Genomic DNA, 461,373 nt, shown 5'->3' on the forward strand with positions numbered 1-461,373 from the left:
CCGGGAGGCGCGTGCTCTGGAAGCGCTCGGAGTTCGAAATCCGTTCGATTTGATACGGATCGACGCGCGCGCATTGTTGACGACGCCGATTCACGTGGCCGCCAACAGGGCCCGTGAGGATGCTCGCGGCGGTAACCGACACGGCTCGTGTGGCAAGGGGATCGGTGAGACCGCGGCGTACGCGCTCGAAGTTGCGAATGCGCCTACGGTGGGAGACTGCCGGCGACCTGACTCCTTGCGTCGTAAGTTGTCGGCGTTGGTCACATTCTACGGACCGTTGATCGCGGAGAGTCGCCACGGTTTTCCGCCGATCGACGACATGGTCGACATGTACGCGGAATTCGGTGCCGTCGTGGACATCGCCGACCCGGATGCGCTGGGCGCGTTGGGTGCCGGTGGTCGTCTGGTATTCGAGGGGGCACAAGGTGTCCTTCTCGACGAGTGGCGGGGGTTTCACCCACACACCACGTGGTCGACGGTCGAGCCGTCCAACGCGCGAGCAATGATCGACGAGTTGGGCCGGGACAGTTACGTACTCGGCGTCACCCGCACCTACATGACACGACACGGAGCTGGGCCCTTCCCGACGGAGGATCCGGAGTTGGCGAAGGTGTTGCCCGAGCTGCACAACGGGACGGGTGAGTATCAAGGCGGATTCCGGACGGGCCACTTCGACGAGTTGTTGTTGCACTACGCAATCGAGGTGAGCGGTGGCGTCGACGGTTTGGCGCTTACTCATCTCGATGCGATGGATCGCGCGCGGGCTGCAGGCATCCCGATCCACGGGGTGCACGCGTACGAAGGATTGCCGTTCGTTCCCGTCGGAGAGTGGAAGGATCTCGATCACCAGCAGGCGCTGACAGATTCCCTGAAAGCCGTAGGGGTCGTGCCGAAGGAACTTCCGGCCGACCCGGAGGATTTCGCCCGGTATCTGAGCGAGGAAATGGGTGCGCCGGTAGTGCTGACCGCGAACGGTGCCGACCGGGTCGATCGTCAGGTGCGCTGTCCAGTGCCTGCATGATGGACGGTGTGGACCAGTCACTTGTCTCGATCGATGTCATCGCGCTCCGGTTCGGCAATCCGGAACCCGGGATGTTGCGATTTGCCGTCACTCCGCGGCAAGCGGAGCCGTACACCGGGCAGTTGGCGCTGCCCGGTGTACTGCTGGGCGCCGGTGAGCGGTTGCAGGACGCCGCCAGGCGAGCCGTGACCACCAAGCTCGGAATTCCCGACGAGAAGATCCTCGTCAGCGGTCAATTGACCGTGTTCGACGAACCCAATCGAGACCCCCGCGGTCCGACGCTCTCGGTGACCATGTGGGCAGTGATCTCGTCGGACGAGGTGCCGGGTTCGGCCGAATGGGTGAGCTGGGACAACCCGGGGGACCTTGCGTTCGACCACAATCGGATAGTCGCCGATACCCGCCCGATCCTTGCTGACACCCTGTTGTGGCGAGATCAGGCATTCACGCGGGCACTACTGGGTCCGTCGTTTCCGGCGTCGTACGCGCTGGCCGTGGCGGAGGAGCTTTCCGGTGTGCGTCCGGACCCGGGCAATTTGAACCGGACGCTCAAAGCGTTGCCAGGGCTGGAACGTACGGACGAACGAGTCCGGGTCAGTGCCACCGGGCGACCCGCGGTGGTCTGGGCGTGGACCGAAAACAGCTGACCTACCTCAGAAGTTGCCCCGCGCGGCCTGCTCACGCTCGATCGCTTCGAACAGGGCTTTGAAGTTTCCCAGTCCGAATCCCAGTGAGCCGTGGCGTTCGATGATCTCGAAGAACACGGTGGGACGATCTCCGATCGGCTTGGTGAAGATCTGAAGAAGATAGCCGTCCTCGTCGCGGTCGACGAGGATGCCTCGCTTCTGCAATTCCTCGATCGGAACTCGAACCTCTCCGATACGCGCGCGCAATTCGGGATCCTCGTAATACGAAGCCGGAGTAGAGAGAAACTCGATTCCTTCGTCGACCAGAGCATCGACTGCTCCGAGGATGTCGTTGGTCGCAAGCGCGAGATGCTGAGCGCCGGGACCTTGATAGAACTCGAGGTACTCGTCGATCTGTGACCGCTTCTTCGCGATGGCAGGTTCGTTGAGTGGGAACTTGACTCGGTGATTGCCGCTCGAGACGACCTTGCTCATCAGCGCGGAGTAGTCGGTGGCTATGTCGCCGCCCACGAACTCGGCCATGTTGGTGAATCCCATGACCCGGTTGTAGAAGTCGACCCACTGGTCCATCTTGCCGAGTTCGACGTTGCCGACGACGTGGTCGAGGGCCTGGAAGATGCGCTCGGGCGCGCCGTCACGCTTGCGGTACGACGACGTCCGTTCGACGTATCCGGGAAGGTAAGGGCCGGTGTAGCGGGAACGGTCGACGAGGGTGTGCCGAGTCTCGCCGTACGTCGCGATGCTGGCCAGGCGAACGGTGCCGTGCTCGTCGGTGACGTCGTGCGGTTCGCTCAACACCGTCGCACCTTGGGTGATGGCGTGCGCGATGCACTTGTCCACGTCAGGGACGCTGAGCGCGATGTCGCGGATGCCGTCGCCATGACGGCTGTGATGCGCCATCAACTCGCTTGTCGGATCCACAGCACCTTTGACGACAAAGCGCACGGCACCGCTCTTGAGTACAAACGCGTGGTGGTCGCGGTTTCCCGTCGACGGGCCTGAATAGGCCACCAATTCCATGCCGAATGCGGACTGGAAGAAATGTGAAGTCTGCGTGGCGTTTCCGACGATCCATTCGAGGCCGTCCCAACCACTCACCGGGAAGGGATCGTGATCGCTGTCGTACTCGACCAGTCCGACCAGCTGGCGTAATTGCTCCAGATCCAGGCCGGCCAACTGTTCGTCGTCGGTGAGAGTCTGTTCGACGGTCATGGTGAGTCCCCTCTGAGTGCGATGTACACAGCGCGGTGCTCGAGTTATGTTCGGCACTGCCAGTACAAACAGATAAGTCCTTCAGAGGTTGGGTAGTCAACGGAGGTAGTTGAAAGTAGACACAGCGCCGGAATGCGAAGATGGTGGCACTGTTTTGTAGGCAATTTGCATAGTTGAACGACGAGTGGAGCGGACGTGAATCTCGACGCAGTGGATCTGGCTCTGTTGGACGCGATGAACAAGCACCCGAGAGCCGGTGCGTTGGAGCTTTCGCGTCAGGTCAAGGTTGCGCGGGCGACAGTGCAGGCGAGATTGAAAAGGATGGAAGATGCGGGCGTCATCGCCGGATACGCGCCGCACATCAATTTGGCTGCAGCGGGTTTCGGAGTACAAGCATTCGTGACTTTGCAGATCGCCCAGGGGGCGCTCGACACCGTCACCGCGGAACTCGAGGCAATCCCCGGTGTGCTCGAAGCCTTTGCCACCACCGGCTCCGGCGACGTGCTGTGCCGGATTGCCGCTGCGTCGCACGAGGATTTGCAAGCGACGCTGCTCGAACTGAATCGGTCGGGGATAGCCACCCGGTCGACCAGCGTCATGGTTCTCTCGGTTGTGGTGCCGCTCCGGTCGATGCCCCTCCTGCAGACTCTGCAATCGGAGCAGACGACCAAGGCCCCGGCGTACCGACGAGGCGGTCAGTCTCGCTGACGACCCGGAGCCCAGAATCCCAGAACGATCGCGGATACCCACATGATCGCAGCGAGCGTGAGTGCTCCTTGATCCATGCCTTTGATGAAGGCTTCACGGGCGAATTCGGCCAACTGGGCACCCTGCGGCCCGGCTGCTTCGGCGACGTGGAGAGCGGCGGCCAGAGAACCGGATACCGGCTCCTTGGCCGGTTCGGGTAGCAAGTCGACCGCGGGCTGGACGTGATTTCCGTAGCCGGCGGCGAGGATACTTCCCGCCAGTGCAACGCCGATGGCGGAGCCGATCTCACGGGTTGCGTCGTTGACTGCTGATGCAACACCCTGTTTGGAGTCCGGTGCGTTGGAGACGATGGCAGCAGTGGCGGGGGTTGTCGACAAACCCAATCCAATAGCGGCCACTACCAAGGGAACACAGACTTCGGCATAGGTCGAACTGGCGTCCAAGCGCGTCAAGAGCGCAATTCCGGTTCCGAGGAAGGCAACCCCGGTGGCGGTGAGGGCGCGAAGGCCGATACGCGGAATCAGCAGGGGAGCAACCACGGACAGCGCCATCACCGGCACGGCGATCGGCATGAGGGCGAGCGCCGATTGCAGGGGGGAGTAGTCGAGCACCAGTTGGAGATACTGCACGATCAGGAAGAACAAGCCGAAAGTCGCCAGGAATTGCAGGGTCAGTGACGCTGCGCCGCTGCCGAATGCACGATTGGCAAACAGTCTGACGTCCAGAAGTGGGTGGCGAGTGCGTAATTCGACCCAGCTGAAGATTGCTGTCATGGCAATTCCGCCGACCAGCAACGCGAGAACTACCGGATCGAGCCAACCACGGGCCGGCGCCTCGATCATCCCCAGGACGAACAGTCCGATCGAGCCGGCGATCAGCGCTGTACCAGGTAGATCGAGTGGAGTTGCCTCCGTGTCCTTCGACGTCACGATCGTGAACGACACCACGAGGATGAGGACCGAGACGACGGCCAGGCTGACGAAAATCGAATGCCAGGACCATTTTTCGAGGAGTAGACCGGAGACGACGAGTCCGGCGATTGCACCGGACCCTGCGACGCCGGACCAGACTCCGACGGCGCGGGCACGCTGCGCCGGCGGGAAACCTGCAGTGAGTAGAGACAGCGTCGCCGGCATGACAAATGCGGCGCCGACGCCGGATATCACGCGGGAGACGATGACCCACGACGGTTCGTCCGCGAAGACCGGAATCGACGAGCCGGCAGCAAAAACGAGTAGTCCGAACATGAGCAGTTCTCGTCGACCGTATCGATCGCCGAGTGCGCCCGCCGGCAACAAGAGACAAGCCAGCGTGAGCGTGTACCCGTCCACGATCCACGTGAGCTGGCTCTGTGTTGCACCGGTATCGCGGGCCAAGTCGGGAAGGGCCGTGTTGAGAGCGGCCATCGCTGCGACGACCAGCGCGACGGCGCAGCACGCGACCGTCAGCATCCAGATCTGTCGGATGGTCCACGTGGACTGTTCGAGCGTCGTATCGCTACTCACGAAACCTCCCGATAGAAACAAGACCATCAGTATCGTTACAAGAACAGCAGTTCCACAACCCCCAAGTGGGTATAACTGAAGTTGTGACGGTGGGAATCGACAAGCAGGGAATCGAACAGCAGGGAAACGACGAGGACCCGCGCAAACAGCGTTCCAGGTCCAGGTTGCTCGACGCAGCGACCACGCTGCTGGCAGAAGGCGGCGTCGACGCCGTGACGATCGATGCCGTCACCAAGTTGGCCAACGTCGCGCGTGCGACGCTGTACCGCCATTTCGACAGCGGCACGGAGTTACTCGCCGCGGCATTTGCACGTCTACTGCCGCCGGTGCCGGAGATGTCCGGTGAAGGCGATCTCCGCGCGCAGTTGCTCGAGTTGTTGACCAGTCAGGCCAAGGCCATCGAAAGCGCACCGATCCAGGTGACGGCGATGTGCTGGCTCGGCTTGGGGCCGGAACTGAAGGGTTATTCGAGCGTCGATGCCCTGTCCACGGACAAGCCCGAATTGCGATCGCTGCGCCAGACGGTTTTCGAGCAGTACCGACACGCGTTCGATCGGATCCTGCGCTCGCCGGACGCGATCGACGCGTTGGGGGAGTACGACTACGACGTCGCACTTGCTCAGTTGGTCGGACCTTTGGTGCTCACCAAGCTGGCCACGCTGACGCCTCTCGGGGAGGCTGCGTGTGAGCAGATCGTGGACGACTTTCTGGCTGCACGCGGAGTGTCGAGCTGAGAGCTCACGGCTCCAGATTGCGGCGTAGCACGTACTGCTCGAGCCTGTCGATGCCGCGCACTCGTCGCGGACGAAGGTGTCGCAGTTTGAAATTGGCGTCCGAGCCGAGCTGGGTGGCCAGCTCGGAGTCGATCAGCACAGTGCCGGGACGAGCAGAGCTGGTGAGACGCGCGGCCTTGTTGACCACCGAACCGTAGAGATCTCCGAAGCGAACCAACGTCGGCCCCATGGCCAGACCCACCCGAAGCTGCGGATCGTCGTGATCGGAGAGGACCGCCTGCTGGATCTGCAAAGCGATCTCGGCGGCGTGATGAGGACTCTCGGCGGCAAACATGACCTCGTCACCGACGGTCTTGACCACCCAGCCGTAGTTGCGACCGATGATTTCGGTGGACGCGGACTCGAACCGCTCGAGCAGATCGTTGAGTTCGGCGGAGTCGAGGCCGCGGGTCAGCGAGGTGTACCCGACGATGTCGGCGAAACCCACGACCAGAACACGACTCGCTACTTCTTCGCCCGGGTTTCCGACGTTGCGGCCCGTCGACGACGCGACGTGGCGCTTCCACACGTACGTCTGCAGAGATTCGACAGCGGGAATGATCTCGGCGCCGAGGCGCAGAACGATCTTCCGGATCGCTTCGGGCTCGTGATCTGCCGAGTCGGCGAGCTGGTCGATGATGTGTGTGCTGATCAGCGAGACCTGCCACTCAGCCAACCTCGACATCGACTGCCCCAGTGAACGGGCGGCAGCCACCTCACTGCTCTGCGAGATGACTCCTCGATTGACCATGTCGATGATCGTCTTGAGGGCGTTGGCGTCTTGCTGGGTGAACATGACGGCGTCGGGATCCTCGTCGACGGCAAAGCCCATCGCGACCCACAAACGATCGGCACGCTCGCGTGTCACACCGGCGAATTCCGCGATCTGCGATTGCGTGAAGCAGCGCGGTCCGCCGAGGAGGGACTCCTCGATGTCGGCTTGAATCCGGCTGAGCAGATGAGCATCGACGTCGACCGGATCAGCGGTGTGAGGTTCAGCAGCGTGAGATTCAGCAGGGGCGGGTTCGGTGACCTCGTCGATCCACTCTGACTCCGAACTGCTCACCGTGCTCCTTCTTGCCGCAACGAATTTCTGTCCACCATCTTCCACGCGGTGCCCCGAGAACAGTACTGAATTGGCCGAACCGTCTACGGATCCTCGGGCTCAGGCGGGCGGTGAGAGTCAACACGTCGGTGGCTTGTGCAAGAGTTGCCCCGAGAAAAGCACTGTCGATACCGAAATGCACGAGATACTTCTGAAAGGACCTGCGCATGCCACCCCGTAGACGTTCCGGCGCTGCCGCATCAACGCCGGATCACCTCACTGCGGACAATCTGGCAGCGCTCGCCACGGCTGTCGCCGAAGGCAAGCGTGCCACCGTCTATCTGCGCGAGGCGACTCCCAGCCTGGGGATCGAAGCCGGTACCTCGGCGAAAGTCGTGTCGGTGGACGGCAACACCGTGATGATCCGCCCCAAAGGCGTCAACGACGAATTGCCTTTCGAGGCAGAGGAATTGCGCATAAACCGCGTCTCCGCGGCACCGGCCAAACCGGCGCCACGGCCCAAACCAGTTGTGGAGTCCGAGCCCCTGATGGAGCCACTCGTAGAGCCTGTTCGACCGAAGCCGCGTGCGCAGCCTGCACCCGCTCCGGTACCGACTACCACTGCTGCCCCTGCCGCGACACCTCGTCCGGCCGTCAAGCGTGCGAAGAAACTGCCGGCCGGCATCAGCGTCACCATCCATGCGGGCGCGGACAACGACTGGAGCGTGACGGTCACACAGGGCGCCAAGCGTCCGGGCAAAGCAGTTCCGGTCGCACCCGATGCGGTCGAGCGAGCTGTCCGCGAGTTGGGTGAGCCCACCGCAATCGAGGCTGTCGAGTCCATCATCGTCGCTGCACGGGACATGGCTGCAGCGCGAGTCGACGAGTTGAGCCGTCAGCTCGAGGAGGCACGCAAGATGCTCGAGGCGCTCGGAGCTACCGACTAGACACGCTGCGTAGGTCCGCACTTTCCGGGGTATGCGTTTTTTGCAGCGGGGAGATTACCGGCGGAGAGATTGTGATGTTGCAGCGAATTGTTTCGGCTCTGGCAGCGTTGGTCTTGGCACTCGGACTCGGGTTCATCGTCAGCAGCAACGCTGTTGCTGCACCCACGCCCATGGGTGGTGGTTCGGGCATCATCATCGACAATCAGCTGGTCTGTACGTTGACCACTATCGGTCACGACAACGGCGGCAGACTCGTGGGTATCACCGCAGGTCACTGCGGTGGTCCTGGATCGTTCGTGATCCCGGAAAGCAACGAGGAGGCAGGCGTGGTCGGCACGTTCGTCGAGTCGAACCCGGACCTGGACTACGGGGTCATCCAGTTCGATCCGGGCAAGGTCACACCAGTTCGAACGGTGGGCGCGGCAACCATCACCTCGATCGGCGCTCCGGCCAGCTTCCCGGCCACAGCCTGCAAGGAAGGCCGTACGACGGGCACGACCTGCGGCGTCGTCTGGGGAGACCTGAGCGCCGACGCATCCACCTGGACTCAGATCTGCGTCGACCACGGTGATTCGGGAGCCCCGGTCACGGTCGGGACGACGCTGGTCGCGATGGTCAACGCCTACCTCTGGGTGCCGTGCCTGGGGCCGGAACTCGGCACCAACATGACCTCCATCGTGGACACGATCAATGCCCACGGAGGCGTCGGCGCCGGGTACCGGCCCATCTAGCGGCGAGCTGGGATCAGCCGCAGACCGCTCCACCCGAGGCTGATCCCACGAGCTTGGAGTACTTGGCCAACACACCACGTGTGTAGCGAGGCGGCAACGGCTCCCAGCCCTTCTTGCGGGCTTCCAATTCGGAGTCGTCGACCAACAATTCGAGTTGTCCGGTACCCACGTCGAGTCGGATCTGATCGCCGTCGCGAACGAACGCGATGGGACCGCCGTCAACCGCCTCGGGCGCAACGTGTCCGACGCACAAGCCAGTAGTGCCACCAGAGAATCGTCCGTCCGTCAGCAGCAGGACGTCCTTGCCGAGACCCGCGCCCTTGATCGCGCCCGTGATGGCCAGCATCTCGCGCATGCCGGGACCACCCTTCGGGCCTTCGTAGCGGATGACGACAACGTCACCGCCGGTGATGGTGCCGTCCTCGAGAGCATCCATCGCGGCGCGCTCGCGTTCGAAAACCCGTGCAGTGCCGACGAATACATCAGACTCGAATCCTGCCGACTTGACCACCGCGCCGCCGGGCGCGAGTGACCCCTTCAAGATCGTGATGCCTCCGGTGGGGTGAATGGGCTTGTTCATCGCCCGCAGGACCTTGCCGTCCGGATCGGGCGGGGTGATGTGCGCGAGATTCTCCGCCACGGTCTTACCGGTGACGGTCAGGCAATCTCCGTGCATGAGTCCCGCGTCGAGCAATGCCTTCATGATCACGGGGACGCCGCCGATACGGTCGACGTCCGTCATGACGTGCTTTCCGAAAGGCTTGACGTCGGCGAGGTGCGGGACCTTCGCACCGACGCGAGCGAAGTCGTCGAGCGTCAGCGGGACGTACGCTTCGTGCGCGATCGCGAGGAGATGGAGCACCGCATTGGTGGATCCGCCGAATGCCATGACTACTGCAATGGCGTTCTCGAACGCTTCCTTGGTGAGGATGTCCCTCGCAGTGATACCTCGACGCAGGAGTTCGACAACGGCTTTGCCGCTCTCGCGGGCGAAGCCGTCGCGGCGACGATCCGGTGCGGGCGGTGAAGCGCTGCCGGGCAGCGACATTCCCATGGCCTCGGCGGCGCTGGCCATCGTGTTTGCCGTGTACATGCCGCCGCACGCGCCTTCGCCCGGGCAGATCGCCCGTTCGATGGTGTCGACGTCGGCGCGGCTCATCAGCCCACGCGAGCAGGCGCCAACCGCCTCGAACGCGTCGATGACGGTGACTTCACGCTCACTGCCGTCGGAAAGTTTGGCGACGCCGGGGAGGGTGGAGCCGGCGTAGAGGAACACGCTGGCGAGGTCGAGGCGGGCCGCCGCCATCATCATGCCGGGCAACGACTTGTCGCAGCCGGCGAGAAGGACCGATCCGTCGAGACGCTCGGCCTGCATGACGGTCTCGACGCTGTCCGCGATCACTTCACGGGAGACGAGGGAGAAGTGCATGCCCTCGTGCCCCATCGAAATGCCGTCGGAGACGGAGATAGTGCCGAATTCGAGAGGGAACCCGCCGGCTTCCCGTACGCCCTCCTTGACGGCCTTGGCCAGGCGATCGAGGGACAGGTTGCATGGCGTGATTTCGTTCCAGGACGAGGCGACGCCGATCTGCGACTTGACCCAGTCGTCGTCGCCCATTCCTACTGCACGCAACATGCCGCGCGCTGCGGTCTTTTCGAGTCCGTCGGTGACGTCACGACTTCTGGGCTTGATGTCGGGTTCGGTCATTTTCCAAGCATAGGCGTCAGCGGGGTGTGTTTCCGGCAGACGAGCGACTCGACTTGCCGACAAACGCCGTCCGTCGTGAATAGACTCGTCGCATCGGGTGTGGGTGACTTTCTTTGCCGCTCTGCTGATACTGCCCATCCTCTTCGGCGCGTTGATCGCCGGCTATTCCGCGTTCTCCGAGGTCGACGGGTCCGAGGCTCTGCTTCCGCCGGCGTTCTGGATCCTGATCGCGGCCGGGGGTGCACTCGGCGGTTACATCGGAGTCAAGGTCGGTGTGGTTCGAGGCTCGGCCCTCGATTACCGGTTGTAATCGGGATCGACTCGATCAAACTTCCAGAGAAGCGCAGGCGAAGCCTGGGTGAACATCCCGAAGCTCTCTTGAACGCCCGTTCAGGTGCGGGTTCACTCCTAGCGTGCACACGAATGCCTTCGATCGAATATCCAGACGTGGCCTGCTGCAGGGATCGGCGGCCCTCGCCGGCGCAGTAGGTCTCGGTGTCGCTTCGGCGAGCCACGCCGGTGCCGGGGTTCCGGGTGGCAGCCCGGGCTTCGCGCACGGCGTGGCATCCGGTGACCCGTTGCCGGATGCGGTGATCATCTGGACCCGCATCAGCCCGACGGCAGACGCGACGCCCGGTTCCGGCGTCGGGCCGGCGGTGACTCTCAACTGGCAGGTCGCGACCGATGAGGGGTTCGCGAGCGTCGTTGCGTCCGGAAGTGTTGCTGCTTCGGCGGATTCCGATCACACCGCGAAGGTCGACGTCACCGGACTCGATTCGTCGACGACGTACTGGTACCGATTCACTGCGGGTTCGGCTGTTTCTCCGGTGGGCCGCACCCGCACGGCTCCGTCGAACTCGGCAGATCTCGATCGTCTCCGCTTCGGCGTGGTGTCCTGCTCCAATTGGGAGGCGGGGTATTTCGGTGCCTATCGTCACCTCGCATTCCGCGAAGACCTCGACGCGATCATCCACCTCGGTGACTACATCTACGAGTACGGGCAGGGGGAGTACGGCGCGAGAAACGGATCCGTTCGCCTTCACGAGCCGGCCCACGAGATCATTTCGCTGGCCGACTACCGAATTCGGCACGCGCAGTACAAGACAGACCCGGATCTGGCAGCTCTGCACCTGAAGCTCCCGTTCATCACCACGTGGGACGATCATGAATCGGCCGACAACGCGTACCGGGACGGCGCCGAAAACCACACTCCCGGTGTCGAAGGTGACTGGGCAGATCGAAAGGCCAACTCGGCCAAGGCATATTTCGAGTGGATGCCCGTCCGCCCGTCGGGTAGTGGTTCGAGCGTTCAGCTGTATCGTCGGTTCCGCTTCGGGAATCTGGCCGAGATCTCGATGCTCGATCTGCGTACCTACCGCGACGAGCAACCGACCATGAAGCAGGTCGACGATCCGTCGCGCACCATTACCGGACGCGCACAGATGGATTGGTTGACCAACGGAATCGTCACCTCCCCGACGCAGTGGAAGGTCGTCGGCAATCCGGTCATGATCACGCCCTGCGTGTTCCCGCCGCTGGAACCGGCGACCACCGCGGCGTTGACCGAACTGGTGGGTGTGCCGCAGGCCGGTGTCCCGTACAACACGGATCAGTGGGACGGGTACACCGCCGACCGCACCAGGCTTTTCGACGCGATCACCTCGAACGGTGTGGACAACACCGTCTTCATCACCGGTGACATCCACACGTCGTGGGCCTGCGACCTACCGACCAACGCCGCCAACTATCCGGGTGGGCCGACCGTCGGCGCCGAGTTCGTCGTCCCGTCGGTGACGTCGCCCAATATCGACGACATGCTGAAAGTGCCGCCGCGCACGGTAACCGTTGCGGCAGAAGAAGCATTCAAGGCCGTGAACCGACACGTGCGGTACGTCGAACTGGATTCGCACGGCTACGGCGTATTCGAAATCGCCCGCGAAGGTACTCAGATGGACTGGTACTACGTCGACGATCTCACCAATCCGCAGAGCAATGCGCACTACGCCGTGAGCTACCGTCTTCCGGCAGGCGCGGGCAGTAGAGTCTCACCCACCTCGGCCGCCCTCGATCAGGCCTCGTACCGACCAGGAGTCGACCAGTGAGTATCGAAGTTTCGCGTCGTAGCGTTCTGATCGGTGGAAGTGTTGTCGCCGGAACGGCATTGCTCGGAACGCCCGCTCGCGCGAGTGTTCCCACCAGCGCCGGAATCCCAGACCTGGACGTGCATGTCATAGTCGTAGACGGCATGCGGCCGGACGAGCTGCGATCGGAGCTCACCCCGACGCTGACCGGGCTTGCGGCCGGCGGTATCCACTACCCGGACGCCAGTGCCATCACGATCGCAGAGACGCTGCCGAACCACACGGCGATGATGACGGGAGTGCTGCCGGCGCGTTCGGGTGTACCCGCCAACTCCGTCTACGATCCGGCCATCGACAAGAAGCGTGACCTCGATCGGCCTTCCGACCTGCAGGCATCGACGGTTCTGGATCGGGTACGCACCGAACTCGGATTGACCACTGCGAGTGTGCTGTCGAAGCGCTACCTTCACGGGCTGTTCGGTGACCGCGCCTCATTGGTGTGGGATCCGCAGCCGCTCGTTCCCGGTACCGAGCATGCGCCGGACAACTTCACGATCGACGCCTTGATCCGTATCGTCGGCGGGAACTCGCCGCGGCTCTCGTTCACCAACCTCGGTGACGTCGATCGGGTCGGGCACCTGGATCTGTCCGGTCCGTCCATCCGGATCGCTCGCACGGCTGCACTTCAGAACACCGACAACCAGGTTCGCCGCTTCGTCGACTTCCTTCATGACACGGGTCGCTGGAATCGGAGCATTCTGATCGTGTTGGCCGACCACTCGATGGACTGGTCGGAGCCCGCGCGGCTCATCGGCTTGGATCGACCGCTGAACGCGGACCCGTTGCTGGCAGGCAAGATTCGAATCGCCCAGAACGGTGGCGCAGACCTGATCTACTTCGTCGGACCCGATGGCGAACGGGCGGAAGCCGTCAGCCGGATTCAGCAGATCGTGGATGGTGTGGACGGCGTCGAATCCAGCCACCTCCCCGCCGAATTCGATCTCGGCACCAATGCCGGTGACGTCGTTGCGTTTTGCGCTCAGGGCTGGCGGTTCAGTGATCCGACTCCACTGTCCAACCCGATTCCCGGCAACCACGGCCACTTCGTGACACTGCCCATTCCGTTCTTCCTCAGCGGCGGACATCCCGCTCTGGACGGTGGACGGAAGATCGACACGCAGGCTCGCACGATCGACGTCGCGCCGACGGTTGCGGCTCTGCTCGGCCTCGGTGCACCTGCCGGCGGCTGGGACGGCGTCGCTCGCACGACGGGTGTGTCGCTGAACGTCTAACGAGGATCGCGACCGGTCAGGGCAATCAGCTTGTCCTGCAACGACGCATCGTCAGGAAGATCGACGGGAGCGGAGAACAGACCGCTCTCGGCGAGCATGTCGCGCTGCCCGTCGAGGTCGGACCAGACGGCCTCGACGAGGTCTGGATCGAGCCGCTCGTCTGCTCCGACCGCTCGCGCAAGGTCCCAGGTGTGGATCGTGACGTCCGAGGTCTGCTGGCGCAGATAGGGTTCCACCTTCACCGTGCCGTACGAGAGGTGAACGTGGGCACTGAGGTCCGTCGATTTCCACGCTTTGATTGCGGCATCGGAGTACTTCTGCCATTCGGTCCACAGGTCGTCCCCGACGGGAACGATGTCCGGTGTCGCCTCGCCGACCGTCAGTCCGGCCAGGAGCGGCGGTACCCACTGCTGCTCCTCGATGACGTGGCGGACGAGGTGTTCGACGTGCCAGTCGGAGTCGGGCGTGGGTGCGTTCCAGTCCTCGACCGCAGCGAGTCGTGAACCGAATTCGCGGTGGGCGGTGAGTACGAGTTCGAGCCAATCGAATGCCATCACTCGAGGGTAACCCGATCAGCGTGACGTTAATCGGTGCGTGAGGCTTCGATTCGGTGAAGACTGTCGGGGTTGTCGCTCAGTCGAATCGAGGAGTTTTCATGACCGTCCCCACCGTCACTCTGGCCGAAGGTCTCACTGTCAGCGCCCAGGGATACGGCGCGATGTCCGTCGCCCCGGTCTACGGCCCGGTGGATCCGGCCGAGGCGCTCGCCACGCTGCACCATGCGGTGGACATCGGGATCACATTCATCGACACCGCGAACGTGTACGGCGAGGGCTCGAGTGAGCGTGCGGTGGGAGAGCTTCTCAAAGACCGCCGGGACGAAGTGCAGTTGGCGACCAAGTTCGGTCTGGTCGGCAACATCGCCAACGGTCAGCGCGGGATCAACGGAGACCCGGCTTACGTGCCGCGGGCACTCGACGAGTCTCTGGGACGACTCGGCGTCGATCATGTCGACCTCTACTACTTGCACCGGGTCGACCCGAACGTGCCGATCGAAGACACCGTCGGCGCGATCGCGGAGCAGGTGAAGGCGGGCAAGGTCCGCAACATCGGACTGTCCGAGGCGACCGGTGACGAACTGCGTCGTGCGTACGGGGTACATCCGATCGCGGCGATCCAGTCGGAATGGAGCATCTGGAGCCGTGACGTCGAGAACAAGGTAGTACCCACCGCGGCGGAACTCGGAGTCGGGTTCGTGCCCTTTTCACCTGTGGGCCGAGGCTTCTTGGCGGGATCGTTCGATGCGGCGACGCTCGGTGACAACGACCTACGCCGACGCTTCCCCCGCTTCTCGGACTCCGCACTTCCCGCCAATCAGAAGGTTCTCGACGTGGTCCGCGCCGTCGGTGAGGAGCTCGGCGCGACGCCTGCACAGGTTTCCCTGGCATGGCTCGATGCCAAGGGCCGCCAGTACGGGTTGCCTTCCGTTTCGATTCCCGGCACTCGGTTCGCTGCACGAGTCACCGAAAACGCCGGAGCGTTGGACATCGTTCTGAGCGAAGACCAGATCGCTCGCCTCGACTCCCTCGCCGCGATCACCGAAGGCTTCCGTTCGGCCGATCTGAATTGGGTGTCTCAGGGCCGCGAATAATCATGTCCTGAGCCTTGCGAAAGACAGGAGTAACATACAGACCCGATGAAAAAAGTGTGGTTGGTCTGGGGTGTCGGTGTTTTTGCCTACGTGATCGCCGTGCTTCACCGCACTTCGTTCGGCGTCTCGGGTCTGTCTGCTGCTGATCGGTTCTCGATCTCGCCCAGCGTTCTGTCGAGCTTCGTCGTGCTGCAGATCGTCGTGTACTCCGGCATGCAGATTCCGGCGGGAGTCCTCCTCGACCGCTACGGTTCGCGGATCATGATCGCAGTCGGTGCGTTCATCATGATGTCCGCGCAGTTGGCTCTCGCCTTCACCGAATCGCTGCCCGTCGCGATCGGTGCACGTATTGCCGTCGGTGCCGGGGATGCACTCACCTTCATCTCGGTGTTGCGGTTGGTACCGCAGTGGTTCCCGCCCCGGCAGGTGCCGTTGGTCTCGCAGTTCACGGGCATCCTCGGTCAGCTGGGCCAGGTGATGTCTGCGCTTCCGTTCATGTTGCTGTTGTCCGGACCGGGCTGGACTTTTGCCTACGGCAGCGCTGCCGCTGTCGGACTGTTGGCGTTTGCACTAGCGTTGAGTGTCATCCGCGACGCGCCTCCCGGTGCCGACGTGGTGGCCGTGCCGGCCGGCGCCAAGGAGATCGGGCGACAGATCAAGACGGTGTGGATGAGACCCGGCACCCGCCTCGGGTTCTTCAGTCACATGGGGACGCAGTTCTCGATAACGACGTTCGCGCTGCTGTGGGGTGTGCCGTATCTGAAATCGGCTCAAGGCCTCGACTCCGCCACCGTCGGCTCGCTGCTGACGCTGTCGGTCATCTCGGCAATCGTGGCCGGTCCGATACTCGGCATCCTCACCGGCCGCTATCCCATGCGTCGATCGTGGTTGGTTCTCACCATCATGGTCGCCAGCGCGCTCATGTGGACGATCGTGCTTTCGCGTAGTGAACCGTCTCCGCTCTGGTTGTTGACGATCCTGGTGGTCGTCATCTCGGTGGGTGGACCGGGTTCGGTGATCGGCTTCGACTACGCGCGTACGTCGAACCCGAGTTCGGCGATGGGCACCGCGCAAGGCATGGTCAACATCGGGGGATTCCTCGCTTCCCTCATCGTGATTCAAGTGATGGGCGTCATCCTCGGACACATGGGCGGGTACACGTTCGACGGATTCCGTGTCGCCTGGATGGTGCAATATCCGGTTTGGATTCTCGGTATCGTCGGTGTGCTCGTCACCCGAGGCAAAGCCCGGCGAGCCCTCGCAGCAGAAGGCGTACACGTACGGCCGATTCGCGAAGTCATTCGTCGCAACAAATAACTCGATCGCATCGGGTAATTCATCCCCTGCGGGTGAGGTTCCCAAGCGTCCGAGCCACCAGGCTTGATGGATGAACGACGCAATGAACATCGGACCGGTCGAGCTCGTGGTGCTGGCATTCCCAGGTTCAACTGTGGATCCTGAAGCTGTCGCCGCGCTGCAGAACGTGGTGGAACGAGGTTTTGTCACTCTGCTCGACCTCGTGTACATCGCCAAGGACGCGGACGGACAGGTGTCGCAGATCGATGTCGACGAAGATCTCACCGACATCGGACTGGCGATTCTGTCCATCGAAGCCAAGGCATTGATCAGTGACGAGGACCTGGACGTGGTCCGTGAGTCACTCGAACCAGGAACGTCCGCCGCAGTCATCGTCTACGAGCAGACGTGGGCGCGTGAGCTCGCGTCGACGGTTCGCGGTGGCGGCGGCGACGTAGTCCTTCACGTTCAGATACCGCGCGAGGTAGTCGTCGCAGCGGTCGAAGCAGCATTTCAGTAGCGACAATTACCCAAGGAGTTCGGCATGGTTTTTCGAGGTGGACGCAGAGGGCGGCCGGGGTTGCTCGGCACGGTGGCGCGCACGGCGGTAGTGGCTGGAACCGCAAAGGCGACGTCCAACGCCATGGATCGACGGAGTCAACGAAAGGCCAGCGAGCAGCAGCAGGAATATCAGCAGGAGTACCAGCAGCAACAGCCGCCGCCGCAGCAGCAGGTCGCCCCCGTGCAGTCCGTTCCCCCTTCAGGCGCGGACGATCTGGTCTCCAAGCTGCAGGAGTTGGGACAGCTTCATCAGTCCGGCGTGTTGACCGATGCCGAGTTCGCGGCGGCAAAGGCGCAGTTGCTGAGCTAGCCCTGCTGTTCTCCTCAATTGCGGCAATGCGCATTGCCGCAATTCGGCGTGAAAGGCTGACTTATGATCGACCCACGTGCGGCATCGGCCGCAATCGAAGCCGCGAACGCCCGAGTCGCCGAGACTCTACCGTTCTCCGACGACGCCGACTTCACCGAGGCGAAGCGGGGTTTCGTCGCCGCGCTCGAACCGGGGCTGGTTGCCGATTCGGACGGGAAAGTCCTGTGGAACAACGATTCCTACGCGTTCCTTGACGAGGACTGCCCGCCAACGGTCAATCCGAGCTTGTGGCGTCAGTCGAAGTTGGTCGCCAAGCAGGGACTCTTTGCGGTGACGGATTCGATCTATCAGATTCGCGGACTTGATCTGTCGAACATGACGTTGATCGAGGGAGACACCGGAATCATCGTCATCGATCCACTGATCTCCCGGGAAACCGCTGCCGCCGGGCTCGCGCTGTACCGGGAACACCGTGGTGATCGACCAGTAGTCGCGGTGATCTACACGCATTCGCACATCGACCACTTCGGCGGGGTCAAAGGTGTGACCACCGACGACGACGTCGCCGCCGGGCGATGCGTGATCGTCGCACCCACCGGGCTCGTGGAGCACGCGGTCGAGGAAAACGTCTATGCGGGAACGGCAATGGCTCGACGTGCGGCCTACATGTACGGAGCGGCCTTACCCCGAGGTCCCCGAGGTAGCGTCGGAGCCGGGTTGGGGCAGACCACCTCAACCGGCACACCGACGCTCATTTCGCCGACGGTGTCGATCTCGAAGACAGGTCACACGGAGACGATCGACGGCGTTCGGATCGAATTCCAGATGACGCCCGGAACCGAGGCCCCGTCCGAGATGAACTTCTACTTCCCGGATTTGCGCGCACTGTGTATGGCGGAGAACGCAACTCATACTCTCCACAACCTGCTCACGCTTCGCGGTGCCCTGGTACGAGATCCTCACGTCTGGTCTGCGTACCTGACGGAATCGATCAATCGTTACGCCTCACGATCCGACGTTCTGTTTGCGTCCCACCACTGGCCGACGTGGGGGACCGAACGGCTCACCGAGTTCCTGTCATTGCAGCGCGACCTCTACGGGTACCTTCACGATCAGACACTTCGTCGAATCAATCAGGGGTGGACCGGTCTCGAGATCGCCGAATCGATCGAGCTGCCAACTGCATTGGCGCAAGCGTGGCACACGCACGGGTACTACGGTTCCGTCAGTCACAACGTCAAAGCCATCTACCAGCGATACATGGGTTGGTTCGACGGTAACCCTGCGCATCTGTGGGAGCATCCACCCGTCGAATCGGCCAAGCGTCACGTGGAGTTCATGGGCGGATCAGCAGAAGTGTTACGGAAAGCTCGGGAATCGTACGAGCGCGGCGACTTTCGCTGGGTTGCGCAGGTGGTGAACTACGTGGTCTTCGCTGAACCGGACAACGTCGAGGCCAAGAATCTGCAGGCCGATACCTTCGAGCAACTCGGGTACGGCGCCGAGAACGGCACCTGGCGGAACTTCTACCTCACCGGTGCATACGAACTGCGCAACGGCTCAGTGGGGACGCCCACGGTTGCCGCGGCGCCCGACATCACCGCAGCGCTGTCGGTAAGTCAAGTCTTCGATGCAGTATCGCTGCGCGTGGATGGAGTGCGCGCAGCGGGCTCGCACATCGTCGTCGATTGGAACATCACTGACGAAAACATCGTTCACCGAACGGAACTCAGCAACGGAGTTCTGATCCATTTCGACGTGGAAGGTGGGTCTGCAGATGCTGGGTCTGTGGATGCGATGTTCAGTTTGAGTCGGCGCGACTTACTCGGTGTGCTGCTCGGTGGTGTGGACTTGGGTGCCGAGATTGCGAATGGAACCATCTCGGTTTCCGGCGACCCGGCGAAGCTCGCAGAACTTGCCGGATACCTCGACGAGCCGGATCCGAACTTTGCGATAGTCACTCCGACCTAGCGCTGTATCAGTCGTGAACGAGCCTGTAATTCAACAGGTCTCGAGTCACGCACCTTTTTGAAGTTGTCCGTTTTGTCTCTGGTTCTCGAAAGTATGTTCGATTAAACTTTCGGCATGGATAGTCGGGGAGCGTGGCAGCTGGATGGTGAGGACCTCAAGGGTGAGGTTCTGTATCTGGTGCGTGTCCGGCACGAGTTGCAGTCGCGGTTGGTGTTGTTGATCGTGGAGATGTTTTCCCGTGAGGTTCTCGGTGGGAGGGATTTTCGGGCGATCGCGCTGTGGTTGCATGGTTCGACGAATCTGGAGATCGGTGAGTGCAGTCTGCTGGTCGGGTTGGCGCGGTTGTTGATGCTCGAACCTGTTGTGGGCGATGCGTTTCATCGCGGTGAGGTTGACGCGTTGAAGGCCCGTCAGGTGGCGTCGTTTTGTCAGCATCCACCCAAGAACATGACGCCGGCGGATGTGGACAAGGCTCGCGGGATCCTGTTGGGGTTGGCGTCGAAGAACATCGCGGATTGTGATGCGGTGCGGGCGGCGATCCGGCGGATCGAGAAGCAGTACGGCAAGCGTGAGGACGGCGTTCCGGTGGGTGAGGATTCGGAGCGTAATGAGTTCTACGCCTCGAAAGGCTTGTACGGGCGGGTGTCGGTGAAGGGTGATCTGGATGCGGTGAACGGGGCCCGGTTGATCACGTTGTTGTCGAGTTTGTCGGCTCCGACGCCGGAGAAGGACGGCGTGAAGGACACGCGTACTCCGGCGCTACGACGGGCGGACGGGTTCTGCGAATTGTTGCGCCGGTACGAGTGGGCGGGGTTGGGTCCGATCGAGGGCGGGGTGAAACCGCACATCACTGTGACTGCGTCCGCGAAAGACATGACAGACCTCAAGGCGCTGAAAGACCTCTTGCCGTCGACTGAAGAACTGGGTTTCGCGTGGACGGATTGGGTGGGTCCGATCAGTATCGACACGGCCCGGATGTTGGCGTGCGACTGCACGGTCACCCGGATCTTGTTGGACGAGAGTGGTGTTCCGCTCGACTGCGGTAAGGAAGCGCGAACGGCGACGGTTCCGCAGCGGCGGGCTCTTGCGGTTCGTGATGGTGGGTGTGCGTTTCCGGGGTGCGGGACTCCGTCGGGGTGGTGCGATGCCCATCATATTGTTCACTGGGGTGATGGTGGCCCAACGGATCTCGATAATCTGATTCTGTTGTGCGGTCATCATCATCGGACGCTGCATCACACCGAGTGGCGGGTCGAGATCGGACCGGATCGGAAATCGGTGTTCTATCCACCGATGTCGGTTGATCCGTATCAGCATCCGATCGGCGGGAACAGTCCGCCCACCGCGGCGTGAATCGCGACAACTGAAGACGTGAGCACCGGGGCACAACCATGCCCTGGTGCTTGCTCAATCCAGTATTTACTCAAGACAACGTGATGTCGGCAATCAGGCCGTGGTGATCGGATCCCTCGATCTCGATCCGTTCCAAGGATGTCGCCACGGCGCCTTTCGTGATGATGTGGTCGATACCGACCACCGCCGGATACCGCTTGTCGGTCGGATAGGTCGGGATCAGGCCGGAACCCAATTGGTCGGCGGCGCTGGTGTATCCGTTCGTGAGAAGATTCCGGAACTGTTTGTTCGAGTACGACGCGTTGAAGTCGCCGCTCACTATCACGTTGTCCCGCCCGGCGACTTTGTCCATGTAAGACCCGAGCCTTCGCTGCTCGTCCGCCCACACCGAGGCCGGTGAGATGTACGCCGGTGCCGGATGCACGGCGAACAATGTGACTGGCTGCGCCAAGCCGACATTCAGTTCTGCGGACAGCGTTTCGGGTGAGAATCCGTCGAGGCTACGCGGATTGGAGAGTGGAAAGCGACTGTAGATTCCTGCCCCGCCACCACCGTCGGTGTACGGGACGAGGAATTGGTGGCTCAGAACCTCGTCAAGCCCGGCGGCTTCGAGCGCGTCGGCTTCCTGGTACGTCAACTCCTGGACCGTCACCACGTCGACCTCGCGTTCGCGGACCATCGCCACAAGCGACTCCGGATCCGCTGCACCGACCATCAAGTTGGCCTGCATGATTCGAATCGATGGACCGTTCGCAGACGTCGACTCCCCAGTTCCGCCGATGTACAGCGGGCTCACAGACCATCCGAACAACCCAAGGACGAGGATCGAGGCGGCGCACACGATCCACTGACGCCCGATACCCGAGACGACGGCACCGATCAGCGGAGCAATCATCAACAAGGGCGCCACTGACGCCAGAACGATCACGATGTTGTGATCGACGTCCAACTGAGTTGCGATCAAGGCAACCAAACCAGTCACGATGCCGGCCACACCGGCCACGGCCGAAAGGCGGCGAAGAACCAGTCGACGAGGGGTCACGGCATCGGGTTGCATGACGTCCATGGAAGCAGAAGAGCGTCATAGCTCCGGGAAACTGCAGGTGGAGTCGGTGCGCCCTATTGTTTGCGCCCTATTGTTGCGGATACGGAAGGTGGCTGCTGCTGTTCTCACTGACGGAGATCGAGCGGCCGAGTTGGGGGAAGGCGCGTTGAGAGCACGCTGGCCTGTCACAGACTTTGCACCCCGCGCCGATCGGCACGATGGTCGCGGGGTCGTCCGTCTGAATTCCGTGTGAGTAGACCATGCGATCGGCGTAGCCGATGTCGCAACCGAGTCCGACGGCGAAGTTGCGCTCGGGTGCGAGGTACCCGAGTCCGCCGCTGTGGGTAGTGCGCGCCACCCAGAGGTATGTCCGGCCGTCGGGCATCTTCGCGACCTGAGTGAGGATGCGACCTGGGCTCGCGAATGCCTCGTGGATGACCCACAGCGGGCAGCTGCCTCCGACTCTGGAGAAGTGAAAGGCGGTAGCAGACTGACGCTTCGAGATGTTTCCGGCGCGATCGGTTCGGACGAAGAAGAAAGGGATGCCGCGTTGGCCGTGTCGTTGGAGAGTGGACAACCGGTGGCAGACTGTCTCGAAGCCGACCTCGAACTTGAGGCTGAGCAGGTCGATGTCGTACCGCAAGGCCTCAGCGGATTGCAGGAATTGGGTGTACGGGAGTAGCAGTGCGCCGGCAAAGTAGTGTGCGAGTCCGACGCGAGCCAGCGCTGCGGACTCGGCGCTCAATGATTCATCCTCGGCGACAAGGGAATCGATCACGTCGGCCTGCGTGAAGAAGGCCAACTGCATTGCGATCTGGAACGCGCGTTGTCCTGCCGACAGACGACGGGCGAGTGTGAGGACCGACTTGTTCGGATCGTAGTAACGCTTGGGGCCGAGCTTGTCGGGTTCGTCGTTACGGATCGTCACGGTGACGCCGTGCTGATCGCGAAGTAGTCGTGCCAGTTGCAAATCCACTGCGCCCACGGACAATCCGTTGTCCAGAAACATCTGCTCGGCAGCGTCGTCCAGAACGGCGATGTGATTCTTTCGGTCGTAGAAGAAGTCCCGAACTTCCTCGTAGGGCATCGGTACGAGTGACACATCGGACGCTGGTTCGCCGGACAACTGCGTCGAGAACTGGTCCAACTGCTCTGTCGCGGCGTGAAGGCGGCGGTGCAACATCACGAGGGTGCGTCCGACCGCCGGCATGCGGGCCACCAATTCGTCCACCTCGGCCAGAGATACGTCTCCAGATTCCGAAGTTTCGGCCAAGGCGTGATGAACGTCCGCAACCAGGCGTGCGTCGGAATCGGAGGCGAAGAATTGCACGTCGAGATCGAACTCGGCGTTGAGCTTGAGAAGGACGGGCACCGTCAGCGGTCGTTGATCGTTCTCCAGTTGATTGACATAGCTGGGGGAGAGTTCGAGTGCCTTCGCCAGTGCGGACTGTGACAGGTTTCGTTCCTCCCGCAGCCGTCGCAGCCGCGCTCCCGCGTACATCTTCTTCATCGAATCTCCTCGGTGCCGATCGCGTTCACCCTACCGAGAAGCTATTCGCAACATTCGCAACATTGCAGCATTGTCATTGCACAAATAGGCAATTGCGAGGGCCTATCCCGAGGTGAATGAGCTGCGTAGCGTGCAAATAGATACCGAAGAACGTGAGAAGAGGACCGATGAAGACGCATCTCGTACGCACTCACCGCTCTGCCGAAGAGTTCCCCAAGGAAGACCACCTCGCGTGGAAGATCGCGGAAGTTGCGACGGATTCCGTCGACGTCACCGACGCCACATCCGACATGATCGTCAACCGGATCATCGACAACGCGGCAGTTGCCGCAGCTTCCCTGGTGCGCCGTCCCGTGGTGAATGCGCGGGCGCAAGCACAGTCGCATCCGTATACGCCGGGCTCCACCGTGTTCGGTATCCCCGGTACGTTCTCTCCTGAATGGGCCGCCTGGGCCAACGGTGTCGCGGTTCGTGAACTCGATTTCCACGACACGTTCCTCGCCGCCGAGTACTCGCACCCCGGTGACAACATCCCGCCGATCCTCGCCGTCGCTCAGCACACCGGCCGCGACGGTCGAGACCTGATTCGTGGTCTGGCGACCGGCTACGAGATCCAGATCGACCTGGTTCGGGCTATCTGCCTGCACGAGCACAAGATCGACCACGTCGCACACCTCGGCCCCTCGGCTGCGGCAGGTATCGGAACTTTGCTGGGCCTGGGCACCGAGACGGTCTACCAGGCAATCGGCCAGGCGCTTCACCTCACGACGGCGACACGTCAGTCCCGCAAGGGCGAGATCTCCAGTTGGAAGGCGTACGCGCCTGCGCTGGCAGGCAAGGTTGCCGTAGAGGCGGTCGACCGCGCGATGCGCGGTGAGGGCGCACCGTCACCGATCTGGGAAGGCGAAGACGGCGTCATCGCCTGGCTACTCGGTGGCCCGGACAAGGAGTACCACGTTCCGCTACCCGGTTCGGGTGAGGCGAAGCGCGCCATCCTCGACTCGTACACCAAAGAACACTCCGCGGAGTACCAGAGCCAGGCGCCGATCGACCTCGCTCGCCGAATGCGTTCTCGTGTCGGTGATCTCGACCAGATCGCGTCGATCGTCCTGCATACCAGTCACCACACCCACGTCGTCATCGGCACCGGTTCCGGCGATCCGCAGAAGTTCGACCCGACCGCCTCGCGTGAAACCCTCGACCACTCGGTGATGTACATCTTTGCCGTTGCGCTACAGGACGGTACGTGGCACCACGAACATTCCTACGCGTCCGAGCGTGCACAGCGCGCGGACACGATCGAGCTGTGGAACAAGATCTCCACGCGCGAAGATCCCGAATGGACACGCCGTTACCACTCGACGGATCCGGACGAGAAGGCTTTCGGTGCGCGCGCCGAGATCACCTTGAAGAGCGGCGAAGTCATCGTCGACGAGCTTGCGGTGGCCGATGCGCACCCGCTCGGCGCACGTCCGTTCGCTCGCGATCAGTACGTCGCGAAATTCCGCACCCTCGCCGAGGGCGTCATCGAGCCGAGCGAACAGGACCGCTTCCTCGATGCGGCTCAGCGCACCGCCGAATTGAAGGCAGGCGAACTCGATCAGCTGACCTTCACCGTTTCCGAAGACGTTCTCGCTCGAGCTCCCAAGGTCGCCAAGGGACTTTTCTGATGTCGGGCCTCATCGCAGCAGCGACGTCTGCAGCCGACAAGCGGATTGCCTTCCGGGCGGGGCTGACGTCCGGAAAGATTCAACGACTCCCGGGTGCGATCAATCCGCTGACAGCCAGACTGATTCAGGAAATCGGGTTCGAGGGTGTCTACGTTTCAGGTGGTGCGTACTCCGCCGGATTGGCGCTTCCCGACATCGGACTGACCACCTTGACCGAGGTCGCCGGCCACAGCAAGCAGATCGCGCGCGTCACGGACCTCCCGACGCTCGTCGACGCCGACACCGGTTTCGGTGAACCTATGAGCGCGGCCCGCACGGTCACGATCTTCGAGGACGACGGAATAGCCGGTCTGCACCTCGAGGATCAGATCAACCCCAAACGCTGCGGGCACCTCGACGGCAAAGCAATTGTGCCCACCGAAGACATGGTTCGCCGTGTTCGTGCTGCAGTGTCGGCGCGTCGTGACCCGAACTTCGTCATCTGCGCGCGCACCGATGCTGCCGGAATCGACGGTATCGACGCGGCGATCGAGCGAGCAAAGGCCTATGTGGATGCCGGTGCCGATCTGATCTTCACCGAAGCTCTTGCCACCGAGGCCGACTTCGAGAAGTTCCGCGCAGCGGTCGACACTCCGCTCCTCGCCAACATGACCGAGTTCGGGAAGTCGAGTCTCATTTCGGCGAAGACGTTGGAAGAGATCGGTTTCAACGCCGTCATCTACCCCGTGACCACCCTTCGGCTGGCGATGTTCGCTATCGAAAAGGGTCTGCGCGAGATTTTTGCGGAGGGCACGCAAGAAGGACTGCTCGGCGAAATGCAGCATCGCAGCAGGTTGTACGAGATTCTCGAGTACGAGCGCTACAACGAATTCGACAGTGGCATTTTCAATTTCAGCTTGGAGGGGAGTAGGACATGACCGAACAGATTCCGACGATCTACAAGGGCTTGGCCGGAGTTGTCGTCGATACGACGGCTATCTCCAAGGTAGTGCCCGAGACGAATTCTTTGACGTATCGCGGTTACGCAGTGCAGGACCTTGCCGCGAACTGCAGCTTCGAAGAAGTTGCGCACCTGCTCTGGTACGGCGAACTGCCGACTCCCGAGCAGCTCGAATTACTCTGCCTGCGTGAGCGTGCGGCCCGTCGTGCCGACCGCTCACTGCTCTCGCTTCTGACCAAGATGCCGGACAACTGCCACCCCATGGATGTTGTCCGCACGGCGATCAGTTACCTCGGCGCCGAGGATCCGGCGGAGGACGACAACTCGGAGAAGGCCAATCTGGCCAAGGCGCTGCGGATGACGGCTGTGCTGCCGACCATCGTCGCAGCCGATTTCCGCCGCCGGCGCGGTCAGGATCCCATCGCGCCGCAGTCGGACCTGGGTTTCGCCGAGAACTTCTTGAACATGTGCTTCGGTGCTGTTCCGGAGTCGGCGATCGTGAAGGCCTTCGAGGTCTCGCTGATCCTGTACGCGGAGCACTCCTTCAACGCCTCGACGTTCGCCGCTCGTGTTGTGACGTCCACACTTTCGGACATCTACAGCGCAGTGACCGCTGCTATCGGCACGCTCAAGGGCCCGTTGCACGGCGGTGCAAACGAAGCTGTCATGCACGACATGCTCGAGATCGACGACCCCGACCGCGCCGAAGCCTGGATGTCGGAGAAGTTGGCTGCCAAGGAGAAGGTCATGGGCTTCGGGCACCGCGTCTACAAGAACGGTGATTCGCGTGTTCCGACCATGAAGCAGGCCCTCCTCGACGTCGCGGCAGCGACCGACGGCGAGAAGTGGGTGCAGATGTACGAGATCCTCGAGAAGACCATGGTCAGTGCCACCGGAATCAAGCCGAATCTCGATTTCCCCACGGGCCCTGCATATTTCCTCATGGGCTTCGACGTCGAGATGTTCACGCCGATCTTCGTGATGAGCCGCATCACCGGATGGACGGCGCACATCATCGAGCAGGGGCAGTCGAATGCACTGATCAGGCCGCTGAGCCAGTATTCGGGCGTGCCACAGCGCACAGTCGTGGCATGACACTTTTTGCTGTCGTGGCATGACGCCCCTTTGAAACTGCGTCGGCGAGGTTCGGTTCTGGCATCACCGTCTCCTGGCCTCGTCGACGCTTCTCCGTTCGCACTATCTGCAACTTTGCATCGAGAATTCGCAAAGATATTCAAGTGCAATGTGTTTCGACTCTTCTCTACCGGAAATAACGTGAGTGTCATGACTGAAACGCACGAAGAAATCTTGATCATCCGTCGTGGCGAGACCCTCGACGTCGTGTTCAACCGGCCGGAAAAGCGCAACGCATTGACCCCGCAGATGTACGACGCCATTGCCGGAGCCTGCCGGCGCGCCGACTCCGACCGCGAGATTCGGTTACTCACTCTCCGAGGTGCTGGGGGAGAGGCGTTCTCGGCGGGCTCCGACATTGGCCACTTTCAAACCTTCTCGAGCTTTCAGGACGGGCTCGACTACGAAAGCCGGTTCGTCGGCGTACTGACCGAACTCGAGAAAGTGAGGGTTCCCACCCTCGCGGTCATCGACGGTGTGTGCGCGGGAGCAGGGCTGTTGCTGTCGGCAGCGTGCGATGTGCGGATCGCGACGCAGGGGTCACGCTTCTGCCTACCGATCGCGCGCACACTCGGAAACTCGTTGTCGATCCATTCCGTGGCGTTGCTGGCGGACAGGATCGGCAGTTCGCGTCTGATGTCGTTGATCGCTCGGGCTGGGGTGATGTCGAGTGGCGAGGCTCTGCGGAGCGGCTTCCTCAGCGACTGTGCAACAGAGTCCGAGTTCGCGACCCTGACTGCCCAGGTATCTCGCGATCTACTTGCCGCCGCCCCGATGACCGTCTGGACTATTCGGGAGTCCCTGCGACGCATCAGAACCCGAGTGATTGCCGACAACGATGATCTGATGAGCATGATCTACAGCAGTGACGACTTCAAAGCCGGCGTCGACGGTTTCCTTCGCGGGGAACGACCGGTGTGGGCCGGCGTGTAGTTCGGCGGTAGAACCACAGGCTTGCGTTGGAGCGCGCTCTAACCCCTAGCGTTGCCGACCATGACAACAAAGACCTGGATCATCACTGGAGTTTCTCAGGGTTTCGGCCGTGAACTCGCACTGTCTGCACTTCGATCGGGGGACGCGGTAGTCGCTGCAGTTCGTCGTCCCGAGTCCGTTGCAGATATCGCGTCGGAGCATCCGGATCGGTTCTCGGCGGTGACGTTCGACGTCCGCGACACCGCGGCGGCACCCAGCATCGTCGAATATGCGCTCGAGCGTTTCGGTCGCATCGACGTGCTGGTCAACAATGCCGGTCGTGGGATGGTCGGCGCGGCGGAGATGGTGGACGATTCGACCTTGCGGGATCTCATGGAACTGCACCTGATCGGACCCGCCGCGTTGGTGCGCGCCGTCCTCCCGTCGATGCGAGTGCAGGGCAGCGGGACGATCGTGCAGATGAGCAGTCAAGGCGGCCGTATGTCGTTTCCCGGTGTCGGGGCGTACTCGGCGTCGAAGTTCGCTCTCGAGGGTTGGTCGGAGGCTCTCGCCGGTGAGGCCGCGCAGTTCGGCGTTCGGGTGATGATCGTCGAGCCCAGCCGATTCCGTACAGCATTCAACACGCCTGGCGTTCTGAGCTTCGCCGAATCATCATCGGAATACCGTGATTTGCTGGATCCCGTTCTGCGGGACATGGCGGCCGCAGACGGTGTTCAGGAGGGTGATCCGGAGAAAGCAGCAGAGATCATCACCTCGCTTGTGCACAGCGAGAATGTGCCACTTCGTCTGCCACTCGGAAAGGAAGCCGTGGAGCGTGTCTCCGCGTCGTATCGGAAGAATCTCGCCGAGGTATGCGTCTGGGCCGACCTGGCTCGCAGTGCAGACTTCGCGGATGCTGCCGGCCCTGTCCGCCCGTTCTAGGCTGAGAGTCATGGCTACGGAAGACTTGATGCGTAAGGCACTCGAGGCACTTGGGGAAGTGGACGGGCCAATGTCGATCGAGGTGATTCACCGACTCGTCGATGCAGGGGACGTTCAGGAGCCGATGTCGATCGCCGAAGTCTCGGACCTGCTGGATGTCTCGGCACATACGCTGCGCTACTACGAGAAGATCGGTCTGGTCGAGGTCGATCGTGACTCGAGCGGACATCGTGTGTACGGTCCGGAATCTGTTCGCAGGCTGGTGTTTCTGACCCGCATGCGTATTTCAGGTATGGCGATTCGCGACCTGCAGCACTACGTCGAACTGGTCGACGCCGGTGAAGGGACAATTCCGGAGAGGCTCGACATGCTGCTCGAGCACCGGGACACCGTTCGTCGGCAGATCAAGGAGCTCACGTTGTCTTTGGCTGCGACGGAGTACAAGATTGCGACGTACGGCGGGCGGACCGGAGAGCAGGATATTTAGCCGAGTGAAACCGGAAGCAACCCTCGCGGGGTCTCTTGAGCGATCTGGTTCAGCGCAGACTCCAACGTCGGAAATTGATACTGGAAGCCGCTGTCCGCGAGCACCCCTGGTGAAACCCAGCGACTCTTCGTTACCAGTTCAGCCTCGGTGCGGATGATTCGTGCGCCGAACTCGAGCATCCAGCCCGGCGTCGGAAACCCATATTGTCGGCCAAGTTTCGCTCGTACCATCCGCATCATGTCGGTGTTGGTTACCGGATACGGGGATGCGATATTGACCGGGCCTGAGATCTCCGGATTCTCGTAGATGTGGATGATCGCGCGAATGACGTCGGCGATGTGAATCCAGCTGAACATCTGTCGGCCGTCGCCCATTCGTCCGCCGAAGCCCATTCGGGCGAGGTTGACGAACGGATTGATCGCCCCACCGCCGGCTCCGAGGACGATCGACATCCGAAGTGCCACTTTGCGAACAGGCGTTGGGGCTGAGAACAATTCGTGTTCCCACGCTCGCGCGACCGCTACGGAGAATCCCTTACCCAGCTCTCCGTTCTTCTCGTCCATCGGTCGATCTCGTGCGTCTCGGTAGATCGTGCCGGTACTGGCATTCGCCCAGAGTGAGGGTGGCTGCGGCGTGCGGGTCAGCGCACGACCCAACAGTGCAGTCGTTTCCACTCGGGAGGAGAAGATGTCGTCGGTATTGCGCTTGTTGTAGCGGCAGCTCACGGAGCGGCCGGCGAGGTTGACGAGCAGATCCGTGCCGCTGAGTACATCGGCGACGCCGTGCTCGTCGGACCACGTGGCATCGCTCGTTCCTCCCCGGCCGATCGTCCGAACGTCGACCCCGTTGGATTCGAGCGTTCGAAGAAGGTGTTGGCCTACGTAACCCGACGCACCACAGACAACAACGGTCTTCATGGTTTTGTGTTCCCCTCTGCAGAAACGACTTTTGTCATCAGGGCGGCGACATCGCCGACCAGACCTCGTGCCACTGGCAGCCGGGCGAGGGTGAGCGCTTTCGCGATGATCGGTACCAGGCCGTCGACGAGGGATCGGGTACGAGTTTGCCCCGGAGACGCGTCGGTGACCCAGTGCAGCGTCACGCCCAGATAGCTGAGCCACAAGAGCGTGGGGAGCTGGGTCTCCAATGACGCCGGCGTCTTCTGCTTCGACGCCGCCAGTGCTTCACGCATCAGATCGACGGCCATCGATCTCGCATCGGTCGACTCGGCCGAGAACGGGCTGGACTGTGATGTGGTGGGCAGGGCAACGTGCAGAAACGTGCTGCCGAAGCCGTGATAGGGCCCCATGACATCGAGTCCGGTGTGCAGAACAATCCTGAGATTTTCTGTCAGTGAACCACCTTCGCGAAGGAGTGGAAGCGCCCGCGCGCGGTGATCGCGTTGGATGACGAGATACAGCTCGTGAACCAGTTCGTCTTTACTGGCGAAGTAGTAGTAGGCGTTCCCGAGCGAGACCTCTGCCTCATTTGCGATCTTGCGCATGGTCGTCGCTGCGAAGCCTTCGTCGCGGAAGAGCCGCAATGCTGTTTCCACCAGCTTTTCCCTGGTCTCGATCCCGCGACTACTCATCGACACTCCTTCTTTGAACATGTTCAAGTGCAGCGTACGCCCTGGAGTTGAACACGTTCAAGAGTGGATCTGTTGCGTGAAAGATAATAAGCGCGCATACTAAATGTATGAATGAATGTGCTTTCGGTTCGCCAGGGGGCCGGCGATGAATGCCTGGTTAGGGGTTGTCTCTGCCGAACATGTGCGTCGCGCAGTGGATCTCGGTATCGCACAGATCGGGCACGGAAAGAGAGCTGGTTTGGTACGGATGAAAGCAGGTGACGTGCTTGTCTATTATTCGCCGGTCGAGTCCGTGGGCGACCGAGATCCGTTGCGCGAGTTCACAGCTCTCGGTGTGATCGAAGAGGGTGAGATCTGGCAGGCGGACGAGGGGTGTTTCAAGCCGTTTCGGCGGCGAGTTCGGTACGAACAGTTCAACCCCGTTCCTCTCGACGCAGTCCGGAGTCGATTGGCGCTGACCTCGGCACCGAATTGGGGGTATCAACTCCGGCGTGGCTTGATTCCGTTGGATGACAACGACGTCGAGATTCTGCGCTCGGCAACGAGCTGACACACTGACGCTGTGGTGAAGAAACTGGAAACCGACTTCGAGGATGCTGGCGACAGTCCGGGTCTGATGTTGTGGCGTGTCACCAATGCTTGGCAGGCTTCGATTCGCGCGGCGCTGCGGCCTTTCGACCTGACTCACGTGCAGTTCGTTCTGCTCGCCGCACTGACCTGGCTGGACGCGGAGACTTCGATAACTCAACGCGATCTTGCCGAGTACGCGCGCACCGACCCGATGATGACATCGCAGGTGGTACGGACCCTCGAATCCAAGGGGTTTGTGGAACGCCGTCCACATCCGACCGATGCTCGGGCACGCTCGGTGGTGGTGACCCAGGCGGGTGCGGCCCTGGCGGGCAAGGCAAACCGTGCGGTGGAAGCATCGGATCGGGAATTCTTTGCCGCTCTCGGGGATCGTCAGGCGGCCTTCGTTGCGATGCTCGGCGTGCTCGACCGAAAGTAGCGACCTAGAGTTTTCAGGGGATTACTCTGAAGTGCGCTGCAGCAGTGCATATTTGGCTTCCAGTCCGTCCAGCAGGGATTCCAGTGCGAGTTCGAAGCTGGCGCCGTCGATCTCGGTGGCACGCTCACGCAACAGATGTGCTCGCGTGAGGTGCGGGTAACGCTCGGCGTAGATCGCAGGATCGTCCACGAATCCGCCGGAGAACGTCGCTGTCGCAGCACCCATGACCACGTACTTGACGGAAGCGCCGATCAGTGTTGCCGTGCGCTGTGGCCATCCGGCGCGCACCAGTCCGCCATGGATGGCGTTCGCGCGATCGAGGGCGATGGGCCTGACGCTCGGACCGTAGGCCAAGTAGGGAACGATATTGGGATGCTTGCCCAGGGCGGCGTGGTAGGACCGCGCCCACGTGCGTAGCGCGCCGCGCCAATCGTCGGAGTCGAAGCCGCTCACGTCGACGGACTCCATGATGACGTTCGCGACGTCGTCGAGTAACTCGTCCTTGTTGGCGTAATGGCTGTACAGCGACGGTGCCTGTACGCCGAGAACAGTGGCGAGTTTGCGCATCGAGAAGTCGGTCAAACCGTGCTCGTCCACCAGTTTCAGGGCGGTGTCCCTGATGATCGGCTTACTCAGTAGTGGAACCCGCGGTCGCGCCATCGCCCAGAACCCTTTCGTCTGAAAGTACTGGACAACCTTACACTGTGAGTTTATTATCCAATTAACCTAACAGTGTTCGGGAACGTGGAGGATCAGATGACACGGGTGTTCGAGAACAAGTCCGATCTCCTGGGGGCGGTCGGTGAAACGCTGGGCTCGAGCGAGTGGGTCGAGGTCACCCGCGAGATGGTCCATCAATTTGCCGACGCGACCGGTGACCATCAGTGGATTCACGTCGACGACGAAAGGGCAAAGCGTGAATCACCTTTCGGTGGTCCGATTGCCCACGGGTATCTGACTCTCTCGCTCCTGCCGCTTCTGTCGAAGTCCGTGTATCGCATCGACGGCGCGAAAATGGTCGTCAACTACGGGTCCGACAAGGTTCGATTCCCGAGTCCGGTGCCAGTCGGGGCCAAGGTTCGAAATACCGCAGTGCTCTCCGCAATCGAAGAATTGCCGAACGGTTCACTACAGAGTCAGATCACCAACACCGTCGAGATCGAAGGCGTGGGCAAACCTGCCGTCGTTGCGCAGACCGTCGCGCGAATCTTGTTCTGAAATCCTGCAAGAAGAAAGCAGACTCCACATGAATCTCGAACTGACCACTGAGGAAGTTGCGTTCCGCGAGGAGATGCGAAAGTTCTTCACCACCGAATTCTCGCCCGAACTTCGAGCACGTGCAGCCGGATTCGGAAAGCTGACTCGTGAGGACATCGTTGCGGGTCAACAGATTCTGAACGCACACGGGTTGGCGGTTCCACACTGGCCGGTCGAATGGGGTGGCAAGGACTGGACTCCGGTTCAGCGCCACATCTATTCCGAGGAAATGCAGTTGGCGTCGGTACCCAACCCGTTGCCGTTCAACGTGAGCATGGTTGGGCCCGTTATCGCTGCCTTCGGTTCGCAGGAGCAGAAGGAGAAATTTCTCCCCGCTACGGCCAACGCCGATATCTGGTGGTGCCAGGGTTTTTCGGAACCCGAAGCCGGTTCGGATCTCGCTTCACTCAAGACGGCCGCTGTTCGTGACGGCGCAGACTACATCGTCAATGGTCAGAAGACGTGGACTACTCTCGCGCAGCACGCCGAGTGGATCTTCTGTCTGGTTCGTACAGATGCCAGTGCTCAGAAGCGGCAGGCCGGAATTTCGTTCTTGCTCATCGATCTGGCAACTCCCGGCATCACGGTTCGCCCCATCAAACTGATCGACGGCAGCGTCGAGGTCAACGAGGTGTTCTTCGACAACGTCCGCGTCCCTGCGGAGAATCTTGTCGGCGAAGAGAACAAAGGCTGGGACTACGCCAAGTTCCTGCTCGGCAACGAACGCACGGGCGTCACGCGGGTCGGGTTCTCCAAAACTCTTGTCGCCACGGCAAAAGAGAAGGCGCGGGAAGTTCGCGTTGGAACCGGCACCCTCCTCGATGATCCGTTGTTCGCGGCTCGGTTGGCTGAGTTGGAAAACGATTTGCTTGCGCTGGATCTGACTCAACTGCGAGTTGTGGCGAGTTCGGCAGACGGCAAGCCGAACCCGGCGTCCTCGCTGCTCAAGCTCCGCGGCTCCGAATTGCAGCAGGCAGCAACGGAATTGCTGATGGATGTTGCGGGTCCGGACTCGTTGCCGGTGAATACGGTCGAGATCGACTCGCCGGAGTGGGCGCAGCAAGCGGCGCCGCGCTACCTGAACTACCGGAAGGTTTCCATCTACAGCGGATCAAGTGAGGTGCAGCGCTCCATCATTGCCTCCTCGATTCTCGGATTGTGAGCATCTGACATGAATTTCGAACTCGACGACGAGCAGACGATGCTTCGCGACACGACGCGTGAATTGCTCAACCGCAGCTACGACGCGGAGAAGCGCAACGCCACCTCGGCTACTGACGAGGGATGGAATGCCGCGGTGTGGAAGCAGTTCGCGGAGCTCGGGCTGCTCGGCCTGCCGTTCGCGGAGGCCGACGGCGGGATGGGCGCTGGGCCGGTCGAGACCATGGTCGTGATGACCGAACTGGGCCGTGCGCTTGCACCCGAGCCGTACTTGGGTGGTGTTCTGATCCCCGGCGGTTTGATCGCGGCTGTCGGTTCGGCAGATCAGCGGGCGCGGCTCCTGCCGGCGCTCAGCGACGGGACCACTCTGTCGGCCTTCGCGCATACGGAACCCGGCACGCGCTGGCCGGTCGCCACCGTCACGACCACGGCGTCGCAGTCGGGATCGGGATCGGGGTGGACTATCACCGGCGTCAAGAACCCGGTCCTGCAGGGCGACAGCGCGCACGTCGTGATCGTCAGCGCCGCACTTCCAGACGGGGGCACCGGGCTCTTTCTGGTAGATGCGGAAAGCGCGGGTGTCTCATGGAGCAAATACGCAACTCACGACGGCCGTCGCGGTGCGCAGTTCACGTTCACCGATGCCGCGGCCGAACAGCTTGGTGAGGGCGGCGATGTCACGGAGGCGATCGTCGAAGCAGAGGTTCGGGCGCAGGCAGCTCTGTGCGCCGAGGCGATCGGGATCATGACCGAAGCTCTGCGACTGACGACGGAATACCTGAAGCAGCGCAAGCAGTTCGGTGTTCCGCTCGCGAAGTTCCAGACGCTGACTCATCGTGCGGCCGACATGTACGTGGCGCTCGAACTGGCGAGCAGCATGAGTCTGTACGCCACCATGGCCATCGCCGACGGAGTGATCGATCCGACCATCGCGTCGCGAGCGAAGCTGTCTGTCGGTCGCGCCGCGCATCAGATCGGTCAGGAAGCAATTCAGATGCACGGTGGTATCGGTATGACAGCCGAGTATCCGGTCGGGCACTACGTCTCGCGGCTGGTGGCCATCGAACACACTTTGGGCGCATCTGACGATCACCTCAGGGTGCTGGCCGCCGGCGTCTCGAACTATTCGATGGTGAACGTCACCGAGTAGATCGGTGGTGAAGATAACGGGAGGTCACGCGCAGGTCGCGTGGCCTCCCTTGTCTGTGCGGGGGCCGACCCGCGGTATTCGCGGTCAAGTAAAATTCCTGTGATCAGTCCGAGAAGAGAAAGGGATCGAAGTGACCGCGCATACCGAGCAGCTCGAGTTCCAAGCAGAAACACGTCAGCTGCTGGATCTGATGGTTCATTCAATCTATACGAACAAGGACAGCTTCCTTCGTGAGTTGATCTCCAACGCTTCGGACGCGCTGGACAAGCTCCGCCTCGAGTCTTACCAGGACAAAGACCTCAACGTCGACGTCTCCGATCTGCATATCGAGATCGACATCGACAAGGCAGCACGCACCCTGACCATCCGCGACAACGGCATCGGCATGTCGCGTGACGAGGTCGTCGACCTGATCGGCACGCTCGCCAAGTCCGGCACCGCCGAGGTCCGTCGCAAGCTCAAGGAAGCCAAGGATGCAGCGGCATCCGAAGAACTGATCGGTCAGTTCGGCATCGGCTTCTACTCCACGTTCATGGTCGCGGACAAGGTCACGCTGCTGACCCGCCGCGCCGGTGAAGATCACGCGACGCGCTGGGAATCGACCGGCGAAGGCACGTACACGCTCGAGCATGTGAACGAGGCGCCTCAGGGTAGCTCCGTGACCCTGCACCTGATGCCCGAGGATTCCGAGAACGGCCTGCACGACTACACGTCGGAATGGAAGATCAAGGAACTGGTCAAGAAGTACTCCGACTTCATCGCGTGGCCTATCCGCATGGATGTCGCTCGTACGTCGACGCCGGCCGAGGGCGAGGAGCCCGAGGTCACCATCGAGACCGAGACGATCAACTCGATGAAGGCTCTGTGGACTCGTTCCAAGGACGAGGTGTCCGAGGACGAGTACAAGGAGTTCTACAAGCACGTCAGCCACGCCTGGGACGAGCCTCTCGAGGTCATCCCGATGAAGGCCGAAGGTACTTTCGAATACCAAGCGCTGCTGTTCATTCCGTCGACGGCGCCGTTCGATCTCTTCATGCGTGAGCGCAAGGCCGGCATCCACCTCTACGTCAAGCGCGTCTTCATCATGGACGACTGTGAAGAGTTGGTGCCCGATTACCTGCGTTTCGTCAAGGGTGTCGTCGACGCACAAGACCTCTCGCTCAACGTCTCTCGTGAAATTCTGCAGCAGGACCGGCAGATCGCTGCCATCCGTCGTCGTCTGACCAAGAAGGTCCTCTCGACCATTAAGGACATGAAGGCGAACGAGCCCGAGAAGTACTCGACCTTCTGGACCGAGTTCGGACGCGCGCTCAAGGAAGGCCTGATGGCCGATGCCGACAACCGCAAGACGCTGCTCGACATCTCGTCGTTTGCCTCGACCAACAGCGAAGAGGGCGTGACCACTCTCGCCGAGTACGTGGAGCGCATGAAGGACGGTCAGGAACAGATCTACTTCATGACGGGCGAATCTCGTCACCTGATCGAAAGCTCTCCGCACATGGAGGCTTTCAAGGCCAAGGGCCTCGAGGTTCTGGTTCTCACCGACCCGGTGGACGAGATGTGGGTCGACGCTGTCTCGGACTTCGACGGCAAGACCTTCCAGTCGATCGCCAAGGGCGAGGTCGACCTCGACACCGAGGACGAGAAGAAGGCGGCCGAGGCCGAGCGCGAAGAGAAGGAGAAGGAATTCGGCGAGCTGCTGACGTGGCTGACCGAAACCCTGTCCGACGACATCAAGGAAACGCGTCTCTCGACGCGCCTGACCACGTCGGCTGCCTGCATCGTCGGCGACGCGTTCAGCATGTCTCCGACGCTCGAGAAGATGTACAAGGCTTCGGGTCAGCCTGTTCCACACAGCAAGCGCATTCTCGAGCTCAACCCGGAGCATCCGCTTGTCTCGGGTCTGCGGGAGGCGCAGGCCGCCAATGACAATGCAGAGAACCTGACGGAGACGGCTCAGTTGCTCTACGGCATGGCGTTGCTTGCCGAGGGCGGTGAACTGAGCGATCCGGCGCACTTCACGCGCCTGCTGGCCGATCGTTTGGCTCGCACAGTCTGATCTCGTCTAGCTCGCTCGAACTCCCGGCACTCACCTTCATCGGTGGGTGCCGGGAGTTTTTTCTTGATCGTTTTCTAATGAGGACCGTTTCTGTCCGCAATAACTTCTAACGTAGTTCTCACAGGGCACGAACCCACGAGCGAAGGAAAACATCATGCATGCACCGATCACCACCGTCACCGGCGAGCGCGCGGATCTCCTCCAGAGCCTGCGTCGGCATCGTGAATTCCTTCTCTTCACCGTCAAGGACCTCACCGACGAGCAGGCCGCTTCGAGGCCGACCGTGAGTGAACTGTGCCTCGGCGGATTGATCAAGCATGTGGGTCAGGCGGAAAAGGGATGGGTCGACTTCATTCTGGAAGGGCCGGCCGGACTTGGTGGGGACTTCGACCCGACCCAGTGGTCGGAAGAGATGCAACAGGAACGGGCGAACGAATTCGCCATGGTCGAGGGTGAAACCTTGGCAGGCATCGTTTCCGAGTACGAGGGGATCGCGGCCAGGACCGACGAGTTGGTGGCCTCGCTGGACAGCCTCGACATCTCGCATCCACTGCCGTCGGCGCCGTGGTTCGAAGCGGGAGCTCGCTGGTCAGCGCGGCGCGCATTGCTGCACATCATCGCCGAGACGGCCCAGCATGCGGGCCACGCGGACATGCTTCGCGAAGCCATCGACGGTTCCAAGACGATGGGTTGATGGATGGATTGATCCACCGGGATGTTTACACATCACACAAATATGTAACACTAGTGTCTATGAGCACCGAAAAGTCTGCCTTGCAACCGCCGATGCAGTGGGACGCCTGGGGCGATCCGGCCAAGAAGCGTGAACTGTCGGACGCAGTCACATCATTGTTGACCGGATTTCTCGGTGTCTCCGCACCGACTCGATCGCGTCTCGCCATCGAAGACGTCCAGGTGGCTCCGTCCGCTATGGCCCAGTCGCATGTCGAAGCGCTGTCCGGGCTGGTCGGGGCCGAGTACGTCAGTACCAAGGATTCCGATCGAATCCTTCGGGCCGGTGGCAAGAGCACCCCGGATCTGCTTCGCCGTCGTAGCGTCGAGCCGCAGGACGCACCGGACGCAGTCGTCACTCCAGGGACAGACGCAGAGGTCGAGCAGGTTCTCCGATACTGCTCTGCCAACCGGATCGCAGTGGTCCCGTTCGGTGGTGGCACCAGCGTCGTCGGCGGGCTCGATCCCATTCGTGACGGGTTCGACGCAGTTCTTTCTCTCGATCTGCGCAGGTTCGATCAGCTTGTCGGGTTGGACGAGGAATCGGGCATTGCGACGTTCGGCGGCGGAACTACCGGCCCACGGGCCGAGGAGCTTCTGCGTGAGCACGGTTTCTCGGTCGGGCACTTCCCGCAGAGCTTCCTGTTCGCCACTCTGGGCGGGTTTGCCGCCACCCGGTCTTCGGGGCAGGCGTCGGCTGGATACGGGCGCTTCGAGGACATGGTTCAGGGCCTCACCGTTGTCACCCCGAGTGGAGTGATCGAGACCGGGCGTGCGCCGGCATCCGCTGCAGGCCCCGATCTGGGTGAGCTCTTTGTCGGCTCCGAGGGCACCTTCGGCGTCATCACGCACGTGCGTGTGCGGGTTCACCGTCTGCCCGAGACCACCGTGCGCGAAGGGTGGAGCTTCCCCGACTTCGCCACCGGCGCAGCTGCATTGCGTGAGCTTGTCCAGGAAGGATCGGCTCCGACCGTGCTGCGGTTGTCCGACGAGGCCGAGAGTGGCGTGAATTTGGCGACCACCGACAAGATCGGCGAGAACGCCTTCACCGGTGGTTGCCTCGGCATCACTACCTACGAGGGCACCGCTTCGCACACCGCTGAACGGATGGCGGAGGCCCGCGCAATTCTCACCGCTCACGGCGGCACGTCGCTCGGTGAGGAGCCCGGAAACAGCTGGGAACACGGGCGATTCGATGCGCCGTATCTGCGTGACGCTCTGCTCGACGTCGGCGCACTGTGCGAAACCCTCGAGACGGCAACCACCTGGGGTAACCTCGCGAACCTGCGCTCCTCGGTCACCGAGGCGCTGACCAAGGCTCTCGTCGAGCAGGGGACTCAGCCGCTCGTGATGTGCCACATTTCGCACACCTACAAGACCGGTGCTTCGCTGTACTTCACCGTCGTCAGCGCGCAGACCGAGGATCCGATCGCTCAGTGGCACAAGGCGAAAACTGCCGCTGGCGATGCGATCATCGCCGCCGGTGGCACGATCACCCATCACCACGCTGTCGGCGCCGATCACCGCCCATGGATGAAGGACGAGATCGGTGAATTGGGCGCGAACATCCTTCGCGCAGTGAAGAATGCAGTGGACCCTGCCGGCATCCTCAATCCTGGAAAGCTGATTCCGTGACCGAAACCCGCAGTCAGATCGAGAAGGTTACCGTCCTGATCAATCCGATGGCGGGACATGGTCACGCGCCTGCGGCAGGACGCAAAGGTGTTGCGCGACTGCGCGCTCGGGGAGTTGCCGTCACCGAGATCATCGGAACCGACGCCGACGACGCCAAGAAATTGGCCCGTCGTGCGATCGAGGAGGGTACCGACGCGCTGGTGGTGGTCGGCGGTGACGGTGCCATCAGCATCGGATTGCAGGCTGCCGCGTTGATCGATACTCCTATCGGGCTCATCCCGGCGGGCACCGGTAACGATCACGCCCGTGAGTTCGGCATTCCCACAGGCGATCCCGAGGCAGCCGCCGATGTGATCGCCGACGGCCTCGTGCAGCAGTCCGACCTGGCGAAGATCACGCTGGCCGACGGTTCCGTCGTCTGGTCGGGAACGATCATCGCGAGCGGATTCGATTCGCTGGTCAGTGAACGGGCCAATCGGATGTCGTGGCCCAAGGGACCGATGCGCTACAACTTGGCGATGCTCGCCGAGTTGGCGAAGATGAAGCCGCTGCCGTACCGGATCGAACTCGACGACGAGGTCATCACGGTGGACGCGACGCTCGTGGCTGTCGGCAACGGGCGCTCGTACGGTGGCGGCATGCTCATCACGCCAGGAGCGTCGAAGTCGGACGGGTTGCTGGATCTGACCGTCGTCGGGCACGGTTCGAGGTTGCGTCTGGTGCGCCTGTTTCCGCGGGTGTACAAGGGAACTCACGTCTCCTTGGATGCGGTGCAGACGTACCGATCGAAGAAGGTTCGGTTGGTCTCCGAGGGCATCATCGCTTACGCGGACGGCGATCGGGTGGGGCCGTTGCCCATCACGATCGAGGCAGTTCCCATGGCGCTCAACATCTTGACGCACACTCGGATCTGAGTCGGTTCTGCCGGGCACTAGGTAGCGGTGGTGTCAGACTTCTCGGATGAACGAATCGACGAAGTCGGCGCACCGCCGCGCTGCGTGGACGTTGGAGAAATGGCAGCTAGCCATCGACATCCCGTTGACCGCTGCGGCCTGCCTGTTCTTGGTGGCGTACGCGTACCAAGTGCTGGCGCAACCGACGGGCCTTCCACATCGTCTGACCGAATGGACGATGTGGGCTGCGTGGGTCGTTTTTGCCGTCGACTACGCAGTTCGCCTGTGGTTGGCACCTGCCCGCGGTCGCTGGTTCGTCAGGCATCTCTTGGACTTGGCGATGGTGGTGTTGCCCATGCTGCGTCCGCTGCGCCTACTTCGGTTGGTCACACTGCTTGCGATAGTTCACCGCTCGAGCGGGCAAAGCTTGCGTGGACGGGTGGTTATTTACGCCACTGGTGCCACGGCCTTGCTGATCGGTGTCGCGGCGCTGGCCATGCTCGATGCCGAGCGTCACGCGCAGGGCGCTGCCATCACGTCGTACGGAACGGCATTGTGGTGGGCGATGGAGACGGTCACGACCGTCGGTTACGGAGACATGGCGCCCGTTACCACGACCGGGCGCATGATCGCCGGAGCATTGATGATCGGCGGAATTGCGTTGCTGGGCATCGTGACTGCCACACTCGCTTCCTGGTTGGTCGAGCGCGTGGCGGAACAGGACGAGGCATCCCAGGCCGCGACGCGTAAGCAGGTGGCGGACCTGTCGTGGCGCAGCACGCGTCTTCGGACAACTGACATGCATCGCAGCGAACAATAGAACGATGGTCTGATAATCTTGCGTGATGGTGGCGACCCACGGATTTCAGCGCGCGCGCAGGCCTGAGCAGATCGAAGCGCGTCGGTGCGCGATTCTCGATGCGGCCCGCGCGATGCTCGGGTCCAGGCCCGTCGCCGACATCAGCCTGCGTGAGCTCAGTGAGAGCGTCGGACTGGCGAAGTCGAACGTGCTTCGCTACTTCGACAGTCGCGAAGCCATCTTTCTCGAAGTGCTCGACGAGAACTGGGTTGCGTGGTTGGACGGGTTGTCCGAGTCGTTGACCCCGACCGGTGACGACTCGCCGTTCGCCACTGAAATCCATGTGGCATCGACGGTTGCGGAATCGCTTGTCGCACAGCGTTTACTGTGTGAGTTGATGAGCGTCATGGCGGGTGTCCTCGAAAGAAACATCTCCGTCGACTTCGCCCGTGACTTCAAGAAGCGGGCAACGGTCAACTCGGGAAGGTTTGCGTCGCTGATTCATTCGCAATTGCCTCACCTCTCGGAGGGCGACGCGGCTCAATTCGCCAAGGTAACCCTGGTGATTGTTGCAGGCTTGTGGCCGACTGCCGAGCCTGCCGAATCCATGGTCGTCGTACTGAACGAGATGCAGGCGCCCCCTGCTGCCGACATGTTCGCAACCGGCCTACGTGAAGGTCTGATCAATCAGCTCGTCGGGCTGTCGGCGCGAGCGGCAACCCGAACGAGCTGAGCCCGTTCAGGCGCTGTGCAGCGTCAGGACGGTGATCTCGCTCGGTGCGAACACGCGGAATGGTGGACCCCAGAACCCGGTTCCGCGGCTTGTGTACAACTGCGTGCGGTCGCCGTGACGGGTGAGCCCGTGCACCGACGGTTGATCGAGTTTGACCAGAAGGTTGAACGGCCAGATCTGTCCGCCGTGGGTATGACCGGCGAGCTGCAGATCCACTCCCGCGGAAGCGGACTGAGTTACCTGCTTCGGTTGATGGGCGAGCATCAGGATCGGCAAATCGGGGTCGGTGCCGGCAAGGGCCATATCGAAGTTCGCGCCGTGACCGTCGAGCTTCGATCCCAGAGCGGTGGCGTCGTCGACTCCGGCGATGACCAGGTTGTCGCCGCCCTTGGTGACGACGAGGTGCCGGTTGTGCAGGGCATCCCAGCCGATCGAGGTCATGTAGTCGAGCCACTCCTGAGCCTCGTGGAAGTACTCGTGATTCCCGGTGACGTAGACACGAGCGAGTCTGGCTTCCACCGACGCGAGTGGGGTGGCTTGGCCGAGGCGCTGCTCTACCGTTCCGTCGGCAATGTCGCCGACGTGGGCCACGATGTCGGCGTCGAGTTCGTTGACTGCCGCGATCACGCGCTCGGACCACTTCTCGCGATTGATCGGGCCGAAATGGGTGTCGGTAATTGCGACTACCCGAAGCTTGTCCATTCCCGCTCCGAGGCGAGGGATGGTGACGTCGACGTGCTTGATCCGTGGCAGTCTCATGGCTTCCCGATAGCCCCAGATCAGCAGAACGGCCGAGGTGATCAGTGCCGCAACGGCGACGATCCTCGATCGAAGCGGGTCATCCACGCCGCCGACGAGCAGTCCGAGCCTCAGGACTTCACCGAGCAGGGTCCACACGAACACGACCCAGATGATTCCGAGGAGGGCGTCGCCGACCAGGCGAACTGGATCGCGGTCAGTGTGTCCGTGGCTGAGCATCATGGTGGCAGGCAGGGTGATCAGGAGGGCGGCAAATAGAACGGTGCCGAAAACTGCCACCGCTGTCGGCCAGTCCGGCCGGACGAACAAGCTCCACCACGGGTACACGAACAACAGAGCCAAGATCGACGCGACAATCGCGGATATGGCAACGATCCGCAACGGTCTGCGGCGCGGAACTCGAGCGACGTCGGTCGCCTGGGGTGTAGTCACCCGGTCCAGAGTAAAGGTCCACTGGTCTATTAACAAGGGGACGGTGGTCCGCTATCGGAATGTCGGTGTTCTCGGATAGGTTTCCGAACGTTGAAACTCGGCCAGTGATCAGGTGGGTGGCGTATGGAGAAGTACGACGTCAAGAAGGCATACAAGGATCTCTATTCCCCCGGGCGCCGCGATTTTGCCCTCGTGACCGTCCCGCGCTTCGGCTACTTCGCCGTCGACGGTCACGGTGATCCCAACACTGCCACCGAGTACTCCGAGGCGCTCGAAGCGCTGTATTCGGTGTCCTACGCGACCAAATTCGCGAGCAAGAAGGAACTGGATCGCGACTTCGTCGTGGGCCCGCTGGAAGGGTTGTGGCGGGCAGATGACCCCGAGGTGTTCGTGACGCGGGACAAGTCGTCGTGGGATTGGACGATGATGATCTCGCAACCGGAGTGGATCACGGAGACCGAACTGTCTGCGTCGATTGACGCAGTCCGGGCCAAGGCAGTGCGGGCCAAGAAGGAGATTGCCGCTCTCGACAAGGTCAGGTTTCTCGAGTTGGAGGAAGGTCTGTCCGTCCAGATTCTTCACGTCGGCTCGTACGACGACGAAGCTCCCACCCTGGACCGGCTGCACAACACGTTCATCCCGTCGAACGGCCTGAGCTTCAACGGCGATCATCACGAGATCTATCTCAGCGACGCTCGCCGTACACCGCCCGAGAAACTGAAGACGGTTCTGCGTCAGCCTGTTTCGAGGTAGCAATCAGGGCTCGAGGCCGCGCAACTTCTCGAGGTCGCGTCGCTCGCGTTTGGTCGGTCTGCCGGCGCCACGATCACGTCGCGGAATGGACGCGATCAGTTCGGGCGGTGGTGGGGGCGGCGAATTGTCCTGCAGGCAATCGGCGGCCAGCACGGCGCTGACTCGCTTCGTGATCGGCTTGACCACGACGACGATGCGCTCGATGCCGGATACACGCACCCGCACCTCGTCGCCGGCTTTCACCTGCTGAGCCGCCTTTGCCGACGTTCCGTTGACCCGAACGTGTCCCGATCGGCAGGCGGTCGCCGCCTGCGAGCGTGTTTTGAACAGCCGAACCGCCCACGTCCAGCTGTCCACGCGGACACTGATCGCGTCGGAGGGGAGTTGGGCTGGCACGCACTCCAGCCTACCGACGAGTGCTCACAGACCCTGCGCGCGGATGCCCGAGTAGGCGCGCGGTGCATACCGCAGTCGTAACGGCAGCAGATGCCAGAACCGATCTGTCAATGTCAGGAAGCGGGCGAACCAGAAGTACATCCGTTCGTCGCGCGGCGTCCATTCCCATTCAAGGGTCTTGCGCGCCTTCTCCGGCATCAGTGCCTTGCCGATCCAGTTCGCCACGGCCATCGTGGGGCGAGAGCTAAGACGCCACAGCCACGTCGGAACCTTCGGAGCCGGTGCGATGTCGTGCTCGGCGATGCGCGTCGACCATTTTGTGGTGTGGGTGTTGATCAGGTGGTTGTCGAGCATGTCTTCCCAATACGTGCGGAAGCTGACGTAGTCGTCGAAAGCCGGTCGATCGGTGAGTCCGTAACAGCGCCACCAAGTTACGGCCTCACGGACAAGCTGGTCCTTCTGCTCCGCCGTGAACTTCTTGTACGCGAATCGCTCGTTGAAATCGAGTATCACCTCGAAGAACGTGACGTGTGTCCACCAGAAAGTGTCAGGAGCGAGGGCGTGGTAACGCCCGCCGGTTTCGTCGATTCCTTTGAGATCGGTGTGGAAGTTGCGAACGAGCGTGCCTGTGCCCTCTTCGGTCCGGTCGTACACGACGCCGTAGATGGGCGGCAGTGAGCGGAACAGGCGGTCGAGCGGGTTGTCGAAAAAATTCGAATGATCCTGCAGCGCTCCACTTACCGCGGGATGCATGTTCTGCAGCGTGCCTGCGCGTCCGAGATACAGCAGACCGCGAACGTCGCCGAAGTGTGTCCACGTCAGGGAACCGGGGCCGATCGGATCGGCTCGTAGTTCCCGGGGCTCTGGTCGCGCCTGGGGCTTAGGTCGACGAGTATCGGTGTCCGGATCGCTGCTCATCTGGTTGACCCTCCGCCTGCGCTCATGTGACAACGGTTGTTGTCACATGATGACTTTTGCTGCGCCGCGCGAATTTGTCAATGGATTCGGCTAGATCTGCCCGAAAACAACTCCGGCCCCTCACCTGCAACAGGTGAGGGGCCGGAAGAGTGAAGCGGTCGGACTCAGGCGTATTCGTAGAAGCCGCGACCGGTCTTCTTGCCGAGGCGACCGGCGTCGACCATGCGGCGAAGCAGCGCCGGCGGAGCGTAGTGCGGTTCTGCGAATTCCGCGTACAGCGACTCCGCTGCTGCGAGAGCGATGTCGAGACCGACGGTGTCGAGCAGCGTCAGCGGGCCCATCGGGTAGCCGCAGCCGCCCTTCATGGCCTCGTCGATGTCTTCTGCTGTGGCGTAGCCGGATTCGAGCATCCGGACAGCCTGGCACAGGTACGGGATGAGCAGAGCGTTGACGATGAAGCCCGAACGGTCGCCCGCGCGAACCGTCTTCTTACGCAAGGTGTTCTTGGCGTAGTCGGTGACGGCGAGAACGGTCTCTTCGGACGTCGTCAGGCTGACCACGATCTCCACGAGCGGCATGACCGGCACGGGGTTGAAGAAGTGAACGCCGACAACCTGGCCGGGGCGCGAGGTGGCCTTGGCGATCTTGATGACGGGGATCGACGACGTGTTGGTCGCCAGAATGCCTGCAGGCTTGACGATCTTGTCGAGCTTGCCGAAGATCTCGTACTTGAGAGCTTCGATCTCGGGAGCAGCTTCGATCACCAGATCGCGATCGGCGAACTCTTCCATGTCCAAGGTGACGCGGACGCGTGCGATCGCGGCGTCGGCGTCTTCCTGGGTGATCTTGCCCTTGGCGACGCCGCGGTTGATCGACTTGGCGATCCGTTCGCGGGCAGCGGCGGCAAATTCTTCTTTGGTTTCGAGCACCAATACCGAGCTACCGGCTTTTGCACATACCTCGGCGATGCCGGCACCCATGGTGCCGCCGCCGATTACGCCTACAAGTTCCACGATTCTCCTCAAAAATTAGGGGCAAGCCCCTGTGCGCCGTTCCGGTAGTCAGAACTACCAGAAAGGCGCACAGGGGCGCGAAGTGCCTTACTTCAACAGCGCACGCGACATCACGACGCGCTGAATCTGGTTGGTGCCTTCGTAGATCTGCGTGATCTTGGCGTCGCGCATCATGCGCTCGACCGGGAAGTCGGTGGTGTAGCCGGCGCCACCGAACAGCTGCACGGCGTCGGTGGTGACCTCCATGGCAACGTCCGAAGCGAAGCACTTCGCCGCAGCGGAGATGAAGCCGAGGTTCTTCTCGCCGCGCTCGGCGCGTGCTGCGGAGGTGTAAACCATCAGACGTGCGGCTTCGACCTTCATCGCCATGTCCGCGAGCATGAACTGAACAGCCTGGAAGTCGCTGATGGACTTGCCGAACTGCTTGCGATCCTTGGTGTATGCCAGAGCCGCGTCGAGTGCGCCCTGGGCCAGGCCGACAGCCTGAGCACCGATGGTGGGACGCGTGTGGTCGAGGGTCTCGAGTGCCGTCTTGAAGCCGGTGCCCGGTTCGCCGATGATGCGGTCGCCGGGGATGCGGCAGTTCTCGAAGTACAGCTCAGCGGTGGGGGAGCCCTTGATGCCGAGCTTCTTTTCCTTCGGTCCGACGACAAAGCCCTCGTCGTCCTTGTGGACCATGAAGGAGGAGATGCCGTTTGCGCCCTTGTCGGGATCGGTGACAGCCATGACGGTGTACCAGGTGGACTTGCCGCCGTTGGTGATCCAGCACTTGGAGCCGTTGAGGATCCAGTCGTCGCCGTCAGCCTTTGCGCGGGTACGCATCGAAGCGGCGTCGGATCCGGCTTCACGCTCGGACAGTGCGTACGACGCCATTCCGCCGTTGACGAGGTCCGGGAGCACCTTGGACTTGAGCTCTTCGGAACCCTTGAGGATCAGGCCCATGGTGCCGAGCTTGTTCACAGCGGGGATCAGCGAGGAGGAGCCACAGACGCGGGCGACTTCCTCGATGACGATGCAGGTGGCGACGGAATCGGCGCCCTGGCCGTCGTAAGCCTCGGGAACGTGGATGGCGTTGAAGCCCGACGCGTTGAGAGCAGTGAGCGCTTCCTCGGGGAAACGTGCGTTCTCGTCGACGTCCTTGGCGTACGGCGCGATTTCCTTCTCGGAGAGTCCGCGGATAGCAGCCCGCAGTTCGTCGTGCTCTTCGTTCAGTGCGAAGAGATTGAAATCCGGGTTTCCTGCCATGGGAACGCTCCTTGGTGAAGGTGGCTTGAAGGCGGTCGGTGCGGCTCCGGCGTTACCAGCGAGATTCGCGGACAGACCGGTGCCCATGACCCCAGTCAAACACGGCACTGAGTGCCAGGTCAAGGGATGGGTGTGTGAAGTTTCGGTGCACGAGCAGTGTCAGCCGAGTTGTTCGTGGATTTTTCTGCTGATCTCATCAGCGGACGTGCCCGGGGGAAAGGCTACTACCAGCACGGACTTCGATTCTGGCGTGCTGGTCTTGGACCCGGGTGCCACGCCGTACGTCCGCCGAACGTCGAGCAATGCCTGACTTAGTGCATCAGCTGTGGCGTCCTCGTCGCCTTTGATCATGCTTCGCAAGAGGTAGTTGTGGCACGCGGTGACAGCTGCGGCAAAACCGACAACCTCGAGGACAGGTTCGCGGGGCACAGCGCTGCGCAGGTAGTCGACGAAGAGGCGCTCGTAGCGGAATCCGGTGACGAGTTCGCGGTCGCGAAGAGCCGGAACATGCTGTACGACGCGGTATCGCCGCATCGACAGGTCTCGGTTCCTGCGGAAGAAATCGAACACCAGTCCCGCGGCCTCGCACACGGACGCCCAGGGGTCGGCGGAATCGGACGCGAGGAACTCTGCGACGTGTTCGAGGAGGGACTCGTGATCGGCGAAGATCACGTCTTCCTTGGAGCGGAACTGCCGGAAGAACGTCCGACGCGACACACCGGCGGCAGCGGCGATCTGCTCGACGGTGGTGGCTTCGTACCCGTTCTCCGAGAACAACTGGATCGCTTGAGACGCGACGTGTACCCGAAACTGTGCGGGGTCAGTTCCGGGTACATCGGAGCGCTCGGTCATGGATGCAAGTATCCAGGTTTCGTCGGCGTCAGTTGTCGGCGCGTAGCTGGAACTTGAGAACCTTGCCGGTGGGGGTGCGAGGAAGGTCGAGCGGGAAGACGATGTCGCGGGGAACCTTGTACCCGGCCAGCAAAGTGCGGGTGTGCTCGACGATGTCTTCGGCGGATGCCTGTAATCCCTTGCCCAGCACCACGAATGCCTTCGGGCGCTCGCCCCACTTCTCGTCCGGAACGCCGACGACTGCCACGTCGATCACCGCGGGGTGACTCATGATCGCCTGCTCGACCTCGACGGTGGAGATGTTCTCGCCGCCTGAGATGATGATGTCCTTCGCGCGGTCCTTGAGCTGGATGTATCCGTCGGGATGCATGACGCCGAGGTCGCCGGAATGGAACCAACCACCGGCAAATGCTTCGGCTGTCGCGGCCTCGTCGCGGTAGTACCCGAGCATCACGTTGTTGCCGCGGAGCACGATCTCACCCATGGTCTGGCCGTCGGCGGGGATGTCGTTCATCTCGGCATCGACAACGCGAGCATTTTCGGCCTGCACCATGCCGACTCCCTGACGCGAGAGAAGTGCGGCGCGCTCGGACTGCGGCTTGTCGTCCCAGGCTTCCTGGTATTCGCAGATCGTGTAGGGGCCGTACACCTCGGTGAGGCCGTAGACGTGAACCACGGTGACACCGATGTCTTCGAGTTTTCCGATGATCGTCGGTGACGGGGGAGCGCCGGCGGTGGTGATGCGCAAGGCGTCGACCTTGTGGGCCTGGTCTGCGTCGGCGATGGTGGAGCAGACGGTAGGAGCGCCGCACAGATGTGTCACGCCCAGATTGTCGATGGCGTCCCAGATCGCATCGGCGCGGACCGCGCGCAGGCAGATATGTGTGCCCGCGGCCTGAGTGACGGCCCACGGCGTGCACCACCCGTTGCAGTGGAACATCGGCAGTGTCCACAGATACTTCGTCGCTCCGTCGAAGCCGTTGTGGAATGTCTCGCCGAGCGAGTTCAGGTACGCCCCGCGGTGGGAGTACATGACGCCCTTGGGTTTTCCGGTGGTACCCGAGGTGTAGTTGATGGCGATACACTGCTGCTCGTCGTCGACGCCCCAGTGCAGTGGCTGATCGGAGAGAGCTTCGCCTTCGGCAATCAGATCGGCGTACTGCCCGGTGACGATTCCGGTGGGAACGTCCGGATAGGGGACGGTGGAGTCCGGGATCTCGACGATCTCACGCAGGCTCCCCACGTTTGCCTTGGACGAGGTGACCGAACCGACGAATTCGGAGTCCACGAACAGGATCGTGGTTCCCGAGTGATCGAGAATGTATTCGAGTTCGGGACCGGCGAGGCGTGAGTTCAGGGCGATCAGGACCCCGCCGGCGAGGGGAACGGCAAAATGCGCGAACAGCATCTCGGGTACGTTCGGCGCCAGGTATGCAACGCGGTCACCGGGCTGAATGCGTTCACGCAGGACGCGGGCCAGAGCCGCGACCTCGTCACCGAACTCTCGGTACGAGTAGGTCCGGTCGCCGTGAACGACGGCGGTGCGCTCGGGGAACACCGCGGCGCTGCGCTCGAGAAAACGCAGCGGACTGAGCGGGGTGTTGTTGGCTGCAACAGCTGTCGGGACAGACACGGTTCCTCCGAAGGCGACGTGGCACGGTTGGTGTCACGATAAGTGTGATCGGCACTACAAATGGCCTGGATGCACGCTATTGCCCAGCCAAAGGTGCCGCTACCCTCTGAATTGGGTACGTGGAGGTGAGAGTGAACAGGGTACTGAGACCGAGCGACGACGACGCGTTGCGCGCCGAACTGCGTCGGCTGCACCCCAAAACCGAGTTGCCGGTTCTGTTCGGCGGCTGCGTCAGCGACCGGTCGCTGACCATCACCGGTCACGTCGGCACGCGCAGCAACATCCTGCGAAACCTGCGGATCGACGCCGAATGCGGACTCGGCGGTCGGGCGATCGCAGAACAACGACCGGGCGCGGTCCAGGACTACGCGAACTCGTCGCACATCACTCACGACTACGACTACGAAGTGGGCACCGAAGCGATCGAATCCTTGATGGCAGTCCCGATCGTCGTTCGCGGGGTTACTCGCGGAGCGATCTACGGAGGACTGCGTGCCAACCTGCCGATCGGCGACGTGATCGCAGAGACGATGATGCGATCGTCGTACGCGTTGGCCCGAGAATTCGAGATTCGCGACGAAGTGGATCGTCGGGTGGCGATGCTCGATACCGCTGCGGTGGAACATGGTTCGAACCGCGATGCCCAGATATCCGAAGGGTTGACCGAGAGCGTCCTGGCGCTCGGCGAGATCGCGGCGAACCTCGAGGACATGGCTCTCAGCGCGCAGGTCCTCGCGGTCGAGGCAAAGTTGCGGTCGTTGGCGTCGCCGAAACCTTCCGCGAACACTCCAGTCGCGAACACCGTTGTCCTGTCGCCACGCGAGCGGGAGGTGATGGGGTACGTCGCTCTCGGACTGCGCAATGCCGAGATCGCCGAGAGGTTGTCCCTGAGCGTCGAAACGATCAAGACGTACATGAGGAATCTGATGGGAAAACTCGACGTCCGCAGTCGTCACGAAGCGGTCGTGGAAGCGCGGCGGCAGGGTTTGATTCTGTGAGGGCTTGATTCTCTGATCGGTCCCGCCAAGCGGAATTTCGGAACTGCGTCGCCACTCCGGTTGATATGACGGACCTCACTATCGGCAGAGTTCGACACGAGTGATGAGGGCATCGATGCAGGATTTGTTCGACAACAACGACATGACCGGCCTGGCCGAAGCGATCAAGAGCGGCGACGTCTCCGCCAAGGAAGTCCTCGAGTTCAGTCTGGACAGGCTCGACGAGCGCAACCCGGCAGTCAACGCGGTGATCAGTGAGCGCCGAGAGGAAGCGCGCAACGAGGTATCAGGCGGCCTGCCGGATGGTCCACTGCAGGGCGTCCCGTTCGTGATCAAAGACCTCGGCATGGACGTCGCAGGATTGCCGAGCACCAATGGATCTCGATTGTTCGCCGACGCTGTGGCAGAAAAAGATTCGACGCTCGTCGAGCGCTACCGCCAGGCTGGTCTGGTTGTCATCGGCAAGACGAACACCCCGGAGTTCGGCAAGAACGCGAGTACCGAACCTGCGCTGTTCGGACCCACCCGTAACCCTTACGCCCTTGATCGTTCGCCCGGCGGATCTTCGGGTGGCACGGCTGTAGCTGTTGCCGTCGGGATCGTGCCAGGCGGGCATGCCAGCGACGGTGGTGGATCGATCCGTATTCCCGCATCGGCCTGCGGCCTGGTAGGCCTCAAGCCGAGCCGAGGACGTACTCCGACGGCACCGGCGCGCACGCTCTTCTCGTCGCCGATGAGTGTTCATCACGCGCTCACCCGAAGTGTCCGCGACACTGCGCTGCTTCTCGATCTGTCCGCCGGGCCGACAGTGGGCGATCCTTACGTGATCCTGGCGCCGAAGCGGCCGTACATCGAGGAAGTGGGTGCCGATCCCGGACGGTTGCGGATCGGTCTGAGTAACGCTCTTCCTGACGGCACACCGGTGGACCCGGAGTGCTCGGCCGTCGCGACCGGTGTTGCCGGCCTGCTCGAAGAACTCGGTCACGATGTCACCGAGAGCGCCCCGAACTTTCCGCTCGATGCGCTCACTGCCGGGCTGTCGGTGTTGATGGGCATTCCGATGACGATCGAGGTCGACGAACGACTCGACGCCCTGAACCGCGCGATCCGTGACGACGACCTCGAGCCGATGGCGCGGATGATCTACGACCGCGCGAAGTCCGAAAGTGCGACGAACGTCGTCAAGGCGCTGCAGGAACTCGAGCGGGCCGCCCAGGTGATCGGTGCGTTCTTTGTCGATCACGACCTGTTGCTGACTCCGACGATGGCTCGGCCGGCAGCTCCGCTCGGTCTGCTCGATACGGCGAATCCTATGTCGATCTGGGAGCATTCGGCCGGGTACAGCGGCTTGACCAGTCCGTTCAACAGTTCAGGTCAGCCGGCGATTTCCTTGCCGATGGGTCATGACTCGGCCGGCGTTCCGATCGGCGTGCAGTTGGTCGGCGCGTTCGGCCGTGAAGATCTGCTGATTCAGGTTGCGTCGCAGCTCGAAACAGCCCGTCCGTGGTCCATTGCGCCGGTGTGGCCGCCGGTCCCGGCGTAGCGCGCGGTCGTCCGAGCCGGGGAGGACGTCAGGCGATGATGCGAATCGGCCACTGGCCGTTCACATCTGCCACGTCCCTCCCTTGGCTGAGAAGGTACTCGGCGAAATCGCGTTGCCGCTCTGCGTGCCAATCGGCTTGATCGACCATGAGATCGAGCCCCAGGATGTCGGGGAACCTCACGGCCAACTCGCGGGCCAACGCTGCCGCAGCTTTGGCATCGGCCTCGGCTTCGTGCGCCGACTCCAATGAAATTCCGTAGTGCTCGCACACGGCCGCAAGCGTTCGCTTGCCCTTGCGCAACGTATCCATCGCCCGATCGATCACGTACGGATCGATCACCAACCCCGGAACGAATGCAGGCTTGCCGATGCGCAGACCCTCGGCATGCATGACCGTCAGATCATAGGAGGCATTGAACGCCACGACGGCGTGATCGCGCGCCCAGGAATTGTGCAGAGCCTCGCGAATCTCTTCGTAGCCCTCGGAATAATCCTGGCCGTGTTGCGCCGCGAACTCGGTGCTGATGCCGTGAATATCCGAGGCGCCGGCGGGGATCTCGACGCCGGGATCGAGTAGCCACGTGCGTGTTTCGACACTCGAACCGTCGATCACCGCGACGCAGGCACTGACGATACGAGCGGTCGACGGATCCCGCCCCGTGGTCTCGAGGTCGAACGCGCAGATCGGGCGATCGGACCAGCTACTCATCGGGGGCCTTTCGGTGCAGAACGTCATGTCCGAATCACTATGCACCTCCCTACCGACACAAACGACGAACAGCCACCTCCGGGGTGACGGTGGAGGTGGCTGCTGCGTGACTGTGTGACGGACCTACAGAATCTCGGTTCCGACCGTGAAGCGATCCATGACGTCTTCACGTGGAGTCACACCGAAGCCCGGTCCCTGCGGCACAGCGATGTGGCCGTCCTCGATGACAAACGGTTCGGTGATGTCCTCCTTGTAGAAGCGATCGGAAGCCGAGATGTCGCCGGGCAGCGTGAACCCGTCCAGCGCCGCGAGGGCCGCGTTGGCGGCGCGGCCGATTCCGGTCTCGAGCATTCCGCCGCACCACACCGCAATACCGTGTGCCGAGGCGAGATCGTGGATGCGCTTGGCTTCCAGATATCCACCGACACGGCTCGGCTTGATGTTGATGACCGAAGCGGCACCGAGCGTGATGGCATCCGCCGCATCCTTGGCCGACTCGACCGACTCGTCGAGGCAGATCGGAGTCGAGAGGGACTGGGCGAGCTTGGCGTGCTGCACCAAATCGTCCTCGGCCAGCGGCTGTTCGATGAGGAGCAATGCGAATTCGTCCAGGCGGCGCAGCAACTGCGCGTCGACGAGGGTGTACGCGGCATTCGCGTCGACCTGCAGAGGAACGTCGTAGCCGAACTCCTTGCGCACCGCAGCCACGGGAGCGATGTCCCAGCCCGGCTTGATCTTCAGCTTGATTCGCACGTAACCCTGCGACAGATAGTTGCCGACGGTTTCGAGTAGCTGCGGAATGCTGTCCTGGATGCCGACGGACACTCCCGAGGGCACCCGAGTGCGAGTGGCACCGAGGTACCGAGCGAAAGACTGTCCACGAGCCCGCAATTCAGCATCGAGGATTGCCATTTCGATAGCCGACTTCGACATCTGGTGACCCACGACGTGGTGAAGTACGCTGCCGACCGTCTCGGCCGAGAGCGGTTGATCCGACTGCGACTTACGTAGCGTCGGAACAAGATACTCGCGAAGCATCGCCCGCGCACCAGCGGTGTATTCGGAGTTGTAGTACGGATCGCTGAGCGAGCCGCACTCGCCCCAGCCGACGGTCTCCACCGGACCGTTGGGGCCGTCGGTGGTGCCGCTCACTTTCAGGACGAGGGTGTTGCGCTCGAGCTGGGTGCTGAATGACGTGGTGAAGGGGGAGACGAGAGGGATGCGCAGTTCGCGCAATTCGACGGACTCAATGTGCATGGACTTGCTCTTCTCCGGTTGTCTCGCAGATTTTCGTGAACATGTAATAGCCGCTGGGGTCGAAGCCGGTCGATTGCCATTCCTTCGAGGCGATCAGTGGTTCGAGGTACTCGCGAAGCGCGTGTCGCCAGGCAAAGGCAGAGGCGCGGTCGACTGTTCTCAGATGCTCGATGTCTCTGGGTATTCCGACTGCGATATCGACGCAGTCGGGTGGGATCGGGAGCATTCGAGGCGTACCGTCTTCGGTGGGTTGAAGCACCTTGAATGTATCATTCACGGCCACAGTAGAACTCGGAGATCCATCGACGTCGAGGTCCCAACTGACGAGCATACGATCGCTGGCGTCGCCTGCGTTGATTCCGTCTGCCATCGACCCGTAGAAATCCGGGTTGTATTCGGCCGGTTCGGCTCCGAGACGCTGAATGTTGAAATAGGCATTTCGTGCGACCAGTGGATCGAAGGTCCACCGGATCGTCCTGACGCCGCGCTCGATGCACCAGTCTCGCTGATGATGCTTGAGGGCGCGGCCGATTCCCTTGCCTGCGTGTCCCGGTAGTACTCCGGCGATGTGTGAGTGCAGAACCTCGCCGAGAGGCTCGACGAAGAATCCGACGCAACCACCGATCATTTCGCCTTCGGAAAAGGCTCCCACCACGTAGTGACCACCGTGGTGAAGCGCAACCAACATCGCAGTGCCGAAATGAGCCGGTCCGGGACTGGTAGCCCAGATCTCGTCGAAAACGGCGGATAGATCGGCTATTTCGCGGGTATCGACCAGTTCTCGAAACTCAACCGCTTTGCTTTTCGACACGAGGGCCCCCTTCAGACGTGATCGAACGAATAAGGCCCGCAACCAACGCCGTCCTCGGAGCGATTGCGGACACGAGCGCATGCTCGGTCTCGGCGTGTGCACCGCCGCCGACGCCACCGAGGCCGTCGAGGGTGGGGATACCGATACCGGCAGTGAAGTTTCCGTCCGAGGCTCCGCCGACGGCGAGGCCGACGAGCGGAGTCAGATCATGCTCGAGCGCAACGCGTTCCGCCAACGCCAGCAACGGTGCGGACATCGTCGCTTCGAGAGGTGGACGGTTGACACCACCCGAGACCGTGACTACGGCTTCGGGGTGGATTGCCTGCAGGGCTCGGATATTCGCATCGACGCGCTCCTGCTCGGCGGCGCTGGTTGCGCGCACGTCCACGTCGACGAAGGCTTCTGCCGGAACGGTGTTGGTTGTGGTTCCGGCTGAAATGACAGTCGGGGTGACGGTGGTTGCCTGCGCCGGCGAGGACAAGTCGTTGATCGCGATCACGAGACGAGCCAGTTCTACTGCAGCGTTGATGCCTTTTTCCGGCTCCAGCCCGGCGTGGGCGGCGCGACCGGCAACATGGATCCGATACAGCGACACTCCCTTGCGGACAGTCTTCAGTTCGCCACCGTCACCGCCGGCCTCGAGAACCAGTACCGCGCCTGCCGCAAGTTCCTCGATGAGGGACCGCGACGTGGGTGAACCGATTTCTTCGTCACCGGTCACGAGGAGTGTGATTCCGTCGAGTGCATCGTCGCCGTGCAGCTCCCGGACGATAGCGAGGGCGTGGATTGCCTGAACGACACCAAGTTTCATGTCGAGTCCGCCCGGACCTCGGAGCGCTCCGTCGGTGACGGCTGCGGGCAGGCGTGTCAGGGTGCCGATCGGCCACACGGTGTCATGATGACCGAGCAGCATCAGCCGCGTCGGTGAGCTGCCGAAACGGGTCACCAGATGGGTACGGCCTTCCGTCACTATCGACTCCGGTGTCACGCCGAGTCGTTCGTGGACAAGATCTGACGTCCACTTCGCGCTGCGGGCAACAGCTTCGAGATCGTGTGACGGCGACTCGACTTCGATGAGCGCGATGGCGTCCTCGAGGATCTGAGGAAGTTGGCGCTCGGCCAGATCGCGGAGAATGGTCATCGGTTGTTCACTCGCGGATACGCGCGGCTTCCGACGTGTAGCAATTGTGTACTCCCGTTGTCGGAGAAAGTGATCCGGATCCAACCCGCTGATTGAGGTAGTTGGGTCGCGAATACTCCAGGGTGAACTTCGATCAGGCTGAGAGAGACGGACTCTGCGCTTTCGGCGGTGACCGAAGGGTCGATGTGATCGGTGCGGCGGGCGGTCAGGGAACCGCCGGTCCTTTCCAAGACGAAATCGGCTGCGGCATCGCGGTACAGGCCGCACAGCGCATCGAGTTCTTCAGGTGAGGACGTGACGCGGGTGTGGGGGTCACCAGGCGAGAATGCCGGTGTCACACTGACGCCGCCTATGGAACCGATTACTTCAGCCAGAAGATCGCCGGAGAGAGCGTCCATTGCTCCACCGTTGGCCATCAGGACCACGGCTAGACCGCACGACGGCACCACTCGCAAGAACGACTGCTGGCCGAGAGTTCCGCCATTGTGGCCATGAGCCAGTACCCCGCCCCAATTGTGCAGCAGCCACGTGGTTCCCATGATGTCCGCTGACGACACGTCACCGATCTGGCGGCGCTCCTCGAGCATCGCCAGATGGGTGGACCGCTGAAGCAGAATCGGATCCTCGCGCATCGAATCCTGCGCGAACAGAAGAAGGTCCTCGGCGGTGCTGTTGATGAGACCGGCGGGGCCCATCGAGCGAGGGATGAGGAATTGTGGTGTCTGCTCGAGGTCGTCGGCAGCGCCGACGTGCCCGACTGCAGCGCGGTGCAGTGCCGTCTCCTCAGGCAGGGTCGTGGTTTTGGTCAGGCCGAGCGGTTCGATGATCCGCTCGCGCAGAACCGCGTCCCAACTCTTACCTCGGAGAACCTCGATGATTCGTCCGGCGATCACGAAGCCGGTGTTGCAGTACGACCAATCGGTGCCGGGGGCGAAGAGCTGCACCGTTGATTTCAGTGCTGCGACGTATCGCTCGACGCAGTCGTCGCCGCGTCCGCCGTCGATGAAAACGTCACCGTCGATGCCACTGGTGTGAGTCAACAGGTGGCGAGTCGTGACCATTTCGGTGGCTACCGCGTCGGCAACTGCGAAGTCCGGCAGGATGTTCCGGACAGGTGAGTCGAGATCCAGCAATCCTTCTTCGACGAGCTGCATGATCAGGGTGGCCGTCCAGACCTTGCTGATCGAACCCATCTGGAACAGCGTGTCGGGCGTAGCCGCGACGCCGGTGCGGGTACTGACGACACCGGACGTGACCACGGTGCGGGAGAATCCGCTGCGGGTTGTGGTCAGAATTCCCAGTGAGGCGCCGGGCACCCCGTACTTCGCACTCAGGGTGTCGAGTCGGTACTGCCAGTAGTCGGGATCGACCGTGGTCAGTGCGGGCCTGGGGGAGAGGTGCCGTTCGATCCAGTCGACGAGACGAGTGCTGTACTCCAGTCGGTGGGACGGCCGACCCGTCAACACGAAGGCATGTGACGCGTCCGGGAAAACAACCAACTCGGTCGGGGTGCCGGCCAAACGCAGTCCACCGAACCACTGTTCGGCCTGGTTGACCGGGCAACGGACGTCGCTGCCGCCGTGAAGGATCAGCGTCGGTGTCGTCACCTGGGAAACTCGCCCCAGCGGCGAAAGTTCCCGTACCCGAGATGACTGCGGGTCGAATTCGACCGTCTGCAGCAAGATGCCCTCGTCCGAGGGGCCGGCCGTGTTCGCGATGTCGCAAACGAGACCACCGGCGACTGCGACGGCAAACCGATCGGTGACGGACGTCAGGGCGCACGTCATGAATCCGCCGTAGCTGTAGCCCGTGAGTACCAGTTGCTTCGGATCGGCCATCCCCTCGGCGACAAGGGTTTCGACCGGTTCGAGCAGGTCGGCACGATCCGCCTCACCCCAGCCGTCCCGCACACCGTCGAAGAAGTCGTTTCCGTAGCCGTCACTTCCGCGCGGATTGATCATCAAGACCGTGAATCCCAGCGCGACCAGTTCCGCGTGGTATGCGTGCATCACGGTGGGCGTTCCGGTCCAGGCATTGTGTGGTCCGCCGTGGACGTCCAGAACCAGCGGACCGGCGCCCGTGACGTTCGGGTCGCGCAGGATCCAACCCTGAACACGGGTGCCGTCGCTGATGTCGAACCAACGCTCGGAGGCGACTGGAAACGCGACGGAAGTTGTCAGTTCCGTGTTCAATTCGGTGACCGTTTCGACTGCACGAGTCTCGAGGTCGATGACGGCGACCTCGCCGAAGGATGTCGCCGTTGCCAGCGCGACGACGGCTCGCCCGGACGTCAGGGCAAGGCCTGAGACCACTGTCTGCTCGCCGGTGAGAAGTGGTGAGACGGAGCCTGATCCGAAATCGACCTTGTGCAGGTCGGTGGAGCCGTGGTTGCGGATGCAGAAGACGATGTCGCCGTCGGCGGTGAAACTCGGCGCGCCACCGGGATAACCGGTTCCGCCCGGCATGACGTTTCGGTCGAGTCCGGACGTCAGGCTGCGGTCTTCCACTCGCTGGTCGCGGTGCAGGACAAGAAGTTCGTTGTTGTGAATGATCGGTGTGTGCCAACCGACGGCTACGACCGCGTCGCCGGCAGGTGTCCATGCAAGTGGTCCTGCGATGCCGCGTGCGTGCCCCAACATCCGCGGAGTGGAGGCGAGATCAGTCAGCGATACGGTCCAGGCGGAACTCGCCCGCGTCAGATCGGCGTCGCCGTCCATCGCCGCGGTGAAAGCCAGTTCGGTGCCGTCGGGACTGTACGCGGGATGCGAAGCGTCCCAATCGCCGTCCGTCAGCTGCCGTAGTGAGCCGGCGGCCAGATCGAACTCGAACAGGTGCGCCCGAACGCTGCCCCGGACACCGGATCCGTCGACCTTGTAGTTGAGGCGCTTCGCCACCAAGAGGCATGACGATCCGGCGGCAGTGCGGTCGACGGGGGCGCTGAAGGCGATCCGAGCGCCGTCGGGAGAGAACACCGGTGCCCCCGCGCCGAGCGGGAGCTGCGCCGTGGTGGTCAGCTGTGTTGCCGGGCCCCCGGTGGCGTCGACCTTCCACAGTTGTGGTGTGCCCGAGGAATCCGGCCGAACGAAGACCAACAGCGTCGAAACGGGATGCCAAGCCGGCGAGGTGTCGGCAGGTCCCGCGGTGAGCTGTAGTTGCGGGGAAGCCAACCAGATCGAGTGCTCGTTGGTATCCGCAGCCGGATTCGCTTCGGTACGTACGTATGCAATGCGTCCCGACGCCGATACGGCGATGTCGGTCGGTGTAACCACCGACGCGTAATCCTGGATTCTCGCCGAACGACGTTCTTCGGCACGGGCTACGGCAGCGGGGGAGTCGAGAGTGGTCGGCGTTGTCATTGGAACATCGGCTCCCCGAATGTCGGGATCGCGGACAACAGCTTTGCCGTGTACGGCTCCTTGGGCGAATCGATCACGTCGAGAACCGGCCCGTGCTCGACGATCTCGCCGCCGAGCATGACTGCGACGTGGTCACAGACGTAGCGGATCACCGCCAGGTTGTGACTGACGAACAGAACCGTCAGACCAAGCTGCTTCTGCAGATCCACCAACAGATTCAGAACCGCGCCCTGCACGGACACGTCCAGAGCGGAGGTGATTTCGTCGGCAAGCAGAACTGCCGGTGCGGCTGCCAAAGCCCGCGCGAGGGCAACGCGTTGGCGCTGACCACCCGACAACGACGATGGGTATTCGTGCGCCTTCTCCACCGGCAGTTGGACGGTGGTGAGGAGTCGAGCGACCTCGGCAGCGCGGTCGCCGCGGCTGCGCCGAGCTTTGTCACGACGCTCGGTGGACCTCAGCGCCTCGGCGAGTGACTGGCCGATGGTCATTCGCGGGTCGAGGCACGAGTACGGATCTTGGAAGACCATCTGGATCCGGTGGCGCAGACGAGCCGTCGCGCCGCGGGCGTGAGCGACGTCCACACCGTCGAGAAGGATCTGGCCGGAACTGGGCTCGGCCAGGCCGACAGTTGCTCGCGCCAGTGTCGACTTTCCGGAACCCGATTCACCGACGAGACCGACCACCGATCCGGAGGGGATGTCGAGATTGATGTTCTTGACGGCGTGGAATTTTTTCGAACCGCTACCGAGGTGGACGTTGACGTCACGGAATTCGAGTCTGCTCATCGGATCTCCTCTGCAACAGCCAACAGTTCTTCCAACTCGATGTCGGCGGTGCTCTCCTCGGCGTCGAGGCTCTCCACCTGCCAGGCTTCGTCGACGGTGGCAAGCGGCTTGTCGCGATCGGTGCTCATGGTGGGGACCGCGGCGATCAGCGCGCGGGTGTACGGATGCTTTGCACGGCCGGCAATCAGATCGTCGACTGCGATGTCTTCGACGATTTCGCCGGCAAACATGACGAGGACACGGGTGCACATGCCGGTGATGACGGCCATGTCGTGCGAGATGAGAAGGATTGCGGCGCCGGTTTCTTCGCGAACCTCGTGGAGCAGCCCGAGGACCTCACGCTGAACGGTCACGTCGAGCGCAGTGGTGGGTTCGTCCGCGATGATCAGAGCGGGCTTACCCATCAGACCCATGGCGATCATCGCGCGCTGACGCATGCCGCCGGAGAACTCGTGGGGGTACTGCTTCGCACGCCTGGGCGCGTCGGGGATCTTGACGGCGTTCAGTCGCTCGACTGCCGCCTTCTTCGCGTCGGCCTTGCTCATACCTTCGTGGAGCCAACCGATCTCGGCGACCTGGTATCCGACCTTGAGAGACGGATTCATGGACGACATCGGATCCTGGAACACCATCGCCATACGTGTGCCGAGTTGGCGGGCAACCTTGCGCGAAGCCGCGTCGTCCGGCCGCTTGCCGTCCTTCATCAGCACGGTGCCGTCGAACTCGATGAGCCCGGCGTCGACCACGGTGGGGTGGTCGGTCAGCTGCGCGATTGCCATGCAACTCAGTGACTTTCCGGACCCGGATTCACCGACGATGCCCACGGTTTCGCCGCGGTGAACTGTAAAACTGATGTTGTCGACGGGGCGACGCCAGTCGTCACCCGCGGGGACTGCGACGGACATGTTGCGGACGGTCAGTACCGCGTCTTCGTCGGTGGGCGCCGAATCGGCCTGGGCAGTTTTCCGGTTGATCGGCTTCCACTTCGGCAGGCGACTGCTGATCGGGCTGCGAACTCCCGCGCCGCGAGCAATGGCCTCGCCGAGCAGCGTGAAGGTCAAGCCGGCGAGCACGACGGCGATGCCGGGGGCGAGTGCGGTGGCCGGGTTGACGAAGATCTTCGACAGACCTTCGTTGAGCATCCGGCCCCAGTCGAATGCAGGCGGCTGAATGCCCAAGCCGAGGAACGAGAGTCCGGCGAAGACCACGAGGCCGCTGCCGACAGCGATGCTGGCATTGACGATGAGTGGTTCACGGATATTGGGGAGAATGTGGCGGAACAGCAGCCCCGGCTTGGTGACCCCGAGGATGCGTGCTGCGTCGATGAAGTCGCGTCCGTTGACCGACGAAGCCAGTGCGTACGTCAACCTCGCGAACGGCGAGGCCAGGGCGAGACCGATGGCGATCACCGCGCTGCCAGCACCCTGTCCGAGAACGACCAACAGGAAGATCGCGAGGAGCAGTCCGGGGAATGCGATGGCGAAGTTGAGGAATGCCACGACCATTCGTCCGACCCAGCGGGGAGCGAGCGTCGGGAGCGTACCGAGTATCAGGCCAATTGTGACACCGAGTGCGACGGCTCCGAGAGCCATGAGCACCGACAGTCTCGCGGCGGTCATCGTGCGGGCGAAGACGTCACGCCCGCCGGCGTCGGTGCCGAAGATGTGCTCGGAACTCGGTCCCTGAGAGAGTGCCTTCGGGTTGGCTGCGACAGCGGCGTCACCCCAGATCATCGGTCCGAAGATGACGAGGGCGATCAGAGCGGTCAGGAAGGTGAGGGCCAGGATTCCCAATGGGGTGCGGAACGTTCCGACGATCCAGTGTCGTCGCGGGGGCGTCTTGGGGGCCGCAGCGGGGGCCGTAGGTGAGGTGCTCAACTCAGTTCTCCCGAATTGTGGATCGTGGGTCGATGAGAGCGAGCACCACGTCGACGATGAAATTGATGAGAAGGACGATGGCGCCGTAGATCACGACCAGTGTCTGGGCGAGCGGGTAGTCCTTCTCGGTGATGGACTTGACCAGCGCCATGCCCATGCCGGGCCAGGCGAAGATGCTCTCGATGAGCACGGTGCCGGCAATCAGACCACCCAGGAGGAGTCCGGCGAGCGTCAGCGTCGACGTCATGAGGTTGGGCATTGCATGACGGAAGTAGATTCGTGCCACGGGCATTCGCTTGGCGCGCGCCGTACGGATGTAGTCCATGTCCAACACGCCGAGCGCCTCTGCACGGACGATGCGCGACATCGAGGCGATGGCACCGATCGACATGGCCGCGACCGGGAGGATGTAGCTTTCCGGTCCACCTCGGCCGGCGACGGGCAGAACAGGGAACGTGACGGCAAAGAGGTAGACCAGCGCCGTACCGAACATGAACTCGGGGATCACGGCGATGGTGCCCGACGTTGCGGTGTAACCGATCTCGACTCCGCGTCGTCGACCGTTGCGGGTCAGTGCAGCGAAGATGAGGCCGATCGGAATGCCCACTAGCAGCACCGTGACGACTGTGAGTACAGCCAGTTCGAGTGTTGCCGGTAGGCGGGACGCGATCACCTCGAAGACCGGAGTCCTCAAGGTGATCGAGTCACCGGGATTCCCGCTCAGCAACCCGCCGACGAATCGGAAGTACTGCTGCCACAAGGGAAGGTCGTAACCGAGCTGAGACCTCGTTGTCTCGACCAGTTCGACCGGTGCGTTCATTCCCAGTGCCAACCGAACCGGGTCTCCCGGAATCAGTTGGAGCATCAGGAACGCCGCAGTCACCAGCGCCCAGAGTGAAATCACGAAGGTGCCGAAACGACGCAGAAGATATGCGGGCCAGCTGTCGGACTCGAGCCACTTTGCTCGAGCCTGAGGCGCCGCTTCTGGTTTCGCGGCTTCAATAGTTTGACTCATGGGCTGTCTTTCCGGAGGGCGGGATGCTGGGGCGGGAAGATATTTCAGAGTGGGCGGACGGCCTACTGGTAGAGACGCAGCGCAGAACCGTTGAGCGACTTGCCGAATGAGAGTCCGGCCTTGTTGAAGTACACGTTCATGACGGAGTCTGCGAAGGGCACGGCCGCGATCGTCTTGGTGAGCTCCGACTCGGCGTCGGCCCAGGCGTCACAAGCGTCGCTACCGGTCAGACCGGAAGCCTTGGTGGCTGCTGCTTCGTAGGCGGGGTTGCTGACCGATCCGAAGTTCTTGCCTGCTGCGGGAACCGGCCCGGCAAAGTACGCAGTGAAGGTGCTGGGCAGCGAGGAGTTGACCTGGACCCAGGCGATGTCCCAGGCAGAGTTGTCCTTGCCGCTCAGAATGACGTCGATGATCTTGTTCGAGTCGCCCCCGGTCACCTCGACGTTTGCGCCGAGTTCGGACCACGCCGACTGAGCAAGTTCGGCCGCCGCGTTGCGCGGATCGTCGGTGCCGTCGTACACGAGACGGAGATTGAGCGGCTTGCCATCCTTGCTTCGCTTGCCGTCAGCGCCGGCGGTCCAACCAGCGCCGTCCAGTGTTGCCTTGGCGGCAGTGAGGTCGAAGTCCGGAATGTTGCCTGCGACAGAGTCGTAAACGCAGGCGCGCGGTTCGACGGCGACGAGGCTGGTTGCCCGGACCCCGTGTCCGGCGGTGATGACCTGAGTGAGGTCGTCGAGATCGACCGCTTGGATCAGGGCCTTGCGCACTGCGGGATCGCTGGTGGGATTACTCGCGATCTGGTTGAAGTACATCTGGCCTGCCGGCAGTGGCCGACCGACGGAGTCCAGATTGGCTGCCGCGACGCGGTCCTTGTCCGGACCGGCGATCGGAGCTGCGTTGAGTTCACCCGAGAGCAGCTGATTTGCGGCGGTGCTCACATTCGGCGACATGGCGGCGACGACCGTCTTGGGGACGCCCGGGGTGTCGGAGGTCGTGCCGTCGGGGCCCCAGTTGTAGCCCTCGCGACGCTGGAACGTGTAGTGGTCGTTGGCGGCAACTTCGGTGACTTCGAACATGCCGGTGCCGAGCGACTTCTTGTTCGACGCTGTCGGATCTTTCAATCCGGCCTCGCACAGGATCGGCAGGCGACCGACGTTGAGAAGAAGGAACGGGCTCGGCGCCGGAGTGGTCACCGTGACAGTGCGCGTTGCAGGATCGGCAGTCGCAGTGGCGCCGGTCGGCACGGAGGACCCGCGCAACTGTGAACCGTTGTCCGGGTTGGCCACGAAGTTGATGTTGTCCGCGACGGTCTGCGGTGTCAGCGTCGATCCGTCGGTACAGGTCACCCCGTCACGGATGGTGAAGGACGCCGAGGTCGGGGTCTCCTCCCACTTCTCCGCCAACCACGGTCCGACTTCACTGGTATCGGGATCCTGGTAGATCAGGTAGTCGTACGCCAAACGCGACAACTCGGCGGTCGCCGAGGCGGCCGACATGATCGGGTTGAGAGCACCCGGATCGGCCTGCAGGGCGAAACGGAAGGTCCCGTCGGTGGCCGGTTCACCGCCACTGGCGCCCGAGGACGTGCCTCCCGAGCCACAAGCAGACAACACAAGCGTGAGCCCTGCGGCTGCCGCAAGTGTTGGATAGAAGCGGTGTTTCATGGTGCCTCCGTGATGGAGCAGGGGCCCGAGCGAAAAACGTGAGGGCGCGGTTGAGTGTTGACTGCTAAATCTTGGCGCATGACGTGACGCGCATCTCTGTCGATCCTCACGAAAATCGTGTCGATTTTCGTCCGCTCCCACGAAAACCGTCAGGATCAGTGAATACCTGTCCGTATACCGACAGCGACCGGCGAAACACGACGATTTCCCCGGTCGCTACCGGCGGTCTACTGGTACAGGCGCAGGGCCGAACCGGTGAAATTACGGCCGAATGCCAGACCCGCATTGTTGAAGTAGAGGGTCGTGATCTTGTCGGCAAAAGGTACCGCTGAGTTTGCTTTGATGATCTCCGATTCGGCGTCTGCCCAAGCGGCACAAGCATCCTCGCCTGTCAGTCCGGAAGCCTTGGCGACGGCTGCGTCGTAGGCCGGGTTGGAGATCGACGAGAAATTGAGTCCCGCAGCTGGCACCGGACCGGAGAGGAAGGGTACGAGCATGCTGGGCAGCGCGACGTTGATCGGCTCCCACGCAACATCCCACGCGGTGTTGTCCTTGCCGCTGAGTGCTACATCGAGGATCTTGTTCGAGTCTCCGCTGGTGAGTTCGACAGTTGCGCCCAGATTGTTCCACGCGTTGAGTGCGACGTCGGCGGCAGCATCGGTCGAGTCACCGAACGTTTCGTAGACCATCCGAAGTCGGAGCGGTGTGCCGTCCTTGCTGCGCTTACCGTCGGCACCGATTTTCCAGCCCGCTGATTCGAGAGTTTCTGCGGCTGCGCTGGGATCGAAGGCCGGCAGGTTTCCGGCGACAGAGTCGTAGATGCAGGCCCTCGGTTCGATGGACACCATCGTGGTAGACCGGGTTCCGCGGCCGGCGGTGAAGATCTCGGCGAGGTCGTCGAGATTGAGCGCCTGGACAAGGGCTTTGCGCACGGCCGGATCGCTGGTCGGATTACCCGGGCTGTGATTGAAGAACATCTCGCCTGCCGGAGCCGGCTGCTTGACCGTGTTCAGGTTCGCGGCATTCAATCGGTCCTGATCGGCGCCGGAGACGGCGGCGGCATTCAGATCACCGGACAACAGCTGATTCGCAGACGTACTCGTATTGGTCACGATGGACGCGACGACATTCTTGGGCACTCCGGCAGTGTCGGAGGTGGTGTCGTCAGGTCCCCAGTTGTATCCGTCGCGCCGAACGTAGGAGTAATGATCGTTGGCGACTGCCTCGGTCATCTGGAACATGCCCGATCCGAAGGTCGTCTTGTTTGCCGCCGTCGGATCCTTCAACCCTGCCTCGCACATGATCGGAATCCGCGCCAGATTGAGGAGCAGGAAGGGCGAGGGCTCCGGAGTCGTAACAGTCACTGTCCGTGTTGCCAGGTCGGCGTTGGCAGTTGCAGTTGCCGGTGCGTACACCCCGCGGAGAGCGGATTTGTTTGCGGCGTTCGTGATGAAGTTGACGGTGTCTGCGACAGTCTGAGCAGTCAGGGCGGATCCGTCGGTACAGGTGACGCCGTCGCGAATGGTGAACGACGCGGAAGTAGTTGTCTCTTCCCATTTTTCGGCGAGCCACGGCCTGGTGACGCCGGTATCGGGATCTGGGTTGAGCAGATAGTCGTAGCTCAGACGTGCCAGTGCGTGTGCCGGTGAAGCGGCAGTCATCAGCGGATTCAGAGCGCCGGGGTCGGCCACGAGTGCAAACTTGAAGGTGCCGTCGGTGAGCGGCTCACCCCCACCCGAACCTGATGATCCACCCGACGAGCATGCGGTCAGGGCAAGGACAGTGCCGGTTGCCGCGGCCAGTAGTGCGTAGGACCGTTGTTTCATGGTGCCTCCGGAAGGTGTGGTCCCGCCCGAGTGACGCGAGGTCTGTCGGGTCAGGAGCAAAAGACGATTGCTTGAATCTTCACCCAACAAAAGAACGAGAACATCGTCCGGATTTACGAATGTTTCGTGAGACTTGGTAGATCGCTACAACATTGTCGGATGGAAGAGACGAAGCTGGAGCATCAGGCTGAATCGAGTTTCCGGATCATCGAGATCGATGCCGGCAATCCCGGCAAGCTTCTTGAGGCGGTACCGGAACGTGTTGACGTGGATGTGAACCAAGGACGCAGCAGCCGGAATGTCGCCGAACGTGTCGAGCCAGGCGCGGAGAGTGTCGACAAGGTTGATGTCGTGACTGCGGTCGTACTCGCGCAGTACCGCGAGCGGACCCGATGCGGTCTCGTTCTCGTCCGCCAGGGCGTCGGAGAGGCGCAGAAGTAGGGAATTGATCTGCACGTCGTCGGCGCGCGCGACGGTCCGGCCCGAAGAATTCCACGTCGACCTCAGAACGCGAAGTGCTCGGTCGGCTTCGTCGCGTGACTTCTCCAGCGTCATCACGTCGGCCACTGTCGCACCGATTCCGATGACCACCGACTTTTCCGAACGGGAACGGTCTGCAAACTCCGACGCGATCCGACGCACGTAGTCGTCGTCGGTCTGGTGCCGGGTGTGTGGGATGACGGCGTAGACGGTGCCGCCGATCGCTGCCGCCACCGACAGCGGAAATACATGGTCGAGATAGGTATTGAGTGTCAGGGCCAGTTGATCGACATCGGCTTCGGCCTCCAACGATGCACCGGCGCCGCTACGGAAGCCGGCCGCAAGTACGTTTGCCTTCGAGCGGCCGTAGCCCAGTCGCTCGGCCGCTTCCTTGGCTGAAGTGCCGCCACTCAGTAACGTGATCACCTCGCCCAACCTCAGCCGTCGTGCCGAATCCGCGGCCAGCTTGGCGCGAAGCAAACTCATCGCGGCCACGCCCGCCGCCTCGACGAGCGTTTTGACCTGCAATTCGTTCGGCTCCTCGTCCAAGATCACCCAGATCGAACCGAGGATCTGCGATGCCGCATGTATTCGCATGCCGACGCGGGGCCTGATGCCCGGCCCGATACCCGGTAGAAATACCGGCAGGGTAGAGCCGTAGATCTTGTTGAAATACCCCATTGACCTGAGCCGATCGGAATAGTGCTGCGGCACTTGATGTCCGAGGACACTCTGCTTACGTGCCTCGTCGCCGAAGGCTTGATCCGCCGAGAACGCGAGGATCCGGCTCGACTGATTCTCGATGGTGACCGGGCCGTTCAATACCTGAGCGATCGAGTTGGCAAGATCGAACAGGTCGGCGTCGGCGGCCGACGTGCGGTCCCCGTTGTTGCCGGATTCGAGGATCTCGTTGATCAACGACGCGCTTTGCAGCCAGCTTGCATCCTTGACCATTCCGAGGAGTGCGACGTCGGTGTCGGCCACCGCCTTCTCGACGAGGCCGTCGAAGTCCAGGGGCTCTTTGACGATCAGCGCTACCGCACCTGCCGAGCCGTATTCTCTTACCGCCGTTGCGATATCGGCCGAACCTGCGAGACCTGCGCCGAGTACGACGGCGCCCGCACTGTCCTGGGTAGCTTCGGACCCTTCGTGCAGGGTCACGCGGCTGACAGTGCGGGCGCCGTCGACGGTGTCGCCACCGCTGAGGAACGTCATTCCCAGTCTGTCGACGATGTCGACGATCGATACTCCCGTAGGTGTGGTCACCACCACACCTTAGGGGGAGCGGGGTCGATCAGTTGTCTGGTTGCCCTGCTCAGTTGCTGGGCTGCTCCGCCACGGCCTTCTCGACGAACCGGCGGGTCTGATCGAACGCCGCGGGCACCTGGACGGAATCGGTCATGTCACTGATCTCGGACCACCGTTCGGCGACGACCTCGGGCGAGAGTGCGCCTTCGGGGATGTAGACGCCCTGCGACTCTTCCATGCGAGCGATCGCGAAGACGCCGGCGCCGGCGCTGAGGATGGTCTTCGTCGGTGCGTCATCGGAGACCATGAACAGTGCGCCGGGTGAAATCGATTCGGGTGCAAGCAGAGCGAGAGTCTTCTCGTCGAGGAGGTCTTCGGTCATGCGGGTCGCGGCGGTCGGGGCCAGCGAGTTGACGCGGATGCCCTTGCGTTCGCCCTCGATGGCGAGAACGTTCATGAGGCCGACGACGCCGGACTTCGCGGCGCCGTAGTTCGCCTGGCCGAAGTTGCCGTAAATTCCCGATGCCGACGTAGTCATGAGGATGCGTCCGTAGTTCTGTTCGACCATGTGCGGCCAGACTGCCTTGGAACAGATGACGGAACCCATCAGATGCACGTCGATGACTTTGCGGAAGTCGTCGAGCTCGGCCTTGATGAACGACTTGTCGCGCAGGATTCCGGCGTTGTTGATCAGGATGTCCACGCGGCCCCACTTGTCCACGGCCGTCGCGACCATGGCGGCAACGGCGTCGACGTCAGTGATGTCGCAGTGGTCCGCGATGGCCTCGCCGCCCAGCTCGACGATTTCCGCCACTACCTTGGCTGCTGCGGTATCAGCGCCGCCACTGCCGTTGACCGAGCCACCCATGTCGTTGACGACGACGCGTGCGCCGCGTGCGGCGAGGGCCAATGCGTGTGAACGGCCGAGTCCGCCGCCTGCGCCCGTGATGATCGCTACCTTGCCGGAAAAATCCAACGACATTGGAAAACCTCTCTGATCTGGGATACTACTCAGTATTACTATGCGATGGCGTGGAAACAGTCAAGGGCCGGCAGGCAGTGTGAATGGGAGTGGAAGTCGAATGAGTAGTGATCTTCCGGACGTGCGATCCGCGATCATCACCAGCGCCGCCGACGCCTTTGCCGAAGACGGTTACGCAGCCACGACTGTAGATTTACTGGCCGATCGAATCGGCGCCACCAAAGGTCTTGTCTACTACCACTTTCGTTCCAAGTTCGACATCTACCTGGCAATCTACGAGCGCGGGATGAGCCTGCTCCGCGCTGAGGTCGAGTCTCGGATGGGCGGGGCAGAAAGCGGCCTCGCGCGTCTCGAAGCGATGTCGCACGCCCACCTGGTCAATCTCATGACGCATCTCGGGTACCACCACACGATCCACCAAGGTGTCCGGGGCCAGATGAACTCCGCGCTCAAGCCGAGGCAACAGCAAGTCCTCGTGGAGCTGAATTCGCTGCGACTCGACTACGAGAATCTGTTCGTCGACGTGATGACGGAAGGCGTCGCGGATGGTTCCATTCGAGTGGGCTCACCACGGATGGCGGCAAAAGTACTCCTCAGCAGTCTCAACGGCATCGACCTCTGGTACCGAAGGCGTGAAGGGCAGACGTTGGCGGAGACGGAGTTGTTGGCGGACCAGATCGTCGAACTGTTGATCGGCGGATTGCGCGCTGCGAACTGACTGAAAGCTGCATTCGTCGAGCGGGTTTCCTCCGACCGGTTCGTGCTGTCCTGCGGCTTGTCGTTCGGTTTGTCGTGCTCTGACAGTCGGGGTAGCATGTTGGCGTCGTGCGCGGACTTGCGTAGGAATTCAGGGAAGAGGAGGTGTGGCTGTAATGCGTGGCCAACCTCCGAGTACCAACTGAAGCTGTAGCCGCCCGGGTTGATCCGGTATTTTGCTGCAGCTTCATCGTGTGTTCATCGGCTTCGGCTTTGCTGTGAAGCAAGCGTCGTCGTTCACTCTTCCCTCGAAAGCTGTTCAGCATGCGCGAATTTCGTCGTTCACGTTCGGTACTGCCACGTCGTTCCGCGGGGCTCGGTGACTCACATCCCGGACACTCGCGTGCCGCTCGCACCGTCGTCAAGGCTGCCCCGCCCGAGGCGGTGGCGCCCGTCGAATCGACCGTCGTCAACAGCGGCGTGTACCGCGACGGCGAGCGGATAGCGTCGCCGTCCACGCTGGCGGAAGCACTGTCATGCCTTCCGGATTCGCAGTCGATGGCGTGGATCGGCATGTACCGGCCCGACGACGCCCAGTTGTATGCCGCTGCACAACATTTCGACCTCCACGAACTGGCGGTCGAGGATGCGATCGTCGCGCACCAGCGCCCCAAGCTCGAGCGCTACGGTAAGACGCTGTTCGTGGTGCTGCGTGCTGCGCGGTACCGCGACGAGACCGAGCGGGTCGAATTCGGCGAGTTGCACATCTTCTGTGGTCCGAACTTCATTCTGACCGTCCGTCACAGTGAATCGCCGGATCTGTCGGCGGTGCGGACTCGCATGGAGAACGATCCTGACCTGTTGCGGTTGGGTACCGAGGCCGTTCTCTATGCCATTCTCGACGCAGTCGTCGACGGGTACGCCCCGGTGGTGGCCGGACTGCAGAACGACATCGACGAGATCGAAACCGAAGTATTCAGTGGCGATCCCGGAGTTTCGCGTCGCATCTACGAACTGACCCGTGAGGTGATCGAATTCCAGCGGGCGACGCGTCCGCTGCTGGGAATGCTGCGTGGGTTGTCGGCAGGGTTCGACAAGTACCACACGGACGAGGAACTCCAGCGATACCTGCGCGACGTCACCGACCATGCGACGACTGTGGTGGAGCGGGCCGACGGCTTTCGTCAGTTGCTCGGAAACATCCTCACGGTAAACGCAACTCTGGTGTCGCAGAACCAGAACGAGGAGATGCGCAATCTGACGCAGGCGAGCTACGCGCAGAACGAGGAGATCAAGAAGGTCTCGGCGTGGGCGGCAATTCTCTTCGCGCCGACGCTCATCGGAACCGTGTACGGAATGAACTTCGACGACATGCCGGAGCTGCACTGGCACTTGGGCTATCCGTTTGCACTCTCGATGATGTTCCTGACCTGTGGAAGTCTCTACACGATCTTCAAGCGTCGGGGCTGGCTGTAGAAAGCGCCGGCTGTAGAAAGCGCTGTGCGCCTTGCCAACCGAGATCGGTTGTCAAGGCGCACAGGTGTTTTTCGGGAGGGCGCTCGAATCAGAGCGTTGCGACGCAGACCGTGAACTTACGTTCCGGGTGCTCGAATCCCGAGTCTGCCCCCGAACCGCATTCGTCGATCGACGTGGAGTTCTGCAGGATTTCGACGACCTCGACTACATTGGTGCCGCTGGTATCCGAGCATTCGATGCGGGCGGGCTCGTCCATTCCGCTGCCGAGGTCCATGCATCCGCCGACTACCCAGTCGACGTCGAGACAGACAGCGCCCTGCTCGTCACCCGCGAGGGTCTCGTAGTAGTACGAGTCGACGTCGGAGGCACACAGATCAGAGGTGGGAACCTTGGCGACCACCTTGTAGTTGGAATCCTTGCTACCGCAGTCCGCGTTGTCGATTTCTGCGGCCGTCGTGGTGCCTCCGAGCTTGACGCAATCACCGATCGACACGTCGATGTCGACGTCGCCGCCATCGTCCGAACCCTCCTGGCCGGTGATCTTCGAGGTGGTCGGGGCCGCGGAGGTAGTGGTCGAATCGGCAACCGAGGAAGATGATTCCGCAATGGCTTTCGGCTCGATGTCGGAACCGCAACCGACGGTGAAGGCGGCGATTGCAGAAGTTGCGATCACCGCAGTGCAAAGTCGCCGGACGATTCCGGACATAAGGACCCCTTTGTTGATTCTTGGATAATTCTGTTGGTTCGTGGATTGTTCGGGACCTATTCCAATACATCGGTAGTCGAATTGCCAACCGGACTGTCAGTATGGGTAGGTGGAGCTACCCCTGATGCCGCCGCTTGCCCCGATGCTCGCGAAGGCTGCGGCCACTGTGCCGCCTCAGCCCGAGTCCGGTGACCCGACGTGGTCGTACGAGCCGAAATGGGACGGATTTCGAGCAATCATCTTTCGTGACGGTGACGAAGTGGTGCTCGGGTCGCGAGGAGGAAAGGACCTGGCGCGGTACTTTCCCGAAGCGGTGGAAGCTGTCAAGTCTGAATTGCCCGAAAAATGTGTCGTGGACGGAGAACTGGTGGTTCCCCGTGAGATCGACGGTGTGACGCGTCTGAGTTGGGAAGCGCTCTCCGAGCGGATTCATCCCGCCGCGAGCCGCGTCGCATTGTTGTCGGAACAGACGCCAGCGCAATTTGTCGGGTTCGATTTACTGGCGCTCGGCGATCGCGACGTCTCGATCGAGGACTTCGGGGTCCGACGTGCGCTGCTCCTCGATTGCATCGGTGGCGGGCCGAGTTGCCACGTCACGGCAGCGACGGCCGACAGCGCCGAAGCAATGGCCTGGTTCGAAACCTTCGAAGGCGCGGGTCTCGACGGGGTTGTCGCCAAGAAGCTGGCGGGACCGTACCTGCCGAACAAGCGCGAGATGATCAAGGTGAAACACGCCAGGACCGCGGATGTCGTACTGCTGGGCTACCGTCCCCACAAGAGTCAGCCAGGTATCGGGTCGATGCTTCTTGGTCTGTACGACGGTTCCGAATTGAAGATGGTCGGTGGCGCTTCTGCTTTCACCGCGGCGCGGCGGATCGAGTTGTTGGCCGAACTCGAACCTTTGCGCCTCGGGGACGACGTTGTAGCCGAGGGAGAGGCCAGCCGGTGGAGATCGGCCGCAGACCGCTCCTGGATTCCGCTTCGTCCTGAGCGGGTGCTCGAAGTGGCGTACGACCAGATGGAAGGGGAACGCTTTCGGCACGCTGCACGATTCCTGCGCTGGCGTCCGGACAGGGTGCCCGACGAATGCACATTCGATCAGTTGGAGGTTCCGGTGCGATACGACTTCGCGGATGTTCTTGCAGGCGGTAAGTGATGGCGAGCCCGGCAGAGGAACTGGACGTCGACGGGATCGCGGTCCGATTGTCGAGCCCGGACAAGATCTACTATCCGCAGTTGGGTGAGGACGGCGGAACCAAACGGCATCTTGTCGAGTACTACCGAACGGTGGCGCTGCAGGGTGCAGCGTTGCGGGCGCTCCAAGATCGGCCCACGCATCTTCAGCGATTCCCCGACGGCATCGAGGGCGAAGAGGTTTACCAGAAGCGGCTGCCGGCAAAACGGCCCGAGCACGTCGAATCCTGCGAGGTCACGTTCCCGTCGGGTCGCAAGGCCGACGTCCTTCGAGTGCGAAGTGCTGCGAACATCGTGTGGGCCGCCAATCTCGGGACTGTCACGTTTCATCCCTGGGCCGTGCGGTGCCCGGACACCGACCACCCGGACGAACTGCGCATCGATCTCGATCCGCAACCGGGGACCGGGTTCGACGAGGCCGTTGCCATCGCGGACGAGGTCCTTCGCCCTCTGCTCGCTGAGTTGGGATTGGAAGGATTTCCCAAGACGTCCGGTGGCCGAGGCCTTCACGTCTACATCCCGCTCGAGGCGCGCTGGGATTTTGTCGAGGTCCGTCACGCGGGTATCGCCCTTGCTCGTGAAGTCGAGCGTCGTAGTGCCGATCGCGCCACAACCGCGTGGTGGAAGGAAGAGCGGGGTGAACGGATCTTCATCGACTTCAATCAGAATGCCCGTGACCGGACGATCGCGGCGGCGTATTCCGCTCGTAAGACGCCGATCGCAACTGTGTCGACGCCGGTGACCTGGGACGAACTGCGCGACGTGCATCCAGACGACTGCACCATCGCCACGGTTCCCGGCTTGCTCGCCGATCGTGGTGATCCGATGGAAGCCATGCACGACAAGGCCTTTGCCCTCGATGTTCTGTTGGAGATGTGGGAGAAGGATCTGGCGGCAGGACTGGGCGATCTGCCGTACCCGCCGAACTATCCCAAAATGCCCGGTGAACCCAAACGTGTTCAACCGAGCAAGGACCGCGATCGGAAGAACAAAGACGGGTAGCGTCAGAGGCGGACATATCGGGTAATTCGATCAGACGTCGAATGTACGGTCACGTCGAATGCACTGTGGGGGTTGGATATGGATCGCCGGAAAATGCGAGCAGCAAGCTTAGCGGCGGGCGGTGTGATTCTTGCCGCCTTCGGATTGTCACTCGGTAGCGGAACAGCGTCAGCCGCGACGTTGGATTGTTCGGCGCGCGGGCAAGATCAGACGATCGTCGACGGGTCATCCGCATGCCGAGCGGTGGCAGATCCCTCCAGTTACGCGATTTCACACGTCGAGGGCGACGGCGTCGGCGTCGCGGATTCTCGAGACGGCGGCAGGTCGGCAGGCCTCGGCCTCTTCGGCGGCGTTGCTGCGGCGGAGTCGCGCGGTGGGTTACTTGCCGCCGTCGCGTACGGCCCGGGTTCGCTCGCACTCGGTCGCACCGACTCCTCACCATTTGCCGTCGTGCTCAGCGGACCTGGCGGCAGAGCGGCAGTGGGTGACGCGGACGTCGGGGCGATCTGCTCAGGTGGCCCCACCCTTGTTTTCAATATCGCCACAGGTCAGGGATGTTTCAGCGACGGCACTTCGACGTGGGTCACCCCGTGAGGGCACCCCGGCCCTGAGCCTCTTGCGTGACAGTGGTCACAATGGTGTCAAGCTCCTGCCACCGATCGGGTGACCGGGCAACTTGATCAGCGGGGATCGGAGGACGCGATGACTCCCAGTGCACGACGGGGTTCACTCGCCCGGGTGGAGGTGCCTTCGCGCACCGAGCTGTACGTGGACCGGCGATTCCTTCCCTTGGCCGACCGCTTCTTCGCGATGTATCGCCAACCGCAACAAGGTGGCGGCGCTCTCGTCGTGTACCTGGGCGGTGAGAAAGTGCTCGACATCTGGGCCGGCAATGCCGATCGTGATCGGCGCTGGGACCACGACACGGTGTCGCTGTCGTTCTCGACCGGCAAAGGCGTCGCCAGCACCGTCGTTCACCGACTCGCCGAACGTGGGTTGATCGACTACGACGCCCCGGTTGCTCGGTACTGGCCTGAATTCGCGGCGGCCGGCAAGGACAAGATCACCGTCCGTGAACTGATGTCACATCGCGCGGGCCTTCACCGAGTTCGCGGCTTGATGCCGCATCCTCTCGACCTGATGGACTACGACGCGGTCGTTGCCGCCCTGGCTGCCGAGAAACCGGATCCGCGTCGGCTTCGAGGCCCCGGCTATCACGCTGTGACCTACGGCTGGTTGGTAGCCGAACTTGTGGCCAGGGTGTCCGGTCAGCCGTTCATCGACGTCGTACAAGCGGAGATAGCGAAGCCCCTCGGCGTCGACGAATTCTGGTACCGCGTACCCGAAACCGAGCGTCCACGGATCGCGAAGCTGTTCCCACATATCAACCCTGCCGGCTTGAACTGGGCCTTCGCGTCGACCGTGCTCTCACACGTCGGTCCGACTCGCGGACTCGCGGAGGCCGCGATGCCGGACGGTTTCGACGTCATGGTGCGCAACCCGGCTGTCCACGACGCCGTCATGCCGGGCTGGAACGGAGTGTTCAGCGCGCGTGCTCTCGCGAAGATGTACGGCGCCATCGCGAACGGCGGCGTGATCGACGGGAAGCGGTTCCTGAAGGAATCGACCATCGACCAGATGTCGACCATCCAGACTCGCGATCGGGATTACGTGCTGGCGGTGCGGCCCAACTGGACTCTCGGTTACCACCCGCCGATCATTGCCGCGCGGCGGCAGCCGCGGAATGCGATAGGCCACTACGGAGTCGGCGGTTCAGGCGCGTATGCGGACCTGTCCAGCGGACTCTCGCTCGGTTTCACCACCAACAGGTTGGGTAGTGCTGTGACAGCTCTCGGTGATCTTCGCCTTGCGAGGCTCGGCGCCGAGGCGCAGGAGTTGGTTCGTCGAATCTGACACGAAGGGAATGCCATGAGCAGCAACGTGTACCGGGTGACCGAGATCGTCGGCTCGTCCACCGAGAGCAGTGACGCGGCAATTCGCACCGCCATCGCCCGTGCGAACGAGACGGTGCGCAACCTCGAATGGTTCGAGGTGGTGGAAACTCGCGGTCACATCGAGAACGGCGCCGTGGCGCATTTCCAGGTCACGTTGAAGGTCGGCTTCCGGCTCGACGGCGACGAATCTTGAGTCGTCGTTCATGAGTGTTGATCTCAGGGCGGCCGTCGGGTTCATGGCGGGACATGCCAGAACTCTCGATCGGCATCGACTGAAATTGATTCTCGGACAGGGGGACCGGACCGCGGCATTGGCGGCTGTGGACAGTTATCGCAACCCGGACGGTGGGTACGGCTGGGGACTCGAACCGGATCTTCGCTCGGCATCGAGCCAACCTGGCGGCGCGCTGCACGCCTTCGAAGCCTTTGCCGACATCGGAACGCCGACGCCCAGAGCGGTCGAACTGTGCGACTGGTTGCAGACCAAGTCGCTGGCAGGCGGCGGTTTACCCTTCGCCTTCCCGATTGCCGACCCAGCCGGATGTGCGCCCTTCTGGGTGAGCGCGGATCCGTTGGCGCCGTCGTTGCAGATCACCAGCATCGTGTGTGCTGCAGCGGCTCGCGTTGCCGAATTCGACGAGGCCGTCGCCGAACATCCGTGGTTCGCCTCTGCCGTTCGATATTGCCTCGACGCGATCGACGGGGCCGATTCTCTGCATGCCCTCGAGCTCGCCTTTGCCTTGCAGTTTCTCGACGCGGTTCACCGGAACAGTCCCGAAGCGTCGTCGTTGGTGAGCACTCTTGGTTCGCGTATCCCGGCTGACGGCTTGGTTCACGTGGACGGGGGAGCCGAGGGCGAATTCATGCGGCCCCTCGATTTCTCACCGCTTCCCGGCGGCCCGACCCGCGCGTTGTTCGACGCATCAGTGATCGAGTCCGAACTGTCTGCGCTCGCTGCGCGACAACATGGCGACGGCGGTTGGGCGGTGGATTTCGACAGCTATTCACCCGCCGCGGCGTTGGAATGGCGAGGTCACGCCACCGTGCAGGCGGTGTGGCTGCTGAAGCGCAATGGGGTGATCTGAAAACGATTCTCGCGCCAAATTGGAACACGTTATAGTCTGGGAACCAGTTCGAGCTTCGTGTTTCAGGGATAGGGGAATGTCATGGCGTATGTGATCACGCAGCCGTGCTGCAACGACGCCTCGTGTGTTGACGTGTGTCCGGTCAATTGCATTCACCCGACACCGGACGAAGCCCCGTTCGCGACCACCGAAATGCTCTACATCGATCCCGACACCTGCATCGATTGTGGTGCGTGTGTGGACGAATGCCCGGTCGAGGCGATCTTCCCGGACAACGAACTCGACGAGGACGACGCGCCGTACCTGCAGATGAACGCGTCGTACTTCGAGAAGCATCCGATGGGCCCGGATTGGCCCGAGCCGATCACGATGGCCAAGATCGATCCCGAACTGGGAACGCTGAAAGTAGCGATCGTCGGCTCCGGCCCGGCCGCCTGCTACGCGGCGATGGAACTGACCGGCAAGCCTCGCGTCGAGGTCGACATGTTCGATCGACTTCCCACTCCATACGGTTTGGTGCGCGCCGGCGTGGCGCCGGATCATCCCGGAACCAAAGGCGTCACCGATCAGTTCCGCGCCGTGGTCGCGAAGAAGACTGTGCGCTGCCACTTCAACGTCGAGGTGGGCACTCACATCTCGCATTCGGAACTCTTGGACCATCACCACGCAGTGATCTACGCGGTGGGCGCTGCCGGGGATCGCAAGCTCGAGATCCCGGGCGAGGATCTGCCGGGAAGTCACGCCGCCACCGAGTTCGTCGCCTGGTACAACGGCCACCCGGGATATGCCGATCGGACTTTCGATCTGTCCGGCGAGCGAGCGGTGATCGTCGGAAACGGCAACGTCGCACTCGACGTCGCACGCATCCTGGTGACCGACCCTGACCAGCTTGCGAAGACGGACCTCGCCGAGCATGCATTGGAAGCGCTGCGGAACAGCAAGATTCGTGAGGTGGTCATTCTCGGGCGTCGTGGGCCGGCGCAGGCCGCGTACACCAATCCCGAACTGTTGGCGCTCGGACAGATGGCGAACGTGGACGTAGTCGTCGACCCGATCGAAGCCGAACTCGACGAGGCCAGTCAGGCGTTCGTGGAAAGCGATGCCGCCGAGCCGTCCGTCCTGCTCAAGGTCAAGCAGGCGCAGGAATTTGCTTCGCGTACCGCAGATCCTTCTCGCAAGCGGATCGTTCTCCGGTTCCTCACCTCTCCCGTCGAGGTCCTCGGCGACGGTGCAGTCTCACAGGTGAGGATCGTGAAAAACGAATTGGTGGCAACGCCGACCGGTCAGCTCTCCGCCCGGCCTACCGAGACCGAGGAGACGATCGACACTTCACTGGTGCTTCGGTCGGTCGGATACCGCGGCACACCGATGGCCGACTTGCCCTTCGACGACGCTCGCGGCGTGATCCCCAACGAGAACGGCAGAGTAATCGACACCGAGACCGGCACGCCGATCCCGGGTGTCTACGTCGCGGGTTGGATCAAGCGCGGACCGACTGGCGTGATCGGCACCAACAAGTACTGCTCCGCCGAGACCGTGTCGATGATCTTCGACGACTTCGCTGGTGGGCGCCTCGCCACCCCGACCGAGGATGCCGACAAGTTGCAGGTTTTGTTGGCAGACCGGTCGCCGGATCAGGTGGACTATCAAGGTTGGCAGCGTATCGACAAGGCAGAACGCGCATCCGGTGCCGCAACCGGACGACCGCGAACCAAACTCATCTCCATCGAATCCATGTTGGCGGCTGCCCGCAGCGACGGATAGCAACGTTTGGGCGAACATCCGAATTGCTCGATTGCCGCTTTTGTGTGTTAATGACTATGGAAATGTGCGGTTTGCTCTCTTCGGCGTGCTCGGGTGTGTAGGTGTGCTCCGAGCGGGTGCGTCCGAATGGTGCATCGGCATCGGTACCAGGCGGGTATCGATGCCGGCCGCGCACGATCCACGTGAGTACGTGGTCAGTCGAGCGAAGGTAGTGACATGGGCAGCAAAAAGGGTCGTCGGACGTCACGGGTTGCCGTGGCAATCGTCGGAGCAGTGGCCGCCGGCCTCGCTCTGGCCGGACCCTCCGCGGCTGTTCCGCTCTTTCCCGGTGGACCCGACATTCCGTTGCCCGTCATTCCCGGCGTTCCGTACCTCGATCCGGCAATTCCGGTTCCGGGCATCCCGGGTACGCCGATCCAGGCGCCCATCGGCGTCCCCAACTTCTCCGCGCCGTCGCTCAACCCGTCCGCGGGTGAGACCGTCGGTATCGCGCAGCCGATCATCATTCGTTTCAACGAGGCAGTCGGCGACCGTGCCACGGCCGAGCGCGCGATTCGCGTGACCACCGATCCTCCGGTCGAGGGCAGCTTCTACTGGATCAACGACAGTCAGGTCCGTTGGAAGCCGGCACAGTTCTGGCCGGCGAACATCTCCGTGACCGTCGACGCCGGTGATTCGCACTCCACGTTCAACATCGGTGACGCACTCGTCACCGTCGCGGACGACAACACCAAGCAGGTCACGGTCACCCGCAACGGCGAGGTCGTGCGCACCATGCCGACGTCGTTCGGCAAGCCGGGCCACGAAACACCGAACGGCACGTACATCGTCGGCGAGCAGCTGCGCGACATGTACATGGATTCGTCCACGTACGGCGTTCCGATCGATTCTCCCGAGGGGTACCGCACCTACGTCGAGTACGCGACGCGAATTTCCTACAGTGGCATCTTCGTCCATGCAGCTCCGTGGTCGGTTGCGCAACAGGGTTTCACCAACGTCAGCCACGGCTGCCTCAATGTCAGCACCGAGGATGCCAAGTGGTTCTTCGAGAACGCTGGCAAGGGCGACCCGGTGATCGTGCAGAACACCGCAGGTGGAGTCCTCAGCGGCGCCGACGGATTGGGTGACTGGAACCGCTAGACATCGACGAGGAAGGCCCTGCGCGAGAAGTATTCGCGCAGGGCCTTTTTCGTGTCGCGTTCAGCTCGAGTGTCTTGTACGTTCACCATTCATTCGTTGCGGGCGGTCAGACTGCCTCAGTGAGATCGAGTCCGGAAAGAACGCTGCCCACTTCAGGCAAGCCAGGTCTGTGGGGCAGACCATGGCGTGATTACGCGCTGTTCGCGCTCTTGGTAGGTCCCAATCTCGCGTTGCTGATCTTGTTCACCTATCGCCCGCTGGTGGACAACATCCGACTTTCGTTCTTCGACTGGAACATTGCGGACCCGAAGGCGACGTTCATCGGGCTGAGCAATTACCGCGAGTGGTTCGGACGAAGCGACACCTGGCAGATCGTCACCAACACAGTGGTATTCACATTGGTCACAGTGGTGGGTTCGATGGTCATCGGTTTGGCGTTGGCCATGCTGCTCGATCGCAAGCTCGTCGGGCGAAACCTGGTCCGGTCGGCCATCTTCGCTCCGTTCGTCATCTCCGGTGCAGCGATCGGTGTCGCGTTTCAGTTCGTCTTCGACCCCAACTTCGGTCTGATCCAGGATCTCCTGCACCGCGTCGGACTCCAATCGCCCGACTTCTATCAGGACCCCCACTGGGCGCTGTTCATGGTGACGGTGACATACATGTGGAAGAACCTCGGCTACACGTTTGTCATCTATCTCGCTGCGCTGCAAGGAGTTCGGCAAGAGTTGAACGAAGCCGCCGAAATCGACGGTGCCAAGCCGTGGACCAAGTTCCGCCGGGTTCTCCTACCTCAGTTGCGCCCGACGACGTTCTTCCTCTCCATCACCGTCATGCTCAACTCGCTCCAGGTCTTCGACATCATCAACGTCATGACCCGTGGTGGCCCGCTGGGTACGGGGACGACGACGATGGTCTACCAGGTGTACAACGAGACGTTCCGAAACTTCCGGGCGGGCTACGGCGCGACGGTTGCCACCATCATGTTCCTGATCCTGCTGATCATCACCGTCTACCAGGTTCGTGCCATGGATCGGGGAGAAGAGAAATGACAGCGGTAGAGGAAAAGAAAAGCGCTGCTCCGACTTCCGTCGTTCGGCCCGGCCCGGACCGCAAGAACGTGGACCGGCGTGAGGTCGGCGTGAAGATCCTCGGCTATGCGGCAATGGTGATCGCGTTGGTCATCATCGTCCTGCCGCTCTACTGGATCGTGATGACCTCGTTCAAGGAGCGCCCGGAGATCTACACGCAACCGGCAACGTGGTGGCCGTCGTCGCTGCATCCCGAAAACTATTCGGAAGCAACCACATCGGTCCCGTTCTGGATGTTCTTGCGGAACTCGATAGTGATCACGACGATTCTGTCGGCGGCGAAGTTCGTTCTGGGGACTCTCAGCGCCTATGGGTTGGTGTTCCTGCGCTTCCCGGGGAAGAACTTCGTCTTTCTCGGCATCATCGCCGCATTGATGGTTCCGAACCAGATCACCGTGATCTCGAACTACGCACTCGTGGCAGAGTGGGGCTGGCGTAACACGTTCCAGGGCATCATAGTTCCGCTCGCGGGTGTAGCCTTCGGTACGTTCCTCATGCGCAACCACTTCCTCTCGATCCCTTCGGAGATCGTCGAGGCGGCGCGGATGGACGGAGCCGGCCACTGGCGGTTGCTCTGGCGCGTGGTGCTCCCCGTTTCCGGACCCACGATGGTGGCGTTCGGCATCATCACGGTGGTCAACGAATGGAACGAGTACCTGTGGCCGTTCCTCATGTCCGACGATTCCTCGGTAGCGCCGCTGCCGATCGGATTGACCCAACTGCAGAACAACGACGGACTTACCAACTGGGGTCCGGTCATGGCAGGAACGGTGCTGACGATGCTACCGATCCTGGTGATTTTCCTTCTGCTGCAACGACACATGATCAAGGGCCTCACCTCCGGTGCGGTCAAGGGCTGACAGCTTTCCCGTCACATTTCTTTCTCGAGGAGCAGTAATGGCAAACATGAACAGGCGCGGATTCTTGAGCCTCGGCGGTGCAATCGCCGCCGGAGCCGCACTGACCGCGTGCGCGGGATCCGGCGGGTCGAGCGCTGATGCTGCGGGAACATCCGGTGCGTCGGGTGATTCCAACACCATCACCTTCTGGTCGAACCACCCGGGTAAGTCCACCGACGTGGAGAAGGAACTGATCAACCGCTTCCAGACCAAGTACCCGGACCTGAAGGTCAACTTGGTGGACGGCGGCAAGAACTACGAAGAGGTGGCACAGAAGTTCAACGCTGCCCTATCCGGTGGAGATGTGCCCGATGTGGTTGTGCTGTCGGACGTCTGGTGGTTCAACTATGCACTGGCCGGGGCAATCGAGCCGCTTGACGGACTCTTCTCCGAGGTGGGCGTCGACTCGGCCGACTACGTCGATTCACTGCTCGCCGACTACCTGTTCCAGGGCAAGCACTATGCGCTTCCCTACGCGCGGTCGACGCCGTTGTTCTACTACAACAAGGCGGTCTGGTCGCAGGCAGGTCTTCCCGACCGTGGGCCGGCCACATGGCAGGAGTTCGACGAGTGGGGACCCGAGCTGCAGAAGGTCGTGGGCAACGGCAAGTTGGCACACGGGTGGGGCAACGCGAAGGATTACCTCGGCTGGACCTACGAAGGCCCAATCTGGACGTTCGGCGGCTCGTACTCCGACCAGTGGAATCTGCAGCTCGACAACGAGAAGACAATTGCCGCAGGGCAGTTCCTCTCCAGCATGATTCACGACAAGAAGTACGCCGCGGTCTCCACTGACATCGCGAACGAATTCGGTACCGGCATTCTGGCGTCGACCATCGCGTCGACGGGCGATCTGTCCGGCATCAAGAAGACTGCCAACTTCGACTTCGGCACCGCTTTCCTCCCGGCAGTGGACGGAACTCCCGGTTGCCCCACCGGCGGTGCCGGGCTTGCCATCCCGTCCAAGATCTCCGATCAGCGTAAGAAGAACGCGCTCAAGTTCATCGACTTCATCACCAATGGTGAGAACACGGCGTACTTCTCGCAGAACGTCGGCTACATGCCGGTCCGCAAGTCGGCAACCTCGGAGCCGAGCATGAAGGCGTTCCTCGACGCGAACCCCAACTCCCGTACCGCTGTGGATCAGCTCTCGCGTACGCGCTCGCAGGACTACGCACGCGTGTTCGTCCCGGGTGGGGATCAGATCATCGGCACCGGACTCGAGCAGATCGCTCTCCAGAAGGCCGACGTCGCATCGACATTCGCCGGCGTTGCCACGCAGTTGCAGCAGATCATCGACCGGCAGATCACCCCCAAGCTGCCGAAGTAGTAGGAGAGAACACTCATGGCCAACGTGCAATTCGCGGGAGTCACGCACCGCTACGAAGGAACTGATCGACCGGCAGTCGACCGTCTCGACCTCGACATCGCCGACGGTGAGTTCCTGGTACTCGTAGGACCTTCCGGTTGCGGTAAGTCCACCAGCCTGCGAATGCTCGCCGGTCTCGAGTCTGCGTCGGACGGCCGGATCGAGATCGGCGGCACGGACGTCACGCACCTCGCTCCGCGAGCACGTGACGTCGCCATGGTGTTTCAGAGTTACGCGCTGTACCCGAACATGACCGTCGAGCAGAACATGGGCTTCGCGCTGCAGAATGCCGGAGTAGGAAAGGCCGAGCGACGGGAGCGGGTACTCGAGGCAGCGCGGATGCTCGAGCTCGAACCGCTGCTCGGACGTAAACCGGCCAAGCTGTCGGGTGGGCAACGCCAGCGAGTCGCCATGGGTAGAGCCATCGTTCGCCATCCCAAGGTGTTCTGCATGGATGAGCCGCTCAGCAATCTGGATGCCAAACTACGCGTCAGCACACGGTCGCAGATCGCCGCCTTACAGCGTCGACTCGGCACCACGACGGTCTACGTCACCCACGATCAGGTCGAGGCGATGACGATGGGAGACCGGGTGGCGGTCATGCTGGACGGTCGCTTGCAGCAGGTGGCGAAGCCGCGCGAACTCTACGACAACCCCGTCAACACCTTTGTGGCCGCCTTCATCGGATCGCCCGGCATGAACCTGATCGAAGCGCCGGTCGAGGGTACCGTCGCAGTGCTCGGTGATCTGCGGATTCCGCTGCCCACCGGGGCGTCCGAGCGGGAGCGGGTCGTCGTGGGAGTGCGCCCGGAGTCGTGGGATCTGGTGGGAGCGTGGCGAAAGGGCTCGCTGGCCGTGGATGCCGATCTGCTCGAAGAGTTGGGAGCCGAATCGTTCGTCTATGCAAAGGGTGCCCCGGATTCGCAGTGGCAGAGCCGATCCGGTCGAATCGTCATTCGCGTCGACCGGAAGATGTCGGTGGCACCGGGGGAGTCGCTTCATCTGCTGCCCAAGGCCGGCGAGGTGTACTTCTTTTCCGCGGAGACCGGAGTACGTCTGTAGCGATACTGTGTGCGGCATGACCGTCGCACGTTCGCTCTTGCTGTTCGTACTCGCCGCGCTGCTCGAAATCGGGGGCGCGTGGTTGGTGTGGCAGGGAATTCGCGAGCACAAGGGATGGATCTGGGTGGGGCTCGGCGTCATCTCGCTCGGCCTCTACGGTCTGGTCGCCACCATGCAACCCGATGCGAACTTCGGGCGCATCCTCGCCGCGTACGGCGGGATCTTCGTCGCAGGTTCACTGCTGTGGGCGGTGGTGATGGACGGATTCCGCCCGGATCGTTTCGACATCGCCGGTGCGCTGATCTGTCTGGTCGGCGTCGGGGTGATCATGTACGCCCGGTAGGCCTTCGGCCCCGTGCGCGCTCAGGGAGTCCAGGGGGTCCCTAAGCGCGCACAGGGGCCTGCCCCTGCTACCAGATCTTCACACGCTTCTCCGGCTCCAAATACAGTGCGTCACCGGGCTTGACGTCGAACTCCTCGTGGAACGTGTCGAGGTTTCGGACGACGCCGTTGCACCGGAACTCCGGCGGCGAGTGCGGGTCGACGGCCAGACGGCGAAGCGCTTCGGCCTCACGGGCCTTCGTGCGCCATACCTGCGCCCACCCGAAGAACACGCGCTGCAAGCCGGTGAGTCCGTCGATGACCGGAGGTTCGGTACCTTCGGTCGCGATCTTGTACGCCGCGATCGCGATCGACAGCCCGCCGAGGTCGCCGATGTTCTCGCCGATCGTGAACTCGCCGTTGACGTGGTGGCCCGGAAGTTCCTTGGGCTCGAACTCGTTGTACTGCTCGATGAGAGCCTTTGTGCGCTTGCCGAATTCGCTGCGGTCCTCGTCGGTCCACCAGTCGACCATGTTGCCGTCGCCGTCGTACTTGGCGCCCTGATCGTCGAATCCGTGACCGATCTCGTGGCCGATGACGGCGCCGATGCCGCCGTAGTTGGCAGCGTCGTCGGCTGCCGCGTCGAAGAACGGCGGCTGGAGAATGGCTGCGGGGAAGACGATTTCGTTCATGCCCGGGTTGTAGTAGGCGTTGACGGTCTGCGGTGTCATGAACCACTCGTCACGGTCGACGGGGCCGCCCAGCTTGGCCAGGTCACGGTCGTACTCGGCGGCGTATCCGCGACGGTAGTTGCCCACCAGGTCGGTTGCCGAGATCTCGAGTCCGGCGTAGTCGCGCCACTTGTCGGGGTAACCGATCTTCGGGGTGAACTTCTCGAGCTTGGCCAATGCAGCCTCACGAGTCTGCGGGCTCATCCACTCGAGGTCGGAGATGTTGCGGCGGTACGCCTCCTGCAGGTTTGCGACCAGTTCCAGCATGCGGGTCTTCGCCTCTGCGGGGAAGTGTCGATCGACGTAGAGCTTGCCGACGGCCTCGCCGAGCAGATCCTGGACCAGGCTTACCCCGCGCTTCCAGCGCTCACGGTTCTCTTCGGTCCCGGACAGTGTGGTGCCGTAGAAAGCGAAAGTCTCGTCGACCAGGGCCGAATGCAGGTAAGGGGAGCGGGCATGAAGCACCTTCCACGCCGCCCATGCCTTCCAGTCGTCCAGTGACTCCGACGCCCAGAGTGCGGTGAAGGTGTGCAGGAATTCGGGCTGGCGGACCACGATCTCGGCGAACTTCTCCGAATCGGCGCCGAGACCGGACAGCCATGCCGCCCAGTCCAAACCGGGGTTCTGCTCGGTCAGTTCCTCGAAGCCCACCAGGTTGTAACTCAGATCTGCGTCACGACGCTTGACGACGTCCCAATGCCCGGCCGCGATCTTCTTCTCGAGCTCGAACACACGCTGGGCGTCGTAGCCGACGCCGGCGAGGGTGAACATCTTGTCGATGTGCGCGACGTACTTCTCGCGGATCTCCGCGTAGTTGTCCTCGCGGTAGTACGACTCGTCGGGGAGGCTGATTCCCGACTGGCTGAAGTGGATCAGGTACCGCTCGGAGTTCTTGGCATCGGTGTCGACGTAATGCGAGATGGCACCGCCGACGCCGACGCGCTGGTGGCGTCCGATCACGGTGGCCAGCGACGACCGGTCCGGCGCATCGGCGACGGCGTCGAGCTCGTCGTCGATGGGGCCGAGGCCTGCGGCCTCCACGGCGTCGGCGTCCATGAAGCTCGAGTACAGGTCGCCGATGCGCTGTGCATCGGTACCGGCGGCCGAGTTGGACTCCGCGGCTTCGGTGATGATGGTCTGTACGTCTTCTTCGGCCTTGTCGTAGAGCGTCCGGAAGGCCCCGTCGACTGCGCGGTCTGCCGGAATCTCGTATTCGGCGAGCCATTTTCCGTTGACGTGGACGAACAGATCGTCCTGCGCCCGTGTGTCGCCGTCGAGGTGGGTGAGGTCGATGCCTGAGCGATGAGCCGTGGTCATTTCTCCATCCTTACACGATCATGACGAACTGCTCGGTGTGTGCGCGATCGCTCCACGCCGAGTTCATCTCTTGTGCTGGGCAACGTCGGTATGGCATGGCACGATCGAATACGTGACCAGCAGACCTGCCGCAGATCCGCACCTGCAGGACCTCGCGCGACTACGACGTGTGCGAGACCGTATCGACCGGGAGTACGCGCGGCCTCTGGACGTGGAGGCGCTCGCGCGGGGAGTGAACATGTCTGCGGGGCATCTCAGTCGCCAATTCCGTCAGGCATACGGAGAACCGCCGTACGCCTACCTGATGACCAGGCGAATCGAGCGAGCGATGGCGTTACTGCGGCGCGGAGACCTCAGTGTCACGGACGTCTGCTTCGAGGTCGGTTGCAGCTCTCTCGGCACTTTCAGCAGCAAGTTCACCGAATTGGTGGGGGTTCCGCCCAGTGTCTATCGGCGCGAGGCCGAGCAGTCGACGGCAGGAATGCCGTCCTGCGTGTCCAAACAAGTCACCAGACCGATCAGGAATCGAGAAGCGCAGACCGCGCAGCCGCAATTAACGTGATCGCCATGGACATCACCATTCACTCGAGTTTCCTTCCGCAGGACGACCCTGAAGCCGCCCTGAACTTCTATCGCGACACGCTCGGCTTCGAGGTTCGCAACGACGTCGGCTACGACGGGATGCGTTGGATCACGGTGGGGCCGCCCGGCCAGCCCGGCACCTCCATCGTGCTGCATCCGCCGGCCGTCGATCCCGGAATCACCGACGAGGAGCGCCGCACCATCATCGAGATGATGGCCAAGGGCACCTACGGCGGACTTCTCCTGGCCACCAAAGATCTGGACGACACGTTCGAGCGGCTTCAGGCCGGCGACATCGACGTCGTCCAGGAACCGACCGAGCAGCCGTACGGCGTTCGCGATTGCGCCGTCCGGGACCCAGCGGGAAACCTGATCCGTATTCAAGAACTGCGCTGAGCCCGTCAACTGCGCTGAGACCGTCGGCGATCGACTGACAGATGGAGACACGATGACTGCCTTGCACACCGCAGACAGCCACGATTTGATCCGCGTGCAAGGCGCGCGGGTGAACAACCTCGAAGACATCAGTGTCGAGATCCCGAAGCGGAGGCTGACGGTATTCACCGGCGTCTCCGGTTCGGGGAAGAGTTCGCTGGTGTTCAGTACGATCGCCGCGGAATCGCAGCGGATGATCAACGAGACCTACAGCGCTTTCGTTCAAGGATTCATGCCGACGCTCGCGCGGCCGGACGTCGATGTTCTCGACGGCCTGACCACCGCGATCATCGTCGATCAGCAGCGGATGGGAGTCGACCCGCGCTCGACCGTCGGAACCGCCACCGACGCCAACGCGATGCTCCGCATCCTGTTCAGCCGTCTCGGAAAGCCTCACATCGGTTCGCCTCAGGCGTTTTCGTTCAACGTGGCCTCGATCTCCGGAGCAGGCGCGGTCACGATGGAACGCGGCGGACGTCAGACGAAAGAGCGTCGCAGCTTCAAGATCACCGGCGGCATGTGTCCGCGGTGTGAGGGACGAGGGGCGGTCAACGATTTCGATCTGACCGCGTTGTACGACGACACCAAGTCGCTCAACGAGAGTGCGATCACGGTGCCCGGTTACAGCATGGAGGGTTGGTACGGCCGGATCTATCGCGGCTGCGGCTTCTTCGATCCCGACAAGCCGATCAAGAAGTACACCAAGAAGGAACTGAACGATCTGCTCTACAAAGAGCCGACCAAGATCAAGGTCGAAGGCATCAACCTGACGTACACGGGTCTGATTCCGCAGATTCAGAAGTCGTTCCTGGCCAAGGACGTCGACGCGATGCAGCCCCACATCCGGGCTTTCGTCGAGCGGGCGATCACGTTCACCACCTGCACCGAATGCGACGGGACGCGACTGAGCGAGGGGGCGCGGTCGTCGAAGATCAAGGGCGTCAACATCGCCGACGCCTGCTCGATGCAGATCAGCGATCTCGCGGAATGGGTCAGCGGACTGAAGGAGCCTTCGGTCGCGCCGTTGCTCACGACGCTCGGTGAAACGCTCGACTCGTTCGTGGAGATCGGACTCGGCTACCTCAGTCTCGATCGGCCGTCGGGAACCCTCTCCGGCGGTGAAGCTCAGCGCACCAAGATGATTCGTCACCTGGGTTCCTCGCTCACCGACATCACGTATGTATTCGACGAGCCCACCACCGGCCTGCATCCGCACGACATCGCGAGGATGAACGACCTACTGCTGCGCCTGCGCGACAAAGGCAACACCGTGCTCGTGGTCGAGCACAAGCCGGAGACGATCGTGATCGCCGACCACATCGTCGACCTCGGTCCGGGTGCGGGTAGCGCCGGCGGAAACGTCTGCTTCGAGGGCACCGTCGAGGGCCTTCGTGCCAGCGACACCGTAACCGGCCGTCACTTCGACGACCGGGCCGCAATCAAAGAGACCGTGCGGGAGTCCACCGGAGCAATCGAGATTCGTGGAGCGAACTCACACAACCTCCAAGATGTAGACGTCGACGTACCGCTCGGCGTACTGGTCGTGGTGACCGGCGTCGCCGGGTCGGGCAAGAGTTCGCTGATCCACGGCTCACTCGCGAAACGCGAAGACGTGGTGTCGGTCGATCAGAGTGCGATCCGCGGCTCGCGTCGGAGCAACCCGGCGACTTACACGGGGCTGCTCGACCCGATCCGCAAGGCATTCGCGAAGGCCAACGGCGTGAAGCCGGCGCTGTTCAGTGCCAACTCCGAGGGCGCCTGCCCGACGTGCAACGGCAACGGCGTCATCTACAGCGACCTGGCGATGATGGCCGGCGTTGCCACTCTCTGCGAGGAGTGCGAGGGCAAGCGCTTCCAAGCCGAGGTACTCGAATACAAATTCGGTGGCAAGGACATCAACGAGGTTCTCACGATGTCGGTGGCCGAGGCCGAGGAGTTCTTCGGCGACGGTGAGGCCAAGACCCTCGCTGCGCACAAGATCCTCGTCCGACTGGTCGACGTGGGGCTCGGATACCTCACGATCGGCCAGCCGTTGACGACGCTGTCGGGCGGTGAGCGTCAGCGCATCAAGCTGGCAACCCACCTGGGTGAGAAGGGCGGCGTGTACGTCCTCGACGAGCCGACCACCGGACTGCACCTGGCCGACGTCGAGCAGTTGCTCGGCCTGCTCGATCGACTCGTCGATTCCGGTAAGTCCGTTATCGTCATCGAGCACCACCAGGCCGTGATGGCGCACGCCGACTGGATCATCGACCTCGGCCCTGGAGCCGGTCACGACGGCGGTCGGATCGTCTTCGAAGGCACTCCCGAGGAGCTCGTCGCCGACGGCTCCACACTCACCGGAAAGCACCTCGCGGCATACGTCGGCAGCTGACCGGGCTCCTACCTCAGGCGTCGATACCCAGGTTGATGACGGCGAGGTAGGGCCCGTCCGATTGCTTTTCGACGGTCATGAGGCCGGTGTCGTCGTAGATGCCGTCACTGGCGTTGTTCGTGTTGTTCTCACGACCGGTGTGCTCGCTGTACGGGGACTGCGAGTACACCTCGTCGAGAAGGGTCTCGTCGAAGAAGGTCTGCGACGTGAGGACCGTCTTCTTGTCGATGTGAACCTTGACGTGGATGTGGGTGGTGCGGCCCATGTACCAGCCGGGGAAGATCGTGGTGAACTGTGCGATGCCGTTTGCATCGGTGGTCTGCGCCCCGCGCAGATAGGTGCCGTCGTCGGTGGTGGTGGCTTCGGTGTCGCCGACGCTGTACGAACCGTCGGAGGTCTCACCGGACCCTCCCATACCACCGCCCATTCCGCCTCCGGGTGCACCTGACGGAGGTTCACCCATCCCGCCGGCCGGGGGAGTTCCGCCGCCACCGCCGCCGCCGCCGTTGGCGCTCAGCGAACCGGATTCGAAGCCGGAGTACACGCCGCCGGCGTCGCAGTGCCAGATCTCGACGACGGCGTTACTGACCGCGCCGATGCTGCCGTCGACGTTGCACTGGCTGTTGTCCTGCACGCGCATCGCAACCTGCAGCGTGGTGCCCGGACGGTCCTCGCGGATGTCGCCGCGAATGGAGTCGACGTCGAACCAGTAGGGACCCTGCGTCTCTTCCTTGCTCATGACGCACTGCGGTGCTTTGGCCAGAAGTGCGGTGACGGCATCGCCGGACGTGGCCGCTGCGGAAGCGCCGGAAGTGGTTGTCGTCGATGCAGCCGCGGCCGAAGTCGTCGTCGCGGTGCCACTGTTACCGGAACAGGCTGCGATGAGCCCGCCGAGACTGATGGTTCCGCCGAGAGCGAGGGCCCGTCGACGGCTCACGCGTAGCCTGCTCGCTTCGATGTCTTTGTTCACGCCGCTGTACCTCCATTGTGTGGGCTGTTGTCTCAATGGTGGACGGGCGACCTGGTGCGGAACTGGTTATCCGCTGTGAACTTGCTGGGAGAGCATCTGGATGCTCGAGGTGGCCCGTACGTAGACCTGTCCGCCGGCGTCGACGATGCGCGTTTCGATCAGCGCGAGCCTGCGCCCGGCACGAATCACGGAGGCCTCGGCGCGTAAGACCGGCCCGCCGATGTCGGGTGAGCGCAGGAAGTCGATCTTGTGGTCGAGGACGCGATAGTCCTGGTCGACGCTGGTCAGGGTCTGGGCAGACAGGCCAGTGATGGCGTCGACTGCCGAGATGAGGACACCGCCCTGAACGGCGCCCAACGGGTTGGCCATCCAGGCCACGGGTGCGAACTCACCGACGACGGAACCCGGGGTCACGTCGACGACAGCAAGATCGAGGAGACCGGCGAGTGGACCGCGTTCGAGTTTGCCGTCGCGGATTCCTTCGACGACGTCGGACCCGGACAACCCGCTCAGGTTGCTTGTCTTCTCCGGCGTCGGGACGGGCAGCGGCTCGCCCTCCACGTAGTCGTCGATTCCCACGACGGGGGGACGCGAGACCACCATGGCGCGACCGGCCATCACTGCCAGAAGGGTGCCGTTCTCGTCGCGAAGTTGCCCGGATGCGAGTCCGACGCCGTCGTCGAGATGCACGAGTGTTCCGGTGGCACCGACGTCCGCGACGTCGGGGATGTCGGCGCCCGCACTGACCGTGACCTGCGCGAGGACGGACTGATGGCCCGAGGTCAGTCCCGAGTACACCGCGCCGCCCATGGCACCGTCGATCATGACTCCGATGGAACCGAGCACGGTTTTGCCACGGTGATCGTGGAATCGCTCGCCGACGGCCTGCGCGAAGGCCAGGTCCCCGGGCTCGACCGAAACGGCGCGCACACCCATCAATGTGTTGAGTGGGTCAAGCTTCTTGACGGACGCGGCGGAGTTGTCGATGCTCATCCGTCGAGTATCTCCAGCGCGCCGAGTCCTGCCGAGACCGGGTCTCAACCACCGATACGTGAATGCATCTCCCAGACGAGGACTTCGGCCCCGGCGTCGGAGGTCAGCTGCTGGCCACCCGAATCGCTCAACCGGACAGCATCGCCCTCGTACAGTGTGCCGACGCCCTCCATCTCGGCAGTGCCCTGCGCGACGAAGACGTGCAGGAACCGTGCGCCCGGAAGATTCACGGAGGTGCCCGGCAGAATGCGTGCGACATGCATGGCGGCGTTCTTGTTGTTGATGCGAATCGCCGAATGATCCTTGTAGCGCTCCATCCCGGAGGCAACCGGGATCAGACCGCCGCGCAGCAGTTCGTCGTCGATCTCGAGCTGTTCGTAACCGGGGGTCAGTCCACCTTCGTCCGGTACCACCCACATCTGAATGAAATGCACGGGGTCGGAATGCTGTTCGCCGCCGATACGCCACGAATCGTTCTTCTCACTGTGCATGATTCCGGTACCGGCGCTCATGCGCTGGGCGAGTCCCGGATAGATGACGCCGGTGTGGCCGATGGAATCCTGGTGCACGAGCGAACCGCGAAGCACCCAGGTCACGATTTCCATGTCCTTGTGCGGATGGGTGTCGAAACCGGTTCCCGCCAGTACGGTGTCGTCGTTGTTGACGAGCAGCAATCCGTGATGAGTGTTGTCCGGATCGTAGTGCTGTCCGAACGAGAACGAATGTTTCGAATCCAGCCAGGAGACGCGGGATTTCAAGCGATCGCCGGAGCGGTGCACATCGATGTGCGGTGTCGTCCGTGGGGCCTGTGCTCGACCAGATGCCATGGCTCCTCCTTCTGTACCACCGGGATCCACCACAATCGGGATCCGCCACGACCGGCATCCACCCTACGACGAACCTGCTGTGTAGTCCGAACATTGGGCGTACTCGGTGGTGTCGTCAGTTCGTCGACGCGTGCATCTCCCACACGAGTATCTCCGCATCGCCGATTCCCTCGACTCGTTGACCGCCAGTATCCTTGAGTCGCAACGAATCTCCCGGACCGAGCAATCCGACTCCCTCGACGTCGACAGTGCCACCGGCGATGAAGCCGTGCACGTACGGCGCATCCGGGAGAGATACCGACCCACCGGTCTCGAGGCGAGCAACATGCAGTGCCGCATGTTTGTTGTGCAAGCTGATCGCGCTGTGGTCGCGATGCGCGGGCATCCCCGACGCCAGGGTGATCAGGCCACCGCCGTCGAGTTCGGAGTTGATGTCGAGTTCCTGATAGCTCGGAGTCACTCCGGATTCGTCCGGGGGTATCCACATCTGGACGAGGTGAACGGGCTCGGTGACACGTGAGCCGTCGGCCCGGAAGCGATCGTTGCGCTCGGAGTGCAGGATTCCGGTACCGGCGCTCATTCTCTGCGCGAGTCCGCGATGGATGACTCCGGAGTGCCCAGCGGAATCCTGGTGAACCAGAGATCCGCTGAGCACCCACGTCACGATCTCGGTGTCGCGGTGCTGATGAGTGTCGAAACCGTAGTCGGCTTCGATGATGTCGTCGTTGTTCACCAACAGAAGTCCGTGCGCGTACGCGGCGTGATCGAAGTTTCCGGCGAAGGGGAAACTGTGACGCGCCGTGAGCCAGCCGTAGTTGAGACGCGCACGTTCGTCAGCTCGCTGGACGACTACCGACGACATGTCAGCTCAGCGTCTCGTGTGCCGCCGGGATGGATCCCAGGCGTCCGGCCTGGAAGTCCTCGAAGGCCTGCATGACCTCGGACTTGGTGTTCATGACGAACGGCCCGGCCATCGCGATGGGCTCACGAATCGGTTTGCCGCCGAGGATGAATACCTCGAGAGATTCGGTCCGTGAATCCTGGCGATCGGAAGCGGCGACGGTGATGGAGTCACCGCGTCCGAAGACAGCTGTCTGTCCGACACGAATGGGCCGACGCTCGGCCCCGACCGTGCCTTCGCCGGCGAGGACGTAGACGATCGCGTTGAACTCGGGGTTCCACGGAAGCGTCAGGCTCGCACCCGGGGCCACAGTCGTGTGGGAGAGCGCGATGGGTGTGTACGTCGATCCGGGTCCGGCGTGGCCGGCGATGTCTCCGGCGATGACGCGTACCAAGGCTCCGCCGTCCGGCGAGGAAAGCAGGGCCACCTTGTTACCGGTGATGTCCTGGTACCGCGGAGATGCCATCTTGTTGTCGCGAGGCAGGTTGACCCACAGTTGGACGCCGTGGAAAAGGCCGCCGCTGAGGACGAGGTGCTCCGGCGGAGTTTCGATGTGGAGGATGCCGCCACCCGCGGTCATCCACTGGGTGTCGCCGCCGCCGATAATGCCACCGCCACCGTTGGAGTCCTGGTGCTCCATGATGCCGTCGATCATGTAGGTCACGGTTTCGAAGCCGCGGTGCGGGTGCCACGGTGTGCCCTTGGGTTCTCCGGGTGCGTAGTTGACCTCGCCCATCTGGTCCATGTGGATGAAGGGATCGAGGGCGGAGAGGTCGATGCCGGCGAAGGCGCGGTGAACGGGAAAGCCTTCACCTTCGTATCCGACCGGTGCGGTGGTGATGCTCTTGACGGGGCGGTCGACTGCTGACTCTGCCGGCTCGTCGAGACGGGGCAGGGCCAAGATGTTCTCGACTGTCACAGCAGGCATGTCGTACTCCTTGTATCCGTGAAGCTGATGTCAGGTAGTTGATTGTTCAACTATCTCATTCGGAGTCAACAAAGTCGAGCCCCGGGTATTCCCGGGGCTCGACTGGTGTTCGGATCAGCGCAACATGCTGCCGAGGGTTTTTGCCGCTGCCATGACCTCGGCGCCCAGCGCTGCTTGGTCCTCGGAGTCGAAGACGGAAATTCCGAGGCTGGAGATGGCGTCGCGGCGTCGGCCGGGGATCACCGCTGAGATTCCCAGGACGGACGGGATGACCTCGCCGACGGTCACTGCGTAGCCGCGTGCGCGTGCCGCCGTCACTTCCTCTCGTTCCCCGCTCGTCGGCGGGAGTGAGGCAAGGATGGAAAGCCCGGCGGAGCCGCGGTCGATCGGATCGACCTGCCCTGGATGAAACGCGACGTGAACCTTGGCGCTGCGCGGTTCGACCACCATCAGCGCGCGCACTTCGGTATCGCTCTCGCGGACCACCAGGTGCGCTGTCGCCTCGGTGGCCTCGGCAAGTTCTTGAAGTATCGGGCGAGCGAGAGTGCGCAAATCCTGTTCCACCGGTTCGGCGAGGGTGACCAGGCCGGCGCCGAGAGTGACGCGCTTGAAGGAGTCCTTGCGGCACAGGTGATGAGCCTCGAGCGTGCGGATCAACCGATGTGCGACAGTCCGGTGGACTCCCACTCCGTCGGCAATGTCCGTGACTGACAAACCGTGCGGATAGGACGTCAGGAGTTCCAAGATCTCGAGTCCGTGGTGCAGCGTTTTCGACATGCTCGAGTCCACTTGAACTGCGCTTTTGCGCGGTCGGTGTTCCTCGCTCAGCTCTGACATCAAATCCCTTTCTTGACGTTTGTGAGGTATGCCACCTACGCTTTGAACATATCGCACAGTGTGTGCGATTATCGCACACTTTACGGAGCTGCACAACCTTCGGGTGGATGCAGCACAGCGTGTTCGGAGAGAACCTTCATGAGCAACTACAGCGTCGTGGCAACGGAGGATGTTGCCGCAATTCACCAGCTGTACGGCCACCAGAGTCATTGCATAGACTCTGGGCGCCAGCAGGATTGGGCGCAGACATTCACCGATGGCGGTGAGTTTCATTCCCCCAGTTATCCGGAACCTGTGGTCGGTTTCGACGACCTTGCGGCTTTTGCTGCTCGCTTCTTCGCTGCGGCGGAAGCTGCCGACGAGGTGCATCGCCACGTTCTGACCAATCTCGTCGTCGAGGCGGTGGACGAGAGTGCTCTCACAGTGCACGGGTACCTGCAGATCGTTGCCACCGCTCGCGGCGGAGACTCGCGACTGGTGCGGATGACAACTGTCACAGATCACGTGGTGCGGGTCGGTGAGGGGTGGAAGATCGCCCGCCGCACCGTCTCCCGCGACGACGCGCCCCGAGCGTCCGAACAAGCTTGAAGTACCGAAATGTTTCTTGCACAACAATATTCAGTAGGAGAAGTACATCATGACCGAAAGCTCTGACCAGACGAACCCGGGCCGTACCGTTGTGACGCAGATGTCGGCGGTGTACCCGGAGTTGGCAGGCAAGGTCGCAGTGGTGACCGGCGCGGCTCAGGGTATGGGTGCGACGTTCGCCGAAGGACTGGCAACGCGCGGCGTACATGTCGTCGGCGCCGACATCAACGAAGAGCAGATGCTCGCCACGGCCGCACGAATCAACACGGACCTCGAATCGAATGCACTGGCGGACAAGCCGGGTCGCGTCGTCGGAGCTCGGGTCGACGTCACCAAGCCCGACGAGCATGAATTGCTTGCGCAGTTGGCGTTGAAGGAGTTCGGCCGGGTCGATTTCTGGATCAACAATGCGGGTATCTTCCCGTTTGCGCTGGCCGAGGAGATCACCCCGGAGCAGATCGGCGCAACGCTGAGTGTCAATGTCGAGGGAGTGCTCTACGGTGCTCAGGCGGCGGCACGTCACCTCGGTCCCGGCGGCGCCATCGTCAACATGTCTTCGGTGTCTGCGCTGCGTGTGCGGAAGGGGAGAGGCGCATACTGCACGTCGAAAGCTGCCGTTGCGCACCTCACGGAGTCTCTCGCAGTGGAGTTCGGCGACAAGGGTATTCGGGTCAACTCCATTGCACCCGGCTACATCGACACGGCGATGACGAAGTGGGTCCAGGAAGATCCGATCGCGCTCGCGAACGCACTCGACGCGGTACCACTGCATCGTCTGGGCTCGCCCGAAGAGGTCTTCGGCCCGCTGCTGTTCCTGCTCTCGGACAGCGCGCGTTACGTCACCGGGCACAGCATTGCGGTGGACGGTGGTTCGCGGCATGTCTGAGTCCACGACATATCCCGGCGTCGTTCTCGTTACCGGCGGTGCTGCCGGGATGGGGGCGCATCACGCGCGCACTCTCGCCGCGCGCGGTTCGCATGTCTGCATTGCCGATGTTTCGGATTCATCCGGCGTGGTCGACGACATCGTCGCCGCAGGCGGATCGGCATCCGCTCATCTTCTCGACGTCACCGATGCCGATGCCTGGGACCGGGTTGTCGACGAAATTCGCACCACCCGTGGGGAACTCGGCGGACTGGTCAACAATGCCGGTATCTCGCGTCGGCTCGAATTCATGGACACCCCGAACGACATCTGGGAGCTGACCATGAAGATCAACCTCTTCGGCCCGTTCTACGGTATGAAGGCGGTGGCGCCGCTGATGCGCGAGAGTGGTGGCGGATCGATCGTCAACATCTCGTCCATCGCCGGTCAGATCGGATACTTCTCTCCGGCTTACTCGTCGAGCAAGTGGGGTCTGACCGGTCTGTCGAAGTCGGCCGCAGGCAACTTCGCGCAGTGGGGGATTCGCGTCAACTCGGTGCACCCGGGACTGGTCGGTACGGCGCTGCTCGGCGGCGCGAACGACTTCGTCGCCGCGTCACTGAAGTCGGTTCCCTTCGGACGCATGGGAACTCTCGACGAGATCACCGAAGCAGTGCTGTTCCTGCTCTCGAACAGTTCGACCTACACCACCGGTACGGAACTCACTGTCGACGGCGGGTTGGTGTCGAACGGTCTTTACCACCGCATCATCGCGGAGACTGGAGAACTTTCATGACCGAACACTGGGACGTCGTTGTCATCGGTGGCGGCGGAGCAGGTCTCGCCGCTGCGGTGTCGGCAGCTGAAGAAGGCGCATCCGTTCTGCTGTTCGAATCCGAAACCGAACTCGGTGGATCCACCGCGCTGTCGGCCGGTATCTTCACGGCCGCCGGAACGAGCGTGCAGGCCGGCCTCGGAGTCGACGACTCGGCAGAGAAGTTCTTCCAGCACTACATGGACCTCAACCAGTGGATGCTCTCACCCGGATTGATTCGTGCATTCTGCGAAAACGCCGGTCCGACACTGGAATGGCTCATCGGACTCGGCGTCGAGATTCCCGCGGCGATCTCAGGTAACGCTCACCAGCCGGGACTCGCCCAAGCCGGCGTCGAGGACGTCTGGCGCGGCCACGTGCCCAAGGATCAGGGATACGGACTGATTCAGGTGCTGGACAAGGCTCGTCGTAAGCACGGGATCGAGGTCATCTTCGGAACACGGGTGCAGAAGCTGATCGAGGAAGACGGTCGGGTTGTCGGTGTTGTCGCCGACGACATCGAGGTGCCTGCGGGCGCCGTCGTTGTTGCCTCCGGTGGATTCGCGCAAGATCCGGGTTTGGTGGAACGCCACTTCCCGGACGCGAACAAGGCCGGAGAGGCCTTGTTCGTCGTCGCAGCCGAGGGGAGCCGCGGAGACCATCTTCGTTTTGCCGAAGACCTCGGTGCTTCCCTGGCGGGCGACGGCTGGGGTCTGATGCTGCCCACCGTCTACTTCCAGCGATTCCACCACTGGCAGGCCGGCTTTCCGCCGAAGTCGCGGATCTACGTCAACCAGGACGGCCGTCGTTTCATGGACGAGGACAGCTCGTACGCGGTCTCGACCGGCATCATCGACCATCAGGGTGGATACGGTTGGATGATCTTCGACGAGAACGCTCGCGTGAATCTGGCTCCAGGATATGCGGATTGGAATCCCGAACGCATCGAGGAAGAAGTTGCCGCCGGTGGCACGATTCGTGCGGACACGATCGAAGACCTCGCAGTGGCTACGGGTGTTCCGGTTGCGACGTTGGCGCAAACCCTGCGTCGATGGAACGACCAACTGCCCAGCGGTCACGACGACGACTTCCTCCGCCATCGCACGTTGCGGAACAAGGGTGCCGTCGGCAATCCGGATCCTATTGCGACAGCTCCGTTCTATGCCGCGAAAATCCTTCCGGCAGAGCTCGTCTGTACGCATGCGGGAATGGAGATCAACACCGATGCGGCCGTGCTCGGCAGCACCGGAGTACCTATCGAGGGTCTGTACGCCGCAGGTGAGGCCGGCGCCGGAATCCTCGGACTGAGATACGTGGGCGGCGGCAATGCGGTTGCCAACGCTTTGACCATGGGCCGCGTAGCGGGACGTAATGCGGCGAATTACACCAGGACCAGCGCTGAGAGCGCACCGGTCCATTCCATCGCGCACTCCTGACGTCCGACGTCTGCGCGGCACCGAATCCAGTCAGTATCCAATCCAGGCAGGGAACAACATGTCAGAGAATGAGACCATGGCGAGAGCCGAATCCACCGAGGGCAGCAGCGTGGCAACCGAACGACAGTCGACGACGAAGGTAATTCGCGCGGCCATCGTCGGTACCGTCGTCGAGTACTACGACTTCGGTATCTACGGATACATGGCCACGACGATCGCCGCGCTGTTCTTCGTTTCCCATGACCCGAACGCAGCACTGCTCGGTACCTTTGCAGCATTCGCCGTGGCCTTCTTCCTACGCGTGCCCGGCGGCATCTTCTTCGGCCACATCGGCGACAAGTACGGCCGCAAGAACGCGCTGTCCTGGACCATCCTCCTGATGGTTCTCGCGACAGCCGGAATGGGCCTGCTGCCGACTTACGCCACGTTGGGTGTGTGGGCGACGTCCATCCTGGTTCTGGCTCGTTGCCTGCAGGGCTTCGCGGCTGGCGGTGAACTCGGCGGCGCCAACGCGTTCGTCTCCGAGTCCGCTCCCAAACGGTGGCGTGCGACGCAGACCTCGATGGTCAATACCGGCACCTACCTGGGTTCGCTGGCAGCTTCGCTCATGGCCCTCGGCCTGACGTCGGTGTTCTCGCAAGAGCAGATCCTCGAATGGGCTTGGCGTATCCCGTTCCTGCTCAGCCTGCTGATCGGTGGCATCGGTATCTGGATCCGCAGCCAGATGGAAGACACTCCTCAGTTCGAAGAACTGCAGGACAAGGGTGAGACCAAGAAGCTTCCCATCCGTGAGTTGCTCAGCACCTCCGGTGGCAGCGTCGTCAAGATCATCCTGCTGGGCGCACTCATCACCGGCGGTTACTACATCGCCTCGGTGTATGCCGCGACGTACCTGCAGACCACCGGCGGTCATTCGTCGCGCGTTGCTTTCCTTTCCACCTCTCTTGCACTGGTTCTCGGCGTCATCACGTTGCCGATCTCGGGATACATGGCAGACAAGTACGGGCGTCGGCCGGTGCTGTTCGCCGGTAGTGCCGCCGCAGTGGTTCTCGGAATCCCGATGTTCATGATGATGGCCGGTTCTGGCATCTGGCAGGCGGTTGTCGGTCAGTCAGTGCTCTTCATCTGCGTTTCCGTTGTCAACGGTGCTTCGTACGTGACCTATGTCGAAATGCTGAAAGCATCTGTGCGGTACAGCGGTCTGGCATTGGGTAACAACGTCACCAACATGTTCCTCGGTGGCACCGCGCCTTTCATCGCCACCTATCTCATCAGCTTGACCGGTAACTCTCTCGCTCCGGCTGGATACTTCGTCTTCTGTGCGGTGATCACCCTCGTCACGGTCTTCTTCATCAAGGAGACCAAGGGTGTTGAACTGCAGGTTGATTGATCATCGGGTAGAACAGGAGCCTGACCGTGTCCCTCGCTGACAAGCAAGAAATCACCGAAGTTCTGTATCGCTACGCTCGGGCCGTCGATCGGAAGGATTTCGACAGCGTGGCCCTCTGCTACTTCGACGACGCGATAGACAACCACGGTGGTTACATCGGAACCGTCGACGGGCTGATCGAAGACATGAAGCTCAGACACAAGACGATCGACTCGTCGATTCACTGCATTTCCAACATACTGATCGACGTCAACGGCGATGTCGCTCATTGCGAGTCGTACTGTTTGTGCTTTCTGCGGCAAGAGCGTTCCGGTACGGATACGGTGCAGACGCTTGCGACGATCAAATGCCGTTACGTCGACAGGTTCGAAAGGCGCCATGGTGAATGGCGAATCGCCGATCGGATTGTCGTGTTCGACGAATCCCGTGAAGACGTGATCGAGAACATCCTGTCCACGGACTGGGTGACGCAACGTCGATCCTTCGACGATCCGGTGTACACCAGGAAGCCTTGACCAGTAGTGCAGACGAAGGCCTTCACACACATCGTGTGTGAAGGCCTTTCGCCTGTTCACTTCTCGTGTCAGCCCACTGCGCCTGGTGCGGCGACCTCGGTCAAACGGCCGTCCGAGAGCCTGAGCCAGCGTTCGACCTTGACCTCGGCCAGGAATCTCTCGTCGTGGCTGACCACCACGAACGCCCCCTGATATGCATTCAGGGCACTTTCGAGTTGAGCAACGCTCACCAAGTCGAGGTTGTTGGTCGGCTCGTCGAGAAGAAGCAGCTGCGGGGCCGGATCGGCGAAGAGAACGCACGCCAATGTAGCCCGCAGTCGTTCACCGCCTGAGAGTGCAGCGACGGGAAGATGAGCACCCGCACCCCGAAAGAGGAAGCGCGCCAGGATGTTCATGCGTTCCGGTGCCGGTAGGCCTGGAGCAGACAAGGCAAAGTTCTCTGCGACGGTGCGTGCGGGGTCGAGTAGGTCGAGCCTCTGCGACAGGTATGCCACTCGACCGTCGGCTCGCGTGATCTCACCGGAAGTCGGCGCCACATCCCCGTTGACGATGCGTAGCAACGTCGACTTTCCGACGCCGTTCGGCCCGGTCAACGCGATACGCTCCGGTCCTCGAATGGCCAGGTCGATTCCGGAGTCGGCGAAGATCGCATGATCACCGAACGCGAATTGCATTCGCTCACCGAGGAACACCGTCCGGCCGGCGGGTACATGTGTGCCAGGCAATTCGAGTGAAATCGTCTGGTCGTCTCGAAGAGCGCGGCCCGCTTTGTCGAGTCGGTCCTTCGCCGCGTCGACCCGGGCGAGGTGTGTCTCGTTGGCCTTGCCTGCCGACTCCTGAGCATTGCGCTTCATGGTCCCCGCAAAGATCTTGGGCAAGCCCGCGTTCCCGAGATTGCGGGCAGCGTTACTTGCGCGTCGCGAAGCACGTTCTCGGGCCTGCTGCAGTTCGCGCTTCTCGCGCTTGACCTCTTGCTCGGCGTTGCGGATGTTCTTCTCCGCCACTTCGCGAGCCGAGCGTGCCGCGGCTTCGTAGTCGGTGAAATTGCCACCGTAGAAGCTGATCTCGCCGCTGTGAAGTTCGGCGATGCGGTCCATGCGGTCGAGTAGTCCTCGATCGTGACTGACCACCAACAGACAACCACTCCAGTCGTCGAGAACGTCGTAAAGCCTGCGGCGCGCGTCCAGGTCGAGGTTGTTGGTGGGTTCGTCGAGGAGAAGGACATCGGGGCGTCGCAGGAGTTGCGCCGCCAGTCCGAGCGAGACGACCTGCCCGCCGCTCAGAGTGTCGAGGCGACGATCGAACGTCATGTCGGCCAAACCGAGTCGACCGAGTTGGGCTCGCGTTCGTTCCTCGATATCCCAGTCGGACCCGATTGTCGTGAAGTGTTCTTCTCGTGTGTCCCCGGATTCGACTGCGTCCAACGCAGCGAGCGTCGGGGCGATGCCCAAGACCTCGGCAATGGTCAGATCGCCCGTCAGTGGCAGGTCCTGCGGAAGGTATCCGAGAACGCCGTCGACGGACACACTGCCGGCGCGCGGCCGCAACTGGCCGGCGATCAATCTGAGCAGAGTGCTTTTCCCGACGCCGTTCTGGGCCACCAGCCCGGTTCGGCCGCCGGGCACGGTGAATGACAATTCGTCGAAGACCGGAGTGTCGTCCGGCCAGGCAAAAGACAGATTCGAGCAAACGATGTAGGTATCGGACATGAATAGACCTCAGGTGTTGTGCGGGCGCGGCAACGCTGCTCCGCGAAGAGTCGGGTAAGTGAACGACAACATGGCCACGACGGCAGCGCTCCGAGGCGTCTGCCGGTGGCCGTCATGCCCGGTTTTATCCGGAGATGTCGAGTTCACCAACCATGTCTGATCCTTTTTGGTCTGTGTTGTTTCATCCGACGATAACAGGAGCCGGTATCTACATACGAGCAATACCGGCGCAGAGAAGTTCGACCAGTCGTCGATACACCCGATCCGGGTCGGTGCCGGCCGGTTGTCCCTCTACCGATTCGAGGATGCAGAAGCCGTGCAGCGCACTGCGAAGAGACCACGCCGCCTGCTCCGAATCATCCGGGCTCAGACCGTATCCCGCGATCACCTTGTTGATGACGTCGACCACCTCGCCGACGGCGGAGACCAGATCGGGATGCGGAGCAGTGGGGTAGCGGTCGGTGATGGCGTAGAGCCCGGGGTGTGCTCGGACGAACGCACGCCATGCGTCCGCGAGCGCCATGACGGCGTCGTCGCGCGAGAGACCGACCGCGGCGGCACGCAGTTGTTCGGCGAGAAGGCTGCGTGCGAGGAGGCTGAGTTGATGGTGGACGTCGTCGACCCCGTCGACGTGTTTGTACAGCGCTGACTGCCGGACGTCGAGGGTCTCGGCGAGTTGACTCAGTACCAGAGCGTCGGCGCCTTTGCTGTCGACCAGATCGGCTGCGGCAGCGATCACGCGTTCACGGGTAACCGGAGTTCTCATGCACGCATCTTCCCTGTATGACAGGCTTCGCGTCGGTGATACATTATCACTATGAGTGATGAAGTATCGCCACGCGAGCTGTCCGGCGATCAACTACGCCGTCGTGACCTGCGCGTAGTCGTCACCGGTGCATGCATCCTCGGGTTGACCTCGGTGCTCTACGAACTCTCAGGAGTGTCTCCGTCGACGGGTGCATTCTTTCGGTGTCTCTATGCGCTCATCCCTCTCGGCATGCTCGTGCTCGTTCAGCGTCGTCGGTCACCCCGGCCTTCGGTCTCGGCGCCCTGGATCGTGAAGTCTCTACTTGCCGGCGCGTTCCTCGGAATCGATCTGGTGCTCTGGCACGAGTCGATTCATTCGATCGGGGCAGGTCTTTCGACTGTGATCCTGAATTTGCAGGTGCTGTTCGTCGCAATCCTCGGCTACGTTGTCCTGCGCCAACGGATCGGCCGGGAACTGGTCGCCAGCCTTCCGTTGCTCTTTGTCGGAGTTGCTCTGGTAGCCGGGACGAGCACAACGCTCACCGGGTCGAATCCTGCTGTCGGAGTGTCGTTTGCCGTGATCGCCGCAGGCGCGTACGCGGTCTACATCTTCCTCATGGGTCTGGCTACTCGGGCGGCGGGCAGAACGGCGTTGCCGATGTTCGTCTCGACGGGAGCCACTGCCCTCACGGCAGGTGCATACGGCCTCGTGAGTGGAACTTTGGATCTGACCCCTTCGCTCGTAGCTCAAGGCTGGCTTGTGCTGCTCGCGTTGGTATCTCAGGTGATCGGGTGGCTGCTGGTAGCCAGCGCCAGTCAGCGTCTGCCTGCAAGTGCAGTCGCCGCCAGCCTCGTGTTGCAATCGGCGTCAGCACTGTTGTTCGGCGCAGTGCTGCTTGCACAGACCCCAACTCTCGTCCAACTTGCGGGTGCCGGAATGATTTTGGCCGGAGTGGTTGTGGCGACGCGGATACCCGCGAAGAAATCCTCGACGACTGTTGTCGGAAAACGAATGGAGACAAGCGTATGACCACTGCGGCTGACCACATCTACATCAACGGCGACATCAGGGCCATGGACGGTGCGGTCGGCGACAACGCGACCGCTGTGGCAGTCAAGGACGGCAGATTTGTCGCCCTCGGAACTGACGCCGAGATCGCGGCGCTGACCGATTCCGAAACCTCCGTTGTCGATCTCGCCGGAGCGGTGGTTGTGCCGGGGTTCATCGAGACGCACCTTCATCCGATGATGTGGGGTTTGATGCTCAGTGGGGTCGACGCAACGACGAGTACGTGCCCGACCATCGAGAAGTTGATCACGGCGTTGGCCGCGCGGGCCGCGATCACACCAGTTGGCGAGCCCATCGAAGCGTGGGGCTTCGACGACAGCCTCGTGGCGGAAGATCGAGGCCTGACCGTAGCTGATCTGGACAAAGCCTCCACCGAGCATCCGATCCTGGTGCGGCACTTGTCTGCTCACGGGATCTATGTCAACTCGGTCGCACTGGAGAAGGCCGGAATCGATGCCACCACGGTCGATCCGGAGGGTGGTGTCATCGTTCGGGACAGCGACGGTGTACCCACCGGTGAACTGTGCGAGGTTCCGGCAATGTCTCTGGTGCACGGACTTGTTCCGGATATGAACCCGGATGCGTCCAAGATCGCGATGCTGCGGGCGCAGGAAGTCATGGCGTCGGTGGGCGTGACGAGTTTCCACGACATGTACGTCACGGCCGAGATGTACGAGGCGTACCGGCAACTCGACGCCGATGGTGACTTGAGGCTGCGTGCGCGCCTCTATCTCGGCCACGGGGTTCACGATCAGTTGGGTGAACTCGCCGATCCGACCGAGCGAGTTCGTGTGGGCGGCGTCAAACTCATTTCGGACGGGTCGATTCAGTTGCACACCGCTGCGCTGACCGCGCCGTACCACGATCTGGGCGGATGCCACTGCGGCGGAATGGCAATCCCGGCAGGCGCGCTCGGGGCACTCGTCGAGGAACATCACGCTGTCGGCCGACAGGTTGCGATTCATACCAACGGTGATCAGGCCATCGATTTTGTATTGGACGCAATTGCAGCGGCACGGACGGCGCACCCGGACATCGAAGTTTCGCATCGACTCGAGCACGTTCAGACGTTGCGGGAAGATCAGATCGCGCGGATGGTCGAACTCGGGGTGGTGGCGTCGATCTTCGTGAACCACGTCTACTACTGGGGTGACCGGCACCGCGATCGTTTTCTCGGACCGGGTCGCGGCGAGCGGATCAGCCCCGTGGCGTCGGTCGTGGCGGCGGGGCTTGCCTACGCGCTGCATTGCGACTGCCCTGTCACTCCAGTGAACCCGCTCTTCACGATGAACACCGCCGTACATCGTGTGACGCGAGAAGGTCGCGTTCTGGGTGCGGAGCAACGGGTTTCCGCGTCCGAGGCGCTGGCCGGCTACACAAGCGCAGCCGCTCGTCTCACCGGTGAGTCATCGGACAAAGGTCGGATAGCGGTGGGACTTTTGGCGGATTTTGTTGTGCTCGACGGAGATCCGCTGCGCAGCGATTCGACAGACTTGAATGAACTGTCGGTCCTGCGCACGGTTGTCGGAGGTGAGACCGTCTTCGGGGCGTAGATGCTCGTCGTTTTACCTTGGGATTGGGTGCCGGTAGTCAACTCCTTACCGGCTTCGCAACTGTAGATGCACGTGGGCCGGGGAGCGAATTTGCTTCCCGGCCCACAGCTTTGGATGCAGAACGGGCAGTCGCGATTCGATGGTCGGACAAAGTTATTGGTGGAGTGCTGGTTTCGGAGCGCGCGAGAGTTTGTCCTGGCCGGCCGATCCGGCGGGGCGCAGCGATCGATGGCGCCCGTGTCCGTGGCGCTAGTGGACGAAATGCGGGGGTCTCGAAACGGCTCGATCCTTCTGTTTGCTCGAGGGTCGCTGTTCTCGGCGAGTTCGTTCGTGGATTCCCGGACATACCAAGAGTATCTAGAACTTGTTCTTGTTTGGATCGGAATGAATCGCCCGTTCGATCGCAGAACACTTTTCGGTAAATAGTTGTGATGCACAGCTAACTATTTCTAACGGTACTGGTCAGGGTGCAGAATTAGCCCTTGAGGGGTGTCGAAATTCCTTCTGAACGTTTGACCAGTAAAACCGCCACAAAAGCTGATACGTGTGATAAAAATTGATCCGAAGCGGAGCGGTTGCTATGTATGAGCGAGGGCATGCACAGCGTCACGGTTCGGCTCGCAAGCTTTCTGCAACATGTTTGGCACCGATGGCGGATGTACCTCGTTCCGCCATCTCTTCACCCAATGCCCGGCAACGGGACAGACGAAATGAGTCTTCACATGCCTCGATTTTTCCCGGTCGGGGACGGACGAGAATCCCGTCTCCCCCGGCGCGCCACTGCTGTGTTGGCGGCTCTGCCGGCTGCACTGCTCCTCGCGACCTCGGGTGCGCTGCTTGCACCTGGTAGCGCCGCGGCCGCCCCGGGCGACGACATCACCGACCAGTGCCTGGAGATGTCCCAGAACGGTGGACCCTGGGTGAAGCCGGCGGCCTTCGATCCCAGTGGAACCGACTACATCCCGATCCCCGGTGACGAGGGCACGCAGTTGGCCTTCAATGTTCGTAATGTCTGCGACCTTCCTGCCACGCTCACTCTTTTCAGTGAGAGCTGGTCCGTCTCGGGCGGCGGCACTGCGACAGTGCGGGGCAAGCTCGACGGTCAGGTCGGCCAGCAGTTCGTGATCGGGCCGAATGCGAATTCGTCGACGCGGATCGAGCTGGTGAAAACGCCTCTCGCACAGAACGCCAACGTGATGGCTGGTTTCATGATCGGCATCCCTGCCGGCGAAGTTTTGCAGGGATACGAGATCAACCCCGGCTGGGGTCTCGTCCTGGTGGAGGGCGAGCCCGTCGTTGTTGCTCCCAGTGCGCCGACCGGTTTGACTCTGGGTTCGGCCGAAGTAGAGGCGGGCACACCCGTCAAGGTCTCCGGCAAGGCAGAGCCGAACAGTACCGTCACCGTGACCGGAGGCGGCGCCACCTGCACCGCCACCGCGGATACGAGTGGGAACTTCAGCTGCAACCTGACGATCACCACGCCCGGCAGTCATCCGATCACCGCCACTGCGACAAATGAGGGTGGGACCAGCCCGGCCTCTACCGCGGTGACGGTGAAGGTCACGGCGAAAACCACCGATCCGGGTGGCAGCAGCAGCGGTTCGCTCGGAAGTAGCACCGGTTCGCTCGGAAGTCTCGACCTGTTCGGCAGCCTCGGCGGATAACCACTCCGGCCCAACCGGCCACTTAGACCTCGCGATGCGCGGGGCGATCTCGACCATCTCCGCGCATCGCCAACCTTCTCGGTCACCGAATTCAATTCGGCGGCTTCATTTCCCATGCCCCTTCCTGGGGCTGTTTCACCGGAGTGCACATCCGCACGGCCCGGGCTCAACCAAGCGCGTCGGATGTCCCGCCGCGAACTGCACAGGAGGAATACCAGATGAACAAGACCACAAAGGGTGCCATCGCCGCAGGTGCGGCTGCTGTTCTGCTCGCAGGTGGTGCCGGAACCATGGCTGCGTGGAACGCGTCGACCGGCGCTGGCGGAAGCCAGACCGTCAATGCCGGCTCGATGACGATCAGCGAAGCGGCCGGCTCCGGCGTATGGAAGCTCGGCGCGAACACGTTCAACCCGGCCAGCGACAAAATTGTCCCCGGTGACGTACTCACCTACACCGCCACGTACAACTACACCCTCGTCGGCACCAACCTGAAGGCGACGCTGACACCTACCGTCGGCGGAATCTCCGGGGCTCTCGCGAGCAAGCTGGAGGTCGCGACTGCCGGTGGTCAGAACGCGAGCGTCTCCGCGGGCACTGGCACGCGCGATATCACCACGACGATCACGTTCAAGCCGGACACCACCAACACGGACGGCGCTGGCCAGGCAGCCACGCTGTCGGGAGCCTCGGTCACCCTCGAGCAGACGCTCACCCCGTAGTTAATCCGTAACCAGAAGAAGGTCACGTGAAGACCCAATACAAATGGGCGATCGCAGCGTCGTCGGTTCTGCTCATCGGGTTCGTCTCGGTGCAGCAGACCGGCGCGCTGTGGCGCGATACCGCAGAATCGACCGGCGGCACTATCCAGGCAGGCATGCTCGATATCTCTGCCGGCGGTGAAGGGGTCAAGCAGTTCAACCTCGATGGGTTCAAGTTGGACAACAAGGGCCCGGGCGACAGCATTCAGATGCCTCTGCCGGTGATCAACTCCGGCAACGTGCAAATGAACTACGTGCTTTCCGATGTTGTACTCAACGGCGCGACCCCACCGCCGCTGAGCCTGCGCGTGGCCAAGGTAGCCAACGAGGCGGCCTGCACCGCCACTGGCGACGTGGGCACTGAGCTCTACAACGGTGCCATGGACGGCGCGGCCTTTTCCGAACAGCTGGTTCCGGCCGGGCAGATGCAGGTGTTGTGCCTGCGGGCCACGTTGGGCCAGGGCGCGGCAGCGAGCCAGCAGTCCAACGCGACGTTCACTTTCGACGCAAGCTCAGTGAGCCAGTCATGACCGTCACCGCGAGAAGCCGGCGTGCAGGCGAACGTGCCGAGTATCGACCCCGGCACAGCGCACACGTGGAAACATCTGAGCGGCAACATGATCCCGAACAAGGCGGAGACGACAAGACCACCCTATGGTGGTGGACTCGCACCATCGTCTCGTGGGTACTGCTGCTGCTGATGGTCGGCATTCTCGCGGTGATGGTCGTTATCCCTCGACTCACCGGCTCCACCGCGTACACGGTTCTCACCGGTTCGATGGAACCGACCATGCCCCCTGGCACGCTCATCGTGGTCAAGCCGACCCCCAACGAGGATCTGACCACCGGGGACGTGATCACGTTCCAGCCCGTCTCCGGCGATCCAGCGGTGGTCACCCACCGCATCGAAGGCATCTATTACACGGGGGAAGGGGAGCGTCGCATCCACACTCGCGGCGACAACAACCCCGTCGCCGACTCGTGGTCGCTGGTGCCCGAGCAGATCCGTGGTCGGGTCATCTACTCGGCGCCGTATCTGGGCCGGGTGAACTCGGTGATCAAAGGGCAATCGCGTTCGATTCTCACCACAGGCGTAGCTGCGGGCCTGGCTGTATATGCCGTGTGGATGGTCGTCAGTGGCATCCGCGACAAGCGGGGCAAGGCCGGTGACGACGAAAGTGGCACAGACCCGACTCTTTCCGGTCCTGAACTCGGCGCGCCGGTATTGCCCGCCGATCCATCGGCACCAACCTCCGAATCGAAATAGGACAGCAGAATGTCTACAGAACAGAAATCGGGCGGCGACGCGCGTCTCGGGGCGCGGATGCGAAGCCGTCTGGGCGAGACCGGTTGGATACGGACCCGGGCCGTGCTCTCACTGGGCATGGTCCTGGGCCTCGGAGCGGTCGGCACGATGGCGGCGTGGTCCGACAGCGCTACTGCGACCACCGGCATGTTCAGCACTTCGTCGGTCCAGCTGAAAGTCGACAACCAGCGGCCCGCACACCAATTCACCGAACTCAAGCGCAACAGCATGCTGCCAGGCCAGAGTGAGGCCGGGGCATTGACGGTTCAGAACACCGGAACTGCCAACTTCCAGTGGGCGGTATCGGCAACGGCCACGGGTTCGTCCGCGCTGATCGGGAAGCTCAAGGTTTCCCTACATCAGACCGGCGCCAACGACGGCAGTACCTGTTCAGGACCGATCATCGGGACGCAGCAAGCGTTCTCCGGGAACCCGACACTCGTCTCTGGCCGATCACTCGCTGCCGGTGTTTCGGAGCAGGTGTGCATCAAGGTGACCGTCGATTCGACCGCGGGTCAGACGGAGCAGTTCAAGATCGCCGATCTGGGCTTCAACTTCACCGCAACGGGGCAGTGATCATCGCGATGGACAGCACCGATGAGGAGGTGAGCGTGGGACGCAGTCGTGGCAAGGAAATTGCCTTGAATGTGGCTGCGGTCGCCGGGCTCATCTGCATAATCGCCACTCTCGCGTCCCTGATATTCGGGATCAAACCACTGGTGTTTCGCTCGGGTTCGATGGAACCTGCAATTTCCACCGGTGCGCTGGCGCTGGCGAAGACCGTGCCTGCAACTGAATTGGCTGTCGGCGACGTGATCAGCGTCGACAACGACCAAGGCGTGCGCATCACCCACCGCGTGGTCGAACTCGAATCGGCAGGAGCGGACACCGTGCTCGCCACGCTCAAGGGCGATGCCAACAATGTGGCTGATCGACTGCCCTACACCATCACCGAGGCCGACCGAGTGTTCATCAGCGTCGGCGGGCTCGGCTATGTCGTTGCTTGGCTTTCCAGCCCGCTCGCAACCTTCCTTGGCGGCGGATTGGTAGGCGCGGTGCTGGTCATCGCATTTGGACGAACTAAAGACCGGCGTCTGGAGAATGCCCGCGCCGCCACTACAAATGACGCCCGCGTCGATGCTGACGAAACCTGCGGGGAGCTTCAGGAGGCTCATAATGATTGAAATGCGACGGGCTAGCACCCGCATGAAGTCGCTGCGGTCGTTGATCGCTGTCGGCGGCGCTGCTGCAATGGCTTTCGGTCTGGCTCAGACCACTGGGACGTTGGCAAATCCAACTGACGTGGTCAATTCGACTGGCGCACAGGTGGCGACGGGCAACTTCTATCCGACGCCGCTGACCGCAAGTATCGGGTGCTCGACCTCAGGTTCTGTCACGAGCCAGCGTGGAAACCCCTATTGGAGCGCTGTACCCGGGGCAACGGGTTACAAGGTCGAACTGATGAACAGAAGTAACAACACCGTCAAGGACACAAGGACCTTCACCGCTACGCAACTTCAGTGGTCGAGCGTATCTGACTCGGATCGCTCGGGACTTTACATCAGGGTCTACACCATAAATGGCCCGATGACCTCGTCGGGATATACAACCGGCGCCGGCATGTCTTTCAAAGACTGGGTTAGTGGTCGCACCGCGTGCGAGGGTAGTTCGAGCACAAGCAAGCCAAACCAGGCTTGGGAGAACGTCTCCACCTGGGATCCGAGCACCCCGGCGCCGAACGGCGCGAACCCTCTGAGCAGGATGCAGGCCGAAGCGATGGTTGCGACCGAGCCGGAAGCTGTCGAGTCGGAATCGACCACCTCACAAGCTCCGTCGACGAGCGAGACCGCCTCTCCGACAACGCCTACCGAGCCGACGAGCACAACCGAGGCCCCGACCACCACGACGACACCGAACACGACGACACCGAACACGACAACCTCGGCACCGACTACGCCGGGAACCACGTCGCCGGAGACTTCTCCGACAGCGGACCCGAAGCCGGTGCTTACTGACACAGTCGAGAATGGTGGTCTCACCGGAGGCTGGACCGCGGGTGGAAACAAGGTTGCGGTCGTCGACGCCGACGGCAACGAACTCGCAAGCGGCCGTGTCGAATCGGGTTCCACTCTGCACTGGTACAACGGCCAGTTGTGGATTGTGGGGGCAACCGAGGTCTACCGCATCATGGAGTCGCCGCAGGACGGCACGTGGAAGTTCTACAAGGACAGCGGGCAGAACATGCCTGACTTCGGGTAGCGGCTCATCACTCGACCTCTCGACTGTGCCCCCGGGTCTCCGGACCCGGGGGCACGGCCAACAGTTTGTTGATCGGTGCGAGATCGAAATAGTCACGCCATGCCACAATTTTCGAGTCCATGATCTCGAAGATTCCCATGACCGGCAGGACTACGTGTTTGTCGCCGAGGTCGAATCGGTCGGTCCGTTCGTTGAGTACAGTCGCACCGTTGGCGGACTGGTGATGAATCGTGAATTCGATCCCACCGAAGGCCGAAATGAAGCCTTCCAGGAAATTCAGGATCTCGGTGCGTCCGACGATCGGGGCCATCGGAATATTATGGTAGACAGCATCTTCACTGAAGTACGACGCGATTGTCTCGGCGCTACCCATCTTCCACTCGGCGCAGAAAGCAGTGACCAGTTCTTCGGGACTCATGGTGTGACCTCTCGGTGTGGTGAGACGTTCAGGTGCAAACGCTGATGGCGGCGTACGAACATGCTGGGGACCCAACGAGGCGGGAATTCGGGGTCGACTGTGACATGCGCACTGTTTTCGAGAAGTACGGCGATGGCGGTCTTTGCTTCCAGGCGAGCCAGCGCGGCCCCGACACAAAAATGGGCTCCTTTGCCGAATGCGAAATGCGCTCGGGGATTGACTCTGTCGAGGTTCATCACCTGTGGTTCGACGAACGACTCGGGGTCGCGGTTCGCCGAACCCCACAGCAGTATGAGATGACTGCCGGCGGGCAGTGTCATGCCACCGAGTGTCGTGTCCGCGTTGACATGTCGGTGATGTCCGCGAAAGGGTGACTCGAGCCTGAGCGTTTCTTCCAGGAACGCGCCCACGAGTAGAGGGTCCTCGCGCAGCTGCGTCTGAATCTCAGGGCGCTCGGCGAGCAACCGTGCAGAGTTGGCGATCAGTCCGGCGGTCGATTCGCCACCCGCACCGACGAGTTGCACCAACATCAGCACGGCCACGTCTTCGCTGAGTTCGCCTGCGTCACAGCAACGGACGAGGTCTCCGAGTAGATCATCCACCGGGTGAGCCCGTGCCTCACGAAACTTGCTGTAGAGGTACCCGGTGAGTTCGGCCGCCGAGGTGACGACGCCTGTCAACCGTTCTGCGGTCACGATGCCGCTGAGAAGTTCGGTGCTGTCGTACGACCACGCCAGCAATTGGGGGACGTCGTGTGCCGGCAGGCCGATCAGCGTGGCAACCATCTGCAGCGGCAGCGTGTCCGCTACCGACGTGACCCATTCGATCCGTCGACCGTCGAAGCCGTTGTCCCACAACTGCTGCGTGTACTCGGTCATCACCGGCTCGAGTGCTCGTATACGTTTGGCGACCAGTGTCGGCAAGACAAGTTTGCGCTGGTGTTGATGGTCGGGCTCGTCGGCAGTCGCGAGAACGTGAACAGCTTGGCCGCCGCCGTTCATGTCGAAGGTCACGGCCGAACCGTCCGGTGTACGAACCAGCACGCCGGTGAGGTTGTTAGAGAAGTCGTCGGTACGGGAAACGGCTTCGGTGACCAATTCCCACGTGGACACCAGATAGAAGTCGGTATCAGGAATGCGGTACGCGGGGTGCTCGCGCCGGAGTACGTCGTATAGCGGGTACGGGTCGTCGATGTTCGACGGCAGGAAAGGGTTGATGTCGAGCGTCGATGGTGTCACGAAGGGAAGATTTCACGGCCGTCGAGGAGAAGTCAACAGGTGGAAAATGCCTCTGAACTGGCATTTTGAGAAAATCTCACGCACTTCAACCCCCTCGTACTTCTTCCAGGTCAGAGGCTCGCGGCCTTCCGTAGCCTTGAGATTTCTGATTGAATCTGTCTCAGAGTGAGACGAGGTGACGGAGAGTGACCGGTGCAAACGAGCGCCGCGCCGCCGACTGGTTGGCCGGCGGTAACCGCCGTGAACTCGCAACCGAGCGCATCTTCGCGGCTGCGGCAGAGCTGATTCGAGAACAGGGATTCGATCGGTTCAACGCCGACGACGTCGCTGCCCGCGCAGGCTGTTCGAGGGCAACGCTCTACCGCTACGTAGGTGGCAAGTCCGCGATCCGCGAGGGGTTGTTGTCACGAGGCGCGGCATCCGTGGCGAGCCAGGTCGCGACTGCCGTCGAATCACTGCACGGCGACGAGCGCATCGTGGAGTCGATCCTCGTCGCCGTCGACGCGATCAGATCCGACGCTGCCATGAGCCACGGCCTTGCGGCAGCGCGGGCCAACGGAATCGACGAGTATCTCGTGTCCTCGCCGTTGCTCCCGCGTACTGCACTGGAACTTGCAGGATTGGATCCTGAAGGTCAAGAGTCGCAGTGGGTGGTTCGGATCGTGTTGATGCTGTTGGCGTGGCCTCTCGCAGACAGGGCCGCCGAACGACGGATGGTCGAGTCGTTCGTCAGCTCCTGAGGCTCCCGCGTCAGCGAGTGCCCACGGGCCTGTCGCCGACGATCGAGATTCGATCCATCACTCTGCGAGCGGGAAAGTAGTCGCTGGCCGCATAGTGCTGACAAGTTCGGTTGTCCCAGAACGCAATCGTATCCGTCCGCCATTTGAGTCGTACTTGGAATTCGGGGCGATGCACGTGTCGGTAGAGCAGGGTGAGTAGCTCGTTGGACTCGGCTTCGGGCACCCCGACGATCCTCTGAGTGAAGCTGAGATTGACGAAGAGTACCTTCCGCCCGGTCTCGGGGATCACCCGCACCACCGGATGTCGAACGGCAGGGAACTGTGGGCGTAACTTCGCCACTGTTGACGGATCCATGTGCTTGCCGAACGAATTGATCCAATCGTGCTCGGCAACAAGGTTATCGATACGTTCTTTGATGCCCTCCGGGAGTAGTTCGTATGCCGCTCCGGTATCGGCCCACAAGGTATCGCCGCCGACTGACGGAACCTCGACTGCACGCAAGACCGCTGCGAACGAGGGGAATTCGTGCCAGCTGACGTCGTTGTGCCAGTTGTTCTCCACACCGCCGGTCATCGCGTCTTTGGCGAGAGTGACAATGTCGGCTTCACTCTGGCCTGGTTGGGTGTACTTGAAAAACGGATGTTGCTCCAGTGAGCCCCATCGGCTCGCGAAATCTCGGTGTTCGCTGCGTTCGATAGTTTGATCGCGGAAGAAGAGTACTTTCCATTCGAGTAGTGCTCGGCGAAGTTCCGACATCGTCTCGTCCGAGAGTTGTCCGCTCAGGCTGATTCCCGAGATCTCCGCACCGATGGTGGGCGTCGTCGGAGTGAGTGTGAAACGCGTGTACGGCAATACGTCGAATCCCTCGGCGGTGCGTGAGGCCACGAGTGGCCCGTAAGCAGCGAGTGGATCGGTTGCTACCGGGTAGATCTGTCCGCTCACGAATGCCGTCATGTCCGTCATCCTTACTCGTTCGGGTGGGGGTCTTCCGCTACGGTAAGGCTCAATCCTTAACTGTGTCAAGGGTTGGCAAGACGCGTGGTTGCGTTATTGCAAATTAACTTTATGATCTGAATCAGATGGTCGAAGGAAGATTCACGTGATCAGGGTCCTGATCGGTTGAACACTAAACCTGAGGAGTGGGCGAGCATGGAAGCACGTGTCGAGTACACGGAACTATTCATCGGCGGAGAATGGGTGACACCGTCCGGTAGCGGCGTCATCGAGGTGATATCGCCGCATACGGAGAGCGTGATCGGTTCGGTTCCAGCCGCGTCGACGGCAGATGTCGACCGCGCAGTGGAGATCGCGAGGGCGGCATTCGATTCCGGAGTGTGGGCGCAGACGCCCCTCACTGACCGCATTGCGGTGGTCACCCGCATCAAGGACGCGATCCTCGCCAGGAGTGAGGAATTCGCAGCGCTGATCTCGCGGCAGAACGGTGCTCCGGCCAGTTCGGCGATGCGCACGCAGGTATTGGGAGCCGTTGCGGCATACGGCACGGCGTGTGCCGTTGCGGCGCAGTTTCCGTTCGAAGAGTCGCGTGCGGGCGTCGGCGGCCCGATGTTGATCCGTCACGAACCGGTGGGTGTCGTCGCAGCAATCGTTCCGTGGAATGTGCCGCAGTTAGTGATCGCTGCGAAACTTGCTCCGGCACTTCTGAGCGGATGTGCGGTGATCTTGAAACCGGCTCCGGAGACGCCGCTCGATTCGAACTTGCTGGCCGAAATATGTTCACAGGCAGGACTTCCGAAGGGAGTGCTCAGCGTCTTGCCTGCCGACCGGGACGTGAGCGCTCATCTCGTGTCCCACCCCGGAATCGACAAGGTGGCCTTCACCGGGTCGGTGGTAGCAGGTAAGGCGATCATGGCTGCTGCAGCCACGAATCTCACACGAGTGACACTCGAACTCGGTGGCAAGTCGGCTGCGATAGTTCTCGAAGACGCAGATATCGATCAGGCGCTGCCCAACATCCTGGCGGGATCCTTTGCCAACAGTGGTCAAGCTTGCGTCGCGTTGACGCGTATTCTGTTGCCGGTCAGTAGGTATGACGAGATTGCGGAGAAGTTTGCGGCTGCGGTCGCGGTGATGAAAGTTGGTGATCCGACCGATCCGGCGACTGTGATCGGCCCGATGACCAGTGCGGCGCAGCAGCAACGAGTGCTTGACTACATCGGAATCGGTGAGGCAGAGGGTGCGAAGATCTTGACGGGAGGGTCTGTGCCGGAGGGGCTTTCGACAGGCTGGTACGTCGAACCCACGGTCTTCGGCAACGTCGACAACTCCATGCGGATTGCTCGCGAGGAAATCTTCGGGCCGGTCGTCTGCCTGATTGCGTTCGAGGACGAAGCTCACGCGATCGCGATTGCCAACGATTCCGACCTCGGACTCTCGGGAGCGGTCTGGACTGCGGACACTGCGCGCGGCATCGAGGTGGCACGGCAGATCCGGACCGGTACCTTCTCGGTGAACTGCCAACGATTCGACGTCGTTGGTCCCTTCGGCGGTTACAAGAATTCCGGTGTGGGGCGCGAATTCGGCCCTGAAGGTCTGGCGGCGTACCTCGAAGCCAAGAGCATCTTCCTCCCCGCCTGACCCGGCGAAGTCGCAAAAGATTCAGCCCCACTTCGATTGTCGAGGTGGGGCCGAATCAGCTCGTGTCAAATGCCGATGTCCTTAGCGATGATCGTCTTCATCACTTCACTCGAGCCCGCATAGATTCGGTTGACCCGTGTGTCCGCATACAGGCGAGAGATCGGGTACTCACGCATGTAGCCGTATCCACCGTGTAGTTGCAGACATTTGTCGATGACGCGGCCGGCCATCTCGGTGCAGAAGAGCTTGATCCTCGCGGCGTCCGCGACGGTCAACTCACGGATCTCGTCCAGATCGAGTGCGCGGTCGACCGCAGCTTGCGCGGCCGCGACTTCTGCCGAGCATTCGGCCAATACGAATTTCGTGTTCTGGAACTGAGCCACGGGGGCACCGAAGACCTCGCGCTCTTTGACATATTCGGTCGTGAACTCGATTGCTGCGCTGGCATTCGCGTAGGACCCCACGGCGGCGCCGAGTCGTTCCCGGACGAGATTTCGGGTGAGGTAGCCGAAACCAGCACCCTCCTCGCCGAGGAGGTTCTCGATAGGCACGCGGACGTCGGTGAACGAGAGTTCGGCGGTGTCCTGCGCTCTCAGTCCCAACTTCTCGAGCTTGCGACCGACGCCGAAGCCGTCCGACGTGGTGTCGACACAGAGAATCGACAGACCGGCGCGGCGGTTCACTTCGCTCGGCGGACTGGTGCGAGCGACCACGAGAATCAGGTCAGCCTGTACTCCGCCGGTAATGAACGTCTTGGATCCGTTGAGGACGTAGTGGCTGCCGTCGCCGGACAGTCGCGCCGTTGTTTTGATCCCGGCAAGGTCTGAACCGGCGCCAGGCTCGGTCATCGCGATGGCGGTCATCAGTTCGCCGGAGAGGAAACCGGGAAGCCATCGCGCTTTCTGTTCGTCGTTGCCGTACTCCACCAGATAAGGCAGGACCAGGCACGTATGGACGACGTCGGCGCCGAACGTGACCCCTGCCCGTGCGGTCTCCTCGCGGATCACGGCCTGATACTTGAAGCTCGCCTCGCCGCCGCCGCCGTACTCCTCGGGCAGTTCGATTCCGAATATTCCGAGGTCACCCAACTGTCTATACAGTGATCGAGGAACCATGCCGGCTTCCTCCCATTCTGGAAAGTGTGGGACGACCTCACGGGCGATGAACGTCCGAATCATGTGACGGAACGTATCGTGATCGCTGTTGTAGACGGTTCGTTGCACGCGATTCTCCTTGGGCTCGGTACCCTGAAGTCAGGTATCCGGTTCTGCGGTGAGGTAAGGTTCTCTAACCAGATGTTGAGAGAAAATTGCGGAATGAGCTGTTGTTTTACAGCAATAAGTGAATAATAACTCATAGGTACGCGTTTGACGATGCAACCCAGGTTGTTCGAGTTCCGGTTGTCGCGAAGGAGAGAGTCACGATGGTCGTACGTAGGCCCCACGACCGTAAGCAGCAAATTCTTGCTGCTGCAGGCGAACTTTTCCGTGAGCACGGGTATCACAATGTGTCCGTTGCGCAGGTCGCTGCGGCAGTCGGAATCACGGCCCCGGCCCTCTATCGGCACTTCAAGAACAAGCCGGATCTGCTTTACGCAGCGGTCAACGCAGGTATCGAATCTCTCTACGATCGAGTCGCCGGGTCCGAGGATCTGAAATCGCTGATCGCGGAGCTTGCGGCGTCGGTGTCTCGTCGTCGAGGGCTCTCTCTCCTGTGGCAACGCGAAGCTCGCTACCTACCCGACGAGCAACGGGAGGAAATGCGCGCGACGCTCAAGAGCGCTGCCGCACGCGATGCTGCGCTGATCAGAACGGAACGTCCCGAGCTCGACGAAGAAGACAGCTATCTGCTCGCCTGGGCTCTCATTGCCGTCTTCAACAGCGTGTCCTCGCATCGGGTGTCACTACCGAGACGTCAGATGGAACTGCTGCTGGCAGAGTTGGCGGAGCGGGCGGTGCATACGGAACTCGGTCACTCCGAGGTGAAGATGGAGACGCCGACCGGTCACGTTCCGGTGGCGATGCCGAGACGTGAACTCTTGTTGATCGAAGCCATTCGTCTGTTCGATGAGCGTGGGTATCAGGCGGTCAACACCGAGGACATCGGTGAGGCTGCCGGAACCACGGGCCCCAATGTGTACAACCACTTCGATGCCAAGATCGACCTACTGATCGCGGCGGTCTCGAGAGGCGGCGAGCGGCGCCGGATCGGTGTCGCGCAGGCGCTCGCTGCGGCAACCGGGCCGGAGGACGCGTTGTCCGGATTGCTTGCGGCACATATTGATTTCGCGATCAACGAGCGTCATCTGATCGGGTTGTTGATCAGTGAACTCGACCAATTGCCGGACAAGTTCCGCCGCACGTGTGAACAGAATCAGCGTGAGTACGTCGCGTTGTGGGTCAAGATGCTCGACGACGTTCGTCCGGGACTGGAACCCGCGACGGCCAGAATCACCGTCAATGCTGCTCTGACGGTTGTGGAGAACGCCGTGCGTATCGGCCGACTACGTCGTCGTGACGACCTGCCTGAGCGCCTGTTCGAGATCGGCTCCGCCGTCTTGCTGGCCAGTTAGCCGCGCAATCAGCCGGGTACTGTTGGCAGACAGCCATATTCAAGATGGTATACATTTTTGCATACGTTCCTCAAGAACCTAGTCGATGAATTCAACTGATCGGAGACGTCCATGCGTTTCGACGCAACAGAGCTGACGATCGAGGAACTCGAACTTCAGGCAGAAGTACGGGAATACCTCGACAAGCGGCTCACCCCCGGTAGCTATCCACTTGGACTCGGGATGTCGGGGGCGGTGGATCCGGTGTTCTCGCGAGATCTCGGTAGCCGTGGGTGGCTCGGCATGTCGCTGCCGAAGGAATACGGTGGGGGCGGACGGTCAGCAGTGGATCGATTGGTCGTCGTGGAAGAACTTCTCGCGCGGGGAGCACCGGTCGGGTATCACTGGATCGGGGACAGACAGTCGGGTCCGAGCATCGCCGCCAACGGCACGGAAGAACAGAAGCGGTACTTCCTTCCCGGTATCGCGAGCGGTGAGTTCTCGTTCTCGATCGGGATGAGTGAGCCCGACTCGGGGTCGGACCTGGCATCAGTGCGCACTCGCGCCGAACGTGTCGATGGTGGCTGGAAAGTCAACGGCACCAAGATCTGGACCACCGGCGCCTTCCACGCCACACACATACTCGCCCTGCTTCGAACCTCGGCAGACAAGCACAACGGACTCACTCAGCTGATCGTCGATCGCGACAGCGAGGGCCTGACCGTCTCACCCATTCCGTTCATCGACGGTAGTGAGGACTTCTGCGAGGTGTCGTTCCAGGATGTTTTCGTGCCGGATTCGCGTCGCCTCGGAGACGTCGGAGCGGGCTGGGGACAAAACACCGGCGAACTCGCACTCGAGCGAGGTGGCGTCGACCGTTGGATGTCGCTGATGCCGGTCCTCGAGAACTGGGCGGCCAACCAAGCAGCGCAAGGAGGTCCAGCTGCCCTCGTCGATCTGGGCTCGATTACCGCACGCTGCTGGGCTTTTCGCGGGATGTCGCTGTCCATCGCACGGATGGTCGACGCCGGTCGCTCGCCGGTCACAGAGGCCGCGCTGATCAAGGAGATGGCTACACGCTTCGAACAGGACTGTGTTGCGACCGTCGCGCGGCACCTCGGCCGGGCGCCAGACCTTGCATCCGACGATCCGTACGAATCACTGCTTGCCCGGGCCGTGCTGGTGGCGCCGTCGTGGTCGATTCGCGGCGGCACCAACGAAATTCTCCGCACCGTGATCATGAAAGGGTTGAACCGATGAATTCGGGGTCAGAGATCAACGCGCACACATTCGACGCCGACCTCGAAGCGATGGTCGAGCAATTTTTCGCCGAGAAGTCCGGCACCGAGGTGGTAGCGGAGGCCGAGAGCGACGGTCTGCCAACCGGATTATGGTACGCGGCAGTGGAACTGGGGCTGCCGCTGGTCGGTCTTCCCGAATCTGCAGGTGGTTCCGGTGGCTCGCTCCTCGACGCCGTTACTGTGCAGCGCGCTGCCGCGAGGCACGCTGCGCCGTTGCCCCTCGCCGAGACGTACCTTGCCGGCAGACTGGCAGCAGCGGCTGGGCTACCGGTGCCCTCCGGAATCGCAACCGTCGCGCCGAGATCGCAGCGCGACGATGCGCGTCGGACCAGCAACGGCCTGGTATCGGGAACCTTTCACGATGTGCCGTGGGGGAGCGCCGCGTCAGTGCTGGCGGCAGTTCTCGGTAATCGAGTTGTACTCCTGAACATCTCTGACGCCGAGATCGGTTCCGGGACGGACTTTGCGGGGCAACCGCGTCAGAGCCTGACGTTCTCCGAAGCGCGGACCGTCGACGGTGGCAACCCGGTCGATCCCCGGATCCTCGGTAGACTCGGCGCCTTCCTGCGATCGGTGCAGATGGCGGGAGCCATGGAGGCGGTGTCGACGCTGACCCGGCGCTACGTGTCGGAGCGGGTGCAGTTCGGCAGGCCCATCGCGCAATTCCAAGCCGTCCAGCAGCACATCGTCACCCTCGCTCAGATGGCATCGATGTCCACGCTGGCCGTGGATCGCACTGCGTATGCGCTCACCAGTCGCGACGCCGACTTCGAAGTGTGTGCAACCAAATTGGTGGTTTCGCAAAATGCGCTCGCGAGCGTGCGCGCCGCCCACCAGGCGCACGGTGCGATCGGCATGACCCGCGAATACCGCTTGCAACAACTCACGCGTTGACTGCATGCCTGGAGATCGGAGTTCGGGGACGAGATCGCGCTTGCGAAGCAACTCGGAACGGCCGTCGCGGCAATGCCTTCCCTGCCCCGCTTGATCACCGACCCTCAACCGACCTTGGAGCTGAAATCATGACCGACGCCGTGTACCTGGAAATCGACGGACACGTAGGAACCATCGAGTTCTCACGTCCGCCCGCCAATTACTTCGATCAGGCACTCCTGCAGCAGATCGCCGATGCGGCAGACGATCTCGTCAACGGTGGAGATATTCGAGCGATCGTTCTCGCATCGGCAGGCAAACACTTCTGCGCCGGCGCGAACTTCGGTGAGGGCGGACTGGGGCCCGATCGTGCCGACACGGTACGCACGATCTACACAGAGGCATTGCGGTTGTTCGAGATTCCGGTTCCCGTGATTGCGGCAGTGCAGGGATCCGCGGTGGGTGGTGGGCTCGGCCTCGCCTGCGCGGCGGACTTTCGCGTTGCCGGGCCCTCGACGCGTTTGCACGCGAACTTCGCTGCGTTGGGGTTTCATCAGGGATTCGGGCTCAGCGTCACCTTGCCCCGAATCGTCTCGGCACAATGCGCAGCCGATCTGCTGTACACGGCGCGGCGGCTGACCGGCACACAGGCGCACGAACTCGGCTTGGTGGACCGTCTGGCCGAGGATGCGAACATTCGGCAGGAGGCGCTCGCGTACGCACACGAAATTGCCTCGAGCGCACCGTTGGCCGTCCGCTCCATGAAGGCGACGTTGCGCGCAGGGCTGCGGGACGAGGTCGCCACTGTGCTCGAGCGAGAGTTGGCGGAGCAGGTTGTTCTGTGGGGGACCGAAGACTGCGTCGCCGGCATCGAGGCCAACCTCGCACGAGTGCAACCGCAGTTCAAAGCGAGGTGAGGTCGACGCGACCACTATCGTGTCCACCGTGAAGGAACCAACCGGTGCACAACGCTGCCTGCAACAGATCCGGCAGATGATCGTCTCGGGCGAGCTGTTGCCTGGACAGAAGGTTCACCAAAGCGAGCTCGCCGAGCGGTTGAACGTGAGCAGAATTCCGGTCCGCGAGGCACTTTCGACCCTGCAGGCAGAGGGGGTCCTCGAACACAAGTCCAACACCGGGTACACCGTCGCCAGATTCAGCAGTGAAGATCTTTCAGAGCTCTACCTGATGCGACGTCTGCTCGAAACGGAGATCCTGGCGTCGATCGATCTCGGTGGCGTCGACGTCGCCGAGTTGGAAGGAATCCAGGAGCGGGTCTACCAGGCCGAACCGAGCGAGGAGGGACCCGAGTTTCAGGAAGCCAACCGTCAGTTCCACTTCCGCCTGTTCTCGTATTCGCCCCTGAAGCGCGTGCTGCAGGAAGTGGATCGGCTCTGGTATATGTCGGACTTCTACCGCGCCCTGTACATTCACGAACCGTCGTCGAGGCGGCAGGTTTCCGAGGACCACGGCAGGATTCTCCAGGCCGTCCGGGATCAGGATTCGGCCGAACTGATTCGCGCCAGCGACGAACACCGATCTGCTACCGAAGCTCTGGTAGTGAGAAGGCTCGGCCGTGGCCAACCTCGCTGAACCCTGACGAAAGAGCGAACAGTTGCGCGGTATCCGTAGAACTCTCGGATACCGCGCAACTGTAGTCGTGTGAGGGACGAACGCTCAGGGCGCCAGACTGTCACGAAGTTCGTTCTTACGGATCTTCCCCGTCTGGGTCGACGGCAACTCGTCGAGTACGTATACGTCACGTATCTTCTGGTACGGAGCAACCTGCGTGGCAACGTGCTCCATGATCTCGGTGGCAATCTGCTCGACCCGATCGACTGACTCCGAGTCGACCACGACGAAGGCCACCGGAATCTCCCCGGCCAGTTGGTCGGGGGCGCCGACTACAGCCGCCTGCAATACGTCGGGGTGCGAGCACACCAACTCTTCGAGTGGCTGCGGGTAGACGTTGTACCCCTTGTAGATGATCAAGTCCTTGGAGCGCCCACCGATGAACAGGTTGCCCTGCTCGTCACGCCAACCCATGTCTCCGGTATGAAGCCAACCGCCGATGAACTGGCCGGCGCTGAGTTCCGGTTCGTTGTGATATCCGTCGGCGATCTGCGGACCTCGGGCCCAGATCTGACCGGTCTCGCCCGCTGCCAGTACAGCTTCGGTGACTTCGTCGCGGATCTGAATCTCGGTGTCGGGGAAGGGGAGGCCGACGCTCCCCAACGGGGTGGGGCGTTCTTCGCACGGTGAACCCATCGTCAGACCCATTGTTGCTTCGCTGAGCCCGTAGCCTTCGGTGACGAGTGCGTTCGGAAAGACCCCTCGCAGTGTACGGATCGCCGTCGTGTCGAGTGGGGCTGCTCCGGATCCGAGAATCCGAACCGAACCCAGATCGTGCTCACGCAGGGTTCGTGCGCGTAGCAACGCGTAGTACATGGTGGGAGACCCGCCGATGTACGTCACTCGATACCTGTCGACGTCGGCGAGAAATCGGTCCGGATCGAAGCGCGTCCCGAGTACCACCGTGCCACCGAGCAAGGTGGTGAAGTTGTGACTGACCAGACCGAGTCCGTGAAACAGCGGCGCGATCGAGATCGACGCGCCCTCACCCGGAACGATGGAGTAACGCGTCAACGCGCCGTCGATCGGCCGAACGAGAAGTGCCCCGTCGACTAGTTCGGTTCGATGACCGGAGCGCCAACAGGCGGATTGGAGCACGTTGGCCACGAGATTCCGGTGCAGCACTCGTACGGCCTTGGACTTTCCGGTTGTGCCGCCGGTCAATTGCAGGTGAGCAACAAGTTCGGGATCCACCCGGTAGTCGGCCAGCGGTTTCGACGAGGCGAGGTCTGTGATGGAGGTGAGACCTTCGCAATGGCCGGACTGCGCGCCGGCTCCCGGAACCAGTACCAGGATGCGAGGCGGTGTGGACAGTGCGTTGACCTCGATTGCCGTTGCAGCACAAGATGGATGGGTGAAGACGACCTTGGCGTCGACGTCGTCTAGTTGGCGCTTCAATTCGGCCACGGGCTGGGCCGGATTTATCGGAGCCACTGCTGCTCCGGCGCACAGTGCGCCGTAGTACGCGACAATGAACCAGATCGAGTTCGGCATGTGCAGTCCCACGGCGTCACCCGGCTGGACACCGCGCTCCCGCAGGCCCTGCGCTACGCGCAGCGCTTGATCACGCAATTGCGAGTAGGTCAGTGACGTGTCGCCGTCGACGAGCGCGAGGCGGTCCGGGTACGAGCGGGCCGCTCCGGCCAGGATCGCATCGGCACCACAGTCGGGATATTCCAAGCTGCGGGGCAGCCCGAGTGGCCAACTCGAACTCATGTCAGGGCTCTGGATCTCTGTAGCCGTCATCTCAGATCAGCTCGAGAATCGTGGCATTGGCCATTCCGCCGCCTTCGCACATGGACTGCAATCCGTAGCGGATGCCGTTCTCTCGCATGTGATGTACCAGAGTGGTCATCAGACGTGCGCCGGAACCGCCGATCGGATGACCCAGTGCCATCGCGCCACCGTTTGGGTTCATGCGTTCGTAATCGGCGCCGGTCTCACGGAGCCACGCGAGCGACACCGAGGCAAAAGCCTCGTTGATCTCGAATGCGCCGATGTCACCGATCGAGAGACCGGACTTTGCAAGAGCTTTCGCCGTAGCCGGAATCGGACCCTCGAGCATGGTGACCGGATCCGTACCGGTGACCACCGCGGTGTGAATACGCGCGATGGGTGTCCAACCCTGAGACCTCGCGAACTCGCTGGTGGTCACGAGCAGCGCGCCGGAACCGTCGGAGATCTGCGACGAATTACCAGCGGTAATCGAACCATCCTCGGAAAAAGCAGGTTTGAGCGATCCGAGTTTTTCGAGGGTGCCACCGCGGCGCACACCCTCGTCCTTCTCGAAGACACTGCTGCGGCCGTCGGCGTCGGTCACCGTCACAGCAGTGATCTGATCCTTGAAGCGACCTTCGTCGACGGCGGCGGCGGCGCGCTCGTGCGAATCCAGCGCATGCTGATCCAGTTCGGCTCGCGAGATGCCGTACTTTTCGGCAATCATCTGGGCGCCCACGCCCTGGTTGAATCGGATACCGTTGTAGCGCTCCCAGACAAGCGGCCCGTGCGGCTCACCGAAACGTGCGTCCGCACGCGCGGAGCCCATCGGTACAGCGCTCATCATCTCGACGCCGCCCGCGATCGCGACGTCGTACTGGCCGGAGATCACGCCGGCAGCCGCCTGGTGAACTGCCTGCTGAGACGACCCGCACTGGCGATCGACGGTAACCCCGGGCACATGTTCGGGCCAACCGGCCGCCAGGACCGAAGACCGGGCGATGCAACCGGACTGCATCCCGAGCGTGCCGACGCAGCCCCAGATCACGTCGTCCACGAGCGCCGGATCGAGATCTACTCGATCGGCCAAGGCCTCGAGAACATGTGCAGACAGTGAGACTGCATGCATTCGGGAAAGTGCACCGTTTCGTTTACCGACTGCGGTCCGGACGGCGTCGACGATGACTGCGTCACGCATGGGAACTCCTTCGATCGTTCGTGTGACTGGGAAGATCTGGCTCTGGTCTCTACAGACCCATGTCCTTGGCGATGATCGTCTTCATGACTTCGCTTGTACCGCCGTAGATGCGGCTCACACGAGTGTCCGCGTACAGGCGTGCGATCGGGTACTCGAGCATGTAGCCGTAGCCGCCGTGCAATTGCAGGCACTTGTCGATCACGCGCGCGGCGACCTCGGTACCGAACAGCTTGATGCGCGCCGCGTCGGCGGCAGTGAGTTCGCCTGAATCGTCGAGTTCGATGCCGCGATCGGCGAGTGCTTGCGCGGCCTCGACCTCGGCAGAGCACTCGGCGAGAACGAACTTGGTGTTCTGGAACGCTGCGACGGGCTTGCCGAACACCTGGCGTTCCTGGACGTATGCCTTCGCGAATTCGATTGCAGCACGGGCAGATGCCACGCCACGACTGCCGATCGAGAGGCGCTCACGCGGCAGGTTCTGCCCCAGGTACGAGAACCCCTTGTCCTGCTCGCCGAGGAGATCGGCAACCGGAACCTTGACGTCGGTGAATGAAAGCTCGCTGGTGTCACTGGCGCGCAGGCCGAGTTTCTCGAGTTTGCGACCGTATTCGAAGCCGGGTGCGTCGGTGGGAACCACCATCAAGCTCAGGCCGAAGCGGCGGTCGTCCTCTGCAGGCGCGGACGTGCGTGCAACCACCACGCACAGTTCGGAATTGACCGCTCCCGTGATGAATGTCTTCGCCCCGTTCAGCACGTAGTGCGTGCCGTCTTCGGAGAGCTTGGCAGTGGTACGGATGCCGGCCAGATCGGAACCGGTGCCGGGTTCGGTCATGGCGATGCACAGCGTCTTCTCGCCGGTGGCGATCGACGGGAGCCAGCGCTGCTTCTGTTCTTCGTTCGCCAGACGCAAGAGGTACGGCAGGACGATGCCTGTACTGACCGTGTAGTGGCCGAAGCTCACCGCCGCGCGCGAGGTTTCCTCGTCCATCACCGCTTGGAACTTGTAGCTGATCGTGCCGGTTCCGCCGTACTCCTCGGGGATGTCGAAACCCATGACACCGAGATCGCCGAGCTTGTTGAACAACTCTCGTGGGACGCGGTTGTCACGTTCCCAGTCTGCGTAGAACGGAGTGACCTCCTTGGCGATGAACGTGCGGATCGTTTCGCGGAAGTCCTCGTGCTCTTGGGTGAAGAGGTTGCGCTTCATCTCGTTCTGCTTTCTCGTGGAGGGTTAGTTGACCGCGACGACTGCGGAACCGCGCAGTGTCACGGTGCCGTCGGGCAGCGTCATGGTGAGATCGAGGTGACCGAGGCCGTCTTCGACCTTGACGACCGTGCCGGTGCACTGCGGCGTCGAGTTCACCGGGGTGATCGCGGAAAACCGGACAGAGAAGGAACGGATGCGCTCCTGCTCGTAGTTATCGGTGAGAAGTCGTCCGAGGTACGCCATGGACAACATGCCGTGGGCGAAGACGTCGGGAATACCAACTGCCGCACAGGCATCCATGTCGATATGGACGGGATTGTGGTCACCCGAAGCCCCGGCGTACAGAGCCAGTGTGGTGCGAGTGATCTTCGGGACCGTCAGGTCCAGGGTGTCTCCGGTATCCATCTCAGCTCACCTTTTCGTAGAGGGTGACGACTCCGGCACCGCCGAGGCCGAGGTTGTGCTGCAGAGCGAGGGTTGCACCGTCCACCTGACGTGGACCGGCGTCGCCGCGAAGCTGCCATACCAACTCCGTGCATTGGGCGAGACCGGTGGCACCGAGTGGGTGGCCCTTGGACAGAAGGCCGCCGGACGGGTTGACCACCACTCGTCCGCCGTAGGTGTTGTCGCCGCTGAGGATGAACTGCTCTGCGCCGCCCTCTTCCACGAGTCCGAGAGCCTCGTAGCAGAGCACCTCGTTCACCGTGAAGCAGTCGTGAAGCTCGACGACCTTGATATCGCGGGGGTCGACGCCCGAGGCCTCGTAGACGTTGTGAGCCGCCGAAGCGGTGACGTCGTAGCCGACGGCCTTGATCATGCTTCCTTCGTTGAAAGTGCTGGGTAGATCGGACGTCATCGACTGCGCCTTGATCGCGACGTCTGTGCGGAGTCCGTTGGCGCGGGCGAACTCTTCGGAGCAAATGATCGCTGCTGCGGCGCCACATGTGGGTGGGCACGCCTGGTATCGAGTGACCGGGCCGAAGAGTGTCGGCGCTGCCATCACTTCTTCTTCGGTGAGTTGTGTGCGGAACACCGAGTACGGGTTGTCGGCCGAGTGCTTGCGTGCCTTGACCTGGACCTTGGCGAAGGTTTCGGCCCTCATGCCGAACTTCTCCATGTATTCGATACCCGCCACACCGAAGTACTGCGCAGCCCGCGGAACTGATGTGTCGATCCCGGCGGCAGCCTCGAGGACCTCGTCGAAGCGGCCGAGCGGACGCGGGCGATCAGTCCAGGCGCCTTTGAGGGCTCCGGGCTGCATCTGCTCGAAGCCAAGCGCCAGAGCACATTCCACTGCGCCACTTTCGACTGCCTGACGGGCCAGCCAGAGTGCAGTCGAACCGGTGGCGCAGTTGTTGTTGACATTGATCACCGGGATGCCGGTCTCGCCGAGGTTGTACAGCGCTCGCTGGCCGCTCGTGGAATCGCCGTACACATACCCGACATAGGCCTGCTGAACCTTCGAGTACTCGAGGCCCGCATCCTTCAACGCCGCTGTGGCCGCTCTTGCGCCCATGACGTCGTAGTCGTCACTCTTACCTGGTTTGGTGAACGGGATCATGCCGACCCCGGCTACAAATGCTCTGCGGCTCATAGTTTCTCCGAATGATCGAGGGGAGCGGTGTCAGACTCGTCCGCCGTCGACAACCAGGCACTGGCTGTTGACGTAGTCGGACTCCGGTGTGCAGAGCAGGTAAACGGCGCCTGCGGCTTCAACCGGAGTTGCTCCACGGCCGAAGGGGATGGTGGTTGCCATGGCTGCCATGCGGTCGGGATTGACTCCGACACGGATGTCGCGGCCGTCGATCGTGATCTTGGTGTCGGAATCGGCAGTCACCTCGGTCATTCGGGTGACGACGAAGCCGAAGGCGACAGCGTTGACGTTGACCTTGTAACGGCCCCACTCCTTGGCCAGCGTTTTGGTGAGACCGACGACGGCGGCTTTTGCACTGCCGTAATTGGATTGTCCTGCATTGCCGAAGACACCCGAGGTGGACGAAACGTTGACGACCTTGCGGTGGTAGCCGGTGGGATTGGCTTTGACGAACGGCTGAGCGGCACGCAGGATCCGGAACGGTGCCTTGAGGTTGACGTCGAGGATGGTGTCCCACTGCTCGTCGGTCATCTTCTGGATCACACTGTCCCAGGTGTAACCGGCGTTGTTGACGATGACGTCGAGTCCACCGAACGATTCGACAGCAGTGTCCACGAAGCGTTCTGCAAATCCGTCCTCGGCAACGGAGCCGATGCACGAGACGGCCTGTCCGCCTGCGGCCTTGATGTCATGTTCAGTCTGAGCGGCGGGCTCGGGATCGAGGTCGTTGACCACTACCGAGGCGCCTTCGGAGGCGAGCTTGAGAGCGATTTCGCGGCCGATGCCGCGGCCCGAGCCCGAGACGATGGCAACCTTGCCGTCGAGTGTTCCCATGATGCGATCCTTTTCGGTTTCAGCGTGTGGCGGTGACTACGCCGATTTCGGCGAGCACTTCGTCGGTGTGTTGACCGATGACGGGTGCGGGACGCGGGTCATCGGCCGGTGTATCGGAGTAGCGAGGAGCTGGATTCGGTTGGATGTGCCCGTCGCCGAACTTGCCGAACGTGGCACGGAAGGCGTTGTGCGGGTGTGCCGCTGCTTCGTTGAAATTCAACACCGGGGAGACGCAGGCACCCTGCATGTCGAATGCAGAGTCCCATTCGTCGCGGGTACGGGTCGCGAACAATTCGGCGAGTCGGTCAGCCATTGCCGGCCACGCATCTCTGTTGTGCTGTTGTGCGAACAGTGGATCCTCGGTCAGACCGAGCACTCTCATGGTTGCGGCGTAGAACTGTGGCTCCACGCAACCCACAGCCATGAATCCGCCGTCGGCGCAACGATAGTTCCGGTAGAAGGGAGCGCCGCCGTCGAACATGTTCGATGCCCGCTCGTCAACCCAGCGATCACGCGCGAGTAGCCCGTGGATCAAGGCCAACTGGAGGGCGGTGCCGTCGGTCATCGCCGCGTCGACCACTTGTCCGCGGCCGTCGATTCGTGCTCGCAGCATGGCGGTCGTGATACCGAGTGCCAGCAGCATTCCGCCACCGCCCATGTCTCCGACCAGATTGAGCGGAACCGGAGGGACATCCCCGGGGGCTCCCATGGCCCCGAGTGCGCCGGTAAGAGCGATGTAGTTGAGATCGTGGCCTGGTTCATGCGCCAGCGGCCCATCCTGGCCCCACCCGGTCATCCGGCCGTACACGAGCTTCGGGTTCCTGGCCAGGCAGGTGTCCGGGCCGAGCCCCAGACGCTCGGTGACTCCCGGCCGGAAGCCCTCGATGACCGCGTCGGCGGTGTCGATGATCTTCAAGACGGTGTCGACGTCGTGCGGATCCTTGAGATCGAGGGCTACCGAACGCCGGTTGCGATGCAGCACAGGATGTCCGGACTGGTTTCCGGCCTCGGTGCTACGGTCGATCCGGATCACGTCGGCGCCTTGATCGGCAAGTAGCATTCCGCAGAACGGGCCGGGACCGATACCGCCGAGTTCGACGATGCGAAGGCCCGCGAGCGGACCGCTTGGACTGGCGTCAGTCGTCATGGAAATAGGCATCTTTCGCTGGTAGGGAGACTAGCGCGAGCCGGCATCGACGGTCAGGCACTGTCCGCTGACGTAGTCGGTGTCCTGCGTGCAGAGCACGTACACAGCGCCGGCAGCTTCTGTGGGAGTACCTGGACGGCCGAGCGGGTTGGACGTCTTGACTCGTTCCATGACAGCGGCGCTGACACCGGCCTTGATCTTGCGGCCACCGATCTCGACAAACGAATCGTCGCCGGCAACCGCTTCGGTCATGCGAGTCAGGATGAACCCGTAGGCAACCGCGTTGACGTTGACCTTGTAGCGACCCCACTCTTTGGCGAGAGTCTTTGTCAGACCGACGATTCCGGCCTTGGCAGCTGCGTAGTTGGACTGTCCGGGGTTTCCGTAGAGGCCGGCCACCGAAGAGACGTTGACGACCTTGCGGTGGTAGTCGGTAGGGTTGGCCTTGATGTAAGGCTGGGCGGCCCGAAGAATGCGGAAAGGCGCCTTCAGATGGACGTCGAGAATGGTGTCCCACTGCTCGTCGGTCATCTTCTGGATGACGGTGTCCCAGGTGTATCCGGCATTGTTGACAATGATGTCCAGTCCGTCGAATGCATCGATCGCGGTGCCGACAAAACGTTCTGCGAAATCGTCGTCCGTCACAGATCCGACGCAAGCGATTGCGTGTCCACCGGCGGCCTTGATGTCTTCGACCGTTTCGTGGGCAGGTTCGGGATCGAGGTCGTTGACCACTACGGATGCGCCTTCGGAAGCGAGGCGGAGTGCGATGTCACGGCCGATACCGCGGCCGGAACCGGATACGATGGCGACCTTGCCGTCGAGAGTGCCCATGTTCAATGTCCTTGCAGTCTAGGTTGAATGAGTGTTTCAAGCTCGGGGATCACGGATGACCGTGGTGGAGCGAAGGGTTGCTATCGCTTCTCCGTCACGTGACACCTCGGTGGTGCGAACCAGGAACTGCAGTGCACCACCCTTTTTCGCGTAGCAATCCGTGACCGCAGTGGAGAAATGGAGGGTGTCACCTGCGTAAGCGGTCTGGAGATAGGTGAACTCCTGCTCGCCGTGCAGGATCGTCCGGATGTCGATTCCGAGATCTGCGTAGAACGTGGACGGATTCGGCCGCTCCATGTCGAGGCAGAACAAGAACGTCGGCGGGACGGGGATGTCGCGGTGTCCGGCCTGCTCGGCGGCGCTCCGATCGGTGTAGATCGGGTCGTCCTGACCGGTGGCACGGGCGAAGAAGGCGAGCCGTCCGCGCTCGACCTCCACCGAGTGTTCGGGAATTCGGGTGCCGATGACTCCGGCGTCGAGGCTGGTCATGACAAACTCCTCGGAATCTGGGCGAAAGTGTCCGCCAGCTGATGAATGAGTTTCGAATCGCGGTTAGCGCATATTCACTTTGGCCGAGATAGGTGCAGTTGTCAAGGAATTTGAAAATTCCCTGCAAGTGATGGATGGTTCCCGAGCCTGACTGGGAGATTGGCTACTCCGGCGCTGCGGCCAACGCGCGCAGATCGCGTTTGAGTACCTTGCCGGCACCGTTGACCGGCAACGCGTCGACAAACTGGAAGGTGCGAGGAACTTTGTACCCGGCGATGAGGGTCTTCACATGTGCGCGCAGTGCGTCGGCGTCGACGTTCGATTCCGCTCGAAGAACTACTACGGCGTGCACGCGTTCTCCCCATCGGGAATCGGGTAATCCGATGACAGAGCACGCTGCCACGGATTCGTGCCGAGCCAAGGCGTTTTCGACCTCGGTGGAGTACACGTTCTCGCCGCCGGTGACGATCATGTCCTTGATGCGATCGACGATGAACAGGTAACCACGCTCGTCGAGGTATCCAGCATCGCCTGTATGCATCCATCCGTCGCGTAGTACCTCGGCGGTCTCGGTCGGTTTGTTCCAGTATCCGAGCATGATGTGACTGCCGAACGTGACGATTTCGCCAATCTCTCCCGGAGACAGTTCCGTTCCGGTCGGATCGACGATCCGGACTTCGCAGTGCGGGAGAATGCGACCGGCGCTTCGGAGCAACTCGCCGCCTTCGAGGTGGTCGGCGGGGCTGAGAACACTGATGTGGGCGGTTTCCGTCATCCCGTAGCCCTGCGCGAAGGCGCTGTTGGGGAACATGTGCATGACTTGCCGCAGGAGCGTCGGAGAAATGGGGGATGCACCGTATCTCAGGACCCGAACACTGGTCAGATCGTAGGAAGTCGTGTCCTCGTGCGAGATCAACATCTGGAGCATCGTCGGGACCAGGCCGACAGTCGTCGGCCGATGGCGGTCGACTGCTTCGAGGAATACGCCCGGACTGAATCGCGACAGGAAGACCTGAGTGCCGCCCATCAACGACTGGGCCAACCATCCGACTATCCCGGCGATGTGGAACAGAGGGTTGACCGCGAGGTTCACTCCGCCGCTGACGGCGACATTTCCCGCGGCGAGTGTGCCCAGAGCCGAAGTGATCAGAGATTGATGGCTGACCATCACACCCTTCGGCACGCCCGTCGTGCCGCCGGTGTAGAGAAGAAGCGCCAAGGTCTCGCCACCGACGCGTAGATCGGCAACGGGAGTCGATTCCGAGATCACCAGTTCGTAGTCGAGCATTCCTTCGGGAACCTGTCCTTCGCCGCAGTAGATCACGGTTGCCAGACTCGAGCACGATTCGCGAAGGGCGATCGCGATGGAAGCGAAGTTGTCGTCGACCAGTAGGAAGGTCGAGCCGGAATCCTCGAGCGCGTACGTGATTTCCGATGGGCTCCAACGAGTATTGACGGGACTGGCCACTGCTCCCGACCACCAACAGGCGATCAGCGCCTCGTGGTACCAGTCCGAGTTCAATGCCAGAATCGCGACGCGATCGCCGGGTTGCAAACCCATCGCCTGCATTCCGCCCGCCAGCTTCGTGATTCGTTCGACCGATTGTCGGCAGCTTCGGACTCGATCTCCGAACACTGTCATCGGGGTTTCCGGGGCTGCTCGCATGGATCGGTGAACGAATTGAGTTAGTTGCATGTGCTTCCTCCAAGGAGTCCGGGGCGCGTGGCCTGATTCAGATCAGTTCCAGGATCATGGCATTGGCCTGACCGCCAGCCTCGCACATCGACTGCAATCCGTACCGAATGCCGTTGTCGCGCATGTGGTGTACGAGGGTCGTCGTCAGACGTGCGCCCGAACCGCCGAGAGGATGACCGAGTGCCATCGCGCCGCCGAGAGGGTTGAGCTTGGCATAGTCGGCGCCGGTCGCCTGCAGCCAAGCCAGAGTGACCGAAGCGAAAGCCTCGTTGATCTCGAATGCCCCGATGTCGGACAGTGACAGTCCCGCACGCTCGAGCGCCTTGGCGGTGGCCGGGATGGGGCCGGTAGCCATGGTTATGGGATCGACGCCTGCTAATGCCACGGTGTGGACTCGGGCGATCGGCTTCCACCCTCTGCGTGCCGCCAATGCGCTACTGGTGACCAACAGCGCAGCGGCGCCGTCGGAGATCTGTGACGAGTTGGCAGCGGTGATACGTCCCTCGTCCTTGAACGGTGTGGGGAGTGCGCCCAATCGCGCGAGAGTCGACCCGCGCCGGACGCCCTCATCGGTGTCGACGACGGATACCGTGCCGTCCTCGGCCGTCGTCTTGACCGGGCTGATCTGATTCTCGAAGGCGCCCGAGTCGATGGCGGCGGCTGCTCGCTCGTGAGAGTCGAGTGCATGCTGATCCAGTTGGGTTCTGGTCAACCCGAAGTTCTCGGCGATCATTTCTGCGCCCACACCCTGGTTGAACTCCACTCCGTTGTATCGCTGGCGGACCAGCGGGCCGAACGGCTTGCCGAACTGGGTGGCGCTGCGTGCGGAGCCGATGGGGACGCGGCTCATGCTTTCGACGCCGCCGGCGACGGCGATGTCGTAGTGGCCACTGATGATTCCGGCCGCAGCGAAATGCAAGGACTGCTGCGAGGATCCGCATGCCCGATCCACCGTCACACCGGTGACCGATTCGGGCCAGCCCGCGGCCAGTACGGCGTATCGGCCGACGCCGCCGGCTTGCTCACCGACCTGGCTGACGCAGCCCCACAAGACGTCGTCGACTGTGCTCGGGTCGAGGTCGTTGCGTTCGGTGAGGGCGCGAAGGACATGTGCGGACAGGTCGACCGGGTGGACCCCGGACAGCCCTCCGTTCCGCTTTCCGACCGGTGTGCGAACTGCGTCGACGATGACGGCGTCGTTCATGGCGTGCTCCTTCGTTACCGACTTCGAGGTCGGCATCTTCGTGTGGGATGTGCGTAAGTGAATATGCGCTAACTATGGAATCGATAGCGACCAGATTTGATACTTGCCATTTCATCAAGTTATGGCAAATTCACATTATCTACCGAATTGCTTGCTGGGAAGCGATTTCAGTGGTTGAATTCTGCTCAGTTCACGATGTGATGCCCATCACCGACCCGGTCGTCTCGGGAGTCGAAGGCAAAGCCGTGGCGAATCTTCCCTTACCATTTCAAGGAGATTTAGTGGTACTCGAACAGCAGGTGAACCGGCCTCGGGCCAAGCTCGGAGAAGCAGGCGAATCCAGGACAGTGGCCTGGGGGATGACCAGCGTGCTGGTCGCCATGTATGTCATCAACTTTGCCGACAAAGCAGTCCTCGGCATCATCGCTCAGCCCTTGGCCAAGGAGTTGGGACTCTCCGCCTCCGACATCGGTCTGACCGGTAGTGCCTTTTTTCTGATGCTCTCGCTCGGTGGCTTGTTCTCGGGCGCTCTCGACAAGTGGCTCGGACTGCGCTGGGCGCTCGTCCTGCTGGTGGTCCTGTGGTCCGTGGCGATGTTGCCGCTCATTCTTTCGGCCAGCTTCGTGACCCTGCTGGTGAGTCGAATGATTCTCGGCTTCGCCGAAGGGCCGAACTCGCCCCTGCTGTTCTCCGCCGCGTACTCCTGGCATGCGCCGGCGCGGCGCGGGCTGCCAGGAGCAGTTCTGACTTGCTCGGCATCGATCGCGAAGATTGCGATCGCGCCCATTCTCGCGTACGTCGCGGTCACCTGGGGCTGGCGCTCTGCGCTGGTCGCATTGGCGATCGCGGGGGTCTTGTGGGCTGCGCTGTGGCTGGCGGTGTGGAAGGAGGGTCCGTACGGACGAACTGGCAACTCGGGTAAGGCCGATGATGCCGACTCGAGCCCTGACGGCTCGGATCGCGAAACGGCATCGGCGCCCGTGACTGACGCTGAGCCGGCTGTGCCTTGGTTGCACATCTTCCGCACCCGCACCTTCATCGGCGGTGTTCTGCTCATTGCAGCCGCCTATGCACTGGCAGCGGTAGTCCTCACCTGGTTGCCGTCGTACTTCGAACTGGGCCTCGGTTATTCGCGCCTCCAGGCTGGATCGATGTTCTCCATCCCCAGCCTCATCGGCCTTGCGATCATGTTGAGCAGCACGTGGCTCAGCGACAGGCTCATCACCAAAGGCGTCAGCATGCGGGCTGCTCGGGTGGTCTTTCCTGCGGTCGGCATGCTGATCGGCGGTACGATGTTGGTCTTCCTGCCGTTCGTCAGTACGCCTGTCATGGCTGTGTTCATGGTGTCCTTGGGCTACGCGATATGCACTCCGGTACTACCGCTTCTCAATGCCTGTGTGAGCGAATTGTGCCCGCCGAAGCAAATTTCCGGGGTACTCGGGGTGTTCTTGTCGCTCATGGCATTCGGTGGTTTCATCGCGCCGTACATGATGGGACGCATCGTCGACGCGGCCGGCGACGGTGGCGACGGCTACGCAACCGCCTTCCAGATCCTCGGTGGGGTTGCGCTCGTCGTGGCCGTTGTCGGCATCGTCATCATCGACCCTGCCCGTGACAAGAACTTGGTGCGCCCCAACGCTCCCGTTGTTGCTGCCAGATAGGCCGATCGCGATGACCTTCGTACTCGATCATCATGTATCGCCTGACTTCGAGAGCCTACTCACTTTGGAAGAATTGAGCAGCAACGAGTTTCGCGGCTACTGCCATGCCGGGCATCCGAGGAGGGCGTTCGGCGGGCAGGTGGCAGCTCAGGCGCTGACCGCCGCGGGCAGTACCGTTCCAGCAGAGAATCTTGCGCACTCGCTGCACGGTTATTTCCTCAGCGCGGGCGATCCCACCAAACCGATCGTCTACGAGGTGGAGCGACTCCGAGACGGGCGATCGTATCGCTCCCGTCGAGTCACTGCGAGACAAGATGGCGAACCGATCTTCACGTTGTCGGCCTCCTTCAAACTGCCCGAAGGCGGCGCGGATCGGCAGTTGGAGATGCCCGAAGTGCCGCCACCCGAGGAACTTCCGGATCCGTACGAGCACTGGGCGCAAGAGCGGCCTGAGGAGTACCACGCCGCGACAACAGTGCGAGTGATGTCCCTGCGCTTCGTTCCGCAGGATCGGATATCGGACCACCGTGCAGTACAGGGACTTTCAGAGCAGACGGTGTGGCTCAAACCCGCTCAGGCCTTGCCCGACAATCCGTTGCTTCACGTCTGCGCCCTCACGTACGGCTCTGACATGACATTGGCGTCGACAGCGTCATTGGACATCCAACCGCATCGCTCGATGCTCAAGGGTCAATCCAGGGCGATCGTGACTTCCCTCGATCACGCTGTGTGGTTCCATCGACCCTTCCGTGCTGACGACTGGATGCTCTTCTCTCAGAGCAGCCCATCGTCCTGTGACGGTCGGGGGCTGTCGAGTGGGCACTTCTGGAGTAGGCAAGGAGATTTGGTAGCCACTGTCGTTCAAGAGTCGCTGGTCCGCCGGATCGACTAGAAGATTCATTCCATCCATACCGAACAGCTGGAGGTTCTACTCATGACGCTCGCCTGGCCGACCGATATGCCTCGATGCCTCGACTATCCGACGGTGGGGATCGACGCAGTTCTGGCAGGAGCTGCTCGCGCCTACCCTGACCGAATTGCGCTGCAAGACGGCGATCTTGCACTAACCTTCGCCGAGTTACACGACCAAGCACGACGAGCGGCCGGGGGATTGCGTGCACTGGGAGTACAACCGGGAGACGTCGTGGCGCTCCATATGCAGAACAACCTGTGGTATGTCGTGGCGTACTACGGGGTGCTGTGCGCGGGTGCTGCTGTGGCGCCGGTCAATCCGACTCTCCCGCCCGCCGGTCTCCACGATCAGTTGGATGATGTGAAGGCGCGGATGGTCATCTCGCATCCCGAATCCGTCGGCATCGTTCTGGCGGCGGATACACAGTGTGTCGATGAAGTGGTGTGTGTATCCACGACACCCTCAGCGCCGGCGACTGAAACGGCTCTGCCGGAGCGAGTCCTTGCATTCGACGATTTACTGCAAGCGCAACCGTTGGCGTCGTACCGCGTGGATCCGGAACTCGTCGCTCATCTGCAGCTGACCGGTGGTACGACCGGACGCTCCAAAGCTGTTCGCGTACTGAATCGTAACCTCGTTTCGAATGTGATCCAGATGGCGTCCTGGCGATCCGGGCTACTCACCGAACTCGACGAACTCGGTGGGCTTCGAATGCAGTCGGCCGCGGATCGGGGTCCGCATGCGCTGGTCCCGGGCGAAGGCGTCAACATCGCAGTGGCGCCACTCTTTCACGGTCTGGGCTTGGTCGGACAGAACGTCAGCACACTGCTCGGTTCGACCGTTGTCTTCACCGGGCGCTTCGATCCGGACCGGATGTTGGCAGACATCGAGCGCCTCGGCGTCACGCACATCACCGGCTCGCCCGCGATGTACTACGCGTTGTTGGCGAGCAGCAAGATCGGAGCGCACGATTTGTCCTCCGTGCGTGCGATCAATTCCGGTGCAGCCCCGTTCGACACGACTTCGCTGCGGAGCCTGCAATCGATTTTCGGCAATGCCTGGGTCACAGAGGGCTACGGCTTGAGCGAAGCGACGATGGGCCTGACCGGTGCGCCTTTGAACAGTCTTGTCGCGACGCCGCCGGACAGCGTCGGCGTCGCGATCTTCGACACCGAACTCGAGATCCGAGACGAGAATTCGGCGGTCCTCGAGCCCGGCGAGGTCGGTGAGGTCTGGGCTCGCGGGCCGCAGATCACCGACGGGTACCAGAATCAGCCGGAACTGACTGCGGTTCAGTTCCGCGGTGGTTGGCTCGCGACCGGCGACATGGGGCGACTGGACGAGGCGGGGCACCTTTTCCTGGTGGGGCGGTCGAAGGACATGATCATCTACAAGGGCTACAACGTCTATCCGCAGCCGCTCGAAGAGATTCTGTGTTCGCACCCCGCTGTTGCGCAGGCGGCCGTCGTCGGCGAAACGGTGCCGGTGGTCGGCGAGCGTGTGACGGCCTTCGTTCAATTGAACCGCGACTTCGCGTCCGAATCTGCGTCGGACTTGCAATTGCTGGAACGGGAATTGACGGACTACGTGGCTGCGAAGGTGGCCCCGTACCAGAAGGTGCGTTCGATCAGGTTCGTCGAGCGGCTACCCGTCACCGCAACGGGAAAGATACAGAAGAACGAGCTGCGGAAAAGTCTCGCCGCCGACGCAATCTAGGACGATCGTCCAGTTAACTCTGACGATTCCATCCTGCCGCGGGGTGATTTCTGCGAGAGTGTCGAACATGCGAGCAATCCTGGTAGCCGGTATGAGTGCGTTCGTGGCGGTCGTCTCGGCGCCCTCTGCCGGCGCCGAAACGACTACGAACCAAGTGCGCTCGTTTTCCGAGACCACGTCAGTCGGGGTCCACAATTCCTACGAGAAGGCGACGTTTCCGTACTTCGCCGACGCTTTGGATTCCGGGGCGTCGTTGCTCGAGCTGGACCTGTGGACCAACGTGGGCGGTCCGGACTGGCGTGTGTCGCACATGAATCCGGTGGCGAGCGAGAGCAACTGCGTCGGCGCTCAGGACGCATCCGGGTTGCGAAGCGGTCTACGAGATCAGGGATTCCGTGGATGCCTGGCAGATATGCGGGCGTGGCACGAGGCCAATCCCGAGCACCCGCCGGTGATGATCAAGTTGGAAATCAAGGACGGGTTCACTGCCGGGTACGGACGTGGGCCCGCGGATCTCGACGCCCTGATTCTCGGGACACTCGGAGACGCGGTTTTCACGCCGGCCGATCTGATGGGGGACTCCTACTCCACCCCGGATGCCGCCGTCACCGACCGTGGATGGCCGAGCACCTCCGAAATGGCCGGGAAATTTCTGTTCGAGCTGATACCGGGAACGATCGAGGAGGGAAATCCTCTCGATACGGAGTGGACGGACCGGCAGTATGCGACGCACCTGCGAGATCTGTCCTCCGCCGGGATCGTCGAACTCGGCGCCGCCTTTCCCGCTGTTCACCGTGCATCACCGGGAGACCCACGTCTCGACCGCTATACCGACCCGGGGATCCGTCCGTGGTTCGTGATTTTCGACGGCGACGCTCTCGACTACACCGCCGGAGTCGTGGATCCGAGTTGGTACCACGATCGCGGCTACCTGCTCGTCATGACCGACGCGCACAAGGTCGCTCCGCAGATCGACGGAACCCATGCCACCGAAACCGAGGCGAGCGAGCGTCTCGACCTGTTGGCCGGGCAACACGCAAGTTACATCACCGCGGACTGGTCGAGGTTGCCGAACGTACTGTCCACCGTGGTGCCGCGTCGGTGATTTTCGAATGGCCGGATCGTGAAGAGCGAGATCTGACGGGCGGCAATTCTCAGGAACAGGGTGCAGGATGGGTTCATGCGCACTGTCACGTGGAATCCCGAAGTCTACGGCCGCTATTCGGGTGAGCGGTCACGCCCGTTCGTGGACCTGGTGTCACGGGTGGCCACCGAAGACCCGACGCGGGTAGCCGACCTCGGCTGCGGATCAGGCACCCTGACCGCGATGCTCGGGGAAAGATGGCCGGACGCCTCGGTATCCGGATTCGACTCGTCTCCCGAAATGGTCGCGCAGGCCCCTACAGACCTACCGGGAAACGTCACCGTCGAGTTGGGGGACATCATGTCCTTCGACGCCACCGGTTACGACGTGGTCGTCAGTAACGCTGCATTGCAGTGGGTTCCGAGCCATCGCGAGCTGATCGACCAGTGGGCGGACACCCTGGAATCCGGATCGTGGCTGGCGTGGCAGGTGCCGGGTAACTTCGATGCTCCGTCCCATGCGCTCATGCGAGATCTCGCGGAATCAGCGGAATGGAGTGAGCGACTGGGTGGCGTCCTACGCGGCCCGGAAGGCGTCGACAGTCCAGTTCAGTACGCGCAGCGTCTCCAAGAACACGGATTCGACGTCGACGCCTGGGAGACGACGTACGTACACGTGCTGGCAGGTGCCGACCCGGTGCTCGGATGGGTACGGGGGACGGGGTTACGGCCCGTGCTCGACGTTCTCGGCGAAGCTGACGCTCCGGAGTTCGAGCGTCAGTATTCCGATCTGCTGCGGGAGGCCTACCCCGCAACAGCCGCCGGAACGCTCTTTCCGTTCCGGCGAGTGTTCTGCGTCGGACGCAAACGGTAACTACTCGGCTGGGTTGCGGTCAGCCGATCACTGCGCCGTGACAAAGCCTTCCGAGACCAGCCAGTCGCGGGCCACGTCCGCCGGCTCCTTGCCGTCGACGTCGACCTGCCGGTTGAGCTCGGTCATCACCTCGTTGGTCAGTCGCTCCGAGATCGGTGCCATGACTTCTGCTACCTGCGGATGTGCTTCCGCGAAGTCCTTTTTCATCACCAGTGCCGGATTGTATTTCGGGAAGAACTGGAGATCGTCGTCGAGCAGAACGAGATCGAGTGCGATGATGCGACCGTCGGTGGTGAACACCTCGCCGAACTTGCACTGATCGCCATCGGCTGTCGCCTGGTAGATGATGCCGGTCTGCAGGATCTGGCGTTGGGCACGAGAGGCGTCGAAACCGTATTTCGCTGCCAGGCCGGGATATCCGTCCTGGCGGACGTTGAACTCGGTCTCGACGCACGTCACCGCAGCTCCGGGATCGGATTCGACCAACTTCGCGTAGTCGGAAACGGTCTTGACACCGGTCTTCTCAGCGGTCTCCTTGCTCATCGCCAATGCATACGTATTGTTCATCGGCGCCGGATCGGTCCACACCATGTCGTTCGCAGCAAGGTCCGCATCGCGGACGGCCTCGAACTGCGCCTGCGAATCGGGAAGCGGTGTCTCGTTGCCGAGGTAGTTGATCCAGCCGGTTCCGGTGTATTCGTACGCAAGATCGATCTGGCCGTTCAACTGTGCGTCACGGGTGCTGTTCGAGCCCTGGATGTTCGTGAGGTCTCGAACATCCGCGCCCGCAGCGGCCATCGCGAATTCGATGACGTACCCGAGCACGATCTGCTCGGTGAAGTCCTTGGAGCCGACGGTCATCTTCACACCCTCGAGCTCCGGAACCGGCTCGATGCTGCCGGGGCCGACGGCCAGGGGCAGTGCGCCACCGGACTCGAGACCACATGAAGCGACAAGTGTGAGGCCGATCGTGGCAACCGCGAGTTTCCAGCCCCACGTTCTGGTGATCGAAGTCTTGGTCATCGCAATCCCTTGGGCCCGAGATAGGTTTCGGCGAGCGCGCCGAGCCAGTCGATCAGCAAGGCCAACGACACCGCCAGTACGGCACCGACAACGAGGGTGACGTTGTCGCGGAGCTTGTATCCGGTGTCGATCAGAATGCCGAGTCCGCCGGCACTGACCAGGAAGCACAGCGTCGCGGTACCGACGGCCAGAACGAGCGAAGTACGCAGTCCTGCAAGGATGTACGGGACGGCCATCGGGAACTCGAGTTGACGTAGGACCGTGAGCGAAGACATTCCCTGCCCGCGCCCCGCATCGATCAAGGTCTTGTCCACTTGCTGGTAGCCGAGGATGGTGTTGCGCAGCACCGGAAGCAACGAATAGAACGCGATGGGAAACACGCCGATCCAGAAGCCGGTCGTTCTTGTCGCGAGATAGAACAGCACGAGCAGGCCGATGGCAGGCGCTGCGGCTCCGATGTTGGCTATTCCCACGAAGAACGGTGCCAGGCGGGTGAATTTCGGCCTGGTCAGCAGGGTTCCGAGTGGAACCGCGATGGCGACGACGATGATGACCACGGCGGCGGTGATCAGTACGTGCTGCCAGGTCAGAGTGACGATGTTGTCGAGGTTGATGCTCGCCTTCTGCGTCGCGTTGAGATCTCGGCTGAATGCCCAGATCAACACGCCCGCAACCAGGATCAGGACGATGACCGGCTGCACATACAGTCGCATCCGTTCCGCACGGCGCGTGGCGGCGTTCTCGGCCGCACCCAGATCGGGGGCGTCCGGTTCCATCTCAGGCGCGGAGACGCGCTCCTCTGTCGTGGCAGTCATGTTCAACCCTCGACGTTCTCGGTGTCTGGCTCTTCGTCGTGGTCGTGCGCATGCTCCTCGCGCATTTCGGAGAGATGGCTGACCAGTGTGTCGATGGTGATGAGACCGACGTACTCGCCACGCCGTCCGGTGACCACGGTGGACGCATTGCTCTCTGCGAGAAGAGCTTCCAACGCATCCTGCAGGGTGGACTGGATGGACACGGCTTCGCCGATCTCGTTACCGACACCTCGAAGAGTCGACGCATGGGCGAGGTGGCCGGGCGAGACCCAGCGAAGCGGCCGTCCGCGCTGATCGAGAATCAGGGCCCACTTCCACTTACGCGCTGCGAGTGCGGTTCTCAAATCATCGACCGAATCGGTTTCGCGGGCGGTGAGGCACTGCTTGAGTTTGATCTGGCGCACGCGTGTCAGGGTCAGCTGCTTGAGCGAGGCGTCCGCCCCGACAAATCCGGCGACCATGTCGTTTGCGGGATTGGCGAGAATCGCTTCCGGAGTGTCGTACTGCATGATGCTGGATTGATTGCCCAGCACGGCAATACGGTCACCGAGTTTGACTGCCTCGTTGAAATCGTGCGTGACGAAGACGATGGTCTTACCCAACTCCGACTGCAGACGCATCAGTTCGTCCTGGAGCAGGCCGCGGGTGATCGGATCGACGGCACCGAAAGGTTCGTCCATCAACAGCACCGGAGGATCGGCAGCCAGCGCCCGCGCCACGCCCACACGCTGTTGCTGCCCACCGGACAATTGGCGAGGGTAGCGGTCGCGATAGGTATCGGGATCGAGGCCTACGAGGTCGAGCATCTCGTCGGTGCGCGCTGCGATACGTTTCTTGTCCCAACCGATCAGACCCGGGACAGTCGCGACGTTCTTCGCAATCGTGAAGTGCGGGAACAAGCCTGCCTGCTGGATCGAGTACCCGATGCCACGGCGGAGCTTGTCCGGGTCGATCGACAGCGCGTCCTTGCCGTCGATGGTGATCTTGCCGGAGGTAGGTTCGATCAGGCGGTTGATCATGCGCATCGTCGTCGTCTTGCCGCAACCCGAAGGTCCGACGAAGACCACGATTTCACCGGCCGGAACAGTCAGCGAAACATTGTCCACCGCTGCAGCTTTCTGGCCCGGGTACCGCTTGGTGACGGACTCCAGGACGATCTCGACCCCGGATACCTTCTGATCTGTGGATACGTCAGACGGAATGGTTTCAGTCATTGCAGCCCCTTCGAAGTAGTGAGACGACCGATGACGACGTAGATTCCGTCGAGAATCAGAGCGAGAATGACGATCAGTACGGTGCCGACCAGCGCTTGCGGAACAGCATTCGGGCTACCGACACGCGAGAGTCCGGAGAAGATCAGGTTTCCCAGACCAGGACCTTTGGCGTACGCCGCGATGGCGAGGATGCCCATGAGCATCTGTGTACTGACCCGCATGCCGGTGAGGATCGACGGCCACGCGATCGGTAGCTCGATTCGACTCAGTACGTGCATGCGATTCATTCCGACACCGCGGGCTGCGTCCGTGATCGCCGGGTTGACTGCATCCAGACCGATGATCGTGTTCCGAATGATCGGGAGCAGGGCATACAAGATCAACGCGGTGATCGTGGGAGCGACGCCGAGACCGAGAATCGGAATGAGCAGTCCGAGGAGGGCGAATGAAGGAACCGTCAGGATCGTGCTGGCCAACGCCGTAGCGATGGAGGATCCCGCCGGGCTCCGGTAGACGAGAATGCCGATGATCACGGCGGCAATCGTCGCGATGATCACGGACTGGATAACTGCTGAAACATGTAGGTACGAGTCGGTCATCAATTGTTGTCGTCGTGCAACGACAAAATCCCATAGGGCGCCCATATTTCCGAACCCACTTTCTTCGGACTTCTGCTCGCTCGAACGTCTTCCCTCGACACCGACCGGCGCACAAGGGCTTTCCCCGCAGCCTCCGTAGGCCGAGGGGTTTCCCTCGACTGTCGTCCAAAAACTGAGATACTGCAACTAATTCCGATTGCAGCGTGTCGGATGTTGTTCTGGACGTGAGATTTTGCGAGACGCGGGTATGTACCCACTGCGGGCAGAGTTGAAACGCGCTGTAGATGGCAAAGCGGGAGAGTTCCGCAGAACTCTCCCGCATTGCTTGATTTGTCCGAATTGTCCTCAGGCCCAGCTGAGCGCATCCTCATCGGAGAGGCGCGGCAGACGATCGAACCAGGGGTTCTCACCGGGATGGCCGATGTTCACCACGAGGATCGTCTTGAAACGTCCGTCTGCGAAGAATTCGCCGTCGATGCCGTCGGCGTCGAACCCGGCCATCGGGCCGGCGACCAGACCCTGTGCGCGAATCGCGAGGATCACATAGCCGGCCTGAAGTGCGGCATTGAACCGACTCGTCGAACTGGCGGCAGCCTCGTCGGATTCGAAGTAGTCCTTCATCTCCGGGCGAATGGGGAACAGGTTGGGGATGTGCTTGTAGAACTCGGTGTCCACCGCCAGAACGGCAACTGCAGGAGCGGCCTCGGTCTTGGCTTTGTTGCCGTCTGCCATGTGCTCGACGAGGCGTGCTTTGCCTTCCTCGGTACGGACGAACAGCACACGTAGCGGATTGGTGTTGGCCGCGGTCGGTGCCCACTTCGCGAGCTCCCAGATCGCAGTCAGTTCGTCGTCGGTCACAGGTTCGTTCGAGAAGGAGTTGGCGGTGCGAGCCGCAGTGAAGAGGAGCTCGCGGCCGGCTTCGTCGAGTTGCTGGGCGGTGAATGGGGTGGCTGCGTCGAGAGACATCGGGGGTTTCCGTTCCGTGGTAGCTCGACCGAGCATCACCCGGTAAAGCTAGTTGCTAGTAAAAAAATAGTGCCTACGGATACGTTAGCACTGTGGTTAGGATGGTGGGGTGGCAAGCAAGAGCGAAGCGGGACACGAGCCCCGCGCATGTGACGGGGCTCTGGCCCGCGCGTTCGGCTTCCTGGGCAAACGGTGGAACGGCGTCATTCTCGGCACGCTGCTGAACGGGCCGGCGGGATTCTCCGAACTCAAGCGCGCGGTGGGCGGGATCAGTGATTCGGTGCTCTCGGAACGCCTGACGGAGTTGGCAGGGGCAGGCCTGGTGACGAGGAGCGTCGATGCAGGTCCGCCCATCGCCGTGGAGTACGAACTCACAGCGTCGGGGCAGGCGCTGCTCCCCGCTCTCAGTGAACTGACAACGTGGGCCGCCGAAAATCTGCCACCCGAGAGTTGCTCGAACTGAGCGCTCGCTAGGACGCCGGCGCCGCGACCGCGTGGGTCGCGCTTCTGTGGGGCGAAATCTCGTAGGAAGCGACGAAACATCTACGCAACGTAGATGCAACGTAACCAAAACTAGTGTTCTGGATCACACAGTGTTCGTGTGGTCGAGAGGCCTTTGGTCACGAATCTGTGGGCAGAACGGGTCCTGGTTCGCTACCGGTGGTGGATGAGGACAAGGTTCCGCGGGTTGAGCACACAGCTCGCGGAACCGCCCAACCACACGCCCCGACGAGGGCACCGGCCGACAGGAGTTCAGGTGTCCGTAGTTGCGGAAGTCTCGGCGATCGATTTCGCGGAGACCGAATTCGATTGGGCGCAGCGATCGACGCTGATTCGTGAAGTCGACCCACTCGTTCCGGGGCCACCATCCTTGGCGATGTGTCTGAGCGAACCGACGCGCGGACTGGTCGACATCGCTTCACTGCTTCTCGCGGCTCCGTGGTTGCTTCGATCGCCGCGTGGGGACGGGCATCCGGTCCTCGTTCTCCCCGGATTGCTGACTTCGGACGTTTCGACTCTCGCCTTGAGGACATACTTGAGCTTTCTCGGATACCGGGTTCACGGTTGGAATCTGGGTCTGAACACCGGTCCGACGGCGACGGTGGTCGACGGACTGCCTGCCGCATTGGCCGAGGTAGCAGATCGATACGAGCAGAAGGTGTCGGTGATCGGCTGGAGTCTGGGCGGTATCTACGCTCGAAAGCTGGCGAGGGACCTGCCGGATTCGGTGCGTCAGGTAGTGACACTCGGAAGTCCTTTCGGTCTCACCAGTCTGGAGCAGACGAGAGTCGGATCTCTCTACGCTCGTTTGTCCGGCAATCACGCGATACTGCCTCCGGTAGACGGCATCGAATCCGAACAGGGATCGCCTATTTCTGTTCCCGCCACGTCGGTCTACTCCAGGCACGACGGTATCGTTCCATGGCAAGCGTGCTGTGAAACCTCGGCAGGCCTGTCGGAAAGCATTGCGGTGCAAGGCAGTCACATGGGGTTGACCCACAACCCGTCGGCGTTGTGGACCGTTGCCGATCGTCTGGCGCAGGACGTCGACAACTGGCAACCTTTTGCGGCTCCGAAACGGCTTCGACGCATGTTTCCCTGCTGAGGTGCGAGGCTGAGGTCCGAGGCCGGGGTGTGGGGGAGAACCCTGAGTCCGACGCGGGGACGGACTCGTACCTGAGGACACACCGCGTCGGAAAAGATGGGTCCATGGCCTGATGCGCACAGGTGGATCGGCAGCGGATAGTGGAGGTCGACGCGGATGAACCGCGAGTTCCGTTGAAAGGAAACAACACATGACCTCCCCGATGAATACCCGCAAGCTCACCCGCGCCCGCTCGGGAGCAATGTTCGGTGGGGTGTGCGCCGGAATCGCTCGGTACTTCGGTTGGAAGTCGTCGACTGTCCGCTTGCTGTTCGTACTCTCGTGCCTGCTGCCCGGCCCGCAGTTTCTGATCTACATCGTGATGTGGATTTTCATTCCTCGTGAGCAGATCTGACCGAACCGCTCAACGGCGGCGGTCTTTCAGGCATTGCTTGGCCTCGTGCAATTCCTCCGAACTCAGTGGAGGAAGGGGCAGTGCGTCACGGTGCAAGCCCTCCGTGCGTAGGCCGTCGAGCATTACCGAGAGGTATCGACGCCACACGGTCGGGTTGACGGGCTGAGCAAATTCGGTGACTGCGCCCACCATGAAGATGAGGCCGAACAGGTCCGTCGGTACGGCGTCGGTGCGCAGCATCCCGGCCTCCTGGGCCCGGTAGAAGATCCTCTCGACCGACGGTTCGATGATGGATCGTTGGCATGCGACTTGCTCGCATCCCTCGTCGGTTCCGTTCAGGACGTCTTTGAGTCCGCGGTTGACCGACATACGGCTGCAGGCGAATTCGGCAAAGGTGACAAGTCCGTCCCACGGATCCGGATTGGCAAGTGACGCGTCCGCGGCCGCTGCCATGTCGGCGAAGTTCTGCTGGAAGACTCCGTCGATCAATTCTTCTTTGCTGGCGAACCGCCGATAGACCGTTCCGACGCCGACCCCCGCGCGCCGGGCGACGTCGTCGAGTGTGACGTCGATCCCTTCTTCGGCGAACAATTCACGTGCGGCGTCGATGATCAACTGCCGATTACGTGCAGCATCGGCGCGAAGGGGGCGCTCCATTGCGGTACTCATGTCCCCACTCTACCCGCCAAGTGGAGACAGCCTCTCCGTTTTCGTGTAGCGTTTTTGCTAACCGGAGAAGCCATCTCCGCATAGGTTGGGCGAGGGACTATGTCAGACATTGCTGAACGGACTGAATTCGAGCAGTCCTCAGCGCCTTCAGGGGACAACCACGCAAAGCGGTGGCTGGTTCTCGCGGTTCTGGGAATTGCGCAGCTGATGGTGGTCTTGGATGCCACCATCGTCAACATCGCGCTGCCTGCTGCGCAGCGCTCACTGGAGTTCGGTGATTCGGACCGCCAGTGGATCATCACGGCATACGCATTGGCGTTCGGCAGTTTGCTGCTACTCGGCGGTCGATTGAGCGACTTGTTCGGGCGCAGGCGAACTTTCATCGTCGGCCTGATCGGCTTCGCAGTCGCTTCCGCCATCGGTGGCGCAGCCGTCAACTTCGAAATGCTTGTTGCCGCTCGTGCCGGCCAAGGCGTATTCGGTGCGCTCCTTGCCCCGGCAGCCCTGTCGCTGCTGTCCGTGACATTCACGGATCCAGGTGAGCGTGCCAAGGCGTTCGGTATCTTCGGTGCCGTTGCCGGTGGTGGTGGCGCCATCGGACTGCTGCTCGGCGGCGCACTCACCGAGTGGGTCGACTGGCGCTGGTGCCTCTTCGTGAATCTCTTCTTCGCGGCGATCGCTCTGGTCGGAGCAGTCCTGTTGCTCGCGCCGCACACCAGTGACTCGCGACCCAAGCTCGACATCCCCGGAACGATCCTGGTGTCGATCAGCTTGTTCAGCATCGTCTTCGGATTCTCGAAGGCCGAGTCGGACGGGTGGAGTGCAACTCCCACTATCTCGTGGCTCGTTGCCGGCGTCGTGTTCATGGCGGCGTTCATCTACTGGCAGACCAAGTCCGAGCACCCACTTCTTCCGCTGCGGGTGGTCCTCGACCGAATCCGGGCGGGCTCGTACCTGGCGATCTTCCTTTCCGGCGCAGGCATGTTCGCAGTCTTCCTGTTCCTGACGTACTACATGCAGCTGATCCTCGGGTACAGCCCGATCATGACCGGCCTCGCATTCATGCCGATGGTGTTCGGAATCGTGACAGCGGCAACGCTTTCGACAGCGGTTTTGCTGCCGCGCGTCGGTCCGCGAGTGCTGATCGTGAGCGGAATGGTCATCGCGGCGATCGGAATGACTCTGCTGGCCCAGATCTCGGTGGACAGCACCTATGCAGTCCACATTCTGCCGGGGCTCGTCGTCACCGGACTCGGCATGGGCAGCATTTTCGCCCCGTCGATGCAGGGAGCAACTTCAGGCGTGCATCACGAAGATGCCGGCGTCGCATCTGCCACGGTCAACACGATGCAGCAGGTGGGCGGCTCGATCGGAACTGCACTGCTCAGCACGATTGCCGCCTCGGCTTCCACCAACTACCTGGTGGGCCGCGAGATGAATCCGCTGACTCAGGCGCAGGCCGCCGTCGAGAGTTACACCACGACGTTCTATTGGGCCGCAGGCATATTCGCGGTCGGTGCGGTCTTGACCGGACTGGTTCTTCGGAGTGGACTGCTTCCGGATTCGCCGGAAGGTGAACCGGTAATCGCCCACTGACAGCAATTTTCGGGGTCGACGCCGCAATGGCGTCGACCCCGAAATCGACTCAGCAGTTCTTCCCGGGCGTTGCCTGAAACCGATGAAGGACGTGATCGAGTTGCTCGGAGGACAGCGCCGGCACGGGCAGTTCCCGATGGTCGGTGCGGGACGCGCAGAGTCCGTCGATCATGAACCCGAGTGCGCGGCGGTAAGCCTGAGGGGCCTCGTCGCCACCGAACTTCTGGGCCATCTTGACGACCTGCATGAGAAGTGGAATGTCGTTGACTTCGAAGTCGCTGCGCAGGGTGCCCTGTTCCTTGGCGCGATTGACAAGTACCGCAGTGTGTCGAGCGATCCCGGCGCGCGCGCGAGCGAAGGTGTCGGACGTGAAGCGTCCGTCCATCAGGAGATCGCCGAATCCGCGGTTGTCTGCCATGCGCAGAGAGATCACGTCGAGAAAGTAGACAAGACCTTCCCAGGCGTCGGGCATCTCTCGGGCGGTGGCGGCGATCGTTTCGATCTCGGAACACCGCGTGTCGAACAGTGCCTGGATCAGTTCGTCCTTGCTGGCGAAGCGGCGATAGACGGTGCCGACGCCGACGCCGGCGTGCTTCGCGACGTCTGCCAGCGTGGCGTCGAGTCCTTGGGCAGCGAACACCTCGCGAGCGGAGTTGAGGATGCGCTCGAGGTTGGCCTTGGCGTCGGACCGAAGGCGCGGCTGTGAGCAGTCGGCCGAGGTCCCCGCATGAGAAGCGTCGGGGTGTGTTGTCGGCATCCTCACAGTCTACGGCACTAAGCGGAATGATCGATTCCGTTAGTGCTATATTACTAAGCGGAACGTGTGGTTCCGATTGTCCGTATGAGAGAAGCCGATATGAGCACGTCTGACATCTGGGTCGGGAGCAATCCGATCTCGATGGTGGGTACGCGGAGTGCAGGTTTCGCGGCAACGAGGCTTCGCGCCCTTGCCGGCGACGGTGCCTTTGCTCAGCTCGTTCGTTTTGCCCTCGTCGGCGGAGCCAGCAACATCTTGTACTTTGCCGCTTTTCTGGCGCTGCGCGGTGACGGAGCGCTGGTCGCCAACGCAGTTGGTGCGGTCTTGAGCACCATTCTGGCCAATGAGCTGCATCGCCGGCTCACCTTCCATGCCGCGGATCGCGTCAACTGGTTCACCGCGCAGTGGGAAGGTGGTGGACTCGCACTGGTCGGGTTGATCGCCAGTTCTGCCGCCATCAGTGCGCTCGGCTTCCTTCTCCCGGGCGCCGACGGGCTTCTTCAAGCCGGGCTTGTGATCGCCGTGAGCGGAATTGTCGGTGGCCTGCGATTCGTCGCCCTTCGCGGTTGGGTGTTCTGAGCGGTTCTGGAATTCGGATCGGACTCGGCTCGTAGGGAACACTGAGACCCATGAGCCTTTCGATAGCCGACTCCGGCATCCGTCTGGCTGTGCTCTGCATCGTCATGGCACTTGTCGCCACGCTCGTCTACCGATTCACCTATCTCGGTAGCGTTCGGGTGGTCCCCGGTGCCCTCGCTCGTGGCGCTCTTCAGTTGGCCGCGATTTCGTTGATCCTTGCCGCCGCCTTGGCCCACATCTGGTCGGCGCTCCTCGTGCTCGTCGGCATGTTCGTTGCAGCGTCTTTCACCGCGGCACGACGCTCGAACGCGGGGACGTCCGGAGTTTGGCTGACCATCGCGTTGGCGTCGGGAATCGGTGTGGTTCTGCCACTGATGCTGTTGTCCGGAGTGGTTCCGCTGCAAGGCGTCGCTCTAGTGCCGATCGGCGGCATTGTTCTGGGTGGCGCGATGACTGCAACATCGATGGCAGCCAAACGCGGACTCGACGCCGTCGACGACCGGTACGGGGAAGTGGAAGCAGCACTGAGCCTTGGATTTTCCCAACGCGATGCGCGGTGGGAGGTAGCCCGCACCGCTGCCTCCGATGCTCTGCTGCCTGGAGTCGACCAGACGCGCACCGTCGGCCTCGTGACATTGCCCGGAGCCTTTGTCGGTGTGTTGCTCGCGACGGGATCGGCCGTTCAGGCCGGTGCTGTGCAAATTCTTGTATTGGCAGGGTTGTTGTTGGCACAAACCTGCTCGGTGGCCGTGGCGTTGGAACTCGTCGCCCGCGGTTTCGTCTTTCGAGGTCAAGCTGTCAGGCCTGCGCGAGTTCGTTGATCTTGTCGCTGCGAAGGACGCGGCCGGGAAGATCGGGGGTGTTTGCCGCGAGGGTGATCATTGCCCTGCCGATGTTTTCACTGGTGGTCACGCTGCTGGGCCACACCCTGCGTAAGAGTGGGTGGAGAGGCGCGGAGATTTGATACGACCGTGTCGATTCGTGAATCGTCCATTTATTCGACCAGCACTCTGTTGCCGACCATCACAACGGAACGGACTGGAGATCATCCGGCCGGAATGGCCAACTGAACGCTTGACCTGCAATTATGAGTCCATTTTGATCCGACTCGCGACTAAAGTCCCTACAAACCGGCTGGACGGTTGGCTGAAAATAGTTTTATGGACGAAGGAGTTGATGAAATACACGTTCTCGGATCGGAGTCCGCCGGTCGAATGGTAGAGGCGTCGGCGATCATCGTTCTCGGTGCGCTCTGTGCAGTAGTCGCAGGTTCGGGTGTGTTCTTTGTCGTCGGATCGATTGGTGGCTTCGCCCGATTGCTCTACCTGGTTGTTCGTGGTCCGCTCAACTCTTGCTCGGTACCGGTGTCGAATGTCGAGCTGGCGCCTTCGAGAACGTCATGTGGTCGTTGATGCTCCCGAACGTCGAGTGAAGACGATCAAGGATGTAGTTCTGACGCATGTTCCACGGTGACTTCGATCCCTGCTTCGGGAACTGTTCCACAGCACGCATGACGTACCCCGACGCCAGGTCCAGGATCGGCCGCTGGTCCATCTCTTCGCTCGCGTGCGGCGCACACTTCGAATAGCCGCGCTTGTCCATCTCCGTCAGCAGTCGGCAGACGTACATCGACGTGAGATCTGCTCGCAGAGTCCACGAGGCGTTGGTGTAGCCGACGCACATCGCGAAGTTCGGTACGTCGCTGATCATCATGCCCTTGTAGACGTAACGATCACCGAGGGTGACGGGTTCGCCGTCCACTTCGATCGACATCCCGCCGCACGCTTCCATCTTCAATCCTGTTGCAGTGACGATGATGTCAGCTTCGAGTTCGCGACCTGACGCGAGACGAATTCCAGTCTCGGTGAAAGTGTCGATGCGATCGGTCTCGATCGAGGCCTTGCCCGATCGGAGGGCTTTGAACAAATCGCCGTCCGGTACGACGCACAAGCGTTGATCCCAGGGATCGTAGGTGGGTGTGAAGTGAGGATCGAGTGGGATCTCTTCCGGGAGTTGGCGACTGATCGCGAGGTTCAGCAACCGCTTTGCGCGCGCTGGACTGCGCCGGCACAGTTGATAGAAACTCAGGTTCACTACGATGCTCTTCCATCGAGCGATGCTGTGCGCGAGTTGATTCGGCAATACTGCGCGGATGGTGTCCGATAATTTGTCGCTGGACGGCAGAGCCAGAATGTATGTCGGTGATCGCTGGAGCATCGTGACGTGGCTTGCGTCGCGCGACATCGTGGGGACCAATGTGACTGCGGTGGCGCCGCTTCCGATCACAACGATCTTCTTGTCGGAGTAATCGAGATCCTCGGGCCAGAACTGCGGGTGCACTACGTCGCCGCTGAATGATTCACGTCCAGGGAAGTCGGGGGTGTATCCGCCTTCGTAGCTGTAGTAACCACTGCACAGATAGAGGAAGTTGCAGGTCAGGGTTTCATCTTCGTCACCGGTCGTGACAGTGACCCTCCACGTCGAGTCAGCTGACGACCATGATGCGGTCGTCACCTTCCGGTTGTACCGAATCTTCTTGTCGATCCCGTTCTCTCGCGCGGTGTCGCGCACGTACCGGAGGATCGAATCACCGTCGGCGATTGCTTTGGCATCTGTCCACGGCCGAAACGGGTAGCCGAGCGTGAACATGTCGGAATCCGACCGGATGCCAGGGTATTTGAAGAGGTCCCAGGTTCCGCCACTGTTCGCGCGGGCCTCGAGGATTGCGTACGACTTGCCGGGAAGCTCGGTCTGGAGTCGATACGCAGCACCGATGCCGGACAAGCCGGCGCCGACGATCAGGACATCGAGGTGTTCGGTGCTCATCAGTTCGGACTCCGTATCGATCGTGTGGGGCCACCGGGCAGGCTAAGTGTTCGATCTACACACTACTGAACGATGCTCAGTAAGGCGAGGATGACCATGTGATCGTCGGCGGTCGGATAGCCGCACACAGTGGTTTACCTGCGGCGTCGGTGAGGCCGAGGTCTCCGTGGAGCATGCCGGAAGCGTCGGCCTCCTCGGCGATGTGCTCGGGGATCGCGTCGAGCATCAGCTTTGCGCGCCGAAACATCTCGAACGTCTGGTCATCGGATACCGTCACCCAGGACAGGTAGATGAAGCGTCCGCGAGGTGGACCCTGGATGTATGGACCGAGTAAGTCCCAGGCACCGGACTTTCGCTCCAGACTCGCTGTCAGTTCCCATCGCACTGTCTCGGTATCTCCCGGTACGAGGTCGAGGATTTCGTGTGGCTTGCCTCGGCGCTGAACGCCGACGTGGATGTTGCTGCGCTCTTCGAAGGTTGCGGTTTCGGAACACTCACGTCCGGGCAGGCTGTGACCGGTGATGATGATCTGCATATCGACATCATGCTCTGCATAGGTCGGGAGGGGTTGGCGTGGTGAGTCGTTCGGGTAGAACCTCTGTTGCGGCCGTGGTGGCGAGCATTCTGTTGTCGGGTCTCGGGTGGGGGTCAGGTGTTGCAGTGGCGACGGCGGACGAACCGGAAGTCGCGGGCGCGCTGGAGTCCTATGGCGAACTCTCGGCCGCAGTGTTTCCGGTCGGCGCCGGTGAGACGCAGCGGGTCGTCTATCGAACTCTGCGTACCGCTGACAGATGGGGAGAGTCGTCAGGGTCCGTGTTTCTGCCGGAAGGCGCCCCACCGGCGGGCGGTTGGCCCGTCATCTCCTATGCCCACGGAACTTTGGGCAGTGCGGATCAGTGTGCACCCTCGTCGACCGGATTCGGTCCGGGCGAGATCGAACCGATCGAACGCTGGTTGGAGCAGGGGTACGCGGTGGTCGCTACCGACTACTCGGGAGTTGGTACCGACGGGGTGCTGGCCTATCTCGACGGACATGCCGCCGGGGCGAATGCCGTCGACATCGTGCGGGCCGCGCACGAGTTGTACGGCAATGTGCTGAGTCCGCGGTGGATGGTCGCGGGTTTGTCCGAAGGTGGTCATGCGGCGTACTTCGCGGGACACGATGCCACCACTCGTGCACCGGAATTGGATTTCCGTGGCTCGGTTGTCGTCGCAGGCCCCACACACATGGAAGGGCTGTTTCCGTTGGGCGGTCCGCTGTTTCCCGACATCGGTATCACCGGGCTGGTGGGATATGCGCTGTACGTCCTGGCTGGGATCGACGATCAACGACCCGAAGAGAACATTCGCGAGGTTCTCTCGCCGCAGGGGATCGAGTGGATGGAAAAGGCTCGGACACTGTGCGCCGGAGATCTCGGCCGACACATTCGAGCCGAACGAATCCAGTTGAGCTCGTTGTTTTCTCGGTCAGTATGGACGCCGCGCATGTACGACCTGTTCCGCGAGATGATGCAGGTGCCGGTCGACGGCTACGACCGTCCACAGCGCGTGGTGCAGAGCGTGTCGGACACAACGGTTCCTGTCGCCCTTACCTGGGCGCAACTGGTCGACATGCGTTCGCGGGGAACGCAGTTCGAGTATCAAGAACTCGCCGGAATCAGCCACGGTCAAACGACGGTCGCTTCGATGGACCAGACCATGGAGTTCATCGATCGATTGATGAGGTGATGTTCTGGTGGTGTGGTTGTCCAGGGTGGCTGTTCAGCGCATACGCCGCGGACCGTAATCGTGGCCACCGTTGGCGAACCACACGATTGCCGCAATCGCGTACAGGATGCAGACCAGGAGTAGTAGGCCGCCTGCGATCCACAGCGAGATCTGACCGAGCCGTTTCACTCGATCGGACGCATACCGCGACCCGGCCACATCGCCGTCAGCCCACAGCGGATACACGTTGAAGGCGTGCGTGAAAGCGGAGAAGGAAAGCGGCCAGAAGAACAGCAGCGAGACCACTGCCCAGCCCGCATTGACGGGTGGTCGAATCGGGTGCTGAGGAACGGATTGCTGGACAGTGGGTTGATCCGGGGTGGTCATGGGGGCTCCTGACATGAGGTGGCCCTTTCGACGCTACTGCGATGGAGCTGAAGAATCACTGAAAAACGGTGTTCGGTGATGCGATGTGGATCAGCGGCGTAAGTGTGCTGGATCAGCCGCATTGCCAGTCGTGACCGCTGGTGGTGGTTCCGGGTCATTGTTGTGCAGACGAGGGGCGTTCACGTCAGCGCAACTCGATGCCGCTCCGCGAGCATCCTCGCTACCGGCAGGACGTCCTTTGCTGCCATCTCGATACGTTCGAATACCTCGGGATTGAGGATGGTCGTTCCGTCGAAATCACCTGAGCTGAGATAGATTCCGACCGGAGCGGTCAGCGCTTGGAAGAAAGCGAACAGTGGCCGCAGGGCATGATCCAACACGAGAGCATGGCGGTCGCTACCACCTGTAGCGGCAAGAATCACCGGAGTGTTGGCAAGCGCGTACTGGTCGACGAGATCGAAAAAATGCTTGAACATTCCCGTGTACGAACCGCGGAACACCGGTGACGCCGCGATGACGATATCGGCGGACTCGACTGCTGCCAGCGCTTCGGCGGTCACTGAGTCGACGTGATCGCGATCCAGAGCAGATGCAAGACCTGGAATCAGATCCACGATCTCGAAAACTCGTGTGTCGATCTGCTCGAAGTCTCCCAAGGTTTCGACGATCAGGTCGACGAGGGCACGAGTCTTGGAGGGTTTTTGGAGATTGCCGACAACGGCAACAATTTTGAGCGGTGTGCTCATCGAAACTCCTATTCTTGGGACGACTTCAGTGATTCGATTTCCTTACGCACAATGGGGGCTACTTCGGTGCCGAGGATCTCGATCGCACGCAGCATGTCCTTCTGTGGCACGTTGCCGAACCCCATCTGGATCATGATGCGGTCATGATGGAACAGTTCGTACTGCGCCATCGTCTTGTCGATGATTTCCTGCGGGCCGCCGAGGAAGAACGCACCCGCGGTGGTTGCCTGCGCTTCATATGCCCTGCGGGGCATGGGAACTCCGTTTCCGCGCTGATGATGATTCTGCATCCACCCGGCCTGGAAGTACGGGTACGACGTGTCGAGTGCTGTTTGCTTCGAGGTATCGACAAATCCTGGCGAAGCAATCGAGACAGCCAGTTTCTTCGGATCGTGTCCGAACTCCGCTGCAGCCCTGCGGTATAGATCGACGAACGGTTCGAACTGTTGGTAGCTTCCACCGATGATGGCCAGTGAGAGGGGCAGGCCCAGTTTCGCGGCACGGACGACAGAGGCCGGAGTACCTCCGACTGCGATCCACACCGGAATCTGACGGTCCGGGCGGGGCGTCACGTCACCGTCGATCAGTGGTGGGCGAAGTTGTCCTTCCCAGTTGATCGGGTTTTCGTCGCGCAGTTTCAGTAGTAGATCAAGCTTTTCGGCGAAGAGTTCGTTGTACTGGGACAAGTCGTACCCGAAGAGCGGAAATGACTCCGTGTACGAACCTCGGCCGGCAATGATCTCGGCACGGCCTTCGGAAAGCAGGTCGACTGTCGCGAACTGTTGGAACACACGTACGGGATCGTCGGAACTGAGTACGGTTACGGCGCTGGACAGCTTGATGTTGTCGGTAGCCTGAGCCATTGCCGCGAGCACAACGGCAGGGGCTGAGACTGCGAAGTCGGTGCGATGGTGCTCGCCGACGCCGAAGACATCGAGTCCAACCTGATCGGCAACGGTTGCCTGCTCCACCAAATGACGAAGGTGGACACCGGGATTCATCATCGCGCCGGTGGTGGGATCTGGGGTGAGTTCACCGAAATGGTAGACGCCCAATTCGAAGGCCATGTTGTTTCTCGCTATCTGTTCGTGGGGGTGATGGAAAGCTGTTCTACGTGCGCATCGCATGCGCCGCCTTGTTTCGTGTGATGTGTGGCAAGTCGGGAGAAGAAGCGTTCGAGCACCGGAAGCTCCTCGGTTTCAATGAGATCGGAGAAGTATTCGGCGATCCCTCGCGTGTGTATGGCGGACGCTTTTCGAAGCGTCTTCTTGCCCGCAGGCGTCATTGACACCGTCACGACGCGTCGATCGTTTTCCGGGCGAACGCGCTCTGCCAGTCCTGCCTCGACCAATCGATCGACGACGCGCGTCACGCCACTGGTGGTGACCAGGACCAGTTCGGCCAGATCGCCCATTCGGATCGTGTTTCCCGGCGCTTCGTGCAGTCGGAGCAGAACGTCGTACTGGCCAAGGGTGAGCCCGGTGGTGGTTCGAAGGTCCGCCTCCATCTTGCCGAGGATGACGCTGTGGCTGACCACTAGGTCACGCCAGACGGAACCGCGTCGACGTTCGTCGGTAGTCATCGGTGACAGCCTCCATTTATTTGCGCTCGCAAGTATTGCTTACTCAAATAATACGCCTGGATCGATCGAACTATTCCCCGCTCTCATTTGTGCTGGTAGCAAGGTATTGACTCGAACACGTGTTCGAGTATTGTTGGGGGTGGGGATCGGGGGATTCAATGAGTGTTCTGTTGTCGGATGTGGTGTCTGGTTCTGCGGTGGGGTTGCGCGGACGCCTGTGGCAGTTGACGGCTTCTGAGTTGCGTGCTGCTGCTATCGACGCGAGTGCGGAGATTCTTCGTCTCGAGGCTGTGCGGGTGGCGGTGGTGGACGAGTTGTCGATGCGGCCGGATGATCAGGTGATTGCCAGCCGCGGGGTGGGTGCGTGGTTGGCGGGCAACACGATGCTGCAGGTTCGGGACGGGAAGAAGATCGCCGCGTTGGGTGCGGCGTTGCGGCCGTTTCCGGCGGTGGCTGCTCGGTTTGATGGCGGGGATTGCTCGTTCGATCATGCCGTGTTGATCGTGGCGTTCTGTGAGTCACCACCGAAGGGCATGCCGGAGGAAGCGCTCCCTCGCTGTATCGATTTGTTGTTGGCTGCCGCGTCCGGAGTGGAAGCGACAACCACGAAAGTGCGGAACGTGATCGCGACGTTAGAGCGCATTTTCGAATCGGATGAGATTCCGCCCGCCGAGGATGTGGATCGGAATGAGTTGCGGATCGCGTCGACGTTGAACGGTCGGGTGGTGGTGCGTGGGGATTTCGATGCCCTCACCGGTGAAATGTTGTTGTCGGCGTTGTCGAATCTGACGATGCCCACCCCGGCACCGGATGGGACGCCGGATTCTCGGTCGGCGGCGAAACGGACGGCGGACGGGTTCACGGAACTAATCCGCCGGTATCTCGATTGCGCTAAGACCGGAACCGATGGTGGTCAGCGTCCGCACGTGAATGTGCACATCAATGCTCGGGATCTCGCGGAGCATCGGGACTGCGCCGCAACACCCTCCACTGCTGATGACGGAATGGCTGTGTCGGATCTTGATGTCGGGCACATGCCCTGGCTCGGACCACTGTCCGTATCGCAGACCAGGCTTCTCGGGTGTGATTGTTTCCTGTCGACCGTTCTGCTCGACGATCACGGCGCGCCCTTGGATGCGCAACCAGGAAAACGATTGGTCACCGCCGAACAGCGAGTGGCGTTGATCGCCCGGGACAAAGGCTGCGCCTTCCCCGGCTGCACGTGCGTACCCGCCTGGACCGATGCGCACCACATTAAGCACTGGGCGAACGGTGGCCCGACGGTGATGAACAACCTGGTCCTGCTGTGCCGTTCACACCACCGGCTGATGCACCGAAAATCAGGGTTCGTCGGGAAATGGGAAATCCGGATCGGTGTCGACAACAAACCCTGGTTCATCCCGCCGCCCTCGATCGACCCCGGACAGCAACCCAGGCCGGCGAACACCACCTTCAAAACCTGAGAGGTCAAACCTCTTTGGCGACAACAGAACACGGACCGAGCACCGCATCGAAGGGATCCTCCGATGCGGTGCCAACCGGCCGTGGAGGAGTCGAATCAGTGCTTCGAGCGCTTGTGGCGGTACATCTCCGCATCGGCCGTATCCCAAGTCTCGGAAAGGCTTTGGGTCATGGAAAAGTCGGCTCGACCGATCGAACAACAGACGTCGGCATTCCGGAACGCCTTCTCCAAACACTCGAGCAGGTAGTCGACGGCGCGCGGCTGTGTATCGGGCAGAGCGATTCCGAACTCGTCTCCGCCCAACCGTGAAACCACCGCACCAGGGTGCGCGCACGCTGCCAAGATCTTGCCGGCCCTTTGAACGTATTCGTCGCCCGCGGCGTGGCCGAGTTCGTCGTTGATGGTCTTCATGCCGTCCAGATCGACGATGATGATAGCTCCCGGATCGGCGAATTGGCGGTACCGAGTTTGCTCGGCCTCGAGGATGCGATTCCACCCGCGCCGATTGAGAAGACCTGTCAACGGGTCGGTCTCGGCATCGAGTTGCGCAGTTTCGGCCAGTCGGACTGACTGCGCGCGCTGATAGTCGACATCGAGAATGGTTCCGAGAAGTCGGCACAGGAGATTGAGGAGGGCTAGGTTGTCCTCGAGTGCGGAGTCGCCCGCACTCGGGTCGGCGCCACACAGAGTGCCGAAGAGACTGCCGTCGTTGTGGAGGATTGGGATGCTGACGTATGCGCCAATGCCTTCCCACCTGCCATCACGGGACAGTGCGCGCACGAGCGCGCGATTCGATGAGACTGGCGGCGCATTTCCGAGTACCACCTCGCTGCACATGGTGTTTGGCCAAGCCCGGGTCTCGCCGACTTCGATGTGAAGTGGGTTGGGTGAGACGGTGAGAAAGATTTGATTGGACCCGTCGAACCGCGTGATCGACCACAGTGCCAGCGGAAGATATTCGTCGAGGTAGGACACGACCGAGCGACTTGCGTCGTCGAAATTCGTCAGAGGTGGCAAGAGTGGCAACATCGGGATGGTGCGCGTCTGGCCGTGCGGCATTTTGACCTCCTGATCGACCCTAGGATTCTGTCGATGTTCAGGCTCTTGGTCCCGCGTGCGACAAATCTTCCACGAACAGTCTGCCTCGAGAATCCTCGCGATTGCTGAAAGTGTGCTGTGATTCTTCCGACCGCGGGGCCGTGGATTCTTTGGTGGCCAGCTAATCTTCCGGTATGGAGCTGGCGCGTGGAGCGAACACAGTCGTTGAGGGAACTTCGCTGAAGGTGGCGGTGAACGGTAGCGCCCCGGGCACGGTAGACCTGATGGTGTTCCAGCTCGACGAACGGAACAAAGTACGGGACGACGCAGATTTTGTCTTCTTCAATCAGCCGGTCTCACCCGAAGGCGCGGTGCGCTTGGAGTCCGGCGGCGTCATCGAAATCGACATTGCGAGGTTGCCCGCTGACATCCATCAGCTGAGTGTTGCCGTGGCACTTGATGCGGCGGCAAACGGAACCCTGTCTGCTGTCGGGGGCCTTGGGGTCGTGGTGGAGCAGGTTGGTTCCACCGCCATCGTGGCTCAGGCTTTGGGGTTGACGAGTGAGAGAGCAGCGGTTCTCGTCGAGATCTATCGCCGCGGCACGGGCTGGAAGCTGCGAAACGTTTCAGCTGGCTGGGACAGCGGATTGGCGGACCTGGTAACAGCATTCGGCGTTTCGGTCGACGAGGAACCGCCGGCTCGACCCGCCGGCTCTGCTGAATCGACAGGCGGTATCCGGACCGTGCCCGACGAAGCCAAACTCTCCATGGTGAAGCGGGAGAAGCTGGACCTCCGAAAGCGCGAAGTGGCCAAGGTCCTGCTGACGAAGGGTGGCAACGGAATTCGGGCACGGGTGGTCCTGGTGATCGACAAAACCGGAAGTATGGCCAAGCAGTACCGCACCAGAGTGGTGCATCGTGTTGTCGAACGCATGATTCCCGTTGCGATCCAACTCGATGACGACGGCAAGCTGGAGCCGTACTTGTATGCAGTCAGCTTCGTCAAACTCCCCGAGATCTCTGTCCATGACGCGGAAGGGTGGTCGGATACCTACCTGCACTTGCGCGGCTCGCACGGCGGATTCAACTACGACAAGATCGGCGCCGCAAATCGTGAAGTGCCGATCATGACTGAGATTCTTTCCGGCCTGACACGTGGTTCGGCGCCGACGCTCGTCCTGTTCTTCACCGACGGTGGCTTCAGCGAGCGCAAGGAAATCACGAAATTGATGCGCGAAGCGTCTGGGCTCCCGGCCTTTTGGCAGTTCGTCGGAATCGGCAAGGCCAACTACGGAGTGCTGGAGAAGCTCGACGACCTCGACGGCAGGGTGGTCGACAATGCCGGATTCTTCGCGCTGGACGACATCGACACCGTCGACGACGCCCAGTTGTACACCCGTTTGCTGAGTGAATTCCCGGATTGGCACAAGGCAGCTGTAGCCGCGGGCATCACAACGCCGTGAATTAGCTGGTCGAAACCAACTGCGGTGCATTCTCTTTCAAGAATTCGTCGATGTGCGCCCAGGTGGAGTCTCTCGCGGTGGGGCCGGCAACGAGCCCGAGGTGACTTCCCGGCGCCTTCTCGAACCGGACCGACGGCGCGCCGGTGAGGACCGACGTGATTGCTTCCACCGAAGCGATGGGTGCAATCACGTCAGTGGTGCCGCCGATCGCGAGAACGGGAACGCTCAGAGCTGACAGTTTGATCTCGCGTCCGGCAAGCGTGACGGCGTCGTTGTAGAGATTGTTGCCGAGCATGAGTTGTTCGCAGATCTGCTGAAAAGCCTTGCCAGGGTATCCAGGCATGGCTGCCATGAACTTGTCTATCGATTCCATGCGAGCCAGTGTCTCGGTGTTGTGGAGGTTGCGCATGATGAACCATGGCTTGAGAACTTCGCGCTGCAACGCCGTCACCTTGTAACTCGCCTGAACGAGTGGAGCAGGTAGTCCGCCGACAAGATTGGTCGCGGACGTGAGTGGGGTGTCGCCCGTGTATTTGCCGATCAGCCTCAAGGGGCTGATAGCGGGAATCTTCGTGTAATCGATTGGCGTTCCGATTGCCGTGATCGATGCGATCGGCAGGTCGGAGTGAGCGGAGCCCGTGAGCAGAGACATGGTCCCGCCGAGGCTCCACCCGATCAGCGAAACCGGTGCGCCGTCATGTAGGTCCGAGATCGTACGGATCGCTTCCGGGATGATGTCGTCGACCCAGGCCTCGAAACCCATCCCGCGGTCGGAGTACCGCATGGTCCCGTAGTCGAGGAGGTAGGGCGTGTTCGCCCCATCCAGTAGGTGCGCGGCGAGGCTTTGGCCCGCACGAAGGTCGTAACAGTCGGCTGAAACCGCGAGGGGCGGTACGAGGAGAACCGGATTACCTCTTGGCCTCCACAATGCGCCGAAGCGATACAGATCGCGGTGTGGACCTTCGCTGATCAGTACGGACGGGGTGCGTTCGGTCTTCTCGACACCGTCGCCGAACGAGAGTCCCCATGCATTGCGTGCTGCGGTGTCCAGCGTGGGACGCCACGTCGCGATCAAACCACTGATATCGAGCACTGGTTCCCCTCGGAGTCGAATCGGCGGACGGCCGAGTCAGCCCGCTCGGTGTATGTTACCTGCCTTCACATACATCAACTTCGTGGGTGCAGAAACCCAGCTCGGCAACGGAGCCACCGTGCCGAGCTGGGGTGATCGGGGTGATGCGGCAGTGATCAGGTGGGGCGATCAGGCGGGGACGATCAAGCCGGTCGAGGCTGTGGCCGTCGCGTATCGCTGTGCAACGTCTTCCCAGTTGATGACGTTCCAGTAGGCCTTCACGTAGTCGGCCTTGACGTTCTTGTACTGCAGGTAGAAGGCGTGCTCCCACATGTCGAGCATGAGCAACGGAACGATACCGATGCTGATGTTGCCTTGCTGGTCGGTGAGCTGCTCGATGACCAGGCGCTGCCCGACCGTGTCGTAGGCCAGTACTGCCCAGCCGGACCCCTGCAAAGTGGTTGCTACAGCGGAGAAGTGGTTGACGAATGCGTCGAAGGTGCCGAAGTGCTCGTCGATTGCGGCTGCCAACTCGCCCTCTGGCCGCTCACCGCCGTTGGGGGAGAGGTTCTTCCAGAAGATGGAGTGATTGGTGTGGCCGCCGAGGTGGAAGGCGAGGTTCTTGCTGAGCAGCGGCGCCTTCGCGGTGATCGTGCCGTCTTCGCGCGCAGCAGCCAACTGCTCGATTGCGCTGTTGGCGCCCGCCACGTACGTTGCGTGGTGCTTGCTGTGGTGCAGTTCCATGATCTCGCCGGAGATGTGCGGTTCGAGAGCGGCGTAGTCGTAATCCAGTTCGGGGAGAACGTATTCAGTCATGTGACATGCCTTCCTTTGAGGAAATGTTGTGAGTCGAGAGATTTCGATAGGTTCGATTGTGATAGACGAGCGGCGCTGACATGTGCTGCGGATCGATGACGTCGACGACGCGTGCAGTGACGATCACTGCGGCGCCACATGTAGTGGCATTCAAGGGAACCGCACGCAGGGCGTGGCCTGTCCCATGCAGGAACGGTTCACCCGTCGAGAGAAACGACCAGGGCATATCGTCTCCGAAGCGCACAGCGCCGCGGGTTGCGAACGTGGAAGCCAGTCGTTCGTTCGCCGAATTTGCCAGGTGAACAACAAAACTGCGGGCGGAAGCGATGACGCTCGCAGAACCTCGCAACGACTGCAGTGAAAACGCCAGAACTGCAGGATCGGCGCTGATCGAGATCACCGACGACGACGTGATGCCGGCCGGGCCGTCATCGCCCGTTGCGGTGATGATCGAGACGCCGGCGGGATGGTTCCGGAACGCCTCGACGAAGGAGTTTCGGATGGACGGCTCCGCATCAACAGAGTCGTCCGAAACAGATTGGGTGCCAACCAGTTTTGTGGTCACTCCTCGCCCCTCTTCTGTCTCGGGTTTTGCTGCCGTTGCACTGTCTTGTGCAATACCGACGTTAAAACCTCGAGTGCAGTTGAGGTCAAGATGCTGTGGCGGACCTCACCGTCCGAGCTTGGCTGCCAGGCGTTCCATGTATCCGACAACCTCTTCGGGGCTCTTGTCCGGAGTGCCGAACATTGCTTCGGTGACACCGATGTCTTCCCAGTGGGCGAGCTTCTCCGAATCGGGTTTGCCTGCCAGGACGGTTATTTCAGGCTCGCCGACTCTACCTGCTTCGGCCCAGATCTTTCGGAGCAGTTCCACGTTTCTGTCGATCTCCTGCTCGATGGGTGTAGTGATCCACCCGTCGGCAGAATTTGCGATCCACTTGAAAGTCTTCTCGTTGCCGCCGCCGCCCAACAAGATGGGAGGACGGGGCTTCTGAACGGGCTTGGGCCAGGCCCAACTAGGCCCGTACTTCACGAATTGGCCGTCGTACGAAGCTTCTTCCTTCGACCACAGTTCACCCATGGCTTCGAGATACTCCCGGAGTGCGGGCCGGCGTTTGTTGGGCGGTACGCCGTGGTCGGCGAGTTCCTCTGCATTCCAGCCGAATCCGACTCCGAAAACCACGCGTCCGTCGGAAAGATGGTCCAGCGATGCGATGGTTTTCGCGAGAGTGATCGGATCGTGCTCGAGGGGGAGTGCCACCGAGGTGCCCAATCGGATGGTGCTCGTGACCGACGCGGCGGTGCCGAGGGCAACCCAGGGGTCGAGTGTGCGCATGTAACGGTCGTCGGGCAATTCTGCCGACTGGGTTCCGGGGTGATCGGAATCCCTCGATACGGGGATGTGAGTGTGCTCCGGAACGTAGAAGGCGTCGAATCCATTCGCCTCCGCAGCCTTTGCTGCATCGGCAGGGCGGATGCCGCGATCACTGGTGAACAGGCTGAGTCCGTAGCGCACTGGTTCTCCTTCGATGGTCCGTCGAAAAACTGTAACCTGTTGCATCTTCGTTCGGATAGGTTTCCAGCCCAGTAAATCGATTGCCGACGTGACCGGGGACGTGGTGAACTCGGGCGGACTTGTTGTGGGTCGAGAAGTGGATGCAGTAGAGGTGGATGCAGTAGTGATGGATGCAGCGGAGATGAATCGGTTGTCGTGGAATGCGGCGACCGTCGCTCACAACAGTCACAAAGGAGACCAGGCACAGTTCTTTCGCAACGGCGGGTCGACCTTGTATCCGGAAGAACTGGCGCTGCTCGGCGAGATCGACGGCTCCTCGATTCTTCATCTGCAGTGCAATTCCGGTCAGGATTCGTTGAGTTTGGCCGCTCTCGGCGCCGCGGTGACCGGCGTCGACATCGCGGATTCCGCGATCGACTTCGCCCGAACCTTGTCCGCGGAATCCGATATTGCCGCCGATTTCGAGCGTGCCGATGTATCTGCGTGGCTCCGCGCTGCTGCCGCTGGCCAGAGAAAGTTCGACCGAGTCTTTTCTTCGTACGGAACGGTGATCTGGTTACCCGATCTCGACGAGTGGGCCGAGGGGATTGCCGGTGTTCTGGCGCCGAACGGTCGATTCGTTCTGGTGGAGTTTCATCCGTTTGCCATGTGTTTCGACGAGAAGTGGTCGCTGACATACCCGTACGGAGGCGGGACTCCCGTGACCGAACCCCGTGGCGTGGGCGACTACGTGGCAGATTCGGCCGATCTCATCTTGCCAGGCGCTGAGGGAAACGGAGTCGAGAACTTCGAAAATCCTTTCCCCTCATGTGAATTCAACTGGTCCATTTCCGAGGTGCTAGGAGCTTTGCGGCGCGCCGGATTGACGTTCGAGTCCTTCGACGAGTACCCGTACGCCAACGGTTGGCAAGGATTCGAGGAGATGGCTGAACTCGGCGGCAAGCGTTGGGGAGTCCCGGCCGGACGACCCGAGATCCCGCTCATGTATTCGCTGTCGGTTCGCTTGGCCGACTGACGCCTATTTCCCCCGCATTTGCGGGTAATTGCAGACACAGGTAGTAATTACCCCCATGCCCTCGACGCCACTGACACGACGCATCGCCGTCGACCTGTGCCGTCTTGGTGCCAACTGCTGTTGCTGTTGATTCCTTCCGACTCTCCTGAGTGAGAATGGCGCCGCTCTGTGCGCCTTCGCCCCTGCATATGCGCCCGTTGCTGCATGTGTGCCGGAATTTTCCGTACGTCGAGGAAGAACAGCGATGTCGACTCCTGTCGAAGCAATAGAACCAACATCAGTCACGGAACCGAACCGTGAGCCGCGTCGGCCGTGGACTTCGAGTGCGACCACTGTCGGACTGCCGGTGCTTTCCGTGATCGCATTCTTGGCCCTGTGGCAGGTCGCTGCCGCGAGCGGCACCTGGAGTGAGACCTTCGTGCCGTTCCCGAGCACGGTCTGGCATGCCTTCGTCAACACGATGACCACGCACGACGGAGTGCGCGGCTACCAGGGTTACCTGCTCTGGGAGCACCTCTACATGACGCTGCGACGGGTGCTGGTCGGTGTGATCATCGGCGTCGGATTGGGCGTGATCCTCGGTTTGGCCATGGGATCGGTGACATGGCTGCGGAGCCTGCTCGAACCGTGGTTGACGTTCCTGCGCGCACTGCCGCCCCTGGCGTATTTCTTCCTGCTGGTGATCTGGCTGGGAATCGACGAGGCGCCGAAGATTACATTGCTGGCGCTCGCTGCTCTTCCGCCGGCAGCGGTGGCCACCACAGCTGCTGTGGTCGCGGCGCCGGTCGGACTGGTCGAAGCGGCCAGGGCCCTGGGAGCCTCACGGGCGCAAGTGATCCGGGACGTCGTCGTCCCGTCGGCCTTACCTGAAACTTTCACGGGCATTCGGCTGTCGGTAGGTATGGCGTACTCGTCGGTGGTCGCGGCCGAACTGTTCAACGGCGTCCCCGGAATCGGCGGAATGGTCAAGGATGCAAGCAATTACAACAACACACCGGTCGTGCTGGTGGGGATCTTTGCCATCGGATTCTCCGGCCTGATCATCGACGGACTGCTGCGGGCTGCAGAGCGCCGCGCCGTTCCCTGGAGGGGAAAAGTATGACTGACAATCAGAAACACGCCAGCAGCAATCTGAAGCGCAGCAGTAATTCGACGCCCAATGAAGGAAGGGCTGCCCGGACGGCGTTCACGGTGCTGATCGGCGTCCTTGCCCTTGTTCTCGGTGCGTGCTCGGTGGATCATTCGGGCCAGGATTCGTCCAAGGAAACAATCCGTATCGCTTACCAGTCGTTCCCGAGCGGCGACTTGATAGTCAAGAACAATCGCTGGCTCGAAGACGCACTGCCCGAGTACAACGTGAAGTGGACGAAGTTCGATTCGGGAGCCGACATCAACACCGCCTTCATCGCCGGTGAAATCGATTTCGGCGCAATCGGTTCGAGTCCGGTTGCTCGTGGACTCTCGGCACCGCTGAACATTCCGTACCAGGTCGCGTTTGTTCTCGACGTGGCCGGCGACAACGAAGCCCTGGTGGCGCGCAACGCAACCGGAATCAAGACCGTCGCAGATCTGCGCGGCAAGAAAGTGGCCACGGCATTCTCCTCGACCGCGCACTACAGTCTGCTGGCAGCGCTGAACCAGGCCGGACTCAGTGCCGACGACGTCCAGTTGGTGGATCTCCAGCCGCAAGCATCCCTCGCAGCCTGGCAGCGCGGTGACATCGATGCCGTCTACACCTGGCTGCCCACGCTCGACGAACTCCGTAAGGACGGAACACAGTTGATCGCCAGCCGTGAGCTCGCGACAGCAGGAAAGCCGACACTCGATCTTGGTGTGGTGTCGACTGCGTTTGCCAAGGATCACCCCGAGATCGTCGACACCTGGCGCCAGGTTCAGGCCCGCGCGCTCACGACGATCGCCACTGATCCGAACGCGGCAGCGGAAGCTGTTGCCGCACAATTAGGCGCCTCGAAGGACGACGCGGCAGCGCAGTTGAAACAGGGTGTGTTCCTCACTCCGGAGCAGATCTCTTCGCCGGAATGGTTGGGCACCGAGGGCGCTCCCGGGAATCTGGCAGTGAACCTGCAGAGTGCAGCGCAATTCCTGGCCGAGCAGAAGCAGATCGACAGTGTGCCTGATCTGGCGGTCTTTCAGAATGCTCTCTATGTGAAGGGGCTTCCCGATGTCCTTGACCAGTAGCGTGACCGCACAGCAGGCCTCGGGAGGATTCGCTGCCGACCGCCCGGGCGCGATCCGAATCGACACCGTCTCGCACAGGTACGGCCACGGTCGAGAGTCCGTCACGGCACTCGGGCCCGTATCGATCGACGTCACACCTGGTGAGTTTCTGGTTCTCGTCGGAGCGTCGGGTTGCGGCAAGAGCACATTGCTGCGGCTGATCGCGGGTTTCGAAAATCCCTCCAGTGGAACGGTTCAAGTCTCCGGATCCGATCCGATTCCCGGGTCGAGTGCGGGAGTGGTGTTTCAGCAGCCACGGCTCTTTCCGTGGAAATCGGTGGGCGGCAACATCGATCTGGCACTCAAATACGCCGGCGTTGCGAAGAGCGAACGCGGGCAAAGGCGTGACGAGCTTCTCGACCGCGTCGGTCTGGTCGGCACTGCGGACCGGCGTATCTGGGAAATCTCCGGCGGGCAGCAGCAGCGGGTGGCAATTGCTCGTGCCTTGGCGGCGGAAACGTCGTTGCTCCTGTTGGACGAACCCTTTGCCGCGCTGGACGCCCTCACTCGCGAGCGTCTGCAGGAGGACCTGCGCAGTGTCAGTGCCGAATCGGGGCGAACAAGTGTCTTCGTCACTCACAGTGCCGACGAGGCGGCCTTTCTCGGCTCCCGCGTCGTAGTTCTGACAAGCCGACCGGGCAAGGTCGCGCTCGACCTGAAAATCGATCTGCCACGAACCGGCGTCGATCCCGACGATCTCCGAGGCTCACCCGAATACGCGGCATTCCGAGCCGAAGTCGGCCATGCGGTCAAGGTTGCAGCTGCAGCGTAGGTACCCTGCGCGTCGACTACCAGGTGGCCGCGTCGATAATGGGAAGGAGAACGTGCAGGACACGACGAACAAGGAGTGGTCATGGCAACTGAGGTGGAGTCCGGTGACCTCGTGCAGGCAGCCGGCCATGCGGGTCCGTGGACGGTAGTCGAAGTTCGCCAGGGGATGGCGCTGCTCGAACACAGTGACGGGCACAGGTTGTCGCGTCGAACGACGACGTTGACCGTCGTCCGCAAGGGCTCGGGCAAGAAGGCAACGGCCGTCGAAGACGGGAACGACGAAAACGGATCGCCAACTCTGTTCGACTGAAACCGCAGCTCGACTGAAACCGCAGCTCGACTGATCTTCCGTCAGTTCGAGACGGCGTCAGCTGGAGAAAATGTCGTCTACGCGTTTGTCGAAGTATTCGGCGATTCGGAACGCCAGTGACAGACGCGGGTCGAAGTGTCCCTTCTCGATCGAGATGACGGTCTGGCGTGTGATGCCGAGCGCGTCGGCGCACGCTTGCTGTGACAATCCGGCTGCCGTACGAAGTTCTTGAAGGTTGTTGCGCATCAGATCTCGTCAGATCTCGATTGTGGGGTGCGGTCCCTCGACACTGCCCAGTACCGGATTCCGAAGTCGGCCAGCCCGAGGGCTGTAAACATTACGAGCGGCAGTTCGGGAGCGCCGAAGACATTGTGCGCGATCAGCGCGATCCCCATGGCAGTGATCAAGTCGGTGAACGCGCCGAAGCCGGCCTTGCGACTCCATTCTGTTTCGACGGTGTCCTCGGGGTAGGCGGGGGCCTTGTCGTTCTCCGATGGAAAAAGGGCCCACGCCGACCCGATACAAGCCGGTGCCATGACGATTGCGAAGACGATGAAGGCCAACGTCTTCCGATCATCGGCGGTCGATGCTGCAAAAAAGCTGAAGGCTAGCGTTGCTGCGACGCCGATACCGATGATCAGGCTCCACCGTGCCGTGGTGCTCATGAAGCCTCCCAGGTGTAAGAGTTCTTTGACATGCCTGAGCGTAGGTTTACGTGCGCTGGATGTCAAAGAACTCTTACATCGCGCTGAGGGTCAAGCGACCCCGAAAGGCGCTGCGTATGAAAACTTCCCCGTCTGATCGGGGCGGTGCGTGGTGAGGGTCCTGATCTGAAAGTGCTCGCCCCACTCGGCTTCCGGAGAATCGATCCCGGCGTCCGTGCTGGTGACGAACCCGAACTGCGGGTAGTACTCGGTGCTGCCCAGGAGGGCGAGCAGTGGCACGTCCAGAGCGTCGGACGCACCGATCACCGCGTGCATCAGCGCCGAACCGACGCCGCTGCGTTGGTTGTCCGGTGTGACTGCCAACGGGCCGAGGCCAACCGCCTCAACGGGACCGACCCATCCGCGTGTTCCGATCACGAAACCAACGATCTCATCACCGGCGACGGCGACAAGGGACAACTTCGGTAAGCAGTCGTTCGAGGCGAAGAGCTGACGTGTCAGTTCGATCTCGTAGGGAGACTCGCCGGGCGGCGCTTGGTCGGCAAACGCCGCCCCGAGCAGTGAATAGATTGCGTCACGGTCGGAAGAAGTTTCGCGGCGGATGTACATGGCCACGAAACTACCCGCTTCATCTCCGATCGTGCTCCTCGTTTTCGGCCTGACGTGCCACTCGCTTTTCGTAATCCGCACGCCCGTTCGGATCTACCGATGTCAGCGCGCGGCGATCGTCGATCACCCGGCGTCCGATGTTGATCATCCATTCGGGTACTACAGCGTCGATGAGGTCCCAGCCCGCAAGGTAACGCGGAACAGTAGTTTCGGCTCGCCGGTGCGCGACCGTGTCGACGACAGCTTTGGCCACGACCTCGGGTTCAACCGTCGGCATGCCCTTTCCGAGTGGCACACCGGAGGAGAGCCCGGTGCGCACCGCGCTGGGCAGGATGGCGCTGACGCTGACGCCGGAATCTGCGAATTCGACACGAGCAGAGGCGGAAAGGCCCACCGCACCGAACTTGCTTGCGTTGTACACGGCCATTCCTGGCACCGGTAGCTTGCCTGCCATGGATGCGATGTTGACGACGTGGCCGCGTCGCCGATCCACCATGCCGGGCAGCACGGTGCGCATCCCGTGAATCGGGCCCCAGACATTGACGTCGAGGGTTACTCGACTGGTGGCGTCGGACTCGTCGAGGAAGCTGCCGAGCGGCATCACGCCCGCATTGTTGACCAGAATGTCGATGTGACCGAATTCGCCGATCACTGTGGAGACGAACACATCCCAGGATTCGCGTGAGGTGACGTCCAGAGCGTACCCGCGGGCCCGTGCGCCGATGGATGCGGCGGTGTCGACGGCCGTCTCCTCGTCGAGGTCGCCGACGCAGACGAGTGCGCCGCGAGCTGCGAACAACTCCGCTGTGGCCCGGCCGATTCCGCGGCCACCTCCGGAGATGACGACGACTGCTCCGTCGAGATCGATCGGCGGGTAGGTGGTGCCGAAAAGGCTCATGTGGTGTACTCCGGTTCGGGGGTGGTGGTGGGCTCAGCGGCGGTGTCGTCTGACGCAGGGTTGTCGGACAGCGTGTGGTTGTAGGCGTATGGATCGAAGGCCCGTAGCCGTCGACGCATGGCTCCTGACGACCACGGCCAGTTGAAGCTGTTGCGGCCGTTGACGTCGAAGAAATAGCTTTCGCAACCACCGGCGTTGTAGACCGTGGTACCCAATGCCTCCTGAACTTGAGAGTTGAAGGCTGCCTGTACTTCCGGGCGCACGTCGATGGTTTTCCAGCCGTGCCGACGAGCGTGGCCGATCGCCTGTGCCACATAGTTCAGTTGGGCTTCCAGAATCATGAAGGCCGACGTGTGTCCGGTGCCGAGGCTCGGGCCCAGCAGAATGAACGCGTTGGGGAATCCGCTGACGGCGGAACCGAAGTACGCCCGCGGGCTTCCCTGCCAATGATCGTCGAGTGATCGACCTTCTCCGTCGAATACCTTTGATGCAATGGGCATGTCGAGGATGTGGAAGCCCGTTCCGAAGATGATCGCGTCCACTTCCGATTCCACTCCGTCGGCTCCGATCACGGTGTTGCCGTGGATCTCTTCGACTGCGTTGGCATGGACGGTCACGTTGGGTCTGCCGAGGGCCGGGTAGTACGAGTTCGACATGAGTAGTCGCTTGCAACCGAGGGTGTAGTCGGGAGTCAGCGCCTTGCGTAGCTTCGGATCGCGCACCTGCAAGCGCAATTGGGCCGACCCGAGTTTCTGCACGATACGCAGGATCCACGGATTGCGGAACCCCAATCCAAGCGCTTCCATGATTCCGTATTCGATGCTGCGTAGAGCCTTGTGCGCTCCCGGTACGAATCGCATGACGGACCTTTCGATCCGCGGTACGTAGTGATCGGGTTTGGGAAGGACCCATTGAGCTGTGCGTTGGTAAAGGTGAAGGGCGGACACGTCGGAGACGATGCGCGGCACGAATTGGACTGCGGAAGCGCCGGTACCTACGACGGCGACGCGCTTTCCGGTCAAGTCGTAGTCGTGATTCCACTGCGAGGAATGAAACACCTCGCCCTCGAACGTTTCCAGCCCGGGGATCGCCGGCGTCAAGGGTTCGTTCCACGGGCCGGCGGCGGCTATCACGAAACGAGCAGTGAGTTCACCGCTGGAAGTTGTTATCTTCCAAAGTGATTGCGATGCGTCCCACTGTGCGGAGAGCATTTCGACCCCGAAGCGAACGTGCTTGTCGACCCCGTGGCGGACGGCCGTGTCCTCGATGTACTCGCGGATCTCCGGCTGCTCCGCGAACAGTCGGGTCCAATCCGGATTGGCGGCAAAGGAATACGAGTACAGGCCGGACGGAACGTCGCAGGCACAACCGGGATAGGTGTTGGCGCGCCAGGTGCCGCCGAGGGAGTCCGCTTTCTCGAGCAGGACAAAATTGTCGATCCCGAGGCGCTGCAGGTGAATTGCGGCACCGATCCCGGAGATCCCGCCACCGATGATCACGACCTCGAAGTGGTCAGTTCTGTTGTTCACTGAGTCTGCGCTTTCACTGGTGGGACGGGGTGGAGTGGAACGGGCGCGCATCGAGTTCGCGTTTCACGCTCGCACGTGTTGTACGTAGGGATGATTCGAAGGTGGCGAGCCGCCGTCGGCCGTCCATGAAGTTGGCGCCCATGACGGCGAGATCGTCGTCGGTGGCGTCTATGCGCAAGACCCTGGTTCCCGCAGCGCGCACCAGTTCGATTTCCCGGTCGAGGCCCTTGGACATGGAGTTCCGCAGGGCGCCGCGTTCGATACGGGCGGCGCCGCGCGCCGGCTTCAGTGTTCGAGATGCCATGGGCGCCAGTACAACCAGCTCGTCGAGTTCGAGGGGGAGCAGGAGGTCTACCGATGCCGTGGACGCCGCGCCGCCGTCGATGTACCTGACGCCGTCGATGGTGACAGGTGGGAACCAGCCGGGAATCGCCCAAGACGCTCGAAGCGCTTCACCGACTGTCGCTTTCGGAGCCCCCTGTGCCCCGAACGCGACCCGTCGCCCGGTTCTGTAGTCCATGGATACCATGTACGCGCACGGATGTGGGAGCCACGAATCGCCAGGGGCAAGAGATTCGGCGAGCGTGGTGAGCCAGGACGGGTCGCCGCCACCACGCGGTGCGATACCGCTCATCCGGCTCAGAACGGGAAGATCTCGACGTGTCACCAGTCGTGGATTGCCGATCCCCAAACTCGGAAGTGGCGGGATTCTTCCGGGCGCCGATGCTGTGTGGGCGAGGAGTTCGGGACGTGCGGCGGGCTCTCCGAGTTGCATGGCTACCAACTCGTCGACGCCGACTCCGCTGCCGAGCATTGTCACGAACTCGGCTCCGGCGGACGTGCCGATGATGGCGGTGGCTTCGCGGGGATCCCAGTCGAGGGCGTCCCGAACCGAGGCGAGGGCAGCAACGGTCCAGGCGAAGCCGAGGGTGCCGCCGCATCCGATTGCCAATCCCCGTCTAGGCGCGCTGTGTCGTCCGGACCCGGGCGCGGTGGTGCCGGTCACTTCTGAAGTCATATTTCGGAGACTATCAGTATCTGAATAACGTGGGTACCCCAAATTTGGGTTTCGGGAGTGCGCCTGCGGTGCGCTTCCGGTATTCGGCTACCGTTGGAATCTCGATACTCAGAACCGCGAGGAGGTTCCGATGGCGCGATTGACCAGGCAGGAAGCGCAGGCGATGACCCGCGAGACCTTGTTGGCGACGGCCGTCGAACATTTCCTCGATCGCGGGTACGCCGCCGCGTCGCTCGATCAGATCGCTGAGGATGCCGGTTATTCCAAAGGTGCGGTGTACTCGAACTTCAAGAACAAGGACGAGTTGTGCGCCGAGGTGCTCGGCCGAATCAGGTTGACCAAGGTCGGCGAGATCACCTCACAGCTCGGAGCCAATTCGACGCTCGACGAGGCGGTGGCCGAGTTCGCGCGATGGGCCGAGCGAACCATCGGGGACAAGAGATGGACGTTGCTCGAAGTCGAGTTCTCGGTGCGATCGCGGCACAGCGAAGAGATCCGCGAAAAGATCGCGACGGGTGCCGATCAGGTGCGCGGATTGATTGCCGGAGTGGTGCAACATCTTGCCGAGTCCAACGGCGTGACGCCGGCACTGGACCCGAACGCCGCGGCACTGCGCATACTCAGCGTCGGAATCGGTTTGGGGCTACAGCGTGCGATCAGCCCTGAGCTGCCGGTTGATCCGCTGGTGGATACGTTGCGGGAGATTTTGCTGGGTGGGTGAGTAGAACGCGGAGCATTCCGCCGATCTCGGCGACGGCGGTGCGCGAACCCACGCTCGGTCCCAGAACGTTGACGAAGCCGTGGATGAACCCGCGATAGCGTCGATCGGTCACGTGAACACCGTTGTCGCGCAATCGAGCTGCGTAGGCTTCGCCTTCGTCCCGGAGTGGATCGAATCCCGCCGTGATCACGATGGCCGGCGGCAGTCCGGTCGCGTCGGGGGCGCGTAGCGGCGACACCATCGGATCGAGTCGATCGGCATTGCTGCCGAGGAAGCTGGACTCGTAGAAGTTCATGTTGGCCTCGGTCAGGAAGAAACCTTCACCGAACGTCGTTCGCGAGGGGGCCTTCTCGTGAAAGTCGGTCGCGGGGTAGATCAACAGCTGCGCCGCCGGTGGGGTCTTGCCGTCGTCGCGGGCACGCAGCGCGACCGTTGCGGAAAGATGCCCGCCCGCGCTGTCGCCCCCGACAGCGATGCGCGTCGGGTCTGCGCAGAACTCGTCGGCGCGGTCGACGATATCGAGGTATGCGGCGTAGGCATCGTGTACCGGTGTGGGGAAAGCGAATTCGGGTGAGAGCCGGTAGTCGACCGAGATGACCCGTGCGCCGGAGGTTTCGGCCAACAGGCGGCACGGGGCATCGTGGGATTCGATGCTGCCCTGTACCCACCCGCCGCCGTGGAAGTAGACGAGCAGAGCGCCTGTGTCGGCTGTCGGGACGTAGAGCCGGGCGCGAAGCGGGCCGTCGGCACCCGAAACGGAGATCTCCTCGGTGTGGACGGGCGTGGGCCTGCCGCCCATCATGATCGCGGTTCGGGTGAGATTGGCGCGAGCAGCGGCGAGTGACTGGGGATCGGTTGAATGCGAGGGGAGTGGCCGCGTCTTCGCGAGCGTGAGCAGAAGGTGTGCGTCGGCGTCGAGCGTGTTGCCCTCGATGACGACGGGTGGTCCGGTGATTCGACGTTTCACCGCGCTGGGCAGTGCGAATGCGGCTGCCACCAAGGATGCTTCGGCGCGATCTCGAATGCTGCGGCTGCTGGCCTGCTTCACGGATTCCGACACGTGGCGCAGACTACCAAGCATGACTACTGCGGCACTGTCGATCACGCAGATCGAGAACACACATCTGGTTCGGTGCGGTCACGCCAATTGGGTCCTGGTCGAAGAGGGGTCCGATCTGACCTTGATCGACGGCGGATATCCGGCCAACGGCACCGACGTCGAACGCTCGATCGAACAGATCGGTCACCAGCTCGGGGATGTTCGGGCAATTCTCGTCACTCACGCGCACATCGATCACATCGGTGGGATCGCGGACATCGTGACTCGGCTCGAGGTTCCGGTCCTGATGGATCCGTTGGAAGTGCCTCATGCGAAGCGGGAGTATCTGCAACAGTTGTCGCCGGCCGGAGTTCCGTTGCTGTTGTGGCGGCGAGGTGCTCCGAAATGGCTTCGCGACGTGATCGGAGTCGGCGCGTTGAAAGGTGCGGAACTGCCTCGGGCACAGTCCTTTGCGTCCGGTGGTGCGCTGGACGTTCCCGGTCGGATCGTGCCGATTCCCACTCATGGGCATACCGACGGCCACAGCGCTTACCTTGTTCCCGACGCAGGAGTGATCGCGTCGGGTGACGCTCTGGTGACCGGACACGCGACGTCGAGCGTTGCCGGACCACAATTTCTGGTGTGCCCCTTCAATCATGACCGTGAAGCGACCGACCAGGCGTTGGACAATATCGCCGCTGCACCTGCCGGCGTGCTGTTTCCCGGACACGGTCCGGTTTACGAGGGCAGCATGACTGCCGCGGTCGAACAGGCCCGAGCGGGTCGGACAAGGATGCGTCCATGACTACTGTCGAAACGGTCGACGAAGGTGCGGTGCACGGTTTCCTTCATCGACCTGCTTCTGTGTCCTTCGCGTCGCCCGTCGCCACGCTTGCACTGACTCACGGCGCAGGAAGTAACTGCGACACCGTGCTGTTGCGTGCTGTTGCCGACGGCTTTGCTGCGGCAGGAGTGCAAGTTCTGCGCTTCGATCTCGCGTTTCGGGTGCGTCGAGCTTCGGGGCCTCCGCATCCGTCGCGTGCTGCAGAGGATCGCGCGGGCATTGCCGAGGTGATTGCTGCTGTTCGCAAGGACTACGCGGTGCCCGGACCCGTTCTGCTCGGCGGACATTCGTACGGCGGTCGGCAGGCGTCGATGCTTGCGGCGGAGAACCCGGGACTTGTCGACGGCCTGGTCCTTCTCTCCTATCCACTGCATCCACCGAAGAAGCCCGAGAAGCTCAGAACCGAACACCTGCCCGACCTGAACACACCGACCGTTGTCGTCCACGGTTCGAAGGACGAGTTCGCGACAACGGAGGAGATGCGGGCAGCACTCGCCTTGATTCCCGCCGCGACGCGTCTGGTGGAGTTCGAAGGAGCTCGACACGACTTGTCCGTGGTGAAATTTCCGGTGGTGGAGGAGACAGTCGCGGCCGCATCGGCGGTGTTTGCGTTCTGAACGCCCAGCGGGCGGTTGCCCGTGTCGGTGGTTCCTGGTGAGATCGAACCATGAGTGCTCAGCCGTATCAGCCCAGTGCCCTGTCCGACGTCACGGTGAGCGTCGACGGTGACGACACAGTCGTCAGCTTTCCTCGGGTTCTGCCGTATTCCGTCGAGAAGGTGTGGGAGGCGATCACCGACCCGGAGATGTTGGCGCAATGGACGCCGTACACCGCCGATCGGAACCTGAGCCGTACCGGTGATGCGGTGATCACCATGCTCACCGAGGACGGCGCCCCCGAAATGTCGCTGCCGGTCACCGTTCACGTCGTGGAGACCACTCGGCGGCTCGAACACGAGTGGGGCCCGGACGAATTGGTGTGGGACCTGACCCCGATCGAAGGCGGTACCCGCGTCGTGCTGACGCAGAGGTCGCGCGCCGAGGGGATGGCGTCGGCGCTCGCTGCGGGGTGGCATCTGTGCTTCGACGTACTCGATGCCCTTTTGGCAGGCGAGCCCTTCGGACCGATCGTGGGTGAACGGGCGCGCGAGTACGGCTGGGACGCACTCAACTCCGGTTACGCGCGACAGTTGGGCATCGACGAATCTCAGGTCTGGTAGCTGCTCAGAGTTTGCGACTGGCAGGCTTTCTGGTGGAGGCTCGCGCGATCAGTTCGACGGGAAGCTTCACGGATTCGACGTTCTTGCCGGAGATCAGTGCGAGTAGGTGCTCGAGCCCGGTCGCTCCGATCTTTCGGGCGGGGGACCTGACCGTCGTCAGGGGCACCGGGAGTTGGGAGACAACCGGAATGTCGTTGTAGCCGACCAACGCAAGATCGTCGGGAATGCTCAACCCGAGATCACGGGCCACACCGAGTACGCCGATCGCGATGGTGTCGCTCACCGTGAAAACGGCGTCAGGGCGCGTGTTCCCGCTGAGCAGTGTGGCCGCCGCATCGACACCCCCTTGAACTTCGAACTCGGACGCCACTATTCGGTTCGGCGGCAGTTCCAGACCGGCTTCGGCCAGGGCATCGCGGAAACCCGCGACGCGTTCCCTCGACGTGCTGGCGTGATCCGGCCCCGCGATCACTCCGAGATCGCGATAGCCGCAGTCCAGTAGATGCTTCCCCGCGAGGTAGCCGCCGAGGCGGTCGTCGCCGCTGACAAAGGGAAGGCTTCGGTTGACGGATGACGTCGCCGAGTCGATGTGCCGGTTCAGCAGCAGGATCGGCAGTGAGCGCAGGGGGAGCGAGTCGACGAAATCGGTACCCGGCAGGTGAATGCTGCTCAGCATGAGACCGTCGACCTGTCGGCTCACCAGGAACTCGACCGCTTTGCGTTGCGCTTCCAGATCGTCGGGCGGGCTGGAGAGCAAGACGGAGTACCCGGCTGCGGTGGCGGCTTCCTCGATGCCTTGGAACATGGTGGCCACTACAACGTCTGTCAGTCTCGGCATCACGACGCCGATGGTGGTGGTCTTGCGGGTACGCAGGCTGGCTGCCCACAGGTTCGGTTGGTAACCGAGTTCCTCGGCAACCTGACGAACCCGGAGTGCGGAGTCGGACCAGCCGTCGGCGGGCTCGGGCTGACGGAGGACCCGCGACGCCGTCGAGATGTGGACCCCGGCCTGGTCGGCGATTTCGCGCAGCGTCGGCGGACGGCCGTTGCTGCGGTTCGACGGATCGGGCGTCATCTGCGTCGTGGCTCCTGGTGTGCGTCGGTTCTGAGTTGGTTCGGTGTCGGTCGGCTGTTCGGGGATTGACGGGTGCGCAACCGGGCTCTACTCTAGGCGATGCAAACGATTGCGCAATCGTTCTCGCAAAGGATTGCGCCCGAGAACACTGGAGGCCCCGTGACCACGCCGCAGTCCCTGTCCGAGCTTTTTGCCATCGACACCCTGCTGGACGCCGAGGAGATCGCGATCCGCGACACGGTCCGCAAGATGGTCGACGATCGCATTCGCCCGCACGTAGGTGAATGGTTCGAAGCGGCAGCACTGCCGGCTCGTGAGCTGGCCAAGGAACTGGGCGCGCTCGGCGTACTGGGCATGCACCTCGAGGGCTACGGCTGTGCCGGGATGAGCGCCACGGCGTACGGGTTGGCCTGCCAGGAACTCGAAGCTGTCGATTCGGGCATTCGCAGCCTCGTCTCGGTCCAGGGCTCGCTCGCCATGTTCGCGATCCACCACAACGGAAGTGAAGAGCAGAAGGAAGAATGGCTCCCGCGAATGGCGGCGGGTGAAGCCATCGGCTGCTTCGGTCTCACGGAACCCGATTTCGGATCCAACCCCGGCGGTATGCGAACCAACGCCAAGCGCGACGGCGACGACTGGATCCTCAACGGCACCAAGATGTGGATCACCAACGGCTCCATCGCGGACGTCGCCGTGGTCTGGGCTCGAACCGACGACGGCGTGCGCGGATTTGTCGTTCCCACCGACACTCCGGGATTCTCCGCCCCCGAGATCAAGAACAAGATGTCGCTTCGGGCGTCGGTCACCTCGGAACTGGTGCTCGAGGACGTGCGTCTGCCTGCCTCGGCGATGCTGCCCAAGGCTCGCGGACTGTCCGGCCCGCTCGGCTGCCTCAACGAGGCACGCTTCGGCATCATCTTCGGGGCAATGGGTGCAGCACGTGACTGCCTCGAGACTGCGATCTCATATGCACGTGATCGCAAGGTCTTCGACAAGTCGCTCGCCGCGTATCAGATCACCCAGGCCAAGATCGCCGACATGGCAGTCGAATTGGGCAAGGGGCAGTTGCTCGCCATCCACCTCGGGCGCCTCAAGGACGCCGGGACGGTTCGCCCCGAGCAGGTCAGCACCGGCAAGCTCAACAATGTCCGCGAGGCCATCAAGATCGCCCGTGAATGCCGAACCATTCTGGGCGCCAACGGCATCACGCTCGAGTACCCCGTGATCCGGCACGCCAACAACCTCGAATCCGTTCTCACCTACGAGGGCACGTCCGAGGTTCACCAGCTCGTGATCGGCCGCGCTCTCACCGGTGAAGAAGCTTTCCGGTGACGGCAGACGCTGTCGGAGCGCTCGACGGGTTGGTGATCGCTGATTTCGGCCGCGTCCTCGCCGGTCCGTACGCCACGATGATTCTCGCCGACCTGGGTGCCGAGGTCGTCAAGATCGAGCGGCCGGGTGTCGGTGACGACACTCGCAGCTGGGGCCCACCGTGGGTGGGGGACGAGTCGAGCTACTTTCTGTCGGTGAACCGCAACAAGAAGTCGGTCACTCTGGACCTGCGCGAGCGCGAGGATCTGGAGGGTGCACGCGAGCTGGTTCGCAATGCGGACGTCGTGGTGCAGAACTTCCTGCCGGGAACGATGGACCGTCTGGGGCTGGGCTACGACGCTGTCCGAGAAATGAATCCGCGTGCGGTCTACTGCTCGATCAGCGGCTTCGGTGGCAACAACTCTCTGCCGGGATACGACCTGTTGATTCAGGCGGTCGGCGGATTGATGAGTATCACCGGACCCGATCCCAAGACTCCCACCAAGGTCGGTGTCGCGGTGGTCGACGTCATCACCGGCCTGCATGCCAGCGTGGGAATCCTTGCAGCGCTGCGCCATCGCGATCGCACAGGCGAAGGGCAGCACGTCGAGGTCAATCTGTTGTCCTCGTTGCTGTCCGCACTGGCCAACCAGTCGTCCGGCTACGTGGCCGCGGGCGTGGTGCCGCAGGCAATGGGCAACCGGCATCCGAGCATCGCACCATACGAGGTATTCGACACCGCGGACCGTCCGCTGGTCCTCGCGGTCGGCAATGATCGGCAATTCAGTTCGTTGACAGAGGTTCTCGGAGTTTCCGAACTTGCCGCTGATGCGCGTTTCGCGTCCAACAGCGACAGGGTTGCGCATCGAGAAGAACTGTTCGACGCCGTCACTGCTGCATTGGCCAAGGGCTCTGCGGACTCGTGGTTCGAGGCACTGACCGAGCGAGGTGTTCCGTGTGGGCCTCTCAACGACATCGCCGACGCGATAGCGCTGGCGGAACGGCTGAATCTCGATCCGGTGGTGTCCATCGACGACCCGCGTCGCGATGCACCGACTCGGCAGGTAGCCAATCCGATTCGGATGAGCGGCACGCCGGCAACCTATCGGTCGGCCCCGCCGCGGTTGGGGGAGGACAGCGTTCCCACTCCGTCCGGAGTCAGTTGACCCAAGCGAATCGGCCACCGGAATACCGGTGGCCGATCTGCGTGTGTGGCCGACTCAGCTGACCTTCAAGACCAGCTTTCCGGTGTTCGCTCCGGCGAAGAGAAGATTGAGGCTGTCGCCGAACGCGTCGATACCGCCGTCGACGACGTGCTCGCGAGCAGTCAATTCGCCACTCTTGATCCACTTTCCGATCTGCTCTTGTGCTTCTGCGTAGCGATCGAGGTAGTCGAAGACCACGAAGCCGGCCATCGTGGCGCGGTTGACGAGAAGTGACAGGTAGTGAGCAGGGCCTGGCTGAGGTTCGGTGGCGTTGTAGCCCGCGATGGCGCCGCAGATGACCACCCGAGCGCCGAGGCGCAGACGGGAGAGAGCGGCGTCGAGAATTTCTCCGCCGACGTTGTCGAAGTACACGTCGATTCCGTCGGGAGCGTTGGACTTGAGCGCCTTGTATACGGATTCGTTCTTGTAGTCGATGGCGACATCGAAGCCGAGGTCCTCGGTGAGCCACGCGCACTTCTCCGGACCGCCGGCGATGCCGATGACCTTGCATCCGTGAAGCTTTGCGATCTGGCCGACCAGACTGCCGACCGCACCCGCGGCACCGGACACGACGACGGTGTCACCGTCTTTCAGCTTTCCGACGTCGAGCAATCCGAAATACGCAGTGACGCCGGGGAATCCGAGAGCGCCGAGCCAGGTCGGTAGGGGAGCGATCGATTCGTCGACCCGAGTGACGTCTGTACCGTCGGAAACGCCGTACTCGGAAGCGCCGAAGGATCCGGCCACGATGTCCCCGACCTGGTAATCGGGGTGCTGTGATTCGGTGATGCGTCCGACGCCGTGGGCGCGCATGACGGAACCGAGCTTGACCGGCGGAACGTACGACTTGACGTCGTTGAGCCAACCGCGCATCGCGGGGTCGAGGGAGAGGTATTCGACCTTGACGACAAACTCGCCCGGTCCGGCGGACGGGATCTCGGCATCGACGTATTCCCAGGTGGAAGCGTCGGGAAGTCCTGTCGGGCGGGCGGCGAGGCGTACTTGGCGGTTGGTCATCTCTCCCCTTCGGCGAAACGAATTGAACTTGAGGCCGGATTCAATATAGGTGATGGATCACGAACTGGGAAGAGTTGGATGAACCGATTGACGACTATGTATGTTCGATCGATGAGCAATGTGGTCGAAGACGCGCCTGGTTGGTTCACTCGGGCGTTGGCAGCGCCGGTCGAGACGGGGTCGGTGGAGGTCGAGGGTGCCTCGGTGCACTTTCGGGCTTGGGGGCCGGCGGGGCCGGGAATCGTGCTGATTCACGGCGGCGCCGCCCACAGTCGCTGGTGGGATCACATTGCGCCGCAGTTCGCCGAGGGGCGCCGCGTCGTCGCTCTCGACTTGACGGGCCACGGCGACAGTCACACTCGCGACGCCTACGCGATGTCCCAGTGGGCTCGCGAGGTGCTGGCGGCGGCCGAGGCAGGGGGAATCGACGGCAAGCCGATTCTGGTGGGGCACAGTATGGGTGGGATTGTTTCTTTCGTGGCCTCGCATCTGCATGGCGAACTGTTGGACGGGGTTGTCATCATCGATTCTCCGCTCAAGGCGCGTACGCCCGAAGAGGAGGCGGCTCGACGCCAGAATGCGTTCGGCCCCAAGAAGGTTTATTTCACCAGGGAAGACGCGATGGGCCGTTTCCGCTTCGTTCCGCCGCAGGATTCGGGTCTGCCTGCGGTGCGTGACCATGTGGCGGCCACGTCGATGGAGGAAGTCGAGGGCGGTTGGTCGTGGAAGTTCGATCCGAATTTCTTTCTCCGAGTAGGCGCCGAAGATGTTCTCGACAGCGAACCACGTTGCCGCGTAGCCTATTTCCGAGCTGAGAACGGCATCGTGTCCGATCGACTCATGGAGCACATGCGCGGATTGTTCGGACCGGAGGCCATCGTGGCGGAGATTCCCGAAGCCGGACATCACGTCATGATCGATCAGCCGTTGCAACTCGTGACCGGGGTGCGAACTGTGTTGAGTGCGTGGTCCGTCGCAAGTCAAGTGCCGGTAAATCAAGCGGCAGGTAACGTCGAGGGAAGGGTAGAAGCATGAGCACGGAATTGACGCTCGAACCGAAAGTCGAAGCTGCACTGAAGTTGTGGCACACCATGATCGAAACCGGCGATCTGTCGGCGCTACCGACGATCGTCGCGCCCGACGCGCAGTTCCGATCGCCCACGGGATTCAAGCCGTACCAGTCCGCGGATGCCGTTGTGCTCATTCTCAATACGGTGATCCAGGTGTTCGAGAACTTCGAGTACCACCGTCAGTTCGCCGGAGCCAACGGTCGGCAGGTCGTGCTCGAATTCAGTGCGAACATCGGCGATAAAAGTCTCAAGGGAATCGACATGGTCGAATTCGACGAGGACGGCAAGATCGTCGATTTCGAGGTCATGGTGCGTCCGGCCAGCGGGCTCGCGGCTTTGGCTGCCGAAATGGGTAAGAGGCTCGGGCAGACGCTACCGACCTACAAAGCCTGAACTGAGTCCGGCCAAGGCTCAGTTCGTACTGAATCCGCCGTTGGAGTGAAGGAGTTGTCCCGTAATCCAGCCTCCGGCGTCGGACATCAGAAACCGAACGAGGTTTGCAGTGTCGCCGGGAGTACCCAGCCGGCCGGCAGGAGTCTGGAGGGTTGTGGCCTGTCTGATCGCGGGTGTCATCCATCCTGTGTCGATAGGTCCTGGGTTGACGACGTTGGCTCGTATGCCGCGTGATCCAAGTTCGACTGCGGCGGCGATGACGATGCGGTCGAGAGCGCCCTTGCTGGCCCCGTACGGAACATTGTGGGCCGCATGGTCGCTGGTGAGTGCGATGATCCGCCCGGCCACCTGACTGACGTCGCGCTGTTCCGGAAGCCGTTCAGCGAACGCTTTGATCAGCAGCCAGGAGGCGCGAGCGTTGACGGCGAAATGTCGTTCCCAGCTCTCGACGGTGGTATCGAGGATCGAGCTGTCGACGCTTTCGCAATGTGAGAGCACCAGCCCACGGAGGTCGTTCCGCGCTGCGGCAGCGTCAACGAGCTGATCGGCCACGTCGGGCGAGGCCAGATCTCCAGGAACGAGGTCGACACGGCTTCCGAGTGCGCGACACTTCTCGGCAATGTCTTGCGGATCGTGCGCTCCGCGCCCGAACCCGACGCGTTCGTCGTAAGGCTCCCAGTAGCCGATAGCCAGATCCCAACCATCCTCGGCAAGGCCCAATGCGAGGCTCGCTCCGATCGACTTGCTCCGACCGACACCGGTGATCAATACGGTCCCGCGCTTGTCAGACACTGCTCGCCTCCCGAGATGTCCTGCAATTCAAATGGGGTGAGGTCACTTCAGATGGAAGCATCACTGTAGCGGGCGAGCTGTCGCCTGTATCGAGCGAGCTGTCGCCGTGCCTCGACCTGACCAGTGTCTTGACACGGCGCTGGTCACAGCGTTTGACTGAGATGCAAGCTCGAGTTGATTCGCCGGACTGTGTCCCGGGAGGTTGACCTATGCGCGGCAAGGGAATTGCAGGCAAGGCTTTCTCAGGCGAGGGCTGTAGACGTGGACAAGAACCTCACCGAGCAAGGTCTCATCGCGGGACCGTCTCGGTTCTGGCTTTGGTTGGGGTGTGCGTACTTTCGTGTGCCACCACTCAGATGGCCGGCGCGCAACCGGTTGCAGAGAATGTCGATACCGGGTTCGTGATCCCTTTTGCCGGGGCTCCGGTCTACGAGAGCGTCGCGCCCACGCAGATGACTACTCCGGATCAACTCAACCAGCCGCTCGGTCAGCAGACTGCGGAAGAGATTGCCGCGCAGATCGGACTCGAGCCCGCTGACGCTTTGACCGAGGAGCAGTATCGCGACCTCATGGCCGGTGGTGGGGTCGGTGGCAATCTCGAGGATGCCGAGGTGATCGACGAATGCGCCCGGATTCTCACCAATACGAACGGGCGGCCCCTCTATTCCGGCACGACGCCGTCGGTTCTGGCCAGTTACGGGTTGTACGTGAATCCCGACGGATTGCTGGAGAGTCCGGCCAACGCGGATGCGCCGACGCGACAGGTGAATACGCTGATCGCCCCTGGCGGTTTCGTGGGCACCTGGTTGCGCAACAACGGTGCGACGCACACTCTGATTGCGCTCTATCAGTCGGCATACACGGTGCAGGCAGTCTACGGATTTGCAGCGCAACAGATTTCGGGAGCAGCGCAGCTGGTGACCAACACCAAAGGCGATGTGAGTTCGGAAGTCGGCATGTCGATGGCGCCGCCGCTCTGGATAGTGAACTTCGCACTGCTCTACATCTTGAAGCCGTCACTGGCGGCAGCGATGCCTGCACACTGGGCTCCCATTCCGCCGGCCGTTGCCGACGCCGTGAAAGCGAGTCCCACCGGTCAAGTCGCTTTCAGTGACTACGCGTCCTATTTCGAGTGATCGGTCTGCCGGACAGCGCTGACGAACTTCTCGATCAAAGCGTGGTCCTTGACGCCGCGGGAGGATTCGACGCCGCTGGAGACGTCGACGCCCCAGGCTCCGGTGGCATCGAGTGCGTCGCGAACGTTGTCCGGGGACAGTCCGCCCGCCAGGATCCACTTGCCTTGCGGGCGGGATTGCTGTTGGGCCCAGTTCCACGGCACCCCTGATCCGGCGTCTGCGCCGTCGATCAGGAGTTCGTCCTCGCCGAGGTCGAGATTGTAACCGTCGCGGACGTTGCTGGAGACGACCGCGCGGATGACGGTGAGGCCGGCATCGTGCAGCCGCTGCACTTGCTCGGCGTCGACAAGATCGTGAACCTGTACGGTGCGAAGCCCGGTGATCTTCGCGATCTCGAGGATCTGATCGATCGGGTTGCCGAGAAAGACTCCGATTGCACGGATGTGATCTGGAACTCGCGCGAGCAGAGCGACTGCGAGTGTGGGGTCGACTTTGCGGACGCTCTCGGCGAAGACGAAACCGATGGCGTCGACGCCCAGGCCCACCGTGAGGTCGACCGTGTCAACGTCGCGTAGGCCACAGACCTTGATGAATGTCACCTGATACAGAGTACTAGCGTCGTCGTCTAGCCTCGTGCGTGCGACATTTCTACGCGCGAGAGGCTTGACGTGGACTGGCTCTACCGAATCAGTTTGATCTCGGGACCGCTGCCGGTGATCCTGACTGTCCTTGGGGTCCTGGGTGGTGTGTGGCTGCTCGGTTCGAACGTGCGCTGGTACTACCGCAGAGCGGTGCCGATCGCGGGGCTGATCGCGCTGGTGATCATGATCGCCGTGTGGATCACCGTCGAAAAGGTGATCGTGCCGTTCCCCGATCCCATCGAGATGTCGATCTACGTGTGGATCGGAATCGGTATCTACGCGTTGCTACTTCTCGGGCCGCGAATCAAGGCAGGCGGAACGATCGCGAAGGCGGTGGTGTCCGTCGTTGCGACCGTTCTGGTCATCGTCACCGCCGCGACGCAGATCAACCTGGTGTTCGCTGCCTACCCGACTGTGGGAATTGCGTTCGGACACGACGATTTCGACCGCATCTCACTCAGTGAAGTTCCCGGTCCGACCGATCCTGTTGTCACCGGCGATCCCACCGACACTGTGTGGAAAGCGCCGGAGGGCATGCCGATTCGCGGACGGGTCACGACTTTGCCTGTCCCCGGGACGATTTCAGGATTCTCCGCGCGCGACGCGCAGGTGTATCTGCCGCCGTCGTACTTCACCAATCCGCGTCCGCTTCTTCCCGTGCTCGTGCTCATGGCAGGTCAGCCTGGCAAGCCCGAGGACTGGCTCCAGGGCGGAAAGCTGACCGCGACAATGGACGCTTTTGCACGGGATCACGAGGGGTTGGCTCCAGTCGTCGTGATAGCCGATGGAACAGGGTCGCAGATGGCCAATCCGCTGTGCACCGACTCGTCACAGGGCAAGGTCGGCACGTATCTGGCAAAGGACTTGCCCGCTGCGGTGGCGAATGCGTTCCAGATCGACACGAATCCGCGAGCGTGGGCAATCGGCGGGCTCTCCTACGGTGGCACCTGCTCACTGCAGATGGCGACCAATTACCCCGAGGTGTACCCGACATTCCTCGATCTGTCCGGTCAATTGGAGCCTTCGCTCGGTGACCGACAGCGAACCGTCGACGAGATATTCGGCGGCGACGAAGCGGCGTTCGTGAAGGTGAATCCGATGGACCTGCTGGCGACTCGGAAGTTCCCGAACTCGGGCGGAGTGTTCGTCGTCGGAACAGATGACAACGAGTTCAAGCCGGGTCAGCAAAAGGTGTACGAAGCGGCCAAAGCGGCCGGAATGGACGCCAGGTATCTCGAGCTTCCCGGTGGTCACAGCTTTTCGGTGTGGTCGGCCGGCGTCGAGCAGGAGCTGACGTGGATCTCGCAGAGAATGGGACTGATCAGCTGAATCCTGTTCCGGTTTTGGAACGTGTTCTATATTCGGTGTGTGGCTGCCGTTCGGCAGTCTCTCGATCGTTCACCGACTGGAGTTCAGGCACATGTACGAGTGGTCCGACACCGACCTGATGTTCCGCGACGCCTTGCGGGGCTTTATCGACAAAGAGGTGCGACCTCACGTCGACGAGCTCGAAAGTGGTGCGCTGCCGCCGTTCGACATCATTCGCAAGCTGTACTCGACCTTCGGTCTGGCCGACATGGCACGCGAAGGCCTCGAGAAGTCGCTGGCACGCGAGCGCGGCGATGCGCCCTCCGGTGACGGTGAGAAGTCGAGCGCCTTCAGCGGCGCCGGCAGCATGGGCGTCGTGCTCAACAGCGAATTGGCCGGAGTCAGCCTCGGCCTGGTCGCATCGTTGGGTGTCAGCCTCGGATTGGCCGCCGGAACTATCCGCAGCCGCGGCACACTCGCGCAGAAGGAACGCTGGCTCCCCGGCCTGGTGACATTCGAGACCGTCGGCGCCTGGGCGATCACCGAACCGGACTCCGGCTCGGATGCCTTCGGCGGCATGAAGTCCTACGTACGCCGCGACGGCGACGACTACATTCTCAACGGCAACAAGACCTTCATCACCAACGGTCCGTACGCCGACGTGATGATCGTGTACGCAAAGCTCGACGAGGGCGATGCGTCGGTTGATCGTCGCGATCGCAAGGTGCTCGCCTTCATCCTCGACAAGGGCATGGAGGGTCTCACACAGAGCCCGCCGTTCAAAAAGATGGGCATGAACTCCTCACCCACAGGTGAGCTGTTCTTCGACAACGTCCGCATCACCAAGGACCGTCTGCTCGGCGAGACCGAGGACAGCGGAAAGTCGGACGGCAAATCCAGCGCCAAGGAGAGCTTTGCCGCCGAACGCATCGGCATCGCGTCCCTGTCTCTCGGCATCATCAACGAATGCCACCGTCTGAGCATCGAATACGCGAAGTCCCGCAAACTGTGGGGACGCGAGATCGGGCAGTTCCAGCTCATCCAGCTCAAGCTGGCCGAGATGGAGGTCGCTCGAATCAACGTGCAGAACATGGTCTTCAACGCGATCGAACGTACCGCGGCCGGAGACAAGGTGAGTCTCGCGGAGGCGTCGGCGATGAAGCTGTACTCCTCGCGCGCAGCGACCGAGGTCGCGATGGAAGCCGTGCAGCTGTTCGGTGGAAACGGCTACATGGCCGAGTACCGAGTCGAGCAATTGGCGCGTGATGCCAAGTCGCTCATGATCTATGCGGGCAGCAACGAAATTCAGGTCACCCATATCGCCAAGGGCCTCCTGGGCTGACACCGGTACGTTTTCGCTTGTCGGTCGATCGCAGCAGGAACCAGATAGTCTTGCTGCGGTCGGCGACACCGCGCCGACGGATCGGAGTAAGCAGTGAACGCGCCGGATCCCACAAATGTTCATCCGATGGCCGGGCAACCGCGAGTGGTGTTGCTGAGGCCGTTGATCGACAACCCGTTGATCGAGGTAGGGGAGTACACCTACTACGACGATCCGGAGTTCGCCGAAGAGTTCGAGACTCGAAACGTGTTGCATCACTACGGTCCCGACAAACTGGTGATCGGAAAGTTCTGCGCCCTGGCCACCGGTGTCACCTTCATCATGAACGGCGCGAACCATCGTATGAACGGTGTCTCCACCTACCCGTTTCCGATCATGGGCGGTGATTGGGCCAGGCACATGGATTTGGTGCAGGATTTGCCGTCGCGCGGTGACACCGTCGTGGGGAACGACGTGTGGTTCGGCGGGAACGTGACAGTCATGCCCGGTGTCCGGATCGGTCACGGGTCGATCGTGTCCACTGGCGCCGTCGTAACGCGCGACGTCCCGGACTACGCAATTGTCGGCGGCAACCCGGCAACGGAGATCAAGCGCCGCTTCAGTGCCGAAGACATCGAGAAGTTGGTGCGAATTGCTTGGTGGGACTGGCCGATCGAGAAGATCACCCGCCACGTCCGGGTGATCTCGGACGGGAGTGTCGCGGAACTCGAAGCGGTCGAGTGATCTACCGATCTGCTAGTTCGATCGAGTGAGCGAGTAGTTCCGGACATAAAGCAGGGCGGCCGCGAGAAGGCCGACGGCAAGACCTGTTGCGGTGAAGGTGATCAGGTTCGGCTCGAGGTCGAAGTGGATGATGGTCGATTCGGGGTAGGGCTTCTGCGGGTCACGAGGTTCGGGAAGGACCACCGAATAGAAGGTGGGCGGCCAGATTTTTCCGACAACGGCGACCGCAAGTCCGTAGGCCGCTCCGAAGATCGAAAGTGCAAGCGGAAGAACAAATCTTCGCCCACCTGCGTCGCGGGACAGGTGCCATCCCGTCGCGTTCAGTATCGCCGACACGGCAATGGCGACAGCCGTTCCGACAATCAGGAACCACGCAGTTGCGGGGAACCAATGAGGGGCGTCGACGTAGCTGTAGCCTTCGACAACCCACATGTATCCGGTCTTGCCGTCCTCCGCCGGCGGCGGTGGCGGAGGTTGGATGCCGATATGTTCTGTTCGCATAGATGGCGTGGCGAATCGCCAGGCGAGCACTCCGAGGTAGCTCAACAGCAAGCCGGTCGCGATGAAAACTGCGAAGAGTGGTTCTGCAACACGGTCGCGCAGCGTTGTGAGTCGCACTCGACGATCGTCTCATCTCAGCCCGAGATCGAGAGTCTTTGTCGGTGGCTTCCATTAGCGTGTGCGCATGACTCTCACACTCGGCATGATCACCTTCGACAGTCTCGATCCCGGTCCGCTCGCAACGTGGTGGGCAGCGCAGTTGGGCGGAAACATCGTCGAGGAAAACGACGGTTGGTTCTACATCGTCTCGGTCCCTGACAGCGCCACCAACTTCGCATTCCAGAAGGTCCCGGACCCCACCGCCGGTAAGAATCGCATCCATCTCGATTTGGGGAGTCCGGATCTCGACGCCGAGGTGGCGCGGCTCGTCGAGGCCGGGGCAACTGAGCACCACCGCGAGAACATGGACGGTTTCCGCTGGGTGACGCTCCTCGATCCTGATGGGAATCAGTTCTGCGTGTCGGGTCCTCACGCCTGAGCTGACAGGTTCTGAGCTCGCCCGATTCCGCCCACTGATTTCGTGCCCACTGATTTCGCGGACACCGATTCGGGCATGATGAGGGGCATGACTTCTCAGACTTCTCGGACCGGGGCCGACGCAGACGGCTTGTGCAGCTTCGTCGATTCGTCACCGTCGCCGTTCCATGTGTGCGCGACGGTGGCGACCGAGCTGACGGCCGGCGGGTTCGTCGAAGTCCACGAAACGCAGTCGTGGCCAGCCGAGCCCGGACGGTACTTCCTCGTGCGAGGCGGTTCGCTGATCGCCTGGAGCACCGAGGGCGTGGGAAACGCCGCTCCGTTCCGGATTGTCGGAGGTCATACCGACAGCCCCAACCTGCGGGTCAAACAGCATCCCGACCTCACTTCGGCCGGGTGGCAGATGGTGGGCCTCGAACCGTATGGCGGTGCGTGGCTGAACTCCTGGCTCGACCGCGATCTCGGTATCTCCGGACGATTGAGTGTCCGGGTGGGAAACACTGTGGAGCAGAAGCTGGTTCGCATCGACGACCCGATTCTTCGTGTTCCGCAGCTGGCTATCCACCTGTCCGAAGATCGCAAGGGTGTGACGCTGGATCCGCAGAGGCACGTCAACGGAATCTGGGGCGTGGGTTCGAAGCCCAAGTCGTTCATCGGCTTTGTCGCCGAGCGTGCGGGTGTAGCCGCGTCGTCGGTTCTCGGCTGGGAATTGATGACACACGACCTTGCGCCCAGCGCAGTCGTGGGGGTGGACAAGGAATTGGTCAGCGCCCCTCGGCTCGACAATCAGGGCACGTGTTATGCAGGGACACAAGCACTTTTGGCCGCGGCTGAGTCGCCCGGTCAGCAGGTCCCAGTGCTTGCTCTCTTCGATCATGAAGAGGTCGGCAGCATGTCCGATCGCGGAGCTTTCTCGGACCTGCTGAACACCGTGCTCGAGCGGATCGTGTTGGGACGCGGTGGTGGCCGCGAAGAATTCCTGCAGGCGATGGCCGGCTCGGTATGCGCGTCGGGCGACATGGCACACGCGACGCACCCCAATTACCCGGACCGCCACGAGCCCGCTCATCGGATCGAGATCAACGGTGGGCCGGTACTCAAGGTGAACCAGAACCTGCGCTACGCCACCGATGCGGCCGGTGCCGGCGAATTCGCGCTCGCGTGCGATCAGGCGGGAGTGCCGATGCAGCGCTACGTCCACCGCGCCGATTTGCCGTGCGGCTCCACCATCGGACCGATCACGGCATCACGCACCGGACTGTCCACCGTCGACGTCGGCGCGCCTCAGCTCGCGATGCACTCTGCCCGCGAGCTGATGGGCGCGGCAGATGTCCGCATGTATGCCGACGCGCTCGGTGCGTTCCTCACGCCGCGTAGTTAGAGGGTGGGTAGCTGGGAGCGGGCAGTCAAACGGCTGAGAGCCCAGCGGGTGCAGCCGGTAGATCCTCGAAGAAGTCGGCGCTCGGAGTGAAGAACATCGAGCCCGTCACGGCCGTCGAGAAATCGAGCAGACGGTCGTAATTGCCGCGAGGGTTGCCGAGAAACATGTTCTCGAGCATCCGTTCGGTGATCGCCGGCGTGCGGCAGTAGCCGATGAAAAAGGTGCCGATCTCGTCGTCGCCGAGGCGCCCGTACGGCATGTTGGCACGCAGGATCTCGAGAGCCTTGCCGTTCTCGTCCTTGATTGCGTTGAGGGCTACGTGCGAGTTGGCCGGCTTCACTTCGGACGTCATCTCGATGTCCTCGAGCTTGCTGCGTCCGATCACACGTTCCTGCTCGTCGACGGTGATTGCTTCCCAGTCCCGCATCTTGTGGACGTAGCGCTGGATATGGACGTAGCTCCCTCCGGTGAACGCAGGATCTTCGTCTCCGACAGTCACGGCGGCGACGGCGTCGCGGCCCACCGGATTTTCGGTGCCGTCGACGAAGCCGATGAGGTCTCGGTTCTCGAAGTACTGGAAGCCGTGAACCTCGTCGACCACCGTGGCTGCGCCGTGCAGTCGCTTCGTGATCTGCCGAGCCACCTCGAAACACGCATCCATGCTCATCGCGCGGATGTGGAAGAGCAGATCGCCGGGAGTCGACGGCGCCCAGTGAACGTCGCCCTGCAAAGCGGTGAACGGGTGCAGTAGCGCGGGGCGCGGACCGGCGAACAGTCGATCCCAAACCGACGAACCGATGCTTGTCACCACATCCAAACCTGATCCGGGGACGCGCAGCCCCACGGCGCGCTGTAGGCCGGCGACGTCGGCGAGTAGTTCTCGTGTGGTGTTCTCGCCACCCGGATTCACGGTCGCGACCAGGAAAATCGCAGCCGGAGTGAGGGGAGTGGTCACCGACTGGGACTGTGCCGTGAGGTCGGACTGACGAACATCCTGGGGCATGCGAGACCTTTCGAGGGAGAGAGTGGACCGGCCCTGACTTTAGGAAAACCGACCGGATCACCCAACCGGGGCGGGTGTGACCGGCGATACTTCGCAGGCCCGGAGGTGTTGCGGGTGCTGCCGTCTGCGGAAGTCGTCGGCCCACACCGATAGACTGTCCCCCGGCACGTTCTTTCGTTGGGCACATTCGTGGTGTCCCGCTCCGCGCCGGCTTGCCTCTTGACTCCCGTAGGGAAGGGACCACTCTCCAGTGTCTGCTCACCAGGTCGATACCGTCACGCACGCATCGGCTGATCCCGATGCCGCTCAGCCGTTCAAGGAGCTCGGTCTCAAGGACGACGAATACGCACGCATCAAGGAGATCCTGGGCCGCCGTCCCACGGACGCCGAACTGGCGATGTACTCGGTGATGTGGAGCGAGCACTGCTCGTACAAGTCCTCGAAGGTCCACCTCGGATACTTCGGCAAGACCACCACCGACGAGATGCGCGCCAACATGCTGGCCGGCATCGGTGAGAACGCCGGCGTCGTCGACATCGGTGACGGCTGGGCAGTCACGTTCAAGGTCGAGAGCCACAACCACCCGTCGTACGTCGAGCCTTACCAGGGTGCGGCGACCGGTGTCGGCGGCATCGTCCGCGACATCATGGCCATGGGTGCTCGTCCGATCGCCGTCATGGATCAGCTTCGGTTCGGTGCTGCTGACGCCCCCGATACCCGTCGCGTCGTCGACGGTGTCGTGCGCGGTGTCGGTGGATACGGAAACTCCCTCGGCCTGCCGAACATCGGCGGCGAGACGGTCTTCGACGAGTCCTATGCAGGTAACCCGCTGGTCAACGCCCTCGCTGCCGGCGTCATGCGCGTCGAGGATCTGCATCTGGCCTTCGCTTCGGGCGCGGGCAACAAGATCATCCTGTTCGGCGCACGCACCGGTCTCGACGGAATCGGCGGCGTCTCGGTCCTCGCGTCGGCGACGTTCGACGACGAGGGTGGAGACACCGGCGGACGTAAGAAGCTGCCCGCGGTTCAGGTCGGCGACCCGTTCACCGAGAAGGTGCTCATCGAGTGCTGTCTCGACCTTTACAAGGCCGGCCTCGTCGTCGGCATCCAGGACCTCGGCGGCGCCGGGCTGTCCTGCGCCACCTCCGAGCTGGCCGCGGCCGGCGACGGCGGCATGCACATCAACCTCGAGAAGGTTCCGATGCGCGCCACCGGCATGACCCCGGCCGAGGTGCTCTCGAGCGAATCGCAGGAGCGCATGTGCGCCGTGGTCACGCCCGAGAACGTCGATGCGTTCATGGAGGTCTGCAAGAAGTGGGACGTCCTGGCCACCGACATCGGCGAGGTCACCGACGGTGAGCACCTCACCATCTCCTGGCACGGCGAGACCGTCGTCGACGTTCCCCCGCGCACCGTCGCGCACGAGGGCCCGGTTTACCACCGCCCCGTCGAGCGTCCGGCAACGCAGGATGCCTTGATCGCGAATACGACTGCCGGACTGAAGCGTCCCGAAACCGACGCCGAGCTCGAAGCGACCCTGCTGAAGATGATCGCCTCGCCTGCCCTGTGCAGCCGCAAGTGGATCACCGAGCAGTACGACCGCTACGTCCGCGGAAACACCGTCCTGGCCGAGAACGCCGACGGCGGTGTCATCCGCATCGACGAGAAGACCGGACGCGGAATCGCACTGTCCACCGACGCTTCGGGCCGCTACACCGCGCTCGACCCGTACACCGGTGCGCAGCTCGCGTTGGCCGAGGCTTTCCGCAACGTGGCAGTCACGGGCGCAACGCCCAAGGCCGTCTCCAACTGCCTGAACTTCGGTTCTCCCGAGGACCCGGGTGTCATGTGGCAGTTCCAGCAGGCCGTTCGCGGCCTTGCCGACGGCTGCGCCACCCTCGGCATCCCCGTCACCGGCGGCAACGTCAGCTTCTTCAACCAGACCGGATCCACGGCAATCCTGCCGACGCCGGTGGTTGCCGTCCTCGGTGTGATCGACGACGTTCACCGCCGCATCCCGACGGGCCTCGGACTCGAGCCCGGCGAGACGCTGATCCTGCTCGGCGACACCCACGACGAGTTCGACGGCTCCATCTGGTCGCAGGTCGAGCACGGTCACCTCGGTGGCGTGCCGCCGAAGGTCGACCTCGCCCGTGAGCAACTGCTCGCCGACATTCTGCTCGCCTCTTCGCGTGACGGTCTCGTCACCGCAGCCCACGACCTCTCCGAGGGTGGACTGGCCCAGGCTGTCGTCGAAGCCGCGCTGGCCGGCGAAACCGGTTGCCGCATCCTGATTCCCGAGGGCGCAGATCCGTTCGTGACCTTGTTCTCGGAATCGTCGGGACGTGTCCTCGTTGCAGTTCCGCGTACCGAGGAGACTCGCTTCACCGGTATGTGCACCGCCCGCGGCTTGCCGTGGACGCGTATCGGGGTCGTCGACGAGGGCAGCGACTCCGTCGAGGTCCAGGGACACTTCTCCGTCACGATGGCCAAGCTCCGTGAGGCCTTCGAGGGAACGCTGCCCGCACTGTTCGGGTGATAGATGGTCGATTCCGGAGAACTGACTTCTTCTGACAGCCAGCCGCAGGAACACCACCTGCGGCTGGCTGTTCCCGCACCCCTCGAGAAGCTCGACAACCGCTTCACCGAGTGGGCGTGGGGGCTCCTCAAACTCGACTTCACCGGCATCGCGTTTGCCGCGTTCTTCTTCTGCTGGTCGTTGACCCCTTCGCTGTTGCCGCGCGATTGGCTTTTCCAAGGTCTGATCGGCGGAATCAACTCGGCCATCGGCTACGGCGTCGGTACTGCGATCGGTTGGGCTGTCGAGCGATACCTGCTCAGCGGTCGACGGTGGTGGCCACTGCCCGAGCCGGTGCCTTCCGCGATCAAGGTCTTCGTTCCGGTCGCGTCCATCGTCGCGGCGATCATCATGCTGGTCTACGCGGCCGGGTGGCAACGTGAAATCGCGGCACTGACCGATGCCGAAGGCACGACCACTTCCGGCTACATCCGAACCCTCGGACTGAGCCTGCTCGTCGGTGGCCTGCTCATCTCGATCTGGCGGGTCCTCCACGATCTGGTGAAACTGATTGCCCGACAGCTGATGCGGCGGTTCCACTGGTCACGGTCGGTGGCCAATGGCGTCGGTGTCCTGGTTGTCACCGTCCTGTTCTTCATGCTGGTCGACGGCGTCCTGGTCCGCGGAATCTATGCAGCGACCAACTCGATCTTCAGTCTGCAGAACTCGACCACTCGCGACGGCGTCGTCGAACCGCAGGATCCGATGAAATCGGGTAGCCCCGAATCAGCCGCTCCCTGGGACACATTGGGATTCGAGGGACGAAACTTCGTCTCGCGCGGACTCGACGCGCAGGAACTCGAAGCGGCAACCGGTAAGCCTGCGATGGATCCGATTCGCGTATATGCCGGACTTGAAAGCGCCGAAGATCCCGAAGAGCGTATGGATCTGGTCATCAAGGAGCTGGAGCGAACCGGCGCCTTCCAACGCAAGGTCCTCGTGGTCATTCCGACGACGGGTACGGGGTGGGTCAATCCCACTGCGGCACAGGCAATCGAACTTGTGCATGACGGCGACACTGCTCTTGTCGCCAGCCAGTACTCGTACCTGCCGAGTTGGATCTCGTTCCTCGCCGACCAGGAGAAGGCGCAAGCTGCCGGACGCCTGTTGATCGAGCGGGTACACGAAAGATGGCTCCAGGAACCGGAAGCCACCAGGCCGAAGTTCATGGTCTACGGCGAGAGCCTCGGCGTCATGGCCGGCGCCGGAGCCTTCGACACACTGCAGGCGGCACGCGATACCGCCGACGGAATTCTGTGGGTGGGCCCGCCGAACGCGACGCAGTTGTGGCGTTCGATCGAGAAGAGGCGCGATCCCGGCACTCCCGAAGTAGCTCCTGTCTACGCGGACGGCTTGGCCGGCGTGCGGTTCGCGGATCGCTCCGAAGACATTCCGACCGACGGGATGACGTGGCCGCAGCCGCGGGTTCTGTTTGTCCAGCACCCTTCCGATCCAGTGGTGTGGTGGTCACCCGACCTCATGTTCAATCGGCCCGAGTGGCTCAAGGAAGTGCCCGGTTTCGACCGCTCGCCGTCGATGAAATGGTTCCCGGTCGTGACGTTCTGGCAGGTGTCGGCCGACCTCGGCAACGCCGCGGGAGTTCCGGACGGCCATGGTCACAATTACGGAACCTCCGTTCTGGACGCCTGGATCAGCGTTGCCCAGCCCGAGGGGTGGACGGCCGCAGAAACCGAGCGAGTGCGGTCGGCATTGGTTGTCGCCGTGAAATCAGAGGGCCCCGAGAAGTGAGGGGAGTCGCCTCGATCGTGCTCTCCGCTACCGCGATCACCTGGAGCAACGTCGTGCTTCCGGCATTCGGTCTTTCGCCCCGAGCCCGCGCCGTGGTCAACACCGCGGCCGGTCTGTCGGCCATCGGAGTCCTACTCGCACGTGGTTACACCCGCGAGGAACTCGGCTTGGCGCACACCGGCATTCGTGGTGGTGCTCAGTTCGGCGGAGCCGCGGCGGGGGCGGTCCTTACCGGCTACAGCGTCGCTTTGGCCGTTCCGTCCTTGCGCGCGACTCTCGCTGCCGACGAGCGAGCAGACGGCCGCGAAGACTTCCTCGAATGGATCATCCTGCACATCCCGTTCGGGACGGTGCTCTCCGAGGAACTGTTGTTCCGTAGCGCGATGTCGGCCGTCTGGAGCCGCGAACTGAACAGGCCGACCGCGCAGGCTGTTCACGCACTGACCTTCGGGCTGTGGCACGTCGCTCCCGCTCGCGGTGCCGGCGACAACGTTCCCGCAGCAGTGGCGTTCACCGGCGCTTCGGCATTGCTGTTCGAGTGGCTGCACCGCCGTGGCGGCAGCGTACTTGCCCCCGCCCTGCTGCACCTGGCCACGAATGCCGGTGGCGCACTTGCCGTTCGTATCGCTACTCGCAGACAGGGAGTGAACTGATGCCGCCCCGCCGCGCCGTCGACCCCGCCGAATTTCGTGCCGCCGTCCTGGCCGTCGGCCCGTGGCTTCGAGATCCGGAACTGCCGAAGCCTTCGCGCAGTGAACTCGGTGCGGCAGTGAAGATGAGTGCGCGCACTCTCGAACAGATCGCCCCCGGATCGAGCGTCGAGGTGCGGGTCCCACCGTTTGTTGCGGTGCAATGCATCGAAGGTCCGCGTCACACGCGCGGAACCCCGCCCAACGTCGTCGAGACGGACGCTCGGACGTGGTTGCAGATGGTCACCGGATTGCTCGAGTTCTCCGAGGCCTCAGGTGACGGAAGAGTCGACGCCTCAGGTAGCCGCGCTCCCGAAATTGCGCACTGGCTCCCACTGCTGCGGTTGACCTAGCAACAGAGGGGTTGGCGCAGCAACAGAGTGGTTGACGCAGTAACAGTGAGAGACCATCCGGTTCGCTTCGGCGTGATCTGAGAGCCAAGGCAGCCCTCAGGGGAAGTGAGTCCCAAAATGGCCGTAGACTGTGGATGCCCCCCAACCCCTGCCCACAAAGGGAGCGCCCGGTGACTCGTGCCGATCTGTCGGTCAACAGTCCAAATCTCCTCGCTTCGAACCCGTCCGACGAGGACGAGAACGAGCCCCGCGAAGAATGCGGTGTATTCGGCGTCTGGGCGCCGGGAGAGGATGTGGCGAAGCTCACTTATTACGGCCTGTACGCACTTCAGCACCGTGGTCAAGAAGCTGCCGGCATTGCGGTAGCCGACGGCTCCCAGGTGTTGGTGTTCAAGGATCTCGGCCTGGTCAGCCAGGTATTCGACGAGCAGACTCTCGCAGCAATGCCAGGACATGTCGCCGTCGGACATTGCCGTTACTCCACCACCGGTTCCACGACGTGGGAGAACGCGCAGCCCATCTTCCGTACGACCACTGCCGGTACCGGCATCGCGCTCGGCCACAACGGCAACCTGGTCAACACCGCTGAACTCGCGAGCCGCACCCGTGCCGCCGGCCTGGTCAACGACAAGCGCCCCAATGCCGCGACTTCCGACTCCGACCTCATCGGTGGTCTCCTGGCACACGCTGCCGGCGACAGCACCATCGAACAGGCCGCAATGGAATTGCTTCCCACGTTGGAGGGCGCGTTCTGCCTCACCTTCATGGACGAGCACACGCTGTACGCAGCGCGCGATCCGCACGGCATCCGCCCGCTCTGCCTCGGTCGACTCGACCGCGGTTGGGTAGTCGCCAGCGAGACCGCAGCCCTCGACATCGTCGGTGCGTCGTTCGTTCGCGACATCGAACCCGGTGAGCTGCTTGCGATCGACGCCGACGGCGTTCGCTCCTCACGTTTCGCGAACCCGACTCCCAAGGGTTGTGTCTTCGAGTACGTCTACCTCGCGCGTCCCGACAGCGTCATCGGTGGCCGTTCGGTCCACTCGACCCGCGTCGAGATCGGCCGTCTGCTCGCCAGCGAGCATCCCGCCGAAGGTGACTTGGTCATCCCCGTTCCCGAGTCCGGCACCCCCGCAGCCGTCGGATACGCACAGGGCTCAGGCATCCCCTACGGCCAGGGTCTGATGAAGAACGCCTACGTGGGCCGTACCTTCATCCAGCCGTCGCAGACGATCCGTCAGCTCGGTATCAGGCTCAAGCTCAACCCGCTCAAGGAAGTCATCCGCGGCAAGCGCCTTGTGGTGGTGGACGATTCGATCGTCCGCGGTAACACTCAGCGTGCGCTCATCCGGATGCTCCGCGAAGCCGGCGCCCTTGAAATTCACGTCCGTATCGCCTCGCCGCCGGTCAAGTGGCCCTGCTTCTACGGCATCGACTTCGCCTCACCGGCCGAATTGATTGCCAACGGCGCGGGCGGACAGGATGCGACGTTCGAGGAGATGCTCGACGGTGTGCGTCGTTCCATCGGAGCGGACACCCTCGGATACATCTCCACCGAGGGCATGATCGCCGCCACCGAGCAGCCGGCCAGCCGTCTGTGCGCCGCGTGCTTCGACGGGACCTACCCGATCGCGCTTCCCAAGGAAACGTCGATCGGCAAGAACGTCCTCGAGGGGATGCTCGAGAGCACCGCAGGTTCGACGGCCACTCGCGACAACGACAATGCGAGCGCGCTCAGCCGCCCCTGAACATCAGAATCGTTGAAATTCGACAGCCGAGAATCTGCCGTCCACAGCATGTGGGCGGCAGATTTTCTGTTCACGACTTTCTGTTCCACGACACGGCATACGTCGTGAGCATCTGGCATAGTGCCCTCCGTGGCGCAACTGAGAATGGATGGGCACCGGGTCCTGGTCGCAGACCTGGTGGGGGACACCATCAAAGCGATCAACGGCTCGATGGTGGCGTACGAGGGTGCGATTACCTTCAAGAACGCCGGAATGGGCGGTGGCGGTGGGTTACGTGCCGCGCTGAAACAGAAGGCGGCAGGTGAATCACTGTCCCTGATGGAAGTCAGCGGTCAAGGCACCGTCTACTTCGCGGTCGACGCCCAGGACATCACGATTATCGAGCTCAACAACGACGCTTTGCACGTCGAAGCCTCGCAATTGCTCGCATTGGTCGGCCAACTGCGAACCGACGTGAAATTTGCCGGTCTCCGCGGCGCAGGTTCCGGACAGGGCTTGTTCACGACGGTCGTCAGCGGCACCGGTCTGGTGGCGGTGCTGTCGAAGGGCGGACCGATCATCGCGCTCGAAGTCAGCCCGCAGTATCCGCTGGTTGCCGATCCCGACGCATTCGTCGCTCACCGTGGCCAGCTGAACCAGAGCTTCGTCACCGACGTCACCTGGCGCTCCGCGATCGGCGGTGGCAGCGGTGAAGCGTTCTCGCTGCGATTCGACGGATCCGGAGTCGTCTACATCCAGCCCGAGGAGCGCTGAACCATGCCGTTGGAATTGGTGAACAGCAAGGTCGTCAAGTCGACCCTCGCGCCGGGCCAGAACGTGCTCGCCCGCACCGGGTCGATGCTCTACTACACCGGTGACGTCCGCTTCATCCCGCACAGCATGGGCGGTGGGCCCGGCGCCATGCCGAACATGGGCGGTATCGCCGGGATGGCCGGCCGCATGATGTCCGGCGAACACGCACGCATGATGGCGGCCGAGGGAAACGGTGAGGTCTTCTACGGGCATGCCGGCTTGTACGTCGAGGTCATCCACCTCGACGGTTCGTCGATGCTCACGGTCGAAGCCGACCGACTCCTCGCACACGACGGCTACCTCCAGAGTTCGATAGTCGCTCTCACGTCGCAGGGCGGTGTGCGCGGAGCGGTACGCGGGGCCATGACCGGTCAAGGGCTGTTCACGACGCAGTTGCACGGACAGGGAAGCGTCGCGGTCCTCTCGCACGGGGGCGCGATTCCGTTGCAGGTCGGTCCGAACAATCCTCAGGTCGTCGTCGACCCGCAGGCATACGTGTGCCACATCGGTCAGATCAACGTCGACATCTCCGCGAACGTCGGCTGGCGCGAGGCCGTCGGCAAGGGCTCGGGGGAGTCCATCCAGCTGAAGATGACCGGCGCCGGCACCGTCTGGGTCCAGGCGTCCGAGCAGAAGTTCTGAGAGGGCACAGAGCATGGGTATCGAAATTCACAATCCGGCAACTCTGCCCGCCAACGACAACGTCCCGGGCAACGACTACGCCTTCTGCGTCGAGATGGCCGGGCAGCCGTGGTTCACGTCCAAGGGCGCGATGATCGCGTACTACGGAAACATCAACTTCGAGCCGCTCGGGCGCACGAGTATGACGGCGATCGTCGCGGCCAGGTTCTCTTCGCCGCTCTACGCCGACGACTGGGTGCTCGCTCAGGGACAGGGCAAGTTGATCCTCGGGGACCGCGGATTCAACATCAATTCCTACGACCTCGACGACGGCAACCTCACGATTCGCGCGGCCAATCTCCTCGCCTTCGAGACGAGCCTGGACCTCAAACAGTCCATCGTCCCAGGCTTTTTGACGCTACTGGGGACAGGCAAGTTCCTGGCGTCGTCCAATGGCCCGGTCATGTTCGCGGAGCCGCCGCTGCGCATCGACCCGCAGGCGTTGGTGGGTTGGGCCGACTGCCCGTCGCCGTCCCACCACTTCGATGCCGACTGGATGCAGAGCTTCCTGGGCGCGGTTCGCGGAAGCATGTTCGGCGCGAAAACCGGTGAAGAACGCCAGTTCGATTTCACCGGAGCCGGGACGGTACTGATCCAGTCGAGCGAGAAGGTCGTCCACGACGGACACCTCCTCAAACACATCGAATCCGAGACGGTCGCACTCGGGCAGAACAGTCTGCGCGCACTGCACGCCTCGATCGGTGCCCGGCTGCAGAACTGACGTCTCGGGGTACGCGAGGTCTCACCGAGGGGGCCGGTCCGGTAGCGTATGGGCGTAATCGTCGGTATTTGTGTGCGCGCTCTGGGTCTCGAGTCGAACGATCCATCTCGCGTCACGAGGATTGCAAACACTTCACATTGCAAGACCACTTACCTGTGCACGAGCAATACGTGCTCGCGAGAAATACAAGGCTGGAGTAGTAACCCGATGACCGAGGACAGTCACCGCACCGCAGGCGCCTCCTACGCGGCAGCAGGAGTCGATATCGCCGCAGGCGACCGGGCGGTGGAACTCTTCGCCCCTCTGGCCAAGAAGGCCAGCCGCCCCGAGGTCATGGGTGGCCTCGGTGGTTTCGCCGGCTTGTTCTCCCTCAAGGGTGATTACAAGGAGCCGTTGCTCGCCGCATCGACCGACGGCGTCGGAACCAAGCTCGCTGTCGCGCAGGCGATGGACAAGCACGACACGGTCGGACTCGACCTCGTCGCCATGGTTGTCGACGACCTCGTCGTCTGTGGCGCCGAGCCGCTGTTCCTCCAGGACTACATCGCCGTCGGCCGGGTCATCCCCGAGCGCGTCGCGGAATTGGTCAGCGGAATCGCCGAGGGCTGCATCCAGGCCGGCTGCGCTCTCCTCGGCGGCGAGACCGCCGAGCACCCCGGCATCATGGCCGACGGTGACTACGACCTTTCCGCCACCGGTGTCGGCGTCGTGGAGGCAGAGAAGCTGCTCGGACCGGATCGCGTTCGCCCCGGCGACGTCGTCATCGCCATGGGTTCTTCGGGACTGCACTCCAACGGATACTCACTGGCCCGCAAGGTCCTGCTCGAGATCGACCGCATGAACCTGAGCGCACACGTCGACGAGTTCGGCCGCACGCTCGGTGAGGAACTGCTCGAGCCCACCAAGATCTACGCCAAGGACTGCCTGGCACTCGCTGCCGAGACCGACGTGCGCACGTTCTGCCACGTCACCGGTGGCGGCCTCGCCAACAACCTCGCGCGCGTCATGCCCAAGGGCTTGGTCGCCGAACTCGATCGCGGAACCTGGAGCCCCGCTCCGGTCTTCGCCATGATCGCGCAACGCGGACGCGTCGAGCGCGCCGAGATGGAGCAGACGTTCAACATGGGCGTCGGCATGGTCGCCGTCGTCGCACCCGAGGACGTCGACCGCGCACTTGCCGTCCTCACCGCACGCCACATCGACTGCTGGACGCTCGGTAGCGTCAAGAAGGCGTCGGACGCCGCTGCAGAGCGTGCGTTCCTGGCCGGAGACCACCCGCGCTTCTAGACCGCAACGTCAGCTGCCCCATCGGAGAGATCCGGTGGGGCAGTTTTGTGTGTCCGTGCAAGCAGGCGCGAGGCGGAAAATGGAACGCAAAAATGAGGAAGAGCGATCAGCTCTTCCTCATTTCACAGTCTGCGCGGTGGCAGTGCGCGGTCAACGCCGCCAGTCGTCGTAGTCGTCCTCTCGCGCATGCCCTTCCCTATCGGAAGTCTGGTCCGATCGGACACTGCTCCGATGCGAGTTGGTCGATCCACCTGCGAGCTCTCTTTGCAGGCTGTCGAAATCCGTGGTCGGTACGCTGTATTTCAATTCGCGTGCAACCTTGGTCTGCTTTGCCTTAGCCCGGCCGCGGCCCATGGCTGACCCCCTCGCGCTTTCGCGGGGCGGCCTGGGGAATTTGGCGGCCCCGTTTGAGTGTGTAAGTTTCCTGACACACACTCTAGCGTGGAAAAGTCGCTTCCGCTTCCACGAAGGCCTCACCGCCGTGTCTGATTGCTCTCACTATGGCCGCGAGCTGCCAGGATGCTGAAAGAACTCGTCAGAACTTTGTGAGAACTGCTCAGAAGTTTCCGGGAATTGCGCGAATCGTCCCCACTCGGGCGTCGCCGCCGAAGACCGGAGCGGATGCGAGAGCCGCCAACTCCTCGGTCCACTCGGTGTTCATCCGCTTGAGCAGAGCTGCCGCCAAGGGCAGGAGCGCCCGCTCGTGACCGTCGTCGATCTTGAGGGCGAAAGCGGAACCGTCGGGAAGCGCTCCGGCGTAGATGCCGTCGTATCCGGTCTTGGAGAACAGACCCGGCACGGCGGACATCAGGCGCTGATCGTTGCGGCCGGTGCCCGAGACGAGGAAGGGGTTCTCGCGGACCGCGTCGGCCACAGCTCGTTCGGGTGAGTCGGGCTCAGCCGAGGGCAGGCGTCCGAATGCCCGAGCCAGGTTCGTGAGCGAGAGCGGCACGATCGGGAGACCACAACCGTCGATGCCGAGTTCCTGCTCTTCCTCGCCGCTGAGATCGAAGATCGTCTCCTGGATCGCGAGTTGGAGGGGATGAGTCGGCTCCATGTACGTCTCGAGCGGCCAGTCGTTCACGACGCACGTGGCGAGCATCGCGGAGTGCTTGCCCGAGCAGGTCATGTAGATCGGGCTGGGAAGCTCGCCCGCTGCGATCAGTTCGGCTCGGGCCAGTTCGTTGCCCGGCAGATCGGAGGGGCACTGCAACTGGTCAACACCGAGTTGGTAGCGAGCGAGAAGCGCTGCGACCAGTTCGATGTGATCGGCCTCGCCCGCATGTGAGGACGACGCGACGGCCAGCTCTTCCGGGCTGGTGGGTGCAAAGCCGTTACGAAGCGCAGCGACGGCTTGCAGCGGCTTGTTCGCCGAGCGCGGGTAGATGGGTGTGTGAATTTCCCCGAGTCCGACAACGACCTCGCCGTCGGCGCCGAGAATGACGGCCGATCCGCGATGCACGCATTCGCGGAATCCGGAGCGGACCACTTCCACCAATTCGATACTCACGAGTGCACCTGCGCTTCTGCTTGTTCGATGAACCTCTGGACGCGCGCGGTGACGTTCGGTGCAAGGTCGGTGTGTTCTGCGAGGAGCCGTCGAAGCCGCTCAGGATCCGTTCCGGCGAAGACCTCTCGAACAGTCACTCCGTGATCCGGTACGTGGACTCGGGTGACCGAATCGCCCGCGGCGATCGTGCCGGTCCGGTTGACGCGAAGGTAGGCGCCGACGTCGGTCCGCTCGGTGAATCTTTTGACCCAGCCCTTTTCCGCGGCCCAGATGCCGAAGGTGCCGCACGGGACGCGGGGAGCAGTCACCTCGAGTTCGAGAACGTCCGACGCCTCGGCTCCGGTGATGTGCCAACGCTCGCCGATCACGGCGTCCGTGACGAGCATCCCGCTGATGTGAAGATTCTCGCCGAACCATCCGGGGCCGAGAGGTCGGCCCAATTCGTCCGACCAGCGCTGCGCTTCGTCGCGCTGATACGCGTAGACAGCTTGGAAGGCGCCGCCGTGGAACTCGGTGTCGCAGACGTAGTCGCCACCCAGACCGAGTCGGCCGACCGCGACGCGGCCGTCGACGGGACGCTTGTCGATCGCGGTACGGGGGACTCGCCTGACGCCACTGTCACGTTCGGTGTGGACGACGCAGACCGCGTCGACCGTGCCCGTCACTTTCCGCGCAATCGGTTGACAGCCTCACGTCCGGCCTGGGGTGCGTCGTCCGCCACGATCGAATCCGGATCGATGGACGCAGCGCTGGGGCCGGCCATCAGTTCGGTGTCGACCGGGATGTTGCGCTTGATCAGAGCGAGTGCGATGGGGCCGAGCTCGTGATGATTGACGACGGTCCCGACGCGTCCGACGGCCCGTCCGCCCGCCGTGATCGGGTCACCCGGTTCCGGGACGGCTTCGGCGCTGCCGTCGAGGTGCAACATGACGAGATGGCGCGGGGGCTTGCCGAGATTGTGAACTCGGGCGACGGTTTCCTGACCGCGGTAGCACCCCTTGTCGAGGTGGACGGCGCCGTGCTCGGCCGGCCCACCGATCCAGTGGACCTCGTGCGGGATGGTCCGTTCGTCGGTGTCCAGTCCGAGGCGAGGCCTCGTCGCTTCGACGCGCAGTGCCTCGAAGGCCCAACTGCCGGCGGGCTTGGCGCCGGCATCGGTCAGCCTGGTCCACCACGCTGCCAGTTGCTCACGTGGGACGAGAAGATCGAAAGAGTTCTCGGTAGGCCACGGCATGCGGCGGACAAATCCGCCGTCGGCCAAGGCGTGAGCGTCGTAGGCCTCGGTGGGTGTCTGAACCTCGAGTGCGGCGAGGACAGTTGACGCTTCGGGTCCGATCAGGCTCAGGACCGCGAGTTCGTTGCCGTCTCGAGGTTCGGCCTTGGACCAGAACACCATCTTCTTCAAGAAGGAGAGAAGGTCGGGTCCGCGGTTCGCCTCGGTGTCGATCCAGGTGACACCTGCCAGGTCCGTCTGCACGAAGTGGTGCTCGACGCGTCCGTTGACGTCCAGGCTCAAGTTCTCGGCACTCTTGCCGTCGGGGAGCGCGGCGATGTGCTGGCTCGAAATCGTGTGCAGCCACGTGAGGCGTTCGTCGCCGGGAATGGCGATCACGAATCTGTGACTGCGGTCGACCACCACTGCTGCGCGCTGCGCGGTTCGCTGTTCGCCGAGAGGATCGCCGTAGTGCCACGCGACACCGATGTCGGCCGAACCGTCCGGTGCGGTGACCGCGCCGGGGGAAGTCAGAAGTGGGCTGTTGGGCACAAGAGCGTTGTCGACCACGAGACCAGTCTAGGAGTGTGGGCGGGATCGCGGTTACAGGGCGGCCCCGGCGGCTTGGCGGATCGTTAGGGTTGATGGCATGCCTGATCGCGTATTGGTGACTCTCGACCATGAGGTGCTCGATGCTGACGCACCGTTTCTGCACGCCGACGACCTGGCGGTGGTGCGCGGCGACGGAGTCTTCGAGACGCTGTTGGTACGCGACGGCCGCGCCCGGGTGGTCGAGGGACACCTGAGTCGACTGGTTCTGAGCGCGCGGGCACTCGGTCTGCCCGCTCCCGTTCTCGATGATTGGCGTCTGGCGATCGAGATGGCTGCCGAGGAGTGGGGGACCGAGAAGGAAGGCGCTCTTCGTCTTGTTCTGACCCGCGGCCGTGAGAGCGGTGACAAGCCGACAGCCTTCGTGATGGTCGGTCCGGTGGCCGATCGGGTCAGACAGGTCCGCGAATCGGGGTTGTCGGTGATGACTCTCGAGCGAGGTTTCTCTGTCGATCTCTCTGCCCGGGCACCCTGGCAGCTACTGGGCGCGAAGACGTTGTCGTACGCAACCAACATGGCAGCGCTTCGATATGCGGCGAATTTGGGTGCTGACGATGTGATCTTCGTCAGTTCCGAGGGCAATGTGTTGGAGGGACCACGCTCGACGGTGGTGGTCGTTCGGGACAGGACTTTGATCACACCGCCTCCCGCACAGGGCATTTTGATGGGCACTACGCAGCGCGCCCTGTTCGACGTTGCCGGCAGTGCTCGCTTCGATTGCCGATACGAAACCCTCCGACCTGCGGATTTGATTGCGGCCGACGGAGTGTGGATGGTTTCGAGCGTCACGCTGGCCGCACGCGTCCATACACTCGACGGGCTCACATTGCCAGAGCCGAAGGTCTCCGGGGAATTCGCGGAATTGGTTGAACGTGCAATTGATTCGGATTCAGCAGGGCGATAGGCGAATAGGAATCGCGACAGGTCTCTACTACATTTGGTAGTAGCAAAGTCCTGCGGTCCAAACCGGACAGCAGTACCGTGTCCGCAGGGGCCGAGCGACTGCCCGCGTCTCGAACCCCGAAGCCTGTCCCAGGGCCCTACTCTCGGAGTAGCCAATGGATACTTTGGACGTCTCCAGGTGGCAGTTCGGTATCACTACCGTCTACCACTTCATCCTTGTTCCGCTGACCATCGGACTTGCGCCGATGATCGCGATCATGCAGACGATGTGGGTGGTCACCAAAAAGGACCACTGGTATCGGCTCACCAAGTTCTTCGGCAAGCTTTTCCTCATCAACTTCGCACTCGGTGTAGCCACCGGCATCGTGCAGGAGTTCCAGTTCGGCATGAACTGGAGCGAGTACTCGCGATTCGTCGGTGACGTCTTCGGAGCTCCGCTCGCATTGGAAGGCCTCGTCGCCTTCTTCATGGAGTCCGTCTTCATTGGACTCTGGATCTTCGGTTGGGGCAGGCTGCCCAAACTTGTACACCTGGCGTGCATTTGGCTCGTGGCGATCGGCGTCAACGCGTCGGCATTCTTCATCATCGCGGCCAACTCGTTCATGCAGCATCCGGTCGGTGCGACGTACAACCCTGAAACGGGTCGTGCCGAGCTCACCAGTATCTGGGAGCTGCTGACCAACAACACCGCTCTCGCTGCCTTCCCGCACGCGGTTGCCGGCGCCTTCCTGACAGCGGCGACGTTCGTCGCCGGCATCAGTGGTTGGTGGATGGTGCGGAACATGCGCCGCGCCAAGCAGGCTGAGGCCGCCGAAGCCGAGCGCCTCGAAGCCGACGCACGGACGATGTACCGCCCGGCAACACGATTCGCGTTGCTCGTCATGATCGTGGCCGGAATCGGCATCATCTATACCGGTGACGTCCAAGGCAAGCTCATGTTCCAGCAGCAACCCATGAAGATGGCGTCGGCGGAATCGCTGTGCGACACCGAGATGGATCCGGACTTCTCGATCCTCACTATCGGCACTCACAACAACTGTGACAGCGTGACGCACGTTCTGAAGGTGCCGTTCGTTCTTCCATGGTTGGCCGAGGGCAAGTTCACCGGCGTCGAACTGCAAGGCGTGAACCAACTGCAGGAGCAGGCGGAGCAGGACTTCGGACCGGGTAACTACCGACCGAATCTCTTTGTCACGTACTGGTCTTTCCGCGCCATGATCGGCCTCGCCGCCGGTTCGGCAGCACTGGCTCTCGCGGGACTGTGGGTCACTCGTAAGGGGCGGGTCCCGGACCAGAAGTGGTTCGGAATACTCAGCCTGGTCGCGATCCCCACTCCGTTCATGGCGAACAGCGCCGGTTGGATCTTCACCGAGATGGGCCGTCAGCCCTGGGTGGTGCATCCCAACCCGACCGGCGTCGACATGATCAGACTTACTGTCGACCAAGGTGTTTCGGACCACGCGTCGGCTACCGTCTGGGCTTCGCTGATCACCTTCACCCTGCTGTACGGAGCGCTGGGAGTCGTCTGGTTCAAGCTGATCGTGCGGTACGCGAAGGAAGGCCCGTTGGAGCACGACATGCATCCGCCGGGCGATACAGATCATGACGAGCCGGAAGATCCGGACAAGCCCAAACAACTGTCGTTCGCGTACTAGGAGGCGATCATGGGACTTCAAGAAGTATGGTTCGTGCTCGTCGCAGTACTGTTCATCGGTTACTTCGTCCTCGAAGGGTTCGACTTCGGTGTCGGAATGCTCATGCCGATCGTCGGCAGAGGCAGTGACCTCCCGGCCGATACGCGTCGGCGGGTGGCACTCAACACGATCGGCCCGGTGTGGGACGGCAACGAGGTGTGGCTGATCACGGCCGGAGGCGCGATGTTCGCGGCATTCCCGGAGTGGTACGCGACGTTGTTCTCCGGGTTCTATCTACCGTTGCTGATCATCCTGGTGGCCTTGATCGTTCGTATCTGTGCCATCGAATGGCGAAGCAAGATCGACGACGACAAATGGCGTCAGCGTTGCGACTGGGGCATCATCTTCGGCTCCTGGGTCCCGGCAGTTCTCTGGGGCGTGGCTTTCGCGAACATCGTTCGGGGCGTGGCGATCAACGCCGACAAGCAGGTCGAGTCGGGATTCTTCGATCTGCTCAATCCGTACGCGCTGCTCGGCGGTCTGACCACCGCGCTGGTGTTCGCTCTCCACGGCGCAGTGTTCCTGGCACTCAAGAGTGCCGACGAGGTTCGTGAAGACGCAGTGAAAATTGCCGCACGACTGGCAATTCCGGCTATTCCGGTCGCCGGCGGATTCGTCCTCTGGACGCAACTCGCCTACGGCAAGGGATGGACGTGGATTCTGGTAGCCGCCGCTGCTGCCGCACTGATCGGCGTCGTCTTCCTGACGCGGGCCGAGCGCGAAGGCTGGGCTTTCGTTCTCACTTGTGTGGCCGTCATCGCCACTGTCGTGCTGCTGTTCGCCTCGCTGTTCCCGAACGTCATGCCGTCGACGCTTGATCCGGCGTACAGCCTGACCATCGAGAACGCGTCGTCGAGTCCGTACACGCTCAAGGTGATGACGTGGGCCGCGGCATTCATGACGCCGGTGGTGATCATCTACCAGGGTTGGACGTACTGGGTGTTCCGACAGCGCATCTCCTCCAAGCAGATTCCGGCGTCGATCGGCCTGCGATTCAAGGAGAAGACGTGGTAGTGGCAAAACCGCAATCACACAAGATTCGAATCACGAAAGAACTGACGGTCGAATTCACGTGACTATCGAAGTAGGCGACGCTCCCACCACTCGGGAGCGTCGCCGGGGACCGATCGACCCGCGGCTGTGGCGACATTCCGCTTCTGCGCGCGGCTATCTGATCCTGACTGTTGCTCTGTCGATGGTGAACGTCGTGATGGTCATCGTCGCGGCGCTCATGATCGGCCGGGTGCTGGCCGGAGTGATCACCACTCGAACTGTGGATGTTTCCTCGTGGACAACCGAATTGGTTGTTCTCGCCGCAGCTGTGGCGGTCCGAGTTCTGGGGACTTGGCTGCAGACCAGGTATGCGCACCGGGCGTCGACTCGCGTCGTTGCCGAGATCAAGAACGGCGTGCTGACGTCGGCGACGGCGATGAGTCCTCGCGATCTGGATCCGCGGCGTGACGAGATCGCGACCGTGGTCACCCGAGGTGTCGACGGCCTTGGTCCGTACCTGACGGGATACCTTCCGGCCCTGGTCTTGTCGGTGACGCTGACACCCATCACCCTGATAGTCATTGCGGTGCAGGACATGACGTCTGCGGTCATCATCTTCGTGACGCTGCCGCTGATCCCCATCTTCATGATTCTGATCGGCCTGCTGACAAAGGGTAAGTCGGAGAAGACGCTGGCAGCGATGACCACGTTGTCTTCGCAACTGCTCGATCTCCTTGCCGGTTTGCCGACGCTGCGGGCGCTCGGTCGTCAGCAGGGTCCTGCCGAGCGCGTCCGTGAACTCGGTGACGCTCATCGGCGAACGACGATGTCCGCCCTCCGCGTTGCGTTCCTGTCCTCGATGGTGCTTGAACTGCTCGCAACGCTCTGCGTCGCGTTGGTGGCCGTGAGTATCGGCTTGCGACTGGTGTACGGCGACATGTCACTCGAGCCGGGGATAGTCGCGTTGATCCTCGCCCCCGAGGTGTACCTGCCACTTCGGATGGTGGGAACCCAGTTCCACGCCGCCGAGGACGGAATGGCGGCAGCCAACAAGGCATTCGAGGTTATCGAGGCGGATTCTGCCGCACCGGAGGGTGGTAGCACGACGGTGGTCGCTCGCGGTGCCGACATCGTCTTCGACGGACTCGGCGTGACCTCTCGTGGGGGAGTCGCACCGTCTCGACTTTCCGCCGTGGCATCGCCAGGGGCGATCACCGTGCTCACCGGTCCCAACGGCTGCGGCAAGTCGACGGCAGTGCACGCGCTGCTCGGGTTGATCGAACCGAGCAGTGGGCGCGTGACGGTCGCCGGCGTCGATGTCCGAGACCTGGACGAGCACGCGTGGTGGAGTCAGTTGGCCTGGCTACCGCAACATCCGGTCCTCCTGCCCGGCACCGTTCGTGAAAATCTCGATCTCACCGGGGTCGTCGATGCGCAAGCATTGGCTCGCGCCGCTGCTGCGACGGGATTCGACGCGGTACTGGCCGAGCTGCCTGCGGGCGTCGAGACCGTGATCGGCGTCGGCGGTACAGGTCTGTCTTTGGGGCAGCGGCAACGGCTGGCACTGACACGCGTGCTTGCCTCGGACCGCGCAGTTCTTGTCCTGGACGAACCCACCGCTCACCTCGACTCGGATTCGGAAGGGACAGTGTTGGCTTCTCTGAGAGCACGGGCGGAGCGTGGCGACACCGTTGTCGTGATCGGCCACCGTCCGAGTGTGCTTGCCGCAGCTGACCGGATCGTCGAGGTGCGCGCTCATGAGAAGTGACGCTCACGATCCGCTTCTGCGTGCTCTGCGGCTACTGGAACTTCGGCCACGACGCGTACTGACGGCGGTGGCGGCGGGTGTGGCAACACTCGGTAGCGCACTCGCCTTGGCGGCGCTGTCCGCATGGTTGATCACGCGGGCTTGGGAGATGCCTCCCGTTCTCGATCTCAGTGTTGCGGTAGTTGCCGTACGCGCATTGGGAATCTCACGTGGTGTCTTCCGCTATCTCGAACGATTGACGACGCACGACGTCGCGTTGCGCGGAACCACCGCGGCGCGATCGAGGATCTACCAGCAGTTGGCCGCAGGAGATCCCGCGGCAGCAGCCGGACTACGACGCGGTGACCTGCTCTCACGTACGGGCGCCGACGTGGATGCACTGGGCGACGTCGTCGTCAAAGCACTGATCCCGATTGCGGTCTCGATTGTCCTCGCGTTTGCTGCGGTGGGAATCCTGTTGTTCATCTCGGTTCCGGCCGCGCTCATCCTGGCTGTTGCGCTGGCGGTGTCCGGGATCGCGGCACCCTGGCTTTCGGCTCGTGCTGCTCGTCTCGCCGAGGCCGACAGTTCTGCTGCCGCAGCGCGATTCAGTGAGTCCGCGGTGACCGCCCTCGACCATTCCGCCGAGCTCCGGGTATCGGGTCGCTTGGATCAGGCGGTGAGCGAGGCTGTGTCCGCCGAGAACGAGGTGGTCGATGCAACCGATCGCGCGGCGGTACCGAGTGCCTTTGCCGCCGCGGCGACGCCCCTGGCAATCGGCGTGAGCGTCCTCGGTGCCCTGTTGATCGGAATTACGCTGTACGGAACCACCGACATGTCACCGATGTCCATGGGAATCCTTGTACTGCTTCCGCTGTCGGCTTTCGAGGGAACCGCGATACTGCCCAGCGCGGCAGTTGCGTTGACCAAGGCGCGGCTGGCGTCGGCACGCATCATGGCGGTACTCGATCGAGCCGACGCCGAACACGTTGAAGGAAATCGTGCGTGGCCGGAGGACGGGGTCCTGAGTGTGCACGCGTTGCGGGCGGGTTGGCCCGGGGGAAAGGTGACCGAACCGCTGTCGGTGGATCTTCCTCGCGGTGCTCGTGTTGCCGTCGTCGGCGAGAGCGGATCCGGAAAGACCACCGCGCTGATGACGATGGCGGGACTGCTGCCGCCTATCGCGGGAACAGTGCGCGTTGGCGGAGTGGATGTTTCGGAAGTCGATCCGGCCGAACTGCGCAGGCACGTGGGGTACTTCGCCGAGGACGCACACCTCTTCGAGACGTCGGTACTCGAGAACCTGCGCGTCGCACGCGGTGACCTCACCGCCGAGGACGCGGAGAAAGCACTTGCCGCAGTTGGTCTCGGCGACTGGCTGTCGGAACTGCCGGACGGGCTCGACACCTACCTGGTCGGCGGCATGCGAGCGGTTTCGGGCGGTGAGCGTCGTCGGTTGCTGTTGGCGCGCGCGATCGTCTCGCCCGCGGAGGTGCTGCTGCTCGACGAGCCGACCGAGCACATGGACGCGGAGGCCGGCGATCAGTTGCTCCGCGAGTTGCTCAGTCGCGACGCAACGCTGGTCGATTCTTCGCGAACCGTTGTTGTCGTCACCCACCAACTTCCGGACGGCGCAGCAGCTGACCAGGTGATATGCGTCGGAAAAGTTTCTGTGGAAAATACGTTGCCGTTATCGTGAAGTGGGCGTACTTTCTCCTGTACACAAGGAAGGAGGTGGTCTGAAATTGAAGTACAGACGGACGCGTGAGGTGGCTGCCAGCTAGCCGCAATCGCTGATGGAATTCACTTACCGCGTGAGCGGCCGGCGAATCCCAGGCAGCCACCCGACCCCCGAGCCCCCGATCAGTCCGACCGGGATCCGCGCGAAAGCGTGGGTGTGGCTCGGGGGTCGCTTCGTGCCGTGCGCCTTTATCAACCCCCGGCGGTTAATAAAGGCGCACAGCGTGGACAAGGATTAGGCCCCCACCATCCACCGCGCTCGAGGATCGCTCTGACCTCGGCTGCAGTTCGGCACGAGGCCCCCTCCACCTCCTCCCAACCGAAGACCAGTGTGGCGTTGCCTGACAGTTCGGATGCGTTTCCTCGCCGACGATCCCGCAGCGCAGTCGCCCGAGAAGAGTGGAAGGCAAATCCGTCGAGTCGAACGATCAGTGCGACACCGCAATTGCGGTAGTCGACGTCCTCGTAGAGAGTTCTCCCATCGACGAGGACCGGCGATTGCCGTCGTGCTTCCGGCAAACCGTGTGCTCGCTCGACCTCGATTGCGTAGCGATGCTCGAGTACCGACTGGACACCGCGATCCAACAGGTCCAATGTCGAGGACAGCGCTTTGACATATCGCCTCGGCCGTCGGCATTCCATTCGGGTGCGCAATTCCATCCGTGACACTTTGCACGCCGTGGCCGAGCGAACCAGAGAACGAGCGGCGTCGCGAGCCGACGGCTCTGCAACCGCCAGGTCAATTGCGGTGTCGGCCAGCGAAGTACGAGCAGGCTGAGTGGCAACGCCGATGTGGGCATGAGCGCGTGAACGATGAACGATCACTCCGGGATGGGCAGTGGACCACCCCAACGGAACGGGGCGCGCCGGGGAGCGTTCGGGTCTGACCGTCGGACTCTGACAGCGGGAGGATCTGCCGTATCGGACCGTGATGTGGATCGGCAGTTCGGACTCGATGTGCGTGAGTCCCCACTCTTCAGCTGCCGTCCGGTGACTCAGGTAGGTCTCTCCGCCGCCGAACAGAAGGGCGGCCTCGAGAATCATTGCTCGGTTGAGCGGGCCGTTGGTGCTGGATTGAACGCCGTGGAGGACGGTTGTCCATTGACCCGATTCGACCAGATGTTGGATGCGCCGCGGTGAATAGCCGAAAGGGCGTAGTTGTTTGTTGGTCGCGAGTCCGTGCTGGAAGTCGAAGAGTCTTCGGAGATCAGGATCGATGTAGTCGCAGCTCATGCGAATACCGTGAGATCGCGGACCGACAAGAATCGGTCGAAGATGCCGCTCCGAAGCCCGCCTGTGGAATTTGTCGGTGCCTGTGGATAAATCTGCTGTGCGCCTTTATTAACCGCCGGGGGTTAATAAAGGCGCACAGCAGAACTAGCCGATGTAGCGCGTCAGGCGGGCCGAGAGACGCGGTTCCAGGCCACCGTCAGACATGATCCGCTCTTCGACGTACGCGAGGTCGCCGCCTTCGACGATGCCGTACAGACGCTTCGCGCCGCCGTACAGTGCACCGGACTGGCTGCGGATCACCACGTCGGTGGCAAGTTCCCACGACGCTTGGGTGAGTGCGCGCCCGTAGTACATTTCGACGACACCGGAGCTGTGGCTGAGCAGGAGTTCGACCACTTCCTGGTTGACGCTGCCCGGGATGCCGTCGCCGCCCATGCGCCAGTAACCGCTCTCGCGCAGATCGGGGCTCACGTACTTGCCCTCGGCGTCGAGGCGCCAGGACCGGGACTCCCAATTGAGGTACGGGCCGCCGTCGTGCGAGATGACGATCTGCTGACCGAAGGCGTAGTCGCCGTTCTCGTCGTGTCCTTCACCTTCGCCGCGCCAAACACCGACGAGGGGGAGAAGCGCGAGGAGTTCGGGATTGATGTCCGGGCCGAGGCGCAGGTTTGCGGTGTCCTCCGGCAACGGAAGGTCCGGCAGGGTCGGAATGTTGAGCGACGCCGTCGACTTGGAGCGCTCGACGGCGATGGCGACAGCTTCGTCCCCGCTGCCGCGCCTCACGGCACCTGCAGCGGCGGAATCGTCAGCGGTCGCGTCGGACCCTGAATCCGGAGCCTGACTCACGACTCGTCGGTGACCAAGCGGTACACGACGTACACGGAGAACCAAGCGATCATGACGGATGCGAGTGCGAGGAGTACCTCGAAGAAAATGACCACGGGTACATCTTAGACCGCGGCGACCGACCGGAAAAATCGGGAGCCGGAATGCAGAAGGCCCCGCACCGGAGGGGTGCGGGGCCGCCTGACAAAGCATGAATTACTTGCTGACGGTCACGTCCACGTTGTGCACGCCCGAGCCCTCGGGAGCGACGGTGGAGGTGCCGTTGCCCGAGCTGGACAGTGCACGCACGGTCCACTCGCCCGGAGCGGCGAAGAAGCGGAAATCGCCGGTTCCCGATGCCACGACCTCGGCCGTGAACTCTCCGGAGCCGTCGAGCAGACGCACGAATGCGCCGCCGATGGGCTGGCCGTCAGCTGCGAGAACGCGGCCGGTGATGACCGTTTCCTTCTCGACGTCGACGCCGGCAGGCAGGGTCTGGCCCTGGGTAGGTGCTCCACACATGATCAGGCTCCCAATTCGATCGGTGCGCCGACGAGTGAGCCGTATTCGACCCAGCTGCCGTCGTAGTTCTTGACGTTGTTCTTGCCGAGGATCTCCTGCAGGACGAACCAGGTGTGGCTCGAACGCTCGCCGATGCGGCAGTAGGCGATCGTTTCCTTGGTGTCGTCGAAGCCCTTTTCCGCGTACAGCTTGGCGAGGTCGTCGTCCGACTTGAAGGTGCCGTCCTCGTTGGCGGTGGTGCTCCACGGGATGTTGATGGCTCCGGGGACGTGGCCACGCTGCTGCGCCTGCTCCTGCGGAAGGTGGGCGGGAGCGAGGATCTTGCCGGAGAACTCGTCAGGGCTACGAACGTCGACGAGGTTCTTGCTGCCGATGGCGTCGATGACCTCGTCGCGGAATGCGCGGATCGAGAAGTCGGGGGTCTCGGCCTTGTACTGCGTGGCTTCGCGGTTGACTGCGTCCTTGGAGAGCGGGCGTCCGTCGAGTTCCCACTTCTTGCGGCCGCCGTCGATCAGCTTGATGTCCTGGTGGCCGTACAGCTTGAAGTACCAGTACGCGTAAGCGGCGAACCAGTTGTTGTTGCCACCGTAGAGAACGACGGTGTCGTCGTTCGCAATGCCTTTGGCGGAGAGCAGATCCGAGAACTGCTCCTGGTTCAGGAAGTCGCGTCGGACGCCGTCCTGGAGGTCCTTGCGCCAGTCGAGCTTGACTGCACCCTCGATGTGGCCGCCGTCGTATGCGCTGGTGTCCTCGTCCACCTCGACAAAAACGGTCTTGGGGGTGTTGAGGTTCTGCTCAGCCCAGTCAGCGGAGACTAGGACGTCGGAGCGAGCCATGGTGTTCCTTTCGATGTGGTCTTGCATCGGTCGTTATCTAGCAGGGGTTCAGCAGGGTTGTGGGGCAAGCGTTTTCACGCGGTGGTAGCGCGGCCGGTATTTCGCAGCCTTGCGACGAGTGGATAGATCTGGCAGCCGAGGCAGATGCCGAACGCGGCGTTGAGCAGGGCCGCGAACAAGGCGAAGCCGGTGGCAACGGTGCCGACGATCGTCGACCCGGCCAGGAAACCGACCGTGCCGGCGAGTGCGAAGACGAAGCCGACGAACTGCGCGAAGCGCAGCGGCGCCACGGGTTCGCGTTCGCTGACCGGCGAGAGTCGCGGGGCGACGAGCTTGCCGAAGATCTGGCCGTACGGGCTGCGCTTGGGGCCGAGTACCGCTCCGACCGCGAAGACTATGGCCTGCAGTGCGAGAACGACGGTGGCGGCGGGCAGTGAGAAGGTCGAGAGGACGAGCGTGAGTACGAGAACGCCGGTGGTGACCCACGCGGCGAATCGAGGTCCGCGGACGTCGACCTGCTCGAGCTGGGGTGTGGTTGTGGACATCGGGAGTGCTCCTGCGCTGGATTGCATGATGCTGTGCCTGGACCGAGAAAACGGGACGTCAAAGTCCCACTCGGTGGATTGATCACGTGAGCGAAAGCTCGAAGGTCAGAGAGATCTGACGGATGTGGTGATCAGCAACAGGTACAGCAACAGCCCCCGAGGCGGCACAGGTCTACTGCGCGGCGTCGGGTGAGCATCAGCTCGTGGCGGGTTTGCACGTCGGCGAGTTTACCCCGAATTCTCGGATTTTGGCTCGTGGGGTCCGGATAGTGGTACGAGTGCAGCTTTCAGATCCGCTGCGGATGGCACTCCGGACACCCGGAACTGTTCCTCCAGGCCACCGTCGAGGATGAAGGTGGTGGGCAGCGAGAGGACACTCATCTCGCGTGCCAGAGCCGGTTCCTTGTCGATGTCGAGCTCGATCTCCACCGGCGGACGGGGAGCGTCGGCCATCGAGATCACGACCTGACCGACGACGCGGCGTACTGCCGCGCACGGTCCGCACCAGTCGGCAGAGAAATGCAGTACGACGGGTCCGCCGTTCGGCGAAGAGACTCCAGCGGCGCGGAGCAGTTCGAGGCGACTGTCCGCAGCGCCGGTCGCGGCCGGCGTGGTGACTCGGACCTTTCCGTTGCGCGACTTGAGAAAGAGCCCGACCGCGACGACGGCGACCAGCGCGACCAGTAGAATTGTGATCCCGGTCATCGGTTCTGCAGCTCTGCGAGATCGATCGTCGTGTTTTCGGCGCTGCCTTCGATCACGATTCTTCCGCCTTCCGCGTAGACCAGGCTCGGCTGAATTCCGTAGGGGAGTGCCTGCGGATCGATCGTGTAGCTGAACAGTCCGAGGACGACGGGTTCGAGTGCTGCGGGGATCGAGAAATCGGCTTTGCCCTCCGGACCGAAGTACAGATTGCTGGCGACGATCTTGACCTGCCCACCTTCCAGAACCAGGTTGGCCTGCACGCTCACTGCAGTCTCGACCGGGCCGACGGCAACCGTTCCCGTCAGCACGACGGCGCCCGCGGTGCTCGCTCCGGTTCCGCCGCTGCCCCCGGTGCCATCCGACTTGTTGGCAGGCGGCGAAGATACCTGCAGGTCAGGGATATTGAGCAGCTTTCCGAGGTCGGTGGCGTTGATTCCCATCCGGCCGTCGAGTTTGTCGACGGGGAGTTGGGTGACATTGCCGTTCACGATGTCGGAGAAGGGAACGGTGACCCCGCGCAGATCGGCCTCGACGGTCACTTCGCCCACCACGTCGCTCTGGACGCCGGTAGCTCTGACGTAGACGTCCTTGTATTTCCCGCCGAGTGCCTGGGTGAGGAAGGGGAACCCGTTGAAGGTGACCTCCGGATCCGACTCGAGTGATGCGCCGGTTCGGAGCTCGCGGGAAACCCGGTACTCGGCGTACGCGGCCGCGCCGAAATCGGCCACCAGTCCGAGGCCGAGGAGAAAGACGATGCCGATGATCAGTTTGCGCACCGCACCATTGTGACGGACTCCGGTCGGGGTTCGATGCGACGGCCCCGGTACCAGGCACGCTAATGTAGGGACCGACCAAAAGCGTCGAACTACTCGAGCGTTGCCCTCACGGGTTGCGCGGGCTACTAGATAGGAGGCCGTGTGGAACTGCTCCTCCTCACCTCCGACCCCAACCCGGAAGCTGTACTACCGGCGTTGGCGTTGCTGGCGCACTCGGTTCGGCCTGCCCCCACAGAGGTTTCCTCGCTACTCGAGGCAAGTTCCGCGGACGTGGCATTGGTGGATGCGCGCACCGATCTGGCTGCCGCACGCGGGTTGTGTCGATTGCTCGGAAGCACAGGATCCGCAGTACCTGTGGTCGCCGTCCTCACCGAAGGCGGACTCGTTGCCGTCAACGCCGACTGGGGGTTGGACGACATCCTGCTTCCCGGTACCGGTCCGGCTGAGGTGGACGCCCGATTGCGGTTGTTGGTCGCCCGCAGCGGCGGTGTGGCCAGTCCGGAAGCGTCGGGAAAGATCACGCTGGGCGAACTGGTTATCGACGAGGGGACGTACACGGCACGACTGCGTGGACGGCCCCTTGATTTGACTTACAAGGAATTCGAGCTGCTCAAGTACCTCGCGCAGCACGCCGGACGGGTATTCACCCGGGCGCAGCTGCTGCAGGAAGTGTGGGGCTACGACTTCTTCGGCGGCACCAGGACGGTCGACGTCCACGTGCGTCGTCTGCGGGCGAAACTCGGCACCGAATACGAGTCCTTGATCGGTACAGTCCGAAATGTCGGATATAAGGCAGTGCGTCCGACCAGGGCCAAGGGTGGCGCAGCTGCTCCCGTTCAGTTCGAGGACGACGAGGACGTCGACTACGACGCGGCCGACGGATCGGTGGTCTGACGTGGGTTGGACAGATTCACTGCCGGCTGGATTCGCCGAGCAGGTTTCCGCGCTTCTCGATCGCGCAACCGAGTTCGACGGCAAGGCGCCCGTGTCGGAACAGGGGCGCCATGCCGTTGCCGGGCGCGGCGCCGCGCGACACTTCCTCGAACTCGACGGCGATGCGGTCGTCGGTTATGCGCAGCTGCAAGCCGGTTCGGACGAGCATCCCGACATGGCCGAGTTGGTGGTCGACCCGCAGGCGCGGCGCCGCGGCATCGGAACCAGGCTTGCCGCAGCGGTATTCGACGAGGGCCGGCCGGGCACGCGTGTCTGGGCGCACGGAAACGTCGACGCCGCAGTCGAATTCGCCAAGAGCCTCGATCTGGTCAGCGTTCGTGAACTCCTGCAGCTGCGTCGACCACTCGATGCTCCGCAGCTTCCGGAAATCGTTGTGCCCGAAGGTGTGACGATTCGGACGTATCGTGGGCCCGAAGACGATTCCGAGATCCTTCGCGTCAACAATGCGGCCTTTTTCTGGCATCCCGAGCAGGGTGGCTGGACCCAGGCGGAGATCGACGAGAGAACGGCCGAAGGTTGGTTCGACCCTGCTGGTCTGTTCATGGCGTTCGCGGACACCGATCCCGATACTCTTCTCGGCTTTCACTGGACCAAGGTGCACGCACCCGAAGGTGGCGATCCGGAGCTGGGGGAGGTGTACGTCGTGGGGATCGATCCCGCGGCGCAGGGACGAGGTCTCGGCCGAGTGCTGACTCTCGCGGGCATGCATTACCTGCGTGATCGCGGCCTCGGAACCGTCCTTCTGTACGTCGAAGGCGACAACACGGCCGCCCTCCACACGTACGAACGACTCGGCTTCGATCGCTTCCACGTGGACATGGCTTACGCCCGCGCGCTCTGACGTCACAGTCGGACACGCAGAAATGTCCAGTCTGTTCATTCTCCGTTAACCATGTGTGGTCCAGCCGGACACCGCGCCCGCCTACTTTTCTCTGTGGGCAGCGCCGTGTTGCCTGATGCAGATTTCAATCATTCTGCGTCTCATGTCGCCGCCCGATCGTGGGCGTGGCGGTAGCGATTTCCGGAGGATCTTGGTGAATCTCAAGCGCAGTGGTGCCCTGCTCGGTGTAGTGGCCGTGGGCGCCATGACCTTGGCCGCATGTGGCAGCGACAACAACTCGTCGTCGACGGGTGTGGACGGGTCCGCATCGAACGCAACGTGCGAAGGCAAGAGCAACCTCTCTGCCGCTGGTTCCTCGGCACAGAAGAACGCCATGGACCAGTTCGTCGCCACTTACATCTCCGTGTGCCAGGAAAAGGGCAAGACGGTCAACGTCGCGTACAACCCCAGCGGTTCGGGCGACGGTCGTACACAGTTCATCGCCGGCCAGATCGACTTCGCCGGCTCCGACTCGGCCATCAAGGACGAGCAGGCCGACAAGGCCAAGGAGCGTTGCGTCGGCGGCGAAGCCTGGAACCTTCCCCTCGTCTTCGGCCCGATCGCAGTTGCATACAACCTCGACGGCGTCGACAAGCTCGTTCTCAACGCAGAGGTTCTCGCGAAGATCTTCAACGGCGGCATCACCAAGTGGAACGATCCGGCAATCGCCGCGCTCAACTCCGGTGCATCGCTTCCCGACGAGAAGATCACCACCGTGATCCGCTCCGATTCCTCGGGTACCACCGACAACTTCCAGAAGTACCTCGACGCGGCATCGAACGGTGCTTGGACGTCGGGCGCAGGGTCCGACTTCACCGGTGGCGTCGGTGAGGGCGCCAAGGGTTCGGCGGGCGTTGCACAGGCAGTTGCCACGGCACCGGGTTCGATCACCTACGTCGAGAAGTCGTTCGCCGATCAGAACAAGCTCTCGGTTGCCGAAATCAACACTGGCTCCGAGGCAGTCGCACTGACCAACGACACGGCCGCGAAGTCGATCGCAGGCGCGAAGTTCAAGTCCGACGCAACCGGCGACCTGACGCTCGACCTCGCGTCGATCTTCAAGACCAACGAAGCCGGCGCCTACCCGCTGGTTCTCGCCACGTACTCGATCGTCTGCTCCAAGGGCTACGACGCGGACACCTCCGCAGCAGTGAAGTCGTTCCTGACGAGCGCGGCCAACGAGGGTCAGGCCAACCTGGCCGAGCAGGGTTACGTCCCGCTGCCGTCCAACGTCCAGGATCGCCTCAACGCGTCCATCACGGCAATCAGCTGACCTAGAGACTCGTGCGGACAAGCTCATGGATCTACATTCAGACGTGAAGGAAGTGAGCGCGCATGAGTGACGCGCCCATCACCTCGACATCTCGTTCTCCCGGCCCCGCAACCAGCGGGGCCGGGGTGGGCGGTCCGAACGGCACCACGGAGGACACGATTACTTCCACCAAGGCTCCAGAAACCGAGCATCCTCCGAAGGGTGACGGTCCGGGTAGCGGCAACAGCAAGACGGTGACCCGTCCGGGTGACCGCATCTTCAGCTCGCTCGCCTCCGGTTCGGCAATCTTCATCACGGTTGTCATCGCGGCGATCGGCGCGTTCCTGATCTGGCGTGCTGTTCCTGCTTTGAGCCGGAACCAGGTCAACTTCCTGACCAGCCGTGAATGGGTCACGCAGAACATCAACGCGATGGCGTTCGGTGTCCTCGACCTTTTCCAGGTCACGGTGTTGGTCTCGCTGTTCGCACTGGTGCTCGCGATGCCGATCGCACTGGGCATCGCGATCTTCCTGACTTCGTACTCACCCAAGTGGCTCACGCGGCCACTGTCGTACACGATCGACCTTCTGGCAGCTGTGCCGTCCATCGTCTACGGCCTGTGGGGACTTCTCGTCTTCGCTCCGGCGATCACCCCGGTCGCGGTGTGGCTCAACGACACTCTCGGCTGGTTCCCGCTCTTCGCCGACGGCAGCGGATCGATCACCGGTGGCGGCACCATCTTCACCGCAGGCATCGTCCTCGCCGTGATGATCCTTCCGGTCATCACCGCAGTGACCCGCGAGGTGTTCATCCAGACCCCGCGATCACAGATCGAAGCCGCACTCGCCCTCGGCGCCACGCGCTGGGAAGTTGTGCGCACCACGGTCATCCCGTTCGGTAAGTCCGGCTACATCAGCGGCTCGATGCTCGGTCTCGGACGCGCACTCGGTGAGACGATGGCGCTCTACCTGATCCTGCGCACCACCTCTCAGGCCTTCGGCTGGTCGCTGTTCGACGGCGGCTCGACCATCGCCTCCAAGATCGCCCTCGGCTACGCGGAGTTCAACAACGACATCCAGGCAGGCGCGTACATCGCGGCCGGACTGGTGCTGTTCGTACTGACCTTCGTCGTCAACGCGGCTGCCCGCGCAGTGATCGCCGGAAAGAAGGACTGACCCATGACCTCCACTCTGGACCGGCCGGTCAAGGCCCCCACTTTCCAAGGCGTCGGCGCTCGTCGTCGTGCCAAGGACGTCATCGCGACCATCCTGGTGAGCCTGGCAGTCGTCATCGCGCTCATCCCGTTGGTCTGGGTGCTCTTCACGGTCATCGCCAAGGGCCTGCCCGCTCTGACGTCGCCTACCTGGTTCACCAACTCGCTGAGCGGATTGACGGCGTCGGCCGACGGCGGCGGTATCTATCACGCCTTGATCGGCACCCTGCTGCAAGGCATCGTGTGCGCGGTCTTCTCCATCCCGCTCGGTATCTTCGTCGCGATCTACCTGGTGGAGTACGCCGACCGGAAGTCGAAGCTGGGCAAGCTGACCACGTTCATGGTCGACATCCTCAGCGGTGTTCCGTCGATCGTGGCCGCGCTGTTCATCTACGCCCTGTGGATCGCGACCTTCGGCTTCCCCAAGTCCGCGTTTGCGGTGTCACTGGCTCTGGTCCTTCTGATGGTCCCGGTCGTCATCCGCTCCACCGAGGAAATGCTGCGCATCGTCCCGATGGATCTGCGAGAGGCGTCGTACGCGCTCGGTGTGCCGAAGTGGAAGACCATCTCGAAAATCGTTCTGCCGACGGCACTTCCCGGCATCATCACCGGCGTCATGCTGGCCCTGGCCCGCGTGCTCGGTGAGACCGCACCGCTGCTGATCCTCGTCGGCTACGCACCGTTCATCAACTTCGACCTGTTCAACGGCGAAATGGGCACACTGCCTTCCGTCATGGTCGCCGAGATGAACAACCCCACCGACGCCGGCACCAACCGCATCTGGGGCGCAGCACTGACCCTGATCCTGCTGATCGCGATCCTCAACATCGTCGCGAAGCTGATCGGTCACTTCTCACAGGTCAGAAGTAAGTGATGCGGCCTCGGAACATGTTCGTACTCAACAGCGTCAACAACTCAGTAGGGAGCCGGTAATGGCCAAGCGTCTGGATCTCAAGGACGTCAACATCTACTACGGCAAGTTCCACGCCGTCGCCGATGTGGGCCTGTCCGTCCCGCCCCGGAGCGTCACCGCCTTCATCGGCCCGTCCGGTTGCGGCAAGTCCACCGTTCTCCGTTCACTCAACCGCATGCACGAAGTGATTCCCGGTGCGCGCGTCGAGGGTTCGGTGCTGCTCGACGGCGAGGACATCTACGGCTCGAACGTCGATCCGGTCGGTGTTCGCAAGACCATCGGCATGGTGTTCCAGCGACCCAACCCCTTCCCGACCATGTCCATCAAGGACAACGTCGTCGCGGGCTTGAAGTTGCAGGGCGAGCGCAGCAAGAAGAAGCTCGACGAGGTGGCCGAGCGTTCGCTGCGCGGTGCCAACCTGTGGAACGAGGTCAAGGATCGCCTCGACAAGCCCGGTGGCGGCCTCTCAGGCGGTCAGCAGCAGCGTCTGTGCATCGCGCGTGCCATCGCGGTCTCGCCCGACGTCCTGCTCATGGACGAGCCGTGCTCCGCGCTCGACCCGATCTCGACTCTCGCGATCGAAGACCTGATCACCGAGCTGAAGAAGGACTTCACGATCGTCATCGTCACGCACAACATGCAGCAGGCTGCGCGTGTGAGTGACCAGACGGCATTCTTCAACCTCGAGGCAACCGGCAAGCCCGGTCAGCTCGTCGAGATCGACGACACCGAGAAGATCTTCTCGAACCCGACGCAGAAGGCCACCGAGGACTACATCTCCGGCCGCTTCGGATAGGTCCCGGGATCAACCCTGCACGATCATGTTTCACCCCCGTTTCCAACAGGAGACGGGGGTGAAACTTTTTGGTTGTGGTGATAGTTCCCACTCCGGTGCGCAGAGCTGAGCGTCGTTGGGCGCCCGAATAATTCGATGAGCAGCGCAAGTGCGCCGAGTGGGCGCTGAAGTAGCCGACGATGTGAATCTCGTGGATACTGACGACGCTTCGGACAATGCTAATCTCGGCCCGACAGCACGCTGTCGATCGATGTCGTTTCACAACCGGAAGGGCTTGTCAGTGCACCTCACCCCTTCAGATACCGAAAAGCTGCTCCTGAGCGTCGCGGGCATGGTCGCCCGTGACCGCCGCGAGCGCGGGGTACTGCTGAACTACCCCGAAGCGATGGCACTGATCTCGTGCTGGATTCTCGAGCGCGCGCGTGACGGAATGACGGTTGCGGAACTGATGAACGCCGGTCGGCAAGTGCTCACCCGCGACGACGTGATGGAAGGGGTACCCGAGATGATTGCAAACGTCCAGGTGGAGGCCACTTTCCCGGACGGTCGCAAACTGGTCACCGTGACGGAGCCCATTCGATGATTCCCGGCGAAGTACGTGTGTCCACAGAACCGCTCGAGTTCGGCACGGACGCGGAGAAGATCACGATGGTCGTCGTCAACGACGGCGATCGCCCCATTCAGATCGGTTCACATCTCCACCTTCCCGCGGCCAACCCGGCGTTGACCTTCGATCGCGAAGCGGCAGACGGCTTCCGGCTCGACATCCCCTCGGGAACGTCGGTTCGGTTCGAACCCGGGGTCAGCAGAACGGTGACACTGATCGCGCTCGGCGGACTCAAAAGGGTTCCGGGCCTGCAGATCGTGCCGGACGAAGACCTACCGACACATGCGCGCGAGCCCAAGACCGTCATGCCCTTCGGCACGCCCGGCGTCGAGGTCGAAGAACCTTTGCGAGCGTCCTCGGTGAACGTGCGTGTGAGTGATGTTCCAGTCGAGGCGGATTCACCGGACGACGCCGCGACGACAGTTGAGAGGACAGCCGAATGAGCAGGATCGATCGACGCGGCTACGCCTCCCTGTACGGCCCGACCGCAGGCGACCAGATCCGTTTGGCCGACACAGATCTGTGGATCGAGATCGAGCACGACTACACCGCGACCGGCGACGAGATGGTCTTCGGCGGCGGTAAGAGCATCCGCGAGTCGATGGGCCAGGGCCTGACCACTCGCGACCAGGGTGCTCTCGACGTCGTCATCACCAACACGGTGATTCTCGATCACTGGGGAATCGTCCGGGCAGACGTCGGAATTCGCGACGGACGCATCGTTGCGATCGGCAAGTCCGGTAACCCCGACATCATGGATGGCGTGCACCCCAAGTTGCTCATCGGGCCGAGCACAGACGTGATCGCCGGTGAGGGAAAGATCCTCACCGCGGGTGCGATCGACACTCACGTGCACTTCCTCAGTGAAGTCGAGATGATGGAAGCACTCGCCACTGGTACGACGACCGTGGCGGGCGGCGGAACGGGCCCCACCGAAGGAAGCAAGGCAACCACCGTCACGCCCGGCGCCTGGTCGCTGACGATGATGCACCGCGCCCTCGACCACATCCCGCTCAACGTCCTTCTTCTCGGCAAGGGCAGCACCGTCAGCCATGAGGCCATGCGCCAGGAAGCTCTCGCGGGCGCAGGCGGATTCAAGGTTCACGAGGACTGGGGTTCCACTCCGGCCGCGATCGACGCCGCTCTGCGAGCAGCCGACGAGTTCGGCCTCCAGGTAGCGCTGCACGCCGACAGCCTCAACGAAACCGGTTACGTACAGCACACTTTGGATGCGATCGCCGGACGCGGGATCCACGTGTTCCATGCGGAAGGCGCCGGCGGCGGGCACGCACCGGACATCATCGTGACGGCAGGTGAGCCGAACGTTCTTCCGGCATCGACCAATCCGACGTTGCCGCATACCGTCAACACGGTTGCCGAGCACCTCGACATGCTCATCGTGTGTCATGCGCTCAATCCCCGGGTTCCGGAGGATCTTGCCTTTGCCGAGTCCCGGATCCGGCCGACAACGATTGCAGCAGAAGACTTTCTGCACGACATCGGAGCCATCTCGATCACCTCGTCCGACGCCCAAGCGATGGGCCGTATCGGTGAGGTGACCCTGCGGACATGGCAGGTGGCTCACGTCATGAAGGCCCAGTACGGCAAGCTGGGCACCAGCATGCCGGCCGACAACGAGCGTGCGCGGCGTTACGTCGCCAAGTACACGATCTGCCCCGCGGTGGCGCACGGTATCGATCACGAGATCGGCTCGGTCGAGGCCGGGAAGATGGCGGACCTGGTGCTGTGGGATCCCGCGTTCTTCGGAGTCCGTCCTTCTGCCGTGATCAAGGGCGGGGCGATAGTTGCTGCGCCGCTTGGTGATCCGAATGCTGCTATCCCGACCCCGCAGCCGGTGTTCGTTCGCCCGGCCATCGCGGCGACTCCGGGATCGGCCCCGCACCTGTCCACGACGTTCGTCTCTCCGATGGCCATCGAGGACGGTCTGGCCGATCGTCTCGGTCTCACCCGCACCCTTACCGGTGTTCGTCCGACGAGACACCTCACCAAGGCGGACATGCCGAACAACACGGCGCTGCCGTCCATCGACGTCGATCCGGAGACGTTTGCCATCAAGGTCAACGGCGACCTGATCGCGCCCAACCCCGTTGACGTGGTGCCGATGGCTCAGCGCTACATGCTGTTCTGAAACCATGTCGATCGAGACGGCATCTGCCGAGATAGCATCGATGCTCTTGGCAGACGGGCGTCTGCCTACCGGCGGTCACGCGCACTCGTCGGGGTTGGAACCGGCACTGGCGGGCGGACTCCTGCAGAGTCAGGTCCCTGACTTCATTCGCGGTCGACTCGAAACAGTCGGACTTGTCGAGGCCGCTTCAACGGTGGTCACGCGCCGCTGGGCCGTAAGTGAGGGTAGTGCAGGCGAACTCGAGGACATCTCGAGGGAACTGCTCGCTCGGACTCCCAGTGCACCGCTGCGTGAGGCGTCGATTCAGCTCGGCCGTGGGCTGGCGAGACTGGCGTCGCGATTGTGGCCGCAGCACCCCGCGGTGCAGATGCTCATGGCGCTGCCTGGGCATCCGATGCGTCCGCTCGCGTTGGGCGTCTTCACGGCGGTCTCCGGGATGGACGACCTGCAGGCGGCCAGATCTTGTTTGTACGACGACGCCCAAACGGTGGCGTCGGCGGCACTGAAGCTACTGCCGGTGGATCCGGCAGAACCGGTCGAATGGTTGCTCCGAGCAGCCCCGACCATCGAAACCGTCGCCGCGGCTGCCGTAGCCGTCGAGGGCGTCGCAGATATACCCGCAACAACAGGGCCGTTGGTCGAACAATGGTCACTCGAACACCACGCTCGATCCAGGAGGATTTTCCGTGCTTGACAACCTGAACAACACCACCACTGCTGCAAGAGGTTTGAGGCTCGGCGTTGCCGGCCCCGTCGGCACCGGCAAAAGCACCCTCATCGCCACCATCTGCCGCGAACTCGCGTCGGAGTACGAGATCGCGGTGGTCACCAACGACATCTACACCGACGAGGACGCGCGACTGTTGCGCGCGGCCAACGTACTTCCGATCGAGCGCATCGTCGCAGTCGAGACCGGTGCGTGCCCGCACACGGCTATTCGTGACGACGTCACGCCGAACCTCATTGCGGTCGAAGACCTCGAGCGTCAGTTCCATCCCCTCGACATGGTGATCGTGGAAAGCGGCGGTGACAACCTGACCGCCACGTTCAGCCCGGCACTGGTCGACGCCCAGATCTTCTGCATCGACGTCGCGGGCGGCGGAGACGTCGCCCGCAAGGGCGGTCCCGGCATCGAGCGGGCAGATCTGTTGGTGGTCAACAAGATCGACCTGGCCCCGTACGTCGACGTCGACGCGGTCCAGATGGTTGCCGATGCCACGGCCGCGCGTGACGGACTTCCCGTTCTCGCGCTCAGCCAGAAGGATCACGCGACGATCGACCAACTCAGTGCGTGGCTTCGCCAGGTCATCGCAGCTCACCGTGCGGGTAGTCACACCCCGCAGGATCCGGGGCCGATGGCGCCGCACTTCCATGCCGATGAAGAAGACCACGGACACGGTCACGGGCACAGCCACTCTCACGCTCACTGATGCGCACCGGAGCTACGCGGGTCGTCGTCGAGAGAGTGGGTGACACCGCTGTTGCGCGAGAGCTGATCTCGGGCGACTTCCTGGCCCCGCGGTTCGTCGACGCTCGCGGGCTCACCGTGCGAATTGCCCTGGTAGGGCACAGCGCAACGCTGTTGGCCGGCGACGACCTACGTATCGAGTTCGTGGTCGCACCCGGTACGTGTCTCGAGGTGATCGAGCCGTCCGGGACCGTCGCGTACAACGCACGCGGTGGCCGGGCGTCGTGGTCGGCTTCGGCGAGCGTCGGTGCCGGTGCGGCGCTGATCTGGCGTGCGGCACCGTTTGTCGTCGCCGGCGGCGCGGATGTGACCAGGCGCGTGGATATTTCACTGGAATCCGATGCCGTTGTGCTGCTCGACGAGATGATCGTATTCGGCCGGACCGGCGAAACCGGCGGTGCGCTTCGCTCGGATCAGCGCATTACCGTCGACGGTGACGCGCTGCTCGTGGAAACTCTCGACCTGCGTAGCGTTCCTGGCCGTTCGCTGCCGGGAATTCTCGGTGGCCATCGCGTGCTCGGTACGACCATGCTGTTGGGGATGAAGACTACCGACGACGTCGAAGGGCACGTGACGCCGCTGGCGGGAGCAGGGATGCTGGCACGGGCCGTTGCCGACCACGCACATGAGGCGAGCGCAGCGTTGGATCCGATCTGGTCGCAGTGGCGTGGGCGAGTTTCGCAGAAGTACACCGACTGATTCGCCCGACCGTCACACTTCGGGAGGCTGCGTCGTCCAGTATGTGACCAGGCCGAAGAGAGCCGGGCGCACAGGTTTGACGGAGGCATCATGCGAATTGTTGTTCTGGGCGGAACCGGCCAGATGGGAAAGCTGGTCGTCGAGCAGGCGAAAATCGGGGGCCATGACGTCGTCGCCGCCGCTCGATCGACGGGAGTCGACATCTCCACGGGTGCGGGGTTGGACGAAGCATTTTCCGGCGCCGACGTGGTCGTCGACGTGAGTGATCATGTCACCAACAGTGCCAAGAAGGCGATCGAGTTCTTCGAGACGGCAGCGAAGAACATCGCCGCGGCCGAAGCCAGGGCCGGCGTGAAGCACCACGTGTTGCTCTCGATCGTGAACTGCGACGATCCGCGATTGAAGTCCTTCGGTTACTACCAGGGGAAGGCTGCGCAGGAACGCGCGGTGGAAGCGTCGAGTATTCCCTTCACGATCCTGCGATCCACTCAGTGGTTCGAGTTCGGCGAGAAGACGATCGCGCTGTTCGGACTGGGGCCGATCGCTATGGTTCCTCGGATGCGGTCACAACCGGTGGCAGCGAAGACCGTCGCCGAGGCGCTCGTGACGTGCGCTCAGAACGGTCCGACCGGGAGGGCTCCAGATCTCGCCGGGCCTGAGGTCCTCGAGATCCCGGCCATGACGCGCGAGATCTTGAAATACCGTGGCCGACGTAAGTGGCTGATCCCGATCTCGATGCCGGGAGCGGGTAAGGCGATGAAGGGTGGGGCGTTGCTGCCCGCGCCGGGATCCACAACTGCAGGACCCACGTTGGAAACCTGGTTGCACGAGAACTGAATAGGAAAGGCGGCCGCGCAAGTGCGCGGCCGCCTTTTACTCACGTGGACGGTTGGGTTCAGAGATCCGGGTACGAGGTGAGGTTGTCGACCTTCTCGGTGGTTTCGGGCTCTTCGGGCAGCTTGCCGGTCACCAGGAAGATGACACGTCGGCCGACCTCGACGGCGTGGTCGGCGAATCGCTCGTAGAAGCGGCCGAGCAGCGTGACGTCGACTGCGGCAGCAACGCCGTGCTTCCACTCACGGTCCATGAGGACGGTGAAGAGGTGGCGGTGGAGGTCGTCCATCGCTTCGTCTTCTTCGCGCAGACGGGCAGCGCGCTCGGGGTCGCGGGTCTCGAGGACGACCTTGGCGGCCGCACCGATGGAGACAGCGATGCGTCCCATCTCGGCGAAGTAGCCGTTGACCTCTTCAGGAAGGACGTGGTTGGGATGTCGGCGGCGCGCGATCTTGGCGACGTGCAGGGCGAGTGCGCCCATGCGGTCGATGTCGGCGACGATCTGGATTCCGCTGACCACCGAGCGCAGATCTCCGGCAACGGGAGCCTGCAAGGCGAGCAACGCAAACGCGCGCTCCTCGCAGATGGTGCTGAGTTCGGTGATCTTGTCGTGTTCGCCGATTACTTGTTCTGCCAGGGACAGGTCTGCCTGGAGCAGGGACTGGGTGGCGCGCTCCATAGCGGCACCTGCCAGTCCTGCCATCTCGCCGAGCGTGTCTGCAAGCTCGGTCATCTGTTCGTTGTAAGCCACGCGCATGAGGTCAGAGCCTACGTGCCGTGAAAGACCAAGTCACAAGCACCAGGTGAACGCAAGGTGAATGAACGCGTGTCAGTCGCAGGTGGTGTCGCCGGCGTTGACGCTGGCGATGTCGGCGGGCAGAGCCGTCGAGGTGCTGGTGTCGACCGACGTCGGATTTGCCGCCAGGATGGTTCCCGGGTCCGCGGGGGCGACGACGGTGCCGGCGAAATTGCTTCCGACGACGACCTCGATCATGTCTCCCATGCTCGGAGCGAGAACCAGAACCGCGCCGGGAATCGACGACGCGACCGTCACCGCTTCAGCCTCGTAACCTGCGGCGTAGCGCACGACGGTGGTCGACGCTTGAGCATTCGCCAGGCCGGTGGCTGCGCTGAAGTTACCGACCGTGGAGATCTGGAAACCGTAAGCCGCGAGGCTGTCGGCGATTGTCGCGGCCTGCCCGGCGATTCCCGAGGCGTTGGAGACGTCGACCGAGATGTTGTAGGCGCTCATTGCCTCGACGGAAGTGGCGGCCGGCGGCGTGCTGGACGTAGGAGCGGTTGTCGTGGAACTGGTGGACGACGGTGTGGTTTCCTCGCGCTCTTCACCCGGAAGCGGATCGTCGTCGATGATCGCCTGGAAGAGGGACTTGATCTCGTCCGTGCGAGGAATCTCGTTGCCCCAGTCGTTGGTGCCGTCCGTGGGGACCGTCAAGAACGTGACCGCGCCTGCGTCGACGTTCTGGAGCGAGCGACCGAGGGTGACCAGTGACTTGGTGTCGATGTTTTCGACGAACGTGTCGCTGGTGAAGGCGTTGATGAATCCGTTGAGCTTGCTCGGATTCAGGAGGACCTGGTTGGACAGGGCCGAGCGGAGCAGCGCCGACAGGAACTTCTGCTGACGGGTGATGCGCCCGTAGTCGCCGTTGCCCTCGGCTTCGACGTGGCGAGCACGCACGTAGTTGAGGGCGGTACGGCCGTCGAGCATCTGCGTGCCGCCGGAGGCGAGGACGGTTCCGAGGATGCCGTCTTCGATCGGTCCGGGGGAGCAGACGTTCACACCGCCGACGGTGTCGACCATGCGCTCGAAACCGGCGAAGTCCATTCCGACGAAGTGCCCGATTTTCAGGCCGGACATCTTCTGGATGACCTTGACCAGGCATTTGGGGCCACCGAGTGCGTATGTCGCATTGAGTTTGTCGCCGCTCGCTGCCGGGAAGGTTTCGCTGGTGTACTTGCCGGCGTCGTTGTCCCATCCCTGACAGATCGGACGTTCGACGTCGAGGTCACGCGGGAAGGAGACGGCGACGACGCGGCTTCGGTCGGCGGGAATGTTCACCAGCATGACCGTGTCGGCTCGGGCGCCTTCGGCGTCTTCGACGGTTCCGGCGCCGATCTCACCGCTCGCACCGGCGCGGGTATCGGTGCCGATGATCAGGTACGTCTCGTCGCCGAGTTGACCACCGGCGTCGATGATGTCGTCGGACTCGGTGTCGAGTGCCGCAATCTGATCGAATCCGCCTTCGACCGAGCGCAGATAGCCCCACACGACGCCGGTCAATGCGAGAGACATGACGGCCAGGAACGCTACTGCCGATCGGCCGATCACTCTTGCGCGATGGCGGCGGCGAATCTTGCTTTGCGCCAGACGAGTGGCGCCGGTGTCACCGACTACCCGCGGCACTGCGGAGGTGACGGGATGTTCTTCGGTGATCCAGTCCGCAGCGGCGGGCGGAACGGTCGGACGGGCGGGAATCGGCCGGGCGGGGGGCGGCGACGACGCTGCTGAAGATTGAGTCTTGGGTGGTACGGATTTGTTCGGCGCCGGCTTGGGCGGCGCAGCCGGGGCTGGTGGCGGCTTCTTGTCGCCTACCCGACGGACCAACTCGGCGACCGAAACGGAGTCGTCGGTCGGAGGCGAGTCCCGTCGCCCGGTACGTCCACTGCTGCGACGCTCCGGGGGACTGGGTGGTTGCGGTGTTGGTCGCTGGGGTGTGGCAGGGCGCTGGGGCGTTGCCGGTTGGTCCGGTCGGGCGTTGCGGAAGCGCTTGTCTGCGAGCGGACGTTCCCAGGGGGCGCGGCTCTCGGGCGGAGGTGGGCCCGAATCGTGATCATCACCCACCGATGCAACCTGTCCCGTCGTCGACTGTCAGTAACTCGTCATTCAGATGCCGGCGTCAACCGGTTGTCGACGAAGCTGGAGCCATATTACTGGTGAATCCTGAGTGCTTCACTCAGAAAGTGATGTGAGTAATCCGACGGCGTGTTTTCGCTAGCCGCCAGAGTGCATCATGTCAGCTCCCACCGGCACAAGGTCGTCTTCGGGATCGTCGAGCCAACCTTCCGGGAGTGCTACCTGACCGGGTGAGCCTTGGCGTCCGCGCGGGCCTTCGGCGTCCTTGGGGAACGGGACGTCGTGGTCGAGCTGTCCGAGCAGATCGTCCAGTTCGGACAACGTGCTGACCAGAGCCATCGAGACCCGCAGATCCGATCCGACCGGGAACCCACGCATGTACCAGGAGACGTGCTTGCGAAGTTCGCGCAGACCCTTCATTTCACCGTGATGTGCGGCGAGCAGTTGGGCGTGACGGGCGATGATCTTGGTGACTTCGCCGAGCGTCGGCGGCGTGGCGATCTGTTGTCCGTTGAGAGCTGCGCTGAGTTCCGCGAACAGCCATGGCCGTCCGAGGCAGCCGCGTCCGACGACGACGCCGTCGCAGCCGGTCTCGTTCATCATGCGGGCAGCATCCGAGGCGTCGAAGATGTCGCCGTTGCCGAGGATCGGCACGTCGGTGACGTGTTCCTTGAGGCGCGTGATCTCGTTCCAGTCAGCAGTGCCGGAGTAGCGCTGCGACGCGGTACGTGCGTGAAGTGCGACGGCAGCGGCGCCTTCAGCTGCGGCGATCCGGCCGGCGTCGAGGTGCGTGTGATGTTCGGGGTCGATGCCGACGCGCATCTTGACGGTGACCGGAATGTCGGTGCCTTCGGTGGCGCGCACGGCTGCCGCGACGATCTGACCGAACAGTCGACGCTTGTACGGTAGCGCCGATCCACCGCCCTTGCGGGTCACCTTGGGTACCGGGCAGCCGAAGTTCATGTCGATGTGATCGGCCATGTTCTCGTCGACGATCATCTTGGCCGCGGCGTAAGTCGTATCCGGGTCGACGGTGTACAGCTGCAGCGACCTGGGCGTTTCGGTCGGACCGAACGTGGTCATGTGCATCGTGGCGGGTTGGCGTTCGACGAGCGCGCGGGCGGTGACCATCTCGCAGACGTAGAGCCCGGACGTGCTGCCTGCACGTTCGAGTTCGAGTTCACGGCACAGCGTGCGGAAGGCGACGTTGGTGACGCCCGCCATGGGTGCGAGGACCACGGGGCTGTGCAGCTCGAGTGAACCGATACGAAGGGATGACATTGTCTACCTCTGAACAAATACTTGTGACAATTGGAAGTGCCCGGTACCGAATCCGGTACCGGGCACAGAATAGCTGGTGAAACTAAGAAGCCTGCTGTTCGCGCTTGGCGGCTTCGCGTGCGAGCATGCGATCGCGCTGTTCCTCGAACTTCGTCGCGTTGGCGGCGAGTGTCTCGAGGAAGGCCGCCAACTCTTCGCGCGTGTTCTCGCCTTCGGCGCTGAAATCGTTGCGCTCGAAGATGTTCCACTTGCGCAGGACAGGCCAGACGACCTCGTCGAGGTGCTGGCGAAGGTCGTAGATGCCGTGCTTGGCCATGAGGGCGCCGTTGCGGCGGAAGTTCGGCATGCCGGCACCGGGCATCTGGAAGTTCTGGACGATGTTCGCCACAGCCTTGAGCGCCTGATCGGGAGCAAGATCGAGCGCGGCGGCGCAGATGTTGCGGTAGAAGATCATGTGCAGGTTCTCGTCGGCGGCGATGCGCTGAAGCATCTTGTCGGCAATCGGCTCGTCGCAGGCCTTGCCGGTGTTGCGGTGGCTGACGCGCGTCGCGAGTTCCTGGAAGGTCACGTAGGCGACCGAGTGCAGCAGGCCGGCGTCGCCCTCGTCGATGGGTGCGCTGTAACCGTTTGTCATGTGTTCCATGCGGAAGCGCTCGAGCTCGACGGGGTCGACTGCGCGCGTGACGACGAGGTAGTCACGCATCACGATGCCGTGGCGGTTCTCCTCGGCGGTCCACCGGCCGACCCACGTTCCCCAGGCACCGTCCTGCGAAAAGTTCTCGGCGATCTCACGGTGGTACGACGGCAGGTTGTCCTCGGTGAGCAGGTTGGTGATCATTGCGGCGCGAGCTACCTCGCCGAGTTGTGACTGTTCGAGACTCCAGTCTTCGCCGCCCATGGCTGCGAAGTTACGGCCCTCGTCCCACGGAACGTAGTCGTGTGGATGCCATTCCTTGGCCATGGAGATGTGGCGGTTGACGTTCTCCTCGGCAACCGGCTGCAGCTCTTGTAGCAGCTCCAGCTGCGTCAGAATCCTCGTCATTTCTTGCCTCCATGTTGAGTGAATGCGCGACTTCGCCCCAGCCTACGGCACCGTAGGTTTGAAAAGAATGGCATGAAAATTGCTCCCCTCGAGGGATGTTACCGATCCGTAGTTATCCGGGGGCACTTTCACTACCAAGTCGTTCTTTCGACGTAGTCGCGGAAAGTCCGGGCGGGATCGGACAGCTCGCGGCTCTTCGACCAGATCAGCCCTATTTTTCGCTGTGCTCCTTCGATCGGTACGTAGACGACTCCTTCGGCCCAGATCGGTGGATCCTGAACCGGCATGACCGAGACGCCGAAGGACGCGGAGACCAGTCCGCCGACCGTTGCCAGCTCGCTGCTCTCGAAGACGAAATTCGGAGTGAATTCTGCGGCCGCGCACAGTTCATCGAGAATTCTTCGCATCCCGAAGCTCGGATGCATACCGATGAACGGTTCGTCGGCCGCGTCCGCAAGCTCGACCGAATGCAACTTCGCAAAGCGATGATCAGCCGGAACAGCCAATGCCAGTGACTGCTGGGCGATCTGCATCCACGCCACCTGCGGATCGCGCGGCTGAGGCGAGACGACGGCCAGGTCGGACGTGCCGGCGGCGATTCTGTCGACCAGGAACTGCGCGCTGTCCTGATGCAGTTCGAATCGCACTCCGGGATGCTCGACGCGGTATCCGCGCAGCATGTGCGGCACCAACCAGGTGCCGAACGAGTGGAGGAAGTCGAGCCGGACCGTGCCGCTCTCGGGGCTCGCCAGCGACTGGATTTCGGTCTGCGCGGCGTCGAGGGCGCGCAGTGCGATGCGAGCATGTCGATAGAGGATCTCGCCGTACCGGTTCAGTTCGAGTCGGCGTCCCTGACGGTCGAAGAGTGTCACGCCGATCTGTCGTTCGAGGCGTGCGAGTTTGCGCGAAAGGGTCGGCTGCGACAGGTGAGTCAGATCCGCGGTAGCGGTCACCTGTTGGGTTTCGGCGAGCACGACAAACCATTCGAGGTCTTCGGTCAGCATCACGAACCCAATCTATATACCTCTGGAGCATATAGAACATCAAGTTTATGCATTTTCTTTTGCCGAGTCTGGGCGGGAGGATTCTTGCCGGAGGTAAGTGATGCCTGGAGGTACGTGGTGACTGTCGAGAATGTGATCGAATCCGAAGTGATGCCGCTTCGCCGCGGAACATCGGGATATCGAACCGTGACCGTTGCGTTGTTCGCGGCCGGGCTGTCGACGTTCATCTCGATGTACGCGGCACAGGCGTTGCTGCCTGCGTTCGCCGAAGACTTCCACGTCTCGCCTGCGGTGTCTGCGCTGTCCGTCTCGGCGACGACGGGCATGTTGGCGTTGGCAATCATTCCGGCCAGTGCGCTCTCCGAGCGGTTCGGTCGCACACGGGTGATGATCGCGTCGGCGTCGGCGTCCTGTGTGATCGGTTTACTTCTGCCGCTGAGTCCGACGATCGAGGTTCTGCTGGTCGGACGCGCAGCACAAGGATTGGCTCTGGCCGGTGTCCCGGCGGTGGCGATGGCCTATCTGGCCGAGGAGGTCGATCGGAAGGACCTCGGTGCAGCGATGGGAAGGTACGTCGCCGGCACGACGATCGGTGGGCTGATCGGACGGCTCGTGCCGTCGGCCGTCGTCGATTTCAGTACGTGGCGTTGGGCGCTGTTGACTGCGTCCGCGCTGTCGGCATTGTTCGCGCTCAACATGATCCGGCGGCTTCCCGCGTCGAAGTTCTTTCGCCCGCAACCGATATCGGCGCGCACGATCGCGTCGAATCTACGACGCCACCTTGCGAACCCGTCGCTGCGAACACTCTTCGCTTTGGGATTCATCCTGATGGGCGGCTTCGTGTCGATCTACAACTTCCTCGGGTTTCGGCTCACGGCAGCACCTTTCGGCCTTCCTGAAGCGCTTGTGGGCCTGGTGTTCCTTTTCTACCTTGCCGGAACTTTCACCTCGGCGGTAGCCGGCGGGGCCTCTGACCGACTGGGTAGGCGCAGCGTGCTGCTCGGGTCGGTTGTCGTCATCGGTATCGGCCTGGCACTGACCGTTCCGGACAATCTGGCGTTGACGCTCGTGGGGATGCTGCTCTTCACCGGAGGATTCTTCGCCGCACATTCGGTGGCCAGCGGTTGGGTGGGGCTGATCGCTACCGATCACCGGGCCGAGGCGTCGGCGTTGTATCTGTTTGCATACTACGCGGGTTCGTCCGTGGCGGGCGCCCTCGCGGGTCTTGCATACGCGGGTGGCGGTTGGGTCGGGGTCAGTGCTTTTGTGGGCGCGCTGCTGTTGGTTGCGTTTGCCTTGTCACTGAGGATGTTTCGATCTTCGACGGTTGACTGAACCGAGCACTGCGGCGATCCCGAACGGGATCGCCGCAGTGCGAATCTGTCGAGCGTATTACTTCTTGCCGCCGCCGAGGAGGCCGCCGAGCAGGTCTCCGAGGCCGCCACCCCCGGATCCGCCCAAGATTCCGCCGAGTGCTCCGCCGATGCCGCCGCCGGAATTGCCGCCGCCGCCGAGAATTCCGCCGAGGAGATCCCCGAGTCCGCCGCCACCGGAGGCCTGGGTCTGCGCGCCGGCTCCGCCACCGGTGAACTGCTTGGCGAGGTAAGCCAGGACGATGGGAGCGAGGATCGGCAGCAACTGCTTCACCAGATCGTTTCCACCGCCGCCACCGACACCGCCGAGTGCGCTGGCGACCTGATCGGTGTTGCCGCCGAAGATGTTCGAGACGATCTTCTGACCGTCAGCGGTGTCGACTTTGCTGATGTCGACGCCGTCGTCGAGAAGGCTGGTGTCGGCGTGAGACTGCAACGCGCTTTCCAGCGAGGCTGCACCGGCGGGATCCTGCGCGTTGGCGCCGAGGCCACCGACGAGGGTCGGAAGTGCAGTCTTGACCGCCGATTCGGCAGTTGCCTGGTCGACGCCGAGTTGCTGCGCGATCTGGTCGATGGGGATCTGGGATAGAAGGTCGTCAAGCGATGCCATTGATGCCCTACCTCTTCTGGGGTACTACTCGTCAGTACCCGGCTGTTGCAGACACTAGTGAATGTCGGCGTCGACGGTAACCCTCCGGTTGCCGAGCGGTCAGGCTCGGGTCTTCTCGCGGGGGACCAGGCACGCTAGGAGAGCGAGAATCAGTCCGCCGGCCGTCAGAATGAATCCTGTCTGATTTGTCAGGATCGTGGAGTAGTTTTCCCTGATGACATTGTCGAACTGATCGTTCACGCGGTAGTAGAACGTGCCAAGAGTCCCCAATCCCACGATAATTCCGATCCATGCTGCGATGCGAGAACCGAACAATGCGGCGATCAGAATCAACACGGCGGCGGCGAGCAGAAGTATCGCCATCGACCGGTAGAAGGTCACGGACTGATCGCCGAGTTGCTCGATTGCCCACCCGGCCGGAAAGCCGTCCCGCAGGTCCTCGAGGCGAACGTTGTCGGGTTTGACCCCGGCCAGTACGTACATGAACGAGCCGACGGCAACGGCGATTCCACAAATGAGCAGAACGAGATGAACTAACGTGCGCATGCCAGTCTCCCTGTGTTCGGAGTTCGGTGACGCGGTCGTCGCCGAGCCTAGCTGTGTCGCGGGTGTCAAGCTCGGTATCGAGCGTGCAGAATCGTCTCCATGCCCGACAACATGCGTCGACTCGAAGAGATCTCGCTGTCGCTGCCGGAAGCGGAGCGCGTCGACATCGAAGCGTGGGACGGCCACCCGACGTTCCGGGTCCGCGGCAAGAACTTCGTGTTCTGCAACGTCGAAGCCACCTCCTTGACCGTCAAGCTGAGCAAGGAGGAAGCCGAAGCGGTGGTGGCCACCGAACCAGGCGCAAGTGCTGCGGGCTATGGACTCGGTCGACACGGGTGGGTTGCACTCGACATCGGCACCGACGTTTCCGAGGAGAAATGGTCGCAACTGGAGGAGTGGATCTACACCTCGTTCACCCTCGTTGCGCCGAAGCGGCTTGCCCGGATCGTTCTCGATGCGGATGAGGAACGCCCGTAACGGATAGATTCGTCAGTACAGACGCCGACTAGACGAGGAATTGTCATGACGACACCGGAAACTTCACCGGCCACCGCAAAACCGGGCATGCCGCCGTGGGCGAAGAAGGCCATCGGGATCGCAGTGATGGCGGTGGTCCTGGTCATCGCTTACTTCATCCTTGCCGCCTTCCTTCCGCGTTGGTGGGCGCAGCGCATTGCGTCGTTGGCGAACGGCAGTTTCAGCGCCGGAATCGCGTGGGGGCTGCTGTTCGGTCTCGTGTGCACCCTGGTCCCGCTCATCTTCTTCCGGGCGGTCTGGCAGGTGCGCAAGCGCAAGCATGCTCGAATCATGCAGATCACGGCTCTCGCGTTGGGTGTGATCTTCGCGCTGCCGAATCTGCTCTCTCTGACAGTTGTTCTCGGCAACAACAACGCTGCGCATGCGGGCGAGCGGATCCTCGACGTCGACGGCCCCGGATTCCGCGGAGCATCCGTTGTCGGTGCCGTCCTGGGCGTTGCGTTGTTCCTTGGACTTGTCGCGCTCGGCTACATGTACAAAAAGCGTGGAAAGGATCTCGACAAGATGCGCGGTGAGCTCAAGCAGCACGAGCCGCAGAGCAAGGGCGAGGCTCCGGCTCCGGAAATCTGAGTCAGCTCTTCGACCGAGTACTCAGGCCGACACCGACTCCGACGGTTCCCGCCGCCACCAGTCCGGCGAGCGGGACAGCCCAGTGTCCGGCAAATGTGCAGGCGAGAACCAGGATTGCACTCACCGGTAGAACGGCCTGCTCGATCCTGTCGCGCTTGAAGTGGCGTGAATGCATGAGCCACACGAAGATCAGGAACATCGCGGCCGGAATCGTGACCGCGGCAGATGCTGCGAACGTCGAAATGTGCGCTTCGCCAACTGCTTCCTCGACGGCTACTTCGATGCCGGCGCCGATGGCCGCAGCGGATCCGAATACGAAGTAGTGCCCGTATCCCCACAACAGGACGGCGCGATTGCCTTGGTCTGCGAGGTACTCGTGGATCGGGACGGCGAAGTAGATCCACAACGCGGAGAACACGATCAGAACTCCGCCGACGGCAATCGGAATCAGTAGATCGGCGGCGTCGAAATCCCGGATGCCGGATTGGACCGCGATGGTGGCGGCAGCGATGGTTTCGCCGAGCATGATGATGGTGAAGAGGCCGTAGCGTTCGGCGATGTGATGCGGGTGCCACGGCGTCTGGTGGTTGCGTTCGGCGATCGCAGGCACCGCGAGTTCGGCGATCATGAGAACGAAGAAGCCCGGAATCCACGCCGACGCCGGCATCAGGAGCAGCACGATCCAGCCGGCCTGGACGATCACGAGCCCGGCGGCATATTGCAGAGCAGTCGTTCGCGCTGCACCGGATTCACCGCTGGCGGCTCGAAGCCATTGGCAGGTGAGCGCAATTCGCATGATGAGGTAGCCGACGATGGCCGTCGTACGGTCGGTTCCGTCGAATGCGTCGGGGATTCCGGCGGCGAAGACGAGCACGCCACAAATCTGTACGAAGGTCGCGACCCGGTAGGGGACGTCGTCCGTGTCGTAGGCAGACGCGAACCAGGTGAAGTTCACCCACGCCCACCACAGCGCGAAGAAGACGAACATATAGCCGGCGATGCCGTCGGCGTAGTGGCCCTCGGCGACAGCATGCACGAGTTGAACTCCGGCCTGTGCGGCTGCAACCACGAAACACAGGTCGAAGAACAGTTCGAGCGGCGTCGATGCTCGATGGTCCTCGTCGCGGCTGCGTGCGCGCATCCGGATGATCGGCATTACGGCCCGGCCGTGGCCCGCGCCTGTACTGGTGTGTTCTGTCATCGTCCCCACCTTGCTCCGACGTGTAGTGCAGGAGCGCAGTCTAGGGCGAATTTCGTCGGGTCGACGAATGAGACATTTCGCCCCTCACCACACGAGAACGGGTTTGACGACTCGGCCCGACGCCTGATCTTCGACGGCTTTGTTGATGTCGGAGAACGCGTAGCGCGTCACCAAGCGGTCGATCGGAAACCGGCCACCGGTGAAGAGCTCGACGAGTTCGGGGATGAATGTCGAGACTTCCGACTCTCCTTCGATGCATCCTCGAATTGTCTTTCCGCTCAGCATGATGTCGGCCATGTTCACCTCGACCGTGGATGCTCCGAGTCCGACTACTGCCAGTGTTCCCCGTGCTCGAAGTGATGTGACGGCTTGATTGATCACGGAGCCGATTCCGGTGGTGTCGAGGGAATGTGTCGAACCTCCGTCGGTGGCGGCGCGTACTGCTTCGACCGCGTCCTCGGTGGTCGGATCGACAGTGACGGCGCCGAATTCCTCGGCGAGTGCGCGCCGCTGCGCAACGGGGTCCACGGCGACCAGGGTGGAAACGCCGGCAGCCCTCGCCGCCAGCAGCGCTGCGAGTCCGACGCTGCCTGCCCCGAAAACGGCAAACGTCGAGTCGGGCTCGGGGCGAAGTAGATTCAGCACTGCACCCGCGCCGGTTTGAAATCCGCAGCCGAGGGGAGCCGCGACGGTCAGGTCCACCGCAGGATCGACGACGACGGTGTTGTCGGCAGAGGCGATGACGTATTCCGCGAAGCTGGACTGGCCGAAGAAGGCGGACCGTAGCGGGGTTCCGTCTCGCCGGATCGGCGTCGAGCCGTCGGTGCGTGCGCCAGAGCTGTTGAGCGCGTGTGAGCTTTCGCAGTACGCCCGATGACCGCTGAGACATTGCCTGCACGCACCGCAACTGCGATAGCTCAACAACACGTGATCGCCGGGCACGACCTTGTCGATCGCCGAGCCGACGGCCTCGACCACCCCCGCCCCTTCGTGCCCGAACACGCAGGGGCCGAGTCGTTCCGGTAGCACCGACTTCGTGAACAGATCTGTGTGGCACAGGCCGGTCGCGACGATGCGAACCAGGATCTCGTCTGCGCGGGGTTCGTCGATCTCGACGGTGTCGAGTGTGAAGGGGGAGTGCGGGCCGTGTGAGAGCGCCGCTGTCATCTGCATGGAGGATCTCGAATTCTGTTCGGCGCGAATCACGCTCGCTCGAGCAGGAAGTAGTAGTGCTGTCCGCCGTCGAGAACCAACGCCGATTTTCCGTTCATGATGCCCATGAGCGTCGAATCGTCGACTTTCTTGAAATGGTCGAAGATCGGCGCGCCGTCGTAGACCATCGTCGCCGTGACTTCGCCACGAAACTCGATGTTCCACAGACTTGCCTCGCCATTGCCGCTCTTGACGTCGGAGTAGAGGTTGCCGTCTTCGTCTCGGCAGATCAACGGCTTGGCGTCCTCGACCGAGTTGAAGGTCTTGCCGTACCAACGGCTCGCGAACAGCTTTTCGTGAAGACGGTGACCGGTGGCGAAGTCGTCACCCTTCCACTCGCCGAGGATTTCTTCGGCGGCGACGGTTTCCAGCGCGGCCCACACTTCGTCGAGTTCTGCTGGTGATACACCACTTTCCGCACCACGGAGCCGGGCGAAAGCAGTTCGGGCTTCGTCGAGATTCATGTCTCTCCTCGAGTTGACGGTAAGTGGCACGACTTGTTCGCGAACCAAATTGTTCGTCAACTCTGCACGCTACGCCGAACCGGATGGTTCGGCAACGGCCGATTCGTTCTAGGCTGTGAACATGCGCTCAGCAGGGGAAGCTACGAGGGACCGCATTCTGGCGGCCGCAAAGGACGAATTTGCCACGTACGGGCTGGCCGGCGCGCGAATCAATCGGATCGCCGCGCAAGCGCGTGCCAGCAAAGACCGTCTCTATGCGTACTTCGCAAGCAAGGAAGAGTTGTTCGCTGCCGTGACCGAACAGTGGACGTCCGAAACAACAGCGGAGACAGCACTTCGAGGTGACGACTTGCCGGGCTATGCAGGTCGCCTCTTCGACAACTACGTTGCCCATCCCGAGAACGCCCGATTGCAGCAATGGGCGGATCTCGAAGCGCCGGACGTCATGAGCGAGGACGACATACGAAGCAAGACCTTCCGGCCTAAAGTTGCGGAAATCCGCAAGGGGCAGCTCGAGGGACACATCGACCCCGCGTGGAATCCCACGGAGTTGATCCTGCTGATCACGGATATCGCCCGGATGCTCGCGCTCAAGTCGTCTCGTTCCATCCCTCGACGTCGGGAGGCGGCAGTCGAGGCGGTTCGGCGTTTGATTGTGGCGTAGCGAGTCCAAACGCGAACGTCCACGCCCGTCGCTGTGTGGTTGCCCGGATTTACGGATTTCTCAGTAACGGTGCGTACGTTGGGCGTCGGCTCGTTGACGCCCTCGGGATGTTGACGTGCCGCCAAAACTTTTGTCGTCGACTGTTCAGATGCTGGTGAGCAAAAGGATCGCGGCCGGCCACCCTGACTGAATATCGTCGACGCCGAGCGTGTTCCTTCGGTGCGCGCACCTGTTCAGCATCTGGAGTGGACCCGTGTCGAAGTGGCCGTGCATATGAAGATCTCGAAGAAGGTAGCGCTGGTCGTTGTGGCTGCTTGCGCCCTGACGTTGGGATCGGCGCAAGTCGGAACCGCCCGCGCGGATGCGCCGGTCAAGGTCAGCGTGGCCGGTCATGTGGTGAGCGCCGGGCACTTCGAGCAGGTGCGGCGCCCCAACCGGTGTGTGAAGGCCGGGACGGGGAAGTCGAAACCGAGCGAGCAGAAGTCCACGAATCGCAGTGGGCGTCGAGGCAGCGGGGGATGCTTCTGACAGTGATTGCGAAGTTCCGCAATCAGCCGTCGCAAATCTGTAACACGTTCTAATCTTGCGGTATGGACGTGACTTACGAAGGGACCAAACGCGAAGTCGCTACCGACAGGGGGACTTTGCGCTATCACGAGGCGGGCGATGGTCCGCCGTTGATCCTGTTGCACGGCTCCGGGATCGGCGTGAGTGGATGGCGGAATTACCGGGGGAACCTCGAGGTGTTCGCAAAGCACTTCCACTGCTACCTCCTGGAGTTCCCGGGTTTCGGCGTGAGCGATGCCGTCGACGGTCATCCAGTTCTCACGGCAACCTCGGCGGTGGTTCGATTCATGGATGCGCTGGGAATCGAATCCGCTGCGATGATCGGCAATTCGATGGGCGGAGTTGTCGGGGTCAACGTCGCGATGAGGTTCCCTGACCGCGTCCGCAGATTGGTCACCATCGGAGGCGTGGGCCCGAACATCTTCAGTCAGAACCCGAGCGAAGGTACGCGTCTCCTCCAGGAATTCGCCGACGCTCCCAGCCGCGAGAAGTTGGTTCGCTGGCTCGAGTGCATGGTTTACGACAGATCCGTGATCACCGAGGAGCGGATCGAGGAACGATGGCAAACGGCCAACGATCCGGCCTCGCACCAGGCATTGACCGCGATGTACGGATCCAAAGCCTTTGCCGCTCAGCAGCAGATGATGTCCAACTCGGATGTGCCGCCGTACTGGTCGATGATGCACAAGGTGCAATGCCCGACCTTGCTGACATGGGGACTCGATGATCGGCAGTGTCCACCGGACATGCCGATGATTCCGATGCGACTGATTCCGAACGCCGAACTGCATGTATTTCCGAACTGCGGGCACTGGGTGATGATCGAAGCCAAGGAGGCATTCGAGCGCGTGACCCTCGAGTTCCTGCTTCGATGACCTGCTGTTGCATTCATGTGGCACGAATCGATGTGGCACGAATGCACAAGACCCGGCGCCTCTGAATGAGGCGCCGGGTCTGTGTTTGTGCCCCCAGTAGGACTCGAACCTACGACCTGCGGATTAAAAGTCCGTAGCTCTACCAACTGAGCTATAGGGGCGCGGCGCAGAGTCTAACGGGACCGCAGAGTCCGTGAAAACACCACCCCCACCAGAAGGGCGATTCCGATGACGGCGATGGTCCCGCCCGTGCGATGCAGACCCGCGTCGTCGATGGTTCCGCGCATGGTCAGCTCGATGACGACGGCCGCAAGGTTGGCGCCGATGTACTGGATTGTTCGGTACAGACCGATCGCAGTTCCGACGTCGGCGGAGGTGGTCACCGAGTTGATCAGGTTCTGGTTTCCCATGTTGTTGAAGCCGTTGGGGATGCCCAGGATCGCCGCTATCAGCAGGAGTGCCACTAGGGGAGTCGAACTCGATTCGACAAAGGCAATCAGAATCCCGCCGACAGCCAACGCGGCGGTGCCGATCAGGAGGGTGATCCGTGCGCCGAATTTCCCGTACACCCTGGACGCGGACATGGTCGCGAAGATCCCGACCGCAGCGACAGGCAGCATGAAGAGTCCGGCGCTGATCGGTGACATTCCGCGGGCTACCTGCAGCCACTGGGGGAGCCCGAAGAAGATGCAGTAGAACGCCGTGTACGTCAGAAGCGTCCGGCCGAGAGTCATGCTCAGTGCGCGGTTTCGAGCGACGGCACGGACGTCGATGAACGCCGAGGCCGTTCGACGTTCCCACCAGACGAACAGGAACGCGAAGAGGGCCGTCGACGGGACGAGGTACCACTTCGCGTGCTCGGCGAGAGAGAGGAGAAAGAGCATCGTCGATGTCGTCAGAGCGAGAAACAGGGTGATGCCGAGTGGGTCGAGAGATTTGAACAACGCAGCGGCGCCGGCCCGGTCGGGCAGGGCGGAGTCGCTCGGGGCGGCGAAGAAGACCCATACGGCAGTGACGACGACAAGTGGGAGGTTCACCCACATGATCGATTGCCAACCGAGTGTGCCGACCAACAACCCGCCGAGAGTGGGCCCCAGCGCGACGACCGATTGAGCGCAAATGGTGAGTGTTGCTATAGCTGAACGGGTTTGAGTCCGGTGGCGGTCAGCGTATTCGCGGATGACGGTCATTGCGTTCGGATACTGTGTCGCCGTGCCGATTCCGAGCAGGATTCGTGCGGCGATCAGCCAGCCCAGCGACGGGGCGAGCGAGCCGAGGATCGATCCGGCAGCGATCAGGCCCAATCCGGCGAGGTAGACGCGTTTGGCACCGAGGATCGATCCGAGTCGACCAGCCGCCGGCGCCGTGACCGCAGTCGCGATGTAGAGGGCCGAGATGACCCACGCTGTGCCTGAACTGGAACCGAAGTATGTGGCGATCGGGACGATTGCCACGGCAATCATCGACGAGTTCAGCGCTTGAAGAACGGTTCCGGAGCCGAGAGCAAGACTCAGTTTCAGTGGAACGGGAGTTTGGGGGGTCGGCGTTTCGACGACGGTGGTCACGAGTTCATCAGTGACTCCTCTGATATCGATGTCGATGCTGGGGACTCGCCCTGGCCTAGTCTGCGCAGGATTCGGCCGGCGATCAGAAGCAAGTCACGCTCGGCTTCGGTGCACTCGGCGTCGATGACCTCAGCCAGCCACTCTGTTCGTTTCGTTCGGTCTTCGTGAAGGGTCGATGTGCCGAGTTCGGTCATCGTGACCAAGACCGCGCGGCCGTCCGATGGATCCGCCCTTCGCGTCACCATGCCCTGTTCTTCGAGCGCCGCCACGGTCTTTGCGATTGATTGCGGTGTGACGCGCTCGAATTTTGCCAACTCTTTGGCGGTCGACGGACCTTGTCGGTCGAGGTGGCCGAGGGCCTGGATCTGGCTCGGCGTGAGCTTGTGGTCGTTGCGTTTGGTGCGTAGACGTCGGACGAAGGCACCCAGATCGTCCCAAAGTACGTCGATCTCGTCTCGAGCCTTGCTGCGACCCTCTCCAACGTTCATTTAGACAGTCTAACTGTGTTGTTTCGATGCTGCCAGTACGGTTTCGACGGAAAAGGGGGAATAAACAATTGCACTAGTTGTTTAAAACCTTGGGACTGCTGTCCATCGGTCGGCGAAGCAGTTCCGTCTGCGAGGTCGAATTGTCAGAATCTCGGGCACGAAAAAGCTCGGATGCGCACCCCCTGCGGCGCACCCGAGCGGCCAAAACCATACCACTTGGTGTCTTTTGGGCATAAAGTCGGTTCTTGTCCCCTGAACAGCCGATTGCGTCTAGTACTTTTGGCGGGTATGGCTCTAGTCCTTACGTAGGGTGTGGTGGAGGGGATATTGTGAAGTTTCGGGGGATGACAGGCGCCGATCACGGCGGCTCTGCGTACCAACTCTGCGAGAGGCACAACACCGTAAATGGCACGTCAACAAGAGCGTGCGCGGCGTACCCGCGCCGCCCTGGTCGAAGCGGCTGCAGTCGAATTCGCCAAGCGCGGCTATGCAGCTGCGTCGGTGAACACGATCCTCGAGGGCTCCCGCGCCACCAAAGGCGCCATGTATTTCCATTTCCAGTCCAAGGAAGAGTTGGCGCGAGCGGTTCTGACCTCGGCTATCGAAACCTTCACTGGAATTACTGATCGTTGGGCCAAGAGAACAGACCTCGATCCATTCGTCGCTTTGCACGGTCTCGTGCTCGACATTGCCGAGGTCTTCCGTGCCGAGGTGATCGTGCAGGCGGAATTCCGGCTGATCATCGAGCCCGAGTTCTACAAGGATGTGCAGTCCGGTGGTGGGCAGGTCTGGGGAAAGACCGCCTATGAGTTGGCATTGCGTGCCAAGGACGACGGTTTGCTCCGAGAAGACGCCGACCCGGACAAATTCACGCGTGTACTGGCAGCGAGCCTTGCCGGCCAGCGGTACATGGCAGACCTGATTGCCTCCAGTGGAGATCTGGGCGAGTGGTTCGAGGAGTCTCTCGAAGTAGTCCTCGAAGCCATGGCTACGCCGCAGTGGTTGGAGACGTTCCATCGTGACGGGTGGCCCCAAGTCGAGTTCCCTGACACTGAATAGTGCACTTTTCTGCCCGTGAACAGGCGATTTGTGATTTCCGAATGCCGTGCCATAAGCTATCCAAGCTCCCAACGGAACGCCGTTGGGGTACTAGTTCGGAGAGATCCGGCGGGCCCCCTTCGTCTAGCGGCCTAGGACGCCGCCCTTTCAAGGCGGTAGCGCGGGTTCGAATCCCGTAGGGGGTACGTTTTGCGAAAGCGAAACGATGCAGTATGGTTTGACCCGCACGACACGCTTTGAGATGCACAAATGCCAGGCCAGGACAGTGGTTTGGGAGCGGCTCGAAGATGTAGTACGGTTTCACAGCAAGGAAAAAGCAAGGCCCTGTGGCGCAGTTGGTTAGCGCGCCGCCCTGTCACGGCGGAGGTCGCGGGTTCGAGTCCCGTCAGGGTCGCAAAGCTTTGTTCTCAATCAATCGGTTGAGAACAAAGCAATGCGATAGGCATTCGGTTCGGGTGCCGTCCGGCCAGGTAGCTCAGTTGGTACGAGCGTCCGCCTGAAAAGCGGAAGGTCGCCGGTTCGATCCCGGCCCTGGCCACCATAATTCTTTTCGACAAGCTCCAATCTCATGTTCTTCGAACATAAGGTTGGAGCTTTTTCGTATTCGGATGTCAGTCGCCGTCAACCACTCGGCCCGATCATCTCAGTTATGCGCATCCTTTGTCTCCGTGAATGTTTCCGGTCACCGGGAACGTGCTGGGCGTCACTCCACAGAGGACATCACTATTAGCCGATTGCGGCCGATCCGTGGCTGCGTCTACTGAAAGTGAGGTGGAATCTCCGTGTCGCACTCGAGATCTTGGCGCATCGGGAAAGTCAGCCGGGTCGCCGTCGCATTGTTCGGCACCGGGGTTCTGTTGGTGGGCTGCGCGAGCAACGGTGACGACAGCGGGACCGATACGACGACCGCGTCGGCGGACGTCGTGACCGGCATGGTCAACGAGCAGCCCGATCCGGGAACTGCGGTGGCCGGCGGGACCATGACGTACGGCGTACAGGTGCTCGTTCCCTCACTCGACCCGACGAAGACGGCCGCGCGCGGCGGTTCCGGCGGTGAGGCCTTCGCTGCTGTGTACGACGTCCTGATGAGTTACGACACTGCGAGCGGCGAGTTCGAGCCCAAGTTGGCTGAATCGCTCGAGACAGCCGACGACGGAGCCACCTGGACGCTGAAACTTCGCGACGGTGTGAAGTTCAGTGACGGCACCACCCTCGACGCCAACGCCGTGATCGCGAGCATCGATCGGTACAACGCGGGCAAGGGCAATGGCGCCGAACTGTGGCTGGCTTCGGTGGAATCGGCGCAGGCAAGCGGTCCGACGACGGTGGAATTCAAGCTGAAGACGCCGTGGATGCGTTTTCCGTCGATGCTCGCTCTCGGGCACGGGATGATCGTCGCCCCGAGTTCGCAGCAGGGCGACAAGTTCACCGCCGTCGGAGCCGGACCCTTCACCGAAGATGTCTTCACACCGAGCGTCGAGCGAATCTTCAAGGCCAACCCGTCCTACTACGGCGGCGCCCCCAAGCTGGACAAGTTGCGGATGGTTGCGCTCAACGGCCCGCAGGCCAATCTCGAATCATTGAACAGCGGTCAGCTCGATGTCGCCTACATTCGCGGCCTCACGTCGGCGATCAATTCCGCCAAGTCCGCTGGCTACCCCGGCTACATCGACGTGCTCAATGCCGGTAGTGCCGAGATTATCAACAACCGTGAGGGCCGACCGGGCTCGGATGTTCGCGTCCGTCAGGCTATCGGCTACGCGCTCGACACCACGTTGATCGATCAGCGAGTGGAAAACGGTGAGGGACTGCCGGGCTCGGAGTTGTTCGGTCCGACGTCTCAATGGCATGTAGACACACCGGGTATTGCCTACGACCCCGAAAAGTCGAAGGAACTTCTGAATCAGGCGAAGGCAGACGGGTACGACGGCAGCCTCGACTACGTCGTTCTCAGTGAGCCGAAGGACCACGCGATCGGCCTCGCCGTGCAGTCACTGTTGCAGGCCGTCGGGTTCGAGGTGAACTTGATCTTGGCCAACAACGCCGGCGACATCGTGCAGAACGTCTACGTCAAGCACGATTTCGACCTCGCGCACGCGGGCATCGGAATGTACGAGTCGATTCTCGATCTCGGATTGTTCTCCACGACCAACAGCACCTCGATGGCGAATACTGCTGGATATGCGAACCCGGCGATGGATCAGCTGATCGCAGATCTACAACAAGCCAAGGACAATTCGTCGACCCTGGCGATCATCGGCAAGATTCAGACGCTGTGGAACGAGACGGTTCCGTCGGCGCCGATCGGCGGGCTCACGTCGTTCTGGGCTTGGCAGAAGAACGTGCACGGTGTGGTTCCGACTGCAACCGGCATCATGCTGTTCGATCAGGCATGGATGGGTGCGAAGTAGCGTTCCAGCGCACACCGAGAGCTCCGTCCGGCGCGAGTCGGGCGGAGCTCTTTCGTGTCTACGTCGGCTAGCGTTGCGCAACCCTTTCGATCAGGATGATTGTATTGAAATATGTTGTAGGTCAATATGATTCGACAAGCGTGATTTGACTTGCCCAGCGTGGCCCGCATAGATTGCATCCACCATCCAGAGTGGCTGAGAGACCTGGCTCGATGATGCCGCAGCAACCCGCTACCTAACCGCAGTGTGGGTGCTACCGCCAGGACCGATGGAGGACACATGACTGTATTTGCCGTGGGTATCGAACTGGACGGCGAGGGCACTCACCCCGCTGCCTGGCGCCGAAGCTCACACCGCCCGGACCAGCTGCTCACGGGCAAAGCCGTGCGCGATCGCGTCGCGGCTGCCGAGAATGCCGGCTTCACGTTCGCGACGTTCGACGATTCCATCCTCCCCCCGAGTGGTGACGTCGTCGGCCGCATCGATGCCGTCTCTAGGGCGTCGTACGTGGCGGCGACAACCAGCACGATCGGGCTGGTCCCCGTCGTCGGGACCACGTACGCCGAACCGTTTCATACGTCCTCGCAATTGGCGACGTTGGACTACTCCTCGCGTGGGCGTGGCGGCTGGCTTGCTGTTCCGGTCGAAGACGATGCCGCGGCGAGGGCGTGGGGGAGGGCTCCGGTAACAACGGAGTCGGCGCGTCAGCAAGAGCAGCGGGATTCGGTCACCGTTGTGACCGATCTCTGGGACTCGTGGGAGGACGACGCCGTCGTTCGTGACTATCTCAGTGGGCGTTTCCTCGAACGTGATCGTCTGCATTACGTCAATTTCGAGGGCGACACGTTCTCGGTGAAGGGGCCGGCAATCGTTCCGCGGCCGCCTCAAGGCCAGTTGGTGGTGTTCGGCCGCTACGGCGAAATCGATCCACGCCAGCCGGATGTTGTTCTCGTTTCGGGTGATTCGGTGGAGACCATTGCACAGTCGGCTGCCAAGGCGCGCGATGAGGGCGCGTCATTGGTGGTCGCCGAGGTCGATGTGGCATTCGATACGCCGAATCTGTCTGCGGCGCAGCGGAGGACCGAGCTGAACTCGTACGGGAATGCCGTCGTCACCGGCCGACTGCTCCTGGCTGCAGATCCGGGGGAAGCGGCCGTGGTTCTGAAGGAATTGGCCGGACACCTCGACGGTGTTCATTTCCATGCTCTCGTGATCGACGAGGACCTTCCGGTGCTGGCCAAATTCGTGCTTCCGACGCTGTCCAAGGCCGGGTTGACGCGACGCCCGGTTCCGGGATCGACCCTGAGGGGCAACCTCGGTCTGCAGCGGCCCGCAAATCGATTCGCCCACTCCTCCTGACTTGACTTCGCGCTAAGGATATTTCGGCCATGACTGCATCACGCTCCGCCGTACCTCGACCCGACGCTCACGTTCACTTCGGTGTCTTCTTCCAGGGGGTCAACCACACCACCATCTGGTCCGATTCCGCGAGCGGATCCCAGATCGACTTCGAGACGTTTCGGCGGTTGGTACTCACCGCCGAGCGAGGTCTGTTCGACGCCTTCTTCCTCGGTGAAGGCCTGCGGCTTCGTGAACAGAACGGCAAGATTCTCGATCTGGATATCGCCGGCCGACCCGACGCCATTGCGCAGTTGGCCGCCCTCGCCGGTATCACCGACAAGATCGGGTTGGTCGCGACACAGAACACCACGTACAACGAACCGGCCGACCTTGCGCGTCGACTCTCCGGCCTCGACCTACTTTCCGACGGACGGGCCGGCTGGAATGCGGTGACCACCGACAACGCGTGGACGGGAGAGAACTTCCGTCGCGGTGGTTTCCTCGACCACTCCCTGCGCTACGAGCGTGCCGGGCAGTTCATCGAAACCGCGCGGGCACTGTGGGATTCGTGGGCCGACGACGCGATCTCGGATTCTCGTACGTCCGAGAACTGGTCTACCCCGGGTGCCGTCGGCGACGTGCGCAGACAGACTTCACAGTTCGACATCTCCGTGACGCCGACGCTTCCCCGAAGCCGCCAGGGGCATCCGGTCATCTTCCAAGCGGGTGATTCCCCGAGTGGACGCGATTTCGCGGCGACCCATGCCGACGTCATCTTCTCGCGACACGGGACTCATTTCGACGGCGCACTCGACTTCGCCGACGACATTCGGGCTCGGTTGCGTAAAGCCGGGCGACCGGAGGACGACGTCAAGATCTTGCCCAGCACGCAGATCGTGTTGGCGGAGAACGAGCCCGAAGTCGAGGAGAAGGCACGGTGGGTCCTCGAAGGCCAGTTCACCGGTCAGACTGCCCTCTCTCTCGTCGGACTGGTGTGGGGTAAGGACCTTTCCGATCGAGACCCCGACGGTCCACTCCCCGAGGAAGATCCGGTTGCCCGCCCGGTTTCGGAGACGCGCGGTTCCGCACGGGACGGCAACGACCCCATTGCGATCGCGCGTGAATGGCGTGCCCTTGCCGAGGCAAAGAATCTGTCCCTACGTCAGGTCGCCATCGAGACCTCGCAGCGTTCGGGTTTTGCGGGCACTCCGGGGCAGGTCGCAGATCAGTTGGTCCATTGGGTGCGCAACGGAGCTTCGGACGGCTTCAACATCTCGCCGTACCTGGTGCCGACCGGGCTCGACGAGATCGTCGACTGGTTGATCCCGGAACTGCAGGAGCGTGGGGCGTACCGCACCGAGTACTCCACGTCGACGCTGCGAGAGCACTTGGGGTTGCGACCGCCGCTCACGCGTCGGACCACGTCTGAAGCTGCGGGGTAACGGGTCCTGTCCCACACAGTCACAGCGACGGCCGAATCCACCAAGCTCGGTTCGGCCGTCCGCTGGGAAATCGTCGTCTGCGTAGCTGCGGGTTTCACCACCCTTCTCGATTCGGCGGTGCTCGGAATCGGGGTTCCGTCGATCCGGGCGTCGCTGGGCGCGTCGACCTCGGAGGTGCAGTGGATCCTTGCGAGCTATTCGCTGACTTTCGGCTTGGCCCTGGTGCCGGCGGGCCGACTCGGTGACGTCGTCGGGCGTCGACGCTTGTTCTTGGCGGGCCTGAGCATTTTCGCGGTGATGGGAATCCTCGGAGCGTGTGCGTCGGATCCGTCGATGATCGTGTTGGCTCGTCTTGGGCAGGGGATCGGCGCAGGCACCATCAGTTCGCAGGTGCTCGGCATCATCACCGACCGGGTGTCCGGAAAGGCTCGGGCGAAGGCGTTGGGCGCGTACAGCACCGCGGGTGGTCTGGCCGGCGTTTCCGGACCGATCCTCGGTGGCGTTCTGCTGAAGTATTCTGACGCCGACTTCGGATGGCGGTTGCTTCTCGTTCTCAACGTGCCGTTTGCCGTGATCACTCTGATTTTGGCGTTTCGCTTTCTGCGCCGTGATCGAACTACCCGATCGGGCGCGTCGATCGATCCGGTTGGGCTGTGTCTGCTGGCGACTACGACCGGGCTCCTGTTGTGGCCCATCGTGACCCGGACCAGTGTCACTGTGGCTGCGGCTTTCCTGATCGGTGCGTTCGGCGCTGCCGTTGCCTTCTGGTTCTGGGAACGTCGGTACGCCGAGCGCGGCGGGACGCCGGTACTGCTTCCGTCGTTGATCGCCTCGCGGGGCTTCCGGTTGGGTACGACGGTTGCACTCTTCTGGTTCGGATCCATCCTCGCCGTCAACGCGGTGCTCAGCCTCTATCTGATCGAGGGTTTGGGCTTCGCCCCGCTGAGTGCGGCGTTGATCATGACCGGTAGCTCACTCGCGATGGCATTGACGTCGGCTTTCGGATGGCGGCTGGTTGCCAGGTTCGGCCGAAGTGCAGTGGTTTTTGCCATCGTCGGCGAGATCCTTGTCATCCTCGGCTACATCGCAGCGGTCAATCTGATTCCGCGGGAACATCTGATCCCGGTGCTGGTGGTCCTGGCGGTGTTGTCGGGAGTTGCCAGCGGTTTGGTCGACGCGCCCAATCGGGTACTGACTCTCGAATATGCACCGCCGGGCGCGAACGGTGTTGCGGCGGGTTTCCTTCAACTGTCTCAGCGCCTGTCAGCGACCATCTCGCTGGCCGCGGTATCGGGGTTGTATCTCGGTGTACTCGGATGCTCGCCCGACGGATACGGACGTGCGTTCGGGATCGCGCTTGCCGTCTGCGTGGTCATGTTGACGCTCTCGTTGGCGGGAGCGGTGGCAGACCGACGCCGGCGAAGGACGTGACCTGGTATTTCGTGGGTCTACATGGACCTCGGAAGGCCGAGCCCGTGTGACTCATGGGACTTGTGTTACCCATGGGTTAGGAGTCGTGGGACGATACTTGTGTGGTGACCGGTCGCAGTGAAGACAAGCCCAACGGTCGCGGGAGTGGAGAGCCAGTTAACTCACCCCGTGGAGCGTCGGACAAACGTGACCGCACATCGACACCCTTCCGCGCTCGAACGGCGATGTGGACCAATCGGCCACTGTTCGATTTCCATATGATCGTCGGTCTGGTCGTGCTGATCGTCGCGTTCGGACTGCTGATGGTGCTGTCGTCTTCGGGCGTCGAATCCTATGTGTTGTCCGGGACGTCCTATGCCAGATTCTGGCCCCAGTGCATGTTCGCGGCGATCGGCTTGGTGATGTTCGTGGCAGTCGTGCGGTTGCCGACCGAAACAATGCGTAGAGCCTCCCCGTGGCTGCTGATCCTGTGTCTTGTTCTGCTTGTCCTGGTGCTGATTCCAGGTATCGGCTCGGAACAAATGGGTGCTCGCAGCTGGTTCGTGATCGCGGGCATTTCCTTCCAGCCGTCGGAGCTGGCCAAACTTGCTCTGGCGATCTGGTCCGCAGCGACGGTTGCGTCGTTCATGAAGGCGCGGATGGACGTCAACCGCGCGCTGCCGGTGATCGGCGGTACGACGTTGCTGGTTCTGGTTCTGGTGGTGTTGGAGAAGGACCTCGGAACCACCATCACCATCGGCATCATTTTCATGTCGGTGCTGTGGTTCGGGCTGTTCCGGATGAAGACATTCATCAGCCTCACACTCGGTTCCGCAGTCGCATTTCTCGTGCTCGGGCTTACTGCTGGTTACCGCTCGGATCGCATCAAGGCTTTCCTCAATCCTGATCTCGACCCGCAGGGTTTGAACTTCCAGAGCACTCAGGCCAAGTACGCACTGGCGAACGGAGGCATCTTCGGGCGCGGTCTAGGACAGTCCGACGCCAAATGGAGCTATCTCCCGCAGGCGCACAACGACTTCATTTTTGCCGTGATCGGTGAAGAGTTGGGTCTGGTCGGCGCGCTGATCGTCGTCGCTCTCTTTGCCGCGGTTCTGATCGTCGGGCTGCGGATCGCGAAACGGTCCACTGATCCGTTCCTCAAAGTCATGACAGCGACGGCAACGACGTTGATCGTCGTGCAGGCGTTCATCAACATCGCCTACGTCGTCGGCCTGATTCCGGTGACCGGTCTGCAACTACCGCTCATCTCGGCGGGCGGAACGTCGATGATCACCACCCTGCTGATGTTCGGGCTCATCGCGCACGCAGCCTTCCGTGAGCCCGAGGCTGTCGCCTCGGCCGAGAGCAGCGGTCGCGGTTGGATACCGCTGGTCTTCGGCAAGCCTCGGTTCGGCATTGCCAAGAAGCCACAGACCGATCGACGGAGGCCGCCAGCTCGCCGCGCCCAGCCTGCTCCAACTGGGCAACGCCGACCGGAACGACGGGCACCACAACCCGACAGACGCCGGGCTCCAGCTCCGGGCCGACGCGCACCCTCTCGCGACTGGTCGGAAGATCCACGTAGACGCGGCCGATCCGATCGGCCGCGGCGCGCTTCCTGATCTGGGCCAGTTCCACTGGCGGGCAGTTTCGGAAGCGGGCAGTCATGCACCCGACAATTGCGTTGGGCGGCTACATTGGGAGTCGGCAAAACGACGTCTAAAAAGGGTTGTGGACATGGCAGGTGGCGACAAGGCAGACCAGTCGGTGGTCGAACGTAGCTCGGTGACCGGACGTCGTACGACGCCGTCGCAGCGAGCGCGTTTTCGCCGGATTGTCGACGCCGCAATGGAATCCGCCTCCGAAGGCGGCTACGACGCGGTGCAGATGCGATCGGTGGCCGATCGCGCCGGCGTCGCGATCGGCACTGTTTACCGGTATTTCCCGTCCAAGAACCACATGCTTGTCGTCGCATTGTTGTGGATGTTCGAGGGTTTGCGTGACAGATTCCAAGACTTTGTAATCCCGGGCGAGACTCCGTCGGACCGGATTCTGTTTGTGCTGCGCAAGAATACGGAGGTCCTCGAGACCGATCACCTCCGTTACGAAGCGTTGGTTCGGGCGTACATGTTCGCGGACGCGTCGGCGACCCCGGAACTCAACGCGCTCGGTGGGGTCGTGACCGAGATGTTCGCGAAGGCGATCGGTGTCGAGGAAGTCTCGCAGCAGCAGTTGGACGCGGTGAAGGTGATCGACGACGTCTGGATGTCGAGTCTCGTCTCGTGGGTTGCGGGCCGGATGACGACGGACGAGGTGATGGCGCACCTGGAACTTGCCGTGCGACTGGTCTTTCGCAAGTTGGGCGGATAGCGCTCAGACGGTGTAGCCACCGTCGACGTTGAGCTTCTGACCGCTGATGAATCCGGCCGCGTCGCTTGCGAGGAAACATACTGCTTCGGCGATGTCGGCAGCTGATCCGAAGCGCTTCAACGGGATTCGGCTCATCGTCACGTCGAGCGCGCCTTGGTCGAGTTCGGCGGAGCTGATCAGGCGCTCCGCCATTCCGTCCGTCAACATGCCTGGTCCTACAGCGTTGAACCGGACGCCGTAGCGTCCTTCCTCTGCGGCGAATCCGCGAACAAGTTGTTCGACAGCCCCTTTGGTGCCAGCGGAGAGTCCGTCGCGCACGGGAAAGCGATCCGTTGCCGCGGTTGTCACCGCCACCACCGAACCCGAGGATGCACGCAGCGCAGGCAGGGCGGTGTGGACGAGGGTGAAGAACGCCGCGGCCTCCTGGTTGAGTTGTTCGGTGAAGAACGCCGGCGTCACACGTGAGAGGTGCGTCATCGGGACGTGCGGTCCCGCAGCGTGGACCAGCGTCGTCAATGTGCCCAGATCATCGACCGCATCGTTGACGGCGGCGCTGATCGACAACTCGTCGGTCAAGTCGAGAGAGTACGAGTGGGCGCGCACGCCATGCGCTCGAATCTGCTCGCTCAGTTGCTCGGCAGCGCCCTTGTTGTTTCGGTAGGTGAAGGCGACGTCGTGTCCGCGTTCGGCAAGGGTCAGGGCTATCGCCGACCCGATTCCACCGGTTCCGCCGCTGACAAAAGCGGTGCGTACTGCGCTCACAATGCCTCCAGATGTCTGCCGATTTCAAACCTAACAAATGCTTGGTTGGGGTGCCAATCGGAATATATCAGTGCGCGAAGGACAGGCTCAGATTGCTATCGCAACCGGACTGATCGTCCTAATCTGTTGCCATGTCCGGAGACAGTGTGCAGTTGACCGACGGGGCGCCCGGTGGGGAATCGGAACCTCACGCACCGAGTTTGAACAATCGCCTCAACTGGCTGCGTGCAGGTGTTCTGGGTGCAAACGACGGAATCGTCTCGACCGCAGGTCTCGTGGTCGGTGTTGCGGCAGCCACGACCGAGCGCTCCGCGATCTTCACAGCAGGTTTTGCTGGACTGGTTGCCGGCGCTGTGTCCATGGCGTTGGGCGAGTACGTCTCGGTCAGCGCTCAGCGGGATACCGAACGCGCACTCCTGCAGAAGGAGAAGAAGGAACTCCTCGAGACCCCGGAGGCTGAACTTCAGGAACTGACCGAGATCTACGAGAACAAGGGATTGAGTCCGGAGACGGCCCGCCGCGTCGCCGAAGAATTAACCGAGCACGACGCCTTCGCGGCGCACGTAGAAGTCGAATTGGGTATCGATCCAGACGATCTCACCAATCCGTGGCACGCGGCGATTTCGTCGGCAATCTCGTTCACGATCGGCGCGGCGATCCCGTTGGTCGCAATTCTGGTGCCGCCGACAGGCATCCGCGTCCCTATCGCATTTTTCGCGGTGCTGATCGCACTTGCGCTGACCGGGACGATCAGCGCGACGCTCGGCGGAGCTCGCAAGACCAGAGCGGTGCTACGCGTGGTGATCGGCGGCGCGCTGGCGATGGCCGTGACGTACGGAGTAGGTCAGTTGGTGGGCACGGGTCTCGCCTGACCCCTGCTGTGCGCCTTTATTAACCGCGGGGGGTTAATAAAGGCGCACAGCAATTCAGGCGCGACAGATCATGACCGGCCCTGGCGCATGGTGCAGCAGATTCTGGCTGGTGGAGCCCATCACGGCGCCCGCCATCGCACTGCGGCCGTGACTTCCGACAACTATCAACTGTGCGTCGTCGGCGTATTTGAGCATGACGGGAGCAGCGGCACCGGGTTCACTGATGCGGGTGACCGGCACGTCCGGGTACTGGTCGGCCATACCGGCTAGATTTTCCGCCAGTAGCGCCGATTCCTCCTGCTCGACAGCCTCCCAGTCGATCAGGATTCCCGCTCCGCCTTCGCGGAAGGTGGACGAGCCCTGCCAGGTGTGGACCGCGATGAGCGGCGCGTCGAACTGATCGGCATAACGAAACGCGTACTCGACGGCCTTCTTGCTCAACGCGCTTCCGTCGACTCCGACGATGACGGGACGCTGATCCGGGCCGGGATTCTCCGCCGAACCACGCCACACGGTGACCGGACAGGTTGCATGATTGGCCACCTTCAGTGCGGTCGATCCGAGCAGCCGTGAGCGCAGTGCACCCGATCCGGTCGACCCCATCACGATCAGGCGTGCGGTACCCGAGGATTCGAGGATATGCGTCGACGCCGGCCCTGGCGCGATCTCGGATTCGATGGTCAGTTCGGGGAATTCGGCCGAAATCACCGTGGCGGCGGCATCGACGATCGCTTCGCCGTCTTCGCGGATCTGGCTGAGGAACTGTGACTGCAACATCACCGCAGCGGGACTGTAGATCGGGCCCTCTTGCGGCAGGGCGTGCGCCAGAATCAGTCGTGAGTTCACCGCGTTCGCGACGGAGGCCGCCCACCGGGCCGCCGCCGTCGAGGCCTCGGATCCGTCGATACCGGCGACGACATCCTGGTGTCCTGCAAGTGTGTTCATGTCTACTCCCTCTGAAATGATCGAGATCGGTCGACTGGTTACAGCGAAGTCACCAGAGTGACGATGCTGACTTCACGGCTTCCTTCCACGTCTTGCGTAGCAGGGTCGATTGCCCGTCGGCTATTTCCAGTTCTCGTCGGTAGGCCATGCCCAATCCGAAACTGGTGAGCGAGGTATGCTCCTGCTCGGCTGCCATTGCAAGTAGATGATGTTGGGCGACAACGGAATCCTGGTGCTCGCCGAGAACATCCTGGAAGTGGCTGAAATGCTTCAGTGCGCGCTTCGCTCGGCTCTTCGACACGGGTTCCATGACCTCGATCGCGTACTTCATCCGCTTGGCTCCCTTGCGGGCGCGGTGCATTCGCTCGTCACGCTCGGTGCGGCTATCGGCATCGAAGACGTGATCGACCCGCTTACCGACCTTGTGTGCCAGGTGCCGCAGGGTATGGGCCAACTCTCGTGCCGATGCCTTCTTTCCGACGCGGTGGGTGGCGGTGTCGAATTCGAGGTCGCCGACGTACTCGTCGAGGCGATCGAGCAGCGTGGTGTATCGCTCGGAATCGAGCGCCTCGAGGGCTGTTTCCTGGGCGGTTTCACCACGTGCAGAGAAGAACTCGTCGATTCGAGCTCGCACAGCTTCTCGCTCGGGCATCTCGTCGATTTCGCCGAGGCGTTCCACAAGACGCTCCCACTGGACCTCGACGTCGCGGGCGTCACCGAACTTTCCACCGATCCACCGCAGATCCGTGATGAGATCGTCGGTCTTGGGGGAGTGGCCGGCGTACGACTGCAGAGCGCTGCGGATGCGACGTGCCGCAACCCGGAAGTCGTGGACGGCTTCGTCGTCGGCCCGACGCGTGCCGAGATCCGCGGCGACCAGTGCGCGCAATTGTTCGATGAGGTAATTACGCAACAAGATCCGCGGATTCGACGCCTTGCCCGAGGTGACCTCGTGACCGGCGTACGGTGTGACCGACGTGCCCAGTGCTCGTTTGAGTTTGGACGGACTCGCAGAGCGCTCCAGCCCGGCGTCCAGTAGAACCGACTCGATTGCATCGGCCAGCTCTTGCCCGCCTGCGCCTTGTTCGACCTCGACTTCCTGCCACGTCGACTCTCCGGAACCGTCTGCCTTGCAGGCGATGACGGTGTCGGAGACCACTTCGGCAAGCAGCACACCGTTTTCGCCGTTGAGCCTGGTGCGCTCCCGATCGGTGATGATCAGGGCGACCGGCACCAGATCGTGACCGCGAATGATCGCCCGGATCAGACTCGACAGCGGCGAGGGCACATCGGTGCTCTCGTCCGGGGGAAGTTGGATTTCAGTTCGAGCGTCCTGGCCTGCGGGAAGTTTCATGTGCCACCCCGCGTCGTCGCCACCCTCACGCTTGCGCAGCGTGATCTTCTCGGCCAGCAACCGGTAGTCCGCGGTGTCGAAGTAGGTGGCAGAGAGCTGTATCGAGTCGTGGACCGGTTCGCCGACAACACCGGGAAGTCCGCCCAAGGCGGGAACTTCCTGCTCGGCCGGCGCCTCGTACTTGCGCTCGATCTCCCGTACGGCTTCGGGTACGACGGCGGTCTTGCTCATCTGGTCTCCTCTTGCGGTGCGGTCTGCGCTTCCATCCTCCCGGTATCGGAGGCGCAGTGGAAGGGTCCGGGGTCCCTACGGCGAGTCGCCACGGCCTGATTCGTCCGGCCAGGACAGGGTCCGCCGACTTTCGAACCGTTGCAGCCGGCCGGTCTTCGGATCCTCGAACTCGAGAACCTTCGACAGCAGGCGCAGCGGGTTCGAATAATCTTCTGCGGCAACGTCGTAGAAGTCGGGATAGAAGTTGTCGCCGTGGATCGGGAGCCCGAGCGAGGTCATGTGCAGCCGAAGTTGATGGGTCTTGCCGGTATGGGGAGTCAACCGGTACCGCGCGAAGCCGTCTCGCGTTTCGATCAGTTCGATCCGCGACTCGCTGTTGGGTTCGCCCTCGATCTCCGCGGCCTTGAGCACGCCGCGTTCTTTCACGATGCGACTACGCACGACCACGGGGGTGCTCACCTGAGCGTCGTGACGCGCGATGGCCTCGTACTCCTTGGCGACGCGGCGCTCGGCGAACATGGTCTGGTAGTCGCGCCGGGCCGCCTGATGCACGGTGAACAGCAGCAGTCCCGCCGTGACGCGGTCGAGGCGATGAGCTGGACTCAGCTCCGGTAGTTCGAGGTCCCGACGCAAGCGGACCAACGCCGATTCGGCGATGTATCGCCCGCGCGGGGTGCTCGCCAGGAAATGCGGTTTGTCCACGACCAGGATGTTCTCGTCCCGATAGAGGATGTCGATCTCGAACGGCACCCGCGTTTCGACGGGAGGGTCGCGGTACAGGTAGACGAACCGCCGGGGAGCAAAAGCGCTCGTCTCGGTGATTCCGACACCCTTCTCGTCGACGACCTCCCCGGCTGCGACCTTCTCCCGCAATCGGACGGCGTCCTGGGGGAACCGTTCGAGCAGGTAGTCGAGCGTCGTCGTCCACATGCCGTCGTCGGGCTGACGGATGCGACTGGGGTTCAGGCCGTCGCGGACGGGAAGCGGTGATCGTGACACATCTTCAAAGCTAGCCGTCCGGTCGGCATTCAGACCTATTGACGACATATGGGACGGAAGTTACTATCCGGTAAGTTCGTGACACCGGTCACTGTCGTGGGGGCAGGGCTGGGTCATCACAACAGAAAATTGGGGTTTTCGTGAGGACACGACTTCTACGTCGAAGGTCGACAACGATTGCGGTGGGGCTGTGCGTCGTGGGATTGACGGTGCCGAGCGCCGTCGCTTCTGCGGATCCGACGGGAGGGTCGGACGGGCAGGCCTGGCTCGCGGCAACGGAGGCGACGCCGCAGTATCCGGGGGTCTCCATCGAGTGGGACGTGCCCATCACGATGAGTGACGGCACGGTTCTGCAAGCGAATGTGTACCGACCGGCGGATGCATCCGGGCGGGCCGTGGAATCGAAGACGTCTTCGGTCCTCAACATCACGCCGTACACGAAACTGCTGGACACACTGGTGGATTCAGCTCTGTCGATCCCGCAGGTCGGTGAGACGCTGATGGACGTTGCGAACTCGCTCGACCTCGCGGCGCCGTTCGACGGCGTGTCGGAGTTGACGGGCGTCATCGCCGGCGGAGGCGCCAGGGTTCTCGGCGTCAACCGTGATCTGGTCCAGAACGGATACACGCAGGTAGTGGTCGACGCTCGTGGAACCGGCTTCTCCCAAGGTAATTGGGACGTGCTCGGTAAGCGCGAGCAACAGGATTCGGTCGAGGTCATCGACTGGATGAGCAAGCAGGGGTGGTCCGACGGGAAAGTAGGGATGGCGGGCATCTCGTACTCCGCGATCAACTCGGTGCAGGCGGCGAGCAACAATCCACCTGCACTGAAGGCGATCTTCCCGGTCGAACCTGGCAACGATCTGCTGCGCGACATCGTCGGAACCGGTGGCGGCCTCGGAGTCGGGTTCATGCCGTTGTGGTTGACCGCGGTCAACGGGCTCAAACTCATCCCGAACGTTCAGGACATCCTGCAAGGAAACTTCGATCCCCTGTGGTTGGCGAGCCGCCTCGAGGATCCGGGAACGCTGATTCCCGAACTGGTGCAAGCGATGACGGCTCAGAGAATCGAGGACGTGTCACCGTCGACTCTGCAAGTCGCGCAAGACGGGCAGTTCTATCAGGACCGAGCCGCTGACGTCGGCAACATCGCCGTTCCGACGATGGTTTACGGCGGTTGGCACGACATCTTCGCCAACAGTGAGCCGCGGATCTACAACGGAATCGATCTGCCGCCCGGGCAGAAGCAGTTGATCATGGGGAACGGCTATCACGTCACTCCCGGTGGAGGATTCGGCAAGGACGGTGCGCCGCCGCGCCTCGACGTGCTCGAACGTGCGTGGTTCGACAAGTGGCTCAAGGGCATCGACAACGGAATCGATCGTTACGGTCCGGTGACGATGTTCCAGCAAGGCGGCGGATGGATCACGGACGATCAGTTCCCGCGAGCCGGTGCGAGCTACGAACGTATGTATCTGAACTCTGCGCCCAGCGGTACTGCCGCCCACGCAGCGTACGACGGTTCGCTGACGAATGACCCGCCCAGTGCCGCAGCGCGATTGACAGTCGCACCAGGACTGCGAGGCTTCTGCTCCGGTGACGGAACTCAGGGAACTGCCGGGATCTCCGTGGTGCTCGGTGCGACGTGTTCCAAGGATTCCCGATTCCAGGAAGCGGAGGGCCTGACGTTCACCGGTGAGGCAGTGACGGAGCCGACCTCACTCTCGGGCCCGATCAACGTCCACCTCGAGACCGTCCTGGACGCGACGGACGGATTCTGGGCAGCGACGGTCAACGACGTAGCACCGGACGGAACATCGACACCGATCACGAACGGCGCTCTGACTGCGTCGCTGCGGGCAGTCGACGATTCGAAGAGCACTCGCTCGGCCAACGGTGACTACAGTGAACCGCACCACTATCTGACGATCGACACGCGTCAGCCGGTGGTTCCCGGTGAGGTCACCACCGTCGACATCAACATGCTCCCGACGGACGCAGTGCTGCAACCGGGGCACCGGCTCCGCGTCGACGTCTACGCTGCCAGCGTGCCGCGATACCTGGCGCTCGGCCCGATGCTCGCCGACAGCCAACTCAAACCGCAGCACATCGAGTTGGCTGCAGACCGGCCGAGCTTCGTCAACGTTCCGTTCGTCGGGGGCCGCTGACTCGGATTGGATCGGCGGCGTGAGAACCTGCGGGCTCGCGGACGTTCTGAGAAGATCGTCCGATGACAGAATCCCGACTCTCCGCCGCCGTCCACGATCGTCTGGACGGACTTCTGGATCCGGTGGACGAGCGGCTCGCGGCGCAGTACCCGGGAAACCGTGACGAGATCCAACCCGTGCACACGATTTACGTCAGTGCCGCGGATGCAACCGTCGACACCCCTCGACTCTGGGGTGAGCAGGCGATCGCGCTTCTCGATTCCCATGCTCATGTGTTCGCCGATCTCGACACGGAGAATGCGCTCGCTGATGTGCGAGTTCAACTCGGCCGCAAGCCGGTCCAAGACTTTCGGATCGATTTCGAGGACGGGTACGGACGCCGCAGCGACGAAGAAGAAGACGATGCAGCGACGTCGGCCGGACAGACGCTTGCCGCGCTCAGCGCTGATCCTGCCGGGCCGAACTGGAGTGGCATCAGGTTCAAGGGGTTGCCGGCCGGTGAGCGTCGGCGCTCGATCAGGACGCTCGAGCTTGTGCTCGACGCGGCCGGTGGAGTGCCGGACGGATTTGTCTTCACCGTTCCCAAACTGCGCGCGGTGGAGCAGGTCACGGCGACGGTGTTGCTCTGCGAAGAGCTGGAGAAGGCGCACGGACTCGAGCTCGGTTCGCTTCGGTTCGAGTTGCAGATCGAGAGCCCGCAGGCGGTCATCGCGGCCGACGGAACGGTGGCAGTTGCTCAGGCCATCCATCGTGGTGCCGGTCGTCTGACCGGTTTGCATTACGGTACTTACGATTACAGTGCAGCTTGCGGAATTGCATCGCGTCATCAGTCGCTCGAACATCCGGTGGCAGACCACGCAAAGGCTGTCATGTTGGCTGCTGCCGCGCAGACCGGCGTCTGGGTGTGCGACGGGTCGACTCAGGTCGCGCCCGTCGGGAGCGCCACGGCGATCCGCGACGCGATCACTCGGCACCATCGCCTCGTCACGCGGTCCCTGGAACGCGGTTACTACCAGGGGTGGGACATGCACCCCGGGCATCTGGTCACCCGCTGGCTCGCCACGTTCGGCTTCTATCGCAACGCGCTCGGCGCCGCTGCCCCGCGCATCCAGTCGTACCTGGGGCGCCAAGGTGGCGACGTGATGGACGAACCTGCAACTGCCCAGGCGCTCGCAGCGGTGGTACTGCGCGGGCTCGACGCGGGGGCTTATCCGGAATCCGAAGTTCTCCGACTCGCCCCGAGCGCCGACACCAACGCACTCCGTCACCTCGTAGGACGCACCACACCGATCACAGGAGAACACTGACCGATGAGCACCACCGAATTCACCTTGCTGCCCGATCTGGCACTGCGCACCCTCGGCGGAGCCGTCATCTGGGCGAACGACGAGGCGTTTGCCGAGCGTGAGGCCCTGATCCGCCCAGGCAAGGCCGGGTACCAGCCGGCGACGTTCGGTCACAAGGGGCAGGTGTACGACGGTTGGGAGACGCGTCGCCGCCGGGTGGCAGGCCATGACGAGGCGATCGTTCGACTCGGTGTTCCCGGAGTGGTGCGAGGCGTCGTGGTCGACACCGCGTGGTTCAAGGGCAATTACCCGCCCGAGATCTCGGTGGAAGCAATCTCGGTCGACGGGTATCCGGATCCCGCCGACCTGGCCGGATCCGGCGAGTGGACAACCATCGTCGAGCGCTCGACCGTGCACGGTGACTCGGAGAATCCGTTCTCGGTGGCGTCGGAGGAGCGGTGGACGCACGTCAAGCTGACCATTTACCCGGACGGCGGCGTGGCAAGATTCCGTGTTCACGGCGAAGCGCGGCCGGACCCGCGTTTCCTCGATGCCGGGCCGTTGGACCTCGCAGCACTCGAAAACGGTGGCCGCGTGACCGATTGCTCCAACATGTTCTACAGCTCACCGCAGAACATCCTGTTTCCCGGACGCGCTGCTTCGATGGGTGACGGGTGGGAGACCGCCAGGCGCCGCGACAACGGAAACGACTGGGTGCAAGTACGACTCGCAGGTGAAGGCGTACTGAGTTTCGTCGAGATCGACACCTCGTACTTCCTCGGAAACAGTCCAGGTGAGGGTGCTCTGACCGGGCGGACGTCGGAGGGGGAGTGGATCGAACTGTTGCCGCGCACGACGCTGCGTCCGGATACGCGCCATCGCTTTCCGATCGATTCCGAAGTCCCGGTCACCGATGTTCGTCTGGACATCTTCCCGGACGGTGGCCTGGCGCGGCTGAGAGTCTTCGGCGTACTCACCGACGCTGCTCGCGCTGTGATCTCCGGGCGCTGACGGTAAAGTTGTTGGCATGAGCGACTATCCGCGCGACGACTATCCCCGGGACATGGTGGGGTACGGCCCTCATCCGCCGCATCCGCACTGGCCCGGCGACGCGCGGATAGCGGTTCAGTTCGTGCTCAACTACGAAGAGGGAGCCGAGAACAACGTCCTGGACGGGGACGCGGCTTCGGAAACATTTCTGTCGGAAATGACTCCGGCAGAGGCATTTCCGAATCGACACATGAGCATGGAATCGCTGTACGAGTACGGCTCACGGGCCGGGTTGTGGCGTGTACTGCGAACCTTCGAGCGGCGAAACCTGCCTCTCACCGTCTTTGCGGTGGCGCGGGCGATGCAGCGGAACCCCGAAGCAGTCAGTGCTTTTCAGGAGTTGGGCCACGAGATCGCGTGCCACGGATTACGTTGGAAGTCTTACCAATCCGTGGACATCGAGCGCGAACGCGCAGACATGGCCGAGGCCGTGCAGATTCTGCGAGATCTGACGGGTTCGGCGCCCCTCGGTTGGTACACCGGGCGCGATTCACCGAACACCCGCGAATTGGTGGTCGAGCACGGCGGCTTCGTCTACGACTCCGATTCATACGCCGACGATCTGCCGTACTGGGTCGACGTTCCGCGTGGCGCAGAATCGGTGAAGCACCTGGTCGTCCCGTACACCCTTGACACCAACGACATGCGTTTCGCCTCTCCCGCAGGATTTCCCAGCGGTGATCAGTTCTTTGCGCACCTACGCGATGCCTTCGACGTGCTGTATGCGGAGGGGACGGCCGGATCGCCCAAGATGCTCTCGATCGGGTTGCACTGCCGCATAGTCGGCCGCCCTGCCCGTGCGGCCGCTCTCGAGCGATTTCTGGACCACGTGCAGTCACACGAGAAGGTCTGGATCGCGCGGCGCATCGACATCGCCGAGCACTGGAAGACCGCGCACCCCGTTTAGATCACGGTCGGTCGACAAAAGACTTCATTCGAGCAGTCCGGGTACTGGTTCGACTGCCGCGTATTCCGCCATCGAATTCTAGGCCATTGACAACTGGCACGGTTGTGGATGACTCTTTGGAGATGGAGAAACACACAGCAGTCGAAGCGTCTTCAAGGTGAGCCGACCGGTGCCGACCAAGAAACCGACCAAGAACCGCGGATCGAAGGTGTCCCACAATGCCCGCGCAGTGGTGACCGGCGCCGGCAGCGGAATCGGCCGTGCCTTTTCGTTGGAGTTGGCGCGCAGAGGCGGTGAGGTGATCTGCGCGGATATCTCGCTGGAACGGGCCAAGGAAACAGTGGCACTCATCGATGAGATCGGTGGTACCGCGCACGCCGTCAAATGCGATGTGTCAATTCGTGAGCAGGTTCAGGACCTGGCGTTGTTCGCGGAACTCGAACTTGCGGGTCCGCTTTCGTTGGTGATCAACAATGCCGGGGTGGGTATCGGTGGAAAACCGGTGGGCCAGATCGGTTTCGACGATTGGGAGTGGGCACTCGGGATCAATCTGTGGGGTGTCGTGCACGGCTGTGAGATATTTGCTCCACAACTGCGTGCGAGCGGCGCCGGGGGATTCATCAACGTGGCCTCGGCTGCTGGGGTTGCGGCTGCGCCGCTGATGGCGCCCTACAACGTCGGTAAAGCCGCCGTGATGTCGCTCTCGGAGACCTTGTCCGCTGAACTTGCCGGTACGGGAGTGCGGGTGACGGTGCTGTGTCCGACCTTCGTCAAGACAAATGTTGCTCTCGACGGCCGAATCACCGCGGAAGCAACACAATTGGCGCAAGCGTTGATGCGGCGAACCGGCTTTTCGCCGGAGCGCATCGCCGTCACCACTCTCGACGCCTACGACAAGGGTCGACTCTACGTGGTGCCGCAGTTCGATGCGAAGGTGATCTGGCGACTCAAACGGTATCTACCCGTTGCATACACGTGGGGCTGTGGAGTTCTCAATCGCTTTGCACCGAAACAGAAGTCGGGATCATCTGGAACTTCGGCGGCGCCGGAGACGAACTCGCCGAGCACGAAAGGAGCGTGACATGTCCTTCGATTTCGACGGCATGCTGCACAAGATCAAGGACCGCCAATGGGCTCTGGTGGACATCGACTGGGATGCTCCGGGCGCCGAGACGATCAGTCCAGAGCTTCATGCGAAGCTGAAACCGTTCATGTCGGACCTGATGTGGATCGAGAACGTCGGTGCCCGTGGCTTCGCTGCGATGGCTCTCAAGGCGCCGACTGAAACTCTCCGAGACATCTATCGGCATTTCCACGCCGAGGAACAGAAGCACGCCAACGCCGAACTCGCGCTGATGCGTCGTTGGGGAATGCTGGACGGCGACGAGATGCCCGAGCCCAACATCAACGTCAAGCTCGTCATCGACTGGCTGGACAAGCATTCCGACGGTTTGTCGCTCTCGATTCTCGGGACCGTCATACCGATGCTCGAGGTGGCGCTCGACGGAGCCCTGGTCAAGTTCATCATGGACGAGATCGAGGATCCGGTCTGTCAGGCTGTGTTCAAGAAGATCAATGCAGACGAGTCCAGGCATCTGGCGGTCGATTTTGCGGTGATCGAGATGCTCGGGCACTCGACGACGCGCAAGCTCGTTGTCGAAACCGTCGGCGCCTGGATGAATCCGGCGTTGATCATCGGGACACTTCGCTACATCCCGCTGCTGAACAAGATGCGCGACAACATCGTCGACATGGGAGTGAACGAGGAACGGCTCTACACCGCGATGAAGCGATTCAGGAACGTAGGCGAACGGAGTCCGGCCGCGCTCCGCGTCCCGATGTATCGGGTGGTGAAGTGGCACGGCAACATGGTCATCAATCGCAACCATCCCTACCATCTGCTTGCCGATCGGATGGTCAAGGTCACTGGCCGACTTTCCGGCAGCAGGCTCAATTCCGAGCCGACCTGGGCCAAAGAACTTACGTACGAGCCACTCGCATGAGTACTGCCGAGCCACTGTCAGTGGCGATCATCGGTGGAGGTTTCGCAGGAATCGGAGCGGCGATTCGGTTGAAGCAGAACGGTATCGAGGACTTCGTCGTTCTCGAACGCGGCACGGAGGTCGGCGGGACGTGGCGCGACAACACGTATCCGGGAGCTGCGTGCGACATTCCGTCCCGTCTGTACTCGTACAGTTTCGCCCCGAACCCGGACTGGTCGCACACCTACTCGGCCAGCGCGGAGATCCTCGGCTACATCCGAACGATGGTGAAAGAGTTCGGCCTCGAGCCGAAGATTCGGTTTCGGTGCAACGTCACGGGCGTCGAATGGGACGAGCAGACAGGTGTCTGGGCGATCGCGCTCGAGGGCCGTGAAGCGGTCATTGCCCGGACCGTCGTCATGGCGTCCGGTCCGCTGGCGAACGTCAGCTTTCCCGCTGTTCCGGGTTTGGAGAGCTACGAAGGACACAAGATTCACAGTGCTCGCTGGGACCATGACTACGACTTCACCGACAAGCGGGTCGCAGTGATCGGAACCGGGGCAAGTGGCGTCCAGATCGTCCCTGAACTCGTGAAAACTGCACGATCAGTGAAGGTTTTCCAACGAACACCGGGATGGGCATTGCCGCGAGCAAACCTACGCACCCGATCTCGCACGAAGGATCTGTACCGTCGTCATCCGGTCGTCCAGACTCTGGCGCGTCGGGCTTGGTACTGGGGACACGAATCGGTAGCTCTCGGGGTGGTGTGGGAATCCCCGTTGACGAGGGTGGTGGAAACAGTCGGGCGTCTTCATCTGCGCATGCAGGTGAAGGACCCGTGGTTGCGGCGACAACTCACTCCCGACTTTCGGGCAGGGTGCAAGCGGTTGCTGATGACCAGCGAGTATTACCCGGCTCTCCAGCAAGACAATTGCACACTCGTGACCTGGCCGATCGCGAGATTGGCGCCACATGGCATTCGCACGGTCGAAGGGATCGAGCATCAATTCGACTGCATCGTCTTCGCCACCGGCTTCGACGTTTGCAAGACCGGAACACCGGTCCCGATCATCGGCCGGGACGGACGTGTGCTCGCTCAGGAGTGGAAATCCGGGGCGCGTGCGTACAAGAGCATTGCGGTATCCGGTTATCCCAACCTGTATTTCACCTTCGGACCCAACTCGGGTCCGGGGCACAGCTCCGCCCTTGTGTACATGGAAGCGCAACTCGACTATCTCGCCCAAGCGATCAAGATCGTTCTCGAGCGCGACCTCAAGGCACTCGATGTTCGTCAAGATGTCGAAGATGCGTACAACGTCGAGTTGCAGCGTCGGCTGTCGAAGACCACGTGGAACTCGGGATGTTCGAGTTGGTATCTCACCGACGAAGGATTCAATGCCACTATGTTTCCCGGTTTCGCGACCCAGTACGTGAACCAATTGAAATCGGTGGATCTTCGGGACTACACGAGCACGGTGCGCGAGAAAGACACTGCGCAGACCTGATCCCGGGTTCTGATCGGCCTGGTGTTGCCACTAAGTTGGAATCGTGACGACCGACGCGGCAGAGGAGACGAGGCGGTGACCGAGTACCGCATCGACGATCTAGCGCGCGCTGCGGGCACCACCTCGCGGAATGTACGGGCATATCAGGAACGGGGATTGCTTCCTCCGCCGGAGAAGCGTGGGCGGGTAGGCATCTACGGCGACGCGCACCTCGAACGCCTCAAGCTGATCGACACGCTTCTTCAACGAGGTTTCACCACTGCGCATATCGACGACTTCATCACCGGGTGGGAAAGCGGGAAAGACCTGACAGAGGTGCTGGGTCTGCAGCACGCGGTCACCGAACCATGGTCCCGCAGCGACACCGTGAGTATCGAGATGGCCGTCGTACGCGAGTTTCTCGGGGGAGATGCAGATGGTCAACTGGATCGTCTCGTAGATCTCGGACTGGTACAGATCGAAGGAGAGAACTGCGTTTTCACCGATCCTGCTTTGCTCAGCGGATTTTCGAGTCTCCTCGACTACGGTTTCACTCTCGATCAACTGGTCGATGTGCACGAAAAGCTTCACAACGCTGTGGACGGGATCGCCAAAGACCTGATTCAGGCGGCGAAGGATCGCATCGTCGATCAGCACGGGGTCGGTTGGCTCCCGGAGGGCGACGAGGTTGCCGGAACAGCCGAGATGCTCCAGACGATGCGTGAACTCGGTGTGGCGTCGGTACATTCGGCACTGGCCCGGGCACTCGACGCGAACCTTCAGCGTGAACTCGGCGACTATCTTGCCGCTGCGATCGGCTCGCGGAGCGACGCCGACGAGTCCGACTAGCAGCATCGATCACGTTCGGGATGTGCGGCCCGTCGCGGTGCGCTCAGCTCTTGCGTGCCTCGATCAGGAATCGACTCGAGTGCGCGACAAAGGATCCATCGCGACGGATCTGCTGATCGAGTTCGCGGAGCCGGTCCCGATACTGCGCGACGGTGAATCCCGGAACCATCCAGATCACCTTGCGTAAGAAGTAGACAACGGCGCCGATGTCGAAGAATTCCATGCGCAGACGCTCGAAACGAAGGTCGACGACGGTGAGCCCGGCCGCAATCGCGTCGGCAGTTTCGTCCTCGTGGTGCCGTCCGCGACGAGCCTGCGGCTGAGGACCGAGAAAGTACTCGACCAGTTCGAACACGCTGGCGTGACCCACATGTTGAGCGAAGTACGTTCCTCCCGGTTCGAGTACCCGCGCGATTTCGGTCCACCACACCGTCGCTGGGTGTCGGCTGGTCACCAGGTCGAAAGCCGAATCGGCGAACGGTAGCGGCGGCTCGTCCTGATCCGCGACCACCACCACACCTCGGGGACGCAGAAAGGCGGTGGCCTTGGCGATGTTCGGTGGCCAGGATTCGGTTGCTGCCATCACCGGCGGGAGTGACGGTGCAGCGGCGAGGACTTCGCCGCCGCCGGTCTGGATGTCCAATGCGGCGCCGGCGCGGCCGAGACGTTCACCCATCAGCCTCTGGTACCCCCACGACGGACGCTGCTCCGTGGCGCGTCCGTCGAGCCACGAGAAATCCCACCCGTCGACGGAGGCGGATTCCGCTTCGGCGACAAGTTCGTCGAAACCTCGTGACATGCTCTGTGACTCGCCTTCAGGCGTTCCTTCCGACATCACATCATCATCGTCGCGGAGGGTCGACGGTGCCAGTTGTTTACGGCTACTTCGGGGTGGCGCCGAGCATCGGTGCGAGTTGAGTGGCAATCGGGTTCAGGTTGAGCTTGTCCGGGTCCACCTTGGGCTTGCCGTCCCACGGTTGCGAGGTGTTCGGGTCGGCGAACGCGATGCGGTTGGCGCTACGAACTCCCGTTTCGCTGCCCTGAGGTGCCTGGCAGTTGGCGGCAGTGTTCAACGGGAAGTTCTGCGTCGTGTCGTCGAAGTTCGGGTCCTTGCGCTTCATCTCGTCGAGGATCGCCATGGTCCCTTCGTAACCGACGGTGCACGAGAGCGGGTTGTTGGTCTCAAGTACCAAGCCCAGATGTACTGTGCCGTCTCCCGGTGCAACGGTGGGCGCCGCCCCGGCGAGCGCAGGCAGGAAGAGCAGGAAGGGCTGCAGCGAGGGCAGTGTCGGTGCGGCTGCCGCTGCAACGGCGGAGAGGTTGGAGAGGTTGGTCGTGAGCGCGGGGCCGGCTTCGGTGACGAGAGAGCCGACTTGTTCGCTGGCCGGTATGCCGTTGTCGATCACGCGTCGGATGTCGGGGTCGCTGGTGCGCAATTGCGCCGTCAGTGCGTCGAGGTCGGTGCTGAACTGCTTGATCGCCGACGATTGATCGGACTGGGTCGTGAGTACCGTCTGGCTGTCGCGGATCAGTCCGAGGGTCTGGGGAAGGGTGTCGAGGCCCGACTGGGAGATCCCTGACAGCGAGTCGGCAAGTACCTGCAGATCTTCGCCCTTGCCGTTGAATGCCGCGCCGAGTTCTTTCGCGACGGTGTGGAGTGCGTCGACCGGAACGGAGTGCACCAGACCGTTGGCGCTGGTCAAGACGTTCTCGATGGGGATCGGCGTGGTTGTGTCGCCCACGGCGATCACCGAGCCGTCTTCGAGGAACGGGCCCTGGTCGGTATCGGGCTGAAGGTCGACGTACTGCTCGCCGATGGCTGAGCGATTGGCCACCACGGCTCGCGCGGATGCGGGAATCTGCGGAGCACTGCTGTCGATCAACAGGTCGACTTCGATTCCGTCGGACGTGAGCGACATGTCACCGACGCGTCCGACGGGTACACCGCGATAGGTCACTTCGGCGTTGGTGAAGATGCCACCGGACGTCGCCAGTTCGGTTTTGACCGTGTATTGGCCGAATCCCAGAAGATTGTCCAGCCGTACGTATTTCGCTCCGACATAGATCAAGCCCAGGAGTGCAACCACGACGAGGGCGACCAGCTGCCATTTGGCGAGCTTCGACATCACCATGAGGTGACGACCCTGAACTGATGCGGTGTGTTCATGGTTCGACTCCCGAATGACAAGCCGGGTACGGCTGGTGTTGAGCGAATTGTGTTCACCCACGGACGTTCTGAGGTGAACCGAAAACTTCCGGCAATTCGTTGTTGGCGATAACTATAAACAAGTCGTCACAGATAGAAAGTCGGCGTTGAGATTTCCGCAGGTCGTCGAAACGTAAGTGTCGCAGCTCACTTCGAATGCTTCGATGTGATGCAGACGGCTTTCGGTCCGGATCGGGCTTGACTTGGCCAAACATATCCATAAAAGTAGATGCGTTCCGGTTGTCGTGCAGAGGGGTGTGGTCCATGGATGCTTTGGCGATCTTCAAGGCGCTGTCCAACCCGACTCGCCTGCAGATCATGGAGTGGCTCGCGCACCCGGCGAAGTATTTCGACGAGGACTCGTATACGCAGCAGGATCTCGGGTTTCACATCGGAGTCTGTGTGGGTGACATCCAGGGGCGATCGGGACTTGCCCAGTCGGTGATCTCGGGGTACCTGCAGGGCATGAAAGATGTGGGTCTGCTCGAGTCCGAGCGCATCGGGAAGTGGACGTATTACCGACGAAACGAATCCGTGATCGGCGAGTTCAGGGAATTCGTTCGCGAAAAGCTGTAGCGGCCGAATTGCCCTCGTCGGCCGGTTTGTTCAACCAAATATATCTACATATCTAGATATGTAACTGCCTTGTGTGACGTAGTAGTGAGGAGTGTGTCGTGAAGTCGAAATTGTTGATACCGGTTCTGGCGTTGGGTGTATTCGGAATCATCACTACGGAGATGGGCATTATCGGGGTTCTGCCTCAGATCAGCGAAAAGTTCGGTATCACCGCGTCGACTGCCGGATGGTTGGTCGGTGTGTTTGCACTCGTCGTGGCGGTGACCGGTCCGTTCACAACGCTGATCACCTCGGGAATCAACAGGAGAACCGTTCTGTTGGTGGCGATTGCAGTCTTTGCGGTCTCCAATGTGGTGTATGCGACCACATCGAGTTTCGAGGTGATGTTTGCATTTCGGATCATCCCCGCCGTGGTTCATCCGGTCTTCTTCGCTGTCGCGCTTGCAAGTGCGGTTCGTCTGGTATCGCCGGAACAGGCGACCGCCGCGGTGACCAAGGTATTTGCAGGCGTCACAGTCGGATTCGCGTTCGGCGTGCCCTTGACGTCCTATTTGGCCGAGAACTTTTCGGTGTCGACAGCATTCGTGTTCGGCGCCGTGGTCAACGTTCTCGCGTTTTTCGGGATTGTCGTACTTCTGCCCTCGGCTCCTGTGACACAACGCCTGTCGTACGGTGCACAGGTCGGGATACTTCGCCGGCCGCGCGTGTGGTTGACCATTCTTTCCGTCACCTTCGTCTTCGCAGCCATGTTCTCGGTGTACGGATACTTTGCCGAATACCTCGGCGAGGTGACCGGCATGAGCGGATCGTGGATCAGCGCGATGCTCTTGGCTTTCGGTGTCGTGATGATCTTCGGCAACTTCGTCTTCGGGGCTCTGCTCGCCAAGGGGGTGGTGCGCACGGTTGTGGCTTTTCCCTTGCTGTACATCGTCGTCTACGTGATGCTCTATCTGGCGGGCCCGTACTTCGGCGCGATGGTTGTAGCCGTGTTGGTTTGGGGTGTAGTGCATTCCGGTGGACTGGTGGTTTCGCAGAGCTGGATGGGGCGAGACGCAGTCGACGCGCCTGAATTCGGCAACAGCCTTTTCATCTCGTTCTCCAACCTGGGGATCACGCTCGGCACTGCGGTCGGTGGACTGTTTCTCGCGCATTTCGAAACCCGCCAATTAGTCTGGGCTGGAGTATTGTTCGCGATCCTGGCGCTGCTGGTGACAGGTGTTCGACTCTCGCTCAGGCACGCTCACAGCGAGAACGGTGTCAGTGTACCGGTGTAATTCTTGGGAAGTGGGCGTGCGAACTCGCCGCGCGAACTGGTCGACAGCCCGAGGGTGACCAACGACTGAACCATCGTGACCCCAGCGGCAACGCCGTCGACTACCGGGACACCCAGTTCGTCGGACAAGTCCTGGCACAGGTCCGCCATGCCGGCGCAACCCAGCACGAGGACGTCCGAGTCGTCTTGCTCCAATGCGTCGAAACAGGCTTCCAAGATCACCTTTCGCGCGTCGGGATCACGATCGAGTTCCAGAACCGGAATCTCGCAGGAGTGGATACCCCGGCACCGAGCCTGCATGCCGTACCGGTCCACCAGATCGGCTGCGCGGCCGCGGGTTCGACCGAGAGTGGTCACGATGCTGAATCCGCGACCCAGGAAACTTGCGTAGTTCATGGCCGCTTCGGCAACAGCTACGACGGGGCCCTTGGCCAACTCTCGGGCTGCATCAAGACCTGGGTCACCGAAGCAAGCGATGACGTAGCCGTCGACTTCGTTCTTTTCTCCGGCGGCGATCTCGGTCAGGATTCCGGGGACGCTGAGAGCTTCGTCGTAGTGGCTTTCGATCGACGCGGGACCCATGGCAGGGCTGACAGCCTCGACGAATGTGCCCGAGCCTGCGACGGTCCGGGCACATTCCTCGATCTTGGCGGTCATCGCCCACGTGGTGTTGGGGTTGATCACCTTGATTCTCATGACGATCAGTCGACCGTCACAGTGTCGGGAGAGGAAGCATTCCGGACAGCTGAGGAAGAGCGCGCGGCGAGTAGGTAATAGACGGTGAATCCGAGCCCACAACCGATGAACCAGCTGTACTGCGCTGCGGTGTACATCCCGGTGAGGTCCTTGCCCAGGACCGGGACCATCGCGACGACGGCTCCCACCACGGTGGCGATCACTGCAGCAGGGTTGTATCCCTTGCTGTACCAGTAGGTTCCGGTCGGCGACATGCTGAACAGTTCGTCGACGATGACCTTCTGCTTGCGCACGAGGTAGTAGTCGGCAATCAGAATTCCGAACAGCGGACCGATGAAGGCTCCGAGGGTTTCGAGTGTGTAGTGAATAACGTCCGGATTGTTGTACAAGTTCCACGGCGTGATGAGGATCGAGCCGATCGCTGCGATCATTCCGCCGGCGCGCCAGCTGATCTTCTGCGGACTCACGTTGGAGAAGTCGAAGGCCGGGGAAATGAAGTTGGCCACGATGTTGATGCCGATCGTGGCGATGGTGAAGGTGAGTGCTCCGAGAACGATGGCGAAGGTGCTGTCGATTCGTGCAACGGTCGCAACGGGATCGGTGATCAGTTCGCCGTACACCGGCAGCGTCAACGATGCAGTGACGACGACCAACACCGAGAATACGAGGAAGTTCAACGGCAAACCGAGGAAGTTGCCCTTCTTGACGGCAGCGAACGACTTTCCGTAGCGGGAGAAGTCGCCGAAGTTGAGCATCGGTCCGGAGAAGTACGAGACAACCAGAGCGATCGCACCGAGCATGACCGGCACGGCGTCGAAACCCGAGTACTTGACGTCGCCGAGCGTGAGATCGATGGCGCTCCAGCCTGCCTTGTAGATCAGGTAGCCGCACAGCATGAACATCACGACATACACAGCCGGCCCGCAGAAGTCGATGAAGCGGCGGATCGATTCCATGCCTCGCCAGAAGACACAGGCCTGAAGTACCCACAGGAGCATGAAACTTCCCCAGCCCAGTGCGGAGAGTCCGGCGAATCCGTAGTCTTCGACGACGGCATAGGGCGCGAGTGACGGAAAGAGTTTGATCAGTACGACATCGAGGGCTGCTGAAGCGAGGAAGGTTTGAATTCCATACCAAGCCACGGCAATCAGGCCACGAATGATTGCCGGGATGTTCGCGCCGAGGACGCCGAACACGCTGCGGCAGATCACCGGATACGGCACGCCGGTAACTTGGCTGGGCTTGGCGACGAGATTGCAGAAGAAGTAGACGATCGTGATACCGACCAGCAGGGCGACGAGTACTTGCCAGCTGGCCAATCCCAGTGCGAAAAGACTACCGGCAGTGACATATCCGCCGACGCTGTGTACGTCGGACATCCAGAAGGCGAAGATGTTGTACGACGACCAGGTCTGCCTGCGAAGCGGCGCCAAGTCCTCGTTGGTCAAACGAGGGTCGTAGCCCGGCTTGATCAGGCCGCTTCCGACAGGGTGACCCGCGGCTTCGACAAGGTCACCCGATCCGCTTTCCTTTGGCGCAGTGGGGGTAGTGGTCGTTCGGGACGGAAGAATGTCGGTCATGACAGCTCCTGTGCATCAGTGCAGGAAATCAGCGGACGGTGCCACGAGCTCTCAGCGTCAGTGATGAAAACTGTGTTGAGAGAAAGGTATCGATGCTGTGTTGCACGACTATTGCGCGATCGGTATATCTTTTTCGGCCAATAGACCGGTGTCTGTCGGTAGAGTCGCGATCACGGTATCGAGTCGGCGATGATGGATTTCGGAAGCGCTCAGAAGTGCGGATGCGTCCCGACGCAGGAATGCGTCCAGCATCGCGGTGTGATCCGAGTGCAGAACCCGGCGATCGACGCCGGCAACATGGACCATCGGCTGTACTGGTTCGGTGATGTTCCAGGCAGCTTCGAACATGTGCAGAAGTCGAAGCATCTGAGACGGTCGGGTCAGTGCGAGATGAAAGTTTCGGCTCTCGCAGTGATAGGACTGAGAGTCGTCGTAGCGCAATGCGATCTCCAAACGGGAGTTCACCTCGACGGCGTGTTCGTGATCCTCTTCGGTTGCCTGCTCGACGGCGACGGCCAATGCAGCTGATTCGAGAGTTTCGCGGACGATGTACATCTCTCGCAGTTCTGCCGGCGTCAGCTGAGCAACGGTGTAGCCGAATTGATGTCGATGGTCGACCAAGGACTCTCCGACCAGTGTTTTCAGTGATTCCCGCACAGGTATTCGACTGACACCGAACACATCAGCCACGTCGCCGAGAGGAATCGGGGTACCCGGAGGCGCCGAACCCGACAGAATCACTCGCCGCAGTTCGTCGAGGATCGTTTGTTGTGGACTTCCGGGAGCATCGATTACCAGTTGCGTCAGCAGTACCGATCTACGGCGCGGCGGCATGTCGCTCTCCCTTCGTCTGTCTGCCAGAGTAGGAATACGTTGTTTCGTCTGCGTGACACCGGTGTGGCCGTCGTGCATCTCGCACTCGGGGGAGAACAAGTGGGCTCCGATCACATGCTCGCGTGAGTGCTGCTCGGGAGGCCGATCGTGGGGGTAGCGTTGTTGTGTAGTGGTATGGCAGAAAGCGAGTCGGTCGATGGCATCCGCTGTGCGCTCAGAAGCCGACCAGCGAGTTGTCGGCAACCTGCCCTTGGAGCTGACGAGTTTCGTCGGTCGTCGGCGTGAGTTGGCCGACGCCAGGAGATTGTTCGAGACGTCCCGTTTGTTGACACTCACCGGGATCGGTGGCGTGGGCAAGACACGGCTCGCGATCCGACTTGCGGGCGCGTTGCAACGGGTGTTTCGAGATGGTGCCTGGTTGGTGGAACTGGGGGAGCAGACAGATTCGGATCTCCTCGAAGATCATGTCGCCGTGACCCTTGGTGTCCGGTCGGTCTCGTCGGCGGACCCGCTGCAGGCATTGATCGACTACTGCGCCGATCGGAGTCTGCTGTTGGTGCTCGACAACTGTGAACATCTGGTCGATGCCGTCGCTGTGTTCGTAGGCGCGATCCTACGGCGATGTGCCGGCGTCAAGATCCTGGCGACGAGCCGCGAATCGCTGGGCCTGGGCGGTGAGGTGACGATGCGCGTTCCCTCACTCACCACACCGCAGCAACAGCCGCCCGAATTCGAGGGAATTGCCCAGTACGAATCGGTGTCGTTGTTCACCGAGCGTGCGGCTTCCGTCGTACCTGGTTTCACCCTCACCGAGGAGAACAAGCGCGCCGTTGCGCATATCTGTCACGACTTGGATGGACTCCCACTTCCGATCGAACTGGCGGCAGCTCGCCTGCGTGGTATGTCTGCTGAGCAGATCATGAACAGGCTCTCGGATCGATACCGACTTCTTACAACGGGTGGACGCGACGTTCCGAGTCGTCAACAGACGCTGCGATTGTCGATCGATTGGAGTTACGACCTCTGCTCGCCAACCGAACAGCAGTTGTGGGGGCGGTTGTCGGTGTTCTCGGGTGGGTTCGACCTCGACGCCGCTGAGGGCGTGTGTGGGCAGGACATGAATTCGACCGAAGTGCTCGATCTCGTCACCGCGTTGGTCGAGAAGTCCATCCTGATTCGTGAGGAAACCGACGGGGATGTTCGGTACCACCTCCTCGACCTACTCCGGGAGTACGGACATGAAAAGTTGGAGTCCGCCGGTGAGTATTCCGCTTTGCGTCGAAGCCATCGTGATTGGTTCGAGGCACTGGTCGTTCATGCGGAAGCCGAGTGGATCAGTGGCCGGCAAGCTGCCTGGATCGCAAGGCTCGGTCGTGAACAGCGCAACGTCAACGATGCGTTGGAGTACTCGATTTCCACTGCCGGAGAGGCGCGATCTGCAACGCGAATGGTCGGTGCGTTGTACAGATTCTGGCTTGCAGGTGGATTACTTGTGCAGGCGCGTTATTGGACGGATCGAGCCTTGAATGCAGAGGATCGAGAACTGGATCCGTTCCGAGTGGATGTCTTGGCCATCGACGCCGTGAATCACGCGATGCAGGGGGAACTCGAACGGGCAGAAGAGTTGGTCGACGAGAGTTGGCGCCTGGCAAACGACTTGGCGGATGTGCGCTCGCGCGGCTTGGCGACGTGGGGAGACGGATACGTCGATACCTTCAGAGGTAACTTCGATACCGCTACGGCCAAGCTGGAATCCGCGTTGACGCTGTTTCGACTCGACAAGAATCTGCTGCATGTTGTGATCGGCCTGGACACCTTGGGAGTCGCGTACTTCCTGTCCGGCGCTCTTGATCGCTCTGTGGAGTGCAACGAAGAGATTCTCGCGATCACCGTGCCCGCCGACGAGATGATGTTCCAGGCATTTGCGCTGGGAACTCTCGGGCTCGTGAGCTGGCTCCGAGGTGAATTGGAGGCCGCAAGTGACTATTTGACTCGAAGTTTGAGAATTCTCGATGCCCCGATGAACTCGGCGTGGTGTATCGAGCCGTTGGCGTGGATTGCTGCAGCGCAACGTGATTGGAAGCATGCAGCGGTTCTGCTCGGCGCGGCAGCCATGTATTGGCAGAAGGTCGGGGGACGGCTGGCGGGCCTGCCGGGTTTGTCAGCTCATCACGACACTGCTGCAGAGACTGCTCGCAAAGCCATGGGTGACGATGCTTTCGACAAGTCGTTTCGCAGCGGGTTTGCGATGTCCGAGGGTGAAGCTGTCGCATATGCGCTCGACAAGCGCTCCAGTGTCACGACTGCGTCGTCGGCTGAAGGGCCTCACCTCACTCCTCGTGAGCAGCAAGTTGCGGAACTGGTTGCCCAAGGGTTGACCAATCGCGCGATTGCGGAGCACTTGGTAATCTCGCTGCGCACCGCTCAGGGACACGTGGAACACGTACTGACAAAACTGGGATTCAGTTCCAGGGCGCAGATCGCAGCGTGGTACGTCTCGACCGCGCAGGAGCGTGACTCGCGTGAGGTCAATGGCTCAGCAGGCCGGAGTTGACGTCCGATAGCAGTTCACCACGGTCGTCGCCGCACAAGCAGAACACCGGGTAGCGCTTACCTTCTTCACGCCCCTGAAACGACACTCGTAGCGGTCCAGGCGCATCCGCGCGAGGGGATTCGGTGAGGAAAGTGTACAGCCACGGCCCCTCGTCCAATTCCACGATGGCGAGAACGGTCGAGGGGTCGCCGTGAACCGTTCGCCAGGACACGACAGTGCCGTCTCCGCAACACCGCGTCACGTCCAACCGCGCCCCACGGCACCTGGCGCAGACCGCGCTCGCGGGCGAGAGGATGACATCACATTCCGCGCAATGGGGGAGTGTCAATCGTTCGGCTCGCGACGAGCGATTCGAATATCGCCGCGATACACGCTGTTTCATCGAGCTTGCGGGATTCATGTCAGTAACGTCGGGCGAGGTAGTACGGCATCGAGTCCACGGGTGCGCGTTCGACCGACTCCCCGGACGTCGGGGCGTGAACGATCTCACCGCCTCCGGCGTAGATCCCCACATGCTCCCCGCCGTAGTACAGGACCACGTCACCCGGCTGTAGATCGTCCCGGGAAACTGGAGTGCCGCCAACCGCCTGGTCGTAGCTGGTTCGCGGAATCGAAACGCCCGCTTGTGCATAGGCCCATTGAACGAGACCGGAGCAGTCGAACGAGTCCGGCCCGGTCGCGCCCCAGACGTACGGAGCGCCGATCTTGGACTCTGCGGCTGCCAATACGCGGCCTGTATCCGAGGAAGCGAAAGCTGACACCTTCGCCGGATTCGTGTCGACGGAAACTGCGGCGATGTTCCAGTCCCGAAGCACGGGGGCCTGAGCGTTCGCGGTGTCGATACTCACGGCAAGGGTTGTCAGGGAAAGAACGCCGACGACAAGCGCCGTTCCGAGTGCATGCTTCTTCGTGCGGGGGTCGGTGAATCGGTGGTGCGACATTTCGCGTGTTGCCTTTGCGTCGATGCGTCCCGAAGCAGGTGTCCAGCTGGGTGTGATCGGGCTTCGGCTTGCGACACTCAGCCTGGTTGCGCCTCGACGTGTTCGCACCGGTCAGTTGGACGGGGTGCATACCTGTTTCGAGCGGCATTGTGGGTGCAAGGCCTGTTGATCGATCGCGAGAACTTCGACGGACTTTCGTGATCCGAATCAAGGAGGGCACGGCGGCCGGCGTCCCCCGGCTCCGGTCAGGCGATTCGCAGCGGGAGCGCCGAACGCTCAACAGTGGCACGGTCGGATGGACCACGATCCTGCGCACAAATGGCTGCGCGAACAAGTACGTGAGGCAAGCGTCTGGCTGGATTCGGCAGACGTTCTGTACTCTCGCAGTCATGCAACAGCGGAGCACAGGAACGGTGACACGGTCACTGTTGCTGCTTCTGCTGCCGTTCATCGCTCTTCTCGCAGTGCCTCCGCTTGGTTCCTCGGGTAGCGCCGCGGTGCTGGGAACTGCGATTGCCGTCTTCGTGGTCGCTGCGCTCGCAACCTCCTCGAAGTACGAACTTCTGCAACTGTGCGCGGTTTCGGCCACTGGCCCGTCTGATGACGAACGCTGCCTGCGTGGTGCTTTCCGCAGGCAGAGCAGCCCGGACGCGCCCGGTCGTCCGCAACCTCGAGCTCCGGGAATCGGTCTGTAGATCGGCAGTCGGCGGGTGTGAACTCGTCGTAGGTCGGTCAGACGTCTTGCGTCCACGACCATTCCCGCGCTCTCATCTCTCTGAGCGTGCCTTTCGGTGAGGTTCATTCGTCATGCTCGATTTTGTCTACTACCCCGTGTCCGGAATCCTCTGGTTCTGGCACAAGGTCTTCTCACTGGTCTCCGGATCACCCGACAACGGCGTCGTGTGGGCGTTGTCGGTCGTATTTCTCGTCTTCACGCTCAAAGCCCTGCTGTTCAAACCCTTCGTCAAGCAGGTCCGCACTCAACTGGTGATGCAGAAGCTGCAACCTCAGATCAAGGCGTTGCAGAAGAAGTATTCGGGTGACCGGCAGAAACTCACTGTAGAGATGGCCAAGCTGCAGAAAGAACATAATTACAGTCCGTTGCTCGGCTGTCTGCCGATGCTGGTTCAGGCACCGGTGTTCATTGGTCTCTATCACGTCCTGCGATCGTTCAATCGGACCGGAGCGGCATCGCACGTCCCGTTTCTGAGCCCGACCGAACCGCTGTCGGTGGCGGACAACGCGAACACGGCCAACTACTTCTTCAGTGCCTCGGATGTGCAGTCTTTTCTCGACGCCAAACTGTTCGGCGCACCGTTGTCCGCCATGATTTCGAGCCCGGCAGCACAACTGGAAGCATTCGGCGACGTCAGCCGTATCTCCATCATTCTGGTAGCGGTACCGCTGATGATATTTGCCGCCGTCGCTACACATTTCACATCGCGGGCATCCATCGCGCGCCAAGTGGACACCGGAACCGTCAACCCTCAAACAGCGATCATGAACAAGCTCGCATTGTGGGTGTTTCCGGTGGGGGTGATCGCTTTCGGTGCGTTCGCGCCCGTGGCGATCCTGCTGTATTTCGTGAGTAACAACTGTTGGACGCTGGGACAACAGCATTTTGTGTACGGACGCATCGCTGCGGAGCAGAAGGAAGCCGAATCGTCGCCGACTCCCGGAATGACCGCGCCCCCGTCGCCCAGAGTGGCTGCACCGCCGCTGCCGGGCGCCAAGCCCATCCGCGCCAAGCGCAGGCGATGACGGAAAGCGACCCCTCCCTACCGGCGAGTAAGGCACGTACGCTGGAAAGCATGACCAAATGGACCGCAGAAGACGTAGTCGATCAGACCGGCCGCACATTTGTCGTCACGGGGGCGAACAGCGGACTGGGTGAGGTAGTCGCACGAGCGCTGGGCAAAGCCGGGGCCGACGTCGTCCTCGCCTGTCGTGACACCACGAAGGCCGACGCCGTAGCCGCCGAGATCGGGCCCAACGCGGTTGTCCGCAAATTGGACCTCTCGGATCTGTCGTCGGTACGAGCCTTCGCCGACGCAATGGAGAAGGTCGACGTCCTGGTGAACAACGCCGGCGTGATGGCGGTTCCGTTCCGCCGGACGGTCGACGGATTCGAAATGCAGATCGGCACAAACCATCTCGGACACTTCGCATTGACCGGATTGCTGAAGGACAAGCTCACCGATCGTGTCGTGACGATGTCCAGTGCCCTGCATCAGCTCGGAACTGTCGATCTGGACGATCTCAATTTCGAGCGTCGGAAGTACAACCGATGGTTGGCCTACGGGCAGTCCAAGCTTGCCAATCTGTTGTTCACGTACGAACTTCAACGCAGGTTCGCGGCGTCGGGATCTTCGCTCAAAGCGCTCGCTTCGCATCCGGGATACGCGTCGACGAACCTGCAGGGGCACACCGAGTCGATCCAGGACAAGCTGATGGGAATCGGCAATTCGATCTTCGCGCAGTCCGCGGAGATGGGCGCCCTTCCCGAACTGTGGGCGGCAACCGCGCCGGATGCCTTCGGCGGCAGTTACATCGGACCGGACGGTCCGTTCGAGCAGCGAGGGTATCCGAAGGTCGTGGGGTCGAACAAGAAGTCACACGATACGAAGACAGCCTCGGGTTTGTGGACACTGTCGGAGAAGTTGACCGGAGTCTCGTTCGGGATTTGATTCAGATATGAAGGTGGCCGCGAACTTCGAGAAGTTCGCGGCCACTTTCATATCCGTTCGAGCTAGATGTTGTTCGGGTTACAGCGTGACAACCATCTTGCCGGTGTTCGCGCCGCGCATCAGGTCGATGAACGCTTGCGGTGCATTCTCCAGGCCTTCGACGATGGTCTCGTCCCACTGAATCTTGTTGTCGGCGAGCCACCCTGCCATGTGGGTGCGGAATTCGCCACCGAGGTGACGGTAGCCGCCCACGAGGAATCCGCGCAGTGTGAGCTGCTTGCCGATCACCAGTGCCAGGTTGTGGGGAGCGGTGGGCTTCTCGGTGGTGTTGTACTGAGCGATGGCTCCGCACAGGGCAATCCGGCCACCCTGGTTCATGGCATCGATTGCGGCTTCGAGATGCTCGCCACCGACGTTGTCGAAGTACACGTCGATGCCGTCAGGGGCGGCAGCGGCGAGTAGTTCGGTGATCGGGCCATCGTGATAGTCGAATGCCGCATCGAATCCGAGTTCGAGAAGTCGGGCAACCTTCGCCGGTGAACCGGCGCTACCGATTACTCGCTTCGCTCCGAGCAACTTGGCGATCTGACCGACGAGCGATCCGACGGCACCTGCTGCGCCGGAGACGAATACGGTATCGCCTTCCTTGAACTCCGCAACCGCGGTGAGGCCGGCATACGCGGTGAGGCCAGTCATGCCGAGGGCACCCAGGTAGGCCGTCGCCGGCGCGATGGACGTGTCGGCCGGAGTCACTGCGGATCCGTCGAGGATGGCGTATTCACGCCATCCGAGGCCGTGGACGACAACGTCGCCCACGGCGCGATCAGCCGACTTGGATTCGACGACCTCGCCGACGGCACCACCGTCGAGCGGCGCACCGACCTGGAACGGCGGAAGGTAGGACTTCACGTCGTTCATTCGGCCGCGCATGTACGGGTCGACGGAGATGGCGATGTTGCGGACCAGGATCTGGCCGTCTTCGAGTTCGGGGAGTTCTACTTCGGCGGTGGCGAAGTTCTCCGACGTGGGCCAACCGTTCGGGCGTGAAGCGAGACGGATTTCCCGGCTGACAGTGGTAGTGCTCATTCGTCGTCCTTACTTACTTCGAGGGTGACCTCGATGTTGCCGCGAGTTGCATTGGAGTACGGGCACACCTGGTGTGCCTTCTCCGTCAGCTCGACGGCCTGATCATGGGGTAGATGGGGGAGTGAAACCTCCAGCGTCACAGCGAGTCCGAAGCCTCCTGCACCGTTGGGGCCGATGCCGACCCGCGCGCCGACTGCGGAATCAGCCACGTTGGCCTTCTCGGCACGGGCGACCATCTGCAGAGCGGAGTGGAAGCATGCTGCGTATCCGGCGGCAAAGAGCTGCTCGGGGTTGGTGCCTTCGCCGCTGCCACCCATTTCCTTGGGAATGGCGAGGCCGAGATCGAGGCGTCCGTCCGAGGTGCGAGCGTGACCGTTGCGGCCTTCGCCGGTGGCAAGTGCTTCTGCGGTGTAGACGATGTTCATGACTTCTTCTTTCCGTCGGAGTGGGCATTGGATGCTTGGAGCGACTCGCCGAGACGAGTGAGAACGTCTCGAAGTTCGGTGAGTTCGTCGGTGCTCAGACCAGTGGCACCTGCGAGTTTGGCCGGGATGTCCTCGGCCTTGCTGCGCAGGGTGGAACCCGCCTCGGTCAGGTGAATCTCGACGCGACGCTCGTCGGTGGTGAGGCGTCGGCGCTCGATGAATCCCAGACCCTCCAGCCTCTTGAGCAGCGGCGACAGAGTTCCGGTATCGAGATCGAGTGCCTCACAGATCTCACGCACGCCCCGGCCGTCTCGTTCCCAGAGTGTCAACAGGACGAGGTACTGGGGATACGTGATTCCCAGGTCGTCGAGCATTGCCCGGTACGCGGCCGTAGTGGCCCGCGACGCCGAATAGAGGGCGAAGCAGACCTGGCGTTCGAGAGCGAGTGGGTTGGTCACGAGAACAACTGTAGCGCACAGTTAAGTTGTGCACAACAAAAAAGTGTCAAATAGATCTACGGATAGGCGGCCGTTCGTCTACGGCGTCGACAGGATCTCGGAGACATGCGAGAGGAAGGTGTGCACTGTCCGGGCAGCGGGCGCAGGAAACCTGGTCCGCACTGCCAATCCGTCGTGAGTTCGTGAGAACCAGAACTGAACGTCGTCGGCGTTCGAGACGCGACTGAGTTGCTGCGGATTGATCGGCGCAGGCTGTGATTCGCTGGACTTTGATTTACGGGGGCGAGTTCCACCGGGCATGGTTCGGTAGTCGGCGTAGGACACCGAGAAGATGTCTCTGCGAGTGGGCGAAACCTCGGGCCCCAAGCTCCGCAACACCTGCCTCGACGACACGGACGACAGTGAAAGTGACTCGTGGAAAGCGAGATTGACTGCCCGGGCAGTGCTGTGAAGATTGTCCATGCTCGTCACGGTGATGGGCGCATTGGCTACCAGCCATCCGAAGGTGTGGTTGTGTCGCGGTTCCCGACGCGTGTGAACAGGGAACAGTAGGTGCGTGTCCCTCTTGCCGGTCAATTGTGTTGTGGCCAAACCGATCGACGCAAGAATTGCACCGAACGACGAGTGTCGATGATCGGCGCAGTTCTGGTCGAACAGCTCTGCTTCGTCGGCGTCGAGGAGCATTCGGGTGTCTGTGCCCTGGGGCGACATCGCCCCGGCGGGCAGTCCCAGATCTACGGGAAAATGGGGAGTGTCACCCCCGCATGCTCGGAGGAAGGACCGCCAACCCGCAATCCGGTGGTCGCCGGGCTCTGGATCCGCCGTTGCCGATTCCCGGAAGCAGTAGTTGAGGAAACTCCCGGGCTCCGGAAGGAGATCAGACGCGATCGGATCACGGTCCGCCCGCGTGTATTCGCGATACAGAGTGCTGATTTCGGTAATTGCGATGCTCATGGACCAGCCGTCGCAGATGGCATGGTCGAACCCGCAGACCACTGTCGACTGGTCCTCGCGGGTGATGGCACCGAGAAAGTACGCGGGAAACGCGAAAGGATTGCACCATCGATCCAAGCGCTCGCCCAAGAGTTCTCGCACCTGCTCCGGTGTTCTCGCGTCAGCCACTGTTTCCTCACGCAGGCGCAGATCGCCGACGTCGGCGACGTCGACGAACAGTGCCGAGGATTCACCCGATTCTTCGGCCTGGGAGAACGAGCACGACAGGGCGTCGTGACGGGACGTCCATTCCTCGAAGCTGGCCTTGAGTGCGTCCGTGTCGATGGGGCCGGGAACGTCGAAAGTAGCAGCGAGCCAAGTCGTATCGCCGCGGCTGCCGGCAAGATGCAGCTGCTGATTGGAGGTCGGGGGAACCGGATACGTCGTTCCGGTGGAGATTTCGCTCGGCGTCCACTGCAGAATGCGGCCCGGCCGTGCCTCGAACCTGTCGAGAAACGTGATGTGCATCAGGCGGTCTCCACTTCCTGACGTGCATCCGCCTGACGCACGACACGGTAGTCGCCGGTATCAGCGACCGTTCTCAGGACGTTGCGAAGGTGTCGTAGGTACCGATTCACCGATGTGTGCGCCTGCTCGGTGTCCGGAAAACTGACCATCACGTACGTACGGTCTTCCTTCCGGTTGATCCACATCGACAGATCACCCGTCGTTCCGGGCCCACCCAGTGCCCGCGCCTCGAGTTCGTCATGGTGCTCGGCACCTGGAATCAGGCGCATGTCGATGTACGACACCATCGGCGGGACCGAGGTTCCACCGATGTCGGATCCGGTCAACTTCGACACCTGGGCGATCACCGAGTGAATGGACACGTCCGCGAGTCCCTTCACCGCAGCGCGAGCAGCGTGGGCAAGGGGGAGTGCATCGGTAAAGTTCGTGACACCGCTCAGCGTGAACGAGACCGGGACGAGATTGATGAACCAGCCTTGGGAATAGAGGTATCTCGGATCGGAGCGAGTGCCGACTGCGTTGAGCGCGAAGTAGTTCGCTCGATCCGCAACTTCGATCTCGGTGAGGGCGAGGGCTGCGAAGATCCCCGTGGAGAAGCCGACGCCATTGGACTTGCACAGCGCTGCGAACGCGGCTGACTCGTCGCTGTCGAGAACGTCGATGTGTGTGCGGGTCGACCGGGTCTGTTCGCCCCGCGCGACGCCGAGGTCGAGAGGGAACGTCGGGAGTTGGCCGGCGTTGGCGGCGAGAATCGAAATCCACTGCTGCACAGGCGCTGCGGCCAGGTCGAGGTTCCCCGCGGATGTCCGTTCCTCGCCGCTGTACTCGACGTAGCTGCCGGGAGAGGGAAGTTGAGCGTCGATGCCGGCGCTTTCGGCGATGTACAGCGCACGAAGTTCTTCGACGCCCAGCATCAACGACAGGCCGTCGGTGTGCGAGTGATCGACGCCGTAGTAGACGGTGAAGCCGGCGCCGTGCTCGACGACGCCACTGATGAACGAGGGCCATTGCAATGGGCTGGTATCGCCGGCGAAACTTCGGCTCACATGCTCGCGAACCGCATCTGTCGTGTTCAGAGAACCGATGCTGTGCGGCGTGAGTTCGATCGTCGACGCATCCACCACGTGACGGTCGATGACCCCGCTACCGTCGGGATCTTCGGATGATCTCACCTCGAACCAACTGTGCAGTGTGTTGTGCCGCAGGACAAACGCCTGGACCGCCCGACGCAGTGCCTCCCGATCGAGATCACCGGGCAGAGTGAACGTGAATCCGATCCACGGTGACCAGTCGACGCCTTGTGCGCGCTTGTGATCGGCGGTACGAATGTGTCCTTCCTGTAGGAACGAGAGCGGTTGGTCGCTCCGCGGTGCCCCGGATGCCGCCGCCAGGGATTGTTCAGTAGGCCTGAACTCGGTGAGCGTCCCGGCTTTCGGTGCCCAGAGATCGATGGGTGTCATTTCCATGAGAGTTCTCCTCGATCGGTACAGCGGTGTTGGTCGGAGGTGCGAAAGTGTCGGTCGAGAAGGCAAAGTCCTCCATTTCGCGGCGTAGGAGTCCCGCGAACTGATGGATGTGGCGGCTCGTGCGCGCGTTGCCCGGGTGGCGTATGGCCAGATTCAGCCCTTCGGGAGTCCGCGTGAGCCAGATGTAGACGTCGGTTCCCGAATGATCTCGACTACGAAGGCCCCTGGTCTGCCAGCTCGTCCATTGCTCGGCACCAGGAACGTGACGAACGTCCATGTACGAGAGCACGAACGGCAGGTGCTGCGGGGAGTCGATCAGCTCGCACACTTTCGAATACGGCAGTGCCGCGGCGGGGCGGACGCGCCGTATCTCCGTGCCGGCAACCTTGGCCAGATCGCTCACGGTTGCGGCGGGGGCTATCGGAATCCTCACCGGCACAACACCGATGAACCATCCCAGCGACGCGGCCCATCGAAGCTCCGAACGGGTGTGTTGCGGCACGACGACGCGGAATTCGTCTGCACCGGTGAGATCGCCGGTCACCTTGGCCGCGCACGCGAGTATCGCGGCCAGGAATCCTTGGTTGCTGCGCTTGCTCGCTTCTGCCAGGCGTTCGGCTCCCCGGGCGCTCAGAAGCCAGGCGGACAGGCTCTGCTGAGGGACTCGGCGTCCGGTGACCGGTTCGGGTAGCGCTGGAAAGTACGGAGCCTCGCCTTGCGCGTAGAACTCGCGCCACGTCTGCACTGCCGGGTGAGAGCGGTCCGCGTGTCCCACGAGATCTCGTTCCTTGGTGCCGAAGTCGATGTAGCTTCCGGTCTCCGGCGGCGAGGGAGGGCTTCCCTCGCTCAACGATCGGTAGATCGTCTGCAGTTCGTGCGCGGTCAACGCCACCGAATATCCGTCCAGCAGAGCATGATCAGCGGCAAAAACCACGGTGAAGTGGTTGGGGCCTTCGATCGTCGCGAACTGATACGCAGGCCAGACAAGTGGATCGGTCGATCGGTCGAGCAGTTGCTGCAGATGCGTGAAGACAGACATCGAGGACGCAAGGTGTCCGACCTCGGTGCCCAGAATCCGGACGTCTCCAGACCCCGCGGTGCGTCGGACTATCGTTTCGCCCTCCACGGCGACGTGTGTTCGGAGCACTTCGTGGCGATCGATCCAGTGATCGAGAGCGGCCGCCCAGATCCTTCGGTCGAGTCGGTCGTGGATGCGAAACGAGGTACCCAGCCACGACGGAGTGCACACGTCGGTCTGATGGTGCACCTGCCGTTTCGCCTGCTCGGCATGTTTCAAGTGTGCCTCGTGTATGTAGCTGGCGGGACGCTGGTCGACAGGCCACAGATCGGGCGGATTCACCGCGGCGGGAGTCCACTCGGTGACGGTCCCTGGAGGTAGGGGATAGTCGGCAAGTTCCGTGAATTCCATTGGGAAACCTGATCTCTCGAGATGGCGAAAGGTGGGGATCGTGAACGGGGCGGATGTTTGTAACCGAGAGTGACAGATGATTAGTCAAGGCAAGTAGAACGCGGCCCGAGGCTCCGCGCAACTGCTTCGGTGCGGGATGTGACGAGGAACATTCCGCTCGTTTTTTCGGACAATTCGAATACTGGACATCCGGTTTACGGCCCTGGTCACCTGTCAGTTGATCGATCAATCACTCTGTGGTGAAACAAATTTCAACAGACCGTTGTGAATTCCGCCGGCGACGAAACATGTGCGCATGCGAACGTCGGAATATGTTTATGTGTAGCAAGTTTCGTATGGATTCGGCTGTATCTCTTTTAATTGCAACAGGGTTCGTGTACTGCCGTCGTGTCGTTTCGGCGCGCGGATTGTTCACCGAGTATTGACATGCTCGGCATCTGCCGGTCGTATGCAGACGGTATTTCTAAGCGATGACTGATCCGATGGAATACGACCTGGTTGTGATCGGCTCCGGCCCGGGTGGGCAGAAGGCTGCCATCGCGGCGGCCAAGCTGGGTAAACGGGTAGCGATGGTCGAGAAGGGCAACATGCTCGGGGGAGTGTGCGTCAACACCGGCACCATTCCGTCGAAGACGTTGCGTGAGGCGGTTCTCTACCTCACCGGGATGAACCAACGCGAACTGTACGGCGCGAGTTACCGCGTCAAGGAGAACATCACTCCGGCCGACCTGCTGGCGCGAACCCAGCATGTCATCACCAAAGAAATCGAAGTCGTTCGATCTCAGCTTCTGCGCAACCGCGTCGAATTGTTGATAGGGGTCGGCTCGTTCGTCGACGAGCACACCATCCTCGTCGAGGACTCCTCGCGCGGAGACAAGATGACGATCACGGCGAAGTTCGTCGTGATCGCGACCGGAACGTTGCCTGCTCGCCCGGCGGGGGTGTCCTTCGACAGTCACCGGGTGCTCGACTCCGACGGAATCCTCGATCTGACCTCCATCCCGACCACCATGGTCGTCGTGGGCGCGGGAGTGATCGGTATCGAGTACGCATCGATGTTCGCGGCACTCGGCACCAAGGTCACCGTCGTCGAGAAGAGGACGTCGATGCTGGACTTCTGCGACCCCGAGGTCATCGAATCGCTTCGATTCCATCTACGCGATCTGGCGGTCACTTTCCGATTCGGTGAAGAAGTGACGGCCGTCGACGTCGGAGCGAACGGAACGCTCACGACGCTGCGCAGCGGCAAGCAGATTCCAGCCGAGACCGTGATGTACTCGGCTGGACGGCAAGGCCTCACGGCGCCACTCGCGCTGGAGAACGCCGGGCTCGAAGCCGACGAACGTGGCCGTATCTACGTCGACGACAATTTCCGCACCAAGGTCGAACACATCTACGCCGTCGGTGACGTCATCGGATTCCCGGCGTTGGCGGCGACGTCGATGGATCAAGGTCGACTCGCGGCCTATCATGCCTTCGACGAACCAGGCGCGAAGCTGATGGATCTGCAGCCGATCGGCATCTACTCGATTCCCGAGGTGTCGTATGTGGGCGCCACCGAGGTCGATTTGACCAAGGAATCGGTGCCGTACGAGGTTGGCGTTTCCCGATACCGCGAACTCGCGCGCGGGCAGATCGCAGGCGACACCTACGGGATGCTCAAGATCTTGGTGTCGACGGATGACCTGAAACTGCTCGGTGTTCATATCTTCGGCTCGGGTGCAACGGATCTCGTGCATATCGGCCAAGCGGTGATGGGGTGCGGCGGGACCGTCGAATACCTTGTCGACGCCGTCTTCAACTATCCGACACTGTCCGAGGCGTACAAGGTGGCGGCGCTCGACGTCATGAACAAGATCAGGGCTCTCAAGCAATTCCACTAGGGGTCGGGGTGTCCCCAGGTACCGGTCAGGGTCGGTCGGTGTACTTCTCGGGTAGCACTTGTTCGAATACCTGAGGGTGATGTCAGGCCTGGGGAAATAGGGCAGGGTCTATCTCTATGACCATTGCCCAGGAACTTCGTGTGGAATTTCGATGCTGATCGGACTGATTGCCGCGATCGTGGCATGCGTCGGGTACGGCGTTGCATCCGTGCTGCAAGCCTACGGCGCGCGCAAGTCGGCAGCTGCCGCCGAGCAGCGTGGCGAGGCCGGACACGTGACGGCGTCGGGTGGCCCGACCTTGCGTTCGACGTTCGCGGCCGCGCTGACGGCGTCGTTCATCCTGGGGACCGTGCTCGATGCGGTCGGATTCGCCGGAAGTGCCATCTCCGCGCGGCTCATTCCACTGTTCTTGTCGCAGACAGTGGTCAGTGCCAATCTCGTCATCACGGCAGTGCTGGGGACCGTGGTCCTCGGCATCCAGTTGCATCGTCGCGACTGGTTCGCGATCGCTGCGGTGATCGGATCGCTCCTGCTGCTCGGATTGTCGTCAGGTCACGCGGGCGGTGGGAGTTCCAACGACGTCGTCCATTGGGGTGTCCTCGTGGGCTCGGCGTTGATCTTGCTGATCGGCATCGGTTTGATCCGATGGTTGGGCTCACGCGCAGCAGTTGTCGCCGGGTTGATCTCGGGTGTGCTGTTCGGCTGTCTGGCCATTGCCGTACGCGTGGTCTACGGAATCGATCCGTTCGAAATCGGTACGATGCTCCGCGATCCGGCCGGCTGGGCGATCCTCGTTTCGGGCCTGGGCGGTTTCTATCTGCACACGGTGGCGCTGCAACTGGGATCCGTCAACGGAGCGACAGCGGCTCTGGTTGTCGGCGAGACGGTGGTTCCGGGAATCGTCGGCGTCGTGGTGCTCGGCGACGCGTCGAGACCTGGCCTGGAATGGCTTGCCGTCGTCGGCTTCGTCGGGGCAATCGCGGGTGCCGTCGCCGTGGCCGTCTTCGGCGCGGCGAGCCACGAGGAGAAACCGGTCGAAGAAGTGACCGTCTGATGCGGTAGCGAAAAGCTGTGCTGTTCGACCGGTCAATTGGTAACGGAAACCGCGTTCTCGCAGATAGTTCCAGTGCGCCCCAACGTCCCGCATACGTTGTGCGGTCACGGGCAGCGGGACGAAGAACGGAGGAAAGTGATGAGCAGCTTGGATATTCAACGCTGGTCGAACGACTTCACCGCGCTGACCAAGGTCATATCGGAAGGCATCGAGCAGTTTGTTCTCCGGTTCATTTCCAGCTGAAGTGATCTGAGCTCGTTGCCCGTCGTGGAATTATTGATCTCCACCGCGATTCGGAGGACGAATCGTGATGAAGCAGAGGTTCTTACGAGGTCTGGGAGGCCTGGGCGGGGGCGAGCAGGTAGGAGAACACGTACGTAACTGCGGCGATGACCGCCAGTACGATCAAGGAGGTCGGGAGTCCTCCGGCATCTCGCACCGGGTCACCAGTAGCGACGACAGCCGACATGAACACTCCGATTACCAGCAATGTCACCGCCAAGGCAGAGCACGCAGCGAACCGATGCTTCCAGCAGCAGACTGTGCGCGCCGGCCATGTGTGGCTTGTTCTCAGGGCGCAGCGCCCACCTGCAACAGCGCTCGAGCCGACAATCAGCCCTGCCAGCGCTCCGATGAAGGCGGGTATGAACAGTCCTACCCAGGACCAGGCTCCATCGCCGACTATCGGGATCATCACGGCGACACCTGTGACCGCACCTGTGAGCGCAGCCAGACTCAGTTCCTTGTCGACCCAGCTCATGGATCAACTAGAACACAGGCACGCTCCCGAGGCTGTGGAGTATCTCGGATTCAGGGGCTGAAGAACTCGAGTCGGCGGTGCAGGCGTGCGATCGACGGGTCCCCGATCGTGCGTCTGCCGTGGGTTCGGGCTTGGCTCGGGGTCATCCCGTAGAAGTCCTTGAACGATCGCGCCAACTGGGATTTCGAGGTGAAGCCGCATCGCAGGGCCAACGCTTCGATCGTTTCGTTCGGCATCTCGGTTCTGGTCAATTCGCGGTAGACGAGTTCGAGACGCTTCCGCCGAATGACAAGAGCTATTCCGCCGTCGGATGCGAATGCGCGATAGAGCTGTGCCCGGGAGACGGACAATGCTGCGCACATGCTCGTCGGGCCGAGCCAGGTCTCCGAGAGATGCTCGGCGATGTAGGCGTACGCACGATCGCGGAGAGAGTGATCGGGCCGCGGCGACAGATCAGGTTCGGCGATACCCAAACTGACACGAAGGAGGGAAGCGACGACGTCCTCGTAGCCGGCCGCAGCATCGGGATCGAGATGCGGTAGCGCGAGTACGACCGATTGCATGCACTGAGCGAGCACGACGGCAGGAACTCCGCGCAGTACCGTCCCGTGTAGAGAACGACCCTTCGACTCGGCCTCGACGAGGGAACGCGGTGCGAGGAGCGTGATGGTGCGCCCTGTCGATTCTGCCTCCGCGTCGGCGGTCCAGGTACGCCCGAGGTCGAAGAATGTGACATCGCCTTGACGTGCGACGAAATCGACTCCGTCGGCGTTGCCGCTCAACTGCCCGTCGAGGACGACCTGGACCATGTATTCATCGTCGAGTCCGCTCTCGGCGATCAGCCGATTGTTTCGGGTGTACTTCTGTGCATTGAAGGTAGTTTGACCGATCAACGAGGTTCCGATGGAAAGCGCTGTGATCGAGCCTTCGAGAGATGTGTCAGGGTCAATTCGGTCGGTGACGAAGAACGGACGTGTGGCACTGCGCCAGAAGTCGTCGGCGTCCGCAGGATCGACCGATCGGGTCGACACGCGGATGCGGGCGGAATTCATCGACACGCGGGCATGATATGTCAGATCCCGCAGGTCGCAGTCACTCTCCCGCAAATAGACGCCAATAGTGACCGAGCCCACATAATGAGACAAATCGGGCGTATTTGTGAGACGGCCAGTGCTCGCGTGTCGCGGCGAAGCTGTCTATGTTGTTCGTTATGGGTGGACAGGTTGGGAGTTCGATGCTCGAACGAAATCTCGAGTTCGGCGGGGATCGACTGCTCGTTTGTCGGCCATCATGACGTCCACTTCGAATCGATCGCAGCTATCTCGAGCAAAGCGAAATCCTCGAGGAAGGGGCACGCTGCAAAGGCGGCTTGCCGGGCGTGGAGCCACGGCGATTCGTCCCCGCCTCCTCGGATTGATGGAACGCTCGGCGGGATTGACTGTCATCGATTCGCCACTTGGGTTCGGCAAGACGGAACTCGCCGCGTTGTGGCTCACGACTCTCGGGCAGGTGCCGAGCAGACCGGTAGTCTGGGTGCCGGCGCCATCGCATCGGATGACCCCCCTCGAGTACTGGAACACCGCGCTCGCAGTAATTCAGGATTCGCTGGAATCACTCGAGGCCCCGCCACGAATGCGCGAGGATCCAGTGGGCGCGATCGAATCACTCCTCGACTCGTCGCCCGCACCATTCGTGTTGGTGTTCAACCGCATCGACCTGGTTGAGGGTGACGAGGTGGGACGCCGAATCGTGGATCTGATCGTGCGGCTTCCCGGATTGAAAGTAATCGTCACGCTGCAGGATCGGTCTGCGACGGACTTGCTCGAAGACGTCCGCGTGGACGAGTACCTGTGCGCGAACGACCTCAGATACACGCTCGACGAGTCCACCGTTCTGTTCGCGGAGGCAGGGATTCACCTTCCCTCGGGCATCGTCCATTCGATCTGTGAACGCGTCGCCGGCGTTCCCGTGCTGATGAAGGTTGCTCTGAGTGCGGTTGCGGGGCTGAGTGAACCGAGCCGTGGAGGCGAACGCGTTCAGCAGCGAGTGGACCAGGCGATCCACGCGTACGTCAGTCGGACCGCTCCTCGGTCGGGCAAGTCGCTCGAGTTGTTCGACTTCGCGACTACGATCGCCGCTGCCCGCACGGTGACACCAGAGATCGCTCGTGTCTTGTCCGACGATCTTGACGTGGAGGGCAAACTGGACTTGCTCGAGTCTTTCGGTCTGATCTTCCGGAATGGTTTCGAGGGAGAACCGTCCTGGTACTTCGCGCCGTCAGTTCGACTGGCATTCATACAGATACGGGCCGAACAAGGGGATGGATTCGAAGATCCCTTCCAGGTACTCGTCGATCACGCTCTCGGGACTTCGGATATAGCCGGTGCCGTTCACTACGCCTTGGACGGACGCAAGTGGACCAGGGTGCTCGACATACTCGAGCGCCACTGGGCTGATCTTCTGGTCGATCACACCGGATTGGTCCGGACTGCGTTGCAATCCATACCCGGTGACGTACTCAGTTCGAACCCTTCGATTCTGGTGGGTCGTGACCTGCTCGAATCACGTCTGCGGCCGCAGTTGATCAACGGCGATTCATTACCGACGGAACCGGCGGAATTGCGTGCGATAGGTGGTAGTCCGCATGCGCACAGCTTGTTGAACGTCGGAACTGTCCAATCGGTGGTGCTGAGAACATCCGGTAAGTACCAACGCTCTACCGAGATCACGCGCAAATTGGCGCACGTCGTGTACGGACTCGGCGACGAGTCGTTGGGCGCGTTGGGGTCTCAACTGCCCGCCCTGCGGCTGATCTGGGGGGTCTCGCATCAATTGACCGGTGACCTCGGTGATGCCGCGGTGGAATTGCGACTCGCCTATCAAGGTGCGGTGCAACATGGTCCGGAGTTCGTCCTGCGTCACGCCGCAGGCAATGCCGCGCTCAACTCCGCGCTGATCGGGGACGTCGCGCACGCGACGGACTGGCTGCACCTGGAAAGCACACACCCGGACGTTTCGGGATGGTTGGGACCGCCCTCGCACATGGGGGGAGCGATCGCGCGGGCACTGGTGGCGTGCGACAGCGTGGACCTGCACGCCGGAGCTGCCGCGATGGACGCACTCGCCGAGGTCACACCGCCGGGCGACCTGTGGGCGTTCGCGGCCTACACTTACACCAGATTTGCACTGCTGCAATCGGACCCGTTCTCGGGGCTGATTTCCCTCCAGCGCGCAGTGGCAACGCACGGGCACGTGAATCCGTGTGAACGATCGCTCGGTGACGCGCTTCTCACCGCGGCACGTATCGATCTTCTGTTGGCGTCCGGGGAGGGTACCAAGGCGCTGGAAGAATCAGTCGCTGCGCCACATACGTTTGCAGTTGTCACGGTCTCCGTGGCGCGGGCGCATCTCCTGACCGGGTCGCCGTCCCAGGCATTGGAATTGTGCCGCGAAATCGACTGGAGCGGGCAGTATCTCACGAGGTTTCGGCTCGAATCCCTGCTGATCGAATGCGCTGCTCTGTGTGAACTGGGCAGGATCCCCGCTGCCGCGAGTACATGGGAGGAAGCTCGCGGACTGCTCGAAACCTCCGGTGTCCTGTCGGCCCTGGCGACGATACCGCGTGATCTGATCAGGCAACTCGAAGATCGGGCCGAGGGCTCGAGCAGTGCCGTCGCGACCTTTCTCGAATCCGAAGCGGCGCAGATGTATCCGGCGGCCATCGTTCGGGTCCAATTGACGAAACGGGAGATGGACGTTCTCGTGGAACTGGGTCTCGGCATTCCGATCGGTGAGATCGCGCGGCGGTTGTTCGTATCCAACAACACGCTGAAGAGTCACCTCCGAGCCTTGTATCGCAAACTCGGTGCGCATTCCCGGGAAGAGGCTGTCGCGGCAGCGCACCGACACAACCTCCTCGGCAGTGGGCAGGACTGATCGGCGTCAGTGCAGATTGCGCTCGGCGTAGACCTTCATCGCGTCACGGACCAGCGAAGCGGTGCCTTCTCCGTACTTGTCGTAGTTTGCAGTGAAGCGGGGATCGTCGACGTACATCTGGCCGAGCCCGGTGAAGGCGTCGGCGCTGGGAGTCCTTCCCTGCCAACCGATCTTTATCCACTCGAACTGTCTTCGGGTAATCGTCTGGACGTCGTCGCTTTCCGCGGACAGCCCCGCTGTCAGTGCTTTTCCGAATGCCGCTGCGATGTCGGCTTGAGCTTGCAGATGAGCTTTACGGTCCTGCTCCGACATCGACCGCCACCAGTTGTCGCCGCTGGTGTAGGCGTCCTTGCCCCAACGCTCGATGACCTCGTCCTTGTATCGGGTGTGGTCGAACCCGTCGAAAACATCTTCCGGCATGAGTGATTCACCATTCTTCGTCTTGTTCAAGGTCCTGTTGACCGATTCGATCTGTCTCGAGATCCGCGTGCGCTCTTGCTCGAGGAGTTCGAGGTGCGTACGCAGTGCGGCGGCCGTATCGCGTTCGCCGGTGAGGACTTCGGCGATGGCCGGCAATCCGAGTCCGAGTTCCCGAAGTAGAAGGATGCGTTGCAGTCGCACCAGGGCGTCTTCGTCGTAGAAGCGGTAGCCGTTGGCGCCGATGCGACTCGGTTCCAGGAGTCCCAAATCGCCGTAGTGACGCAGCGTTCTGCTGGTGGTACCTGCGGATTTGGCGAGTTCTTGGATGGACCATTCGCTCACGTGGAGTTCCTACTCTCGGATCGGTTGTGCTCATTCAGCATGCAAGTTGACGTTGCGTCAATGTCAAGAAAGTTCTCGGTGTGCATTGTCGGGAACGTTTTATGTCCGTTTCGCCGTATCGCCACGAACGGGTCTCCAACTGATTGATTCGATGACCTAGGTCACGTGATTTGGCTCACAAATTGTCAATTTGAATAGTTGAACAAGCCTCTGTTGACGCTTTCACATACCTCGACCACGATCATCTGAACAGATCGAGTTACGCGGTTGTTGAAAATGCACGGTAGTTGAAATGCACTGCAGACGGAACGGTGGTCCACGATGACTGAACTGGTGTCGGGCGTAGCCCAGGCCAAGCCCTATGACCTCGATGATCGGTACCGGTCGGGATCGGGACCGGTGTTGCTGACCGGTGTTCAGGCAATTGCACGCGGCTTCGTCGAGCAGCACGTTCGCGACATTCGGGCAGGTAAGCGTATTGCCACCTTCGTCTCCGGTTACCAGGGCAGCCCCCTCGGCGGCGTCGACAAGATGCTTCACGGCATGCCCAAGGTTCTCGCCGAGCACGACATCACCTTCATCCCTGGCTTCAACGAGGAGCTCGCCGCCACGGCGGTATGGGGAAGCCAGACGGATCTCCCCGCCGGAACCGCGACCCACGACGGCGTGACCGGCGTCTGGTACGGCAAGGGCCCCGGCGTCGACCGCGCTACCGACACCATTCGCCACGCCAACATGTACGGCGTGAACCCCAAGGGCGGCGTCGTCCTCCTGGTGGGCGACGACCCCGCGTCGAAGTCCTCCACGGTTCCGGCCGTCAGCGAGCGCTCGCTTGCCGCGATGGGCGTGCCGGTTCTCTTCCCACGCAATGCCGAAGAGATCATCACGATGGGTATGCACGCCGTTGCTCTCTCGCGTGTCTCCGGTTGCGTCGTAGCGCTGAAGATCGTCGCCGACGTCGCAGACGGTGCCTGGACGATCGACGGCAGCATCGCGGACTTCGACATCGTGGTTCCGGAAGTGCAGTTCGAGGGCAAGCCCTTCGTCTACAAGCAGCGTCAGATGGCCGCGCCGCCGGACAGTGTCATCGCCGAGGCCGATCTGTACGGCCCGCGATGGGATCTTGTGCACGCGTACGGAACTGCCAACAACCTCGATGTGATCGAGGTCAACCCCTCCGGTGCGAAGATCGGTATCGCCGCCACCGGTACAACTTTCGACTCCGTCCGACAAGCTCTGGCAGACCTCGGCGTCGATGATGCCGCGCTGCACCGCGCCGGGATCCGTCTCCTTCGCATCGGAATGTGCTACCCCGTCGTGGGCGAGAAGATCAAGGAGTTCGCCGAAGGTCTCGAGCAGATCGTCGTGGTCGAGGACAAGACCGCGTTCATCGAAGCTCAGATCCGGGAAGTCCTGTACGGCACCGACGATGCCCCTCGCATCATCGGCAAGCGTGACGGCCAGGGCCGTCTGCTCATGCCTGCCAGTGGTGAACTGACCGCAGGCCGGCTGCTCGCCCCGTTGCGCCGCGTACTGAAGCCGCACGTCGAACTCAAGCGCACCCTCCCGGCCCCGCTGTCGCTCAACGTGCTCTCCGCCAAGCGAACCGCGTACTTCTGCAGCGGGTGCCCCCACAACCGTTCCACCGCTATTCCCGAGGGTTCCATCGGCGGCGGCGGAATCGGTTGCCACACACTCGTCACCATGTCCGGCCGTGAGGACAGCGCTGTCACCGGCCTGACGCAGATGGGCGGCGAGGGCAGCCAGTGGATCGGGCAGGCACCGTTCACCGACGTGCCTCACCTGTTCCAGAACATCGGCGACGGCACCTTCTTCCACTCCGGTCAGTTGGCTGTCCAGGCATGCATCGCCGCAGGCGTGAACATCACCTACAAGTTGCTCTACAACGAAGTAGTAGCGATGACCGGTGCACAGGACGCGGAAGGTGCCCTCTCCGTTGCTCAGCTCAGCCACAAGCTGACCACCGAGGGCGTCAAGCAGATCATCATCTGCGCCGACGAGCCTTCGCGTCACAACAAGCGCGCTCTGGCCAAGGGCACCAAGCTCTGGCACCGCGATCGCCTCGACGAGGCCCAGAAGGAGCTTCGCGAGATCAAGGGCGTCACAGTGTTGATCTACGACCAGCACTGTGCGGCCGACGCTCGTCGCCAGCGCAAGCGTGGCACGCTGCCCACTCGCAACACTCGCGTCGTCATCAACGAGGCGGTGTGCGAAGGCTGCGGTGACTGCGGTGTGAAGTCGAACTGCCTCTCGGTCCAGCCCGTGGACACCGAGTACGGCCGCAAGACGAAGATCGACCAGACATCCTGCAACACCGATTACACCTGCATGGACGGCGATTGCCCGTCGTTCGTGACCGTCGAATTGGTACCGGGCAAGAAGGCTCCGAAGGCCGCACGTCCCGTCCCGCCCGTCGTCGCAGACCCCGATTTCGGACCGCTCACCAGCACGCAGAACGTGTTCCTCGCGGGCATCGGCGGCACCGGCATCGTGACCGTCAACCAGGTGCTCGCAACGGCTGCACTGCGCGCCGGCCTCGAAGTGGAGAGCCTTGACCAGATCGGACTGAGCCAGAAGGCCGGACCGGTTGTCTCGCACCTGCGTTTCAGCTCCAGCGCGCTCGAGCCGTCCAACCGCCTCACTCCGGGCAGCGCGGATTGCATCGTCGCCTTCGACCTGCTGACCGCGACGGACAACAAGAACCTCGACTACGGCAACGCCGAGAAGACGGTCTCCATCGCCTCGACGTCGCAGACGCCGACCGGAGACATGGTCTACGACAAGGCTGTTCGCTACCCCGAGGAGACGTCACTCCTCGCCCGTCTCGACAAGGTGTCGCGCACCCTGCGTTCGTTCGACGCACTCGCCGCGGCACAGGAGTTGTTCGGTAACACCGCAGCGGCCAACTTCCTGCTGATCGGTGCTGCCTACCAGAGCGGTGGACTTCGTCTGCCGGCCGAGGCCATCGAAGAAGCGATCGGCATCAACGGCGTTGCCGTGGACGCGAACATCGCGGCATTCCGTTGGGGTCGTGCAGCAATTGCCGACACCGAAGCGTTCTCGGCCGTCACCACGCCGGCCAAGTCCGTCCGCGAACCCGTTGTCGCACCGGCTCACATGTTCGCCGGAACCACCTTCACCGGTGAAACCCTGCGACTGGTGGAACTGCGTGCAGCGCAGCTCATCGAGTTCCAGTCCGTCAAGATCGCCCAGCGTTACATCGATCAGGTTCAGGCAGTCTGGACCGCCGAACGTGCCGCAACCGAGCGGACCGATTTCAGCGAGGCTGTTGCCCGCGGCCTGTTCAAGTTCACCGCGTACAAGGACGAGTACGAAGTTGCTCGTATGCTGGTCGACCCCGCATTCATCGAGGACGTCAAGTCTCAGGTGCCGGCCGGGGAGAACCTGACCTACAAGCTCCACCCGCCGATCCTTCGAGTGATGGGCCGCAAGAAGAAGATCGGTCTCGGACCCAAGTCGCATGTTGCACTGAAGGTTCTGGCCAAGGGTAAGAAGCTTCGCGGTACCAAGCTCGACCCCTTCGGCTACATGCACGTCCGCAAGGTCGAGCGTGAACTGCTCGCCGAGTACGAGGCCATGATCGCTGACCTCTCTCGTACGCTCGCAACCGACGGATACGATCGCGCCGTCGAGATCGCGGCACTGCCGGACGTGGTTCGCGGTTACGAAGACATCAAGCTCGGCAACATCGAGCTGTACAAGACTCGCCTGCGCGAACTCGGTGTCGGTGAGTAGGAGCGCCGGCGAGTAGATCGAACAAGACTGTGCCCCAGTGACCGTCGTCGCTGGGGCACAGTTGCATTCAGGGCCTTCTCGGACCCAGGCAGGTTCAGGAGGGCGGGAACTGGCCGTCGGCAACCACGGCGCTGCCGTTCCACGTGAAGTTCACTATGTTCGGTCCGCCTTGGGGACAGCAGAATGCATCGTCGTCCAGCAGCCAACGGTATTGGACGGATACCGAATCCTTGTTGCTGTCGATGACGTGTGTGTACGAGTACGGCTCACTGGTAGCCGTGCCCAGGTATGTTCCGTCGTGGAAGAACAGGACGTGTGACTGGTAAGTCGCATCGCCGACGCCGTCGCCGTCCACCGAAACCCAGAGCAGGTCAGGACAATTCCCGATCTGTTCTTCGCTCGCGGATCTCGGTATCCAATTGCCGCCGTTGATGTCGGTGCCCAGCGTGCCGATGGCGTCGGTGACGAGCGAGGAGCCGACGTCGAGACAGGGACCCGAAGCGGGGATTGCTGTCGTAGTCGCCGTCGTGGATGCATTTGTGCGGGTGTTCGATTGTGGCGGGGGAGAGCTCGCTACCGTCGTCTCGGTTTCGTTTGCCGTCGATGTCGCCGACGCCGTTGAACTGGCTGCCGTGGAACTCGCCGCCGCTTCAGGTGTTCCTTCGGTCGACCCACAACCGGCGACCGTCAGGGCAGTGGCCGTCACCAGTGCAGCGGCTGCGACGGCGGCCGAAATCGGAGCTTTCCTGCGCATGCGTCCTCCAGAGTGTATGGGTTCACGTGTTCAAGTCCCTCCTTCGTTCTGTCGCCGGGCCGCATGCGTGCGTTATCGAACAACCGGTAACGATCAGCTATCGGACTCGGTGTTCCGTGCTTCGGTGCTCTTGGCCCCGGCCGCGTCGTATCGCACGGATCCAGCAACGACGGTCATCGCAATCTCTGTGGTCAGGAGAGAATCGACCCCTTCGGTGAACGGATCTTGTTTCAGTACGACAAAATCGGCTGCTTTACCCCGAACCAGCTGGCCGGTCACATCTTCCCACCGGCACGAGTAGGCAGCGTCGCGAGTTGCGTGAGCCAGCGCGTCCGCGAGGGGGAGTGCGTACTTCGGCAGGTTGGGTGCCAGTGACGGATCGATTGCGGATCGACGGGTGGTGGCGATGAACATGTTCGGCAGCGGCGGGTGGGGAGCGGTCGGAGCGTCCGAACCCAACGCCAGAACCGCTCCGGCCTCGGTGAATTCGGGCCAGGGGTACGCGCGATTGACCCGGTAGTCGCCGAGCATCGCCTGCCAGTTCTCCTGGATTGCAGGGTCAGCGTGAACCGGTTGCATCGAGGCGATGATTCCCAGGCGGGCAAGCCTTTCGACGTTGTCCCGGGTGATGGACTCCAAGTGTTCCATTCGGTGCCTGCGGGGAATGTCTCCGTTGGCGGCGATCGCGTACTCGAGTGCCGTCAATCCGATCTCCGACGCCTCGTCGCCGATCGCGTGCATCGCGATCTGCAGGCCTGCGGCGTCAGCGGCTGTCACGACGGGGATCAAGGACTCGAGATCCCAGATGGGCTCGGCGTTGGTGCCGTCCGAGTACGGCTCTTTCATTGCGGCAGTGCAGCTGTCGATCACACCGTCGATGATGATCTTGATTCCGGCGATACGGAGCCACGGACCTTGGACGCGCTCGTGGAGTTCGATCACGTCGTGAACTTGTCCGACGTTGTCGGCCTCGTTGTCCTCGCGGGTCATCAGCCAGTGAGCCGCGACACGCAGCGGCAGTGTTCCGTCTCCTGCGTCCAATGCTCTTTCCAGCGAGGCTAATTCGTCCGCGCCGAGTGCCATGTCGACCGCACCGGTCACGCCGTCCTCGAGATAGTGGCGGAAGGCGAGAGCGAGGGCGGCGTCCCGGTCTTCGTCGGATGCGAGCTCCGCCAGTTTCGGCCAGACGTAGAGCATCATGGCGGTCTCGTACAGCATTCCGGTGGCTTCTCCGGTGTCCGGATCCCGGCCGATACGACCGCCGATCGGATCGGGAGTGTCCGCGTCGATGCCGAGTTCTCGCAGTGCTGCAGTGTTCACCCAGACCGAATGTACGTCGTTGGCGTCGAGGTACACCGGGCGATCGGGTACGACGGCGTCGATCATCTCTCGCGTCGGGTGCCCTCCATCCAGCGCGGAGAACAACCAACTGCGACCCAGCAGTCGTGGTGCGTCCGGGTTCGATTCCGCGAATTGCTTGATGCTGGACTGAATGTCGGCGAGATCGGCGGCATCACGCAGATCCAACTTCTGCAGCGCGAATCCCATCATCGCCAAATGCGTATGGGCGTCGACGAAACCGGGTAGCACGATGGCGCCTTGGAGATCGATCACCTCGGCGTCGGGTGCCAGGATATCGGCATAGACGGTTTCGCCCACGAATCTGAGCTTGTGGTCCTCGACGACCATCGACTCGGCCCATCCGTCGTCGGCAGCCGTGAAGATCTTTCCGTTGCGGTAGTGGGTGATGCTGTCATTCATGACTTCTACGTGATCCTTACGCGATGACGGTAGTAGTGATGGCGGCGCTGTGGTGACGATACGCACCTTCGGTACGTGCGGAGAGTCGGGAAACCAAGGCGAACGGGACCAGTAGAACGAAGCTGATCCCCGAGATGATGACTCCGAAGGTCGGATAACCGAGGCCGGCCGTCACCGAAGTTCCGAACAGCGGCGCGAACGCGGAGCCGATGAGGTAGGTGCCCAGTAGTGGCGCCGACCATCGGCCGGCCGCGTCGAGCGCGGCCGAGATGGCAACCAGGACGATGAACGTGGCCGCGTAGATCGTGTTCCAAGCGATGACCACTACCAGGTAGATCGTGGGATCGGTGGTGAGGCCGGCAGACAGCTTCAGAATTGCCCCGAGTATCAGTAGCACGGAGATCGATACTGTCCGACTGACCCGAGAACCCAACGCGGTCAAGGTAACAGCCGCGAGCACACCACCCGCCGTTGATGCGCTCAGTGCGAGACTCATTTGTTGATCCGAGAGCCCGGCGTGCTCGGAACCCATGATGCCGAGTACTGCCCACAACGAGTCCTCGCTGATCGCCCAGACTGCAAGCATCGCGAGAAATGCGGTTCCGGCAAAAGTGAGACGTTTCGCGCTGACCCCGGCGGGGAGAGCTGTGGTCGTATTGGCGGACTTCGCCGTCTCCGGCGACTCTTTCACCGGGGACGACGGCAACCAGGTGACCGTTGCTGCGGTAGCCAGTGCCAGGACTGCGACGATGCCGAATGCGTTGGTCATGTGTGTGCCGAGGATGGGTATGAGAGCGAGGACGGCTGTGACGACGACACGGTTCACGAGGCCGCTGATGCTTGACGCCCGGTCCGGGTTCGTGAGCGCGGCCAGTGCCGCTCCGCCAACGGATGCGGATCCACCAGCGCCGATACCGCCGACGATGATCGCGGCGCATGCGATCGTCGTGGACGGTGCGATGGCCGCAACGCCGAATGCGGCTGCCATCGCGATCAGGCTGACGCGGCCGAGGAGATGGCGATGCCGGCCCGAGGCGATTCGGGTGGTGGCGAGGCAGGTGACGGCGCAGACCAGCAGCGATGCGGTCAGAACGGCACCGGCAGCGGATTCGGTGACACCGAGGTCCTCGACCATTGCCACGATCATCAGGGGGATGAGGTTCGCGGTGATGAACCCCATGACGCCGATACTGAAGACGGCAATACCGCGGTTGGCGGTGAGTGGAACCCGGTCGGACTGCGTATTCGTCGAAGCGTTGATCGGCACTAGGGCAACCCCATGTCCTGAAGGGGGTGGCTGAACCGACCCCTGGTGGCGTGATGCGAGTCACTTAATGAATGTGATTCGTTAAGTATGGGGATGGGCTCCGCCACGGTCAAGAGATCTAACGAATTTGATTCGTTAATTGTATGTTTCCGGATACGTGCTTCCGTAAAGTGGCGTCGCCGGTCTGTTTCCTGTTGTGAGGCTTATGCTTCCGCAATGGCTGAGATTGCGGAACGCACCCGCTACTTCGAGCGCTACGTCACTTTCATCGACGCGATTGTCGCCATTGCGATCACGCTGCTCGTACTGCCGCTGGTCGAACTCACCAGTGACCACCACGGCACCACGTCGGAACTGCTGCGCGATCACGCTGCGCAGTTCTACTCGTTCGCCCTGAGCTTTCTGGTGATCTTCCGGCTCTGGTGGTCGCAGCATCGGCTGCTTCGTTTTGTGGTCGACGCGGACAAGGTGGTCGTTCGCGGACTGGGGTTGTGGGTGATGACCATCGTGTTCCTGCCCTTCCCGACAGCGCTCGTTGCGGCGCCGTCGCAGGATCTCGGAACCAGGGCTCTCTACATCGGGACAATGGCAGCCAGTGCTGCGTGCCTGGCGGTGGTCGCGTGGGGTCTGGTTCGCAACCCCTCGTTGAGCGAAGAGAATGCGAAGCCGCATTTCACCGCTGAAATCGTCACTTTCCTGATCATGGTGGTGGCGCTGCTCGTCAGTGTGCTCGTTCCGGTGACGTCGTACTTCCCGCTGTTTCTTCTCCTGCTGTCGACGCCGATCGAGAAGCTGTGGAACCGAGTGGCGGCGAAATCGACTGGCGGCGAGCGTGAGATGAGCTAGTCGGCGCGAGCGGTCATCGCGGATTTCTTGGCTTTGTTTCCGCAGATGTTCATCGAACACCAGCGTCGGTTGTTGCCGCGACTGGTGTCGACGTAGAGGCCGGTGCACCCGTCGCCCTGGCAGGCTTTGACGCGGTCCCGGTCGGCTCCACCGAGCACCGCGATCGCGTCGGCAGCCACTATCGACAAAGCGTCGCGGATCGGATTGTCTCCGGCTGATTTCCAGAGGGCCCGGCCACTCTCGAGGACGAGGTGGGCATCACCGAGTTCGGATGCGGTGTTGACGATCCCGACATCGGCGCGTGAGGCACGGCGGTTCTCGCATACGGCGGTTCCGATGCGATGAATGGCCTCACGTAAATCCTGCGCGCCGCGGAGGTCGTCTTCTGTCGCGGTTGCGGGGGCGTCCATCAGATCGTTGGCGCGTAACCATAATTCGAGTCGCTGCGGGCTCGTGAGTCGTTCGAACCTCGAGCCGTTCCGATTGGTGAGGGTGGCGGTGAAGCGGAAGGCGAGCGTGTCGTTGTCGAGTCGAAACACGTCCCGAGCGGATTGATCAGCTCCTGCTTCGTTCACTTTCATCCTCCTTCGTGGCGAACCATCTCAACCGGTTCGACAGCAACTGTACCCGTGTGAGAGTCTTGAACCGTCTTAGATGGTTCAGCACTTTCGAGAGGGAAATCCATGACTTCTGTTTCCGTGGTCGGCTTGGGCGCGATGGGTCGTCCCATCGCTCGAAATCTACTGGGCGCAGGCTTCGACGTGACGGTGTGGAATCGCAGCCCTGAAGCGGTAGCCGAACTGGTCGAGGAAGGGGCGATCGGCGCGAAAACCGTTGCCGAGGCATTCCAGTCCGGTGTTGTGCTGTCGATGTTGGCAGATGATTCGGCCGTGTCTTCGGCCATTCTGGATCCCGCCGTCCTCGCATCCGTTCCGAGTGGAACCGTGCACGTCAACATGGCCACCGTCAGCGTCGAACTTGCCAAGCGCGCCGCCGCACTGCACGCCGAGTACGGCATCGGGTACATCGCGGCGCCGGTGTTCGGACGCGTTTCTGTTGCTCAGGCTGGTCAGTTGAACATCATCGCCGCCGGCGACAGTTCCCTCCTCGAGCGAGTGCAACCCTTTCTCGACGTCATCGGTGCTCGCACGTGGCCACAAGGTGAGCGTCCGGAGCAGGCCAACATCGTCAAGATCATCGGCAATTACCTCATCCTCGCCGCGATTCAATCCTTGGGCGAGGCAATCGCATTGGGGGAGAGGTCAGGTGTGGACGGAAGCCAACTCGTAGAACTGCTGACCTCGACGATCTTCCCGGGGCCGGTCTACTCCAGCTACGGAAACCTCGTCGCGACGCGTCAGTACGAGCCTGCAGGATTCACCACAGCTCTGGGCTTCAAGGATTTGAGGCTTGCGCTCGACGCCGCCGACAGCGTCGATCTGGATTTGCCGTTCGGTGGCGTACTTCGAGGCGTGCTCGCTCAGGCTCTGGCGAACGGTCAGGGCGAGATGGACTGGGCGTCTATTGCAGAACTGGTCCGTTCCGGCCAGTCGGGTGAAGGCAGTCCCGAAACACCGACGAGGTGAGCTCGAACTCGGACCGGACGGCGACTTCGGCACTGGCGGAGACCGATTCCGTCCGGACACTACCGCTGGCCGGGTTGTCGGCACTCGCAATGGCAGGCTTCATAGCGATCACAACCGAAACCATGCCGGCCGGACTACTGGTGCAGATCGGGTCAGGGTTGTCCGTATCGGTCTCCGGCGCAGGGCAATTGGTCACCGCATACGCATTGGGTTCCGTCGTCGGGGCGGTACCACTGATCGCATTGACCCGAGGATTGCGACGGCGTGCTGTCCTGGTGTCGGCGATTCTGGGGTTCGGTGTCTTCAATCTGGTGACAGCGCTTTCGTCGAATCTTGTTCTCACCTTCGGTGTTCGGTTTCTGGCCGGTATGGCGGCAGGTGTGGTGTGGGGGTTGCTTGCCGGGTACGCACGCAGGATGTCGCCCCCTCACCTGCAGGGGCGGGCCGTTGCGGTTGCCTCCGTCGGACAGCCGATCGCGTTGGCAATCGGCGTTCCGATGGGGGCGTGGCTCGGGACCCTGGTCGATTGGCGCGTCGTCTTCGCCGTGATGTCGGTTGCTGCGCTACTTCTGGTCGCGTGGATACTCACGGTGATGCCGGACTTTCCCGGGCAACAAGCGGATCGGCAGCTGCCGGTGCGGAAAGTCTTGGTCCTGCCTGGCGTACGACCGATTCTGTTTGTCGCGTTCTTGTGGATCCTCGCGCACAACATCGTGTACACGTATCTGGCGGCGTTTCTGGATCGCATCGGTTTCGGCGATCGGTTGGGAATCGTCTTGTTCGTGTTCGGACTTTTCGCCTTCGTGGGCATCGGTGTGGTCGGGGTGTTCGTCGATCGGGCCCTTCGAAGTCTCACCGTGCTGAGCTTGGTGGTCTTTGCCGCAGCTTTGACGGCGTTGGGCGGCGGCGGTGACAGCTTCGCTGTGATCGCACTCAGCGTTGCGGCGTGGGGTGTGGCATTCGGAGGCGCTCCCACTCTCCTTCAGACGGCGCTCGCGGATACGACGGGCGACGCTGTGGACACTGCGCAATCGGTTTTCGTGACGATCTTCAATTCGGCGATCGCAGCGGGCGGCGTCGTAGGCGGGCTGATCTTGGCGGACAGGGGTGCGGGAGCGTTGCCGTTGGTTTCGCTGGTGCTGATCGTCGTCGGTGTTCTTGTGGTCAGTATCCGACAATTCGGGCATAGCTTGTGATTCACTTCACGCATGCGGAAGTCATTGTTGGTGGTTGCTCTCGTTGCTACGTGGTTTGTCGCCGGAGCGATGCCCGCGGGGGCTGCGGATGCGAATTGGTCCGGTGATTACTCGCTCAAGCGTTTCGCCGCGACCAAGACGGGCACAAGTCTGGCCGCCAGCCAGTGGGAGCCGGATTTCTCCGATACATACACGTTCGAGACGGATTGCTCGAGCGGAGTCTGTATCGCCACAGTGGTCGGCGGTCCGGCTCCCGCCAATCCGACGTTGCCGCAGCCTGCTCGATACACCTGGGACGGAACCAGTTGGGTGCACCCCTATGACTGGGAGTGGGATTGCTACCAGGGGGAAGGCGTGCCCAAGGTGTGGGCACCGGCGCACTCCGAGGCGTATTACACACCTCAGCCCGATGGCAGTCTGAAAGGTTCGTGGCGTACCGACATCGCGAGTGGTCCCTGCGAGGGATCGGTGATCATGCACCTCGAGGCGTACCCGGTCGGTCGATCTACCGGATCCTTCGGTAGTTGAGAACGATCTGTGGCCCGAAGGTGTTGAAACAAATCTGAGCCCGCGGGAATTGATCGAGCCCCATGCACGTTAATTGAGTCAGTAACGCTCAACTTTCTGCAAGGAGGCTTCGGAATGCCAGCATTCTTCGGGCCCGAGGGTCCCGGTCGCATCGATATTTCCCGGCTCATGAGCAGGGCCACCCAGCAACTCATGGCTGACGCTGCACGTGTAGCGGCTGCTCGCGGTGATTCGGATCTCGATGCACTGCACGTTCTCCGCGTCATGGCGGAGCAGGATCCGGTCCGCACGCTCATGCAGCGCGCCGGAGCCGACCCGAAATCCGTGGTCGACGCCGTCGACCTGCGGCTGCCACAAGGCCGTGAGCAGGGGGCCTACTCTGCTCCTGCGCTCAGCAGCGCCGTGAAAACCGCTCTACTCGAGGCTCATCAACTGGCTCGAGCCCTGGGATCGACGTACATCGACCCCGAACATCTCTTCATCGCCCTGGCCGGTGACCCCGATCATGTTCCGGGTCGTCTGCTCGCTTCGGCCGGCATCACGCCGGAGAAGCTGCAGGCAGCGGTTCAGAATCCCGCAGCCGGTCCAGTCGAAGACGAGTCCACCACACCGACGCTCGACAAGTACGGCATCGATCTCACCGATCGCGCCCGCAACGGCGGCGTCGATCCGGTGATCGGCCGCGCCGACGAGATCGAACAGACCATCGAGATCCTCTCCCGCCGCACCAAGAACAACCCGGTCCTGGTGGGTGAGGCCGGCGTCGGCAAGACTGCCATCGTCGAAGGTCTCGCCCAGCGCATCGTCGACGGGGATGTCCCGGAATCGTTGGTGGGCAAGAAGATCGTCCAGCTCGAACTCTCGAGCATGGTCTCGGGTACCCGTTACCGCGGAGACTTCGAGGAACGGCTGACCAAGGTGATCGACGAGATCACCGCACACAAGGACGAGCTGATCGTCTTCATCGACGAGATGCACACCATCGCCGGTGCCGGAGGCGGCGCAGACGGTGCGATGGACGCCGGAAACATCCTCAAGCCCAAGCTCGCTCGCGGTGAACTGCACATCGTCGGCGCCACCACGCTCGACGAATACCGTAAGAACATCGAGAAGGATCCCGCGCTCGAGCGGCGCTTCCAGCCCGTACAGGTCGGAGAGCCGTCGATCGAGGACGCGATCGCCATCTTGAGCGGCCTGCGCAGTCGGTACGAGGATCACCACAAGGTCCATTACACCGACGAGGCGATCACCGCTGCGGTAGAGCTGTCGGCACGTTACATCGGCGACAGGTTCTTGCCGGACAAGGCAATCGACCTGATCGACCAGGCCGGCGCCAGGCTTCGCTTGAAGACGGCCACGGTAGACACCGCTGCGCTGCAGCAGCGTCTCGAGCAGCTCGAGAGCGACAAGGAAAAAGCCGTCGCCGACGAGTTGTACGAGAAGGCGTCGACCCTGCGTGACGAGATCAACGGCGTCGCAAAGCGTCTCGAGAAGGCAGGATCCTCGGTTCCTTCCGAGGAAACGCCGGACGTGACCGCTGAACAAATCGCCGAAGTTGTCGCTCGCGCAACGGGTATTCCGGCAAGCCAGATGACTCAGGCAGAGAAAGATCGCCTGCGCCGTCTGGAAGAGGAACTGCACGGTCGTGTCATCGGGCAAGATGACGCCGTTCGCGCCATCGCGCGTGCCGTGCGTCGTAGCCGGACCGGTATGAGCGATCCGGATCGTCCCGTCGGTAGCTTCCTGTTCCTCGGACCCACTGGCGTCGGCAAGACGGAGCTCGCAAAAGCTCTGGCTGCCACACTCTTCGGAGACGAGAACAAGATGCTGCGCTTCGACATGAGTGAGTTCGGTGAGAGGCACACGGTCAGCCGATTGGTCGGTGCTCCTCCCGGATACGTCGGCTACGGCGAGGCCGGACAGCTCACGGAACAGGTGCGTCGTAACCCGTACTCGGTGATCCTGCTCGACGAGATCGAGAAGGCACACCCGGACGTGTTCAACACCTTGCTCCAGGTGCTCGACGACGGCCGTCTGACCGACGGTCAGGGTCGGACGGTGGACTTCAAGAACACCGTCGTGATCATGACCAGCAACCTCGGCTCGGACATCATCTCGAGCAAGTCCGGTGGACTCGGCTTCACCACGGGTGACGCAGAGTCGGCGGAGAAGCCACTGCGCGACCGCGTGATGGCCAGGTTGCGCGAATCGATGCGGCCGGAGTTCCTCAACCGTATCGACGAGATCGTGATCTTCCGCAAGCTCGACACCGAGCAACTGCACCGGATTACTGATCTGCTGCTCGACGACAGCCGGAAGCGGCTGCAGTCCAAGGGCATCGAGATCGAGTTCACTGCCGACGCGGTGGACTGGATCGCCGAGCACGGGCATCAACCCGAGTTCGGGGCTCGCCCGTTGCGTCGTTCGATTCAGCGTGTGGTCGACGACAAGATCGCCGACATGCTGCTCGACGATCTCCTCGAAGAGGGCGGCAGTATCACCGTCGCGGTTGACGAGGGTGAGTTGGTGTTCAGCTAGGGGCACAGCCCCCTGTGAGCGGTTAGGGAGTCCCAGGACTCCCTAACCGCTCACAGGCGCGTAGCACCCAAAATCTCCGCCGCCAGGGCATCGTTATGCCGGAAGAACCCTGCATTGGTACGGGGACGAGGGAAAGCCGCCGACCAGTTATGGCCTGCAACCCACGGCCCGGCCGCGAAGCGGCGGGGATGAGCAGTGTTGTTCTGGTCGAGAATTCGTGAAGTACCGTCGACGGCGAGCTTCGCCGAACTGTCCACGGTCGCACGAAGTTCGACTGCCTCGCCCCGACGGTGAAGCGTCCGCAGGAGCAAGTCACCGCTCGCGCTGATGGAAGCAACCGGCAAGCGTGCTTCGACGAGGGTGTTCGCGGCCACGATGTCGGTGTGCGACGCACTGCGCGCGACAAAGATCCCAGCCCCCGTTGCCGGGTCGATCTCGGTGGAGAACACCGAATCCGGCCCGAGGAACTGGACGATGCCCGCCTCGTTGAGGGCGACCAACTGTTCCAAACGCTCGGGCGGCGGACCACTGGCGATGAAGCTGAAGAACGAATGAAGCCAACCCTCGACGTCCTTGGCGACGGATTCGGCCGGGATTCTGCCGCGCCGCAACAATTCTCCGACGGTCATGTACGTCGACAGCAGCGCTGAGAAGACAGCCGCGTCGGCGCTGAAATACGGGTCCGACCTCCGCGCGACATCCGCCGAGATGTATTCGGTGATCCGGGACTGGACCTCGGCAAGCCCGTCGTAGCGCTCACCGCCGAGTGGACGGTTCAGCCGCTCGAGATCGATACGGTCTTCCGGCTTCGGGACTGCGTTCTCGACCAGTTCCTGCAATCGAGGCGATCCCCAAGCCAGCGAGGCGAATTCGGCGTCGAACTCCTCCCAGGTGCCCACTGTCCGATCCGGGTGAGATGCGAACAGCTCGTAATAGTGGGCGCCTGCCAGTTCTTTCGACGCCAAGGGCCAGATGTCGTTTCGGAAATCCAACGGTCCGTCGCCGGGAACGAGATCAGCGGTGAAGAACCGCGGTAGCGGTGGCCGCGCGTCAGCGATCGAGTACGAAATCTTGGAATGATACGGCACTCCGCGACGAGATCCGGCATACAACAGGGGTTCCCGACCCGAGGGAGCGTAAGTGAGGACGCCGTCTTCACCGCGTTCGAAGATGCCGCCACGGCTCTCGGCGAGGAGAACCATCCAGTCGATGAAAGCCAGCCCGAGTCCGGCGATCAGAACCGGTTCGCCTTCGGGAATGACATCGGCGTCGAGATCGGCAGTGTAGCCCGGACCCACATACGTCAACCCGTGATCGGACGCGAAGCTGGTCAGCGCGGTTTCGCGTGGGGCAGGCAACGCATCGGGGTGCCCCTGTGCGAGAAGGACGGTCGTCGCGTCGATGACAGCTCCGTCGTCCAGATGAACCGTCTGTGTCTCGCCGACGTTCACGATGTCGACCACGGATCGTCGATGAACTCGAACGTCGACGTGCGCTGGCGCGGAGTCGACTGCAGTCTCGAACACCCAGTTCAGGTATCGGCTCTGCAGTGACCTCGATGCAAACGACGACGGGGTGAGCGTCGGAACTTCTGCTGCGATTTCTGGGAATTCGGCAAGCTCAGCCGAGCGCTCGGCGACCCATTCCGCGAGGGTCGGACCCGGCAGCACCGGGCCGATCACGGCGGTGGTCTCGTCAGTGAACATCGTGACGTCCGCGGTTGTCGAATTCATCCACAGAAGCGGCGCCTGGCTGCCTCGCCAAATACGGCCGGCGCCTGCCGGATACGGGTCGACAACGTGAATGTCGATCGGTGTGGGATCGGCGTTCACCGATTCGTGAGCGAGGATCCGCTCGAGTACGCCGGTCCCGCGGGGTCCACCACCCACGATCACGATGACAGCTGCTGTCCCCACTGAGGTACGGGGTCGATCGCCTGGCACGAGTCCTCCATCGGACCTGGCAGAAAGCACCCGCACCTCAGCAGAGGGGGTTGCTGCGACGTCACGGAGCCAGGACTCTCGATCGCTCTGGATGGTTAGTCCAGCTTATCTTCGGAGAATCGTGAGGCAAGGAATTCCGGACATCAGATCAGCGTGAATTAAACAGTTGTCAATCACTATCTTTCGGTTTGCGTTGCAGGCAGGATCCGAGCGTGAACATCCCCGAAGCCGATTCGTGATCCGCCGACGCCGGGAGCGGTGGCTGAGATGGCGATGGTGTCGCCGTCTTCGAGAAAGGTACGGGTCTCGGAGCCCACAGCTACGGGTTCCTTGCCGCCCCACGTCAACTCGATGAAGGCGCCGCGCTGATCTTTGTCCGGTCCGGAAATGGTTCCGGACGCGAAGAGATCGCCGGTGCTCGCTGCTGCGCCGTTGATGGTGGTGTGCGCGAGCATCTGCGCAGGCGACCAGTACATCTGGGCGTAGGGCGGCCGGGAGACGACGTGACCGTTCCATTCGACGGCCAGGTCGATGTCCAGCCCCCACTTCTCTTCACCACGCAGATAGGAAAGCGGTTCGGGATCCTGCACCGGAGTGTCGATTCGGGCTGCTTCGAGAGCGAGCAAGGGTACGACCCACGGTGAGATGGAGGTCGCGAAACTCTTCCCCAGGTTCGGACCGAGGGGCACGTACTCCCACGCCTGGATGTCTCGGGCAGACCAGTCGTTCACGACGACGGCGCCGAAGACGTGCTCGGCAAATTCGTCCGGGGTGATGGAATCGCCCATCTTCGAGGGAGTTCCGACGATGAATCCCATCTCGGCTTCGATGTCGAGGCGCCGGGACGGTCCGAAGTCCGGGCTTTCCTGATCGGGTGCCTTCCGCTGTCCGCAGGGACGAACGATGTCGGTGCCGGAGACGACGACGGTGCTCGAGCGCCCGTGGTATCCGACGGGAAGATGCTTCCAGTTCGGCATCAAGGGGGCTGCGTCCGGGCGGAACAACCGCCCGAGGTTGGTTGCGTGATTCTCCGAGGCGTAGAAGTCGACGTAATCGGCCACTGCGATCGGCAAATGCATTGTCACCGAATCAACGGAAAACACTGCATTCGAGTCTATTTCGCTAGTCACGAGCTCCGTGATCCGGTTTCGCACCGATACCCACTGATCTCGTCCCTGAGCCATGAACGCGTTCAAAGTCGGTTCGGAGAAGACGGAATCACCCAGTGTCGCTGCGAGATCGACCACCGATTCGGCGACGCGCACACCGACACGCGGTAACCCTCCCGCGGGGGAGAAGACCCCGTACGGCAGATTGTCGAGACCGAACAGTGAGTCGGCGGGAATGTCGATGGTCGTGACAGTCATACGAGAGTTCCTTCGGTTTTGTCGGAGCGGACGATCAACCCGAGGCCTTCCAGCTCGGTCAGAGGGTCCGAGATGCTGCAGGTACCGAACGAGAGGAATCGGCGACGCACCTCGCCGGCCTCGTCCTCGGTGAGGTCGGCCAGGGCTTGCGCGATCGATTTTCCATCGCGCTGAGACAGTGCAGCAACAATTTCCGAACGATCGGCGCCCCGCCTCGCCGCGTCGACGGCCACCATGATGTTGAGGAAGCCGTGTTGCTCGAAGCCTGTTTCCGGATCGGTGTTGCGCACGCCGTGGTGCAGTCCCGCAGTCGCCTTGAACGGGATATTGGCTCGGACAACGGATATCACCGCATCGGCGAGCTCTTCCTCGTTCGGGTACGCCTCGGCGACAATCCCGCCGGTGCGAAACTTTGCGGAATGCCCGGCAGTTTCGAGAGCTGCCAGATAGCCCGCGCGCCGATCACCTCGAGGCACCTCGACAAAAATGTCGACGTCGGGATGAGCGGCATGGACACGAGCGATTTCCTCGAAGGCCGCATCGGCGTCCAACCCGTCTGGAATTCCCACCTCGACGGCGGCGACGTGAACACCAGGGATGGCTCGCGCGTTCGAGAGTGCGGCCGCCGTATCGGATGGGCCGGCCGGCACGGTCAGACTCAGCGTCACCGGGCTGTCCGCTGAAACGTACGCAGCCAGTTCGCTCAGTCGAGGCGCGGGAAAAACGAAAGGCCCGACCAGTGCGTCGTAGTCCGCCTGCAGGTAGGCGGCGTGGGCCGGAATTGCTTCGGCGAGAGAAGCATTGCCGGGTGGGAAAAGTGCTGCGTCGTCGCACAGGCCGAGCAGGAGTGGGGAGATGATCGTCATTGCCTAGGCCCCCGCCCTGCCCAACTCCAGGCGTACGCTTCGTCCTCGCAGGCCAGGGCTCCCTCACCCAATTCGAGGGGCCGGAACGTATCGACCATGACGGCCAGCTCGTCGAAGAACTCGGCGCCGATGCTCCGCTCGTAGGCGCCGGGTTGTGGGCCGTGGGCGTGGCCGCCGGGATGAATCGATATCGAACCCTGTCCGATGCCGGAACCCTTGCGTGCCTCGTAGTCACCGCCGCAGTAGAACATGATCTCGTCCGAGTCGACGTTTGAGTGGTAGTACGGCACCGGGATCGACAGGGGGTGGTAGTCGACCTTGCGCGGAACGAAGTTGCAGATCACGAAGTTGTTCCCCTCGAACGCCTGGTGCGCCGGCGGCGGTTGGTGAACACGGCCCGTGATCGGCTCGTAGTCGGAGATGTTGAAGGTGTACGGGTACAGGCAGCCGTCCCAGCCGACGACATCGAAAGGGTGCGTGGGATAAACCATTCGGGTGCCGACGATGCCCGCCGACGTTCGGTGCTTGACCAGTACCTCGACGTCGGTTCCTTCGGCGATCATGGGCGCGATCGGTCCGTGCAGGTCTCGTTCACAGAACGGTGCGTTCTCGAGCAGCTGGCCGAAGCGGGAAAGATAGCGCTTGGGCGGGACGATGTGACTGTTCGCCTCGATGGCGTAGGCACGAAGTGGCTTGTCACCCTTGGGGATCCATCGATGCGTTGTGGACATCGGGATCAGTACGTAGTCACCTTCACTGGCCTCGAGTGCACCGAAGACGGTCTCGACGGTCGCCTCGCCAGATTCGATGTAGACCATCTCGTCGCCGATTGCGTTGCGATACAGGGGAGATGGCGCTGCCGCAACGACGTAGGACAATCGCACGTCGGCATTTCCGAGGATGAGACGACGGCCGGTTACCACGTCGGTCTCGTTCCAGGTGCTTTCGGGAAACAGCGTGTGGAGTTTCAGATGGCGCGGTTTGAGGGGATGGTTGGGGGTTGTGCTCTGATCGCGCAGTTCCCAGACCGTTGCGTCGACGATGGCCGACGGGATCTCGCGGTGGTACAGCAACGAAGAATCCGAGGAGAAACCTTCCTCTCCCATCAGTTCTTCGTAGTAGAGGTTGCCGGACTCGTCACGGTGTTGGGTGTGACGCTTCGGTGGGATGTTGCCGAGTTGTCGATAGAACGCCATGACGGGGCTCCTTCTGTGCTGTTCTGCCTGGCTCACCTCCACCAGATAGTAAATACATTAACTAAAATGATGTGATGAGCGCAACCCTCCAAGGGGTTCGGGTCTATGTCAGTTACGTCCGCGTACGTCGAACTGGCTGCGGTTGGTGATCAGTTTGTCCAGGAGCATGACAAGAATTCGCTGTTCGGCCTCGCTCAGGACGCTTACCCAGGCGTGTTCGCGTTCGTTCTGCTCGCGAAAGGCTTCGACCATGGCTTCTCGGCCCTTGTCGGTCAGGTACAGCTGGACGGAACGGCCGTCGTTCTCGGTGGGCCGACGATCGATCAATCCGTCTGCCAGCAGCGACTTGGACAGATTGGAGACCGCTGCCCTACTCATGCCGGTGAGCTCGGCGGCAGCCTTCGGCTCGATCGGACCGGCCAGCCAGGTGACGAACAACAGCCTGAAGGAGGACCATGACCAGCCGCGAGGGCGGTGGATCGACGACTCGAGATCGTAGGTGACCACGTTGGAAGCCCGATTGAGTGTCAGTAGTACCTCGGTGGCCAGCTGGTCGCGAAAGCCGTGTTCGGTGGCCAGTCGCTTGTTGGCCAGTTCGATGAACGACCAGAAGTTCAGCACGCCGACGGTTGGCTGGTCATCGGTTGTCCGGTCAGTCATGGACTAACCCTAGCGCGATCTACAGTTGATTAATCCGTGTATTAGATTGCAGGCAGTGGGTTTCACGGTCGACATCACCTACGCAACCAGCATCAACGATCTGATTTCCATGCTGTACGCAAAGCATGACTACGACGTGTCCTACTTCGCGTTCAACGTGCTGGAAGAGTCACCGTTCGTGCGTATGTACGGCAACCTGTTCAGCGAATCGCCGTCGAACATCCTCGGTTACAAGAACGCTCGGATGGACGAGTTGCTCGGCAAGCTGCAAACGGCGTCGGGCGAGGATGAGCGGCGAGCCGTCATCGACGATATTCAGACCGTGGTCAACGAGACGGCGCCGATGGCCGTGGTCAACTCCGGCAAGGTCTTCATCCCGTGGCGCGAGAACGTCCACGGAGTGACCCCGAGTGCGGACGGGATTCTGCTCTTCGGCAACACGTGGTTGAGCTGACCCCCGTGCGCCTTTTTGGTAGTGCCCACTACCAAAAAGGCGCACCGGGGCTTTGCCCCTATAGCTCCGCTCGTGCCAACTTCGCGGCTTCGACGAGGTTACGCAGTGACGCCTCGACCTCGACGGAACCGCGGGTCTTCAAACCGCAGTCCGGGTTGACCCACAACCGCTCGACAGGAACAGCTTTGAGTGCCTCACGCAGGGATTCGGCAATCTCGTCGACGCTCGGCACCCGCGGCGAGTGGATGTCGTAGACACCCGGGCCGACGCCGAGGTCGAACCCGACCGAACTGAGATCGTCGAGGACCTCCATGTGTGAGCGCGCCGCCTCGATGGACGTGACGTCCGCGTCGAGGCCGGCGATGGCGCCGATCACCGCTCCGAACTCGGAGTAGCACAGGTGCGTGTGGATCGCGGTGGAATCCGCGACGCCCGAGGTAGCCAACCGGAAGGCGCCGACCGACCAGTCCAGGTAGGCACGCTGATCCTCGGCACGCAGTGGGAGTAGTTCTCGTAGAGCCGGTTCGTCAACCTGGATGATTCCGATTCCGGCGGCCTGCAGGTCGACGGTCTCGTCTCGAATGGCCAGTGCGACTTGATTTGCCGAGTCGGCGAGGGGTTGGTCGTCGCGGACGAACGACCAGGCCAGAATGGTGACGGGTCCGGTGAGCATGCCCTTGACCGGCTTGTCGGTCAGGGACTGCGCGTACGTGATCCAGTCGACGGTCATCTGTTTCGGGCGGGAGACGTCGCCGTACAGAATCGGCGGACGCACGCAGCGGGTGCCGTACGACTGGACCCAACCGTTGGCGGTGGCGAAGAATCCGTCCAACTGCTCCGCGAAGTACTGGACCATGTCGTTGCGTTCCGGCTCACCGTGAACAAGAACGTCCAGGTCCAGCTTTTCCTGGAGCGCAACAACTTCGGCAATTTCGGCGCGCATACGGTTGACGTACTCGGCTTCGTCGATCTCGCCCTTGCGCAGTGCTGCGCGAGCGATGCGGATCTTCGAGGTTTGCGGGTACGAACCGATAGTCGTCGTGGGCAGCGGCGGCAGAGAAAGCAGTTCGTCCTGGGCAGCGCGACGTTCGGCGGCGGGCGCGCGACCGGTCGCCGAGTTCAGCACGGCGGCCAGGCGTCCCCGAACACTCGCATCATTGAGTCTGCGATCGTCCTTGCGGGTCGACGCGGCCGCTCGTGCCAGAGCGAACTCGTCCTCCACCGACTCTCGGCCCTGTGTGAGAGCGGTTGCGAGAGTTACTACTTCCTTGACCTTCTCGGTGCCGAACGCGAGCCACGAGCGCAGGGCCTTGTCGACATCGGCCTCTGCGTCGAGAGTGTACGGAACATGCAGCAGGGAGCACGATGTGGAGACGGCAAGAGTATCCACGCTGCCCAACAGAGCACCCAACGTGCTCAGTGCCGAATCCAGATCCGACCGCCAGATGTTTCGTCCGTCGACCACACCGGCGACGACCAGTTTGCGGGCGAGTTCGGGGACGGAGCCGATCGAATCCTGACCGGCCACCAGGTCGACGGCAAATCCTTCGACGCCGGTGGACGCAAGCGCGGGCAGCGCCTCACGCAGCGAACCGAAGTACGACGCCAACAGGATCGACGGCCGCTCGGACAGCGCTGAAAGCTGTTCGTACGCAGCGCGTGCCGCTTCGATTTCCTCGTCGGTGCGATCGCCTACGAGGGCCGGTTCGTCGAGCTGAACCCAGCTCGCACCGGCCTTCGCGAGCTGACCGAGTAGATCCGCGTAGAGGGGGAGTAGTTCGTCGAGTCGCGAGAGCAGCGGCTCGTCGGTGCCGACAGCCTTCGAGAGCAGCAGGAAGGTGACCGGTCCGATGACGACCGGGCGGGCTGCAATGCCGTCGGAAAGTGCTTCTGCCAGTTCGGACAAGACCTTGGACGGGTCGAGTGCGAACGTGGTGGACGGCGAGATCTCCGGCACCAGGTAGTGGTAGTTGGTGTCGAACCACTTCGTCATTTCGAGCGGCGCGATGGTGTCCGTCCCACGGGCAGCGGCAAAGTAGCGGTCCAACGGATCGGCGACCGACGCGACGCGGTCGGGCAGCGCGCCGAGAAGAACTGCGGTGTCGAGCATCTGGTCGTAGAAGGAGAAGGTATTGACCGGGACGGAGTCGAGGCCCAGGTCACGGAGGTCGGCCAAGCCCTGCCGACGGAGGTCACGGGCGACAGCCTGCAGGGCGTCGGCGTCGATGCGCCCTGCCCAGTAGCTTTCGGTTGCCCGCTTGAGTTCTCGATGAGGACCGATGCGCGGTGAGCCCAGCACGGTCGAAGTGAATGTTGTTGTCACGGAGTTTCTCCAGATTGCCAATGCACTGATGGCCACTGCCGGCAGACGGGTATACCTCACGAGACCTCGAGTTTCAGCGGGCAGCACTGCCCGCACCGCACACGAGGTCCGATGGAGATCTACACGCCCATTCCACGAGGCGGTGGACCGTCGGGCACGGCGTGCCCGACACAGTCGGCAGGTCTTCGGACTCGCGGGCACTCGATCGAGTTGGATCGAACCTACTGGCCGTCGCTTCCCAGGCGGATGCCCAGTGCACATGAACGGCGGTCGTTCCTGCTTACCGCTGCGGGACAGTCCCGGATTTTCACCGGGTTCCCTCTCACCCCGACAGCTTGCGCTGACGGAGCTTCGACGCCGGGACCGGTCTTCGGGGCTCCTCATGACCGTGCCGGGCGAACCAGCTGCATCGACCAGCATAAGGCCAACCCTCCCTGAGCAGTCAAGGAGAGTCGGCGAAGGGCGCTATGCGCGTGACATGTAGGAATTCGAGTCCGGTGGTACGCGCGGAAGATTTTCGGAGGAACGTAGATTCTCCGCCATTTCGACAAGCAGATCCTGTGAAGACGGTGAGAGGTCGACGACACGGGAGGTGAGGTTCCGCAGGCGCACGTTGTGCAGCTGTTCGAGGAGGGAGAGGTCTGCCTCGCCACCTGAGATCGCGGGCGGAGTGTGATCGGACGGGGCGTAGAAGTAGTCCGGATGGACCTTGAAGAAGTGGGCGAGGGCGGCAACCACTTCGGGTGACGGATTGATTCGGACGCCGGTGCGCAGTTGCGACAGGTACGGCGTCGAGATACGGCAGCCGAACTCGGTCATGCCGCGAACGACCATCGCGTTGGTGACGTGAAAGTCGGCAGTCTCGAACAGCGAGTTCAAGCGATCGTTGAACTGGTTCGACATGAGACGTCCCTTCCCCCGCTACGCACAGGCTCCGTCGGTTCAATTAACTGCATCATAGCCAGTTATCGAACGATTAGCTGTTTCAGATTCTCGCGAAGTGGTCGTTTGCAGGGAAAATCCCTAGGGTAGAAGGTCCCTACTTTGAGTGATCTGGACAAATCGCCATCACGAATCGAACGGCGAACTATTTGCCGGGGAAGGCTATTCCAGACGCGCGGATCAGAGCCAGCCGTTCGACTCGGCGATTCTGACGGCTTCCGCGCGCGTCGACGCACCCGTCTTACCCATCGCGGATGACAGATGATTTCGAACTGTCCCGGCAGACAGGAAGAGCGCCCCTGCGATGGCTGCCACGGGTGCGCCGTCGTGAGCGGCGCGCAGTACTTGGGTCTCACGCTCCGTCAGGGGCGACTCGCCGCTGACGAGGCTGTCGGCTGCAAGGGTGGGATCGACGACGCGCAGTCCGGCGTGGACACGCCTGACCGCGTCGGCAAGCTGCCTGGCGGGGGTGTCCTTGACGACGAACCCGCCGGCCCCGGCGTGCAGGGCTTTACGAAGAAATCCGGGACGGCCGAACGTGGTGACGATCAGAACCCGGGTGTCGGGTGCTGCCTCGCGAAGGGCCGCCGTCGCGGCGATTCCGTCCATGCCGGGCATCTCGACGTCCAGAAGCGCGACGTCCGGGCGGTGTTCGAGAACGGCGGACACCACCTCGTCGCCGCGACCGACCTCGGCCACCACGGACAGGTCGGATTCCAGATCGAGCAGCGCGGCCAAAGCTCCTCGCACGAGCGCCTGATCGTCCGCCAAGAGCAGCCGTATGGTTGCTCGATCGCCCTGGCTGTTCACTCTGTCTCCTGTTCGACTACCTGAAGTGCAAACCCCTGCGGCTGGGGATGAGTGATGATCACTCGTGCGCCCGACGCTCCGGCGCGCTCGCGCAATCCGATCAGACCGTTTCCGGAAGACGTCGACTCGGCCCCTCGTCCGTCGTCGACGACCGACGCACTATTCTCGTCGACCGTGATCCGGCAGTGGGTCGCACCGCTGTGTCGAACGACGTTGGTGACGCCCTCACGGATCGTCCATGCAAAGAGTTCCCGAAGACGCGTGGGAACCATGTCGGTGCTGCTCGGCACGTCGTCTTCGATACCTGCCGCACGCAAAGCCTCTCGCGCTCGGGCTATCTCGACGGGTAGCGAAATCCCACGAAATCCTTCGACGGCCGAGCGCACGTCTGCCAACGCGTCACGAGAAAGTCTTTCGAGGTCGTCGAGTTCGTTGCGCGCACGTTCGATATCGACATCGAGTAGGCGATTGGCCAGTTCGGCTTTGATCGTGATGACGGTCAGCGAGTGCCCGAGGATGTCGTGCAGATCGCGCGCCATCCTCGTTCGCTCCTCCATGATTGCCCGCTGCTCCTGCTCTTCGCGTTCATGGAGTATGGCGAAGTTGCGGCTGATCAGGGACATGATTCCCCAGGTCGCGAACGCGGCCGCGCAGACTCCGAGTGAGAGTCCGGAGTAGTTCCCCCATCCGGACGAGAGGCTGACTATCTCCACGGAGGCCGCGAACACCAAGGCGAGAATGCCGCCGGCGACGGTCGGCAACAGTGTCACCGCTGTCACCGCGAGGTACGGTGCTGCTGCCAAACCTGTCGGCCCGACGCTCACGATCATCACGGCGGCCAACGCGGTCAAGGCGGACAGAGCCAGTGCAGCTTCGCGAATCGTCGGCCGAGTCATTGTCATTCGACGCCGCTGCTGCGTTGTGGCGAACGTGTAGAGATAGAGCGCACTGAAGGCGACCGTCGCGAGAATCCCTGTCCAGCCGCGCAGTTCGTCGCGCAGATTCCATCCCTCGATCAGCGGCCCGCCGAGAAATACCATCCAGACCGCCGCGAAGAGAACGCCGAAACGATTCCGCCGCGGGAGCGCGACGGAATCTTCTCGGTCAGTCGTTTGCGACAACTACACACGCTCCGTATCTCGTTGGAACCGCCAGATCGCTCCGCCGGCGAAGATGGCGAACCACACCAGGATATTGACGATCCAGGTCCAGTGAATGCTATTGCCCGTCAACGGTGCGTGGGCGAGGGCGTTGATGCCGAACATCGGGGTGAACTGTGCGATGGTCGCCCATACGGAACCGTCGGTGAGTGGTACGAAGAGTCCGCCGCCGAATGCGAGCAGAGCCAGTCCCGGTCCGAGCAACTGCATGACGTTCTCACTGGGGAGTAGGTACCCCATGAACAGGCCGAAGGCCGCGAAGATCGACGATCCCAGCCAGGCGATCAATGCCGTTGTGAACCAGAGTGATCCGTCCATCTGCGCCGAGGTGAACGCGCCGACGACGTAGACCACGAGAATCGAGACGAGACCGAGCAGCATCGCCATGATCAGTTTGACGGCGATGTAGGCGACCGGGGTCAGGGGAGTCAGCCGAAGTTGTCGGCTCCACCCGGACGCTCGTTCGATCGAGACCATCGCGCCGCCGCTGGTGGTGGCCAGCATCGCGCCGTACAGGGCCATGCTGATCATGATGTACGCGGCGACATTGCCGTGCCCGATCCCGTGGTCGTCGTCGCCTTGACCGAGACCGAAGACGAGGAAGAAGACAACCGGCATGACGAGCGTGAAGATCATCGTGCGCCGGTTGCGAGTCAGGCGACGAAATTCCAGTCGCAGTAGCGTCGTGTTGAATCCGCCGAGAGGTACGACGGTTCGCTCGGCTCCGTAGGTATTCGCTTCGGTTGCAGTGGTCATCACTTCTGTCCTTCGGAGTTGTTCGACGTGAGTGCGATGAATGCGTCTTCGAGGCCACGCGAGACGATTTCGAGATCGCGAGCCTGGGTATTGGTCAACAGGAACCGTGCAACGGCATCGGTGTCACCCGAGTGCACGAGCAGTGACTCACCGCGCACCTCGACGGCGTCGGAGTTCGGTATGGCTCGCAGGAGTTCGTCGGTGATGCCTGGAACAGTCGCGCGCAGGGTGCGTCCGGACGCCATCGCCTTGACCTCGGCGGTGGTCCCGTCTGCGACCACGGTGCCTTGCCTGACCAGGATGATGCGGTCGGCGTAGACATCGGCCTCTTCGAGGTAGTGCGTCGCAAAAAGCACAGTGCGACCGTGATCTGCGTCGGCGCGGATGGCGGACCAAAAGTCCCGACGCCCTTCGACGTCCATGCCGGTGGTGGGCTCGTCGAGAATGAGCAATTGCGGGTTCGACAGCAACGCCATCGCAAATCGCAACCGCTGTTGTTGTCCGCCTGAGCATTTGCTGACCAGGCGATCGGAGATGTCGAGGATTCCGGCTCTCCCCAGCACTTCGTCGACCGGACGGGATTGGGAGTACAGGCTGGCGGTCAGCTGCACAGTCTCGGCAACCGTCAGCTCTTTCAGTAGTCCGCCGGTCTGCATGACTGCCGAGACGAGTCCGCGGGCAATCGCCGATCGAGGTGACATTCCGAAGACGCTCACCTCGCCTGACGTCGGCCGGGACAGGCCGAGGATCATGTCGATGGTTGTCGTCTTGCCTGCGCCGTTCGGGCCGAGGAACGCGACGATCTCGCCGGGGCGGATGCTCAGGTCGATACCTTTGACGGCGTCGACGGTTCCGAAACTCTTGCGAAGTCCGGTCAACCGGACGGCGTCGTGTGCCGATCCTTCAGTGAGTGTGTGCAGTGCCTGTGGTGAATGCCGTGCCTGTGTTGAGGTCATACATAGAATCTGCTCGCTTCGAGGTCGTGATCCCTCGTCCGTCCGTCATTCTTCTGCCATGACATTTGTCATCGGGTCGGCCGGTATCTGTTTCGGTGCAACCTGACCGAGGCGCGCGAGGACCAACCCCGCGATGATTGCTGCGCCACCTACAGCTTGGAGTGCGGTGACGGATTCCCCGACCAGGATCCACGCGGCGACGACCGCGCACAGCACTTCGGTCAGCGCTACCAGAGACCCGATTGTCGGCCCCAGCAGCGTGATCGCGGCGATGCCGGTGAGATAGGCAATGACAGTGCTGACCAGGACCAGGACCACCACCGGCAGCCACACGTTCACCGAATGGTCTGCCACGACGGCGTTCGAGGCCGAGAACTGGAGGGGGAGGACGCCTACGAGTCCGAGCGCGCCGATGACCACTGCACTGACCGTGAGCCCCGATGCCGCGAGAACAACAGGATGGAGATCACCGTCCGCACGTTCGGAAATGACGAAATAGACTGCAAGGCATGCCGCGGCGGCCAGTCCCCAGGCGACTCCGACGGCACTGATCTCTGCCGATCCGAAGACGTCGATCACCACGGCGGCGCCGATCAAGGCCACCGCCGCACCGAGAAGCGTCTGCACGCTCGGACGTGCGCCCTTGGTTATCCACACCCACCCGATGACGATGATCGGTGCAAGGTACTCGAGAAGCAATGCGACGCCGACCGAAAGATGTTGCACGGCATTGAAGAAGCACAGTTGAACGCCCGAGATCGCGAACACCCCGTACAGCAGTACCGTTCGCGTGTGGGTGCTCACCTGTCGTAGGCGAGGCCATTGGGTGGCTACGGCGATCACCATCATCACCAGTGCGCCGCCGGCAACGCGCGCGAACACTGCGCCGCCGGGGGACCACCCTGATTCGATGAGAGATTTCGCGAACGGGCCCGATACGCCGAACGTTGCCGCGGACAGCAGAGCGAAGATCAAGCCGTTGCGAGAGTTCACGTCGTCACCCGTCAGGAGTAAAAGCGATTACGATGCTGACATTAGGTTGATACGGCTCAGGAGTCAAAGTGCATTTTGCTGGTGACACGGAATCGGCGCTCGTCTTCGCCGCGTCGTTGGTCAACACGGCCCGCGGCGGGGCCGAACTGCTTCCGGATCAAGAGGAGCTGACACGGTTTCTCGACGCGGATCGCTGGACCGGCAGGCGGGACGGCACACCGGAGGAATTGACGGCGGTTCGTGCGCTGCGTCCACGACTGCGAAAGTTCTGGGAAGCCGCGGGAGTGGACGACGCCGTCGAGGTGGTGAACACACTGCTACTCGAGTCGGGCGCGAGGCCGCGGCTCACCAGGCACGACGACCTCGGCTGGCACCTGCACGTCACCGCTGACGATTCGCCACTGGTGGACCGGATGGCCGCAGAAGCGGCGATGGGTGTGCTCGATCTGATCCGAACCGACGAATTCTCGAGGTTGCGATGGTGTGAGGCCCCGGACTGCGAAGCGGTCTTCGTGGATTTGTCGCGCAATCGTTCGAAGCGATACTGCGACACCGGAAACTGTGGGAACAGGGCGCACGTCGCCGCCTATCGTGCCCGTAAATCCGGGGCGTGACCAAGCGGCGTTCGGAGGGATAGAACCAGGCTGAGTGAATACCTTGTCGGGAGCCAGGATCGGTCTAGCGTTGTGAATTCGGAACAGATTTCGCGAAGCCAGGAGGATGGTCGGTGGCCGATCGTAGGCGTCCACTCAAGACGGTGACCGGTGTCAGCGGGGCGGTGAGTATCTACGACGCAGCGATCGATCCGACGACGTCGACGGTCGCGTCCGCGATCGACGTCGCAAAGACGGCCGAGGCGAACAAGATCGACGGACTGTTTGCCGCCGACCTGCTGAGTTTCGGCGCGCAGGGCGCGATCGGTGCGCAGGAGCCGTTGATCTTCCTTGCCGCGCTGAGTGCGGTCACCACCCATGTGGGGCTCATCGCCACCGTCACGACGACGTTTCATCACCCATTCAACCTGGCACGGTTGTTCGGCACCCTGGACCACGTCAGCAATGGTCGAGCCGCATGGAATGCCGTCACTTCCTCACTCGGAGAAGAGAACTACAGCGACCTGGACCTGCCGAGTCCGGAGGAGCGGTACGCCCGAGCGGCCGAATCGCTCGAGGTGGTCAACGCGCTCTTCGACAGCTGGAAGCCCGGCGCCTTGATCCGGGGAGAGGGCTCTGCGGTGCTAGATCCGTCGAGGGTGGTCCCCATCGAGCACCGAGGCAAGTACTTCACCGTACAGGGGCCGTTGAACATTCCATCCCTGCCGCAGCGTCGTCCGGTCCAATTCCAGGCAGGCCAATCTGCCGGAGGTATCGAACTGGGTGCTCGCTTCGCCGAGGTCGTATTCACTTCTCTCGCAACCTTCGAGGACGCGGTCACCTACACGAAGACGATCCGCGCCAGGGCGGCAGAGTTGGGGCGTGGGGACGAACTGCCACTGATTTTCAGCTCGTTCCACGCAACGTACGGCGCTACCGAAGCCGAAGTCGAACGATTGGTCAGAGAAGCCGAGGAATCGACGGACTTCGACGCCGGACGCACCAGGCTTGCCGACATGTTCGGCGGTGACGTGGATTTCTCGGAATTGCCGCTGGATCGGCCGATCCCGGAGTCGTTGTTGCCGGACCCGTCGTCGGTGAATCGACGACGGGGCCGGGTCGAGATCTTCGGCAAGCTCGCATCACAAGGAAAGACTCTGCGTGAGTTGATCATCGCGTCCAAGGACACCGGCCACTGGGCAGCGGCGGGCACCCCGGAACAGCTCGCGGACGCGATCGAGGAACGATACGACGCGGGCGTACTCGACGTCATCACGCTCGGTGACCTTGCCGATCCGCGTACACGCGATTTCGTCACGAACGGGCTGCTGCCGGAGCTGCGCAAGCGCGGAATCGTGGGATCCGACTACGTCGGCGGTACCTTTCGCGAAAACCTCGAGTTGCCACCGCTGCCAACGGTTTCCGGTGTCTAGTTGTTGGAAGCGAGTGAGCGCATGAAGAACATGAGGTTGGCCGGTCTTTCCGCGAGGCGACGCATGAAGTAGCCGTACCACTGGCTGCCGTAGGGAACGTAGACCCGCAGGTGATTGCCTTCGGCTACCAATCTGCGTTGTTCGCCGTCGCGGATGCCGAAGAGCATCTGGAACTCGAAATCCGCGGCTGTCCGCTCGGTCAGTGTGGCGAGTCCGAGGGCGGCGTCGATCATGGTGGGATCGTGGGAGGCCACCATCGGGTATCCGTCACCTTCCATCAAGACCTTCAGGCAACGCACGTACGACGCGTCGACTTCGGCGGCCTTTTGGAACGCGACGCCGGCCGGTTCCTTGTATGCACCCTTGCACAGCCGAATTCGTGAACCTGATCCGGAGAAGTGCCGGCAGTCGGCCTCGGTGCGGTGTAGATACGCCTGCAGGACCGTGCCGAGCGTCGGGAAGTCGCGGCGCAACTCTTCGACGATGGACAGTGTCGAGTCGGTGGTGGTGTGATCCTCCGCATCGACGGTGACCCACGCGCCCACTTCGTCTGCCGCTGTGACGATTCGGTGAGCGTTCGCCAGGGCGATCTTCTCGCCGTCACCGGGAAGTGACTGCCCCAACGCGGAGAGCTTGAGCGAAACCTCCAGGGAGTGTTGCGTCCCGGCAATCTCGGAAAGCGTTGCGTACGAGCGGAGAAGGGAGAGATAGGCATCGACGGTAGCTGTTGCCTGAGCCGGATCGGTGGTGTCCTCGCCGAGGTAGTCGACCGTCACGAACCGGCCACTGGTGAGGATGTCGCGCACCGCTGACATCGCTGCGGGTTCCGCGTCCCCGGCGACGAACCTGTCTACAAGCTTGCGGGTCAAGGTCATCCCGGAGACTGTCTTCTCCAGTCGCGACGAGCGTGCCGCCGCGAGGAGCACCGGGCGCAGTGGGTTGCTCAGCGAGACGGCACTCATCAACGGTTCTCGCTCTCGGCTGGATCGACGTCCTGGTGGGGGTAACGATGATCGGTGGGAGGAACGAAGGTTTCCTTGACGGTGCGTGTCGACGCCCAACGGAGCAGATTCTGCGGCGAACCGGCCTTGTCGTTGGTACCCGAAGCCCGCGCACCTCCGAAGGGTTGTTGTCCGACAACCGCTCCCGTCGGCTTGTCGTTGACGTAGAAGTTTCCGGCGGCGAACCGCAGGCCATGATGAGCTTGATCGACGGCCGCACGGTCGGTGGCGATCACGGCGCCGGTCAGGGCGTAAGCGGATCCGCTGTCGACGCGCGCGAGGATGTCGGCGTAGGCATTGGGTGCGGAGTCGTCGTAGACGTGAAGCGAAAGGATGGGACCGAAGTACTCGGTGCTGAAGGCTTCGTCGCTCGGGTCGTCACCGAGTAGGACCGTCGGTGAGATGAAGAATCCTTCACGGTCGTCGTAGTCGCCGCCTGCTGCGATGGTGAGGCTGCTGGTCGACTTGGCGCGGACGATCGCGGCGGCGTTTCGGTCGAACGAACGTTGGTCGATGACGGCGCCGCCGAAGTTCGTCAGGTCGGTGACGTCTCCGTACTTCAGCGTCGACACAGTGTCGATGAACGTGTCGCCCATCTTGGCCCACACCGACTTCGGGATGAACGCCCGTGATGCGGCCGAACATTTCTGGCCCTGGTAGTCGAAGGCCCCGCGAATCAATGCCGTCGTGAGTACGTCCGGGTCAGCGGAACTGTGTGCGAGTACAAAATCCTTGCCGCCGGTTTCGCCGACGAGACGCGGATACGTCCGGTAGTTCGAGATGTTGGCTCCGACCTCACGCCACAAACGCTGGAACGTTGCGGTGGATCCGGTGAAGTGGATACCCGCCAGTCGGGGGTCGGCAAGCGCGACCTCGGACACCAAGGGGCCGTCGCCGAGAACAAGATTGATCACCCCGGGCGGGAGGCCGGCAGCTTCGAGTAGTTGCATTGTCAGGTACGCCGCGACGGCCTGCGTGGGTGACGGCTTCCAGATCACGGTGTTGCCCATCAGGGCCGGTGCTGTGGGGAGATTTCCGGCGATGGCGGTGAAATTGAAGGGAGTGATCGCGTAGACGAAACCTTCGAGTGGACGATATTCGACGCGATTCCACACTCCCGGAGCGGAAACGGGTTGGTCGGCGAGTATCTGACGTGCGAACGCGACGTTGAAACGCCAGAAGTCGATCAGTTCGCAGGGCGCGTCGATCTCGGCCTGGTATGCGGTCTTCGACTGGCCGAGCATTGTTGCGGCGGCGATGGTTTCGCGCCACGGGCCGGAAAGTAGATCGGCGGCGCGGAGGAAGACCGCAGCGCGGTCGTCGAACGAGAGGTCGCGCCAGGCCGGGGCGGCGAGTGTAGCGGCGTCGATGGCATCACGAACATCCGAGTGCGTTGCGCCCGCAAACGATCCGATGACCGAGCTGTGACGGTGTGGTTGAACTACGTTCTGTCGCTTACCTTCCGCAGTTCGGTGGATGCCGCCGATGACCTGCCTGATGTCGGTCGGCGATTCGGCCAGTTCGGTCAGTTTCGTACGGAGGCGCGATCGTTCCGGGCTTCCCGGCGCGTAATTGTTCACCGGTTCGTTGGCTGGGTGGGGGACATTGGTAACGGCGTCCATGACGATCCTTCGGCAGACTCAGGAGTGGGCAGTTGTCGTGTCGTGAACCAGTCAAGTCGAAAGACGTCGGCGAGTAATCCGCTGAGCGGCCAAACATCGGTGTCCGTGTTTGTCCGATCGGCTGAACCGTTTTCGCAGGAAAATGCACTATTCTCGAAGTTGAGGCGTTGCGACGGTCCGGAGAGTGGGTGGTACGTGTCTATCCGTGGGGTCAGGCTCGACGCGGTCCTTCGGGCGCTGGGCGGAGCTTTTGTCGAGCTCGTCCTCGCGCCGTCAGGTGATGACGTCTTCGTCGACTCCGTGGTGTTCGCAGAGGTCGGGGACCTCACGCGCCCCAGAACCGCGGCCGTCGAATCCTCTGAGCTCTGGCTCGCTGTCGGTATCGGCGCAGCCGAATTGGCGGCCTGGCTGAACCGCCTCGATCAGAAGGGATCAGCGCCTCGGGCCGTCATGTCGAAGGAGGCCTCGGACACGTCGGTGCGTGCGGCGGCACAGCGCGCCGGGATCGCCTTGATAGCGGTCCATCCGGATGCTCGTTGGGATCGATTGTTCACGACCATCCGGGGCGTGCTCGATCATTCGGTGTCCCGACAGGATTCGGACGACATCGTATTCGGTAGTGACACAGACTTGTTCGAGCTGGCGCAGAACGTCGCCGCAATCACGCGGGGGATGGTCAGCATCGAGGACGAGCATTCCCACGTCTTGGCCTATTCGGCATCGGGAGATGCTGCGGACGAGCTACGTCGGCAATCAATCCTCGGCCGCGAAGGACCTCGCGAATACCTCCGAAAGCTACAGGAGTGGGGCGTCTTCGAGAGCCTGCGGCGAAGCGACGACGTAGTGGAGGTGCCCGCTCACGACGACCTTGCGATCAGGCGACGGTTGGTGGTTCCGATTCGGAGAATATCCGACAATGTCAAGGGGGAGAGCGGTTTCAGCTCTGATCTTCTCGGCACGATCTGGGTGCAGGAAGGCCCGGTTCCCATTGCCGGCGATGCCGACAGCGTGCTCCGCGGTGCCGCGGCCGTTGCTGCTCGGCTGATTTCGCGCATCCGAGACGCGCCGAGTAACGAGGCGATACAGATTCAGCGGTTGCTCGGGGTTCGCGGCGGCGGTGTCGACGTTCCTTCGCTCGCCGCCTCGTTGACCATCCCGATGTCCGGACCGGCGATGGTGGTCGGAGTGGCGAGTATCGGAAACGGTGGGCTGCCGTCTTCGGGCGAACTCGTGTCGTCTTTGCGACTGCACGCCAGCGCCTTTCAGCGTGAATCGCTGGTGAGTGCCGTCGGCACCCGGATCTATGTGCTGTTTCCGCGAACCCAATCCGTGAAATCCACAGTCTCGTGGACCCGCGAAGTTGTCGCGCGTTTGGACAAGGTGTCGCCTTCGGGGCTACGGGCCGCGGTCTCGTCGCCGGTTTCGACGCTTGCGGAGGTGGCCCAGGCTCGGGCCGAAGTGGATCGGGTCTTGGACGGAACGTCGGGGGATGTTCGTGTGACCACCCTCGCGGACTCGCGCACACCGGTGCTGCTGGGCGAAATCATGGACACCATTGCGGCCGACGAGCAACTGCACGATCCGAGAGTCGACGCCCTGGACGTCTACGACAGACGCAACGGGTCGAACATGCGCGAAAGCATCTCCGTTTACCTCGCACATTCGGGCGATGTCCGACGTGCATCCGAGCAGCTTCGGATTCACCCGAACACCCTCAGGTATCGGATCAAGAGGGTCGAGGAGATCACGGATACCGACCTCTCCGAGCCGTCGGCCAGGCTGTTGATGGAGATTCAGTTGGCGGCGTCTGCTCGGGCAGTGAGTTCGCCGAACCTGTCGGTCCCCAGCAGTACTCTTCGCGAATGATCGACTCAGCGAAGGTGCCAGGCGCAGCGCGCGCGTATTTCGACGGCGGCGACGTCCGCGGCGTTTTCACCGAAGGCGCAGTGGTTCGTGACGACGGCCGTACGTATGTCGGGATCGAAGAAATCGTGGCGTGGAAGTCCGCCGTGTCGACGGCGTTCACCTTCACCCAGAAGATCGAGTCGGTCAACACCCCAGGCTCGGCCGTTGTCGTGTCGGTGAAGGTCGAGGGTGATTTTCCCGGAAGCCCCGTCCAGTTACATCACCATTTCACTCTCGACGGTGATCGGATTTCCGCTCTCACGGTGTGCCCCTGATGCCCACCGCTGACGAACTGCTCGGGAAATCCGTCGTCGCCGATCTGGCAGGCTGTCTAGAGCGAGCCTCCGGTCACACACGCCTCGCCCTCGTTCGGGGTAGTACATCCGAATTCGACGGTATGAGTCTCGGCGAACGTACGCGCGTTGTGCGGGATGCGATGACTGCCGAACTGCCTCAGGATCTTCCGGCCTTCGCCGAGATCATCCGCCGTGCGCTTTCAGAAGAGACCTTCACCGGTTGGATGATCTGGCCGGTGACCGAAGCCGTCGCCGTCACGGCGACACGAAGTGGCTCCGAGTCGGATTTCGACGAGGGAATGGCTCTGCTTGCCGAGTTGACGTCGCGTCTGACGGCCGAATTCGCAATTCGCACATTTCTCGAAACGAACCTTGACCGTTCGCTGGCGATCGCACTCACCTGGACCGGCCATGAAGACGAACACGTCCGGCGCTTGGCGACCGAAGGCACTCGTACTCGTTTGCCCTGGGGAAGGCGAGTGAAAGAATTGACGGCGCGTCCCGAGTCGACAATCGTCATTCTCGACGAGCTGTATCGGGATGATTCGGAATATGTACGACGTTCGGTCGCAAACCATCTCAACGATCTCAGTCGTGCTGACGCTGCGCTCGCAGTATCGACTGCGAAGCGTTGGCTGCAGACACCGGATGCCAACACACTGAAAATCGTCAAACATGCATTGCGGACGTTGATCAAGGCCGGCGATCCAGATGCTCTGTCCCTCTTGGGGTTCTCGCCGCCCACCGACGTCGTGGTCGAGGGGTTCGTCATCGACCGCGAAACAGTTGATGCGGGTGGAGAACTCACCTTCGACTTCGCCGTCACGAACAACGGCAGCGAGTCCGTCACGGTCGTGATCGATTACATCGTCCACCACGTGAAGGCCAACGGGACCACGACGCCCAAGGTCTTCAAACTGACAACACGAACGCTGGAACCCGGGGTGCCGGCCCTTATCGCGAAGAGGCATTCCTTCAAACCGATCAGCACCCGGAAGTACTACGCCGGCGAACATGCCGTCGAGGTGCAGATCAACGGCGTACGCCAGGTGCGAGGTGTATTCCGTTTGGACGTGTGAGGAGATCCGGCCTAGACGCGGAGACCGGCAAATATCGGGATCGGGGCTATGCGGACCGTCGTCCAGATCAACACGAGTGTCAAGATCACAGCCGGTGACCAGCGCAACTGATGCCAGAGCACGACGGGTCTTCCACGGGTGCGGGCGGTCGTCCACGAGACGTACGTGAACGCCAGTGCAAGCAGCATCACGAGGCCAAACGCATTGAAACGCATCGCTGCACCGAAATCGCCGTGGATGAGGCTGTACACCATCCGAGTGCTACCGCAACCGGGACAATTGACGTTGAACAGCGCTTTGGTCGGACAAACGGGAATGACCCCACCAGGTGTGGTGGGGTCACTCCAGGAGATGAAGGCGCACAGCGCAATTGCCGTGAACGCAACTGCCGCTGGCGCCTTCAGTGCGGCGAGTCGTGATATGTCATCGTTCTCGGTGTCACCACAATTCGGTGTCATTGCAGTTCGGTGTTTGGCCGTCGATCAGTGTCGCCGGTCGGCGTCGGCGGTCACAGGGAACTCGATCCGGCTAGGACGACGACAAAAAGGAAGTACAGAACAGCGACGGCAACACCTGCGCCGACTGACCACAAGGCGAACTTCTTGGCATCGTCAGCTGATTTTCGCGCAGCGTCGAACTGACCTTGGGCCACAAAGTGTTGACCTGGCTTGATTTGACGATCGAGACGATGCCGAGCGGGAGGCAGCAGAACACTGTCACGAGAATCGCCCAGACCAGATTGTTGTCAGGCGGAGGGCCGACCGGTTGTTGCTGGCCGTAGTACGGGTTCTGCGTCATTGGTCACCTAGCGTTCGGAGAAACAGGGCGTTCGGAGAAACACCCTCTGACGTGCGAAGAGCACGGGCAGGTGACAACATAATCCGTTTCCGAGTGAGTCAGTATCGACTGTTCGTATGACAGAGAATCCGGTTGATTTCTGATTCGGAAGGCGATGCCGAAGACGTCAGCGCATGACCTGTACCTGCTCGGCGATGTCAGCGGCCAGGGCCATCGCAGTCAGAGCGAGGCCGTTGTTGAGGTCATATCGCAGATGCCCGACATGGCCGTCCTGGACAGCGCGGACTCGTTTCCACGTGGGCGACTCGGCTTCCACAGCGTCGGGGTTCTGTAGCAAGACGAAGTCGGCCTGGTCGAAGATCGCAAGCTCCTCGAGGCTGTAGAAAGTCGAATCCTTCCGATCAGGTGCGGCATGGGCAGCGTCGGTCAAGACGTTCAAGCCGAGGTCCTGCGCAACCGAGACGGCGAACGTGTTGTTCTGCAGCCAGATCTGACCGCTGTCTGCGCCGGCGATCGCAATCGACTTGCCTTCGAGGAGACCACCGATCTTGGCCCGCGCTTGCGCAAGTTCGGCGTTGTATCGGGCGATGACGCGTTCGGCGACTTCGCGGCGATCGAGAGCCGTGAGCTGCGCGGTCATGGCCTGCTTCCACGACGAGATCGTCGTGCCCTCGTCGACGACGAGCACCGGTGCGATGTCAGTGCCGAGCAGGCCCTTGTCCTGGTAGTAATCCCACCAGCCTTTCCCGACGACCAAAAGATCGGGGTCGTGGCTCAGTATCGATTCGGCATTCGGTTCGTTGTTCGTCCCACCGAGGCGAGCCGCGCCGGCGGGTACCTGGCGCATGAGTTGAGACTTCGGATCCCAATTGGTCGCGACGATCGGGTACTCGGCAAGTAGTGCAAAATCGAGGGCGCCTCGAGCTTCGAGCACCACGACGCGCTTGGGGTCCCGCGGGAGGCGGTAGGCCTGGTCCGCGACGACGATGTCGACCCACTCGTCGGAGGCTTCGGTGCCGCTGGATTCGCTCGAACATGCAGAGAGTGCGCCTAGTGCACCGAGCGCCGCCGCACCGGCCAGGAATCCGCGTCGTGTCAAGGAATCGATCAGACGGGTGAACTCGCCGTCCACATCTCTTGTCGACTGCAAGGGGGTATCGGTCGCAAAACGGGACACCGTCGGGTGGAAGGTTTCGGTCGATTCGATCACAGGCATGAGAAGGCGCAGCTCCATCTGATGTTCCGGGCATTGGCAGGTGCCTGACCAACGTATTCGAATTCCGTAGCCGCAGCCTTGCTCGAAAGCGCCAATCGCTCAGCGGATTTGGCCATTCGTCACGGGCTCGTGCCACGGGACTCTCCCCTCGGATTCGGCTCGTTGTGGAGGGGCGCGCCCATCTGATCCGAACTCGAGGTATCGTGGCCGACATGCAGCGCGTCTATTTCTGGTTTAGCAGGCCGGCCCCGGGTGGGCCTGCCGGCGTAACCACGCGCTGACAACCTCCACCCAAGAGCCGGACTACAGACCGGCTCGCTGGAGTTTCTCTTCATCTCTGGGGTCGGCCTGAGAACAGGAAACCGAAAACCCATGACTGTCACCATCGACACCACCGCAGCTTCGGACAGCCTCGACGATCAGCGCACTGTGAGTATCAGTCCGCTCGTGTCACCGGCGACTGTTCGCGCTCAGCACGCTCCGGACGAGGTCGCGGCCGCCACTGTGCGCACCGGTCGGGCCGACACCATCAACATCCTCAACGGTGACGACGATCGTTTGATCGTCGTAGTCGGTCCGTGCTCTGTGCACGATCCGGAAGCGGCGATGGACTACGCCCGCCGGTTGGCCGCCAAGGCCGAAGAACTGCGGGACGATCTGCACATCGTCATGCGCGTCTACTTCGAAAAGCCGCGCACCACACTCGGGTGGAAGGGCCTGCTCAACGACCCCCACCTCGACGGCACGTTCGACATCAACACCGGGCTCGGTATCGGCCGCAAGTTGCTTCTCGACGTGTCGAGCCTGGGCCTGCCTGTCGGCTGCGAGTTCCTTGATCCGATCATGCCTCAGTACATTGCCGACCTGGTCAGCTACGGTGCGATCGGCGCCCGGACCGCCGCCAGTCAGGTTCACCGTCAGCTGTGCAGCGCGCTGTCCATGCCCGTCGGTATCAAGAACTCCACCGAAGGCGACGTACAGGTAGCCGTCGACGGCACCCGCGCCGCGGCAGCGAGCCACGTGTTCCCCGGAACGGACCTCGACGGCCAGGCTGCCTTGATCCGTACCGCGGGCAACCCCGACTGCCATGTCATTCTTCGTGGTGGTAGCGACGGACCGAACTACGATGCCGAGACAGTCGCGGACACCCTTGCCCGCCTGCGTAAGTCGAACCTGCCCGAGCGCGTGGTCATCGACGCGAGCCACGGTAACAGCAGCAAGGACCATGAGCGTCAGGTCATCGTGCTCGACGACATTGCCCGACGTCTGACCGAGGGCGAGCAGGGAATCGCGGGCGTCATGTTGGAGAGTTTCATCGAGGCCGGCCGTCAGGACCTGACCTTGGGCAAGGCGGACGAGCTCACCTACGGCCAGTCGATCACCGACGCGTGCATCGACTGGTCCACCACCGCAGCGCAGTTGGACCGTCTGGCGCAGGCCGTTGCGGCTCGGAGGGGCTGACGCCCCCGTGCGCCTTTTTGGTAGCGCCAACTACCAAAAAGGCGCACAGGGCCGCTAGGCCAACACTTCTCGCGTGGCCTCGACCAGGCGTTCCAGCCAGGCATCCGTGCCGACGGCCTGACGCAGTGGCTCGTTGGGCAGTTCGATGCTGACCGGCAGTCCGGCAGGCAAAGTCGACCAGATGTCGGCCAGGGCTATGCCGCCGGTGCCGGGCACCAGACGCTCCTCGCGGGCCTGACGGATCAGCTCTGCGTCCCCAGTGGGAGCGGGGGTCGAACCGTCGCACATCTGGGCGTAGTGCAACCACTCGCGAGGGATGGACGCAAGATCCTCGAGCGTTGTCGCCGAGCGGTCGGTGTGCAATGCGTCGACGAGGACACTGCGAGCCGGACCGTCTGCCGCCGAGACGATCTCGATGGCCGCACGCGCATCGGGCACCGCAGTCCACGGCATGAATTCGAGCGAGGCGACGATGCCGTAGTTCGCGCACAGTTCAGCGAGGCGGGCATAGGAGTCCGTGAGCCGAGCGCGGTCGCGGTCGTCGCCGCCCACCAGAACGGCTTTGGCTCCGAGCTGTGCTCCGGCTTCGAGCAGCGGAGCGTAGTCGGTGGGGTCGAAGTCGGCTGCAAGACGGATGATTTCGAGGTCGAATACCTCGACCGGTGAATCGCCCAGTCGACGCACCAGTTCGTCCAACGACTGCTTGTCCTCGTGCAGAGGGTAGGCCGTCGTACCTGGTGCCGCAGGCATCAGACGGATACCGATGGTGTCGAAGCCGTGCTTTTCAGCCAAGGCGACGTGCTGCATCGGTGCGGTGTCGAGCACTGTGAGGGCTGCCAGTCCGAGTGAGAGTGTCATGCGTGCGCTCCAACTGTCTCGGCTCCGGCCAGTTCCCGGCCGGCCAGGTAACCGAATGTCATGGCCGGTCCGAGGTTGATGCCCCCGGACGGGTAGTGCCCGCCCATCACGCTCGCCTGATCGACGCCGACGGCGAGCAACCCCTCGATGGGGCGGTCGTTGTCATCGAGAACCTGCGACGACGAGTCCGTGACCAGTCCGGCGAAGGTGCCGAAACTCCCTGGCACGACTTTCACCGCGTAGTACGGACCCTTCTGCAAGGGCGCGAGCGACGGGTTCGGCCACGGATTGGAAGCATCTCCGGAACCTCGGTTGAACGGTGTTGTACCGCGACCGAACTCGGGGTCTTCACCGGCCACGGCCCCGATATTGAAAGCTGCGACGGTTTTCTCCAACTGCACGGGGTCGACGCCGATCTTCTCGGCCAAGTCCCGAAGAGTGCGCCCACGCGTGAGGTACCCCGAGCGCAGGTACGGCTGGATCGGGATCGGCAAGGGCTTCGCCATGCCCAGCGGGAGGTATCGCACATACTGTTGATCGGCAATCAACCACGAGCACACCTCTTCGCCCTCGGGAACCTGCTCGACCATCGCGAGTGTGTAGTCGTGATAGCCGAGTGCTTCGTTGACAAACCGCTTGCCGTTCGCGAGAACTCCGATGACACCGGGCTTTCCGCGATCGAGGATGTGCGGGAACACACCTTCCTTGCCGTTGCGGTAGCGAACGATGGAGACGGGGCAGTACGCAACGGGGGAGGCGAGGGTGCGGTCGAGTCGGCCGCCCACGGATTCGCCGAGGGTGATGCCGTCGCCGGTGGTTGTCTTCGGGGTGAGCGACCAGTGCTCGTTTCCGGTGGGGGTGCGCGGGAACAGTTCGCGTCGTCGGTCGATGTCCTGGGCGAATCCGCCGGTGGCGAGTACGACACCACGTCGGGCAGTTACCGAGTACGCGCCGTCCGGACCTTCGAGGCGGACGCCGACAACGCGGCCGTCGTCATCGGTCTGCAACGCGGTCGCGAACGTCTTCACCCGAAACTCGACGCCGAGATCGAGCGCTGAGCGAAGCATCATGCCGACAAGCGCAGTGCCGTTGACGAGTTGCTGACCACGACGCTTGGTGGCGAGATCGAACATGTGCTTAGTCACCCGAACACCACAGTGCACAAAGGCTTTTGGTGAGCGGGTCGAGTGCAGGAAAGCCTGCAGGTCGGGCCCGGCCATGATGCCCATACCGAGGAACGACGTTTCGTACAGCTGCCGACGCAGTAGCGCCGCGACATCTGGTCCGAGCTTTCGCAGACTCACCGGTTTCGGTCCGACGGAACGGTGACCCGTGCCGGCGCCCGGTGTGTCACCGTGAATATCGGCGATCTTGGCTCCGGGCACGAACTTCAGAGCAGTCTTGCGTTCGAAGAACTCGACCATCTCCGGGGCGCCGTCGAGGAGTGCATCAACTTTGGCGGCGTCGAAGTTGTCGCCGAGTCGGTTTTCCAGATATGTCCGCGGTGCCGAGCGATCCTCGACAACCCCGTCGGCGATGGCAAACATGTTGCGTGGGGTCCACATCCACCCGCCCGACCAGGCCGTTGCGCCGCCGCAGGTGTCGGCCTTCTCGACGACGAGGACGGACGCGCCGCCATGTGCTGCGGCAATTGCTGTGGAAAGCCCGCCTGCGCCGGAGCCCACGACAACCACGTCGTAGGTGAGGGGGGTACTGCTACTCATTTCTGCTCCTTGGCAGTTGTTGCGAGGGTCGGTGTCGATATCAGCTCGACAACCTTGCCCATTCGTGACGATTCGTAGATTGCGGCGATGATGGCAAGTGATGCGCGGGCGTCCCGGCCGGTGACGGCGGGTTCGCGCCCGGTCAGGACGGCGTCGGCGAAGTCTTGCACCTGCAGGGTGTGGAAGTCGGTCAGTGCCGCATTGACCGCGCCCACATCAAGATTCGCATCGATGTCCGCGGAGTACGGCGACCGGAACTCCACTTCGCTCGGCACCGTCCAGATTTCGTTGACACCCTCGTGCCCTTCGGGGAACTCGAGGACACTGGCGATGGCACCGGTGCGCCCGATCACCGTGACGCGGTTGCCCAGGTTGTGATTGGCACCCGTTGTCGCTGTGACGGTTGCGGTGCCGCCTGAAGCAAACGAAATCACTGCTGACGCGCTGTCTTCCGTCTCGATGTGCTCACCGTGCGTGTGAGTGCGGATGAAGCCACTGACCGAGACGGCTTCGCCCATGAACCAGGCCAGCATGTCGATCTGGTGCACGGCCTGTGTCATGAGCACGCCACCGCCGTCGGTGTCCCAGCGTCCGCGCCACGCGTCGGCCGAGTAGTAACTAGACGGGCGGTGCAGGATCACCGACGCCTCACCGAGCATGGGTAGTCCGATCCGCCCGTCGTCGATGGCGTCGCGGATCCGACGTGCTGCCGGCCAGAATCGGCGTTGGAAGAGCACCCCGAAGGTGATACCGGCGCGGTCGGTGGCCTCGATCATGCGGTCGGCGGCAGCAACATCGACTGCGATGGGCTTCTCGCACAAAACATGTACACCCGCGTCGGCAGCGGCCACGACTACCTCTTCGTGTACCGGGTGAGGTGTGCATACCGTGCAGGCGTCGAGGCCTAGAGCAAGCAGTTCGTCAACGGAACGTACGGCGGAGGGAATGCTGTGGAGCGCAGCGAACTCCTGGGCGCGTCCGAGATCGGGATCGCAGCAGCCGATTACCTCGACGCCGGGGACTTGTTGTAGAGCTCTGGCATGGTTGCCGGCGATCTTGCCGCAGCCGACGATTCCGACTTTCAATGTCATCAGAAATGTTCCTCTGCTTCGACGTCCCGCGCCGCAGATTCGCCGCGGTCGAGACTGTTCAGTGCTTCGATGTCCTCGCCGGATAGGGTGACGTCGAGTGCTGCCAGGTTCTCGGCCTGACGCGTCGGGTTCGCTGATCGCGCGACCGGAACCACACCCTGCGCGACGTGCCATGCGAGCACCACTTGAGCTGGTGTGCAACCGATTCGACCGGCGATCTCCCCGACCACGGCGTTGTCGAGCACGTCACCCCGACCGAGCGGGCTCCACGACTGAGTGAAGATTCCGAGTTCGTCGTTGGCGCGGCGCACCGGAATTCGCGCGAGCGACGGGTCCATCTGAATCTGGTTGACTGCCGGTGCCTCGCCGGTTTCGGCGACGACGCGGCGCAGGTGGTGCTCGAGGAAGTTCGACACACCCACGTACCGAACCAGTCCGGCGTCGCGGCAGGCCAGCATCGACTCGAACGACGCGACATAGCGATCGATTCGCGGGAGTGGCCAGTGGATCAGGAACAGATCCAGCTGGTCGAGTCCCAGTAGTTCCAGACTCTGCTCGAGGGCGCCCCGAATGTCGCCGGAAACCTGGTCGTTGCCACGAAGTTTGGTGGTGACGAACAGTTCTTCTCGCGGCACACCTGATTCCGCCAGCGCCACACCGACGGCGCTCTCGTTGCCGTAGATCGCGGCGGTGTCGATGAGGCGGTACCCGGCCTCGATGCCGGAGAGAACCGAGTTCGTGGCGTCGGCACCGACCAGGGGCCAGGTTCCGAGTCCAATGGGCGGCAATGCAGTTGCCACGGGTGTGGCTGCCTGTGTGGTCATGCGTGAACCTCCTGACGTGCCGCAGCGGCGGCGGTGATCGCGACGGCAACGTCGGCTGCGGTCACGAGTGCGGCATGGATGGACCCGCCGTCACCGCTCGCGTCGCCGACGGTATGTACTCCGAGTCGTGGTGCCAGTGAACGGAGTTCGGCAAGAAGTTCCGAACGCGGCTCGACGCCTTGCGAGATCAGCAGTTCGCCCGGAGCATCGACCTCGCTCAGCACACCGGCCGTCGAAATCGTGACGCGGTCAGCGGCGACTGTGGTGACGATCGAGCTGAGGTAGGTCGTGAGGTTCTCACTTGCGGCCAGGCGCGGCAGCAGCACGATCTTTCCGCGGCGTCCGACGTCGTGCGCGATGGTTTCCTGCGGGCCGATCATCACGACCTGGGTGCCCTTCTGAAGGAGATCGTCGGCGACGGCCGCAGCCTCACGGTCGGCGCCGAAGATGGTGACAGCGGCAGGAGCTGGATCGCCGGAGACGAGGAATTCGCGGACGTCGCGAACGGTACGGGTTGCTGCTCCGGGGAGATCGACCACGGGGCCGACGCCGCCGGCGGCAAGAACTATGGCGTCGAAATCGACACCGGAGAGCAAAGCAGCATCTACCCGGGTCGAGGTGTGGCAGTGGACCCCGAGTTCAGCCAGTTCCGCGGCGTACCAGTCCACGATCCGTCCATATTCGGGATACTCGTGAAGCTTCGATGCCAGAGCGAAGTCGCCACCGAGGCTGGGTCGCTCGTCGTACAGGTCGACGCGGTGACCGGCAAGTGCGAGGTCGCGGGCAGCGGCCATTCCCGACGGCCCGGCACCGATGACGGCGACCCGCACGGTGGCATCAGCCGGCTTTGTAGGCTGATCCAATTCGCGGCCGACCCACGGGTTGACGGAGCAGGGAATGGGGCCGGCGGCCAGGCTGTCGATGCAGTAGTTGCAGGCAATGCAAGGGCGGTACCGGCCACCGTCGATGGCGCGATTCGGGAAGTCCGGATCTGCGTGCAGCGTACGAGCCATGCTGACGAAGTTCGCCTGCCCGGATTCGATGATCCGCGCAGCGATCTCCGGCGACGTGATGCGTCCGGCCACTCCCACCGGGATGTCGAAGTCGCGCTGGTACTGCTCGGAGTACGGCGCGAGGAGACCGCGCGACCATTCACCGGGCTGGATGATCCACTGTCCCGCTTCGTAGTTGCCGGCCGAGACGTCGAGGAAATCGAGTCGGTCGGTGTCGATGGCGCCGATGCGAGCGCGAGTCATCTCGGCGTCGAGTCCGCCGTCGATGCCTTCGAAGGCTGAGAATCGGAGTCCCAGAGTGATTCCCGGTGCGTGCTCGTGGACGGAGGCGATGACCTTGTTGACGAACAAGGTGGGGTCGGCCCACTCGTCGTCGCGGTGATTGTAAGCAGGGGAGAGGAACTGGTGGATCAGATACCCGTGGCCACCGTGCAGGGAGATGACGTCGACGCCGGCCTGCTGGCAGCGTGCCGCGGCTTCACCGAAACATTCGATGATGTGCTCGATGTCGTCGCCGTCGAGTTGTTCTGGCATCTCGCCGCCGACAACCAAACACGGAATCGGTGTCGGGGCAACGGGAACAAACCCGCTGACAGAACCTTGCGCCGTACGTCCACCGTGGTTGAGTTCGACTCCGACGAGGGCGCCGTGAGCGTGGATCGCGTCGGTCATCTTCTTGATGCCGGGAATCCGTTCGTCGACGTCGACGCCCATCTGCCGGATGCGTCCCTTGCCGTCGGCACGCACGTAGCTCGCTTCGGTGAAGATCAGTGCAGCACCACCTTCGGCGCGGCGGGCGAGGTACGCGATGTACTCGTCCGTCATGGTGCCGTCGACTTCGCAGTAGTTGCGTTCCATCGGGGCGGACACGAACCGGTTCCGGAGGCGGACGCTGCCCATGTCGAGAGGTTCGGCGAACGGCGCAGTCACGTTCATCAGTGCTCCTGGTACTTCGCGAGAAGGTAGGTGTTCGGTTGTGCTCATGCGCATGCCGTCTCGGAGAGCAGCTCGCTCAGATGGCTGCGCATGCGATCCGTATCGGCTTCGACACCCGTCAGGAGTGTGAAGGTGTCAGAGGCTTGAGCCACCAGCATCTGGCCACCGTCGAGGACTCTACATCCGAGAGTAATTGCAGCGTCGAGTAATTCGGTGCGCATCGGCCGATAGACGATGTCCGCGACCCACAAGCCCGCGTTGAGCGCCGCGGGGTCGAACGGAGTTCCGGGATGGCCGACCATCCCGATCGGAGATGCGTTGACGACGCCGTCGCACGTAGTCAGGTTGACAGCGATCTCATCGATCGCCAAAGCCGTTGTGCGCGTTACAGGAAAGGCCGAGGCGACGCGAGAACACACATCGGCAGCGCGATCGGGATCAATATCTGCGATGCGAAGATCCGTCGTACCGGCGGCGGCGAGTGCGTACGCCACGGCGGAACCCGCCCCGCCAGCACCTGCGAGTACCACTCGGTCCAGGGCGGCGTCGGGCAAACCGCGCTGCAGTGCTGTGAGGAATCCACTGTGATCGGTGTTGTGGCCGATCAAACGGCCGTTGTCGACCACAACCGTATTGACGGCACCGAGCAACCGCGCGTTGTCGGACAGCTCGTCGAGCGCGTCCACGACAACCTGCTTGCACGGGTGGGTGATGTTCAGTCCGGTGAAATCGCCCGCGACGGCGCCACGCACCACCTCACCGGTTTTCTCGACCGAGATGTTCAGGTTCTCGAGATCTACCAGTTCGTAGCTGTAATCGTCGAGTCCCAGTGCTGCTGCTTCGTGTGCGTGCAACGCGGGCGAGAGTGAGGTGGCGATACCCGACCCGACAAGGCCGATACGGTGACGTGTGTATTCGGTGGTCATGACATTCTCCTGCATAAGTGGGGACGGCCCCTCGCGGCAATTCAGCGCGAGGGGCCGGTCCGGTCAAGCGTTGTTGCTGGTGAGCTCTGAGTCCTGCTTGATCGGCAGGCTCGGCTTCGGTTGGCCCAGTTCTGCTGTGGGCGTGCGGTACGTTTCCGGTCCGGTCATTGCCGCGATGGCGGAGACGACGGCGAAGCCCAGGCACATCCAGGCAACCGGTGTCCAGTTGCTCTTGTCTCCGGCTGAAATCGCCTGAGCGATAGCCGGTGTGAAGCCGGCAACAAGGAGTCCGAGCATGAGGCTGATGGCCATTCCGGTGTATCGGACCTTCGCGGGGAACTGCTCCGGGAAGTACGCCGGGTACGTGCCGTTGGGCATGGCGTAGAAGATGCCGATCATGACGATTCCCGAAGCGAAGACCATGGGGACGCTTTGGGTTCCGATCGAATGGAAGAAGACGAAGATCATCAGGCCGGCTCCGATCGCGCCGACGACGAAGATGGGCTTGCGTCCGTAGCGATCCGAGAGGATGCCGAACAGCGGCTGAGTCAGTACGGCAACAAAATTGGCGGTCGCGATTGCCCACAGCATCGTGGAGCGCTCGAAGCCGGATTCGACGGCGTACGCCAGGGCGAAGACGTTGACGATGGTGTTGATCATCGCGAAGGTCGAGCTCATGCTGATACGGATCACGGTGCGCCAGTGCGAGCGGAACATCTCGACGACGGGAATTCCGGCCGTCTCGTCCTGTTCCTTGAGTTCCTCGAATACCTCCGGCTCATCCAGGGCGCGACGTAGCCACAGCGCGACGACGGTCACGATGATGCTGAGCCAGAAGGGAACTCGCCAACCCCACGAGTAGAGGTCTTCGTCGGGCAGGCTCGCCACTGGGATGAATACCAGGCTGGAGACGACGATGCCGAACATGATCCCGCTCATGGTGAACGAGGTGAAGAACGAACGACGGTGATCAGGTGCGTGTTCGAGCGTCAGTGCCGAAGAGCCGGGTGATTCACCGCCGGCAGAGAGCCCTTGAAGTAGGCGAAGCAAGACGAGAATGATCGGCGCGGCGATGCCGATCTGGTCGTAGGTCGGCAGGCAACCGACGATGGCCGTCGCAACACCCATGAGGAGCAGGCAGGCGAGAAGCGCGTTCTTGCGTCCGTACCGATCGCCGAGGTGACCCCACAGCACCGCGCCGAGCGGGCGGGCGACGTAGGCGACACCTAAGGTGCTGATCGAGAGCAGGGTTGCCGTTGATCCGCCGCCGGGGAAGAAGATCTTGGGGAACACCAGCGCGGCCGCGGAGCCGTAGATGAAGAAGTCGTAGTACTCGAGGGTGCTGCCGAGGAAGCCCGAAACGGCGGCGCGGCGCGCGTTCGCATTCGGATGTTCCTCGGTCGAGTTCGTGGATCCGGTGGAGGTGATCGGAGGTGCCATGTGAAGTCCTTTCGTCCCGATGGGCCGGCCGTGGCGGCACGTTTGGAGATGCACCACGCATCGGTGACGTCCCTCACCTTTCGGCGGCTGAGACGACAGTGCCACGAAGGACTATGGCGCGTCCAACACTAAATGAGTCTCAGATAATGACGTTTTTGGTCTCAATATCCGGCGTCGGCAGAATTTCCTCGGATGTCTCCAATGCGACGGCGAGCGCATCGGTCATGTGCCGCGGTGACCAGGCAATTCCGTGATTCATGAACGTCGGCTCGCCGGTGAGTGGGACGAACACACTGCCAGGTGGGGTGATAGCAGCCATACCGGACGTCATCAGCGCTACACCGACGCCGGCGGCAACGAGCATCAGGATCATGTACGGATCGGTGATCTCCTGGACGACGCGAGGCCTGAAGTCTGCGTTCATGCAGGCGCGCATCGCGGTTTCCTGGAGGGCCGAGCCAGCCGAGAGCGGGGTGGTCACGAATCCGTCGTCGGCCAATTCGCGTAGGTCGATCGCGTCTCTCTCTGCGAGGGGATGGTCGATCGGAAGCACAGCGCCGAATGCCTCCCGTCGGATGAGCCGGGTAGACAGTGATGCGGATTCCACGGGTAGTCCGACGAACGCGAGATCGAGGGCGCCGCTCTCGAGTTGGATGACCGCGTCGCGCGTCATGATCCGGCCGAGGAGTGTCAGTTCGACTTCCGGATAACGCTGACGCAACGCGCGTGTCAGTGGCGGAAGTGCTTGATAGTTGAGCACTCCGGTGAACCCGATTGTGACTCGTCCGTAGACGCCTCCCGACGACGCGCGCGTAGCGTGTCGTGCCGTCTCCATGTTCTCGATGACGCGATAGGCGTGGGGGAGAAAGGCATGTCCGCCGGATGTGAGTGCGACGCTGCGAGTGCTTCGTTCGAACAACTTGACGCCGATGTCCTTTTCGAGCTTTCGGATCATCTGGCTGAGCGGCGACTGGGCCATCTGGAGCCGTGATGCGGCCCGCCCGAAGTGCAGTTCTTCCGCAACCGCGACAAACGCGTGCAACCAGCGGGTTTCCATCGGCAAGGCCTCCAGGTATTTGACGTTGACAACAAACGCCATATATTCAGAATTCTACACAGTGTGACGGCAATTATGCCTGTTTGCAACATAAATTGAGTGCGAAGCGCACAGAAACTCAGGAGTGAATGCGATGCAGGGTTACCCAGAGGGTGTTACCGCGCTCGTTACGGGCGGTGCGAGCGGAATCGGCGCCGCCAGTGCAAAGCTGTTGACGGAGAAGGGAGTTCGGGTGGTAACGGCAGATCTTGCCGAAGGCGCGGACGAACAACTCGACGTGAGCGATCCCACAGCAGTCGATGCGCTTCGAACCAGACTCGGCAGAGTCGACATCTTGATCAACAGTGCGGGAATCGTCGGACCATCAGCGCCACTCGTCGACGTAGATCTTGTGGCTTGGCAGCGTACGTTCCGGATCAACGTCGAAGGGACCTTCCTGATGTGCCGGGCGTTCGTGCCGGGAATGGTTGCGTCGGGGTGGGGACGGGTCGTCAATCTCGCGAGTATTGCGGCCAAGGACGGAAACCCGAATCAGAGTGCATATTCCGCATCCAAAGCGGCAGTCGTCGCGCTGACGAAATCGCTCGGCAGAGAGGTCGCCACCACCGGTGTGCTGGTCAACGCGATAGCTCCGGCGGCGGTGGAAAGTCCTATGAATGCCGGCACCGATCCGGCCATCCTCGCCCGTTCGCAGTCTTTGACGCCGATGGCACGGATGGGGAAGGCGGACGAAATCGCCGAACTGATCTCCTGGCTGTCGTCGTCGGCGGTGAGTTACTCGACCGGCGCCGTGTACGACGCCAGCGGCGGCCGCGCAACATACTGAATTACCTTCTGGGACAAATCGATCAGAACTCGAGCAGTGACTGCCACAGTTCGCGAGATGCGTCCTGGTACTCGAGCATGTGCGAGATCAGTTCACGCAGTGGCTGCGTCGGTTCGAGTTCTTCCGGAAGGAGCGGATTGCGCACGATGACCGCGATCACCGCGCTGCCCAAAGCAAGTGATTCGCGGGCCGCCTCCTCGCGACTGATTGTCGCCAGGCGTGTTTGCGCCTGTGTGAGTGCTTCACGGGCCTCGGCGATGTCGGCCAACAATGCTTCCGAGTTCCAGAGTGTGCGGATTGTCGAATCATCCTCGGGGGCAAGGTGAGCGATTTCCATGACGGCCGATTCGGAGGCGGCGCCGAGTCGGTGGAGAGTGCGGCGGGCGCTGCCCGTGCCGCCGAGGAGATTGTTCGGACGGACTGCGAGTGTGGGCTTCCACTCCTCGAAACCCGCCAGTCGCAGCGCTTGATCGTGCCGGCGGGCGGCAGTGCGGTCGCTTCGTTTGAGCCCCGAGTGCTCGACGGCGATCCAGGTGCCGTCCCAGGGGCGTATGCGATCGGTACGAGTTCGCCACCCCTCGACCTCGCTGTAGGTGGGGATGCCGTCCGGGTTGAGGACGTACGTTCCACGAGCGGTACGACGCAGTTTGTTCTCTCGGCACAGGCGGCCCGCTGCCACGCGAATGCTCGATGCGCTGACGCCGACGATCTCGCCGGCCCGGGTCAGCACAGCGGTGCTGAACTCGGTGTCCGGGCTCGCTGTTGCGAGGTCCAGCACAACTCGGGTTGCGGACATTCCTCGATCAGTTTGTAACAACTTTTGAACAACTCCTGACAAATTCTGTTACAAGTGGCATGGTGGGTACCGGGAAACCTTATCCGCGAGCAGTGAGGAAATATCGTGACCGACTCCGATCGACCAGGTGGCGATGTCTATGTGGAGCGTGACGGTGGCGTCACCGTCATCGTGATGAATCGCCCTGATCGCAAGAATGCGGTGGATGGGCCGATGGCGGCGCAGTTGCGTGATGCCTTCCTGGAGTTCGAGTCGGACGAGAGTCAGAAGGTGGCGATTCTGTGGGGTGCGGGCGGCACATTTTGTGCCGGTGCGGATTTGACCGCAGTCTCCGACCCCGCCCGCGTGCACGAGTTGCATCCGGAAGGCGGCGGCACCGGCCCGATGGGGCCGAGTCGGTTGGTGTTGTCCAAACCATTGATCGCCGCCGTCAGCGGATACGCAGTGGCCGGAGGGCTCGAGCTTTCATTGCTCGCGGACCTGAGGATCTGCGAGGAGGATTCCGTTTTCGGAGTCTTCTGCCGGCGCTGGGGGGTTCCTCTCATCGACGGCGGGACCGTGCGCCTGCCGCGAATCGTCGGGCAGGGGCGAGCGCTCGACATGATCTTGACCGGGCGTCCTGTCGATGCTCCGGAGGCGCTGGCCTTCGGACTGGCCAATCGTGTTGTTCCAGTGGGACAATCACTCCAGGTAGCCAAGGAGCTTGCGCACCAGTTGTCCGCTTTCCCGCAACTCTGCATGCTCGCGGATCGCGCATCGGCCTACCGATCTTTCGATCTACCACTTGCCGAAGCACTGCGCGCCGAGGGCGTCGCGGGAAATCCCATTGTCATCGCCGAAGGTGTGCGCGGCGCTGCTGCGTTCGCCGCGGGCGCCGGCCGGCACGGCCGATTCGAGAACAACCCGAATTCGAACGAGGAAACTGAACCATGATGCCCATAACCCGAGATCTGATCGCCCGTGGTGCGCGACAGCACGGACCGAGAACAGCCGTCGTCTTCGGCGATCGATCGATGACGTTCACGGAAGTGGACGAACTCAGCAGCCGATTGGCGCACACATTCATCGCGCTCGGTATCGGGCGTGGCGCACGGGTTGCGTTGCTGGTCAACAACTCTCTTGCCAGCGTGCCTGTCGATTTTGCGTGCGTCAAAGCCGGCATCAACAGGGTTCCGCTCAACTCGCGACTCTCGCTCGACGAGCACGCACGAATGCTCGAGGACACCGACACCTCGCACGTCGTTTTCGGTACTGACCTTGCCGGCCGAGCTGCTGAACTGTCCGCCAGGTTCCCCGAACGTACGTTCATCGGGCTGGAAACAGGTTCGGCGCGGCAGCGTTCGCTGCTCGACCAAGCACAGAGCATGCCGTCGGACACACCGGACGTCGAGTTAGCTCCCGACGATGTGATCCTGACGTTGTTCACTTCCGGGACCACGGGAACGCTGAAGGCCGCGCAGCACACTCAGCGCAGCTACGCCGGCATCTGCCGCAATGTTCTGCTCAATCTGCTTCCGGCGACTCAGGACGACACGATGTTGCACGCAGCATCACTGATTCACGCCAGCGGTGTCTTCGTGCTTCCATTCTGGCTCCGTGGCGGTAAGACCGTCATCCTCCCCGGTTTCGACCCGTCGACGTTCTTGAACTCGATAACCGAGCATCGTGCCACCGCAATCAATCTGGTGCCGACGATGATTCAGATGCTCCTCGAACGCCCTGATTTCGCCAGCGCAGACGTCTCGAGTCTGAAATCCGTGATCTACGGTGCGTCGCCGATGCCGCTGGCCACCATCGAACGTGCAATGCAGGCGTGGGGGCAACACCGTTTTCTCCAGTACTACGGGCAGACCGAGGCACCGCTGTGTATTGCAGTCTTACGGCCCGAAGATCACACGGAAGATCGCCTGCTGTCCTGTGGTCAGCCGGCCATCGACGTCGAGATCAGGCTGCTCGACGGTGAGGGAAACGAAGTGCCCCAGGGAGAACCGGGTGAAATCGTGATCCGCTCGCCATCGGCGATCGCCGGATACTTCAATGCGCCGGAACTGAATGCGGAGACCTTCACCGAAGACGGCTGGGTTCACACCCGTGACATCGGTCAGTTCGACGCCGAAGGATTCTTGTTCTTGAAGGACCGAGCTTCGGACATGATCATCAGCGGCGGATACAACGTCTACCCCCGTGAAGTCGAGGATGCACTCCTGACGCATCCGTCTGTCCGTGAGGTCGCCGTGGTGGGTACCGCCGACGCCAAGTGGGTGGAGGCGGTCACGGCTGTGGTGGTACTCGAGGACGGGACCGTCGAAAACGACGTACTGCAAGCATCATTGGTCGCGCACGTCGGCGAGCGACTGGCGTCGTACAAGAAGCCGCGTCGGGTTGTTTTTGCAGAATCCATACCGAAGACGGCCGTCGGCAAGCTCAATCGGAAGGCGCTGCGAGACGAACTTCGCGACGCTATCTAACTCCGCGAGTGCGGAATTGAACGCTGATTCTCGGCCCGAGGGCCCGCGCACTCTTCGGGACACAGTGTTCCCACGTGCGTTGGCAGGATCCGCCCATGACGAGTAGATCTCCGTGTCCGAGATTGAAGCGGATGGATTCGCCGCCCCCACGAGGGCGCAATAGGAGCGGGCGAGCCGCACCGAGAGACAGGATGGCCACCATCGTGTCCTCGGTGCGACTTCGTCCCGTATCGTCCCCGTGCCAGGCAACGCTGTCGGAACCGTCGCGATAGAAACAGAGACCCGACGTGGCGAATGGTTCACCGAGTTCGTCGAAGTAGTGACTGCTCAGCGCGTCTTTGGCTTCGGTGAGAAGTGCGTCCGGCAGTGGTTGATTCTCTGCGTAGAAACACACCAGACGAGGGACGTCGACAACGCGGTCGTACATCTGACGCCGTTCGGAACGCCACGGCACCGTGGCTTCCAGATTGTCGAACACGGCCTCCGATCCGGTGAGCCAGGCCGGGCGATGGTCGACCCATGCGCCGGCGGTGAGAATGCGTCGCTGCACCGTGCCGTCGAGATCGGCCAAAGAAACGCCGAGGTCACCGTTGTCGAACAGAGACGGTTGCATCGTGGCGGTCATAGGCTCCACCGTACACCGAAATCGAACATATGTTCCCATGAATTTTGATTGCAGTGCTGGACGGCTGTTCATCCTTGCTGGGTGATGTCCGTCGGCGTGAAGCTTTGAATACTGTTCTCACGCTATTTCGCCGAAGAAGGGGATGTCATGACTGCTCCGCACCAATCTCATGCGAACCATCCTGTCCGACAAGGCTTTGCCATCGGGACCACGGTGGCGGCAGCATGCCTGCTCTTCGTCGCGGGAATCGTCGCGTTGCTGCAGGGCATCGCGGCTCTCGCAGACAACGACCTGCTGATCGTCGGAGTCAATTACACCTTCGAATTCGATGTCACGACATGGGGTTGGATCCACATCGTGCTCGGAATCATCGGCATCGCGGTGTCGCTGGGATTGTTCGTCGGCATGGCGTGGGCCCGCGGCATGGCCTTCGTGATCGCGGCGCTCTCGATCGTGGCGAATTTCCTGTGGATGCCGTATTACCCGCTGTGGTCGATCGTGATCATCGCCCTCGACGTCGCTGTGATCTGGGCCGTCGCGACCTGGCGACCTGACGAGGTGTGATCCTCTGACCGAAGTGAGTGGTTCACCTGCGGTAGGTGAACCACTCACTTCGCTGTGTCCGGGCCTCCACGGTTGGCCTCATCCCTACGCGGCGTCAGCGCCGTTTCGGTGACTCGCGATCCTGGTTCTCGCGCGGACGCATGTCCTTCGTCGATCGGTGTGGGAAGCCATGGATCATCGAGCAAGAGATCCAGCAGATCACTACCGTTGCGATTCCGAGTCCGATCGACGCGAATGGTTCCTGCGTGGCCAGCCAGACGCTCAGTCCGATTGCCGTCCCGACGATCAGAATCAGGATGGTGTCGAGTCGTGTCGTTTGCATCGAAATCATCGCCTGGCACAGATTGTTTTCGGCGGCCCGCTGGTTTTGGCGGCCCGCCACCCGGCGAGTGACAGCCGGGGGCAGACCTTGCGCGGCTGACCCCTCGCTCTGGAAATCGCCGCCGCAAGTGATCAATACCCGCGAAATTCGTCTGCGAAACTCCTCACAGGAAGAACAGGACCTTATGCCTCAAGGCCCGACATGCCGGGCCTTGACTATGACGTAGCGTCATAGTCAATGCTGTTCGTATGCGAATCAGCGACGTGGCCAGTGCGGCAGGCACCACTCCGCGGACCGTTCGGCACTATCACCGACTGGGGTTGCTGGCCGAGCCGAGACGACTGTCCAACGGTTACAGAACTTACGAACTTCCCGATCTGGTCAGGCTGATGCGCATTCGTTGGCTCACCGCCGCCGGCATTCCACTCGGATCCATTGCCGCGATGATCGAACCGACGCCGATCGATGCACGAGAACCGGACGACTTCGCCGAAGATCTTTCCTCCTTGATCGCGGAGATAGACCGGAAACAACGAGTCCTCGCAGACCAGCGAGTGCGCCTCCAGGAAATGCTCTCGGCGCGAGGCGCCGGCCGGGTGGTCTCGCCGCTTCCGGTGGAGCTGCTGTCGGCGTTCGACGAGTTGATCGCGTCGTCCCCGACGGATTCGGTTCGGCGTCTGTTCGAGCGTGAACGCGACATGTGGGAATTGGTGGCGATCTCGGGAGCAGCGCCACACGAACTGTTCTCCACGGCTGCGCGATTGCTGTCCGACGAGGGCGACCGGAAGAGAATTGTCGATCTGTACCGTCGTTTCGCCGCTCTGGCTGGGCGCGAGGTAGCCGAGGTTGCAGACGAGATCGCGTACTTGTCGGACGAACTGGAGGAATCACTGGACGGGGTGCTCGGCGATGTGTACGCAGACGGAGACTCCGCAGGCGTGGGATTCTCGGTTGGGATCGCGGATCTGGTGCCTGATCCAGCGCAACGTGAAGTGGTCGCGCGCGTCGCAACACGTCTCATGTCAGGCGGTACGGCGTGATCCGATCACTGTGGTTGCTCTCGACGGGTCGGAGAGACGGAGGTTCCAGTGATACAGCGACTTTCGGCTACGCGAGGGGGACAATGTCGATACCGGTGGCATTTGTTGCGGCGAGTGTGATCGAGGCCGTGGCGATTCACTTCCTGGTGCCGTGGCAGTGGCTTCGCGTCGTGCTGCTCGTTGCAACGGTGTTGTCGCTGATTGCGATTGGCGGTTGGCTTGCCGGACGCGTCGTGCACCCGCATCTCGTCTCGGCTCGAACGGTGGTGTTTCGTTCCGGCACGGGCATTCGAGTCGAGGTGGACCGATCACGGATTTCGCGGGCGAGCATGGTCCGAAGGTTCGGTGAGACAGCAAATGTGATTGTCGACGATCGCTTGGTTCTGCCGGGGCCCGACGGCACTGTCGTGGACATAGACTTCGATCGGCCGCTCTCGGTCACGCTCCCGAAACGGCTGTCGAAGGGATCTAGCTCCACCATGATCGGTGGGTTGCGGTTGCATGTCGATCAACCCGGTGAATTCTGTGCAGCGTTGTCGCGGGACTGAACTCGCAAAGATCGTCTGGAGTCGGTCAGAGCGGAGACCTAGATGGAAGACCTTCCGGGAAGCGGATCGACAACCAGCCACTCCACCGTTCCACCGACATTCCATAGTGCATCGGGGTTGTCGAGCGAGGCCGCGTACGTTGCCGCAGCTTGGTCGCCGGCGATCTCACCGCTCTCGCCCGACGGCGGGTTGGGCTCGAGGAATTCGGAGGGGTGCGGCCCTGGCCATGCAGGCACGTCGAACGGGGAAATGCTGGTGTCGATGAGGCCAGGTCGATGCACGGTCACCCGGTCGGGAACTTGCTTGGTTTCCGCTGCCACGGCGATCCCTGGTCCCTCGGCAGCTTCGCCGTCGCCGCTACCGCAGCCTGCCACTGCAAGAACAAGTCCCGTGATTGCCACACCCACTACCGCATGACGTATCCGCACCGTTTTCTCCTAGCCGGGGCTGACCCCGTTCGAACTCCACTATTGCATCTCGCCAACTCCGCGGGATGCGTCTTTCGATAAATGTGGGAAACGCACTGAATGTGCGTAGAAGACTCGGATTGCCAAACTATTCAGCGGTCGATCCAGGTGCGGCGGCAACGGATTGTGCCTGCCACCGTTCTTCGATGCGGCCGTACCGCCACACGAGTAGAGCAATCAGCCAGGTGGCGACAAAGAGTCCGACGATGATGAAGCCCATCGCGCCGAGATCCAAGTTCCCGATGGCGCCGAGAAACCCGTCGTGAATGTCGAGTTTGTCGGTGAAAATCGAGATGATTTCCTGGGACCCGATCAGCAGGGCGACTGCCACCGAGAGTCCGGTGATCACCATGTTGTAGTAGATCTTTCGGACCGGCTGAGCAAATGCCCAACCGTAGGCGAAGTTCATGAACGATCCGTCGATCGAGTCGAAAAGCGACATCCCGGCGCAGAAGAGGATCGGCAGAACGAGGATCGAATACCACGGGAGCCCTGTCGCCGCCGCGCCGCCGGCGATCACCAACAGCCCGACTTCGGTGACGGTGTCGAATCCCAATCCGAACAGTAGGCCGACCGGGTACATGTGCCAGGGCTTGCGAACCATCTTCATCACCGGGCCCAGAATCTTGTTCAAGGCGCCACGGCTGTCGAGTTCCTTCTCGAGTTGTTCCTCGTCGAAGGTTCCGGCCTTGTACTTCGTGTACACCCGATGAATCCCGATGAGAGAGACAAGGTTCAAGATTCCGATCAAAATCAGGAACGTGCCGGAAATGGTGGTGCCGAACAAGCCGGTCCACTTCTCCAGATCGGAGTTGTCGTCGGAAAGGCTGGTGGCCAGTTGCCGCACACCCAAAGCCAAGAGGGCGACGAGTACGAAGACGATGGTCGAGTGTCCGAGCGAAAACCAGAACCCGACGGACATCGGTTTCTTGCCGTCCGCTACCAACTTCCGAGTGGTGTTGTCGATAGCGGCGATGTGATCGGCGTCGAAAGCATGGCGCATGCCGAGCGTGTACGCCGTGACACCGAGTCCGACGCCGAAGACACTGCCTTCGATCGTGTAGTGGCCGGGGACAACCAGGCCGAGAAGAACTGCCCACCCGACGACGTTGAGCGCTACGACGGTGACGGTCATCCCGATGATGCTTCGACGCTGGCCTCGATCCAGACTGTGCCAAGCACCGGCGATTCGGGTGCCCGTCGTTGTCATTGTCGTGGACATCGAACCTCACCGATCTTTCAGTCGCGGCCGGCGGCCACGCTACTGAAATCGTATAAGTGTTCAACTGTTCAGATAAGCGCCTGGAGGTTACAAATTGCCCATTCGGGAGTAAAGATATTTTGCTCGTCGATGGGAAATGCTCAGGCGAACACGGTATTGACCAGCGCGACGTAGATCGTCGTTCCGACGACGATGCTCAGGACGGCATTCTTTCGCCAGAGGTGCGCGGCGATCGTGGCGCACACTGCAATCAGTTCGGGTAGGCCATGAGAAGGGGCGGTGATCGACACCCCTTTGAGTGAATACATGACGAGAATCAACATGACGCCTGCCGGCATGTAGATGCCGAGGTAGCCGACCAGGGCGGAGGAGCGCAGCGGCATGAGCGCGGCGAAGGGGATTGCGCGCAGCGCGAAGGTGACCACGGCCATGACTGCGACCGCCGCAAAGATGTACGAGGTGTCAGGCATCGATCTTCGCCTTTCGTGAGTCGTAGACAAAGCGCCCGATCAGGAAGAGCACGAAGGCGCCCATCGCAATTGGCAGCATGTGGTCCGGCGCTGCGAGCCGGGCGACCAGAGCGCAGGTGACCGCGGCGACCGGCACCGCGAATCCGTTTTGTGCGCGAATCGCTTCGATCGAGAGGACGACGAACAACGCCGTCAGGGCGAAGTCGAGGCCGACGATCGAGTCCGGAATCCACTGTCCTGCCGTCGCGCCCAGGATCGCGCCACCGATCCAGTAGCCGTGCAGGTACAGCTGGGAGTAGACGATGACGCGTCCGGTGAGTGCCTTGGGATCGGCAGTTACCGACATCGCATAGGCCTCGTCGGTCAGCGCGAACATGCTGTAGAAGCGGGCGAAGGGGTTGCGAATCTTTTCCAGCGGAAAACTCAAGGCGTAGAACACATGTCGAAAGTTGACCAGCAGTGCGGTCAGAGCAACGTACGGCAGCGGTGTCATGGCCGCGACCATTCCGACCGCGAGAAACTCCAGCGATCCGGCGTAGATCAGCGAGGTGAAAGCGACTGCCCACCAAGGGCTGAGCCCTTGTTGGACCACAAGAACACCAAGTGCGATCCCGAGTGGGAGCAGGCCGAATCCAACCGGTAGCGACAGCTGGAAGGCGTGCCGCCACGCCGGGGTTCGCGGTGGGAGTTCGACGGCCGGTGCGGCCGTCGACGATGCTGGTTCGATCACGACGCAAATCTATAACAAAGATCGAGGTGATCGATTGCTCAGAATGCCCACATATTGAACAGTGCGCAATAATAGTGCGATGGATGCCATGGATGACGCAATTTTGTTTCACCTACGCCAGGACTCGAGTTTGACCAACACCGAGTTGGCGGATCTGGTGGGTCTGACACCCTCACCTTGCCTGCGTCGGGTGAAGAAGCTCGAAGCCGACGGAATCATTACCGGGTACCGCGCGATCGTCAGTCAGGAAGCGCTTGGCCGAGGATTTCAAGTGATCGTCACCGCCGAGATCGGAGTCAACGACCAGGCCACCATCGAGGACTTCGAATCCCAGGTCGCCGCCTTCGACGAAGTGATCGAATGTCGGAGATTGTTCGGAATTCCCGACTACTTCATTCGCGTCGCGGTGAAAGATCTCGCGACGTACGAGAACTTCATGGTCACCAAGCTCAGCGGGCTTCCGGCTGTCTCGCGGGTGACATCGTTGATCACCATGAAGACCATCAAGAGTGTCGACTGATGCCCGGGCTCGGCTGAACCTTCACTAGGTGTCGGTGGTCGGCGTTAACGTCGGAACATGGGATACGAATTTCAAGTCACAGTAGATTCGGCACATCCGCACGAACAGGCGCAGTGGTGGGCCGCAGCACTCGGGTGGGCAGCGGAGCCCAGCGACGAAGACTTCATCAGGGGTCTCGTCGCCGCTGGTCACGCCAAGGAATCCGACACCACGACATTCGAGGGAGTCCTCGTCTGGCGCGAAGGTGCGGCCATCAGCGATCCGGAGCATCCCGAACGTCCCCGCGTTCTGTTCCAACTGGTTCCGGAATCGAAGACGGTGAAGAACCGGCTCCATTTCGACATACGAGTGGGCGACAAGCGCGAGGATGTCGCAGCGCACCTCGAGACGGTGGGGGCGACGATCCTGCACCGAGGAGCGCAGGGGCCGAGCGTGTGGATCACGATGACCGATCCCGAAGGAAACGAGTTCTGCGTCAGCTAGCGGTACGAACTCGGAGTGTCGCCGGTCCATCGTTTGAAGGCCCGACGGAAGGCGCTGGGCTCGGAGAACCCCAATCGCGCCGAGAGTACTTCGACGGATTCTCCGCGCCGCAAACCAGCGATGGCTACGTCGCGGAGCACTTCCTCGCGTAGTTGATTGAGTGATGTTCCGTCACGCCGCAGCAGTCGACGCAGATGGGGAACGCTGATCGAGAGCATCTCCGCGATCTCCTCGGCCGTGGAGGTTCGCCCCTTCACCCCGAGTTCCAGGACCCGTCGTACCTGCGCCGACGCAGTGCTGTCGTAATCACGTTCGGACATGAGCTGAATCGGAGATTCTCGGAGGTACTCCTCCAACGTCTCCTCGGTTTGGATGATCGGTGCACGCATGGCCGAGTTGTCGAACTCCAGTGCCGCGCGCTTCGCGCCGAAGGTGACCGGCGCTCCGAAGATGTAGTCGTAGTCCTGCGCCAACCGTGCATCCGGTGCCGAGTACGGAAACTCGACCGCCCGAAGTCGGACGCGCTTTCCGATCAACCATGCGGAAAATCGGTGCAGCAAGATCAGGACGAAATCGGTTGTGACACGTTCTGCGACATCAGGTTCGGCGACGCCTTCGCGAGCTCGGACAGCGAAACTCACCCGAGTGCTTTCCTCGCCCTTCTCGATCGACAGTGGGGCCAGAGCCGGTAGCGCACGGATCACGTCGGACATTCGAGCGAAGGCCGATCCGAGATCAGGGCAATGGATCAACGTCAGGCAGATCAATCGGAAAGTGCCACGGGGGACCGGGGCGGATCCGAGGCCGAACAATTCGTCGTCGGTGATCTGCCAGGTGGATTGGATGAACGTGGTGACCTGAGTCGGGGTCAGCCGGGCGCGCGGGTCGGACAGTGTCTCGAGGTCGATCCCGGCAGCGCGCAGTGCACCCGACAAGTCGACGTCGTTGTCCGGCGAGAACGCGAGATAGCGGTGGACGAATGCGGTCGGGATGGTCCGCGCTGTCATGGGTGCGCTGCTCCTTGGAGCAGGTGGAGACGGCGTGCAGCTTCGGACAGAATGTGGTCCTGCTTGCAGAAGGCGAAGCGCACCAGGTGCTTCCAATCGTCGCGGTTGTCCGCGAACACGTCGACCGGAACGGCCGCGACGCCGATCCGCTCGGGCAGTGCGCGGCAGAAATCTCCCGCATCGGTTTCGCCCAACGGTCTGATGTCGGCAAGGAGGAAGTACGTGCCGCCACCGGAATGCACCGTGAAACCGGCCTCGGTCAGAGCTTTACCGAGCACGTCGCGTTTGCCTTGCAAGCTCTGTCGAAGTTCGACGACCCACGGCTGTTCGTTGGTGAGCGCGTAAGCAACGGCCGGTTGGAACGGTGCACCGGCAACAAATGACATGAACTGCTTGGCGGCACGGACTCCGTCGATGAGTTCGCGCGGGCCGATCGCCCAGCCGGTTTTCCAGCCGGTGACATTGAAAGTCTTTGCGGCACTGGACACCGTGACGGTGCGCTCACGCATGCCCGGGAGCGACGCCATCGGTGTGTGGGTGAGGCCGTCGAAGACCAAGTGCTCGTAGACCTCGTCGCTCAACACGATCAGGTCGCGTTCGCACGCGAGTTCGGCGATCGCTCGAAGTTCGTGATCGGTGAATACGGTGCCGGTGGGGTTGTGAGGACTGTTGACGATCAGCATCTTCGTCTTGGCGGTGATCGCGCCGCGCAATGCATCGAGATCGACCGCAAATCCGTCTCCCGCGGTTACCAACGGAACTGTGCGACGTACAGCGCCTGCCAACGCGACGGATGCAGCGTAGGAGTCGTAGTACGGCTCGATCAGCACTACTTCTTCGCCGGGTTCGACCAGTCCGAGAATCGCAGCACTGATCGCCTCGGTGGCGCCGACGGTGACCAGAACTTCGGAGTCGGGATCACTGTCGAGTCCGTAGCGGATGCGCCGATCCTCCGCGATGGCCTGACGCAAGACGGGCATGCCCGGACCGGGCGGGTATTGATTGACGCCCTCGGCGATGGCTCGGCGCGCTACCTCGAGCATGGCCGCAGGACCGTCGGTATCCGGAAAGCCCTGACCGAGGTTGACCGCGTCGTGAAGTGTGGCCAACGCTGTCATCTCGGCGAAGATCGTGGATGCGAACGGCTGCAGACGCGAGACGGTGCGGTTGCGGGGCGTCGAAGGCATCTTTGCAGCTTAGTCGGCTGACACCGCATCCTCACATCCGCTCGGACGCGGTGCTTGTCACGTTTGAATCGCCGCCATCGTCCAACTCTGTAGAGAGCATCGAATCCGGTGCCCCAGAACATACGGAGGCTTGCCATGACTCGCATTCCCGCAGTGACACCGTCAGAAGCCAGTCCGTTGATCAAAGTGGCATACAAATTCGCCGCCAGGCAGTACGACGAAGTCCCCGAGCCCTTTGCCGTCCTGGCCAACCATCGGAAATTGTTCGTAGCGGCTGCCCGCCACGAAATGGCTGTGCAGAAGGCGTCGAAGGTGCTGCCGTCGAACATTCGTGAACTGGCCGTCTATCGCGTCGCCTGGACTGTCGGCTGCTCGTGGTGTGTCGACTTCGGGACGATGCTCTCGCGCTTGGACGGTTTGGACATCGACAAGTTGAAAGAGATCGCGAACTACCGGGATTCATCGAAGTACAGCGAAGACGAGCGGGCCGCGATCGCCTACGCCGACGCCATGACCGGTGACCCCCATGGGGAGAACGGGGTGACGGACGAACAGGTCGCGGATCTCGAGCGCAGGTTCGGGCGAGCGGGCGTCGTGGAACTGACCTATCAGATCGGGCTCGAAAACATGCGCGCCCGGATGTATTCGGCGTTGGGGATTACCGAGCAGGGGTTCAGCACCGACTCCTGCCGTGTGCCCTGGGCAGAAGAATGATGCGCTGATTCGTCTACGGCAACTGTCGACAATGCTCCGCAGATACGTGATCATGATTGACTAGTTCACGCATCTGCGGAGTATTCCGGCTTGTTAGGTCCGCACTTGCGACCTACGATCACCTGGTGCCCAACATTCGAATCCGCGAAGCTGCCGGCCTGCTCGGTGTCAGTGACGACACCGTCCGGCGGTGGGTCGACGGTGGGCTTCTCACCGCGACGACGGACGACTCCGGCCGCAAGGTCATCGACGGTGGCGAGCTGGCTGGCTTCGCCCGGTCCAACGCCGGACCCGCACCGGCCGATCCGCTCACGGGTGCGAGTTCGGCCCGCAACCGGTTCGCCGGCCTCGTCACCAAGGTCGTCACCGACAAGGTGATGGCTCAGGTCGAAATGCAGTGTGGGCCCTTCACTGTCGTCTCGTTGATGAGTACCGACGCGGTTCGGGAGCTCGGACTCGAGGTCGGGAGTATCGGAGTCGCAATCGTGAAGGCCACCACGGTCATCGTGGAAACGCCGTAGTTTTTGAACATACTGGAGGAAATTCGTGAAGCGTGTAGTCGGACTTGTTGCAGCAGGTGCCTTTTCGCTTGCCCTGGTGACCGGTTGTAGTTCCTCCGACAATTCTTCGTCGGAGACGTCGTCGGCCGCTCCGACCACAACCACTTCCAGTGATAGTGCCACGGGAAGCATCACCGTCTTCGCAGCGGCGTCACTCAAGAACAGCTTCACCGAACTCGGCAAGGAATTCGAGTCCGAGAACCCCGGTTCATCGGTCACATTCAGCTTTGCCGGGTCCTCGGACCTCGTCGCTCAGATCACCCAGGGCGCACCGGCTGACGTGTTCGCCTCGGCTGACGCCGCCAACATGACCAAGGCCACCGACGCCGGCGTCGTCGCGGGGTCGCCCTCGGACTTCGCGAGCAACACCTTGACGATTGTTGTGCCGCCGGGCAATCCGAAGGGCATCGCGTCGTTCGCCGATCTGGCAAAGGAGGGGACGCAACTGGTGATCTGCGCTCCGCAGGTCCCTTGTGGCGCGGCTACGAAGAAGGTCGAGACGGCCACAGGCGAGACCCTCTCGCCCGTCAGCGAAGAATCGTCGGTGACCGACGTTCTCAACAAGGTGACGTCCGGGCAGGCCGATGCCGGCATCGTTTACGTCACCGACGCGAAGTCCGCTGGTGACAAGGTTCAGACCGTCGCGTTCCCGGAAGCCACCACGGTGGTCAACCTGTACCAGATTGCGGTGCTGAAGGATTCGAAGAATTCGGGAACGGCAACGAAGTTCGTCGATCTCGTGAAGGGCCCCAAGGGCTTGGCAGTTCTGGGTGACGCGGGATTCGCTGCTCCGTGACACGCCTACGACCGTCAGCCCGAGCCCCGCTCGGGTTGCCGGTATGGATTTACCTTCCCGCGCTGATCGGCGGGGCGTTTGTCATCGCTCCCTTGGCCGCGATGCTGGCCACCGTGCAGTGGTCGCAGTTCTGGGAACTCGTGACTTCCGAATCGTCGGTTGCCGCGTTGAAACTGAGTTTGAAGACAGCAGCGATGAGCACGCTGCTGTGCATCCTGTTCGGCGTACCGATGGCCGCGGTGTTGGCGCGCAGTCATTTTCGGGGACTGTCCGTTCTTCGATCGTTGATCCTGCTCCCGCTGGTTCTGCCGCCCGTGGTGGGCGGTATCGCGTTGCTGTACACGTTCGGGCGCAAAGGGTTGATCGGTGAGCAGCTGGAAGTGCTCGGCATCCAGATAGCATTCTCGACAACCGCGGTGGTCCTGGCGCAGACGTTTGTCGCGCTACCGTTCCTCGTCGTCAGCCTCGAAGGTGCACTACGCACTGCGGGCACACGATACGAGGCCGTAGCCTCGACGCTCGGAGCCCGCCCGACCACCGTGCTTCGCCGGGTGACTTTGCCGCTGGTGCTTCCCGGTCTGGTGTCAGGGGCAGTGCTGGCTTTCGCTCGCGCACTGGGGGAGTTCGGTGCAACGCTGACGTTCGCGGGAAGTCTGCAAGGGGTCACGCGTACCCTGCCGTTGGAAATCTATCTCCAGCGTGAGACCGATCCGGATGCAGCGGTAGCGCTTTCGCTGGTGTTGGTCGTAGTCGCGGTGGTCATCGTGGTTGCGGTGCGTGGACGCGGATCGGCGGGTTCGTTGTGAGTGGCCTCCACGTCGACATCGAGATTCCGGAGCGCGACGTCGTTGCGACGTTCGACGTCGCGGCCGGTGAGGTGACCGCTGTCCTCGGACCGAACGGCGCAGGCAAGTCGACGGTACTGGCGGCGGTTGCCGGACTACATCACCCGCGGCGTGGGTTGATCGAACTGAATTCTCGCGTTCTCACCGATACCGGTAGGGGAGTCGCGTTGGCGCCGCATCGGCGCGGCACTGTTCTACTCGCGCAAGAGGCACTTCTCTTTCCCCACCTCAGTGCGGCCGCGAACGTGGCGTTCGCGCCGCGCAGTGCGGGGCGGTCGCGTCGCGATTCCGCCGATTCCGCGCGCCACTGGCTCGACGCAGTCGACGCCGCCGAATTGGCTGACCGCAAGCCGTCACAGCTCTCCGGCGGTCAAGCGCAACGAGTCGCAGTGGCGAGGGCATTGGCTGCTGAACCCGAACTACTCCTGCTCGACGAACCGATGTCTGCGCTCGACGTCGCCTCCGCCCCGGCATTGCGGTCGTTGCTACGTAGAGTGCTCCGAACAGGAGATCGCACGGCCGTGCTCGTCACGCACGACGCTCTGGATGCGCTGGCCCTTGCCGACACCGTTGTCGTGCTGGACGGCGGCCGGGTCGTCGAACGTGGTGACGTACGAACAGTTCTGACTCGCCCGCGTAGTGCATTTGCAGCACGCATCGCAGGGATCAACTTGCGCAGCGGCACGATGGCCGGAGACGGAATGCTCAGAAGTCCGGTCGGGGTGGATATCGCGGGCCAGACGGAGACCGACCTACCGGCCGGCAGTGCCGCCGTGGCAGTCTTCGAGCCGCGAGCAGTGTCGGTCTACCTGGATCCGCCTCACGGGAGCCCACGAAACGCGTTTGCGGTCACGATCGCGGAGATCGAAAATCGAGGCGATGTCGTCCGAGTCCGAGCCGAGGACGAAGCCGGCCAGCCGGGCTTGTCTGCCGACATCACGGCGAGCGCAGCGGCCGAGCTCGATCTGGTTCCGGGATCGGCCGCTACGTTTGTGGTCAAGGCCACCGAGACGCTGATCTATGCGCAGGGCGCAGGCTCGTAGACGTCCTCTACGACCGAATCCGCATAGAGGGCTGCAATTTCGGACGCGTACTTCTCGGCTATCGGCTTGCGCCTGAGCTTCATCGTCGGTGTCAGCTCGTCGCCGCCTGCCTCCCAGAACGTGGTGAGTACGTGAAACCGCTTGATCTGCTCGGCCCTCGACAGACGCGAGTTTCCCTCGGCGACAGCAGTTGCAACGATGTCGACGATCCGAGCGTCCTTGGCGAGTACCGCGGCCTCGGCCGCAAGTCCCAGTGAGCGTGCCGCTCCGACCGCGGCGTCGGCGCTGAGAGTGATCAACGCTGTGTTGAACTTTCGGCCGTCTCCGATTGCCACGACCTCACCGATCAACGACGACGACGTCTTCACTGCGGTCTCGATGGCAGCGGGGGACATGTTCTTTCCCGACGCATTGATGATCAGCTCCTTCTTGCGATCGATCACCGTGAGGTATCCGTCTGCGTCGGCCGTGACGATGTCTCCGGTCGAAAGCCAACCGTCTGCACTGATCGCTTCGGCCGTTTTTGCCGGTTCGCCGCGGTACCCCTTCATGACCAACGGTCCTCGAACCAGTAGCTCACCGTCCGCCTCGATGCGCATTTCCATGCCTGGAAGCAACTTTCCGACCGTTCCCAGCTTGGTCGGCTCGGCCGGTGCGGTGCTCGCAATGCATGTCAGCTCGGACATTCCCCAGATCTCCGAGATCGGAACTCCCAGGGCTGCAAAGAATGCCAAGGTGTCCGGCGGAATCGGTGCAGCGCCAGAGATGGCCCACTTCAGTTCGGCAAAACCGAGTTTCGCACGCAGAGCGGAGAGGACCATTGCATCGGCTCGGGCGTAGTCCGCTTCCAGTTCGGCGGGGACTGTTTCACCGGCTCGCAAGTGTGCGAGCCGAGTGCGACCGACGTCGAGTGCCCACTGCAATGCCGCTCGCCGCGCGTCGTCCGGTTCGTTGGCGACGGCCGATTCGACTGCAACCTTCAGCTTTTCCCACACACGGGGGACACTGCCCCAGATCGTGGGGCGACAGTCCGGAAGCGCAGCCGCTACCTGGCTCGGATCCGGCACGACAGTGATCTGGGTGCCGAACACCATTTGCATGTACAGGCAGGTGAGCCGATCGGCGATGTGCGCCGACGGCATGTACGAGGTGATGCGGTCACCGAACTCGACGGGGAGTACAGCACTGACGGCGGTGGTTTCGAACAACAGACAGGCATGAGTCGTCTCGACGCCCTTGGGGTTGCCGGTCGTGCCGGAGGTGTAGATCAACGTGGCGACGTCGTTCGGTTTCACCGCACGCCAGGTGCTCTCGAAATCGAAATCGGCGGCAGCAGAGGACTTCATCTGTTCCAGCGTCAGGGTGCCGGACTGCTGGGCAGACGGTTGCGCGTCGACGACCACGATCGTGTCGAGTGTGGCACCGGATCGGCGAACGGTATCCACATACTGGGCCTCGCAGACGAGGACTCGCGCACCGGAATTGGCGAGGATGTACTGGATGGCTTCGGGTGCCGACGTGTTGTAGATGGAGAAGGATGTCGCGCCGAGGTGTTGGGCGCCGACGTCGATCGGGTAGAACTCGATGCGGTTACTCATCATCAATGCAACCGTATCGCCATGTCCCACGCCGATTCCGGCCAATCCCGCGGCAACATCGCGAACCTGTTCGCCGTACGCGCGCCACGTCAGTGTTCGCGCATCGCCGATGTCTCGCAAAGCCACCGCGTCGGGCGCTACCGCCGACACTCGCTGGAAGGCTGCACACAACGTGGTCATGATGTTCTCCTGGATGCCTTTGTCAGGGCTGATGCATTCGTCGGGGCCGCAGCGGTGGTTCTGTCTTCGAGTTCGCGGATCAGGTCGTGTGCCTGTTTGTCCCTTGCCAGGTAACCGTCGGCAAGGATATTGATGAAACCGCGTCCCCACGCCCAGGGTTCCCAGGCAGCGGGGGCAAGGGTCCGGGCGGCGCGGCGAGCGATCGCGTCGGCGATCACGGTGGCGGCACTGTCCGGGGAGATTCGATGACGGAGGGGACCGGGTAGTCGAGCGTCGAGTTTGCGGCCGATCTCGTCGTCGTCGAGTGTGGCGCGTGCAAGTTGTGTATCCACCATCCCGAAGTACGCGATGCCGGCAGTAGCGCCGTAGCCGGCAACCTCGAGACGCAGCGCCCGGCCGAGCGCTTCGACCCCAGCCTTGCTGATCATGTACGAAGCGCCGCCCAAACCGGGGGCGAACGACGCCGCCGATGACACGACGACGATGTGCCCACTGTTGCGGATCACCTCGTCGATGGTCGGATGCACGGTGTTGAAGACGCCGGTGAGATTGACGTCGAGCACACGATCGAAGGCGTCGGGATCGATCTGGCGCAATGTTGCCGGGGGAGGGGTGATTCCGGCGTTGGCCACCACGACGTCGATTCTGCCCAGCTGCTCGACGATCGTGCGCGCGGCCGCTTTCATACCGTCCCGATCTCGGACATCGGCCGTCACCGTCACGACTCGCTGTGACTCGAATGAGCGCTCGGCCGTTGCCAATGAACTCTCGTTGACGTCGACCAGTGCGACGGTGGCCCCACGCCGGTGGAGAGTGCGCGCCAGCGCTGCACCGATACCGTCGCCTCCACCGGTGATCAGTACGACCTTCCCGGCGACGTCGTAGTCGATTCGGCGTCCGGGCAGTGGAATGCCCAGATCGCGGACTGTTCCCGCAATTGCGGACAAGCGTCCCGTCATTGCTTCAGTGCCTTCCGTGTAGCGCGCGGATGAGAACCTTGACCAGCCAGTCGATTCGGGCGGTCCTTCGAAACGTCGTCAGTGGTAGGGGCGAACGGAATCGTTGCCGAGTCGTCGAACGAGCGTAGGTGAACTCCTTCAGACCATCTGGGCCGTGAACGCGTCCGAAACCAGATGCTCCGACCCCACCCAGTGGCAGGTTGGGAACCGCGGCATACATCACGTAAGAGTTCACCGACGCTCCTCCGGATCGGAGCCGATCGGCAACAGCCGCTCCGTCCTTGCCGAACACGCTTGCTCCCAATGCGTATGGCGACGCATTGACCAACTCCACCGCCTCGTCCATCGAGGCGACCTTGGTGATCGTCATCGTCGGGCCGAAAGTTTCCTCCGTGACGGCGAGGCTGTCTTCGGGGACGTCGACCATGATGGTCGGTTGCACGTACTGGCCGGAGATCGAGCCGAGCCCTCCGAGAACGACACGTCCACCCCGCGACATCGCGTCGTCGATGTGGCGCCGGATTACAGCCACTTGCGAGGGCATGGTGATCGGACCGATCTTGTCTTCGGCACCCGGACCCGCATGAACTCGGGCAGCCAAAGTGATTGTCTTGTCGATAAACTCGCCGTAGACATGTTCGTGCACGTATACACGCTCGACGCCCAGACAGGTTTGACCGGAGTTGGACAATGCTCCCCACACCGCAGCATCCGCGGCGGCACCGACATTTCCGTCGGCATCAAGGATGAGCGCGTCCTTACCACCACATTCCATCAACACCGGTGTGAGGGTCTCGGCGCACGCTGCCATGACTTTCTTGCCCGTCGCGGTCGATCCGGTGAACCCGATCTTGTCGACACCGGCCAGGCACAGTGCCGCGCCGACCGAACCATCGCCCGTGACGACCTGCAGCACAGGATGTTCAGGGACGACCTCGGCGAAGGCGCGGCCCAACCATTGCCCGACTGCCGGTGCGAACTCACTCGGCTTGTAGACCACGGCGTTGCCTGCAGCCAGCGAGAACGAGAGCGAACCGAGTGGGGTGAAGACCGGATAGTTCCACGGACCGATCACACCGATCACCCCGAGAGGTCGATACTCCACCGAGGCGGCCTGATTGACCGTCAACAAACTGGAGCGGACGCTGCGCCTGCCCAATACCTTTCGGGCATTCTTCGACGCCCACGCGAGATGTTCTAGTGCCATGGCGATTTCGAGCATCGCGTCAGGGTGCGGCTTGCCCATGTCCCGGTGCACGACGTCGGCGAGTTCGGATGCGCGACGAGCGATGATTCCTCGCCACCGATCCAGTCGACGAGCGCGTTGCTCGAATGTCAGTTCTGCCCACCATTCGGAAGCAGTACGGGCGTCGCGCACTGCCTGTGTGACTGTGTCGTCGGACGCCTGTGTGGTCGTGTCGATCTCGGTCGCCGTCATCGTGGAGTTCCTTGAAGTGTGTGGTGGACGGCGCCGTCGGCCCAGCCGCGGGTGACGCGTTGGAGGATCGGTCGGGACGGAGTCAGAATGGGGGCGAACCACGGCTGCGCTTGCACAGCGAACGTCCAGGTGAGGCGGCTGCCAGTCGAAGTCGGTTCCAACACCAGATCTTCAGCGAAGCGTTTGAACCCCGGAAGTGACGCCGACTCCACGTAGAACGACATCCGGCGCCCCTCGTCCCAGCGGAAGAATCGCTCGTTCAGTGCAGCAAAAGCGCCGGCTCGCACGGTTCGCGTAGTCCCGACGCCGAATGGTCTGTCCGAGGTCCAGTCGGCTCCGGTGATCCCGTGCGCCCACGACGTGAGCGCTCCGTCCGAGGTCAACGTCTGCCACAAGCTTTCACATGTCGCTTCGGATTCGATCCGGTGAGTGATCACCAGCGGAGCGGAGCGGATGAAGGCTGCGTCGGCCGCAGAAAGAGAGAATTTTCCCTTCACAGGTCCACCACCAAAGACCCACCGGTGGAACGTGATCGACAGGTCAACATCGAACCAGTACGTTCGGATTCGGTGAGGAGGGTGTCTCGATGCTCGACGGTCCCGGAGAGCACCCGGACCTTGCATGTACCGCAGAAGCCCTGTTGGCATGAATACGCTACTCCGGGAAGTACGCGTCGTATTGCAGCCAATGCACTTTCGGACTCGCCCACATCGACGGTGAGTCCGGTGCGCGCCAGATGCACCGTGAACTCCTTGCCGTCGACTACCGGGAGTGGGGAGAACCTCTCGCTGTGCACCGATCCGGTCGGGTTGGCGGCGAAAGTTGCCGCACGCACCGTGTTCATCAGCGGAACCGGTCCGCACGTGTACACCGCGGCACCTGGATCCGCAGCAGCGACGAGTGTTCCGATATCCGTCGGACCCAGCTCGTCGTCGGGTCGGATGGTTACCCGGCCGCTGGAATACTCCTCGATCTCGTTCAGGAATGGCATAGCTGCCCGAGTTCGTCCGAGATAGTCCAATCGCCACGGGACTCCGCGGCGGTGACAGCGTTGCACCATGGGAAGTATCGGAGTGATCCCGATTCCGCCCGCAACAAAGAGGTACGACGGAGCAGTGACAAAAGGAAATGCATTCCGCGGCCCTCGTACGTCGACAACCATTCCGGGTTTCAGCGACTCGTGTATCTCGCGGGAGCCGCCCCCGCCTTCGTCGATCCGCCGGACGGCGATCCGATACGAGGTCAAGTCGTCGGGGTCTCCGCACAACGAATACTGTCGTTGCCTTCCCGAGGGGAGAATGACGTCTAGGTGAGCGCCGGGAATCCACGACGGCAGGGTGATTCCTTCCCTCGGGGTCAAGGTGACACTCAGGACGTCTGCGCACTCGAACCGGACGGACTTCACGTCCAGCGTCATGTCGAATCCGCTGTAGCGGACCGGGTTGGGACGCGAAAGTATCTGCGCTGCAGGACTTGACGCAAAGATTCGACGGTATGCGCTCGTCGCCTGTGCGGCAATCCTCAACGACCGGGTCGGTGTGAAGTCTTGTGCGTCGTGAGGACGGTCGGCAGTCGTCTTGTTCATCCTTCACTCTTTTCGGAAGAACGATTGGCGGCAGGTGAGCGAGCGAGGTAGCGCATGGCTACGTCCATGTCCCCGATCTGGGACGGATGGAAGCTCGGCCGCAGATACGGAGGAATCTCGGTGATCAGGAATTTCATGTTCGGGACCAGGCCGCGGCGAGTGGCGCTGATCAGTTGCAGAGGCCACAGGCGGCCCTTCGCCTTCGACGGGTCCTGCCGGAAGAGGTAGTTCATCGAGGCGATGAACAACACGAACAACGTGAAGCTGGCGAGTAGCGCCGTGCGAACGCGGCGGGCGTAGCTACCGTCCACGTACATGTAGGCGTCGAAGGCCACGTTGCGGTGCTCGACTTCCTCGGCGCCGTGCCACTTGACCATGTCGAGCATCGTCGGGTGCATGCCGGCATCTTCGAGGGCGGGATCGGTGAGCAGCCATTCCCCGACCACCGCCGTGTAGTGCTCCATCGCGGCAAACAAGCCGAGACGTTCACAGAGCCAGGCGTGCTTGGCTTTTCCGGTCAATCCTTTGTCGCCCAATATCTTGTCCACGAGCCAGTCCATCCGGCGTGACATCGGTTTCATGTCCATGCCGAGGTCCGCAAGATGCTCGCGTGCACCTTTGTGCGACGACGCGTGTGTTGCTTCCTGGCCGACGAATCCCACCACCTCTTCGTGCAGGCGGGGGTCCTCGATGAGCGGGAGCGCTTCGGCGAGCGTTGCGGACATGGCCCGCTCTCCCTCGGGCAACACGAGATGCATGAAGTTGATGACGTGGGTGACCATCGGTTCGTTCGGCACGTAATGCAGTGGTACGCCGTCCCAGTCGAATTCGACGTCACGGGCGGCGATCGCATGTGCTTCGTCGGTGTAGCGGCGCGCGCCGGACGGTGCGACGACGGGTGTGCCTCGGAAGGCGTTGATGCCGAGCATTATCGGCTCCTCACGGTTTCTCGGGCAGTGGTGAGTGATTCGGACGAGACGGGTTGTACTTGCGCGTAGTGAGCGAGGTCGGCTCGTTTGGTCCTGGTGCGGAAGGATCGGTTGAATCCGGGATAGAAGGTGTAATTGCGGCCGCCGTCGACGAGGTAGTAACTACTGCACCCGCCGGCGTTCCATACGCTGGTGGCGAGTCGGCGGTCGGTCGCGCGCACGAACTCTCTCTGCACGTCTGCCCGGACGTCGATACTGCCGATGCCGCGCTCGTCCATTTGAAGAATGCAGCTCACGATGTACTCGACCTGCGCTTCGATCGTGACGACCTGCGAGGTGTAGACCACGGAATTGGGGCCGAGGATCATGAAGAAGTTCGGAAACCCGCTGATGGTGGTGCCGAGGAAGGCCTCGGCACTGCCGTTCCACGTCTGCGCGAGGCTGCGGCCGTCCTTGCCCCGGATGATGTCGAACGACGGGTTGTCTCCCATACGAAAGCCGGTTCCCATGACTATGGTGTCGGCTTCCCGGAAGGCACCGTCCGCGGTGAGGACTCCGCGCTCCTGCACCTCGACGATTCCGTCCGTCACCACCTCCACATTGGGTGACGCCAGCGCGGGATAGTAGGTGTTCGAGAACGTCGGACGCTTGCATCCGAATGCGTAGTGGGGGAGCAGCTTTGCGCGAAGCTCCGGGTCCCGCACCTGCCGGCGAAGGTGTGCTCGGCCGAGTGCGGCCAGCCCTTTGAGCAGTGACGGCTTGTACACGAATCCGGGTACCAGGGCTTCTTGGAGCAGGTCGAGTCCCTTGCGTGCCAGTCGTTGGGTGAGCGGCACCCGCTCGAAGAGAGCGCTCGGCCAGCCGGTCATCGGCTGATCCGGGTGCGGCAGGATCCACGTCGGTGTCCGCTGGAACACGGTCAACGTGTCCGCGAGCGGTTGCAGTCTGGGGATGATCTGCACCGCAGAGGCGCCGGTGCCGACCACGGCTATCCGCTCACCGCGAAGGTCGTGGTCGTGGTTCCAGTCCGCGGTGTGGAACATCTGACCACGAAACGATTCGAGCCCGGGAAGGTCGGGTGTGGCGGGGGCACTGAACGGGCCGGTGGCCGCGACCAGGAACTGTGCCTCCCACACGGTTTCCGCAGTGTGTACCCGCCAGATCTGGGCTTGCTCGTCCCACGAAGCTTCTGTCACGCCCTGATTGCAGTGGAAATGACCGGCCAGTCCGAAGCGATGGACGCAATCCCGGAGATATTCGTAGATCTCGGGCTGTAGCGGATACAGCCGCGTCCAGTTCGGATTGGGCGCAAACGAGAACGAGTACAGAATCGACGGGATGTCGCACTGTGCACCGGGGTAGGTATTGACCTGCCAGGTTCCCCCGGGCCCCGCGGCACGTTCCAGAACGACGAAGTCGTCGATCCCGGACTGCTTCAAGCGGACAGCCGTTCCGATGCCGCCGAAACCGGCTCCGATGACGACGACTCGTGTTCGGCGAGTTCGAGTTTCCTCGTCACCGGCCGATGGCCCCGAGGTTGGGTCGATGTCGACCATGTGTGACGCCTCCTGATTGGTGCGTGAACAACTGAACGAAGAGTAAGTCTGACATCAAGTGATGTCAACAGCGGTTGATGTCAGAATTCAACTGATTGACATCGGGCGATGTCAGTTCGCTTGCGGAGGTCGCCGCGATAACCTGAGGTCGAGAGCGCTGCCGGTCAGTGAGAACATGGGGACATGACGGATACCGAGGCTCGGCGCACCGGCCCGCGCAGGTGGCGTGGGCAGGAACCGGAAGATCGCCGCGCCGCGCGCCGGACACAGCTGATCGAAGCCGGGTTGCAGATCATGGGCACCGAGGGAGCGGCCGCCGCGACCATGCGTGCGACCTGCCGCGAGGCCGCGCTGACCGAACGGTACTTCTACGAGAGCTTCGCCAACCGTGACGAACTGCTGGTCGCCGTGCTCGACGAGGTCGTTCTCGGTGCGCGTGACACTATTCTGGACGCTCTCGAGGCGGCGCCTTCCGAACCGTCGGCCCTGATCCGCCACGTGGTGAAGGCCTTCACCAACTACGTATTCAAAGATCCTCGACGTGGACGCATCATGTTCGTCGAATCCCAGGCGGAACCTGCGCTGTGGGATCGAGGGCGAGAATTGATGGCGGAGTTCACGAATCCGATTTCCGCGTCGCTCGAGCTGATGTACGGCGGCGAGGCAACCGACTCCGCGAACTCCGAACTCAATTCGGTGGGGCTGTTCGGTGCCCTCGCGTTCATCTATCAGGCGCACACCCCGTCCTCCAAGATCTCTCGAAAGCGTTTGGTGGAGCACATTTCGCTCATGGTCGAGGCGCAGGCGACGGTCAACAGCACGCCCGCGAGAAAAGAATGACGTCCGCGTCGGCCACAGGCGGAAGGCGTCTCGGTCCCGAAGACCGGCGTGAGCAGATCATTGTCAGCGCGGCAAAGGTTTTCGAGGAGAAGTCTTTTGCCGACGTCTCGATGACCGAGTTGGCCAAGGCGGCTGGGGTCGGACGTCCGCTGCTCAATCATTACTTCGGCTCCAAGCGGGAGTTGTATCTCGACGTCGTGCGGCGGTTCGTCTTCATTCCCGAAGTGGCGGTGGACCGCATTCCGCGATCGGCGAGCCAGGAGAAGCGGATCGGCGCCGTGATCGATCGGTGGCTCGACGTCGCCTGGCGTCATCGCGACATGTGGATCTCGACAGTCATGTCCGACGACCTCCGCCGTGATCCCGAGATGGATCGGATCCTGCAGGATGCTGACGACGTTGCTGCGCGACGCATGATGGATGCGCTCGAGATTCGACCGAGTGAAGGCAGCGCGGCTGCTGTTCATTCGATGATCGTGGCGTACGGAGGCTTGGCGAAGGCCGCCAGTAAGCAGTGGTTGGTGACGGGAGCGCTCGACCGCGAACAGGTGCACCTTCTGCTGGTACGCAGTTTGCTCGCCATCGTGCGTGACGTTCTGCCGGCGTGCGAGGCGGATTCCTGATTGCTCAGAGTGATCTCGCCACGAGGTCCTTCATGACTTCGTTCGATCCGGCGTAGATTCGCTGAATACGAGCGTCGGCGTACATCTGAGCGATGGGATATTCGAGTATGTAGCCGTACCCGCCGTGTAGTTGCACGCAGCGGTCGATCACGGCGCACTGCTGGTCGGTGAGCCAGTACTTGGCCATCGCGGCGGTAGTCGCATCGAGCTGCCCGGCAAGGTATTTGACGATGCAGTCGTCGATGAACGTTCGTGAGATACGAGCGATGGACGCGCACTCGGCAAGTTCGAAGCGGGTGTTCTGCAGATCGAAGAGCGTTTGCCCGAACATGTTTCGGGATTTGGTGTACTCGACGGTGAGGGCGACTGCACGCTCCATTGCCGCAGTGGCTGCAACTCCGCAGATCAATCGTTCGGGCAGTAGCTGCTGCATCAGCTGGGCAAACCCTGTGCCTTCGCGGTCCCCGAGCAGGTTTGTTGCAGGCACCCGCAAGCGGTCGAAGAACAGCTCGGTGGTGTCCTGGCCCTTCTGTCCGACCTTCTCGAGTATTCGCCCGCGCTCGAAACCCGGTGTGTTGTCATCGACCTCGGCCACGATGAGCGACACTCCACGCGCTCCGAGGCTGGGATCGGTCTTGGCGGCAATGATCACCAGATCACAATTGCGACCGTTGGAGATGAAGGTCTTTGCGCCGCTGATCAGATAGTCGTCACCGTCGCGGACGGCTCGGGTGGTGATGTTCTGCAAGTCGGATCCGGTGCCGGGCTCGGTCATGGCGATTGCGCCCACCCACTCGCCACTCACCAGTTTCGGTAGCCAGCGTAGTTTGTGCTCGTGATCGGCGTAGGCATTGAGGTAGTGCGGCACGATTCCCGAGTGCACGCCGAGTTGGAGTGAATGATCACCCGCCATGACCTGCTCGTGGAACAGCACGGCGTCGTGCGCGAAAGTTCCTCCTCCGCCGCCGTACTCGGTGGGGATCGACATGCCGGCGAGCCCGAGCGCCCCGAGTTCTCGATATGCGGATTTGTCGGGAAAACCTTGGGACGCGAAGCGTTTCTGATGCGGTGTGACGTGTTTGGCGAAGAAGTTCCTTGCCAGGTCGGCCACGGCCTCCAATTCGTCGTCCATCCACGGGGACCGTCGTTCTGCGGTCCGGGTTGCGGTAGATCCTTGCGTCATCGTGATTCTCCCGATCGATGAAGTGCGACCCGCGAGCGGATCCGACTCCACCTATCATCCACACTGTTGACATAGTGTCAATAAAGGGGTGGTCGAATCGACCTCCGGACCCGCCTCGAATTCCACGTCGGCCGCCCGCAAGAATGGGACGACACAGACACGAACAGGCCGGCGCGAAGGATGGGCAGTGGACCCCGAAGAAACATCAGCGGGTCACGAGTCCAACCTCCCGGCTCCGCGGCCGGCGCGCAGCGTCCTGTTCGGATTGCCGCCGGTGGGAAACAGGTACCCCGGAGCGGTTCGCGTCGCCCTAGCCCTGGCGATTCCGGCGGCCATCGCCACACTGCTCGGATTCGGGTCTGCTTCGCTCCTGGTCGGCCTCGGTGCATTTGCATCGATCTACGGTGAGGGTCGTCCGTACCGGAGCAGGTGGAAGGCAGTCGGTATCGCTGCGACGGCGCTGACGATCCTGTCCTTCGTCGGGGCATCGGTGGGTGAGCCCGTCCACCGGGCCATCGCCGAGGGAGCGCCGACGGTGCTGCTCGTCTTTGTCGTGCTGATCATGGCCGTCGTGGTGTCGACCTGCGCCTTCACCGTCGACGCGCTTCGATTGGGTCCACCGGGCGCGTTCTTTCTGTTGCTCACCACCGAGATCAGTTCCGTGATCGCCACTCCCGGTCAGCCGCCGGTCGAGGTCGCGATGTGGACGGCAATCGGTGGGATCAGCGCGGTGGTCGTCTCGATGACGGGAATCCTGTGGGCACCGAGAGCTGTCGAACGCAGCGCTGTACAGGCAGCCGTCTCGGCCGTTGCGGAGTACACGGACGCTCAGGCGAGGTACGCCCCACCCGAACTCACGCGAGACAAACGCCACGCTGCAGCACTTCGGCTGCACGACGCGTGGCAGTGCCTTTACCGCGGCGCAATCGTCGGGAAAGACCACCCGTTGACCCGTGAACTCGAACGAGCGCAGATCTCGATGGCCAGAGCGATCTCCGACGACCACGATCCGGAGCTCATGGCGGACCCCGCGTTCGACGTCGACGAGGTCGGGGCCCACCCGCCTCTGCCCGACCCGACGATCCGATATCGGTTCCTCCGCGCCTGCAATCCGTCCAGCCGAGCGTCGGTGACGGCACTTCGGCTGTCCATTGCCTGTATGGCGGCGGGAACCCTCACCGTCCTGCTCGGCATCGATCGCCCGGACTGGGCGGTGATCGCCGCGGCGATGGTCCTTCATCAAGGACCGGATCGAATACTGGGCACCTATCGCGGAATCCACCGCATCGGCGGAACCGTCCTCGGGTTGATTCTGTTGGGTGCCATCTACGCCTGGAGTCCGACCGGTCTGTGGTTGGTGGCGGTACTTGCAGTCCTGATGGCGGGGATCGAGCTGTTCCTGGTGCGGAATTACGGGATAGCCGTCATCTTCATCACCGCCCTCGCGATTCTCCTCGGCGCGGCCGGTGGTACGCACGGGACCGTCCGACATCTGATCCTCAGCCGCATGCTCGAGACGGCAATCGGCGTCGTCGTGGCGTTGGTGGTCCTGTGGACGGTGGGGCGCGGTGCGCATCGACGCACTCTGATCTGGGTCGACGAACGGGCGAGTAGCGTGCTGTTCAAGCTACTGACCGAAATTCGCGCGAGGCACTATGCACCACAGGCGAATTGGTCGGAGCTTTCGGAGCTTCGACGGGACCTGGACTTCGAACTGCGAGGTAGCGCGATGGCCGGGATCGACGCCGCCCACAACGAACCCGAGTGGGCGTCGCAGCAGTGGAGGACGCACACCGAATTGCACCATCTGGGATCGGATGTACTGCACCGACTGTGGTTCGGCACGCAGGTGTCCAGATCACACCTCGAGGAATGGGAGTCTCGCTACTTGCGTTCGGGTTCGGTGTGATCGAGCATCGGCACAGCGCTGAACTTGGCTGGATTCGCAATGTCGTAGGCCGCGCACACGACTCCGTCGCGGACAGTGAAGCCGGCAACGCGAGCGGCGAACTGCGGGTACTGGTCGTCCCCCGGTGAGCCGGCGAATACACCGCCGAGCTGTCCGTTGACGAGAACTGGCGACATCGAGAACAACGCCGCCGGTCCGTACTTGCGGGCCAACCCCAGATAGAACCGCGCCACACGATCACTGCCGCGAACGACGTTGACGGCCGTGCGGGTAGTTCCGCCTGCGTCACCGATCAGGACGGCATCGGGATCGAGTGCATCGATCACGGCGTTCAGATCTCCACTCGCGATAGCCGTCACCAATCGCTCGACGGCGGCAGCATGCTCCTCGCTACTGACCGGGACCGGCGCCGAAGCTGCGGCTTTACGGGCCCGCGAGGCCAACTGACGGGCAGTGGCCACTTCGATGTCGAGGATGCGCGCAACCTCGGCGAAGGGCACGTCGAAGCCGTCATGCAGGACGAAGGCAACGCGTTGAGCGGGAGTAAGGGTGTCCAGGACGACGAGGGCAGCAAAACGATTCTGTTCCTGCCTCACGACGTACTCCAGCGGATCGGGTGTCGCTGAGGGTGTGCCCGCGGTGGCGTCGACGGGCGTGACGATCGGCTCCGGAAGCCACTGTCCGACATAGCTTTCTCTTCTGACCGCGGCCGATTTGAGATGATCGAGGCAGATTCGGCCGACAACTGTGGTGAGCCATCCGCGCAGTTCGCGGATCTGCAATTCGTCGCCTCGCGTGTTTTCGGCAACTTGAAGCCGTATCCACGCTTCCTGCACCGCATCCTGAGCGTCGCTGAAACTTCCGGTGAGACGGTAGGCTACCGACGTCAGGTGGCCACGGTGTTGCTCGAAGTCCTGCGCAGTCGTCGGCGAAAGCATGCCCTCATGATACTGACCTCACACATTAAATCCGGCATGAATGTAACCGTTGACCCAGGTAGTGGGTGCCGACGTATGGTTTCGGCACTGCTCACGGCTCGATCCTGTCTGCACATTCATTGGAGTCTCACGTGTTTCGGTCTTTCCCGCTCATGTCGCTCAACTGTTGTCGTTGAACTGACATTCCCACACCTGCCTGTGCCGAGTGCCGCACACGGCGCTCCGGACAGGTGTAGCCGAGAACTGAACCAATCATCTTCTACAGGAAGCAACTTCATGATTCGCCCTCGTTTCGCGCGCTCGGTAGCCGCGGTCGTCGCTCTTGTCACTCTGTCCAGTTTTGCCGTTGCCTGCTCGGGCTCCTCCGACGAAGTGGTCAAGACCGCCGACGGCAAGACCGTCCTGCGGTACGAGGGCAGCACCGGACAGGTCATCTACCCCGAACTGGCCGCTGACCTCGGCTACTTCAACGACGTGGAGCTCAACTGGATCGGCGATACGACCAGCGGCCCTCAGAGCATTCAGAACGCAGCGACCGGTCAAACCGAGTTCGGCGGAGCGTTCAACGGGGCGGTGGTGAAGTTGGCTTCCGCGGGTTCACCGATCACCTCGGTCATCGGGTACTACGGCTCCGACAAGGAGAGCTTCAACGGGTACTACGTTCTCGACGACAGTCCGATCAAATCGGCGAAGGACCTGATCGGCAAGAAGGTCGGGATGAACACCCTCGGTGCGCACCACGAGTTCGTCGTGCGTGAATGGCTTGCGCGGGAGGGGCTTACACCGGACGAGATCAAGCAGGTGGAACTGATCGTGGTTCCGCCGGTCAACACGGAACAAGCGTTGCGGCAGGGACAGATCGACGTCGCCACCCTCGGCTCGGTCTTCCGTGACTCCGCGCTCGAACGTGGTGGCCTTCGCGAGCTGTTCACCGACGAATCGCTGTTCGGCTCGTTCACCTACGGCACGTTGGTGTTCCGTGACGACTACATCGCGCAGAACAAGGAGGCGGTCGCCGATTTCGTGCAGGGAACAGCGAGGGCCATCCGCTGGACGCAGACGCACCCACGAGAAGAAGTGATCGCGAAGCTGACGTCGATCATCAACAGCCGCGGACGCAACGAGGACACCAAGCTCATCAGCTACTGGAAGAGCCCGGGGGTCGCCGGTCCCGGCGGAACGATCACCGATACCGAGATCAGCACGTGGATCGACTGGCTCACCCGTAACGGCGAACTCGAAAAAGGAAAGTTGAAGCCGTCGGACATCTACACCAACGAATTCAACCCGTACGCCAACGGAACGTATTCACCCGACAGCGGCGCTGACGGACAGGCACTGGAGGCAGCAAAATGAGCACAGAACCGAAACTACGGCTCGAGCACGTCACCAAACAGTTCGACGTTCGTGGGACCGACGAAGTTTTCACCGCGGTCGAGGACATCAACATCGACGTGGCGCCGGGGGAGTTCCTGGTCCTCGTCGGGCCGAGTGGTTGCGGAAAGTCGACTCTGCTGGACCTCCTCGGAGGACTCAGTTCGCCCACTTCCGGTCGAATCCTTCTGGACGGCAAGCAGATCACGGGCCCAGGCTTGGATCGGGGAATCGTCTTCCAGCAATACGCGCTGCTTCCATGGCGAACTGCACGTCACAACATCGAGTTCGGACTCGAAGCGAAGGGCGTGAAGAAGAGCGAGCGACGCGAGCTCGCCGAGCATTACCTCGAACTGGTCGGTCTGCAAGGTTTCGCGGATCGCTATCCGCACGAGTTGTCCGGTGGAATGAAGCAGCGAGTCGCGATCGCCCGCAGCCTGGCATTCGACCCCGAAGTGTTGCTGATGGACGAACCATTTGCAGCGCTGGACGCACAGACGCGAGAGTCGCTGCAGGACGAGCTTCTGCGCATCTGGAAGGCCACCGGCAAGACGATCCTGTTCATCACCCACGGAATCGACGAGGCCATCTACCTCGGGCAACGTGTTGCAGTACTGACGTCGAGGCCAGGGCGCGTCAAGACGATCGTCGACATCGACATCGACCGGTCCGGCGACGACGTGCGATCAGGTGAGGAGTTCCGAGTGTTCCGGCACCGGATCTGGACGCTACTGCACGGTGAAGTCGAGCGCGCTCGGGCCGGCGAACTCGATCCTGCCAAGGAGGTTGCACATGTCTAGCGCATTGGCGACGCCGGAGGTGGTCGCCACTCCGAAACCGTTGGCCGACAAAACACCTGACATTGCGCAGCGGAGCCAGGCCGGCGGCAAGGCGGCGCGCTACATTGGTTCCACCGCCTGGCGGATTGCCAAGCCGTCGATTGCGATCGCGATCTTCCTCGGGATCTGGGAAGCGGCACCTCGGCTCGGGCTGGTGGACAAGGTCTTCCTCCCGCCCTTCACCGAAGTTGTGTCCGCATTCTTCACCCTCGCCGAGAACGGACAATTGCAAGAGCATGTTTCCGCCAGTCTGACGCGTGCGCTGACCGGCTTCTTCGTGGCCATCGCGATCGCGATTCCGTTGGGAATTGCGATCGCCTGGTACCGCCCGGTCTCCGACTTCCTCAACCCGATTCTCGAATTGTTCCGCAACACAGCAGCCTTGGCGCTGCTTCCCGTCTTCGTGCTGATTCTCGGAATCGGTGAGGAATCGAAGATCGCCCTGGTGATCTACGCCTGCACCTTCCCGATCCTGCTCAACACCATTTCGGGTGTGCGCACGGTCGATCCGCTGCTGATCAAGTCCGCTGCCTCGCTGGGGTTCTCCTCGATTCGGCTGTTTCAGAAGGTGGTTCTGCCCGCCGCTGTTCCCACGATCTTCACGGGTATCCGCATGGCAGCCGCGTCGTCGATTCTCGTGCTGATCGCCGCCGAAATGGTCGGGGCCAAAGCCGGTCTCGGGTATCTGATCACCGCTTCACAACTCAACTTCCAGATCCCGAACATGTACGCGGGCATCGTCGCGATCTCGTTGTTGGGTCTGACAATCAACGCGATTCTGGTCCTGATCGAACGTCGGCTCTCGCGCTGGCGCGTCACCACCTGACCACACATTCACGGAAAGATTCTGCGAACTCATGTCCGAACGACAATTTCATCTGAACGCCTTCCTGATGGGCGTCGGCCATCATGAGGCGGCGTGGCGCCACCCACGCACAAACGCGGCCAACCTCCTGGACGTCAAGCACTTCCAGGAATTGGGGAGAATCGCCGAGCGTGGAAAGCTGGACTCGGTGTTCTTCGCCGACGGTCTAGCAGTCGGCCCGCGGGTCAAGTACAACACCCAGGCGATCTTCGAACCCGTCACCTTGCTGTCGGCGATCTCTGCGGCCACCGACAAGGTGGGACTGATCGCAACCGCGTCGACCAGTTACAGCGATCCGTACACTCTCGCAAGGAAGTTCGCTTCCCTCGATCACATCAGTGGTGGACGAGGCGGGTGGAACATCGTGACGTCGGCCGGCGCCGACGAGGCCGCGAACTTCGGCCTCGATGCGGTACCGACGCACAGCGGTCGTTACGAGCGCGCCGAGGAGTTTCTCGACGTGACGCTCGGACTCTGGGACAGCTGGGAAGAGGGGGCAGTTGTCCTGGACGAAGAGACCGGAATCTTCGCCGATCCTGATCGTGTCCATCGCATCGACCATGACGGTCAACGATTCACGGTGGCCGGCCCGCTCAATTCGCCGAGGTCTCCACAGGGACGTCCGTTGCTCGTGCAAGCCGGTTCCTCCGAGAGCGGTAAGGACTTCGCGGCGAAGTATGCCGAGGCCGTGTTCACCGCTCAACGAACACTCGAGCAGGGGCAGGATTTCTACACCGACCTCAAAGCGCGGCTGATCAAGTACGGGCGTGGTCCCGACGAGATCAAGGTGCTGCCAGGCATCGTTCCCTTCATCGCGGATACGGAAGAAGAAGCCAAGGCGCTGGAGCAGTCGTTCGCGGATCTGATCTCACCTGAGTACTCGCTGCGCCAACTCTCGAACATGGTGGGTGTCGATCTCACCGAGCATTCTCTGGATGCCCCGCTGCCACCGTTGCCGGACATCGATCGCATCCAAGGAAACAAGAGTCGATACCAGCTCGTCAAAGACCTTGCGGAGAGCGAAAACCTCACCGTCCGTGAACTGATCGGCAAACTCGGCGGTGGCCGTGGGCATCGGACATTTGCCGGGACACCGGAGCAGGTCGCGGACGAGTTGACCGAATGGTTCGACAAGGGCGCCGCGGACGGCTTCAACATCATGCCGCCCTATCTGCCCGGAGGGCTCGAGGTGTTCGTCGACCGAGTCGTGCCGATTCTGCAGGCGCGTGGGATCTTCCGGACCGAATACACGGAATCCACCCTGCGGGGTCACTACGGCCTCGATCGTCCGGCGAATCGGTTTTCGCGGGCCGCTGACGCGGCAGAAGTGAGCGCGTGACGGAAACACTGCCCAAGGAACAGCCGGCGATTGCCGGTCTCAAGCCACTCGTCACAACGGTTTTCGTACCGGCGGCCATCTTCGGGATCGGTCAGGGTGCGGCTGCCCCCATCATGGCCGTCACCGCGCGCGACCTGGGTGCATCGGTTGCCGTCGCCGGCCTGATCGTTGCACTCGGTGGTTTGGGCGCCGTACTCGGTGACCTCCCCGCCGGCAGGATCGTGTCGCGTTTCGGTGAGCGCAGGTCGATCATCGGCGGAAGTTCCTTGGGTGCAACAGGAGTGGTGATCTGTCTCCTTGCGCAGACTCCGTGGATGCTCGGTATCGGCGCACTGTTGACCGGATTGGCGAATGCGGTGTGGGGCCTTGCGCGGCAGAGCTACCTCGCCGAGACCGTGTCACTCGGTCTACGGGCCCGAGCAATGTCGTCGTTCGCCGCGATGTGGCGGTTGGGTTTCTTCCTGGGACCGCTCATCGGGGCCGGCGTGATTCTCCTGGTGGGAGCGCGCGGAGGATTCCTCGTCCAATTGGTGGGCGTCGTGCTCGCCGGGGCGCTGATGGCCCGCGTTCCCGACCCGCCACGAAAGGTGCAGGCAGGCAACAGCGATCACGGACACGTCACGCTCCCGGAGATCCTTCGCCGTCATCGTGCCGCTCTGTCGACGCTCGGGACAGGCTCCCTTCTGATGGGCGCCGCCCGCGCTTCGCGTGAGGCCGTTCTTCCATTGTGGGCATTGCACCTCGGATTGGATGCAGCCCAGGTGAGTGTGATCTTCGGTATCGGTGCGGCCGTGGACCTGCTGTGCTCGTACCCGGCCGGACACATCATGGACCGATACGGCCGCAGGCTGGTCGCGGTGCCTTCGCTGACGGTGATCGGTGTGTCGTACCTACTGTTGCCGTTCTCGACGGGTGCAGTGGGATTGACCGTGGTCGCTGTCGTGATGGGGATCGGCAACGGACTGGGCAACGGCGTGATCATGACCCTCGGTGCCGATATCGCCCCGCCCGAAGAACGCGCCGAGTTCCTCGCTGCATGGCGATTGACTCACGACACCGGCATGTTCGGTGGGCCGCTCGCGATCGGTCTACTCGCCGCGGTGCTCCCACTCGGGTGGGCATTCGCCGCCCTGGGCGCGACGTCGTTCGCCGGCGCGGCGATGATGTTCCGCTTCATTCCGGTCTACTCTCCGCGGGTGTCACCCCGGTCGCGCGTCGGGAAACTGTAGGTAGGCTCGCTACATGCGATTCGGACTGTTCGTACCTCAAGGCTGGCGTCTGGACCTGGTCGGCATCGACCCCGCGAAGCAGTGGGAGGTGATGCGAGACTTCACGCTGCGCGCGGAGGCAGGGCCGTGGGAGTCGGTGTGGGTCTACGACCACTTCCACACCGTTCCCCAGCCGACGGAAGAAGCGACTCACGAGGCGTGGACGTTGATGGCCGCACTCGGTGCATCGACGTCGCGTATCCGACTCGGCCAGATGTGTACCGCCATGAGCTACCGAAACCCGGCGTACCTCGCCAAGGTCGCCGCGACCACCGATCTCATCACGGGTGGACGCGTCGAGATGGGCATCGGCGGCGGTTGGTACGAGCAGGAGTGGCGTGCGTACGGCTACGGTTTCCCCTCTGCCGGTGAGCGTCTGGGCCGCCTCGACGAAGGAATCCAGATCATGCAGCAGGCGTGGTCGACCGGCAGTTCGACGCTCGACGGCAAGTACTACCAGGTCGACGGAGCGCTGTGCCGTCCACTTCCGTTGCAAGAGGGCGGAATTCCCATCTGGGTTGCCGGTGGCGGCGAGAAGGTCACACTCAAGATCGCGGCCAAGTACGCGCAGTACACGAACTTCGACGGCACCCCGGCCGGCTTCGCGCACAAGTCCGAGATCCTGAAGAAGCACTGCGACACCGTCGGTACCGATTTCGACGCCATCGTCCGTTCGGCCAACTACAACGTGGCCATCGGCGCGACGGAATCCGAGGTGGCTCAGCGGTTGGAGACACTGAAGGCCCGACTGACGCCGTTGGTCGGCGAAGCTGCCGCCAATGCGTCGCTCGATGCGTTCCGCGGAATGCCTGCCGTGGGTACGCCCGAGCAGATCATCGAGAACCTGTCGGCGCTCGAGGCGCAGGGACTCGAGTACGGAATCTTCTACTTCCCCGAGGCCGCGTACGACACGTCGGGAATCGAGATGTTCGAGAAGGAAGTGCTGCCCGCGCTCGCGTAACCGTTGGGGCTAGCGCAGCGAGTCAGGAAGATCGGCCGGGTTGATCAGAACCCGGCGATCGGGGTGGGTGCGAACTTCTTCGGAATCGGGAATCCGGCTCTGCAGGAAGTTCCACTCGCTCGCACTGACAGCAGCGATCGCGCGTGCCAGCACTGCCGAGTCCTTGGTCCCCCACTCGATCGGCATGGGACTGACCATCTGCCACGTGTCAGCCTTGCTGCGGGTGGAACGATCCGAACGCAGTGCGACCGACGGAATGCGGTCGCCGACTCGCCACTTCGGATTGAGTCGAACGTTGCGGCTGACGAGCGCGTACTTCGGTGCTCCGGCCGCAGGCTTCGCGATGTCGATCAATGCCGTCAAGGTCGCCGCTCGAGGGTGAACCTCGGTGACGATCGCGGGAACCAGTGGGTTGTCCGCATACAGAGATTCGACGCTTCCCACCTTGCGAGGTGCCCACACGGCAACCCACAGGGAACTGGCCGCACCGATGGCGAGGACCGCGCCGATGATGATGGACCACACCTCGCCCATGCTGATCAACCAGGCCCCGACCGCGGCGAGGACGATCGCGAAGATCACCGCAGAAATCTGCAGGCGGCGTACATCGGCCAGTGTGTCGTTGACCGACTTGGCGTGAGCCTTGTCGACGGTGAACTGGAAGTCAGCCACGAAAAATTCCTTCGGGTGGTGCCGGACGATCTAGGACCGGCCCCCGATCGCCCGGGGACCGTCCACCAGCGTAGCTAGTTTCGCGCGCGCTCCCACATCTGCAGGTAAGCCTCGGCGCCGCGGCTCATGTCCTCGATGATGGTGTCGCCGTCGGCTCCCGCGGCGATTCGCATGTCCGCGATCCAGTCGGGAATCATCCCGTACTGCGCCACGCCGTCGGTGTTCACGTCGAAAACCCGGGTGCCGGCGCGCTGCTGGTCCATGACCGTGCCGTCGAAGGCGGTGTACGGATATTGCAGCGGATTTTCTGCGGCGTCGCCGCGCGGTGCGGCCTGCGGCCCGAAGCCGTTGGTGTCGGCGCCGTAGCCGAAACCGAAGTAGTAGTTCTCGCTTCGCATCGCCCGTGCGTCCCGCCACTGGTCGATGAACCCACGCTCTTCGGGCTTTTCGTCCGATGCGTCGAGTTGTCCGGCGTACAGGGCGACAAATCCGCCGAGTGCGTAGATCCGCTTGTACAGGCTCGGGTCGCTCCAGCTGTGACTGGAAACGACGCCGGAGTAGTTCGCAGCTTCGAGAATATCGAGAGCCGCTTCGGCGGTCTTGACGCTCATGTGATCGATGTCCACGATCATCCCTCGGTCCATCAAACCTCGGATCGTGTACGCGCCGAGGTCGGTCAGGCCGTGCGAATTGCATTGCGGACCAGAGGGGTACACCGGAAGCGTCACTCCGGGTGGGAGTACCGCGAGAAGATTCTGTGCGCCGTCGACCTTGGTGGGCAGCACATTGTCCTCGGCAACGCCGGTGCATGGTTCCGACTGCCAGAACTCCCCGGTGCCCAGGTAGTTGCCGATGTTGACGGCCACTCCGGTGACGCCGCCGTCGAAACGGGCACCGCCGAGGGCGTTGTCGAACTTGTGCGTGACGATCATCTGCCGGACACCGAGGTCGTACAACTCGTCCAGGCCGCGGTCGATGTCGTCCTCGGTGCACTGCGGAATTCCGTTGCGCACAGAGCAACCGAAGGGTTCGGACACCTCCACCCCGAGGGTGACGGCCAGCTTTCCGTCGGCGGCCACCTGCCTGGCCTGTTCAGGGGAGCTCACGATGCGGAACCAACCCCGGCCGGGACCGCCGTACTGGGCGTCGATGTAGTCCTGGAGTTCGCGTGTCTGCTGCGCCTGGATCCGGACGGTCTCCATCTCGTCACAGGGATTTCGTTTACTCGGATACAGCTCGCACAGGACACGGTTGGCGACAAAGAGGTTGGTGAAGATTCGCAGACCGCCACGCCAGGCCCGCTCGACCCACTTGTAGTACGTCTGCTCGTGTGTCAGTGAATCGTGCGCCGGCCAGTCGGTGAAACTCGGCCAGCCGGTGGTGTCGTGAGTTTCGAAGGGATTGCCGTACGACAGAACGTTTTCGAGGAGCGCCGGTATCCCGTCGGGTTGATGGTCCGGGCAGTCGACGAGCGCTGCGGTGACGCCCTGAGGATCGAAAGGTCGGCCGCAGTGCAGGTTTCCGCCCATGAACTCGGAAGCATTCATGTGCACGTGTGTGTCGATGAATCCGGTGACTTCACCGTTCGGTCCGATTTCTCCCGGAACGCCGTTTGCGCCCACCTCCGCTTCGGGGAAGTCGGCGCAGCCGTCGCGCGGGATCAGCGTGAACGCAGATTCGGGAACGTCACCGGGATCGGACATCGTGAGCATCAAATCTCGCGAGATCAGTTGTCGGCCGTTCGAGGTCGCTGTCAGAACGAAGGACTCGCCAGTGGACATCACGGTCCAGTCGGTGGACGGAGTTGCTTCGGAAGTGGCGAGCACCGAGTCTGCGCCGTCGTGCGAGAGCATCGACCCGTCCGGGCCGTACAGCATGAATCGACCCAACTGGGCCGCATGTAGCCGGAACGGTTCGGCGTCTGCGGCTTTCGTTACGTCGGTGAGGTACGCCGACCCGTCACGACGGACGAAATCACCAGACTCGGTGCGCAGCGCGAAGCAACCGTTCGCAAGTGCGTACACCGAGTTCTGCGCAGTAGGAGCAGGACTCGGTGCCGCGGCGCTGACGCCGGTCGCGGCGACGACGACGGCGGCAGTCAGCAGCGAGATGGTTCCGGCGAGCCGACCCCGTAGACGTGGAACTGAGCGCATGGTGCTGGTGACCCCCGGCCGATGGACACGACTGTGACAGGGGACACTCTACAGATAACTGGACGTATGTCCATTTAATTCTGCAACGTGTTGCAGAAATGCTCAGCCGATTGCAGGTCCGAGCAGGTCATCGGCGTCGGTGATCCGGTAGGCGTAGCCCTGTTCGGCGAGGAATCGCTGACGATGTGCCGCATACTCCGCATCGAGAGTGTCGCGCGAGACCACCGAATAGAAGTGAGCCTGACCGCCGTCGTGCTTGGGTCGCAGTAGGCGTCCGAGTCGCTGCGCTTCTTCCTGTCTCGACCCGAAGGTTCCCGAAACCTGCACGGCGACAGACGCCTCCGGAAGGTCGATCGAGAAGTTCGCGACCTTACTCACCACCAGCGTCTGGATCTCACCGTTACGGAACTGATCGAAGAGGATCTCGCGTTCCTTGTTCTTGGTGGATCCCTTGATCACCGGGGCGTTCAGGGCTTCGCCGAGTTCGTCGAGCTGATCGAGATACGCACCGATCACCAAAGTCGGAGAATCGGGGTGCTTGGCCAGGATCGACTTCACGACCGCAATTTTCGTGTGAGCCGTCGAGCACAGTTTGTAGCGCTCCTCCGGTTCGGCGACGGCATAGGACATGCGCTCGGCGTCCGTCATCGTCACTCGCACCTCGACGCAGTCGGCCGGCGCGATCCAGCCCTGCGCTTCGATGTCCTTCCACGGAGCGTCGTAGCGCTTGGGGCCGATGAGCGAGAAGACGTCGCCTTCGCGGCCGTCCTCACGAACCAGCGTTGCGGTCAGGCCGAGACGGCGGCGCGACTGCAGATCTGCCGTCATCCGGAAGACGGGCGCGGGCAGCAAGTGGACCTCGTCGTATATCACCAGTCCCCAGTCGCGGGAGTCGAAAAGTTCGAGGTGCTTGTACTCGCCCTTCGTGCGACGTGTGATCACCTGGTAGGTCGCGATCGTGACCGGCCGAATCTCCTTGCGCTCGCCGGAGTATTCGCCGATTTCTTCCTCGGTCAACGATGTACGCGCGATCAACTCACGCTTCCACTGACGACCGGCAACGGTATTGGTGACGAGGATGAGGGTGGTGGCCTTGGCCTTTGCCATCGCTGCGGCGCCCACCATCGTCTTGCCGGCGCCACACGGCAGCACGACGACGCCCGAGCCGCCGGCCCAGAACGAATCCGCTGCCATCTGCTGGTAGTCGCGCAGTTCCCAGTGGCCCTCTTCGAAAGCGAGATCGATCGGGTGCGCTTCGCCGTCCACGTAGCCGGCGAGGTCCTCGGCCGGCCAGCCCACCTTGAGCAGCATCTGCTTGAGGCGGCCGCGTTCGCTCGGGTGGACGATCACGGTGTCGTCGTCGACCTTCTCACCGAGCATCGGCGAGATCTTCTTGTGTCGCATCACCTCGGTGAGGACTGCGCGGTCGAGGCTGACCAGGATGAGGCCGTGCACCGGGCTCTTGACCAGCTGTAAGCGTCCGTACCTGGCCATCGTGTCGACGATGTCGACCAGCAGCGGTTGTGGAACCGCGAATCGTGAGTACGACACGAGCGCGTCGACAACCTGCTCGGCGTCGTGTCCGGCGGCGCGGGCATTCCACAAGGCCAGGGGAGTGATGCGATACGTGTGGACGTGTTCGGGGGCCCGTTCGAGTTCCGCGAAGGGGGCGATTGCCTGCCTGGCATCGCCGGCGCGCTCGTGGTCGACCTCCAACAGCAGCGTCTTGTCGGATTGGACGATCAACGGTCCGTCGGTCACGGAATCCTCCTAGTGAAGCAAACGCGGCAGCCACAGAGCGTTGCGCCGCGTTGTCGGCTGACGCCAACCCTGCCATTGTCCTGGTATCGGGGCGCAGACGCCAACATGCGACGCTCGCACAGCCCGAAGTAGAGGTGCCCGAGTGCGAGCACCCCTACGTCAACAGGGCAGGATCGACCGCTATTCCGGGAGGCCCGCGGGTAGCACGAGGATCTTCACGTGTTCGTCGGGTGCGCGCAGAGCTGCGAAAGCGTCCGAGACTCCATCCAGACCGACCCTGCCGGTGATGATCGCTTCGGCGTCGATCTCGCCGTCGGCGAGCCTCTGCAGGGTGATGTCGTAGGCATTCTCGTAAGGACCGTGACCGAAATTGATCGAGATCCTCCGGAACTGCCCGACGACGGGAATGATCGTCTCGTCGCCGAACGGCGCAGCCAGAACCTGAATCCGCGAGTTGAACGGCAGAGTGTGCATCAGTTCTCCGATGACTCCCGCCCGGCCGCTGCATTCGTAGGCGATCAGAACTCCGTTCGCGGCCTGGCCGACAAGCTGGTTGCCTTCGGCGATCATTCGATTCCACAGTTCGATCGGATCCTGCTCGGCCGGATCGACGACGATGTCCGCGCCCATCTTCGCGGCGAGCTCGCGTCGTTTGGGGGAGGGCTCCGACGCGATGACGATCTGCGCTCCGCGCGCTTTCGCGGCGACGATGGCGCCCAGTCCGATCGTTCCGCAACCGATGACGAGCGCCGAATCGGCCGAGGTGAGGCCGGACTGTTGGAGATGCATCTCGCCGACGTGGAGAGGTTCGGCAAGTGTGGCGTGCTCGAGTGACAGGTGGTCGGGAACTTTGCGGACCCAGAACGCGTCGACGACTATGTGATCGCCGAACGCGCCGTGGTACTCGTTCGAGTAGCCGATGATCGTCGGGATCCCGGTAGCGGTGTCGGTGGCCAAGCCGATGCCGGCCACCCGATCGCCGATCGCGAAATCGTCTACTGCAGAACCGGTCTCGGAGACGAGACCCGCGTATTCGTGCCCCAGCACCACTGGCGCGTCCGGATCGAAGGTGGCGAGCGGGTAGCCCCCGTCGTGCGCGACCTCGACGAATCGGCACGGGTCCTTCGACATGCTCAGGTCGCTGCCGCAGATCCCGCAGGCGACGACGTCGATGCGGATCTGATGGGGTGCCAACGGCGGCGGGTCGGCGATCTCGGTGACCGCGAATTCTCCCTGCTGGAAACGGACGGCCCTCATGCGCGCACGGCTCCCGTCTCGGCCGGCCGGCCGTAGTAGTCGGTATGGGCTTTGGTGATCGCTCCGACCAGCCCGCCGATCAGGTATTCGCGGTTGTCCTCGGCGAACTGCATGCTCGCCTGACGCCCGACATTTCGCTTCCGGAAGTGCGGGACCACCTCGGAGGCGAACAATTCGTAGCTGCGTTTGGTGTCCTCCCAGCTCGCCATGTCGACGTGAAGGATCAAGAACGTGCCGAACCCTCCCGTCTTCTCGATCAGACGCTCGATCTGTGCGATCGCATCTTCGGGGGTACCGATGATCGCCTGACCGAACTCGCCGAGCGTGTCGTTGCGCCACTGATCGATGACTCCGGCCGGTGTATCTGCCCAGGCCGGGTTCTGGCCGGTCTGTCGATTCACGTAGGAAGCCATCGATCCGATCCGTCGGCTCACGGCGCGCTCGGCCTCCGCTCGGGTCTCGGCGATGAACATCGGATTGACCACACGCCACGTCGCTCGGTCGGCGCGGTGGCCGTGTTCGGCCGAGACCTTCTCGTACACATCCCAGTTGCGATCCAGTGCGTCGAAGCCGCTGGGTGAACTCGCGGCCAATGAGAGCAGGGAGAGGCCGTTCTTGCCTGCGAGCACCGAACCGTTGGGGGAAATCGTGGACGCTGTCACTGTCTCGATGCCGTCCGCGCGGTAGGTGGGCAGCTGTGCGCGTGCGTCACGCAACGTGAACCAGTCGGTTTCCATGTTGACGACCTCGCCGCGAAGCAACGCGAGAATGGCCTCGAGCGCTTCGCCCTGGCGACGACGCTGGTCCGACGGGTTGATGCCCATCATGTGCGCATCGAGGGGGATCTTGCCCGGGCCGGTGCCGAAGATGAGTCGTCCGCGCGTCTGCAGATCGAGCTGAGTGATGCGGTCGGCCGTGATCAACGGGTGGTGATAGGGCAGAGACGTCACGCCTGTGCCGAACTGGATGCGCTCGGTTCGCTCTGCGGCGGCCGCGATGAACATGTCCGGGGCAGGCACGATCTCGGCGCCGGTCGAATGATGCTCACCCATCCACGCTTCTTCGAATCCGAGGTGGTCCAGGTGTGTCATGAGGTCGATATCGCGTCTGAGTTGCAGGGCGGGATCGGCGTCGAGCGGATGGTACGGGGCGAGGAAGGCTCCGAAGCGGATGGACGATGCGGACCACACGATGACAACTCCTGTCGACAGGGGAGTGATTTGGATCACTCGCTCTGATCGAGATGTCTAACATGGATCAACTGATCCAATAAGTTGAGCCTCCCGCACAGTGGGAGATTTGTAATCACCTGTAGTTCAACGTTATCTGGTGCAATGACGTCGGATATCGTTGTTGCGAGTCGATCGACTGAACCAAGTACTTTCCGAAGGAGTATTGAAGAGGTATGCAACTGGACGTCACAATCACCCCCGACTCCTCGACCGTCGAACTGAACAGTGTCGACGACTTCACCAGTCTCTCGGTCGTCGTTGGCGGCGACGATCGATCCGAGACTCTGAGTCGGGTACTGGAACCGTGGGGGGAACTCGAGGGGGATCACGTCTGGCTCGACATCGGCCACTTGGAGCAAGCCGTCGCTGCCCGGATCGGAAACACCGAGTGGAGACAGAAGTTCTCCGCGATGGTGGTCTACGCACGCGCCCACGGCTGGGTGGATCGCGACAACAGGGTGCGAGCACACCGTGAATCACTCTGACTCCGCGTTCGCCACGGTTGAGACGTTTGTCGAGCCCGTGCGAAGCTCGTTCGTATGACCGACTCCCGGCAGAACCGTCAAGGCGACGCGACGCGTCTGCGTTTGCTCAAAACTGCTGAAAGGCTTTTCGCGACAGAGGGATTGGATGCAGTTTCGCTGCGCTCGGTCAACGCCGCGGCCGGTCTCGGGCCGTCATCGGTCCACTACCATTTCGGAACCAAGGACGATCTGGTCGCAGCGGTGCTGTTGGACATGGGAACGTCGGTGCGAGATCAGATCAGCGCGAACGTCGACGCCCTCTCCGCCGACAAGACGCCGCCGACGGTGGAGGCGCTGGTACGGGCCGTCACTGCGCCCTACAAGGCATTGCTCCTTCGCCATCGCACGCGGGGAATGCGATGGATCAGAATCGTCACGCAGATCTCGCAGCCGCAGATGTCACGACCGGGCCATCCAGCCCTCGAGGCGACCGAGCTGCACCTGCGTGAACATCTTCTCGACCAGGTCCGTCGTACTTTTCCTGCTACCGATCCCGAACGGCTCGAGACTCGCTGGGCGATTGCCTTGATGGGCTTCCTCCAGGCGTTGAGCCGGGCGGACGATTGGAGCGGAAGTGGCAAGCCGCTCGCGCCGGAGCGGCTTGCCGACTTCTACGAGGACCAGGTCGTCTTTCTGGTGGGTGGTGTGCGGCAGTTATTGGGGTGAGCGCCTAATCGATGCGTCTCCTATTTCTGCGCGACCACTGACTTCCGCATTTCCATTACATGAGTAATAGCTTCGGAAATTCCGGACCGGTAACCGATATTCTTTTCGGAATCACCCGGAGTGGAATCAAGCTCCGATTCGAGTCTCGTTTGAATGCGGTCCAGGGTATGGATTGTTCTTTTCACGATGGTTGATTCTCTTTCTGCGGTAAATCCGATAGAAGTATTCCGGATTGCCGAGCGTGTTCGTCGAGGACGCAGAGTGAAGCGAGGGTCATGCCCGCTGCGTACCCGCGCGAGCGTGCGTCAGTTCCTCGATTACGTGACTTGAACAGGTTGAACGTTTCGTGCAGGTGCACGAGGGTGTCGGTGGAGGCAGGCATTGGTCAGCTTCGCAATCAGCTCGTCTTCTCTGGACTTTGCTGTCAGCTCCGCTTCCGCTTACGGATGAACTCGGAAGACTCCGCAGTTTTCGCCCGCTTCTCCGCGCGGCGTTCCTTGATCGACTGGGCGGGTTTCTTCATGTTCTTACCCGGCGCCTTGTCAGCCATTGTCGCTCCTCATTTTTCGAAGTGGCAATCACAAACTGACCTCGACCATACTTCATTTACAGAAAAAAGCCAGTTGCTTCTTTTTTGCTACTTTTTTCCGGAGTCGACGGGGCTGACGGAAGTAATTCGGTGCAACGTGAAACGGCGAACCGCGCCGCTCGCGGGGTCGAAGGCGTCCAGCTGTCCGCCGCCCACGCTGACGGGGTCGACGATGCGATGCGTCGCGACCCCCTGGGCGTCGACGTAGCCGATGTTGACGCTCGAATTGTCTCGGGCCGCCGTGGCCAGCAAGGCGATGGTGGCGGCGTTGTTCTCCCGTGAACCGTCCGTTCGCACTCCGCCGCGGCCGGGGGCGGAAGCACGGTCTCCGGCCCGCATCGTGCGGACCAACGACGCCAGCTGATCCGCCGACGGGCTCGCCGGCATCCTCGACGCCGGTCGGCTGCGACGGTTGGGTACACGTGCCCCGCGTGGGCGGAGATCGACCAACGTGCCCGAGGAGTCCTCACCTGCCGGCGCGAATCCGGCGGCTCGCAGCTCGGTCAGGACTTCGCGGAGAGGGGCCTGCGAAATCGCGACGGTGGGAGCCAAGGCGCGCAGTGCCAACGGCTCGGCCACTGCGGATGCGAGGACCTCCGCCAGCAGTGACGCGTCCTCACATCGAATGAACGACGCCGCCACTCCGGCACGCAGTCGTCCGTGTCGACGGGCGACATCGTCGACCAGATACGAAAGTGATTGGGGGACAGGAGTCTTCGATTTCGAAGCGAACATCGTATGCAGTTCGGTGGCCGTCAGACCGGCGTCGAGCGCACGACGCACGCTGTCCTCGCTGATGCGGTACATGGACGCCGATCCGGCCGACTCGATGTCTGCGACCAGGCTCACCTGCTCGAGCAGGTCCGGTACCAGCGGGCCGGGCGCAACCAGAGTCAGATCTGCCTGGACCAGGATGTAGTCGATGGGCTCGGGTAGGGCGGACTGCATTTCGGCTTCGGCGTCCCCGCCGTGCAGCAAAGCTCGTCCAGGTGACGACAACGCGCCGCGGGCCACCAGCCCGAGCGCGGCGGCCTCGTCCAGAGTCCGCTCGATCGCGAACGTCCGTAGGCGCCCGCTCCATCGCGGGCGTCGCCACGCCAGTAGTCGACTTACCTCGACGGCCGACGCGGTCTGGCCGCTGTCGAGTTCGGAGAGCAGCCCGAGAATGGCCTGACGATCTCGCGGAGCCGCCGGAGCGCGGCCCTCCTCGGACAACGCCGCGATCGGCTTGTCGGTGGAATCGCGCAGCCCGATCATCCACGGGACTCGAGGTACGTCGACCCAGGCGGACGCCAGGACCTCCCACCGTCGCGCTGTGGATGCGTTCAGCCAGCCGTCGACCGCGAGCGTGGGCGTCCAGTATTCGTCCGCGTTGTCCGAGACCGGCGCCGGATCTGGTGTTCCACTGGCGATGAGTCCGGCTGCCGAGAGCAACTCGACAAGTAGGCTCACGCGCGCTTCGTCGAGATCGGCCGTCTTGGCCACGCGTCGTAGTTCTCGAACACCGAGCCCACCGGCTCGCAGTGCGGGGGCCGGCGCTGCGCCCAGAACAGCGATCACGTTCTCGCATTGGCGTACCAACTCGAGCGCCTCGCCGGCTGCTGCGGCGTTCACGTCCGCCGGCTTGAGTTTGTCGCCCCCGATGACAGGTTCGGTCAGCGTCGTCGGATCGAAAACCGGCTCGCCGCGGATGACCTGACGAACCGTCGCCGGAAGCTCGACGGTCTGCTCGTCGAGCCACCGCAGCAGGCCGGCCGCCAGCAGTCGTTGAACCGGGCGCTCTGGCGGCGTTCCGGGGGCAGCGTCGCGGGTGCGACCGATCGGGCTGGAGTTGGCGAGTGTCTCGAGGAGATCCCGCTCGCGGGTGTCCAGAGCGTTGAGCGCAGCCGAGATCTCGGTCTCGGTCATCGCCTCGGCAGGTTCGAGGGCGCGCCCCACACGCCACGGAATCATCCCGATGACTGCCGGGACGACGCTGATGGGATCGACACCCCAGATGAGGGCGGACGCGCGCATCTTCGACAGAGACTTGTCGACGGCCTTCTTGGTGACCTTGCCCTTGCCGGTCAGGGCGCGTTCGGCGATCGCACTGTTGAGCTCCGCCCGCGTCATCGGAGTTTCCTCGGCGCCGGCCAGTGCCAACAATTCGAGAAGACCGAAATCGAGGGTGTCGAGTTCGTCCGCGGCTCGGCTGACCGACGCGCGTTGCTGTGCCCGACCGCTGAGAACCACCATCGTGCTCGGCGGCGGTACGGCCAGATCGGGGCGCAGACGCAGCAACTCCGTCAACTCGGCGTCACTGCGCGCCGAGAGCCAATCGGTCAGACTTTCGGCTGCGGAACTGCCCGCCGGGGTGCCACGTGTTTCGGTCATCAGGTATCAGATTAGAGACCTGGTCTGTACGGCGTAACGGCGTCCTGTCAAAATGACTTCGTGGCCAACAATTCGAAGCAACACTATGTAGATCCAGGATGGCCGGAAACTGCAGACGGAGATCACGCAGTGACCGAATTGTCATCGACCCGCGCAGGTGGACTTTCACCCTTCGGCGAGGACACCACCTTTCCGGTTCCGGTGGAGTCACTTCCTTACGTACACCCGCACACCGTCATCAACCGATAACAACTCGACACGAAGAAGGCCCGCACCGAATCGGTGCGGGCCTTCTTGATGTTCGAGCGTCCGAGCGGACAGTCTTGCCGGTGTTACTTGAGGAACGACTTCGCGGTGTCGGCGACTGCGAGGATCTGCGGGTCGACCGGGATGCCGTTGGCCTCGGCGAATGCGATTGCCTGATCGATGGCGTCGGCGACCGGGTGTGCAACGGTCTGTGCGACCTGCTGCGCCGGAGCCGGAGCTGCCTGAGGAGCCGTCGTGGCCGGAGCGGAACGCTCGGTGGCGCCGCTGCTCAGCCCGAGGCTGGAGGAGCAGGACGGCCATGCGCCCCAACCCTGGTTTGCGAGAACACGCTCGGCAACAACGATCTGCTGCTCGCGAGTGGCCTGGTTTGCGGTGGCTGCGTACTGTCCGCCGCCGTGTGCGTTCCACGTGCTGGGGGAGAACTGCAGTCCGCCCTGGTAACCGTTGCCCGTGTTGATGGCCCAGTTTCCGCCGGCCTCACACTGGGCGAGACGATCCCAGTCGGAGTCGGGGGCAGCGTTTGCGGTTCCGGTGGCTGCAATTCCTGCTACGCCCATGATGGCGCCGGTGACGGCGACCTTGGCGACAGTGCGGCCGGTGGTGGTGGGCTTGCGATGGCGTCCGCTCATGATGGTCGAAATCCTCTCCACACGCGCCTGCGAGGTCAGCTGTCGGGTTCGGGCTGAGAGGTCGCCCGGCCTCGCCTTTCCTGGCTGGAAAGGGTCTGGCTTCACCCCAAGATTCGGTCTTGCGATCGAACCGGTGTCCACTGGAGAACTTTTCTGTTCTCACAGAGGACTTTGGGTCCCCCGTCCTCGTCCCTGGAATGCTCTGTCGGAAGTCCGGTACCCGCGGGACAAGGCTTGGCGCGGCGGGCCGGAGGTGGCCGAGTTTCCCGGCCGAAAACGACGGTAACGGCTCGAGTCGCTCGTGTCACCATTTGATAACGCGGCGTGGCGAAAGACGTACAACGCGTCACACAAAGCGCAGGAGACTCTTCCCAGGTAGGTGGGGGTGCCTGAGTGAATGTCCGGTTGTGTCCGTTCCGTTATCCATCCGTAATGTGAGCAAGGTCACACGTTATGCGGAAATAGAATTTCGGGCGATTGAGAGGTGTGTCGATCCGGACCCAAGGTGTGGCCCGTGTCTCAACATCGACTTTGAAACTTAGGTTAGGTTTGCCTGACTTGCCTCGCTTGGGCAGGTTTCGCAGAGTCTTCCAAAGAAGTAGGGCACCCCTCATGAAACTGCAATACCGTCGGCGTGCGGTCACCGCGTCACTCGCCGTTGCCGCTGCTGCTGTCGGCCTGGCCGTCACTGCTCCCGCTGCACACGCCTCACCCGAGGATCCGACACACGGTGTTGTCGGAAGCTATTCCGCAACCCAGCCCGGCGACATCGTCGTCGACGCGGCAGCCCACCGCGGATACATCACGCAGTACGGCGGACCGACCAGCTCGTTGTCCGTCGTCGACACGAACACCGGCAAGTCCGTCGGCACCATCGACGGCGTCGTCGGTTACCCGTCGGCACTTGCCGTCGACTCGGGCCTCGGACGCGCATACGTGTCCTCCTCCTACGGCGGCGCGATCTCGATTGTCGACACGAAGACCGGCAAGGTCGAAAAGACGGTCACGCTGAGCGAGAAGAACCCCGACGGCTCGCGTCCGCAGATCAACGATGTCGTCGTCGATCCCACAACACACCGCGCGTACTTCTCGGACTACAAGTCCGGCAACATCCGAGTCGTCGACCCCAACGCCGCCGACGCCGTGTCGAGCATTCTGGTCGACAAGTCGGCGACGCCGACCAAGCTCGCCTTCGACAGTGTCCGCGGCTTCCTCTACATCGCGGACACCAACTTCTTCGACGAGAATTACGGCCGCACGCTGTGGCAGGCGGACGTACGCAAGGGCGGAGCACTCAAGTCGATCGTGCGTGCCGACAACCTCTACCCGGTCGACGTCGATGTCGACACGAACACCGGCAACATCTACATGACCGACACCCGGGCAACCAACCTGTGGGCGATCACCCCGGCCGGCGCGGTTCTGTCGAAGACCACGCTGTCTCCGACCGCGATTCCCAACGGCGTGGTCGTCGACGCTGCGGCAGGCATTGCATATGTCGCGGACGTCATGAACGGACACCTGTGGTCGGTCGATCTGACGACCCGCGCCACCACCGCTCTGACCGATACCAAGGTTCCGGCACTGGAGAAGGTCAAAAACCTCGCGCTCGACACCTCGACCGGCGCCATCGCGTCGACGACCAACGGGGGCAAGGTGACAGTCGTTGCTGCGTACCCGCTACCCGCGACCGTCGAATTGCCTGCCGCTCAGGTAGGTAAGGCGTATTCGCACAAGCTCGCTGCCGCCGACGCGCGCGCAACCTTTGCACTCACCAGTGGCACTCTGCCCGGCGGACTGTCCCTCGCACAGGACGGCACCATCTCGGGTACCCCCACCGCTGTCGGCAGCGGCAGCGTCGAGATCACTGCGAAGAGCGTGCTTTCGCGTGCTTCGAGCGTGACCATCGTGGTCTCCGAGGGGCCGGTCGGCCCCGTCGATCCGGGCAACCCGGGAACGGGTACCGGTTCGCTCGGTAACCTCCCCGGACTCGGTAGCCTCGGGCGCTGACCCGACCTGATACGAGAGAACCCGACCACAGCACCTGCTGTGGTCGGGTTCTTCGGTCTGCGAGGCCGCTTTCGCGTAACGCGATCGACGACTATGCGTAATTCACCCGGTCCACGTCGACGATCTCCTTGCCGAGCGGCATCAGCGAGATCGGAATCATCTTCAGGTTCGCGACCGCGAGCGGAATTCCGATGATCGTGATCGCCATCGCGACGGCGGTGACGATGTGTCCGATCGCCAACCAGATACCGGCGATGATCACCCAGATGACATTGCCGATCATCGAACCGACACCAGCGGTCGGCTTGTCGACGACGGTCTTACCGAACGGCCACAGTGCGTAGATGCCGATGCGGAATGCCGCGATTCCGAAGGGAATCGTGATGATGAGGATGCAGCAGATGATGCCTGCGGCGAAGTAACCCAACGCCAGCCAGAAGCCGCCGAAGACCAGCCAGATCACGTTCAGGAGGATTCTCATGGTCAGTGACCTTTCGGTTGGAGGCGGGAGTGATCAGCGCACGCGTCGACCGGATCTGAGCGTGTAGACGATGGCCAGAAGGAAGCCGATCGGGCACGCGAGTGCTACCAGGTACAACGCCAGGCCGGGTGGGGTGTCGCTGAAGATATGGACTGCGAAGATGGCCACGATCGCCAGGAATCCGACGATGAACAGTGCCATCGCCGTACGGAACAGACCGTTTCCGGTGCCGGAAGTGCGCGGGTTCGGTTGAGGGTCCACACCTACGAGGATAGTGCCTGTAAACCTGGGTGCCGACCCGGGTTCGTCACAGGTAGACTGTTAACAGACTGCGCGCCCCGCTGAAGCAAGTGTGGGGCGCGTTCTTTTGCATTCTTCCACCGGAAGCGATGCGAGCAAGGCCATGAGGCTCTTCCGAGAGCCTCCCGAGCACATTGGGGCAGACGCCCCAGTCGAGTGATGAGCAGGTGAACGCGGTGCCGACCGGCAAGGTGAAGTGGTACGACGTCGAAAAGGGTTTCGGCTTTCTGTCGCAGGAAGAGGGCGAGGACGTCTACGTCCGTGCTTCCGCTCTCCCCGAGGGCGTCGAAGGCTTGAAGGCCGGCCAGCGCGTCGAGTTCGGAATGGCTGCGGGCCGCCGCGGTCCGCAGGCACTGAGCCTGAAGGTACTCGAGCCGGCGCCGTCGTTGCGCGGCGCGACGGCGACGCGTCGTGAGCCCGTCGAGCGTAAGCACACCCCTGATCAGTTGCACGGCATGGTCGAGGACATGATCACGTTGCTCGAGGCGAAGGTCCAGCCGGATCTGCGCAACGGCAAGTACCCGGACCGCAAGACCGCTCAGCGGATCTCCGAGGTCGTCAGGGCCGTCGCTCGCGAGCTCGACACCTGATCGCTCGATACGAGCTGCCATACACGGCTTCGAAACAAAATGCCCTGCACACCAATCGGTGTGCAGGGCATTTTCGACGTTCCGGGGATCAGGCGGTCTTGATCGACCAGATCAGCAGTCCCTGTTCGCTTCCCTCACCGACGGCGAGGTGGATTTCGACGCCGACGAGTTGCTTGACGGGATCGCTCGAAGACTCGACCGTCACTGCCAGGGCCTCGCCGGGCTCGAAGACTCGGGGCTCACCGGTCTGGTTGCCGTCGGCATCCTCGTAGACGGCGAGCAGTGCCCACTGCGCATCCGAGACGTCCGTCGACAACGACAGCTGCAGCGGGTAGCCCGCTGGAACGTCGAGTGCGTAGATGTCGCCCACCTGGGCGCACTGGGACAGGTCGATGGTGCAGAAACCGGCAGGGTTCGTTTCGATCGTCTTGCCGTGTGCGTATGCAGTGATGACCGGCAGCTTGTCGGGGTCGTCGTTGATGTTCTTGATGATCACGAAAAGAACGGAGACGTAAGCAACCAGTGCCACCACCATCAGGACACTGATCGCTGCCACGATCTTCTTTGTTCTCGAGCGCATCATCACTGCGGAGTACTTCCTTGTCCTCGGTTGGATTTACCGGTGTAAATCACTTCGGTCACTTCTTGTTCGGCCAGATCGGGTCGCTTCCCGCCGAGGCCGGGCAGGAGGCTGCTTCCTCGGTAGCTCAGGAAGGTCTGCAGAAGCCCGATCGTCAGGAACACCGATACAACAGTGAACCCGATCCAGTATTCGGTCGGAAGCAGAACCCCCAATGCGCCGCCGAGTACCCAGCTCAGCTGCAGAACCGTCTCGGATCTACCGAATCCGGACGCGATCGATTCCTCGGGCAGGTCGTGCTGGAGTGACGCGTCGAGTGAGACCTTGGCGAGTGCGCTGGCGGCCGATGCGATGAGCGTGGCAAGCGCTGCCGTCATGAGGTTGTCCGTCAGCGCTGCGATCACCGCGATGATCCACACCGACGCAGTGCACCGGAGCACGATCAAGGCAGGCCGGCCGAGCTTGAGGCGCGCACCCGTGGCATTTCCGGCGAAGTTACCCAGACCGGCTGCTGCGCCGACCAGGCCGAGCATCATGGCCTGCTGGAGCGGCTCGTGATCGGTGCGTGATTTGGCGACGAACGCGATGTAGAGCGTCAGGAAGCCGGTGAGCACGCGAATGGTGCCGTTGCCCCAGAGTCCGATGATCACGGCGCGTCCGAGAGGCTGACGGACCTTGGCAGGTTTGGCGTCCGGCTGCGGTGGGGCGCTGCCGGCGTGATGCGCTTCGTCCGGGTGGTAGGTGATGGTCGCGGGAACCTCACCCTCGGTGACCTCGACCCACGACGGGATTCGCATGCTCAGATATGCGCCGAACACGGTGACGGCGACCGCGAACCACAAGGCGCCGGTGGAACCGAAAGCCAGCGCGAGCGCACCTGCGACAGCGCCGGCCCCGATCGTTCCACCGATCAGCCCGAAGACCGTCAGACGCGAATTCACGCGCACCAGGTCTATTTCCGGTGGTAGGACGCGTGGTGTCACTGCGCTCTTGAGCACCGAGAACGATTTACTGAGCACCATCATGCCGAGCGCGGCCGGATAGAGGATCCAACTGTCGAAGTTGAAGACCAGGATCACCGCGAGGAGCGTCCGGATTCCGAACGACGACGCGAGTGCGATGCGGCGTCCGCGCTGCAACCGGTCGAGCATGGGGCCGATGAGCGGTGCGATGACCGCGAACGGTGCGATCGTGATCAGGAGATAGAGCGCGACCTTGGTCTTGTCCTCGCCCGTCGCGGCCGAGAAGAACAGCGTGTTGGCCAGAGCGACGGAGATCGCCGCGTCGGTCGCGTTGTTCGTCATCACCGCGTAGGTGAGAGCGGTCAGACCGGACTTGTCCGCGCCGTCGGCCTTCGCCGCGCGCTGGAAGGTCGCGATGCCCTTGTTCGTCAGTTCGCGGCTGCGCATCGCTGCGACGCGAGTGACGGTGAGCTTGCGAGGCATCGGTGGAGCCTTGGGAGCGTCCGCCCCCGGCGTCTTCGAACCGGCCGCGGATTCGGAGTCTCCCCGCGATTCGGGAATCGGATGCAGCGGTGGCAAAGGCGTGCGACGGGCAGCGGGACGGGCCGAAGGTGGGTAATTGTCCGGGCGGGCCGCGGGTGGGTAATTGTCGTAACCGGGGTGCACCTGTTGCCCCTCCGGCTCGTCGTGGATTCGCCGAGTTTCGGGGTCGTAGGGTTCGCGCGGTCCGGTCACCACTCAATTCTGTCCTAGTGTCGGCGCGGCTACCACGCACACCCCTGCGAGTCCTGTGTCATGTCGGACTCAGTTAACAAAACGGACTTCGAACATCTGCGGCCAATACTTGCCGGTGAGCAGGAATCGATCGGTACCGGGAATCTGCGCGATGCCGTTGAGAACGTCGACGGTGCTGGTCGATCCGTCCGCGACGAGTTCTTCGCGTAGCGGCGAAGCGTCGTACACGTTCGTGACGCTGCCGTCCGACGGGTCGATTCGGACGACGGTGTCCGTGGTCCAGACATTGGCGTAGACGGAGCCGTCTTCGGCGCATTCCAATTCGTTCAGCTTGCCGACGGACTCCGAAGATCTGGTGACGTCGACGGTCGAGATCGACGCGAAGGTTTCGGGATCGCGAAAGGTCAACGTGGCCGAACCGTCGCTCGAGACCAGCCGATCCCCGAGCGAACAGATTCCCCATCCCTCGGTGTCGAGTGGGAACCGCCCTCGTTCGGTCAAGGTGTCCTTGTCACGGGCGATGGCAACGCCGTCTTTCCAGGTGAGTTGCCACAGTGTGTCTCCGGCAACCGTGATGCCCTCACCGAACAACGGCGGGTCGAGATCGGCACGCGCAACTTCCGGTCCCGAAGCGGGGGACTGCTCGTCGGAGATCTCGCTCGAGCGCACCCAGGACTGCCCGACGCGTCCGGTGCTTTCGTACAACCGGTTTCCGTCGATCTCGAGGCCCTGCGTGAACGCGTCGGGATCGTGCGCGGACACTCGAACGATCTCGACGGAGCCGGTTTCGGACGTGAGGTTGTCGGGAGCGCCGCGGGAATCGGAGCACCCCGCCAAGGCCGACGCGACCACGGCGACCACTGCAAAAGTGCGCACGGAATTGGCGTGTGACCTACTCATCTGCCCAGCATGGCAGCCCAGTGCGTTGCGGACTTGCGGTGGTGCGGCAAACTGGAGGAGTGAGTGTTGCTACTTCTCCAGAGCGTGCAGTGCCGCGCCCAGTACTGGCCGATGCGGTCGAGCTTGCCCGAAAGGCAGTCGTCGACCTGCATGAAGGCGGTGTGGGGGCATACCTCGGCGTGACGTCGGAGGACGAATTTGCCGCCACCCATCGATTTGCAGCAGACATTCCGGGATACCGCGGTTGGCAGTGGGCGGTTGTCGTCGCTGCCGGACCGGAGGACACCCACGCCACGATCAGTGAGTTGGCGCTGTTGCCGGGTCCCGACGCGTTGGTTGCGCCGGAATGGCTGCCATGGGATCAGCGGATTCGTCCCGGCGATCTGTCCGTCGGTGACCTACTCGCCCCGCCGGCCGAGGATCCTCGCCTCGTTCCCGGCTACGTCGCCACCGGTGACCCGGAAGTCGACGAGGTAGCTCTCGAAATCGGGCTCGGCCGCAAACAGGTCATGAGCCGCGAGGGCCGACTCGATGCCGCGCAGCGTTGGTTCGACGGTGACTTCGGCCCGGAGTCGGAGATGGCGAAGGCCGCGCCGTCGACGTGTGGACTGTGTGGATTCTTCCTTCCACTCGCCGGTTCGCTGCACGCAGCGTTCGGTGTGTGCGGAAACGAACTCTCCGCAGACGGCCGTGTGGTCAGCGTGTCCTACGGTTGTGGCGCGCACTCGGACACCAGCCTGCCGCTCGGTGCGGGCTCGCCGCAGTTCGACGCATTCGACGACGGGGCCGTCGAGCTGATTGCGGTGCCCGCTCGCCCGTCGAGCGCTGTTGCAGTTGAGGATTCGGTATCCACCGAGTAGAAGATCCGTTCGGTACGGACGCACTCCGCGAGGCGACGCTGCGCGCGTGGTCGGAATCTCCGACGCGATTGCGTGAAGACGCGGCTGCGGAATCCGACCTCGCAAAGGCCGGGTACCGCGACCGTCTGCTCACCGAACTGGCGCAGAACGCTGCCGATGCAGCTGCACGCGAGGGCGTCCAGGGCTCTTTGTGGGTGGATGTGGACGGTCGGACGCTGACGGTGGCGAACACGGGCCGTCCACTGGACGAATCCGGTGTACATGCGCTGACAGCGCTGCGCGCGTCGAACAAGGTCGACGCCGACGAAGGTGTGACGGGACGGTTCGGCGTCGGATTCTCGGCAGTTCTCTCGGTCAGTGACGAGGTGGAACTGCGCTCGTCGACGGGATCGATTCGATTCTCTGCCTCGCACACTCTGCGCGAGATCGAGTCTCGCGAACTCCCGGTGCCGGAAACCGGTGTCCCCGTACTTCGTTTGGTGTGGCCGTCTGGCGAATTGCCGAGCGATGGTGCTGATTCGGAAGTGGTGCTGACGCTTCGGCCGGACGTCGATGCCGCGGCGCTGCTTTCGCAGATGGCACGTGAGGCTGTCGACCTGCTCCTCGAACTCCCAGCTCTCGGATCAATTCGTCTGGGTGAGAAGACTTTTCGGCGATCGGAACGGGTGCTGGATTCCGGCCTCGTCGAGATCGCGATCGGTGATCGCACGTGGTGGCAGTACACCGCGCCGAACGCGCGATGGTTGGTGCCGGTCCGCGACGGGGTCGTCGAGCCGGTCGCAGACGACGTCCTGCGGGCGCCGACGCGATCCGACGAGGAACTGTCGATCCCCGCGATCATCATTGCCGACATTGCAATGCAACCCGATCGGCGACGCCTCATGCCCGCTGCACCGATCGCTCCGCTTGCCGAGGGGTACGCGAAGTTCCTTGCTGCACTACCTCCTCGGCAGCGAACGGCACTCGTCCCGATCCCTGCCTTTGCCCGCAGCGAAACCGATTCGCTTCTGCGCGAAGCGCTTCTGAAGGAGCTGCAGGAAAACGAGTGGCTTCCGGTGGTCGGTGAACCCGACCGCGCGCCGCAGCGAGCATCCGTGGTGCCCGGGCTCGGTGATGACCTTGCCGAGTTGCTCACCGACATCATCGGCGGCCTGGTTGTCCCCGAGCTCTCCGGCCCCAAGCACGAGCGAGCACTCGCGGCAGTGTCGACGCACCGCATCGGGCTCGCGCGCATCGCGGAACTGCTCAGCGGTTCGGAACGTGAACCGAAGTGGTGGAATCGACTCTATTCGGCTCTCGAGCCCTTGGTGATCGACACTCTTGCGGTGGAAGAGCTTGGAACACTGCCGGTTCCGCTCTCCGACGGACGGACGGTGACCGGGCCGCGGACCGTCGTCGTCGGCGTCGAACTGGGCGAAGACGCGCCGTCGGTGCAGTGGACGAGGTTGGTTCATCCCGTCGCGGTTCACCCGTTGCTGTCTCGATTGGGAGCGCAGACCGCGAGTGCCACCGACCTGCTGTCCGATCCGGCGCTGCGCGCATTGATCGAAGATGCTGCGGACCAAGATGATTCGGTAGCGACGGAGTTGGCGCAGGTTGTACTCGGATTGGCGGCCCACGTGGCGCCAGGGGCGCTGCCGTCGTGGATCGGTGAAGTGCTGCTTCCTGATTCGGAGGGCGAATTGCGGTCCGCCGACCAACTTCTGCTTCCGGGAGCTCCCCTTGCAAGCGTCCTGGTCGAGGATTCTCCCTTCGGCATCGTCGACGCTGATTTTGTTCAGCAGGTGGGGGAGCAGGCGCTACGGGTAGTCGGTGTCGGGTGGGGTTTCACGGTGGTCCGTGAGGAATTGCCTTCCGGCCCCGATCACGATCTCGACGCCGAAGACGCATGGTGGGACACCCTCGACGAGGACCCCGAATACATCGAAGCCGTGCGCGATCTCGACCTCGTAGACGAAGACCGCTGGCCGCAGGCGTTGTCGCTGCTGGTCGAGTCGCCGGCGACGCGGGCGCTGCTCACCGACCGTCGTGGATACACGGCGTGGTGGTTGCGTTCGAATGCCGAACTCGGCGGTGAGGTGCTGGGCTTGCTGCGCGCTCCGGGCGATCGCACCTTCGAGGGATTGCTCGATGCTGCCGAACACCCCGACGCCGGATTCTTCTCCGGATTGCTGGCATCGGATACCGTCGACGATCCGGAACTGGCTCAGCTGCTGCTCGATCGGCTTGCCGACCCACTACGGATGCCGGCCTCCGCCGTCGTCGCGCGGACGCACCGACTACTGGGGGAGGCAGCGCAGCGACGGGTTCTCGACCTGGAGGAACTGCACCTGCCGCCGTTCGTGCGAGGCCTTTCCGGCGATCTGGTCGATCCCGGCGACGCCCTTGTTCTCGACCGACCGTGGCTGGGAGCGGCACTGCCTGCACAACGAGTGGTGCTCGGCAGCTTCGAGACGGCCGACGCACTGGCAGATCTGCTCGACGTCGCGACGGCGTCTGCATCCGTTCACGGACGAGTGAGCAGCACCGGCGTCGTGACGACGTGGGCGAACGAACCGCAGGCAGTTCTCGGCTTCGCAGCCCTCGGCCGTGAGGTTCCCGGCGGCGAGGTAGTGATCCATCACGAACTGTCGGTGGAACTGACGGGGGCGGTCGAGACGACGGTGATCGTGCCGTGGTGGGTGGACTCGGACGGCGTTCATCACGTGATGCGTACGTGGACTCTGCCGCAAGGAATGTGAGGGCAGATGTCTTTTGATCAGTGGGTACTCGACAGCGCAGTGAGTCAGCGGACGGCGTGGCTCGTGGACGTCGTCGACGTCATCACCGACAGCGGCGGAACCCTCGCGTCGTGGCTGATCGCGACGCTGCTCACGATCGTGCTTCTGGTTCGGGGACTGCGTACCGAAGCTCTGCTGATCGCCGGATCGATGTTGACCGGTCTGCTCGTGATGAGCGGATTGAAGCGCATCTTCACGCGAACCCGTCCACCCGTTCCGGAGCGATTGATCGAAATCGATTCGTATTCGTTCCCGTCGGGCCACGCGATGATGAGCGCGATACTCGCGACTTCGGTTGCCGCCGTGATCCTTCGGCTTGCTTTGCCGAGGCTCGCGAAGATGGCAATGCTCGCGAGCCTCGGCCTGTACACGATCGCCGTCGGATTCTCCCGCGTCTACCTGGCTGCCCATTGGATGACCGATGTACTGGCAGGTTGGGCGTTCGGGATGATGTGGGCCGGGGTGTGGATCTGGGGAACCGCGCAGATCAGAAAGCGCCGGGCGCTGGTTACTTCGTGAGCTCGGCGAGTAGTTGGCTCGTGGCCCACGGCAAGCTCAGTGCCGAGCTCGCGGTCAAGGCCGCACCGACCTGCGGAGCCTGATCGTCGTTGACGTAGACGACGCGATTGTCCTTGACCACGTCGAGTTGCTGGAAGCCAGGGTTGTTTCGGACCGCCTGTGCGGCATCGGGATTGCCGATGACAACGAGACGGTCCACGTCGAGAAGATCCAGTCGTTCGGTGGAGATCGGCGCGTAGAACTCACCGTTCATCAAGGCCTCGACCGCGGGAGCAGGTTTGAATCCGAGACTGCCGAGAACCCGTCCGCGGGCGTCCTCGGAGGAGAAGGCGTAGAACTCCGGGGTCGCGTCGACGCTGATGATCACCGCGGTCTGGTCTGCAAATTCCGGGTGAGCGCTTCTGGCGTCGGCGAACTGCCTGTCGATATCGGCGACCAACTTCTCGCCGTCGGCTTCGCGACCCACTGCCTTCGCTGCGGTCTTCGTCGTGATCTGCCACGGAGTTGCGTAGTCGCCGTAGGCCGGATCCTTCGCGACGGTCGGGGCGATCGCGGAAAGTGTGCAGTACAGGTCTTTGTCGATGCTCGAGTAGAGCGCGAGGATCAGGTCGGGCTCGAGCGCAGCGATCTTTTCGACGCTGATCGTGGTTTCGGGATTGCTGCCGACGACGGTCGGTTCGGTTCCGCCCCAAGGGCCGGTGACCCATGGCCACGTGCGGTTGACGTCCGGTTCGCCCGGGTACTGGTTGACCATTCCGACGGGCTTGATGCCCAGAGCCAACAGAGCCTGCTCGTCGTTGTAACCGACGGTGACGATCCGTTGTGGTTCGGAATCGATCGTGGTGCTGCCGAAAGCGTGATCGATCGTGACGGGGAAGGCGCCACCACCGGAACTCGACGGACTACTTGCTGCGTCGTCGTTCGAACTGCAGGAGACGAGTGCTGTGCCGACCAGGGCGACCACAGCAACGGATGTCAGTCTCGTCCAACGTCCTCGGCTTTTCCAACGATTTCGGTGGGAGATCTTCACGGCTACGTGGTTCCTTTCAGCATTGACAAGCTAAGACCGACACTGGAGTGCAGGGTAGGCTTACCATGCTGAAAGGGTGAATCGACCTGCTCAGTCGACCAGACCGGCGCCCTGCTGTGCGCCCTTGTCACCGCGCACAGCTGCGCGTCGTTGAATGGAGAACAGAGCGAAGCCGAGGAAGCCGACTCCGATACCCGCGTAACAGATCGGGAGTGCATCCGACCAACGATCGCCGCTCACCGCGACCACGATCGTGGCGATCACCCACAACGCGGTGCCGATGATCAGTGCCGGCGCGGGTGCGGACAATTTGCCGATCAGGCCTGTTGTGTTGCGAGTCTCCGTCACAAAATTAACGCTACCCGTACCCCGGTGGCCTACTCTCCCTAGTGCGACCGGCTTCATGTGCGCCGGCACACGGCGACCTACAGCGATGGGGAAAGAACAAACATGGCGGCACCCGGCAAGATCCTCGACACCTATTTCAAGATCAGCGAACGAGGGTCGACGATCTCGACCGAGATTCGCGGCGGTGTCGTCACCTTCGTGGCGATGGCCTACATCGTGGTCCTCAACCCCCTGATCCTCGGCAGTTTCTCGGCTGACGACGCTGCAGCGAAGACCGACGTTCTCGGCAACATCCTTCCGGTCAACCAGGTGGCTGCGGTCACCGCTCTGGTTGCCGGCCTGATGAGCATCGTCTTCGGTGTCGTTGCCAACTATCCGTTTGCCATCGCCGCGGGTCTCGGCATCAACAGCCTGCTCGCCGTCACAATCGCACCTCAGGTCACCTGGCCCGAGGCGATGGGCCTGGTGGTCATCGACGGTGTGATCATCGTTCTGTTGGCACTCACCGGTTTCCGAACTGCGGTGTTCAATGCGATTCCCTCGGCATTGAAGTCCGCGATCGCGGCCGGTATCGGCATGTTCATCGCCTTCATCGGACTGGTCGACGCCGGATTCGTCCGCCGTATCCCCGATGCCGCCGGTACGACGGTTCCCGTCGGACTCGGAATCAACGGCTCCATCGCTTCGTGGCCGACCGTGGTGTTCATCTTCGGTGTGCTGCTCATGGGTGTTCTGGTAGTGCGCAAGGTTCGTGGTGGACTGCTGATCGGCATCGTCGTCACGACGATCCTCGCTGCGATCATCGAGGCGGTTGCCGACGTCGGACCCTCGCTCGGAACCAACCCCAAGGGCTGGAACCTCAGCATCCCCGCGATCCCGGAGATGCTCGGTGGTATGCCTGATCTGAGCCTGGTCGGCGACGTCAGCATCTTCGGCGCATTCACCCGCATCGGTGTTCTGGCCGCCAGCCTGCTTGTCTTCACCCTCGTGCTCGCGAATTTCTTCGACGCCATGGGCACGATGACGGGTCTCGGTAAGGAAGCCGGCCTGACCGACAAGGATGGAAACCTCCCCAACGTCGGTCGCGCGCTTGTCGTCGAAGGCGCGGGCGCGATCGTCGGCGGTGGCGCTTCGGCGTCGTCGAACACCGTGTTCGTGGAATCCGCGTCGGGTATTGCCGAAGGCGCCCGCACGGGCCTGGCAAACGTCGTGACCGGACTGCTCTTCCTCGTCGCGATGTTCCTGACGCCGCTCTACTCCGTCGTGCCGATCGAGGCAGCTGCGCCTGCCCTCGTCGTCGTCGGTGCGCTGATGATCGGGCAGGTCCGAGACATCGATTTCACCAAGTTCTCGGTCGCTCTCCCGGCGTTCCTGACCATGATCGTCATGCCGTTCACCTACTCGATCGCCAACGGCATCGGCGTCGGCTTCATTTCATGGGTGGTCCTGCACGCTGCCAGCGGTGGTATCAAGAAGATCCACCCGTTGCTCTGGATCGTGGCGGCACTTTTTGTGGCCTACTTCACTGTCGGACCCATTACCGACGCCCTTACGTGAAATCAGGGTTGACCGGTATTCGATTACGTGAGCTACCGGCCAGCTCTTGACGTATTGTCTGACGCGTGACCACCGAAACTCGTGCGCTGGCCAGCGATCTTTCCCTGGCTGTAGTGCGTCTCACCAGGCATCTGCGCGGCCGCAGAGTCGACGCTCAGGTATCGCTGACGCAACTGTCCGCCTTGGCGAGCCTGGATCAGTACGGCCCGATGACTCCTGGCGTACTCGCAGCACGTGAGAAAGTGCAGCCGCCGTCGATGACGCGCGTTGTTGCTTCTCTCGCCGAGCTCGGTCTGGTCGAGCGCTCGCCGCATCCCACGGATGGTCGTCAGATCATCGTGAATCTGTCCGACGCCGGGCAGGCGTTGCTCGCGGACGAAACCCATGCGCGCGAGGCGTGGATGAACGAGCAGCTGGCCGGGCTGGGTGGCGACGAACTCGCGACGCTGCGCGGTGCTGTCGAGATCATCACCGAGATGGTCAACAAGACGGAGTAGCTCCGTGAGTTAGAGGTCGCGTAGCTCCGCTACCTAGAGGTCGTTGCCCAAACGAATTACTCGAGGGGCAAGATAGTGGGGTGCCCCGAGACCCCGATTCCGGCATGTTTGCCGCGCTCCACAACCGCAACTACCGCCTTTGGGCTTCCGGACAGATCGTTTCTCTGGTCGGCACGTGGATGCAACGCATCGCCCAGGACTGGCTGGTACTGACGCTCTCGGACGGCAACGCGCTGGCGGTGGGCATCGTCATGGCCTTGCAGTTCGGCCCGACGCTGTTCTTGTCGGTGTGGGGTGGGGTGCTTGCCGATCGGTACGACAAGCGTCGGATCCTGATCTTCACGCAGTGGGCGAGTGCGGTATGCGCGCTGGTGTTGGGTCTGTTGGACGTCGGTGGGCTCGTCGCGTTGTGGCATGTCTTCCTGATTGCCTTTGCCCTCGGCTGTGTCTCGGCGCTCGACGCACCCGTGCGTCAATCGTTCACCATCGAAATGGTGGGCAAGGAACACCTGTCCAACGCCATCGCGCTCAACTCCATGACGTTCAACACGGCCCGCATCGTCGGTCCGGCCATCTCGGGTGTGCTGATCAACCTGATCGGAACAGGGTGGGTGTTCCTGCTCAACGTCGCAACATTCGGTGGGGTGCTCATCGCGCTCTACCTGATGAACAAGAAGGAGTTGATCCCGTCGGAACCGGCCCCGCGCACCAAGGGGCAGGTGCGCGACGGGTTCCGGTATGTATGGGGCCGCAAGGACCTTCGCGTGATAATGGTGTCGGTCTTCATGGTCTCGACCTTCGGCCTGAACTTCGCGATCAGCCTGGCGGTGATGGCGCGCAACACGTTCGGCCTCGAGGCCGACGGTTACGGATTGCTGTCCACGACGCTCGCCGTGGGCACCCTTGCCGGCGCTGCGTACGCCGCAAGACGGAAGGAAGCGCCGCGGTTGCGGACGTTCCTCGGTGCCGCCGTGGCTTTCGGTGTGTTCGAGGTCGCGGTGGGATTGATGCCCACCTACGCGTTGGTGGCGCTGATGTTGATCCCCACGGGCGCACTGACGTTGACGTTCACGACGTCCGCGATGAACATCCTGCAGATGTCGGTGCCCTCCGAGATGCGCGGGCGGGTGATGGGTATCTACATGCTCAGTTTCCTCGGTGGCACACCGCTGGGAAGCCCGTTGCTGGGTTGGCTCGCCGACTCCGTGGACCCACGTGCGCCCTTGATCGTGGGCGGAGTGATCTCGCTCGTCTCGGGCACTGTGGCCGGGGTGTACCTGCTACGCAGCGAAGGGCTGAAACTTCGTCTTGCGCGACCGGAAGACGGTGGCAGGCTGCCGGTTTTCGTCCTGCGTCCGGTGATCGTATGCGACGCGACCGAACAGGCAGTCGAGGCTAGCCGCGCGCCGTGACCTTCTCACGCTTGGGAAACACCGTGTAGCTCAGGGCGATTGCTCCCCAGATTGCGAGTACCACTGTCAGCTTGCTGATCCATCCGTCGAGGGCTCCAGTACGGGTGGGGTCGTCGACGAGGAAGATGGCCGCGCCGAGAAGTCCGCACGCGACGGCCCAGGCGATCGCGGCTTTGCCGAACTCGCGCCATTCGCGCAGTGCTCGCGCACTCCCGTACTTGGGTGGTGCGACGGGAGCCGGGCCGCCGGCGAATCGGTAGGCGAACCTGGCGTCGGCCCAGGAGATGAGGCTGTGTCCGAACGCGACGGAGAATCCGATGTAGGCCGCGGCAAGCCCATGGGTGAAGTTCGCCTCGCCACCGCCACGAAGATCGAGGGCTGTGGCGACGAGCAGTACGACATCCACCAGGGGCGCGCAGATGAGCAGTGCGGCGCCCAGCGTTTTGCGGCGCAGTAGATAGCGGGCCGCGAGACCTGCGGCGATGAACACCCAGAACATGATTTCGCACGCGATGATCAAGTGGACGATCATGACATCAGCTCATTTCTAGTACGACTGTGTTAGTGATCGAAAACTAGCACAGCTGTGTTAGTTTTGTGAAGTGGTGAAACGTAGCAGTCCGGATGAGCGGCGTGAAGAGATCGCCGAGGCCGTGTGGCGTGTGATCCGTCGAGACGGTGTGGCGAGCGCCAGCGTCCGGGCGGTCGCGGACGAGGCGAAGATGTCGACGGGGTCGCTACGGCACTTCTTCGCGACGCAGTCCGAACTCTTGCTGTTCGCGATGACGCTCGTGACCGTCCGGGTGGAGGAAAGGATTGCCGGCATCGACTTCGATCCCGACATCCGCCGCGCGATCCGTCAGTTCACCGATCAGTTCGTTCCCCTCGACCAAGATCGGCGTGAAGAAATGCAGGTTTGGGAGGCCTTTGCTGCTGCCGCCCAGACCGATTCGGCGTTGACGGCCGTGCGTGACGAGACAGACCGGACCTTGTTCGAGCACTTTCGTTCGTTCGTGGAAGCGGCGCATCGAGCGGGTTTTCTACGGCCGGGTGCCTCGGTCGACATCGAGGCGATGAGATTGCATGCGCTCGCCGACGGGCTCGCGTCGCACGGCGTCGACAATCCCGAGCGAACCAATCCAGAGGTGATCAGCCAGGTGCTCGACGCGCATTTTGTCACGCTGTTGCGCTAGGTCGGGAGTAGTGGTGGGGGCTCGCGGTGCGTACGGCACGATAGACCCGTGGTTCACGTCATCGACATCTCAGATCCCGCCGACCCCCGGCTGGATGACTTTCGCGATCTCAACTCTTCGGATCGGCGCCCCGACCTGCCGGAGGGCAAGGGACTGGTCATCGCCGAGGGAGTGTTCGTCACTCAGCGACTGCTGACTTCGCGGTTCGAGCCGATCAGTCTCCTCGGCGTCGAACGACGGCTCCTGGAGCTCGCTGACGATCTCGACGGTGTGGACGTGCCGTTCTACCGTACGAGCGCCGAAGTGATGGCCGAGGTCGTCGGATTTCACCTCAACCGCGGCGTCCTCGCTGCAGCAGCACGCCCGGCACCGCTCGCGGTCTCGGACGTGTTGAAGGACGCGAAGACCGTCGTGGTCCTCGAAGGCGTCAACGATCACGAGAATCTCGGCTCGATGTTCCGCAACGCGGCGGGGCTCGGTGTCGATGCAGTTCTGTTCGGGAAGGGTTGTGCCGACCCGCTGTACCGGCGGTCGGTCCGTGTGTCGATGGGGCACGTGCTGCGAGTGCCCTTCGCGCATGTGGCAAAGTGGCCACACGACTTGGATGAGCTGCGTGGCAACGGTTTTCAGCTCATTTCCTTGACTCCGAATCCGGAAGCGGTCACTTTGGCCGAAGCGATGACCGGGGAGAAGGTAGCGCTACTGCTGGGCGCCGAGGGGCCAGGTTTGACCGAACATGCGATGCGGGCCACCGATATTCGTGCCAAGATACCGATGGCGCCCGGCACCGACTCGCTCAACGTCGCGACCGCAGCGGCGATGGCCTTCTACGAACGTGTCAGGACCGGCCGGTGACTCAGGACCGCACGCCCTGGTTCACCGGAATCGCGGTGTCGGTGTTCGCAGCCATGCTCTCGACCAGTGCCGTCGCGGCGTTCTGTGTCGCGCTGGGCAACGTGAACGTGCTCCTGGCGGTTGTCGTCAATGTCATTGCGGTAGGCGGACTTGCGCCGACCGTCTGGCGCTGGCGAGCCGTCCCCGTCTGGCGATGGGTGGTCTACGGCGCGGTAGCCGGCGTACCGCTCGGGTGGATCGCAGCGATAGCCGCGTGAACCTGTGAGGCTGCTCGGCGCTACTTGAAGCCGAAGTACCGAGCGAGGCGGCCGCGCGGCTTGGCCACCGGTGCGTCGTGGATCGGCGGCATGTTTTCGGGCATGGGTACCTCTGTCGGCGCCTGCTCGGGCATCGGCGCGGGGGCTGGGGGTGCAGGTTTGGGTGCCTCGCCGGGTCGGTGAATCTTGAAGCCCCACAGGAGAATCTGCGTTGTGTCGAGTTCGTGTTCTCGCGGCGCGCCGGTGTATCGAAATCCCAGCCACTCGAGGTTGGCGGACTCCGCGAACTGTTGCGGGTGGAACGGAAGTGACTGCGGATCAGGCAGGATCCCGGGCGGGTAACGCAGGGGATGGTTGCCGGCCCAGAATTCCAGTTCCCAGGTCTGTGGGATCCCCAGATTTTCGACGATGTCGATCGGGATGGCACTGAACGAGCGTCGTAGCTCGCCGTCCTCCCACAGTGCAAACGAACCCTGCGCGGTTTCGGGGACGGAGCTGATCAACAGCGTCGAGCCACCCTCTGCCGAAAGGTGCCAGGAATCAGGCAGTTTCGAGGGGACGAAGGTGCTGAGTTCGGAGCTGCAGACGACACTCACTCGACCGTACGCGCCGACGAAGACGTAGCCGGGGCTCACCGTCGCGGCCATCGACAGCGGCTGAGGCCCGAGCGACTCGAACTCCTTGTCCGGGTACAGCGACATGGCGATTTTCAGGGCCTCGGTCTGATCCGGCTGTGGGTACCTGCTCAATTCGGTGCGAGCGTCTGCGCCGCCCAGAAACCAGATCGTCGATACCCGTGCAGCCACCGGCAGCCCTCTCTCCTCAGCCTCGCTCGAAAGAAGAATACTTTCCTTCGGGTCAGCGACCGCTGCTGCGGACCCCGAGGAGTACGTCGTCCCACGAGGGAAGAGCAGGCCGTCCGCGCTTGTCCTTGGTCTGCGTCTGCTGCGGAGCGGTTTTCGGGGTCACATCCGGTGCGGGTTCGGGAACCTCTTCGGTGACGACGGTTTCCGGCTCGACAGCAATCGGTTCGGGCGCCACGATCCGTTCCGCCACCACCGTCCGCTCGGGGACTACTGTGCGCTCGGAAACTGCTGTCCGCTCGGAAACTGCTGTCCGCTCGGAAACTGCTGCGGGCTCGGAAACTGCTGCGGGCTCGGGCTCGATCTCCGCCACCGGTTCGACGTCGAATCGGGACAGTTCGAGCTGCTGCGGCTCGTTCGAGACCACCGGTACCAGGCCGCGGAGTGGGCGACCGAAGTCAGGATCGATCAAGTCGAATGCCGCGTCGTCGAGTGCGACGATCGTTCCGCCGTGCGCGTCGGGCTGGTAGCGCCAGTGCGCGGCGTTGGTGGTGCGGCCGGCCTGCCACTGCAGCTGGGCGACCCACTGATTGTCCTCGTCGCGCCAGGCATCCCAGGTGGCCTCGTCGATACTGTGGCCGCGGGCGCGGAATGCGTGGGTCACGATTTCGGAGAGGGTGGGAACTGTCGGACCGTTGTCGCGCACCGGGTGTCCGCCCTGCGCCATTTCCGCGGCGCGGGAGCGCTCGAGCAGAACGGGGTACGCAAAGCGCTCGACCTTGCTGATGGGGATCTTCGCTTCTTCGGCGACCTGCTCTACGGAAGCACCGGAACGAATGCGCGCCTGAATTTCGCGGGGACGGAGTTGGCTTTCCATTTCGATCTCAATCTGGCCGAGTCGAGCCACGTCTCCGCGGGAAGCTGCACGAAGTTTGTCATCGGCGGGAAGCCGGAATTTCTGGCCGGTTTCAGCATCTGCGCACACCACATGCGATCCATCGGGTTCAAGTCCGATCACTCGAAGCTCTCGCACATTGACCTCCTTATCGCGCCGGCTCGCGACTTTGCGCCGCGCTCAACTGTAATTCATTCGTGACCATGGACTCGGCAGGACACGCAGGGCGAGATGACCTCGGATCCGCCCACCGGTGTGGTAGCTCACAAGGCCTGGCGCAAACGACGCTCGGCCCCCGACGTCATGCCGGGGGCCGAGCGGTGAAGCAAATGTGAAAATCAGCCGAGCTGAGAAACGACCCAGTCGATGCTCTTGGTGAGAGCGGTGACGTCATCGGGGGCGATGGCCGGGAACATGCCGACGCGCAGCTGGTTGCGGCCGAGCTTGCGGTACGGCTCGGTATCGACGATTCCGTTGGCGCGCAGGATCTTTGCCACCTCGGCAGCGTCGACGTCGTCGTTGAAGTCGATGGTGCCGACAACCTGCGAGCGGTGTGCCGGATCAGCGACGAACGGCGTTGCGAACTCACTGGCCTCGGCCCAGTTGTACAGGCGCGAGGACGAATCCGCGGTGCGAGCGGTAGTCCAGTCGAGGCCGCCGTTGCTGTTCATCCACTCGATCTGGTTGGCGAAGAGCAAGAGGGTGGCCAGGGCCGGGGTGTTGTACGTCTGATCCTTGGAGCTGTTGTCCACGGCGATGGGCAGCGAGAGGAAGTCAGGCGTCCAGCGTCCCGAATCCTTGATCTCCGCGACGCGTTCGAGGGCGGCCGGGCTCATCAGCGCGATCCACAGTCCGCCGTCTGCAGCGAAGCACTTCTGCGGAGCGAAGTAGTAGACGTCGGAATCGGCGACATTGACCGGAAGTCCGCCGGCGCCCGAGGTGGCGTCGATGGCGATCAGTGCGTTCTCCGAACCCGCGGGACGCGAGACGGGGATCGACACACCGGTGGAGGTCTCGTTGTGCGCCCAGCCGATGAGATCGACGGACGGGTCGGAGACCGGCACCGGTGCGCTGCCCGGATCGGCGGAAACGACGATCGGGTCACCGATGAACGGGTTGGCCTTGGCGACCGAAGCGAACTTGGAGCTGAATTCGCCGTTGGTCAGGTGCAGCGACTTCTCGCGGATGAGGCCGAATGCGGCCGCATCCCAGAACGCAGTGGTTCCGCCGTTGCCGAGGACGACCTCGTAGCCCTCGGGCAGTGAGAACAGATCGGCGAGGCCGGAACGAATGCTGGCCACAACGTTCTTGACCGGCTTCTGGCGATGGCTGGTGCCGAACACCGAAGCGCCCACCTCGACCAGGGACTGCAGCTGCTCGGGGCGAACCTTGGAAGGACCGCAGCCGAAGCGTCCGTCGGCGGGCTTGAGGTCGGCGGGGATGATCGGTGTGGAGGTCATCGCTTCTTTCTGTTCCTTCACTTGTGTTCTGTACTACCGTGATTGGCGAATTCGAGCGGGGTACTACGCGTGGCTGATCTGGTCCCAGCCCTCGACCGACTCCGGAGTACGGGGCGCCGGGCCGGTGTAGATGGCGGCCGGGCGTACCAGCTTACCGAGACGCTTCTGCTCGAGGATGTGTGCACACCAGCCGGCGGTGCGGCCACAGGTGAACATGGCAGGCATCATGTGCGCGGGAACCTCGGCGAAGTCGAGGATGACGGCGGCCCAGAACTCGACGTTGGTCTCGATCGCGCGATCGGGACGACGCTCACGCAGTTCTGCCAGTGCAGCCTGCTCGAGAGCTGCGGCAGCCTCGTAGCGGGGAGCGTTGAGGCGCTTGGCCGTGGCGCGGAGCACGCGTGCACGGGGATCTTCGGCGCGGTAGACGCGGTGTCCGAAGCCCATGAGCTTTTCCTTGCGGTCGAGGATTCCCTTGACCAGTGCGCGGGCGTCGCCGGTCTTCTCGGTCTCTTCGATCATCGGAAGAACGCGGGCCGGTGCGCCGCCGTGCAGCGGGCCGGACATCGCGCCGATGGCGCCGGAAAGCGAAGCCGCGACGTCGGCGCCCGTGGAGGCGATGACGCGGGCCGTGAAGGTGGAGGCGTTCATGCCGTGCTCGGCTGCCGAGACCCAGTACGCGTCGATTGCCTCGACGTGTGCCGGATCGGGCTCACCCTTCCAGCGAACCATGAAGCGTTCGGTGACGGTCTTGGCCTCGTCGATGCGGCTCTGCGGGACTGCCGGCTGGTAGATGCCGCGAGCGGACTGCGCGACGTACGACAGCGCCATGACGGATGCGCGGGCGAGCTGGTCGCGGGCGGTCTCGTCATCGATGTCGAGGAGCGGCTGGTAGCCCCAGATGGGAGCCAGCATCGCCAGTCCGGCCTGAACGTCGACACGGACGTCGCCGGTGTGAATGGGGAGGGGGAACGGCTCGGCCGGCGGGAGGCCGGGGCCGAAGCGGCCGTCGACGAGAAGGGCCCATACGTTGCCGAAGGTGACCCTCTGGCCGACCAGGTCTTCGATGTCGACTCCGCGGTAGCGCAGTGCGCCGCCGTCCTTGTCAGGTTCTGCGATATCGCTGGTGAAGGCGACGACGCCTTCGAGTCCGCTCACAAAATCGTCCGGTATTGCTGCGCTCGCTGCCATTCTCGTGGACTCTCCTCGTTCGAGTGCGCCAGGTCTACAGTCGCACTGCCTCAGCTTCAGTGACTGCGCCTCGGTGCTCGCAGGGATGAGCACGCACCGTGTTTTGTACTGCGCAATCGTCTCGTCCCGATTCGGCGCTGTCGCTGGTGCGGCTCGCGGTCCGGGTCGGGTCTAGCCACGGCAAACTTTAGCGCGTGCCGCGTAGCCGTTGGCCAGTGAGTACCCGGGAGTAGCGTTCTCGGCTGTGTCGAATGAACGTCAGGACCCGCAGGCGGTGGACAACGAACTCGCGGCCATGCGTGTGGGCTATCCGCAAGCAGGCAGCGAATCGGAGTCCGTCGAGGACCGCATGAGTGCGGAATTGGATACTTCGGTTGTCGAAACCGGTTGGCTGCCCCTCATGCGCCAATGGCTCGTGGACGCCGTCGAAGCTGACGCGCCGGAGCCCAACGCCATGACTCTGTCGACGGTGGACGACGGTGGCCGTCCGGCGTCGCGCACCGTGCTCTGCAAAGGGCTCAGCGAGGACGGCGTCCTCTTCTTCACCAACTACGGATCCGACAAGGCTCGTCACCTCGACGCCCACCCGTACGCGTCGGCGAACTTCACGTGGCTGACCCTTGCCAGGCAGGTGATCGTCCGCGGCACCACCGAGCGGGTGAGTGCTCAACTGACGCAGGAGTATTGGCGAACCAGGCCTCGAGGTTCACAGCTCGGCGCGTGGGCGTCGTCGCAGTCTCGTCCGATCGACTCGCGTGCCGATCTCGACGAGCAACTGCGTGAGGTCGCTGCTCGATTCGGCGTGGACGGTGAGATTCCGGTGCCACCGAACTGGGGCGGGATTCTGATTCGGCCCGAGTCTGTCGAGTTCTGGCAAGGACGCGCGAACCGCATGCACAATCGAGTTCGCACGAGCCTGGTCGACGGACAGTGGTCCGCCGTCCGTCTCCAGCCGTGAGCCGGCTACTCGCGGACACGACTCCGCTCGAGAATCGCGACTATCGACGGCTGTGGACGGCCGGCATCGTCACCGTCATCGGCGCTCAGCTCAGCGTGGTCGCCGTACCGCAACAGGTGTACGAGATCACCCGAAGCTCGGCCTACGTCGGTCTGACGGGAATCTTCGGTCTGGTCCCGCTGGTCGTTTTCGGTCTGTGGGGCGGCGCACTGGCCGACGTCATGGATCGACGACGGCTGTTGATGATCACCTCGATCGGACTCGGCGTCACGTCGGTGCTGTTCTGGATCCAGGCTGCCCTGAACGTGAACAACGTGTGGTTGGTGCTCGGATTGTTCTCGGTTCAACAGGCGTTCTTCGCGGTGAACCAGCCGACGCGAGCGGCGATCATCCCTCGGTTGATTCCGGGCAGGCAGTTACCTGCCGCGAACTCGCTGAACATGACTGTCGTGCAGTTCGGTGCGATAGCCGGCCCGCTACTGGCGGGTGTCCTCATACCGTCGGCCGGTCTGCAACTGCTGTACCTGCTCGACTCGATCTTTCTTCTCGCCACACTGTGGGCGGTATGGAAGCTCCCGGCGATTCCGCCGACCGGAACGTCTCGGCGAGCCGGATTGAGCGAGGTCCTCGGCGGTTTCACGTATCTCGCGACGCAGAAGGTTCTGCTCGCGTCGTTCGTGGTGGACATCATCGCGATGGTGTTCGGGATGTCGCGAGCACTGTTCCCGGAGATCGCTCACGAATCCTTCGGTGACCCCGCCAGCGGCGGTTTTGCGCTGGGACTGCTGTTCGCGGCGATGTCGGTGGGAGCCGTTCTGGGCGGAGTCTTCTCGGGTTGGTTGCCACGGGTTCAGTACCAGGGGCGAGCCGTTCTGGTCTGCATCGCGCTGTGGGGGCTGTCCATGGTCGGCTTCGGCGTTGCCGTGTACTTCGCGAGTCCCGGTTCCAGTGTGATTCTGCTCTGGGTGGCGGTCGCATTCCTGGCATTCGGCGGAGCCGTCGACATGGTCTCGGCGGCTTTCCGCAGCACGATGCTCCAGCAAGTGGCAACCGACGACATGCGCGGACGACTGCAGGGCGTGTTCATCGTGGTCGTGGCGGGTGGTCCGCGTATCGGTGACGTGCTGCACGGCGGTGCAGCCTTCCTGTTCGGGACCGGTGTCGCGGCAGCGGGCGGCGGCTTCCTGGTGATTGTCGGTGTTGTCCTTTCTGCCCTCGCATTTCCGGCATTCGTTCGCTACAAGGTGGGACGCGCCGTCTGACGTCCTGGTTAACCGGTCGCTCGTGGTGGAAACTGGTACGTATGACTGCGCCGCACAGCACGGGTAGGGGAGGGTTCGAGATCCGTGGTGGAGGCTATCGAGCCGAGATCGCCGCGGCCGGTGCCGGGTTGCGGCTACTCGATCACGAAGGACCGAACGGTCAGCGCGCGCTGACCGAGACCTGGGCACTCGGATCGAAGCCACCGCTGTCGGCCGGATTGGTTCTCGCGCCGTGGCCCAACCGAATTCGCGACGGGCACTTCATGTTCGACGGGATCGAGCATCAACTCGAGATCACCGAACCTGCGCTGGGGAACGCGAGCCACGGGTTCGTCCGGCGTCGCAATTGGAGCCTCGTGGACCACACGTACGAGCGCGTCGAACTGTCGGTCGACGTGGGACTTCACAAGGGTTGGCCCTATCCGTTGCAGCTGACGGTCGCCTACGAGGTCGGTGCCGACGGACTGACCGTCACGCACACGGCCACGAACAAGGGTGCGACCTCGTCGCCGTTCGGGCTCGGAATGCACACCTTCATTCGCGCCGGCGACTTTCCGCTCGACGAATGTGCTCTGCATCTGGCAGCAGGCACACGGTTGCCGATCGATCCGGCGAGGATGCTGCCGAACGCGTATTCGCAGGCAGTCGCCGGTACGGACTACGACTTCCGGACACCGAGACTGCTTGCCGGGGTGCAGTTGGACACTCCGTACAGCGCATTGGACGTCGTCGACGGCAGTGGTCGCACGCAACACGAGCTGCTGGCTCCGGATGGAACGGGCACTGCCCTGTGGACCAACCGCGAGTTCCCGTGGATTCAGGCATTCGTCGCAGATCCCGCCAACGACAAGGGGTATCCCGATCGCGGCCGCGCATTGGCTTTGGAGCCGATGACCTGCCCGCCTGACGCCTTCAACTCGGGCATCGATCTCCTGGTGCTTCATCCGGGTCAGACGTGGACGGGTAGCTGGGGCATCAAGGCGCTGTGATCCGGCTCTCATACCGTGGGATCGTGTAACACCAAGTAGGCATCAGCCGATAACAATCGGTTTTCGGTACCCCGTGTCAGTGGTCCGGAAGGTCCGACGTTGCTCCCATTTGCGAATTGCAGCCGAGATTTGCAGATCAGTGTGGGTAAATGCGCGATTCCGTAGACTGGAGTACCGGTCACGCGAGTGGGAAAGCCCAGACTGGAACATGTTTCAGTTTCGGTGGGTATGTCGGGTTCGTGAGTACCCGAAAAATAGCCGTGGAGCGACCCTCCTTCGGCACGATCTCTCCCGTGCGACTAGTTTCTAGTTGATCGCATGTAGTTACTCGTTGGTTCGAGCTTGAGAGGGATCCTTCGTGCCCGCTGACAATGACACAAAGCCCACGCTTACTTACCCCGGTGGTGAGTACACGATGTCCATTGCCAGGGCAACAGAGGGCAATGACGGCATCGAGCTGGGAAAGCTGCTGGCCACAACGGGGTACACCACCCTTGACCCCGGTTTTGTGAACACTGCATCCACCAGTTCTGCAATCACGTACATCGACGGTGAGAAGGGAATCCTGCGTTACCGCGGATATCCCATCGAGCAGTTGGCAGGTAAGTCGACGTTCATCGAGGTCAGCTACCTGCTGATCTACGGCGAACTGCCGACCGACGCCCAGCTCGAGTCCTTCACGGACCGCATCCGTCGACACACCCTGCTTCACGAGGACCTCAAGCGGTTCTTCGACGGATTCCCGCGCAACGCTCACCCGATGCCGGTTCTCTCGTCCGCAGTGAACGCATTGTCGGCGTACTACCAGGATTCGCTCGATCCCGAGGATCCGGAGCAGGTGGAACTGTCCACCATCCGTCTTCTCGCGAAGCTGCCGACCATCGCTGCGTACGCGTACAAGAAGTCCGTCGGACAGCCGTTCCTGTACCCGGACAACTCGTTGAACCTGGTCGAGAACTTCATGCGTATGACGTTCGGCTTCCCCGCTGAGCCGTACCAGGGTGATCCCGAGGTCGCCAAGGCACTCGACATGCTGCTGATCCTGCACGCCGACCACGAGCAGAACTGCTCCACGTCGACCGTGCGTATGGTCGGCTCGTCGGACGCCAACCTGTTCACCTCCGTCTCTGCCGGCATCAACGCACTGTGGGGCCCGCTGCACGGCGGCGCCAACCAGGCAGTGCTCGAGATGCTCGACGAGATCAAGGCCAGCGGCAGCACCGCAGCCGAGTTCGTCCGCAAGGTCAAGAACAAGGAAGACGGCGTGAAGCTCATGGGCTTCGGGCACCGCGTCTACCGCAACTACGATCCGCGCGCTGCGCTGGTCCGCGAAACCGCGCACACCATCCTCGCCAAGCTCGGCGGCGACGACGAACTGCTCAACATCGCAATGCAACTCGAAGAGGCCGCCCTCACGGACGACTACTTCATCGAGCGCAAGCTCTACCCGAACGTCGACTTCTACACCGGCCTCATCTACCGCGCGATGGGCTTCCCGCCGCGCATGTTCACGGTGCTGTTCGCCATGGGCCGTCTGCCCGGCTGGATTGCGCACTGGCGTGAAATGCACGAGGATCCGGCTACGAAGATCGGCCGCCCGCGCCAGATCTACACCGGCTACACCGAGCGTGACTACAGAGACATCACGTCCCGCTGACGCGTGACCTAGCGATATCACCACCCGCTAGTCTTCTGTACCCAACATTTCGCCTCAACGAGGAGGACCCATGAGTAGCAAGCCCGTAATCGAGTTCCAGGAAGGCCCCGCGCCGACCGATCTGGTCATCAAGGATCTGGTTGTCGGAGAAGGCGCCGAAGCCGTTCCCGGTGGCACCGTCGACGTTCACTACGTCGGTGTCGAGTTCGAGTCCGGCGAAGAGTTCGACTCTTCCTGGAGCCGTGGCGAGTCCATTCAGTTCCCGCTTCGTGGCCTGATCAAGGGCTGGCAGGACGGCATCCCGGGCATGAAGGTCGGCGGACGCCGTCAGCTCACCATTCCGCCGGAGCTGGCATACGGCCCCGCCGGTGCAGGGCACCAGCTTTCCGGCAAGACCTTGGTCTTCGTGATCGATCTGCTGGACGCCAAGTAATCCACTGTGCGCCTTTATTAACCCCCCGCGGTTAATAAAGGCGCACAGCACAAGCAGCCCCGCACCGTCAGGTGTGGGGCTTTCTTGTGTGGTCAGCTCGCGGTCTTTCGTCGGTAGAGCCAGTTGGACCACACGAATCCCACGGCGGCGATGCCCAGGCACCACGCGAGGGCGATGGCCGCGCTGTTCCCGATCGGCGTGCCCATCAGGAGTCCGCGCACAGTCTCGATGATCGGAGTCACCGGTTGGTGCCGGGCAAACCCCTGCAGCCAGGACGGCATGGTCTCAGCCGGTACGAAAGCAGTGCTGACGTAGGGCAGGAACATGATGGCGAAGGTGAATCCGCTTGCAGCCTCCGGGTTCTGGGCCAAGAGTCCCAAAGCTGTCGAGAGGTACGACATGGCAAAGACGAAGGCGACGATCACAGCGGCGACGCCGAGCCAGCGCAACGGATCGCTGGTCGGGCGAAATCCCATGATCAGCGCAACGACGACCACGATCGCCGTAGTCAGGACGTTGCGGACGATGCTGGCCAGTACATGACCGGTCAGGACCGACGACGGAGAGATCGCCAAGGTCCGGAAACGGTCGATGATCCCGTCCTTCATGTCGCTCGAGACGCTGACCGCGGTGGTCGAGGCGCCGAAACCGGCGCACAGAAGGATTATTCCGGGCACTACGTAGTCGATGTACTCGCTACCGGTGTTGATGGCGCCGCCGAAGACGTAGACGAACAGCAGCATGAGCATGACCGGAAGGGCTATCGCGGTGATCATCGAATCCGGACTGCGCAGAACGTGTTTGAGATTCCGGCGGAGCATCACCGCGGAATCGATTGCAATGGTGGAGGTCATCGAACGCTCGCAATCTCGGGTTGGCCTGATCCGGTGAGCGCGAAGAACACGTCGTCCAGATCCGGAGTGTGAACGGAGAACTTCTCGACGGTGATCGACGGATCGTCGATCGAGTCGAGGATCGCTTTGATCGACGGAACTGCCCCGTCGGAAGGGATGTGCAGGGTCAAGGTCTCGGCATTCGAATGCGCCTGCGGCAGTGATGCCGCGGCGAGTTCGAGTTGGGCCAGGTTCTCGAATTGCAGTGCGACGTGGCCGCCGGGAACAAGGCGTTTGAGTTCGTCCGGTGTTCCCTCGGCGACGATGCGGCCGCCGCTCAGCACGCCGACCGTATCGGCCAATTCGTCTGCCTCGTCGAGGTATTGGGTGGTGAGGAAGATGGTGACGCCTGACGCTGTGAGTCCTCGAACGATCGACCACATGTCGTGGCGGCTTCGCGGGTCCAGGCCGGTGGTGGGTTCGTCGAGAAAGACGACGTCCGGTCGGGCGACGAGGCTCATTGCGATGTCGAGTCGTCTGAGCATGCCGCCCGAGTAGTTGCCGGCGCGTTTGTCGCCGAAGTCCGTCAAAACGAACTGGTCGAGCAATTCCTCGGCACGGCGACGGGAGTTCTTCCGGCCCAGGTGATTCAGTTCGCCCAGTAGGGTGAGGTTCTCGAATCCGGTCAGCAAGGTGTCGACGGCTGCGTACTGCCCGGTCACGCTGATGCGTCGCCGAACATTCTGTGGATCTCCGGGCAGTGAATGCCCCGCGACCGTGACCTCACCTCCGTCGAAGGGGATGAGGGTGGTGAGAATTCTTACGGCCGTGGTCTTTCCGGCGCCGTTCGCGCCGAGGAGGGCGTACACCGATCCGGCCGGGACCGACAGGTCGAGTCCAGCCAGTACCTGTTGATCGCCGTAGCGCTTACGGAGTCCGCGGACCGAGATTGCGGGGATCGTTCCTGACATCGAGACCTCCAAGTAAGAACTGTGTATGTCATAAACTCGTGTTTATAGCGTACACAGTTCTAGGATGATGGCAAGAGTGAAGAGTGGGAGCTTATGGATCGCGGAGCGCTACCGAGAGCAGTTGAACTGGCCTGGGGACTGGACCAGCCGGGAACGCGGGGTCCGAAGAAGGGGCTCAGTCTCGAGCAAATTCTCGACACCGCGATCGAATTGGCCGACGCAGAAGGCGTCACCGCTCTGTCGATGGGCCGCGTGGCCAAAGCGCTCGGGTTCACGACCATGTCGCTCTACCGCTACGTGGCAAGCAAAGACGAACTGATCGAACTGATTTCGGATCGGGTGATCGGGCCGCCGCCGGTAATTCCCGACGGCGTGACCTGGCGCGTCAAGCTCGAGGCGTGGGCGAATCAGGAGTACGCCACGATGCTGAGTCGACCGTGGTGGCTCAAGCTGCCCATCACGGCTCCACCGACCGGGCCCAACAACATGGCGTGGCTCGACGCGGGGCTGAGCGCCCTCGACGGGGTCGCCCTGAGCGCCGCGTCGAAGTTCCAGGTGGTGACCAACGTGTCGTTGTTCGTCATCGGCCGCGCTCGATTCTCGGCTGACCTGGCGTCTCGTTCAGCGCAGTCGGCAGACGACGACGTCGCATACGGCGCTCTCATTGCTCGTGTCATCAATCGGGAGGGATTCCCCTACCTGAGTGCCGCAATCGAGGAAGGCGGCTTCGAGGACGGCAGCCCGGAGGGTGAGGCCGCCGGCGACGATGCCTTCGATTTCAGTTTCTCGCTCGGCTTACTTCTCGACGGAATCGAGAAGCTGGTGCAGCGGTCAGGACACCAGCGCGGTGGCGCTGACGTCGTCGATGATCAGATCGGTGATCAGCCCGCCCCGTAGTGCTCCCTCCAGGGCCGGCAGTTTTGCTGTTCCGGCGACGATGCACACGCGTCTGGCGACCTTCTCGAAAAGGTCCAGTCGCGGGCCGCTCGCGCGCTCGTTGAGTTCGATTCCGCGGTAGCTCCCGTCCGACCGGAAGAAGACGGTTGCGATGTCGCCGACCACTCCGTCGCGTCGAAGTGCTTCTGCTTCATCGGGTTCGAGGTATCCGGCGGTGTAGACGTGACTCGGTACGTTGCCGCCCGGTACGCCGATGCTGAAGACTGCCAGGTCCATTCGCTTCTGCATGTCCAAGACGCGTTTGATGCTTCGTTCGCGCCACAGTTGCTCCCGGGTTTCCGGGTAGTCGAAGAAGGCAGGCACCGGAAATCCTTGTGGCAGAGCACCGTAGGCGTCGGCAATGGTTCTGATGATGTCGCTGGCGTAAGAGATTCCGGTGGTGCGAGTATTCGCGGCGCCGTTGAGTTGCACGACGTACGAGTTGTACGTGCGTTTGGGGGCAAGGTGCTTGCTGACTTCACTGAGTGTGGTTCCCCAGGCGATCCCCATCACCATGTCGCTGTCGAAGAACGACGCCAGCAGGCGTCCTGCAAAGGTTGCGACCTTTTCGAGTCGCTCGAGATCTCCCACCAGTTCCGGCACGGTCACCACGTGGGCGCGCACTCCGTACCGTTCCGAGAACTCGCGTTCGATGCGAGGAGCCTGGCCGTGCGGGGTGCTGATCTTGATCTCGACGAGACCCGAGGTGCGCGCGTAGGTGATCAATCGGGAGACGGTGGATCGGGACACCCCCATGTCGCGGCCGATGGCGGCCATGGTCTGGTCCTGGAAGTAGTAGAGGCGTGCGGCCTGAACTGCGTCGGCGATGCGCGGGTCCGCCGGATCGGAGGTAGCGGAGTCCGAAGTGGGAGTTTCCATGGGTTCGTCCTGTCTGCACGTACGTGCAAGAGCATTGAACCGAATCTTATCCGAGTAGGCCCAGGCCGAGGCGCTCGATCACGCAAAGTCCCAGAAGTGTGTCTGTTACCCGCGTTACGGTGCGCAAATGGGCCATTTGCACATATGTGCACGAGCTATGCGTGAATGTGCAAACGGCCTTACGCTACGGGTGCAGCAAACCAAACTATGACATGCATCACAACGAAGTGAGGGTGGGGATGGAGAAAGCCAAGCGATTAGGGCTTCCAGGCGAGTTGGCAGCCGAGTTCGCCGGAACGATGATCTTGATCTTGTTCGGCGTCGGAGTTGTGGCGCAGGTTGTGTCCGGCGGGAGCGGTGGGGGTCTCGGCGGACACGACAGTATCGCGTGGGCCTGGGGACTCGGCGTCATGTTCGGCATCTATGTCGCAGGCCGGGTGACGGGTGCTCATCTGAACCCCGCAGTGACCTTCGCCTTTGCGATCTTCCGGGGATTCTCCTGGCGCAAGGTCCTGCCCTACACGCTGGCGCAGACCGCTGGAGCCTTTGTCGCGGCCCTGATCGTCCGGTGGAATTACAACGACATGCTCAATGCCATCGATCCCGGACACACAACGGCGACTCAGACGATCTTCTCGACGATGCCCGGAAACGGAACGCTCCCGGTCAGTCTGGGATCATCGCTGATAGATCAGATCATCGGCACGGCGATCCTGTTGTTCCTCATCGTTGCGGTGACCGATACTCGGGGAACTCCGCCGCTCGCGAATCTTGCGCCCTTCGTCGTCGGTTTGATCGTGGTGGCAATCGGATTCGCATGGGCGACCAACGCGGGTTACGCCATCAATCCGGCCCGTGACTTCGGTCCGCGGCTGGCGTCGTATCTCACCGGTTACGGCAGCGCCTGGCGAGATCAGTACGGGAGCCTGTATTTCTGGGTGCCCATCGTGGGGCCGCTGATCGGCGCTCCGATCGGGGTGTTCCTCTACGACAAGCTGATTGGTCGATTCCTGCCTGACGAGTCGGTGGAGAAGGCAGCCGAGGAGCCGGCCACGATACCGGCCTGATGGCGAATCATCATCTCTGACAGTAAATCTTTCGCACTTTCTTCGACACCAAAGGGGTAGCACGATGGCGCAGTTCGTAGCCGCGATAGACCAGGGAACCACCTCCACGCGATGCATGATCTTCGATCACAGTGGGCACGTAGTCGCTGTCGAACAGCACGAGCACACACAGATCTTTCCGCAGGCAGGCTGGGTCGAACACGATCCGATCGAAATTTGGGACAACGTCCGCAACGTCACCGCGGGCGCCTTGGCCAACGCAGATCTGACCGCGGCCGACATCGCATCCGTCGGCATCACCAATCAGCGTGAGACGGCAGTGGTCTGGGAACGAGCAACCGGAAAGCCCGTTTACAACGCCATCGTCTGGCAGGACACACGCACCGATCGAATCTGTACTGCACTCGCCGGCGAAGACGGCCCCAGGAAGTATACCGAAGTCACCGGATTGCCGTTGGCCACGTACTTTTCGGGCCCCAAGGTCAAGTGGATTCTCGACAACGTCGAGGGCGCGCGTGAGAAGGCCGAAGCAGGCGAGTTGTGCTTCGGCACGATGGACACCTGGGTGCTGTGGAACATGACCGGCGGCGTCGACGGCGGAGTGCACGCTACCGACCCCACCAACGCGTCGCGCACTCTGTTGATGGATCTCGACACTCTCGCTTGGGATTCGGCGATCTGCGCCGACATGGGCATCCCCGAATCGATGCTCCCCGAGATTCGCAGCTCGTCCGAAACTTTCGGATTCGTGCGCGAACGCGGAACGTTGTCCGGCGTGCCGATCGCCGGAATCCTCGGCGATCAGCAAGCAGCGACTTTCGGTCAGGCCTGCCTCTCGCCCGGAGAAGCGAAGAACACTTACGGAACCGGCAACTTCGTGCTCCTCAACACCGGCACCGAAAAGGTGATGAGCAAGAACGGCTTGTTGACGACGGTCTGTTACAAGATCGGTGAGCAGCCAACGGTCTACGCACTGGAAGGATCGATCGCCGTGACCGGTTCGCTGGTCCAGTGGCTTCGGGACAACCTCGGCATGATCGACAACGCGGCCGACATCGAGGTGAACGCGCGCTCTGTGGACGACAACGGTGGCGCGTACTTCGTGCCCGCGTTCTCGGGCCTGTTTGCACCGCATTGGCGCGCGGATGCACGCGGTGCGATCGTCGGTCTGACAAGGTTCGTGAACAAGGGGCACCTTGCCCGGGCGGTGCTCGAAGCGACTGCGTACCAGAGTCGTGAGGTGATCGAGGCGATGAACCTCGACTCGGGTGTCGACTTGAAGGTTCTCAAGGTCGACGGCGGAATGGTCGCGAACGAACTCCTCATGCAATTCCAGGCCGATCTGCTCGACGTCGAGGTGATCCGCCCTGTCGTTGCGGAGACCACGGCATTGGGCGCTGCGTACGCCGCTGGTCTCGCGGTCGGGTACTGGGAGAGCGAGGACGACATTCGCAGCAACTGGGCGAAGGACAAGAGCTGGACGCCGTCGATGGATTCGGCCGAGCGTGAGCGCCTGTATGCAGGCTGGCAGAAAGCCGTCACTCGGACACTCGACTGGGTCGACGCAGACTGATCGCGGCGCCCCCATTTCTACCTATTTTCAAGTGAAGGAACAGTTTTCATGAGCACAGCACAAGCATTGAGTCCGTCCTCGCGGGCGGAGTCGCTGAAGAAGTTGGAAGAAACCGAACTCGACGTCCTCGTTATCGGCGGTGGCGTGGTCGGAGCGGGTAGCGCGCTCGACGCCGCAACTCGCGGTCTGAAGGTCGGCTTGGTGGAGGCTCGCGACTTCGCGTCCGGAACCTCGAGCAGGTCGAGCAAGCTGTTCCACGGCGGACTGCGTTACCTCGAGCAGTTCAATTTTGCGCTCGTGTTCGAGGCACTGCGTGAGCGGTCGCTGGTTCTGAATTCGCTGTGCCCGCATCTCGCGAAGCCGGTGCCGTTCATCTACCCACTCGAGAAGTTGATCGACCGGCCGTACGTCGGTCTGGGCATCGGCGTCTACGACGTGATGGGCGCAGGCCGCGGGGTTCCCTCACACCACAAGCATGTGGGCAAGAAGAAGACTCTCGAATCGTTCCCTTCCGGAAAGCGCTCTGCTATCCGGGGTTCGGTCAAGTTCTACGAGGGTCAGGTAGATGACGCCCGCCACACGATGATGCTGGCGCGCACGGCGGCCGAGTACGGCGCGCTGTGCGTCAACAGCACCCGCGTAATCGGCTTTCTCCGTGAGGAGGACCGCGTAGTCGGGGTGAAGGCCGTGGATCTGGAAACAGGTCGCGCGTTCGAGATCCGTGCTCGTCAGGTCATCAACGCCGCCGGTGTGTGGACTGACGAGATTCAGGAAATGGTCGGTGGGCGAGGGCAATTCCAGGTTCGCGCTTCGAAAGGTGTGCATTTGGTCGTCCCGCGAAACCGCATCAACTCTGCGACCGGAATCATCACGCGGACCGAGAAGAGTCTGCTGTTCGTGATTCCGTGGGGAAGCCACTGGATCATCGGTACGACGGACACCGACTGGAACCTCGACCTCGCGCATCCGGCAGCGAGCCGAAGCGATATCGACTACATCCTCGGACATGTCAACAAGCTGCTCCAGGACGAGTTGACGCACGAGGACGTCGTCGGTGTGTACGCGGGACTGCGTCCGTTGTTGTTCGGCGAATCGGACTCGACCAGCACTCTCTCGCGTGAGCACGCGGTGTCGAGTCCGGTTCGAGGGTTGACGGTGGTCGCCGGTGGCAAGTACACGACCTACCGCGTGATGGCCAAGGACGCAGTCGATTCCGCGGTACACGGATTGGAACAGAAGGTGCCGAAGTCCTGCACCGAGCGTATCCAACTGGTGGGTGCCGACGGTTATTTTGCCGCGCACAACAATCGGCATCTCACCGCTGAGCGCACCGGGCTCCACGTTTCGACCATCGAGCACCTACTCGGGCGGTACGGCACTTTGGCTGACGAGTTGTTCGAACTCATCGAGGCGAGGCCTGAACTGGGGCAGCCGTTGGACTCCGCCCCTGAGTACCTCAAGGCGGAGATTCACTACGCCGCGAGTCACGAGGGTGCACAGCATCTCGACGACATCCTCACCCGTCGTACCCGCATCTCCATCGAGGTTACCGATCGCGGCGATGCGGCAGCTGCCGAAGTGGCGGAACTGGTTGCGCCGGTGCTCGGTTGGACTCCCGAGCACATTGCCGAGGAGATCGAGCACTACCGGTTGCGCGTCGCAGCCGAGCGGGAATCTCAGGAGCAGCCCGATGACCTCACAGCTGATGCGGCGCGCCTCGGTGCACCGGACGTTCGCACCGGAGTCACTGTCGGACAGGTTTGAGTCCGGGACGCCAATGATCGGCCGGGACGCTGTGTCCCGGCCGATCGACCGAACTGCCTCGGTGTCAATCGAACTCGTCTGCCGAACATTCAGGGAGGTCGATCGTCACAACCGCGCCCTCGTTCGGATGGTTCGCGAAGTCGATACGAGCGCCGATGACCGCCGCTTGTCCCACTACGATCGTCAAGCCGAGGCCCAGGCCTGAGTTCGGGCCGCGTTCGACGGAGTTGGTCTGAAATCTCTTCGGCCCCTGGCGAAGCCACTCTTCAGTGAACCCGACGCCCCGATCCCGGACCGTGATGCGGGAGTGGTCGACGTGGACATTGATCGGCGACTTTCCGTGATTGCGAGCATTCAAGATCAGGTTGGCGATGATCCGCTCCAGTCTGCGCGCGTCGGTGTACGACACGGGGGTGCCGTGAACACTCACTTCACACTCGACTCCTGTGGTGGAAATCGCGTGACGCACCACCGGCGCCAGTTCCACCGATTGGATGTCTGCCTGCTCGGAGGTGGTGTCGAGGCGTGCCACTTCGATGACGTCCTCGGCGAGCCTCCTGAGTTTATGGACGCCGTCGCGCACCAATTCGGTTGGCCTACCGGGTGGCAGGAGCTCTGCGGCGCCGACCAGTCCGGAGATGGGCGTCCTGAGATCGTGCGCGATGTTGGCTGTCACGCGCTTTTCGGCGTCCAGTTGTCCCCGTAGAGCATCGGACATCGCGTCGACTGCATCCGCCAGTTCGGTGATCTCGTCGTCGAAGAGTGACCAGGTGACCGAGCGGACGCGGATGTTCGCTCCGGTAGACACTTTGCGGGCCGCACGGGCGGCCGAGCGCAATCGATACGACATCGCGAGTCCAAGCAGCACACCCAGGACAGCACCCGCTGCGATCACTGCGACGGTGGCGTTGCGAAGTGTCCGATCGACGCTGGCGATCGATTCCCGCTGCGCGGTGTACGGGACGCGAATCGCCACCACCTGAGTGTTGACGTCGGCAGCAGCCCAGACAAATGGCTGGTCCCCGCTGTCGACAAGGTAGGTGGCACGTTTGCCGCCCGCCACGGCCTGACGCAACTCTTCCGGAACGTCGAGACCATCTGTGGTGGCGCGGAACAGCGCACGCATGCTGCCCGTTTCGTCCTGCAGCACCAGTTGGAGATTGCGATCAGCTGCCGCCCGCGCTGCATCCTCTTGGTTGTGTGAAAAGGTTTGATGCATCACGGTACTGAGCGTGATCGAGGCGACGGCGATCACGAACGTGATGGCCGCCGCGATCTTCCACTGAAACGACAACCGCCTCCCGGTGGACGGGAGCTTGGCGGCGAGATCCCGCGATCTCACCGATGGTTGTCCATCGTGTAGCCGAACCCCCGGACGGTCCGGATCTGTTCGGAGCCGATCTTCGTGCGCAATCGCTGAACGTGAACGTCGACGATGCGCGTATCGCCGCCCCAGTCGTAATCCCAGACGTCCGAGAGCAGTTCGGAGCGAGACCAGACTTTGCGCGGCACACTCACCATGACCAGGAGCAGCTTCATTTCGGTGGGCGTGAGAGCCACTTCGGCGCCCGAACGCGTGACGGTCACCAACTCGCGATCGATCTCCAGATCGCCGAGAGTCACGATGTCTTTGTCCGTACCGGAATGGGATTCGACCCGCCGGAGCACACTTCGGATACGGGCCACCAGGACACCGCTGTCGAAGGGCTTGGTGACGTAGTCGTCGGCACCGGCTTCCAATCCGAGAACGATGTCGACCGGGTCGTCGCGCGCGGACAGCATGATGACCGGCACCGACAGTTCCTCACGAATGCGTCGGCACAGGCTGATTCCGTTCAGGTCGGGAAGCATCACGTCGAGGACGGCGATATCCGGCTTGGCGTCGACCGCCATATCCATTCCGGTCAACCCACCCGATGCGGTGATCACCCGAAACCCGTTGCGTTCGAGATTCAATTGCGTTGCTTCGCGGATGACAGCGTCGTCTTCGACCAGCAAAATCAACGGATCGGTCATCGGCCTTCGCTTTCATGGGAACGGAACACTCTCAAACCCTTCGCCGGTCCACTTGTATGCAGTCGACGATTGACAGAACTCCGGAATGCCGGGGTCTTTGCACAGGTCGACCATGACCGACAATCCTCCGGTTGAGCCGACGACGTAGCGTCCTGGGTCTTGCACTCCGAAGACTTTGTGAGCGCCCGATTCGTCGATCTGGTAGACGAATCCGGCGACCATGAAGCTGACCGGTGGGGCCGGTCGTCCCCAGATGCCGACAGACTCGCAGGTGAAGACATTGACGACGGCATCTTGCCAAACGGCGCCTGTCACGGGGGAATACCGGATTTCGAAGGGGAAGTTCGCATCACCGCACAGTCGGAGACTGTCCTTGACCGCATCGGACACTTCCGGGTCTGCTCTGAGGAGGGCAACAGGATCGATGCTCAAGCCCTGTGAGAGATCCGAGGGGTCGAGTGATGCTGCGATATTCGGAGTGGGTTCTGATTCAGGCTCGGTGGAACAGGAGGCGAGAGCAAACGCGACCGGCAGGCAAACACCGGCGAGCATTGCGCGGCGACGGCGATCAATCACGGATGAACTCCATTCCATCCCAGTAGAACTCGGTCCGAAGCGGTGGACGGGGGCAACATTCGAACTCCGGTGGCCGCGGATCCGTTTCCAGGACAGACAAACTCGCGGCGCGTTGACCGCTGACGATGAACTTTCCGCGCTCTTCGACGGAGAACAGGCGCTCACCCAGTTCGGGATCGTCTTCACTCGAACCGGCCTTGCCGCTGCGGTAGACGTAGCCGGCAAGGTTGACCGAAATCGACACTCCGGTCCCGGGTTGGTGGGCCGGTTGGCACGGATACACATTCATGACGACGAGTTCGGTCTCCGGCACGATACGCGGTGCGCCTGGATCGAGAAGGATGGACCCGACCGAGATCGGATACCAGTCAGGGCACGACCGAAGTTCTGTCTTCACTCCCTCGGACACCCCAGGATCGTCGAGGAGCGCCCGGCCCAACCTCGAGTTTTCGGCAACCCGTCTGGCCAGGTCTGCAGGTTGTGTGACGGGCAACCCGGTGGAAGCGACATCGCCTTCGATCACAACGCCCTGGGTGGACGCGCAGCCGGTGATCACGGACGCTCCGAGGGTTGCTGCCGCGAGCGCTGTACCGAACAGGCTGCGAGTACGGTCTGATCGACCGCCGCAGATGTCACTCCGATACAACACGTTCCCCTCCCCGGCCGCTGCGAACCCTCTCATCGGCATGTGCGTTTTCATACGATCACAGGTGATCTCGATATCGGAGTTTTGCCACCCACCGTTACGTAATCGTATGAATGTCAGGACCGTCGAGAGTTGGTACGCGACCGACGGAATTCTGTTACGAAACCGATGGAATCAGGCTCCTAGAGTGAGTCACGTCGGTGTTCACCGCTTGGGCGGAACGACCTGATCCGCGTATCGAGGAGTGTGAGAGCAAATGCCTGAACTATTGCTGACCAACAAGACTCGGCGTCTGCGAGTGCTGCTCGCCGTACTGACGATCGGGGTGGTGTGCGCGATGACAGGGTGTTCGAGTGATGACAACAGCGCTCCAGGAGACGAACCGACGACTACATCGGTGGTTGCGGCGTCTACGACCCCACCGCCGCTGACCGCAGCGACCACCTCGGAGACAGTCGAAGGCTCGAACTCGGTGGGCGGCGGTACGGACGCATCCACCCCCGGAGTCCCGGCGGGCGGAGCAGCGCCGGCCTGGACCCCGGTCTCGACCAGCGCGGTTGCCCCTGCGGCCCCTGGTCCGGCTACCGAGTCGACCAAGTGCACCGATCAGATCAATTATGTGGGTGACCCTCGTTCGAATGCGGAGATCAACAGCATCGGAGAGCAGATGGGTTCGTGCCCGGCGCCGCTCCCGCCCGATGCCGTCGAGCCCTCCGAGAAGTGCACCGACCAGATCAACTACGGCGCTGACCCTCGTTCCAACGCCGAGATCAACATCATCGGGGAACAAACCGGGATCTGCCCCGAGCCGATACGCCCCTAGCGACTTCAAAACCTGAGCAGTAGTCGGGAATTCGACCAAGAGCCGAACCAGGGGGAGATCGGAATGACAAGCAGGGCAGGTGGACGTTCGATCGACAGTGTTGCCGACGATGCGTCCCGAGGGGATCGGGACGCGATTGCAGAACTCCTTCAACGCATCGTGCCTCTGGTGACGCGGCGCTGCCGTGCCGAACTGCGACCGCTCGACGCTGATCGTATTGCCGTCGGTATCTGCCGATCCGTCCTGTCCGACATTCGGCGACGTAGACGTGCCGGAGAAGCGTTCCTCGCGCATCTGCACGACGCGATCAGTCGCGAAATCGATTCGCTACCCGCCTCCAGTCGACTCACTCTGCCCTTCGGTGATCTGTCGGCCGCAGAACGCAATGTCTTGGTAGCTCGCATCGTTGTCGGCTTCGACGTGCGCGAGACGGCGCTGACACTGAGAACGACAACGAGCGCCGTCGAACTCGTCCAACACCGCGCGCTGTCCAAGATCAGACGCGGCAGCCTCAGCGGCGCCTGAGCCAACGCTCGAAAGTCAACAGCTGCAACCCTTCGCAACTCCCGGCAACCTCACGCAACTCTTTCTCTTCGCCCGTGACCTACACGACACTGCATGGCGACGAGTGATCGAGAACGAGGAGTGTGACTGTGGTTCAACGGACGGCACAGAAGCCGGCAACGTCAGGATCGAAAAAGACTGGGGCCAAGCCTCATTCAGGGCTGGACCGGGATGCATTGCTGAAGGCGTACGAGAAGATGTCGCGCATCCGCGCGTTCGAGGATCGACTGCACGAAGAGAATGCAACCGGTGACATCCCCGGCTTCATTCACCTCTACTCGGGCCAGGAAGCCATCGCGGTGGGAGTGTGCGAGAACCTGAGCGACGCCGACTACATCGGATCCACTCACCGCGGTCACGGGCACTGCATCGCCAAGGGCTGCGATCTGAACGGCATGATGGCCGAGATCTTCGGCAAGGACGACGGCCTGTGTCGCGGTAAGGGCGGCTCGATGCACATCGCCGACCTGTCCGTGGGAATGCTCGGCGCCAACGCGATTGTCGGCGGAGCCCCGTCGTTGGCGATCGGCGCTGCACTGAGCGGCAAAACGCTTCGAAACGGTGTCATCGCAGCGTCGTTCACGGGAGACGGTGGATCCAACCAGGGAACCGTCTTCGAGGCGATGAACATGGCTGTGGTGCTGGATCTTCCGATCGTCTTCGTGATCGAGAACAACGGATTCGGTGAAGCAACAGGAACCGACTACGCGGTGGGCGCACCCGACATCGCCGCCCGCGCTGCATCCTTCGGAATGCCTGCCGTCAAGGTGGACGGCACCGACTTCTTCGCGGTCTACGACGCGATGGCGGAAGCATCGGAGCGCGCCAGGACCGGCGGTGGCCCCACCACGATCGAGGCGGCGGCATTCCGTTGGCACGGCCACTTCGAGGGTGACGCGCAGCTGTACCGCACGGCGGAACAGGTTGCGCAACTACGGGAAACCAAGGATCCGCTCAAGAATTTCCGTAGCAGCGTGGATGTGAAGAAGGTCAGCACCGCTGATCTGGACGCGGTGGACGAGCAGTCGCGAGTGCTGGTGGACGAGGCGGTAGCGAAGGCGCGTGCCGCGGCGTATCCACCCGTCGAGAATCTGCTGACCGATGTCTACGTGTCGTACTGAGGAGCCCGAGATGACAAGCGTGGAAGCCGAGAACGTGTCGAAGAAGACCTACCGCGAGGCCGTCAAAGAGGCCATCGCCCAAGAAATGCAACGCGACCCGAGCGTCGTTCTCATCGGTGAGGACGTACGGGGTGGGCATGCCGGTACCAATCCCGATCTGGAGACGAAGAAGATCGAGGCATTTGGCGGTGTCCTGGGTGTCACCAAGGGATTGTGGACGGAGTTCGGATCGGAGCGTGTAATCGATACCCCGATCACCGAATCCGCGATCATCGGAATGGCTGCCGGAGCCGCACTGACCGGACTGAGGCCGGTCGCAGAGCTGATGTTCATGGACTTCTTCGGAGTCTCCTACGACGCGCTCTACAACCAGGCTGCCAAGTTCCGCTACATGTTCGGTGGCAAGGCCAGAACCCCGCTGGTGGTGCGAGGCATGATCGGCGCAGGCTTCTCCGCCGCTGCGCAGCACTCTCAGTCTCCGTACAACGTATTTGCCGCGGTGCCCGGCCTGAAAGTGGTCGCGCCGTCCAACGCCTACGACGCCAAAGGCCTACTCATCCAAGCCATCCGGGACGACGATCCCGTCGTCTTCTGTGAGCACAAGGTTCTCTACGACCTCAAGGACGAAGTGCCGGACGAGCCGTACGCGATTCCGTTCGGCGTCGCCAACTACACCAGGCAGGGCGACGACGTCACGATCATCGCGTTGTCCGCAATGGTGAACCGCGCCAACGACGTAGCAGACAAGCTGGCCGCCGAGGGTATTTCGGTCGAGGTTGTCGATCCTCGTACCGTCTCACCATTGGACGAGGACGGCATCCTCGAATCCGTCGCATCGACCGGACGCGTCGTGATCGTCGACGAATCCGCCGCCCGCTGCGGTTTCGGGCACGACGTAGCCGCGCTGATCGCCACCAAGGGATTCAACTACCTGAAAGCGCCGATCGAACTGATCACTCCGCCGCACACGCCGGTTCCGTTCTCCCCGACCCTCGAAACTGCCTGGCTGCCTGACGCGGCGCGCATCGAAGAGTCGGTTCGCAAGCTGGTGAGAGCCTGATCATGGCTGACATCAAAGCTATCGACATCCCCAAATGGGGGCTCTCCATGGAGGAGGGGTTGGTCAACGCCTGGCTCATCGGGGAAGGTGACTCGTTCACCAAGGGCCAGTTGATCTGTGAGATCGAGACCAGCAAGATCACCAACGAGCTCGAGGCGCCGTTCGACGGTGTTCTCCGCAAGATCGTCGGCACGCCTGGGCAGACTCTGCCCGTCGGCGCCGTGATCGGTGTATCCGCCGATGCGTCCGCGACGGATGCGGAGATCGAGCAGTTCCTCGCCGCCCGCGGCGCAACCGCGCCGGCGGAAGAGCCGGCACCGTCACCAGCTGCTGCGCCGGCGGCTCCCGTGACACCTACGGCTACACCGGCTGCGAAGGTGGTTGTTGCACCGAAACCTGTACCAACCGGTTCCACCGTCGTACCGAGCGTTCTGCAAGGCACGACGCAGGACGATGTGTTTGCGAGTCCTCGCGCACTCCGACGTGCGGAATCGCTCGGAATCGATCTCGCCGCCGTAGTGGGTACCGGTCCCCTCGGGCGGATCAGTGTCCGCGACATCGACGACGCGATTCGTGACGCCGGTGGCACTGTTGCGCCGGTAGTGCCGGCCGCGAGATCCGGCCTCCCGCTGCGATCGACCGCCGACGACAGTGCCGTGCCTGCCACCCCGGTCGCACGCAGAACTGCCCGATCACTGGGCGTCAACCTGCATGACTGTCGTCCGACGGGTTCGCGGGGGCGCGTCTGCGTCGCCGACGTGCACGACGCCGCTCGTTCCGCGCAGCTCCTGCCCGAGGCGGCGGCTGAGACCGAATCTGTTGCGGCCGAACCCGAGTACGACACAATTCCTTTCACCCCCATGCGATCGGCAATCGCCGGTAGGTTGCAGGCGTCCAAGCAGCAGGCACCCCATTTCCGGCTCACCGCAGACCTCGAGCTCGATGCGCTCCTCGCTCTGCGCAAGGAGATCAATTCGACCGTCCCGGCGGTCAAGCTGTCGGTCAACGACTTCATCGTGAAGGCTTGCGCCGCTGCACTGATGAAGGTGCCGGACGTGAACGTCCAGTTCGATGCCGCGAACGAATCGGTTCTTCGATTCGCGTCGGCGGATGTCTCGGTGGCAGTTGCACTTCCGACCGGGCTGATCACGCCCATCGTGCGTAGCGCGAATACCAAGTCGTTGGCGGACATCTCGGGTGAGGTGCTCTCGTTGGCCACCAAGGCGAAGACCGGCAAACTTCGTCCCGAAGAATTCCAGGGCGGAACCTTCACGGTGTCCAACCTCGGCATGTTCGGGATCAAGGCATTCGACGCGATCATCAATCCGCCCCAGGGAGCGATCCTTGCCGTAGGTGCGGGGGAGAAGCGCGCGGTGGTGGTCGGTGACAGTGTTTCTGCCCGGACCGTGATGACCGTGACCCTCTCGTGCGATCACCGGGTTATCGACGGAGCCCTGGGTGCGACCTTCCTTCGGGAGCTCCAGCGCTTTGTCGCTTCTCCCGCGCTGATGTTGGTGTAAGGGGCTGTGGTGGAAAACAATACGTCGCATAAGTACGACGTTCTTGTCATCGGTGGCGGCCCCGGTGGTTACGTGGCGGCGATCCGGGCTGCCCAGTTGGGGTTGAGCGTCGCGCTGGTAGAACGTGATCGCCTCGGAGGTATCTGCCTCAACTGGGGTTGTATCCCCACCAAGGCGATGCTGCACGGCGCGGACGTCGCGCATACCTTGAGTGAACTTGACACATACGGATTCAGTTCGGCGTCTGTCCAGTTCGACATCTCGAAGTTGGTGTCGTTCAGCCGAGGGGTTTCGGAGAGGTTGTCCGGCGGTGTTGCCTATCTGATGAAGAAGAACGGCGTCGACGTCATCTCAGGCGCCGCTAAGTTGGTGGACAAAGGCGTCGTATCCGTGGGAGGACAGACGTATCGAGCCGACCACGTGATCATTGCAACCGGTGCCCGGCCGCGTTCGATTCCCGGCGTTGCCCCCGACGGTGATCGGGTATGGACCTACTTCGACGCGCTCGTCCCGAAGGAACTGCCGAAGTCGCTGCTCGTGATCGGGTCCGGCGCGATCGGAGTCGAATTCGCCAGCCTGTACCGCGATCTCGGAACCGAGGTGACCATCGTCGAGATGGCACCACACATCATGCCGGTCGAGGACGAAGAGATCTCGGCCTTCGTTCGCAAGCAGTTCGAGAAGCGTGGCATCACGATTCACACCGGAGCCTCGGTGTCGGCGGTGACCGTCGGCGACGACGCCGTCCAGGTGAATGTGCAGACGAGCGACGGTGTCGAGTCGTTGACCGTGGACCGGGTGTTGGTGGCGGCCGGAATCACCGGCAACGTCGAGGATCTGGGGTTGGAGGCTCTGGGCGTCGAGATCGAGCGCGGTGCGATCGTCACCGACCAGTGGTGCCGTACCAGCGCTTTCGGGATCTATGCGATCGGTGACGTCGCGGGCGCTCCATGTCTGGCGCACAAGGCAAGCCACGAAGCTGTCCTGTGCGTCGAAAAGTTGGCAGGCGTGCCCGACGTTCATCCGCTCGATCGCGACTACGTTCCGGGATGCACGTATGCCCGACCACAGGTGGCGAGCCTGGGTCTGACGGAGAAGCAGTGCGCCGGTACTGGTCGCGCGCTGCGGGTCGGACACTTCGACCTGCAGGCGAACGGCAAGGCACTGGCGATCGGCGAGGCCGAAGGCTTCGTCAAGACGATCTTCGACGCCGATACCGGGGAACTTCTCGGCGCGCACATGGTCGGTCCGGATGTGACCGAGCAGATTCAGGGTTTCGGTATCGCTCGATCCCTCGAAGCCACCGGCGAGGATCTCGCCGAGGTCGTGTTTGCTCATCCGACGCTCTCGGAGGCAATGCACGAGTCTGTGCTCTCGGCGCTGGGGAGACCCCTCAACGCGTGAGCACCGTTCGCGTGCGTGAACGCCGTCCTTTCGTTCACGCACGCGAACAACTCTGCAACCGGGTGCAACGCTCGCTTTCGATGACCCCGTCACATAGGACTGGAGTGTGATCGGCGAAACGAATCGACTCGAACCGGCCCTGGCCAGTGGTGAAGACCCGGCGCAGTACGCACGTGTTCTCGAATCCGTGTACGAAGCAACGATGTCGGGACGCAAGCCGCCTGCGCGTCCGCGCTCCGTCATCGCGAATTCGTGGTCGCGTTTGCGTGCGCTCGGACTCGATCCGGACCGGTGCTCGATCACCGAGACGGGCCGCGAATCCGAGATCGAAGAAGGCAGACGCGCAGCCGGCATGGCGGAGATCTTCGACGAGGCGGTGCACGGTCTGGCACCACTCGTCGGCCCGGACGACGCGAATCTGATCGTGGTGGCGGACCGCTACGGACGTATCCTCTGGCGACACGGGTCCAGTCGAATGTTGGATCGGGCCGAACGGCTCGGGATGATCGAGGGTGCGTCGTGGACCGAGGAAGCTGTTGGTACCAACGGGATCGGCACTTCCTTGGCATCAGGTTCGGCAGTGCAGGTGTTCTCGGCCGAGCACTACTCGCGCTCGCAGCATCCGTGGACCTGCTCCGGGGCGACGGTTCGAGATCCGCGTAGTCGCCGGGCCATCGCCGTCGTGAACGTCGCCGGCGCAGCAGACACGGTCCACCCGTCGACTCTCGCTCTCGTGGACAGTGTGGCCAGGCTGGCGGAATCCGCACTGCGGGAGAAGCATCGAATCGGATTGGATCAGCTCCGGATGATCTCGGCATCGACGCTGGCTCGTGCGAGTCAGCCGACAGTGGTCGTGGACCGCAGTGGCTGGGTCGCGGCGGTGGACTCGATGGCGCCGATCTACAGAATCGCACTGCCGAAAGTGATGAGCAGCGGCGAGCATTGGCTCCCGTCGCTCGGACTATGTATGTGCGAGCCGCTTCCGGGTGGTTGGCTCGTCCGCCCTCAGATGGATCCGGCGTCCGGAACGGTTTGTGCAGAAGTCGAATTGGATGTGCAAGATCCGAATGCGATGGAATTGCGGTACTCCTCGGCAATGGGGAGCTGGAGTATCGACCTCAGCCCGCGCCATTCGCAGATCCTCGTGGCTCTGACACAGGCGCCCGAGGGCCTCACGGCCGCGCAGCTCGCCTCACAGTTGTTCGGCGATCCACGCAAGACGGTGACCGTCCGGGCCGAGATGTCGAGGTTGCGTAAGCGATTGGCCGGAATCCTGTTGGCTCAGCCCTATCGCTTCGACCCGGCGGTGCGGGTAAAAACCGCCCCTACTGTGCGCCTTTATTAACCGCGGGGGGTTAATAAAGGCGCACAGCAGAGCGGCGCGAACGCCGCACCTGCGCGTACTCGTAGCCGTTCTGCCAGGACACGGTGGCCACCAGCACCCAGATGATCCACGTGGCGCTCATGTGCGTGCCGACGATGCCCATGACGATGGGGATGGCGGTGCACGGGAGCGCCCAGCCGAGCAGCCACCGTCGGTCCGATCGCGCGAACAGCCCTGCCACCAGGCTGATTCCGAAATAGACTGCGATGCTTCCGCACAACAACCACCGCAGGTTCGCGGGCGTGTGCTCCGCGCCGTGTTCGGTTGCCGCTCCGAGCCCTGCGACCAGAACCGCGATAGCGCCGGTGGTGAAACAGTGCAGCGCCATGTCGATGCGAGCGGGAAACTTCTCGGCCTGCAGGTGCGGAACACCGGCGTGGCCGTAGAGAAGCGAGAGAGCCCACATGCCCGAGAGCAGGACAAACGATCCGACTGCGAGGCTGACCACCGTCGAGTCCCAGGTGAGCTTCGAGGCCGCAGAAATCACGAGGATCACACCCTCGCCCAGCACGATGATGACGTACAGGCCCAAGCGCTCGGCAAGGTGAGCCCGATCGGAGTGCAGGGCTTCGAGTTCGGGCATCCGGTCGTCCTTGAACCCCCGAACCTTGATGATGCGGTCGAGCTTTTCCTGCGCGTCTTCCATGATCGCGCTGCCGGAGACGACGAACATGATCAGCAGGTCGATGGTCACACCGGCGGTCCAGAGCCAGAACCGAGTTTCGCCCTCGAACCAGAACGAGACGATCCACGGGATCACACCGAGAGACATCTGGGCGATCGGCCAGTCCACGACTATCTGGCCGTTGTGCCACACCCGACTCGCCAGCAGACGTACGGCCACGTAGGCGACAGCGAAGGCCAGCGCATGGTTGTCGTGGATGCCGGCCACGGCTGCCATCATGACGGCCAGTCCGAACATGGCGATCAGCATGCTCGGGATCCGGACACGGTCACCGGCAACGTTGCCGTACATCGTGAACGTCGCCCACGCGGTCCAGAACGCGAGATAGAGCAACGCGTAGAGCGCGACATCCGACCACGACGGCGAACCGTGGAGCAGGTGAGCCAGCTGACCGATACCGGCAACCACGACGAGGTCGAAGAACAATTCGATCCATGACGCGTGTCGCTCGAGCACCGCCTTCTGCTTCGAGTCTGGTTCATTTCCGAGTTCCGACATACAGCTCAGTATCGGCTATCGGCATCAACAGTGCTGGTAGGCGGCGAAGTTGTCCGTTCTCTCGAAGTAATGCATATGCTGTCCGATGAGTGATCTGGATCATAGTTCGGGTGAGGTGGTCGACGTGCACGGTAGCGGTGACGTCGCTCTGTCCGCTGCGGACTACGACCGTGTCTTCGCTGTCTTCGACTACTGCTCGGCCGCGAGAACGCTCGATCAGCTCAAGGATCTCCTCATGGTCGCGCTCCATGATCACTACCGCTGTCCCAACACCACCTTCCTTGCCGGCCCGACCTTCACGACGGCTTTCGCCGACCCGGATCCGGTGACGACCGGGCGGATCACGCCGATCCTCGACGAGTACCAAGCGCACTGGTACCTCGACGACGTTTTTGCGACGGCGCAATCGCGGGCAACGCTGTTGGCATCTCCCGCCATCACGCACACTCAGTTGGCCGACGTCCCTTCACAGTCGGCGACGTACCTGCGAGATTTCCTCTATCGCAAACGCCTTCACAGCGCGTCGGTGATGCATCTCCAGTTGGCCCACGGCGGTCACGGTCTGGTGGGGATTTTCGATTCAGAAGGCAAGGATCTGTCGGGGCGCGACATCGTGGGCTTGGGCATTCTGGGCAAGCAATTGTCGCTGTTGTGTCAGACGCTGCCCGGGCAACGCGAGCCGGGATGGCGAGAGAAGCTGACGCCCCGGCAGATCGATCTCGCGGAGTTGTTGGCGGACGGCCATACCAACGACGAGATCGCGGTGATCCTGTCGCTGAGTCCGGACACGGTGAAGAAGTATGTAAGCCGCATCCTTGCTCTTCTGCGCGTTCGCAACCGTGCCGAGTTCGTGAAGTTGGTCTACGCGCAGAAACTTGCCGATCAACGCGCTTGAGATTGTCCACTTTCGTGCACTGTGACCGCGGTCACGGCACGGATAGCGTTTTCGGTGCACGGCCAGGAGTTGGCCCACAGCACTAGGAGAACTCATGAGTAGGCTTCGTTTCGGGTATTTCATGGCACCGTTCCACGTCCCCGGACGCAATCCCACCGCCGCACTGCAGCGTGATCTCGAACTGGTCGAGTACCTCGACCGGTTGGGCTACGACGAGGCGTGGTTCGGTGAGCATCACTCTGCCGGAAGCGAGATCATCGCGTCGCCGGAAATCATGATCGCTGCAGCCTCGCAGCGCGCACCTCGGATTCGTTTCGGCACGGGTGTCACGTCGTTGTCGTATCACAACCCGCTGTGGGCAGCGGATCGAATCATGCAGTTGGATCACCTGACTCAGGGGCGCACCATCTTCGGAGTCGGGCCCGGTTCGTTGCCCACCGACTCGGCGATGATCGGTCTGAACCCGACGGACACCCGAGAGTTGTTGCAGGAGAACCTCGACATCGTCGTGCGCCTTCTTCGTGGCGAGACGGTTTCCGCGAAGACACGAACCCACGAGCTGTACGACGCCAAGCTGCAGCTCGCTCCGTACTCGGAGAACGGCATCGAAATCACCGTGGCCGCAGTGGCCTCCCCGACAGGACCTCGCCTGGCCGGTACGCACGGTCTCGGTCTGCTCTCCATCGGAGCAACCTTGTCCGCCGACGGTTTCGACGCCTTGGCGCACCACTGGAATGTGATGGAGGAACGCGCTGAGGTCAACGGGACGACGGTGGATCGTCGGCAGTGGTCTCTTGCCGGACCTTTCCACATCGCCGAAACCGAGGCGGAAGCACGCAAGCAGGTCGAGTACGGCATCGAGGAGTGGTTCGACTATTTCCAGCACGTCGCGGCCTTCCCTCAGATGGCGGTCTCCGGTGCGCGTCTGAGCGAGATGATCGACTTCATCAACGAGGCCGGGATCGGTGTCATCGGCACACCGGAGCAGGCCAGACGTCAGGTACAACGGCTGTGGGACCAGTCCGGTGGTTTCGGCTGCATGCTGCAGATGGGTCACGATTGGGCGAACCCGCAGGACACCCGACGTTCGGCAGAGTTGTTCGCGCAGGAGGTCTTTCCGCACTTCCAAGGGCAGGCGCAGGCGACGCTCGACGCGGCAGCTCACGCGCGCGCTGTCAGGGGAGGGCATGCAAAGGCGCAACTCGACGCCGTCGACCACATGACGAAGAAGTACGCACAAGAGTTGGCAGACAAGGGCTGACATCGTGAATGTCCCACAGGGCAACCGGGCGTTGCGTTTTCGAGAAGCCATGGCGCACGTGTGCTCACCGGTCGCCGTCGTCACGGCAATGGACGGCGACCGGCCGCACGGCACGACGGTCAGCGCATTCATGTCGTTGTCGATGGACCCGCCGATGACCGCGGTGGCTCTGGATCGACAGTCGGAAGTTCTCGGCCTCATCGAAGGAACGCGGAGGTTCGCGATCAATGTCCTCGGGACCGCGCAAAGCTCACTGGCGGTTGCCTTTGCGAGGAAGGGCCGTGCGAAGTTCGACGGTGTCGAGTGGGCGGAGCATCTCGGTGTTCCGAGACTGCCGGACGTATCCATCTGGATCGCGTGCACCGTTGATGCCGTCGTGGACGGTGGTGATCACAAGATCGTGACAGGATCGGTGGACGAGGTCGAGCACCGCGAGTCGAATCCACTGACCTACCACCGGCGTGTATTCGGTACGCACGCACCGACGTCAGTGCTCTAGGAAGGAGAGCCATGTATGTACTGGTGGACGACGGCCGCGTCAGCATCCACGATGTGGACAACCTGAAGGCCTTTCACGTCGAGGTGAGTGCCGACATCTCCGAAACCGAACTGGACGAACTCTTGCGCCTTCAGGATTACGGATACGTCAGCGGTGGTAGTGCATTCATCTCGGTAGCCCGCGTTCGCGAGAGCACCACGGACGTCGAAGGTGTTGCCGCGATGGTCGACTACGCCCAGAGCAAAGGCTGGGTGGACGAGGACGGCGAAGCACTGCAGGCTCACGTCGTTCGCCAAAAGTAGCGGAACGGCTCAGACCATGTCGTTCTTCTGCAGCCACCGCAGTGTCGGCCAACCGCAGAACACCGGGAGCCAGCAGGTCAGCACTCGGTAGAGCAGGACCGACGGGACCGCGATGCTTGCCGGCAGTCCGAATGCGGACAGACCACCGATGAGGGCGGCCTCGACGGCTCCGACGCCACCCGGTGTCGGAGCCGCCGAGGCGAGCGTCCCACCGATCATCGTCACGATGGTGACGGTGATGAACGTCGTTCCGCCGCCGAATGCTTCGACGCTCGCCCACAGAGCCAGGGCGGCACCGAGAGTTGTTGCGGCGCTGCCGCCCACGATGATGAGGAAGCGCGTGGGATTTCGCGCGAGTTGGCTCAGTTCACCCAACACCTCGGTGATCTGAGGACGCAGATCGTCGCGCAGCCACCCACGGAGTTTCGGGATGAACATGAATGCACCGAGAACTCCGAGCGCGACGCCGCCCGCCAGGTACAGAACAGTGGATCCCGGGATGAAGTGCGAGAGGTTCGTATCACGTCCGGCGACGATCGAGAAGAAGATCAGCAAGCCGACGTGGGTGACCACCTGAACCGTCTGTTGCAGCGCGACTGCGGCCGTTGCACGGACGGTACCGAGCCCGCCCTTCTGCAGGAACCGCACGCTCAGCGCGAGCCCGCCGACTCCGGCCGGAGTTGTCGTCGCCGCAAAGGTGTTGGCCACCTGCATGATCAAGAGGTTGCGGTAACTGACCATCGACGACGCACAGGCCCACAGGGCCGCTGCCGCGCCGACGTACGTCAGTGCGGAGACGCCGAGGCCGAGCAGTGCCCACCACCAGTTGGCCGTCTTCAGTTCGGTGATGAACGCGGGGACCTGGCTGATGAAGGGGTAGGCGACGTAGACCAGACCGATGAGCAGAACGAGCTGGATCAGCTGGTTGCGACTGAATCGGGTGACCTGTGCGGGAGCGACCTTTTCGATCCCGTTCTTGGCACCGACCTCGTCTCGGATCTCGGTCATCAGTTTCGCGGAATCCGTGACCGTCCGCCGAATTCGGTTGGGCAATGCAGCGGTGGTCAATCGGCCGGAGGCGGCGAGAATCGTGTCTGCGCCTTGCGCTCGAATCGCGGCGTCCACCGCTGCATCGACCCCGAACAATGATGCGGTGGCGAAGAGAAGTTGTGCGTTGTCGGACTGCATCTGAACTTCGGTGGCGCCGAATTCGGAGTACGCGTACCCGCCGAAGAGGATGGTTCCGCCTTCGACACGAATCTCGGAAGCGCGCAGGTCGCCGTGCGCCATCTGGTGCACGTGAGCGGTATGCAGTGTTTGCCACAGCGCGTCGATCAGTTTGGTGGATTCTTCCTCGCCCGCCTGGTTCTCGACGGCGACGGCAAGGGGGATGCCACGAGGACTCGGGCGCGCGTACATCTCCCACCCGCGATCGAGTACCGAGATTGCGACGGCCTTGGAACTGGCCAGACCGATGTCGGCGAACGCGATACCCATGAGCGCTCGGTGTTCGACGGCGCGACGAAGTGATCCGTAGGGCGGCGGAGTTTCACGGTTCCGGAACGAGATCCAACGGAACGTCTGTCGAATTGCTCCGCTGCTTCGCTGGTTCTGTCCGTACAACTCGACGACGAGTTCGTCGAAAGGTTCGTCGTCCGGTGCTTGGTGGATGGCTGCGGACATGACAAGAGGCCCGATTCCCGAGGGACTCACGACGCGGAACGCGGTGACGCGGTAACCGCGCCGCGCGAGTACGCGTACCGCCGAGTCCAACGGCACTTCGAGGGCAGGGGTGCCGACGGCGAGAACGATCACCGCGCCGATCAGGTAACCGACGGCGAGACCCAGCATCGATCGTGCGGGAACGATCGAGCTGACGATCAGATGGATGGGAGCGAAGAGCAGAAGCAGCGTCCACCAGGCTCGTCGCCACTTCTTCGGAAGCCACGGGCCCGAGACGGTGAGCACCGCCGCGAGCATCGCGATCCATCGCGGATCGTCGAGGAATTGAGACAGGAAGGTGGCGTCGAGTCGGTCCGGCACGTCGAGGTGCCATTTCGGTGCCGCCAGGCCTGTTCCGGTGAAGGACAGCGCGACACCGGCGCACAGGCCGGCGGCGGCGTATCCGGCCAGCAACTTCCACCGGCGCCCGACGATCAGGCCGATCAGGATGGCGAACGGTAGCGCCAGAATTGCGATGCCGTAGAGCAGGTACACAGTGTCGGACAGGCTCGGCGAGAGAACACCGACGATGTTGGACACCGACGTTTCGAGGGCGTCCCACTGACTTCGAGTGATCAGAGATCCCGCGATCACGCCGCCGAGCAGCACAGCAGCGATCGCAACCCGCATGATGTCGCTCGTACGGCGGTGCAGTGGTGGCAGGAGGCTTCCCGTTACCGGGATCTCCCGTCCGTCTACTCGCATCTCGCCAGAACTCTCTTCTCTCGGGGTTACCGACCGTCTCAGTTACCTCGATCAAGGTACCGCGTGAGGGTTCGGCGACTGGGAAGCCGGACCTGTCGTTACCTCCTCGATGCCAAGCAACATTCTCTTCGGACCCGCGGGAGCGGGCTTCGGCGCGTAAAATTCACTTTCCGGACGTTCGTTCATTTCGACGACAGGGAGTGCGTATTCATGAGCCCCGACGCCAGCGGTGTGGACGGTCGGGTTCCTGACCTGCCGACCCCGTCGACCAGAATTTCCGTAACCGAGGATTACGCGGCCGAGATCGACGAGCTGTCGAGTCTCAAGCACAAGCTCGGCGTGCTGGAGCCTTCGGAGTTCGCGGATGCCTGGAAGCAGGGCTATCCGTACGAGAAGAAGATGTCGCGCCGCGAGTACGAGCGGAAGAAGCGGCGTCTGCAGATCGAGTTGCTCAAGCTGCAGCTGTGGGTCAAGGAAACCGGTCAGAAGGTGCTCATCATCTTCGAAGGTCGCGATGCTGCCGGTAAGGGCGGGTCGATCAAGAGATTCACCGAGCATCTCAATCCCCGTGGAGCCCGCGTGGTCGCGCTCGAGAAGCCCACCGACATCGAGCGGACGCAGTGGTATTTCCAACGCTATGTCGCACACCTACCCAGCGGCGGCGAGATAGTGATGATGGACCGGTCCTGGTACAACCGCGCCGGCGTCGAACGAGTGATGGGTTACTGCACGCCGACGCAGTATCTCGAGTTCATGAGAGAGACCCCGGACTTCGAGCGGATGCTCGTCAACTCCGGGATTCATCTGCACAAGCTGTGGTTCTCGGTCAGCCGCGAAGAGCAGTTGGCGCGGTTCGCGGCCCGCCGAACGGACCCGGTGCGTCAGTGGAAGCTCTCACCGACCGATCTGGCTTCGCTCGACAAGTGGGACGACTACACCCAGGCCAAGGAAGCCATGTTCTTCTACACCGATACCGGGGATGCGCCCTGGACGGTGATCAAGAGCAACGACAAGAAGCGCGCTCGCCTCGAGGCGATGCGTCACGTGCTCGCCAGCTTCGACTATCCCAACAAGGATCACCGGGCTGTCGGTACTCCGGATCCCTTGATCGTCGGGCCGGCGTCGGCCGTATTCGAAGAGGGCGAGCACGTGAACGTGGAGTTGCCTCAGCTCTAGCGCAGGTGATCGCTCAGATCGAACTGGCCTCTGCCCACAGATTGATGCCGCTGTCCTTGGCGTGCTGATCTATGGAGGCCAGTTCGGCTGCGCTGAATTCGAGATTGTCGAGCGCGCCGACGTTGGCTTCGAGTTGGGCGACACTGGACGCACCGATCAGTACCGAGGTGACCCGCGAATCGCGGAGTGCCCAGCTCAGTGCCAGCTGAGCCAGCGACTGGCCGCGGTCTGCCGCGATGTCGTTGAGCGCGCGGATGTGGGTGAGAGCGTCGTCGGTCAACCACGACGGATCCAGTGACTTACCTTGAGCTGCACGGGAATCCTCGGGGACGCCGTTCAGATAGCGATCGGTGAGCATGCCTTGAGCGAGTGGTGAGAACGCGATGACTCCGACGCCGAGATCGTCGACAGCCGACAGCAGGTCCTGCTCTATCCAGCGGTTCAGCATCGAATAGCTCGGCTGGTGGATCAAGAGCGGAACCCCCGCAGCGGCGAGCAGTGCGGCGATTTCACGGGTGCGCTCCGGCGAGTACGAACTGATACCCGCGTACAGGGCCTTGCCCTGCTGGACAGCGCTGATCAGGGCGCCTGCGGTCTCGTCGATCGGAGTTTCGGCGTCAGGGCGATGGCTGTAGAAGATGTCGACATAGTCGACGCCGAGTCGTCCGAGCGACTGATCGAGGGACGACAGCAAATACTTGCGGGACCCACCGAATCCGTAGGGGCCGGGCCACATGTCCCAGCCGGCTTTGGACGAGATGACCAATTCCTCGCGGTACGAAGAGAAATCCTCACGCAGGATCCTGCCGAAGTTCGTCTCGGCGCTTCCGTACGGGGGTCCGTAGTTGTTCGCAAGATCGAAGTGGGTGATTCCGAGATCGAATGCCCGCCGCAGAACTGCGCGCTGGTTCTCGATCGGTACGTCGTCGCCGAAGTTGTGCCAGAGGCCCAGCGAGATGGCCGGGAGTTTGAGACCGCTCCGACCGGTTCGGCGGTACGGCATGGCTTCGTAGCGGTCCTGCGCGGCGACGTACTGATCGGACATGGTGCCTGCCTTCACATCGTTGTGTCTGCGGTTGAGCGTTCACTCCCGACCATTATCGCCGACGGCGCTCAGGTGTGCCGGCCGCTGGAGGTGTGTCAGTCAAAATGCTTGCGGTTTAAAGCAATTCGATCGATCTTTTGGACCGATGTTCAGGTTCGAGTCACAGTGCCGGGCGGCGGTGACGTCGACCACGTCTGGGCTCGCATCTAAGGGAACGGTAAGGAATCGCGGTTACCATGGTCACAGTCGATCGGCGATACCGATCGCCGATTCGCTTCGAACATGTTGCCCAGCAGCCGGATCCGGGGTCCGGCGAGGAGATCTATGTCGACGCAGTCCGTAGTGCACGCTCAATCATCCGCAGACGAGAGCGTCGTGGGGGATTCGTCTCCGCCGGGTGGTGGAAGCCGGCGATATCTCGAGCAACTGATCAGATACGACGTGCCGGCGTCGCTGGTCGTATTCCTGGTGGCGCTTCCCCTGTCATTGGGAATTGCGATCGCCTCCGGGGCGCCGATCATGGCAGGTCTGATCGCCGCAATCGTCGGCGGAGTGGTGGCCGGAGCTGTGGGAGGTTCACCGCTGCAAGTCAGTGGTCCCGCAGCCGGCCTGACCGTGGTGGTCGCCGAACTGATCGGCAAGTTCGGGTGGAAAGTCACCTGCCTGATCACCGTCGGCGCCGGAATTCTGCAGATCGTGTTCGGGCTCAGCCGAATTGCCCGTGCGGCGCTGGCTATTGCTCCAGTGGTGGTGCATGCGATGCTCGCCGGTATCGGCATCACCATTGCGCTACAACAGGTTCACGTGTTGTTGGGTGGAAGCTCGGCCAGCTCGGCGCTGGACAATCTACGGCAGTTGCCCGCGCAGATCGGTGCCTTGCATGTCGAGGACCTGATGATCGGACTCGTCGTCATCGCCACCCTTCTCGGGTGGCGCTATCTCCCTGCCGGTGTCCGCAAGGTTCCGGCGGCGTTGGTGGGCATCGTATTGGCAACTCTCGCTTCGCTGGCGCTGCCGATCGACGTCGAGCGTATTGCTCTCGACGGATCTTTGCTGGACTCGATCGGACTCCCCGCTCTGCCCGACGGCCAGTGGCTCGGCGTCGCAACCGGCATCCTGACCATCGCCCTGATCGCCAGTGTGGAGAGTCTGCTCTCGGCCGTGGCCGTGGACAAGATGCACTCGGGCCCGCGGTCGAACTTCGATCGCGAGATGCTCGGCCAGGGCACCGCGAACATGGTGTCCGGGGCCATCGGCGGCCTTCCGGTCACCGGGGTGATCGTGCGCAGTGCGACCAATGTCGAGGCCGGGGCGAAGTCCCGCGCGTCGTCGATCATGCACGGCCTGTGGATTCTGCTGTTCTCGGCTGCGCTCGCCGGGTTGGTCCAGCAGATTCCGAAGTCTGCACTGGCCGGACTGTTGATTGTCATCGGTATTCAACTGGTCAAGCTGGCGCACATTCGGTTGGCGCGACGGACCGGTGATCTGTGGGTGTACGGCATCACGGTGGTCGGCGTCGTGTTCTTGAATCTGCTCGAGGGCGTCCTGATCGGGTTGGCGCTGGCCATCGCCCTCCTGGTGTGGCGTGTCATCCGCGCAACTGTCACCGCAGAAGAGTTGGGCGACAACGATTCCGGGAAGTGGCGCGTCCTGGTCGAAGGCTCGTGCACCTTCCTGGTGCTGCCCAAGCTGACGTCGGTGCTCGCCGGACTCCCACCGCGGTCGGACGTCACCGTCGAGCTGTCTGTCGACTTCCTCGACCATGCCGTCTTCGACGTCATCGAAGAGTGGGCGAGGCAGTACGAGTTGGCAGGTGGTTCGGTGGTCATCGACGAAGTCGGCTCGGTGAGTATGGAGAGCGCGACCACCGGTCCGCCGAAGCGCGGCGCCGCAGTCACCGACCTGCGCGGCTTGCTCGCGCCGTGGGGCAGTTGGCAACCACAGGCTTCGGGGAGGAATCTGAGCAGCCCGCCGGCCTTGCGGCCCATTCTCGACGGGGTGTCCAACTATCATCGCC

Annotated in this window: 443 protein-coding genes, 4 tRNA genes, 1 pseudogene and 3 riboswitches (2 of these 451 running past the window's edge); of the genes and pseudogenes, 240 read left to right on the top strand and 208 right to left on the bottom strand. The window is 62.4% G+C overall.

Annotated features, from left to right (window positions below; translation table 11 throughout):
- Both G4D79_RS10325 and G4D79_RS10330 read left to right on the top strand, forming a co-directional pair.
- Positions 1–1,021: the 3' portion of an adenylosuccinate synthetase gene (locus G4D79_RS10325; protein WP_058037676.1), read on the top strand. 269 nt of this gene lie to the left of the window's left edge; 1,021 of the gene's 1,290 nt are visible here — the last part of the coding sequence; the start codon falls outside the window, past its left edge; its stop codon occupies positions 1,019–1,021.
- On the top strand, positions 1,018–1,668 hold the full coding sequence (locus G4D79_RS10330; RefSeq protein WP_020909123.1) for an NUDIX domain-containing protein: 651 nt from the start codon (positions 1,018–1,020) through the stop codon (positions 1,666–1,668). The genes G4D79_RS10325 and G4D79_RS10330 overlap by 4 nt, the downstream gene beginning before the upstream one ends.
- Before the next feature lie 6 nt (positions 1,669–1,674).
- On the opposite strand, the gene hppD is transcribed toward G4D79_RS10330, so the two are convergent.
- Positions 1,675–2,880 (bottom strand): 4-hydroxyphenylpyruvate dioxygenase, encoded by a 1,206-nt coding sequence (gene hppD, locus G4D79_RS10335; RefSeq protein WP_099697533.1) that lies wholly within the window; start codon positions 2,878–2,880, stop codon positions 1,675–1,677.
- Between the two features lie 195 nt (positions 2,881–3,075).
- Here hppD and G4D79_RS10340 point away from each other — a divergent pair, with 195 nt between their 5' ends.
- A complete protein-coding gene (locus G4D79_RS10340) occupies positions 3,076–3,588 on the top strand; it encodes an Lrp/AsnC family transcriptional regulator (RefSeq protein WP_003939810.1) in 513 nt (170 codons plus the stop codon).
- Here G4D79_RS10340 and G4D79_RS10345 read toward each other — a convergent pair.
- Positions 3,576–5,120, bottom strand: coding sequence for an MFS transporter (locus G4D79_RS10345; RefSeq protein ID WP_058037678.1), 1,545 nt, complete (start codon positions 5,118–5,120; stop codon positions 3,576–3,578). The two genes, G4D79_RS10340 and G4D79_RS10345, sit on opposite strands and share 13 nt — an antisense overlap.
- 56 nt (positions 5,121–5,176) lie before the next feature.
- Between G4D79_RS10345 and G4D79_RS10350 the strand changes: the two genes are divergently transcribed.
- Positions 5,177–5,827, top strand: coding sequence for a TetR/AcrR family transcriptional regulator (locus tag G4D79_RS10350; protein ID WP_030537009.1), 651 nt, complete (start codon positions 5,177–5,179; stop codon positions 5,825–5,827).
- A 4-nt stretch (positions 5,828–5,831) separates the two neighbouring features.
- Here G4D79_RS10350 and G4D79_RS10355 read toward each other — a convergent pair whose 3' ends face one another.
- Positions 5,832–6,977 (bottom strand): adenylate/guanylate cyclase domain-containing protein, encoded by a 1,146-nt coding sequence (locus G4D79_RS10355; protein ID WP_099697534.1) that lies wholly within the window; start codon positions 6,975–6,977, stop codon positions 5,832–5,834.
- A gap of 161 nt (positions 6,978–7,138) precedes the next feature.
- Here G4D79_RS10355 and G4D79_RS10360 point away from each other — a divergent pair, with 161 nt between their 5' ends.
- Together G4D79_RS10360 and G4D79_RS10365 are read left to right on the top strand one after the other, a co-directional pair.
- Positions 7,139–7,858 carry a DUF6319 family protein gene (locus G4D79_RS10360; protein ID WP_003940205.1) on the top strand — a complete coding sequence of 240 codons (720 nt, stop codon included), beginning with the start codon at positions 7,139–7,141 and terminating at the stop codon, positions 7,856–7,858.
- Between the two features lie 74 nt (positions 7,859–7,932).
- Complete coding sequence (locus G4D79_RS10365; RefSeq protein ID WP_003940290.1) at positions 7,933–8,589, top strand: hypothetical protein; 657 nt, start codon at positions 7,933–7,935, stop codon at positions 8,587–8,589.
- 13 nt (positions 8,590–8,602) lie between these two features.
- Here G4D79_RS10365 and ilvD read toward each other — a convergent pair whose 3' ends face one another.
- Positions 8,603–10,297, bottom strand: a complete 1,695-nt coding sequence (gene ilvD, locus G4D79_RS10370) for a dihydroxy-acid dehydratase (protein ID WP_003940201.1) — start codon at positions 10,295–10,297, stop codon at positions 8,603–8,605.
- Positions 10,298–10,400: 103 nt separating this feature from the next.
- Here ilvD and G4D79_RS10375 point away from each other — a divergent pair, with 103 nt between their 5' ends.
- The 3 genes from G4D79_RS10375 to G4D79_RS10385 all read left to right on the top strand — a co-directional run bounded on the left by G4D79_RS10375 (position 10,401) and on the right by G4D79_RS10385 (position 13,670).
- Complete coding sequence (locus tag G4D79_RS10375; RefSeq protein ID WP_223304509.1) at positions 10,401–10,607, top strand: hypothetical protein; 207 nt, start codon at positions 10,401–10,403, stop codon at positions 10,605–10,607.
- 103 nt (positions 10,608–10,710) lie between these two features.
- On the top strand, positions 10,711–12,399 hold the full coding sequence (locus G4D79_RS10380; protein ID WP_099697535.1) for an alkaline phosphatase: 1,689 nt from the start codon (positions 10,711–10,713) through the stop codon (positions 12,397–12,399).
- Complete coding sequence (locus G4D79_RS10385; protein WP_058037682.1) at positions 12,396–13,670, top strand: alkaline phosphatase family protein; 1,275 nt, start codon at positions 12,396–12,398, stop codon at positions 13,668–13,670. Before G4D79_RS10380 ends, G4D79_RS10385 begins: the two co-directional genes overlap by 4 nt.
- Here G4D79_RS10385 and G4D79_RS10390 read toward each other — a convergent pair.
- Positions 13,667–14,224, bottom strand: a complete 558-nt coding sequence (locus G4D79_RS10390) for a TIGR03086 family metal-binding protein (RefSeq protein WP_020970773.1) — start codon at positions 14,222–14,224, stop codon at positions 13,667–13,669. The two genes, G4D79_RS10385 and G4D79_RS10390, sit on opposite strands and share 4 nt — an antisense overlap.
- 101 nt (positions 14,225–14,325) lie before the next feature.
- On the opposite strand from G4D79_RS10390, the gene G4D79_RS10395 reads away from it, so the two are divergent.
- The 6 genes from G4D79_RS10395 to G4D79_RS10420 all read left to right on the top strand — a co-directional run bounded on the left by G4D79_RS10395 (position 14,326) and on the right by G4D79_RS10420 (position 20,812).
- Positions 14,326–15,321, top strand: coding sequence for an aldo/keto reductase (locus G4D79_RS10395; RefSeq protein ID WP_037128852.1), 996 nt, complete (start codon positions 14,326–14,328; stop codon positions 15,319–15,321).
- A 45-nt stretch (positions 15,322–15,366) separates the two neighbouring features.
- Entirely contained in the window at positions 15,367–16,638 is a 1,272-nt protein-coding gene (locus tag G4D79_RS10400; RefSeq protein WP_063315789.1) for a nitrate/nitrite transporter, read from the top strand.
- A 70-nt stretch (positions 16,639–16,708) separates the two neighbouring features.
- Positions 16,709–17,137 (top strand): DUF6325 family protein, encoded by a 429-nt coding sequence (locus G4D79_RS10405; RefSeq protein WP_007732604.1) that lies wholly within the window; start codon positions 16,709–16,711, stop codon positions 17,135–17,137.
- A 24-nt stretch (positions 17,138–17,161) separates the two neighbouring features.
- On the top strand, positions 17,162–17,488 hold the full coding sequence (locus G4D79_RS10410; RefSeq protein WP_003939954.1) for an SHOCT domain-containing protein: 327 nt from the start codon (positions 17,162–17,164) through the stop codon (positions 17,486–17,488).
- Between the two features lie 63 nt (positions 17,489–17,551).
- A complete protein-coding gene (locus tag G4D79_RS10415) occupies positions 17,552–19,459 on the top strand; it encodes an alkyl/aryl-sulfatase (protein WP_099697536.1) in 1,908 nt (635 codons plus the stop codon).
- Between the two features lie 114 nt (positions 19,460–19,573).
- Positions 19,574–20,812, top strand: coding sequence for an HNH endonuclease signature motif containing protein (locus tag G4D79_RS10420; protein WP_099697537.1), 1,239 nt, complete (start codon positions 19,574–19,576; stop codon positions 20,810–20,812).
- Between the two features lie 70 nt (positions 20,813–20,882).
- Here the strand turns inward: G4D79_RS10420 and G4D79_RS10425 are convergent, their stop codons facing one another.
- Together G4D79_RS10425 and G4D79_RS10430 are read right to left on the bottom strand one after the other, a co-directional pair.
- Positions 20,883–21,878 carry an endonuclease/exonuclease/phosphatase family protein gene (locus G4D79_RS10425; RefSeq protein WP_047269774.1) on the bottom strand — a complete coding sequence of 332 codons (996 nt, stop codon included), beginning with the start codon at positions 21,876–21,878 and terminating at the stop codon, positions 20,883–20,885.
- Between the two features lie 67 nt (positions 21,879–21,945).
- The gene (locus G4D79_RS10430; RefSeq protein WP_099697538.1) at positions 21,946–23,367 is read right to left on the bottom strand and encodes a short-chain fatty acyl-CoA regulator family protein; all 1,422 of its coding nucleotides are present in this window, start codon (positions 23,365–23,367) and stop codon (positions 21,946–21,948) included.
- A gap of 167 nt (positions 23,368–23,534) precedes the next feature.
- On the opposite strand from G4D79_RS10430, the gene prpD reads away from it, so the two are divergent.
- The 6 genes from prpD to G4D79_RS10460 all read left to right on the top strand — a co-directional run bounded on the left by prpD (position 23,535) and on the right by G4D79_RS10460 (position 29,452).
- Positions 23,535–25,037: a 2-methylcitrate dehydratase PrpD gene (prpD, locus tag G4D79_RS10435; protein ID WP_003939787.1), complete on the top strand. Its 1,503-nt coding sequence runs from the start codon at positions 23,535–23,537 to the stop codon at positions 25,035–25,037.
- Entirely contained in the window at positions 25,037–25,954 is a 918-nt protein-coding gene (gene prpB / locus G4D79_RS10440; protein ID WP_099697539.1) for a methylisocitrate lyase, read from the top strand. Before prpD ends, prpB begins: the two co-directional genes overlap by 1 nt.
- Complete coding sequence (locus tag G4D79_RS10445; protein ID WP_047269777.1) at positions 25,951–27,072, top strand: bifunctional 2-methylcitrate synthase/citrate synthase; 1,122 nt, start codon at positions 25,951–25,953, stop codon at positions 27,070–27,072. The genes prpB and G4D79_RS10445 overlap by 4 nt, the downstream gene beginning before the upstream one ends.
- A gap of 189 nt (positions 27,073–27,261) precedes the next feature.
- Positions 27,262–28,044, top strand: a complete 783-nt coding sequence (locus G4D79_RS10450) for an enoyl-CoA hydratase (RefSeq protein ID WP_081558419.1) — start codon at positions 27,262–27,264, stop codon at positions 28,042–28,044.
- A 60-nt stretch (positions 28,045–28,104) separates the two neighbouring features.
- A complete protein-coding gene (locus tag G4D79_RS10455; RefSeq protein ID WP_099697540.1) occupies positions 28,105–28,965 on the top strand; it encodes an SDR family NAD(P)-dependent oxidoreductase in 861 nt (286 codons plus the stop codon).
- 10 nt (positions 28,966–28,975) lie between these two features.
- The gene (locus G4D79_RS10460; protein WP_054827068.1) at positions 28,976–29,452 is read left to right on the top strand and encodes a MerR family transcriptional regulator; all 477 of its coding nucleotides are present in this window, start codon (positions 28,976–28,978) and stop codon (positions 29,450–29,452) included.
- On the opposite strand, the gene G4D79_RS10465 is transcribed toward G4D79_RS10460, so the two are convergent.
- Entirely contained in the window at positions 29,449–30,369 is a 921-nt protein-coding gene (locus G4D79_RS10465) for a TIGR01777 family oxidoreductase (protein WP_099697541.1), read from the bottom strand. The genes G4D79_RS10460 and G4D79_RS10465 overlap by 4 nt on opposite strands.
- Positions 30,366–31,043, bottom strand: coding sequence for a TetR family transcriptional regulator (locus G4D79_RS10470; protein WP_007731336.1), 678 nt, complete (start codon positions 31,041–31,043; stop codon positions 30,366–30,368). Before G4D79_RS10470 ends, G4D79_RS10465 begins: the two co-directional genes overlap by 4 nt.
- Before the next feature lie 145 nt (positions 31,044–31,188).
- Between G4D79_RS10470 and G4D79_RS10475 the strand changes: the two genes are divergently transcribed.
- Together G4D79_RS10475 and G4D79_RS10480 are read left to right on the top strand one after the other, a co-directional pair.
- Entirely contained in the window at positions 31,189–31,593 is a 405-nt protein-coding gene (locus G4D79_RS10475) for an EVE domain-containing protein (protein ID WP_099697543.1), read from the top strand.
- 12 nt (positions 31,594–31,605) lie between these two features.
- The gene (locus tag G4D79_RS10480; protein WP_080726731.1) at positions 31,606–32,052 is read left to right on the top strand and encodes a MarR family winged helix-turn-helix transcriptional regulator; all 447 of its coding nucleotides are present in this window, start codon (positions 31,606–31,608) and stop codon (positions 32,050–32,052) included.
- A 21-nt stretch (positions 32,053–32,073) separates the two neighbouring features.
- Here the strand turns inward: G4D79_RS10480 and G4D79_RS10485 are convergent, their stop codons facing one another.
- Positions 32,074–32,712 (bottom strand): TetR/AcrR family transcriptional regulator, encoded by a 639-nt coding sequence (locus G4D79_RS10485; protein ID WP_099697544.1) that lies wholly within the window; start codon positions 32,710–32,712, stop codon positions 32,074–32,076.
- A gap of 96 nt (positions 32,713–32,808) precedes the next feature.
- Here G4D79_RS10485 and G4D79_RS10490 point away from each other — a divergent pair, with 96 nt between their 5' ends.
- The 9 genes from G4D79_RS10490 to G4D79_RS10530 all read left to right on the top strand — a co-directional run bounded on the left by G4D79_RS10490 (position 32,809) and on the right by G4D79_RS10530 (position 42,471).
- A complete protein-coding gene (locus G4D79_RS10490) occupies positions 32,809–33,270 on the top strand; it encodes a MaoC family dehydratase (protein WP_007731344.1) in 462 nt (153 codons plus the stop codon).
- Between the two features lie 28 nt (positions 33,271–33,298).
- Positions 33,299–34,471 carry an acyl-CoA dehydrogenase family protein gene (locus G4D79_RS10495; protein WP_050656415.1) on the top strand — a complete coding sequence of 391 codons (1,173 nt, stop codon included), beginning with the start codon at positions 33,299–33,301 and terminating at the stop codon, positions 34,469–34,471.
- A gap of 9 nt (positions 34,472–34,480) precedes the next feature.
- On the top strand, positions 34,481–35,620 hold the full coding sequence (locus tag G4D79_RS10500) for an acyl-CoA dehydrogenase family protein (RefSeq protein WP_007731347.1): 1,140 nt from the start codon (positions 34,481–34,483) through the stop codon (positions 35,618–35,620).
- A gap of 130 nt (positions 35,621–35,750) precedes the next feature.
- Positions 35,751–37,679, top strand: coding sequence for a molecular chaperone HtpG (htpG, locus tag G4D79_RS10505; RefSeq protein ID WP_020909088.1), 1,929 nt, complete (start codon positions 35,751–35,753; stop codon positions 37,677–37,679).
- A 154-nt stretch (positions 37,680–37,833) separates the two neighbouring features.
- Positions 37,834–38,373, top strand: coding sequence for a DinB family protein (locus tag G4D79_RS10510; protein ID WP_099697545.1), 540 nt, complete (start codon positions 37,834–37,836; stop codon positions 38,371–38,373).
- A 92-nt stretch (positions 38,374–38,465) separates the two neighbouring features.
- Positions 38,466–40,046 (top strand): FAD-binding oxidoreductase, encoded by a 1,581-nt coding sequence (locus tag G4D79_RS10515; protein WP_042452763.1) that lies wholly within the window; start codon positions 38,466–38,468, stop codon positions 40,044–40,046.
- Positions 40,043–40,960 (top strand): diacylglycerol kinase, encoded by a 918-nt coding sequence (locus G4D79_RS10520; RefSeq protein ID WP_099697546.1) that lies wholly within the window; start codon positions 40,043–40,045, stop codon positions 40,958–40,960. Before G4D79_RS10515 ends, G4D79_RS10520 begins: the two co-directional genes overlap by 4 nt.
- 46 nt (positions 40,961–41,006) lie before the next feature.
- Entirely contained in the window at positions 41,007–41,759 is a 753-nt protein-coding gene (locus G4D79_RS10525; protein WP_099697547.1) for a potassium channel family protein, read from the top strand.
- 25 nt (positions 41,760–41,784) lie between these two features.
- Positions 41,785–42,471: a TetR/AcrR family transcriptional regulator gene (locus G4D79_RS10530; protein WP_007731351.1), complete on the top strand. Its 687-nt coding sequence runs from the start codon at positions 41,785–41,787 to the stop codon at positions 42,469–42,471.
- A gap of 6 nt (positions 42,472–42,477) precedes the next feature.
- Here G4D79_RS10530 and G4D79_RS10535 read toward each other — a convergent pair whose 3' ends face one another.
- Positions 42,478–43,662 (bottom strand): metallophosphoesterase, encoded by a 1,185-nt coding sequence (locus tag G4D79_RS10535; protein WP_030535164.1) that lies wholly within the window; start codon positions 43,660–43,662, stop codon positions 42,478–42,480.
- Between the two features lie 123 nt (positions 43,663–43,785).
- Between G4D79_RS10535 and G4D79_RS10540 the strand changes: the two genes are divergently transcribed.
- Positions 43,786–44,415, top strand: coding sequence for a GyrI-like domain-containing protein (locus G4D79_RS10540; RefSeq protein ID WP_007731353.1), 630 nt, complete (start codon positions 43,786–43,788; stop codon positions 44,413–44,415).
- A gap of 3 nt (positions 44,416–44,418) precedes the next feature.
- Here the strand turns inward: G4D79_RS10540 and G4D79_RS10545 are convergent, their stop codons facing one another.
- From G4D79_RS10545 to G4D79_RS10570, 6 genes are all read right to left on the bottom strand, one after another.
- Positions 44,419–44,811: an RNA-binding S4 domain-containing protein gene (locus tag G4D79_RS10545; RefSeq protein ID WP_029256216.1), complete on the bottom strand. Its 393-nt coding sequence runs from the start codon at positions 44,809–44,811 to the stop codon at positions 44,419–44,421.
- 24 nt (positions 44,812–44,835) lie between these two features.
- Positions 44,836–45,729, bottom strand: a complete 894-nt coding sequence (locus tag G4D79_RS10550) for an oxygenase MpaB family protein (protein WP_054827072.1) — start codon at positions 45,727–45,729, stop codon at positions 44,836–44,838.
- Between the two features lie 164 nt (positions 45,730–45,893).
- Complete coding sequence (locus tag G4D79_RS10555; protein WP_020909078.1) at positions 45,894–46,742, bottom strand: 3-hydroxybutyryl-CoA dehydrogenase; 849 nt, start codon at positions 46,740–46,742, stop codon at positions 45,894–45,896.
- Between the two features lie 87 nt (positions 46,743–46,829).
- Positions 46,830–47,987, bottom strand: a complete 1,158-nt coding sequence (locus tag G4D79_RS10560; protein WP_003939784.1) for an acyl-CoA dehydrogenase — start codon at positions 47,985–47,987, stop codon at positions 46,830–46,832.
- A 159-nt stretch (positions 47,988–48,146) separates the two neighbouring features.
- Positions 48,147–48,839, bottom strand: a complete 693-nt coding sequence (locus tag G4D79_RS10565) for a TetR family transcriptional regulator (protein WP_099697548.1) — start codon at positions 48,837–48,839, stop codon at positions 48,147–48,149.
- A 28-nt stretch (positions 48,840–48,867) separates the two neighbouring features.
- Entirely contained in the window at positions 48,868–50,472 is a 1,605-nt protein-coding gene (locus tag G4D79_RS10570; protein WP_007731356.1) for an acyl--CoA ligase family protein, read from the bottom strand.
- Positions 50,473–50,603: 131 nt separating this feature from the next.
- Between G4D79_RS10570 and G4D79_RS10575 the strand changes: the two genes are divergently transcribed.
- Positions 50,604–51,470 carry a response regulator transcription factor gene (locus G4D79_RS10575; protein WP_058037699.1) on the top strand — a complete coding sequence of 289 codons (867 nt, stop codon included), beginning with the start codon at positions 50,604–50,606 and terminating at the stop codon, positions 51,468–51,470.
- A gap of 115 nt (positions 51,471–51,585) precedes the next feature.
- Positions 51,586–53,013, top strand: coding sequence for an amidase (locus tag G4D79_RS10580; protein WP_003940167.1), 1,428 nt, complete (start codon positions 51,586–51,588; stop codon positions 53,011–53,013).
- A 28-nt stretch (positions 53,014–53,041) separates the two neighbouring features.
- Here G4D79_RS10580 and G4D79_RS10585 read toward each other — a convergent pair whose 3' ends face one another.
- The 12 genes from G4D79_RS10585 to G4D79_RS10640 all read right to left on the bottom strand — a co-directional run bounded on the left by G4D79_RS10585 (position 53,042) and on the right by G4D79_RS10640 (position 70,167).
- The gene (locus G4D79_RS10585; RefSeq protein WP_030535168.1) at positions 53,042–53,722 is read right to left on the bottom strand and encodes a 3'-5' exonuclease; all 681 of its coding nucleotides are present in this window, start codon (positions 53,720–53,722) and stop codon (positions 53,042–53,044) included.
- Between the two features lie 123 nt (positions 53,723–53,845).
- The gene (gene menC / locus G4D79_RS10590; protein ID WP_030535169.1) at positions 53,846–54,979 is read right to left on the bottom strand and encodes an o-succinylbenzoate synthase; all 1,134 of its coding nucleotides are present in this window, start codon (positions 54,977–54,979) and stop codon (positions 53,846–53,848) included.
- On the bottom strand, positions 54,969–55,790 hold the full coding sequence (locus tag G4D79_RS10595) for a GNAT family N-acetyltransferase (protein ID WP_007731362.1): 822 nt from the start codon (positions 55,788–55,790) through the stop codon (positions 54,969–54,971). Before G4D79_RS10595 ends, menC begins: the two co-directional genes overlap by 11 nt.
- A complete protein-coding gene (locus G4D79_RS10600) occupies positions 55,768–56,931 on the bottom strand; it encodes a M20/M25/M40 family metallo-hydrolase (RefSeq protein WP_054187730.1) in 1,164 nt (387 codons plus the stop codon). The genes G4D79_RS10595 and G4D79_RS10600 overlap by 23 nt, the downstream gene beginning before the upstream one ends.
- Positions 56,928–60,287 carry a serine hydrolase gene (locus G4D79_RS10605; RefSeq protein WP_214514238.1) on the bottom strand — a complete coding sequence of 1,120 codons (3,360 nt, stop codon included), beginning with the start codon at positions 60,285–60,287 and terminating at the stop codon, positions 56,928–56,930. Before G4D79_RS10605 ends, G4D79_RS10600 begins: the two co-directional genes overlap by 4 nt.
- On the bottom strand, positions 60,284–61,075 hold the full coding sequence (locus G4D79_RS10610) for an ABC transporter ATP-binding protein (protein ID WP_003940215.1): 792 nt from the start codon (positions 61,073–61,075) through the stop codon (positions 60,284–60,286). Before G4D79_RS10610 ends, G4D79_RS10605 begins: the two co-directional genes overlap by 4 nt.
- On the bottom strand, positions 61,072–62,952 hold the full coding sequence (locus G4D79_RS10615) for a dipeptide/oligopeptide/nickel ABC transporter permease/ATP-binding protein (RefSeq protein ID WP_235867792.1): 1,881 nt from the start codon (positions 62,950–62,952) through the stop codon (positions 61,072–61,074). The genes G4D79_RS10610 and G4D79_RS10615 overlap by 4 nt, the downstream gene beginning before the upstream one ends.
- Before the next feature lies 1 nt (position 62,953).
- On the bottom strand, positions 62,954–63,967 hold the full coding sequence (locus tag G4D79_RS10620) for an ABC transporter permease (protein WP_003940249.1): 1,014 nt from the start codon (positions 63,965–63,967) through the stop codon (positions 62,954–62,956).
- A gap of 62 nt (positions 63,968–64,029) precedes the next feature.
- Positions 64,030–65,631: an ABC transporter substrate-binding protein gene (locus G4D79_RS10625; protein ID WP_030535172.1), complete on the bottom strand. Its 1,602-nt coding sequence runs from the start codon at positions 65,629–65,631 to the stop codon at positions 64,030–64,032.
- Between the two features lie 227 nt (positions 65,632–65,858).
- Positions 65,859–67,457: an ABC transporter substrate-binding protein gene (locus G4D79_RS10630; protein WP_099697550.1), complete on the bottom strand. Its 1,599-nt coding sequence runs from the start codon at positions 67,455–67,457 to the stop codon at positions 65,859–65,861.
- 144 nt (positions 67,458–67,601) lie between these two features.
- Positions 67,602–69,203 carry a CdaR family transcriptional regulator gene (locus G4D79_RS10635; RefSeq protein ID WP_099697572.1) on the bottom strand — a complete coding sequence of 534 codons (1,602 nt, stop codon included), beginning with the start codon at positions 69,201–69,203 and terminating at the stop codon, positions 67,602–67,604.
- A 49-nt stretch (positions 69,204–69,252) separates the two neighbouring features.
- Positions 69,253–70,167, bottom strand: a complete 915-nt coding sequence (locus G4D79_RS10640) for an SDR family NAD(P)-dependent oxidoreductase (protein WP_007731375.1) — start codon at positions 70,165–70,167, stop codon at positions 69,253–69,255.
- A 100-nt stretch (positions 70,168–70,267) separates the two neighbouring features.
- Between G4D79_RS10640 and G4D79_RS10645 the strand changes: the two genes are divergently transcribed.
- Both G4D79_RS10645 and G4D79_RS10650 read left to right on the top strand, forming a co-directional pair.
- Complete coding sequence (locus G4D79_RS10645; protein WP_099697551.1) at positions 70,268–70,885, top strand: TetR/AcrR family transcriptional regulator; 618 nt, start codon at positions 70,268–70,270, stop codon at positions 70,883–70,885.
- A gap of 302 nt (positions 70,886–71,187) precedes the next feature.
- Positions 71,188–72,339 carry a magnesium and cobalt transport protein CorA gene (locus G4D79_RS10650; RefSeq protein ID WP_007731382.1) on the top strand — a complete coding sequence of 384 codons (1,152 nt, stop codon included), beginning with the start codon at positions 71,188–71,190 and terminating at the stop codon, positions 72,337–72,339.
- 88 nt (positions 72,340–72,427) lie between these two features.
- Here the strand turns inward: G4D79_RS10650 and G4D79_RS10655 are convergent, their stop codons facing one another.
- Positions 72,428–73,045: a hypothetical protein gene (locus G4D79_RS10655; protein ID WP_007731384.1), complete on the bottom strand. Its 618-nt coding sequence runs from the start codon at positions 73,043–73,045 to the stop codon at positions 72,428–72,430.
- 109 nt (positions 73,046–73,154) lie between these two features.
- Between G4D79_RS10655 and G4D79_RS10660 the strand changes: the two genes are divergently transcribed.
- The 13 genes from G4D79_RS10660 to G4D79_RS10720 all read left to right on the top strand — a co-directional run bounded on the left by G4D79_RS10660 (position 73,155) and on the right by G4D79_RS10720 (position 85,946).
- Entirely contained in the window at positions 73,155–74,201 is a 1,047-nt protein-coding gene (locus tag G4D79_RS10660; RefSeq protein ID WP_003940354.1) for an ATP-dependent DNA ligase, read from the top strand.
- On the top strand, positions 74,201–75,241 hold the full coding sequence (gene ligD / locus G4D79_RS10665) for a non-homologous end-joining DNA ligase (protein ID WP_003940248.1): 1,041 nt from the start codon (positions 74,201–74,203) through the stop codon (positions 75,239–75,241). Before G4D79_RS10660 ends, ligD begins: the two co-directional genes overlap by 1 nt.
- Positions 75,242–75,319: 78 nt before the next feature.
- Complete coding sequence (locus tag G4D79_RS10670; RefSeq protein ID WP_039973227.1) at positions 75,320–75,835, top strand: DUF6764 family protein; 516 nt, start codon at positions 75,320–75,322, stop codon at positions 75,833–75,835.
- A 108-nt stretch (positions 75,836–75,943) separates the two neighbouring features.
- Complete coding sequence (locus tag G4D79_RS10675; RefSeq protein WP_003940004.1) at positions 75,944–77,155, top strand: serine hydrolase domain-containing protein; 1,212 nt, start codon at positions 75,944–75,946, stop codon at positions 77,153–77,155.
- A 15-nt stretch (positions 77,156–77,170) separates the two neighbouring features.
- Positions 77,171–77,389, top strand: a complete 219-nt coding sequence (locus G4D79_RS10680; RefSeq protein WP_003939815.1) for a dodecin — start codon at positions 77,171–77,173, stop codon at positions 77,387–77,389.
- A gap of 10 nt (positions 77,390–77,399) precedes the next feature.
- Positions 77,400–78,281 (top strand): hypothetical protein, encoded by an 882-nt coding sequence (locus G4D79_RS10685; RefSeq protein ID WP_099697552.1) that lies wholly within the window; start codon positions 77,400–77,402, stop codon positions 78,279–78,281.
- Between the two features lie 81 nt (positions 78,282–78,362).
- Entirely contained in the window at positions 78,363–80,045 is a 1,683-nt protein-coding gene (locus G4D79_RS10690) for an FAD-dependent oxidoreductase (RefSeq protein WP_064687687.1), read from the top strand.
- 216 nt (positions 80,046–80,261) lie between these two features.
- Positions 80,262–81,185, top strand: a complete 924-nt coding sequence (locus G4D79_RS10695) for an Ig-like domain-containing protein (RefSeq protein WP_064687686.1) — start codon at positions 80,262–80,264, stop codon at positions 81,183–81,185.
- Positions 81,186–81,259: 74 nt separating this feature from the next.
- A complete protein-coding gene (locus tag G4D79_RS10700) occupies positions 81,260–82,234 on the top strand; it encodes a carbohydrate ABC transporter permease (RefSeq protein ID WP_003940557.1) in 975 nt (324 codons plus the stop codon).
- Positions 82,231–83,133 (top strand): carbohydrate ABC transporter permease, encoded by a 903-nt coding sequence (locus G4D79_RS10705; protein WP_003939837.1) that lies wholly within the window; start codon positions 82,231–82,233, stop codon positions 83,131–83,133. Before G4D79_RS10700 ends, G4D79_RS10705 begins: the two co-directional genes overlap by 4 nt.
- Before the next feature lie 37 nt (positions 83,134–83,170).
- Complete coding sequence (locus tag G4D79_RS10710) at positions 83,171–84,502, top strand: ABC transporter substrate-binding protein (RefSeq protein ID WP_003940485.1); 1,332 nt, start codon at positions 83,171–83,173, stop codon at positions 84,500–84,502.
- A gap of 15 nt (positions 84,503–84,517) precedes the next feature.
- Positions 84,518–85,603, top strand: a complete 1,086-nt coding sequence (locus G4D79_RS10715; RefSeq protein WP_054187729.1) for an ABC transporter ATP-binding protein — start codon at positions 84,518–84,520, stop codon at positions 85,601–85,603.
- Between the two features lie 16 nt (positions 85,604–85,619).
- Positions 85,620–85,946 carry a YnfA family protein gene (locus G4D79_RS10720; RefSeq protein ID WP_003940244.1) on the top strand — a complete coding sequence of 109 codons (327 nt, stop codon included), beginning with the start codon at positions 85,620–85,622 and terminating at the stop codon, positions 85,944–85,946.
- Positions 85,947–86,013: 67 nt separating this feature from the next.
- Here G4D79_RS10720 and G4D79_RS10725 read toward each other — a convergent pair whose 3' ends face one another.
- Complete coding sequence (locus tag G4D79_RS10725; protein WP_007731407.1) at positions 86,014–87,972, bottom strand: M13 family metallopeptidase; 1,959 nt, start codon at positions 87,970–87,972, stop codon at positions 86,014–86,016.
- A 112-nt stretch (positions 87,973–88,084) separates the two neighbouring features.
- On the opposite strand from G4D79_RS10725, the gene G4D79_RS10730 reads away from it, so the two are divergent.
- Genes G4D79_RS10730 through G4D79_RS10740 form a run of 3 tightly spaced genes read left to right on the top strand, consistent with a single transcriptional unit; the run spans position 88,085 to position 91,363 of the window.
- Positions 88,085–88,534 (top strand): helix-turn-helix transcriptional regulator, encoded by a 450-nt coding sequence (locus tag G4D79_RS10730; protein ID WP_030535180.1) that lies wholly within the window; start codon positions 88,085–88,087, stop codon positions 88,532–88,534.
- A gap of 5 nt (positions 88,535–88,539) precedes the next feature.
- Positions 88,540–88,950: a VOC family protein gene (locus tag G4D79_RS10735; RefSeq protein WP_003940539.1), complete on the top strand. Its 411-nt coding sequence runs from the start codon at positions 88,540–88,542 to the stop codon at positions 88,948–88,950.
- A 52-nt stretch (positions 88,951–89,002) separates the two neighbouring features.
- Positions 89,003–91,363 (top strand): excinuclease ABC subunit UvrA, encoded by a 2,361-nt coding sequence (locus tag G4D79_RS10740; RefSeq protein WP_099697553.1) that lies wholly within the window; start codon positions 89,003–89,005, stop codon positions 91,361–91,363.
- 13 nt (positions 91,364–91,376) lie between these two features.
- On the opposite strand, the gene G4D79_RS10745 is transcribed toward G4D79_RS10740, so the two are convergent.
- From G4D79_RS10745 to G4D79_RS10770, 6 genes are all read right to left on the bottom strand, one after another.
- On the bottom strand, positions 91,377–92,333 hold the full coding sequence (locus G4D79_RS10745) for an intradiol ring-cleavage dioxygenase (protein ID WP_099697554.1): 957 nt from the start codon (positions 92,331–92,333) through the stop codon (positions 91,377–91,379).
- 66 nt (positions 92,334–92,399) lie between these two features.
- Positions 92,400–93,326 (bottom strand): PaaI family thioesterase, encoded by a 927-nt coding sequence (locus G4D79_RS10750; RefSeq protein WP_099697555.1) that lies wholly within the window; start codon positions 93,324–93,326, stop codon positions 92,400–92,402.
- 44 nt (positions 93,327–93,370) lie between these two features.
- Positions 93,371–94,153, bottom strand: a complete 783-nt coding sequence (locus tag G4D79_RS10755; protein ID WP_003940511.1) for a pirin-like bicupin family protein — start codon at positions 94,151–94,153, stop codon at positions 93,371–93,373.
- A gap of 115 nt (positions 94,154–94,268) precedes the next feature.
- The gene (locus G4D79_RS10760) at positions 94,269–95,015 is read right to left on the bottom strand and encodes a pirin-like bicupin family protein (protein WP_099697556.1); all 747 of its coding nucleotides are present in this window, start codon (positions 95,013–95,015) and stop codon (positions 94,269–94,271) included.
- A 1-nt stretch (position 95,016) separates the two neighbouring features.
- A complete protein-coding gene (locus G4D79_RS10765; RefSeq protein ID WP_007731415.1) occupies positions 95,017–95,982 on the bottom strand; it encodes a pirin family protein in 966 nt (321 codons plus the stop codon).
- Between the two features lie 114 nt (positions 95,983–96,096).
- Positions 96,097–96,819: an IclR family transcriptional regulator gene (locus G4D79_RS10770; protein WP_003939719.1), complete on the bottom strand. Its 723-nt coding sequence runs from the start codon at positions 96,817–96,819 to the stop codon at positions 96,097–96,099.
- Positions 96,820–96,957: 138 nt separating this feature from the next.
- Here G4D79_RS10770 and G4D79_RS10775 point away from each other — a divergent pair, with 138 nt between their 5' ends.
- From G4D79_RS10775 to G4D79_RS10800, 6 genes are all read left to right on the top strand, one after another.
- Entirely contained in the window at positions 96,958–97,407 is a 450-nt protein-coding gene (locus G4D79_RS10775) for a nuclear transport factor 2 family protein (protein ID WP_054781475.1), read from the top strand.
- A gap of 49 nt (positions 97,408–97,456) precedes the next feature.
- Positions 97,457–98,293 carry an SDR family NAD(P)-dependent oxidoreductase gene (locus G4D79_RS10780; protein WP_007731420.1) on the top strand — a complete coding sequence of 279 codons (837 nt, stop codon included), beginning with the start codon at positions 97,457–97,459 and terminating at the stop codon, positions 98,291–98,293.
- Entirely contained in the window at positions 98,286–99,068 is a 783-nt protein-coding gene (locus tag G4D79_RS10785; protein ID WP_037128614.1) for an SDR family NAD(P)-dependent oxidoreductase, read from the top strand. The genes G4D79_RS10780 and G4D79_RS10785 overlap by 8 nt, the downstream gene beginning before the upstream one ends.
- Positions 99,065–100,522 (top strand): FAD-dependent oxidoreductase, encoded by a 1,458-nt coding sequence (locus G4D79_RS10790; protein ID WP_003940616.1) that lies wholly within the window; start codon positions 99,065–99,067, stop codon positions 100,520–100,522. Before G4D79_RS10785 ends, G4D79_RS10790 begins: the two co-directional genes overlap by 4 nt.
- A gap of 76 nt (positions 100,523–100,598) precedes the next feature.
- Positions 100,599–101,912, top strand: a complete 1,314-nt coding sequence (locus tag G4D79_RS10795) for an MFS transporter (protein WP_007731424.1) — start codon at positions 100,599–100,601, stop codon at positions 101,910–101,912.
- A gap of 26 nt (positions 101,913–101,938) precedes the next feature.
- Positions 101,939–102,427 carry a nuclear transport factor 2 family protein gene (locus G4D79_RS10800; protein ID WP_065455223.1) on the top strand — a complete coding sequence of 163 codons (489 nt, stop codon included), beginning with the start codon at positions 101,939–101,941 and terminating at the stop codon, positions 102,425–102,427.
- Positions 102,428–102,495: 68 nt separating this feature from the next.
- Here the strand turns inward: G4D79_RS10800 and G4D79_RS10805 are convergent, their stop codons facing one another.
- Both G4D79_RS10805 and G4D79_RS10810 read right to left on the bottom strand, forming a co-directional pair.
- Entirely contained in the window at positions 102,496–104,136 is a 1,641-nt protein-coding gene (locus G4D79_RS10805; protein ID WP_030535189.1) for an ABC-F family ATP-binding cassette domain-containing protein, read from the bottom strand.
- Between the two features lie 208 nt (positions 104,137–104,344).
- Complete coding sequence (locus G4D79_RS10810) at positions 104,345–104,902, bottom strand: TetR/AcrR family transcriptional regulator (RefSeq protein WP_099697557.1); 558 nt, start codon at positions 104,900–104,902, stop codon at positions 104,345–104,347.
- 51 nt (positions 104,903–104,953) lie between these two features.
- Between G4D79_RS10810 and G4D79_RS10815 the strand changes: the two genes are divergently transcribed.
- The 8 genes from G4D79_RS10815 (at position 104,954) to G4D79_RS10850 (ending at position 112,417) form a co-directional block, all read left to right on the top strand.
- On the top strand, positions 104,954–105,913 hold the full coding sequence (locus tag G4D79_RS10815; protein WP_064113427.1) for a DMT family transporter: 960 nt from the start codon (positions 104,954–104,956) through the stop codon (positions 105,911–105,913).
- Positions 105,910–107,505 carry an amidohydrolase gene (locus G4D79_RS10820; RefSeq protein ID WP_099697558.1) on the top strand — a complete coding sequence of 532 codons (1,596 nt, stop codon included), beginning with the start codon at positions 105,910–105,912 and terminating at the stop codon, positions 107,503–107,505. Before G4D79_RS10815 ends, G4D79_RS10820 begins: the two co-directional genes overlap by 4 nt.
- A 722-nt stretch (positions 107,506–108,227) precedes the next feature.
- On the top strand, positions 108,228–109,169 hold the full coding sequence (locus tag G4D79_RS10825) for an Ig-like domain-containing protein (RefSeq protein ID WP_003939877.1): 942 nt from the start codon (positions 108,228–108,230) through the stop codon (positions 109,167–109,169).
- A gap of 218 nt (positions 109,170–109,387) precedes the next feature.
- A complete protein-coding gene (locus G4D79_RS10830; protein ID WP_003939763.1) occupies positions 109,388–109,888 on the top strand; it encodes an alternate-type signal peptide domain-containing protein in 501 nt (166 codons plus the stop codon).
- A 26-nt stretch (positions 109,889–109,914) separates the two neighbouring features.
- Positions 109,915–110,457 carry a hypothetical protein gene (locus G4D79_RS10835; protein ID WP_019745195.1) on the top strand — a complete coding sequence of 181 codons (543 nt, stop codon included), beginning with the start codon at positions 109,915–109,917 and terminating at the stop codon, positions 110,455–110,457.
- A 65-nt stretch (positions 110,458–110,522) separates the two neighbouring features.
- Entirely contained in the window at positions 110,523–111,194 is a 672-nt protein-coding gene (locus G4D79_RS10840) for a signal peptidase I (protein ID WP_233405572.1), read from the top strand.
- Positions 111,195–111,203: 9 nt separating this feature from the next.
- Positions 111,204–111,809 (top strand): SipW-dependent-type signal peptide-containing protein, encoded by a 606-nt coding sequence (locus tag G4D79_RS10845; protein WP_021332053.1) that lies wholly within the window; start codon positions 111,204–111,206, stop codon positions 111,807–111,809.
- 8 nt (positions 111,810–111,817) lie between these two features.
- Positions 111,818–112,417, top strand: coding sequence for a signal peptidase I (locus tag G4D79_RS10850; RefSeq protein ID WP_042453547.1), 600 nt, complete (start codon positions 111,818–111,820; stop codon positions 112,415–112,417).
- A 384-nt stretch (positions 112,418–112,801) separates the two neighbouring features.
- Here the strand turns inward: G4D79_RS10850 and G4D79_RS34490 are convergent, their stop codons facing one another.
- A complete protein-coding gene (locus G4D79_RS34490) occupies positions 112,802–113,251 on the bottom strand; it encodes a hypothetical protein (protein WP_225320133.1) in 450 nt (149 codons plus the stop codon).
- Between G4D79_RS34490 and G4D79_RS34495 the strand changes: the two genes are divergently transcribed.
- Positions 113,238–113,492 (top strand): hypothetical protein, encoded by a 255-nt coding sequence (locus tag G4D79_RS34495; RefSeq protein WP_225320132.1) that lies wholly within the window; start codon positions 113,238–113,240, stop codon positions 113,490–113,492. The two genes, G4D79_RS34490 and G4D79_RS34495, sit on opposite strands and share 14 nt — an antisense overlap.
- A 7-nt stretch (positions 113,493–113,499) precedes the next feature.
- Here G4D79_RS34495 and G4D79_RS10860 read toward each other — a convergent pair whose 3' ends face one another.
- Complete coding sequence (locus tag G4D79_RS10860) at positions 113,500–113,910, bottom strand: limonene-1,2-epoxide hydrolase family protein (protein ID WP_099697560.1); 411 nt, start codon at positions 113,908–113,910, stop codon at positions 113,500–113,502.
- Entirely contained in the window at positions 113,907–115,148 is a 1,242-nt protein-coding gene (locus G4D79_RS10865) for a cytochrome P450 (protein WP_099697561.1), read from the bottom strand. Before G4D79_RS10865 ends, G4D79_RS10860 begins: the two co-directional genes overlap by 4 nt.
- A gap of 185 nt (positions 115,149–115,333) precedes the next feature.
- Between G4D79_RS10865 and G4D79_RS10870 the strand changes: the two genes are divergently transcribed.
- Positions 115,334–115,888, top strand: coding sequence for a TetR/AcrR family transcriptional regulator (locus G4D79_RS10870; protein WP_099697562.1), 555 nt, complete (start codon positions 115,334–115,336; stop codon positions 115,886–115,888).
- A gap of 10 nt (positions 115,889–115,898) precedes the next feature.
- Here the strand turns inward: G4D79_RS10870 and G4D79_RS10875 are convergent, their stop codons facing one another.
- Complete coding sequence (locus tag G4D79_RS10875; protein ID WP_081305339.1) at positions 115,899–116,852, bottom strand: TauD/TfdA family dioxygenase; 954 nt, start codon at positions 116,850–116,852, stop codon at positions 115,899–115,901.
- 186 nt (positions 116,853–117,038) lie between these two features.
- Here G4D79_RS10875 and G4D79_RS10880 point away from each other — a divergent pair, with 186 nt between their 5' ends.
- Entirely contained in the window at positions 117,039–118,484 is a 1,446-nt protein-coding gene (locus tag G4D79_RS10880) for an aldehyde dehydrogenase (RefSeq protein ID WP_065455231.1), read from the top strand.
- Between the two features lie 65 nt (positions 118,485–118,549).
- Here G4D79_RS10880 and G4D79_RS10885 read toward each other — a convergent pair whose 3' ends face one another.
- On the bottom strand, positions 118,550–119,707 hold the full coding sequence (locus G4D79_RS10885) for an acyl-CoA dehydrogenase family protein (protein ID WP_054827919.1): 1,158 nt from the start codon (positions 119,705–119,707) through the stop codon (positions 118,550–118,552).
- A gap of 200 nt (positions 119,708–119,907) precedes the next feature.
- Here G4D79_RS10885 and G4D79_RS10890 point away from each other — a divergent pair, with 200 nt between their 5' ends.
- The 5 genes from G4D79_RS10890 (at position 119,908) to G4D79_RS10910 (ending at position 124,802) form a co-directional block, all read left to right on the top strand.
- Entirely contained in the window at positions 119,908–121,056 is a 1,149-nt protein-coding gene (locus G4D79_RS10890) for a TetR/AcrR family transcriptional regulator (RefSeq protein ID WP_180279585.1), read from the top strand.
- Positions 121,057–121,167: 111 nt separating this feature from the next.
- Positions 121,168–122,295, top strand: a complete 1,128-nt coding sequence (locus G4D79_RS10895) for an acyl-CoA dehydrogenase family protein (RefSeq protein ID WP_099697564.1) — start codon at positions 121,168–121,170, stop codon at positions 122,293–122,295.
- Positions 122,292–123,230 (top strand): acyl-CoA dehydrogenase, encoded by a 939-nt coding sequence (locus G4D79_RS10900; protein ID WP_250887516.1) that lies wholly within the window; start codon positions 122,292–122,294, stop codon positions 123,228–123,230. The genes G4D79_RS10895 and G4D79_RS10900 overlap by 4 nt, the downstream gene beginning before the upstream one ends.
- A 128-nt stretch (positions 123,231–123,358) precedes the next feature.
- A complete protein-coding gene (locus G4D79_RS10905) occupies positions 123,359–124,126 on the top strand; it encodes an enoyl-CoA hydratase/isomerase family protein (protein ID WP_003940516.1) in 768 nt (255 codons plus the stop codon).
- A gap of 28 nt (positions 124,127–124,154) precedes the next feature.
- A complete protein-coding gene (locus G4D79_RS10910) occupies positions 124,155–124,802 on the top strand; it encodes a GntR family transcriptional regulator (RefSeq protein WP_225320131.1) in 648 nt (215 codons plus the stop codon).
- A gap of 84 nt (positions 124,803–124,886) precedes the next feature.
- Here the strand turns inward: G4D79_RS10910 and G4D79_RS10915 are convergent, their stop codons facing one another.
- From G4D79_RS10915 to G4D79_RS10965, 11 genes are all read right to left on the bottom strand, one after another.
- Positions 124,887–126,557, bottom strand: coding sequence for a class I adenylate-forming enzyme family protein (locus G4D79_RS10915; RefSeq protein WP_166502614.1), 1,671 nt, complete (start codon positions 126,555–126,557; stop codon positions 124,887–124,889).
- Between the two features lie 31 nt (positions 126,558–126,588).
- Complete coding sequence (locus tag G4D79_RS10920; protein ID WP_099697567.1) at positions 126,589–127,755, bottom strand: thiolase family protein; 1,167 nt, start codon at positions 127,753–127,755, stop codon at positions 126,589–126,591.
- Between the two features lie 49 nt (positions 127,756–127,804).
- Positions 127,805–128,962, bottom strand: coding sequence for an acyl-CoA dehydrogenase family protein (locus tag G4D79_RS10925; RefSeq protein WP_054825171.1), 1,158 nt, complete (start codon positions 128,960–128,962; stop codon positions 127,805–127,807).
- A gap of 24 nt (positions 128,963–128,986) precedes the next feature.
- Complete coding sequence (locus tag G4D79_RS10930; RefSeq protein ID WP_054827133.1) at positions 128,987–129,367, bottom strand: MaoC/PaaZ C-terminal domain-containing protein; 381 nt, start codon at positions 129,365–129,367, stop codon at positions 128,987–128,989.
- Position 129,368: 1 nt separating this feature from the next.
- Positions 129,369–130,556, bottom strand: a complete 1,188-nt coding sequence (locus tag G4D79_RS10935) for a lipid-transfer protein (RefSeq protein ID WP_065455237.1) — start codon at positions 130,554–130,556, stop codon at positions 129,369–129,371.
- A gap of 30 nt (positions 130,557–130,586) precedes the next feature.
- Entirely contained in the window at positions 130,587–131,390 is an 804-nt protein-coding gene (locus G4D79_RS10940; RefSeq protein ID WP_003940160.1) for an SDR family NAD(P)-dependent oxidoreductase, read from the bottom strand.
- A gap of 19 nt (positions 131,391–131,409) precedes the next feature.
- Positions 131,410–132,537, bottom strand: a complete 1,128-nt coding sequence (locus G4D79_RS10945; RefSeq protein ID WP_099697573.1) for a CaiB/BaiF CoA-transferase family protein — start codon at positions 132,535–132,537, stop codon at positions 131,410–131,412.
- Between the two features lie 30 nt (positions 132,538–132,567).
- Entirely contained in the window at positions 132,568–133,371 is an 804-nt protein-coding gene (locus G4D79_RS10950; RefSeq protein WP_099697568.1) for an SDR family NAD(P)-dependent oxidoreductase, read from the bottom strand.
- A gap of 36 nt (positions 133,372–133,407) precedes the next feature.
- Positions 133,408–133,860 (bottom strand): MaoC family dehydratase N-terminal domain-containing protein, encoded by a 453-nt coding sequence (locus tag G4D79_RS10955; RefSeq protein WP_054827131.1) that lies wholly within the window; start codon positions 133,858–133,860, stop codon positions 133,408–133,410.
- A gap of 163 nt (positions 133,861–134,023) precedes the next feature.
- Positions 134,024–135,556, bottom strand: coding sequence for a long-chain fatty acid--CoA ligase (locus G4D79_RS10960; RefSeq protein ID WP_065455239.1), 1,533 nt, complete (start codon positions 135,554–135,556; stop codon positions 134,024–134,026).
- A gap of 37 nt (positions 135,557–135,593) precedes the next feature.
- Positions 135,594–136,760, bottom strand: a complete 1,167-nt coding sequence (locus G4D79_RS10965) for a thiolase family protein (RefSeq protein WP_065455240.1) — start codon at positions 136,758–136,760, stop codon at positions 135,594–135,596.
- A gap of 299 nt (positions 136,761–137,059) precedes the next feature.
- Here G4D79_RS10965 and G4D79_RS10970 point away from each other — a divergent pair, with 299 nt between their 5' ends.
- From G4D79_RS10970 to G4D79_RS10990, 5 genes are all read left to right on the top strand, one after another.
- Positions 137,060–138,421 (top strand): MFS transporter, encoded by a 1,362-nt coding sequence (locus G4D79_RS10970; RefSeq protein WP_050793956.1) that lies wholly within the window; start codon positions 137,060–137,062, stop codon positions 138,419–138,421.
- Positions 138,422–138,431: 10 nt separating this feature from the next.
- Positions 138,432–139,313, top strand: coding sequence for an acyl-CoA thioesterase II (locus G4D79_RS10975; protein ID WP_065455241.1), 882 nt, complete (start codon positions 138,432–138,434; stop codon positions 139,311–139,313).
- A 42-nt stretch (positions 139,314–139,355) separates the two neighbouring features.
- The gene (locus tag G4D79_RS10980) at positions 139,356–141,050 is read left to right on the top strand and encodes a class I adenylate-forming enzyme family protein (protein ID WP_065455242.1); all 1,695 of its coding nucleotides are present in this window, start codon (positions 139,356–139,358) and stop codon (positions 141,048–141,050) included.
- A gap of 67 nt (positions 141,051–141,117) precedes the next feature.
- The gene (locus G4D79_RS10985; RefSeq protein ID WP_180279586.1) at positions 141,118–142,155 is read left to right on the top strand and encodes a phosphatidylinositol-specific phospholipase C domain-containing protein; all 1,038 of its coding nucleotides are present in this window, start codon (positions 141,118–141,120) and stop codon (positions 142,153–142,155) included.
- A 75-nt stretch (positions 142,156–142,230) separates the two neighbouring features.
- Positions 142,231–143,007, top strand: a complete 777-nt coding sequence (locus tag G4D79_RS10990) for a trans-aconitate 2-methyltransferase (RefSeq protein WP_030535206.1) — start codon at positions 142,231–142,233, stop codon at positions 143,005–143,007.
- A 27-nt stretch (positions 143,008–143,034) separates the two neighbouring features.
- Here G4D79_RS10990 and G4D79_RS10995 read toward each other — a convergent pair whose 3' ends face one another.
- The 5 genes from G4D79_RS10995 to G4D79_RS11015 form a co-directional block, all read right to left on the bottom strand.
- Positions 143,035–144,030, bottom strand: coding sequence for a glycine betaine ABC transporter substrate-binding protein (locus G4D79_RS10995; RefSeq protein ID WP_003939988.1), 996 nt, complete (start codon positions 144,028–144,030; stop codon positions 143,035–143,037).
- Positions 144,027–144,845: an ABC transporter permease gene (locus G4D79_RS11000; protein WP_003939758.1), complete on the bottom strand. Its 819-nt coding sequence runs from the start codon at positions 144,843–144,845 to the stop codon at positions 144,027–144,029. Before G4D79_RS11000 ends, G4D79_RS10995 begins: the two co-directional genes overlap by 4 nt.
- A gap of 2 nt (positions 144,846–144,847) precedes the next feature.
- Positions 144,848–146,059 carry an ATP-binding cassette domain-containing protein gene (locus tag G4D79_RS11005; protein WP_007731456.1) on the bottom strand — a complete coding sequence of 404 codons (1,212 nt, stop codon included), beginning with the start codon at positions 146,057–146,059 and terminating at the stop codon, positions 144,848–144,850.
- Positions 146,056–146,703, bottom strand: coding sequence for an ABC transporter permease (locus G4D79_RS11010; RefSeq protein WP_019745160.1), 648 nt, complete (start codon positions 146,701–146,703; stop codon positions 146,056–146,058). The genes G4D79_RS11005 and G4D79_RS11010 overlap by 4 nt, the downstream gene beginning before the upstream one ends.
- A 300-nt stretch (positions 146,704–147,003) precedes the next feature.
- Positions 147,004–147,624: a malonic semialdehyde reductase gene (locus tag G4D79_RS11015; RefSeq protein ID WP_007731458.1), complete on the bottom strand. Its 621-nt coding sequence runs from the start codon at positions 147,622–147,624 to the stop codon at positions 147,004–147,006.
- Between the two features lie 109 nt (positions 147,625–147,733).
- Between G4D79_RS11015 and G4D79_RS11020 the strand changes: the two genes are divergently transcribed.
- The 3 genes from G4D79_RS11020 to G4D79_RS11030 all read left to right on the top strand — a co-directional run bounded on the left by G4D79_RS11020 (position 147,734) and on the right by G4D79_RS11030 (position 149,624).
- Positions 147,734–148,087, top strand: a complete 354-nt coding sequence (locus tag G4D79_RS11020; protein ID WP_007731459.1) for a helix-turn-helix domain-containing protein — start codon at positions 147,734–147,736, stop codon at positions 148,085–148,087.
- Positions 148,088–148,381: 294 nt separating this feature from the next.
- A complete protein-coding gene (locus G4D79_RS11025) occupies positions 148,382–149,230 on the top strand; it encodes an alpha/beta fold hydrolase (RefSeq protein WP_020970664.1) in 849 nt (282 codons plus the stop codon).
- Between the two features lie 190 nt (positions 149,231–149,420).
- Positions 149,421–149,624, top strand: a complete 204-nt coding sequence (locus tag G4D79_RS11030; RefSeq protein WP_003939828.1) for a PspC domain-containing protein — start codon at positions 149,421–149,423, stop codon at positions 149,622–149,624.
- A 9-nt stretch (positions 149,625–149,633) separates the two neighbouring features.
- Here the strand turns inward: G4D79_RS11030 and G4D79_RS11035 are convergent, their stop codons facing one another.
- Positions 149,634–150,293 (bottom strand): TetR/AcrR family transcriptional regulator, encoded by a 660-nt coding sequence (locus G4D79_RS11035; protein ID WP_080712681.1) that lies wholly within the window; start codon positions 150,291–150,293, stop codon positions 149,634–149,636.
- A gap of 99 nt (positions 150,294–150,392) precedes the next feature.
- On the opposite strand from G4D79_RS11035, the gene G4D79_RS11040 reads away from it, so the two are divergent.
- The gene (locus G4D79_RS11040; protein WP_003940566.1) at positions 150,393–151,889 is read left to right on the top strand and encodes an MFS transporter; all 1,497 of its coding nucleotides are present in this window, start codon (positions 150,393–150,395) and stop codon (positions 151,887–151,889) included.
- A gap of 49 nt (positions 151,890–151,938) precedes the next feature.
- Here the strand turns inward: G4D79_RS11040 and G4D79_RS11045 are convergent, their stop codons facing one another.
- Complete coding sequence (locus G4D79_RS11045; RefSeq protein WP_007731468.1) at positions 151,939–152,646, bottom strand: TetR/AcrR family transcriptional regulator; 708 nt, start codon at positions 152,644–152,646, stop codon at positions 151,939–151,941.
- Positions 152,647–152,787: 141 nt separating this feature from the next.
- Here G4D79_RS11045 and G4D79_RS11050 point away from each other — a divergent pair, with 141 nt between their 5' ends.
- Both G4D79_RS11050 and G4D79_RS11055 read left to right on the top strand, forming a co-directional pair.
- Positions 152,788–153,225, top strand: a complete 438-nt coding sequence (locus G4D79_RS11050; RefSeq protein ID WP_020908979.1) for a GtrA family protein — start codon at positions 152,788–152,790, stop codon at positions 153,223–153,225.
- A gap of 50 nt (positions 153,226–153,275) precedes the next feature.
- The gene (locus tag G4D79_RS11055) at positions 153,276–154,046 is read left to right on the top strand and encodes an ABC transporter permease (RefSeq protein ID WP_042452705.1); all 771 of its coding nucleotides are present in this window, start codon (positions 153,276–153,278) and stop codon (positions 154,044–154,046) included.
- Between the two features lie 523 nt (positions 154,047–154,569).
- On the opposite strand, the gene G4D79_RS11065 is transcribed toward G4D79_RS11055, so the two are convergent.
- Both G4D79_RS11065 and G4D79_RS11070 read right to left on the bottom strand, forming a co-directional pair.
- Positions 154,570–156,051: an NAD(P)/FAD-dependent oxidoreductase gene (locus tag G4D79_RS11065; protein WP_099697842.1), complete on the bottom strand. Its 1,482-nt coding sequence runs from the start codon at positions 156,049–156,051 to the stop codon at positions 154,570–154,572.
- Between the two features lie 76 nt (positions 156,052–156,127).
- Positions 156,128–156,586 (bottom strand): DUF5990 family protein, encoded by a 459-nt coding sequence (locus G4D79_RS11070; RefSeq protein WP_042452701.1) that lies wholly within the window; start codon positions 156,584–156,586, stop codon positions 156,128–156,130.
- A 38-nt stretch (positions 156,587–156,624) separates the two neighbouring features.
- Here G4D79_RS11070 and G4D79_RS11075 point away from each other — a divergent pair, with 38 nt between their 5' ends.
- Positions 156,625–157,779, top strand: a complete 1,155-nt coding sequence (locus G4D79_RS11075; protein ID WP_099697841.1) for a lipase family protein — start codon at positions 156,625–156,627, stop codon at positions 157,777–157,779.
- Positions 157,780–157,812: 33 nt separating this feature from the next.
- Here the strand turns inward: G4D79_RS11075 and G4D79_RS11080 are convergent, their stop codons facing one another.
- The 4 genes from G4D79_RS11080 to G4D79_RS11095 all read right to left on the bottom strand — a co-directional run bounded on the left by G4D79_RS11080 (position 157,813) and on the right by G4D79_RS11095 (position 160,473).
- The gene (locus G4D79_RS11080) at positions 157,813–158,145 is read right to left on the bottom strand and encodes a CD225/dispanin family protein (protein ID WP_007731480.1); all 333 of its coding nucleotides are present in this window, start codon (positions 158,143–158,145) and stop codon (positions 157,813–157,815) included.
- A gap of 179 nt (positions 158,146–158,324) precedes the next feature.
- Positions 158,325–158,891 (bottom strand): FMN reductase, encoded by a 567-nt coding sequence (msuE, locus tag G4D79_RS11085; protein ID WP_007731485.1) that lies wholly within the window; start codon positions 158,889–158,891, stop codon positions 158,325–158,327.
- 8 nt (positions 158,892–158,899) lie between these two features.
- Positions 158,900–159,958 (bottom strand): LLM class flavin-dependent oxidoreductase, encoded by a 1,059-nt coding sequence (locus G4D79_RS11090; RefSeq protein ID WP_099697839.1) that lies wholly within the window; start codon positions 159,956–159,958, stop codon positions 158,900–158,902.
- A gap of 11 nt (positions 159,959–159,969) precedes the next feature.
- Positions 159,970–160,473: a MarR family winged helix-turn-helix transcriptional regulator gene (locus G4D79_RS11095; RefSeq protein WP_099697838.1), complete on the bottom strand. Its 504-nt coding sequence runs from the start codon at positions 160,471–160,473 to the stop codon at positions 159,970–159,972.
- Between the two features lie 158 nt (positions 160,474–160,631).
- Here G4D79_RS11095 and G4D79_RS11100 point away from each other — a divergent pair, with 158 nt between their 5' ends.
- A complete protein-coding gene (locus tag G4D79_RS11100; protein ID WP_099697837.1) occupies positions 160,632–161,936 on the top strand; it encodes an HNH endonuclease signature motif containing protein in 1,305 nt (434 codons plus the stop codon).
- A 95-nt stretch (positions 161,937–162,031) separates the two neighbouring features.
- On the opposite strand, the gene G4D79_RS11105 is transcribed toward G4D79_RS11100, so the two are convergent.
- Positions 162,032–162,994 carry a sensor domain-containing diguanylate cyclase gene (locus G4D79_RS11105; RefSeq protein WP_058037733.1) on the bottom strand — a complete coding sequence of 321 codons (963 nt, stop codon included), beginning with the start codon at positions 162,992–162,994 and terminating at the stop codon, positions 162,032–162,034.
- A gap of 173 nt (positions 162,995–163,167) precedes the next feature.
- Here G4D79_RS11105 and G4D79_RS11110 point away from each other — a divergent pair, with 173 nt between their 5' ends.
- Positions 163,168–164,436 (top strand): VWA domain-containing protein, encoded by a 1,269-nt coding sequence (locus G4D79_RS11110; protein ID WP_099697836.1) that lies wholly within the window; start codon positions 163,168–163,170, stop codon positions 164,434–164,436.
- A gap of 1 nt (position 164,437) precedes the next feature.
- On the opposite strand, the gene G4D79_RS11115 is transcribed toward G4D79_RS11110, so the two are convergent.
- The 4 genes from G4D79_RS11115 to G4D79_RS11130 form a co-directional block, all read right to left on the bottom strand.
- Positions 164,438–165,529 carry an alpha/beta fold hydrolase gene (locus G4D79_RS11115; protein ID WP_007733778.1) on the bottom strand — a complete coding sequence of 364 codons (1,092 nt, stop codon included), beginning with the start codon at positions 165,527–165,529 and terminating at the stop codon, positions 164,438–164,440.
- Between the two features lie 168 nt (positions 165,530–165,697).
- On the bottom strand, positions 165,698–166,324 hold the full coding sequence (locus G4D79_RS11120) for a superoxide dismutase (RefSeq protein ID WP_003940303.1): 627 nt from the start codon (positions 166,322–166,324) through the stop codon (positions 165,698–165,700).
- Positions 166,317–166,889, bottom strand: coding sequence for a flavin reductase family protein (locus G4D79_RS11125; protein WP_042451450.1), 573 nt, complete (start codon positions 166,887–166,889; stop codon positions 166,317–166,319). The genes G4D79_RS11120 and G4D79_RS11125 overlap by 8 nt, the downstream gene beginning before the upstream one ends.
- A gap of 105 nt (positions 166,890–166,994) precedes the next feature.
- The gene (locus tag G4D79_RS11130; RefSeq protein WP_099697835.1) at positions 166,995–167,840 is read right to left on the bottom strand and encodes an LLM class F420-dependent oxidoreductase; all 846 of its coding nucleotides are present in this window, start codon (positions 167,838–167,840) and stop codon (positions 166,995–166,997) included.
- An 88-nt stretch (positions 167,841–167,928) separates the two neighbouring features.
- Between G4D79_RS11130 and G4D79_RS11135 the strand changes: the two genes are divergently transcribed.
- The 5 genes from G4D79_RS11135 (at position 167,929) to G4D79_RS11155 (ending at position 172,174) form a co-directional block, all read left to right on the top strand.
- Entirely contained in the window at positions 167,929–168,855 is a 927-nt protein-coding gene (locus G4D79_RS11135) for a bifunctional 2-polyprenyl-6-hydroxyphenol methylase/3-demethylubiquinol 3-O-methyltransferase UbiG (RefSeq protein ID WP_099697834.1), read from the top strand.
- Between the two features lie 244 nt (positions 168,856–169,099).
- A complete protein-coding gene (locus tag G4D79_RS11140; protein WP_099697833.1) occupies positions 169,100–169,957 on the top strand; it encodes an ABC transporter permease in 858 nt (285 codons plus the stop codon).
- Positions 169,954–171,054, top strand: a complete 1,101-nt coding sequence (locus G4D79_RS11145) for an aliphatic sulfonate ABC transporter substrate-binding protein (RefSeq protein ID WP_099697832.1) — start codon at positions 169,954–169,956, stop codon at positions 171,052–171,054. The genes G4D79_RS11140 and G4D79_RS11145 overlap by 4 nt, the downstream gene beginning before the upstream one ends.
- A complete protein-coding gene (locus G4D79_RS11150) occupies positions 171,038–171,865 on the top strand; it encodes an ABC transporter ATP-binding protein (protein WP_003940591.1) in 828 nt (275 codons plus the stop codon). Before G4D79_RS11145 ends, G4D79_RS11150 begins: the two co-directional genes overlap by 17 nt.
- Before the next feature lie 81 nt (positions 171,866–171,946).
- Entirely contained in the window at positions 171,947–172,174 is a 228-nt protein-coding gene (locus tag G4D79_RS11155) for a hypothetical protein (RefSeq protein ID WP_007733785.1), read from the top strand.
- Positions 172,175–172,231: 57 nt separating this feature from the next.
- Here the strand turns inward: G4D79_RS11155 and G4D79_RS11160 are convergent, their stop codons facing one another.
- From G4D79_RS11160 to G4D79_RS11185, 6 genes are all read right to left on the bottom strand, one after another.
- Positions 172,232–172,420 (bottom strand): helix-turn-helix transcriptional regulator, encoded by a 189-nt coding sequence (locus G4D79_RS11160; protein WP_003940277.1) that lies wholly within the window; start codon positions 172,418–172,420, stop codon positions 172,232–172,234.
- The gene (locus tag G4D79_RS11165; protein ID WP_054187716.1) at positions 172,420–172,839 is read right to left on the bottom strand and encodes a hypothetical protein; all 420 of its coding nucleotides are present in this window, start codon (positions 172,837–172,839) and stop codon (positions 172,420–172,422) included. The genes G4D79_RS11160 and G4D79_RS11165 overlap by 1 nt, the downstream gene beginning before the upstream one ends.
- Before the next feature lie 90 nt (positions 172,840–172,929).
- On the bottom strand, positions 172,930–173,448 hold the full coding sequence (locus G4D79_RS11170; protein ID WP_099697831.1) for a GNAT family N-acetyltransferase: 519 nt from the start codon (positions 173,446–173,448) through the stop codon (positions 172,930–172,932).
- A gap of 19 nt (positions 173,449–173,467) precedes the next feature.
- Positions 173,468–174,346, bottom strand: coding sequence for an SDR family oxidoreductase (locus G4D79_RS11175; protein ID WP_007733788.1), 879 nt, complete (start codon positions 174,344–174,346; stop codon positions 173,468–173,470).
- Positions 174,343–175,875, bottom strand: a complete 1,533-nt coding sequence (locus G4D79_RS11180; protein ID WP_007733790.1) for an NAD(P)/FAD-dependent oxidoreductase — start codon at positions 175,873–175,875, stop codon at positions 174,343–174,345. Before G4D79_RS11180 ends, G4D79_RS11175 begins: the two co-directional genes overlap by 4 nt.
- A 13-nt stretch (positions 175,876–175,888) precedes the next feature.
- Complete coding sequence (locus G4D79_RS11185; protein ID WP_042451435.1) at positions 175,889–176,893, bottom strand: patatin-like phospholipase family protein; 1,005 nt, start codon at positions 176,891–176,893, stop codon at positions 175,889–175,891.
- Positions 176,894–177,023: 130 nt separating this feature from the next.
- Between G4D79_RS11185 and G4D79_RS11190 the strand changes: the two genes are divergently transcribed.
- Positions 177,024–177,614: a TetR/AcrR family transcriptional regulator gene (locus tag G4D79_RS11190; RefSeq protein WP_099697830.1), complete on the top strand. Its 591-nt coding sequence runs from the start codon at positions 177,024–177,026 to the stop codon at positions 177,612–177,614.
- Here G4D79_RS11190 and G4D79_RS11195 read toward each other — a convergent pair.
- On the bottom strand, positions 177,550–178,674 hold the full coding sequence (locus G4D79_RS11195; RefSeq protein ID WP_228232235.1) for an alpha/beta hydrolase: 1,125 nt from the start codon (positions 178,672–178,674) through the stop codon (positions 177,550–177,552). The genes G4D79_RS11190 and G4D79_RS11195 overlap by 65 nt on opposite strands.
- A gap of 19 nt (positions 178,675–178,693) precedes the next feature.
- Here G4D79_RS11195 and G4D79_RS11200 point away from each other — a divergent pair, with 19 nt between their 5' ends.
- The 3 genes from G4D79_RS11200 to G4D79_RS11210 are packed head-to-tail and all read left to right on the top strand — an operon-like array spanning position 178,694 to position 180,716.
- Complete coding sequence (locus tag G4D79_RS11200; RefSeq protein WP_003940355.1) at positions 178,694–179,458, top strand: MBL fold metallo-hydrolase; 765 nt, start codon at positions 178,694–178,696, stop codon at positions 179,456–179,458.
- On the top strand, positions 179,455–180,114 hold the full coding sequence (locus G4D79_RS11205; RefSeq protein WP_099697829.1) for an alpha/beta fold hydrolase: 660 nt from the start codon (positions 179,455–179,457) through the stop codon (positions 180,112–180,114). The genes G4D79_RS11200 and G4D79_RS11205 overlap by 4 nt, the downstream gene beginning before the upstream one ends.
- 50 nt (positions 180,115–180,164) lie before the next feature.
- Entirely contained in the window at positions 180,165–180,716 is a 552-nt protein-coding gene (locus G4D79_RS11210) for an SRPBCC family protein (RefSeq protein WP_003940599.1), read from the top strand.
- A 4-nt stretch (positions 180,717–180,720) separates the two neighbouring features.
- On the opposite strand, the gene G4D79_RS11215 is transcribed toward G4D79_RS11210, so the two are convergent.
- A complete protein-coding gene (locus tag G4D79_RS11215; RefSeq protein WP_030535230.1) occupies positions 180,721–181,791 on the bottom strand; it encodes a LacI family DNA-binding transcriptional regulator in 1,071 nt (356 codons plus the stop codon).
- Between the two features lie 159 nt (positions 181,792–181,950).
- Here G4D79_RS11215 and G4D79_RS11220 point away from each other — a divergent pair, with 159 nt between their 5' ends.
- Together G4D79_RS11220 and G4D79_RS11225 are read left to right on the top strand one after the other, a co-directional pair.
- Positions 181,951–183,123: an acyl-CoA dehydrogenase family protein gene (locus tag G4D79_RS11220; RefSeq protein ID WP_003939770.1), complete on the top strand. Its 1,173-nt coding sequence runs from the start codon at positions 181,951–181,953 to the stop codon at positions 183,121–183,123.
- Positions 183,120–184,268 (top strand): CaiB/BaiF CoA-transferase family protein, encoded by a 1,149-nt coding sequence (locus G4D79_RS11225; protein WP_099697828.1) that lies wholly within the window; start codon positions 183,120–183,122, stop codon positions 184,266–184,268. Before G4D79_RS11220 ends, G4D79_RS11225 begins: the two co-directional genes overlap by 4 nt.
- Before the next feature lie 54 nt (positions 184,269–184,322).
- Here G4D79_RS11225 and G4D79_RS11230 read toward each other — a convergent pair whose 3' ends face one another.
- Complete coding sequence (locus G4D79_RS11230; RefSeq protein ID WP_003939765.1) at positions 184,323–185,324, bottom strand: NADP-dependent oxidoreductase; 1,002 nt, start codon at positions 185,322–185,324, stop codon at positions 184,323–184,325.
- A gap of 111 nt (positions 185,325–185,435) precedes the next feature.
- Here G4D79_RS11230 and G4D79_RS11235 point away from each other — a divergent pair, with 111 nt between their 5' ends.
- Together G4D79_RS11235 and G4D79_RS11240 are read left to right on the top strand one after the other, a co-directional pair.
- On the top strand, positions 185,436–186,359 hold the full coding sequence (locus G4D79_RS11235) for an alpha/beta fold hydrolase (protein WP_099697827.1): 924 nt from the start codon (positions 185,436–185,438) through the stop codon (positions 186,357–186,359).
- Positions 186,356–186,787: a nuclear transport factor 2 family protein gene (locus G4D79_RS11240; RefSeq protein WP_003940510.1), complete on the top strand. Its 432-nt coding sequence runs from the start codon at positions 186,356–186,358 to the stop codon at positions 186,785–186,787. The genes G4D79_RS11235 and G4D79_RS11240 overlap by 4 nt, the downstream gene beginning before the upstream one ends.
- 18 nt (positions 186,788–186,805) lie before the next feature.
- Here G4D79_RS11240 and G4D79_RS11245 read toward each other — a convergent pair whose 3' ends face one another.
- Positions 186,806–187,579 carry an SDR family oxidoreductase gene (locus tag G4D79_RS11245; RefSeq protein ID WP_099697826.1) on the bottom strand — a complete coding sequence of 258 codons (774 nt, stop codon included), beginning with the start codon at positions 187,577–187,579 and terminating at the stop codon, positions 186,806–186,808.
- Between the two features lie 209 nt (positions 187,580–187,788).
- On the opposite strand from G4D79_RS11245, the gene G4D79_RS11250 reads away from it, so the two are divergent.
- The gene (locus G4D79_RS11250; RefSeq protein ID WP_099697825.1) at positions 187,789–188,715 is read left to right on the top strand and encodes a hypothetical protein; all 927 of its coding nucleotides are present in this window, start codon (positions 187,789–187,791) and stop codon (positions 188,713–188,715) included.
- On the opposite strand, the gene G4D79_RS11255 is transcribed toward G4D79_RS11250, so the two are convergent.
- Positions 188,703–189,314 carry a phosphoribosylanthranilate isomerase gene (locus G4D79_RS11255; protein WP_030535233.1) on the bottom strand — a complete coding sequence of 204 codons (612 nt, stop codon included), beginning with the start codon at positions 189,312–189,314 and terminating at the stop codon, positions 188,703–188,705. The genes G4D79_RS11250 and G4D79_RS11255 overlap by 13 nt on opposite strands.
- 69 nt (positions 189,315–189,383) lie before the next feature.
- Between G4D79_RS11255 and G4D79_RS11260 the strand changes: the two genes are divergently transcribed.
- The 3 genes from G4D79_RS11260 (at position 189,384) to G4D79_RS11270 (ending at position 192,729) form a co-directional block, all read left to right on the top strand.
- Positions 189,384–190,685 carry an esterase family protein gene (locus tag G4D79_RS11260; RefSeq protein ID WP_003939993.1) on the top strand — a complete coding sequence of 434 codons (1,302 nt, stop codon included), beginning with the start codon at positions 189,384–189,386 and terminating at the stop codon, positions 190,683–190,685.
- A 91-nt stretch (positions 190,686–190,776) separates the two neighbouring features.
- On the top strand, positions 190,777–192,006 hold the full coding sequence (locus G4D79_RS11265) for an acyl-CoA dehydrogenase family protein (RefSeq protein WP_007733810.1): 1,230 nt from the start codon (positions 190,777–190,779) through the stop codon (positions 192,004–192,006).
- A gap of 126 nt (positions 192,007–192,132) precedes the next feature.
- Positions 192,133–192,729 carry a CatB-related O-acetyltransferase gene (locus tag G4D79_RS11270; protein WP_037125853.1) on the top strand — a complete coding sequence of 199 codons (597 nt, stop codon included), beginning with the start codon at positions 192,133–192,135 and terminating at the stop codon, positions 192,727–192,729.
- Positions 192,730–192,741: 12 nt separating this feature from the next.
- Here G4D79_RS11270 and G4D79_RS11275 read toward each other — a convergent pair whose 3' ends face one another.
- On the bottom strand, positions 192,742–193,347 hold the full coding sequence (locus tag G4D79_RS11275; RefSeq protein WP_099697824.1) for a hypothetical protein: 606 nt from the start codon (positions 193,345–193,347) through the stop codon (positions 192,742–192,744).
- 67 nt (positions 193,348–193,414) lie between these two features.
- On the opposite strand from G4D79_RS11275, the gene G4D79_RS11280 reads away from it, so the two are divergent.
- On the top strand, positions 193,415–193,768 hold the full coding sequence (locus tag G4D79_RS11280) for a VOC family protein (protein WP_003939907.1): 354 nt from the start codon (positions 193,415–193,417) through the stop codon (positions 193,766–193,768).
- A gap of 87 nt (positions 193,769–193,855) precedes the next feature.
- Entirely contained in the window at positions 193,856–195,148 is a 1,293-nt protein-coding gene (locus tag G4D79_RS11285; RefSeq protein ID WP_073512791.1) for a M18 family aminopeptidase, read from the top strand.
- Positions 195,149–195,173: 25 nt separating this feature from the next.
- Here G4D79_RS11285 and G4D79_RS11290 read toward each other — a convergent pair whose 3' ends face one another.
- Positions 195,174–196,151 carry a Dyp-type peroxidase gene (locus G4D79_RS11290; RefSeq protein ID WP_099697823.1) on the bottom strand — a complete coding sequence of 326 codons (978 nt, stop codon included), beginning with the start codon at positions 196,149–196,151 and terminating at the stop codon, positions 195,174–195,176.
- A gap of 250 nt (positions 196,152–196,401) precedes the next feature.
- Between G4D79_RS11290 and purL the strand changes: the two genes are divergently transcribed.
- From purL to purM, 9 genes are all read left to right on the top strand, one after another.
- Positions 196,402–198,690, top strand: coding sequence for a phosphoribosylformylglycinamidine synthase subunit PurL (gene purL / locus G4D79_RS11295; RefSeq protein WP_099697822.1), 2,289 nt, complete (start codon positions 196,402–196,404; stop codon positions 198,688–198,690).
- A gap of 3 nt (positions 198,691–198,693) precedes the next feature.
- Positions 198,694–200,478 (top strand): alpha/beta-hydrolase family protein, encoded by a 1,785-nt coding sequence (locus tag G4D79_RS11300; RefSeq protein ID WP_042922291.1) that lies wholly within the window; start codon positions 198,694–198,696, stop codon positions 200,476–200,478.
- A complete protein-coding gene (locus G4D79_RS35220) occupies positions 200,475–201,131 on the top strand; it encodes a CPBP family intramembrane glutamic endopeptidase (RefSeq protein ID WP_065455262.1) in 657 nt (218 codons plus the stop codon). The genes G4D79_RS11300 and G4D79_RS35220 overlap by 4 nt, the downstream gene beginning before the upstream one ends.
- Positions 201,131–201,520, top strand: coding sequence for a sterol carrier family protein (locus G4D79_RS11310; RefSeq protein WP_007733822.1), 390 nt, complete (start codon positions 201,131–201,133; stop codon positions 201,518–201,520). The genes G4D79_RS35220 and G4D79_RS11310 overlap by 1 nt, the downstream gene beginning before the upstream one ends.
- A gap of 170 nt (positions 201,521–201,690) precedes the next feature.
- Positions 201,691–203,268 (top strand): amidophosphoribosyltransferase, encoded by a 1,578-nt coding sequence (purF, locus tag G4D79_RS11315; RefSeq protein ID WP_003940541.1) that lies wholly within the window; start codon positions 201,691–201,693, stop codon positions 203,266–203,268.
- A gap of 144 nt (positions 203,269–203,412) precedes the next feature.
- Positions 203,413–204,021 (top strand): AIM24 family protein, encoded by a 609-nt coding sequence (locus G4D79_RS11320; protein WP_003940441.1) that lies wholly within the window; start codon positions 203,413–203,415, stop codon positions 204,019–204,021.
- 3 nt (positions 204,022–204,024) lie between these two features.
- Positions 204,025–204,702, top strand: coding sequence for an AIM24 family protein (locus G4D79_RS11325; protein ID WP_003939918.1), 678 nt, complete (start codon positions 204,025–204,027; stop codon positions 204,700–204,702).
- Between the two features lie 13 nt (positions 204,703–204,715).
- The gene (locus G4D79_RS11330) at positions 204,716–205,462 is read left to right on the top strand and encodes an AIM24 family protein (RefSeq protein ID WP_099697821.1); all 747 of its coding nucleotides are present in this window, start codon (positions 204,716–204,718) and stop codon (positions 205,460–205,462) included.
- A gap of 207 nt (positions 205,463–205,669) precedes the next feature.
- Positions 205,670–206,749 (top strand): phosphoribosylformylglycinamidine cyclo-ligase, encoded by a 1,080-nt coding sequence (gene purM, locus G4D79_RS11335; RefSeq protein WP_003940225.1) that lies wholly within the window; start codon positions 205,670–205,672, stop codon positions 206,747–206,749.
- Between the two features lie 150 nt (positions 206,750–206,899).
- On the opposite strand, the gene G4D79_RS11340 is transcribed toward purM, so the two are convergent.
- The 4 genes from G4D79_RS11340 to G4D79_RS11355 form a co-directional block, all read right to left on the bottom strand.
- Complete coding sequence (locus tag G4D79_RS11340; protein WP_003940337.1) at positions 206,900–207,103, bottom strand: DUF3073 domain-containing protein; 204 nt, start codon at positions 207,101–207,103, stop codon at positions 206,900–206,902.
- A 202-nt stretch (positions 207,104–207,305) separates the two neighbouring features.
- Positions 207,306–208,259 (bottom strand): asparaginase, encoded by a 954-nt coding sequence (locus G4D79_RS11345; protein WP_003940365.1) that lies wholly within the window; start codon positions 208,257–208,259, stop codon positions 207,306–207,308.
- Entirely contained in the window at positions 208,256–208,924 is a 669-nt protein-coding gene (locus G4D79_RS11350; RefSeq protein WP_030535239.1) for an MOSC domain-containing protein, read from the bottom strand. Before G4D79_RS11350 ends, G4D79_RS11345 begins: the two co-directional genes overlap by 4 nt.
- A complete protein-coding gene (locus G4D79_RS11355; protein ID WP_007733828.1) occupies positions 208,921–210,042 on the bottom strand; it encodes a folate-binding protein YgfZ in 1,122 nt (373 codons plus the stop codon). The genes G4D79_RS11350 and G4D79_RS11355 overlap by 4 nt, the downstream gene beginning before the upstream one ends.
- A 79-nt stretch (positions 210,043–210,121) precedes the next feature.
- On the opposite strand from G4D79_RS11355, the gene G4D79_RS11360 reads away from it, so the two are divergent.
- The 5 genes from G4D79_RS11360 (at position 210,122) to cydC (ending at position 217,117) form a co-directional block, all read left to right on the top strand.
- Positions 210,122–210,985 carry an aminodeoxychorismate lyase gene (locus G4D79_RS11360; protein ID WP_099697820.1) on the top strand — a complete coding sequence of 288 codons (864 nt, stop codon included), beginning with the start codon at positions 210,122–210,124 and terminating at the stop codon, positions 210,983–210,985.
- 154 nt (positions 210,986–211,139) lie between these two features.
- Positions 211,140–212,639 carry a cytochrome ubiquinol oxidase subunit I gene (locus G4D79_RS11365; RefSeq protein WP_007733830.1) on the top strand — a complete coding sequence of 500 codons (1,500 nt, stop codon included), beginning with the start codon at positions 211,140–211,142 and terminating at the stop codon, positions 212,637–212,639.
- Positions 212,640–212,648: 9 nt separating this feature from the next.
- Entirely contained in the window at positions 212,649–213,692 is a 1,044-nt protein-coding gene (cydB, locus tag G4D79_RS11370; RefSeq protein ID WP_003939727.1) for a cytochrome d ubiquinol oxidase subunit II, read from the top strand.
- 58 nt (positions 213,693–213,750) lie between these two features.
- Positions 213,751–215,439, top strand: a complete 1,689-nt coding sequence (cydD, locus tag G4D79_RS11375; protein ID WP_058037750.1) for a thiol reductant ABC exporter subunit CydD — start codon at positions 213,751–213,753, stop codon at positions 215,437–215,439.
- A complete protein-coding gene (cydC, locus tag G4D79_RS11380; protein WP_099697819.1) occupies positions 215,429–217,117 on the top strand; it encodes a thiol reductant ABC exporter subunit CydC in 1,689 nt (562 codons plus the stop codon). Before cydD ends, cydC begins: the two co-directional genes overlap by 11 nt.
- A gap of 233 nt (positions 217,118–217,350) precedes the next feature.
- On the opposite strand, the gene G4D79_RS11385 is transcribed toward cydC, so the two are convergent.
- The 8 genes from G4D79_RS11385 to G4D79_RS11415 form a co-directional block, all read right to left on the bottom strand.
- Complete coding sequence (locus G4D79_RS11385; RefSeq protein WP_099697818.1) at positions 217,351–218,391, bottom strand: type IV toxin-antitoxin system AbiEi family antitoxin domain-containing protein; 1,041 nt, start codon at positions 218,389–218,391, stop codon at positions 217,351–217,353.
- A gap of 144 nt (positions 218,392–218,535) precedes the next feature.
- Positions 218,536–219,174, bottom strand: a complete 639-nt coding sequence (locus tag G4D79_RS11390; protein ID WP_039973378.1) for an FABP family protein — start codon at positions 219,172–219,174, stop codon at positions 218,536–218,538.
- 258 nt (positions 219,175–219,432) lie between these two features.
- Positions 219,433–219,738, bottom strand: a complete 306-nt coding sequence (locus G4D79_RS11395) for a DUF1416 domain-containing protein (protein ID WP_003939797.1) — start codon at positions 219,736–219,738, stop codon at positions 219,433–219,435.
- Between the two features lie 2 nt (positions 219,739–219,740).
- A complete protein-coding gene (locus tag G4D79_RS11400; RefSeq protein WP_003939859.1) occupies positions 219,741–220,574 on the bottom strand; it encodes a sulfurtransferase in 834 nt (277 codons plus the stop codon).
- A gap of 74 nt (positions 220,575–220,648) precedes the next feature.
- Entirely contained in the window at positions 220,649–221,119 is a 471-nt protein-coding gene (locus G4D79_RS11405) for a DUF4395 domain-containing protein (protein WP_051649593.1), read from the bottom strand.
- A gap of 131 nt (positions 221,120–221,250) precedes the next feature.
- Positions 221,251–221,337 carry a putative leader peptide gene (locus G4D79_RS35400; RefSeq protein ID WP_350318872.1) on the bottom strand — a complete coding sequence of 29 codons (87 nt, stop codon included), beginning with the start codon at positions 221,335–221,337 and terminating at the stop codon, positions 221,251–221,253.
- Between the two features lie 10 nt (positions 221,338–221,347).
- Positions 221,348–221,824 carry a co-chaperone YbbN gene (locus G4D79_RS11410; RefSeq protein WP_003939684.1) on the bottom strand — a complete coding sequence of 159 codons (477 nt, stop codon included), beginning with the start codon at positions 221,822–221,824 and terminating at the stop codon, positions 221,348–221,350.
- A complete protein-coding gene (locus G4D79_RS11415) occupies positions 221,821–222,600 on the bottom strand; it encodes an LmeA family phospholipid-binding protein (protein ID WP_003939847.1) in 780 nt (259 codons plus the stop codon). The genes G4D79_RS11410 and G4D79_RS11415 overlap by 4 nt, the downstream gene beginning before the upstream one ends.
- A gap of 141 nt (positions 222,601–222,741) precedes the next feature.
- Here G4D79_RS11415 and G4D79_RS11420 point away from each other — a divergent pair, with 141 nt between their 5' ends.
- The 13 genes from G4D79_RS11420 (at position 222,742) to G4D79_RS11480 (ending at position 234,368) form a co-directional block, all read left to right on the top strand.
- Positions 222,742–223,494 carry a response regulator transcription factor gene (locus G4D79_RS11420; RefSeq protein WP_003939728.1) on the top strand — a complete coding sequence of 251 codons (753 nt, stop codon included), beginning with the start codon at positions 222,742–222,744 and terminating at the stop codon, positions 223,492–223,494.
- 1 nt (position 223,495) lies between these two features.
- Positions 223,496–224,395 carry a mycothiol synthase gene (gene mshD / locus G4D79_RS11425; protein WP_099697817.1) on the top strand — a complete coding sequence of 300 codons (900 nt, stop codon included), beginning with the start codon at positions 223,496–223,498 and terminating at the stop codon, positions 224,393–224,395.
- Positions 224,396–224,588: 193 nt separating this feature from the next.
- Complete coding sequence (gene pstS / locus G4D79_RS11430; RefSeq protein WP_099697845.1) at positions 224,589–225,707, top strand: phosphate ABC transporter substrate-binding protein PstS; 1,119 nt, start codon at positions 224,589–224,591, stop codon at positions 225,705–225,707.
- Between the two features lie 62 nt (positions 225,708–225,769).
- On the top strand, positions 225,770–226,861 hold the full coding sequence (gene pstC / locus G4D79_RS11435) for a phosphate ABC transporter permease subunit PstC (RefSeq protein WP_007733846.1): 1,092 nt from the start codon (positions 225,770–225,772) through the stop codon (positions 226,859–226,861).
- Between the two features lie 3 nt (positions 226,862–226,864).
- Entirely contained in the window at positions 226,865–227,773 is a 909-nt protein-coding gene (pstA, locus tag G4D79_RS11440; protein ID WP_003940100.1) for a phosphate ABC transporter permease PstA, read from the top strand.
- Between the two features lie 58 nt (positions 227,774–227,831).
- Positions 227,832–228,608, top strand: a complete 777-nt coding sequence (gene pstB / locus G4D79_RS11445; protein WP_003939968.1) for a phosphate ABC transporter ATP-binding protein PstB — start codon at positions 227,832–227,834, stop codon at positions 228,606–228,608.
- A 280-nt stretch (positions 228,609–228,888) separates the two neighbouring features.
- Entirely contained in the window at positions 228,889–229,191 is a 303-nt protein-coding gene (ureA, locus tag G4D79_RS11450) for an urease subunit gamma (RefSeq protein ID WP_003939800.1), read from the top strand.
- A complete protein-coding gene (ureB, locus tag G4D79_RS35225) occupies positions 229,188–229,658 on the top strand; it encodes an urease subunit beta (protein ID WP_007733849.1) in 471 nt (156 codons plus the stop codon). The genes ureA and ureB overlap by 4 nt, the downstream gene beginning before the upstream one ends.
- On the top strand, positions 229,655–231,364 hold the full coding sequence (locus G4D79_RS11460; RefSeq protein ID WP_007733854.1) for an urease subunit alpha: 1,710 nt from the start codon (positions 229,655–229,657) through the stop codon (positions 231,362–231,364). The genes ureB and G4D79_RS11460 overlap by 4 nt, the downstream gene beginning before the upstream one ends.
- Before the next feature lie 4 nt (positions 231,365–231,368).
- Positions 231,369–232,058, top strand: a complete 690-nt coding sequence (locus G4D79_RS11465) for an urease accessory protein UreF (RefSeq protein ID WP_007733855.1) — start codon at positions 231,369–231,371, stop codon at positions 232,056–232,058.
- Positions 232,051–232,794, top strand: a complete 744-nt coding sequence (gene ureG, locus G4D79_RS11470; protein ID WP_020908922.1) for an urease accessory protein UreG — start codon at positions 232,051–232,053, stop codon at positions 232,792–232,794. The genes G4D79_RS11465 and ureG overlap by 8 nt, the downstream gene beginning before the upstream one ends.
- The gene (locus G4D79_RS11475) at positions 232,794–233,531 is read left to right on the top strand and encodes an urease accessory protein UreD (RefSeq protein WP_235867826.1); all 738 of its coding nucleotides are present in this window, start codon (positions 232,794–232,796) and stop codon (positions 233,529–233,531) included. Before ureG ends, G4D79_RS11475 begins: the two co-directional genes overlap by 1 nt.
- Before the next feature lie 90 nt (positions 233,532–233,621).
- Positions 233,622–234,368 carry an SDR family oxidoreductase gene (locus G4D79_RS11480; protein ID WP_099697816.1) on the top strand — a complete coding sequence of 249 codons (747 nt, stop codon included), beginning with the start codon at positions 233,622–233,624 and terminating at the stop codon, positions 234,366–234,368.
- Positions 234,369–234,426: 58 nt separating this feature from the next.
- Here the strand turns inward: G4D79_RS11480 and phoU are convergent, their stop codons facing one another.
- The 5 genes from phoU to G4D79_RS11505 all read right to left on the bottom strand — a co-directional run bounded on the left by phoU (position 234,427) and on the right by G4D79_RS11505 (position 240,567).
- Positions 234,427–235,122, bottom strand: coding sequence for a phosphate signaling complex protein PhoU (gene phoU, locus G4D79_RS11485; RefSeq protein WP_003940130.1), 696 nt, complete (start codon positions 235,120–235,122; stop codon positions 234,427–234,429).
- A 72-nt stretch (positions 235,123–235,194) separates the two neighbouring features.
- Positions 235,195–237,225 (bottom strand): LCP family protein, encoded by a 2,031-nt coding sequence (locus G4D79_RS11490; RefSeq protein ID WP_235867825.1) that lies wholly within the window; start codon positions 237,223–237,225, stop codon positions 235,195–235,197.
- A 150-nt stretch (positions 237,226–237,375) separates the two neighbouring features.
- A complete protein-coding gene (gene dusB / locus G4D79_RS11495) occupies positions 237,376–238,518 on the bottom strand; it encodes a tRNA dihydrouridine synthase DusB (protein ID WP_003939756.1) in 1,143 nt (380 codons plus the stop codon).
- 82 nt (positions 238,519–238,600) lie between these two features.
- Positions 238,601–239,560 carry an acyl-ACP desaturase gene (locus G4D79_RS11500; protein WP_003940492.1) on the bottom strand — a complete coding sequence of 320 codons (960 nt, stop codon included), beginning with the start codon at positions 239,558–239,560 and terminating at the stop codon, positions 238,601–238,603.
- Positions 239,561–239,691: 131 nt separating this feature from the next.
- The gene (locus G4D79_RS11505) at positions 239,692–240,567 is read right to left on the bottom strand and encodes a LysR family transcriptional regulator (protein WP_099697815.1); all 876 of its coding nucleotides are present in this window, start codon (positions 240,565–240,567) and stop codon (positions 239,692–239,694) included.
- Positions 240,568–240,714: 147 nt separating this feature from the next.
- On the opposite strand from G4D79_RS11505, the gene G4D79_RS11510 reads away from it, so the two are divergent.
- Entirely contained in the window at positions 240,715–241,899 is a 1,185-nt protein-coding gene (locus G4D79_RS11510) for an MFS transporter (RefSeq protein ID WP_164490635.1), read from the top strand.
- A gap of 57 nt (positions 241,900–241,956) precedes the next feature.
- Here G4D79_RS11510 and G4D79_RS11515 read toward each other — a convergent pair whose 3' ends face one another.
- Together G4D79_RS11515 and G4D79_RS11520 are read right to left on the bottom strand one after the other, a co-directional pair.
- Positions 241,957–242,547 carry a DUF937 domain-containing protein gene (locus G4D79_RS11515; RefSeq protein WP_003940105.1) on the bottom strand — a complete coding sequence of 197 codons (591 nt, stop codon included), beginning with the start codon at positions 242,545–242,547 and terminating at the stop codon, positions 241,957–241,959.
- Positions 242,548–242,646: 99 nt separating this feature from the next.
- Positions 242,647–243,093 (bottom strand): hypothetical protein, encoded by a 447-nt coding sequence (locus G4D79_RS11520; protein WP_003939955.1) that lies wholly within the window; start codon positions 243,091–243,093, stop codon positions 242,647–242,649.
- 99 nt (positions 243,094–243,192) lie between these two features.
- Here G4D79_RS11520 and G4D79_RS11525 point away from each other — a divergent pair, with 99 nt between their 5' ends.
- Both G4D79_RS11525 and G4D79_RS11530 read left to right on the top strand, forming a co-directional pair.
- Positions 243,193–243,570, top strand: a complete 378-nt coding sequence (locus G4D79_RS11525; protein ID WP_007733864.1) for an MmcQ/YjbR family DNA-binding protein — start codon at positions 243,193–243,195, stop codon at positions 243,568–243,570.
- Between the two features lie 45 nt (positions 243,571–243,615).
- A complete protein-coding gene (locus tag G4D79_RS11530) occupies positions 243,616–244,200 on the top strand; it encodes a hypothetical protein (protein WP_003940111.1) in 585 nt (194 codons plus the stop codon).
- 1 nt (position 244,201) lies between these two features.
- Here G4D79_RS11530 and G4D79_RS11535 read toward each other — a convergent pair whose 3' ends face one another.
- The 3 genes from G4D79_RS11535 to G4D79_RS11545 all read right to left on the bottom strand — a co-directional run bounded on the left by G4D79_RS11535 (position 244,202) and on the right by G4D79_RS11545 (position 247,077).
- The gene (locus G4D79_RS11535; RefSeq protein ID WP_075834255.1) at positions 244,202–245,401 is read right to left on the bottom strand and encodes a low temperature requirement protein A; all 1,200 of its coding nucleotides are present in this window, start codon (positions 245,399–245,401) and stop codon (positions 244,202–244,204) included.
- 84 nt (positions 245,402–245,485) lie between these two features.
- Entirely contained in the window at positions 245,486–246,574 is a 1,089-nt protein-coding gene (locus tag G4D79_RS11540; protein ID WP_180279606.1) for an NAD(P)-dependent alcohol dehydrogenase, read from the bottom strand.
- 29 nt (positions 246,575–246,603) lie between these two features.
- The gene (locus G4D79_RS11545; RefSeq protein ID WP_099697813.1) at positions 246,604–247,077 is read right to left on the bottom strand and encodes a DUF4334 domain-containing protein; all 474 of its coding nucleotides are present in this window, start codon (positions 247,075–247,077) and stop codon (positions 246,604–246,606) included.
- 121 nt (positions 247,078–247,198) lie between these two features.
- Here G4D79_RS11545 and G4D79_RS11550 point away from each other — a divergent pair, with 121 nt between their 5' ends.
- The 3 genes from G4D79_RS11550 (at position 247,199) to G4D79_RS11560 (ending at position 249,183) form a co-directional block, all read left to right on the top strand.
- Entirely contained in the window at positions 247,199–247,741 is a 543-nt protein-coding gene (locus G4D79_RS11550; RefSeq protein WP_030535258.1) for a TetR/AcrR family transcriptional regulator, read from the top strand.
- Between the two features lie 219 nt (positions 247,742–247,960).
- Positions 247,961–248,269, top strand: a complete 309-nt coding sequence (locus G4D79_RS11555; protein WP_136470805.1) for a hypothetical protein — start codon at positions 247,961–247,963, stop codon at positions 248,267–248,269.
- Between the two features lie 62 nt (positions 248,270–248,331).
- Positions 248,332–249,183 carry an alpha/beta fold hydrolase gene (locus G4D79_RS11560; protein WP_030535259.1) on the top strand — a complete coding sequence of 284 codons (852 nt, stop codon included), beginning with the start codon at positions 248,332–248,334 and terminating at the stop codon, positions 249,181–249,183.
- An 88-nt stretch (positions 249,184–249,271) separates the two neighbouring features.
- Here G4D79_RS11560 and G4D79_RS11565 read toward each other — a convergent pair.
- The 3 genes from G4D79_RS11565 to G4D79_RS11575 form a co-directional block, all read right to left on the bottom strand.
- Positions 249,272–249,344, bottom strand: a tRNA-Lys gene (locus tag G4D79_RS11565).
- Between the two features lie 12 nt (positions 249,345–249,356).
- Entirely contained in the window at positions 249,357–250,748 is a 1,392-nt protein-coding gene (locus G4D79_RS11570; RefSeq protein ID WP_042922262.1) for an MFS transporter, read from the bottom strand.
- Positions 250,745–251,236: a MarR family winged helix-turn-helix transcriptional regulator gene (locus G4D79_RS11575; protein WP_007733882.1), complete on the bottom strand. Its 492-nt coding sequence runs from the start codon at positions 251,234–251,236 to the stop codon at positions 250,745–250,747. Before G4D79_RS11575 ends, G4D79_RS11570 begins: the two co-directional genes overlap by 4 nt.
- 405 nt (positions 251,237–251,641) lie before the next feature.
- Here G4D79_RS11575 and G4D79_RS11580 point away from each other — a divergent pair, with 405 nt between their 5' ends.
- The 10 genes from G4D79_RS11580 (at position 251,642) to G4D79_RS11625 (ending at position 261,269) form a co-directional block, all read left to right on the top strand.
- Positions 251,642–252,295: a TetR/AcrR family transcriptional regulator gene (locus G4D79_RS11580; protein ID WP_003940323.1), complete on the top strand. Its 654-nt coding sequence runs from the start codon at positions 251,642–251,644 to the stop codon at positions 252,293–252,295.
- Positions 252,296–252,407: 112 nt separating this feature from the next.
- Positions 252,408–252,480: transfer RNA gene (locus G4D79_RS11585), tRNA-Glu, on the top strand.
- 135 nt (positions 252,481–252,615) lie between these two features.
- Positions 252,616–252,689: transfer RNA gene (locus G4D79_RS11590), tRNA-Asp, on the top strand.
- A gap of 70 nt (positions 252,690–252,759) precedes the next feature.
- Positions 252,760–252,836, top strand: a tRNA-Phe gene (locus G4D79_RS11595).
- A gap of 241 nt (positions 252,837–253,077) precedes the next feature.
- A complete protein-coding gene (locus tag G4D79_RS11600) occupies positions 253,078–254,706 on the top strand; it encodes an ABC transporter substrate-binding protein (protein WP_007733883.1) in 1,629 nt (542 codons plus the stop codon).
- A 179-nt stretch (positions 254,707–254,885) separates the two neighbouring features.
- Positions 254,886–254,981, top strand: a riboswitch (SAM riboswitch).
- A gap of 4 nt (positions 254,982–254,985) precedes the next feature.
- Positions 254,986–256,065 (top strand): LLM class flavin-dependent oxidoreductase, encoded by a 1,080-nt coding sequence (locus G4D79_RS11605; protein ID WP_030535262.1) that lies wholly within the window; start codon positions 254,986–254,988, stop codon positions 256,063–256,065.
- 29 nt (positions 256,066–256,094) lie between these two features.
- Positions 256,095–257,489, top strand: coding sequence for an NtaA/DmoA family FMN-dependent monooxygenase (locus G4D79_RS11610; RefSeq protein WP_030535263.1), 1,395 nt, complete (start codon positions 256,095–256,097; stop codon positions 257,487–257,489).
- Between the two features lie 69 nt (positions 257,490–257,558).
- Positions 257,559–258,920, top strand: a complete 1,362-nt coding sequence (locus tag G4D79_RS11615; RefSeq protein ID WP_099697812.1) for an MFS transporter — start codon at positions 257,559–257,561, stop codon at positions 258,918–258,920.
- A gap of 224 nt (positions 258,921–259,144) precedes the next feature.
- Positions 259,145–260,521, top strand: a complete 1,377-nt coding sequence (gene ftsW, locus G4D79_RS11620) for a putative lipid II flippase FtsW (protein ID WP_007733895.1) — start codon at positions 259,145–259,147, stop codon at positions 260,519–260,521.
- 115 nt (positions 260,522–260,636) lie between these two features.
- Positions 260,637–261,269 (top strand): TetR family transcriptional regulator, encoded by a 633-nt coding sequence (locus G4D79_RS11625; RefSeq protein ID WP_007733896.1) that lies wholly within the window; start codon positions 260,637–260,639, stop codon positions 261,267–261,269.
- A 3-nt stretch (positions 261,270–261,272) separates the two neighbouring features.
- Here the strand turns inward: G4D79_RS11625 and G4D79_RS11630 are convergent, their stop codons facing one another.
- Positions 261,273–262,031: an SDR family NAD(P)-dependent oxidoreductase gene (locus G4D79_RS11630; protein WP_007733899.1), complete on the bottom strand. Its 759-nt coding sequence runs from the start codon at positions 262,029–262,031 to the stop codon at positions 261,273–261,275.
- 131 nt (positions 262,032–262,162) lie between these two features.
- On the opposite strand from G4D79_RS11630, the gene G4D79_RS11635 reads away from it, so the two are divergent.
- On the top strand, positions 262,163–262,903 hold the full coding sequence (locus G4D79_RS11635; RefSeq protein WP_007733901.1) for a VIT family protein: 741 nt from the start codon (positions 262,163–262,165) through the stop codon (positions 262,901–262,903).
- 54 nt (positions 262,904–262,957) lie between these two features.
- On the opposite strand, the gene G4D79_RS11640 is transcribed toward G4D79_RS11635, so the two are convergent.
- The 3 genes from G4D79_RS11640 to G4D79_RS11650 all read right to left on the bottom strand — a co-directional run bounded on the left by G4D79_RS11640 (position 262,958) and on the right by G4D79_RS11650 (position 266,432).
- Positions 262,958–263,848 (bottom strand): universal stress protein, encoded by an 891-nt coding sequence (locus G4D79_RS11640; protein WP_047271050.1) that lies wholly within the window; start codon positions 263,846–263,848, stop codon positions 262,958–262,960.
- Positions 263,849–263,897: 49 nt separating this feature from the next.
- Entirely contained in the window at positions 263,898–265,433 is a 1,536-nt protein-coding gene (locus G4D79_RS11645; RefSeq protein WP_030535267.1) for a CYTH and CHAD domain-containing protein, read from the bottom strand.
- Positions 265,434–265,508: 75 nt separating this feature from the next.
- A complete protein-coding gene (locus tag G4D79_RS11650) occupies positions 265,509–266,432 on the bottom strand; it encodes a pseudouridine synthase (RefSeq protein ID WP_081377549.1) in 924 nt (307 codons plus the stop codon).
- Positions 266,433–266,572: 140 nt separating this feature from the next.
- Between G4D79_RS11650 and G4D79_RS11655 the strand changes: the two genes are divergently transcribed.
- The 8 genes from G4D79_RS11655 to G4D79_RS11690 all read left to right on the top strand — a co-directional run bounded on the left by G4D79_RS11655 (position 266,573) and on the right by G4D79_RS11690 (position 276,158).
- On the top strand, positions 266,573–268,600 hold the full coding sequence (locus G4D79_RS11655; protein WP_099697811.1) for a CocE/NonD family hydrolase: 2,028 nt from the start codon (positions 266,573–266,575) through the stop codon (positions 268,598–268,600).
- 62 nt (positions 268,601–268,662) lie between these two features.
- A complete protein-coding gene (locus tag G4D79_RS11660) occupies positions 268,663–269,907 on the top strand; it encodes an aldolase/citrate lyase family protein (RefSeq protein WP_007733914.1) in 1,245 nt (414 codons plus the stop codon).
- 3 nt (positions 269,908–269,910) lie between these two features.
- A complete protein-coding gene (alc, locus tag G4D79_RS11665; protein ID WP_099697810.1) occupies positions 269,911–270,897 on the top strand; it encodes an allantoicase in 987 nt (328 codons plus the stop codon).
- A 16-nt stretch (positions 270,898–270,913) separates the two neighbouring features.
- Positions 270,914–271,843: an allantoinase PuuE gene (gene puuE, locus G4D79_RS11670; RefSeq protein ID WP_003940421.1), complete on the top strand. Its 930-nt coding sequence runs from the start codon at positions 270,914–270,916 to the stop codon at positions 271,841–271,843.
- A 169-nt stretch (positions 271,844–272,012) separates the two neighbouring features.
- Positions 272,013–272,924, top strand: coding sequence for an SDR family NAD(P)-dependent oxidoreductase (locus G4D79_RS11675; protein WP_099697809.1), 912 nt, complete (start codon positions 272,013–272,015; stop codon positions 272,922–272,924).
- A 1-nt stretch (position 272,925) separates the two neighbouring features.
- The gene (locus G4D79_RS11680) at positions 272,926–273,846 is read left to right on the top strand and encodes a hypothetical protein (protein ID WP_003939862.1); all 921 of its coding nucleotides are present in this window, start codon (positions 272,926–272,928) and stop codon (positions 273,844–273,846) included.
- A complete protein-coding gene (locus G4D79_RS11685) occupies positions 273,843–275,330 on the top strand; it encodes an NAD(P)/FAD-dependent oxidoreductase (RefSeq protein ID WP_007733920.1) in 1,488 nt (495 codons plus the stop codon). Before G4D79_RS11680 ends, G4D79_RS11685 begins: the two co-directional genes overlap by 4 nt.
- A gap of 75 nt (positions 275,331–275,405) precedes the next feature.
- Entirely contained in the window at positions 275,406–276,158 is a 753-nt protein-coding gene (locus G4D79_RS11690) for a MerR family transcriptional regulator (protein ID WP_030535276.1), read from the top strand.
- Between the two features lie 43 nt (positions 276,159–276,201).
- Here the strand turns inward: G4D79_RS11690 and G4D79_RS11695 are convergent, their stop codons facing one another.
- Positions 276,202–276,957, bottom strand: a complete 756-nt coding sequence (locus G4D79_RS11695; RefSeq protein WP_042922354.1) for a class I SAM-dependent methyltransferase — start codon at positions 276,955–276,957, stop codon at positions 276,202–276,204.
- 82 nt (positions 276,958–277,039) lie between these two features.
- The gene (locus G4D79_RS11700) at positions 277,040–278,290 is read right to left on the bottom strand and encodes an MCE family protein (RefSeq protein WP_202425829.1); all 1,251 of its coding nucleotides are present in this window, start codon (positions 278,288–278,290) and stop codon (positions 277,040–277,042) included.
- A gap of 338 nt (positions 278,291–278,628) precedes the next feature.
- Here G4D79_RS11700 and G4D79_RS11705 point away from each other — a divergent pair, with 338 nt between their 5' ends.
- Both G4D79_RS11705 and G4D79_RS11710 read left to right on the top strand, forming a co-directional pair.
- Positions 278,629–278,940, top strand: a complete 312-nt coding sequence (locus tag G4D79_RS11705) for a helix-turn-helix transcriptional regulator (RefSeq protein ID WP_007733929.1) — start codon at positions 278,629–278,631, stop codon at positions 278,938–278,940.
- Between the two features lie 98 nt (positions 278,941–279,038).
- The gene (locus G4D79_RS11710) at positions 279,039–280,214 is read left to right on the top strand and encodes an MFS transporter (RefSeq protein ID WP_042451348.1); all 1,176 of its coding nucleotides are present in this window, start codon (positions 279,039–279,041) and stop codon (positions 280,212–280,214) included.
- On the opposite strand, the gene G4D79_RS11715 is transcribed toward G4D79_RS11710, so the two are convergent.
- From G4D79_RS11715 to G4D79_RS11725, 3 genes are all read right to left on the bottom strand, one after another.
- The gene (locus G4D79_RS11715; RefSeq protein ID WP_007733934.1) at positions 280,181–280,909 is read right to left on the bottom strand and encodes an aspartate/glutamate racemase family protein; all 729 of its coding nucleotides are present in this window, start codon (positions 280,907–280,909) and stop codon (positions 280,181–280,183) included. The genes G4D79_RS11710 and G4D79_RS11715 overlap by 34 nt on opposite strands.
- A gap of 5 nt (positions 280,910–280,914) precedes the next feature.
- Positions 280,915–282,489: an NCS1 family nucleobase:cation symporter-1 gene (locus G4D79_RS11720; RefSeq protein ID WP_099697808.1), complete on the bottom strand. Its 1,575-nt coding sequence runs from the start codon at positions 282,487–282,489 to the stop codon at positions 280,915–280,917.
- Positions 282,490–282,597: 108 nt separating this feature from the next.
- Positions 282,598–283,323 carry a GntR family transcriptional regulator gene (locus G4D79_RS11725; protein WP_064114424.1) on the bottom strand — a complete coding sequence of 242 codons (726 nt, stop codon included), beginning with the start codon at positions 283,321–283,323 and terminating at the stop codon, positions 282,598–282,600.
- Positions 283,324–283,519: 196 nt separating this feature from the next.
- Between G4D79_RS11725 and G4D79_RS11730 the strand changes: the two genes are divergently transcribed.
- Positions 283,520–285,877 carry a LuxR C-terminal-related transcriptional regulator gene (locus G4D79_RS11730; protein WP_007733939.1) on the top strand — a complete coding sequence of 786 codons (2,358 nt, stop codon included), beginning with the start codon at positions 283,520–283,522 and terminating at the stop codon, positions 285,875–285,877.
- On the opposite strand, the gene G4D79_RS11735 is transcribed toward G4D79_RS11730, so the two are convergent.
- Together G4D79_RS11735 and G4D79_RS11740 are read right to left on the bottom strand one after the other, a co-directional pair.
- A complete protein-coding gene (locus G4D79_RS11735) occupies positions 285,852–286,088 on the bottom strand; it encodes a hypothetical protein (RefSeq protein ID WP_007733940.1) in 237 nt (78 codons plus the stop codon). The two genes, G4D79_RS11730 and G4D79_RS11735, sit on opposite strands and share 26 nt — an antisense overlap.
- Before the next feature lie 190 nt (positions 286,089–286,278).
- Positions 286,279–286,818, bottom strand: coding sequence for a C40 family peptidase (locus G4D79_RS11740; RefSeq protein ID WP_099697807.1), 540 nt, complete (start codon positions 286,816–286,818; stop codon positions 286,279–286,281).
- A gap of 413 nt (positions 286,819–287,231) precedes the next feature.
- Here G4D79_RS11740 and G4D79_RS11745 point away from each other — a divergent pair, with 413 nt between their 5' ends.
- The 3 genes from G4D79_RS11745 (at position 287,232) to G4D79_RS11755 (ending at position 289,505) form a co-directional block, all read left to right on the top strand.
- A complete protein-coding gene (locus G4D79_RS11745; RefSeq protein WP_003939922.1) occupies positions 287,232–287,513 on the top strand; it encodes a DUF6412 domain-containing protein in 282 nt (93 codons plus the stop codon).
- Positions 287,514–287,625: 112 nt separating this feature from the next.
- Positions 287,626–288,579 carry a membrane protein insertase YidC gene (gene yidC, locus G4D79_RS11750; RefSeq protein WP_099697806.1) on the top strand — a complete coding sequence of 318 codons (954 nt, stop codon included), beginning with the start codon at positions 287,626–287,628 and terminating at the stop codon, positions 288,577–288,579.
- Between the two features lie 50 nt (positions 288,580–288,629).
- Positions 288,630–289,505 (top strand): oxidoreductase, encoded by an 876-nt coding sequence (locus G4D79_RS11755; RefSeq protein WP_099697805.1) that lies wholly within the window; start codon positions 288,630–288,632, stop codon positions 289,503–289,505.
- Positions 289,506–289,583: 78 nt separating this feature from the next.
- On the opposite strand, the gene G4D79_RS11760 is transcribed toward G4D79_RS11755, so the two are convergent.
- The 6 genes from G4D79_RS11760 to G4D79_RS11785 all read right to left on the bottom strand — a co-directional run bounded on the left by G4D79_RS11760 (position 289,584) and on the right by G4D79_RS11785 (position 295,830).
- On the bottom strand, positions 289,584–290,591 hold the full coding sequence (locus tag G4D79_RS11760; protein ID WP_019745038.1) for an NADP-dependent oxidoreductase: 1,008 nt from the start codon (positions 290,589–290,591) through the stop codon (positions 289,584–289,586).
- A complete protein-coding gene (locus G4D79_RS11765) occupies positions 290,588–291,016 on the bottom strand; it encodes an organic hydroperoxide resistance protein (RefSeq protein ID WP_003939720.1) in 429 nt (142 codons plus the stop codon). Before G4D79_RS11765 ends, G4D79_RS11760 begins: the two co-directional genes overlap by 4 nt.
- Positions 291,013–291,474, bottom strand: a complete 462-nt coding sequence (locus G4D79_RS11770) for a MarR family winged helix-turn-helix transcriptional regulator (protein ID WP_042451335.1) — start codon at positions 291,472–291,474, stop codon at positions 291,013–291,015. The genes G4D79_RS11765 and G4D79_RS11770 overlap by 4 nt, the downstream gene beginning before the upstream one ends.
- Before the next feature lie 78 nt (positions 291,475–291,552).
- Complete coding sequence (locus G4D79_RS11775) at positions 291,553–292,935, bottom strand: condensation domain-containing protein (RefSeq protein WP_099697804.1); 1,383 nt, start codon at positions 292,933–292,935, stop codon at positions 291,553–291,555.
- The gene (locus tag G4D79_RS11780; RefSeq protein WP_050654764.1) at positions 292,935–294,401 is read right to left on the bottom strand and encodes a condensation domain-containing protein; all 1,467 of its coding nucleotides are present in this window, start codon (positions 294,399–294,401) and stop codon (positions 292,935–292,937) included. The genes G4D79_RS11775 and G4D79_RS11780 overlap by 1 nt, the downstream gene beginning before the upstream one ends.
- Entirely contained in the window at positions 294,334–295,830 is a 1,497-nt protein-coding gene (locus tag G4D79_RS11785) for a condensation domain-containing protein (RefSeq protein WP_099697803.1), read from the bottom strand. Before G4D79_RS11785 ends, G4D79_RS11780 begins: the two co-directional genes overlap by 68 nt.
- A gap of 470 nt (positions 295,831–296,300) precedes the next feature.
- On the opposite strand from G4D79_RS11785, the gene sthA reads away from it, so the two are divergent.
- Positions 296,301–297,713: a Si-specific NAD(P)(+) transhydrogenase gene (gene sthA, locus G4D79_RS11790; protein WP_054188916.1), complete on the top strand. Its 1,413-nt coding sequence runs from the start codon at positions 296,301–296,303 to the stop codon at positions 297,711–297,713.
- Positions 297,714–297,864: 151 nt separating this feature from the next.
- Entirely contained in the window at positions 297,865–298,767 is a 903-nt protein-coding gene (locus G4D79_RS11795) for a hypothetical protein (protein ID WP_003940348.1), read from the top strand.
- Positions 298,768–299,092: 325 nt separating this feature from the next.
- Here the strand turns inward: G4D79_RS11795 and G4D79_RS11800 are convergent, their stop codons facing one another.
- On the bottom strand, positions 299,093–299,527 hold the full coding sequence (locus G4D79_RS11800; protein WP_083056824.1) for a hypothetical protein: 435 nt from the start codon (positions 299,525–299,527) through the stop codon (positions 299,093–299,095).
- 50 nt (positions 299,528–299,577) lie between these two features.
- Positions 299,578–300,579 carry a helix-turn-helix domain-containing protein gene (locus tag G4D79_RS11805; RefSeq protein WP_235867828.1) on the bottom strand — a complete coding sequence of 334 codons (1,002 nt, stop codon included), beginning with the start codon at positions 300,577–300,579 and terminating at the stop codon, positions 299,578–299,580.
- Positions 300,580–300,943: 364 nt separating this feature from the next.
- Between G4D79_RS11805 and G4D79_RS11810 the strand changes: the two genes are divergently transcribed.
- On the top strand, positions 300,944–303,463 hold the full coding sequence (locus G4D79_RS11810) for a LuxR C-terminal-related transcriptional regulator (RefSeq protein WP_099697801.1): 2,520 nt from the start codon (positions 300,944–300,946) through the stop codon (positions 303,461–303,463).
- 6 nt (positions 303,464–303,469) lie between these two features.
- Here the strand turns inward: G4D79_RS11810 and G4D79_RS11815 are convergent, their stop codons facing one another.
- The gene (locus G4D79_RS11815) at positions 303,470–304,225 is read right to left on the bottom strand and encodes a MerR family transcriptional regulator (RefSeq protein ID WP_030535291.1); all 756 of its coding nucleotides are present in this window, start codon (positions 304,223–304,225) and stop codon (positions 303,470–303,472) included.
- A gap of 321 nt (positions 304,226–304,546) precedes the next feature.
- Here G4D79_RS11815 and G4D79_RS11820 point away from each other — a divergent pair, with 321 nt between their 5' ends.
- Positions 304,547–308,002, top strand: coding sequence for an indolepyruvate ferredoxin oxidoreductase family protein (locus tag G4D79_RS11820; RefSeq protein WP_214514239.1), 3,456 nt, complete (start codon positions 304,547–304,549; stop codon positions 308,000–308,002).
- 94 nt (positions 308,003–308,096) lie between these two features.
- Here G4D79_RS11820 and G4D79_RS11825 read toward each other — a convergent pair whose 3' ends face one another.
- From G4D79_RS11825 to G4D79_RS11835, 3 genes are all read right to left on the bottom strand, one after another.
- Positions 308,097–308,756, bottom strand: a complete 660-nt coding sequence (locus G4D79_RS11825; protein ID WP_003940243.1) for an LppP/LprE family lipoprotein — start codon at positions 308,754–308,756, stop codon at positions 308,097–308,099.
- 93 nt (positions 308,757–308,849) lie between these two features.
- Entirely contained in the window at positions 308,850–310,517 is a 1,668-nt protein-coding gene (locus G4D79_RS11830; RefSeq protein WP_099697799.1) for an amidohydrolase, read from the bottom strand.
- 16 nt (positions 310,518–310,533) lie between these two features.
- Entirely contained in the window at positions 310,534–311,784 is a 1,251-nt protein-coding gene (locus tag G4D79_RS11835) for an MFS transporter (protein ID WP_007733614.1), read from the bottom strand.
- A gap of 216 nt (positions 311,785–312,000) precedes the next feature.
- Here G4D79_RS11835 and G4D79_RS11840 point away from each other — a divergent pair, with 216 nt between their 5' ends.
- Positions 312,001–312,630 carry a TMEM175 family protein gene (locus tag G4D79_RS11840; protein ID WP_007733613.1) on the top strand — a complete coding sequence of 210 codons (630 nt, stop codon included), beginning with the start codon at positions 312,001–312,003 and terminating at the stop codon, positions 312,628–312,630.
- On the opposite strand, the gene G4D79_RS11845 is transcribed toward G4D79_RS11840, so the two are convergent.
- A complete protein-coding gene (locus G4D79_RS11845; RefSeq protein ID WP_180279620.1) occupies positions 312,627–313,211 on the bottom strand; it encodes a CGNR zinc finger domain-containing protein in 585 nt (194 codons plus the stop codon). The genes G4D79_RS11840 and G4D79_RS11845 overlap by 4 nt on opposite strands.
- 102 nt (positions 313,212–313,313) lie before the next feature.
- On the opposite strand from G4D79_RS11845, the gene G4D79_RS11850 reads away from it, so the two are divergent.
- The 4 genes from G4D79_RS11850 to G4D79_RS11865 all read left to right on the top strand — a co-directional run bounded on the left by G4D79_RS11850 (position 313,314) and on the right by G4D79_RS11865 (position 318,478).
- Positions 313,314–314,216 (top strand): NAD(P)-dependent oxidoreductase, encoded by a 903-nt coding sequence (locus G4D79_RS11850; protein ID WP_099698082.1) that lies wholly within the window; start codon positions 313,314–313,316, stop codon positions 314,214–314,216.
- The gene (locus G4D79_RS11855; protein WP_099698081.1) at positions 314,213–315,412 is read left to right on the top strand and encodes an MFS transporter; all 1,200 of its coding nucleotides are present in this window, start codon (positions 314,213–314,215) and stop codon (positions 315,410–315,412) included. The genes G4D79_RS11850 and G4D79_RS11855 overlap by 4 nt, the downstream gene beginning before the upstream one ends.
- Before the next feature lie 12 nt (positions 315,413–315,424).
- A complete protein-coding gene (locus G4D79_RS11860) occupies positions 315,425–315,940 on the top strand; it encodes a hypothetical protein (RefSeq protein WP_099698080.1) in 516 nt (171 codons plus the stop codon).
- Between the two features lie 114 nt (positions 315,941–316,054).
- Positions 316,055–318,478: an ATP-dependent Clp protease ATP-binding subunit gene (locus G4D79_RS11865; protein ID WP_007733608.1), complete on the top strand. Its 2,424-nt coding sequence runs from the start codon at positions 316,055–316,057 to the stop codon at positions 318,476–318,478.
- 50 nt (positions 318,479–318,528) lie between these two features.
- Here the strand turns inward: G4D79_RS11865 and G4D79_RS11870 are convergent, their stop codons facing one another.
- From G4D79_RS11870 to G4D79_RS11890, 5 genes are all read right to left on the bottom strand, one after another.
- The gene (locus tag G4D79_RS11870) at positions 318,529–320,421 is read right to left on the bottom strand and encodes an FAD/NAD(P)-binding domain-containing protein (protein ID WP_223304426.1); all 1,893 of its coding nucleotides are present in this window, start codon (positions 320,419–320,421) and stop codon (positions 318,529–318,531) included.
- Between the two features lie 176 nt (positions 320,422–320,597).
- Entirely contained in the window at positions 320,598–321,788 is a 1,191-nt protein-coding gene (gene fahA / locus G4D79_RS11875; protein WP_054188907.1) for a fumarylacetoacetase, read from the bottom strand.
- Positions 321,785–322,654 carry a hypothetical protein gene (locus G4D79_RS11880; protein ID WP_073512784.1) on the bottom strand — a complete coding sequence of 290 codons (870 nt, stop codon included), beginning with the start codon at positions 322,652–322,654 and terminating at the stop codon, positions 321,785–321,787. Before G4D79_RS11880 ends, fahA begins: the two co-directional genes overlap by 4 nt.
- On the bottom strand, positions 322,651–323,850 hold the full coding sequence (locus G4D79_RS11885; protein WP_030535304.1) for a homogentisate 1,2-dioxygenase: 1,200 nt from the start codon (positions 323,848–323,850) through the stop codon (positions 322,651–322,653). Before G4D79_RS11885 ends, G4D79_RS11880 begins: the two co-directional genes overlap by 4 nt.
- A 108-nt stretch (positions 323,851–323,958) precedes the next feature.
- A complete protein-coding gene (locus tag G4D79_RS11890) occupies positions 323,959–324,510 on the bottom strand; it encodes a MarR family winged helix-turn-helix transcriptional regulator (RefSeq protein ID WP_003939926.1) in 552 nt (183 codons plus the stop codon).
- A gap of 55 nt (positions 324,511–324,565) precedes the next feature.
- On the opposite strand from G4D79_RS11890, the gene G4D79_RS11895 reads away from it, so the two are divergent.
- Entirely contained in the window at positions 324,566–324,964 is a 399-nt protein-coding gene (locus G4D79_RS11895; protein WP_235867862.1) for a hypothetical protein, read from the top strand.
- Between the two features lie 58 nt (positions 324,965–325,022).
- On the opposite strand, the gene metE is transcribed toward G4D79_RS11895, so the two are convergent.
- The 7 genes from metE to G4D79_RS11930 all read right to left on the bottom strand — a co-directional run bounded on the left by metE (position 325,023) and on the right by G4D79_RS11930 (position 332,904).
- A complete protein-coding gene (gene metE / locus G4D79_RS11900; RefSeq protein WP_099698089.1) occupies positions 325,023–327,287 on the bottom strand; it encodes a 5-methyltetrahydropteroyltriglutamate--homocysteine S-methyltransferase in 2,265 nt (754 codons plus the stop codon).
- 158 nt (positions 327,288–327,445) lie between these two features.
- A riboswitch (cobalamin riboswitch) is annotated at positions 327,446–327,647 on the bottom strand.
- 105 nt (positions 327,648–327,752) lie between these two features.
- Positions 327,753–328,190, bottom strand: coding sequence for a helix-turn-helix domain-containing protein (locus tag G4D79_RS11905; RefSeq protein WP_099698079.1), 438 nt, complete (start codon positions 328,188–328,190; stop codon positions 327,753–327,755).
- A gap of 219 nt (positions 328,191–328,409) precedes the next feature.
- The gene (locus G4D79_RS11910; protein ID WP_003940330.1) at positions 328,410–329,039 is read right to left on the bottom strand and encodes a response regulator transcription factor; all 630 of its coding nucleotides are present in this window, start codon (positions 329,037–329,039) and stop codon (positions 328,410–328,412) included.
- Positions 329,036–330,160 carry a sensor histidine kinase gene (locus G4D79_RS11915; protein WP_064114428.1) on the bottom strand — a complete coding sequence of 375 codons (1,125 nt, stop codon included), beginning with the start codon at positions 330,158–330,160 and terminating at the stop codon, positions 329,036–329,038. The genes G4D79_RS11910 and G4D79_RS11915 overlap by 4 nt, the downstream gene beginning before the upstream one ends.
- On the bottom strand, positions 330,161–330,955 hold the full coding sequence (locus G4D79_RS11920) for an ABC transporter permease (RefSeq protein ID WP_019745005.1): 795 nt from the start codon (positions 330,953–330,955) through the stop codon (positions 330,161–330,163). It abuts the gene before it with no gap.
- Positions 330,955–331,911, bottom strand: coding sequence for an ABC transporter ATP-binding protein (locus G4D79_RS11925; protein WP_003940598.1), 957 nt, complete (start codon positions 331,909–331,911; stop codon positions 330,955–330,957). The genes G4D79_RS11920 and G4D79_RS11925 overlap by 1 nt, the downstream gene beginning before the upstream one ends.
- A 45-nt stretch (positions 331,912–331,956) precedes the next feature.
- Positions 331,957–332,904 carry a DMT family transporter gene (locus tag G4D79_RS11930; RefSeq protein WP_003940332.1) on the bottom strand — a complete coding sequence of 316 codons (948 nt, stop codon included), beginning with the start codon at positions 332,902–332,904 and terminating at the stop codon, positions 331,957–331,959.
- A gap of 68 nt (positions 332,905–332,972) precedes the next feature.
- On the opposite strand from G4D79_RS11930, the gene G4D79_RS11935 reads away from it, so the two are divergent.
- Both G4D79_RS11935 and G4D79_RS11940 read left to right on the top strand, forming a co-directional pair.
- Entirely contained in the window at positions 332,973–333,518 is a 546-nt protein-coding gene (locus G4D79_RS11935; RefSeq protein WP_003939872.1) for a CGNR zinc finger domain-containing protein, read from the top strand.
- Positions 333,519–333,631: 113 nt separating this feature from the next.
- Positions 333,632–334,930 carry an NtaA/DmoA family FMN-dependent monooxygenase gene (locus G4D79_RS11940; RefSeq protein ID WP_054827157.1) on the top strand — a complete coding sequence of 433 codons (1,299 nt, stop codon included), beginning with the start codon at positions 333,632–333,634 and terminating at the stop codon, positions 334,928–334,930.
- Here the strand turns inward: G4D79_RS11940 and G4D79_RS11945 are convergent.
- Both G4D79_RS11945 and pruA read right to left on the bottom strand, forming a co-directional pair.
- Positions 334,927–335,892 (bottom strand): proline dehydrogenase family protein, encoded by a 966-nt coding sequence (locus G4D79_RS11945; RefSeq protein ID WP_003940479.1) that lies wholly within the window; start codon positions 335,890–335,892, stop codon positions 334,927–334,929. The two genes, G4D79_RS11940 and G4D79_RS11945, sit on opposite strands and share 4 nt — an antisense overlap.
- A complete protein-coding gene (gene pruA, locus G4D79_RS11950; RefSeq protein ID WP_099698078.1) occupies positions 335,892–337,553 on the bottom strand; it encodes an L-glutamate gamma-semialdehyde dehydrogenase in 1,662 nt (553 codons plus the stop codon). The genes G4D79_RS11945 and pruA overlap by 1 nt, the downstream gene beginning before the upstream one ends.
- A gap of 195 nt (positions 337,554–337,748) precedes the next feature.
- Between pruA and G4D79_RS11955 the strand changes: the two genes are divergently transcribed.
- The 3 genes from G4D79_RS11955 to G4D79_RS11965 are packed head-to-tail and all read left to right on the top strand — an operon-like array spanning position 337,749 to position 340,833.
- Positions 337,749–339,419 (top strand): CdaR family transcriptional regulator, encoded by a 1,671-nt coding sequence (locus tag G4D79_RS11955; RefSeq protein ID WP_099698088.1) that lies wholly within the window; start codon positions 337,749–337,751, stop codon positions 339,417–339,419.
- The gene (locus G4D79_RS11960) at positions 339,416–339,733 is read left to right on the top strand and encodes a nuclear transport factor 2 family protein (protein ID WP_099698077.1); all 318 of its coding nucleotides are present in this window, start codon (positions 339,416–339,418) and stop codon (positions 339,731–339,733) included. Before G4D79_RS11955 ends, G4D79_RS11960 begins: the two co-directional genes overlap by 4 nt.
- Positions 339,733–340,833 (top strand): DNA alkylation repair protein, encoded by a 1,101-nt coding sequence (locus G4D79_RS11965; protein WP_099698076.1) that lies wholly within the window; start codon positions 339,733–339,735, stop codon positions 340,831–340,833. The genes G4D79_RS11960 and G4D79_RS11965 overlap by 1 nt, the downstream gene beginning before the upstream one ends.
- A gap of 11 nt (positions 340,834–340,844) precedes the next feature.
- Here the strand turns inward: G4D79_RS11965 and G4D79_RS11970 are convergent, their stop codons facing one another.
- From G4D79_RS11970 to G4D79_RS11980, 3 genes and pseudogenes are all read right to left on the bottom strand, one after another.
- Positions 340,845–341,291, bottom strand: a complete 447-nt coding sequence (locus G4D79_RS11970; protein WP_003940294.1) for a DUF2752 domain-containing protein — start codon at positions 341,289–341,291, stop codon at positions 340,845–340,847.
- Positions 341,292–341,341: 50 nt separating this feature from the next.
- Positions 341,342–341,631: pseudogene (locus tag G4D79_RS11975) on the bottom strand (CD225/dispanin family protein).
- 166 nt (positions 341,632–341,797) lie between these two features.
- Positions 341,798–342,847 carry an ABC transporter substrate-binding protein gene (locus G4D79_RS11980; protein WP_235867860.1) on the bottom strand — a complete coding sequence of 350 codons (1,050 nt, stop codon included), beginning with the start codon at positions 342,845–342,847 and terminating at the stop codon, positions 341,798–341,800.
- 372 nt (positions 342,848–343,219) lie between these two features.
- Between G4D79_RS11980 and G4D79_RS11985 the strand changes: the two genes are divergently transcribed.
- Positions 343,220–344,308 carry a 3-deoxy-7-phosphoheptulonate synthase gene (locus tag G4D79_RS11985; RefSeq protein ID WP_003940571.1) on the top strand — a complete coding sequence of 363 codons (1,089 nt, stop codon included), beginning with the start codon at positions 343,220–343,222 and terminating at the stop codon, positions 344,306–344,308.
- 54 nt (positions 344,309–344,362) lie between these two features.
- On the opposite strand, the gene G4D79_RS11990 is transcribed toward G4D79_RS11985, so the two are convergent.
- The 8 genes from G4D79_RS11990 to G4D79_RS12025 form a co-directional block, all read right to left on the bottom strand.
- Entirely contained in the window at positions 344,363–345,166 is an 804-nt protein-coding gene (locus tag G4D79_RS11990) for a sugar phosphate isomerase/epimerase (protein WP_064443833.1), read from the bottom strand.
- Entirely contained in the window at positions 345,163–346,890 is a 1,728-nt protein-coding gene (locus tag G4D79_RS11995) for an FAD-dependent oxidoreductase (RefSeq protein WP_099698074.1), read from the bottom strand. Before G4D79_RS11995 ends, G4D79_RS11990 begins: the two co-directional genes overlap by 4 nt.
- The gene (locus G4D79_RS12000; protein WP_099698073.1) at positions 346,887–347,981 is read right to left on the bottom strand and encodes a Gfo/Idh/MocA family protein; all 1,095 of its coding nucleotides are present in this window, start codon (positions 347,979–347,981) and stop codon (positions 346,887–346,889) included. Before G4D79_RS12000 ends, G4D79_RS11995 begins: the two co-directional genes overlap by 4 nt.
- Positions 347,981–348,805: an aldo/keto reductase gene (locus tag G4D79_RS12005; RefSeq protein WP_099698072.1), complete on the bottom strand. Its 825-nt coding sequence runs from the start codon at positions 348,803–348,805 to the stop codon at positions 347,981–347,983. The genes G4D79_RS12000 and G4D79_RS12005 overlap by 1 nt, the downstream gene beginning before the upstream one ends.
- The gene (locus tag G4D79_RS12010; RefSeq protein WP_180279622.1) at positions 348,802–350,754 is read right to left on the bottom strand and encodes an FAD-dependent oxidoreductase; all 1,953 of its coding nucleotides are present in this window, start codon (positions 350,752–350,754) and stop codon (positions 348,802–348,804) included. The genes G4D79_RS12005 and G4D79_RS12010 overlap by 4 nt, the downstream gene beginning before the upstream one ends.
- A gap of 44 nt (positions 350,755–350,798) precedes the next feature.
- Positions 350,799–351,680, bottom strand: a complete 882-nt coding sequence (locus G4D79_RS12015; RefSeq protein ID WP_099698087.1) for a shikimate dehydrogenase — start codon at positions 351,678–351,680, stop codon at positions 350,799–350,801.
- A gap of 63 nt (positions 351,681–351,743) precedes the next feature.
- Positions 351,744–353,120: an MFS transporter gene (locus G4D79_RS12020; RefSeq protein WP_099698070.1), complete on the bottom strand. Its 1,377-nt coding sequence runs from the start codon at positions 353,118–353,120 to the stop codon at positions 351,744–351,746.
- Positions 353,121–353,259: 139 nt separating this feature from the next.
- Complete coding sequence (locus tag G4D79_RS12025) at positions 353,260–354,177, bottom strand: LysR family transcriptional regulator (RefSeq protein WP_054831264.1); 918 nt, start codon at positions 354,175–354,177, stop codon at positions 353,260–353,262.
- A gap of 133 nt (positions 354,178–354,310) precedes the next feature.
- Here G4D79_RS12025 and G4D79_RS12030 point away from each other — a divergent pair, with 133 nt between their 5' ends.
- Positions 354,311–355,003, top strand: coding sequence for an SDR family NAD(P)-dependent oxidoreductase (locus G4D79_RS12030; protein WP_099698086.1), 693 nt, complete (start codon positions 354,311–354,313; stop codon positions 355,001–355,003).
- A 22-nt stretch (positions 355,004–355,025) separates the two neighbouring features.
- On the opposite strand, the gene G4D79_RS12035 is transcribed toward G4D79_RS12030, so the two are convergent.
- Complete coding sequence (locus G4D79_RS12035; protein WP_054831252.1) at positions 355,026–355,799, bottom strand: hypothetical protein; 774 nt, start codon at positions 355,797–355,799, stop codon at positions 355,026–355,028.
- Positions 355,800–355,904: 105 nt separating this feature from the next.
- Between G4D79_RS12035 and G4D79_RS12040 the strand changes: the two genes are divergently transcribed.
- Together G4D79_RS12040 and G4D79_RS12045 are read left to right on the top strand one after the other, a co-directional pair.
- Positions 355,905–356,732, top strand: a complete 828-nt coding sequence (locus tag G4D79_RS12040; protein ID WP_054825536.1) for a crotonase/enoyl-CoA hydratase family protein — start codon at positions 355,905–355,907, stop codon at positions 356,730–356,732.
- The gene (locus G4D79_RS12045; protein ID WP_099698069.1) at positions 356,729–358,267 is read left to right on the top strand and encodes a class I adenylate-forming enzyme family protein; all 1,539 of its coding nucleotides are present in this window, start codon (positions 356,729–356,731) and stop codon (positions 358,265–358,267) included. The genes G4D79_RS12040 and G4D79_RS12045 overlap by 4 nt, the downstream gene beginning before the upstream one ends.
- Here G4D79_RS12045 and G4D79_RS12050 read toward each other — a convergent pair.
- Complete coding sequence (locus tag G4D79_RS12050) at positions 358,260–358,892, bottom strand: alpha-ketoglutarate-dependent dioxygenase AlkB (protein WP_029256052.1); 633 nt, start codon at positions 358,890–358,892, stop codon at positions 358,260–358,262. The genes G4D79_RS12045 and G4D79_RS12050 overlap by 8 nt on opposite strands.
- 147 nt (positions 358,893–359,039) lie before the next feature.
- Between G4D79_RS12050 and G4D79_RS12055 the strand changes: the two genes are divergently transcribed.
- On the top strand, positions 359,040–359,456 hold the full coding sequence (locus G4D79_RS12055; RefSeq protein ID WP_007733561.1) for a hypothetical protein: 417 nt from the start codon (positions 359,040–359,042) through the stop codon (positions 359,454–359,456).
- A 94-nt stretch (positions 359,457–359,550) separates the two neighbouring features.
- Here the strand turns inward: G4D79_RS12055 and G4D79_RS12060 are convergent, their stop codons facing one another.
- Positions 359,551–359,778 carry a hypothetical protein gene (locus G4D79_RS12060; protein WP_020970523.1) on the bottom strand — a complete coding sequence of 76 codons (228 nt, stop codon included), beginning with the start codon at positions 359,776–359,778 and terminating at the stop codon, positions 359,551–359,553.
- Positions 359,779–360,026: 248 nt separating this feature from the next.
- Here G4D79_RS12060 and G4D79_RS12065 point away from each other — a divergent pair, with 248 nt between their 5' ends.
- A complete protein-coding gene (locus G4D79_RS12065; RefSeq protein WP_099698068.1) occupies positions 360,027–360,818 on the top strand; it encodes a MerR family transcriptional regulator in 792 nt (263 codons plus the stop codon).
- A gap of 83 nt (positions 360,819–360,901) precedes the next feature.
- Entirely contained in the window at positions 360,902–361,366 is a 465-nt protein-coding gene (locus G4D79_RS12070; RefSeq protein ID WP_099698067.1) for a hypothetical protein, read from the top strand.
- Positions 361,367–361,404: 38 nt separating this feature from the next.
- Here G4D79_RS12070 and G4D79_RS12075 read toward each other — a convergent pair whose 3' ends face one another.
- The 4 genes from G4D79_RS12075 to G4D79_RS12090 all read right to left on the bottom strand — a co-directional run bounded on the left by G4D79_RS12075 (position 361,405) and on the right by G4D79_RS12090 (position 364,255).
- Positions 361,405–361,794, bottom strand: coding sequence for a hypothetical protein (locus tag G4D79_RS12075; protein WP_099698066.1), 390 nt, complete (start codon positions 361,792–361,794; stop codon positions 361,405–361,407).
- Positions 361,795–361,921: 127 nt separating this feature from the next.
- Positions 361,922–363,055 (bottom strand): HoxN/HupN/NixA family nickel/cobalt transporter, encoded by a 1,134-nt coding sequence (locus tag G4D79_RS12080; RefSeq protein ID WP_099698065.1) that lies wholly within the window; start codon positions 363,053–363,055, stop codon positions 361,922–361,924.
- A 140-nt stretch (positions 363,056–363,195) separates the two neighbouring features.
- A complete protein-coding gene (locus tag G4D79_RS12085; protein WP_003940007.1) occupies positions 363,196–363,525 on the bottom strand; it encodes a branched-chain amino acid transporter permease in 330 nt (109 codons plus the stop codon).
- Positions 363,518–364,255: an AzlC family ABC transporter permease gene (locus tag G4D79_RS12090; RefSeq protein ID WP_003940360.1), complete on the bottom strand. Its 738-nt coding sequence runs from the start codon at positions 364,253–364,255 to the stop codon at positions 363,518–363,520. The genes G4D79_RS12085 and G4D79_RS12090 overlap by 8 nt, the downstream gene beginning before the upstream one ends.
- A gap of 79 nt (positions 364,256–364,334) precedes the next feature.
- Here G4D79_RS12090 and G4D79_RS12095 point away from each other — a divergent pair, with 79 nt between their 5' ends.
- Positions 364,335–364,775, top strand: coding sequence for an Lrp/AsnC family transcriptional regulator (locus G4D79_RS12095; protein WP_020970517.1), 441 nt, complete (start codon positions 364,335–364,337; stop codon positions 364,773–364,775).
- Between the two features lie 57 nt (positions 364,776–364,832).
- A complete protein-coding gene (locus G4D79_RS12100) occupies positions 364,833–365,258 on the top strand; it encodes a VOC family protein (RefSeq protein ID WP_099698064.1) in 426 nt (141 codons plus the stop codon).
- On the opposite strand, the gene G4D79_RS12105 is transcribed toward G4D79_RS12100, so the two are convergent.
- Positions 365,255–366,265 carry an AraC family transcriptional regulator gene (locus G4D79_RS12105; protein WP_003940556.1) on the bottom strand — a complete coding sequence of 337 codons (1,011 nt, stop codon included), beginning with the start codon at positions 366,263–366,265 and terminating at the stop codon, positions 365,255–365,257. The two genes, G4D79_RS12100 and G4D79_RS12105, sit on opposite strands and share 4 nt — an antisense overlap.
- Positions 366,262–367,452, bottom strand: coding sequence for a pyridoxal phosphate-dependent aminotransferase (locus G4D79_RS12110; RefSeq protein ID WP_003939670.1), 1,191 nt, complete (start codon positions 367,450–367,452; stop codon positions 366,262–366,264). The genes G4D79_RS12105 and G4D79_RS12110 overlap by 4 nt, the downstream gene beginning before the upstream one ends.
- Positions 367,453–367,587: 135 nt before the next feature.
- Here G4D79_RS12110 and G4D79_RS12115 point away from each other — a divergent pair, with 135 nt between their 5' ends.
- From G4D79_RS12115 to G4D79_RS12135, 5 genes are all read left to right on the top strand, one after another.
- Positions 367,588–368,166, top strand: a complete 579-nt coding sequence (locus tag G4D79_RS12115) for a carboxymuconolactone decarboxylase family protein (protein WP_007733549.1) — start codon at positions 367,588–367,590, stop codon at positions 368,164–368,166.
- 125 nt (positions 368,167–368,291) lie between these two features.
- Positions 368,292–368,687 (top strand): molybdopterin-binding protein, encoded by a 396-nt coding sequence (locus G4D79_RS12120; protein ID WP_058226132.1) that lies wholly within the window; start codon positions 368,292–368,294, stop codon positions 368,685–368,687.
- Positions 368,688–368,712: 25 nt separating this feature from the next.
- On the top strand, positions 368,713–369,522 hold the full coding sequence (modA, locus tag G4D79_RS12125; RefSeq protein ID WP_099698063.1) for a molybdate ABC transporter substrate-binding protein: 810 nt from the start codon (positions 368,713–368,715) through the stop codon (positions 369,520–369,522).
- Positions 369,519–370,328: an ABC transporter permease gene (locus G4D79_RS12130; RefSeq protein ID WP_007733547.1), complete on the top strand. Its 810-nt coding sequence runs from the start codon at positions 369,519–369,521 to the stop codon at positions 370,326–370,328. Before modA ends, G4D79_RS12130 begins: the two co-directional genes overlap by 4 nt.
- Positions 370,325–371,410: a sulfate/molybdate ABC transporter ATP-binding protein gene (locus G4D79_RS12135; RefSeq protein WP_042921720.1), complete on the top strand. Its 1,086-nt coding sequence runs from the start codon at positions 370,325–370,327 to the stop codon at positions 371,408–371,410. Before G4D79_RS12130 ends, G4D79_RS12135 begins: the two co-directional genes overlap by 4 nt.
- On the opposite strand, the gene fadD11 is transcribed toward G4D79_RS12135, so the two are convergent.
- From fadD11 to G4D79_RS12170, 7 genes are read right to left on the bottom strand one after another with little or no spacing between them, the layout of a single operon-like run.
- Entirely contained in the window at positions 371,386–373,188 is a 1,803-nt protein-coding gene (gene fadD11, locus G4D79_RS12140; RefSeq protein WP_058226131.1) for a fatty acid--CoA ligase FadD11, read from the bottom strand. The genes G4D79_RS12135 and fadD11 overlap by 25 nt on opposite strands.
- The gene (locus tag G4D79_RS12145) at positions 373,185–374,147 is read right to left on the bottom strand and encodes an SDR family oxidoreductase (RefSeq protein ID WP_099698062.1); all 963 of its coding nucleotides are present in this window, start codon (positions 374,145–374,147) and stop codon (positions 373,185–373,187) included. The genes fadD11 and G4D79_RS12145 overlap by 4 nt, the downstream gene beginning before the upstream one ends.
- A 4-nt stretch (positions 374,148–374,151) precedes the next feature.
- A complete protein-coding gene (locus tag G4D79_RS12150) occupies positions 374,152–375,585 on the bottom strand; it encodes an aldehyde dehydrogenase family protein (protein ID WP_047270965.1) in 1,434 nt (477 codons plus the stop codon).
- Entirely contained in the window at positions 375,582–376,082 is a 501-nt protein-coding gene (locus G4D79_RS12155) for an SRPBCC family protein (protein WP_099698061.1), read from the bottom strand. Before G4D79_RS12155 ends, G4D79_RS12150 begins: the two co-directional genes overlap by 4 nt.
- Positions 376,079–377,170, bottom strand: a complete 1,092-nt coding sequence (locus G4D79_RS12160; protein WP_007733536.1) for a PDR/VanB family oxidoreductase — start codon at positions 377,168–377,170, stop codon at positions 376,079–376,081. The genes G4D79_RS12155 and G4D79_RS12160 overlap by 4 nt, the downstream gene beginning before the upstream one ends.
- The gene (locus G4D79_RS12165) at positions 377,167–378,099 is read right to left on the bottom strand and encodes a metal-dependent hydrolase (protein ID WP_003940129.1); all 933 of its coding nucleotides are present in this window, start codon (positions 378,097–378,099) and stop codon (positions 377,167–377,169) included. The genes G4D79_RS12160 and G4D79_RS12165 overlap by 4 nt, the downstream gene beginning before the upstream one ends.
- Positions 378,099–379,655: an NAD(P)/FAD-dependent oxidoreductase gene (locus G4D79_RS12170; protein ID WP_099698060.1), complete on the bottom strand. Its 1,557-nt coding sequence runs from the start codon at positions 379,653–379,655 to the stop codon at positions 378,099–378,101. Before G4D79_RS12170 ends, G4D79_RS12165 begins: the two co-directional genes overlap by 1 nt.
- A 183-nt stretch (positions 379,656–379,838) precedes the next feature.
- On the opposite strand from G4D79_RS12170, the gene G4D79_RS12175 reads away from it, so the two are divergent.
- Together G4D79_RS12175 and G4D79_RS12180 are read left to right on the top strand one after the other, a co-directional pair.
- Complete coding sequence (locus G4D79_RS12175; RefSeq protein WP_007733534.1) at positions 379,839–380,495, top strand: TetR/AcrR family transcriptional regulator; 657 nt, start codon at positions 379,839–379,841, stop codon at positions 380,493–380,495.
- Entirely contained in the window at positions 380,492–381,118 is a 627-nt protein-coding gene (locus G4D79_RS12180) for a TetR/AcrR family transcriptional regulator (RefSeq protein WP_064114448.1), read from the top strand. Before G4D79_RS12175 ends, G4D79_RS12180 begins: the two co-directional genes overlap by 4 nt.
- A gap of 4 nt (positions 381,119–381,122) precedes the next feature.
- Here G4D79_RS12180 and G4D79_RS12185 read toward each other — a convergent pair whose 3' ends face one another.
- Positions 381,123–382,301, bottom strand: coding sequence for an acyl-CoA dehydrogenase family protein (locus G4D79_RS12185; RefSeq protein WP_054781686.1), 1,179 nt, complete (start codon positions 382,299–382,301; stop codon positions 381,123–381,125).
- Between the two features lie 187 nt (positions 382,302–382,488).
- On the opposite strand from G4D79_RS12185, the gene G4D79_RS12190 reads away from it, so the two are divergent.
- A complete protein-coding gene (locus G4D79_RS12190; RefSeq protein WP_099698085.1) occupies positions 382,489–384,210 on the top strand; it encodes an FUSC family protein in 1,722 nt (573 codons plus the stop codon).
- Here G4D79_RS12190 and G4D79_RS12195 read toward each other — a convergent pair.
- Complete coding sequence (locus tag G4D79_RS12195; protein ID WP_099698059.1) at positions 384,186–385,148, bottom strand: sigma-70 family RNA polymerase sigma factor; 963 nt, start codon at positions 385,146–385,148, stop codon at positions 384,186–384,188. The two genes, G4D79_RS12190 and G4D79_RS12195, sit on opposite strands and share 25 nt — an antisense overlap.
- A 276-nt stretch (positions 385,149–385,424) precedes the next feature.
- On the opposite strand from G4D79_RS12195, the gene G4D79_RS12200 reads away from it, so the two are divergent.
- The 6 genes from G4D79_RS12200 to G4D79_RS12225 are packed head-to-tail and all read left to right on the top strand — an operon-like array spanning position 385,425 to position 391,794.
- Positions 385,425–386,504, top strand: a complete 1,080-nt coding sequence (locus G4D79_RS12200) for an ABC transporter substrate-binding protein (RefSeq protein ID WP_099698058.1) — start codon at positions 385,425–385,427, stop codon at positions 386,502–386,504.
- Complete coding sequence (locus G4D79_RS12205; RefSeq protein ID WP_099698057.1) at positions 386,501–387,322, top strand: ABC transporter ATP-binding protein; 822 nt, start codon at positions 386,501–386,503, stop codon at positions 387,320–387,322. Before G4D79_RS12200 ends, G4D79_RS12205 begins: the two co-directional genes overlap by 4 nt.
- Positions 387,315–388,187: an ABC transporter permease gene (locus tag G4D79_RS12210; RefSeq protein WP_030535349.1), complete on the top strand. Its 873-nt coding sequence runs from the start codon at positions 387,315–387,317 to the stop codon at positions 388,185–388,187. Before G4D79_RS12205 ends, G4D79_RS12210 begins: the two co-directional genes overlap by 8 nt.
- 31 nt (positions 388,188–388,218) lie before the next feature.
- Complete coding sequence (locus G4D79_RS12215) at positions 388,219–389,565, top strand: LLM class flavin-dependent oxidoreductase (protein WP_099698056.1); 1,347 nt, start codon at positions 388,219–388,221, stop codon at positions 389,563–389,565.
- Positions 389,562–390,794, top strand: coding sequence for an MFS transporter (locus tag G4D79_RS12220; RefSeq protein WP_058226126.1), 1,233 nt, complete (start codon positions 389,562–389,564; stop codon positions 390,792–390,794). Before G4D79_RS12215 ends, G4D79_RS12220 begins: the two co-directional genes overlap by 4 nt.
- A gap of 13 nt (positions 390,795–390,807) precedes the next feature.
- Entirely contained in the window at positions 390,808–391,794 is a 987-nt protein-coding gene (locus G4D79_RS12225; RefSeq protein WP_099698054.1) for an LLM class F420-dependent oxidoreductase, read from the top strand.
- 9 nt (positions 391,795–391,803) lie between these two features.
- Here the strand turns inward: G4D79_RS12225 and G4D79_RS12230 are convergent, their stop codons facing one another.
- The 5 genes from G4D79_RS12230 to G4D79_RS12250 form a co-directional block, all read right to left on the bottom strand.
- Entirely contained in the window at positions 391,804–392,466 is a 663-nt protein-coding gene (locus G4D79_RS12230) for a DUF3239 domain-containing protein (protein WP_003940490.1), read from the bottom strand.
- A 74-nt stretch (positions 392,467–392,540) separates the two neighbouring features.
- The gene (locus G4D79_RS12235; protein ID WP_081558299.1) at positions 392,541–394,619 is read right to left on the bottom strand and encodes a peptidase; all 2,079 of its coding nucleotides are present in this window, start codon (positions 394,617–394,619) and stop codon (positions 392,541–392,543) included.
- Between the two features lie 102 nt (positions 394,620–394,721).
- Positions 394,722–396,380 carry a DNA repair helicase XPB gene (locus G4D79_RS12240; protein ID WP_003940219.1) on the bottom strand — a complete coding sequence of 553 codons (1,659 nt, stop codon included), beginning with the start codon at positions 396,378–396,380 and terminating at the stop codon, positions 394,722–394,724.
- Between the two features lie 180 nt (positions 396,381–396,560).
- Positions 396,561–397,637 (bottom strand): alcohol dehydrogenase catalytic domain-containing protein, encoded by a 1,077-nt coding sequence (locus tag G4D79_RS12245; protein WP_081558298.1) that lies wholly within the window; start codon positions 397,635–397,637, stop codon positions 396,561–396,563.
- Positions 397,634–398,827, bottom strand: coding sequence for an LLM class flavin-dependent oxidoreductase (locus G4D79_RS12250; RefSeq protein ID WP_064074070.1), 1,194 nt, complete (start codon positions 398,825–398,827; stop codon positions 397,634–397,636). Before G4D79_RS12250 ends, G4D79_RS12245 begins: the two co-directional genes overlap by 4 nt.
- Positions 398,828–399,042: 215 nt before the next feature.
- Here G4D79_RS12250 and G4D79_RS12255 point away from each other — a divergent pair, with 215 nt between their 5' ends.
- A complete protein-coding gene (locus tag G4D79_RS12255) occupies positions 399,043–399,354 on the top strand; it encodes a hypothetical protein (RefSeq protein WP_064073975.1) in 312 nt (103 codons plus the stop codon).
- 54 nt (positions 399,355–399,408) lie between these two features.
- Positions 399,409–400,059, top strand: coding sequence for a TetR/AcrR family transcriptional regulator (locus G4D79_RS12260; protein ID WP_003940633.1), 651 nt, complete (start codon positions 399,409–399,411; stop codon positions 400,057–400,059).
- A gap of 424 nt (positions 400,060–400,483) precedes the next feature.
- Here the strand turns inward: G4D79_RS12260 and G4D79_RS34965 are convergent, their stop codons facing one another.
- Both G4D79_RS34965 and G4D79_RS12265 read right to left on the bottom strand, forming a co-directional pair.
- Complete coding sequence (locus tag G4D79_RS34965) at positions 400,484–400,609, bottom strand: hypothetical protein (protein ID WP_007733507.1); 126 nt, start codon at positions 400,607–400,609, stop codon at positions 400,484–400,486.
- An 87-nt stretch (positions 400,610–400,696) separates the two neighbouring features.
- The gene (locus G4D79_RS12265; RefSeq protein WP_099698053.1) at positions 400,697–403,021 is read right to left on the bottom strand and encodes a helicase-associated domain-containing protein; all 2,325 of its coding nucleotides are present in this window, start codon (positions 403,019–403,021) and stop codon (positions 400,697–400,699) included.
- A 60-nt stretch (positions 403,022–403,081) separates the two neighbouring features.
- On the opposite strand from G4D79_RS12265, the gene G4D79_RS12270 reads away from it, so the two are divergent.
- Positions 403,082–403,270, top strand: coding sequence for a hypothetical protein (locus G4D79_RS12270; RefSeq protein WP_019744939.1), 189 nt, complete (start codon positions 403,082–403,084; stop codon positions 403,268–403,270).
- An 83-nt stretch (positions 403,271–403,353) separates the two neighbouring features.
- On the opposite strand, the gene G4D79_RS12275 is transcribed toward G4D79_RS12270, so the two are convergent.
- Positions 403,354–403,917, bottom strand: a complete 564-nt coding sequence (locus G4D79_RS12275) for a transglycosylase family protein (RefSeq protein ID WP_003939675.1) — start codon at positions 403,915–403,917, stop codon at positions 403,354–403,356.
- A gap of 8 nt (positions 403,918–403,925) precedes the next feature.
- Positions 403,926–404,146, bottom strand: a riboswitch (cyclic di-AMP (ydaO/yuaA leader).
- A 383-nt stretch (positions 404,147–404,529) separates the two neighbouring features.
- On the opposite strand from G4D79_RS12275, the gene G4D79_RS12280 reads away from it, so the two are divergent.
- Positions 404,530–405,927 (top strand): YncE family protein, encoded by a 1,398-nt coding sequence (locus G4D79_RS12280; RefSeq protein ID WP_099698052.1) that lies wholly within the window; start codon positions 404,530–404,532, stop codon positions 405,925–405,927.
- 91 nt (positions 405,928–406,018) lie between these two features.
- Here G4D79_RS12280 and G4D79_RS12285 read toward each other — a convergent pair whose 3' ends face one another.
- Both G4D79_RS12285 and G4D79_RS12290 read right to left on the bottom strand, forming a co-directional pair.
- Complete coding sequence (locus G4D79_RS12285; RefSeq protein ID WP_003939919.1) at positions 406,019–406,408, bottom strand: YccF domain-containing protein; 390 nt, start codon at positions 406,406–406,408, stop codon at positions 406,019–406,021.
- A gap of 33 nt (positions 406,409–406,441) precedes the next feature.
- Positions 406,442–406,669, bottom strand: a complete 228-nt coding sequence (locus G4D79_RS12290; protein WP_003940194.1) for a hypothetical protein — start codon at positions 406,667–406,669, stop codon at positions 406,442–406,444.
- 215 nt (positions 406,670–406,884) lie between these two features.
- Here G4D79_RS12290 and G4D79_RS12295 point away from each other — a divergent pair, with 215 nt between their 5' ends.
- Positions 406,885–407,298 (top strand): cold-shock protein, encoded by a 414-nt coding sequence (locus G4D79_RS12295; protein ID WP_007733502.1) that lies wholly within the window; start codon positions 406,885–406,887, stop codon positions 407,296–407,298.
- An 88-nt stretch (positions 407,299–407,386) separates the two neighbouring features.
- On the opposite strand, the gene G4D79_RS12300 is transcribed toward G4D79_RS12295, so the two are convergent.
- From G4D79_RS12300 to G4D79_RS12310, 3 genes are all read right to left on the bottom strand, one after another.
- Positions 407,387–407,854, bottom strand: coding sequence for a DUF2771 domain-containing protein (locus tag G4D79_RS12300; RefSeq protein WP_223304425.1), 468 nt, complete (start codon positions 407,852–407,854; stop codon positions 407,387–407,389).
- Positions 407,855–407,880: 26 nt separating this feature from the next.
- A complete protein-coding gene (locus G4D79_RS12305; RefSeq protein ID WP_223304424.1) occupies positions 407,881–409,575 on the bottom strand; it encodes an MFS transporter in 1,695 nt (564 codons plus the stop codon).
- 69 nt (positions 409,576–409,644) lie between these two features.
- On the bottom strand, positions 409,645–410,475 hold the full coding sequence (locus G4D79_RS12310; protein WP_235867858.1) for a glutaminyl-peptide cyclotransferase: 831 nt from the start codon (positions 410,473–410,475) through the stop codon (positions 409,645–409,647).
- 38 nt (positions 410,476–410,513) lie between these two features.
- Between G4D79_RS12310 and G4D79_RS12315 the strand changes: the two genes are divergently transcribed.
- From G4D79_RS12315 to G4D79_RS12325, 3 genes are all read left to right on the top strand, one after another.
- Positions 410,514–411,335: a DUF3027 domain-containing protein gene (locus G4D79_RS12315; protein WP_030535360.1), complete on the top strand. Its 822-nt coding sequence runs from the start codon at positions 410,514–410,516 to the stop codon at positions 411,333–411,335.
- A 68-nt stretch (positions 411,336–411,403) separates the two neighbouring features.
- On the top strand, positions 411,404–414,076 hold the full coding sequence (locus G4D79_RS12320; protein WP_099698051.1) for a sacsin N-terminal ATP-binding-like domain-containing protein: 2,673 nt from the start codon (positions 411,404–411,406) through the stop codon (positions 414,074–414,076).
- 6 nt (positions 414,077–414,082) lie between these two features.
- On the top strand, positions 414,083–414,634 hold the full coding sequence (locus tag G4D79_RS12325) for a phosphatase PAP2 family protein (protein ID WP_030535362.1): 552 nt from the start codon (positions 414,083–414,085) through the stop codon (positions 414,632–414,634).
- Here G4D79_RS12325 and G4D79_RS12330 read toward each other — a convergent pair.
- The gene (locus G4D79_RS12330) at positions 414,624–415,664 is read right to left on the bottom strand and encodes an iron-siderophore ABC transporter substrate-binding protein (protein ID WP_099698050.1); all 1,041 of its coding nucleotides are present in this window, start codon (positions 415,662–415,664) and stop codon (positions 414,624–414,626) included. The genes G4D79_RS12325 and G4D79_RS12330 overlap by 11 nt on opposite strands.
- A 90-nt stretch (positions 415,665–415,754) precedes the next feature.
- Positions 415,755–416,012, bottom strand: a complete 258-nt coding sequence (locus tag G4D79_RS12335) for a DUF2530 domain-containing protein (RefSeq protein ID WP_007733492.1) — start codon at positions 416,010–416,012, stop codon at positions 415,755–415,757.
- Between the two features lie 102 nt (positions 416,013–416,114).
- Between G4D79_RS12335 and G4D79_RS12340 the strand changes: the two genes are divergently transcribed.
- From G4D79_RS12340 to G4D79_RS12350, 3 genes are all read left to right on the top strand, one after another.
- Complete coding sequence (locus tag G4D79_RS12340; protein WP_003940242.1) at positions 416,115–417,569, top strand: NCS2 family permease; 1,455 nt, start codon at positions 416,115–416,117, stop codon at positions 417,567–417,569.
- A 65-nt stretch (positions 417,570–417,634) separates the two neighbouring features.
- The gene (locus tag G4D79_RS12345) at positions 417,635–418,066 is read left to right on the top strand and encodes a MarR family winged helix-turn-helix transcriptional regulator (RefSeq protein WP_073512666.1); all 432 of its coding nucleotides are present in this window, start codon (positions 417,635–417,637) and stop codon (positions 418,064–418,066) included.
- A gap of 104 nt (positions 418,067–418,170) precedes the next feature.
- Entirely contained in the window at positions 418,171–419,478 is a 1,308-nt protein-coding gene (locus G4D79_RS12350) for an MFS transporter (RefSeq protein WP_007733487.1), read from the top strand.
- Here the strand turns inward: G4D79_RS12350 and G4D79_RS12355 are convergent.
- Positions 419,462–420,010 (bottom strand): hypothetical protein, encoded by a 549-nt coding sequence (locus tag G4D79_RS12355; RefSeq protein WP_003940103.1) that lies wholly within the window; start codon positions 420,008–420,010, stop codon positions 419,462–419,464. The genes G4D79_RS12350 and G4D79_RS12355 overlap by 17 nt on opposite strands.
- Before the next feature lie 70 nt (positions 420,011–420,080).
- Here G4D79_RS12355 and G4D79_RS12360 point away from each other — a divergent pair, with 70 nt between their 5' ends.
- From G4D79_RS12360 to G4D79_RS12370, 3 genes are read left to right on the top strand one after another with little or no spacing between them, the layout of a single operon-like run.
- On the top strand, positions 420,081–420,671 hold the full coding sequence (locus G4D79_RS12360) for a TetR/AcrR family transcriptional regulator (protein ID WP_037128521.1): 591 nt from the start codon (positions 420,081–420,083) through the stop codon (positions 420,669–420,671).
- Between the two features lie 48 nt (positions 420,672–420,719).
- Positions 420,720–421,526 carry an RNA methyltransferase gene (locus G4D79_RS12365; protein ID WP_003939731.1) on the top strand — a complete coding sequence of 269 codons (807 nt, stop codon included), beginning with the start codon at positions 420,720–420,722 and terminating at the stop codon, positions 421,524–421,526.
- The gene (locus G4D79_RS12370; protein ID WP_030535366.1) at positions 421,523–421,783 is read left to right on the top strand and encodes a DUF2537 domain-containing protein; all 261 of its coding nucleotides are present in this window, start codon (positions 421,523–421,525) and stop codon (positions 421,781–421,783) included. Before G4D79_RS12365 ends, G4D79_RS12370 begins: the two co-directional genes overlap by 4 nt.
- A gap of 20 nt (positions 421,784–421,803) precedes the next feature.
- Here the strand turns inward: G4D79_RS12370 and G4D79_RS12375 are convergent, their stop codons facing one another.
- The 4 genes from G4D79_RS12375 to G4D79_RS12390 all read right to left on the bottom strand — a co-directional run bounded on the left by G4D79_RS12375 (position 421,804) and on the right by G4D79_RS12390 (position 426,132).
- Positions 421,804–422,589 carry a hypothetical protein gene (locus G4D79_RS12375; protein WP_042451221.1) on the bottom strand — a complete coding sequence of 262 codons (786 nt, stop codon included), beginning with the start codon at positions 422,587–422,589 and terminating at the stop codon, positions 421,804–421,806.
- Between the two features lie 52 nt (positions 422,590–422,641).
- Positions 422,642–423,619, bottom strand: coding sequence for a septation protein SepH (gene sepH / locus G4D79_RS12380; RefSeq protein ID WP_099698049.1), 978 nt, complete (start codon positions 423,617–423,619; stop codon positions 422,642–422,644).
- Between the two features lie 200 nt (positions 423,620–423,819).
- Positions 423,820–424,941: a phosphoserine transaminase gene (serC, locus tag G4D79_RS12385; protein ID WP_099698083.1), complete on the bottom strand. Its 1,122-nt coding sequence runs from the start codon at positions 424,939–424,941 to the stop codon at positions 423,820–423,822.
- A 63-nt stretch (positions 424,942–425,004) separates the two neighbouring features.
- The gene (locus tag G4D79_RS12390; protein WP_003940025.1) at positions 425,005–426,132 is read right to left on the bottom strand and encodes a citrate synthase 2; all 1,128 of its coding nucleotides are present in this window, start codon (positions 426,130–426,132) and stop codon (positions 425,005–425,007) included.
- Positions 426,133–426,376: 244 nt separating this feature from the next.
- On the opposite strand from G4D79_RS12390, the gene pdxH reads away from it, so the two are divergent.
- The 5 genes from pdxH to G4D79_RS12415 all read left to right on the top strand — a co-directional run bounded on the left by pdxH (position 426,377) and on the right by G4D79_RS12415 (position 431,431).
- Positions 426,377–427,090 carry a pyridoxamine 5'-phosphate oxidase gene (pdxH, locus tag G4D79_RS12395; RefSeq protein ID WP_007733483.1) on the top strand — a complete coding sequence of 238 codons (714 nt, stop codon included), beginning with the start codon at positions 426,377–426,379 and terminating at the stop codon, positions 427,088–427,090.
- Positions 427,087–428,352, top strand: a complete 1,266-nt coding sequence (locus tag G4D79_RS12400; RefSeq protein WP_021332219.1) for an MFS transporter — start codon at positions 427,087–427,089, stop codon at positions 428,350–428,352. The genes pdxH and G4D79_RS12400 overlap by 4 nt, the downstream gene beginning before the upstream one ends.
- Before the next feature lie 41 nt (positions 428,353–428,393).
- Complete coding sequence (locus tag G4D79_RS12405) at positions 428,394–429,341, top strand: aldose 1-epimerase family protein (RefSeq protein WP_042921680.1); 948 nt, start codon at positions 428,394–428,396, stop codon at positions 429,339–429,341.
- 358 nt (positions 429,342–429,699) lie between these two features.
- Positions 429,700–430,998, top strand: coding sequence for a citrate synthase (locus G4D79_RS12410; RefSeq protein ID WP_003940509.1), 1,299 nt, complete (start codon positions 429,700–429,702; stop codon positions 430,996–430,998).
- Between the two features lie 70 nt (positions 430,999–431,068).
- A complete protein-coding gene (locus G4D79_RS12415; protein WP_003940440.1) occupies positions 431,069–431,431 on the top strand; it encodes an FKBP-type peptidyl-prolyl cis-trans isomerase in 363 nt (120 codons plus the stop codon).
- 92 nt (positions 431,432–431,523) lie between these two features.
- On the opposite strand, the gene G4D79_RS12420 is transcribed toward G4D79_RS12415, so the two are convergent.
- Both G4D79_RS12420 and G4D79_RS12425 read right to left on the bottom strand, forming a co-directional pair.
- The gene (locus tag G4D79_RS12420; protein ID WP_099698714.1) at positions 431,524–432,285 is read right to left on the bottom strand and encodes an ABC transporter permease; all 762 of its coding nucleotides are present in this window, start codon (positions 432,283–432,285) and stop codon (positions 431,524–431,526) included.
- Positions 432,282–433,235: an ATP-binding cassette domain-containing protein gene (locus tag G4D79_RS12425; RefSeq protein ID WP_058037822.1), complete on the bottom strand. Its 954-nt coding sequence runs from the start codon at positions 433,233–433,235 to the stop codon at positions 432,282–432,284. The genes G4D79_RS12420 and G4D79_RS12425 overlap by 4 nt, the downstream gene beginning before the upstream one ends.
- Before the next feature lie 93 nt (positions 433,236–433,328).
- On the opposite strand from G4D79_RS12425, the gene G4D79_RS12430 reads away from it, so the two are divergent.
- The gene (locus tag G4D79_RS12430) at positions 433,329–434,132 is read left to right on the top strand and encodes a TetR/AcrR family transcriptional regulator (RefSeq protein WP_007733476.1); all 804 of its coding nucleotides are present in this window, start codon (positions 433,329–433,331) and stop codon (positions 434,130–434,132) included.
- On the opposite strand, the gene G4D79_RS12435 is transcribed toward G4D79_RS12430, so the two are convergent.
- Complete coding sequence (locus G4D79_RS12435) at positions 434,067–435,050, bottom strand: sugar-binding transcriptional regulator (protein ID WP_007733475.1); 984 nt, start codon at positions 435,048–435,050, stop codon at positions 434,067–434,069. The genes G4D79_RS12430 and G4D79_RS12435 overlap by 66 nt on opposite strands.
- A gap of 239 nt (positions 435,051–435,289) precedes the next feature.
- Between G4D79_RS12435 and G4D79_RS12440 the strand changes: the two genes are divergently transcribed.
- From G4D79_RS12440 to G4D79_RS12450, 3 genes are all read left to right on the top strand, one after another.
- Positions 435,290–436,117: an MIP/aquaporin family protein gene (locus tag G4D79_RS12440; RefSeq protein ID WP_099698715.1), complete on the top strand. Its 828-nt coding sequence runs from the start codon at positions 435,290–435,292 to the stop codon at positions 436,115–436,117.
- A gap of 64 nt (positions 436,118–436,181) precedes the next feature.
- Positions 436,182–437,690: a glycerol kinase GlpK gene (gene glpK / locus G4D79_RS12445; protein WP_003939742.1), complete on the top strand. Its 1,509-nt coding sequence runs from the start codon at positions 436,182–436,184 to the stop codon at positions 437,688–437,690.
- 48 nt (positions 437,691–437,738) lie between these two features.
- Positions 437,739–439,454: a glycerol-3-phosphate dehydrogenase/oxidase gene (locus G4D79_RS12450; protein WP_099698716.1), complete on the top strand. Its 1,716-nt coding sequence runs from the start codon at positions 437,739–437,741 to the stop codon at positions 439,452–439,454.
- Between the two features lie 64 nt (positions 439,455–439,518).
- Here the strand turns inward: G4D79_RS12450 and G4D79_RS12455 are convergent, their stop codons facing one another.
- Genes G4D79_RS12455 through G4D79_RS12470 form a run of 4 tightly spaced genes read right to left on the bottom strand, consistent with a single transcriptional unit; the run spans position 439,519 to position 442,695 of the window.
- Positions 439,519–440,796 (bottom strand): HAMP domain-containing sensor histidine kinase, encoded by a 1,278-nt coding sequence (locus tag G4D79_RS12455; protein ID WP_099698717.1) that lies wholly within the window; start codon positions 440,794–440,796, stop codon positions 439,519–439,521.
- Entirely contained in the window at positions 440,793–441,470 is a 678-nt protein-coding gene (locus G4D79_RS12460; RefSeq protein ID WP_099698718.1) for a response regulator transcription factor, read from the bottom strand. Before G4D79_RS12460 ends, G4D79_RS12455 begins: the two co-directional genes overlap by 4 nt.
- 12 nt (positions 441,471–441,482) lie before the next feature.
- Positions 441,483–442,046 carry a hypothetical protein gene (locus G4D79_RS12465; protein ID WP_007733471.1) on the bottom strand — a complete coding sequence of 188 codons (564 nt, stop codon included), beginning with the start codon at positions 442,044–442,046 and terminating at the stop codon, positions 441,483–441,485.
- A complete protein-coding gene (locus G4D79_RS12470) occupies positions 442,039–442,695 on the bottom strand; it encodes a hypothetical protein (protein ID WP_233272331.1) in 657 nt (218 codons plus the stop codon). Before G4D79_RS12470 ends, G4D79_RS12465 begins: the two co-directional genes overlap by 8 nt.
- A 253-nt stretch (positions 442,696–442,948) precedes the next feature.
- On the opposite strand from G4D79_RS12470, the gene G4D79_RS12475 reads away from it, so the two are divergent.
- The 7 genes from G4D79_RS12475 (at position 442,949) to G4D79_RS12505 (ending at position 450,529) form a co-directional block, all read left to right on the top strand.
- Positions 442,949–443,515, top strand: a complete 567-nt coding sequence (locus G4D79_RS12475) for a hypothetical protein (protein WP_042451198.1) — start codon at positions 442,949–442,951, stop codon at positions 443,513–443,515.
- A 63-nt stretch (positions 443,516–443,578) separates the two neighbouring features.
- Complete coding sequence (locus tag G4D79_RS12480; protein WP_099698719.1) at positions 443,579–444,040, top strand: RNA polymerase subunit sigma; 462 nt, start codon at positions 443,579–443,581, stop codon at positions 444,038–444,040.
- Between the two features lie 236 nt (positions 444,041–444,276).
- Positions 444,277–445,200 (top strand): thiamine pyrophosphate-dependent dehydrogenase E1 component subunit alpha, encoded by a 924-nt coding sequence (locus tag G4D79_RS12485; protein WP_051649553.1) that lies wholly within the window; start codon positions 444,277–444,279, stop codon positions 445,198–445,200.
- Between the two features lie 10 nt (positions 445,201–445,210).
- Positions 445,211–446,260: an alpha-ketoacid dehydrogenase subunit beta gene (locus tag G4D79_RS12490; RefSeq protein ID WP_007733466.1), complete on the top strand. Its 1,050-nt coding sequence runs from the start codon at positions 445,211–445,213 to the stop codon at positions 446,258–446,260.
- A 2-nt stretch (positions 446,261–446,262) separates the two neighbouring features.
- Positions 446,263–447,780 (top strand): 2-oxo acid dehydrogenase subunit E2, encoded by a 1,518-nt coding sequence (locus G4D79_RS12495; RefSeq protein WP_099698720.1) that lies wholly within the window; start codon positions 446,263–446,265, stop codon positions 447,778–447,780.
- A gap of 6 nt (positions 447,781–447,786) precedes the next feature.
- Positions 447,787–449,184 carry a dihydrolipoyl dehydrogenase gene (lpdA, locus tag G4D79_RS12500; RefSeq protein ID WP_058037826.1) on the top strand — a complete coding sequence of 466 codons (1,398 nt, stop codon included), beginning with the start codon at positions 447,787–447,789 and terminating at the stop codon, positions 449,182–449,184.
- 106 nt (positions 449,185–449,290) lie between these two features.
- Positions 449,291–450,529, top strand: coding sequence for a helix-turn-helix domain-containing protein (locus G4D79_RS12505; RefSeq protein WP_099698721.1), 1,239 nt, complete (start codon positions 449,291–449,293; stop codon positions 450,527–450,529).
- Between the two features lie 10 nt (positions 450,530–450,539).
- On the opposite strand, the gene G4D79_RS12510 is transcribed toward G4D79_RS12505, so the two are convergent.
- Positions 450,540–451,751 carry a low temperature requirement protein A gene (locus G4D79_RS12510; RefSeq protein ID WP_054188866.1) on the bottom strand — a complete coding sequence of 404 codons (1,212 nt, stop codon included), beginning with the start codon at positions 451,749–451,751 and terminating at the stop codon, positions 450,540–450,542.
- 85 nt (positions 451,752–451,836) lie between these two features.
- On the opposite strand from G4D79_RS12510, the gene G4D79_RS12515 reads away from it, so the two are divergent.
- The 4 genes from G4D79_RS12515 to G4D79_RS12530 all read left to right on the top strand — a co-directional run bounded on the left by G4D79_RS12515 (position 451,837) and on the right by G4D79_RS12530 (position 454,708).
- The gene (locus G4D79_RS12515; RefSeq protein WP_007733461.1) at positions 451,837–452,646 is read left to right on the top strand and encodes a helix-turn-helix transcriptional regulator; all 810 of its coding nucleotides are present in this window, start codon (positions 451,837–451,839) and stop codon (positions 452,644–452,646) included.
- Positions 452,647–452,740: 94 nt separating this feature from the next.
- Positions 452,741–453,907, top strand: coding sequence for an LLM class flavin-dependent oxidoreductase (locus G4D79_RS12520; RefSeq protein WP_064114472.1), 1,167 nt, complete (start codon positions 452,741–452,743; stop codon positions 453,905–453,907).
- Positions 453,908–453,956: 49 nt separating this feature from the next.
- Positions 453,957–454,406, top strand: a complete 450-nt coding sequence (locus G4D79_RS12525) for a flavin reductase family protein (protein ID WP_007733458.1) — start codon at positions 453,957–453,959, stop codon at positions 454,404–454,406.
- A gap of 11 nt (positions 454,407–454,417) precedes the next feature.
- Positions 454,418–454,708: a hypothetical protein gene (locus G4D79_RS12530; protein WP_050654702.1), complete on the top strand. Its 291-nt coding sequence runs from the start codon at positions 454,418–454,420 to the stop codon at positions 454,706–454,708.
- Positions 454,709–454,717: 9 nt separating this feature from the next.
- Here G4D79_RS12530 and G4D79_RS12535 read toward each other — a convergent pair whose 3' ends face one another.
- Entirely contained in the window at positions 454,718–457,135 is a 2,418-nt protein-coding gene (locus G4D79_RS12535; protein WP_099698722.1) for a lysylphosphatidylglycerol synthase transmembrane domain-containing protein, read from the bottom strand.
- 210 nt (positions 457,136–457,345) lie between these two features.
- On the opposite strand from G4D79_RS12535, the gene ppk2 reads away from it, so the two are divergent.
- Entirely contained in the window at positions 457,346–458,311 is a 966-nt protein-coding gene (ppk2, locus tag G4D79_RS12540; protein WP_003940295.1) for a polyphosphate kinase 2, read from the top strand.
- A 13-nt stretch (positions 458,312–458,324) separates the two neighbouring features.
- Here ppk2 and mgrA read toward each other — a convergent pair whose 3' ends face one another.
- Positions 458,325–459,356 (bottom strand): L-glyceraldehyde 3-phosphate reductase, encoded by a 1,032-nt coding sequence (gene mgrA / locus G4D79_RS12545; protein WP_007733451.1) that lies wholly within the window; start codon positions 459,354–459,356, stop codon positions 458,325–458,327.
- Between the two features lie 324 nt (positions 459,357–459,680).
- Between mgrA and G4D79_RS12550 the strand changes: the two genes are divergently transcribed.
- On the top strand, positions 459,681–461,373 hold the 5' portion of the coding sequence (locus G4D79_RS12550; RefSeq protein WP_042451182.1) for a bifunctional SulP family inorganic anion transporter/carbonic anhydrase. 584 nt of this gene lie beyond the right edge of the window; 1,693 of the gene's 2,277 nt are visible here — the first part of the coding sequence; it begins with the start codon at positions 459,681–459,683; the stop codon falls past the right edge of the window.

The organism is Rhodococcus sp. WY5 (assembly GCF_018588185.1).
GTDB lineage: Bacteria > Actinomycetota > Actinomycetes > Mycobacteriales > Mycobacteriaceae > Rhodococcus_F > Rhodococcus_F qingshengii.

Coding starts and splice junctions, on each gene's coding strand:
- G4D79_RS12510 (WP_054188866.1), bottom strand. CDS start 451,751: ATGTCGGAACTCGGAAATGAACCAGACTCGAAGCAGAAGGCGGTGCTC.
- G4D79_RS12065 (WP_099698068.1), top strand. CDS start 360,027: ATGCGAATCAGCGACGTGGCCAGTGCGGCAGGCACCACTCCGCGGACC.
- G4D79_RS11055 (WP_042452705.1), top strand. CDS start 153,276: ATGAGCCTTTCGATAGCCGACTCCGGCATCCGTCTGGCTGTGCTCTGC.
- G4D79_RS11680 (WP_003939862.1), top strand. CDS start 272,926: ATGTCCTTCGATTTCGACGGCATGCTGCACAAGATCAAGGACCGCCAA.
- cydB (WP_003939727.1), top strand. CDS start 212,649: ATGGGACTTCAAGAAGTATGGTTCGTGCTCGTCGCAGTACTGTTCATC.
- G4D79_RS11205 (WP_099697829.1), top strand. CDS start 179,455: ATGACTACTGTCGAAACGGTCGACGAAGGTGCGGTGCACGGTTTCCTT.
- G4D79_RS12110 (WP_003939670.1), bottom strand. CDS start 367,452: ATGCCTTCGACGCCCCGCAACCGCACCGTCTCGCGTCTGCAGCCGTTC.
- G4D79_RS10725 (WP_007731407.1), bottom strand. CDS start 87,972: ATGACCACGGCTCATCGCTCAGGCATCGACCTCACCCACCTCGACGGC.
- G4D79_RS11720 (WP_099697808.1), bottom strand. CDS start 282,489: ATGACCGACATTCTTCCGTCCCGAACGACCACTACCCCCACTGCGCCA.
- G4D79_RS10990 (WP_030535206.1), top strand. CDS start 142,231: ATGCGCACTGTCACGTGGAATCCCGAAGTCTACGGCCGCTATTCGGGT.
- G4D79_RS11240 (WP_003940510.1), top strand. CDS start 186,356: ATGAGCACGGAATTGACGCTCGAACCGAAAGTCGAAGCTGCACTGAAG.
- G4D79_RS10980 (WP_065455242.1), top strand. CDS start 139,356: ATGACGCTCGCCTGGCCGACCGATATGCCTCGATGCCTCGACTATCCG.
- G4D79_RS10915 (WP_166502614.1), bottom strand. CDS start 126,557: ATGAGTTCGAGTTGGCCACTCGGGCTGCCCCGCAGCTTGGAATATCCC.
- G4D79_RS10995 (WP_003939988.1), bottom strand. CDS start 144,030: ATGACCAAGACTTCGATCACCAGAACGTGGGGCTGGAAACTCGCGGTT.
- G4D79_RS11015 (WP_007731458.1), bottom strand. CDS start 147,624: ATGTCTCTCGACGCAGCCACCCCATTCACCGCCCAGCAACTCGACGAA.
- G4D79_RS12275 (WP_003939675.1), bottom strand. CDS start 403,917: ATGAGCGGACGCCATCGCAAGCCCACCACCACCGGCCGCACTGTCGCC.
- G4D79_RS10845 (WP_021332053.1), top strand. CDS start 111,204: ATGTCTACAGAACAGAAATCGGGCGGCGACGCGCGTCTCGGGGCGCGG.
- hppD (WP_099697533.1), bottom strand. CDS start 2,880: ATGACCGTCGAACAGACTCTCACCGACGACGAACAGTTGGCCGGCCTG.
- G4D79_RS10925 (WP_054825171.1), bottom strand. CDS start 128,962: ATGAAGCGCAACCTCTTCACCCAAGAGCACGAGGACTTCCGCGAAACG.
- G4D79_RS10450 (WP_081558419.1), top strand. CDS start 27,262: ATGACTGAAACGCACGAAGAAATCTTGATCATCCGTCGTGGCGAGACC.
- G4D79_RS11995 (WP_099698074.1), bottom strand. CDS start 346,890: ATGAGTAGCAGTACCCCCCTCACCTACGACGTGGTTGTCGTGGGCTCC.
- G4D79_RS11760 (WP_019745038.1), bottom strand. CDS start 290,591: ATGAGCACTACCACTGTCAGCCGGGAAATCCGTCTCGCTTCACGCCCG.
- G4D79_RS10815 (WP_064113427.1), top strand. CDS start 104,954: ATGAGTGATGAAGTATCGCCACGCGAGCTGTCCGGCGATCAACTACGC.
- G4D79_RS12475 (WP_042451198.1), top strand. CDS start 442,949: ATGCCTGAACTATTGCTGACCAACAAGACTCGGCGTCTGCGAGTGCTG.
- puuE (WP_003940421.1), top strand. CDS start 270,914: ATGAGCGACTATCCGCGCGACGACTATCCCCGGGACATGGTGGGGTAC.
- G4D79_RS10930 (WP_054827133.1), bottom strand. CDS start 129,367: ATGGATACCGGAGACACCCTGGACCTGACGGTCCCGAAGATCACTCGC.
- G4D79_RS11290 (WP_099697823.1), bottom strand. CDS start 196,151: ATGCCCCAGGATGTTCGTCAGTCCGACCTCACGGCACAGTCCCAGTCG.
- G4D79_RS11090 (WP_099697839.1), bottom strand. CDS start 159,958: ATGGCCTTCGAATTGGGCGTCTACCATTTCGGTGAACTCACCCCAGAT.
- G4D79_RS10955 (WP_054827131.1), bottom strand. CDS start 133,860: ATGACCAGCCTCGACGCCGGAGTCATCGGCACCCGAATTCCCGAACAC.
- G4D79_RS10795 (WP_007731424.1), top strand. CDS start 100,599: ATGGCGAGAGCCGAATCCACCGAGGGCAGCAGCGTGGCAACCGAACGA.
- G4D79_RS11105 (WP_058037733.1), bottom strand. CDS start 162,994: ATGCCGCACGGCCAGACGCGCACCATCCCGATGTTGCCACTCTTGCCA.
- G4D79_RS10405 (WP_007732604.1), top strand. CDS start 16,709: ATGAACGACGCAATGAACATCGGACCGGTCGAGCTCGTGGTGCTGGCA.
- G4D79_RS11030 (WP_003939828.1), top strand. CDS start 149,421: ATGACCTCCCCGATGAATACCCGCAAGCTCACCCGCGCCCGCTCGGGA.
- G4D79_RS10940 (WP_003940160.1), bottom strand. CDS start 131,390: ATGGGAACACTCGACGGCAAGGTTGCCATCGTCTCGGGCTCGGGCCGC.
- G4D79_RS11100 (WP_099697837.1), top strand. CDS start 160,632: ATGAGTGTTCTGTTGTCGGATGTGGTGTCTGGTTCTGCGGTGGGGTTG.
- G4D79_RS11200 (WP_003940355.1), top strand. CDS start 178,694: ATGACTACTGCGGCACTGTCGATCACGCAGATCGAGAACACACATCTG.
- G4D79_RS10895 (WP_099697564.1), top strand. CDS start 121,168: ATGCGTTTCGACGCAACAGAGCTGACGATCGAGGAACTCGAACTTCAG.
- G4D79_RS10650 (WP_007731382.1), top strand. CDS start 71,188: ATGCGCGAATTTCGTCGTTCACGTTCGGTACTGCCACGTCGTTCCGCG.
- G4D79_RS12100 (WP_099698064.1), top strand. CDS start 364,833: ATGGGATACGAATTTCAAGTCACAGTAGATTCGGCACATCCGCACGAA.
- G4D79_RS11890 (WP_003939926.1), bottom strand. CDS start 324,510: ATGACTGACCGGACAACCGATGACCAGCCAACCGTCGGCGTGCTGAAC.
- G4D79_RS12430 (WP_007733476.1), top strand. CDS start 433,329: ATGGATCGCGGAGCGCTACCGAGAGCAGTTGAACTGGCCTGGGGACTG.
- G4D79_RS10950 (WP_099697568.1), bottom strand. CDS start 133,371: ATGGGCACTCTCGACGGCAAGGTCGCCATCGTATCCGGTTCCGGCCGC.
- G4D79_RS11640 (WP_047271050.1), bottom strand. CDS start 263,848: ATGAACACACTTGCAGGACACCAGGATGTCGTCGCCGGTATCGACGGA.
- G4D79_RS10825 (WP_003939877.1), top strand. CDS start 108,228: ATGCCTCGATTTTTCCCGGTCGGGGACGGACGAGAATCCCGTCTCCCC.
- G4D79_RS10605 (WP_214514238.1), bottom strand. CDS start 60,287: ATGACAACGCCGACCACTCTCGACTCCCCCGCTGCCGTAGCCCGTGCC.
- G4D79_RS11515 (WP_003940105.1), bottom strand. CDS start 242,547: ATGGCATCGCTTGACGACCTTCTATCCCAGATCCCCATCGACCAGATC.
- G4D79_RS10460 (WP_054827068.1), top strand. CDS start 28,976: ATGGCTACGGAAGACTTGATGCGTAAGGCACTCGAGGCACTTGGGGAA.
- G4D79_RS12525 (WP_007733458.1), top strand. CDS start 453,957: ATGGCGCACGTGTGCTCACCGGTCGCCGTCGTCACGGCAATGGACGGC.
- G4D79_RS12115 (WP_007733549.1), top strand. CDS start 367,588: ATGACTCGCATTCCCGCAGTGACACCGTCAGAAGCCAGTCCGTTGATC.
- G4D79_RS12035 (WP_054831252.1), bottom strand. CDS start 355,799: ATGTCCGCAACCCGAGTTGTGCTGGACCTCGCAACAGCGAGCCCGGAC.
- G4D79_RS11000 (WP_003939758.1), bottom strand. CDS start 144,845: ATGACTGCCACGACAGAGGAGCGCGTCTCCGCGCCTGAGATGGAACCG.
- G4D79_RS11300 (WP_042922291.1), top strand. CDS start 198,694: ATGGTCGATTCCGGAGAACTGACTTCTTCTGACAGCCAGCCGCAGGAA.
- G4D79_RS11610 (WP_030535263.1), top strand. CDS start 256,095: ATGACTGCATCACGCTCCGCCGTACCTCGACCCGACGCTCACGTTCAC.
- G4D79_RS11400 (WP_003939859.1), bottom strand. CDS start 220,574: ATGGCTCGCTCCGACGTCCTAGTCTCCGCTGACTGGGCTGAGCAGAAC.
- G4D79_RS10360 (WP_003940205.1), top strand. CDS start 7,139: ATGCCACCCCGTAGACGTTCCGGCGCTGCCGCATCAACGCCGGATCAC.
- glpK (WP_003939742.1), top strand. CDS start 436,182: ATGGCGCAGTTCGTAGCCGCGATAGACCAGGGAACCACCTCCACGCGA.
- G4D79_RS11540 (WP_180279606.1), bottom strand. CDS start 246,574: ATGCAGATGACAGCGGCGCTCTCACACGGCCCGCACTCCCCCTTCACA.
- G4D79_RS11250 (WP_099697825.1), top strand. CDS start 187,789: ATGCGCGGCAAGGGAATTGCAGGCAAGGCTTTCTCAGGCGAGGGCTGT.
- G4D79_RS10810 (WP_099697557.1), bottom strand. CDS start 104,902: ATGAGAACTCCGGTTACCCGTGAACGCGTGATCGCTGCCGCAGCCGAT.
- G4D79_RS12450 (WP_099698716.1), top strand. CDS start 437,739: ATGAGCACAGCACAAGCATTGAGTCCGTCCTCGCGGGCGGAGTCGCTG.
- G4D79_RS12000 (WP_099698073.1), bottom strand. CDS start 347,981: ATGACATTGAAAGTCGGAATCGTCGGCTGCGGCAAGATCGCCGGCAAC.
- G4D79_RS10425 (WP_047269774.1), bottom strand. CDS start 21,878: ATGGACGTCATGCAACCCGATGCCGTGACCCCTCGTCGACTGGTTCTT.
- msuE (WP_007731485.1), bottom strand. CDS start 158,891: ATGAGCACACCGCTCAAAATTGTTGCCGTTGTCGGCAATCTCCAAAAA.
- G4D79_RS10945 (WP_099697573.1), bottom strand. CDS start 132,537: ATGACGACTGACGCCAGTCCAAGCGGTCCGCTCGCGGGCCTTCGCATC.
- G4D79_RS34965 (WP_007733507.1), bottom strand. CDS start 400,609: ATGGCTGACAAGGCGCCGGGTAAGAACATGAAGAAACCCGCCCAGTCG.
- ligD (WP_003940248.1), top strand. CDS start 74,201: ATGGCGAGCCCGGCAGAGGAACTGGACGTCGACGGGATCGCGGTCCGA.
- G4D79_RS11460 (WP_007733854.1), top strand. CDS start 229,655: ATGAGCAGGATCGATCGACGCGGCTACGCCTCCCTGTACGGCCCGACC.
- G4D79_RS12485 (WP_051649553.1), top strand. CDS start 444,277: ATGTCGCGCATCCGCGCGTTCGAGGATCGACTGCACGAAGAGAATGCA.
- G4D79_RS11550 (WP_030535258.1), top strand. CDS start 247,199: ATGCGCTCAGCAGGGGAAGCTACGAGGGACCGCATTCTGGCGGCCGCA.
- G4D79_RS10625 (WP_030535172.1), bottom strand. CDS start 65,631: ATGAAACACCGCTTCTATCCAACACTTGCGGCAGCCGCAGGGCTCACG.
- ilvD (WP_003940201.1), bottom strand. CDS start 10,297: ATGACCGAACCCGACATCAAGCCCAGAAGTCGTGACGTCACCGACGGA.
- G4D79_RS11985 (WP_003940571.1), top strand. CDS start 343,220: ATGACTGTCACCATCGACACCACCGCAGCTTCGGACAGCCTCGACGAT.
- G4D79_RS10775 (WP_054781475.1), top strand. CDS start 96,958: ATGAGCAACTACAGCGTCGTGGCAACGGAGGATGTTGCCGCAATTCAC.
- G4D79_RS11535 (WP_075834255.1), bottom strand. CDS start 245,401: ATGACAGAACACACCAGTACAGGCGCGGGCCACGGCCGGGCCGTAATG.
- G4D79_RS11700 (WP_202425829.1), bottom strand. CDS start 278,290: ATGGTGATGTCGAAGCTCGCCAAATGGCAGCTGGTCGCCCTCGTCGTG.
- G4D79_RS12405 (WP_042921680.1), top strand. CDS start 428,394: ATGACTGCGCCGCACAGCACGGGTAGGGGAGGGTTCGAGATCCGTGGT.
- G4D79_RS11945 (WP_003940479.1), bottom strand. CDS start 335,892: ATGAGTGCCGTCTCGCTGAGCAACCCACTGCGCCCGGTGCTCCTCGCG.
- G4D79_RS11825 (WP_003940243.1), bottom strand. CDS start 308,756: ATGCGCAGGAAAGCTCCGATTTCGGCCGCCGTCGCAGCCGCTGCACTG.
- G4D79_RS10960 (WP_065455239.1), bottom strand. CDS start 135,556: ATGCAACTAACTCAATTCGTTCACCGATCCATGCGAGCAGCCCCGGAA.
- G4D79_RS10465 (WP_099697541.1), bottom strand. CDS start 30,369: ATGAAGACCGTTGTTGTCTGTGGTGCGTCGGGTTACGTAGGCCAACAC.
- G4D79_RS11310 (WP_007733822.1), top strand. CDS start 201,131: ATGCCGCCCCGCCGCGCCGTCGACCCCGCCGAATTTCGTGCCGCCGTC.
- G4D79_RS11510 (WP_164490635.1), top strand. CDS start 240,715: ATGCCGCTTCGCCGCGGAACATCGGGATATCGAACCGTGACCGTTGCG.
- G4D79_RS12175 (WP_007733534.1), top strand. CDS start 379,839: ATGACGGATACCGAGGCTCGGCGCACCGGCCCGCGCAGGTGGCGTGGG.
- phoU (WP_003940130.1), bottom strand. CDS start 235,122: ATGCGCGTGGCTTACAACGAACAGATGACCGAGCTTGCAGACACGCTC.
- G4D79_RS12080 (WP_099698065.1), bottom strand. CDS start 363,055: ATGTCCACGACAATGACAACGACGGGCACCCGAATCGCCGGTGCTTGG.
- G4D79_RS11330 (WP_099697821.1), top strand. CDS start 204,716: ATGGGTATCGAAATTCACAATCCGGCAACTCTGCCCGCCAACGACAAC.
- G4D79_RS10630 (WP_099697550.1), bottom strand. CDS start 67,457: ATGAAACAACGGTCCTACGCACTACTGGCCGCGGCAACCGGCACTGTC.
- cydC (WP_099697819.1), top strand. CDS start 215,429: ATGAGAAGTGACGCTCACGATCCGCTTCTGCGTGCTCTGCGGCTACTG.
- G4D79_RS11645 (WP_030535267.1), bottom strand. CDS start 265,433: ATGAGCAAGACCGCCGTCGTACCCGAAGCCGTACGGGAGATCGAGCGC.
- G4D79_RS10705 (WP_003939837.1), top strand. CDS start 82,231: ATGACAGCGGTAGAGGAAAAGAAAAGCGCTGCTCCGACTTCCGTCGTT.
- G4D79_RS10415 (WP_099697536.1), top strand. CDS start 17,552: ATGATCGACCCACGTGCGGCATCGGCCGCAATCGAAGCCGCGAACGCC.
- G4D79_RS10875 (WP_081305339.1), bottom strand. CDS start 116,852: ATGACGGACATGACGGCATTCGTGAGCGGACAGATCTACCCGGTAGCA.
- G4D79_RS11635 (WP_007733901.1), top strand. CDS start 262,163: ATGTCCGGAGACAGTGTGCAGTTGACCGACGGGGCGCCCGGTGGGGAA.
- G4D79_RS11080 (WP_007731480.1), bottom strand. CDS start 158,145: ATGACCACCCCGGATCAACCCACTGTCCAGCAATCCGTTCCTCAGCAC.
- G4D79_RS11520 (WP_003939955.1), bottom strand. CDS start 243,093: ATGCGCACGTTAGTTCATCTCGTTCTGCTCATTTGTGGAATCGCCGTT.
- G4D79_RS10935 (WP_065455237.1), bottom strand. CDS start 130,556: ATGAGCCGCAGAGCATTTGTAGCCGGGGTCGGCATGATCCCGTTCACC.
- G4D79_RS11285 (WP_073512791.1), top strand. CDS start 193,856: ATGACTTCTCAGACTTCTCGGACCGGGGCCGACGCAGACGGCTTGTGC.
- G4D79_RS10580 (WP_003940167.1), top strand. CDS start 51,586: ATGCAGGATTTGTTCGACAACAACGACATGACCGGCCTGGCCGAAGCG.
- G4D79_RS11230 (WP_003939765.1), bottom strand. CDS start 185,324: ATGACCAACCGCCAAGTACGCCTCGCCGCCCGCCCGACAGGACTTCCC.
- G4D79_RS12165 (WP_003940129.1), bottom strand. CDS start 378,099: ATGCTCGGCATCAACGCCTTCCGAGGCACACCCGTCGTCGCACCGTCC.
- G4D79_RS11035 (WP_080712681.1), bottom strand. CDS start 150,293: ATGAGTACCGCAATGGAGCGCCCCCTTCGCGCCGATGCTGCACGTAAT.
- G4D79_RS12205 (WP_099698057.1), top strand. CDS start 386,501: ATGAGCACAGAACCGAAACTACGGCTCGAGCACGTCACCAAACAGTTC.
- G4D79_RS10715 (WP_054187729.1), top strand. CDS start 84,518: ATGGCCAACGTGCAATTCGCGGGAGTCACGCACCGCTACGAAGGAACT.
- G4D79_RS10905 (WP_003940516.1), top strand. CDS start 123,359: ATGACCGACGCCGTGTACCTGGAAATCGACGGACACGTAGGAACCATC.
- G4D79_RS11830 (WP_099697799.1), bottom strand. CDS start 310,517: ATGAATGACAGCATCACCCACTACCGCAACGGAAAGATCTTCACGGCT.
- G4D79_RS11840 (WP_007733613.1), top strand. CDS start 312,001: ATGGCTGAGATTGCGGAACGCACCCGCTACTTCGAGCGCTACGTCACT.
- G4D79_RS11715 (WP_007733934.1), bottom strand. CDS start 280,909: ATGAGAATCAAGGTGATCAACCCCAACACCACGTGGGCGATGACCGCC.
- G4D79_RS11730 (WP_007733939.1), top strand. CDS start 283,520: ATGGCATCCGCTGTGCGCTCAGAAGCCGACCAGCGAGTTGTCGGCAAC.
- G4D79_RS12435 (WP_007733475.1), bottom strand. CDS start 435,050: ATGGAAACTCCCACTTCGGACTCCGCTACCTCCGATCCGGCGGACCCG.
- G4D79_RS12235 (WP_081558299.1), bottom strand. CDS start 394,619: ATGCGCTCAGTTCCACGTCTACGGGGTCGGCTCGCCGGAACCATCTCG.
- G4D79_RS11385 (WP_099697818.1), bottom strand. CDS start 218,391: ATGAGCTGCGACTACATCGATCCTGATCTCCGAAGACTCTTCGACTTC.
- G4D79_RS10515 (WP_042452763.1), top strand. CDS start 38,466: ATGCAGTGGGACGCCTGGGGCGATCCGGCCAAGAAGCGTGAACTGTCG.
- fahA (WP_054188907.1), bottom strand. CDS start 321,788: ATGACTGTCACGACCATCGACATTCCCGCCGACTCACTGTTCGGTCTC.
- G4D79_RS10420 (WP_099697537.1), top strand. CDS start 19,574: ATGGATAGTCGGGGAGCGTGGCAGCTGGATGGTGAGGACCTCAAGGGT.
- G4D79_RS11905 (WP_099698079.1), bottom strand. CDS start 328,190: ATGTCGAACCAGTTCAACGATCGCTTGAACTCGCTGTTCGAGACTGCC.
- G4D79_RS12340 (WP_003940242.1), top strand. CDS start 416,115: ATGGCGGCACCCGGCAAGATCCTCGACACCTATTTCAAGATCAGCGAA.
- G4D79_RS12440 (WP_099698715.1), top strand. CDS start 435,290: ATGGAGAAAGCCAAGCGATTAGGGCTTCCAGGCGAGTTGGCAGCCGAG.
- G4D79_RS10760 (WP_099697556.1), bottom strand. CDS start 95,015: ATGTCGTCGGTAGTCGTCCAGCGAGCTGACGAACGTGCGCGTCTCAAC.
- G4D79_RS11465 (WP_007733855.1), top strand. CDS start 231,369: ATGTCGATCGAGACGGCATCTGCCGAGATAGCATCGATGCTCTTGGCA.
- G4D79_RS10530 (WP_007731351.1), top strand. CDS start 41,785: ATGGTGGCGACCCACGGATTTCAGCGCGCGCGCAGGCCTGAGCAGATC.
- G4D79_RS12355 (WP_003940103.1), bottom strand. CDS start 420,010: ATGATCGTCCACTTGATCATCGCGTGCGAAATCATGTTCTGGGTGTTC.
- G4D79_RS11795 (WP_003940348.1), top strand. CDS start 297,865: ATGCTGATCGGACTGATTGCCGCGATCGTGGCATGCGTCGGGTACGGC.
- G4D79_RS11500 (WP_003940492.1), bottom strand. CDS start 239,560: ATGACGAGGATTCTGACGCAGCTGGAGCTGCTACAAGAGCTGCAGCCG.
- G4D79_RS11155 (WP_007733785.1), top strand. CDS start 171,947: ATGGCAACTGAGGTGGAGTCCGGTGACCTCGTGCAGGCAGCCGGCCAT.
- G4D79_RS11805 (WP_235867828.1), bottom strand. CDS start 300,579: ATGAATTCCGCCCGCATCCGCGTGTCGACCCGATCGGTCGATCCTGCG.
- G4D79_RS11880 (WP_073512784.1), bottom strand. CDS start 322,654: ATGACGATCATCTCCCCACTCCTGCTCGGCCTGTGCGACGACGCAGCA.
- G4D79_RS11360 (WP_099697820.1), top strand. CDS start 210,122: ATGCCTGATCGCGTATTGGTGACTCTCGACCATGAGGTGCTCGATGCT.
- G4D79_RS12045 (WP_099698069.1), top strand. CDS start 356,729: ATGATGCCCATAACCCGAGATCTGATCGCCCGTGGTGCGCGACAGCAC.
- G4D79_RS11050 (WP_020908979.1), top strand. CDS start 152,788: ATGGTGGGTACGCGGAGTGCAGGTTTCGCGGCAACGAGGCTTCGCGCC.
- G4D79_RS11010 (WP_019745160.1), bottom strand. CDS start 146,703: ATGGGCGCCCTATGGGATTTTGTCGTTGCACGACGACAACAATTGATG.
- G4D79_RS12520 (WP_064114472.1), top strand. CDS start 452,741: ATGAGTAGGCTTCGTTTCGGGTATTTCATGGCACCGTTCCACGTCCCC.
- G4D79_RS12280 (WP_099698052.1), top strand. CDS start 404,530: ATGAAACTGCAATACCGTCGGCGTGCGGTCACCGCGTCACTCGCCGTT.
- G4D79_RS11210 (WP_003940599.1), top strand. CDS start 180,165: ATGAGTGCTCAGCCGTATCAGCCCAGTGCCCTGTCCGACGTCACGGTG.
- G4D79_RS10640 (WP_007731375.1), bottom strand. CDS start 70,167: ATGTCGTTGGATTTTTCCGGCAAGGTAGCGATCATCACGGGCGCAGGC.
- G4D79_RS11110 (WP_099697836.1), top strand. CDS start 163,168: ATGGAGCTGGCGCGTGGAGCGAACACAGTCGTTGAGGGAACTTCGCTG.
- G4D79_RS11705 (WP_007733929.1), top strand. CDS start 278,629: ATGGATGCTTTGGCGATCTTCAAGGCGCTGTCCAACCCGACTCGCCTG.
- G4D79_RS11775 (WP_099697804.1), bottom strand. CDS start 292,935: ATGCACATCACGTTTCTCGACAGGTTCGAGGCACGGCCGGGCCGCATT.
- G4D79_RS10690 (WP_064687687.1), top strand. CDS start 78,363: ATGGCGTATGTGATCACGCAGCCGTGCTGCAACGACGCCTCGTGTGTT.
- G4D79_RS12085 (WP_003940007.1), bottom strand. CDS start 363,525: ATGCCTGACACCTCGTACATCTTTGCGGCGGTCGCAGTCATGGCCGTG.
- G4D79_RS10430 (WP_099697538.1), bottom strand. CDS start 23,367: ATGAAGAAGATGTACGCGGGAGCGCGGCTGCGACGGCTGCGGGAGGAA.
- G4D79_RS12005 (WP_099698072.1), bottom strand. CDS start 348,805: ATGACCACACAGGCAGCCACACCCGTGGCAACTGCATTGCCGCCCATT.
- G4D79_RS10620 (WP_003940249.1), bottom strand. CDS start 63,967: ATGAGTCAAACTATTGAAGCCGCGAAACCAGAAGCGGCGCCTCAGGCT.
- G4D79_RS12530 (WP_050654702.1), top strand. CDS start 454,418: ATGTATGTACTGGTGGACGACGGCCGCGTCAGCATCCACGATGTGGAC.
- G4D79_RS12150 (WP_047270965.1), bottom strand. CDS start 375,585: ATGACGGCGACCGAGATCGACACGACCACACAGGCGTCCGACGACACA.
- G4D79_RS10985 (WP_180279586.1), top strand. CDS start 141,118: ATGCGAGCAATCCTGGTAGCCGGTATGAGTGCGTTCGTGGCGGTCGTC.
- G4D79_RS10780 (WP_007731420.1), top strand. CDS start 97,457: ATGACCGAAAGCTCTGACCAGACGAACCCGGGCCGTACCGTTGTGACG.
- G4D79_RS10975 (WP_065455241.1), top strand. CDS start 138,432: ATGACCTTCGTACTCGATCATCATGTATCGCCTGACTTCGAGAGCCTA.
- G4D79_RS12210 (WP_030535349.1), top strand. CDS start 387,315: ATGTCTAGCGCATTGGCGACGCCGGAGGTGGTCGCCACTCCGAAACCG.
- G4D79_RS11845 (WP_180279620.1), bottom strand. CDS start 313,211: ATGAAAGTGAACGAAGCAGGAGCTGATCAATCCGCTCGGGACGTGTTT.
- G4D79_RS10770 (WP_003939719.1), bottom strand. CDS start 96,819: ATGTCAGAGCTGAGCGAGGAACACCGACCGCGCAAAAGCGCAGTTCAA.
- G4D79_RS11280 (WP_003939907.1), top strand. CDS start 193,415: ATGACTCTCACACTCGGCATGATCACCTTCGACAGTCTCGATCCCGGT.
- G4D79_RS10655 (WP_007731384.1), bottom strand. CDS start 73,045: ATGTCCGGAATCGTCCGGCGACTTTGCACTGCGGTGATCGCAACTTCT.
- G4D79_RS12350 (WP_007733487.1), top strand. CDS start 418,171: ATGTTTGCCGCGCTCCACAACCGCAACTACCGCCTTTGGGCTTCCGGA.
- G4D79_RS12195 (WP_099698059.1), bottom strand. CDS start 385,148: ATGCTTTCGCCGACGACTGCGCAGGACTTCGAGCAACACCGTGGCCAC.
- G4D79_RS11980 (WP_235867860.1), bottom strand. CDS start 342,847: ATGCCTGTGATCGAATCGACCGAAACCTTCCACCCGACGGTGTCCCGT.
- G4D79_RS11150 (WP_003940591.1), top strand. CDS start 171,038: ATGTCCTTGACCAGTAGCGTGACCGCACAGCAGGCCTCGGGAGGATTC.
- G4D79_RS12145 (WP_099698062.1), bottom strand. CDS start 374,147: ATGACGGGACGCTTGTCCGCAATTGCGGGAACAGTCCGCGATCTGGGC.
- G4D79_RS12025 (WP_054831264.1), bottom strand. CDS start 354,177: ATGGAAACCCGCTGGTTGCACGCGTTTGTCGCGGTTGCGGAAGAACTG.
- G4D79_RS10900 (WP_250887516.1), top strand. CDS start 122,292: ATGAATTCGGGGTCAGAGATCAACGCGCACACATTCGACGCCGACCTC.
- G4D79_RS12030 (WP_099698086.1), top strand. CDS start 354,311: ATGCAGGGTTACCCAGAGGGTGTTACCGCGCTCGTTACGGGCGGTGCG.
- G4D79_RS11865 (WP_007733608.1), top strand. CDS start 316,055: ATGCCAGCATTCTTCGGGCCCGAGGGTCCCGGTCGCATCGATATTTCC.
- G4D79_RS12215 (WP_099698056.1), top strand. CDS start 388,219: ATGTCCGAACGACAATTTCATCTGAACGCCTTCCTGATGGGCGTCGGC.
- G4D79_RS10685 (WP_099697552.1), top strand. CDS start 77,400: ATGAGTGTTGATCTCAGGGCGGCCGTCGGGTTCATGGCGGGACATGCC.
- G4D79_RS11185 (WP_042451435.1), bottom strand. CDS start 176,893: ATGACTTCAGAAGTGACCGGCACCACCGCGCCCGGGTCCGGACGACAC.
- G4D79_RS11685 (WP_007733920.1), top strand. CDS start 273,843: ATGAGTACTGCCGAGCCACTGTCAGTGGCGATCATCGGTGGAGGTTTC.
- G4D79_RS10445 (WP_047269777.1), top strand. CDS start 25,951: ATGACCGAACAGATTCCGACGATCTACAAGGGCTTGGCCGGAGTTGTC.
- alc (WP_099697810.1), top strand. CDS start 269,911: ATGAGCACCACCGAATTCACCTTGCTGCCCGATCTGGCACTGCGCACC.
- dusB (WP_003939756.1), bottom strand. CDS start 238,518: ATGTCATCCCTTCGTATCGGTTCACTCGAGCTGCACAGCCCCGTGGTC.
- G4D79_RS10345 (WP_058037678.1), bottom strand. CDS start 5,120: ATGGTCTTGTTTCTATCGGGAGGTTTCGTGAGTAGCGATACGACGCTC.
- G4D79_RS10510 (WP_099697545.1), top strand. CDS start 37,834: ATGCATGCACCGATCACCACCGTCACCGGCGAGCGCGCGGATCTCCTC.
- G4D79_RS10755 (WP_003940511.1), bottom strand. CDS start 94,153: ATGGCATCTGGTCGAGCACAGGCCCCACGGACGACACCGCACATCGAT.
- purM (WP_003940225.1), top strand. CDS start 205,670: ATGACCGAGGACAGTCACCGCACCGCAGGCGCCTCCTACGCGGCAGCA.
- G4D79_RS10645 (WP_099697551.1), top strand. CDS start 70,268: ATGAGTAGTGATCTTCCGGACGTGCGATCCGCGATCATCACCAGCGCC.
- G4D79_RS12460 (WP_099698718.1), bottom strand. CDS start 441,470: ATGACCGATCCGTTGATTTTGCTGGTCGAAGACGACGCTGTCATCCGC.
- G4D79_RS12105 (WP_003940556.1), bottom strand. CDS start 366,265: ATGACAGCGCGGACCATCCCGACCGCATTCGTCCACCGCTATCTCGCG.
- G4D79_RS12390 (WP_003940025.1), bottom strand. CDS start 426,132: ATGGCAGCGAGCGCAGCAATACCGGACGATTTTGTGAGCGGACTCGAA.
- G4D79_RS11575 (WP_007733882.1), bottom strand. CDS start 251,236: ATGAACGTTGGAGAGGGTCGCAGCAAGGCTCGAGACGAGATCGACGTA.
- G4D79_RS10400 (WP_063315789.1), top strand. CDS start 15,367: ATGAAAAAAGTGTGGTTGGTCTGGGGTGTCGGTGTTTTTGCCTACGTG.
- prpD (WP_003939787.1), top strand. CDS start 23,535: ATGAAGACGCATCTCGTACGCACTCACCGCTCTGCCGAAGAGTTCCCC.
- G4D79_RS10410 (WP_003939954.1), top strand. CDS start 17,162: ATGGTTTTTCGAGGTGGACGCAGAGGGCGGCCGGGGTTGCTCGGCACG.
- G4D79_RS10330 (WP_020909123.1), top strand. CDS start 1,018: ATGATGGACGGTGTGGACCAGTCACTTGTCTCGATCGATGTCATCGCG.
- G4D79_RS10455 (WP_099697540.1), top strand. CDS start 28,105: ATGACAACAAAGACCTGGATCATCACTGGAGTTTCTCAGGGTTTCGGC.
- G4D79_RS10805 (WP_030535189.1), bottom strand. CDS start 104,136: ATGTCCGATACCTACATCGTTTGCTCGAATCTGTCTTTTGCCTGGCCG.
- G4D79_RS12060 (WP_020970523.1), bottom strand. CDS start 359,778: ATGCAAACGACACGACTCGACACCATCCTGATTCTGATCGTCGGGACG.
- G4D79_RS11165 (WP_054187716.1), bottom strand. CDS start 172,839: ATGAGCACCACGGCACGGTGGAGCCTGATCATCGGTATCGGCGTCGCA.
- G4D79_RS11885 (WP_030535304.1), bottom strand. CDS start 323,850: ATGGCGTTCTATCGACAACTCGGCAACATCCCACCGAAGCGTCACACC.
- G4D79_RS10500 (WP_007731347.1), top strand. CDS start 34,481: ATGAATTTCGAACTCGACGACGAGCAGACGATGCTTCGCGACACGACG.
- G4D79_RS12495 (WP_099698720.1), top strand. CDS start 446,263: ATGGCTGACATCAAAGCTATCGACATCCCCAAATGGGGGCTCTCCATG.
- G4D79_RS11410 (WP_003939684.1), bottom strand. CDS start 221,824: ATGACCGGGATCACAATTCTACTGGTCGCGCTGGTCGCCGTCGTCGCG.
- pruA (WP_099698078.1), bottom strand. CDS start 337,553: ATGGACGCCGTTACCAATGTCCCCCACCCAGCCAACGAACCGGTGAAC.
- G4D79_RS11990 (WP_064443833.1), bottom strand. CDS start 345,166: ATGACACTCTCACTCGGACTGGCAGCCCTCACAGTGCTCGACACCGCA.
- G4D79_RS12225 (WP_099698054.1), top strand. CDS start 390,808: ATGCGATTCGGACTGTTCGTACCTCAAGGCTGGCGTCTGGACCTGGTC.
- G4D79_RS10850 (WP_042453547.1), top strand. CDS start 111,818: ATGGACAGCACCGATGAGGAGGTGAGCGTGGGACGCAGTCGTGGCAAG.
- G4D79_RS10740 (WP_099697553.1), top strand. CDS start 89,003: ATGACTGCCTTGCACACCGCAGACAGCCACGATTTGATCCGCGTGCAA.
- G4D79_RS10550 (WP_054827072.1), bottom strand. CDS start 45,729: ATGAGCAGCGATCCGGACACCGATACTCGTCGACCTAAGCCCCAGGCG.
- G4D79_RS11065 (WP_099697842.1), bottom strand. CDS start 156,051: ATGAGCACCGAACACCTCGATGTCCTGATCGTCGGCGCCGGCTTGTCC.
- G4D79_RS11920 (WP_019745005.1), bottom strand. CDS start 330,955: ATGACCACTGCAACCGAAGCGAATACCTACGGAGCCGAGCGAACCGTC.
- G4D79_RS12420 (WP_099698714.1), bottom strand. CDS start 432,285: ATGACCTCCACCATTGCAATCGATTCCGCGGTGATGCTCCGCCGGAAT.
- G4D79_RS11695 (WP_042922354.1), bottom strand. CDS start 276,957: ATGTCACGAGGTTTCGACGAACTTGTCGCCGAAGCGGAATCCGCCTCC.
- G4D79_RS11625 (WP_007733896.1), top strand. CDS start 260,637: ATGGCAGGTGGCGACAAGGCAGACCAGTCGGTGGTCGAACGTAGCTCG.
- G4D79_RS11525 (WP_007733864.1), top strand. CDS start 243,193: ATGCCCGACAACATGCGTCGACTCGAAGAGATCTCGCTGTCGCTGCCG.
- G4D79_RS10710 (WP_003940485.1), top strand. CDS start 83,171: ATGGCAAACATGAACAGGCGCGGATTCTTGAGCCTCGGCGGTGCAATC.
- G4D79_RS12310 (WP_235867858.1), bottom strand. CDS start 410,475: ATGAGTAGGTCACACGCCAATTCCGTGCGCACTTTTGCAGTGGTCGCC.
- G4D79_RS10735 (WP_003940539.1), top strand. CDS start 88,540: ATGGACATCACCATTCACTCGAGTTTCCTTCCGCAGGACGACCCTGAA.
- G4D79_RS11725 (WP_064114424.1), bottom strand. CDS start 283,323: ATGCCGCCGCGCCGTAGATCGGTACTGCTGACGCAACTGGTAATCGAT.
- G4D79_RS11365 (WP_007733830.1), top strand. CDS start 211,140: ATGGATACTTTGGACGTCTCCAGGTGGCAGTTCGGTATCACTACCGTC.
- G4D79_RS12170 (WP_099698060.1), bottom strand. CDS start 379,655: ATGGTCGACATCGACCCAACCTCGGGGCCATCGGCCGGTGACGAGGAA.
- G4D79_RS12095 (WP_020970517.1), top strand. CDS start 364,335: ATGGATGCCATGGATGACGCAATTTTGTTTCACCTACGCCAGGACTCG.
- G4D79_RS10470 (WP_007731336.1), bottom strand. CDS start 31,043: ATGAGTAGTCGCGGGATCGAGACCAGGGAAAAGCTGGTGGAAACAGCA.
- G4D79_RS10790 (WP_003940616.1), top strand. CDS start 99,065: ATGACCGAACACTGGGACGTCGTTGTCATCGGTGGCGGCGGAGCAGGT.
- G4D79_RS10820 (WP_099697558.1), top strand. CDS start 105,910: ATGACCACTGCGGCTGACCACATCTACATCAACGGCGACATCAGGGCC.
- G4D79_RS11605 (WP_030535262.1), top strand. CDS start 254,986: ATGACTGTATTTGCCGTGGGTATCGAACTGGACGGCGAGGGCACTCAC.
- G4D79_RS10785 (WP_037128614.1), top strand. CDS start 98,286: ATGTCTGAGTCCACGACATATCCCGGCGTCGTTCTCGTTACCGGCGGT.
- G4D79_RS10490 (WP_007731344.1), top strand. CDS start 32,809: ATGACACGGGTGTTCGAGAACAAGTCCGATCTCCTGGGGGCGGTCGGT.
- G4D79_RS12180 (WP_064114448.1), top strand. CDS start 380,492: ATGACGTCCGCGTCGGCCACAGGCGGAAGGCGTCTCGGTCCCGAAGAC.
- G4D79_RS10965 (WP_065455240.1), bottom strand. CDS start 136,760: ATGAACGACGCCGTCATCGTCGACGCAGTTCGCACACCGGTCGGAAAG.
- G4D79_RS10860 (WP_099697560.1), bottom strand. CDS start 113,910: ATGAGTCCCGAAGAACTGGTCACTGCTTTCTGCGCCGAGTGGAAGATG.
- G4D79_RS10750 (WP_099697555.1), bottom strand. CDS start 93,326: ATGAGCATCGACAACTCCGCCGCGTCCGTCAAGAAGCTTGACCCACTC.
- G4D79_RS11140 (WP_099697833.1), top strand. CDS start 169,100: ATGTCGACTCCTGTCGAAGCAATAGAACCAACATCAGTCACGGAACCG.
- G4D79_RS12010 (WP_180279622.1), bottom strand. CDS start 350,754: ATGAACGTGACTGCGCCGTTCGCCGAACCTCTCGACATGGGCAGCGTC.
- G4D79_RS10830 (WP_003939763.1), top strand. CDS start 109,388: ATGAACAAGACCACAAAGGGTGCCATCGCCGCAGGTGCGGCTGCTGTT.
- G4D79_RS11925 (WP_003940598.1), bottom strand. CDS start 331,911: ATGACCTCAACACAGGCACGGCATTCACCACAGGCACTGCACACACTC.
- G4D79_RS11800 (WP_083056824.1), bottom strand. CDS start 299,527: ATGAGCTGGGTCGACAAGGAACTGAGTCTGGCTGCGCTCACAGGTGCG.
- prpB (WP_099697539.1), top strand. CDS start 25,037: ATGTCGGGCCTCATCGCAGCAGCGACGTCTGCAGCCGACAAGCGGATT.
- G4D79_RS12200 (WP_099698058.1), top strand. CDS start 385,425: ATGATTCGCCCTCGTTTCGCGCGCTCGGTAGCCGCGGTCGTCGCTCTT.
- G4D79_RS11965 (WP_099698076.1), top strand. CDS start 339,733: ATGCCCACCGCTGACGAACTGCTCGGGAAATCCGTCGTCGCCGATCTG.
- G4D79_RS11960 (WP_099698077.1), top strand. CDS start 339,416: ATGATCGACTCAGCGAAGGTGCCAGGCGCAGCGCGCGCGTATTTCGAC.
- G4D79_RS11325 (WP_003939918.1), top strand. CDS start 204,025: ATGCCGTTGGAATTGGTGAACAGCAAGGTCGTCAAGTCGACCCTCGCG.
- G4D79_RS11530 (WP_003940111.1), top strand. CDS start 243,616: ATGACGACACCGGAAACTTCACCGGCCACCGCAAAACCGGGCATGCCG.
- G4D79_RS11740 (WP_099697807.1), bottom strand. CDS start 286,818: ATGTCGCACCACCGATTCACCGACCCCCGCACGAAGAAGCATGCACTC.
- G4D79_RS11270 (WP_037125853.1), top strand. CDS start 192,133: ATGGCCGGGCAACCGCGAGTGGTGTTGCTGAGGCCGTTGATCGACAAC.
- G4D79_RS11120 (WP_003940303.1), bottom strand. CDS start 166,324: ATGACTGAATACGTTCTCCCCGAACTGGATTACGACTACGCCGCTCTC.
- G4D79_RS10670 (WP_039973227.1), top strand. CDS start 75,320: ATGGATCGCCGGAAAATGCGAGCAGCAAGCTTAGCGGCGGGCGGTGTG.
- G4D79_RS11215 (WP_030535230.1), bottom strand. CDS start 181,791: ATGACGCCCGATCCGTCGAACCGCAGCAACGGCCGTCCGCCGACGCTG.
- G4D79_RS10880 (WP_065455231.1), top strand. CDS start 117,039: ATGGAAGCACGTGTCGAGTACACGGAACTATTCATCGGCGGAGAATGG.
- pstA (WP_003940100.1), top strand. CDS start 226,865: ATGACCTCCACTCTGGACCGGCCGGTCAAGGCCCCCACTTTCCAAGGC.
- G4D79_RS11160 (WP_003940277.1), bottom strand. CDS start 172,420: ATGCGCAACAACCTTCAAGAACTTCGTACGGCAGCCGGATTGTCACAG.
- mgrA (WP_007733451.1), bottom strand. CDS start 459,356: ATGTCCGATCAGTACGTCGCCGCGCAGGACCGCTACGAAGCCATGCCG.
- G4D79_RS10495 (WP_050656415.1), top strand. CDS start 33,299: ATGAATCTCGAACTGACCACTGAGGAAGTTGCGTTCCGCGAGGAGATG.
- G4D79_RS11545 (WP_099697813.1), bottom strand. CDS start 247,077: ATGAATCTCGACGAAGCCCGAACTGCTTTCGCCCGGCTCCGTGGTGCG.
- G4D79_RS11780 (WP_050654764.1), bottom strand. CDS start 294,401: ATGGAAATGACACCCATCGATCTCTGGGCACCGAAAGCCGGGACGCTC.
- sthA (WP_054188916.1), top strand. CDS start 296,301: ATGACTGATCCGATGGAATACGACCTGGTTGTGATCGGCTCCGGCCCG.
- G4D79_RS11175 (WP_007733788.1), bottom strand. CDS start 174,346: ATGAGCCTTTTCGGCACCACCTACCCGCCGATCGATCTCGACGGAGCA.
- G4D79_RS11170 (WP_099697831.1), bottom strand. CDS start 173,448: ATGTACATCCGCCGCGAAACTTCTTCCGACCGTGACGCAATCTATTCA.
- G4D79_RS12415 (WP_003940440.1), top strand. CDS start 431,069: ATGAGTAGCAAGCCCGTAATCGAGTTCCAGGAAGGCCCCGCGCCGACC.
- G4D79_RS11190 (WP_099697830.1), top strand. CDS start 177,024: ATGGCGCGATTGACCAGGCAGGAAGCGCAGGCGATGACCCGCGAGACC.
- G4D79_RS10395 (WP_037128852.1), top strand. CDS start 14,326: ATGACCGTCCCCACCGTCACTCTGGCCGAAGGTCTCACTGTCAGCGCC.
- G4D79_RS12245 (WP_081558298.1), bottom strand. CDS start 397,637: ATGAGGGCCGTCCGTTTCCAGCAGGGAGAATTCGCGGTCACCGAGATC.
- G4D79_RS11405 (WP_051649593.1), bottom strand. CDS start 221,119: ATGTCCACAACCACACCCCAGCTCGAGCAGGTCGACGTCCGCGGACCT.
- G4D79_RS11560 (WP_030535259.1), top strand. CDS start 248,332: ATGGACGTGACTTACGAAGGGACCAAACGCGAAGTCGCTACCGACAGG.
- G4D79_RS11475 (WP_235867826.1), top strand. CDS start 232,794: ATGCGCACCGGAGCTACGCGGGTCGTCGTCGAGAGAGTGGGTGACACC.
- serC (WP_099698083.1), bottom strand. CDS start 424,941: ATGACCTCCACACCGATCATCCCCGCCGACCTCAAGCCCGCCGACGGA.
- G4D79_RS11755 (WP_099697805.1), top strand. CDS start 288,630: ATGACCAAATGGACCGCAGAAGACGTAGTCGATCAGACCGGCCGCACA.
- G4D79_RS12055 (WP_007733561.1), top strand. CDS start 359,040: ATGACTGCTCCGCACCAATCTCATGCGAACCATCCTGTCCGACAAGGC.
- G4D79_RS11070 (WP_042452701.1), bottom strand. CDS start 156,586: ATGCAGATCATCATCACCGGTCACAGCCTGCCCGGACGTGAGTGTTCC.
- G4D79_RS10485 (WP_099697544.1), bottom strand. CDS start 32,712: ATGGCGCGACCGCGGGTTCCACTACTGAGTAAGCCGATCATCAGGGAC.
- menC (WP_030535169.1), bottom strand. CDS start 54,979: ATGCACATTGAGTCCGTCGAATTGCGCGAACTGCGCATCCCTCTCGTC.
- pstC (WP_007733846.1), top strand. CDS start 225,770: ATGAGTGACGCGCCCATCACCTCGACATCTCGTTCTCCCGGCCCCGCA.
- G4D79_RS12515 (WP_007733461.1), top strand. CDS start 451,837: ATGAGTGATCTGGATCATAGTTCGGGTGAGGTGGTCGACGTGCACGGT.
- fadD11 (WP_058226131.1), bottom strand. CDS start 373,188: ATGACCACGTTGTGTGCAGCCTTCCAGCGAGTGTCGGCGGTAGCGCCC.
- G4D79_RS10680 (WP_003939815.1), top strand. CDS start 77,171: ATGAGCAGCAACGTGTACCGGGTGACCGAGATCGTCGGCTCGTCCACC.
- G4D79_RS11045 (WP_007731468.1), bottom strand. CDS start 152,646: ATGCCGACAACACACCCCGACGCTTCTCATGCGGGGACCTCGGCCGAC.
- G4D79_RS12255 (WP_064073975.1), top strand. CDS start 399,043: ATGCAACTGGACGTCACAATCACCCCCGACTCCTCGACCGTCGAACTG.
- G4D79_RS12020 (WP_099698070.1), bottom strand. CDS start 353,120: ATGGCACCTCCGATCACCTCCACCGGATCCACGAACTCGACCGAGGAA.
- G4D79_RS12325 (WP_030535362.1), top strand. CDS start 414,083: ATGTCTTTTGATCAGTGGGTACTCGACAGCGCAGTGAGTCAGCGGACG.
- G4D79_RS10610 (WP_003940215.1), bottom strand. CDS start 61,075: ATGAGCAGACTCGAATTCCGTGACGTCAACGTCCACCTCGGTAGCGGT.
- G4D79_RS10600 (WP_054187730.1), bottom strand. CDS start 56,931: ATGACCATTCTCCGCGATCTGGCCGAGCGCCAACTTCCTCAGATCCTC.
- G4D79_RS11095 (WP_099697838.1), bottom strand. CDS start 160,473: ATGACTACCGACGAACGTCGACGCGGTTCCGTCTGGCGTGACCTAGTG.
- G4D79_RS10560 (WP_003939784.1), bottom strand. CDS start 47,987: ATGGCAGGAAACCCGGATTTCAATCTCTTCGCACTGAACGAAGAGCAC.
- yidC (WP_099697806.1), top strand. CDS start 287,626: ATGCTCGATTTTGTCTACTACCCCGTGTCCGGAATCCTCTGGTTCTGG.
- ureB (WP_007733849.1), top strand. CDS start 229,188: ATGATTCCCGGCGAAGTACGTGTGTCCACAGAACCGCTCGAGTTCGGC.
- G4D79_RS10365 (WP_003940290.1), top strand. CDS start 7,933: ATGTTGCAGCGAATTGTTTCGGCTCTGGCAGCGTTGGTCTTGGCACTC.
- G4D79_RS11395 (WP_003939797.1), bottom strand. CDS start 219,738: ATGTGTGGAGCACCTACCCAGGGCCAGACCCTGCCTGCCGGCGTCGAC.
- G4D79_RS10475 (WP_099697543.1), top strand. CDS start 31,189: ATGAATGCCTGGTTAGGGGTTGTCTCTGCCGAACATGTGCGTCGCGCA.
- G4D79_RS10540 (WP_007731353.1), top strand. CDS start 43,786: ATGGAGAAGTACGACGTCAAGAAGGCATACAAGGATCTCTATTCCCCC.
- G4D79_RS12285 (WP_003939919.1), bottom strand. CDS start 406,408: ATGAGAATCCTCCTGAACGTGATCTGGCTGGTCTTCGGCGGCTTCTGG.
- G4D79_RS11580 (WP_003940323.1), top strand. CDS start 251,642: ATGGCACGTCAACAAGAGCGTGCGCGGCGTACCCGCGCCGCCCTGGTC.
- G4D79_RS11785 (WP_099697803.1), bottom strand. CDS start 295,830: ATGGAATTCACGGAACTTGCCGACTATCCCCTACCTCCAGGGACCGTC.
- G4D79_RS12265 (WP_099698053.1), bottom strand. CDS start 403,021: ATGACCGAAACACGTGGCACCCCGGCGGGCAGTTCCGCAGCCGAAAGT.
- G4D79_RS11265 (WP_007733810.1), top strand. CDS start 190,777: ATGTACGAGTGGTCCGACACCGACCTGATGTTCCGCGACGCCTTGCGG.
- ftsW (WP_007733895.1), top strand. CDS start 259,145: ATGTGGACCAATCGGCCACTGTTCGATTTCCATATGATCGTCGGTCTG.
- G4D79_RS12480 (WP_099698719.1), top strand. CDS start 443,579: ATGACAAGCAGGGCAGGTGGACGTTCGATCGACAGTGTTGCCGACGAT.
- G4D79_RS11480 (WP_099697816.1), top strand. CDS start 233,622: ATGCGAATTGTTGTTCTGGGCGGAACCGGCCAGATGGGAAAGCTGGTC.
- G4D79_RS11860 (WP_099698080.1), top strand. CDS start 315,425: ATGCGGAAGTCATTGTTGGTGGTTGCTCTCGTTGCTACGTGGTTTGTC.
- G4D79_RS11820 (WP_214514239.1), top strand. CDS start 304,547: ATGACTGAACTGGTGTCGGGCGTAGCCCAGGCCAAGCCCTATGACCTC.
- G4D79_RS12425 (WP_058037822.1), bottom strand. CDS start 433,235: ATGTCAGGAACGATCCCCGCAATCTCGGTCCGCGGACTCCGTAAGCGC.
- G4D79_RS11970 (WP_003940294.1), bottom strand. CDS start 341,291: ATGACACCGAATTGTGGTGACACCGAGAACGATGACATATCACGACTC.
- G4D79_RS10585 (WP_030535168.1), bottom strand. CDS start 53,722: ATGAGTAGCTGGTCCGATCGCCCGATCTGCGCGTTCGACCTCGAGACC.
- G4D79_RS11810 (WP_099697801.1), top strand. CDS start 300,944: ATGGAACGCTCGGCGGGATTGACTGTCATCGATTCGCCACTTGGGTTC.
- G4D79_RS10765 (WP_007731415.1), bottom strand. CDS start 95,982: ATGCCTGCTGTGACAGTCGAGAACATCTTGGCCCTGCCCCGTCTCGAC.
- G4D79_RS10525 (WP_099697547.1), top strand. CDS start 41,007: ATGAACGAATCGACGAAGTCGGCGCACCGCCGCGCTGCGTGGACGTTG.
- G4D79_RS10565 (WP_099697548.1), bottom strand. CDS start 48,839: ATGACCGAGCGCTCCGATGTACCCGGAACTGACCCCGCACAGTTTCGG.
- G4D79_RS12535 (WP_099698722.1), bottom strand. CDS start 457,135: ATGCGAGTAGACGGACGGGAGATCCCGGTAACGGGAAGCCTCCTGCCA.
- G4D79_RS11145 (WP_099697832.1), top strand. CDS start 169,954: ATGACTGACAATCAGAAACACGCCAGCAGCAATCTGAAGCGCAGCAGT.
- G4D79_RS11320 (WP_003940441.1), top strand. CDS start 203,413: ATGGATGGGCACCGGGTCCTGGTCGCAGACCTGGTGGGGGACACCATC.
- pstB (WP_003939968.1), top strand. CDS start 227,832: ATGGCCAAGCGTCTGGATCTCAAGGACGTCAACATCTACTACGGCAAG.
- G4D79_RS11850 (WP_099698082.1), top strand. CDS start 313,314: ATGACTTCTGTTTCCGTGGTCGGCTTGGGCGCGATGGGTCGTCCCATC.
- G4D79_RS11040 (WP_003940566.1), top strand. CDS start 150,393: ATGTCAGACATTGCTGAACGGACTGAATTCGAGCAGTCCTCAGCGCCT.
- G4D79_RS12015 (WP_099698087.1), bottom strand. CDS start 351,680: ATGACCACCGAATACACACGTCACCGTATCGGCCTTGTCGGGTCGGGT.
- G4D79_RS10390 (WP_020970773.1), bottom strand. CDS start 14,224: ATGGCATTCGATTGGCTCGAACTCGTACTCACCGCCCACCGCGAATTC.
- G4D79_RS12260 (WP_003940633.1), top strand. CDS start 399,409: ATGACCGACTCCCGGCAGAACCGTCAAGGCGACGCGACGCGTCTGCGT.
- G4D79_RS11660 (WP_007733914.1), top strand. CDS start 268,663: ATGACAGAATCCCGACTCTCCGCCGCCGTCCACGATCGTCTGGACGGA.
- G4D79_RS11235 (WP_099697827.1), top strand. CDS start 185,436: ATGAGCAATGTGGTCGAAGACGCGCCTGGTTGGTTCACTCGGGCGTTG.
- G4D79_RS12185 (WP_054781686.1), bottom strand. CDS start 382,301: ATGACGCAAGGATCTACCGCAACCCGGACCGCAGAACGACGGTCCCCG.
- G4D79_RS12490 (WP_007733466.1), top strand. CDS start 445,211: ATGACAAGCGTGGAAGCCGAGAACGTGTCGAAGAAGACCTACCGCGAG.
- G4D79_RS10675 (WP_003940004.1), top strand. CDS start 75,944: ATGACTCCCAGTGCACGACGGGGTTCACTCGCCCGGGTGGAGGTGCCT.
- G4D79_RS12070 (WP_099698067.1), top strand. CDS start 360,902: ATGTCGATACCGGTGGCATTTGTTGCGGCGAGTGTGATCGAGGCCGTG.
- G4D79_RS10920 (WP_099697567.1), bottom strand. CDS start 127,755: ATGCGTGACGCAGTCATCGTCGACGCCGTCCGGACCGCAGTCGGTAAA.
- G4D79_RS10720 (WP_003940244.1), top strand. CDS start 85,620: ATGACCGTCGCACGTTCGCTCTTGCTGTTCGTACTCGCCGCGCTGCTC.
- G4D79_RS10695 (WP_064687686.1), top strand. CDS start 80,262: ATGGGCAGCAAAAAGGGTCGTCGGACGTCACGGGTTGCCGTGGCAATC.
- G4D79_RS12050 (WP_029256052.1), bottom strand. CDS start 358,892: ATGACCGCCACGATGCAACCGTCTCTGTTCGACAACGGTGACCTCGGC.
- G4D79_RS12160 (WP_007733536.1), bottom strand. CDS start 377,170: ATGAACAAGACGACTGCCGACCGTCCTCACGACGCACAAGACTTCACA.
- G4D79_RS11765 (WP_003939720.1), bottom strand. CDS start 291,016: ATGAACATCGTCTACACCGCAGAAGCACTTGCCACCGGCGAAGGCCGC.
- G4D79_RS10890 (WP_180279585.1), top strand. CDS start 119,908: ATGGTCGTACGTAGGCCCCACGACCGTAAGCAGCAAATTCTTGCTGCT.
- G4D79_RS11005 (WP_007731456.1), bottom strand. CDS start 146,059: ATGACTGAAACCATTCCGTCTGACGTATCCACAGATCAGAAGGTATCC.
- ppk2 (WP_003940295.1), top strand. CDS start 457,346: ATGAGCCCCGACGCCAGCGGTGTGGACGGTCGGGTTCCTGACCTGCCG.
- G4D79_RS11340 (WP_003940337.1), bottom strand. CDS start 207,103: ATGGGCCGCGGCCGGGCTAAGGCAAAGCAGACCAAGGTTGCACGCGAA.